General features: G+C 62.8%; 400 protein-coding genes, 4 tRNA genes, 1 other RNA gene, 2 pseudogenes and 2 riboswitches. Of the genes and pseudogenes, 174 read left to right on the plus strand and 233 right to left on the minus strand.

Going from position 1 to position 461373, the window contains the following annotated elements; translation table 11 throughout:
• Positions 1-814: 814 nt before the first annotated feature.
• The 9 genes from msrQ to mrcB all read right to left on the minus strand — a co-directional run bounded on the left by msrQ (position 815) and on the right by mrcB (position 10691).
• Positions 815-1426: a protein-methionine-sulfoxide reductase heme-binding subunit MsrQ gene (msrQ, locus tag CAY82_RS00005; protein ID WP_087499410.1), complete on the minus strand. Its 612-nt coding sequence runs from the start codon at positions 1424-1426 to the stop codon at positions 815-817.
• A complete protein-coding gene (msrP, locus tag CAY82_RS00010) occupies positions 1426-2439 on the minus strand; it encodes a protein-methionine-sulfoxide reductase catalytic subunit MsrP (protein ID WP_087499411.1) in 1014 nt (337 codons plus the stop codon). Before msrP ends, msrQ begins: the two co-directional genes overlap by 1 nt.
• 79 nt (positions 2440-2518) lie before the next feature.
• Positions 2519-3370: a CDP-diacylglycerol--serine O-phosphatidyltransferase gene (pssA, locus tag CAY82_RS00015; RefSeq protein WP_003250045.1), complete on the minus strand. Its 852-nt coding sequence runs from the start codon at positions 3368-3370 to the stop codon at positions 2519-2521.
• Between the two features lie 150 nt (positions 3371-3520).
• Positions 3521-4537, minus strand: a complete 1017-nt coding sequence (gene ilvC / locus CAY82_RS00020; protein ID WP_087499412.1) for a ketol-acid reductoisomerase — start codon at positions 4535-4537, stop codon at positions 3521-3523.
• 55 nt (positions 4538-4592) lie between these two features.
• Positions 4593-5084: an acetolactate synthase small subunit gene (gene ilvN / locus CAY82_RS00025; protein WP_003250040.1), complete on the minus strand. Its 492-nt coding sequence runs from the start codon at positions 5082-5084 to the stop codon at positions 4593-4595.
• Position 5085: 1 nt separating this feature from the next.
• The gene (locus CAY82_RS00030; protein WP_087499838.1) at positions 5086-6810 is read right to left on the minus strand and encodes an acetolactate synthase 3 large subunit; all 1725 of its coding nucleotides are present in this window, start codon (positions 6808-6810) and stop codon (positions 5086-5088) included.
• Between the two features lie 408 nt (positions 6811-7218).
• Positions 7219-7551: a YqcC family protein gene (locus CAY82_RS00035; protein ID WP_087499413.1), complete on the minus strand. Its 333-nt coding sequence runs from the start codon at positions 7549-7551 to the stop codon at positions 7219-7221.
• On the minus strand, positions 7551-8354 hold the full coding sequence (locus CAY82_RS00040) for a M48 family metallopeptidase (protein WP_087499414.1): 804 nt from the start codon (positions 8352-8354) through the stop codon (positions 7551-7553). The genes CAY82_RS00035 and CAY82_RS00040 overlap by 1 nt, the downstream gene beginning before the upstream one ends.
• 15 nt (positions 8355-8369) lie before the next feature.
• Complete coding sequence (gene mrcB / locus CAY82_RS00045; RefSeq protein WP_087499415.1) at positions 8370-10691, minus strand: penicillin-binding protein 1B; 2322 nt, start codon at positions 10689-10691, stop codon at positions 8370-8372.
• 116 nt (positions 10692-10807) lie between these two features.
• Between mrcB and CAY82_RS00050 the strand changes: the two genes are divergently transcribed.
• Both CAY82_RS00050 and CAY82_RS00055 read left to right on the plus strand, forming a co-directional pair.
• On the plus strand, positions 10808-12370 hold the full coding sequence (locus tag CAY82_RS00050; RefSeq protein ID WP_087499416.1) for a bifunctional aminoglycoside phosphotransferase/ATP-binding protein: 1563 nt from the start codon (positions 10808-10810) through the stop codon (positions 12368-12370).
• A gap of 177 nt (positions 12371-12547) precedes the next feature.
• Positions 12548-12826 carry a TfoX/Sxy family protein gene (locus CAY82_RS00055; RefSeq protein WP_087499417.1) on the plus strand — a complete coding sequence of 93 codons (279 nt, stop codon included), beginning with the start codon at positions 12548-12550 and terminating at the stop codon, positions 12824-12826.
• Between the two features lie 180 nt (positions 12827-13006).
• Here the strand turns inward: CAY82_RS00055 and CAY82_RS00060 are convergent, their stop codons facing one another.
• The 3 genes from CAY82_RS00060 to CAY82_RS00070 form a co-directional block, all read right to left on the minus strand.
• Complete coding sequence (locus CAY82_RS00060; RefSeq protein ID WP_087499418.1) at positions 13007-13888, minus strand: ChaN family lipoprotein; 882 nt, start codon at positions 13886-13888, stop codon at positions 13007-13009.
• 137 nt (positions 13889-14025) lie between these two features.
• Complete coding sequence (locus tag CAY82_RS00065) at positions 14026-14793, minus strand: heme ABC transporter ATP-binding protein (protein ID WP_087499419.1); 768 nt, start codon at positions 14791-14793, stop codon at positions 14026-14028.
• Positions 14793-15776 carry an iron ABC transporter permease gene (locus CAY82_RS00070; RefSeq protein ID WP_170931008.1) on the minus strand — a complete coding sequence of 328 codons (984 nt, stop codon included), beginning with the start codon at positions 15774-15776 and terminating at the stop codon, positions 14793-14795. Before CAY82_RS00070 ends, CAY82_RS00065 begins: the two co-directional genes overlap by 1 nt.
• Before the next feature lie 313 nt (positions 15777-16089).
• On the opposite strand from CAY82_RS00070, the gene CAY82_RS00075 reads away from it, so the two are divergent.
• Complete coding sequence (locus tag CAY82_RS00075; RefSeq protein WP_087499421.1) at positions 16090-16407, plus strand: Rieske (2Fe-2S) protein; 318 nt, start codon at positions 16090-16092, stop codon at positions 16405-16407.
• On the opposite strand, the gene sfsA is transcribed toward CAY82_RS00075, so the two are convergent.
• The gene (gene sfsA, locus CAY82_RS00080) at positions 16397-17110 is read right to left on the minus strand and encodes a DNA/RNA nuclease SfsA (protein WP_087499422.1); all 714 of its coding nucleotides are present in this window, start codon (positions 17108-17110) and stop codon (positions 16397-16399) included. The genes CAY82_RS00075 and sfsA overlap by 11 nt on opposite strands.
• A complete protein-coding gene (locus tag CAY82_RS00085; RefSeq protein ID WP_087499423.1) occupies positions 17110-18282 on the minus strand; it encodes a pyridoxal phosphate-dependent aminotransferase in 1173 nt (390 codons plus the stop codon). The genes sfsA and CAY82_RS00085 overlap by 1 nt, the downstream gene beginning before the upstream one ends.
• A gap of 210 nt (positions 18283-18492) precedes the next feature.
• Between CAY82_RS00085 and dksA the strand changes: the two genes are divergently transcribed.
• The 13 genes from dksA (at position 18493) to CAY82_RS00150 (ending at position 37382) form a co-directional block, all read left to right on the plus strand.
• Entirely contained in the window at positions 18493-18936 is a 444-nt protein-coding gene (gene dksA, locus CAY82_RS00090) for an RNA polymerase-binding protein DksA (protein ID WP_025340685.1), read from the plus strand.
• Between the two features lie 64 nt (positions 18937-19000).
• Positions 19001-19888 carry a tRNA glutamyl-Q(34) synthetase GluQRS gene (gluQRS, locus tag CAY82_RS00095; RefSeq protein WP_170931009.1) on the plus strand — a complete coding sequence of 296 codons (888 nt, stop codon included), beginning with the start codon at positions 19001-19003 and terminating at the stop codon, positions 19886-19888.
• A 245-nt stretch (positions 19889-20133) separates the two neighbouring features.
• Positions 20134-20310 carry a hypothetical protein gene (locus tag CAY82_RS00100; protein ID WP_003250005.1) on the plus strand — a complete coding sequence of 59 codons (177 nt, stop codon included), beginning with the start codon at positions 20134-20136 and terminating at the stop codon, positions 20308-20310.
• Positions 20294-23269 carry a sensor histidine kinase gene (locus CAY82_RS00105; RefSeq protein WP_170931001.1) on the plus strand — a complete coding sequence of 992 codons (2976 nt, stop codon included), beginning with the start codon at positions 20294-20296 and terminating at the stop codon, positions 23267-23269. Before CAY82_RS00100 ends, CAY82_RS00105 begins: the two co-directional genes overlap by 17 nt.
• Positions 23270-23273: 4 nt before the next feature.
• The gene (locus CAY82_RS00110) at positions 23274-24716 is read left to right on the plus strand and encodes a sigma-54 dependent transcriptional regulator (RefSeq protein ID WP_087499426.1); all 1443 of its coding nucleotides are present in this window, start codon (positions 23274-23276) and stop codon (positions 24714-24716) included.
• Between the two features lie 998 nt (positions 24717-25714).
• Entirely contained in the window at positions 25715-27103 is a 1389-nt protein-coding gene (locus tag CAY82_RS00115) for a polynucleotide adenylyltransferase PcnB (protein WP_087499427.1), read from the plus strand.
• Complete coding sequence (gene folK / locus CAY82_RS00120; protein WP_087499428.1) at positions 27100-27579, plus strand: 2-amino-4-hydroxy-6-hydroxymethyldihydropteridine diphosphokinase; 480 nt, start codon at positions 27100-27102, stop codon at positions 27577-27579. Before CAY82_RS00115 ends, folK begins: the two co-directional genes overlap by 4 nt.
• A gap of 262 nt (positions 27580-27841) precedes the next feature.
• Positions 27842-28642: a 3-methyl-2-oxobutanoate hydroxymethyltransferase gene (panB, locus tag CAY82_RS00125; RefSeq protein ID WP_087499429.1), complete on the plus strand. Its 801-nt coding sequence runs from the start codon at positions 27842-27844 to the stop codon at positions 28640-28642.
• Positions 28639-29502 carry a pantoate--beta-alanine ligase gene (gene panC, locus CAY82_RS00130; RefSeq protein WP_087499430.1) on the plus strand — a complete coding sequence of 288 codons (864 nt, stop codon included), beginning with the start codon at positions 28639-28641 and terminating at the stop codon, positions 29500-29502. The genes panB and panC overlap by 4 nt, the downstream gene beginning before the upstream one ends.
• Before the next feature lie 217 nt (positions 29503-29719).
• Positions 29720-31384: a glucose-6-phosphate isomerase gene (pgi, locus tag CAY82_RS00135; protein ID WP_087499839.1), complete on the plus strand. Its 1665-nt coding sequence runs from the start codon at positions 29720-29722 to the stop codon at positions 31382-31384.
• A 136-nt stretch (positions 31385-31520) separates the two neighbouring features.
• The gene (gene acs / locus CAY82_RS00140; RefSeq protein WP_087499431.1) at positions 31521-33455 is read left to right on the plus strand and encodes an acetate--CoA ligase; all 1935 of its coding nucleotides are present in this window, start codon (positions 31521-31523) and stop codon (positions 33453-33455) included.
• 42 nt (positions 33456-33497) lie between these two features.
• On the plus strand, positions 33498-34367 hold the full coding sequence (locus CAY82_RS00145; protein ID WP_087499432.1) for an oxygenase MpaB family protein: 870 nt from the start codon (positions 33498-33500) through the stop codon (positions 34365-34367).
• Between the two features lie 78 nt (positions 34368-34445).
• Positions 34446-37382 (plus strand): DUF748 domain-containing protein, encoded by a 2937-nt coding sequence (locus tag CAY82_RS00150; protein ID WP_087499433.1) that lies wholly within the window; start codon positions 34446-34448, stop codon positions 37380-37382.
• Between the two features lie 121 nt (positions 37383-37503).
• Here CAY82_RS00150 and CAY82_RS00155 read toward each other — a convergent pair whose 3' ends face one another.
• Positions 37504-37917, minus strand: a complete 414-nt coding sequence (locus tag CAY82_RS00155) for a VOC family protein (protein WP_010955354.1) — start codon at positions 37915-37917, stop codon at positions 37504-37506.
• Positions 37918-37977: 60 nt separating this feature from the next.
• Here CAY82_RS00155 and CAY82_RS00160 point away from each other — a divergent pair, with 60 nt between their 5' ends.
• Positions 37978-38280: a putative quinol monooxygenase gene (locus CAY82_RS00160; protein WP_087499434.1), complete on the plus strand. Its 303-nt coding sequence runs from the start codon at positions 37978-37980 to the stop codon at positions 38278-38280.
• A 69-nt stretch (positions 38281-38349) separates the two neighbouring features.
• Here CAY82_RS00160 and CAY82_RS00165 read toward each other — a convergent pair whose 3' ends face one another.
• From CAY82_RS00165 to rlmE, 16 genes are all read right to left on the minus strand, one after another.
• Positions 38350-38694 carry a BON domain-containing protein gene (locus CAY82_RS00165; protein WP_087499435.1) on the minus strand — a complete coding sequence of 115 codons (345 nt, stop codon included), beginning with the start codon at positions 38692-38694 and terminating at the stop codon, positions 38350-38352.
• Positions 38695-38959: 265 nt separating this feature from the next.
• Positions 38960-41065 (minus strand): polyribonucleotide nucleotidyltransferase, encoded by a 2106-nt coding sequence (gene pnp, locus CAY82_RS00170; RefSeq protein WP_087499436.1) that lies wholly within the window; start codon positions 41063-41065, stop codon positions 38960-38962.
• A 250-nt stretch (positions 41066-41315) separates the two neighbouring features.
• Entirely contained in the window at positions 41316-41585 is a 270-nt protein-coding gene (rpsO, locus tag CAY82_RS00180; protein WP_003249971.1) for a 30S ribosomal protein S15, read from the minus strand.
• 147 nt (positions 41586-41732) lie between these two features.
• Entirely contained in the window at positions 41733-42650 is a 918-nt protein-coding gene (gene truB / locus CAY82_RS00185; RefSeq protein WP_013974284.1) for a tRNA pseudouridine(55) synthase TruB, read from the minus strand.
• A 3-nt stretch (positions 42651-42653) separates the two neighbouring features.
• Complete coding sequence (rbfA, locus tag CAY82_RS00190; RefSeq protein ID WP_063911788.1) at positions 42654-43052, minus strand: 30S ribosome-binding factor RbfA; 399 nt, start codon at positions 43050-43052, stop codon at positions 42654-42656.
• Positions 43053-43168: 116 nt separating this feature from the next.
• On the minus strand, positions 43169-45709 hold the full coding sequence (gene infB, locus CAY82_RS00195; protein ID WP_087499438.1) for a translation initiation factor IF-2: 2541 nt from the start codon (positions 45707-45709) through the stop codon (positions 43169-43171).
• Positions 45710-45736: 27 nt separating this feature from the next.
• On the minus strand, positions 45737-47218 hold the full coding sequence (gene nusA, locus CAY82_RS00200) for a transcription termination factor NusA (RefSeq protein WP_087499439.1): 1482 nt from the start codon (positions 47216-47218) through the stop codon (positions 45737-45739).
• Positions 47219-47277: 59 nt separating this feature from the next.
• On the minus strand, positions 47278-47736 hold the full coding sequence (gene rimP / locus CAY82_RS00205; protein WP_003249960.1) for a ribosome maturation factor RimP: 459 nt from the start codon (positions 47734-47736) through the stop codon (positions 47278-47280).
• 130 nt (positions 47737-47866) lie between these two features.
• Positions 47867-47943 (minus strand) — tRNA-Met (locus tag CAY82_RS00210).
• A gap of 100 nt (positions 47944-48043) precedes the next feature.
• Positions 48044-48129 (minus strand) — tRNA-Leu (locus tag CAY82_RS00215).
• 21 nt (positions 48130-48150) lie between these two features.
• Positions 48151-48549 carry a preprotein translocase subunit SecG gene (gene secG, locus CAY82_RS00220; RefSeq protein ID WP_087499440.1) on the minus strand — a complete coding sequence of 133 codons (399 nt, stop codon included), beginning with the start codon at positions 48547-48549 and terminating at the stop codon, positions 48151-48153.
• A gap of 4 nt (positions 48550-48553) precedes the next feature.
• A complete protein-coding gene (tpiA, locus tag CAY82_RS00225; RefSeq protein WP_063911791.1) occupies positions 48554-49309 on the minus strand; it encodes a triose-phosphate isomerase in 756 nt (251 codons plus the stop codon).
• 65 nt (positions 49310-49374) lie between these two features.
• Positions 49375-50715, minus strand: coding sequence for a phosphoglucosamine mutase (glmM, locus tag CAY82_RS00230; RefSeq protein ID WP_087499441.1), 1341 nt, complete (start codon positions 50713-50715; stop codon positions 49375-49377).
• Between the two features lie 16 nt (positions 50716-50731).
• Positions 50732-51583: a dihydropteroate synthase gene (gene folP / locus CAY82_RS00235; protein ID WP_087499442.1), complete on the minus strand. Its 852-nt coding sequence runs from the start codon at positions 51581-51583 to the stop codon at positions 50732-50734.
• Between the two features lie 8 nt (positions 51584-51591).
• Entirely contained in the window at positions 51592-53496 is a 1905-nt protein-coding gene (ftsH, locus tag CAY82_RS00240; protein WP_015271861.1) for an ATP-dependent zinc metalloprotease FtsH, read from the minus strand.
• 203 nt (positions 53497-53699) lie between these two features.
• Positions 53700-54326 carry a 23S rRNA (uridine(2552)-2'-O)-methyltransferase RlmE gene (gene rlmE / locus CAY82_RS00245; protein ID WP_087499443.1) on the minus strand — a complete coding sequence of 209 codons (627 nt, stop codon included), beginning with the start codon at positions 54324-54326 and terminating at the stop codon, positions 53700-53702.
• 102 nt (positions 54327-54428) lie between these two features.
• On the opposite strand from rlmE, the gene yhbY reads away from it, so the two are divergent.
• The gene (gene yhbY / locus CAY82_RS00250) at positions 54429-54737 is read left to right on the plus strand and encodes a ribosome assembly RNA-binding protein YhbY (RefSeq protein ID WP_003249945.1); all 309 of its coding nucleotides are present in this window, start codon (positions 54429-54431) and stop codon (positions 54735-54737) included.
• Between the two features lie 164 nt (positions 54738-54901).
• Here yhbY and CAY82_RS00255 read toward each other — a convergent pair whose 3' ends face one another.
• The 8 genes from CAY82_RS00255 to grpE form a co-directional block, all read right to left on the minus strand.
• The gene (locus CAY82_RS00255) at positions 54902-55342 is read right to left on the minus strand and encodes an MFS transporter (RefSeq protein ID WP_087499444.1); all 441 of its coding nucleotides are present in this window, start codon (positions 55340-55342) and stop codon (positions 54902-54904) included.
• The gene (greA, locus tag CAY82_RS00260; protein ID WP_170931002.1) at positions 55320-55802 is read right to left on the minus strand and encodes a transcription elongation factor GreA; all 483 of its coding nucleotides are present in this window, start codon (positions 55800-55802) and stop codon (positions 55320-55322) included. The genes CAY82_RS00255 and greA overlap by 23 nt, the downstream gene beginning before the upstream one ends.
• Positions 55799-59020, minus strand: a complete 3222-nt coding sequence (gene carB, locus CAY82_RS00265; RefSeq protein WP_063911794.1) for a carbamoyl-phosphate synthase large subunit — start codon at positions 59018-59020, stop codon at positions 55799-55801. The genes greA and carB overlap by 4 nt, the downstream gene beginning before the upstream one ends.
• A gap of 105 nt (positions 59021-59125) precedes the next feature.
• The gene (carA, locus tag CAY82_RS00270) at positions 59126-60262 is read right to left on the minus strand and encodes a glutamine-hydrolyzing carbamoyl-phosphate synthase small subunit (protein ID WP_025340706.1); all 1137 of its coding nucleotides are present in this window, start codon (positions 60260-60262) and stop codon (positions 59126-59128) included.
• Positions 60263-60588: 326 nt separating this feature from the next.
• Positions 60589-61395: a 4-hydroxy-tetrahydrodipicolinate reductase gene (gene dapB / locus CAY82_RS00275; RefSeq protein WP_087499445.1), complete on the minus strand. Its 807-nt coding sequence runs from the start codon at positions 61393-61395 to the stop codon at positions 60589-60591.
• Between the two features lie 13 nt (positions 61396-61408).
• On the minus strand, positions 61409-62533 hold the full coding sequence (gene dnaJ / locus CAY82_RS00280; protein ID WP_087499446.1) for a molecular chaperone DnaJ: 1125 nt from the start codon (positions 62531-62533) through the stop codon (positions 61409-61411).
• A gap of 196 nt (positions 62534-62729) precedes the next feature.
• Positions 62730-64655: a molecular chaperone DnaK gene (gene dnaK / locus CAY82_RS00285; RefSeq protein WP_087499447.1), complete on the minus strand. Its 1926-nt coding sequence runs from the start codon at positions 64653-64655 to the stop codon at positions 62730-62732.
• Between the two features lie 101 nt (positions 64656-64756).
• Complete coding sequence (grpE, locus tag CAY82_RS00290) at positions 64757-65314, minus strand: nucleotide exchange factor GrpE (protein WP_087499448.1); 558 nt, start codon at positions 65312-65314, stop codon at positions 64757-64759.
• A 191-nt stretch (positions 65315-65505) separates the two neighbouring features.
• Between grpE and recN the strand changes: the two genes are divergently transcribed.
• Complete coding sequence (gene recN / locus CAY82_RS00295; RefSeq protein WP_087499449.1) at positions 65506-67179, plus strand: DNA repair protein RecN; 1674 nt, start codon at positions 65506-65508, stop codon at positions 67177-67179.
• Between the two features lie 160 nt (positions 67180-67339).
• Here the strand turns inward: recN and fur are convergent, their stop codons facing one another.
• Positions 67340-67744 carry a ferric iron uptake transcriptional regulator gene (fur, locus tag CAY82_RS00300; protein ID WP_015271870.1) on the minus strand — a complete coding sequence of 135 codons (405 nt, stop codon included), beginning with the start codon at positions 67742-67744 and terminating at the stop codon, positions 67340-67342.
• A gap of 97 nt (positions 67745-67841) precedes the next feature.
• On the opposite strand from fur, the gene CAY82_RS00305 reads away from it, so the two are divergent.
• Positions 67842-68375 (plus strand): outer membrane protein assembly factor BamE, encoded by a 534-nt coding sequence (locus CAY82_RS00305; RefSeq protein WP_087499450.1) that lies wholly within the window; start codon positions 67842-67844, stop codon positions 68373-68375.
• Positions 68376-68436: 61 nt separating this feature from the next.
• Here the strand turns inward: CAY82_RS00305 and CAY82_RS00310 are convergent, their stop codons facing one another.
• Positions 68437-68871, minus strand: a complete 435-nt coding sequence (locus tag CAY82_RS00310; protein ID WP_046613141.1) for a type II toxin-antitoxin system RatA family toxin — start codon at positions 68869-68871, stop codon at positions 68437-68439.
• 162 nt (positions 68872-69033) lie between these two features.
• Between CAY82_RS00310 and smpB the strand changes: the two genes are divergently transcribed.
• Positions 69034-69516: an SsrA-binding protein SmpB gene (gene smpB / locus CAY82_RS00315; RefSeq protein WP_013974300.1), complete on the plus strand. Its 483-nt coding sequence runs from the start codon at positions 69034-69036 to the stop codon at positions 69514-69516.
• Positions 69517-69651: 135 nt separating this feature from the next.
• Here the strand turns inward: smpB and CAY82_RS00320 are convergent, their stop codons facing one another.
• Positions 69652-70419, minus strand: a complete 768-nt coding sequence (locus CAY82_RS00320) for an FCD domain-containing protein (RefSeq protein ID WP_087499451.1) — start codon at positions 70417-70419, stop codon at positions 69652-69654.
• 256 nt (positions 70420-70675) lie between these two features.
• On the opposite strand from CAY82_RS00320, the gene CAY82_RS00325 reads away from it, so the two are divergent.
• The 8 genes from CAY82_RS00325 to CAY82_RS00360 all read left to right on the plus strand — a co-directional run bounded on the left by CAY82_RS00325 (position 70676) and on the right by CAY82_RS00360 (position 82862).
• Complete coding sequence (locus CAY82_RS00325) at positions 70676-72346, plus strand: lactate permease LctP family transporter (protein ID WP_087499452.1); 1671 nt, start codon at positions 70676-70678, stop codon at positions 72344-72346.
• A gap of 63 nt (positions 72347-72409) precedes the next feature.
• The gene (gene lldD, locus CAY82_RS00330; protein WP_063911804.1) at positions 72410-73555 is read left to right on the plus strand and encodes an FMN-dependent L-lactate dehydrogenase LldD; all 1146 of its coding nucleotides are present in this window, start codon (positions 72410-72412) and stop codon (positions 73553-73555) included.
• Positions 73556-73630: 75 nt separating this feature from the next.
• A complete protein-coding gene (locus CAY82_RS00335; RefSeq protein ID WP_087499453.1) occupies positions 73631-76441 on the plus strand; it encodes an FAD-binding and (Fe-S)-binding domain-containing protein in 2811 nt (936 codons plus the stop codon).
• Positions 76442-76642: 201 nt separating this feature from the next.
• Positions 76643-76939, plus strand: coding sequence for a hypothetical protein (locus CAY82_RS00340; protein WP_085625709.1), 297 nt, complete (start codon positions 76643-76645; stop codon positions 76937-76939).
• A gap of 99 nt (positions 76940-77038) precedes the next feature.
• Positions 77039-77437: a transfer-messenger RNA gene (gene ssrA, locus CAY82_RS00345) on the plus strand.
• Positions 77438-77549: 112 nt separating this feature from the next.
• The gene (locus CAY82_RS00350; protein ID WP_087499454.1) at positions 77550-79388 is read left to right on the plus strand and encodes a site-specific integrase; all 1839 of its coding nucleotides are present in this window, start codon (positions 77550-77552) and stop codon (positions 79386-79388) included.
• A gap of 89 nt (positions 79389-79477) precedes the next feature.
• The gene (locus CAY82_RS00355) at positions 79478-81319 is read left to right on the plus strand and encodes an RNA-directed DNA polymerase (RefSeq protein WP_087499455.1); all 1842 of its coding nucleotides are present in this window, start codon (positions 79478-79480) and stop codon (positions 81317-81319) included.
• Positions 81312-82862: a DNA polymerase gene (locus CAY82_RS00360; protein WP_087499456.1), complete on the plus strand. Its 1551-nt coding sequence runs from the start codon at positions 81312-81314 to the stop codon at positions 82860-82862. The genes CAY82_RS00355 and CAY82_RS00360 overlap by 8 nt, the downstream gene beginning before the upstream one ends.
• Here CAY82_RS00360 and CAY82_RS26575 read toward each other — a convergent pair.
• Genes CAY82_RS26575 through hsdR form a run of 6 tightly spaced genes read right to left on the minus strand, consistent with a single transcriptional unit; the run spans position 82846 to position 90540 of the window.
• Positions 82846-83010: a hypothetical protein gene (locus CAY82_RS26575; protein ID WP_170931003.1), complete on the minus strand. Its 165-nt coding sequence runs from the start codon at positions 83008-83010 to the stop codon at positions 82846-82848. The genes CAY82_RS00360 and CAY82_RS26575 overlap by 17 nt on opposite strands.
• A 54-nt stretch (positions 83011-83064) precedes the next feature.
• The gene (locus tag CAY82_RS00365) at positions 83065-84141 is read right to left on the minus strand and encodes an endonuclease NucS domain-containing protein (protein WP_087499457.1); all 1077 of its coding nucleotides are present in this window, start codon (positions 84139-84141) and stop codon (positions 83065-83067) included.
• A 17-nt stretch (positions 84142-84158) separates the two neighbouring features.
• Positions 84159-85847: a restriction endonuclease subunit S gene (locus CAY82_RS00370; protein WP_087499458.1), complete on the minus strand. Its 1689-nt coding sequence runs from the start codon at positions 85845-85847 to the stop codon at positions 84159-84161.
• Complete coding sequence (locus tag CAY82_RS00375) at positions 85844-87328, minus strand: class I SAM-dependent DNA methyltransferase (protein ID WP_087499459.1); 1485 nt, start codon at positions 87326-87328, stop codon at positions 85844-85846. Before CAY82_RS00375 ends, CAY82_RS00370 begins: the two co-directional genes overlap by 4 nt.
• A 2-nt stretch (positions 87329-87330) precedes the next feature.
• Complete coding sequence (locus CAY82_RS00380) at positions 87331-88164, minus strand: HNH endonuclease (RefSeq protein WP_087499460.1); 834 nt, start codon at positions 88162-88164, stop codon at positions 87331-87333.
• Between the two features lie 3 nt (positions 88165-88167).
• Entirely contained in the window at positions 88168-90540 is a 2373-nt protein-coding gene (gene hsdR / locus CAY82_RS00385) for an EcoAI/FtnUII family type I restriction enzme subunit R (RefSeq protein ID WP_087499461.1), read from the minus strand.
• A gap of 1254 nt (positions 90541-91794) precedes the next feature.
• Here hsdR and CAY82_RS00395 point away from each other — a divergent pair.
• Together CAY82_RS00395 and CAY82_RS00400 are read left to right on the plus strand one after the other, a co-directional pair.
• Complete coding sequence (locus CAY82_RS00395; protein ID WP_087499462.1) at positions 91795-92073, plus strand: DUF2790 domain-containing protein; 279 nt, start codon at positions 91795-91797, stop codon at positions 92071-92073.
• Positions 92074-92338: 265 nt separating this feature from the next.
• Positions 92339-92545 carry a co-regulatory protein PtrA N-terminal domain-containing protein gene (locus tag CAY82_RS00400; RefSeq protein ID WP_063911809.1) on the plus strand — a complete coding sequence of 69 codons (207 nt, stop codon included), beginning with the start codon at positions 92339-92341 and terminating at the stop codon, positions 92543-92545.
• A 172-nt stretch (positions 92546-92717) separates the two neighbouring features.
• Here the strand turns inward: CAY82_RS00400 and CAY82_RS00405 are convergent, their stop codons facing one another.
• The 6 genes from CAY82_RS00405 to CAY82_RS00435 all read right to left on the minus strand — a co-directional run bounded on the left by CAY82_RS00405 (position 92718) and on the right by CAY82_RS00435 (position 98658).
• Complete coding sequence (locus CAY82_RS00405) at positions 92718-93278, minus strand: hypothetical protein (protein ID WP_087499463.1); 561 nt, start codon at positions 93276-93278, stop codon at positions 92718-92720.
• Between the two features lie 352 nt (positions 93279-93630).
• On the minus strand, positions 93631-95022 hold the full coding sequence (locus CAY82_RS00415; RefSeq protein WP_087499465.1) for an amino acid permease: 1392 nt from the start codon (positions 95020-95022) through the stop codon (positions 93631-93633).
• Positions 95023-95359: 337 nt separating this feature from the next.
• The gene (locus tag CAY82_RS00420; protein ID WP_087499466.1) at positions 95360-96370 is read right to left on the minus strand and encodes an NAD(P)-dependent alcohol dehydrogenase; all 1011 of its coding nucleotides are present in this window, start codon (positions 96368-96370) and stop codon (positions 95360-95362) included.
• Positions 96371-96535: 165 nt separating this feature from the next.
• Positions 96536-97126, minus strand: a complete 591-nt coding sequence (locus tag CAY82_RS00425; protein WP_087499467.1) for an HAD family hydrolase — start codon at positions 97124-97126, stop codon at positions 96536-96538.
• Positions 97123-97992 (minus strand): acyl-CoA thioesterase II, encoded by an 870-nt coding sequence (gene tesB, locus CAY82_RS00430; protein ID WP_087499468.1) that lies wholly within the window; start codon positions 97990-97992, stop codon positions 97123-97125. The genes CAY82_RS00425 and tesB overlap by 4 nt, the downstream gene beginning before the upstream one ends.
• A gap of 96 nt (positions 97993-98088) precedes the next feature.
• The gene (locus CAY82_RS00435) at positions 98089-98658 is read right to left on the minus strand and encodes a GNAT family N-acetyltransferase (protein WP_087499469.1); all 570 of its coding nucleotides are present in this window, start codon (positions 98656-98658) and stop codon (positions 98089-98091) included.
• 180 nt (positions 98659-98838) lie between these two features.
• On the opposite strand from CAY82_RS00435, the gene CAY82_RS00440 reads away from it, so the two are divergent.
• Positions 98839-99525 (plus strand): histidine phosphatase family protein, encoded by a 687-nt coding sequence (locus CAY82_RS00440; RefSeq protein WP_087499470.1) that lies wholly within the window; start codon positions 98839-98841, stop codon positions 99523-99525.
• A gap of 79 nt (positions 99526-99604) precedes the next feature.
• On the opposite strand, the gene CAY82_RS00445 is transcribed toward CAY82_RS00440, so the two are convergent.
• The 9 genes from CAY82_RS00445 to CAY82_RS00485 form a co-directional block, all read right to left on the minus strand.
• A complete protein-coding gene (locus CAY82_RS00445) occupies positions 99605-100786 on the minus strand; it encodes an MFS transporter (RefSeq protein ID WP_087499471.1) in 1182 nt (393 codons plus the stop codon).
• A gap of 112 nt (positions 100787-100898) precedes the next feature.
• Entirely contained in the window at positions 100899-102185 is a 1287-nt protein-coding gene (locus tag CAY82_RS00450; protein ID WP_087499472.1) for an aminotransferase class V-fold PLP-dependent enzyme, read from the minus strand.
• An 80-nt stretch (positions 102186-102265) separates the two neighbouring features.
• Positions 102266-103162 (minus strand): EamA family transporter, encoded by an 897-nt coding sequence (locus tag CAY82_RS00455; protein ID WP_087499473.1) that lies wholly within the window; start codon positions 103160-103162, stop codon positions 102266-102268.
• Between the two features lie 27 nt (positions 103163-103189).
• Positions 103190-104419 (minus strand): acetyl-CoA carboxylase biotin carboxylase subunit family protein, encoded by a 1230-nt coding sequence (locus tag CAY82_RS00460; protein ID WP_087499474.1) that lies wholly within the window; start codon positions 104417-104419, stop codon positions 103190-103192.
• Between the two features lie 29 nt (positions 104420-104448).
• Complete coding sequence (locus CAY82_RS00465; RefSeq protein WP_087499475.1) at positions 104449-105780, minus strand: acetyl-CoA carboxylase biotin carboxylase subunit family protein; 1332 nt, start codon at positions 105778-105780, stop codon at positions 104449-104451.
• Between the two features lie 29 nt (positions 105781-105809).
• Positions 105810-107150 carry an acetyl-CoA carboxylase biotin carboxylase subunit family protein gene (locus tag CAY82_RS00470; protein WP_087499476.1) on the minus strand — a complete coding sequence of 447 codons (1341 nt, stop codon included), beginning with the start codon at positions 107148-107150 and terminating at the stop codon, positions 105810-105812.
• Between the two features lie 15 nt (positions 107151-107165).
• Positions 107166-107918: a hypothetical protein gene (locus CAY82_RS00475; RefSeq protein ID WP_087499477.1), complete on the minus strand. Its 753-nt coding sequence runs from the start codon at positions 107916-107918 to the stop codon at positions 107166-107168.
• Positions 107919-107988: 70 nt separating this feature from the next.
• On the minus strand, positions 107989-108285 hold the full coding sequence (locus CAY82_RS00480) for a 2Fe-2S iron-sulfur cluster-binding protein (RefSeq protein WP_087499478.1): 297 nt from the start codon (positions 108283-108285) through the stop codon (positions 107989-107991).
• Positions 108286-108380: 95 nt separating this feature from the next.
• Positions 108381-109640 carry an MFS transporter gene (locus tag CAY82_RS00485; protein ID WP_087499479.1) on the minus strand — a complete coding sequence of 420 codons (1260 nt, stop codon included), beginning with the start codon at positions 109638-109640 and terminating at the stop codon, positions 108381-108383.
• A 137-nt stretch (positions 109641-109777) separates the two neighbouring features.
• Between CAY82_RS00485 and CAY82_RS00490 the strand changes: the two genes are divergently transcribed.
• Both CAY82_RS00490 and CAY82_RS00495 read left to right on the plus strand, forming a co-directional pair.
• Positions 109778-110233 (plus strand): helix-turn-helix domain-containing protein, encoded by a 456-nt coding sequence (locus tag CAY82_RS00490; protein WP_087499480.1) that lies wholly within the window; start codon positions 109778-109780, stop codon positions 110231-110233.
• Between the two features lie 221 nt (positions 110234-110454).
• A complete protein-coding gene (locus tag CAY82_RS00495) occupies positions 110455-111696 on the plus strand; it encodes a TIGR03862 family flavoprotein (RefSeq protein ID WP_087499481.1) in 1242 nt (413 codons plus the stop codon).
• Between the two features lie 235 nt (positions 111697-111931).
• On the opposite strand, the gene CAY82_RS00500 is transcribed toward CAY82_RS00495, so the two are convergent.
• The 5 genes from CAY82_RS00500 to CAY82_RS00520 form a co-directional block, all read right to left on the minus strand.
• On the minus strand, positions 111932-113263 hold the full coding sequence (locus CAY82_RS00500; protein WP_087499482.1) for a DEAD/DEAH box helicase: 1332 nt from the start codon (positions 113261-113263) through the stop codon (positions 111932-111934).
• A gap of 56 nt (positions 113264-113319) precedes the next feature.
• Positions 113320-114240 (minus strand): drug/metabolite exporter YedA, encoded by a 921-nt coding sequence (gene yedA, locus CAY82_RS00505; protein WP_087499483.1) that lies wholly within the window; start codon positions 114238-114240, stop codon positions 113320-113322.
• 202 nt (positions 114241-114442) lie between these two features.
• The gene (locus tag CAY82_RS00510; RefSeq protein ID WP_087499484.1) at positions 114443-115048 is read right to left on the minus strand and encodes a PolC-type DNA polymerase III; all 606 of its coding nucleotides are present in this window, start codon (positions 115046-115048) and stop codon (positions 114443-114445) included.
• A gap of 9 nt (positions 115049-115057) precedes the next feature.
• On the minus strand, positions 115058-115537 hold the full coding sequence (locus tag CAY82_RS00515) for an NYN domain-containing protein (RefSeq protein ID WP_087499485.1): 480 nt from the start codon (positions 115535-115537) through the stop codon (positions 115058-115060).
• A gap of 162 nt (positions 115538-115699) precedes the next feature.
• Complete coding sequence (locus tag CAY82_RS00520; RefSeq protein WP_087499486.1) at positions 115700-116458, minus strand: DUF2076 domain-containing protein; 759 nt, start codon at positions 116456-116458, stop codon at positions 115700-115702.
• Positions 116459-116625: 167 nt separating this feature from the next.
• Here CAY82_RS00520 and CAY82_RS00525 point away from each other — a divergent pair, with 167 nt between their 5' ends.
• A complete protein-coding gene (locus CAY82_RS00525) occupies positions 116626-117282 on the plus strand; it encodes a YciC family protein (RefSeq protein ID WP_087499487.1) in 657 nt (218 codons plus the stop codon).
• 35 nt (positions 117283-117317) lie between these two features.
• On the opposite strand, the gene hrpB is transcribed toward CAY82_RS00525, so the two are convergent.
• On the minus strand, positions 117318-119846 hold the full coding sequence (hrpB, locus tag CAY82_RS00530; RefSeq protein ID WP_087499488.1) for an ATP-dependent helicase HrpB: 2529 nt from the start codon (positions 119844-119846) through the stop codon (positions 117318-117320).
• A gap of 115 nt (positions 119847-119961) precedes the next feature.
• Between hrpB and CAY82_RS00535 the strand changes: the two genes are divergently transcribed.
• Both CAY82_RS00535 and CAY82_RS00540 read left to right on the plus strand, forming a co-directional pair.
• Positions 119962-120381, plus strand: coding sequence for a polyribonucleotide nucleotidyltransferase (locus CAY82_RS00535; protein WP_087499489.1), 420 nt, complete (start codon positions 119962-119964; stop codon positions 120379-120381).
• 22 nt (positions 120382-120403) lie between these two features.
• On the plus strand, positions 120404-121276 hold the full coding sequence (locus tag CAY82_RS00540; RefSeq protein ID WP_087499490.1) for a cation diffusion facilitator family transporter: 873 nt from the start codon (positions 120404-120406) through the stop codon (positions 121274-121276).
• A 130-nt stretch (positions 121277-121406) separates the two neighbouring features.
• Here CAY82_RS00540 and CAY82_RS00550 read toward each other — a convergent pair whose 3' ends face one another.
• Entirely contained in the window at positions 121407-122192 is a 786-nt protein-coding gene (locus CAY82_RS00550) for a DUF6515 family protein (RefSeq protein WP_087499492.1), read from the minus strand.
• A 396-nt stretch (positions 122193-122588) separates the two neighbouring features.
• On the opposite strand from CAY82_RS00550, the gene CAY82_RS00555 reads away from it, so the two are divergent.
• Together CAY82_RS00555 and CAY82_RS00560 are read left to right on the plus strand one after the other, a co-directional pair.
• Positions 122589-123065: an Lrp/AsnC family transcriptional regulator gene (locus CAY82_RS00555; protein ID WP_003249795.1), complete on the plus strand. Its 477-nt coding sequence runs from the start codon at positions 122589-122591 to the stop codon at positions 123063-123065.
• A gap of 54 nt (positions 123066-123119) precedes the next feature.
• Complete coding sequence (locus tag CAY82_RS00560; RefSeq protein WP_013974331.1) at positions 123120-123323, plus strand: DUF2788 domain-containing protein; 204 nt, start codon at positions 123120-123122, stop codon at positions 123321-123323.
• A gap of 51 nt (positions 123324-123374) precedes the next feature.
• Here CAY82_RS00560 and CAY82_RS00565 read toward each other — a convergent pair whose 3' ends face one another.
• From CAY82_RS00565 to CAY82_RS27255, 5 genes are all read right to left on the minus strand, one after another.
• On the minus strand, positions 123375-124007 hold the full coding sequence (locus CAY82_RS00565) for a pseudouridine synthase (RefSeq protein ID WP_087499493.1): 633 nt from the start codon (positions 124005-124007) through the stop codon (positions 123375-123377).
• Between the two features lie 6 nt (positions 124008-124013).
• The gene (gene amn, locus CAY82_RS00570) at positions 124014-125477 is read right to left on the minus strand and encodes an AMP nucleosidase (RefSeq protein WP_087499494.1); all 1464 of its coding nucleotides are present in this window, start codon (positions 125475-125477) and stop codon (positions 124014-124016) included.
• A 177-nt stretch (positions 125478-125654) separates the two neighbouring features.
• Positions 125655-127307 (minus strand): acyl-CoA dehydrogenase family protein, encoded by a 1653-nt coding sequence (locus tag CAY82_RS00575; RefSeq protein WP_087499495.1) that lies wholly within the window; start codon positions 127305-127307, stop codon positions 125655-125657.
• Positions 127308-127778: 471 nt separating this feature from the next.
• Positions 127779-129767, minus strand: a complete 1989-nt coding sequence (locus CAY82_RS00580; protein WP_087499496.1) for a hybrid sensor histidine kinase/response regulator — start codon at positions 129765-129767, stop codon at positions 127779-127781.
• A gap of 155 nt (positions 129768-129922) precedes the next feature.
• Positions 129923-130132, minus strand: coding sequence for a CRISPR-associated DxTHG motif protein (locus CAY82_RS27255; RefSeq protein ID WP_140399061.1), 210 nt, complete (start codon positions 130130-130132; stop codon positions 129923-129925).
• Between CAY82_RS27255 and CAY82_RS00585 the strand changes: the two genes are divergently transcribed.
• The 4 genes from CAY82_RS00585 (at position 130033) to CAY82_RS00600 (ending at position 133602) form a co-directional block, all read left to right on the plus strand.
• A complete protein-coding gene (locus CAY82_RS00585) occupies positions 130033-130830 on the plus strand; it encodes a hydroxymethylpyrimidine/phosphomethylpyrimidine kinase (RefSeq protein WP_087499497.1) in 798 nt (265 codons plus the stop codon). The genes CAY82_RS27255 and CAY82_RS00585 overlap by 100 nt on opposite strands.
• 13 nt (positions 130831-130843) lie before the next feature.
• Positions 130844-131467 (plus strand): thiamine phosphate synthase, encoded by a 624-nt coding sequence (gene thiE, locus CAY82_RS00590; protein ID WP_063911839.1) that lies wholly within the window; start codon positions 130844-130846, stop codon positions 131465-131467.
• 16 nt (positions 131468-131483) lie between these two features.
• On the plus strand, positions 131484-132767 hold the full coding sequence (gene hemL / locus CAY82_RS00595) for a glutamate-1-semialdehyde 2,1-aminomutase (RefSeq protein WP_013974339.1): 1284 nt from the start codon (positions 131484-131486) through the stop codon (positions 132765-132767).
• Between the two features lie 289 nt (positions 132768-133056).
• Positions 133057-133602, plus strand: coding sequence for a tetratricopeptide repeat protein (locus CAY82_RS00600; RefSeq protein WP_087499498.1), 546 nt, complete (start codon positions 133057-133059; stop codon positions 133600-133602).
• 3 nt (positions 133603-133605) lie between these two features.
• Here the strand turns inward: CAY82_RS00600 and CAY82_RS00605 are convergent, their stop codons facing one another.
• The gene (locus CAY82_RS00605; protein WP_060498505.1) at positions 133606-133932 is read right to left on the minus strand and encodes a DUF1820 family protein; all 327 of its coding nucleotides are present in this window, start codon (positions 133930-133932) and stop codon (positions 133606-133608) included.
• A 250-nt stretch (positions 133933-134182) separates the two neighbouring features.
• Here CAY82_RS00605 and CAY82_RS00610 point away from each other — a divergent pair, with 250 nt between their 5' ends.
• Genes CAY82_RS00610 through lnt form a run of 4 tightly spaced genes read left to right on the plus strand, consistent with a single transcriptional unit; the run spans position 134183 to position 138038 of the window.
• Positions 134183-135181 carry a PhoH family protein gene (locus tag CAY82_RS00610; protein WP_013974342.1) on the plus strand — a complete coding sequence of 333 codons (999 nt, stop codon included), beginning with the start codon at positions 134183-134185 and terminating at the stop codon, positions 135179-135181.
• Positions 135174-135647: an rRNA maturation RNase YbeY gene (gene ybeY, locus CAY82_RS00615; protein ID WP_087499499.1), complete on the plus strand. Its 474-nt coding sequence runs from the start codon at positions 135174-135176 to the stop codon at positions 135645-135647. The genes CAY82_RS00610 and ybeY overlap by 8 nt, the downstream gene beginning before the upstream one ends.
• Before the next feature lie 25 nt (positions 135648-135672).
• Positions 135673-136512, plus strand: a complete 840-nt coding sequence (locus tag CAY82_RS00620) for an HlyC/CorC family transporter (protein ID WP_003257584.1) — start codon at positions 135673-135675, stop codon at positions 136510-136512.
• An 8-nt stretch (positions 136513-136520) separates the two neighbouring features.
• Positions 136521-138038 carry an apolipoprotein N-acyltransferase gene (gene lnt, locus CAY82_RS00625; protein ID WP_087499500.1) on the plus strand — a complete coding sequence of 506 codons (1518 nt, stop codon included), beginning with the start codon at positions 136521-136523 and terminating at the stop codon, positions 138036-138038.
• 127 nt (positions 138039-138165) lie between these two features.
• Here lnt and CAY82_RS00630 read toward each other — a convergent pair whose 3' ends face one another.
• Positions 138166-138927: a YdcF family protein gene (locus CAY82_RS00630; RefSeq protein WP_087499501.1), complete on the minus strand. Its 762-nt coding sequence runs from the start codon at positions 138925-138927 to the stop codon at positions 138166-138168.
• A gap of 135 nt (positions 138928-139062) precedes the next feature.
• Positions 139063-139377, minus strand: coding sequence for a hypothetical protein (locus CAY82_RS00635; protein WP_063911846.1), 315 nt, complete (start codon positions 139375-139377; stop codon positions 139063-139065).
• A gap of 227 nt (positions 139378-139604) precedes the next feature.
• Between CAY82_RS00635 and leuS the strand changes: the two genes are divergently transcribed.
• The 5 genes from leuS to CAY82_RS00660 all read left to right on the plus strand — a co-directional run bounded on the left by leuS (position 139605) and on the right by CAY82_RS00660 (position 145631).
• Positions 139605-142211 carry a leucine--tRNA ligase gene (gene leuS / locus CAY82_RS00640; RefSeq protein ID WP_087499502.1) on the plus strand — a complete coding sequence of 869 codons (2607 nt, stop codon included), beginning with the start codon at positions 139605-139607 and terminating at the stop codon, positions 142209-142211.
• A 61-nt stretch (positions 142212-142272) separates the two neighbouring features.
• A complete protein-coding gene (lptE, locus tag CAY82_RS00645; protein WP_087499503.1) occupies positions 142273-142878 on the plus strand; it encodes an LPS assembly lipoprotein LptE in 606 nt (201 codons plus the stop codon).
• 39 nt (positions 142879-142917) lie between these two features.
• Positions 142918-143955, plus strand: a complete 1038-nt coding sequence (gene holA, locus CAY82_RS00650; protein ID WP_087499504.1) for a DNA polymerase III subunit delta — start codon at positions 142918-142920, stop codon at positions 143953-143955.
• A 137-nt stretch (positions 143956-144092) separates the two neighbouring features.
• Positions 144093-144257, plus strand: coding sequence for an alternative ribosome rescue factor ArfA (gene arfA, locus CAY82_RS00655; RefSeq protein WP_003257578.1), 165 nt, complete (start codon positions 144093-144095; stop codon positions 144255-144257).
• Between the two features lie 60 nt (positions 144258-144317).
• Positions 144318-145631, plus strand: a complete 1314-nt coding sequence (locus CAY82_RS00660) for a lytic murein transglycosylase (protein WP_087499505.1) — start codon at positions 144318-144320, stop codon at positions 145629-145631.
• 121 nt (positions 145632-145752) lie between these two features.
• On the opposite strand, the gene CAY82_RS00665 is transcribed toward CAY82_RS00660, so the two are convergent.
• The 13 genes from CAY82_RS00665 to CAY82_RS00725 all read right to left on the minus strand — a co-directional run bounded on the left by CAY82_RS00665 (position 145753) and on the right by CAY82_RS00725 (position 158174).
• Complete coding sequence (locus tag CAY82_RS00665; RefSeq protein ID WP_087499506.1) at positions 145753-146691, minus strand: LD-carboxypeptidase; 939 nt, start codon at positions 146689-146691, stop codon at positions 145753-145755.
• An 87-nt stretch (positions 146692-146778) separates the two neighbouring features.
• On the minus strand, positions 146779-147795 hold the full coding sequence (gene lipA / locus CAY82_RS00670; protein ID WP_087499507.1) for a lipoyl synthase: 1017 nt from the start codon (positions 147793-147795) through the stop codon (positions 146779-146781).
• A 2-nt stretch (positions 147796-147797) separates the two neighbouring features.
• The gene (gene lipB / locus CAY82_RS00675; RefSeq protein WP_087499508.1) at positions 147798-148445 is read right to left on the minus strand and encodes a lipoyl(octanoyl) transferase LipB; all 648 of its coding nucleotides are present in this window, start codon (positions 148443-148445) and stop codon (positions 147798-147800) included.
• Positions 148445-148720 (minus strand): DUF493 domain-containing protein, encoded by a 276-nt coding sequence (locus CAY82_RS00680; RefSeq protein WP_087499509.1) that lies wholly within the window; start codon positions 148718-148720, stop codon positions 148445-148447. Before CAY82_RS00680 ends, lipB begins: the two co-directional genes overlap by 1 nt.
• A 73-nt stretch (positions 148721-148793) precedes the next feature.
• A complete protein-coding gene (locus CAY82_RS00685) occupies positions 148794-149954 on the minus strand; it encodes a D-alanyl-D-alanine carboxypeptidase family protein (RefSeq protein WP_087499510.1) in 1161 nt (386 codons plus the stop codon).
• 269 nt (positions 149955-150223) lie between these two features.
• Complete coding sequence (locus tag CAY82_RS00690) at positions 150224-151225, minus strand: septal ring lytic transglycosylase RlpA family protein (RefSeq protein ID WP_087499511.1); 1002 nt, start codon at positions 151223-151225, stop codon at positions 150224-150226.
• Entirely contained in the window at positions 151225-152235 is a 1011-nt protein-coding gene (gene mltB / locus CAY82_RS00695; RefSeq protein WP_087499842.1) for a lytic murein transglycosylase B, read from the minus strand. The genes CAY82_RS00690 and mltB overlap by 1 nt, the downstream gene beginning before the upstream one ends.
• 17 nt (positions 152236-152252) lie before the next feature.
• A complete protein-coding gene (gene rodA / locus CAY82_RS00700) occupies positions 152253-153356 on the minus strand; it encodes a rod shape-determining protein RodA (protein WP_170931011.1) in 1104 nt (367 codons plus the stop codon).
• Between the two features lie 38 nt (positions 153357-153394).
• Positions 153395-155284, minus strand: coding sequence for a penicillin-binding protein 2 (mrdA, locus tag CAY82_RS00705; RefSeq protein ID WP_087499513.1), 1890 nt, complete (start codon positions 155282-155284; stop codon positions 153395-153397).
• A gap of 16 nt (positions 155285-155300) precedes the next feature.
• The gene (gene rlmH / locus CAY82_RS00710; RefSeq protein ID WP_003249722.1) at positions 155301-155768 is read right to left on the minus strand and encodes a 23S rRNA (pseudouridine(1915)-N(3))-methyltransferase RlmH; all 468 of its coding nucleotides are present in this window, start codon (positions 155766-155768) and stop codon (positions 155301-155303) included.
• 10 nt (positions 155769-155778) lie between these two features.
• The gene (rsfS, locus tag CAY82_RS00715; RefSeq protein WP_087499514.1) at positions 155779-156198 is read right to left on the minus strand and encodes a ribosome silencing factor; all 420 of its coding nucleotides are present in this window, start codon (positions 156196-156198) and stop codon (positions 155779-155781) included.
• Positions 156199-156241: 43 nt separating this feature from the next.
• Positions 156242-156901, minus strand: coding sequence for a nicotinate-nucleotide adenylyltransferase (gene nadD, locus CAY82_RS00720; RefSeq protein WP_087499515.1), 660 nt, complete (start codon positions 156899-156901; stop codon positions 156242-156244).
• A gap of 1 nt (position 156902) precedes the next feature.
• The gene (locus CAY82_RS00725) at positions 156903-158174 is read right to left on the minus strand and encodes a glutamate-5-semialdehyde dehydrogenase (protein ID WP_087499516.1); all 1272 of its coding nucleotides are present in this window, start codon (positions 158172-158174) and stop codon (positions 156903-156905) included.
• A gap of 518 nt (positions 158175-158692) precedes the next feature.
• On the opposite strand from CAY82_RS00725, the gene CAY82_RS00730 reads away from it, so the two are divergent.
• Both CAY82_RS00730 and CAY82_RS00735 read left to right on the plus strand, forming a co-directional pair.
• A complete protein-coding gene (locus CAY82_RS00730) occupies positions 158693-159361 on the plus strand; it encodes a DNA-3-methyladenine glycosylase (protein WP_087499517.1) in 669 nt (222 codons plus the stop codon).
• A gap of 3 nt (positions 159362-159364) precedes the next feature.
• On the plus strand, positions 159365-160681 hold the full coding sequence (locus CAY82_RS00735; protein WP_087499518.1) for a bifunctional DedA family/phosphatase PAP2 family protein: 1317 nt from the start codon (positions 159365-159367) through the stop codon (positions 160679-160681).
• Between the two features lie 112 nt (positions 160682-160793).
• Here the strand turns inward: CAY82_RS00735 and CAY82_RS00740 are convergent, their stop codons facing one another.
• Genes CAY82_RS00740 through CAY82_RS00750 form a run of 3 tightly spaced genes read right to left on the minus strand, consistent with a single transcriptional unit; the run spans position 160794 to position 162469 of the window.
• Positions 160794-161384 carry an LON peptidase substrate-binding domain-containing protein gene (locus tag CAY82_RS00740; RefSeq protein WP_087499519.1) on the minus strand — a complete coding sequence of 197 codons (591 nt, stop codon included), beginning with the start codon at positions 161382-161384 and terminating at the stop codon, positions 160794-160796.
• A 9-nt stretch (positions 161385-161393) separates the two neighbouring features.
• On the minus strand, positions 161394-162110 hold the full coding sequence (locus CAY82_RS00745; RefSeq protein WP_087499520.1) for an LrgB family protein: 717 nt from the start codon (positions 162108-162110) through the stop codon (positions 161394-161396).
• Entirely contained in the window at positions 162107-162469 is a 363-nt protein-coding gene (locus CAY82_RS00750) for a CidA/LrgA family protein (protein ID WP_087499521.1), read from the minus strand. The genes CAY82_RS00745 and CAY82_RS00750 overlap by 4 nt, the downstream gene beginning before the upstream one ends.
• A gap of 144 nt (positions 162470-162613) precedes the next feature.
• Between CAY82_RS00750 and CAY82_RS00755 the strand changes: the two genes are divergently transcribed.
• From CAY82_RS00755 to CAY82_RS00800, 9 genes are all read left to right on the plus strand, one after another.
• Positions 162614-163069: a MaoC family dehydratase gene (locus tag CAY82_RS00755; protein WP_087499522.1), complete on the plus strand. Its 456-nt coding sequence runs from the start codon at positions 162614-162616 to the stop codon at positions 163067-163069.
• A 182-nt stretch (positions 163070-163251) separates the two neighbouring features.
• Positions 163252-164130: a 50S ribosomal protein L11 methyltransferase gene (gene prmA / locus CAY82_RS00760; protein WP_087499523.1), complete on the plus strand. Its 879-nt coding sequence runs from the start codon at positions 163252-163254 to the stop codon at positions 164128-164130.
• Between the two features lie 42 nt (positions 164131-164172).
• Positions 164173-165534, plus strand: coding sequence for a DUF3426 domain-containing protein (locus CAY82_RS00765; RefSeq protein WP_087499524.1), 1362 nt, complete (start codon positions 164173-164175; stop codon positions 165532-165534).
• 254 nt (positions 165535-165788) lie between these two features.
• Positions 165789-166802, plus strand: a complete 1014-nt coding sequence (gene dusB / locus CAY82_RS00770; protein ID WP_087499525.1) for a tRNA dihydrouridine synthase DusB — start codon at positions 165789-165791, stop codon at positions 166800-166802.
• Positions 166799-167119 carry a DNA-binding transcriptional regulator Fis gene (gene fis, locus CAY82_RS00775; protein WP_012274390.1) on the plus strand — a complete coding sequence of 107 codons (321 nt, stop codon included), beginning with the start codon at positions 166799-166801 and terminating at the stop codon, positions 167117-167119. Before dusB ends, fis begins: the two co-directional genes overlap by 4 nt.
• Positions 167120-167197: 78 nt before the next feature.
• Complete coding sequence (gene purH / locus CAY82_RS00780; protein WP_087499526.1) at positions 167198-168805, plus strand: bifunctional phosphoribosylaminoimidazolecarboxamide formyltransferase/IMP cyclohydrolase; 1608 nt, start codon at positions 167198-167200, stop codon at positions 168803-168805.
• 188 nt (positions 168806-168993) lie between these two features.
• A complete protein-coding gene (gene purD, locus CAY82_RS00790; protein ID WP_087499528.1) occupies positions 168994-170289 on the plus strand; it encodes a phosphoribosylamine--glycine ligase in 1296 nt (431 codons plus the stop codon).
• A gap of 144 nt (positions 170290-170433) precedes the next feature.
• Positions 170434-173205, plus strand: a complete 2772-nt coding sequence (locus tag CAY82_RS00795; RefSeq protein WP_087499529.1) for a hybrid sensor histidine kinase/response regulator — start codon at positions 170434-170436, stop codon at positions 173203-173205.
• Between the two features lie 177 nt (positions 173206-173382).
• Entirely contained in the window at positions 173383-173979 is a 597-nt protein-coding gene (locus CAY82_RS00800) for a MarC family protein (protein ID WP_087499530.1), read from the plus strand.
• Here CAY82_RS00800 and CAY82_RS00805 read toward each other — a convergent pair.
• From CAY82_RS00805 to cobG, 7 genes are all read right to left on the minus strand, one after another.
• Positions 173976-174599 (minus strand): hypothetical protein, encoded by a 624-nt coding sequence (locus tag CAY82_RS00805; RefSeq protein ID WP_087499531.1) that lies wholly within the window; start codon positions 174597-174599, stop codon positions 173976-173978. The genes CAY82_RS00800 and CAY82_RS00805 overlap by 4 nt on opposite strands.
• On the minus strand, positions 174592-175272 hold the full coding sequence (locus tag CAY82_RS00810; protein WP_256576198.1) for a hypothetical protein: 681 nt from the start codon (positions 175270-175272) through the stop codon (positions 174592-174594). Before CAY82_RS00810 ends, CAY82_RS00805 begins: the two co-directional genes overlap by 8 nt.
• A gap of 56 nt (positions 175273-175328) precedes the next feature.
• Positions 175329-176009, minus strand: a complete 681-nt coding sequence (locus CAY82_RS00815; protein WP_025340786.1) for a hypothetical protein — start codon at positions 176007-176009, stop codon at positions 175329-175331.
• Positions 176010-176102: 93 nt separating this feature from the next.
• Entirely contained in the window at positions 176103-177800 is a 1698-nt protein-coding gene (cobJ, locus tag CAY82_RS00820; RefSeq protein WP_087499533.1) for a precorrin-3B C(17)-methyltransferase, read from the minus strand.
• Positions 177788-178522 carry a precorrin-2 C(20)-methyltransferase gene (locus CAY82_RS00825; RefSeq protein WP_170931004.1) on the minus strand — a complete coding sequence of 245 codons (735 nt, stop codon included), beginning with the start codon at positions 178520-178522 and terminating at the stop codon, positions 177788-177790. Before CAY82_RS00825 ends, cobJ begins: the two co-directional genes overlap by 13 nt.
• A complete protein-coding gene (locus tag CAY82_RS00830; protein WP_003257545.1) occupies positions 178519-179145 on the minus strand; it encodes a precorrin-8X methylmutase in 627 nt (208 codons plus the stop codon). The genes CAY82_RS00825 and CAY82_RS00830 overlap by 4 nt, the downstream gene beginning before the upstream one ends.
• Complete coding sequence (gene cobG, locus CAY82_RS00835) at positions 179138-180469, minus strand: precorrin-3B synthase (protein WP_170931005.1); 1332 nt, start codon at positions 180467-180469, stop codon at positions 179138-179140. The genes CAY82_RS00830 and cobG overlap by 8 nt, the downstream gene beginning before the upstream one ends.
• A 226-nt stretch (positions 180470-180695) precedes the next feature.
• Between cobG and cbiE the strand changes: the two genes are divergently transcribed.
• The 17 genes from cbiE (at position 180696) to CAY82_RS00930 (ending at position 198370) form a co-directional block, all read left to right on the plus strand.
• Complete coding sequence (gene cbiE, locus CAY82_RS00840) at positions 180696-181907, plus strand: precorrin-6y C5,15-methyltransferase (decarboxylating) subunit CbiE (RefSeq protein WP_087499536.1); 1212 nt, start codon at positions 180696-180698, stop codon at positions 181905-181907.
• Positions 181900-182994 (plus strand): cobalt-precorrin-5B (C(1))-methyltransferase, encoded by a 1095-nt coding sequence (locus CAY82_RS00845; RefSeq protein WP_087499537.1) that lies wholly within the window; start codon positions 181900-181902, stop codon positions 182992-182994. Before cbiE ends, CAY82_RS00845 begins: the two co-directional genes overlap by 8 nt.
• Complete coding sequence (locus CAY82_RS00850) at positions 182991-183728, plus strand: cobalt-precorrin-6A reductase (RefSeq protein WP_087499538.1); 738 nt, start codon at positions 182991-182993, stop codon at positions 183726-183728. Before CAY82_RS00845 ends, CAY82_RS00850 begins: the two co-directional genes overlap by 4 nt.
• Positions 183729-183968: 240 nt before the next feature.
• Positions 183969-184406 (plus strand): NfeD family protein, encoded by a 438-nt coding sequence (locus tag CAY82_RS00860; protein WP_087499539.1) that lies wholly within the window; start codon positions 183969-183971, stop codon positions 184404-184406.
• A gap of 26 nt (positions 184407-184432) precedes the next feature.
• Positions 184433-185287, plus strand: coding sequence for an SPFH domain-containing protein (locus CAY82_RS00865; RefSeq protein WP_085720933.1), 855 nt, complete (start codon positions 184433-184435; stop codon positions 185285-185287).
• 111 nt (positions 185288-185398) lie between these two features.
• Complete coding sequence (locus tag CAY82_RS00870) at positions 185399-185788, plus strand: DUF2946 domain-containing protein (protein ID WP_087499540.1); 390 nt, start codon at positions 185399-185401, stop codon at positions 185786-185788.
• 47 nt (positions 185789-185835) lie between these two features.
• Entirely contained in the window at positions 185836-186321 is a 486-nt protein-coding gene (locus tag CAY82_RS00875; protein ID WP_087499541.1) for a copper chaperone PCu(A)C, read from the plus strand.
• Between the two features lie 22 nt (positions 186322-186343).
• Positions 186344-186787, plus strand: a complete 444-nt coding sequence (locus CAY82_RS00880) for a DUF2946 domain-containing protein (RefSeq protein ID WP_087499542.1) — start codon at positions 186344-186346, stop codon at positions 186785-186787.
• Positions 186788-186853: 66 nt separating this feature from the next.
• On the plus strand, positions 186854-188902 hold the full coding sequence (locus CAY82_RS00885) for a TonB-dependent copper receptor (protein WP_087499543.1): 2049 nt from the start codon (positions 186854-186856) through the stop codon (positions 188900-188902).
• Positions 188903-188960: 58 nt separating this feature from the next.
• On the plus strand, positions 188961-190328 hold the full coding sequence (locus tag CAY82_RS00890) for a PepSY domain-containing protein (protein WP_087499544.1): 1368 nt from the start codon (positions 188961-188963) through the stop codon (positions 190326-190328).
• A gap of 231 nt (positions 190329-190559) precedes the next feature.
• The gene (gene cycA, locus CAY82_RS00900) at positions 190560-191966 is read left to right on the plus strand and encodes a D-serine/D-alanine/glycine transporter (RefSeq protein WP_087499546.1); all 1407 of its coding nucleotides are present in this window, start codon (positions 190560-190562) and stop codon (positions 191964-191966) included.
• Positions 191967-192152: 186 nt separating this feature from the next.
• The gene (gene urtA / locus CAY82_RS00905) at positions 192153-193418 is read left to right on the plus strand and encodes an urea ABC transporter substrate-binding protein (protein WP_087499547.1); all 1266 of its coding nucleotides are present in this window, start codon (positions 192153-192155) and stop codon (positions 193416-193418) included.
• Positions 193419-193591: 173 nt separating this feature from the next.
• A complete protein-coding gene (urtB, locus tag CAY82_RS00910; protein WP_256576210.1) occupies positions 193592-195046 on the plus strand; it encodes an urea ABC transporter permease subunit UrtB in 1455 nt (484 codons plus the stop codon).
• The gene (gene urtC / locus CAY82_RS00915; protein WP_087499549.1) at positions 195046-196125 is read left to right on the plus strand and encodes an urea ABC transporter permease subunit UrtC; all 1080 of its coding nucleotides are present in this window, start codon (positions 195046-195048) and stop codon (positions 196123-196125) included. The genes urtB and urtC overlap by 1 nt, the downstream gene beginning before the upstream one ends.
• Positions 196122-196979: an urea ABC transporter ATP-binding protein UrtD gene (gene urtD, locus CAY82_RS00920; protein WP_087499550.1), complete on the plus strand. Its 858-nt coding sequence runs from the start codon at positions 196122-196124 to the stop codon at positions 196977-196979. The genes urtC and urtD overlap by 4 nt, the downstream gene beginning before the upstream one ends.
• A gap of 145 nt (positions 196980-197124) precedes the next feature.
• Positions 197125-197823 (plus strand): urea ABC transporter ATP-binding subunit UrtE, encoded by a 699-nt coding sequence (urtE, locus tag CAY82_RS00925; protein ID WP_087499551.1) that lies wholly within the window; start codon positions 197125-197127, stop codon positions 197821-197823.
• Between the two features lie 31 nt (positions 197824-197854).
• Positions 197855-198370, plus strand: coding sequence for a GNAT family N-acetyltransferase (locus CAY82_RS00930; protein WP_087499552.1), 516 nt, complete (start codon positions 197855-197857; stop codon positions 198368-198370).
• A 126-nt stretch (positions 198371-198496) separates the two neighbouring features.
• Here the strand turns inward: CAY82_RS00930 and CAY82_RS00935 are convergent, their stop codons facing one another.
• Together CAY82_RS00935 and cbpA are read right to left on the minus strand one after the other, a co-directional pair.
• The gene (locus CAY82_RS00935; protein ID WP_087499553.1) at positions 198497-198802 is read right to left on the minus strand and encodes a chaperone modulator CbpM; all 306 of its coding nucleotides are present in this window, start codon (positions 198800-198802) and stop codon (positions 198497-198499) included.
• A gap of 2 nt (positions 198803-198804) precedes the next feature.
• Positions 198805-199758, minus strand: coding sequence for a curved DNA-binding protein (cbpA, locus tag CAY82_RS00940; RefSeq protein WP_087499554.1), 954 nt, complete (start codon positions 199756-199758; stop codon positions 198805-198807).
• A gap of 164 nt (positions 199759-199922) precedes the next feature.
• Here cbpA and CAY82_RS00945 point away from each other — a divergent pair, with 164 nt between their 5' ends.
• Positions 199923-201194: an Hsp70 family protein gene (locus CAY82_RS00945; protein ID WP_087499555.1), complete on the plus strand. Its 1272-nt coding sequence runs from the start codon at positions 199923-199925 to the stop codon at positions 201192-201194.
• 72 nt (positions 201195-201266) lie between these two features.
• Here the strand turns inward: CAY82_RS00945 and CAY82_RS00950 are convergent, their stop codons facing one another.
• The 3 genes and pseudogenes from CAY82_RS00950 to CAY82_RS25605 form a co-directional block, all read right to left on the minus strand.
• Positions 201267-202274, minus strand: coding sequence for an AI-2E family transporter (locus tag CAY82_RS00950; RefSeq protein WP_087499556.1), 1008 nt, complete (start codon positions 202272-202274; stop codon positions 201267-201269).
• A gap of 71 nt (positions 202275-202345) precedes the next feature.
• On the minus strand, positions 202346-202633 hold the full coding sequence (locus CAY82_RS00955) for a PsiF family protein (protein WP_087499557.1): 288 nt from the start codon (positions 202631-202633) through the stop codon (positions 202346-202348).
• Between the two features lie 63 nt (positions 202634-202696).
• Positions 202697-202792, minus strand: a pseudogene (locus CAY82_RS25605) (AraC family transcriptional regulator); the annotation flags it as partial.
• A gap of 206 nt (positions 202793-202998) precedes the next feature.
• Here CAY82_RS25605 and CAY82_RS25610 point away from each other — a divergent pair.
• Positions 202999-203113: pseudogene (locus CAY82_RS25610) on the plus strand (EamA family transporter); the annotation flags it as partial.
• Positions 203114-203164: 51 nt separating this feature from the next.
• Here the strand turns inward: CAY82_RS25610 and CAY82_RS00960 are convergent.
• On the minus strand, positions 203165-204055 hold the full coding sequence (locus CAY82_RS00960) for a triacylglycerol lipase (protein ID WP_087499843.1): 891 nt from the start codon (positions 204053-204055) through the stop codon (positions 203165-203167).
• 123 nt (positions 204056-204178) lie between these two features.
• Here CAY82_RS00960 and osmE point away from each other — a divergent pair, with 123 nt between their 5' ends.
• The gene (gene osmE / locus CAY82_RS00965) at positions 204179-204520 is read left to right on the plus strand and encodes an osmotically-inducible lipoprotein OsmE (RefSeq protein WP_087499558.1); all 342 of its coding nucleotides are present in this window, start codon (positions 204179-204181) and stop codon (positions 204518-204520) included.
• 55 nt (positions 204521-204575) lie between these two features.
• Here the strand turns inward: osmE and CAY82_RS00970 are convergent, their stop codons facing one another.
• Positions 204576-206642: an AsmA family protein gene (locus tag CAY82_RS00970; RefSeq protein WP_087499559.1), complete on the minus strand. Its 2067-nt coding sequence runs from the start codon at positions 206640-206642 to the stop codon at positions 204576-204578.
• A 341-nt stretch (positions 206643-206983) separates the two neighbouring features.
• Here CAY82_RS00970 and CAY82_RS00975 point away from each other — a divergent pair, with 341 nt between their 5' ends.
• The 3 genes from CAY82_RS00975 to CAY82_RS00985 all read left to right on the plus strand — a co-directional run bounded on the left by CAY82_RS00975 (position 206984) and on the right by CAY82_RS00985 (position 209403).
• Complete coding sequence (locus tag CAY82_RS00975) at positions 206984-207436, plus strand: phage infection protein (RefSeq protein WP_087499560.1); 453 nt, start codon at positions 206984-206986, stop codon at positions 207434-207436.
• A gap of 122 nt (positions 207437-207558) precedes the next feature.
• On the plus strand, positions 207559-208191 hold the full coding sequence (locus CAY82_RS00980) for a TetR family transcriptional regulator (protein WP_087499561.1): 633 nt from the start codon (positions 207559-207561) through the stop codon (positions 208189-208191).
• Positions 208192-208305: 114 nt separating this feature from the next.
• Positions 208306-209403: an AGE family epimerase/isomerase gene (locus CAY82_RS00985; RefSeq protein WP_087499562.1), complete on the plus strand. Its 1098-nt coding sequence runs from the start codon at positions 208306-208308 to the stop codon at positions 209401-209403.
• A 117-nt stretch (positions 209404-209520) separates the two neighbouring features.
• Here the strand turns inward: CAY82_RS00985 and CAY82_RS00990 are convergent, their stop codons facing one another.
• The 6 genes from CAY82_RS00990 to CAY82_RS01020 all read right to left on the minus strand — a co-directional run bounded on the left by CAY82_RS00990 (position 209521) and on the right by CAY82_RS01020 (position 215981).
• Positions 209521-210288: an SDR family oxidoreductase gene (locus CAY82_RS00990; RefSeq protein ID WP_013974408.1), complete on the minus strand. Its 768-nt coding sequence runs from the start codon at positions 210286-210288 to the stop codon at positions 209521-209523.
• A 595-nt stretch (positions 210289-210883) separates the two neighbouring features.
• Positions 210884-211600 (minus strand): ABC transporter ATP-binding protein, encoded by a 717-nt coding sequence (locus tag CAY82_RS01000; RefSeq protein ID WP_015271986.1) that lies wholly within the window; start codon positions 211598-211600, stop codon positions 210884-210886.
• Positions 211597-212472 (minus strand): ATP-binding cassette domain-containing protein, encoded by an 876-nt coding sequence (locus CAY82_RS01005; RefSeq protein WP_087499564.1) that lies wholly within the window; start codon positions 212470-212472, stop codon positions 211597-211599. Before CAY82_RS01005 ends, CAY82_RS01000 begins: the two co-directional genes overlap by 4 nt.
• Positions 212469-213770: a high-affinity branched-chain amino acid ABC transporter permease LivM gene (gene livM, locus CAY82_RS01010; protein ID WP_087499565.1), complete on the minus strand. Its 1302-nt coding sequence runs from the start codon at positions 213768-213770 to the stop codon at positions 212469-212471. Before livM ends, CAY82_RS01005 begins: the two co-directional genes overlap by 4 nt.
• A 2-nt stretch (positions 213771-213772) precedes the next feature.
• On the minus strand, positions 213773-214687 hold the full coding sequence (locus tag CAY82_RS01015; RefSeq protein WP_013974411.1) for a branched-chain amino acid ABC transporter permease: 915 nt from the start codon (positions 214685-214687) through the stop codon (positions 213773-213775).
• A 157-nt stretch (positions 214688-214844) separates the two neighbouring features.
• Positions 214845-215981 (minus strand): branched-chain amino acid ABC transporter substrate-binding protein, encoded by a 1137-nt coding sequence (locus tag CAY82_RS01020; protein ID WP_087499566.1) that lies wholly within the window; start codon positions 215979-215981, stop codon positions 214845-214847.
• Positions 215982-216448: 467 nt separating this feature from the next.
• Between CAY82_RS01020 and pncB the strand changes: the two genes are divergently transcribed.
• On the plus strand, positions 216449-217654 hold the full coding sequence (gene pncB, locus CAY82_RS01025; protein ID WP_087499567.1) for a nicotinate phosphoribosyltransferase: 1206 nt from the start codon (positions 216449-216451) through the stop codon (positions 217652-217654).
• A gap of 3 nt (positions 217655-217657) precedes the next feature.
• On the plus strand, positions 217658-218485 hold the full coding sequence (gene nadE, locus CAY82_RS01030; protein ID WP_087499568.1) for an ammonia-dependent NAD(+) synthetase: 828 nt from the start codon (positions 217658-217660) through the stop codon (positions 218483-218485).
• A gap of 111 nt (positions 218486-218596) precedes the next feature.
• Here nadE and azu read toward each other — a convergent pair whose 3' ends face one another.
• Complete coding sequence (gene azu, locus CAY82_RS01035) at positions 218597-219046, minus strand: azurin (RefSeq protein WP_087499569.1); 450 nt, start codon at positions 219044-219046, stop codon at positions 218597-218599.
• Positions 219047-219396: 350 nt separating this feature from the next.
• Between azu and CAY82_RS01040 the strand changes: the two genes are divergently transcribed.
• Positions 219397-219984 carry a TIGR00730 family Rossman fold protein gene (locus CAY82_RS01040; RefSeq protein ID WP_043198102.1) on the plus strand — a complete coding sequence of 196 codons (588 nt, stop codon included), beginning with the start codon at positions 219397-219399 and terminating at the stop codon, positions 219982-219984.
• Positions 219985-220119: 135 nt separating this feature from the next.
• On the opposite strand, the gene CAY82_RS01045 is transcribed toward CAY82_RS01040, so the two are convergent.
• The 9 genes from CAY82_RS01045 to rnr form a co-directional block, all read right to left on the minus strand.
• On the minus strand, positions 220120-222420 hold the full coding sequence (locus CAY82_RS01045; RefSeq protein ID WP_087499570.1) for a YgiQ family radical SAM protein: 2301 nt from the start codon (positions 222418-222420) through the stop codon (positions 220120-220122).
• Between the two features lie 471 nt (positions 222421-222891).
• Complete coding sequence (locus tag CAY82_RS01050) at positions 222892-223155, minus strand: DUF3077 domain-containing protein (RefSeq protein ID WP_019473937.1); 264 nt, start codon at positions 223153-223155, stop codon at positions 222892-222894.
• A 730-nt stretch (positions 223156-223885) separates the two neighbouring features.
• Positions 223886-225283, minus strand: a complete 1398-nt coding sequence (gene dnaB / locus CAY82_RS01055) for a replicative DNA helicase (RefSeq protein ID WP_087499844.1) — start codon at positions 225281-225283, stop codon at positions 223886-223888.
• Between the two features lie 113 nt (positions 225284-225396).
• Entirely contained in the window at positions 225397-225843 is a 447-nt protein-coding gene (gene rplI / locus CAY82_RS01060; protein WP_003249568.1) for a 50S ribosomal protein L9, read from the minus strand.
• Between the two features lie 20 nt (positions 225844-225863).
• Positions 225864-226727 carry a hypothetical protein gene (locus tag CAY82_RS01065; protein ID WP_087499571.1) on the minus strand — a complete coding sequence of 288 codons (864 nt, stop codon included), beginning with the start codon at positions 226725-226727 and terminating at the stop codon, positions 225864-225866.
• A 33-nt stretch (positions 226728-226760) separates the two neighbouring features.
• The gene (gene rpsR / locus CAY82_RS01070; RefSeq protein WP_003249563.1) at positions 226761-226991 is read right to left on the minus strand and encodes a 30S ribosomal protein S18; all 231 of its coding nucleotides are present in this window, start codon (positions 226989-226991) and stop codon (positions 226761-226763) included.
• A gap of 28 nt (positions 226992-227019) precedes the next feature.
• Positions 227020-227445 carry a 30S ribosomal protein S6 gene (rpsF, locus tag CAY82_RS01075; RefSeq protein WP_013974420.1) on the minus strand — a complete coding sequence of 142 codons (426 nt, stop codon included), beginning with the start codon at positions 227443-227445 and terminating at the stop codon, positions 227020-227022.
• A 299-nt stretch (positions 227446-227744) separates the two neighbouring features.
• The gene (gene rlmB, locus CAY82_RS01080; protein ID WP_003259007.1) at positions 227745-228491 is read right to left on the minus strand and encodes a 23S rRNA (guanosine(2251)-2'-O)-methyltransferase RlmB; all 747 of its coding nucleotides are present in this window, start codon (positions 228489-228491) and stop codon (positions 227745-227747) included.
• Positions 228488-231064, minus strand: a complete 2577-nt coding sequence (gene rnr, locus CAY82_RS01085) for a ribonuclease R (protein WP_087499572.1) — start codon at positions 231062-231064, stop codon at positions 228488-228490. Before rnr ends, rlmB begins: the two co-directional genes overlap by 4 nt.
• Before the next feature lie 271 nt (positions 231065-231335).
• Here rnr and CAY82_RS01090 point away from each other — a divergent pair.
• The 4 genes from CAY82_RS01090 (at position 231336) to CAY82_RS01105 (ending at position 234488) form a co-directional block, all read left to right on the plus strand.
• Positions 231336-231422: transfer RNA gene (locus CAY82_RS01090), tRNA-Leu, on the plus strand.
• A gap of 88 nt (positions 231423-231510) precedes the next feature.
• Positions 231511-231597 (plus strand) — tRNA-Leu (locus CAY82_RS01095).
• 312 nt (positions 231598-231909) lie between these two features.
• The gene (locus tag CAY82_RS01100) at positions 231910-232923 is read left to right on the plus strand and encodes an extracellular solute-binding protein (protein WP_087499573.1); all 1014 of its coding nucleotides are present in this window, start codon (positions 231910-231912) and stop codon (positions 232921-232923) included.
• The gene (locus CAY82_RS01105) at positions 232923-234488 is read left to right on the plus strand and encodes an iron ABC transporter permease (protein ID WP_087499574.1); all 1566 of its coding nucleotides are present in this window, start codon (positions 232923-232925) and stop codon (positions 234486-234488) included. The genes CAY82_RS01100 and CAY82_RS01105 overlap by 1 nt, the downstream gene beginning before the upstream one ends.
• A gap of 75 nt (positions 234489-234563) precedes the next feature.
• Here CAY82_RS01105 and CAY82_RS01110 read toward each other — a convergent pair whose 3' ends face one another.
• The 16 genes from CAY82_RS01110 to CAY82_RS01190 all read right to left on the minus strand — a co-directional run bounded on the left by CAY82_RS01110 (position 234564) and on the right by CAY82_RS01190 (position 252325).
• Positions 234564-235034, minus strand: coding sequence for a DUF2867 domain-containing protein (locus CAY82_RS01110; RefSeq protein WP_087499575.1), 471 nt, complete (start codon positions 235032-235034; stop codon positions 234564-234566).
• Positions 235035-235498: 464 nt separating this feature from the next.
• Complete coding sequence (locus tag CAY82_RS01120) at positions 235499-235876, minus strand: hypothetical protein (protein WP_256576199.1); 378 nt, start codon at positions 235874-235876, stop codon at positions 235499-235501.
• Positions 235873-236847, minus strand: a complete 975-nt coding sequence (locus tag CAY82_RS01125) for a hypothetical protein (RefSeq protein WP_087499846.1) — start codon at positions 236845-236847, stop codon at positions 235873-235875. Before CAY82_RS01125 ends, CAY82_RS01120 begins: the two co-directional genes overlap by 4 nt.
• A gap of 8 nt (positions 236848-236855) precedes the next feature.
• A complete protein-coding gene (locus CAY82_RS01130) occupies positions 236856-237395 on the minus strand; it encodes a type VI secretion system tube protein Hcp (protein WP_087499577.1) in 540 nt (179 codons plus the stop codon).
• A 407-nt stretch (positions 237396-237802) separates the two neighbouring features.
• Positions 237803-239737 (minus strand): methyl-accepting chemotaxis protein, encoded by a 1935-nt coding sequence (locus CAY82_RS01135; protein WP_087499578.1) that lies wholly within the window; start codon positions 239735-239737, stop codon positions 237803-237805.
• Between the two features lie 296 nt (positions 239738-240033).
• The gene (locus tag CAY82_RS01140; RefSeq protein WP_063911922.1) at positions 240034-241326 is read right to left on the minus strand and encodes an adenylosuccinate synthase; all 1293 of its coding nucleotides are present in this window, start codon (positions 241324-241326) and stop codon (positions 240034-240036) included.
• A gap of 56 nt (positions 241327-241382) precedes the next feature.
• Positions 241383-242570: an ATP phosphoribosyltransferase regulatory subunit gene (locus CAY82_RS01145; RefSeq protein ID WP_013974431.1), complete on the minus strand. Its 1188-nt coding sequence runs from the start codon at positions 242568-242570 to the stop codon at positions 241383-241385.
• Positions 242571-242871: 301 nt separating this feature from the next.
• On the minus strand, positions 242872-243741 hold the full coding sequence (gene hflC, locus CAY82_RS01150) for a protease modulator HflC (protein ID WP_087499579.1): 870 nt from the start codon (positions 243739-243741) through the stop codon (positions 242872-242874).
• Positions 243741-244922 carry an FtsH protease activity modulator HflK gene (hflK, locus tag CAY82_RS01155; RefSeq protein ID WP_087499580.1) on the minus strand — a complete coding sequence of 394 codons (1182 nt, stop codon included), beginning with the start codon at positions 244920-244922 and terminating at the stop codon, positions 243741-243743. The genes hflC and hflK overlap by 1 nt, the downstream gene beginning before the upstream one ends.
• A gap of 96 nt (positions 244923-245018) precedes the next feature.
• Positions 245019-246320: a ribosome rescue GTPase HflX gene (hflX, locus tag CAY82_RS01160; protein ID WP_087499581.1), complete on the minus strand. Its 1302-nt coding sequence runs from the start codon at positions 246318-246320 to the stop codon at positions 245019-245021.
• 12 nt (positions 246321-246332) lie between these two features.
• A complete protein-coding gene (hfq, locus tag CAY82_RS01165; protein ID WP_003258160.1) occupies positions 246333-246593 on the minus strand; it encodes an RNA chaperone Hfq in 261 nt (86 codons plus the stop codon).
• Between the two features lie 94 nt (positions 246594-246687).
• The gene (miaA, locus tag CAY82_RS01170; protein ID WP_013974436.1) at positions 246688-247659 is read right to left on the minus strand and encodes a tRNA (adenosine(37)-N6)-dimethylallyltransferase MiaA; all 972 of its coding nucleotides are present in this window, start codon (positions 247657-247659) and stop codon (positions 246688-246690) included.
• 1 nt (position 247660) lies between these two features.
• The gene (gene mutL, locus CAY82_RS01175; RefSeq protein WP_087499582.1) at positions 247661-249559 is read right to left on the minus strand and encodes a DNA mismatch repair endonuclease MutL; all 1899 of its coding nucleotides are present in this window, start codon (positions 249557-249559) and stop codon (positions 247661-247663) included.
• Entirely contained in the window at positions 249556-250992 is a 1437-nt protein-coding gene (locus tag CAY82_RS01180) for an N-acetylmuramoyl-L-alanine amidase (RefSeq protein WP_087499583.1), read from the minus strand. The genes mutL and CAY82_RS01180 overlap by 4 nt, the downstream gene beginning before the upstream one ends.
• Before the next feature lie 11 nt (positions 250993-251003).
• Positions 251004-251477 (minus strand): tRNA (adenosine(37)-N6)-threonylcarbamoyltransferase complex ATPase subunit type 1 TsaE, encoded by a 474-nt coding sequence (gene tsaE / locus CAY82_RS01185; RefSeq protein WP_087499584.1) that lies wholly within the window; start codon positions 251475-251477, stop codon positions 251004-251006.
• On the minus strand, positions 251465-252325 hold the full coding sequence (locus CAY82_RS01190; protein ID WP_087499585.1) for an NAD(P)H-hydrate dehydratase: 861 nt from the start codon (positions 252323-252325) through the stop codon (positions 251465-251467). Before CAY82_RS01190 ends, tsaE begins: the two co-directional genes overlap by 13 nt.
• A 65-nt stretch (positions 252326-252390) precedes the next feature.
• Between CAY82_RS01190 and queG the strand changes: the two genes are divergently transcribed.
• A complete protein-coding gene (gene queG / locus CAY82_RS01195) occupies positions 252391-253455 on the plus strand; it encodes a tRNA epoxyqueuosine(34) reductase QueG (RefSeq protein ID WP_087499586.1) in 1065 nt (354 codons plus the stop codon).
• Positions 253456-253485: 30 nt separating this feature from the next.
• Here the strand turns inward: queG and CAY82_RS01200 are convergent, their stop codons facing one another.
• Positions 253486-254097, minus strand: a complete 612-nt coding sequence (locus CAY82_RS01200) for a trimeric intracellular cation channel family protein (RefSeq protein WP_087499587.1) — start codon at positions 254095-254097, stop codon at positions 253486-253488.
• Between the two features lie 100 nt (positions 254098-254197).
• Positions 254198-254740 (minus strand): oligoribonuclease, encoded by a 543-nt coding sequence (gene orn / locus CAY82_RS01205; RefSeq protein WP_087499588.1) that lies wholly within the window; start codon positions 254738-254740, stop codon positions 254198-254200.
• Positions 254741-254885: 145 nt separating this feature from the next.
• On the opposite strand from orn, the gene rsgA reads away from it, so the two are divergent.
• Positions 254886-255917 (plus strand): small ribosomal subunit biogenesis GTPase RsgA, encoded by a 1032-nt coding sequence (gene rsgA / locus CAY82_RS01210; protein WP_046613339.1) that lies wholly within the window; start codon positions 254886-254888, stop codon positions 255915-255917.
• Positions 255918-256097: 180 nt separating this feature from the next.
• Here rsgA and motB read toward each other — a convergent pair whose 3' ends face one another.
• Together motB and motA are read right to left on the minus strand one after the other, a co-directional pair.
• The gene (motB, locus tag CAY82_RS01215; protein WP_087499589.1) at positions 256098-257111 is read right to left on the minus strand and encodes a flagellar motor protein MotB; all 1014 of its coding nucleotides are present in this window, start codon (positions 257109-257111) and stop codon (positions 256098-256100) included.
• Positions 257112-257114: 3 nt separating this feature from the next.
• The gene (gene motA / locus CAY82_RS01220; protein WP_015272014.1) at positions 257115-257966 is read right to left on the minus strand and encodes a flagellar motor stator protein MotA; all 852 of its coding nucleotides are present in this window, start codon (positions 257964-257966) and stop codon (positions 257115-257117) included.
• Between the two features lie 130 nt (positions 257967-258096).
• On the opposite strand from motA, the gene CAY82_RS01225 reads away from it, so the two are divergent.
• From CAY82_RS01225 to asd, 3 genes are read left to right on the plus strand one after another with little or no spacing between them, the layout of a single operon-like run.
• A complete protein-coding gene (locus CAY82_RS01225) occupies positions 258097-259632 on the plus strand; it encodes an HDOD domain-containing protein (RefSeq protein WP_087499590.1) in 1536 nt (511 codons plus the stop codon).
• Positions 259633-259676: 44 nt separating this feature from the next.
• A complete protein-coding gene (locus tag CAY82_RS01230) occupies positions 259677-260486 on the plus strand; it encodes a rhodanese-like domain-containing protein (RefSeq protein ID WP_087499591.1) in 810 nt (269 codons plus the stop codon).
• 9 nt (positions 260487-260495) lie between these two features.
• A complete protein-coding gene (gene asd, locus CAY82_RS01235; protein ID WP_087499592.1) occupies positions 260496-261359 on the plus strand; it encodes an archaetidylserine decarboxylase in 864 nt (287 codons plus the stop codon).
• A gap of 330 nt (positions 261360-261689) precedes the next feature.
• On the opposite strand, the gene serB is transcribed toward asd, so the two are convergent.
• Positions 261690-262904, minus strand: a complete 1215-nt coding sequence (gene serB, locus CAY82_RS01240) for a phosphoserine phosphatase SerB (protein ID WP_170931006.1) — start codon at positions 262902-262904, stop codon at positions 261690-261692.
• Between the two features lie 135 nt (positions 262905-263039).
• Here serB and CAY82_RS01245 point away from each other — a divergent pair, with 135 nt between their 5' ends.
• Positions 263040-264500 (plus strand): AhpA/YtjB family protein, encoded by a 1461-nt coding sequence (locus CAY82_RS01245; protein WP_087499594.1) that lies wholly within the window; start codon positions 263040-263042, stop codon positions 264498-264500.
• Between the two features lie 159 nt (positions 264501-264659).
• On the opposite strand, the gene CAY82_RS01250 is transcribed toward CAY82_RS01245, so the two are convergent.
• The 9 genes from CAY82_RS01250 to CAY82_RS01290 form a co-directional block, all read right to left on the minus strand.
• Complete coding sequence (locus CAY82_RS01250; RefSeq protein WP_087499847.1) at positions 264660-265370, minus strand: membrane integrity-associated transporter subunit PqiC; 711 nt, start codon at positions 265368-265370, stop codon at positions 264660-264662.
• Positions 265371-265542: 172 nt separating this feature from the next.
• Positions 265543-267801 carry a DNA topoisomerase IV subunit A gene (gene parC / locus CAY82_RS01255; RefSeq protein WP_087499595.1) on the minus strand — a complete coding sequence of 753 codons (2259 nt, stop codon included), beginning with the start codon at positions 267799-267801 and terminating at the stop codon, positions 265543-265545.
• A 10-nt stretch (positions 267802-267811) separates the two neighbouring features.
• Positions 267812-268330: a TIGR02281 family clan AA aspartic protease gene (locus tag CAY82_RS01260; protein ID WP_087499596.1), complete on the minus strand. Its 519-nt coding sequence runs from the start codon at positions 268328-268330 to the stop codon at positions 267812-267814.
• Positions 268327-269313, minus strand: coding sequence for an esterase-like activity of phytase family protein (locus CAY82_RS01265; RefSeq protein ID WP_087499597.1), 987 nt, complete (start codon positions 269311-269313; stop codon positions 268327-268329). The genes CAY82_RS01260 and CAY82_RS01265 overlap by 4 nt, the downstream gene beginning before the upstream one ends.
• Positions 269310-271214 (minus strand): DNA topoisomerase IV subunit B, encoded by a 1905-nt coding sequence (gene parE / locus CAY82_RS01270; RefSeq protein WP_015272020.1) that lies wholly within the window; start codon positions 271212-271214, stop codon positions 269310-269312. The genes CAY82_RS01265 and parE overlap by 4 nt, the downstream gene beginning before the upstream one ends.
• Positions 271215-271248: 34 nt before the next feature.
• A complete protein-coding gene (locus CAY82_RS01275) occupies positions 271249-271857 on the minus strand; it encodes a YqiA/YcfP family alpha/beta fold hydrolase (protein ID WP_087499598.1) in 609 nt (202 codons plus the stop codon).
• Positions 271858-272040: 183 nt separating this feature from the next.
• Positions 272041-272841 carry a 3',5'-cyclic-AMP phosphodiesterase gene (gene cpdA / locus CAY82_RS01280; RefSeq protein WP_087499599.1) on the minus strand — a complete coding sequence of 267 codons (801 nt, stop codon included), beginning with the start codon at positions 272839-272841 and terminating at the stop codon, positions 272041-272043.
• Between the two features lie 85 nt (positions 272842-272926).
• A complete protein-coding gene (locus tag CAY82_RS01285) occupies positions 272927-273379 on the minus strand; it encodes a DUF1249 domain-containing protein (RefSeq protein ID WP_087499600.1) in 453 nt (150 codons plus the stop codon).
• Positions 273370-273987, minus strand: a complete 618-nt coding sequence (locus tag CAY82_RS01290) for an NUDIX domain-containing protein (protein ID WP_087499601.1) — start codon at positions 273985-273987, stop codon at positions 273370-273372. The genes CAY82_RS01285 and CAY82_RS01290 overlap by 10 nt, the downstream gene beginning before the upstream one ends.
• A 196-nt stretch (positions 273988-274183) precedes the next feature.
• Here CAY82_RS01290 and CAY82_RS01295 point away from each other — a divergent pair, with 196 nt between their 5' ends.
• On the plus strand, positions 274184-274930 hold the full coding sequence (locus CAY82_RS01295; RefSeq protein WP_087499602.1) for an RsiV family protein: 747 nt from the start codon (positions 274184-274186) through the stop codon (positions 274928-274930).
• On the opposite strand, the gene cytX is transcribed toward CAY82_RS01295, so the two are convergent.
• Both cytX and thiC read right to left on the minus strand, forming a co-directional pair.
• The gene (gene cytX / locus CAY82_RS01300) at positions 274899-276182 is read right to left on the minus strand and encodes a putative hydroxymethylpyrimidine transporter CytX (RefSeq protein WP_087499603.1); all 1284 of its coding nucleotides are present in this window, start codon (positions 276180-276182) and stop codon (positions 274899-274901) included. The genes CAY82_RS01295 and cytX overlap by 32 nt on opposite strands.
• 165 nt (positions 276183-276347) lie before the next feature.
• Entirely contained in the window at positions 276348-278228 is a 1881-nt protein-coding gene (thiC, locus tag CAY82_RS01305; RefSeq protein ID WP_087499604.1) for a phosphomethylpyrimidine synthase ThiC, read from the minus strand.
• 153 nt (positions 278229-278381) lie between these two features.
• A riboswitch (TPP riboswitch) is annotated at positions 278382-278488 on the minus strand.
• Between the two features lie 160 nt (positions 278489-278648).
• Here thiC and CAY82_RS01310 point away from each other — a divergent pair.
• Positions 278649-280085, plus strand: coding sequence for a TolC family outer membrane protein (locus CAY82_RS01310; protein ID WP_087499605.1), 1437 nt, complete (start codon positions 278649-278651; stop codon positions 280083-280085).
• A 151-nt stretch (positions 280086-280236) separates the two neighbouring features.
• On the opposite strand, the gene waaA is transcribed toward CAY82_RS01310, so the two are convergent.
• The gene (gene waaA / locus CAY82_RS01315) at positions 280237-281508 is read right to left on the minus strand and encodes a lipid IV(A) 3-deoxy-D-manno-octulosonic acid transferase (RefSeq protein ID WP_087499606.1); all 1272 of its coding nucleotides are present in this window, start codon (positions 281506-281508) and stop codon (positions 280237-280239) included.
• Positions 281509-281519: 11 nt separating this feature from the next.
• Complete coding sequence (locus CAY82_RS01320; protein WP_087499607.1) at positions 281520-282410, minus strand: LysR family transcriptional regulator; 891 nt, start codon at positions 282408-282410, stop codon at positions 281520-281522.
• Between the two features lie 87 nt (positions 282411-282497).
• On the opposite strand from CAY82_RS01320, the gene CAY82_RS01325 reads away from it, so the two are divergent.
• The 4 genes from CAY82_RS01325 to CAY82_RS01340 all read left to right on the plus strand — a co-directional run bounded on the left by CAY82_RS01325 (position 282498) and on the right by CAY82_RS01340 (position 286029).
• Complete coding sequence (locus CAY82_RS01325) at positions 282498-282830, plus strand: multidrug efflux SMR transporter (protein ID WP_063911950.1); 333 nt, start codon at positions 282498-282500, stop codon at positions 282828-282830.
• 193 nt (positions 282831-283023) lie between these two features.
• Complete coding sequence (locus tag CAY82_RS01330) at positions 283024-284199, plus strand: FAD-binding oxidoreductase (protein WP_087499608.1); 1176 nt, start codon at positions 283024-283026, stop codon at positions 284197-284199.
• The gene (locus tag CAY82_RS01335) at positions 284196-285008 is read left to right on the plus strand and encodes an aldo/keto reductase (protein WP_087499609.1); all 813 of its coding nucleotides are present in this window, start codon (positions 284196-284198) and stop codon (positions 285006-285008) included. Before CAY82_RS01330 ends, CAY82_RS01335 begins: the two co-directional genes overlap by 4 nt.
• Before the next feature lie 52 nt (positions 285009-285060).
• On the plus strand, positions 285061-286029 hold the full coding sequence (locus CAY82_RS01340; RefSeq protein ID WP_087499610.1) for a metal ABC transporter ATPase: 969 nt from the start codon (positions 285061-285063) through the stop codon (positions 286027-286029).
• Positions 286030-286172: 143 nt separating this feature from the next.
• Here CAY82_RS01340 and hldE read toward each other — a convergent pair whose 3' ends face one another.
• The 3 genes from hldE to CAY82_RS01355 all read right to left on the minus strand — a co-directional run bounded on the left by hldE (position 286173) and on the right by CAY82_RS01355 (position 290724).
• A complete protein-coding gene (gene hldE, locus CAY82_RS01345) occupies positions 286173-287594 on the minus strand; it encodes a bifunctional D-glycero-beta-D-manno-heptose-7-phosphate kinase/D-glycero-beta-D-manno-heptose 1-phosphate adenylyltransferase HldE (RefSeq protein ID WP_087499611.1) in 1422 nt (473 codons plus the stop codon).
• Between the two features lie 130 nt (positions 287595-287724).
• Positions 287725-289533: a lipid A export permease/ATP-binding protein MsbA gene (gene msbA, locus CAY82_RS01350; protein ID WP_087499612.1), complete on the minus strand. Its 1809-nt coding sequence runs from the start codon at positions 289531-289533 to the stop codon at positions 287725-287727.
• 15 nt (positions 289534-289548) lie between these two features.
• Complete coding sequence (locus tag CAY82_RS01355; RefSeq protein ID WP_087499613.1) at positions 289549-290724, minus strand: O-antigen ligase; 1176 nt, start codon at positions 290722-290724, stop codon at positions 289549-289551.
• Positions 290725-290824: 100 nt separating this feature from the next.
• Here CAY82_RS01355 and CAY82_RS01360 point away from each other — a divergent pair, with 100 nt between their 5' ends.
• On the plus strand, positions 290825-291430 hold the full coding sequence (locus CAY82_RS01360) for a toluene tolerance protein (protein WP_087499614.1): 606 nt from the start codon (positions 290825-290827) through the stop codon (positions 291428-291430).
• Between the two features lie 3 nt (positions 291431-291433).
• Here the strand turns inward: CAY82_RS01360 and CAY82_RS01365 are convergent, their stop codons facing one another.
• From CAY82_RS01365 to putP, 9 genes are all read right to left on the minus strand, one after another.
• Positions 291434-292525, minus strand: a complete 1092-nt coding sequence (locus CAY82_RS01365) for a glycosyltransferase (protein WP_087499615.1) — start codon at positions 292523-292525, stop codon at positions 291434-291436.
• Positions 292526-292562: 37 nt separating this feature from the next.
• Positions 292563-293336, minus strand: coding sequence for a glycosyltransferase family 2 protein (locus CAY82_RS01370; RefSeq protein WP_087499616.1), 774 nt, complete (start codon positions 293334-293336; stop codon positions 292563-292565).
• A gap of 66 nt (positions 293337-293402) precedes the next feature.
• Entirely contained in the window at positions 293403-294359 is a 957-nt protein-coding gene (locus tag CAY82_RS01375; protein WP_087499617.1) for a glycosyltransferase, read from the minus strand.
• Between the two features lie 48 nt (positions 294360-294407).
• Positions 294408-295811: a PIG-L deacetylase family protein gene (locus CAY82_RS01380; protein ID WP_087499618.1), complete on the minus strand. Its 1404-nt coding sequence runs from the start codon at positions 295809-295811 to the stop codon at positions 294408-294410.
• A complete protein-coding gene (locus CAY82_RS01385; protein ID WP_087499619.1) occupies positions 295808-296704 on the minus strand; it encodes an antimicrobial resistance protein Mig-14 in 897 nt (298 codons plus the stop codon). Before CAY82_RS01385 ends, CAY82_RS01380 begins: the two co-directional genes overlap by 4 nt.
• Positions 296704-297834: a glycosyltransferase gene (locus CAY82_RS01390; RefSeq protein ID WP_087499620.1), complete on the minus strand. Its 1131-nt coding sequence runs from the start codon at positions 297832-297834 to the stop codon at positions 296704-296706. Before CAY82_RS01390 ends, CAY82_RS01385 begins: the two co-directional genes overlap by 1 nt.
• Positions 297818-299575, minus strand: a complete 1758-nt coding sequence (locus tag CAY82_RS01395) for a carbamoyltransferase (protein ID WP_087499621.1) — start codon at positions 299573-299575, stop codon at positions 297818-297820. The genes CAY82_RS01390 and CAY82_RS01395 overlap by 17 nt, the downstream gene beginning before the upstream one ends.
• Before the next feature lie 241 nt (positions 299576-299816).
• Entirely contained in the window at positions 299817-300653 is an 837-nt protein-coding gene (locus CAY82_RS01400) for a 23S rRNA (adenine(2030)-N(6))-methyltransferase RlmJ (protein ID WP_087499622.1), read from the minus strand.
• Positions 300654-300837: 184 nt separating this feature from the next.
• A complete protein-coding gene (putP, locus tag CAY82_RS01405; RefSeq protein ID WP_087499623.1) occupies positions 300838-302316 on the minus strand; it encodes a sodium/proline symporter PutP in 1479 nt (492 codons plus the stop codon).
• 74 nt (positions 302317-302390) lie between these two features.
• On the opposite strand from putP, the gene CAY82_RS25620 reads away from it, so the two are divergent.
• Positions 302391-302579 carry a hypothetical protein gene (locus CAY82_RS25620; RefSeq protein ID WP_140399062.1) on the plus strand — a complete coding sequence of 63 codons (189 nt, stop codon included), beginning with the start codon at positions 302391-302393 and terminating at the stop codon, positions 302577-302579.
• A gap of 94 nt (positions 302580-302673) precedes the next feature.
• Positions 302674-306627, plus strand: a complete 3954-nt coding sequence (gene putA / locus CAY82_RS01410) for a trifunctional transcriptional regulator/proline dehydrogenase/L-glutamate gamma-semialdehyde dehydrogenase (protein WP_087499624.1) — start codon at positions 302674-302676, stop codon at positions 306625-306627.
• Between the two features lie 432 nt (positions 306628-307059).
• Here the strand turns inward: putA and CAY82_RS01415 are convergent, their stop codons facing one another.
• The gene (locus CAY82_RS01415) at positions 307060-307323 is read right to left on the minus strand and encodes a DUF3077 domain-containing protein (RefSeq protein WP_019473937.1); all 264 of its coding nucleotides are present in this window, start codon (positions 307321-307323) and stop codon (positions 307060-307062) included.
• A gap of 629 nt (positions 307324-307952) precedes the next feature.
• On the opposite strand from CAY82_RS01415, the gene CAY82_RS01420 reads away from it, so the two are divergent.
• The gene (locus tag CAY82_RS01420; protein ID WP_087499625.1) at positions 307953-309755 is read left to right on the plus strand and encodes an acyl-CoA dehydrogenase; all 1803 of its coding nucleotides are present in this window, start codon (positions 307953-307955) and stop codon (positions 309753-309755) included.
• Between the two features lie 19 nt (positions 309756-309774).
• On the opposite strand, the gene CAY82_RS01425 is transcribed toward CAY82_RS01420, so the two are convergent.
• The 3 genes from CAY82_RS01425 to CAY82_RS01435 are packed head-to-tail and all read right to left on the minus strand — an operon-like array spanning position 309775 to position 312665.
• Positions 309775-310695 (minus strand): DMT family transporter, encoded by a 921-nt coding sequence (locus tag CAY82_RS01425; RefSeq protein ID WP_087499626.1) that lies wholly within the window; start codon positions 310693-310695, stop codon positions 309775-309777.
• Between the two features lie 2 nt (positions 310696-310697).
• On the minus strand, positions 310698-311657 hold the full coding sequence (locus CAY82_RS01430) for a 2OG-Fe(II) oxygenase (protein ID WP_087499627.1): 960 nt from the start codon (positions 311655-311657) through the stop codon (positions 310698-310700).
• 27 nt (positions 311658-311684) lie between these two features.
• Positions 311685-312665, minus strand: a complete 981-nt coding sequence (locus tag CAY82_RS01435) for a hypothetical protein (RefSeq protein WP_087499628.1) — start codon at positions 312663-312665, stop codon at positions 311685-311687.
• A gap of 124 nt (positions 312666-312789) precedes the next feature.
• On the opposite strand from CAY82_RS01435, the gene CAY82_RS01440 reads away from it, so the two are divergent.
• The 7 genes from CAY82_RS01440 to yccS all read left to right on the plus strand — a co-directional run bounded on the left by CAY82_RS01440 (position 312790) and on the right by yccS (position 323176).
• Complete coding sequence (locus tag CAY82_RS01440) at positions 312790-313665, plus strand: LysR family transcriptional regulator (RefSeq protein ID WP_087499629.1); 876 nt, start codon at positions 312790-312792, stop codon at positions 313663-313665.
• Between the two features lie 137 nt (positions 313666-313802).
• Positions 313803-315245 carry a TldD/PmbA family protein gene (locus CAY82_RS01445; RefSeq protein WP_087499630.1) on the plus strand — a complete coding sequence of 481 codons (1443 nt, stop codon included), beginning with the start codon at positions 313803-313805 and terminating at the stop codon, positions 315243-315245.
• Positions 315245-316564 (plus strand): TldD/PmbA family protein, encoded by a 1320-nt coding sequence (locus CAY82_RS01450; RefSeq protein WP_087499631.1) that lies wholly within the window; start codon positions 315245-315247, stop codon positions 316562-316564. The genes CAY82_RS01445 and CAY82_RS01450 overlap by 1 nt, the downstream gene beginning before the upstream one ends.
• Before the next feature lie 127 nt (positions 316565-316691).
• Positions 316692-318119: a multidrug transporter subunit MdtD gene (gene mdtD, locus CAY82_RS01455; protein WP_087499632.1), complete on the plus strand. Its 1428-nt coding sequence runs from the start codon at positions 316692-316694 to the stop codon at positions 318117-318119.
• A 112-nt stretch (positions 318120-318231) separates the two neighbouring features.
• A complete protein-coding gene (dbpA, locus tag CAY82_RS01460) occupies positions 318232-319569 on the plus strand; it encodes an ATP-dependent RNA helicase DbpA (RefSeq protein ID WP_256576211.1) in 1338 nt (445 codons plus the stop codon).
• Positions 319570-319726: 157 nt separating this feature from the next.
• A complete protein-coding gene (locus tag CAY82_RS01465) occupies positions 319727-320908 on the plus strand; it encodes an NAD(P)/FAD-dependent oxidoreductase (protein WP_087499634.1) in 1182 nt (393 codons plus the stop codon).
• Positions 320909-320992: 84 nt separating this feature from the next.
• Positions 320993-323176, plus strand: coding sequence for a YccS family putative transporter (yccS, locus tag CAY82_RS01470; protein ID WP_087499635.1), 2184 nt, complete (start codon positions 320993-320995; stop codon positions 323174-323176).
• A gap of 131 nt (positions 323177-323307) precedes the next feature.
• Here the strand turns inward: yccS and CAY82_RS01475 are convergent, their stop codons facing one another.
• The 10 genes from CAY82_RS01475 to tkt form a co-directional block, all read right to left on the minus strand.
• Entirely contained in the window at positions 323308-324045 is a 738-nt protein-coding gene (locus tag CAY82_RS01475; protein ID WP_087499636.1) for an ABC transporter substrate-binding protein, read from the minus strand.
• A 174-nt stretch (positions 324046-324219) separates the two neighbouring features.
• On the minus strand, positions 324220-324516 hold the full coding sequence (locus CAY82_RS01480; RefSeq protein ID WP_016395304.1) for a helix-turn-helix domain-containing protein: 297 nt from the start codon (positions 324514-324516) through the stop codon (positions 324220-324222).
• 12 nt (positions 324517-324528) lie between these two features.
• On the minus strand, positions 324529-325029 hold the full coding sequence (locus CAY82_RS01485) for a M48 family metallopeptidase (protein WP_087499637.1): 501 nt from the start codon (positions 325027-325029) through the stop codon (positions 324529-324531).
• 39 nt (positions 325030-325068) lie between these two features.
• Positions 325069-327195, minus strand: coding sequence for a bifunctional diguanylate cyclase/phosphodiesterase (locus tag CAY82_RS01490; RefSeq protein ID WP_087499638.1), 2127 nt, complete (start codon positions 327193-327195; stop codon positions 325069-325071).
• 214 nt (positions 327196-327409) lie between these two features.
• Entirely contained in the window at positions 327410-328474 is a 1065-nt protein-coding gene (gene fba / locus CAY82_RS01495; RefSeq protein WP_016712383.1) for a class II fructose-bisphosphate aldolase, read from the minus strand.
• Positions 328475-328574: 100 nt separating this feature from the next.
• Complete coding sequence (locus CAY82_RS01500) at positions 328575-328904, minus strand: MliC family protein (protein ID WP_063911976.1); 330 nt, start codon at positions 328902-328904, stop codon at positions 328575-328577.
• A gap of 122 nt (positions 328905-329026) precedes the next feature.
• Positions 329027-329278, minus strand: a complete 252-nt coding sequence (locus tag CAY82_RS01505) for a hypothetical protein (protein ID WP_087499639.1) — start codon at positions 329276-329278, stop codon at positions 329027-329029.
• Entirely contained in the window at positions 329278-330441 is a 1164-nt protein-coding gene (locus CAY82_RS01510) for a phosphoglycerate kinase (protein WP_087499640.1), read from the minus strand. Before CAY82_RS01510 ends, CAY82_RS01505 begins: the two co-directional genes overlap by 1 nt.
• A gap of 12 nt (positions 330442-330453) precedes the next feature.
• Positions 330454-331515 carry an erythrose-4-phosphate dehydrogenase gene (gene epd, locus CAY82_RS01515; protein ID WP_087499641.1) on the minus strand — a complete coding sequence of 354 codons (1062 nt, stop codon included), beginning with the start codon at positions 331513-331515 and terminating at the stop codon, positions 330454-330456.
• A 150-nt stretch (positions 331516-331665) separates the two neighbouring features.
• Entirely contained in the window at positions 331666-333663 is a 1998-nt protein-coding gene (gene tkt, locus CAY82_RS01520) for a transketolase (protein ID WP_087499642.1), read from the minus strand.
• Between the two features lie 343 nt (positions 333664-334006).
• Here tkt and CAY82_RS01525 point away from each other — a divergent pair, with 343 nt between their 5' ends.
• The 4 genes from CAY82_RS01525 (at position 334007) to CAY82_RS01540 (ending at position 338918) form a co-directional block, all read left to right on the plus strand.
• Positions 334007-334999 carry a metalloregulator ArsR/SmtB family transcription factor gene (locus tag CAY82_RS01525; protein WP_087499643.1) on the plus strand — a complete coding sequence of 331 codons (993 nt, stop codon included), beginning with the start codon at positions 334007-334009 and terminating at the stop codon, positions 334997-334999.
• An 18-nt stretch (positions 335000-335017) separates the two neighbouring features.
• Positions 335018-336208, plus strand: a complete 1191-nt coding sequence (metK, locus tag CAY82_RS01530) for a methionine adenosyltransferase (RefSeq protein WP_063911980.1) — start codon at positions 335018-335020, stop codon at positions 336206-336208.
• 484 nt (positions 336209-336692) lie between these two features.
• The gene (ligB, locus tag CAY82_RS01535) at positions 336693-338393 is read left to right on the plus strand and encodes an NAD-dependent DNA ligase LigB (RefSeq protein ID WP_087499644.1); all 1701 of its coding nucleotides are present in this window, start codon (positions 336693-336695) and stop codon (positions 338391-338393) included.
• A 132-nt stretch (positions 338394-338525) separates the two neighbouring features.
• Positions 338526-338918, plus strand: a complete 393-nt coding sequence (locus tag CAY82_RS01540; protein WP_087499645.1) for a DUF1090 domain-containing protein — start codon at positions 338526-338528, stop codon at positions 338916-338918.
• A gap of 157 nt (positions 338919-339075) precedes the next feature.
• Here CAY82_RS01540 and CAY82_RS01545 read toward each other — a convergent pair whose 3' ends face one another.
• Positions 339076-339522 carry a cytochrome c gene (locus tag CAY82_RS01545; protein ID WP_087499646.1) on the minus strand — a complete coding sequence of 149 codons (447 nt, stop codon included), beginning with the start codon at positions 339520-339522 and terminating at the stop codon, positions 339076-339078.
• Between the two features lie 119 nt (positions 339523-339641).
• Between CAY82_RS01545 and CAY82_RS01550 the strand changes: the two genes are divergently transcribed.
• Entirely contained in the window at positions 339642-340793 is a 1152-nt protein-coding gene (locus CAY82_RS01550; RefSeq protein ID WP_087499647.1) for a murein transglycosylase A, read from the plus strand.
• 111 nt (positions 340794-340904) lie between these two features.
• Here the strand turns inward: CAY82_RS01550 and CAY82_RS01555 are convergent, their stop codons facing one another.
• Both CAY82_RS01555 and CAY82_RS01560 read right to left on the minus strand, forming a co-directional pair.
• Positions 340905-341291: an MAPEG family protein gene (locus CAY82_RS01555; RefSeq protein ID WP_087499648.1), complete on the minus strand. Its 387-nt coding sequence runs from the start codon at positions 341289-341291 to the stop codon at positions 340905-340907.
• A gap of 27 nt (positions 341292-341318) precedes the next feature.
• On the minus strand, positions 341319-342152 hold the full coding sequence (locus CAY82_RS01560) for an EamA family transporter (protein WP_087499649.1): 834 nt from the start codon (positions 342150-342152) through the stop codon (positions 341319-341321).
• A 354-nt stretch (positions 342153-342506) separates the two neighbouring features.
• Here CAY82_RS01560 and CAY82_RS01565 point away from each other — a divergent pair, with 354 nt between their 5' ends.
• The gene (locus tag CAY82_RS01565; RefSeq protein ID WP_087499650.1) at positions 342507-343322 is read left to right on the plus strand and encodes a DUF3800 domain-containing protein; all 816 of its coding nucleotides are present in this window, start codon (positions 342507-342509) and stop codon (positions 343320-343322) included.
• Between the two features lie 142 nt (positions 343323-343464).
• Positions 343465-344700 carry a sodium:proton antiporter gene (locus tag CAY82_RS01570; protein WP_087499651.1) on the plus strand — a complete coding sequence of 412 codons (1236 nt, stop codon included), beginning with the start codon at positions 343465-343467 and terminating at the stop codon, positions 344698-344700.
• Between the two features lie 122 nt (positions 344701-344822).
• Here CAY82_RS01570 and CAY82_RS01575 read toward each other — a convergent pair whose 3' ends face one another.
• Positions 344823-345224 carry an acyl-CoA thioesterase gene (locus CAY82_RS01575; protein WP_009399312.1) on the minus strand — a complete coding sequence of 134 codons (402 nt, stop codon included), beginning with the start codon at positions 345222-345224 and terminating at the stop codon, positions 344823-344825.
• 178 nt (positions 345225-345402) lie between these two features.
• Positions 345403-345499, plus strand: a riboswitch (S-adenosyl-L-homocysteine riboswitch).
• Between the two features lie 20 nt (positions 345500-345519).
• Here CAY82_RS01575 and ahcY point away from each other — a divergent pair.
• From ahcY to CAY82_RS01600, 5 genes are all read left to right on the plus strand, one after another.
• Positions 345520-346929, plus strand: a complete 1410-nt coding sequence (gene ahcY, locus CAY82_RS01580; protein ID WP_087499652.1) for an adenosylhomocysteinase — start codon at positions 345520-345522, stop codon at positions 346927-346929.
• A 166-nt stretch (positions 346930-347095) separates the two neighbouring features.
• Complete coding sequence (gene metF, locus CAY82_RS01585) at positions 347096-347941, plus strand: methylenetetrahydrofolate reductase [NAD(P)H] (RefSeq protein WP_087499653.1); 846 nt, start codon at positions 347096-347098, stop codon at positions 347939-347941.
• A gap of 92 nt (positions 347942-348033) precedes the next feature.
• On the plus strand, positions 348034-349110 hold the full coding sequence (locus CAY82_RS01590; RefSeq protein ID WP_087499654.1) for a hypothetical protein: 1077 nt from the start codon (positions 348034-348036) through the stop codon (positions 349108-349110).
• 165 nt (positions 349111-349275) lie between these two features.
• Entirely contained in the window at positions 349276-350064 is a 789-nt protein-coding gene (locus tag CAY82_RS01595) for an ABC transporter substrate-binding protein (RefSeq protein WP_087499655.1), read from the plus strand.
• Positions 350065-350283: 219 nt separating this feature from the next.
• Positions 350284-352167, plus strand: a complete 1884-nt coding sequence (locus tag CAY82_RS01600) for a DEAD/DEAH box helicase (protein ID WP_087499656.1) — start codon at positions 350284-350286, stop codon at positions 352165-352167.
• Positions 352168-352235: 68 nt separating this feature from the next.
• On the opposite strand, the gene CAY82_RS01605 is transcribed toward CAY82_RS01600, so the two are convergent.
• The 3 genes from CAY82_RS01605 to CAY82_RS01615 all read right to left on the minus strand — a co-directional run bounded on the left by CAY82_RS01605 (position 352236) and on the right by CAY82_RS01615 (position 355507).
• Complete coding sequence (locus CAY82_RS01605) at positions 352236-352814, minus strand: YceI family protein (RefSeq protein ID WP_087499657.1); 579 nt, start codon at positions 352812-352814, stop codon at positions 352236-352238.
• Between the two features lie 34 nt (positions 352815-352848).
• The gene (locus CAY82_RS01610) at positions 352849-353400 is read right to left on the minus strand and encodes a cytochrome b (RefSeq protein ID WP_087499658.1); all 552 of its coding nucleotides are present in this window, start codon (positions 353398-353400) and stop codon (positions 352849-352851) included.
• A 256-nt stretch (positions 353401-353656) separates the two neighbouring features.
• A complete protein-coding gene (locus tag CAY82_RS01615; RefSeq protein WP_087499659.1) occupies positions 353657-355507 on the minus strand; it encodes a flavin monoamine oxidase family protein in 1851 nt (616 codons plus the stop codon).
• A gap of 265 nt (positions 355508-355772) precedes the next feature.
• On the opposite strand from CAY82_RS01615, the gene CAY82_RS01620 reads away from it, so the two are divergent.
• Positions 355773-357179, plus strand: coding sequence for an adenosylmethionine--8-amino-7-oxononanoate transaminase (locus CAY82_RS01620; RefSeq protein ID WP_087499660.1), 1407 nt, complete (start codon positions 355773-355775; stop codon positions 357177-357179).
• 129 nt (positions 357180-357308) lie between these two features.
• On the plus strand, positions 357309-358028 hold the full coding sequence (locus CAY82_RS01625; RefSeq protein ID WP_087499661.1) for a 16S rRNA (uracil(1498)-N(3))-methyltransferase: 720 nt from the start codon (positions 357309-357311) through the stop codon (positions 358026-358028).
• On the opposite strand, the gene CAY82_RS01630 is transcribed toward CAY82_RS01625, so the two are convergent.
• The 7 genes from CAY82_RS01630 to CAY82_RS01660 form a co-directional block, all read right to left on the minus strand.
• The gene (locus CAY82_RS01630; RefSeq protein WP_063911994.1) at positions 358029-358646 is read right to left on the minus strand and encodes a hemolysin III family protein; all 618 of its coding nucleotides are present in this window, start codon (positions 358644-358646) and stop codon (positions 358029-358031) included.
• A gap of 157 nt (positions 358647-358803) precedes the next feature.
• The gene (locus CAY82_RS01635; RefSeq protein WP_087499662.1) at positions 358804-359277 is read right to left on the minus strand and encodes a chemotaxis protein CheW; all 474 of its coding nucleotides are present in this window, start codon (positions 359275-359277) and stop codon (positions 358804-358806) included.
• A complete protein-coding gene (locus CAY82_RS01640) occupies positions 359270-364222 on the minus strand; it encodes an Hpt domain-containing protein (RefSeq protein WP_087499663.1) in 4953 nt (1650 codons plus the stop codon). Before CAY82_RS01640 ends, CAY82_RS01635 begins: the two co-directional genes overlap by 8 nt.
• A 9-nt stretch (positions 364223-364231) precedes the next feature.
• Complete coding sequence (locus CAY82_RS01645; RefSeq protein ID WP_256576212.1) at positions 364232-366268, minus strand: methyl-accepting chemotaxis protein; 2037 nt, start codon at positions 366266-366268, stop codon at positions 364232-364234.
• 41 nt (positions 366269-366309) lie between these two features.
• Positions 366310-366864 carry a chemotaxis protein CheW gene (locus CAY82_RS01650; protein ID WP_087499665.1) on the minus strand — a complete coding sequence of 185 codons (555 nt, stop codon included), beginning with the start codon at positions 366862-366864 and terminating at the stop codon, positions 366310-366312.
• The gene (pilH, locus tag CAY82_RS01655) at positions 366861-367226 is read right to left on the minus strand and encodes a twitching motility response regulator PilH (RefSeq protein ID WP_012274551.1); all 366 of its coding nucleotides are present in this window, start codon (positions 367224-367226) and stop codon (positions 366861-366863) included. The genes CAY82_RS01650 and pilH overlap by 4 nt, the downstream gene beginning before the upstream one ends.
• A 47-nt stretch (positions 367227-367273) precedes the next feature.
• Positions 367274-367675 (minus strand): PleD family two-component system response regulator, encoded by a 402-nt coding sequence (locus tag CAY82_RS01660; protein ID WP_003257770.1) that lies wholly within the window; start codon positions 367673-367675, stop codon positions 367274-367276.
• A 237-nt stretch (positions 367676-367912) separates the two neighbouring features.
• Between CAY82_RS01660 and gshB the strand changes: the two genes are divergently transcribed.
• The 14 genes from gshB to CAY82_RS01730 all read left to right on the plus strand — a co-directional run bounded on the left by gshB (position 367913) and on the right by CAY82_RS01730 (position 382113).
• Entirely contained in the window at positions 367913-368866 is a 954-nt protein-coding gene (gene gshB, locus CAY82_RS01665; protein WP_087499666.1) for a glutathione synthase, read from the plus strand.
• 91 nt (positions 368867-368957) lie between these two features.
• Entirely contained in the window at positions 368958-369863 is a 906-nt protein-coding gene (locus CAY82_RS01670; protein ID WP_087499667.1) for an energy transducer TonB, read from the plus strand.
• 389 nt (positions 369864-370252) lie between these two features.
• Positions 370253-370822: a YqgE/AlgH family protein gene (locus CAY82_RS01675; protein ID WP_087499668.1), complete on the plus strand. Its 570-nt coding sequence runs from the start codon at positions 370253-370255 to the stop codon at positions 370820-370822.
• Entirely contained in the window at positions 370822-371259 is a 438-nt protein-coding gene (gene ruvX / locus CAY82_RS01680; protein ID WP_087499669.1) for a Holliday junction resolvase RuvX, read from the plus strand. The genes CAY82_RS01675 and ruvX overlap by 1 nt, the downstream gene beginning before the upstream one ends.
• Positions 371260-371308: 49 nt before the next feature.
• Positions 371309-371827, plus strand: coding sequence for a bifunctional pyr operon transcriptional regulator/uracil phosphoribosyltransferase PyrR (gene pyrR, locus CAY82_RS01685; RefSeq protein ID WP_087499670.1), 519 nt, complete (start codon positions 371309-371311; stop codon positions 371825-371827).
• Positions 371828-371839: 12 nt separating this feature from the next.
• Positions 371840-372844 carry an aspartate carbamoyltransferase catalytic subunit gene (locus CAY82_RS01690; protein ID WP_046613439.1) on the plus strand — a complete coding sequence of 335 codons (1005 nt, stop codon included), beginning with the start codon at positions 371840-371842 and terminating at the stop codon, positions 372842-372844.
• Complete coding sequence (locus tag CAY82_RS01695) at positions 372841-374112, plus strand: dihydroorotase (protein ID WP_087499671.1); 1272 nt, start codon at positions 372841-372843, stop codon at positions 374110-374112. Before CAY82_RS01690 ends, CAY82_RS01695 begins: the two co-directional genes overlap by 4 nt.
• Positions 374113-374357: 245 nt before the next feature.
• Positions 374358-374888, plus strand: coding sequence for an ATP-dependent protease subunit HslV (hslV, locus tag CAY82_RS01700; protein WP_063912003.1), 531 nt, complete (start codon positions 374358-374360; stop codon positions 374886-374888).
• 74 nt (positions 374889-374962) lie between these two features.
• Positions 374963-376306, plus strand: a complete 1344-nt coding sequence (gene hslU / locus CAY82_RS01705) for an ATP-dependent protease ATPase subunit HslU (RefSeq protein ID WP_015272084.1) — start codon at positions 374963-374965, stop codon at positions 376304-376306.
• A gap of 88 nt (positions 376307-376394) precedes the next feature.
• Entirely contained in the window at positions 376395-376772 is a 378-nt protein-coding gene (locus CAY82_RS01710) for a gamma-butyrobetaine hydroxylase-like domain-containing protein (RefSeq protein ID WP_087499672.1), read from the plus strand.
• A gap of 269 nt (positions 376773-377041) precedes the next feature.
• Positions 377042-378721, plus strand: a complete 1680-nt coding sequence (gene phaC, locus CAY82_RS01715; protein ID WP_087499673.1) for a class II poly(R)-hydroxyalkanoic acid synthase — start codon at positions 377042-377044, stop codon at positions 378719-378721.
• Between the two features lie 61 nt (positions 378722-378782).
• The gene (gene phaZ, locus CAY82_RS01720) at positions 378783-379634 is read left to right on the plus strand and encodes a poly(3-hydroxyalkanoate) depolymerase (RefSeq protein WP_087499674.1); all 852 of its coding nucleotides are present in this window, start codon (positions 378783-378785) and stop codon (positions 379632-379634) included.
• A 168-nt stretch (positions 379635-379802) separates the two neighbouring features.
• Complete coding sequence (gene phaC, locus CAY82_RS01725; protein WP_087499675.1) at positions 379803-381485, plus strand: class II poly(R)-hydroxyalkanoic acid synthase; 1683 nt, start codon at positions 379803-379805, stop codon at positions 381483-381485.
• A gap of 13 nt (positions 381486-381498) precedes the next feature.
• Positions 381499-382113 carry a TetR/AcrR family transcriptional regulator gene (locus tag CAY82_RS01730; RefSeq protein WP_087499676.1) on the plus strand — a complete coding sequence of 205 codons (615 nt, stop codon included), beginning with the start codon at positions 381499-381501 and terminating at the stop codon, positions 382111-382113.
• Between the two features lie 113 nt (positions 382114-382226).
• Here the strand turns inward: CAY82_RS01730 and CAY82_RS01735 are convergent, their stop codons facing one another.
• From CAY82_RS01735 to CAY82_RS01745, 3 genes are all read right to left on the minus strand, one after another.
• A complete protein-coding gene (locus CAY82_RS01735) occupies positions 382227-383003 on the minus strand; it encodes a phasin family protein (RefSeq protein ID WP_087499677.1) in 777 nt (258 codons plus the stop codon).
• A gap of 10 nt (positions 383004-383013) precedes the next feature.
• Positions 383014-383433, minus strand: coding sequence for a phasin family protein (locus CAY82_RS01740; protein ID WP_087499678.1), 420 nt, complete (start codon positions 383431-383433; stop codon positions 383014-383016).
• Between the two features lie 120 nt (positions 383434-383553).
• Positions 383554-383829 carry a polyhydroxyalkanoic acid system family protein gene (locus CAY82_RS01745; RefSeq protein ID WP_087499679.1) on the minus strand — a complete coding sequence of 92 codons (276 nt, stop codon included), beginning with the start codon at positions 383827-383829 and terminating at the stop codon, positions 383554-383556.
• 124 nt (positions 383830-383953) lie between these two features.
• Here CAY82_RS01745 and ubiE point away from each other — a divergent pair, with 124 nt between their 5' ends.
• The 11 genes from ubiE to CAY82_RS01805 all read left to right on the plus strand — a co-directional run bounded on the left by ubiE (position 383954) and on the right by CAY82_RS01805 (position 394234).
• Positions 383954-384724, plus strand: coding sequence for a bifunctional demethylmenaquinone methyltransferase/2-methoxy-6-polyprenyl-1,4-benzoquinol methylase UbiE (ubiE, locus tag CAY82_RS01750; RefSeq protein WP_087499680.1), 771 nt, complete (start codon positions 383954-383956; stop codon positions 384722-384724).
• Positions 384724-385347, plus strand: coding sequence for an SCP2 domain-containing protein (locus tag CAY82_RS01755; protein ID WP_087499681.1), 624 nt, complete (start codon positions 384724-384726; stop codon positions 385345-385347). Before ubiE ends, CAY82_RS01755 begins: the two co-directional genes overlap by 1 nt.
• On the plus strand, positions 385344-386963 hold the full coding sequence (gene ubiB, locus CAY82_RS01760) for a ubiquinone biosynthesis regulatory protein kinase UbiB (RefSeq protein ID WP_087499682.1): 1620 nt from the start codon (positions 385344-385346) through the stop codon (positions 386961-386963). The genes CAY82_RS01755 and ubiB overlap by 4 nt, the downstream gene beginning before the upstream one ends.
• 72 nt (positions 386964-387035) lie before the next feature.
• The gene (hisI, locus tag CAY82_RS01765) at positions 387036-387428 is read left to right on the plus strand and encodes a phosphoribosyl-AMP cyclohydrolase (RefSeq protein ID WP_087499683.1); all 393 of its coding nucleotides are present in this window, start codon (positions 387036-387038) and stop codon (positions 387426-387428) included.
• A 1-nt stretch (position 387429) separates the two neighbouring features.
• On the plus strand, positions 387430-387765 hold the full coding sequence (locus tag CAY82_RS01770) for a phosphoribosyl-ATP diphosphatase (RefSeq protein WP_013974545.1): 336 nt from the start codon (positions 387430-387432) through the stop codon (positions 387763-387765).
• A gap of 171 nt (positions 387766-387936) precedes the next feature.
• The gene (locus CAY82_RS01780) at positions 387937-388209 is read left to right on the plus strand and encodes a twin-arginine translocase TatA/TatE family subunit (RefSeq protein ID WP_087499685.1); all 273 of its coding nucleotides are present in this window, start codon (positions 387937-387939) and stop codon (positions 388207-388209) included.
• A gap of 3 nt (positions 388210-388212) precedes the next feature.
• Complete coding sequence (tatB, locus tag CAY82_RS01785; protein ID WP_087499686.1) at positions 388213-388590, plus strand: Sec-independent protein translocase protein TatB; 378 nt, start codon at positions 388213-388215, stop codon at positions 388588-388590.
• Positions 388587-389375 (plus strand): twin-arginine translocase subunit TatC, encoded by a 789-nt coding sequence (tatC, locus tag CAY82_RS01790; protein ID WP_013974546.1) that lies wholly within the window; start codon positions 388587-388589, stop codon positions 389373-389375. Before tatB ends, tatC begins: the two co-directional genes overlap by 4 nt.
• Positions 389372-390079, plus strand: coding sequence for a 16S rRNA (uracil(1498)-N(3))-methyltransferase (locus CAY82_RS01795; protein WP_087499687.1), 708 nt, complete (start codon positions 389372-389374; stop codon positions 390077-390079). Before tatC ends, CAY82_RS01795 begins: the two co-directional genes overlap by 4 nt.
• 101 nt (positions 390080-390180) lie before the next feature.
• The gene (locus tag CAY82_RS01800) at positions 390181-392097 is read left to right on the plus strand and encodes a methyl-accepting chemotaxis protein (protein WP_087499688.1); all 1917 of its coding nucleotides are present in this window, start codon (positions 390181-390183) and stop codon (positions 392095-392097) included.
• 193 nt (positions 392098-392290) lie between these two features.
• On the plus strand, positions 392291-394234 hold the full coding sequence (locus tag CAY82_RS01805) for a methyl-accepting chemotaxis protein (protein WP_087499689.1): 1944 nt from the start codon (positions 392291-392293) through the stop codon (positions 394232-394234).
• Between the two features lie 110 nt (positions 394235-394344).
• On the opposite strand, the gene CAY82_RS01810 is transcribed toward CAY82_RS01805, so the two are convergent.
• From CAY82_RS01810 to pip, 7 genes are all read right to left on the minus strand, one after another.
• Positions 394345-395079, minus strand: a complete 735-nt coding sequence (locus CAY82_RS01810) for an amino acid ABC transporter ATP-binding protein (RefSeq protein WP_063912406.1) — start codon at positions 395077-395079, stop codon at positions 394345-394347.
• Positions 395072-396034, minus strand: a complete 963-nt coding sequence (locus CAY82_RS01815) for an amino acid ABC transporter permease (RefSeq protein ID WP_087499690.1) — start codon at positions 396032-396034, stop codon at positions 395072-395074. Before CAY82_RS01815 ends, CAY82_RS01810 begins: the two co-directional genes overlap by 8 nt.
• A gap of 79 nt (positions 396035-396113) precedes the next feature.
• Positions 396114-396911, minus strand: coding sequence for a transporter substrate-binding domain-containing protein (locus CAY82_RS01820; protein WP_024087841.1), 798 nt, complete (start codon positions 396909-396911; stop codon positions 396114-396116).
• A 252-nt stretch (positions 396912-397163) separates the two neighbouring features.
• Complete coding sequence (mdoH, locus tag CAY82_RS01825; protein WP_087499691.1) at positions 397164-399737, minus strand: glucans biosynthesis glucosyltransferase MdoH; 2574 nt, start codon at positions 399735-399737, stop codon at positions 397164-397166.
• Complete coding sequence (locus CAY82_RS01830; RefSeq protein ID WP_218190823.1) at positions 399730-401451, minus strand: glucan biosynthesis protein G; 1722 nt, start codon at positions 401449-401451, stop codon at positions 399730-399732. The genes mdoH and CAY82_RS01830 overlap by 8 nt, the downstream gene beginning before the upstream one ends.
• A 263-nt stretch (positions 401452-401714) precedes the next feature.
• A complete protein-coding gene (dtd, locus tag CAY82_RS01835; RefSeq protein ID WP_087499693.1) occupies positions 401715-402152 on the minus strand; it encodes a D-aminoacyl-tRNA deacylase in 438 nt (145 codons plus the stop codon).
• On the minus strand, positions 402149-403120 hold the full coding sequence (pip, locus tag CAY82_RS01840; protein ID WP_013974556.1) for a prolyl aminopeptidase: 972 nt from the start codon (positions 403118-403120) through the stop codon (positions 402149-402151). The genes dtd and pip overlap by 4 nt, the downstream gene beginning before the upstream one ends.
• 194 nt (positions 403121-403314) lie before the next feature.
• Here pip and CAY82_RS01845 point away from each other — a divergent pair, with 194 nt between their 5' ends.
• Complete coding sequence (locus CAY82_RS01845; protein WP_087499694.1) at positions 403315-408825, plus strand: DUF6543 domain-containing protein; 5511 nt, start codon at positions 403315-403317, stop codon at positions 408823-408825.
• A 67-nt stretch (positions 408826-408892) separates the two neighbouring features.
• Here the strand turns inward: CAY82_RS01845 and hutG are convergent, their stop codons facing one another.
• The 7 genes from hutG to hutC form a co-directional block, all read right to left on the minus strand.
• Entirely contained in the window at positions 408893-409726 is an 834-nt protein-coding gene (gene hutG, locus CAY82_RS01850) for an N-formylglutamate deformylase (RefSeq protein WP_087499695.1), read from the minus strand.
• Positions 409727-409736: 10 nt separating this feature from the next.
• Entirely contained in the window at positions 409737-410942 is a 1206-nt protein-coding gene (hutI, locus tag CAY82_RS01855; protein ID WP_087499696.1) for an imidazolonepropionase, read from the minus strand.
• Positions 410943-410957: 15 nt separating this feature from the next.
• Positions 410958-412361: an amino acid permease gene (locus CAY82_RS01860; RefSeq protein ID WP_087499697.1), complete on the minus strand. Its 1404-nt coding sequence runs from the start codon at positions 412359-412361 to the stop codon at positions 410958-410960.
• A 151-nt stretch (positions 412362-412512) separates the two neighbouring features.
• Entirely contained in the window at positions 412513-414045 is a 1533-nt protein-coding gene (hutH, locus tag CAY82_RS01865) for a histidine ammonia-lyase (protein ID WP_063912025.1), read from the minus strand.
• 107 nt (positions 414046-414152) lie between these two features.
• Complete coding sequence (gene hutU, locus CAY82_RS01870; protein WP_087499698.1) at positions 414153-415826, minus strand: urocanate hydratase; 1674 nt, start codon at positions 415824-415826, stop codon at positions 414153-414155.
• Positions 415827-416292: 466 nt separating this feature from the next.
• The gene (locus tag CAY82_RS01875; protein WP_087499699.1) at positions 416293-416865 is read right to left on the minus strand and encodes a HutD family protein; all 573 of its coding nucleotides are present in this window, start codon (positions 416863-416865) and stop codon (positions 416293-416295) included.
• Positions 416862-417572 (minus strand): histidine utilization repressor, encoded by a 711-nt coding sequence (hutC, locus tag CAY82_RS01880; RefSeq protein WP_170931012.1) that lies wholly within the window; start codon positions 417570-417572, stop codon positions 416862-416864. Before hutC ends, CAY82_RS01875 begins: the two co-directional genes overlap by 4 nt.
• Positions 417573-417717: 145 nt before the next feature.
• On the opposite strand from hutC, the gene CAY82_RS01885 reads away from it, so the two are divergent.
• Positions 417718-419082, plus strand: coding sequence for a formimidoylglutamate deiminase (locus CAY82_RS01885; RefSeq protein WP_087499701.1), 1365 nt, complete (start codon positions 417718-417720; stop codon positions 419080-419082).
• A gap of 169 nt (positions 419083-419251) precedes the next feature.
• Here CAY82_RS01885 and CAY82_RS01890 read toward each other — a convergent pair whose 3' ends face one another.
• The 5 genes from CAY82_RS01890 to CAY82_RS01910 all read right to left on the minus strand — a co-directional run bounded on the left by CAY82_RS01890 (position 419252) and on the right by CAY82_RS01910 (position 424686).
• Positions 419252-419824 (minus strand): lipocalin family protein, encoded by a 573-nt coding sequence (locus CAY82_RS01890; protein WP_087499702.1) that lies wholly within the window; start codon positions 419822-419824, stop codon positions 419252-419254.
• Entirely contained in the window at positions 419821-420075 is a 255-nt protein-coding gene (gene bamE, locus CAY82_RS01895) for an outer membrane protein assembly factor BamE (protein ID WP_087499703.1), read from the minus strand. The genes CAY82_RS01890 and bamE overlap by 4 nt, the downstream gene beginning before the upstream one ends.
• A 295-nt stretch (positions 420076-420370) precedes the next feature.
• Complete coding sequence (locus CAY82_RS01900; RefSeq protein ID WP_063912031.1) at positions 420371-420967, minus strand: DUF924 family protein; 597 nt, start codon at positions 420965-420967, stop codon at positions 420371-420373.
• Positions 420968-420970: 3 nt separating this feature from the next.
• Entirely contained in the window at positions 420971-421981 is a 1011-nt protein-coding gene (locus tag CAY82_RS01905) for a class 1 fructose-bisphosphatase (RefSeq protein WP_016712457.1), read from the minus strand.
• A 254-nt stretch (positions 421982-422235) separates the two neighbouring features.
• Positions 422236-424686, minus strand: coding sequence for a glycogen/starch/alpha-glucan phosphorylase (locus CAY82_RS01910; protein WP_087499704.1), 2451 nt, complete (start codon positions 424684-424686; stop codon positions 422236-422238).
• Between the two features lie 185 nt (positions 424687-424871).
• Between CAY82_RS01910 and CAY82_RS01915 the strand changes: the two genes are divergently transcribed.
• A complete protein-coding gene (locus CAY82_RS01915; protein ID WP_003259873.1) occupies positions 424872-425276 on the plus strand; it encodes a YkgJ family cysteine cluster protein in 405 nt (134 codons plus the stop codon).
• A 116-nt stretch (positions 425277-425392) separates the two neighbouring features.
• On the opposite strand, the gene typA is transcribed toward CAY82_RS01915, so the two are convergent.
• Both typA and thiI read right to left on the minus strand, forming a co-directional pair.
• Positions 425393-427213: a translational GTPase TypA gene (gene typA, locus CAY82_RS01920; RefSeq protein ID WP_087499705.1), complete on the minus strand. Its 1821-nt coding sequence runs from the start codon at positions 427211-427213 to the stop codon at positions 425393-425395.
• Positions 427214-427340: 127 nt separating this feature from the next.
• Positions 427341-428795, minus strand: coding sequence for a tRNA uracil 4-sulfurtransferase ThiI (thiI, locus tag CAY82_RS01925; protein ID WP_087499706.1), 1455 nt, complete (start codon positions 428793-428795; stop codon positions 427341-427343).
• A 492-nt stretch (positions 428796-429287) separates the two neighbouring features.
• Between thiI and glnA the strand changes: the two genes are divergently transcribed.
• The 3 genes from glnA to ntrC all read left to right on the plus strand — a co-directional run bounded on the left by glnA (position 429288) and on the right by ntrC (position 433579).
• A complete protein-coding gene (gene glnA / locus CAY82_RS01930) occupies positions 429288-430694 on the plus strand; it encodes a type I glutamate--ammonia ligase (RefSeq protein WP_015272115.1) in 1407 nt (468 codons plus the stop codon).
• A 366-nt stretch (positions 430695-431060) separates the two neighbouring features.
• Positions 431061-432146, plus strand: a complete 1086-nt coding sequence (gene glnL / locus CAY82_RS01935) for a nitrogen regulation protein NR(II) (protein WP_087499707.1) — start codon at positions 431061-431063, stop codon at positions 432144-432146.
• Positions 432143-433579 carry a nitrogen regulation protein NR(I) gene (ntrC, locus tag CAY82_RS01940; protein ID WP_046613491.1) on the plus strand — a complete coding sequence of 479 codons (1437 nt, stop codon included), beginning with the start codon at positions 432143-432145 and terminating at the stop codon, positions 433577-433579. Before glnL ends, ntrC begins: the two co-directional genes overlap by 4 nt.
• A 378-nt stretch (positions 433580-433957) precedes the next feature.
• On the opposite strand, the gene CAY82_RS01945 is transcribed toward ntrC, so the two are convergent.
• Complete coding sequence (locus CAY82_RS01945) at positions 433958-434395, minus strand: hypothetical protein (protein WP_087499708.1); 438 nt, start codon at positions 434393-434395, stop codon at positions 433958-433960.
• On the opposite strand from CAY82_RS01945, the gene trmL reads away from it, so the two are divergent.
• The gene (trmL, locus tag CAY82_RS01950; RefSeq protein ID WP_087499709.1) at positions 434394-434855 is read left to right on the plus strand and encodes a tRNA (uridine(34)/cytosine(34)/5-carboxymethylaminomethyluridine(34)-2'-O)-methyltransferase TrmL; all 462 of its coding nucleotides are present in this window, start codon (positions 434394-434396) and stop codon (positions 434853-434855) included. The two genes, CAY82_RS01945 and trmL, sit on opposite strands and share 2 nt — an antisense overlap.
• Before the next feature lie 163 nt (positions 434856-435018).
• Here trmL and secB read toward each other — a convergent pair whose 3' ends face one another.
• From secB to CAY82_RS01965, 3 genes are read right to left on the minus strand one after another with little or no spacing between them, the layout of a single operon-like run.
• The gene (gene secB / locus CAY82_RS01955; RefSeq protein ID WP_013974581.1) at positions 435019-435504 is read right to left on the minus strand and encodes a protein-export chaperone SecB; all 486 of its coding nucleotides are present in this window, start codon (positions 435502-435504) and stop codon (positions 435019-435021) included.
• A 39-nt stretch (positions 435505-435543) separates the two neighbouring features.
• On the minus strand, positions 435544-435798 hold the full coding sequence (gene grxC / locus CAY82_RS01960; protein ID WP_003249204.1) for a glutaredoxin 3: 255 nt from the start codon (positions 435796-435798) through the stop codon (positions 435544-435546).
• 1 nt (position 435799) lies between these two features.
• Positions 435800-436213, minus strand: coding sequence for a rhodanese-like domain-containing protein (locus CAY82_RS01965; RefSeq protein WP_003259887.1), 414 nt, complete (start codon positions 436211-436213; stop codon positions 435800-435802).
• Between the two features lie 206 nt (positions 436214-436419).
• Here CAY82_RS01965 and gpmI point away from each other — a divergent pair, with 206 nt between their 5' ends.
• The 4 genes from gpmI to CAY82_RS01985 all read left to right on the plus strand — a co-directional run bounded on the left by gpmI (position 436420) and on the right by CAY82_RS01985 (position 441572).
• Positions 436420-437955 (plus strand): 2,3-bisphosphoglycerate-independent phosphoglycerate mutase, encoded by a 1536-nt coding sequence (gpmI, locus tag CAY82_RS01970; protein WP_087499710.1) that lies wholly within the window; start codon positions 436420-436422, stop codon positions 437953-437955.
• Between the two features lie 142 nt (positions 437956-438097).
• Positions 438098-439402 (plus strand): murein hydrolase activator EnvC, encoded by a 1305-nt coding sequence (locus tag CAY82_RS01975; protein ID WP_087499711.1) that lies wholly within the window; start codon positions 438098-438100, stop codon positions 439400-439402.
• A 77-nt stretch (positions 439403-439479) separates the two neighbouring features.
• Positions 439480-440796 (plus strand): S41 family peptidase, encoded by a 1317-nt coding sequence (locus CAY82_RS01980; RefSeq protein WP_023660970.1) that lies wholly within the window; start codon positions 439480-439482, stop codon positions 440794-440796.
• Positions 440797-440804: 8 nt separating this feature from the next.
• Entirely contained in the window at positions 440805-441572 is a 768-nt protein-coding gene (locus tag CAY82_RS01985; RefSeq protein WP_087499712.1) for a divergent polysaccharide deacetylase family protein, read from the plus strand.
• A gap of 296 nt (positions 441573-441868) precedes the next feature.
• Here the strand turns inward: CAY82_RS01985 and CAY82_RS01990 are convergent, their stop codons facing one another.
• On the minus strand, positions 441869-443815 hold the full coding sequence (locus tag CAY82_RS01990) for a BCCT family transporter (RefSeq protein ID WP_256576213.1): 1947 nt from the start codon (positions 443813-443815) through the stop codon (positions 441869-441871).
• 533 nt (positions 443816-444348) lie between these two features.
• On the opposite strand from CAY82_RS01990, the gene betI reads away from it, so the two are divergent.
• The 7 genes from betI to trxC all read left to right on the plus strand — a co-directional run bounded on the left by betI (position 444349) and on the right by trxC (position 455737).
• Positions 444349-445005: a transcriptional regulator BetI gene (gene betI, locus CAY82_RS01995; RefSeq protein ID WP_087499714.1), complete on the plus strand. Its 657-nt coding sequence runs from the start codon at positions 444349-444351 to the stop codon at positions 445003-445005.
• A gap of 39 nt (positions 445006-445044) precedes the next feature.
• Entirely contained in the window at positions 445045-446517 is a 1473-nt protein-coding gene (betB, locus tag CAY82_RS02000; protein WP_087499715.1) for a betaine-aldehyde dehydrogenase, read from the plus strand.
• Positions 446518-446595: 78 nt separating this feature from the next.
• Positions 446596-448293, plus strand: coding sequence for a choline dehydrogenase (gene betA, locus CAY82_RS02005; protein WP_087499716.1), 1698 nt, complete (start codon positions 446596-446598; stop codon positions 448291-448293).
• Positions 448294-448560: 267 nt separating this feature from the next.
• The gene (locus tag CAY82_RS02010; RefSeq protein WP_087499717.1) at positions 448561-450303 is read left to right on the plus strand and encodes a potassium/proton antiporter; all 1743 of its coding nucleotides are present in this window, start codon (positions 448561-448563) and stop codon (positions 450301-450303) included.
• 35 nt (positions 450304-450338) lie between these two features.
• Complete coding sequence (gene mscK, locus CAY82_RS02015) at positions 450339-453647, plus strand: mechanosensitive channel MscK (RefSeq protein WP_087499718.1); 3309 nt, start codon at positions 450339-450341, stop codon at positions 453645-453647.
• A gap of 118 nt (positions 453648-453765) precedes the next feature.
• Positions 453766-455226: a protein adenylyltransferase SelO gene (gene selO, locus CAY82_RS02020; protein ID WP_087499719.1), complete on the plus strand. Its 1461-nt coding sequence runs from the start codon at positions 453766-453768 to the stop codon at positions 455224-455226.
• A 76-nt stretch (positions 455227-455302) separates the two neighbouring features.
• Positions 455303-455737 carry a thioredoxin TrxC gene (trxC, locus tag CAY82_RS02025; RefSeq protein WP_013974593.1) on the plus strand — a complete coding sequence of 145 codons (435 nt, stop codon included), beginning with the start codon at positions 455303-455305 and terminating at the stop codon, positions 455735-455737.
• A gap of 3 nt (positions 455738-455740) precedes the next feature.
• On the opposite strand, the gene CAY82_RS02030 is transcribed toward trxC, so the two are convergent.
• From CAY82_RS02030 to CAY82_RS02045, 4 genes are all read right to left on the minus strand, one after another.
• Complete coding sequence (locus tag CAY82_RS02030; protein ID WP_087499720.1) at positions 455741-456097, minus strand: type II toxin-antitoxin system HigA family antitoxin; 357 nt, start codon at positions 456095-456097, stop codon at positions 455741-455743.
• Positions 456087-456395 carry a type II toxin-antitoxin system HigB family toxin gene (locus CAY82_RS02035; RefSeq protein ID WP_087499721.1) on the minus strand — a complete coding sequence of 103 codons (309 nt, stop codon included), beginning with the start codon at positions 456393-456395 and terminating at the stop codon, positions 456087-456089. The genes CAY82_RS02030 and CAY82_RS02035 overlap by 11 nt, the downstream gene beginning before the upstream one ends.
• A gap of 71 nt (positions 456396-456466) precedes the next feature.
• A complete protein-coding gene (locus tag CAY82_RS02040; protein WP_087499722.1) occupies positions 456467-457240 on the minus strand; it encodes a ParA family protein in 774 nt (257 codons plus the stop codon).
• 76 nt (positions 457241-457316) lie between these two features.
• Positions 457317-458216, minus strand: coding sequence for a LysR family transcriptional regulator (locus CAY82_RS02045; RefSeq protein WP_087499723.1), 900 nt, complete (start codon positions 458214-458216; stop codon positions 457317-457319).
• Positions 458217-458381: 165 nt separating this feature from the next.
• Between CAY82_RS02045 and CAY82_RS02050 the strand changes: the two genes are divergently transcribed.
• Positions 458382-459569 carry an MFS transporter gene (locus CAY82_RS02050; protein ID WP_256576215.1) on the plus strand — a complete coding sequence of 396 codons (1188 nt, stop codon included), beginning with the start codon at positions 458382-458384 and terminating at the stop codon, positions 459567-459569.
• 100 nt (positions 459570-459669) lie between these two features.
• Here CAY82_RS02050 and CAY82_RS02055 read toward each other — a convergent pair whose 3' ends face one another.
• Complete coding sequence (locus tag CAY82_RS02055) at positions 459670-460017, minus strand: YgiW/YdeI family stress tolerance OB fold protein (protein WP_087499725.1); 348 nt, start codon at positions 460015-460017, stop codon at positions 459670-459672.
• A 116-nt stretch (positions 460018-460133) separates the two neighbouring features.
• Positions 460134-461198: a uroporphyrinogen decarboxylase gene (gene hemE, locus CAY82_RS02060; protein WP_025340953.1), complete on the minus strand. Its 1065-nt coding sequence runs from the start codon at positions 461196-461198 to the stop codon at positions 460134-460136.
• Positions 461199-461373 lie beyond the last annotated feature (175 nt).

Genomic DNA, 461373 nt, shown 5'->3' on the forward strand with positions numbered 1-461373 from the left:
GATAATCTTTGTGACTATCAGTCCGTACTCACAAGCACCCACACGAATTGCTTGATTCGATTTGTTAAAGAGCGTTTGGTTAAGAGCTTTTCGTCTCAACCGAGGCGCGCATTCTACGCTTTCCTCATTTGCTGTCAAGCGTTTATTTTGAAGTTCTTGCGAGAAACTCGTTTAGCTTCAAACACTTGACTCGCTGCGATCTCTCGTAGCGGGAGGCGAATCATACAGCGTTTAGAAGCGCTGTCAACCACCATCTCAACCGCCGGCGATCATTTGATCGTAGCCCTTTCAGCTCTTCCCGAACAACCTAACTCATTGAATTTCAAGAAGTTTGTCGTTCCGATGTCGCTGGAAGTGGGGCGCATTATAAGGGGATTCAGAAGGCGGTCAAGGATTAATTTCATTTATTTGAAATATCCCAGGCGAAGACCTTATCAAGGCCAACAGGTGTTTGCCACAACACCTTCTGCGCCTATTAGATCGAGCGCCGCCCGCGCGGCGCTTCGCGGGGCAAGCCCGCTCCCACATTTGTTGCAACGTGGCCATGCCTGTGAGGCCATGGTTGTCAGCCTTGTTGGCATGGCTGGATCTCGAGGTGGGCATTGATGCCGCCCCACCTGCCTCAAGACGAGCACCAAGGCGGGCAACCATGGCCCGACAGGTTCGGTACGTTGCAACAAATGTGGGAGCGGGCTTGCCCCGCGAAGCGCCGCGCGGGCGACGCTCGATCTCATAGGCGCCAGAGAACCTAAGGCGGGCACATTTCAAAGCCAATACCATCCCAAGACAGGCCCCTAGCAGCCCCACCCCACTCTCAAACCACCCTCCCCTGCCTCCGACCAACCCTGGGCAGCACCCGCGCAACAGCAGGAACCCGCAACACCATCAACACAGCCCCAATAACCGCATAAATCACCCACTCCCGCAAATCCGAGCGCACGATCCACAGAAAATGCAGCAAACCCAACCCAAGTATCACGTACACCAACCGGTGCAGCTTCTTCCACCTCGCTCCCAACCGCCGCTGGCTATACCGATTCGAGGTAACCGCCAGGGCCAGCAACCCAAGAAACCCAAGCGCCCCCACAATAATGTAAGGCCGCTTGCGCAACTCCACCGCCAACTGCCCCCAATCCAGCCCAAGGATAAAGAACAGATAAGCCAGGATATGCAGCACGATGTAGGCAAATACCCACAGCCCCAGCTGCCGACGCACCACGATCCAGCCCGACCACCCCGTCAGCTTCTGCAGCGGCGTCATGCCCAAGGTAACCAGCAAGAAGGTCAGCGCCCCGAGCCCAAGCCGGTCCATCATGATCTTTCCGGGATCAGGCCCCAGCAGATTCATCGCGGCCTCATACAACCACCACACCGGGAACAGGCACCCCACGACGAAGATGCCCAGACGAAACCAGGGGTAACGCATCAATAGTTCTTCCGCAGATCGAGCCCGGCGTACAGCGACGCCACTTCATCGACGTAGCCATTGAACATCTGGGTTTCCCGCACATTGGGGCTGAACAGCCCGCTGGGCAGCCGCCGCTCACGCGCCTGGCTCCAACGCGGGTGATCAACCGTCGGGTTCACATTGGCATAGAAACCATATTCATCCGGCGCCAGCCCTTCCCAGGTGGTGCCGGGTTGCTCGGCCACCAGGCTGATACGCACGATCGACTTGATGCTCTTGAAGCCATACTTCCACGGCACCACCAGCCGCAACGGCGCGCCATTCTGGTTGGGCAGCTCCCGACCATACATTCCAACCGCCAGGATCGCCAACGGATGCATTGCCTCATCCAGGCGCAAGCCTTCTCTATACGGCCAGTCGATCAAGGCGAAACCCGAACGCTGCCCCGGCATGTGCTCCGGATCTTTCAGGGTTTCGAAGCGCACATAGCGCGCCCTGGAAGTCGGTTCGACCTGCTTGAGCACCTGCGCCAACGGGAAGCCCAGCCAAGGAATGACCATCGACCAAGCCTCCACGCAACGCAGCCGGTAGATGCGTTCCTCAAGCTGGTACGGTTTGACGAAGTCTTCCAGCGCATAGCGCCCGGGCCTACCCACTTCGCCATCGACCACAACGCTCCACGGCTCGGTTTTCAGGCTGTCGCCATTGGCCGCCGGGTCGCCCTTGTCGGGCCCGAACTCATAGAAGTTGTTGTAGTGGGTGGCATCCTTGAACGGTGTGATTGCCTCACCCTTGACCGTTACTGCCTGCCACCGGGTGGCCGCAAGCTTTTCACTGAACCAGCCAGGCGCCCTGCCCGCTTCGACATCGGCGTAACGGCTGGCTTCAGCCGCGCGCGCCATGCCCGGCAAAGCGCTCAGGGCCAGGCCAGCCAACGAGCCACCCAGCAGGGAACGACGGGAGAGGTAGATGCCTTCGGGAGTGATCTCCGACGCCTTGCAATCGGAAGACCTGGGTAGCTTGATGAGCATGAGCGGCTCCACAGCACTGGATAACGGATGTACCAGTAAGACTATGGAGCCGGCGGGTTATTCCAGCATTAAATGATTGTCACGCTTTGCGACGGCGCGCCTTCAGCAGGAACTGTATCGGCCCCGAAGCCGCATAGGCGAGGAAGATCAGCAGCAGGATACGCGGTGGGTCGCTGAACACCACGGCAAACACCAGCACCACGGCCAGGATCGCCACGAACGGCACACGGCCCTTGAGGTCCAGCTCCTTGAAGCTGTTGTACTTGATGTTGCTGACCATCAGCATGCCGGCGGCCGCCACCAGCAGTGCCACCAGGAACGACAGCTTGGAGCCCTGGATACCGTAGTCGCTGAACGCCCACACGGTACCCGCGACCACGCCTGCGGCAGCCGGACTGGCCAGGCCGATGAAGTAGCGCTTGTCGGCAGTGCCGACCTGGGTATTGAAGCGTGCCAGGCGCAGTGCTGCACCGGCCACATAGATGAAGGCGACCATCCAGCCGACCTTGCCCATGTCGCCCAGCGCCCAGCCAAAGGCCAGCAAGGCTGGAGCCACACCAAAGGCGACCATGTCCGATAGCGAGTCGTACTCGGCACCAAAAGCGCTCTGGGTGTTGGTCATGCGCGCGACACGACCGTCGAGGCCGTCGAGCACCATGGCCACGAAGATGGCGATAGCAGCGAAGGCAAAGTACTTGCTCGCCTCGCGCGGGTCACCGGCGCTCAGGGCGCTCTGCGCGCTCATCGAGCTGATGATGGAATAGAAACCGGCAAACAGGTTGGCGGTGGTAAACAGGTTGGGCAGCAGGTAGATGCCGCGATGGCGCACCTTGCGCCCTTCGGCGTCATGCCCTTCTTCAACGTGCTCATCGACAGGTAGCAGGCTTTCGGCGTCTGAGGGCTTGTTCGGCTCTTCGGGACGTTCGCTCATGGAGGGTACCTTGCAACAGGATGGAAAATGTTCGACACGGGCCTGCAAAACAGGTTCTGACGGCAGGCCACTGGTCTGCTTTATACCAGAAGCTGACTGTCAGAACGAAAAAACGCGGCCGAAGCCGCGTTTTTCATCTTTCGACAAGACTCAGTTCTTGGTCTTGTCGACGATTTTGTTAGCCGAGATCCACGGCATCATCGAGCGCAGTTGCTCGCCGATGATTTCGATGCCGTGAGCGGCGTTGTTACGGCGCTTGGCGGTCATCGATGGGTAGTTGGTAGCACCTTCGGAGATGAACATCTTCGCGTACTCGCCGTCCTGGATGCGCTTCAGGGCGTTGCGCATGGCCTTGCGGGATTCTTCGTTGATGACTTCCGGACCGGTTACATACTCACCGTACTCGGCGTTGTTGGAGATCGAGTAGTTCATGTTGGCGATGCCGCCTTCGTACATGAGGTCAACGATCAGCTTCAGCTCGTGCAGGCACTCGAAGTAGGCCATTTCCGGCGCGTAGCCAGCTTCGACCAGGGTTTCGAAACCGGCCTTGACCAGCTCGACGGTACCGCCGCACAGAACAGCCTGCTCACCGAACAGGTCGGTTTCGGTCTCGTCCTTGAAGGTGGTTTCGATGATGCCGGTACGGCCGCCACCGACGCCAGCGGCGTAGGACAGGGCGACGTTCTTGGCGTTGCCCGAAGCGTCCTGGTAGATAGCGATCAGGTCAGGGATGCCGCCACCCTTGACGAACTCGGAGCGAACGGTGTGGCCCGGGGCCTTCGGCGCGATCATGATCACGTCGAGGTCGGCACGCGGAACAACCTGGTTGTAGTGGATCGAGAAGCCGTGGGAGAAGGCCAGGGTAGCGCCCTTCTTGATGTTCGGCTCGATTTCGCTCTTGTACAGCTGGCCCTGGAATTCGTCCGGGGTCAGGATCATGACCAGGTCGGCGGCAGCGACGGCAGAGGCAACGTCGGTCACTTTCAGGCCGTGGGCTTCTGCCTTGGCAACGGTGGCCGAACCTTTACGCAGACCGATGGTGACATCCACACCGGAGTCCTTCAGGTTGCACGCCTGAGCGTGGCCCTGGGAACCGTAACCGATGATGGCGACTTTCTTACCCTGGATGATGGAAAGGTCGCAGTCTTTATCGTAGAAAACTTTCATGAAAATACCCCTGGTTATATCTCGGCCCCTGCGGAGCCATCGCTAATTTTTGAATTTAGATGCTGAGCACTTTGTCGCCACGGGCAATGCCGGTAACGCCGCTGCGCACGGTTTCGAGAATCGATGCAGTGCCGATCGCCTGGATGAAGCTGTCCAGTTTGTCGCTGGTGCCGCTCAGCTGTACGGTGTACACGCTGGCGGTCACATCGACGATCTGGCCACGGAAGATATCCGTGGTGCGCTTGATCTCGGCGCGCTGGGCACCGGTGGCCTTGACCTTGACCAGCATCAGTTCACGCTCGATGTGAGCGCTTTCCGACAGGTCGACGAGCTTGACCACTTCGACCAGCTTGTTCAGGTTCTTGGTGATCTGTTCGATCACTTCGTCATGGCCAACGGTGGTCAGCGTCAGACGCGACAGGGTCGGGTCTTCGGTCGGCGCCACGGTCAGGCTTTCAATGTTGTAGTTACGCTGGGAGAACAGGCCGACCACACGGGACAACGCACCTGGTTCGTTTTCCAGCAGCAGGGAAATGATGTGCCGCATATCAGGTACGCTCCGTCTTGCTCAGCCACATGTCACGCATCGAGCCATCCTTGATCTGCATCGGATAGACGTGCTCACTGCGGTCAACCGCGATGTCGATGAACACCAGGCGGTCCTTCATCGCAAACGCTTCTTCCAGCTTCGGCTTGAGGTCCTTCAGGCTGGTGATGCGGATACCCACGTGGCCATAGGCCTCGGCCAGCTTGATGAAGTCAGGCAGCGACTCGACGTACGAGTGCGAGTGACGACCGTTGTAGGCCATGTCCTGCCACTGGCGGACCATGCCCAACACACCGTTGTTCAGGTTGACGATCTTCACCGGCAGGCCGTACTGCATGCAGGTGGACAGCTCCTGGATGTTCATCTGGATGCTGCCTTCGCCGGTCACGCAGGCCACGTCCTGGTCCGGGAAGTTGAGCTTGACGCCCATCGCCGCCGGGAAGCCGAAGCCCATGGTGCCCAAGCCACCGGAGTTGATCCAGCGGTTCGGCTTGTTGAAGCGGTAGTACTGCGCCGCGAACATCTGGTGCTGCCCCACGTCGGAGGTGACGAAGGCATCGCCATTGGTCACTTCGCACAGGGTCTCGATGACTTTCTGCGGCTTGATGACATTGCCGTCGCCCTTGTCGTAGGGGAACAACTCGCCATTGCCACGCCATTCGTCGATCTGCTTCCACCAGGCATCCAGCGCCGCCTTGTCAGACTGCTCGCCAATTTCCTTGAGGATGCCGAGCATTTCGCTGAGCACGCTGTCGACCGGGCCGACGATTGGCACATCGGCCTTGATCATCTTGGAGATCGACGCCGGGTCGATGTCGATGTGGATGATCTTGGCGTTCGGGCAGAACTTGGCCGGGCCGTTGACCACGCGGTCGTCAAAGCGGGCACCGACGGCGAAGATGACGTCGGCATGGTGCATGGCCATGTTGGCAGTGAAGCTGCCATGCATGCCGAGCATGCCGAGGAACTGGCGGTCGGTACCCGGGAAGCCACCCAGCCCCATCAGGGTATTGGTGACCGGCAGGTTCAGCGACTTGGCGATTTCGGTCAGGGCTTCGGAGCCACCACCGAGAATCACGCCGCCACCGGAATAGACGATCGGGCGCTTGGCTGCCAGCAGCATCTCGGCAGCCTTGCGGATCTGGCCGGAATGGCCACGTACCGCCGGGCTGTAGGAGCGCAGCTTGACCTTTTTCGGGTAGACGTATTCGAACTTCTCGGCCGGGTTGGTCATATCTTTTGGAATGTCGACCACGACCGGACCTGGGCGACCGGATTGCGCCAGGTAGAATGCTTTTTTCAGGACTTCGGGAATTTCGCTGGCATGTTTGATCATGAAGCTATGCTTCACGATAGGCCGCGAAATGCCGATCATGTCGGTTTCCTGGAAGGCATCGGTACCCACCATGGTGCTAGGCACCTGGCCGGACAGGATGACCATCGGAATCGAATCCATGTAGGCGGTGGCAATACCGGTAATGGCATTGGTCGCGCCCGGGCCGGAGGTTACCAGCACCACGCCGGCCTTGCCGGTGGCGCGGGCGTAGCCGTCCGCCATATGGGTAGCTGCCTGCTCATGACGAACCAGGATGTGCTCGACTTCCGGTTCCTTGAACAGCGCGTCGTAAACATGCAGGAGAGCACCACCAGGGTACCCGTAGATGTGCTTAACGCCTTCGTCACGCAAGAAGCGGACGACCATCTCAGCGCCAGATAAAAGCTCCACGTTGTTCACCTCTAAAACGCCAGAATACCGCCCTCACTGGACGGGTCTTAATAGGTTTACTGCCAAGCAGAGCATGAGCGAACGTCAGCACTGACTGAGCAAGTATTGGGAGCGCCCCAGAGTGTTGCGGGGTTTTCCCACCCAGCGCGAGGTAACGCGTTGCGGGGTGTAACAGGTCGGCGCGGGTGTGCGCCTCATGATCTGCCTAGCGGGTCTGCTTCTGGCAGTCCCTCTACAGCGGAGATTGGATTCTTCTGATTCGGCGCCAACAAGTCAAGAAAAATTATTGCCAATTTTTCCCCAAGATGAATTCCTGCCACCACTAAAAATCGCTTCAGCAGCAGAAATAATAAGATTTCCAAAAAAAAGGGCCACAATCTGCGGCCCTTGAAGGAAAAACTGAAGAAATCAGGCGGAAGGAGCAATCAATTGGTCAAATGCTGCCAACAGACGGCGTAGCTCACGACTTTGCTCTGGCCGGTCGGTAAACACGGTTTCGGCCATGACCAGGATGCCGGAGGCGTTAGGCAGCGGGTGCCCCAGCTCGACGATGATCTTCATCCGCGGCAGGAAGACCCATTGCAGCCACTGTTCGAAACTGAGGGTATCGACGGCGAAAGGCACCGTACTGGCCAGTGCCTCGTCGCTTGGCGGCTCGTCATCCCACCAGCCTTGCACCTGCAGTTCACGCTCGATCAGCATCAGGTGGTCGGCGATATCCAGAATGCGCTGCTCGATCATCACGAATTGACCCGCGCCTTTTGCCGGGCCAGCGCGGCGCCAGCACTGTCACCCTGCTTTTCGCGGGCTTGGGCAATAGTATTCCACAGCTCGGCCTGCAGGCTCGGACGGCCGTTGGCGTATGTCAGGGCGCGCCGCGCCAACTGCTCGGCCTGCGATGCATCACCTTGCGACAGGCGCACCTGAGCCAGGCGGTACAGCACCTGCGGCTCGCGCGGGGCAATGCGCTGGGCACGCTCCAGGCTCGAGGCGGCACCGTTGAAGTCACCACTGCCCTGCTGGGTCTTCGCGGTGGTCAGCAGCGCCAGCACCGGGCCATCCAGCTGCTCGTCGGCCGACAAGCCACCTGCAGCGGCGCTGCTACGTGGGATACCGGTTGGCGCGCTGGTGCTCTGCGGGGCGCTGTTCATCGCTGCAATGTCGAACGGTTCGTCAGCGATCGGATTGGGATTGGTGGTCATCGGTGCCGAACTGACCGGGCCTGTGGTGATCGGACCCGGGGTTATCGGCGAGGTGCTGATCGGCGCCGCGCCATTGGCCGCCGGGAACGTCTGGATGCCCGAAGCACCAGCGCCCTGTGGGATCATCACGGTGACGCCGGAGTCCTCGGGCAGCGTTTGCGCCTGCGCGGTACCGGCGTTATAGCCACCCGCAGAGCGGTTGGCTGTGACGCGCTCGCTGTTGGACACGCGGGTGCTCGAATCGACCACCGGAATATTGCCACGCGGGACGCTGGCGCACCCCTGGAGCACTGCCAGCGCCGTCACGGCAGGAAACAGCCACTTGTTCACGTCACACCTCATCAATGCAGCCTGTGCTTAATTCATCCAGCCCTTGACCCAGTCCATGACTGATTCAACTGGATCCTGCTCGCCGCCACAGGTCGCGCCGGCGGGCGGTTCACTGCCGCGAATATACGGCATCTGCACCGCTCCCGGACAGCTGCCATCAGACCCATGGCCACTGTACGGGTCGATCCAGGCCTGCACCACGTTGTCCGGTTGCGGCATGTCCAACGGCAGCGGGTCGGCCTTCTTCATGAAGCTGGTCCACACCTGCAGGGCACCGGTGGCGCCGGTAAATGGCGTTTTGCCGTTATCGTCACGGCCCATCCACACCACGGCCAGCAGGTCCTGGCTGAAGCCGGAGAACCAGCTGTCGCGCGAATCGTTACTGGTACCGGTCTTGCCCGCCAGGGTAAGGTTACGCGGCAAAGTGTTGTACACCGAGCGGCCGGTGCCTTCGCGCATTACCCGCTGCATGGCGTTCTGCACCAGATAGATGGCCCCCGGGTCGAAGGTTTGCTGAATCTGGAACGGGTAGCGCTTGAGCGGCTCGCCCTCGGCGGTGAGTACGCTGCGGATACCGCGCATCGGGGTGTTGAAGCCGCCGTTGGCGATGGTCTGGTACATGGTCGCGACCTGCATCGGCGACATGCCGCCGGCACCCAGCAGCATGGCCGGGAACGCCGGCCAGTCGACATTCACGCCCAGCCGGCCAATGGTCTTGATCACGTTGGGCACGCCCACTTCCAGGCCGATCTTGGCAGTCGACAGGTTGTAGGAGTTGGCCAGCCCCTGGTACAGGTAGATGGTGCCATGCGGGCGACGGTCGTAGTTCTGCGGGCGCCAGACCTGGCCGTCGGCACCTTTGACCGAGAACGGCTCGTCCTGCACCCAACTGGTCAAAGTGTACTTGGTCGGTTGCTCCAGCGCGGTCAGGTACACCGCCGGCTTGACCAGCGAGCCGATCGGCCGCACGGCATCGATGGCACGGTTGAAGCCGGCGAAGCCTGCCTGGCGGCTGCCGATCAGTGCCTGCACCTCACCGGTTTCCGGGTTGGTCACGACCATTGCCGACTCCACCTCGTCAGCCCCCTTGCGACCCGCCAGGCGCTTGAAGGTCTCGCTCATCGAGGCTTCAGCCTTCATCTGCAGGATCGGGTCGAAGCTGGTGAAGATTCGCAGACCTTCTTCGGTCAAGTCTTCATCGCGGTAGTCCTGGCGCAGCTGACGCTTGACCAGATCGAGGAAGGCCGGGAACGAGCTGTCGGCCAGGCTGCCGCGCTTGGTCACGCCCAGCGGCATCTTCTTCGCTGCATCGACTTCTGCCTGGCTGGCCACACCCTGCTCGGCCACCAGATCGAGCACCAGGTTGCGGCGGGCCAGGGCGCGGTCGGGGTAGCGACGCGGGTTATAGTAGGACGGCCCCTTGACCATCCCCACCAGCAAGGCGATCTGGTGCAGTTTCAGCTCCGACAGCGGTTGGCTGAAGAAGAACTGACTGGCAAGGCCGAAGCCGTGCACCGCACGCTGGCCATCCTGACCGACGAACACCTCGTTGAGGTAGGCCTCCAGGATCTCGCGCTTGTCGTAGTGCAGTTCCAGCAGCACGGCCATCATCGCTTCGGTCAGCTTGCGGCTTAGACTGCGCTCGCTGGTGAGGTAGAAGTTCTTCACCAACTGCTGGGTCAGGGTGCTGCCACCCTGGCGCATGGAACCGGCCGAGGTGTTGACCCACATGGCTCGCGCGATGGACTTGGGCGACACCCCGAAGTGGCTGTAGAAATCGCGGTCTTCCGTCGCCACCAGGGTTTCGAGCAGGTACGGCGGCACCTGGTCGATCTTGATCAGGATGCGGTCTTCGAGGTTTTTCGGGTAGATGCCGCCGATCATCAGTGGCTCCAGGCGCACTACGTCGAGCGTCTTGCCATTGGCACCGGAAAGGCCCGCCACATAATCGCCAGAGAAACGCACACGCACGAACTGGGCCGGTTCCATGCCCTCGTAGAACTGGAAGCCACGGGTATTGAGCTCGACGGTGTTGCCGTTGACTGCCGCCGCACCCGGGCCGTTGGCCGCGCTTTCACGCCGGTAGCCGAGCGCATCCAGCTCGGTGAGGAAGTCATCCTTGCTCAGCTTCTGGCCGGTAAACAGCTCCAGTGGCCGGGCATACACCTTGGCCGGGATGGTCCAGCGCTTGCCGGAGAACTTCTCCTGGACAACGGCATCGAGGTAAACCGCGAAGCCGGCAACGATCACCAGGCCTACCAGGCTGAGCTTCAAAGCCCAGCCCAGCCAGGCGCGGGAGCGGCCGGTCGGGCGTTTCTGAGGGGTACGGGGATTTCGGGTTCGGGTCATGGTGGCGGATTATACGCACTTTATAAAGGCTGGGCAGACGCCCCTGGCGGTAGGCAGGGACGGCACCATTGACCATAATGGCGCATTCGAATTCCCTGCCCCCGGAAGGATTTCCCGTGAGCCAAGCTCTTATCACTGCGTTGCAGAACCCAGCCCTCTACCCTCACCCCGTGGATGGGTTCCAGCTCATCGAGACGCATATCTCCTGGGTCCTGCTCACTGGCGAGTATGCCTACAAGATCAAGAAGCCGATGAACTTCGGCTTCCTCGATTTCACCGGCCTGGACCAGCGCCAGCATTTCTGTAACGAAGAATTGCGCCTGAACCAGCGCCTGACCGACGGTCTGTACCTGGAAGTGTTGCCGATCACGGGTAGCGTTGACGCCCCGCAGATCGGTGGTGAAGGCGAAGCCATCGAGTACGTGCTGAAGATGCGCCAGTTCCCCCAGGGGCAGATGCTCAACACCCTGCAAGCCAATGGCGAACTGAACGCCGCACACATCGACCAGATGGCCCGGCAGATCGCCGAGTTCCACCTGCAGGCCCCGCGTGTGCCGGTGGAGCACCCGCTGGGCACGCCGGACAGCGTGATGGCGCCGGTCGAACAGAACTTCGAGCAGATTCGCCCGTTCCTCAGCGACAAAGCCGACCTGCAGCAACTCGACGCCCTGCAGGCCTGGGCACGCAGCAGCTTCGAGCGCCTGCATGGCCTGCTTGAAAAGCGCAAGGCCAATGGTTTCATCCGTGAATGCCATGGTGACATCCACCTGGGCAACGCCACCCTGATCGATGGCAAGGTGGTGATCTTCGACTGCATCGAGTTCAACGAACCGTTCCGCCTGACCGATGTGTATGCCGACACCGGCTTCCTGGCCATGGACCTGGAAGACCGCGGCCTGAAATGCCTGGCCCGGCGCTTCATCAGCCAGTACCTGGAACTGACAGGCGACTACGAAGGCCTGGAACTGCTCAACTTCTACAAAGCCTACCGCGCGCTGGTGCGGGCCAAGGTGGCGCTGTTCAGCATGCCGGCCGATGCCGATGGCGTGCAACGCGCCACCACCCTGCGCACCTACCGCAACTACGCCAACCTGGCAGAAAGCTACAGCGCCATCCCGTCGCGCCTACTGGCCATTACCCACGGTGTTTCGGCGGTGGGCAAAAGCCACGTGGCCATGCGCATGGTCGAGGCCCTGGGCGCCGTCCGCGTGCGTTCTGACGTGGAGCGCAAGCGCCTGTTCGGCGAACAGCAGCAGGCTGACGCTGGCCAGCTGAGTACTGGCATCTATGACCAGGACGCCAGTGCCGCGACCTACCAGCGCCTGCACGAGGTAGCGGCAACCGTGCTGCGAGCCGGGTTCCCGGTAGTGCTGGACGCCACCTACCTCAAGCGTGAGCAGCGCCAGGCCGCGGCGGACATCGCCAGCCAGACCGGGGTGCCGTTCCTGATCCTCGACTGCCATGCACCGGATGCGGTCATCGCCAGCTGGCTGGAGCAGCGCCAGGCAGAAAACACCGACCCGTCGGATGCCACCCTGGACGTAGTCAATGCGCAGCAGGCCAGCCGCGAGCCACTGGATGCACAGGAACTGGTGCAGAGCACCCGCGTCGATACCCAGGATGCCGGTAGCATGGACCAGGTGATCGAGCAGATTCGCCAGCGCTTGCCTGGGCTGTAAGTTCAGCGCTTTCCTGGACCGGCCTGTTCGCGGGTTTACCCGCGAACAGGCCGGTCCAGGACATCTCGTCGCCCCCTATGGCAAAAGGCCGCGCATTTCCCAACCCCCGCTACACTCCTCTCTGACCTGCTCGCGATTTATCCCCCAATCCCCGTTCAGCCATCGCAAGGAGGCTCGATGAACGATGAATTGCAGCATCTGAAGAACCTTGGCAAGACCTCTGCGCAGTGGCTGCATGCAGCCGGTATCCACAGTGCATCGGATCTGCGCCGTCTGGGCGCGGTGGGTGCGTACCAGGCCGTGAAGACACGAGGGTTCCGCGCATCGAAGGTGCTGTTGTATGCCATTGAAGGCGCCCTGCTGGACGTGCACTGGAACGATTTGCCGCTCGAACGCAAAGAAGCGCTCAATCAACAACTTGATGCGAAAAGCCCTGCGCAAAAAAATCAAAAATAGTTACGGGGAGGGGATTGACGTCGAAATGAGAATGGTTATGATTATCACAACTGGTCGCGAGACTGGTTAGATAAGCTAAGAGCCCCTGGTTCGGACTCTCAGATTATCTCCTCATCAGGCTAATCACGGTTATTGACCCGGCAATTTGCCGGGTCTTTTTTTTTGCCTTTTTCAGCCCTGTCACCGCAGTTGCGCACAATAGTCCTGCGCCGGCATTGCCGCTGTGTACCACACATAATCAGCCTCGCCTGACTCGACCTGCTCACCCACCTCGGCCAGCAGCAATACCTTGCTCTGCCCCGGCGCCTGCAGGTCAGCCAGGTGCAATGGCACACCCAAGTCCTTGCGCACGTGATAAGCCCCGGCCAACAGCAATGCCGGCTGCGGCGCTGCCAACAAGCGCTCGGCCAGGCGCCGGTCGCGCTGCTGCTGCACGGCCAGCATTGCCGGCAACTGGCTTTCTGGGAGCATCCCGCAATGCCCGGCACGCACATGCTCCAGCAGGGCGGCCTTTACCTTCGGCGCATTGGACCGTTCGCCCTTTAACGAAACCGGCTGCCGATAGGCCTGGCGCATCTCGTCGGACGAGAGATTGGCGGCCAGCAAAGGCACCCGCTGCTGCAGAGCTTCAGTCACGATTGGCCCGTAAAGCTGCCAATCCCAGCCGTCCTGCCAGGACAAGGCCTTGGGCAGGTCTGCCGGCAAAGGCTGCCCCGCGAGCTTGTCCAGCAGCGGTTGCTGCTCGGGCTGCAGCATCTCCAGCAGCAGGCTGCCCTGCGCACGCTGGCCTTGCAGGGCACGCAGCAGCCACAACTGCAGTGCATGATGGTCGGGGTTGTCGTGTTTCTCGCCGACCAGCACCCGGGGGGAGCCAGCCAGGCGCTGCATCAGTTGCTCAGGGCTGAGGTGCTGGCCATTGGCAAGATCGACGATATGCCCCAGCTCGGCATGGTTGCGCCCCTCACTGCTCTGCCAGTCGGGCAGCGCTGGCAGGCTGGCCTGGCAGCCACCCAGCACCAGCCCCAGGCACAGCGAGAAAACGGACAGCAGCGGATGTCGCATGTGTATCTCCCCTCACGGCCTGACCGGAGTATGTAGGAGCAGCCTTGTGCTGCGAAGAGGCCGGGGGCAGCAGATATGCATTGTCAGTACCGGCCTCTTCGCAGCACAAGGCTGCTCCTACAAAGATCGCGCCAGCGTTAGCGGGTGATGATCAGCGGATGCCCACGTTCCGGGTGCACCTGTACCAGTACATCGATCCCGTATACCGCCTTCAACGCCGCCGGCGTCAGCACTGCTTCGGGTGCGGCAAAGGCATGGCAGCGCCCGTGCTCCAGCAGCAGGATACGGTCACAGTAGCGCGCCGCCAGGTTCAGGTCATGCAGGATCACCAGCACTGCGGCGCCACGGTCGGCAAAGCGGCGCACGGCTTCCAGGGTGGTGTGCTGGTGCAGCGGGTCGAGCATCGAGGTCGGCTCGTCAAGCAGCAGCGTAGTACCTGCTTCGCCCGGCCACAGCTGCGCCAGCACCCTGGCCAGGTGCACCCTTTGCCGCTCGCCGCCAGACAGCGCCAGGTAGCTGCGCTCTACCAAGTGCCAGGCATCCGTCGCCCGCAGGGCTGCCTCGACGATTTCCGCATCGCGCCGCTGCCCGGTGCCATGGGGCATGCGCCCCATGCCCACCACTTCCTCGACGCGGAACGAAAACTCCAGGCTGGACACCTGCGGCAACACCGCCAGGCGCCTGGCCCGTTCCTGCCCGGCCCAGGCGGCCAGTGGCCTGCCCTGTAGCGTCACCCGCCCGCTATCGGGCACCAGCTCGCCGCACAGCACACCCAGCAGGCTGCTCTTGCCGGCACCGTTGGGGCCGAGCACACCCAACACCTGCCCCGGGGTCAGTTGCAGGTGAATGTCATGCAGCACTTCATTGCTGCCTCGCCGCAAGTACAGGCCCTCGGCTTGCAACATCAACTGCGTCCTCGTATCAGCAGGAACAGGAAGAACGGCGCACCGATAAAGGCGGTGACGATACCGATCGGCAGTTCGGCAGGCGCCAGCAGCAGCCGCGCCGCCAAATCAGCGAACAGCATCAGCACGCCGCCGGCCAACAAGGAAGCTGGCAGCACTACACGGTGATCAGGCCCGGCCAGCAGACGCACCAGGTGCGGCACCACCAGGCCGATGAAGCCGATCAGCCCGGCAGCAGCCACCGCCGCCCCTACGCCCAACGCTGTGCAGAACACCAGCTCGCGCTTGAGCCGTTCCACATCGATGCCCAAGTGGCATGCCTCCGACTCACCCAGCAGCATGGCATTCAGCGCCTTGGCCCGGCGTGGCAGCCATACCGCAACGCCCGCAGCCACCAGCAGCAACGGCCACAGCCGCTGGTAACTGGCACCATTGAGGCTACCCAGGTTCCAGAACGTCAGCGTGCGCAGGGTAGCGTCGTCGGCCAGGTAGGAGAATAATCCCACGGCAGCACCGCCCAGCGCGGTCATGGCCACACCGGCCAACAGCATCGTGGCGACGTTGGTCTGGCCGTCGCGCCGCCCCAGGCGATAGACCAGCGCAGTCACACCCAGCCCGCCAATGAAAGCACACAGCGACAACAGGTAAGGGGCAAACACATCCGGCATACCGCCCAGCCAGCTGCCAGCAACGATGGCCACCGCCGCGCCCACCGATGCCCCGGCAGCAACCCCTATCAGCCCGGGGTCGGCCAGCGGGTTACGGAACAGCCCCTGCATGGCCACCCCGGACAACGCCAGCACCGCGCCCACAGCCAACCCCAGCAAGGTGCGCGGCAGACGGATCTGGCCGAGGATCATCTCGGCCTGCTGCAAGCCATCAGCGGCGATGGGCAACCCCAGCAGACGCAGGCCGGCACGCAGGGTATCGAACAGCGGCAGGCTGACCGGCCCCAGGGCCAATGACAACCACACCGCCAACAAACACAACAGGCTCAGGCAAATGAACAGCGTGCGTGGCTGGACCCGCTGCTTCATTGGGCGAGGCTGGCCTTGGCAGCCGGGTAGAAGGTGACCACCAGGGCCTGGGTAGAGAGCACAAGGTTTGCGCACAGGGAGAGCGAAGCGACAGGACGGCGCCTCATCGGGTTCCTTCTGCAGGCCAGGCGGACCGCGTACCTTGTAGCGGGCAGCGGAACTGCGCACCATAGGCGGCCGAGCGCAGCGAACGCGGAAGATTTGATCATTTTTCGCACTGATGCGTCAGCCATCACTTGTTTCACGAGTCGTCCTTGCCATGCATTTCCTTTGTACCTCCTGCGGGCTGGCCGAAGGCCAAAGCCGCGCTTTCAGCGTAGACGGCATCGAGCTGTTCGCCGTGCGCCGCCAGGGCCTGGTGTACCTCTACCGAAACCGTTGCCCGCACCGTGGCATCCCGCTGAACTGGGCGGAAGATGCGTTTCTCGATGACAGCGCCAGCCTGATCCACTGCGCCCATCATGGCGCATTGTTCCTGATCGAAAATGGCGAATGCGTGGCCGGGCCGTGCGAGGGCGAGCAACTGCAGGCCCTGGGCTGCCACGAGGACAGCCAGGGCATCTGGTTCAAGGGGTAAGCAGCACCGGCAGACAGCGGTCGATGACGATGCCTTCGGGGTCCAGGCGCGTGCCATAGGCCAACACCTCCACACCCTCCGCCACTGCAGCGCGCAGGGCCTGGGCATAAGCCGTATCGATTTCCTCGGCCGGGCGCACGGCGTCGATACCGGTCAGGTTCACGCAATACAGCTGCACCGCCCGCACGCCTTGCCTGGCCAGCTTCGCCAGCTCGCGCAGGTGCTTGGCACCACGCTGGGTCACCGCGTCAGGGAAGGCCGCGACCGTGCTGTCGGGGTAGCCCAGCGTCACGCTCTTGACCTCGACATAGGCCGGGACACCGTCGAACTCCAGGCGAAAGTCGATGCGGCTGCCTTCCTCACCGTAGGCCACTTCACGCCTTAGAGCACTGAAGCCGGCCAGTTCGGCGATGATGCCTGCACGCAGGGCCTCTTCGACCAGCGTATTGGCCCGCCCGGTATTCACGCAGGCCAGCCGCCCCTGCGGGGTTTCGCTGATTTCCCACGTGCCCGGCAGCTTGCGCTTGGGATCGTTGGAGCGGCTGAACCACACCTGCCCGCCTTCACGCATGCAGTTGAGCATGGAGCCGGTGTTCGGGCAGTGGATGGTCAGCTGCTCGCCGCTGGACAGTTCGATATCCGCCAGAAAGCGCTTGTAGCGGCGCAGCAGGCGGCCCTGTTCGAGTGGGGGGTAGAACTGCATCAGCCTTGCCAACTCCGCAGGCCGCGGGCAATCCGCTGCACCGCCTCTTCCAGACGCGGCAGGCTCTGGGTGTAGGCAAAGCGCACATGGTGCCCGGCCAGGTGGCGGCCGAAGTCCAGGCCCGGAGTGAAGGCCAGGTGCTCGGTTTCCAGGAAGTGCCGGCAGAAGGCGAACGCATCACCGCCAAAGGCACTGATGTCGGCATACAGGTAGAAAGCCCCCTGTGGCTCGACGGCAATGCGGAAACCCAGTTCGCGCAAGGCGGGCAACAGGTAGTCGCGACGGCGGGCGAACTCGGCGCGGCGCTCCTCGAAAATGGCCAGGGTTTCGGGCTGGAAGCACGCCAGCGCGGCATGCTGGGCCATGCTTGGCGCACTGATGTACAGGTTTTGTGCCAGCTTCTCCAGATCGGCCACCGCGCCAGGGGGCGCCACCAGCCAGCCAAGGCGCCAGCCGGTCATGCCGAAATACTTGGAAAAACTATTCAGCACGAATGCCGAGTCGTCCACTTCCAGCACGCTGGGGGCGTCCATGCCATAGGTCAGCCCGTGATAGATCTCGTCCACCACCAGGTGCCCATGCCGTTCGCGGGTGGCGCAGGACAGGCCGGCCAGCTCTTCACGCCCCAGCACGGTGCCGGTCGGGTTGGCCGGGGAGGCAACCAGGGCACCGACCGTGTCCTTGTCCCAGTAGCGGTCGACAAGGTCGGCGGTCAGTTGGTAATTCACGTCCGGGCCCACCGGCACCAACTGCGCCCCGCCCTCGACCAGGCGCAGGAAGTGGCGGTTGCACGGATAGCCCGGGTCGGCCAGCAGCCAGTGTTTACCTGGGTCGACCAGCAGGCTGCTGGCCAGCAGCAGCGCACCGGAGCCACCCGGGGTGATGAGGATGCGCTCAGGGTCGACACTCAGGCCATAACGCTGGCCATAGAAGCCGGCAATGGCTTCGCGCAGCGCTGGCAGGCCGCGTGCAGCGGTGTAGCGGGTGTGCCCGGCGGCCAGTGCCGCCTGACCGGCGGCAACGATGGGCGCGGCCGTGGTGAAGTCCGGCTCGCCGATTTCCAGGTGGATCACGTCGTGTCCGGCCGCCTGCAACTCGTTGGCCCGGGCCAGCAGCGCCATGACGTGGAAGGGTTCGATGGCGCGGCTGCGCGCACTGTAGGTGTGGGCCATGACCTTCTCTCAAATGGGTCTAAACTGGAGATTCTACCTCTGCACGCCACCGAACGTGCGGCTCACGCCGCTGTCAATTACCAGAATCGGGCGGGGTAGCGCACCCCCGATCTATCTGGTAAGTTCGGCGGCTCGCAGTCGCAGGGCCGGCGGGTGCCGGAGATGGAGCAGCCTGCGCATTGGATCAGATGAGTGAGAGGCGGTCTATTCATGTCCACCGTAGAAAAGCAAAAAGCCCAGACCATGTACGGTGTCGAGCCCTACGTAGAAACCAAGGGTGAAGAGTACATGGGCGAGCCCATGAAAAAGCACTTCACCAAGCTTCTCGGCGCCTGGAAGCAAGAGCTGATGAACAGTGTCGACCGCACTGTGGACCACATGAAGGACGAGGCAGCCAACTTCCCCGACCCGGCCGACCGCGCCAGCCAGGAAGAAGAGTTCGCGCTGGAGCTGCGCAACCGCGATCGCGAGCGCAAGCTGATCAAGAAAATCGACAAGACCCTCGACAAGATCAAGGCCGACGAATACGGCTGGTGCGAATCGTGCGGCATCGAGATCGGCCTGCGTCGCCTGGAGGCCCGCCCTACCGCCGACCTGTGCTTCGACTGCAAGGAAATCGCCGAGAAAAAGGAAAAGACGGTCGGCAAAGGCTGATCTTTCTTTCCACCTGAACGGGGCGCATCATGCGCCCCGTTTCATTTATATGCCCAGCCTGACCATGACCGACTCCAGCTACATCGGGCGTTTCGCCCCCACCCCAAGCGGCTTCCTGCACTTCGGCTCGCTGGTCGCCGCCCTCGCCTCCTGGCTCGATGCCCGCGCCGTCAACGGCCGCTGGCTGCTGCGCATGGAAGACACCGACCCGCCACGAGAAATGCCCGGCGCCCGCGATGCGATTCTGCAGACCCTGGAGCGCTACGGCCTGGAATGGGATGGCGAGGTGGTGTTCCAGAGCCAGCGGCACGATGCCTATGCCTCGGTGGTCGACCGCCTGTTCAACATGGGACTGGCCTACGCCTGCACCTGCTCGCGCAAGCAACTGGAGAGTTACCACGGCATCTACCCGGGCCTGTGCCGCAATGCCGGGCATCCCCGTGAAGGCGCGGCGATCCGCTTGCGCGTGCCGGAGCTGATCTACCGCTTTACCGACCGAGTGCAGGGCGAGTTCCAGCAACACTTGGGGCGTGAAGTAGGCGATTTCGTGATCCAGCGCCGCGACGGGCTGTATGCCTACCAGTTGGCAGTGGTGCTGGACGATGCCTGGCAAGGCGTTACCGATATCGTGCGCGGCGCCGACCTGCTCGACAACACCCCGCGCCAGCTGTACCTGCAAGAACTGCTGGGTTTCTCGCAGCCGCGTTACCTGCATATTCCACTGATCGTGCAGCCGGACGGGCACAAGCTGGGCAAGTCGTACCGCTCACCGCCGCTGCAGGCGGACAAGGCGACACCGCTGTTGCTGCGAGCATTGCGGGCGCTGGGGCAGGAAGCAGACCCCGAGTTACTGCTGGCAACGCCGGCTGAGGTATTGGCAGTCGCCCGCAAGCAGTGGCGGCCCGAGGCGATTGCGCAGCGGACCACGGTGCCAGAGGCTGATTTGCGCTGAGGCAGGCCCGGCCCTTTCGCGGGTAAACCCGCTCCCACAGGGTCCTCAGCAAACCTGAGGAAAGCGCATTACCTGTGGGAGCGGGTTCACCCGCGAAGAGGCCGGCACAGGTAGCCCACCCCTCAAAAACAAAAGTCCAATACATTCAACATCTTGGCGAACCCCATGGATTCCCGCTAGCATCCCCCCAGCCATTTGCGCCAATAATAAGTCCAAGCCCGCAGCGCCCAACTATCGAGGCCAGCATGTACATCTATCGTTTGGTCCTGCTTCTGGTCGTGGGGATCTACCTGTTCTCCCCGGCCATCATGGACTGGTGGATCGAACCGACCGGAGCCTGGTATCGCCCTTACCTGCTCTGGCTGATCCTGATCGTCGTCACCTTCATCCTGCAGAGCCAACGAGATGCCGATGAGCTTTAGCCTGACCCAGATGATCCTGATCAGTGCCGCGTACCTCATGGTACTGTTCGGCGTGGCCTGGATCAGCGAGCGGGGGCTGATCCCGCGTTCGATCATTCGCCACCCGCTGACCTATACCCTGTCGCTGGGCGTGTACGCCAGTGCCTGGGCCTTCTATGGCTCGGTAGGCCTGGCCTACCAGTACGGCTACGGTTTCCTCGCCTGTTACCTGGGGGTGTCCGGCGCGTTCCTGCTGGCACCGGTGCTGCTCTACCCGATCCTCAAGATCACCCGCACCTATCAGTTGTCCTCGCTGGCCGACCTGCTGGCGTTCCGCTTCCGCAGCACCTGGGCCGGGGCGCTGACCACCATCATCATGCTGATCGGCGTGCTGCCCTTGCTGGCCCTGCAGATCCAGGCGGTGGCCGACTCGATCAGCATCCTCACCGGTGAGCCGGTCAAGGCCCGGGTGGCCTTCGCCTTCTGTACGCTGATCATCCTGTTCACCATCTTCTTCGGTTCTCGGCACATCGCCACACGCGAAAAGCACGAAGGGCTGGTGTTCGCCATCGCCTTCGAGTCGGTGATCAAGCTGCTGGCCCTGGGCGGTATCGGCCTGTACGCCCTGTATGGCGTGTTCGGCGGCCCGCACGAGCTGGAGGTATGGCTGCTGCAGAACCAGACGGCCCTGGCCGCCCTGCACACCCCGTTGCAGGAAGGCCCGTGGCGCACCCTGCTGCTGGTGTTTTTCGCCTCGGCCATCGTCATGCCGCACATGTATCACATGGCCTTCACAGAAAACCTCAACCCGCGCTCGCTGGTCAGCGCCAGCTGGGGCCTACCGCTGTTCCTGCTGCTGATGAGCCTGGCCGTGCCACTGGTGCTGTGGGCCGGCCTGCGCCTGGGCGCCAGCACCAACCCCGAGTACTTCACCCTGGGCCTGGGGCTTGCCGCCAACAATCAGGCACTGGCGCTGTTGGCCTACATCGGCGGCTTGTCGGCCGCCAGCGGGTTGATAATAGTCACCACCCTGGCGCTGTCGGGCATGGCCCTCAACCACCTGGTGCTGCCGCTGTACCAGCCGCCGGCCGAAGGCAACATCTATCGCTGGCTGAAGTGGACCCGCCGCGCGCTGATCGTCGCCATCATCACCGCCGGGTTCATGTTCTACCTGACCCAGAACAACCACCAGAGCCTGGCCAACCTGGGCATCGTCGCCTTCGTTGCCACCTTGCAGTTCCTGCCGGGCGTGCTCTCGGTGCTGTACTGGCCGACCGCCAACCGCCGCGGCTTCATCGCCGGCCTGCTGGCCGGCACCCTGGTGTGGATGGTGACCATGCTGCTGCCACTGCTGGGCAACCTGCAGGGCTTCTACATCCCGCCGCTAGACATGATCTACGTACTGGACGACACCAGCTGGCACATGGCAGCCATCGCCTCGCTGGCGGCCAACGTGCTGCTGTTCACCCTGATCTCGCTGTTCACCAACGCCAGCAACGAAGAGGTCAGCGCAGCCGAAGCCTGCGCGGTGGACAACGTGCGCCGCCCGCAACGCCGCGAGCTGCACGCTGCCTCACCACAGGAGTTCGCCACCCAGCTGGCCAAGCCACTGGGCGCCAAGGCCGCGCAGAAAGAAGTGGAGCAGGCCCTGCGCGACCTTTACCTGCCGTTCGACGAGCGCCGCCCCTATGCCTTGCGCCGCCTGCGCGACCGCATCGAGGCCAACCTGTCCGGCCTGATGGGGCCGAGCGTGGCCCAGGACATGGTCGAGACCTTCCTGCCGTACAAGTCCGGTAACGAAAACTACGTGACCGAGGACATCCACTTCATCGAAAGCCGCCTGGAAGACTACCACTCGCGCCTGACCGGCCTGGCCGCCGAGCTCGACGCCCTGCGCCGCTACCACCGCCAGACCCTGCAGGAACTACCCATGGGCGTCTGCTCGCTGGCCAAGGACCAGGAAATCCTGATGTGGAACAAGGCCATGGAGGAACTCACCGGCATCGCCGCCAAGCACGTGGTCGGCTCACGCCTGGTCACAATAAGCGAACCCTGGCGCGGCCTGCTGCAAGGCTTCATCAACGTGCCCGACGAGCACCTGCACAAACAGCGCCTGGTGCTGGACGGCCAGCCGCGCTGGCTGAACCTGCACAAGGCCGCCATCGACGAGCCACTGGCCCCGGGTAACAGCGGCCTGGTGCTGCTGGTGGAGGACCTTACCGAAACCCAGGCGCTGGAAGACAAGCTGGTGCACTCCGAACGCCTGGCCAGCATCGGCCGCCTGGCCGCCGGCGTGGCCCACGAGATCGGCAACCCGATCACCGGCATCGCCTGCCTGGCGCAGAACCTGCGCGAGGAGCGTGAGGGTGATGGTGAAATCATCGAGCTGTCCAGCCAGATTCTCGAACAGACCAAGCGGGTATCACGCATCGTCCAGTCGCTGATGAGCTTCGCCCATGCCGGTGGCAGCCACCAGAACAGCGAAGAGCCGGTATGCCTGGCCGAAGTGGCGCAGGACGCCATTGGTCTGCTGGCGTTGAACCGGCGCAATTTCGAAGTACAGTTCTTCAACCTCTGCGACCCGGAGCACTGGGCCGAAGGGGACCCGCAGCGCCTGGCCCAGGTGCTGATCAACCTGCTCTCCAACGCCCGCGACGCATCAAAGCCCGGCAGTGCCGTGCGCGTGCGCACCGAAGTCAGCGAGCACACCGTCGACCTGATCGTCGAGGATGAGGGCAGCGGGATCCCGAAGAACATCATGGACCGCCTGTTCGAACCCTTCTTCACCACCAAGGACCCGGGCGAAGGAACCGGACTGGGGCTCGCTCTGGTCTATTCCATCGTGGAAGAGCATTATGGGCAAATCACCATCGACAGCCCGGCCGATATCGAACGGCAACGTGGCACCCGGATCCGCGTGACCCTGCCCCGGCATGTCGTAGCGACGTCCCCTGAAATTCGAGACCGTCGAGAGAATTGAATCAATGCCGCACATTCTGATCGTCGAAGACGAAACCATCATCCGCTCGGCCTTGCGTCGCCTGCTCGAGCGGAACCAGTACCAGGTCAGCGAAGCCGGCTCGGTCCAGGAAGCCCAGGAACGCTTCAGCATTGCCACCTTCGACCTGATCGTCAGCGACCTGCGCCTGCCAGGCGCGCCCGGCACCGAACTGATCAAGCTCGGCCAGGGCACGCCAGTGCTGATCATGACCAGCTACGCCAGCCTGCGCTCGGCGGTAGACTCGATGAAAATGGGCGCGGTGGACTACATCGCCAAGCCCTTCGACCACGACGAGATGCTGCAAGCCGTGGCGCGCATCCTGCGCGACCGGCAGAACGCCCCGGCCGCCACACCGGCGGCCGAGCCACGCGCAACCAATGGCAAGGCCGCCTCGGCCGACAAAGGCAATGCGGCAGCCGCCAATGGCGAAATCGGCATCATCGGCTCATGCCCCCCGATGCAGGACATGTACAGCAAGATCCGCAAGGTCGCGCCCACCGATTCCAACGTGCTGATCCAGGGCGAGTCGGGCACCGGTAAAGAACTGGTCGCACGCGCCCTGCACAACCTGTCGCGCCGGGCCAAGGCACCGATGATTTCGGTGAACTGCGCGGCCATCCCCGAGACGCTGATCGAGTCCGAGCTGTTCGGCCACGAGAAAGGCGCGTTCACCGGCGCCAGCGCCGGGCGCGCCGGCCTGGTGGAGGCTGCCGATGGCGGCACCCTGTTCCTCGACGAAATCGGCGAACTGCCGCTGGAGGCCCAGGCCCGCCTGCTGCGCGTGCTGCAGGAAGGCGAGATTCGCCGGGTGGGTTCGGTACAGTCGCAAAAGGTCGATGTACGCCTGATCGCCGCCACCCACCGCGACCTGAAGAACCTGGCCAAGGCCGGCCAGTTCCGTGAAGACCTGTATTACCGCCTGCACGTGATCGCCCTGAAACTGCCTGCCCTGCGCGAGCGCGGCAGCGACGTCAACGAGATCGCCAGCGCCTTCCTCGCCCGCCAGAGCGCACGCATCGGCCGCGACGACCTGCACTTCTCGGCCGAAGCCGAGCAGGCCATTCGTCACTACAGCTGGCCGGGTAACGTGCGAGAGCTGGAAAACGCCGTGGAGCGTGCAGTGATCCTCAGCGAGAGCGCAGAAATTTCCGCCGACCTGCTGGGCATCGACATCGAACTGGGCGACCTGGAGGAGGACGAAATCCTCGACAACGCCCTGGTCGTGACCAGCACGGCCAATGCCAGCCATGAGCCGACCGAGGACCTGTCGCTGGAGGACTACTTCCAGCACTTCGTGCTCGAGCACCAGGACCACATGACCGAGACCGAACTGGCCCGCAAGCTCGGTGTCAGCCGCAAGTGCCTGTGGGAACGCCGCCAGCGCCTTGGCATCCCGCGGCGCAAGAGCAACGCTACCAGCGAGTAACCCCCCGCCACCGTACGCCGCAGCCTATGTGGCGCCTGTGAGATCGAGCGCCGCCCGCGCGGCGCTTCGCGGCACAAGGCCGCTCCCACATCTGTTTCGGGCCAGTCACTCCTGTGAGGTCTCCTCTGCCCGCCTTGTCTGTTCCATTCGATATCAAGGGGGGCGCGACAGCTCTTCATCAATCTTCAGCCATGCACCAAGGCTGCAACCCATCTGGCACAGGAATGATTGGCCCGAAACAGATGTGGGAGCGGCCTTGTGCCGCGAAGCGCCGCGCGGGCGGCGCTCGATCTCACAGGCGCTGAACGTGTCACGGCGAACACCCAGGTAACACCTCAGCCCCCGCAAAAATCTGTTACCCAAGCTTTCCGCCGTAACAGTTCCCGAGGCGTTCGGTAACGAAATTTCGACATTTTCAGCCCCGAAAAATTTGCCGGACCTCTTCAACCCATTGATTTTACTGGGTTTGCAAAAGTTGGCACGGCACCTGCTATATGTCTGGTACAAGAACAATAACAAGCACTGCTACTCAGAATAAGAACAAGACGAAACGGCTCACGCACAATAAAAACAAGACGGCGGAGGCGCAGCTAACTGATTCTTTTGGAGAGGATGCGTGTTTGGGGCTTGCCCCACAGCCAGGCAGAGAACAATAAAAACTGCACTAAAAAGCAGCGCCTGAACTGGTTGGATCGACAGATCAACGTGACATCAGCGACCAAAGCAATCCGTTTGCTCTTAACCCCTGGATTGGGGGTCGTCCACAAGCTTCGAGATTTGTGGACAGGGCACTCAACAAAAACAAGAAGCCCAGCAGAAAAACAATAAGAGCACGCAACGACTTCTTGGGGAGCTTAGGCTCCCCTTGTCGTTTCCACCCTTCTGGCAGGCATCCTGCTACCCGCCTACACCATTCCTTGAGTAAATGCTAGAATCCCCGCCCATCATGCGGCCATTCTCCTATTCTTGGCCGAACATTCCTTCAAACAGTGCATCCCATGCTGAAGAAGCTGTTCCAGTCGTTCCGCCCGCCCGTACCGGGCCCCCACCACAGGCGCACCACGCCTGAGGTGATCAACAAAAGCCAGCACTCGCTGCAGCGCCACCAGTTCAGCCGCCATGCGGTGAACATCGTGGAGCGTCTGCAGAGTGCCGGCTACCAGGCTTACCTGGTCGGTGGCTGTGTCCGCGACCTGATGTTGGGCATCACGCCGAAAGACTTCGACGTCGCCACCAGTGCCACCCCCGAACAGGTCCGTGCCGAGTTCCGCAACGCGCGCATCATTGGTCGCCGCTTCAAGCTGGTCCACGTGCATTTCGGCCGTGAGATCATCGAAGTCGCCACCTTCCGCGCTCACCACTCGGAAGACGACCAGAGCGACAGCCACCGTTCGTCGCACAACGCCAGTGGCCGCATCCTGCGTGACAACGTATACGGCACCCTGGAAGAGGACGCACAACGTCGCGACTTCACCATCAACGCCCTGTACTACGACCCGGTCAGCGAACGCATCCTCGACTACGCCAATGGCGTGCACGATATCCGCAACCGCCTGCTGCGCCTGATCGGTGACCCTACCCACCGCTACCAGGAAGACCCGGTGCGCATGCTGCGCGCGGTACGCTTCGCCGCCAAGCTCGACTTCGGTATCGAAAAGCACACGGTCCAGCCGATCCGCGAACTGGCCCCACTACTGCGCGAGATTCCGCCAGCGCGCCTGTTCGAAGAAAGCCTCAAACTGTTCCTCTCCGGTCAGGGCGCCATCGTCTTTGAAATGCTGGTCGACCTGCAATTGTTCGAGCCGCTGTTCCCGGCCAGTTCGCATGCCCTGGACGAGCGCCCGACATACACCCACACGCTGATCAGCCAGGCGCTGAACAATACCGACCTGCGCGTGAAGCAAGGCAAACCGGTAACCCCGGCCTTCCTCTTCGCCGCGCTGCTGTGGCCTGCTCTGCCGGCCCGCGTGCTGCACCTGCAGAACCAGGGCGTGCCGCCGATCCCGGCCATGAACGGTGCGGCCCACGACCTGATCGCCGAGCAATGCGCACGCATCGCCATCCCCAAGCGCTTCACCCTGCCGATCCGCGAGATCTGGGACATGCAGGAGCGTCTGCCACGCCGTAGCGGCAAGCGCGCCGACGTGCTGCTGGACAACCCGCGCTTCCGCGCCGGCTACGACTTCCTGCTGCTGCGGGAAAGCGCCGGTGAAGAAACCGACGACCTCGGCCAATGGTGGACCGACTACCAGGATGCCAATGACAGCGAGCGCCGCGAGATGATCCGCGAGCTGGGCAGCCGTGACGAAGGCACCGGCGCCGGCCCGCGCAAACGCAAGCGCAGCGGTAGCAAACGCAAGCGTAGTGGCGACGAGGCATTCGAGTGAGTACCCGCGCCTATATCGGCCTGGGCAGCAACCTGGAAGCACCTGCCGAGCAGCTGCGTAGCGCCTTGCAGGCCCTCGACCAGGTCGAAGCCACGCGCTTGGTGGCGGCCTCGGCCCTGTACACCAGCGATTCGCTGCTGCCCGGCCAGCCACGCTACACCAACGCCGTCGCCGCCCTGGACACCGCGCTGCCGCCGCTGGCCCTGCTCGATGCACTGCAGGCCATCGAGAACGAGCAGGGGCGCGTGCGCAAGGAGCGCTGGGGCCCGCGCACACTGGACCTGGACATCCTGCTGTTCGGCGATCAGGTACTCGACGAACCGCGCCTGAAAGTGCCGCATTACCACATGCATGCCCGGCCTTTCGTGCTGTACCCGCTGGCTGAACTGGTACCAGGCGATTTCCGCCTGGCCGATGGTCGCGCCCTCGCGCAGCTACTCGACGATTGCCCGTTCGTCGGCCTGGAACGCCTGTAATCCGGGCGTTTCAGCCTTGCATACTGGCGCGGTAACGCCAGTAACACCCTGATCGTAACAATGCGGTAACAGGGTGATTGACTTCCCCCACCTCGCTCACGACTATAGGCGTCCCGTGTGGCACCAAAGTGCCGCATACCCGTATTTAGGCCCGGACGGACCTGTGCCCGAACATCACGCGCGATGATGTGCCGCTCCGGAAGATGACTACACGCGTTAAATGCAGTCGTTTTTTACAGCGCCTGAACGAGGAATTTCCTACATGCCTGAAGTAACCCTGACCACCCTCAATGGCCTCAAGGCCAAGGGTGAAAAAATCACCATGCTGACCTGCTACGATGCGACCTTCGCCAAGGCCGCCAGTCAGGCCGGTGTCGAAGTGTTGCTGGTGGGCGACTCGCTGGGGATGGTCCTGCAAGGCCACGACAGCACACTGCCGGTAACCACCGCAGACATGGCCTACCACACTGCCAGTGTCAAACGTGGCAACGACGGCGCACTGATCCTCGCCGACCTGCCGTTCATGGCGCATGCCACCCCGGAGCAGGCCTTTGCCAACAGCGCCACGCTGATGCAGGCCGGCGCCCACATGATCAAGATCGAAGGCGCTGCCTGGCTGGCCGAGACCATCCGCCTGCTGGCCGAGCGTGGCGTGCCGGTATGCGCGCACATGGGCCTGACCCCGCAAACTGTCAACGTGCTGGGCGGCTACAAGGTCCAGGGCCGCCAGGAAGCCCAGGCCCGGCAGATGCGCGCCGACGCCATCGCCCTGGAGCAAGCCGGGGCGGCCATGCTGCTGCTCGAATGCGTGCCCAGCGAACTGGCTGCGGAAATCACCAATGCCGTGGGCATTCCGGTGATCGGCATTGGCGCCGGCAGCGGCACGGATGGCCAGGTACTGGTTTTGCACGACATGCTCGGCCTGTCGCTGAGCGGCCGGGTACCTAAGTTCGTGAAGAACTTCATGCAGGGCCAGCCGGATATCCACAGCGCCCTCGTCGCTTACGTCGAGGCGGTCAAACAAGTCAGCTTCCCAGGCAGCGAACACGGGTTCAGTGCATGAATACAGTCAAGACCGTCCGCGAACTGCGCGCCGCAGTCGCCCGCGCCCGCGGAGAAGGCAAGCGCATCGCCTTCGTGCCGACCATGGGTAACCTGCATAGCGGTCATGCCGCCCTGGTGACCAAGGCCGCGCAGCGCGCCGATTTCGTGGTCGCCAGCATCTTCGTCAACCCGCTGCAGTTCGGCGCCAACGAAGACCTCGACAAGTACCCGCGCACCCTGGCTGCCGACCAGGAACGCCTGCTCCAGGCAGGCTGCAATTTGCTGTTCGCGCCTACCGTCGAAGAGATGTACCCCGACGGCATGAGCGTGCAAACCCGCGTCTGCGTGCCCCACCTTTCCGAAGGCCTGTGCGGCGCCAGCCGGCCCGGGCATTTCGAAGGCGTGGCGACAGTGGTCAGCAAGCTGTTCAACATGGTCCAGCCAGACCTTGCCGTGTTCGGTGAAAAGGACTTCCAGCAGCTGGCGGTCATCCGTGCCATGGTGCGCGACCTGAATATGCCGATCCAGATCATCGGCGAACCCACCGTGCGTGCCGAGGATGGCCTGGCGCTGTCATCGCGCAATGGTTATCTCACGCCTGAGCAGCGTGCTACGGCACCTGCGCTGTACCGTACGCTGCAACATATCGCAACTGCCATTGGCCGGGGCCAGCGGGACTTTGCCGCGCTGGTTGGCGAAGGCCAGGCGCAGTTGACCGCCGCTGGTTTCCGCCCGGATTACCTGGAAGTGCGTCACGCGGTAAGCCTGCGACCGGCGATGATCGATGATCGTGATCTGGTAGTGGTTGCGGCAGCGTATCTGGGTAACACGCGGTTGATCGACAATATTTACCTGCACGTGGAAGAGAAGACCGCGTAACGGCCTGGGGCTGCTTTGCAGCCCATTCGCAGCACAAGGCTGCTCCTACAAAAGATCACCCCACTCTGTAGGAGCAGCCTTGTGCTGCGAAAAGCGCCCCAAATTCCCCTGCCATACCCATTCCCAGCAAGTGACCTTTGCCTATAATGGGGCCAGCCTGAACCCGGCAATGACTGCCGTGTCCAAGGCCTCACCACGCACCAAGGGAACCCGCGCAATGGCGTATTACCGTACACCCCACGATGTGACGGCCCTGCCCGCCTGGCAGGCGCTCCAGCAACACCGCGACGCCATGCAAGGCTTCAGCATGCGCGAAGCATTCGCCGCCGATGCCAAGCGCTTCGACCAGTTCTCCCTGAGCTGCTGCGGCCTGTTCCTCGACTACTCGAAAAACCTGATCACAGAACAAAGCCGCGACCTGCTGGTCAACCTGGCCAACGAAGTGGGCCTGCAGGACGCCATCAAGTCGATGTTCAGCGGTGAAATCATCAACGCCTCCGAAGGTCGCCCGGTGCTGCACACTGCCCTGCGCCGGCCGGTGGGCGACAAGCTCAGCGTCAATGGCGTGAACGTCATGCCGGAAGTACACAAGGTGCTCAACCAGATCACCGAACTGGTCGGCCGTATCCACGACGGCCTGTGGCGCGGCTACAGCGAAAAACCGATCACCGACGTGGTCAACATCGGCATCGGTGGCTCGTTCCTGGGCCCCGAGCTGGTCTCCGAGGCGCTGCTGCCCTACGCCCAGCGCGGCGTGCGCTGCCACTACCTGGCGAACATCGACGGCAGTGAGTTCCACGAACTGTCGGCCAACCTGCGCGCCGAAACCACCCTGTTCATCGTCTCGTCGAAGTCGTTCAACACCCTCGAGACCCTGAAGAACGCCATGGCCGCGCGTACCTGGTACCTGGCCCAGGGCGGCTCGGAAGCCGAGCTTTACCGCCACTTCATCGCTGTTTCCAGCAACAAAGCCGCCGCCGTGGCCTTTGGCATCCGCGAAGAGAACATCTTCCCGATGTGGGACTGGGTGGGCGGGCGCTACTCGCTGTGGTCGGCCATCGGCCTGCCGATTGCCCTGGCCATCGGTACCGCCAACTTCAAGGAACTGCTGTCCGGTGCCTACACCATGGACCAGCACTTCCAGACCGCGCCGTTCGACAAGAACATGCCGGTGCTGCTGGCCCTGCTAGGCGTGTGGTACGGCAACTTCTGGGGCGCACAGAGCCACGCGATCCTGCCGTACGACCACTATCTGCGCAACATCACCAAGCACCTGCAGCAACTGGACATGGAGTCCAATGGCAAGAGCGTGCTTCAGGATGGCACCCCGGTAAAGACCGATACCGGCCCGGTGATCTGGGGTGGCGTCGGCTGCAACGGCCAGCATGCCTACCACCAGTTGCTGCACCAGGGCACCCAGCTGATTCCGGCCGACTTCATCGTGCCGGTGGTGAGCTTCAACCCGGTGGCTGACCATCATCAGTGGCTGTACGCCAACTGCCTGTCGCAGAGCCAGGCACTGATGCTGGGCAAAACCCGCGAAGAAGCCGAAGCGGAGCTGCGCGCCAAGGGCCTGAACGAAGCGGACATCGAAAAACTGGCCCCGCACAAGGTGATCCCGGGCAACCGCCCGAGCAACACCCTGGTGGTGGAACGCATCAGCCCGCGCCGCCTGGGCGCGCTGGTGGCGATGTACGAGCACAAGGTCTTCGTACAGAGCGTGATCTGGGGCATCAACGCCTTCGACCAGTGGGGCGTGGAACTGGGCAAGGAGCTGGGCAAAGGCGTGTACCAGCGCCTTGTAGGAAGCCTGGAAGACAGCGCCGAAGACGGCTCCACCCAAGGCCTGATCAACTACTTCCGCGGCCGTCACCGCGGTTGATCTGAAACCTTCGCCAGCTTCTTCGCGGGCTCGCCCGCGAAGAGGCCAGCACAGGTTGAACACCTCTCCCAGCTACACTGTCCTATCGAATAGCCGTTGCAGTCCATCGCCCCTTACAAGAGCAGGACCACCCGCCATGTTCGATATCCGCAACTACCCCCAGGCCCTGGCCGTCAGCCAGTCCGCCGCCCTCACCCCCGACGAGTACCGCCGCCTCTACCGCCAGTCGGTGGATGACCCCGACACCTTCTGGGCCGAACAGGCCAAGCGCCTGGACTGGATCAAGCCCTGGTCGAGCGTGCAGCAATGCGACCTGAAGACCGGCAACGCCCGCTGGTTCGATGGCGGCCAGCTCAACGTCAGCTACAACTGCATCGATCGCCACCTGGCCCAGCGCAGCGAACAGACCGCCCTGCTGTGGGAAGGCGACGACCCCAAGGATTGCAAGGCCATCACCTACCGCGAACTGCACCGCCAGGTCTGCCGCCTGGCCAATGCGCTGAAAGCACGCGGGGTGAAGAAAGGCGACCGGGTGTGTATCTACATGCCGATGATCCCCGAGGCCGCCTTCGCGATGCTCGCCTGTACCCGTATCGGTGCCATCCACTCGGTGGTGTTCGGCGGCTTCTCGCCCGACGCCCTGCGCGACCGTATCCTCGATGCCGACTGCCGCACCGTGATCACCGCCGATGAAGGCGTACGCGGAGGCAAGCGCATCCCGCTGAAACAGAACGTCGACAAAGCCCTGGCCAGCTGCCCTGCGGTCAACAGCGTATTCGTGGTGCGCCGCACCGGTAGCGAGGTTGCCTGGGCCGAAGATCGCGACCTCTGGTACCACGAGACAACGGAAAAGGCCGGCGACGACTGCGCCCCCGAGCCAATGAACGCCGAAGACCCGCTGTTCATCCTCTACACCTCCGGCAGCACCGGCAAACCCAAGGGCGTGCTGCACACCACCGGCGGCTACCTGCTGCAGGCCACCCTCACCTTCAAGGTGGTATTCGACTACCGTGAAGGCGAGGTGTTCTGGTGCACCGCCGATGTCGGCTGGGTCACCGGCCACAGCTACATCGTCTATGGCCCGCTGGCCAATGGCGCGATCTCGCTGATGTTCGAAGGCGTGCCCAACTACCCGGACACCTCGCGCTTCTGGCAGGTGGTGGACAAGCATCAGGTAAACATCTTCTACACCGCCCCAACTGCCCTGCGTGCCTTGATGCGCGAAGGCGACGGGCCGCTGCAAGGCACCTCACGGCAGAGCCTGCGTCTGCTGGGCAGCGTTGGCGAGCCGATCAACCCCGAAGCCTGGGAGTGGTACTTCGAGGCAGTCGGGCAGAAGCGCTGCCCCATCGTCGATACCTGGTGGCAAACCGAGACCGGCGGCATCATGATCACCCCGTTGCCCGGTTCACAGGCGCTCAAGCCCGGCTGTGCCACGCAGCCCATGTTCGGCGTACAACCGGTGCTGCTGGACGAAAAGGGCAAGCTCATCGAAGGCCCCGGTGCCGGCCTGCTGGTCATCAAGGCCAGCTGGCCCGGGCAGATCCGTAGCGTCTATGGCGACCATCAGCGCATGGTCGACACCTACTTCAAGCCGATGCCCGGCTATTACTTCACCGGCGACGGTGCCCGCCGCGATGCTGATGGTGACTACTGGATCACCGGGCGTATCGATGATGTGATCAACGTTTCCGGCCATCGCATCGGTACCGCCGAAGTGGAAAGCGCGCTGGTGCTACATGACAGTGTCGCCGAAGCGGCCGTGGTCGGTTACCCCCACGACCTCAAGGGCCAGGGCGTGTATGCATTTGTCACGCCCATGAATGGCGTAACGCCGGACGATGCGCTCAAGACCGAACTGCTGGCCCTGGTCAGCAAGGAAATCGGCAGTTTCGCCAAGCCCGAGCTGATCCAGTGGGCGCCGGCGCTACCCAAGACACGCTCAGGCAAGATCATGCGGCGTATACTGCGCAAAATCGCCTGCAACGAGCTGGACAACCTGGGCGATACCTCGACCCTGGCGGACCCCAGCGTGGTGCAGGGTCTGATCGACAAACGCCTCAACCAGTAACCGGCGGCCGCTGTTCATGGCCGCCCTGAACCACAGGTCGCCATGGAAGCCCTTCGCCGTCGCATCGAAACCCAGGTCATGAGCCTCACCGGGCTGGCCCTCGGCCAGCTCGACCTGGAATCGCCCAAGGGCGACCCCGGCCTGTTCGGCCCGCACAGCATCAGCTGGCAGGTACATGGCGACTTCCCGAGCATGCTGGTCGGTGGCATCAGTGCCCTCATGCTGCAGTTGCTGCACCCGCTGGCCCTGGCCGGGGTATGGGACCATTCCAACTTCCGTGAAGACCTGCTCGGTCGCCTGCGCCGCACCAGCCAGTTCATCTCCGGCACCACCTTCGGCGCCACCCGCGATGCCGAGTGGCTGATCGACAAGGTGCGTACCATCCACCTGCAGGTGACCGGCACCGCGCCGGATGGCCGCCCGTATGCAGCCAGCGACCCGGACTTGCTGACCTGGGTGCATGTGGCGGAAGTCAGCAGCTTCCTTGCCGCCCACCTGCGTTACCGCAACCCACACCTTGCGCGCGCCGAGCAGGATGCCTACTACGCTGAGATCGCGCTGATCGCCGAGCGCCTTGGTGCCCGCGACGTGCCGCGCTCCTGCCAGCAGGTCGAAGACTACCTGCAGCACATGCGCTCGCAGCTGCACTGCGACGCCCGCAGCCATGAGGTGGTCGGCATTCTGCTCGATGCCCCCGCCCCCAGCCGACTCGCACAGCCGGTGGGCAAGCTGATGCTGCACGCCGGCATCGACCTGCTGCCGGCCTGGGCCCAGGCCATGCTCGGCCTGCAGCATGGCCCGTTACAGAGACGCATGATCCGTCTGGGCCTGCAACGCACCGCGCCAGTACTGCGCTGGGCGATGCGCAACGGCTCGGCGCACCGGGCCAAACGGCGCATGGGCATCGAATGAGGTCAAATCGTCACCTCAGCGGAACTGATTTAACGTGCCATACTCCAAGCTCTCCTGCTTAGACAGACGAAGCGACACATGTACAAAGGATTGACTCGCGCCGCCGGCGCACTGCTGGCCCTCGTAGCCTTCTACAGCCTTCTCGGCTTTCTCATACTCCCAGGTGTCGCGCTGCGCATCGCCAACCAGCAGTTGGCCCAGTACGCAACGGTGCCTGCTCACCTCGAACGGATCGAACTCAACCCCTTCAGCCTCGAGCTGACACTGTGGGGCCTGCAGATCGGCGAGCCAGGCAAGGAGCAGGTCGGCTTCGACCGGCTGTACGCCGACCTCTCGCTCGACAGCCTGTGGAGCGGTGCCCTGCACCTGGATGCGGTGGAGTTGGTCAAGCCGCGCAACGAAGTGCTGTTCGCCAAGGACGGTACCCTCAACCTGACCCGCCTGTTCAAGCTGCCCGCCAGCGAAGCCAAGCCCGATGAGCCGCCCAGCGACCCGTTCCCGCTGCGCATCGGCAGCATCAAGCTCAGCAATGGCTACCTGCACTTCGAGGACCTGCGCCCGAGCGAGCCGATCGAGTTCCTCTACGACAATATGAACCTGGAGCTGAAAAACCTCAGCACCTTGCCCAACGATAATGCCGACATGAACCTGGTGGCCATCGGCCCCAACGGCGGACGCATCGACTGGAAAGGCACCCTGAGCCTATCGCCGATCGCCTCTGAAGGCACACTGAAGATCACCGACGGCAACATGAAGGCGTTCTGGCCCTACGTACGTGATGCCGTACCGCTGGTGCTGGAAAACGGCGTGGTCAGCCTCGATACCCACTACAAGCTCAACCTCGCCAAACAGACGGAACTGTTGCTGGACAATGCATCGGTGCGCATTGCGCCGTTCGCCATCAAGGCACCGGATGGCCGCCCGCTGGCGCGCCTGGCCAGCCTGGAAGTGAGCGAAACCTCCGTCGACCTGGTCAAGCAACTGGTCACCGTGGGCAAGATCCGCAGCGATAAACTGGAAACCTGGGCCGCGCTGGAAAAAGACGGCCAACTCGACTGGCAGAAGCTGTTCGCCAGCCAGCCGGCCAAGGCCACACCGAAGGAAAAGGCCGAGCCGGCCGCTGCCGAGCCCACGTCCGAGCAGCAAGCCGCCAAAGAGCCGAGCAAGCCCTGGCAGGTGCTGCTCAAGGACGTGCAACTGCGTAACTACCTGGTGCACCTGGCAGACCGCACCCAGAAAGAGCCGGTGGCCCTCGACGTCGGCCCGCTCAACGCCGACCTGCAAGGTTTCGACAGCCTCAACCAGTCGCCCTTCACCCTCAAGCTCGATACCGGCGTGGGCAAGCAGGGCAAGCTGCAGGTGGCCGGTCAGGTCAACCTCGCGCCCATATGGGCCAAGCTGGACGTGAGCACGCGCGACATCGACCTGCGGGTAGCCCAGGCCTACATCAGCCCGTTCATCCTGCTGGAGCTGCGCAGCGGCATGCTCGCCAGCGACCTAAAGGTCGACCTGAAGAACACCGCACCGCTAGCCTTCAGCATCACCGGCAAGGCGCAGGTCAGCCAGTTGCACACCCTCGACACCATCAAGAGCCGCGACTTCGTCAAATGGCAGCAGGTGAACGTCGATGGCCTGTCCTACGTGCACGGCGATGCGCTGTCAATCGACAAGGTAACCCTGCTGCAGCCCTACGCGCGGTTCATCATCAATGAAGACCGCACCACCAACATCAACGACCTGCTGATCCCGCAGCCGGCCGGCGCCCCGGCATCCAGCCAGGCCAAACCGGCTGCAGCCAGCAACGACAAGCCGCTGGGCATCCACATCGGCCAGATCGACATCAACGACGGCTCGGCCAACTTCGCCGACCTGTCCCTTACCCCCAACTTCGCCACGGCCATCCAGCAGCTCAACGGCCAGATCGGCACCATCGACAACCGCAAGCCGGTGCCGGCCAAGGTCAACGTCAAGGGCAAGGTCGACCGCTACGCGCCGGTCACCATCAAAGGCGCCCTCAACCCGTTCAACCCGCTGGCCAGCCTGGACATCGCCACCAGCTTCAAGCGGGTCGAACTGACCACACTGACACCCTACTCCGGCAAGTTCGCCGGCTTCCGTATCCGCAAGGGCCGGCTCAACCTCGACCTGCACTACCTGATCACCAACGGCCAGCTGAAGGCCGAGAACAAGGTGGTGGTGGAGCAGTTGCAGTTGGGTGAGAAGGTCGACAGCCCGGACGCAGTGGACTTGCCAATCCGCCTGGCGGTGGCGCTGCTGAAGGATACCGAGGGCAAGATCTCGATCGAGCTGCCGGTGTCTGGCGACCTCAACAACCCGCAGTTCAGCGTGATGCCGATCGTCTGGCAAACCCTGCGCAACCTGGTGTTGCGCGCGGCACAGGCGCCGTTCAAGTTCATTGGCGGGCTGGTTGCCGGCGGTGGCTCGGAAGATCTGGGCAATGTTGCCTTCGCCCCTGGCTCCAGCGAGCTCAGTGGCGACGCCCAGGCATCGCTGGACAAGCTGGCGTCGGCCCTGAAAGAGCGCCCGGAACTGCGCCTGGAAATCGAAGGCACCAGCGCCCAGGCCAGCGACGGCCCGCTGATTGCCCAGCAGCGACTGGAACGTGAATACCAGGCTACCTGGTACAAGATCCTGCAACGTCGCGGTGACAAAGTGCCGGCCAATGCCTCGATGCTGGTGGTCGACGACAGCGACAAACCGGCGATGCTCGAAGGCATCTACCGTAACCGCCTGAAGCAGCAGCCGCCTGCCGAATGGGAGCAACTGGGCCGCGACGAGCGCACCGCCAAGCTGCGCGAGGCGGTGATCAAGTCCTGGGCCGAGAGTACCGCGCTGCTGCGCACACTGGGCCAGGAGCGAGCCAGCAGCATCAAGGATTACCTGGTGGACAAAGGCCAGCTGGAAGATGACCGGGTGTACTTCATCGATACCAACCTGGGCCAGGCCGAGAGCGATGGGCGGGTAGTAACCCCGATGCATCTGGATGCCGAGTAATTTCTACCAGCAGGTCTGGCCTCTTCGCGGGTAAACCCGCTCCCACAGGTGTTGCGCCCAGTTCAAGGCTGGTGCAATACCTGTGGGAGCGGGTTTACCCGCGAAGGGGCCGGCACAGGCTTCACACCAACCGCTGCCCCGACACCGCCGGGTGATACAGCGGCTGCACCTTGTTCCCCGCCGGGTCCAGCAGGTGGAAGCTGCGCGCCCCGTCTCCATGGTTGAACGGTCGGTCCAGCAGGGTCACGCCATGGGCCTTGAAGTACTGGTACCAGGCCTCCAGCTCCTCCACGCTATCGACGATGAACCCATAGTGGTCCAGGGTCTGCAACCCGTTGGCCGCCCCTGCCCCGCGTCCCAGCGACAGGTTGTCGTTACCACAAGTGAGATACACCAGGTCTTCGTTGGCGCGGTTCAGCACCTCCATGCCCAGCACATCGACGTAGAAGCGTTCGCACTCCTCAAGGTTGGGCACCAACAAGGCAATATGGCGCAGACCGTTCAGGCGGCCAGGGCGTGCAGGCAATTCGGACATTGGCTAGGCTCCATTTTTGTATACAATTCTGATTTGAATTTAAAACAAAAGGAGAGCCTTGTGTATAGCCTGTTCATCAAGACCCGCGTGAAGCCCGGTTGCGCCGAAGATTTTCTGACCGCGATCAAGGTCAATGCCGCGGCCTCCGTCGCCACCGAACCCGGCTGCCTGGTGTTCGATGTGTCACAGGACCGGGTCGACCCGGAGGTGATCTACCTGTACGAGATCTACCGTGATGATGCGGCGTACGAAGCGCATACCCAGACCGCGCATTTCCGCGACAGCCGGCCGTTGGTCGAGCCCTTGATCCTTGAGCAGGAATGCTTCGAGAGTGATGTGATTGCGCGTAATCCGGTGCTTTAATTGAAGAAGGGCCGCAAAGCGGCCCTTCTTGAATGGGTGGCCAAATCCGTTTGGCCGACGGGACATTCCTTATTCGGCCTTCAGGCCATCAGCCGACACGGCCTGCACGCCCTTGATCTTCTTGGCGATAGCAATGGCCGCTTCTTTCTGTGCTGCGGTCACCGCCGTATCAGAGGACAGCGACACGACGCCCTTGTTGGTTTCGACCTTGATATCGCCACCAGGCACACCCTTCTCGGTCATCAGGTCAGCCTTTACCTTGGTAGTGATCCAGGTATCGGAGGCTGCTTCCTTGGTCTTGGTCACCTCACCGGCCGCCAGCGTCATCGGGGCCTGGGTGGACTGCTGGGCGAATGCCGCGTTAGCCATGGTCAGGGTCAGAGCGGTAGCGGCAGCAATGGCGAACTTATTCATAAGGGTCACTCCTGTTTTTTCGAAAGGTCTGCGCCCGTGTATCCCGGCGACAGGTATGAGGATAGTTGCATGCGCTATGCCAGCTGTTTCGTTTCGGCTGTTTCCTTTTAAATCAATTACTTAGCGAACAGCCAGTACGCCAGTAGTCGTGCATTTTGCAATCCGCACGGTAAACCTGCATGCAAGATGCAAGTCCGCAAAAGGTTCCCTTTCGCCCATGAAAAAAGGGCCCCGAAGGGCCCTTTTCCTGTTGCGTGGCAGTCGTTTAGACGCCCGAAGCCTTGGCAGCGGCAACGTCCTTGATCGACAGCTTGATACGGCCGCGGTTGTCCACGTCCAGTACCAGTACTTCCACTTCCTGGCCTTCTTTCAGGATGTCGGTGACTTTCTCGACGCGAGCATCGCTCAGCATGGAGATGTGCACCAGGCCGTCCTTGCCAGGCAGAATGTTGACGAAGGCACCGAAGTCGACGATGCGCTCGACCTTGCCGACGTAGATCTTGCCGATCTCGGCCTCGGCAGTAATGCCCAGGATGCGCTGCTTGGCAGCATCTGCCGCTTCCTTGGTTTCGCCGAAGATCTTGATCGAGCCGTCGTCTTCGATGTCGATCGAAGCCTTGGTCTCTTCGCAGATGGCGCGAATGGTGGCGCCGCCTTTACCGATGACGTCGCGGATCTTGTCGGTGTCGATCTTCATCGCGATCATGGTCGGAGCGTTGGCCGACAGCTCGCTACGCGACTGGGCGATGATCTGGTTCATCTGGCCAAGGATGTTCAGGCGCGCTTCCAGGGCCTGGCCCAGGGCGATTTCCATGATCTCTTCGGTGATGCCGTTGATCTTGATGTCCATCTGCAGCGCGGTAACACCCTTGGCGGTACCGGCTACCTTGAAGTCCATGTCACCCAGGTGGTCTTCGTCACCCAGGATGTCGGTCAGGACGGCGAACTTGTCACCTTCCTTGACCAGGCCCATGGCGATACCGGCAACCGGTGCCTTCATTGGTACACCGGCGTCCATCAGGGCCAGGGAAGCACCGCAGACCGAAGCCATGGAGCTGGAACCGTTGGATTCGGTGATTTCCGAAACTACGCGGATGGTGTACGGGAAGTCGCTGTCGCTCGGCAGCATGGCCTGCACGCCACGACGGGCCAGGCGGCCGTGGCCGATTTCACGACGGCCGGCGCCGCCCATGCGGCCGCACTCACCCACCGAGAATGGCGGGAAGTTGTAGTGCAGCATGAACGGGTCTTTCTTCTCGCCTTCCAGGGTGTCCAGCAACTGGGCGTCACGGGCAGTACCCAGAGTGGCCACGACCAGGGCCTGGGTTTCACCGCGGGTGAACAGTGCCGAGCCGTGGGTCTTCGGCAGTACACCGACTTCGATGTTCAGCGGGCGCACGGTGCGGGTGTCACGGCCGTCGATACGCGGCTTGCCGTTGACAATGTTCTCGCGGACGGTGCGGTATTCCAGCTCGCCGAAGATGTCCTTGATGGCGCTGGCGGACGGGCCGGTCTCTTCGTTGCTCAGACGGGCAACAGCCTCGTCGCGCAGCTGGCCCAGGCGGTTGTAGCGGTCAGCCTTCTGGGTGATGGTGTAGGCCTGCGAAACGGCTTCGCCGAATTCGCTGCGCACCAGGTTCATCAGCTCGACGTTGGCCGGGGCTGGCTGCCAGTCCCAGGTCGGCTTGCCGGCTTCGGCGGCCAGTTCCTTGACGGCCTGGATCACGGCCTGGAATTCGTCGTGGGCGAACAGTACGGCGCCCAGCATCTGGTCTTCGGTCAGCTCTTTGGCTTCCGATTCAACCATCAATACAGCCGATTCGGTACCGGCAACGACCATGTCCAGGCTCGAGGCAGCCAGCTGCTCGTAGGTCGGGTTGAGCAGGTAGCCGGTGCTTTCGTGGAAGGCAACGCGAGCGGCACCGATCGGGCCTTCGAACGGAATGCCGGAAATGGCCAGGGCAGCCGAGGTACCGATCATCGCAGCGATGTCCGGGTCGGTCTTCTTGCTGGTGGAAACCACGGTGCAGACGACCTGCACTTCGTTCATGAAGCCTTCCGGGAACAGCGGACGGATCGGACGGTCGATCAGGCGCGAGGTCAGGGTCTCTTTTTCGGAAGGACGGCCTTCACGCTTGAAGAAGCCACCCGGGATCTTGCCGGCGGCGTAGGTCTTTTCCTGGTAGTGAACCGACAGCGGGAAGAAGCCCTTGCCTGGATCAGCCTGTTTGGCGCCTACCACAGTCACCAGCACGGTGACGTCGTTGTCGACGGTAACCAGCACGGCGCCGGTTGCCTGACGGGCAATGCGGCCCGTTTCGAGAGTGACGGTCGATTGACCGAACTGGAAAGTCTTGATTACCGGGTTCACGGTTTCCTACCTTTTTCAGTGGCTCTTGGGGGAACTGGTTTCTTGCGAATTCTTGGGCAGAACGGGGAATCGGCCCCATTGACCGTCCAGATACAACACGAGGCTGGAAGCCTGGCACCAAGCGGAAAAACCGCTCAGCATTGCCAGGCTGCCAACCTCGGAGATACGCGTGGCGTGTCCAACGGCAGCGCTGCAAAACAGCCCTGTCGAAGCCTGCGACACGCCATGCACACCACTGACCAGGCCGCTATTAGCGACGCAGGCCCAGGCGACCGATCAGGGCGCTGTAACGAGTGGTGTCTTTGCCCTTCAGGTAGTCCAGCAGCTTGCGACGCTGGTTAACCATACGGATCAGACCACGACGGGAGTGGTGGTCTTTATCGTTGGCCTTGAAGTGGCCTTGCAGCTTGTTGATGTTGGCGGTCAGCAGAGCAACCTGCACTTCCGGGCTACCGGTATCGCCGGCGGCTTGCTGGTATTCGGCAACGATCTGAGCTTTTTCTTCAACGCTGAGGGCCATGTGGCTTCTCCTGATAACGGATCCCGCATGCGGGGTCCAATAGGCCAGGGACAAATCCCTGTATTAATAAAAAAGGTGTGACCGTGCCTACTGACAGCCACCCTTGGTGCCGCAGGGTTTGGCAATTGCCTGGCCCTGCGGTTTCGGTCATTCCGACCGAATCAGCCGACGCGGCGCAATGCGCCCGTCTTCGCTCACTTCACCGATACCGATGAAGCGTGCATTGTGATCCTGTACCCGGACCATGCCAAATTGTGGCGCGTCCGGCGCGCGTACCGCCTGCCCATGCAGCCAGTAGAACGCACTGTGTTCGGACAGGCACACCAACGGCCAGTCCTGCAGGCCGCTGTCCGAGGGCATCAGGAAGCGGTCGAGCGCTTCGTTGCCGCCTTCGGCGTGGGCCTGTTCGAGCTCCTCGAGGGTGACCGTCTGTGCCAGCGCGAAAGGCCCGGCCTGGGTCCTGCGCAGCTCGGCGACATAGGCGCCGCAGCCAAGGGCCTCGCCAATATCCTCCACCAGGGTCCGGATATAGGTGCCTTTGCTGCATCCTACGCTCAACCGTGCACGGGTGCCTTCGCACTCGAGCAACTCCAAGCGGCCAATAGTAACAGAACGCGCCTCGCGCTCCACTACCTCTCCTGCACGTGCCAGCTTGTACAGCGGCTGGCCGTCACGCTTGAGCGCCGAGTACATCGGCGGTATCTGGCTGATCTGGCCACGAAAACGTGGCAACAGGGCCTCGATGTCGGCGCGACCAACGGTCACCTCGCGGGTCTGCAACACCTCACCTTCGGCATCGCCGGTGTTGGTAGTCTGCCCCATCTGCATGACCGTTTCGTAGCCCTTGTCGGAATCGAGCAGGTACTGCGAAAACTTGGTCGCTTCGCCAAAGCACAGCGGCAGCACGCCGGTTGCCAGCGGGTCGAGGCTGCCTGTGTGGCCAGCCTTTTCCGCATTGAGCAGCCAGCGCACCTTTTGCAGGGCAGCGTTGGAGGTGAAGCCCAGCGGCTTGTCGAGCAGGATGATGCCGCTGACGTTGCGGCGGATACGTTTGACCTGGGCCACCGCTTACTCCTCGGCGTCCGGCTGGTCGGCATCCTTGTGCTGACGGTCTTCGGCGACCGCGCGCTCGATCAGTGCCGACAGGTGGGCACCACGGCTGACGCTCTCGTCGAAGTGGAAATGCAGTTGCGGCACGCTGCGCAGTTGCATCACTCGGCCCAGGTGCAGGCGCAGGAAGCTCGCGGCGCTAGTCAGGGCCTTGAGGGTCTGCGGTACGGCGTCGGCGCCGTCCTGGCCCATCACGGTGATGAACACTTTGGCGTGGCCAAGGTCGCGGCTGACGTCGACGGCAGTGATGGTCACCAGGCCGACACGCGGGTCTTTGACTTCACGGCGGATCAGCTCCGACAGCTCACGCTGCATCTGGTCGCCGATGCGTTGGGTACGGCTATATTCTTTTGCCATTCTTGCTACCTGTAACTTAAAGCGGCAAACGCCCGGTCAAGCTGAAGCCTGACCGGGCGCTACCTTCAGAGGCGCTGCCAGCCGCCCTGGGGCGGGGCCTGCACCACGCTCGCCCCTTACAGGGTACGAGCCACCTGGACTTTCTCGAAGACTTCGATCTTGTCGCCGACCTTGACGTCGTTGTAGCTCTTCACGCCAATACCGCACTCCATGCCGTTACGCACTTCGGAAGCGTCGTCCTTGAAGCGACGCAGCGACTCCAGCTCGCCTTCGAAGATCACAACGTCTTCGCGCAGTACGCGGATCGGACGGTTGCGGTACACGGTACCCTCGATGACCATACAGCCAGCGATGGCGCCGAACTTCGGCGAACGGAACACGTCACGCACTTCGGCGACACCCAGGATGTTCTCGCGAACATCGCTGCCGAGCATGCCGGTCAGGGCCTTCTTGACGTCTTCGATGATGTCGTAGATCACGTTGTAGTAACGCATATCCAGACCTTCCTGCTCGACGATCTTGCGCGCGCCGGCATCGGCACGCACGTTGAAGCCGAACAGTACTGCATTCGAAGCCAGCGCCAGGTTGGCGTCGCTTTCGGTGATACCACCGACGCCGCCACCGATCACGCGTACCTGAACTTCGTCGTTGCCCAGGCCCGACAGCGAACCCTGCAGTGCTTCCAGGGAACCACGCACGTCAGTCTTGAGGACGATGTTGAGGGTCTTCTTCTCTTCCTGACCCATGGTCTCGAAGATGTTTTCCAGCTTGCCTGCATGAGCACGGGCCAGCTTGACCTCGCGGTACTTGCCTTGACGGAACAGGGCAACTTCACGAGCCTTCTTCTCGTCGGCAACCACGGACAGCTCGTCACCGGCTTCCGGGGTACCGTCCAGGCCGAGGATTTCGACCGGGATCGACGGGCCGGCTTCCTTCACAGGCTTGCCGTTCTCGTCGAGCATGGCACGCACACGGCCATAGTTGGAACCGCACAGGACCATGTCGCCCTGACGCAGGGTACCGTCCTGAACCAGGATGGTCGCCACCGGGCCACGGCCCTTGTCCAGGCGCGATTCGACAACCACACCACGACCTGGAGCGGTCGGGGTTGCGGTCAGCTCAAGGATCTCGGCCTGCAGCAGGACAGCTTCGAGCAGCTCGTCAACGCCGGTACCCATCTTCGCCGAAACCTTGACGAACGGAGTATCACCACCCCAGTCCTCGGAAGTGACGCCTTCGACGGCCAGCTCGTTGCGGATGCGGTCGATGTCAGCACCCGGCTTGTCGATCTTGTTCACCGCGACCACCAGCGGAACGCCAGCTGCCTTGGCATGCTGAACGGCTTCGCGGGTTTGCGGCATCACACCATCGTCCGCCGCTACCACCAGGATGACGATGTCGGTGGCCTTGGCACCACGGGCACGCATTGCGGTGAACGCAGCGTGGCCTGGGGTATCGAGGAAGGTAACCATGCCGCGGTCGGTTTCCACGTGGTAGGCGCCGATGTGCTGAGTAATACCACCAGCTTCGCCAGCGGCAACCTTGGCACGACGGATGTAGTCGAGCAGCGAGGTCTTACCATGGTCAACGTGACCCATGACGGTAACGACCGGCGCACGCGATTCCACTTCACCTTCGAACTTCAGCGATTCGGCCAGGGAATCTTCCAGGGCAGTATCGCTGACCAGGGTCACTTTGTGGCCCAGTTCTTCGGCGACCAGCTGAGCGGTTTCCTGGTCGAGCACCTGGTTGATGGTGACCGGGGTACCCAGCTTGAACATGAACTTGACCACTTCAGCGGCCTTGACCGACATCTGCTGGGCCAGTTCCGAGACGGTGATGGTCTCACCGATGGTCACGTCACGAATGACTGGGCCGGTCGGGTTCTGGAAGCCGTGCTGGTTGCGCTTCTTCAGCTTGCTCTTGCCACCGCGGCCACGGCGTACGCCATCGCTCTCTTCATCGGTGGTGCGCGGCGCGGCACGTGGAGTCGGAGCCTTTTCCTTCTCCTTGACCTTGACCTTGATCGACACGCGCGGGGCCTCACCACGACGCTCGCCACCACGACGGTCTTCGTCACGGGTGCGGCCTTCGTTGCGACGGGCTTCGTCCTTCTTGCGCTCGGCAGCACGCGCTGCGGCGTCTTCGGACGCAGGGGCGTCTGCAACTACCGGGGCCGGGGCAGCGGCAGGCGCCGACTCCGGCTTGGCAGCGGGCGCAGGGGCTACAGCAGCGGTTTCGGCGGCCTGACGGCGAGCCTGCTCTTCGTTACGCTGGCGAACTTCGGCCTCGACCTTCTCGCGAGCGGCGTTTTCAGCCGCGCGGCGCTCTTCCAGCTCACGCTTCTGCTCAGCCTGGATTTCTTCCGGGCTGCGCTGCACGAATACTTTCTTCTTGCGTACTTCTACGCTGATGCTCTTGCTACCGGCGACACGCAGGGTGCTGGTGGTTTTGCGCTGCAAGGTAATCTTGCGCGGCTCTTCCGCCTTGCTCTTGTGGCTGCTCTTCAAATGAGTCAGCAGGGTCTGCTTCTCATTGTCGGTCACTACCTGACCGGCGTCGGTGTGCGGCAGACCTGCCTCACGCATCTGCTGCAGCAGGCGCTCTACCGGTGCCTCGACCTCTTGGGCCAGTTCTTTCACCGTGACTTGCGTCATGCACTTCTCTCCTCAGGCCGCGCCTAATTACTCGAACCAGTGGGCTCGGGCGGCCATGATCAACTTGCCGGCACGCTCTTCGTCGATGCCGTCGATGTCGAGCAGATCGTCTATCGACTGCTCGGCCAGGTCTTCGCGGTTAACCACGCCGCGCACCGCCAGTTCCGCCGCCAGGTCCTTGTCCATGCCCTCAAGGGAGAGCAGGTCGTCAGCCGGATGGGCGTCTGCCAGTTTTTCTTCGGTAGCGATGGCCTTGGTCAACAAACGGTCCTTGGCTCGAGCGCGGAGCTCGTTGACGATGTCCTCGTCAAAGCCATCGATGTTGAGCATTTCTTCCAACGGTACGTAGGCAATCTCTTCAAGGCTGGTGAAGCCTTCGTCGACCAGCACTTGGGCCAGCTCCTCGTCGACTTCCAGTTCATCGATGAAATTGCGCAGGATGTCACCGGTTTCGGCCTGCTGCTTGGCCTGGATGTCCTTCTCGGTCATCACGTTCAGGGTCCAGCCGGTCAGCTGACTGGCCAGGCGAACGTTCTGACCGCCACGACCAATGGCCTGGGCCAGGTTATCCTCGGCAACGGCGATGTCCATGGCATGGGCATCTTCATCAACGATGATCGCCGCGACTTCAGCCGGCGACATGGCGTTGATGACGAACTGCGCCGGGTTATCGTCCCACAGGACGATATCCACACGCTCACCACCCAACTCCCCGGATACGGCCTGGACGCGCGAACCACGCATGCCGATGCAGGCGCCTTGCGGGTCGATGCGTTTGTCCTTGGAGCGGACGGCGATCTTGGCTCGCGACCCCGGATCACGGGAGGCAGCCATGACTTCGATAAGGCCCTCGGCAATTTCCGGCACTTCGATGCGGAAAAGCTCGATCAGCATCTGTGGCGCGGTGCGCGACAGGATCAGCTGTGGGCCACGGTTCTCGGTGCGAATTTCCTTGAGCAGCGCACGCAGGCGCACGCCAACACGGAAGGTCTCGCGCGGAATGATGTCTTCGCGGGCCAGCAGGGCCTCGGCATTGTTGCCCAGGTCAACGATGACGTTGTCGCGGGTAACCTTTTTAACGGTACCGGAGATGATCTCGCCAACGCGCTCGCGGTAGGCATCGACCACCTGGGCACGCTCGGCCTCACGGACCTTCTGCACGATGACCTGCTTGGCGGTCTGGGCGGCGATACGACCGAACTCGATGGACTCGATCTTCTCTTCGATCACGTCACCGACCTTGGCATCAGGGTGGGTTTCGTGGATCTTGCTCAACCAGGTCTCGATCGCCGGATCATCAAGATCGGCTTCGTCGACCACAGTCCAACGACGGAAGGTCTCGTAGCTACCGGTGTGGCGGTTGATTTCCACACGCAGGTCGACTTCGTCTTCAAAACGTTTTTTGGTTGCAGTGGCCAGTGCCACTTCCAGCGCTTCGAAAATGACGCCGGGCGGTACACCTTTTTCGTTGGATACCGATTCAACAACCAGCAGTACTTCTTTGCTCATCGTACGCCTCGCCTTGCGCAAGCCATTGGGCCCGGATCGTCCGCCGGGCCCGGCACGTCTCAGTCAAAACTGGGAATAATATTGGCCTTGTCGATCGAGTCGATCGGCAACAGGAACTCTTGATTGTCCACCTGGACCACCACATCCTGCTCCTCCACACCGCGGAGAAGGCCCTGGAAGTTACGACGACCCTCGAAGGGTGAGCGCAGCTTGATCTTCACTTGTTCGCCGGCATGCGAGGCAAACTGTTCCAGAGTGAACAGTGGGCGATCCATGCCTGGAGAAGACACCTCGAGGGTGTATTCACTGCTGATCGGATCTTCCACATCGAGGATCGCGCTGGCCTGACGGCTGACCGCTTCGCAGTCGTCCACCAGAATACCGCCTTCCTTGTCGATGTAGATGCGCAGTACCGAATGCTTACCCTGGGAAACGTATTCGATCCCCCAGCACTGATAGCCCAGACCCTCGACAACCGGGGCCAACAAGGCCTGCAACTGTTCTAGCTTGCTCGACACCTGAACCCCCTCGTGCATGCTGTGCAAATAAAAAATGGGCGAAGCGCCCATCCCTGAAAGCGCCGTTGGACAACGACGCCGAAAACTGTTCGGTTAGCAAAAAGCCCCTGAAAAGGGGCTCCGCTGAAGCTGGTTGCGGGGGCTGGATTTGAACCAACGACCTTCGGGTTATGAGCCCGACGAGCTACCAAGCTGCTCCACCCCGCGACAAAGCTGGGGCGAAAGTATAAGACCGAACCCTCTTGAGGGTCAAATCCGAACCTTCACCTGCAAGAAAGCCCGCTAAAGCGGGCTCTCAAGCTTTAATTGGTACCGAGAAGGGGACTCGAACCCCTACACCCTATGGGCACAACCACCTCAAGGTTGCGTGTCTACCAATTCCACCACCTCGGCAATACTACTACTTGAAACCCGTTACTTCTGCTCTTGTGCCGGAGGAGGTACATCACCCGTATTAGGAGTGGTTTCGCTCTTCTGCTGCTGGAGCACCGGTACATCATCATTAACTGCCGGTTTCTGCGGCTCTTTCACTTCTAGCGCTGCTGGATCTGGAAGACCTGCTTGGCTAAGCTGGTGAGCTTGTTGCTTCGCGAAGTATCCTAACCCAAGTGCTGTCAAAAAGAAAGTGGCAGCGAGTATAGCAGTTAATTTACTTAGGAACGTTGCAGAGCCCTGGCTCCCGAACACGGTATTTGAAGCACCCGCGCCGAAAGATGCACCTGCTTCCGCACCCTTACCCTGTTGCAACAGAACCAGCACTACAAGCGACAGCGCTGCCAACAGATGAAAAACAACGACGACTGTTTCCAGCATTTGTTCAGTTTCCTGCGGCGCGACAAATTGCACCGAATTCGTCTGCGTTCAGGGAAGCCCCACCAATGAGCCCCCCATCGATATCCGGCATGCCGAACAGTTCGGCCGCATTGGCCGCCTTCACGCTGCCGCCGTAGAGCAACTGCACCTTCGCAGCCACTTCAGCATCTTCTGCCGCCAGCTGGCCGCGGATGGCTGCGTGCACATCCTGGGCCTGCTGTGGCGTGGCCGTAAGGCCGGTGCCGATGGCCCATACAGGCTCATAGGCAATTACTGCATTGGCAAAAGCCTTAACACCGAATGCTTCGATGATACTGCTTAGTTGACGCCCGACAACTTCGAGCGTTTTGCCAGCCTCGCGCTCTTCAAGGGTTTCCCCGATGCAAAGCACTGGCTTCAAACCTTTGGCCTGGGCCGCTGCAAACTTGCGATTGAGCACTTCGTCGGTTTCACCAATGATCTGGCGACGCTCCGAATGACCAATCAACACCAACTTGCAACCTGCTTCAACCAGCTGTTCCGGAGCAACTTCTCCGGTCAGCGCACCCTGTTCGGGTTGTACTGCAGAATTCTGTGCGCCGACAGTAATTCCCTTACCTGCCAGGCCATCGATCACTTGATTGATGAACAAGGCCGGTGGAAACACAGCGACTTCCACTCCGCTCGGCAAGGCCAGATTTCTCAAGCCTTCGGTCAGCTCAGCGACGCTAGCGCGGGTACCGTGCATCTTCCAGTTACCAGCTACCATAGGGCGACGCATGCTTTACCTCGTCGGTCAAAGTGGGCGCAGATAGTACCCAACCCTATCTGCGCTGGCAAGCGCCTTCAGGCACAAACTTCGCCGACCAGTTTGGCCAGCGCTTCTGCGTGCGCACGCACCTGGCTTTCGTCCTCGCCCTCGACCATTACCCGCACCAACGGTTCGGTACCGGACTTGCGCAGCAGCACGCGGCCGCGACCAGCCAACGCCTCGGTCACCTTGGCACTGGCTTCCTTGACCGACGGGTGCTCCAGCGGGTCGACCTTGCTGGCACCGTAGCGCACGTTGATCAGCACCTGCGGGCACTTGCGCAGGGCCTGACGGGCCTGGGCCAGGGTTTCGCCACGGCGCTTGAGCGCCATCAGCACCTGCAGCGCAGCGATGATCGCGTCACCCGTGGTGGTGTGGTTGCAGCACACGACATGACCGGAGTTTTCACCACCGACCAGCCACTCACGCTCCAGCAGCTCGGCCATGACATAACGGTCGCCGACCTTGGCCCGCACGAACGGGATATCCAGGTCCTTCAGCGCAAGCTCCAGGCCCAGGTTGCTCATCAGCGTGCCCACTACACCACCCTGCAGCTTGCCACGGTCCTGCAGGTCGCGTGCGATGATGAACAGCAGCTCGTCACCATCGACGATGGCACCGGTATGGTCGACCATCAGCACACGGTCGCCGTCACCGTCGAAAGCGATGCCCAGGTCGGCATGGCCCACCAGTACGGCGGCCTGCAGCGATTCGATATGGGTCGAGCCGCAGCCTTCATTGATGTTCAGGCCGTCGGGCTGAGCGTGCAGCACGGTCACTTCGGCACCCAACTCGCGGAACACACTTGGCGCAACCTTGTAGGTGGCACCATGGGCGCAATCGACAACCAGCTTGAGGCCGTCGAAGCTGGTGCTGGTCGGCACGCTGCTCTTACAGAACTCGATGTAGCGGCCAGCGGCATCGTTAATGCGAGAAACCTTGCCCAGCTTGCTCGACTCGACAACGGTCATCGGCTGGTCGAGCAACTCCTCGATCATCAGCTCGACTTCGTCCGGCAGCTTGGTCCCCTGACCCGAGAAGAACTTGATGCCGTTGTCATCGTGCGGGTTGTGCGAGGCACTGATGACGATGCCAGCTTCGGCGTGGAAGGTACGGGTCAGATAGGCGATAGCCGGCGTCGGCATCGGCCCTAGCAGCATCACATCGGCACCCGCCGCGGACAGGCCGGCTTCGAGTGCGGACTCGAACATGTACCCGGAAATGCGCGTGTCCTTGCCCACCAGCACCCGGCAGTGGCCTTGCTTGCGGAAGGCCATGCCGGCCGCCCAGCCAAGCTTCAGCATGAAGTCAGGCGTGATCGGGTATTCGCCGACGCGGCCACGAATGCCGTCGGTACCAAAGTATTTTCTGCTCATAGGGACTCCAATGTTCTTATTCGGCGTTTTGCACCGCAGCGATCATGCGCACCACATCAACGGTTTCGGCCACGTCATGGACACGAAGGATGCTCGCCCCCTTGGTCATGGCCAACGCCGCCAGCGCAAGGCTGCCGTACAAACGCTCGCCGACCGGACGTTCCAGCGTCAGGCCGATCATGCTCTTTCGTGAAACACCCACCAACAGCGGGCGCCCCAGGCGATAGAGCGCTTCCATGTGCTTGAACAGGCTCAGGTTGTGCGCCAGCGTCTTGGCGAAACCGAAGCCCGGATCAAGGATGATTCTGTTCGCGTCGATGCCCGCCGCAGCGCAGGCGGTCATACGCTGTTCAAGATAACGCGTAACGTCGGCGGTCACATCTTCGTAATGTGGATCGTCCTGCATGTTACCCGGCTCGCCACGCATGTGCATGAGGCACACCGGCAAGCCGGTATCCGCGACGGCGTCCAGAGCACCATCGCGCTCCAGGGCACGCACGTCGTTGATCAGCCCGGCACCTAGGCGGGCCGATTCACGCATGACCGCCGGCGTGGAGGTATCGACCGAGATAACCACGTCGAGGCGGCTGTTGATCGCCTCGACCATGGGTGCTACCCGCTCCAGCTCCTCGGTCACCGATACCGCGCGCGCACCCGGCCGCGTGGACTCGCCGCCGATGTCGATCAGCGTGGCACCTGCGGCAACCATCGCCTCGGCATGACGCAACGCCTCGTCGCGCTGGTTGAAACGCCCACCATCGGAGAAGGAATCAGGGGTGATATTGAGAATACCCATGACATGGGTACGCGACAAATCAAGAACCCGGTTGCCGCAAGGCAACCGGGTCGGGTACTGCACTGAGCTCATAGATGGCCTTAGTGTTGAGCCGCTGGACCGCCGATCGGCGATTCTGGGCGATCACCTTGGGCGGCAGGCTTGCCCGAAGCGGAGTCATCATCCCAGTCGCGCGGTTCGCGAGGAGTACGGCCGGCCATGATATCGTCAATCTGCTCGGCGTCGATGGTCTCGTACTTCATCAGCGCTTCGGCCATGGCATCGAGCTTGTCGCGGTTGTCGGTGAGCAGCTGCTTGGCCGTGGCGTAGCACTGGTCGATGATGCTGCGCACTTCCGAGTCGATCAGCTTGGCGGTTTCGCCGGAAACGCTGGCGTGCTGGCTGGCAGCACTGCGGCCCAGGAACACCTCGCCTTCTTCCTCGGCATACATCAGCGGGCCGAGTTTTTCGGAAAGACCCCACTTGGTCACCATGTTACGGGCAATCTGGCTGGCACGCATGATGTCGTTGGACGCGCCGGTAGTGACGCCGTCGAAGCCCAAGGTCATTTCCTCGGCAATACGGCCACCGTACAGCGAGCAAATCTGGCTGATCAGTGCGCGCTTGGACAGGCTGTAGCGATCTTCTTCCGGCAGGAACATGGTCACGCCCAGGGCACGACCGCGCGGAATGATCGAAACCTTGTAGACCGGATCGTGTTCAGGCACCAGGCGACCGACAATAGCGTGGCCAGCCTCGTGGTAGGCGGTGTTCTGCTTTTCTTTCTCGGACATGACCATGGTCTTGCGCTCTGCGCCCATCATGATCTTGTCCTTGGCCAGTTCGAACTCTTTCATTTCGACCAGGCGTTTGTTGGCGCGCGCGGCAAACAGCGAAGCCTCGTTGACCAGGTTGGCCAGGTCTGCACCGGAGAAGCCGGGGGTACCACGGGCGATGACCGCCGGATTGACGTTCTCGCCGACCGGCACCTTGCGCATGTGCACCTTGAGGATCTGCTCGCGACCACGAATGTCCGGCAGGCCGACCACCACCTGGCGGTCGAAGCGGCCGGGGCGCAGCAGCGCCGGGTCGAGCACGTCCGGGCGGTTGGTAGCGGCGATGACGATGATGCCATCGTTCATCTCGAAACCGTCCATCTCCACCAGCAACTGGTTGAGGGTTTGCTCACGCTCATCGTGACCGCCGCCCATGCCGGCGCCACGATGGCGACCAACGGCGTCGATCTCGTCGATGAAGATGATGCACGGGGCGTGCTTCTTGGCCTGTTCGAACATGTCGCGCACACGGCTGGCACCGACACCGACAAACATTTCCACGAAGTCCGAACCGGAAATGGTGAAGAACGGCACCTTCGCCTCGCCGGCGATGGCCTTGGCCAGCAGGGTCTTACCGGTACCGGGCGGGCCGACCATCAGCACGCCACGCGGAATACGACCACCCAGGCGCTGGAACTTGCCCGGGTCGCGCAGGAACTCGACCAGCTCGCCGACCTCTTCCTTGGCTTCGTCGCAGCCTGCAACGTCGGCCAGGGTGGTCTTGACCTGGTCTTCGGACAGCAGGCGCGCCTTGCTCTTGCCGAAGCTCATCGGCCCGCCCTTGCCGCCCGCACCGCCCTGCATCTGGCGCATGAAGAACATGAACACGGCAATGATCACCAGGATCGGGAAACTGGCCACCAGCAGCTGGGTCCAGATGCTCTGCTGCTCAGGCTGCTTGCCTTCGATGATGACGTGGTTGTCGACCAGGTCGCCGATCAGGCCGTTGTCGGTAATGGCCGGGCGCACGGTCTTGAAGTTGTCGCCGTCGGCGCGCTTGCCGGTAATGATGTAGCCGTCGACGGTCACACGCTCGACCTTGCCATCCTTGACCTGCTGGATGAAGTCGGAATAGTTGAGGGTCTGCGGCTCGTTAGGGCTGGAGAAGTTGTTCATCACCGTCACCAGGACAGCTGCGATGATCAACCACAGGATCAGATTCTTTGCCATGTCGTTCAATTCGCTACCCTCTGAGGTCGGCGCACGACGCAGCCGTTCCTCGCATGATATTCATCGCCCTAACTTACTACATTACCTACGCAGCCGCAGGCACCGTCTGTAACCCTTTGTGAAAGCTAGACTACACGAAGTTCGGACGATCCTGACGCAGCGGCCGATTGGAAATAACTATCGGCCACCCCGCTTCACGCCTTTCATGCCCCTTTGAACCCCCTGCCCAGCAGGTACTGCTCGCGGGAACGGTCACGTGACGACGACGGTTTGCGCATCTGTACCTTGTCGAACTTGCTGCGCACGTCCTTGAGGTACACGTCAAAACCTTCGCCCTGGAAAATCTTGATCAGGAAGTCGCCGCCGGGCTTTAGCACGCGGGTTGCCAGATCGAGGGCCAGCTCGCAAAGGAACATGGCCCGCGGCATGTCCACCGCAGGCGTACCACTCATATTGGGGGCCATGTCGGAAATCACAAGGTCTACGTGCGAATCGCCGACGGCATCGAGAATGCGCTGCAGCACTTCATCATCGGTGAAATCGCCCTGGATGAAGGTCACATCGGGAATCGAGTCCATCTCCAGGATGTCGGACGCGATCAAGCGGCCCTGGCCACCAATCAGACGACTGGTCACCTGCGACCAGCCACCAGGAGCGGCGCCGAGGTCGATCACGCTCATGCCTGGGCGGATCAGCCGGTCCTTTTCCTGGATCTCCAGCAGTTTGTAGCTCGCACGCGAGCGGTAGCCATCCTTTTGCGCTTGTTTCACAAAAGGATCGTTGAAATGCTCTCGCAGCCAGTTGGCGCTGCTTTTGGAACGTTGTACCACGGGGCACCTCGATGATATGCGTCGTGATTGACTGGGCGGAGCCGGTGGCCCTCGGGTAAAATGCCGGTCAATTTTACAGAATCAGACGGAAAGGGTCAGATTATGCCGCTCAATAACGAGCAGAAGAAGCAATACAAGTCCATTGGTCATGACCTGAAGCCGGTCCTGATCGTTGCTGGCAACGGTTTGAATGAGGGCGTCATCGCCGAACTGGAGCGCGCCCTGGTCGACCATGAACTGATCAAGGTCGAGATTCGCTCGGAAGACCGCGAAGAGCGTGCCGAGACCATTGCCGAACTGTGCAAGGCCGGCCGTGCCGAACTGGTGCAGACCATCGGCAAGAAAGCCCTGATCTACCGCAAGAACCCACAGCCGAACAAGCAGCTGTCCAACATCCACCGTTACAAGTAACGGCTGGGTGCCCGGACCGACGGGCTACCTGTAGGAGCGGCCTTGTGTCGCGATGGGCTGCGAAGCAGCCCCCGGATATCAGCTTTTGCGCAGATACTGCAGGGGGCTGCTTCGCAGCCCATCGCGACACAAGGCCGCTCCTACAAGGACCGTGACAGCCTAGGCTAGCGGCGCGCCTTGACCGGGACCGGCTGGGCCACCAGCACGATGCCGGAAAAGCCCAACACCAGGAAACAGAGCAACTGCCAGCGCTCGCCCACGGAAATACCGTAGCGCAAGGTGTAATACCCCACGCAGGCACCGAACCCGAGCAACAGCATCTGGCCACGGAACTGCCGCCACCAGGCCGCCAGGCCATCCACCCTCGCCAGCACTGCCAGCTGAGTCAACAAGCCAAGCAACGCCACGCCGATCAGCCAACGGTCGATCTGCCCGGCGATATCCTGCACAAGCAGCGGCGCCAGGCCACTGACCTTGAGCGCAGGCACCAGCCCAACGTGAAACACCCACAAGCCTCCGACCCAGAAAACCTGGGCCAGCTGCCAGAGGATCCCTTCGAGGGATGGCGCCCGCAGGTGCCGGTCAGATGTGCTTGACTTCGACAATCTCGTACTCGACCGTGCCGTTTGGCGTCTTGACGACGACGGTATCACCTTCTTCCTTGCCGATGATGGCACGAGCGATCGGCGCGCTGTTGGACAGCTTGCCCTTTTTCACGTCGGCCTCGTCCTCGCCAACGATCTGGTAGGTCACCTGTTCACCGGTCTCGGTGTTTTCCAGGTCCACAGTGGTGCCGAAGATGACCTTGCCGGTATGGGCAATGGTGGTCACGTCGATCACCACCGAGTTCTGCAGGCGGCCTTCGATATCACGGATACGCGCCTCGACCATGCCCTGCTCCTCACGGGCAGCATGGTATTCGGCGTTTTCCTTGAGGTCGCCCAGTTCGCGCGCTTCGCCGATGGCCTGGCTCAGGCGCGGGCGCTCGGTCTTGCTCAGGAACAGGTGCTCCTCTTCCAGGGCGCGAGCGCCCTGGACGGTCATCGGGTACTTGGTAATGCTCATGCTTTCAGTCCTGCATGCAAATCCTGCAGGCGACGAACGGTCTTTTCCGGACCAAATTTCAGCGCCTCGCAGATGGCTTCACCGGCCGCAATGGTGGTGGTGCAGTAAATCTTGTGCTGCAGCGCATTGCGACGAATCGAGTAGGAATCGGCGATCGACTGGCGGCCTTCGGTGGTATTGATGATCAGCGACACTTCGTCGTTCTTGATCATGTCGACCACGTGCGGGCGACCTTCGGTCACCTTGTTCACACGGCGCACTTTCAGGCCAGCCGCTTCGATAACCTTGGCGGTGCCGGCAGTTGCAACCACTTCGAAGCCCAGGGCGATCAGGTCGCGGGCCACGCCAGCCACTTGCGGCTTGTCGTCGTCACGCACGCTGATGAACGCGGTACCGCCGGTCGGCAGCACTTCGCTGGCCCCCATCTGGGCCTTGGCGAAGGCTTCACCGAAGCTGTCACCGACACCCATGACTTCACCGGTCGATTTCATCTCAGGGCCGAGGATCGGGTCAACCCCCGGGAACTTGGCGAACGGGAAGACGGCTTCCTTGACGCTGTAGAAGTTCGGGATGATTTCCTGGGTGAAGCCCAGCTCTTTCAGGGTTTTGCCAGCCATGACGCGGGCCGCGATCATCGCCAGGGAGGTGCCGATGCACTTGGACACGAACGGCACGGTACGCGAGGCACGCGGGTTGACTTCGATCACGTAGATCTTGTCGCCCTGCAGGGCCAGCTGCACGTTCATCAGGCCGACCACGCCCAGCTCCAGGGCCATTTTCTTGACCTGTACGCGGACTTCGTCCTGCACTTCCTTGCTCAGCGAGTAAGGAGGCAGCGAGCACGCCGAGTCACCGGAGTGAACGCCGGCCTGTTCGATGTGCTGCATGATCGCGCCAATCACTACATCAGTGCCGTCGCACACCGCATCCACATCCATCTCGATGGCGCAGTTGAGGAAGTGGTCGAGCAGTACCGGGCTGTCGTTGGACACCTGCACGGCTTCACGCAAGTAACGCTTGAGCTCGTCCAGTTCGTAGACGATTTCCATGGCGCGGCCGCCCAGTACGTAGGACGGGCGCACTACCAGCGGGTAGCCGATGCCGCCAGCAGCGCTGATGGCTTCTTCTTCGCTGCGCACGGTAGCGTTTGGCGGCTGCAGCAGGTTCAGGCGCTGAACCATCTGCTGGAAGCGCTCACGGTCTTCGGCGCGGTCGATGGCGTCCGGGCTGGTACCGATGATCGGTACGCCGGCTTCTTCCAGGGCGCGGGCCAGTTTCAGCGGAGTCTGGCCGCCGTAGTGGACGATCACGCCTTTTGGCTTCTCGACGCGGCACACTTCCAGCACGTCTTCCAGGGTCAGCGGCTCGAAGTACAGGCGGTCGGAGGTGTCGTAGTCGGTGGAGACGGTTTCCGGGTTGCAGTTGACCATGATGGTCTCGTAACCGTCTTCACGCAGCGCCAGTGCGGCGTGTACGCAGCAATAGTCGAACTCGATACCCTGGCCGATACGGTTAGGGCCGCCACCCAGGATCATGATCTTGTCGCGGGTCGACGGGTTGGCCTCGCACTCTTCCTCGTAGGTGGAGTACAGGTAGGCGGTGTCGGTGGCGAACTCGGCTGCGCAGGTGTCGACGCGCTTGTACACCGGGAACACTTCCAGCTTGTGGCGGTGGCGGCGCAGGTTCTTGTCGGTGATACCCAGCAGCTTGGCTAGGCGCTGGTCAGAGAAGCCCTTGCGCTTGAGGCGCAGCATGTAGTCCTTGTCGATCGACGACAGGGCCAGGGTCTTGACCTTCTCTTCCTCTTTGATCAGGTCTTCCATCTGCACCAGGAACCACATGTCGATGCCGGTCAGGTCGAAGATCTGCTCGCAGGTCATGCCGGCGCGCATGGCGTCAGCCACGTACCAGATACGCTCGGCGCCCGGTACGGTCAGCTCGCGCTTGAGGATGCTGTTAGCTTCAGGGCTGGCCAGGTCGACTTTCGGGTCGAGGCCACAGGCGCCGACTTCCAGGCCGCGCAGGGCTTTCTGCAGCGACTCCTGGAAGGTACGGCCGATGGCCATGACTTCACCCACGGATTTCATCTGGGTGGTCAGGCGGGCGTCGGCTTTCGGGAATTTCTCGAAGGCGAAGCGTGGCAGCTTGGTGACGACGTAGTCGATCGAGGGCTCGAAGGACGCCGGGGTGCGGCCGCCAGTGATGTCGTTCTGCAGCTCGTCGAGGGTGTAGCCGACAGCCAGCTTGGCAGCGATCTTGGCGATCGGGAAGCCGGTGGCCTTGGAGGCCAGCGCCGAGGAACGCGAAACACGCGGGTTCATCTCGATCACGACCATGCGGCCAGTGTTCGGGCAGATACCGAACTGCACGTTGGAACCGCCGGTTTCCACACCAATTTCACGCAGCACCGCCAGCGAGGCGTTGCGCATGATCTGGTATTCCTTGTCGGTCAGGGTCTGTGCCGGGGCAACGGTGATCGAGTCACCGGTGTGAACACCCATCGGGTCGAAGTTCTCGATCGAGCAGACGATGATGCAGTTGTCCTTCTTGTCGCGGACCACCTCCATCTCGTATTCCTTCCAGCCGATCAGCGATTCGTCGATCAGCAGCTCCTTGGTCGGCGACAAGTCCAGACCACGGGCGCAGATTTCTTCGAACTCTTCACGGTTGTAGGCGATGCCACCACCGGTGCCGCCCATGGTGAACGACGGACGGATGATGCACGGGAAGCCCAGGCGCTCGAGGACGGCGTTGGCTTCTTCCATGCTATGGGCGATACCGGAACGCGGGCACTCCAGGCCGATGTCCTTCATCGCCTTGTCGAAGCGCGAGCGGTCTTCGGCCTTGTCGATGGTGTCGGCGTTTGCACCGATCATTTCCACGCCGAACTTTTCCAGAACGCCATGGCGCTCCAGGTCCAGGGCGCAGTTCAGTGCGGTCTGGCCACCCATGGTCGGCAGCAGCGCGTCCGGGCGCTCCTTCTCGATGATCTTGGCCACCGACTGCCACTTGATCGGCTCGATGTAGGTGGCGTCGGCCATGGCCGGGTCGGTCATGATGGTGGCTGGGTTGGAGTTCACCAGGATGACGCGGAAACCTTCCTCGCGCAGGGCTTTGCAGGCCTGGGCGCCGGAGTAGTCGAATTCGCAGGCCTGGCCGATCACGATCGGGCCAGCGCCGAGAATCAGGATGCTTTTGATGTCTGTACGTTTTGGCATGGTTGTCACTCAAATCCGGGGTCAGTCGGCAAGCCGCTTTGAACAATCTGGGTCAGGCGCTTCCGGGCGCGGCGCAAGCCGGCCCGGGGCCTTGAAGCAGGATGCTCAGCGGCGCTTGGCCATGGCATCGATGAAACGATCGAACAGTGGCGCGACGTCGGTCGGGCCTGGGCTCGCTTCAGGGTGGCCCTGGAAGCTGAACGCGCTCTTGTCGGTACGCTCGATACCCTGCAGGGTGCCGTCAAACAGCGACTTGTGGATCGCGCGAACGTTGCCCGGCAGGGTGGCCTCGTCAACGGCAAAGCCGTGGTTCTGGCTGGTGATCATGACCACACCGGTGTCCAGATCCTGGACCGGGTGGTTGGCACCGTGGTGGCCGTGACCCATTTTCACGGTCTTGGCGCCAGAAGCCAGGGCCAGCAGCTGGTGGCCGAGGCAGATGCCGAATACCGGGATCTCGGTCTCGAGGATGTCCTTGATCGCCTGGATGGCGTAGTCGCACGGCTCGGGGTCACCAGGGCCGTTGGACAGGAACACGCCGTCAGGATTGAGCGCCAGCACTTCGCTGGCCGGGGTCTGGGCCGGCACCACGGTCACGCGGCAGCCACGGGCAACCAACATGCGCAGGATGTTCAGCTTGACGCCGTAGTCGAAGGCGACCACGTGGTATGGCAGGTCAGCGGCTTCGATGGTCGGGTGGCTGTCGGTCTTCAGTTCCCACACGCTGGAGCGCCACTCGTAGCGTTCCTTGGTGGAAACGACCTTGGCCAGGTCCATGCCCTTCAGACCCGGGAAGGCGCGGGCAGCGGCGATGGCGGCCTCTTCGCTGATGTTGTCACCGGCGAGGATGCAACCGTTCTGAGCGCCTTTTTCACGCAGGATCCGGGTCAGGCGACGGGTGTCGATGCCGGCGATGGCGACGACGTTGTTGGCCTTGAGGTACTCAGGCAGCGACTGGGTGTTACGCCAGTTGCTGGCCAGCAGCGGCAGGTCGCGGATGACCAGGCCCGCGGACCAGACACGGTTCGACTCGGCGTCTTCCGGCGTGGTGCCGGTGTTGCCGATGTGCGGGTAGGTCAGGGTAACGATTTGCTGCGCGTAGGAAGGGTCTGTAAGGATTTCCTGGTAGCCGGTCATAGCGGTGTTGAATACCACCTCACCAACGGTTTGACCGTCGGCACCGATAGCTTCACCGCGGAAAATACTGCCGTCGGCAAGGGCGAGTATGGCTGGCTTTGTCAAGAAGACCTCCCGTAAATCAAGCATGAAAGGGCGATCGCAGGTTGCAAAAAAGCGGAGTGACGTATGGACACGTCACCCCGCTTTCATGTGCTGAATTCAATTCGCTGCGCGCTTTTAGTGGACACACTAAAGCTGTAGCTTACAGAAAAGTGCGTTTTCGGTCTACCGCAGATGTGCCTCTAAAACACATCAATGCGACAGGCTGACATCTGTGGCTGCTTCTTCGCGGGTAAACCCGCTTCCACAGGGATCGCGCCAGGCCTGAGGGCAACGCTGCACCTGTGGGAGCGGGCTTACCCGCGAGAAGCCAGCACCGCCCTATCTGCTTAACGCAGCTCGAGCACATCCTGCATGTCATACAGGCCAGGCTCGCGCCCGTCCAGCCACAGCGCCGCTCGCACGGCACCCTTGGCAAAGGTCATGCGGCTGGAGGCCTTATGGGTGATCTCCACGCGCTCGCCTTCGGCGGCGAACAGCACGGTGTGATCACCCACCACATCACCGGCGCGCACGGTGGCGAAGCCGATGGTCTGACGCTCACGTGCACCGGTCTGCCCTTCACGGCCATACACGGCCACTTCCTGCAGATTACGACCCAGCGCCTGGGCAACCACTTCACCCATACGCAGCGCAGTGCCCGACGGCGCATCGACCTTGTGCCGGTGGTGCGCCTCGATAATTTCAATATCCACATCGTCACCCAGCACACGCGCCGCGGTATCCAGCAGCTTCAGGCACAGGTTGACGCCAACACTGAAGTTGGCGGCGAAGACAATCGGGATCTCCTTGCCGGCTTCGACCAGTTGCTGCTTCTCTTCCGGAGTGAAGCCAGTGGTGCCGATGACCATGGCCTTGCCCGCCTTGCGGCAGAACGCCAGGTTCTTCAGGGTCACCGAAGGGTGGGTGAAGTCGATCAGCACGTCGAACTCGTCAACTACCTTGGCCAGGTCGTCGGAAATCGGCACACCGATACGCCCCAAGGCCGCCAGCTCACCGGCATCAGCCCCCACCAGCGTGCTGTCCGGGCGATGGATCGCCGCCGTCAGGCCCGCCTGGGGGGCCTGTTGCTGCACGGCCTCGACGAGGGTCTTGCCCATCCGCCCTGCCGCGCCCATCACTGCAATACGTCGCATAGCCAATTCCTTGTCAGAGATCGCCGAAGAAGCGCTTCACACCATCGAACCAGCCACTGGCCTTGGGCGAGTGGGAGCTATCGCCTTCAAGCGAATCTCGCAGCTCTTCGAGCAGTTCACGCTGGCGGCGGCTGAGGTTGACAGGGGTTTCTACCGCCACGCGGCACAGCAGGTCACCAGCACCACCACCGCGCACCGGGGCAACCCCCTTGCCGCGCAGGCGGAACTGCTTGCCAGTCTGGGTACCTTCCGGGATCTTCAGCTTCACCCGACCGTCGAGGGTCGGCACTTCCAGCTCGCCACCCAGGGCGGCATCGGTATAGCTGATCGGCACTTCGCAGTACAGGTGCTTGCCATCACGCTGGAAGATCTCGTGCTCACGCACGCTGATCACCACAAACAGGTCGCCAGTCGGGCCACCATGGGTACCGGCCTCGCCCTCGCCCGACAGGCGGATGCGGTCGCCGGTATCGACACCCGCCGGCACCTTGACCGACAGCGTCTTGTATTCCTCGACACGGCCTTCGCCGTGGCAGGAGGTGCAGGGATCGGTAATGATCTTGCCCTGGCCATGGCAGCGCGGGCAGGTTTGCTGCACCGAGAAGAAGCCCTGCTGCATGCGCACCTGGCCGATACCACCACAAGTCGGGCAGGTGGACGGGGTCGACCCCTTCTTGGCACCAGAGCCATCGCAAGGCTGGCAGTTGACCAGGGTGGGCACACGGATGCTGACCGTAGTGCCACGCACCGCCTCTTCCAGGTTCAGCTCTAGGGTGTAGCGCAGGTCGCTACCACGCTGGGCGCCGCCACGCGAGCCGCCGCGAGCGCCACCGAAGAAGTCGCTGAACACATCGCCGAAGATGTCGGAGAAGTTGGCACCGCCGAAACCGGCACCACCGCCACCCATGCTCGGGTCCACACCCGCATGACCGTACTGATCGAACGCAGCACGCTTGCTGGCGTCAGACAGCACTTCGTAGGCCTCGTTGGCCTCCTTGAACTTGTCTTCCGACTCTTTGTCGCCTGGGTTGCGGTCCGGGTGGTACTTCATCGCCAGGCGACGGTAAGCCTTCTTGAGGTCTGATTCGCTGGCGCCGCGCTCGACACCCAGTACCTCATAATAATCACGCTTGGACATAGGTCATTTGCACCTTGTTGGGCGTCTGGCATCTGCGCCGCGCCATCAGCATCTGCCTTTCGCCCACAAGGCCCCTGACAGATGCTGTAAAAATTCTCGAATTCCAGATACGCCAACGCGGGAGCAAGCCCCCGCGCGGTGACATCCTACCAGCTCACCGCCAAACGGCGGTGAACCGGCCGACAACATGCAGGGATTACTGCTTGTTGTTGTCTTTCACTTCTTCAAACTCGGCGTCAACCACGTCATCGTGCTTGGCTTCCGGCTCGGCCTGCTGCGCGCCGCCCTGAGGCTGTTCGGCCGACTGCTCGGCGTACATCTTCTGGGCAACCGGTGCCGAGACCTTGGACAGTTCTTCGACCTTGGCATCGATGGCGGCCTTGTCGTCGCCTTTGACAGCAGCTTCCAGGGCAACAACAGCAGCCTCGATGGCGGTTTTCTCTTCAGCGGTAACCTTGTCACCAGCGTCAGCGACCATCTTGCGGGTCGAGTGCACCAGCGCGTCACCCTGGTTACGGGCAGCGGCCAGCTCTTCGAACTTGCGGTCTTCCTCGGCGTTGGCCTCGGCGTCACGCACCATGCGCTCGATTTCTTCGTCCGACAGGCCGGAGTTGGCCTTGATCACGATCGACTGCGACTTGCCGGTGGCCTTATCTTTGGCGCTGACGTGCAGGATGCCGTTGGCATCGATGTCGAAGGTTACTTCGATCTGAGGCACGCCACGCGGAGCCGGCGGAATGTCAGCCAGGTCGAACTTGCCCAGCGACTTGTTCTGTGCAGCCTGCTTGCGCTCACCCTGCAGCACGTGAATGGTCACGGCGCCCTGGTTGTCGTCGGCAGTCGAGAACACCTGCGACTTCTTGGTCGGAATGGTGGTGTTCTTCTCGATCAGCGAAGTCATCACGCCACCCATGGTTTCGATACCCAGGGTCAGCGGGCTGACGTCCAGCAGCAGTACGTCTTTCACGTCACCGGCCAGCACGGCACCCTGGATGGCAGCACCCATGGCCACGGCTTCGTCTGGGTTGACGTCCTTGCGCGCTTCCTTGCCGAAGAAGTCGGCAACGGCTTTCTGTACCAGTGGCATACGGGTCTGGCCACCGACCAGGATCACATCGTCGATCTTGCTGGCATCGATGCCGGCGTCTTTCAGAGCGATGCGGCAAGGCTCGATGGTACGGGTGACCAGGTCTTCGACCAGCGACTCCAGCTTGGCGCGGGAGATTTTCACGTTCAGGTGCTTCGGACCGGTAGCGTCTGCAGTGATGTACGGCAGGTTGACGTCGGTCGACTGAGCGGAGGACAGCTCGATCTTGGCCTTTTCAGCGGCTTCTTTCAGACGCTGCAGCGCCAGCGGATCGTTCTTCAGGTCCATGCCGGACTCTTTCTTGAACTCGTCGACGAGGTAGTCGATCAGGCGCATGTCGAAGTCTTCGCCACCCAGGAAGGTGTCGCCGTTGGTGGCCAGTACTTCGAACTGGTGCTCACCGTCGACTTCGGCGATTTCGATGACCGAAACGTCGAAGGTACCACCACCCAGGTCATAAACGATGACGGTGTGGTCGCCCTTGGCCTTGTCCATGCCGTAAGCCAGTGCAGCGGCAGTCGGCTCGTTGATGATACGTTTTACGTCCAGGCCAGCGATACGACCGGCATCTTTGGTGGCCTGACGCTGGCTGTCGTTGAAGTAGGCCGGAACGGTGATGACAGCTTCGGTAACTGGCTCGCCGAGGTAATCTTCGGCGGTTTTCTTCATTTTCTTCAGGACTTCAGCACTGATTTGCGGCGGAGCCATGTCCTTGCCGCTGGCCTGCACCCAGGCGTCGCCGTTGCTGGCCTTGACGATCTTGTAAGGCACCAGCTTGATGTCTTTTTGCACCACGTCTTCTTCGAAGCGGCGGCCGATCAGGCGCTTCACTGCGAACAGAGTGTTGTGCGGATTGGTGACCGCCTGACGCTTGGCCGACTGCCCTACCAGGATTTCGCCGTCGTTGGCGTAGGCCACGATCGACGGGGTGGTACGCGCACCTTCGGCGTTCTCGATGACTTTGACGTTACCGTTTTCCAGCACAGAGACGCACGAGTTGGTGGTCCCCAGGTCGATACCGATGATTTTACCCATGTTAACTCTCCCGAAACTTGAATTTGGTAGCAGCGACTACTTTGGCCAACTGCGGTAATACTTGAAGGCTTGACACCTAGATGGGGATGCCCCGAAGGATTTCAAGCCTTTTCATTGATCGAAGGTTGCGCGGCGCTCGGCGCCTTGCTGACCACCACCATGGCGGGGCGCAGCAGGCGGCCGTTGAGCAGGTAACCCTTCTGGAACACGTTCAGCACGCTGTTCGGCTCTACCTCGCTGTTTTCCTGCATGGCCATTGCCTGGTGGTGCTCAGGGTTGAAAGGCTGGCCGTGCGGATCGACAGCTTCAAGGTTGTAGCGCTTGAGGGTGTCCTGGAACATCTTCAGGGTCAGTTCGACGCCCTCGCGGATCTGCTTGACGTGCTCATCGTCGGCACTGGAGTGCGCCAGGGCCAGCTCCAGGCTGTCGATCACCGGCAGCAGGTCGCTGGAGAACTTCTCCAGGGCGAACTTGTGGGCCTTCTCGACATCCTGTTCTGCGCGGCGACGAATATTCTGCACATCGGCAACGGCGCGCAGCGCCTGATCCTTGGCCGCGGCCAGCTGCTCCTCGAGTTCAAGGACGCGGGCGTCGGCAGCGTTACCTGCACCGGTCTCTTCGACGTTAAGGTCTTTCTCGTTCAGCTGTTCGTCAGCCATGGGGTCTCTCCTGCGCAATTTTGTGGACTGCGAGCCTGGCTCGCCTTGGATGTCGGCTATATGGGGCCGGAAAAACCAGCTTCAAGGGGCAAGGTGGTTTTCCCGGCCGCAACAGAATCTGCCAAGGGGCATTGGCAGCCCTGAAAAAAGTACTGTATAAATAACCAGACCTGACTTTCGGGAGCCGCCCCATGCTGGTGCACTTGTCCATTCACAACTACGCCATCGTCGAGCATCTCGACCTCGAGATCGCCCGCGGCATGTCTGTCATCACCGGTGAAACTGGCGCCGGCAAGTCGATCATGCTCGACGCCCTCGGTCTGGCCCTGGGCGACCGGGCCGACAGTGGCGTTGTACGCCCCGGCACGGACAAGGCAGACATCCTCGCTACCTTCGACCTGGTGGACATCCCCGAGGCGCATGCCTGGCTGGCCGAACGCGACCTGGACAATGACGGCCTGTGCATCCTGCGCCGGGTGATCACCGCCGAAGGCCGCAGCCGCGGCTACATCAATGGCACGCCCTGCCCGCTCGGAGACCTCAAAGCGCTGGGCGAACTGCTGATCGATATCCACAGCCAGCACGAGCACCAGTCGCTGCTCAAGACCGACACCCATCGCCGCCTGCTCGACGAGTACGCAGGCGCCATCGACCTGGCCCGCCAGGTGCAACTGGCGGCCAAGCGCTGGAACCAGACCCGCCTGGAGCTGGAGCGCCTGTCCAACTCCGGCGATGAACAGCGCGCCCGCCATCAACTGCTGAGCTACCAGCTGGAAGAACTGGACAACCTCGGCCTGGGCGAACACGAGCTGGAGCAACTGGAGCAGGAACACAAGAACCTGACCAGCGCCGAAGCCCTGTTCGGCATTTGCCGCCAGGTCATCGACCAGTGCAGCGAAAGCGATTCGGGCAATGTGCTCAGCGCCCTCACCTCCTGCCTCAACCGCCTGGGTGCCGCCACCAACTCGCCCAAGGCACTGGGCGAAGCGGCCAACCTGATCGCCAGCGCGCAGATTCAGGTCGAGGAGGCCGTGGGCGAGCTCAACCGCTTCCTCGACAACTTCGACGCCGACCCCATGCGCCTGCAGGCACTGGAAGAGCGCCTCGACACCATCTATACGCTGGCGCGCAAACACCGCGTGCACCCCACCGAACTGCCCCACCTGCAGCAGCAACTGATGGAAGAGCTGGAAGGCCTGAACGCCAGTGACGAGTCGATCGAGCAACTGGGTGAAGAGCTGGCCGCCTTCGCCCAGCATTATAAAGAGAAGGCTCGCGAGCTCAGTGCACTGCGCCAACAGGCTGCCCAGCAGTTGGCGGTGGCCGTCGAGCAGGAAATCCAGCGCCTGGGCATGCCCGGCGGCCGCTTCTGCATCGCACTCACGCCCAATGAGGGCGCAGACCTGTCGCCCCATGGCCTGGAGCAGATCGAGCTACTGGTCAGCGCCAACCCCGGCCAGCCGCTCAAGGGCTTGGCCAAGGTGGCCTCAGGCGGCGAACTGTCCCGCATCAGCCTGGCGATTCAGGTGATTACCGCGCAGACCTCGCGCATTCCCACATTGGTGTTCGACGAAGTCGACGTGGGTATCGGCGGGCCTACTGCCGAAATTGTCGGTCAACTGCTGCGCCGCCTGGGCGAGCGCGGCCAGGTGCTGACCGTGACCCACCTACCGCAGGTGGCGGCACAAGGGCATCACCACCTGTTCGTGCACAAGGTGCGCAACAGCGACACTACCCACACCGCCGTGGCCAACCTGGGCAAACGCGAGCGGGTGGAGGAAGTGGCGCGGATGCTGGGCGGCATCGACCTGACCAAGGAATCCCTGGCGCATGCGCGCAAGATGGTGGTAAGCGGCAAGGCCTGAACCCCTCCCACAGGATATTCACCGGACCTGAAACCTGCGCAATACCTGTGGGAGCGGGCTTACCCGCGAAGAGGCCGGCACAAACGACTCAGCTCTCAGCCTCAAAAAGCACAAAGGCGACCCGAAGGTCGCCTTTGCCATTCATAACGATAAAAAATCGTTACTTCTTTTTACGCACGTACAGGACCAGATTGTGGTCCACCAGCTCGTAGCCATGCTCGGCCACGATTTCGCGCTGGCGCTTCTCGATCTCAGCATCCATGAATTCGATAACTTCACTGGTCTCCACGTTAACCATATGGTCGTGGTGACCACCATCTGCCAGCTCGAACACCGCATGACCGCCGTCGAAGTTGTGGCGAACCACCAGACCCGCCGCTTCGAACTGGGTCAGCACGCGATAGACGGTGGCCAGCCCCACGTCCTCGCCAGCCTCCATCAGCGCCTTGTAGACATCCTCGGCGCTCATGTGACGCTGCTCCGTGGAGTCGAGCATCTGAAGGATCTTGACTCGAGGCAGGGTCACCTTGAGACCGGCTTTGCGCAATTCGCTATTTTCAACCATGGTCAGCTTTCTCGCCGATGCTGCTTCGCAGCTTCTCTTAATACGGGTATGATCGGGGTTTACGTTGTCCAGCCAAGATAGTGGAAGTCGCCCACCGATGCAAAACACCAAGCTCTTGCTAACCAGCCTCACCCTAGTGGGACTGCTCGCACTCGCCGGTTGCTCGTTTCCCGGGGTTTACAAAATCGACATCCAGCAGGGCAATGTCGTTACGCAAGACATGATAGACCAATTGCGTCCCGGAATGACCCGCCGACAAGTAAGGTTTATCATGGGCAACCCGCTGATCCAGGACACCTTCAACACCAACCGCTGGGATTACCTGTACAGCCTGCAACCAGGCGGCGGCAAACGTCAGCAAGAACGCATGAGCGTGTTCTTCAACGAGAGCGATCAACTGGTCAGCCTGTCTGGCGACTTCATGCCAGGCGTCAGCCGCGACCAGGAAATCCTCGGCGGCAGCGGCGACACCACGGTCAGCCCGGCCAACCAGCCAGAGCAGCCAACCGTGCAGCCTGAAGAAAAACCAGCCAAGCCAGGCTCGGTTGAAGAAGCCATCCAGCGCGAGATCGACACCATCGAGACCACCCCGGTCCCGACTCCGGCTCCGCTGGAAACATCGCCTCAGTAAGCGGCGAGCAGTTACAAAAAAGCCCGGACCTGGTCCGGGCTTTTTGTTGCCGCTTTTTCAGTCAGGCATTCAGCTGCTTGGCACGCTGGCAGAACGCATCCACCAACGTATTGGCCGCCTGGTTGAACAGTGGCCCAAGGGTCGCGCGCACCAGCGGACCGGCGTAATCGAACGACAGGTCCAGGCTGATCTTGCAGGCCTTGTCACCCAGCGGTTTGAACACCCACAGGCCATGCAACTGGGTAAACGGCCCCTCCTCCAGGTTCATCTCGATGGACTGCCCCGGCACCAGTACATTGCGCGTGACGAAGTGCTGGCTCATGCCGCCCTTGGCCACTTCAAGCTTGGCGCGCATGTGCGTGTCGCTGGCCTCGATCACTGTCGAAGCCGAGCACCAAGGCAGGAACTGCGGGTAGCTGGCCACATCGTTGACCAGATCGTAGAGCGCCTGGGCAGGGTATGGCAGCAGGGCGGAGCGTTGAATATGGGTAGTCATCCAGGCATCACTTCCAAGGCTGGGTGGCGGCGCTTCACAGCGTGCCGAATACAGGTTCTGTCCCCAAGACAGGGGCAGTATTGTCCGGTATTCATTGCGGTGGCTCAAGCACACCGAAATCCCGTAGCCGACGACGCGGCGACTGCCTATAATGCCGCCCCTATGGCTAAGCAAAAGAAACATCCGACCGGGACCATCGCGCAGAACAAAAAGGCGCGACACGATTACTTCATCGAACACAAGTTCGAGGCCGGGCTGGTCCTGTCCGGCTGGGAAGTAAAAAGCCTGCGAGCCGGCAAGGCGCACCTGACTGACAGCTACGTGCTGCTGAAGGACGGTGAAGCCTGGCTGTTCGGCAGCCACATTACCCCGCTGACCACGGCCAGCACCCACGTCATCGCCGACCCCATCCGCACCCGCAAGCTGCTGCTGAACAAGCGCGAGCTTGAGCGCCTGGAAGCGGCCGTGGCGCAGAAGGGCTACACCTGCGTGGCCTTGGCGCTGTACTGGAGCAAGCACCTGATCAAGTGCGAAATCGCGCTGGGCAAGGGCAAGAAGGAATTCGACAAGCGCGACACCATGCGCGAGCGCGATTCCAACCGCGAGCTGCAGCGGGCGGTGCGGAACAAGGGCAAGGAAGAGTAATACCTCTTCTTCAGCCTGCTCCGGCCTCTTCGCGGGTAAACCCGCTCCCACAGGGTTAACACTGAGTTCAGATTCGGTGCCATCCCTGTGGGAGCGGGTTTACCCGCGAAGAGGCCAGCATTGCCAATACAAATCTCAACGCCCGCTACGCCGCTCCGCCCGCGCCACTCGCTGCGCTTCTTCGTGCGCCTCTTCCAGCACCTCCTGCACATACAGAATGTGCCGGCTGGACACCTCCCGCGCATCCTCCGCCCTGCCCTCGACAATCGCCAGGTACAGTTCCCGGTGCTGACTGATCAGCATGTCCCGGGTCTCGGTCCGTTGCTGGTACATACCACCAATGTTGGTCACCACGTTGCGCTTGAGCAGGTCGAACAAGCCCCGGATGGTGTGCAGCAGTACGGCGTTATGGCTGGCTTCGGCAATCGCCAGATGGAAGCGCGCATCGGCCGCGCCCTCCTCCGCCCGGGTCACTTCGTCAGCCCTGGCATAGCAGTCCTGCAGCGCATCGAAGGCCGCCTTGAGCCGCGCCCGGTCCGGCTCGGTGGCGCGCCGAGCCGCGTAGTAGGCGCAGGACGCCTCCAGGGTATGGCGGAATTCGAGCAGGTCACGCTGCGCCTCGGCACTGTGCTCGAGCAACTGCAGCAACGGGTCACTGAAAGTAGAGCCCAGAGACTCGGCGACAAAATTGCCCCCGCCCTGGCGGCTGACCAGCAACCCCTTGGCCACCAGCTTCTGGATCGCTTCACGCAGTGACGGGCGGGACACGCCGAACTGCTCGGCGAGGACGCGCTCGGCCGGCAGCCGCTGCCCCGAGGTCAGCGTGCCTTCCAGAATCATCCCCTCCAACCGATCGACAATGTCGTCGGACAGGCGCCGTTGGCGGACCTGATCAAAAACCATCACATGCTCTCCACAAACCCCCGGCAAATTTCAGGGGGCCTCTATTCTCGCCGATCCAGGCCGCGCAAACACCCATCAGGCAACGATTTTCGCAACCCATCAGGCACCCACTCATCGGCACGCGACCAAAGTTTTGCACGGGACAAATTGACACACCCACGAAGACGCTTTTAACCTAGCGCCTAGCCATTGTAAATTGGTCTTACCAATTATCCAATGCCAGTGCCTGACCAACAACAATTAGGGGCCACCCCATATGCAAACCTGGCAACAAATCTATAGTCCGCTTGGTAGTCTTGGCCTGTCCGCACTGGCGGCGGTCATTCCCATCGTCTTCTTCTTCCTTGCCCTGGCCGTGTTCCGCCTCAAAGGCCACGTGGCCGGCAGCATCACCCTCGCGCTGTCGATCCTGGTGGCAATCTTCGCCTTCCAGATGCCTGTCGACATGGCGTTCGCCGCTGCGGGTTATGGCTTCCTCTACGGCCTCTGGCCAATTGCCTGGATCATCGTTGCCGCGGTGTTCCTGTACAAACTCACGGTCAAGAGCGGCCAGTTCGAAGTGATCCGCAGCTCGGTGCTGTCGATCACCGACGACCAGCGCCTGCAAGTACTGCTGATCGGCTTCTGCTTCGGTGCCTTCCTGGAAGGTGCGGCAGGCTTTGGTGCACCGGTGGCAATCACTGCCGCGCTGCTGGTGGGCCTGGGCTTCAACCCGCTGTACGCCGCCGGCCTGTGCCTGATCGCAAACACCGCGCCAGTGGCCTTCGGCGCCCTGGGCATCCCGATCATCGTGGCCGGCCAGGTCACCGGCATCGACGCCTTCCACATCGGCGCCATGACCGGTCGCCAGCTGCCGCTGCTGTCGCTGTTCGTGCCGTTCTGGCTGGTGTTCATGATGGACGGCCTGCGTGGCGTGAAGGAAACCTGGCCTGCAGCCCTGGTCGCCGGCCTGAGCTTCGCCGTCACCCAGTACTTCACCTCGAACTTCATCGGCCCAGAGCTGCCGGACATCACCTCGGCCCTGGCCAGCCTGATCGCCCTGACGCTGTTCCTGAAAGTCTGGCAGCCAAAGCGTTCGTTCGCCGAAGCCAAAGGCAGCGTCGGCGCTGCTGTGGTTCAGCCAAGCGGCAGCCAGCCAAGCCCCTACAGCTTTGCCGAGATCTTCAAGGCCTGGTCGCCGTTCCTGATCCTCACCGTGCTGGTCACCATCTGGACTCTGAAACCGTTCAAGGCGGCCTTCGCCCCGGGCGGTGCCATGTACAACTTCGTGTTCAACTTCGCCATCCCGCACCTCGACCAACTGGTGATCAAGAGCGCACCGATCGTTGCCGCGCCAACCGCCATGCCAGCAGTGTTCAAGCTGGACCCGATCTCTGCCACCGGCACCGCGATCTTCCTCTCGGCGCTGATCTCCATGGCAGTGTTGAAGATCAATTTCAAAACTGGTCTGACCACTTTCAAAGAGACCTTCTGGGAGCTGCGTTGGCCCATCCTGTCGATCGGCATGGTGCTGGCCTTCGCCTTCGTCACCAACTACTCGGGCATGTCCTCGACCATGGCCCTGGTGCTGGCCGGTACCGGTGCCGCGTTCCCGTTCTTCTCGCCGTTCCTCGGCTGGCTGGGCGTGTTCCTGACAGGTTCAGACACCTCGTCCAACGCCCTGTTCAGCTCGCTGCAGGCCACCACCGCGCACCAGATCGGGGTCAACGACACCCTGCTGGTAGCGGCCAACACCAGCGGCGGCGTGACCGGCAAGATGATCTCGCCGCAGTCGATCGCCGTGGCCTGCGCCGCTACCGGCCTGGTCGGCAAGGAATCCGACCTGTTCCGCTTCACCGTCAAGCACAGCCTGTTCTTCGCCACCATTGTCGGCCTGATCACCCTGATCCAGGCCTACTGGCTGACCGGCATGCTGGTTCATCACTAAAGTGAAAGGGGCCGGGCGCCATCGCGCGCCCGGCAATCCCCACCTGCAACGCTGCGAGAATCCATGATCATTTCTGCCTCTACCGACTATCGCGCCGCGGCCCAACGCAAGCTGCCTCCCTTCCTGTTCCACTATGCCGACGGCGGCGCCTACGCCGAGCACACCCTACGCCACAACGTCTCGGACCTGGCCAGCATTGCCCTGCGTCAGCGCGTGCTGAAGAACATGTCCGAGCTCAGCCTTCAAACCAAGCTGTTCGACGAAACCCTGAGCATGCCGGTGGCCCTGGCCCCGGTCGGCCTCACCGGCATGTACGCCCGCCGTGGCGAAGTGCAGGCAGCGCGCGCGGCAGCGGCCCACGGCATTCCGTTCACCATGTCCACAGTGTCGGTGTGCCCGATCGAAGAAGTGGCACCGGCCATCGACCGGCCGATGTGGTTCCAGCTGTACGTGCTCAAGGACCGCGGTTTCATGCGCAACGCCCTGGAGCGGGCCAAGGCAGCCGGGGTCAAGACCCTGGTGTTCACCGTCGACATGCCAACCCCAGGCGCCCGCTACCGCGACGCCCACTCTGGCATGAGCGGCAAGAACGGCCCGCTGCGCCGCGTGCTGCAAGCCATGACCCACCCCGAGTGGGCGTGGGATGTCGGCGTGATGGGCCGCCCACACGACCTGGGCAACATTTCCACCTACCGTGGCAACCCCACGGGCCTTGCCGACTACATCGGCTGGCTGGCTAACAACTTCGACCCGTCGATCTCCTGGAAAGACCTGGAGTGGATTCGCGACTTCTGGGACGGCCCGATGATCATCAAGGGCATCCTCGATGCCGATGACGCCCGCGATGCGGTCAGGTTCGGTGCCGACGGCATCGTCGTGTCCAACCACGGTGGCCGCCAGCTCGACGGCGTGCTGTCCAGCGCCCGCGCCCTGCCGGCGATTGCCGATGCGGTCAAAGGTGACCTGAAGATCCTCGCCGACTCCGGCATCCGCAGCGGCCTCGACGTGGTGCGCATGATCGCCCTGGGCGCTGATACCGTACTGATCGGCCGCGCCTTCCTTTACGCGCTTGCCGTGCACGGCCAGGCCGGGGTGAAGAACCTGCTGGAGCTGTTCGAGAAGGAAATGCGTGTGGCCATGGTGCTGACCGGGGCCAAGTCGATCAGCGAAATCACCCGCGACTCGCTGGTACGCGAACTGGGCGCCTGAACGCCCGCAAGAACGACCGCCTGATTGACCCGGGGTATGCGGCGCACAGACGCCACGACCCCGCGAGGAGACTGCATGAGCCTGCCCGCCGCGTTCCTGCGTGATGCCGAGCGCCTGATCCCCGCCGAACGCCGTTTCGACGACCCCACCTCCACCCTGGCCTTCGGCACCGACGCCAGCTTCTACCGGCTGATCCCCAAGCTGGTGGTGCGCGTCGAGTCCGAGGACGAAGTGGTCGGCCTGATCAAACTGGCCCAGCGCGAGCGGGTGCCGGTCACCTTCCGCGCCGCCGGCACCAGCCTGTCTGGCCAGGCCATCAGCGACTCGGTGCTGATCGTACTCGGTGATAACTGGAACGGCCGCGAAATCCGCGGCCAAGGCGAGCAGATCCGCCTGCAGCCCGGGGTCATCGGCGCCCAGGCCAACGCCTGGCTGGCCCCCTTCGGGCGTAAGATCGGGCCCGACCCGGCCTCGATCAACGCCTGCAAGATCGGCGGCATCGTCGCCAACAACGCCAGTGGCATGTGTTGCGGCACCGCGCAGAACACCTACCACACCCTCGCCGGCCTACGCCTGGTGCTGGCTGACGGCACGCGCCTGGACAGCGAAGACCCGGCCAGTGTCGCCGCGTTCGAGGCCAGCCACGCCGACCTGCTGGAATCACTGGCCCGCCTGGGCCGCGAGACCCGAGCCAACACCGCACTTGCAGAGCGCATCAGGCACAAATACCGGCTGAAGAACACCACCGGCCTGTCGCTGAACGCGCTGGTGGACTACGACCAGCCGCTGGATATCCTGCAGCACCTGCTGGTCGGTTCCGAAGGTACCCTGGGCTTCATCAGTGCCGTCACCTATGACACCGTGCCCGATCACCCGCACAAGGCCAGCGCCCTGCTGGTGTTCCCCAGTGTGGAAAGCTGCTGCCGCGCGGTGACCGTGCTCAAGCGCCAGCCGGTCTCGGCCGTGGAGCTGCTCGACCGCCGCAGCCTGCGTTCGGTGCAGAACATGCCCGGCATGCCGCTGTGGGTAAAAGGCCTGTCGGACAATGCCTGCGCCCTGCTGATCGAGTCCCGCGCCGCTAGCCAGAGCCTGCTGCATGAACAACTGCAACAGGTGATGGCCTCGATCGCCGACTTCCCACTGGAACAGCAGGTGGACTTCAGCGAAGACCCGACCGTGTACAACCAGTTGTGGAAAATCCGCAAGGACACCTTCCCCGCCGTCGGCGCCGTACGTCAGACCGGCACCACGGTGATCATCGAAGACGTCACGTTCCCCGTCGAGCAACTGGCCGAAGGCGTCAACCGCCTGATACAGCTGTTCGACAAGCACCGCTACGACGAAGCGATCATTTTCGGCCATGCCCTGGAAGGCAACCTGCACTTCGTCTTCACCCAGGGTTTCAACAGCGCCGAGGAAGTCGCCCGCTACCAGGCCTTCATGGACGACGTGGCGCAACTGGTGGCAGTAGAGTTTGGCGGCTCGCTGAAGGCCGAGCACGGCACCGGGCGCAACATGGCGCCATTCGTGGAGCTGGAATGGGGGCACGATGCCTACCAGCTGATGTGGAAACTCAAGCGCCTGCTCGACCCCAATGGCATCCTCAATCCCGACGTGGTGCTGAGCGAAGACCCGGACATCCACCTGAAAAACCTCAAGCCGCTGCCCGCCGCCGACGAAATCGTCGACAAGTGCATCGAATGCGGCTTCTGCGAACCGGTGTGCCCGTCCAAGGGCCTGACCCTCAGCCCGCGCCAACGCATCGTCATGTGGCGTGACATCCAGGCCAAGCAGCGCGCCGGCATCGACACTCGGGAACTGCGCCAGACCTATCAGTACCAGGGTATCGACACCTGCGCTGCCACCGGCCTTTGCGCCCAGCGTTGCCCGGTCGGCATCAACACCGGCGAACTGGTGAAGAAACTGCGCAGCCAGGCTGCCGGGCACGAAAAAACCGCTGACTGGCTGGCCGAACACTTCCACACCGCCCTGGGCGGCGCCCGCCTGACCCTGACTGCCGCCAACACCGCACGCAAGCTGCTCGGCGCACCACGCCTGGGCCGCCTGAGTGCCTCGCTGAACAAAGCCAGCAAAGGCCGCCTGCCACAGTGGACCCCGGCCATGCCACAACCCCTGCGCCCGCTGGGCTTCGGCCCGGCCAGCAACGACGCCCGCCCCCGCGTGGTGTACCTGGCTGCCTGCGTGTCGCGGGTGATGGGCCCGGCCTACGCCGACCGCGAGCAGAGCTCGCTACTGGACAAGACCCGTGCACTGCTTGAGAAGGCCGGTTATCAGGTGGTGTTCCCCGACAACGCCGACAGCCTCTGCTGCGGCCAGCCGTTCGCCTCCAAGGGCTACCCCGAGCAGGCCGAACACAAACGCCAGGAACTGATCGCCGCCCTGCTGCATGCCAGCCGCGGCGGCCTCGACCCGATCTACTGCGACACAAGCCCCTGCACCCTGCGCCTGGTGCAGGACCTGAGCGACACCCGGCTGGACCTGTACGACCCGGTGCGCTTCATCCGCACCCACCTGCTCGAGCGCCTGGAGTTCACTCCACAGGACGAGCCAGTGGCCGTGCATGTGACCTGCAGCACCCAGCACCTGGGCGAAAGCCAGGCATTGATCGACCTTGCGCGGCGCTGCAGCAAGCAAGTGGTGATCCCGGAGGGCATACATTGCTGCGGCTTTGCCGGCGACAAAGGCTTCACCACGCCAGAGCTCAACGCCCACTCGCTGCGTAGCCTGAAGGATGCGGTGCAGTATTGCAGCGAAGGCATCTCCACCAGCCGCACCTGCGAGATCGGCCTGTCCAGCCATAGCGGTATCGACTACCACGGGCTGGTCTACCTTGTAGACCGCGTCACCCGACCACGCAGCATATGACCGTTCAAGGCAAGATCTGACGGCTACCGCTCCCACAGTTACAGCGCCGGCTTTGGGCCACGCCGTACCTGTAGGAGCGGCTTCAGCCGCGAACACCGGCAAAGCCGGTGCCATCCCCCCGGCATCCCGATTGAACCCCCGCCAATCCTCCACAGTCCATCCTTACAGGCCCACCTTCCAGAGGCCCAGAAGGAGACTCCCATGAAAGGTACCGCGCTTTCGGCCCTGTTCGCGGCCGCCACCCTGCTGGCTTCCCCGGTGTTTGCCGCCGAAGACCTGTGCACCGCCAACCTGCAGAAGATCGACGACAGCATGGCCACCGCTGGCGCCACCTCCGAGGGCCTGGACAAGGCCATCACCGAGCACGTCGACAAAGCCAAGGCTGCCCAGGCCGCAGGCGACACCAAGGAATGCATCGCGATCACCAGCAAAGTGCTGGAACGCCTGGAGAAAACCGAGAAAGGCAGCGGCACCAGCGGCGGCGGCAGCGGCGCGTGAGGCCAGAGGCGGGCGATCGGGCCAGCTGTCGACGTCGCCCGCACAATGGCGTATACTCGGCCTCACGTACCGTAAGGTGCGGTAGCCAAGAGCTAGTGTGGGGCCGATTAGGATTCGACGCCGGTAGCGAAACTCTAGGTGCATGCCGAGTTGGTAACAGAACTCGTAAATCCACTGTTGCAACTTTTATAGTTGCCAATGACGATAACTACGGCGCGGAGTTCAAGCTGGCCGCTTAATGCGGTCTCTTGACCCGTTGCTTCTGGTAGCTTCGGCTCCAGCAATCACTAGGGGATGCCTGTAAACCCGAACTGATTGTCATACAGAACAGGATCGTCGCGTAGCACGTTGTGGGCGAAGTGACTAAAACTTACACAACTCATCCAAAGCACCCTGCCCGTCGGGCGGCTGCGGATTAAATCAGTAGACACGGCTAAGCATGTAGTACCGACAGCGGAGTACTGGCGGACGGGGGTTCAAATCCCCCCGGCTCCACCACCTTCCTTACACAAGCCCCATTTTATGGGGCTTTGTGCTATCTGGCCCTTGCATTTTTGCCGGTGTGCCACTGAGGTGTCACAATCCTGTGGGGCATCACTCGGTGCCTAGCATGAAACCATCCCCTTCCTACCTGACGCTTAACCGTCACGGAACGTTCTACTTCCGTATTGTCATCCCCTGTTCTCTGCGTATGCTGTTTAACGGACAGCGCGAGATCAGACGAACCCTGAAAACCGACAGGCGTCGCTTGGCCCAAAAACGAGCACGGCAGTTTGTAGCGAGGTTTGAGTCAGCTTTTGACAAGGTGGTTAGCGTGATGGAACGAGATGAGCTTGGCCTTTCTGAGGCCGATTACAAAGAGATTTTGGAACTGCTTCCTACGATGGAGCGACTTCCAGATTTCTCTAGCCCTAAGGATGACAGCCACCCCGCTGAGCCCATCCTTTCGAACGAAGAATTAGAGGCTCGACAACGCCGGAGAGAAGTGGCACGACTCTTGACCGGGGCCTATGGCCGTCCTATTCCGCACGAACATGAGGCATTGGCGAAGCAATTATTGGAGCTTTCCAAACCCTATCTAGCAACCGAACTACGCGCGGTACTACCAAAGCTTCGGGATGAACTGGTGCTCCGCAAGCTCTCTCCAGTTGGTGGCCGAGTCGATGCAGAAGAAAAGCGCCAGCCGTTACCAAGCCATGATCCGGCAATGGCTGACTGGACCCTTTATCAGGTATGGGAGCACCAGTTGGCACGAGACAGGGCTGACACCTCGTCTAGAGGCGGGCAGGCGAACCATGGCGGCACCCTGGAGGAAAGAGAGCGCCGGGCCAGGGTTATGACCGTCCTCACCCAGCACAAGCCCGTATGCAAGCTGAGCAAACAGGACTGGCAAGCTGCTTACGATGCTGCTCGTAAGGTGAAAGCTGGCGCGACGGCCTCCATAGCCCCATCTCCGACCGCGCTCAATGAGATTCTGACAGACGACCCAGGACAGATGACAGGACACGAGCGCGTGAGCGCCCTCATCGCATCAATGAAGCAGATACAGAACCATGCCAGATTCATTGATCTGACATCGGTCAGAGTAGATGACTTGATCATCAAGCCAGTACAGAGGAGAGAGAACGAACGCAGTCGTGACGGTGTGCCTTTCTCCCCTGATGAGGTCGAAGCGATTTTCTCTGGATTTATCTACCAAGGCCCTCTGCCTAAGGACCGAACCAAGGCATATCCGTTTTGGTTTTGGATTCCATTGGTGGCTTATTTCACTGGTGCCCGTACCAATGAGATCGCTCAGCTCGATACCGCCGACATCAGGGAAGTTGGCGGGCATCCATGCTTCGACTTCTGCGCCGACGACCCAAAGGTTCCCGAAGCAAAGCGGATTAAAACAGGCGAAGCCCGACAGGTACCTATTCACCCACGCCTGATTGAGCTGGGTTTCCTTGCATATGTAGATAGCCAGCGGCGCGCCAAGCAGAAGAAACTGTTCGGCGACGGCCTCACTTATCTTCGTCCACGAAACAACGATACTGAACACAATAAGGAAGGCTGGGCAAAGAGCGCCGGAAAATTCTTCAATGAGAAACCAAAAGGCTATTTGGTCTCTATTGGTGTTCACGTGCCCCACGATGGTAAAAGCCTGTACTCGTTCCGGCATACGCTGGAAACCAACCTATGTAATGTCAAGCGGGATGGTAAAGAACTGGACCAATCGATTATTGACGCAATAGTTGGACACGCTCCTGAAACCATTGCTGGCAAGCACTATGACGAAGGCCCCACGATTGAGCAAATGCTGTCCGCCTTGCGACTCCTGCCGATACCTGAAGCTATACAGAAACTCATTAGCTATCAGGTCAACTTTATTGAGCGGACTGGTGAAACCTTGACAAAGAGCATTGAAAGCCATCGACGAAAGCATATACGGCTCGCCCAACACCATTAATAGCCTACGAAACTCCCCAAAGTGAAGGTAAGGCAGCGTTAAAAATAGCAGATTAACAACAATGAAATTAAGCGCTTAGGGATAAAAATATGCAGCAGGAAATTTTTCCTGAAACGGACGATCACGCCGCCCCTACATCTGACGAGAGCACCATAGCCAACAACATAGACTTGTTAATATCTGCGATACAGGACAGTAAAACACTTTCCAACAACAGAAATGTCCGAGCAAAACTTCGACAACTTTTCGAGGAATGTAAAGAGAAAAACATAATCAAAGACCATGAAAACGACTCGTTAGAGCTGCTAGCATTCGCAATTAAAGCTGATGCCGTCTTACAGCATTTGAACCAAGACATGCGCGATGACTGGTTCGTAGATGTCATCCAGCACAGAGATCTATTCGCGAGCAAAACTGAACTATATGAGACCTTAAAAAACCTACTTTCCGAAGACAACGGCAGATATCTAGGCAGCGAAAGAAAGGCATACGACATTCCCAAAAAGGGATTAGGGATCAGATATTCTCTAGAAACCGATTTTTACGATCGCTTTATATATCAGGCAATTTGCTCATACCTAATGCCATTCTTTGACCCCTTGCTCTCGCACAGAGTTCTAGGTCATCGATACAACAAAAATCGCAACTCAGAAAGGTATATATTTAAAAATCGAATCGAGCTCTGGAAAACCTTTGAGGGAGTAACCAAGACAGCGCTTCACAACAACCAGGCCCTCTTAGTTACGGACCTCCTTAATTATTTTGAAAACATCTCAATCGACTCTGTAAGAACGGCTTTCGATGGACTAATTGAACGAGCGCATGCAACGGGACCTGAAAAATCACTCATACGAAATGCAGTACAAACGCTCTGCGAGTTATTAGCCCGCTGGGGTTACAACAACCGGCATGGTCTTCCTCAAAACAGAGATGCCTCTTCTTTTATTGCCAACATTGTTCTCAACTCTGTTGATCAGGCCATGGTTAAACTGGGGCACGACTATTACAGATACGTCGATGACATTAGAATAATTTGCGCCACACCGCGCTCAGCCAAAAAAGCACTAACCGAGCTAATCAATCAGCTCCGAACGATCGGAATGAACATAAATTCCAGCAAAACAATAATTTTAACAGGCAGCAGTTCAGAAGCAGAGATTTTCGAAAGTTTCCCAACAGCAGACGACCGCACACTCACGATTGATAGCATGTGGAGTTCGAGAAGCAGAAGAGTGATTGCTCGCTCTGCAAAGTATATATATGAGTTATTGAAGGACTGCATTAACCAGAAGCAAACCCAATCAAGACAATTTAGATTTGCCGTCAACAGGCTCATACAGTTGGCCGAAGCAAACCTATTCGACATACATACAGCCATAGCAACTGACCTGAAACAATTGCTCATTGAAACACTTGAAGACCACGCAGCCTCCACAGATCAGTACTGTCGCATCCTCGGTGCGTTAGGCCTCAATGATCAAGAATTAGAACAAATATCAGGACATCTCAGCGACTTTGAAAAGTCTATTCACTCTTGGCAAAACTTCCACCTATGGCTACTCCTAGCAAAACAACGATTCAAGAATGACCGATTGTTAGACCTTGCCTTGGATAGAATTCAAGCTGACATTCTTCAACCCGAAGTACCCGCAATCTTTATCTACCTCCGCTGCGTAGACGAAAGCTCTAAACTTGTGCCAATAATCCCTAATTTCAAATCAACATGGCCTTACTATCATCAGCGAAACTTCCTCCTTGCGACCAGCGATTTTGACAAGGACCTGCTTAAACCACTGATACCTGAGATTTCGACGAAGCTCAAAAGAACCGCTACTCGTGCCAAGCCTTATTTCAACAACGGCATACCTCTCACGGAGAGAGAGCCCAGAAGCCCCCTGGAACTTTACGAAGAAATCAGCCCATATGACTAGAATAAAAAAAGCCCTCATATTTATCCGTGATTATACCGACCAGGGAAATGATCAATTTTTCCTTTGGTGTGAAAATACCCTCATCAATGTTTCTGCAAACCAGCTAGTTCAAGAAGATGCGGAAATCATTTGCCATGACTATTGGCTCATTGCACCCGGAATCTTTAAAGCAACACAAAAACTACCTACAACAGTCACAGACCTTGAGGAGTTAAGAATTTCTTCATCGGGCAGAAGACGAGATCGCGAGACTAGAGAAAAAATAGACATTTCTAAATCATTAGGCGACTTTGTTGATAGCGAGGCAATCCTACGCTACCTAGCCATATTCAATAGAAAAGCACCTCTCGACGAGGCGTTGCTATCAATTATTGGAGAGGGATTACTTAGCTGCTCTGAAAAAATAGAAGCCGATGCAAAGAAGGAAAACGAGTGGGACCGTTTTGTACAAATAGAACGTCCGGTAGCGAACTATCTCATTTGCGCTGCTGCCACCGGCATTGCAATCAACACCGACAAACTAAGAGAACACAAAGAAAAAATAGAATTTGATTACTACATGGCTTTAAAAAAATTCTCATCTGACTACGATGTTCCTCTTGAGCTCCCATCAGACGGGGACATAATTTCCCGACTAGAACCATTAGGCTATGACTTCTCCGGCGTGAATGTCGATTACGTACTTAATTTTGTACCAATGCGCGACAACTATGCAGAGGACCTACTCTACTTACGAAAAATATCAAAATCCAGGAAAGTCCTAGCCGCCATCCCTCTAAGTCAAAAAAGAATTTTTCCTATAGTTGATTGCTTCGGCTCTATAACATCCCGAATATACTTCAAAGACCCATCACTTCAGAATTTAGCAAAGAAACACAGGGACATCCTTACGCCAGATGCAGGCAGAAAATTCTCTTATGTAGATTACGATCAATATGAAGCAGGCATAATGGCAGCACTATCAGGAGACCCTTTACTTACACAACTATATGCTGATGGCGACCTTTATGAAAAAGTGGCTGACTGTATATTCCAAGACAAAAACAAACGAAAGGAAGCCAAGCGCCTTTTCCTATCCTATGCCTACGGGATGAAAAATAAACATTTGATCGATGCTGCCTTTGGGTACGGTGCTGATCGACGCGCCACAAAAGATTTTTTCACCCAATTCAAAACTTTCGAAGAATGGAAAGCGTCAATACACTTACACTTCGAAAGTAATCAACGAGTCGGCACTGCTCTAGGAAACCACCTTCAGCGCATTCGCACGGGCCCCTTGAGCGAAAAGGAAAAGAGGTCGGCTATAAGCCAAATGGTCCAAGGTACGGCTTCACTCATATTCAAAAAAGCGTTACTTCAACTTCGCACAGAGACAAACCTCAGCTTAAAGGTCCCTATGCATGATGCAGCCCTCTTTGAGCACTCCGAAACATATAACACTCAAATTGTGACTGAAATATTCAGCAATACCATGACCGAACATTTTGGAGGAAAGGTCGTGGGCAAGGCTTCCCTTAGCCAGTTCTCTACAAATGATAACTGAATGCATCAGCCACCTTACGAACCTGCTGGACGCCCATCATCAGGGGCAGAATGCGAGGAACATTCAAGATTCCGAAAAGCGGCACGCTGACATGCGGGCTCATAAAACGACCGTTTTCGAGGATCAGGTGTTGCAGCAGATCCAGCATGGTGGTGTATCCAGTGAGACAAAGGTTAAGAAAAATGCCTGGCAGGGCCCCGCGCTACTGGGCGAAGCGCTCCTTGAGCCGCTCCACCGTCCAGCGCCATTTCGGCGTGGTCGGCCGGCAGATGGTGTTCTGGTTGCCGAACAGGCCGACCTCCCGCACGGCCTCATTGAGCCGCAGGCTGTACAGCCACTCGACGGGCACGAAGTATTCGCAGCGCTGCGGGTCATCGACATAGGCGCGGTGGTAGTCGGCTTGCAGCAGCTCCAGCGCCGGGCGCTCGACGCCGCCCTCGCTGAGGCAGAAGTCCTTGGCCGCCGTGGCGTGGCCGGTTACGCGGGCGACGCCGACATAGCCCGCGCCGGGCACGTTGACCCAGAGGCGGTCGCCGGGGCCGACCAGTTTCAGGCTGTTGCTGTACCAACTGCCGCCGCCGCCGCAGACAAAACCGTAACGCCGAGCCTCGGCCCAGTCGCGCGTGCTGCTATGGCCGAACGAGGCGTAGAACTCGCCATTCCAGGGTTCGGCCGGCATGCCGGGCTTGCTGACGCTGCTGGCCTGCGGCGCTTCGCTGGGGTCGAGCAGCCAGGCACGGCTGATCAGTTGCTGCTCACCCAGTCGGAACACCTGAAAACACAGCACGTTGATAGCGATATCGCGCTCGCTCAGGTAGCCGACGATGCGCTCGCTGCTGGCATCCAGCTCCGCGGCAACGATGACAATCTGATGGCTCTGGTTCAGCGCCTCAGCCTCCAACGGCGCGCCGAAGCGCGCCTGAAAGTCCGCCGCCAGGTCGGCGCCGGGTTTGAAACGCTGGTAAATGGCTTCGATCTCGTTGGCCTGCAAACGCTCCACCCACACCGCATAGTCCAGCACCTGCGCCACCACCTCACGCGGGGTGCGCTCGCGCTTGAGCTCGATCAGCACCAGCGAAGCATCTGGCGCCAGCGCCAGCAGGTCGATACGCCCGCCCTGGCCGGTGCTTTCCTGGCGGCCAATCAGCAGCCAGTCCTCGGAGAGCAGCGCCGGGGCGCTGACGATCATGTCTTCGAGGAACTGCTCGCTGGCCAGCACGGCATTTTTCAGCGGCGCGGGCTGTGCGCCGACGGTCCAGATCTGAGTGCGAATGGGCATCCGTGCGCTCCTGTTGCTTATGCCACGGCCTGCTCAACCAGCGCACTGGCCAGATGCTCGTGCACCTGGCGGGCCTGATTAAGGCGAGCTTTGAGTTGGTCGCAGAGGGCCATCAGTTGATCGAGTTTGGAGACTATGCGGTGTTGTTCGGCGAGTGGCGGTAGAGGAAAACTTATCGCTTCAATCTTGGCCGGAGACGTATGCTTTACCTTCATGCCAGTCGAGCTTTCAGCAACGCCTGACCTGAGGAAGGTGCTGTTGAAGTAAAGAGAAACAAAACTAGGGCAAAGAATTTCAAAGTCAAAAATAAGCTTACCTAACCGCTGATTGTGCAAATAAATATTGCCATCACTAGGAATGGCAGCAACACTCCCCAGAAGCCCCGATGCCTGTTCTGTCATAGCTACAATAAGGTCGCCCGGTTCAAGGATGAAATCCTGAGCAACCGGTCCGTCAAAATACTTTGTGCGATCGCCTCGATTCTTGAATCCGCCGAACTCGAAAAAATTACCGGGTGTAGTCAAAATATAGGGAGCTTTTGACTCAGCGAAATATTCACTAGAAAAAGCATAGCCGTGCTTTACAGAAATCAGATCGCCTACGCGACACCATGCCCAAGACTTTGGCGTCGCAAATAGGCTTTCCCCTTCTGCACTTGCTGGAAATGACTTCTTATTTTTAGTTACTCCTCCAGCATTAGTCTCGTTTGAACGCTTCACCAGCAGCTCACTAGCCGGTTCATCGCTAGGATCTTGCGGCACCAATTTTCCCATCACCGCCAGTTGCAGCAAGGTTTGCTTGAGGGCGTCGATGCTGGATTCGGTGGTGAGCAGGGCGTGGAAGTGCTCGGCCAGGCGCTGCCAGCTTTGCGCAAAGTCCTCGGCATCGCAGGCCTGAGTCAGGCTGCCCAGCAGCGCGTGCACAAGTTGGGCATGGGCGCTGTCGGAATCGGTCTGCCGGGCTTCCAGCCGGTCGCACAGGGCCATCAGCTCATCGACTTTGGCGACGATGCGGTGTTGTTCGGCGAGTGGCGGAAGAGGTACTGGAATAGATGCAAGCGACTTGCTTGACATATTTGAGATGCCAACACCTTTTCGATACTCCGCAATTTCACCAGAGTAATTCAGTCGCTCAAAACACCTTTGGGCATAGTGCGGATTGATCCCACAAAAAAACCGAGCGCGATGCACATGGTTTTGGAAACATATTTCTCGCTCTTGATCCCAAACAGCCGCTCTACCTGCCTCACCGCCTTCACAAATCAGCAGGTCACTCATAATGGCCGTACATCGAGCGAGATCTTTCTCTTCGATGAGCATCTGCCGAACGCCAGACAGCTCAAATCTTCCCCAATAAAGATTTGAAGTTGTGATGTAGTCTCTCGGAACGCCTGAGTTTCTACCCTTGTCGAGAGTCTTTCCTGAGTTGTGTTGTGCGATGTCGCCAAAGCTGGCCCAGCGCCAAGACTCAGGCAACTCAAAAGCTCCCGCGCAAACCGAGATTGCACTCGGTTTTTTAACCTTCGTTGAAAGCTTCTCTTTCTCTACGGCAATCCGTTTAAGCAACTCACTGGCCGGCTCATCATTCGCATCTTGCGGCACCAGCTTGCCGCGCACCGCCAGCTCCAGAATCAGCTCACGCAGCTTTTTGATGCCATTGGGCGCCCCTGCCAGCAGCGGCAGGTTGTAGGTCAGCACTGCACTCATGCGTCACGCTCCGCCACTTGCGCGGCAAAGGCCTCGGCCAGCACGGCCTTGAGCTGGTCGCGCAGTTCGCCAATCTCGCCTTGCAACGCGGCGTAGTCACGCAGCAGTTCGTCCGGGTCGTGGCTGATCTGCTCGCCCACATGCGGGTTCTTACAATCGAGGTTCCAATTGCGGTTTTGCAGCTCGTCGAAGCTGACCTTCCAGGCGAACTCGTTCTCCTGCCGCGCGGCAAAGCCATCGGCCTCGCTGCCCCACCAGGCCTCCTCGACGGCGAATTCCTCGACGCGCATGGGCTTGGTCTTAGAGTAGCTTTTGTAACCGGCCGGGTACTGGTGCTCGTAGAACCATACATCCTTGGTGGGCGTGCCCTTGGTGAAGAACAGCAGGTTAGTCTTGATGCCGGTGTAGGGGTTGAACACACCGTTGGGTAGGCGAACGATGGTGTGCAGGTTGCACTCGGTTAGCAGCTTTTCCTTGATGCGACTCTTGATGCCTTCACCAAAGAGGAAGCCGTCGGGCAGCACCACGGCGGCGCGGCCGCCGTCCTTGAGCAGGTGCATGATCAGCACCAGGAACAGGTCGGCGGTTTCGCGGGTGCGGAAGGCGCTGGGGAAGTTGGTTTCGATGCCATCTTCTTCCATGCCACCGAACGGCGGGTTGGCGACTATGCAATCGACCCGCTCAGCTGGCCCCCAGCTGATAAGCGGGCGCCCCAGGGTGTTGTCGTGCTTGATCTGGTTGGGCACTTCGATGCCGTGCAGGATCATGTTGGTGGTGGCCAGCAGGTGCGGCAGCGGCTTTTTCTCCACGCCGAAGATGCTCGCCTGCAGGGCGCGCTCGTCCTCGGCGGTTTGCACATAGCGCTTGCGCTTGTGCTCGATGCTGCAGGTGAGGAAGCCGCCAGTGCCGCAGGCCGGGTCCATGACCTTTTCGTCCAGCTTGGGGTCGACCATGCGCACCATGAATTCGGTGACCGGGCGCGGGGTGTAGAACTCACCGGCATTGCCGGCGTTCTGCAGGTCGCGCAGCAGTTGCTCGTACATGTCGCCAAAGGCGTGGCGCTCCTGCGCCTTGTTAAAGTCCACCCCTTCCTGAATCTTGTTGATCACCTGGCGGATCAACTGGCCGGACTTCATGTAGTTGTAGGCATCCTCGAACACGCCACGCACCACATAGGTGGCCGGCGTGGTGCTGTATTCGTGGAGGTTCTGCAACTGCGGGAACAGGTTGTTGTCGATGAAGTCCTTCAGAGCATCACCGGTGATGCCCTCCGGGTTGGCCGCCCAAGTGCGCCAGCGGCAGCTCTCCGGAATCGGCGAACGGTAGTTGTCATCGAGCAGCTCCCACTCCTGCTCGCGGTCGTCGAAGATTTTCAGGAACAAGATCCACACAAGCTGGCCAATACGCTGCGCATCGCCGTCGACGCCGACGTCCTTGCGCATGATGTCCTGGATGGATTTGATGGTGCTGCTGATGGACATGCTTACTTCCTGAAAAGGTGCTCACGGTGCCAGGCCAAATAGCCGCGATGCTGCGGCTCGATCTGGCGCAGGCGCAGAGAGGGGGTAATGTTGAGCGCACGAGTGCTGTCGGGGTCGAGATCCTCACCGAGGAGAATCTGCCCGTGATCGTCAAAACTGATCAGGCCAAGGTCGAAGGCCAGATCGAGATTGGGGGTGAGCAACAAGCCGTTGAACGGATCAAGCCGCTCGGCCGGGCTGGCAGCACGCCAGGGTTTGATATACGAAGCCCGCAACAGTTCCGGTACGCAGCAGTTGGTAACCGCACAACCGCCCCAGTAGGCCAGCAGGTCGTCGCGGTAACCGCTCTGGCCGATGCGCGCCTTGATCAGGGCGTCGCGTTCGGTGTCGGTGAGGTTGGGTTCGTTTAGAAGTTCCTCTGTTGAGACCGAAGATTTAGCAGCCCCGGACTGGAGGGCAGAAACAGAGGAATTATAACCGAGTAGATCAAGCAGTTGATGAAGATCGGCCTCTGTAGCGATATCCAATGCACTTGCCAATTTACTGTCAGAGCCAGCTATAGCGGGATAACCCGTCATGTTGGTGTTTCGATACTGGGTATTTGGCAACGAAGGGGAAAGAACCTTGATGGCGTCCCACTCACCTGCGGTGGCATGTTCTGGATGAATGAGGAACGGCTGCTTGGCAACAGGAGCACCCGTTTTGCTCATCTTGACGAATACACGACCGTTAAAATCAGCATGCTCATACCCGTTAGCATGTTGATTTTTGACGGTCAGAACAAAGCCCTTGCGGATGAGCGCAGCTGCGATTTCAAATGAATTAAGTTTGGGCATCGGTTATCCGTAGAGCTGTCGCTCAAGCTCCTGAATGGCCTGCTGATAGCCCGGTTTGCCGCCAAAGGCCTTGACCAGCTCAATCGGCGCACCGATCTGGCTGAATGGCGCCAGCTGAAGAATCTTGATGTCTTCGATGTGCTCGACGCCGGTGTCGGCGTACTTGTCGAGCAGGGCTTCCAGTACCTGGCGGGCAGCGCCGGAGTATTTGGCGAAGTAGTTGCGCTTTTTCACCTGCTCTGCGCGCTCCTTGCGGGTGAGCGGCAGCTGGTCGAAGGCGATATGGCAGATCAGGTCGAACGGATCGAGCGGCTGGCCGCGCTTGGCTGAGACTTCGTCGTCCAGAGCTTCCCACATCACACCTTGAGCGGCTAGCTCATCGATGATGACCTTTTTCTGTTCGGCATCGCTCCAGCGGCGCAGGAAGTCATCCAGCGAGGAAAACTGTTTCTTAACGCAGGTGCGGGTGTAGTCGCGTAGCGACTCGGTGATCAGCTTGCCGTCCGGGCCGTAGTACTGCACGCGCTCGGCAATGACGTGCACGGCGACGTTGTTGATCACGTATTTGACGCGTTTCTTGTCGCCATCGTCGTCAGCGCCGACGGTGGTTTCGTCACCTTCGGTTGCCCCAGCGCCACCGTCGATCACCTCACCCTCTTCGCCCTCGGTTTCCTCCGGCGGCACCGGTGAGCAATCGCCCTCGGGGTTGTAGATCACCACCGGCTCACCGTCGAAGGCAGGGTCGGCAAACAGTTCGGTGGCTTTCTTGAAGTCCATGATGGTGAACCAGTACTTGCCGTAATCCTCGTTGATACGGGTGCCACGACCAATGATCTGCTTGAACTCGGTCATGGATTTGATGTGCTGGTCGAGCACCACCAGTTTGCAGGTCTGGGCATCAACGCCGGTGGTCATGAGTTTGCTGGTGGTGGCGATTACCGGGTAGCGCGACTCGGGGTTGATGAAGTTGTCCAGCTCGGCCTTGCCTTCCTTGTCGTCGCCGGTAATGCGCATCACGTATTTGCGGTTTTCCTCAACGCGCTTGGGGTTGAGGTTTACCAGGGCCTGACGCATGCGCTCGGCGTGGTCAATGTCGTCGCAAAAGATGATGGTTTTCTGGAAGGGGTCGGTGGCGGTCAGGTATTCGGTGACCTTGCGGGCGACCAACTGGGTGCGAGCTTCGATCACCAGGTCGCGGTCCATGTCCTTGAGGTCATAGACGCGGTCTTCGATCAGCTCACCGTTCTTGTCGCGCGTGCCCTTGGGCGGGCGCCAGCCTTGCAGGTCTCTGTCGAAGTCGATGCGCACCACTTTGTAAGGGGCGAGGAAGCCATCCTCAATGCCTTGCTTGAGGGTGTAGCTGTACACCGGCTCACCGAAGTAGGTGATGCTGGAAACCTCTTTGGTCTCCTTCGGCGTAGCGGTCAGGCCGATGTGGGTGGCACCGGAGAAGTAGTCGAGAATCTCGCGCCAGGCCGAGTCTTCGGAGGCGCTGCCTCGGTGGCATTCGTCGATCACCACGAGGTCGAAGAAGTCGGGGGAAAACTGCTTGTAGACATTCTTCTCTTCTTCGTTGCCGGTCACGGCCTGATACAGCGACAGGTAGATTTCGTAGGACTTTTCGATCTGCCGTTTGGCAATCTTGGTCATCGCCTGGCCGAAGGGCTTGAAGTCGTTGTTCTTGGTCTGGTCGACGAGGATGTTGCGGTCGGCGAGGAAGAGGATGCGTTTCTTCTGCCCGGACTTCCACAAGCGCCAGATGATCTGGAACGCCGTGTAGGTCTTGCCGGTGCCGGTGGCCATGACCAGCAGGATGCGATCCTGCCCGCGCGCCACGGCCTCGACGGTGCGGTTGATGGCGTTCATCTGGTAGTAGCGTGGCATGCGCCCGGAGCCGTCGTCGTAATACGGGGCTTCGGCTTTCTGCTGGCTTTCGCCACTCAGGCCCTTCCACTGGCAGTAGCGCTGCCAGAGCTCATCGGGGGTGGGGAACTGCTCCAGGCTAAGCTCGGTTTCCTTTTGCGCTCCGGTGCCACTGCGATCATGGAAGAGGAAGCCGTCGCCGTTGCTGGAGAATACGAACGGCACATCCAGCGCCTCGGCATAACCGAGCGCCTGCTGCATACCGGCGCCGAGAGCGTGCTTGTTGTCCTTGGCCTCGATAACCGCCAGCGGCAGGTTGGCCTGGTGATACAGGATGTAGTCTGCGCGGCGCGATTCGCCCCGGCTGTGCAGCTTGCCACGGACGATGATGCGGCCCTTGGTAAAGCTGACTTCCTCACGGACCTGCTTGTGCAAATCCCAGCCCGCTGCGGTGATGGCCGGCGTGATGTATTTGCTGCAGATGTCGCGCTCAGTCAGTGAATTCTTGTCCATGTATCCGTCCCGTTGAACTGCCTTGAGCTCGCATATCTGGTTAGCGAGGAGATTATTGGGACGGCGTAAAAGTCCACGCTAGAACCCTAGATTACGTCCCTGATGGCTCTTTGACCTAACTGTGTGCGAACGACGTCACAATATCTATCCAGCCAGCATGGGTAAAGCTCGCGTCCCATCAAAACGCGTTTTTTGCACAGAGGTAACACCAGTATTCCACTCCAGCTACTCGCGCGGCGTTGTGACGCCAGCGCATGGCGAAATGCACATCCCCATGCGATTGGATCACGCGGCTGGATCATCCCAATCCCCCGTCTGTCCTGAAGCTGCCGGAGGCTGCCCACGGTGAGAAAGTAAAGGCAGTTGCGCTCACAGAACAGTGGATGCGAGTAATCCAATAGCCCATCGATGCCGCCGTCCCGAATCATGCGATGCTGAGTCCGAGGTCGATCTGAGCAAATTGCGATCCTGAAGTCTAAACGCGAGCTCTCGTGCGCCCCTCAATGCTCCGGAATCCCGAATTCAAATTCCGTGACGCGGTATTCCAAAAGGTATTCCATAGAAAAAACAAACCGAATTTTTATTTTGTTTTTAAATAAGATAAAAATTCATTTCAGATTCCCCCGGCCCACCAAATTCCAAAGAAGAAGACGCCCTCGGGCGTCTTTTTTGTGCCTGGGTTTTGAGATTTGCGAGCCCCAAGAATCAGATTTCACCCCTTCCGTGCACGCCGTCGAATCAGCGCTGGCGCAATCACATGAGCCAGCGGCCCCGCAACCACTGTACTGATTCACTTCATGCCAAGTGCTGTATCTGTGGGAGCGGGTCTACCCGCGAAGAATCCAACGCGGCGCATGGCACCGGCTGCGCCGGTGTTCGCGGGTAAACCCGCTCCCACAGGCTGACCAATCAACGAGCTATTTGCTGTGTCATAAAAGCCCGGCTTGCCGGAGACAAGGCCAGCACAAGCACCTGCAACACGCGCAAACCTCTGCACCCTGGGCAAACGGCATGATGCGCTGAATACACCATTACCTTTCCGTGCTGGGCCCACCCCAGAAACGGACTTCGCCCAACAGATACGGGGGTCAAAGGACGAATGGTCGAAATGTGTCAGGCACGGGGAATTGCAGGGAGTTTTTTGCCACTACAGGAGTTTCAGCCAGGCGCGTTCGTCGTGGTGAAGTGAACTTCACTTTTTCGGCGTGTCAGATTAGGTCCTTGTCAAGCGAACTTCAGTAGAGGTACAGCCTTATGAGCATGGCCACAATTGTAAGTGCCGTGATTTCCAGTCTCGCACCAAGTGTCTTTGACCATAACAGCCTGCAAGAACCCGGCGCGCATGTCTCTGCCGTCGAATACCACTACGGTATGAACATCGATGTGAAACGGGTATTGCAGCGCACCGATACATCCGACAAGACCGGCGTGGTACCGGTGACCGTAGTGTATGAAGACAACAACGGCGAAATTCATAAAATCCGTTTCCTCGAATGGGGTGGAAGCCCCGCCGCCCCTACTGGTGTTGCCTGATCCACACAACGCTAAAGCCCCGCAGAAGCGTAATTCAAACCTCACCGCACTCAGTGCAGCTGATGTTCTTATTACCTGAAAATGGACATGACCGAATGATTAAAAGTTTATTCGCAACAACCACTATTATCTTGAAATTGTAATTCTGCAAATTAATAGATAGTAATCACTGAAATCCAGTTACAACCAACAACAGCACGCTCTAGTCAAAGCGTGCCGGGTGTAATGCTGAGCAGGTCACAAAGTTTTACTTGAGGATACCCAAATGAAAACCATGAAAGTTCTCTTCGTTGCCGCCGCCCTGACCGCTTCTTCTTTGGCGATGGCTTCCGGCGGTGGCGATCGGACCTTCGCGCGCATGGAGTCAGCCCGGAAAGCCTCGATGCAGGCGTTCCAGCTTGCACAGAAACAAAAGGCAGAAGCCGCTGTAGCTGAAAGCAAAGCCAAACCAGCCAATGACGCCAAAGGCTGATCGGTGTAGCGCGTCCTCCAGCCTGGCCAGATAGCAGGCGTTTTCATTGTTCAGCGCTTGAAGTGTTCAGTTAATGAAGGCGCGCATACTGCTGGGGTATCGCGCCCATTAGAGGGGAAACTCCCCCCGAACTCGGGGACATGCCATCTACGCTCGAGTTGTTCCAGCCCCACTATGAAGCCGTAGTCTCTATCGTGCCTGCCGTGCTGGCGACCACAAGCGCGACGATACAAGCCAGCAAAGCGAATGCCGTGAACACCGCCATCACATGCATGCATGGCATGACATGATTCCAGGCTCTAGCTACCCCCAGGAAAGCGGCGAACAGCCAACCACTCATAGAGAACGCGCCCAAGAGTGCAAGGCGTCCGCGGTCGGAACCCGGTAACAAGACGAAAGGGGCTTTTTGCAACAACGGGAAGCCGACGCGATGTAACAGACCACCGTTCAGCGTCAGCAGCGCGACAACCGCAACCTTGGCCCAGAGCTTCTGGTTGAGCAAGTACGCTGTGCCCTCCAGGAGATAACCCTGAAGTATCAACAGCAGACCACTGACCCAAAGGGCCAGTAACGCGAGGGTGGCGATTTTACGGGTTTCTTCCAGGTACTCATGCTTTGCCTGATCCAGCGCTTCCTTGCGCCAACTCCAGAGCTTGTGATCGGCAAGCAATACCCTGCCCAAGGCAATGCAGGTGGCGAGCAGGTGAACATACACGAGGAGCATTTTCAGCATTATTTTTTGACCTTGTTTTTATATAGACGATGCGCTCCCTGCGTCATGAAATTTAATCTTAATGATACCTATTACCTCTTGCAACGTAATGTTTCAATTCATCGCATCAGTATCGGGACAGGTGGTTTTCCTTGGTCGCTACACAAACGCGTGGCCTTCATCGTGCTCAGCTCCCCGGATAAACCAGCTCGATCTGCTCGTCGACTGCCAGGCCAGCTCGTGGCTTATCCTGATTCACCGGTGCTTCGAGAAAGCGCCAGCGACAATCAGATACATCAAGATGATGAAAGGCTGAAAAAACAAAGGGCACCCATCCACTGGTGCCCTTTGCCTTACCGCCAGGTGAACTCAATCACCCCATCGAACGCACCGCCACAGGTTGCGCATGGCCACGCGTGGTCACGATCCCCAGGAAAGAAATCACGATCGCCAGGCCCAATGTCGAGCTCACTTCCGCCCGGTGTTCAGGCGTGTACATCATTACCGCCAGTGCCCCGGCAATGAACAGGATCACCGCCCAGGTCAGGTACGGGAACAGCCACATGCGGAACTTCAGCTCGGTGTTCTCCCGCTCCAGGCGACGGCGCATGCGCAGTTGCGAAATGGCGATGACCATGTATACCAGCAAGGCAATGGCACCGGAGCTGGCCAGCAGGAACTCGAACACGCCCTTCGGCGCGAAGTAATTGAGGATGGCAATGGCCGCGCCGATCAGCGTGCTGCCGAACACCGCGGCACGCGGTACACCGACCTTGGAGGTCTTGTTGAGCATGGCCGGCGCGTCACCGCGCTTGGCCAGCGAGTACATCATCCGCGAGGCGATGTAGATCGACGAGTTCATGCAGCTGGTCACTGCCACCAGTACCACCAGGTCGACCATGAAGGCCGCGTTGGGGATGTTCATGATCTCCAGCGCACGCTGGTAGGACCCCACCACCGCCAACTGCGGGTCGTTCCACGGCACCACCGAAATGATCACGAAGATCGACAGGATGTAGAAGGTACTGATACGCCAGATCACCGAGCGAGTGGCCTTGGCGATGTTGCGCGACGGGTCGCTGGATTCGGAAGCGGCGATAGTCACCGCTTCGGTGCCGATGAAACTGAACATCACGGTGATGAACGCACCGACAACAGCCGACCAGCCCTTCGGTGCAAAGCCGCCGTGCTCGGCCATCAAGCTGCCCAGGCCGCTGACCTCGCGGTTGGGCAACCAGCCCATCAGCGCGGCGAAACCCAGGCCAATGAAACCGAGAATGGCCGTGACCTTGAGGATGGCGAACCAGAACTCGAACTCACCGTACTTGGCCACGCTGAACAGGTTGGTACCGGCCAGCAGCAGCACCGAAGCCAGGGCGAATATCCAGCTGTCTACCTGCGGGAACCATGCGTTCAGCACATGCCCGGCGGCCAACGCCTCGATCGGGATCACCAGTACCCAGAACCACCAGTACAGCCAGCCGATGGTGTAGCCAGCCCAGCGGCCGATGGCCTGCTCGGCGTAGGTGGAAAACGATCCGGTGTCCGGGTGTGCCACGGCCATTTCGCCGAGCATGCGCATGACCAGTACCACCAGGGCCCCGGCCACGAAATAGGAAATTATTGTAGCTGGCCCGGCTGCCGCGATGGCGTGGCCAGAGCCGACGAAAAGTCCGGCGCCGATGATGCCGGCGATGGACAGCATCGTTACATGACGTGGCTTGAAACCTTGGGCAAGGTTGCCATCAGATCCCACGGTGTTCATTGATGTTGTTCTCTTTTTGCTGACACAAGGATGGGCGGGCAGGCGTAGGCGAAAATATCTCCTTTGAAATCAAAAAGTCGACACGTTACTCGTGCTCTGTTGTTGATATTTGGCACGCGTCACAGAGCAACGTGTCAGTGCAAGTCGGGCTTCATTTAAGCCTTGCAGGGCTGTGGGTAATTACACGAGAACGCCCCGAAACTGTTTGATCACGACAGGGCATTTCCATTGCCGCCAGCTGTCACCGACGGCATGCCCGATCGCGTCACCGGGCCGTCTGGAGCTTTTGTTTTTCATTCGGGTGTATTGTGCCTGGGCTGCAAAGCAGCCCAGGCCGTTACCAGGTCAGGCAGATCTTGCCGAAGTGCCGGTTGCTCTCCTGATAACGGAACGCCTCGACGATCTGCTCCAGCTCGAAATGCTTGTCCACCACCGGCCGCAGGCCGTTGGCATCGATAGCCCGCACCATCGCCTGCTGCTGGGCGCGGCTGCCCACCAGCACACCTTGCAGGCGAATCTGCCGCACCAGCGCCTGCACCAGCGGCAACTGCCCGGCCACGCCGGTGAGGATGCCGATCAACGACACATGTCCACCAATGCGCGTGGCAATCATCGATTGCTCCAACGTCGCCGGGCCGCCCACTTCGATCACATGGTCGACGCCGCGGTTGCCGGTCAGCTCGCGCACTTTCTCACCCCAGGCCGGGGTGCTCCTGTAGTTGATCAGGTGGTCGGCCCCCAGGGCCTTCAGGCGCTCCAGCTTGGCGTCGCTGGACGAGGTGGCGATCACTGTCGCGCCGGCCAGCTTGGCAAACTGCAGGGCGAAGATCGACACACCGCCGGTGCCCTGCACCAGCACCGTATCGCCGGGCTTGAGATGATCGTCGCTCATCAGTGCGCGCCAGGCAGTGAGGCCGGCTGTGGTCAGAGTGGCAGCTTCAGCGTGGCTGAAGCCTTTGGGCGCCAGGGTGAATGCGGTGGAGTGAGCGGTGACCTGTTCACGGGCGTAACCATCGATACCGTCGCCGGGCACCCTGGCAAAACCTTCGACATTGGCCTGACCGTCGAGCCAGTCGGGGAAGAAGGTACTGACCACGTTGTCGCCAACCTGGAATTCGGTGACGCCACTCCCCACCGCGACCACTTCGCCAGCGCCATCGGCCATGGGGATGCGCCGCTCGCTCGGGCCCCACATGCCGCTGACCACGGCGAAATCGTGATAATTGAGGGAGCTGGCGTGCAGGCGCACGGTGATCTCGCCGGCCTGGGGTGCAGGAGCCTCGCTGCTACCGACCTCGACCTTGTCGTAGCCGCCGCCGGGTTTTACGTAAATGGCCTTGCTGGTCATGGGTAGGGTCTCCGTTCAGGGAATAGATTGGGGTTCAGCATAGACAGGTCCGGCCTCTTCGCGGGTGAACCCGCTCCCACAGGTTGAGTGCTGCACTTGAGCTCGGCGCGGTCCCTGTGGGAGCGGGTTTACCCGCGAAGAGGCCCGCACAGGCGACACAAAACCTCAGCCCAGCATCACCTTCAGTGCCCGGCAATCGGCCGCATGCCAGTCCACCAGTTCCGGCCACGGATTGTCCGGCAGGTTCACCAGCACCGTGCGCGCCCCCGCGGCCCGCCCGCAGTCCAGGTCAAACCGGTAATCCCCCACCATCACCAGTTCACCCGGCGCCACACCCCAGGCATTGGCAATCTTCAGCAGCCCATCCGGGCTAGGCTTGGGCGCCGCTTCGTCACGCCCGAGAATATGCTCCACCGGGAAACAGTCCGCCAGGCCGATGGCCTCCAGCGTCACATGCGCCAACTCGCGGGCATTACGGGTCAGAATGCCCAGCCGACAACCACGCTCGGCCAGTTCGCGCACCAGTTCCACCGCCCCGGTGGCCGCCGTGGAGGCAATTGCCAGGTCGCGCTCGTGCTCCAGCAGCCAGGCATGCTTGGCCGCCGCTTCGTCCGCCGGCAGGGCCGCCAGGTGGGTGAGGATGTCGTGCTCGGCCGGGATATCCAGCGCCACGCGGATGGCGGCAAAATCGTGCACAGCTATGGTCAGGGTGCCGTCCATGTCGAACACCCAGTTGCGTACCTCGCCCAGGCTCATGCCCAGTCCTTGCGGTGGCGAATCAGGCCTTCCTGGCACGACGACGCCACCAGTTGCCCGGCCTGGTTGAAAATGTTGCCGCGGCAGAAGCCACGGGCATTACCCGCCCAGGGGCTGTCGGTGGCGTACAGCAGCCACTCGTCGGCGCGCAGGTTACCGTGGAACCACAGCGAATGGTCGAGGCTGGCGATCTGCATGTCACGCTGCCACACCGATTTGCCATGGGGCAGCAACGAAGTGGTCAGCAAGCCGAAGTCCGAGGCGTAGGCCAGCACGTATTTGTGCAGGGCGGGGATATCGGGCAGGTTGCCGTCGGCGCGGAACCAGGCGTACTTCACCGGGTCGCCAGGCTTGGGGTTGAACGGGTCGCGCTCGGTGACCGGGCGGATCTCGATCGGCTTGGCGCACAGCACCTTGTCGCGAATACGCTCGGGCAACTGGTCGGCCATGGCACGGGCCAGCTCGACTTCACTGGGCAGGTTCTCCGGGCCGACCACCTCAGGCATCTGTGCCTGGTGCTCGAAGCCTTCCTCGTCGTACTGGAACGAGGCGCTGCAGGTGAAGATGGGCTGGCCCTTCTGAATCGCCGTCACCCGCCGGGTGCTGAAGCTGCCGCCATCGCGCACGCGGTCCACCGAATACACCACCGGCAGGCTGGCATCGCCAGGGCGCAGGAAGTAACCGTGCAACGAGTGCACATGACGTGCGTCCTCGACCGTCTGGCTGGCCGCCGACAACGATTGGCCCAGGACTTGCCCGCCATACAGTTGGCGGAAGCCCAGGTCCTGGCTGCGTCCACGGAACAGGTTCTCCTCGATGGACTCGAGGCTCAACAGGTCGACCAGGTCGTCCAACACATGACTCATCGGGGGTTCTCCTAGCAAGGCAACACGTCTCTTACAGCACACCTATGAAGGCAAATAATACAGGGTTTGTCATTCGCGCCGGGCATGGCCATGCATTCAGGCGCGCAGGGTACGCTCCCAGTGTGCACGGTCGATGCGGTACAGCACATGCGGGCGCAGCGGGTGGCCCACGGGCAGGCGGGGGTGTTCGAAACTGCCATTCAGGTCCTGCTGCATACCGATGGCCTGCATGACCTTCTGCGAGGGCAAGTTGCTCTCGCTAGTGAACGACACCACCTCTTCCAGGCGCAATTGGGCGAAAGCACAACGCAGGCAAGTCCATGCTGCCTCACTGGCAAAACCCAGGCCCCAGTGGCGGCGCGCCAGGCGCCAGCCGATCTCCACCGCTGGCGCGAAGTCGGCATCGAACCCCACGTGCATCAACCCGGTCATGCCGATGAAGGCACCGCTGTCCTTGCGCTCCAGGGCCCACAGGCCAAAGCCGTATTCATTGAAATGCCCGCGCACGCGGCCGATCAGGGCAGCCGCCTCCAGGCGTGTCAGCGGCGCCGGGAAGTAGCGCATCACCTGCGGGTCGGCGCACATCGCAGCAAACTCGCGCAGGTCTTCGTCGTGCCATTGGCGCAACACCAGGCGTGCGCTTTCCAGTTGCAAGATTGGGGTCATGGGACATGCTCCGGTTTTACTGTCTTGCAGTTTACAGCGTAGGCGCGGGCGCTGGTTTCACCCAGCCGGTGCGCCCGAATGCAATTTTCACACGCCCTTCACCGCCCCCCGACAGGCCGCTTGGCAGGATGCCTGCCATCCACCGCCGCGCCAGCCGCGACCATGCCAACGGAGCAACGCATGCTATCGAGCAACACCCTTGGGCACCCTGCCATCCATGCCAGGCGCAAGCGACGCCTGTCCCGCAAAGCCCTCGGTGCCGCCCTTGGCCTGTGCATGGTCGTGGCGGCGTTGAGCACCTGGCTGGCGACGAGGACGCACATCGTGGACCTTGGCAACGAACAACGGTTGAGTGACAGCGGTCTGCTGCAGGACTGGGCCGACGGTGCGGTGATCGTGATGATCCGCCATGCCGAGCGCTGCGACAGCGCCCCCGGCCCGTGCCTGGACGACCCCACCGGCATCACCGTGGGCGGCAGCCAGGCCGCCGGGCGCGTTGGCCAGGGATTGCACCGGTTGGGCCTGAACAACGCCGATATGCTCAGCAGCCCGAAACTGCGCACACGGCAAACCGCGCATTTCATCCTTGGCCAGGCGGTGGCCAGTGAGGACTGGCTGGAAAGCTGTGACAGCCAGTTCGCCAGCGAAGCGCTGGCACACAAACGGCCGGGGCATAACCTGGTGCTGGTGACCCACAACGGTTGCATCGACCATTTCGCCCGCCAGCAGCACGTTGTGGGTGGCGAGCGTGAAAGTGGCTATGCCAGTGCGCTGTTCGTTTCGGTGGATGGCAATGGCAAGGCGCGCATCCTCGGGCGCCTGAACGAACCCGACTGGCAACGGGTTCTGGCAAGCGCCGCGAAGTGACATGGACAACCGTCCAGGCTGCCGCGATGCCCTGTAGCAACCGGCCATGTGCGGGGCTTGCCCGCCAATGGCTGACCGGCTAGGCGCCGGATGCCTCGACTCGATCGTTGCTCTGGGCGAGGCGGGTCGCCGGGGCTTGCAGCAATAGCGTCACGGTCAGTACCACCAGCAGGAACGGCAACACCCAGGCATTTTCTATGAGTGCCAATTGCAGGCTGAGGATCATCATCAGAACCGGCGTGGCCAGTGCGTTCGCCTTGCTCACATACAGGCCCACGGCAGCCTCGCTGTAGCGGCAGGCAATGGCCACACGGATGTGTAAGCGTGCACCGCCGAACGCCATGCCGAGTATCAACAGGCTTATCGCCTTGATGGTCAGCGTGTCGGGCAACAGGAACCACATCGAGGTGGAGAACACCGCGAGCGCGATCAGCGCCGACAGGTAGACCGACAGGTTACGCCCGGTATTGGCAATGATGACCAACACGCCTATCAACGCCATGCCCAAGCCGAATACCGCATCGAGTACGCCGAGCTCGAACAGCGACCACCCATGGTTGGACACATACACCGGCAGCATGAAGTTGAACGCCCCGAGGATGGGCCAGACCAGCACCATTGGTATGAACAAGATCAGCGGCAACCGGGCCGGGTTCGCCACGATACGTGCTTGCTCCGTACCCACCGGCCCACGGTCACGGGTGTAGCAAGTGCCTGCGACCACCAGGAGACCGCCGCCGATCACTAGCGCGTAACCCACGGGGCTGAGGATCGGCATCAGACCCGCCGCGAGCAGCGGGCCAATCATCAGCGCCGCTTGGCTAGTCGCGGTGGTGGCACCGCTGATACGGCGAACCTTGCTCTCGTCCATGCCCCGCTGGATCTGGGTAAACCACATATCCAGGCTGGCTTCGAGCGACAGGATCATCAGCCAGACGAGCAAGTTGATGACTAACAAGCCGACGGTGAACTCCCGCGAGAACCCGGAGGCCAGGGCCAGGCAGGCCATGCACAGAAGGAACCCGCCACTCATCTGGCGACCGCTCAGGCTGCTCGACAAGCGCTTGATCATCATGGGTGTGATGAATGCGGGGAGGAATGAACAGAAGATGGCCAGTGCCAGCGGCAGATAGTCACCGTCGTTCTGCTTGAGAATAGTCCACGTCAAAGAAACCATCAGTGCACCGGAAAACAGTCGATAGACTGTCGAGCAAATCAGAAAGATTGCCAACGCTTGCGAGGAACCGTTTTTTTCACTCATCGTTTCGATCCTTGCTCTGTAGTACGCAGAAGTTCTTTTTCGAATGGCCGACGTCGGCCGCTGCACTGGCGGGGGTGCAAGTGCAAGCAGCCGTCATCTCGGGAAGTGGCAGTCAGGCGAAGGTACGCATCGCCTGGAGCGTTTTGTCGATGTCCTGGGAGGTATTGACGATCCCTGCGGAGAAACGCACCGTCGAGTGACGATAGGGCGTGGCGCTGGCGATAATGTTCTGCGCCTTCAACTTCGCCACCACGTCCTTGGGCGCCCAGCCCTTGACGTCGCAGCAGACGATACCGGCAGAGAACTGCGCAGCCTGCGGTGTGTGCAGGTATACGTTGGGCAGCTTGGCCAGCCCTTCCTTGAGTTGCCCGTTAAGCTCAGCAACCCGATCAGCAATGCGCTTGCGACCAATTTTTTCGACGAACTGGAACGCCTCGATCAGCGCCCACTGGTTTTCGAATGCCAGGAATCCGCCCGGGCTGACCCACGCGGCCTGGGTGTCACCTTGCGGAGCGCGCTCCTGGCGCCAGGCATTGGCAGGCTCTGCCGCCATGATGGTGGGAATCGTCGGGATGATGTGAGCCCACTGACCTTCACGGGCCCAAACCACCCCCGTACCGTGCGGCCCGAGGATCCACTTGTGCGTGCCTGCACTAAAGAAATCACAACCCAGGCTGGCGACCTGAGCCTCCGAACACCCGAAGCCATGCACGCCGTCGATCACGTAGATGATCCTTTGCGCTTCGGTACGATCGCGGTTGAGCCGTGCGACGAGATCGCCGATTTCCTTGACCGGCAAACGTACGCCCGTACCCGAGTGTACCCAAGTCATCGCCAGGATACGGGTCGACGGCCTGATGGCGGCTTCGATACGCGCGACGATGGCCTCGACACTAACGTCCTGCGGGCCTTGGTAAAGGTCGATGCGCCTGATGCTTCCGCCCCATTTGGCCACCGCTAGACGCATGGCCTCGTCATGGGTATACCATTCGTGGCTGGTCGTCAGGATTTCCTGCTCAGGAGCCAATTTGAGGCCGTTGTAGACCATCGCCAAGCCCTGGGTGGTGCTGGTGGTCAAGGCGATATCCTCGGCCCGCCCTCCGGTATACGCCGCCGCCGCTTCGCAGACCTTGCGCCAGACCATATCCTCTGGCTTGGCGAACATGTTGTCTTCCAGATACGTATAGGGATTTTCATCGAAGGCTTGCCGATGGCGAGCCATGGCGTCGCGCACCGGCTTGGGATTAGAGGCCAGAAAGAAGTTGGAGATGTGCACGAGTTCCGGCGACAGCTTGAACTGCGCCTGCACCGACGCCCAGTCGCCTGGGTCGAATGCCGCCACAGTTTCATCCTGTGCAGGCACAGCCGCGCCCCCTGCATTCGCCAAACTTGCGATCATGCTGCCTCCAATCAAGGGGGCGTCCATGGCGCCGCCCACGAAACCACATCTTCCCAAACCCATTTCGATTCCCTGTCGATTCACAGTGAGGTTCGTGCAGGACGCGCGAACAGAGCGTTGAATATACGCTGCCCATAGAGGCCGACAGCCAGGCCGAGGACAATCAGGATTACCGCCAGCACCTTGCTCATCGGCACGCTCTCGTTGAACACCAACACCGAGCCGAGCATGCCGAAAATAGGCACCAGCAGCGAAAGCGGCGCGACTGTCGACACGGGGTAGGTCTTGAGCAGCGAGTTCCAGATCCAGTAGGCGAATAGCGTGTTGGGGTAGACCTGGAACAGGATCGACAGCACGGCGGTAATATCTACCTGCCGGGCCAAGGTGGTATAGCCTGTGCTGCCATTCACCACGTAATCCAGGATGAACAACGGGATCGGCGCGAAGGCGCTGGACCAGACCAGAAACGCGAATACGTCTTTAGTCCTGGCCTTTTTGTTGATGACATTGGCGACGCTCCACGAGGCTGCGCCGAACAGCACCAGCAGTACACCGGGCAGCGTTACCGAGCCGTCGCTAATCTTGATAATGCACAGCAGCCCTGCGAAGGCGATCACCATGCCTAGTACCTGAAAGCGGGTCAGTGCTTCCTTGAATACGAGACCGCCCAGCAAGATGGTGAAGAAGGCGCTGAATTGCAGCACCAGCGAGGCGATGCCTGCCGACAGACCCGCCTTGATTCCCAGGTTGACCACACCCCATAAGCCGATACCGAACACCAGCCCATAGCCGATGATGAAGCGCCAGGGCACATCAGGCTTGCGGATGAAGAAAATCGCTGGCAACGCGCACAGGCTGAAGCGGATGCCTGCGAGGATGAACGGGTCGACGGTGGCCAGGCCCAGCTTGATCACCGAAAAATTGACACCCCAGATCGCGGTGATGAGTATGGCCAGGACTACATGCAGTGGTTTCATGAATGAGCTGCCTTGATGGGATAGGGCTTAAGCGACGGATGTCAGGCTTTGGGTGAGCCTCACCCGTGAGAACAGGGTGTGCATCCAGTCTCGGGTCTGCTGCGGTTTGGTCGTCTTGATGATGCCCGCCAAAGGCGCCTCGAACGCCGAATAGGTCACGTGCCCGGGCAGCAGTTCGCCTGATTGCAGTTCGTTCCACTGCACCACAAAGGGGCTGGTACGCAGCTCCTCGGCGCCATCCAGACCTTGATAGATGCGCTCTGGGTGAGTGTGGCCAGGGAACACGAACCAACCGTAGCCCAGGTCCGGTTGCCGCTCGCTAAGAGCCGACTCGTCCAGCTTGCCATCGACGTGGATACGCAGCTCCAACGAAGGCAAGTGTATGCCGGTTGCCAGCTCGTAGGTCGCCACCACGTCCGCACCGCCGACCCGGTTACCCACTTCGAGGAACACCGGCTCGTCCCCGTCCATGATCGCTTCCAGATGGAAGGCACCATTGTCGATCTGCACCGCCTGCAATGCCTTGCCGACCCAATCGCGCATCTGCAGGGTGCTTTCAAGATGCCAAGAGCCCAACGGTGTCCCACGCTCCATGTAGCCCAGGCAGGTGCCGACGTATTCGCTGGCTTGCAGCGTGACGATCCGACCGTTCAACACCAGGCCATCGAAGTGGCGGATAGGGCCTGCGATGAATTCCTCGACCTGAAAATCTTCTATGGACAGCGATTGGTCACTGATCTTACGGCCGATCTCCTCGAAGGCATGTGACGGCTGCGGGTGAATGCTCACATCCGCGCTCGATGCCCCGCTGTGAGGCTTGAGCACGGTCGCACCGGTCCATGGCACCTGCCCCTGAAGGTCCAGGTAACAGGCCAGTGACATGAACCGCGGTACCCGCAAGCCGCTGGCTTGCACTGCCGCTTTCATCTGCAACTTGTTACGCGACAGGGTCAATGTCTTGAAGGAAGCCCCTTCGACACCGAGTGTTTCGCGCAGACGCGCAGCATCAAGGAGTTCGTACTCTGACATCGAGATGATCCGGTCGAAGCACTGAGGGGCGTCAGCCAGCCACGTCAGAGCCTCGTCGCTGGCGCTGGCCGCACCGGGCCGAACGACCCGTTCGCAGCGCAACTGGGCTGGGAGCGTGTCGATCGCCGCCTGCTTGCCGAAGTAGGTGACATCGTGCAATTCATGATCGATGCCGCGGTGATACTCGATACGTGGGTAAGGCACACGGTGCAAGATTAGAATTTTCATACCAGTAGTCTCGATGCACGAAAGCGATTTCAGGACGCGACCTTGAGTGAGTGCCGGGATGCCAACTTGCTATCGAGCACCTCCAGCCATTGCTCACGCAGTACCGCCACCAGATCGCGGATATCGACCTGCGCATCGTGCAGCGCGACACAGGCCTGGGCCACGAAATCGCTGTTGTCCCTGGGGATTGCATGGATAAGACGTGACGGTGCGGTGACCCAGGCGCATTCGAGCAAGGTGATATCTACCTTCGCCATGCCCAGCTTCTGAGCGGCAGAAGCCAGTGCTTTGTCGACCAGGGTCTGGATATCACCAAGCCCGGCTACATCCACTATCATGTCGCGAGGCACGCCCAACATTACCGTCGCCGCGCTGCAGGTGGCCGATGGCAGCTCCTTGGGGGCGGCCGCCGAGAACACCGAGTCGACCCATGCGGCATACAAGTCGAGCCCATGGACGGCATGTGCAAGCGTCCAGATCTTCATACCGGCGGGGCGACGATTAGGCTCGACCACCGCCGTGTTGTAATCGCGATCGCTGAGCTTGATCTCGTTGTGGAACGGGCCGATGCGCTGGCCCACCAAGCGGTTGACTTGCTCGCCGGTGACCCGAATGGCCCTGCGCTCCTGGTCGCTGAGGCGGGCGGGGAGGATTTGCGCTATCTCCACCGGATAGCGCCCGGTGGCGCTGACTTTCTCGGTGATGAACCACAACTCACCGAGCCCGTCATAGGAGTATTCACGAGTGAAGGGTATGAACGCTTCCGCCAATACCCCCTTGTCCAGGTAGGGCGCCACTTCCGCAAACGCCTGCTCGCAGTCTGCCCCCGGCGCAACCACCACCACGCCTCGATTATTGCCTTCGGAGGTGGGCTTGATCACAAAGCCACCTGCCTGGCGCAGGGCGAAGTTACGCACATCATTGATGCAACCGATGCGTTCGAAGTCAGGCACCATCACCCCCAGCCGGTCGAGCAGCAGGCTGATGCGTTTCTCACTGATGCGGTACACCAGCTTGTCGAACGCACCCAGCGCCAGCCCTGCGTCGTCCACCGGCAGGCCGAGCCGTTCGAGCAGCTCGGAGCCACTGGCCACGGCATTGTCGGAAAAGACGATACCGGCGCTGATACGCGCAGCGTCATCGCCCAGTTGGCCGAGTACTTGCTGGACGAAGTCCGCGGCCAGCGGGTCAGCATCGATGACCCGATCACTGATGTGCAAGTCATGCGGCTGGGGGGCGCTGCGCACTAGCCAGGTCTCGGCATTCCAGCGCTCGCGTGCATGGTCGCGCATGTGCCGGACATCGCTGATCCGGCTCAGGTTGTAATCCACAATCAGCAATACCGGTGCTTGCAAAGGCATATTCATCGTCTCCAGTGCTTGGCAGGGGGTCAGAAGCTTTCGATCTGGTACTGGATGTCCAGCGCAGTGGCAGAAATCCGGGCCAGGCGCTTCAGCTCGGTTGGCTGGCTGGCGCGATCGAACGTCCAAAGCAACTGGCCAAGGAACACTTCACGCGCATGCGCCGGTATTACATCGCCTGCCTTGAGCAGGATGTGCGTGACTACGGGAGCGAGTGGCAACTCGGTCAGGGTCACCGAACTGAGCGTGCCTGGCGTGGCGAAATAGACGCGGAAGAAAGTGGCCGTGGTCTGCGCAGTGGTGCCGTCCGCTCGCCAGCCGAGCCGGACCAGCCGCTGCGATAGGGCCGCGCGGGCCGTGGCGTCGTCCTGGCTGGCGAATAGCAGATCCAGCCACAACGAAAGCATGCCCTGACCACCAGTGACCGCTTCGACACTGTGGGAAATCAGGCTGCCGCCAACGCGCGGATTAATTTCGATCAAGTCCCAGTGTTCGCCGGTAAAGCGTGCTTCGACGTGATAACAGCCCCACTTGAGGCCCAGGCAGTCCAGCACCTGGCCCAGCCACTCCAGACCTGCCGCTATCTGCGCCTGATTGAGGCTGACCGGGGGCGTAGTGCAGCTGTCTTCCAGCACGGTCTCGGCGGTTTCGGTCACTTCGTATTTTTCATGGATGCCCACAACGTGAACCTGGCCATCGACCAACAGTGTCTCGAAACTGAATTCCTTGCCGGGAATGTAATCCTCGGCCATGAACTGCAAACCATCGTTGAATGCCGAGGCGTACACGGTGTCTTGCACCGAGGCCTCGCGTAACGCTTCAAGCGCGGTCCAACTCGTGTCTGCGCGCATGGGAAATGCAGCATAGGACGCGATGCCGTGGATCGGCTTGATGAAATAGGGCTTGCCCTCTGCCTGTAACGCTTGCAGCACCGATGCAGACAATGCATGCGCCTGGACGTGCGATAGGCCAGCCTGGGCAAGCTGGTTGCGCACATCCAGCTTGTTACGCAACGCAAGCGCTTGCTGGGGGCCAATATCGTAAGTGCCGAGCGAAGCGTTGGCCGCTGCCATCAGATGGCGATAGCCCTCCCACACGCTGATACAGCAAGTGATCTGTTCGCCCGCCTCGCGCAAATTCCGGAGGGCAGTATTCACATCCTCCATTTGCAACTCATGCGCGTCGCCAACGTAAAGCTTGTCCGCCCAGGCTTGAATCTGCTCCAGACGGGCTGGTACATGTTCGGGAAGCGGCAATGAAGACAGCACGAAGCACCGAAGCTGACGGCGATGCAACTCTTGCTTCAAGTCCTCCAGGAAAGAAAAGCCGCAATGGCTCAGGATCAGAACACCGGGTCGAGTCGTCTTCATTGCCTGCTCCATTCCTTAAGCTGCCTGGCCTTGCGGCTTGGCCAGGGTGTCCAGGTACAGTTCGTTGAAGTACATGGCGAGGACTTTCTGATGCTCGGCCAGGTAGCGCTTCAGCGCGGCGATATCCTGCTCACCCTTGATCAGGAAGCGCAGCGCTGCCCAGACTTCACCTGGATGGTCATCGTTGATATCAGTGTGGGAATGGGAGATCTGGCCGACAATCTTGGACTCGCCAACAGAGCCCTTGAGTGCTTCGAGTTTGCGCGGCTCGAGTTTCACGTTCACGTACTCGACCAAGTAGGAATAGGCGATGACGCCCAGTGGCCCTTCATGATCCAGCAGGTAAGAGAAGAAACCGGCCAGCAGTTTGGTGGACAGGTAGGGCTCAGTGGCGAGGAACTCCTCGCGACTTACACCGACGCGTTGCAGGTCCTGGATGAACAGGTCGTCGTGGAGCATTTCCTCCTGTTCGTAGTGCGCCCAGATCTGCGCTGCTTCAGGGCTGACCTTGGCCACCTCGACCAGCGCCTTGGCCTCGGCCACGCGCAGCAGGCGGATACGCCATGCCGTTTCGATCAGGTGGCGTTTGTAGTAGGCGCTATTGACGTCCTTGCCTTCCAGATGAGCGGCTTGAGGAACGGTTTTGTACCATTGCTCGACCTGGTCGTCGATGATCTTGTCAATTTCCCCCCGCAGGTTTACCGAAGCGGCGGCGCTGAGGAAAGGAGTGCGATCGCCATATCCAACATTCTTTACACGGTTAAGCATAAACAAGCCTCTTTTTGGGTTTGGTTAGAACGACACCACTCATCATGAGCGGACTTGAACAGCACACTTGTCAGCCAATTACTTCGATGGCCAATTCACCTCTTATCAAACATTGACAGGCCAGGCGGTACTCCTCCCCGCTGTAGCCCAATAACTCGATAAATGCTTCTTCGTCATCATTTCGCGGATTCAAGGCATCAAACCCGACTTTGACTTTGATCAGGCATGCACCGCAGGCGCCAACTCGGCAACCCAAGGGGATCACATTCTTTCCCCCGGCTTCCCATTCGATATCCGTGATGGGTGAATTAGAGGGCAACTGAAATTCAATTTCATGTGAAACGACAGTGAGTTTGTGCAGTGCCATACTTGCCTCGGTTTATATTAAAATTCTTGTTGCGCGCACACGGCATTACTTCAACGTATACAAACGATGATGAGGAAGTTCTAAACTTCAGGGGTTTATTTGGATGTCAGTTCAAGCCAGAGCCAGTAAAGCAACGCCGCAGCGCTGATGGCCGCGCCCAAGATACAAACGGCTACCCAGCCTGCCTGGGCATACGTATAAGTCGCCGCGATCGCGCCCAGCCCGCTGCCCACCGAGTAGAAGCACATGTAGGCGCCCACGAGACGACTTTGCGCATCAGGCCGTGCGGCAAAGATCAGGCTCTGGTTGGTGACATGTACGGCCTGCACGGCAAAATCCAGGAGCACCACGCCCACGACCATGGCCAGCAGCGAACTGTGGACGAATGCGGTGGGCAACCACGACAAGGTCAGCAGCGCCAGAGCGACACCCGTGGTGCGATTGCCCAGCCCCCGGTCGGCAAGCCGCCCGGCCCGCGCTGCCGCCAGGGCCCCTGCCACGCCAGCCAGGCCGAACAGCCCGATCTGGGTGTGCGAGAGGGCCAGGTCAGGCTCGCTGAGTGGCAGCACCATGGAGGTCCACAGCACGCTGAATGCAGCGAAGATGAGTAGAGCGAACGTGCCCCGGATGCGCAGCGTGCGCTCGCTCAGGAATAGCTGCAACACCGAACGCAGCAGTACCAGGTAGCCGCCTTTCAGCGTGGGCGTGACCGCCGCCGGCAGCATGCGCCACAGCACCAGCGCCATGCCCGTCATCAAGGCTGCCGAAACGAAGTAGACACTGCGCCACCCTGCCAGGTCGGCCATCGCGCCAGACACGAAGCGCGCCAGCAGAATGCCCAGTACGACGCCACTGGTCACGGTGCCGACCGCCTGCCCGCGCTGCTCTGGGCTCGCCAGCGTGGCCGCGTAGGCCACCACCACCTGCACCAGCACCGCCATCAGCCCCACCAGCACCATCGCACCAAGCAACACGGCCCATTCCTGCGCCATCCCTACGGCGCAAAGGGCCAAGGCGGACAGGAGCATTTGCGTGAGGATGAGTTTCTTACGATTCAGCAGGTCACCCAGCGGAACTATAAAGAGCAGGCCAACCGCATAGCCGGCCTGGGTGGCAGTGACTACGACACCGATGGTGCTGGCAGGCACCGACAGGCTGCTGGCCATCGACTCCAGCAGCGGCTGGGCGAAATAGACGTTGGCCACGGCCATGGCGCACGTAATGGCGAAGAGGAAAGTCTGGCAATTGCCGAGCGCGGAGGTGCGCCCCCCCTCACGGAACGTCCCGTTGTATCCGCCGGCAGCCTCCTCGGCTCCCGCCGCCCGCTTCACAGGCGAATCAGGTCTGTACGGCATCGCCCTTCCTTGGAATTGGTTTTGAAAAGAAACCAGTTAATTGCGTTCTAACAAATCAAGTTGTTAAATGCAACTACCGCAATCAAAACTTTTTCTTCTGTCATCAGATCTGATCACCAACCTGCTCATGGAGAATCATGGCCAAACAGCAACAACTAGCGCGCAGTGAATGCCCCGTAGCGCGGACACTCGAGGCTATTGGAGATCGTTGGGTGTTGATGATCATCCGGGAAGCGTTCGATGACGTTCGCCGGTTCAACGAATTCCAGAAGCGGCTCGGCGTGGCCAAGAACATTCTTACGGTGAAGCTCAAGGCGTTGGTCGAGCTGGGGGTTTTTGAAATTCAGCCGGCTTCGGATGGGAGCGCTTATAAGGAATATGTGCTCACCGAGATGGGACGGGCGGCATTCCCTATCGTGATCAGCATGCGGCAGTGGGGGGAGCGATTTTTGTATTGTTCAGGGGAGAACCATTCGGTGCTTCTGGATAATTTGATGGCGGAGCCGGTTGAGATGATTACCGTTCGATCTCGAGGAGGAAGGGAATTGGGTCCAGAGGATTGTCATCGGCGGGTGGTCAGACGGGATAGTTGATAGATCGCGGAGCGTTGGAGGAAGAGCAATACGATCGTGGTCCGATGCACGCGTCATCGGTTGTTCACAATGACTGTGGAACCGCTTGTGGATAACCTGCGGGAAAGGCGCTGCAGCCCTTTACAGGCAAGGCCTGCAGAGCACTGATTGTTTTTTGATCAGTGCTTCCACAGGCCGCGCTGCGCTAGAATGCGCCTCTTTTCCACAGCCTGCTGCCCACCATGTCTGATCTGAGCCCCGCCTCCCCTCCCCTCGCTGCCGTCATCGGCGGCGGCCCAGCCGGCCTGATGGCCGCCGAAGCACTGGCCCAGGCGGGTCTGGCGGTCGAGGTGTTCGATGCCATGCCTTCAGTGGGCCGCAAGTTCCTGCTGGCGGGTGTCGGTGGCATGAACATCACCCATTCCGAGCCCTACCCGGCGTTCGTCAGCCGCTATGCCGAGCGCCGGGGTGAAATTGCTGCGCTGCTGCGCGACTTCGATGCCGACGCCTTGCGCCAGTGGATTCACGGCCTGGGCATCGAAACCTTCGTCGGCACCTCGGGCCGGGTATTCCCCACCGACATGAAAGCCGCGCCACTGCTGCGCGCCTGGCTCAAGCGCCTGCGCGACAGCGGGGTAGTTATCCACACCCGTCACCGCTGGCTTGGCTGGAATGCCGAGGGTGCATTGCGGATTGCTTATCCACAGGGCGAACGGTTGGTGAAGGCCGCCGTCGTGGTGCTGGCACTGGGTGGCGGCAGCTGGGCGCGACTGGGTTCGGACGGTAGCTGGCAGCCGCTGCTGGCCGAACGGGCTGTGGATATTTCGCCCTTGCAGCCCAGCAACTGCGGTTTTGAAGTGGCAGGCTGGAGCGCGCTGCTCAAGGACAAGTTCGCCGGTGCGCCGTTAAAGAACATTGCCCTCAGCGTTCCCGGCAGCGCGCCACGCAAGGGCGAGTTCATCCTCACCGCGCAGGGCGTGGAAGGCAGCCTGGTGTATGCCTGGTCAGCGCCGGTGCGCGAGGCCATCAACCGTGAGGGCCACGGGGTGTTGCTGCTCGACCTGTTGCCGGACAAGCCTGTGGACAAGATTGCCCAGGCGCTGGCCAAGCCACGGGGTTCGCGCTCCATGGCCAAGCACCTGCACAGCCAGCTGGGTATCGATGGGGTCAAGGCGGCGCTGTTGCGTGAGCTGACCGATCAGGCGACCTTTGCCGACCCTGATGCCTTGGCGAGGGCGATCAAGGCATTGCCGATCACGCTGGTGCGCACACGGCCGCTGGATGAAGCGATCAGCAGCGCGGGTGGGGTGCGTTTCGAGGCGTTGGATGAGGGCTTGATGGTCAAGGGCATGCCGGGGGTGTTCTGTGCCGGCGAGATGCTGGACTGGGAGGCGCCGACCGGGGGGTATCTGCTGACGGCGTGCTTTGCCAGCGGCTTGCGGGCCGGGCGGGCAGCGGCGGATTGGCTCAAATCCCAAGGCTGACACCGTCCACCCGCTCTCATAGAACTGCACATAACTCATTGAATTAGCAGGGGCCCTGTGGGAGCGGCTTTAGCCGCGAACACCGGCGCAGCCGGTGCCATGCACCGCGTTGGATTCTTCGCGGTTAAAGCCGCTCCCACAGGGTACGAGGATCGCTTGCGAATTCAGTTATCTGTGCGACAGCGCAGCCCAAAGGGCTGGACAATCTCCCACAGAGACCGCGTAGACCGCAAATCTACGGCTTACGCTTGCGCGGCCCACCATTGAAGCTCGGCACCTTGCGCACCGCCTTCACCGCCGGCTCGGCACTGCCTGCCTCGGCACTGTCCATCCAGCGCCCCAACCCGCGCTTGGCGCTGTTTTCTTTCGGCTTCTTGGGCTTCTTCGGTTTCTTGATCACCTGGCCACTGGCGTCGGTCATCGGCACGCGGTGGTCAGGGATGAAATCCGGCTCTTCATGACGCGGCAAGGTCTGCCGGGTCAGCACTTCGATCGCTGCCAGCAACTGCACTTCATCTGCACACACCAACGAGATCGCCTCACCCTTGTTGCCCGCCCGTCCGGTACGCCCGATGCGGTGCACGTAATCCTCGGCAACGATCGGCAGGTCAAGGTTGACCACCAGCGGCAAGTCATCGATATCCAGGCCGCGAGCCGCCACATCGGTCGCCACCAGCACCTGGATTTCACGAGCCTTGAAGCTGTCCAGCGCACGCTGGCGGGTGGCTTGCGGGCGGTCACCGTGAATGCCGTCGGCATTCACACCCTCGGCCAGCAAGCGCTCCACCAGCTGGTCCACACCATTGCGGGTCTTGGCGAACACCAGCACCTGCTTCCAGCGCTGCTTGCGCAGCAGGTGGCAGAACAGGTCGACCTTGCGCTTTTTATCCACAGGCACCAACCACTGCTTCACGCTGGTGGCCGTGGCATTGCGCGGGCTGACTTCGATGCTCAGCGGGTCATTCAGGGCAAGCCCCGCCAGCATGCGGATCTGGTCGGAGAAAGTGGCAGAGAACAGCAAAGTCTGGCGCTTGCGTGGCAGCGCTGCGTACACCGACTGTAGCTCTTCGGCAAAGCCCAGGTCGAGCATGCGGTCGGCTTCGTCCAGCACCAGGGTCTGCACCTGGTTGAACTTCACGGCGTTCTGCCGGAACAGGTCGAGCAAGCGCCCCGGGGTGGCCACCAGCAGGTCGACACCACGGCGCAGGCGCATCATCTGCGGGTTGATGCTGACCCCGCCATACACCGCGTAGGTACTCAGCGGCAGGTTTTCGGCATACTCGCGCACGTTGTTGTGCACCTGCTCGGCCAGCTCACGGGTAGGTACCAGCACCAACGCGCGGATCGAGTTGCTGGCCACCTTCTCGCCTTCCAGCGCCAGACGCTGCAACACAGGCAGGGCAAAGCCCGCGGTCTTGCCGGTACCGGTCTGGGCCGCAGCCATCAGGTCGCGGCCGGCCAGCACGGCGGGGATGGCCTTGGCCTGCACCGGGGTCGGGGTGGTGTAGTCCAGTTTCTGCAGGGTGCGCAGCAGCGGTTCGATCAGGCCGAGTTTGGCGAAATTCATGGCAATACCGTCAGGGGGGTTCAGCGAAGGCGGCAAGTTTACCGCATCACCCCTGCCTACTTGCAGATTTCGCCTTTCAATGGCTGCGCCGGCTCAGGTGCCTTGCGCCACTGCGGCAGGCCGATCAGCACCACCGCGCCGATGATCACCGCCATGGCCACACACTCTTCGGCACCAATCTGCTCACCGGCAAAGACGATACCCAGCAGCACGGCCACTGCCGGGTTGACGTAGGCATAGCTGGTGGCAGCTGCCGGGCGCACGTGCTTGAGCAGGTACATGTAGGCACTGAACGCCAGGATCGAACCGAACAACACCAGGTAGGCCAGTGCCCCCCAGCCGGCAGCGGTCGGCATCTGCGTCATGCGCTCGCCAGACAGCACGCTGCCGAGCAACAGCACGGCGCCACCGACCAGCATTTCCGCGGCACTGGCCATGGGCCCCTGGGGCAGCGGCAAGGTCTTGCTCCACACCGAGCCGAATGCCCACGACGCTGCCGCAAAGATGATCAGCGCCGCGCCAATCGGGCTTGCCTGCAGGTTGGAGCCCAGGTTCAGCAGGCCGATACCCACCAGCCCGAGGGCGATCCCCGCCCACTCCAGCTTCGAATTGCGGTGCCCGAACAGCAGGCCGAACAGCAAGGTGAACAGCGGCACCGTCGCCACCGCCAGCGCCGCCACGCCCGAGGCCACGCCGGCATGCTCGGCCACGGTCACGCCACCGTTGCCACAGCTGAGCAGCAGGAAACCGATCGCCCCGGCAGCTCGCCACTGCGGCCAGGTCGGTGCCGGCACACCGCGCCAGCGCAAGAAGCCGTACAGCAGGCCACCTGCAATCACAAAGCGCACCCCGGCCATCAGCATCGGTGGCCAGCTCTCGACACCTATGCGAATGAACAGGTAGGTGGAGCCCCAGACCAGGTACAAGGCCAGGAAAGCGCCAATGAGCAACAACGGGAAGCGACGGGAGGCAGGCATGGGAAACACTCGAAATCCGTTTACGGGTGATTCAGTTTAAGGGCCTGCCTGGGTAAAGATAAGTTACAAAACGGGTTCAAATGAGCGGCACAATTTTGGGGCGTTCGGTTTGAGAGTTGTGTTGTCTGGGAGATCGAGCGCCGCGCGGGCGGCGCTCGATCTCCCAGACAACACAACTCTCAAACCGACCACCTCGCAGCCGTCAACAGTACTTCGCCAGGGTTTCACGAACCTTCGCGGCAGGGGTTTTCTGCAGACGGCAGAGCAGGTCGTGCGAGAGTTGCTGGACACCGTGGCTCTGGCGCAGCACGCCAGCCAGATGTTGCAGCAGATTGGCGGCCATTTCGGCATCGGCCATGGCCCGGTGCGCGGTACCGGTATCCGGCAGGCCGGCCCAGCGGGTCAGGGTGCCCAGCTTGTGGTTCGGTGCCGCCGGCAGCAGGCGCCGTGACAGCAGCAGGGAACAGGCGAAGGCCTGGCTGCGGCTACGGCCGATGCGGCTCAGTTCGTAGTCCCAGAACCTCTGGTCAAAGGCGGCATTATGTGCCAGCAGCGGGGTACCACCGACGAACTCGGCCACTTCGTTCATCACCTTGTCCACCGGCGGCGCACTGCGCAACATTGCATTGGTGATACCGGTCAGCCCGGCGATGAAGGCCGGCACCGGCACACCCGCGTTCATCAGACTCTGGTAGCGCTCGACGATGCGCCCGCCCTCCAGCATCACCACCGCCACCTCGGTGGCGCGGCAGCCGGCGCCGGGGGTAACGCCAGTGGTTTCAAAGTCGATGACAGCGATGCGTTCCATGCAAGGACCTCAGTGTTTGAGCAACAGCGCACCCTCAATGGGCACATAGCGGGAGGCGGCACGGATCAACGACAGTGCGGTAAGCCCGGGCACACCATACACCACTGCCTCGGTGCCATGGCGCTGGATCACCCGCTCCAGCAACAGGTCGAAATCGCCATCGCCGGAGGCCAGTACTACCTGGTCGACGCGGCTGGCGGCGTCGATCACATCCAGGGTAATGCCCACATCCCAGTCACCTTTGGCCGAGCCATCGCTGCGCTGGATGAAGGGCTTGAGGCGCACGTCGAAACCGAGGTTGCGCAAGATCTGCTGGAACTGCTGCTGCTTGCTGTCGCCACGGTCGATGGCGTAGGCCACAGCCTCGACGATCTGGCCTTCGCGGCTGACATCGGCCCACAGGGCGGTGTAGTTGAAATGGCAACCGTGGGCCTGGCGCACGGTGTAGTAGAGGTTCTGCACATCGGCGAACAGCGCGATCTTTTTCACCTGGGCATCTCTTGTCAGGCCGGGATTGCTGGGGGCTGCGTTGCAGCCCTTTCGCGACACAAGGCCGCTCCTACAGGGGTTCGCGTACCCTTGTAGGAGCGGCCTTGCGTCGCGAAAGGGGCGCGCAGCGCCCCCAAAACTGCCAGCAGTATGCCAGACCTGTCAGACGTAAGAATCGTCGTCCGAGAAGAACCCGCCATCATCGCTGCCATAATCGCTGTCGGCATAACCACCCTGGTCACTGCCCCAACCACCATTGTCAGCCACCTGCTGCTGCGCCCCCGAGTCGTTCCAGCCACCGCTGTCGCTGGCCGGCGCCGGCTCTTCCTTGATCACCTCGACCACCTCCTCCGGCTGCGAGTTGTGATTGAACAGGCTGCTGATACCCTGCGCCAGCAACACCCCACCCGCCACACCGGCCGCGGTCTGCATTGCGCCACCGAGGAAGCTGCTGGCACCACTGCGTGCCGGCGCGGCACCAAAGCCTGGCTGCTGCGCTTGCGGCTGGGAAAAGCCCGGCGCCGACGGCTCGCGCCAGCCACCGCCAGATGCCACGGGGGTTGCAGCGGGACGCTGCGGCTGCACGGCCGGGGCCGCATTGCGCCCAGACGAACCAAAGATGCTGGACAGGAAACCACCACCGCCACTACTCGGCGCGCTGCTGCCGGCACGGGCGGCCTCAGCCTGGGCACGGGCCTGCTTCAGTTCGGCTTCCAGTTGCTTGTTCTGCTCGTCGAGGCGCTTGATAGCCGCCTCCTGCACCAGGATCGCCTGGGCCATGTAATAAGGCGCCGCCGGCTGCTGACGCACATGCTCCTCGATGCATGCCTGGGCCTGCGCATCGCGCGGCTGGCTCGGGTCCTCGGCTTGCTTGAGACGGCCGAACAGGCCGTCGATCAGGGTTTGTTCTTCAGTATTCATGGGGCGACCTCACGGGGTAGCGGGACAACGGACAGCGTCAAAGATGGGGCGTACAGGCGTGGGAATCAATCACCGGCGGCGTGAAACTTTTTTCAGCAAATGACAGCCCCAAGCCTGCTTTGGGCTAAAGTTATGCCCCTGTTTTTGCTGCCATGCGATGTTGACTGATGAATCCGCTGAGCGTCCTGCGCGACTCCCTGTACTTCTTCCGCCGTCACCTGCCGAATATCCTCCAGCTGTGCCTGCCGCTGGTGGTGCTGGAAGCCCTGATCACCCAACTGCTGTACCGCCAGCTGGGCGACCAGGCATCACCAGCCTACGGCATGCTGGTCAGCCTGCTGTTCTACCCGCTGTACAGCGCCGCGCTGATCCTGTACCTGGACACCCGCAGCAACGGCCAGGAAATCGCCAAGCGCGACCTGTTCGCCCGTGCCCTGCAATTGTGGCCGCAGCTGGCCCTGCTGATCCTGATCAGCTCGCTGCTGATCATGGCCGGCCTGGCGCTGTTCATCTTCCCGGGCGTGTGGATCATGATCAACCTGGTGTTCGCCGAGTACCTCCTGGTACTGCGCGGCCGGCCGGTGGTGCAGTCGATGCGTGACAGCGCAAGCATGACCACCGGGCACTTCATGCGCATCATGATCTGCGTTGTAGGCGTGCTGGCGCCGATCTGGCTGATCGACGGGCTGCTGCTGATGACCTTCCCCGAGCCATCGCCCGGCATGGAGCTGGCCATGGACAGCCTCAGCGGCTTCCTGCAACTGTTCAGCACCGTGGTGCTGTACCGTCTATTCATGCTGCTGGAAGGCGAAGCCGGGGCGTGATGCCCAGGCCTACCGTTTAACCGGAAATGCTGCTGTCAGGTTCCCCGAGGCTTGGCCCGTGCCGTGGCCTCGGCCACCAGCGGATCATCCGGCCAGTAATGCTTGGGATAGCGCCCTTTCAGATCTTTCTTCACCTCGGCATAGGTCGTACGCCAGAAGTTGGCCAGGTCCTGGGTCACCTGCACCGGCCGGCGAGCCGGTGACAGCAGGTGCAGCTTGACCTGCTGGCGACCATTTGCAATGCGGGGGGTGTCCGCCAGGCCGAACAGCTCTTGCAAGCGCACAGCAAGGATCGGCGGCGTTTCGCTGTAGTCCAGGCGGATGTTCGAGCCGGACGGCACTGGCAGGTGCGCAGGGGCCTGTTCTTCCAGGCGCTGCGGCAGCGGCCAGGGCAACAAGTTGCGCAGCATCGAAGGCAGGTCCAGCGCGGCGAAATGGCTGAGACGCGACACCTTGCCCAGGTAAGGCTGCAACCAGTCTTCCAGGCTGGCGAGCAAGGCCTCGTCAGCCAGGTCGGGCCATTCGCTGTGGCCGTCCTTGGCCAGGTCCAGCTGACGCAGCAAGGCCACGCGCGCCTGCCATTGCCGCAGCTCGGGGGTCCAGGTCAGCAGGTTCAAGCCCTTGCGCCGGACCAGGCCAAGCAGCGCGCGAGCCCGCGCTTCGTCATCCAGGCCGGGCAGCGGCTCACGGCTGAGCACCAGCTCGCCAACCTTGACCTGGCGCTCGGCGCGCAGCACCTGTTCGCGCTCGTCCCAATCGAGGATATCCACCCGCTCGACCTGCTCGGCCAGCACGCCCTCGAGCAGCGCCGGATCGAACTCGGCGGCCAGATAGATGCGTTCTTCGCGCTGGCCCTGGCGGCTGCCCAAGTCGGCAATCACCAGCCACGGGCACTTCATCAGCGCATCGACTTCGGCAAACAGCGCCGCACGGCCGTTGGCCAGCCGGTATTCCGCACTGCCCTCGCGGCGCTGCTGGGCGACGCGGTCGGGGTAGGCCAGCGCCAGCAGCGCGCCCAGCCAGCGTGGGTGATCGGGGTCCACAACCGGCGCGCTTGGCTTGCCACGCAGCAGGCCACGGTATTGGCGGGCCAACTGCCGGGCGCGCTGCACGCCGCCCTGACCGCCACGGGCGGCCTTGCTCTCGCCGCTGACCAGCGCCAGTCGGCTGTGCAAGTCGGCGCCACCGCCACGCTGGATATCCCGCTCACCCAGCAGCGCAGCCACATCACAGGCCATTGGTGCCAGGCCCAGATCCTGTCCGCGCAACAGCAAATGCGCGATACGTGGATGCGCCGGTAGCTCGGCCATGGCCTGGCCGTGTTCGCTGAGGTTGTCACGGCAGCCAGGCTTGAAGGCATTGAGCCGCGCCAGCAGGTCCTGGGCCTGGGCGAAAGCGGCAGTGGGGGGCTGGTCGAGCCAGCGCAGCTGCTCGGGCGTCACGCCCCAGCGCGCCAGCTGCAGGGCCAGGCCGGCCAGGTCGGCCTGCAGGATCTCGGCGCTGCCGTGGGCGGCCAGCTGGTCATGCTGGGCTTCGGACCACAGGCGGTAGCACACGCCGGGCTCAAGCCGCCCGGCACGGCCGGCGCGCTGGGTGGCGCTGGCGCGGGAGATGCGCTGGGTGTCCAGGCGGGTCATGCCGCTGCCAGGGTCGAAGCGCGGTACCCGGGCCAGGCCTGCATCGATCACCACGCGCACGCCGTCGATAGTCAGGCTGGTCTCGGCAATGTTGGTGGCCAGCACCACCTTGCGCAGGCCCTTGGGCGCCGGGTCGATGGCCGCACGCTGGGCGTTGAGATCGAGCTCGCCATGCAGCGGGCACAGCAGGACCTCCGGGCGCTCGCCCAACGCCTCCAGCAGGCTCTGGTGCACCCGGCGGATCTCGGCCTGACCTGGCAGGAATACCAGCACACTGCCTGTCTGGTCAGCCAGTGCCTGCAACACGCTGTCCACAACCCGTGGCTCGATGAACTCACCTGGCTGGAAAGGCCGCCCCCAACGGATGTCGACCGGGTGCATGCGGCCTTCGCTGCTGACCACCGGGGCATCATCCAGCAGCCGCGAAAGACGCTCGCCCTCCAGGGTCGCGGACATCAGCAGAATCTTCAGTGGCGGGTCGTCACGCAGCAACTCCCGGCCATTCAGGCTCAACGCCAGGGCCAGGTCAGCATCGAGGCTGCGCTCGTGAAATTCGTCGAAGATCAACAGCCCCACCCCCTCCAGCGCCGGGTCGGCCTGCAGGCGACGGGTGAGGATCCCTTCGGTCACCACTTCAATGCGGGTTTTCGGCCCGACCTTGCTGTCCAGGCGGATGCGGTAGCCCACGGTTTCGCCGACCTTTTCGTCCAGCTCGCTGGCCAGCCGTTCAGCAGCCGCGCGTGCCGCAAGGCGTCGGGGCTCAAGCATGAGTATGCTCTGCCCTGCCAGCCACGGCTCGTTGAGCAGCGCCAGCGGCACGCGGGTAGTCTTGCCGGCGCCAGGTGGCGCCTCGAGCACCGCTTCGTCACGGTTTTCCAGGGCCTGGCGCAGAGCGGGCAAGACAGCATCGATCGGTAATGAAATCATGGTGGTCCTCGAACAGTCTCGCGAGTATAACGGCGAACCCAGCCTGCTCTATCATGGTCTTAGCTTCAGGTGCAGGCGCTTCGCTTGCCCTGCTGAATACCTTTCGGAGATTTACATGCGCATCCCAACCCGCGTCATCGGTGGCGCCCTCATCGTCACCTTGCTGACCCAACTGACCGCCTGCGGCACCATTCTCTATCCGGAACGTCGCGGCCAGATCGGCGGCAAGATCGACCCTGTGGTTGCCGCGATGGATGCCATCGGCATCCTGTTCTACGTGATCCCGGGGCTGATCGCCTTCGGTATCGACTTCGCCACGGGCGCCATTTATTACTCAGGCGGGCGATCCGCCCAGGTCGACCCGGTCAAACTGCGCGAGGCTGTCAGCCCCGATGGCAAGGTCGACAACCTGAAGCTGCAGGCCATTCTCGAAAGCGAACTGGGCCAGCGCCTGCCGCTGAACGACCCACGGCTGATCCAGCATCGCGGCAGCATCGAGCAACTGGCCAGCCTGGGCCTGGTGCCTGCAGTCTGAACCACAAGGACACTGACCACGGATGACAACCACCCCGGCTGAACACCAGCGCCTGCTACGCTTGGCCACCCGCGCCTCGCTGGCGGTGGCCAGCATCCTGGTCCTGAGCAAGGCGCTGGCCTGGTGGCTGAGCGGCTCGGTCAGCCTGCTGGCCGGGCTGACCGACTCGGCCCTGGATGCCGTTGCCTCGTTCCTCAATCTGCTCGCCGTGCACTACGCCCTGCGCCCGGCCGACGACGACCACCGTTTTGGCCACGGCAAGGCCGAAGCCTTGGCCGGTATGGCGCAGGCGCTGTTCATCGGGGTCAGTGCGGTGCTGATCGGGGTGCAGGCGGTGGATCGCCTGCACACCCCGCAACCCTTGGGTGATACCACCATCGGTATCGCGGTAATGCTGCTGTCGCTGGTGCTGACACTTGCCCTGCTGGCACTGCAACACAAGGTCATCCGCCTGACCGGTTCCACGGCGGTGCGGGCCGACTCCCTGCACTACCGCTCGGACCTGCTGCTCAACGGCAGCATCCTGCTTGCCCTGCTGCTGGCACGCTTTGGCTGGCCGCAACTGGATGCGCTGTTCGGCCTGGGAATCGCCGTCTACATCCTCTGGAGCGCGCTGCAGATCGCCCGGGAGAGTACGGCCATCCTGATGGACCAGGAACTGCCCGGCGACGTTGGCGAGGCCATGGCGGCGCTGGTGCTGTCCATTCCCGGGGTCGAAGGCGTGCATGACCTGCGTACGCGAGTGTCGGGCAACCAGTGGTTCGTGCAGCTGCATCTGGAGATGCCGGGGCAGTTACCGCTGCATGAAGCGCACGGGTTGTGCGTGGAGGCCTCGAGGGTGATCCGCCAGCGTTACCCACAGGCAGATGTGATGGTACATGCGGATCCGGTGTGAATCAGTGTGCGTAACTGTGGGAGCGGGTTTACCCGCGAACACCGGCACAGCCGGTGCCATGCACCGCGTCGCATTCTTCGCGGGTAAACCCGCTCCCACAGGGCTCTCCGTTGCAGGGACGTGTCCCGCTTCAGTTGATACTGTAGCCCCGGCCACTGAAGCAAGCGCCCATCGCCCGCCGGTAGTTGTCCACCACATTGGCCGGCGGCGCGTACGTCGCCGTCGCCGGGTCGAAGCCTGACTGGCTCACCGCCCAGCGGTGGCACTGGTAACGGTCCTGGTCCTGCTGCTCCTGGCCCTGCCCATACATCGGGTAGGCCACCACGTCATAGCCACCGCCTACAGGTGCCGGCCCGGCAACCGGAGGGTTGACCACCACATATTCGCGGCTGTCGGCCAGGTACTGGTAATAGGTATCGGCCACCAGGAAGAACAGCGCCCCGCCCAGCCAGACTTCCCGCGCATAGGGCGGCAGGTAGTTGACCCGTACGCCGTAGGGCGGGGTCACCACGACATAACGGCCACCGTGGGGGCGGTACCAGTAACCACCGGAGTAGAAGTAGTCATCGCCACGGTAGGGAACTTTCCAGTAGCGGTCCGGGAAATGATCGATGGTATGCCCCGGGCGATACTGCGGTCCTGGCCCCCAGCCATTGCCATGCCCACCCGGGCGCCCCTGCCAGTCACCGCCAGGCCGTTGCCCCGGGCCACCGGCTTCCCAGTAGCGGTTATCGCCATGGCGGCGGGGAATGTCCTGGTAGTAGCCCTGGCGTGGCGGCTGGGTCTGCTGCACTTCGTCACGCGAATTGAGCGAGCGGCCCGACGCCCCCTCGCCCGGCCCTTCGGCCATGGCCCCGAGGCTGATGCTCACCCCCAACATACCAACACCTGCCAACTGCCAGATGCGCGACTTCATGCTGTTCCTCTCGGTAGAAAATACGGCAACCACAGCCAGTCTACCGCGCCCGTAACGCAGGCCAATTAAATTTCCGGACATGAAAAAAGGGAGGCCGCTGGGCCTCCCTTCAGGAATTGTCGTCCGTGCTCGGCACTTGTGGCGCCGGCTCACCTCACACCGTCTTCTGGAAGGTGTGTAGCCCGGGGGCCTGGCGGATCCTGTTGGATGGCTGGCCGCGACCGCCCGCCTAGGGCGCGTCGCCGTGGACTGATGTCCGGGCAGTGATTCTGTGGATAAAGATAGCGGAGTAGTTGCGGCAGATGATTGCGAAGATTGCTCAGACAAATAGCACTTGCGCAATTTTTCACCCTGGATTGATAATTCACCGCAATCCGAACAGAAAAGGCATAACCCATGAGCAAACTTGATCGCTACGACCTGAGCATCCTCGCCGAATTGCAGCGCGATGCGCGCATTTCCAACCAGGAACTGGCCGAACGCATCGGTCTGTCGCCTTCGCCATGCTCGCGTCGGGTCAAGCAACTGGAGGACGATGGCTACATCTCGCGCCAGGTGGCCCTGCTCGACCGCAAGAAGCTGGGGCTGAGCCTGACTGCCTACGTGCTGATCGGCATGGACCGCCACACCCCAGAGCGTTTCGAAACCTTCGAGGCGGCCATCCGCAACCTGCCACAGGTGCTCGAATGCAGCCTGGTCACTGGCATGGATGCCGACTACCAACTGAAAGTGGTGGTGCCCGACATGGACCACTACCAGAAACTGCTGCTAGGCAGCCTGACCCGTATTGAAGGCGTCACCAGCGTACGTTCGAGCTTCGTACTGAACCAGGTGCTGGCCAGCACCGAGCTGCCATTGACCCACCTGCGTTAATTGCCTACGCAAGCAGGCGTATAATCGGACGCTCAACCCGCCTGGAGAACACCGATGGATCCCGCCGTATTCGAAGAGTGGATGATGATCATCCTGGTCACCGTGTTGATCGGTTTCATGGGTTTCATCGTCTGGGACCTGGCGAAAAAGTCCAAGGCCGGGCGCTTCGGGACGCTGATCCTGTTCTTCGTGCTGGGGCTGGGGGTGTTGGCCTTTATCATCAAGAGCGTGGTGGTGGGGTTTCTCGAAGGGGTGTAGAAAATTCAGGGCCATTCGCGGGCACGCCCGCGAATAGGCCCTTGAACCGGACTAAAGCTTGGCGGCCACTTCGCGCCAGCACCCCTGCTCCAACCCATCCAGCGCCCAGTCGCCAATCCGCACCCGCACCAACCGCAAGGTCGGTAACCCCACCGCCGCCGTCATCCGCCGCACCTGGCGGTTACGCCCTTCGCGAATCACCAGCTCCAGCCAGCTGGTCGGCACGCTCTTGCGAAAACGCACCGGCGGATTGCGCGGCCACAGTTCGGGCTCGTCCAGGCGCCGCGCCTCGGCCGGCAAGGTCGGCCCGTCGTTCAGCTCCACGCCATCGCGCAAGCGCTGCAACTGCTCCTCGCTCGGCTCCCCCTCCACCTGAACCCAGTAAGTCTTGGCCAGCTTGTGCTTCGGATCGGCAATGCGTGCCTGCAGGCCACCATCGTTGGTCAGCAGCAACAGGCCTTCACTGTCGCGGTCCAGCCGCCCGGCCGGGTACACGCCCGGGATGTCGATGTAGTCCTTGAGTGTTGCGCGCCCATCGCCGTCGCTGAACTGGGTCAGCACGTCGAACGGTTTGTTGAACAGGATCAGGCGCGGCTCGGCCGGTGGCGCCTTGGGCTGGCGACGCGGGCCGGCGGCAGGCCGCGCCTGGGGGCGGCGCGGCTTGGAACGGGGTGGCAGTGACATGGATCCTCAGCGGAACGGCGGCTCATCGAAACTGCGCAGTTTACGCGAGTGCAGCGAGTTGAGCTCGGTGCGCAGCAGGTCGAGGGCGGCAATGCCGATCTTCAAATGCTGGCTGACCGCCCGGTTGTAGAAGGCGTTGGCCGAGCCCGGCAGCTTGATTTCGCTGTGCAGCGGCTTGTCGGACACACACAGCAAGGTGCCGTAAGGCACGCGCAAGCGGTAACCCTGGGCAGCGATGGTACCGCTTTCCATGTCAACCGCCACGGCACGCGACAAGTTGATCAGCGGCCGTTCCTGGGCCCAGCGCAGCTCCCAGTTGCGGTCGTCGTAGGTCAACACGGTGCCGGTGCGCAAGCGCTTCTTCAGCTGTTCGCCACGCTCGCCGGTGACCTGCGCCGCAGCTTCCTGCAAGGCCAGCTGTACTTCGGCCAAGGCCGGAATCGGGATGTTCGGCGGCACCACCCGGTCAAGAATGCCGTCACGGCGCATGTAGGCGTGGGCCAGCACATAGTCGCCGATGGTCTGCGACTGCCGCAGGCCGCCGCAGTGACCGATCATCAGCCAGCAATGCGGGCGCAGCACGGCCAGGTGGTCGGTGATGTTCTTGGCATTGGACGGGCCGACGCCGATGTTGACCAGCGTGACGCCGTCGCCATCGGCGGCAATCAGGTGATACGCCGGCATCTGGTAGCGGTGCCAGACCACACTGGCCACCAGGGCCTGGGTTTCACCGTGGTCCATGCCCTTGTCGATCACCACGTTGCCCGGCAGCACCATGCGCACGAAGCGCGGGTCGTCACGCAACTGGTCGAGGCCGTGGCTGATGAACTGGTCGACATAGCGGTGATAGTTGGTCAGCAGGATCCACGGCTGCACATGGCGCCAGTCGCTGCCCGTGTAGTGCACCAGGCGGCGCAGCGAGAAGTCGACCCGCGCGGCATCGAACAGCGCCAGCGGCAGGGTTTCGGCGCCGCCCCAGTCATACAGCCCGTCGGCGATGTTGTCGGTGGCGGCCGACAGGTCGGTGCTGGGGAACACTCGCGCCAGCTGCGCAGCGGTGATACCGCTGCCGGCCAGCTCGTCGCCCTGGTCGACCACGTAGGGGTAAGGAATGTTCTGTTCGCTGACACCAACCTCTACCGTGACGGTGTAGTCGTGCATCAACGGGCGCAGTTGCTCCAGCAGGTAGCCACGGAAAGCAGCCGGCTGGGTAATGGTGACGCTGTAGGTGCCGGCCACCTGGACCTTGGCGTAAGCCCGCGTGGTGGCGGCAACTTCACCGTGGCTGTAGTAGGTCAGGCGCAGCGCCGGGTAACGGAACAGGTCTCGCTCTTCGGCGCCCGGTTCGGTACGGTCCTTCAGGTAACGCTTGAGGGCCTGGCTAAGGGCCCCGGTGGCCTGGTCATGCAGGGCCGCCAGACGGTCGACGGCCTGTTCGGGGGTATCAACGACTACAAAAGCTTGGCTCACACTGTGCTTCCTGTCTGGACGTGCATGTGAACCATCTTGCCTGCCTTCTTGGGTAAATACACCCCCATTGATCGGTGTTGGCTTCATTCGCGGGCATGCCCGCTCCCACAGGTACAGCACAGCACTCGAACACCGTGAAGCCCCTGTGGGAGCGGGCGTGCCCGCGAAGAAGCCAGCTCAGCTCGTCCAGGCTGGCGTAGCCCTGGCCACCAATGCCTCCACATCCACGCCTCTCGGCAACGCCCCGTAAACACGCCCGCCCCCCGTCAAGCGGCTGTCGATGAACGCATCACTGACCACCGCATTCCCTGCCTCCAGCAACAGCTTGGCCTGCAGCGCCAAGGCAATGTCCTCGGTCAGCTGCCGCGCGCGGTACTGCATGTCGCCAGTGTCGGCAAACGCTCCCTTGAGATTGCCGATGTGCGCCGCCAAACGCGGGTCCCCATGCCCATCACCCAGCTCGGCGAACAACGCATCGAGCACGCCCGGTTCCTTGGACAAGGCCCGCAACACATCCAGGCACTGCACATTGCCCGAGCCTTCCCAGGTCGAGTTGACCGGCGCTTCGCGGTACAACCGTGGCAGGATGCTGTCTTCCACATAACCCGCCCCGCCCAGGCACTCGGCGGCCTCGTTGATCATGGCCGGCGCGCGCTTGCAGATCCAGTACTTGCCCACCGCCGTGACCAGCCGGGCGAAATGCGCCTGCTGCGGGTCGTCCAGCTGTTCCAGCGCCTGCCCCATGCGCAGGCTCAGGGCCAGCGCGGCCTCGCTTTCCAGCGCCAGGTCGGCCAGCACGTTCTGCATCAACGGCTGCTCGCTCAGCAGCCGCCCGCCGACCTTGCGGTGCGCGCAGTGGTGGGCCGCCTGGGTCAGCGCCTGGCGCATCAGGGCGCTGGAACCGACCATGCAGTCGAAGCGGGTCATGGCCACCATTTCGATGATGGTCGGCACGCCCCGCCCTTCTTCCCCGACCATCCACGCCAGGGCGCCGCGGAACTCCACCTCGCTGGAGGCATTGGAGCTATTGCCCAGCTTGTTCTTCAGGCGCTGGATATAGAACTGGTTACGGCTGTCGTCCGGGCGGTGACGCGGTAGCAGGAAGCAGGTCAGACCTTTCTCGGTCTGGGCCAGGGTAAGGAAGGCATCACACATCGGTGCCGAGCAGAACCATTTGTGGCCAACCAGCTCGTAGGGCTGGCCCGGGCCTGCGGCGCCGACCGGATAAGCCCGGGTGGTGTTAGCGCGTACATCGGTACCACCCTGCTTCTCGGTCATGGCCATGCCCAGGGTGACCCCGGCCTTGTGGCGGTCGCCGACATTACGCGGGTCGTACTCGCAGGCGAGAATCTTCGGCAGCCAGTATTCGGCCAGTTCGGGTTGCAGCCGCAGCGCTGGCACGGCAGCGAAGGTCATGGTCAGCGGGCAGCCGGTACCGGCCTCGGCCTGGCTGTGCAGGTAGGTCATTGAAGCCCGCGCCACATGGGCACCGGGGCGGGGCTCGGCCCACGGCAGCGAAGGCAGGCCGTGCTCGACGGCGGTGCGCATCAGTTCGTGGTAGGCCGGGTGGAACTCGACCAGGTCGATACGATGGCCGTAGCGGTCATGGCTGCTGAACTCCGGCTTGTGCGCATTGGCCAGGAAACCCGCCTGCATCAACGGGCCACCGGCCAGGGCCCCGTAGGCGTCGATCCGCGACTCGGCCCAACCCGCGCCGAAGCGCCGCGACCATTCCTGTAGCGGTAGGTCGAGGCGGTACAGGTTGGCACCGTCGAGGGGCGGAGGCTGGTTGGTGACTTCGTGGGTTTCAGCGTACTGGTGCAGGTTCATCAGGGGCTCCTGGATCCGGGTAGGCTTGAGAGACCCAGTGAAGCACTCTGTACGAGTCAGTCAAAGTGACATTAATGACTAAACATGTGGTGGGGGGCGCATGTGTTGGGTGTGTATCAGGGCTGACAGGTGTTCGCCACAACAGGTTCAGCGCCTGTGAGATCGAGCGCCGCCCGCGCGGCGCTTCGCGGGGCAAGCCCGCTCCCACATTTGTTGCAACGTGGCCATGCCTGTAAGGCCATGGTTGGCAGCCTTGTTGGCATGACTGGATTTCGAGGTGGGCATTGATGCCGCCCCGCCTGCCTCAAGCCATGCACCAAGGCAGGCAACCATGGCCTGGCAGGTTCGGCACGTTGCAACAAATGTGGGAGCGGGCTTGCCCCGCGAAGCGCCGCGCGGGCGGCGCTCGATCTCCCAGGCGCTGCACCTGCCACGGCGAACACCTCTCAGCCCCAACCAAATGCCATGCCTTCACAGCGACTGCCGCGCCTGCAGTATGTGCGGGCTCATCTGCACCTGCGCAATAGCCATGTTCAAACTCAACTCGAAGCGGCTGCCCAACCCCCGCGTCGATTCATGCGACAACTTCGCCCCCAGCAACTCCCCCATCTGCCGACAAATCGACAAACCAATACCCAGCCCGCCATAACGCCGGGTCATCGAGCCATCGACCTGGAAGAAACGCTGATACAGGGTCGACTGGTCCAGGTCATCAAAGCCAATACCGCTGTCACTGACAACAAAAGTCAGCGCCAGGTCGTCCGGCTCCACCCGGCGCCAACGCACCTGGATCATCACCCCGCCCTGGTGGGTGAACTTCAGCCCGTTGTCCACCAGGCACCCCAGGCAGCGGGCCAGTTTCTGGCCGTCGCCCAGCAGCTCGTCCGGCAAGTCGGCGGGGATGTCCAGGCTAAGGTGCAAGCCTTTGCCCAAAGCGTGCCCGGCATAACCGGCACGCACCCCCTGCAGCAGGGTGCGCAGGCTGAACGGTGCCGGCTGCGCGCGCAGGCGGCCGGCCTGCAGTTCGGACAGGGTAAGAATGGCATCGACCATGTCCATCATGCCCTGGGCCGACCCCACCGCCGTGCGGTGGTACTGGGCCATCTCGGCCTCCATCGGCAGGGTGTGCATCAGCTCCAGCGAGCCGATCACGCCATTCATCGGCGTGCGCAGCTCATGGGTCACGCAGGCCAGGAATTCGTCTTTCAGCCGGTTGCTCCTGGCCAGTTGCAGGTTCAATTGCTCCAGCGTGCGCCCGGTGTCACGCAAGGTCTGCGCCTGCTGCTCGCGCAAGCTGTTGATACGGTCGGCCAGCGCCAGCGACAGCAAGGCCACCTCCAGCGCCGACCCCAACTGGCTGGCATACATGGTGATGAACACGTTTGGCAGGTAGCCCAGCACCATCAAGGTGTTGACCAGGCCACCGAGCAGGAACGCCGTCCAGGCGATGATGAACCAGCGTGCCACGCGCAAGCCACGCCACCAGGCGTACAGCCCGGCAGCGAAGATGCTCACGGTAAACAGCAATGCCAGCACCGTGGCCATGCGCAGGGCGACGCCGTAGGGCATGCTCACCGCCAGCACCATGACCAGCGCGCCACCCAGCATCAGCAGCTGCAGCAGCCGGTCCAAGCCACGGCTGATGCTGCCCAGTTGCAGGAAATGCCGGGCGAACTGGCAACCGAACAGGCCGGCGGCACCAATGAACAGCGGCGTCGAGGCATTCGCCCACCAGGGGCTGTCCGGCCAGAAGTAGGCCACACCGGCGCCATTCACCGAAACCTGGTAAAAGCCGAACGAAGCGATATAGAGGATGTAGTAGAGGTAGCTGACATCGCGCACGCTGAGGTAGATGAACAGGTTGTACACCAGCATCACCAGCAGCACGCCGTAGATCATCCCCAATACATATAGACGCGTGGGCTGTTCCTCCATGTAGGCCTCGGCGGACCACAGCGTCAGTGGCGCCTGTACCGAGCCCTGGCTGTGCAGGCGCAGGTAGGCGGTGGTGACCTGGCCAGGCGGCAGCTGCAGTTGGAACAGGTAGTTGTTCTGCCGGATCTGCCGGCTGTGGTAGGGCAAGGCGTCGCCGGTGCGCCGGGCCAGGCGGTAACTGCCACTGCTGTCGGGCAGGTACAGCTCGATGTGGTCCAGCGGCGGATAGGCCAGCTCCAGCAGCCACTGCCGTGGGGCGGCGCCGAGCGCGGCGACAGGGCGCAGTTCGACCTTGAGCCAGAACACCGAGGTGGAATAACCGGCATTCAGAACGTCTTCGTGGTGGGGGCGAAAGTGTTTGGCGAAGCCAGGGGCACTGACCTGGGCGATGGTGGCACTGCCATCGTGGTCTTCATAAACCTGCATTGCCTTGCCCAGCGGAAGATGCCGGGTAGCGTCGTCGAAATCGACTGCCCCGGCCAGCACGGGCAGCAAGCCCAGAAGCACAATCAGCAAATAGCGCATACAGCCCCAGCATGGCCTGTCCAGTCGAGTCGCGGTTGCCTCCCATCCGTTTGAGACGACACGATCCGGCAGAACCCGTTTGTAGAGTTATCCGAGCACTCTAGCATAGCTTCGCAACCTGGTAATCGACCATATCCAATCACAAAGAAAAGGCTCTAAATCAACGCTTTCAGAAATAAAACCGGAAAAAATCTGACCCCATGATCAGTAAAACCCGTTTGGAGGACGATCCGCCCAAACAGGATTGGTGGTAAGCTCGCCGACCATGAATACCTACAGCTCCCGCCCCGTTGTCCTCTGTCTTTCCGGCCACGACCCCAGTGGCGGCGCCGGCCTGCAGGCAGATATCGAAGCCCTGATCGCACAAGGCTGTCACGCCGCACCCGCAGTGACCGCCCTGACCGTGCAGGATACAGTCAACGTTTCCGACTTCCGCGTGCTCGACCGCGAGTGGGTGCTGGCCCAGGCCAACGCCGTACTGGCCGACGCTACGGTAGCCGCCGTCAAGCTGGGCATGCTCGGTTCGATCGAGATGGTCGACACCGTCGCCGAACTGCTGGCCGCCCACCCGCACCTGCCGCTGGTCTGCGACCCGGTGCTGCGTGCCGGCGGTGGTGGCCGCCTGGGCAAGGACGAAGTGGGTTACGCCCTGCGCGAACGCCTGCTGCCACTGGCGACCATCGCCACGCCGAACCTGCCCGAAGCCCGCATCCTTGCCGAGCTGCCCGAAGGCACCGCCGACGAGTGTGCCGAGAAACTGTTGCCGTTCTGTAGACACCTGCTGATTACCGGCGGTCACGGCGACGAAGACGAAATTCACAACCGCCTGTACAGCCGCGATGGCCAGCGCCACACCTGGACCTGCCAGCGCCTGCCGGGCAGCTACCACGGCTCGGGCTGCACCCTGGCCAGCGCCCTGGCCGGCCGCCTGGCCCTCGGCGAGCAGCTGGAAAGCGCCGTGCGCAGCGCACTGGACTACACCTGGCGCACCCTGCGTGACGCCGAGCAACTGGGCAAGGGCCAGTACGTGCCGCGCCGCCTGCCACTGGATTTCTGCTCCTGACACGAGGCCTCCAATGAAGCTACGCGGTCTGTACGCCATCACCGACAGCCAGCTGCTCGCTGGCCGTTTCCTGTCCCATGTCGAGGCGGCACTGGAAGGCGGCGTGTGCCTGCTGCAGTACCGCGATAAAAGTGACGACGCGGCACGGCGCCTGCGTGAGGCCGAAGGGCTGATGAAGCTCTGCGAGCGCTACGGCACCCAGCTGATCATCAACGACGATGCCGAACTGGCCGCGCGCCTGGGCGTCGGCGTGCACCTGGGCCAGACCGACGGCCCACTGACCCCGGCCCGCGCCCTGCTCGGTCGCCAGGCGATCATCGGCTCAACCTGCCACGCCAGCCTCGAACTGGCCGCCCAGGCCGCCAGCGAAGGTGCCAGCTACGTGGCCTTCGGCCGCTTCTTCAACTCCGTCACCAAGCCGGGCGCCCCCGCTGCCAACATCGAACTGCTGGAGCAGGCCCGCGCCCAGGTGAAACTGCCGATCGCGGTGATCGGCGGCATTACCCTCGACAACGCCGCCCCGCTGGTCGCCCATGGTGCCGATCTGCTGGCGGTGATCCACGGCCTGTTCGGTGCCGACAGCGCGCAGGAAGTCACCCGCCGCGCCCGCGCCTTCAACGCCTTGTTCGCATCCTGATTCGAGAGAACCTTCCATGTCCCGTTCCGAAGCCCTGTTCGCCCAAGCCCAGAAGCACATCCCCGGTGGCGTCAACTCGCCGGTCCGCGCTTTCAAGAGCGTTGGCGGCACGCCGCTGTTCTTCAAGCATGCCGAAGGCGCCTACGTCGTTGACGAGGATGACAAGCGTTACGTCGACTACGTCGGCTCCTGGGGCCCGATGATCCTTGGCCACGGCCACCCGGAGGTACTGGACTCGGTACGCCGCCAGCTGGAGCACGGCCTGTCCTATGGCGCACCGACCGCCATGGAAACCGAAATGGCCGACCTGGTCTGCTCGCTGGTGCCGTCCATGGAGATGGTGCGCATGGTCAGCTCAGGCACCGAGGCCACCATGAGCGCCATCCGCCTGGCCCGTGGCTACACCGGCCGTGACGCCATCATCAAGTTCGAAGGCTGCTACCACGGTCACTCCGACAGCCTGCTGGTAAAAGCCGGCTCTGGCCTGCTGACCCAGGGCGTGCCGAGCTCGGCAGGCGTGCCGGCAGACTTCGCCAAGCACACCCTGACCCTACCGTTCAACGACATCGCTGCCGTCGAGAAAACCCTGGCCGAAGTCGGCCAGACCGTAGCCTGCATCATCGTCGAGCCGGTAGCCGGCAACATGAACTGCGTACCACCTGCGCCAGGCTTCCTCGAAGGCCTGCGCGAGCAGTGCGACAAGCACGGCGTGGTGTTGATCTTCGACGAAGTGATGACCGGTTTCCGCGTCTCGCTCGGCGGCGCCCAGGGCCATTACGGCATCAAGCCGGACCTGTCGACCTTCGGCAAGATCGTCGGTGGCGGCATGCCGGTCGGCTGCTTCGGCGGCAAGCGTGAAATCATGGGCTGCATCGCCCCGCTCGGCCCGGTCTACCAGGCCGGCACCCTGTCGGGTAACCCGCTGGCCATGGCCGCAGGCCTGACCACCCTGAAGCTGATCAGCCGCCCGGGCTTCCACGCCGAGCTGACCGACTACACCAGCCGCATGCTCGACGGCCTGCAACAGCGCGCCGATGCCGCTGGCGTGCCGTTCGTCACCACCCAGGCCGGTGCCATGTTCGGCCTGTACTTCAGCGGTGCCGACGACATCGTCACCTTCGAAGACGTGATGGCCAGCGATGCCGAGCGTTTCAAGCGCTTCTTCCACCTGATGCTCGATGGTGGCGTGTACCTGGCACCAAGCGCGTTCGAAGCAGGCTTCACCTCCATCGCCCATGGCGACAAGGAGCTGCAGATCACCCTGGATGCGGCTGAAAAGGCCTTTGCAGCCCTGAAATAGCGCGCAGCACCGCGCTTTTGTGGGAGCGGCCTTGTGTCGCGAAAGGGCCGCAAAGCGGCCCCAGCACTTCAGCAGTAATGCACAGATTGCTGGGGCTGCTTCGCAGCCCTTTCGCGACACAAGGCCGCTCCCACAGAGGCCGGCACAGGCAACAAATACCCATGCACAATCAGCTGACTTCCCCAACCAAGCAGAAAATCGAGTAAAACTTTGTAAGGTTGGCGCTGCTTATCCCATAATGTGCCACCAGAGACATTGGCCGCAGCTTTGCAGAGGTAAGTCGATCCCCATGAACCGCACCGGCCGCGCCCTGACCCTGGGCTGCCTGTTGCTTCTTCAGCCCCTGCTGGCCCTGGCGGAGGGCGGTAACTCGTTGCTGATTCCGGCGACGGGCCGCTGCACCCTGAATGTCCAGCCTGAAGACCTGGCAAACGCCCTCAAGGCTTGTGAGCAGGCGGCAACGACGGGGGACGCGCAGGCGCAATTCGAACTGGGCGAGTACTACTACACGCAAACGCCGAAAAACCTGAACAAAGCCCTGAACTGGTTCGAAAAGGCCTCGCTGCAAGGCCATGCCGAAGCCCAGTACCGCCTGGGCGCCATGTTCTTCCGTGGCGAAGGGGTCAAGGCCAACAACGTGCAGGCCTACATCCTGCTGAAGATGGCTGCGGTCAACGGCGCCGAGGATGCGCTGGACATGGCCGACGAAGTGACCGAGCAGATGCCCCGCGACGAACTGGAGCATGCCACCCAGGTGCTCGGCCAGATCTTCCGCAAGTACCTGCTGGAGCTGCAGAACGCCGAAGGGCGCACGCCGTTCTCGCCACTCCCCTGAGGGTTACTTTTCCGGCATCGGCATGGGGAACGGCATCACGTTGCCGCCGCCTTTGGCTTCACTGATCTTCGCCGTACCCAGGCGCTCCACCTCGTCGATGCGCACGATCGAATGCATCGGCACGAAGCTGCGGACTACCCCCTCGAACTGGCTCTTGAGCTTCTCCTCGCTCGGGTCCACCACCAGTTGTGAGCGCTCGCCGAACACGAACTCCTCGATTTCCAGGAAACCCCACAGGTCGCTCTGGTAGATCTGCTTGGCATACATCTCGAAGACCTGCCCCTGGTTGAGGAAGATCACTTTATAGATGGCAGGTTCGCGCTTGCTCATGTTCGTCGGGATAACACATGCGTAAGAAAAGGCGGGCATCATAGCAGTGCCGGCCTCTTCGCGGGTAAACCCGCTCCCACAGGTTCTGCGCAGCCCTCAGGAACAGTGCAATCCCTGTGGGAGCGGGTTTACCCGCGAAGAGGCCGAAACAGGCAGTACATACCGTTGAACGTTTCAGTGCTTTCGCCACTGCCATTCAAGGGTTATTCTTGAGTTCACATCCATTGCCGTCGAGCGGCTAAAAACGACCTTGAACGCACCCATACAACCCCATCGCTTCATCCTCGAACCTTTCGAGGCCCACCGTTTCGCCAACTTGTGCGGCCAGTTCGACGAGCACCTGCGCCTGATCGAACAGCGCCTGGCCATCGAGATCCGCAACCGCGGCAATCAGTTCGAACTGATCGGCGAACCCAAGACCACCTCCGCTGCCGAACAGCTGCTGCGCCGTCTCTACCGCGAGACCAAGGCCAGCGACCTGTCGCCGGAAACCGTCCACCTGTACCTGCAGGAATCGACCGTCGAGAACATCGACAACCCGGCCGTCAACGAGGTCAGCGTGTCGCTGCGCACGCGCAAGGGCAACATCCGCCCGCGCGGGGTCAACCAGCAACGCTACGTCAAGGAAATCCTGGCCAACGACATCAACTTCGGCATCGGTCCGGCCGGTACCGGCAAGACCTACCTGGCCGTGGCCTGCGCCGTGGATGCGCTGGAGCGCGAACAGGTGCGCCGTATCCTGCTGGTGCGCCCGGCGGTCGAGGCGGGCGAAAAGCTCGGCTTCCTGCCCGGCGACCTGGCCCAGAAGATCGACCCGTACCTGCGCCCGCTGTACGACGCCCTGTACGAAATGCTCGGCTTCGAACACGTGGCCAAGCTGATCGAGCGCCAGGTGATCGAGATCGCCCCGCTGGCCTACATGCGTGGCCGTACCCTGAACAACAGCTTCATCATCCTCGACGAGAGCCAGAACACCACGCTGGAACAGATGAAGATGTTCCTCACCCGTATCGGCTTCGGCTCTACCGCGGTCATCACCGGCGACATCACCCAGGTCGACCTGCCCCGTGGCACCAAGTCGGGCCTGGCGCACGTCATCGAGGTGCTGAAGGACGTTCCGGGGATCAGTTTCACCCACTTCCAACCCAAAGATGTGGTTCGTCACCCACTGGTGCAGCGCATTGTCGAAGCCTACGACCGCTTCGATGCCCGCCAGGCCAAGCCCGAGGCGCCCGGCAAAGATGCTTGAACTCGATATTCAACGGGCCACGGATGCTGCCGCCCCGGATGACACCGCATTCCGCCGCTGGTGCGAACTGGCCCTGCGCCAACGCAGCGCCGATTCGGAAATGACCATTCGCCTGGTCGACGAAGCCGAAGGCCGCGAGCTGAACCACACCTACCGGCACAAGGACTACGCGACCAATGTGCTGTCGTTCCCGGCCGACGTGCCGGATGAGCTGCTCGATATCCCGCTGCTGGGCGACCTGGTGATCTGCATACCGGTGGTCGAGCGCGAAGCAGCCGAACAAGGCAAGTCGCTGGAAGCACACTGGGCGCACCTGGTCATCCACGGTTGCCTGCACCTGCTCGGCTACGACCACATCGAGGATGAGGAAGCCGAGGAAATGGAAGGCCTGGAGCGGGAATTGCTGGCAGAACTGGGTCATCCCGACCCGTACGCCGACGATGAAACCGACAACATTACACACTGATACACGAAGGATCACGAGAACCGCCATGAGCGAAGATCGATCGAGCAACGGGCAGAAGTCCTGGTTGGGTAAACTGACCCAGGCTTTTGCCCATGAGCCGAAAAACCGCCAGCAACTCCTTGAGCTGCTGCGCGAAGCCCATCAGAACAAACTGCTGGACAGCGAAGCGCTGACCATCGTCGAAGGCGCCATCCAGGTGGCCGACCTGCAGGTTCGCGACATCATGGTGCCGCGTTCGCAGATGATCAGCATCAAAGCCAGCCAGTCGCCGCGCGAGTTCCTGCCGGCGGTGATCGACGCCGCCCACTCGCGCTACCCGGTGATCGGCGAAAGCCACGACGATGTGCTCGGGATCCTGCTCGCCAAAGACCTGCTGCCGCTGATCCTCAAGGAGAACGGCGACAGCTTCAACATCAAGGACCTGCTGCGCCCGGCCACTTTCGTGCCCGAGTCCAAGCGCCTGAACGTGCTGCTGCGCGAGTTCCGCGCCAACCATAACCACATGGCCATCGTCATCGACGAGTACGGCGGCGTGGCCGGCCTGGTCACCATCGAGGACGTGCTGGAGCAGATCGTCGGCGACATCGAGGACGAGCACGACGTCGAGGAAGACAGCTACATCAAACCGCTGCCAAGCGGTGACTTCCTGGTCAAGGCGCTTACCCCCATCGAGAACTTCAACGAGTTCTTCGACAGCGAGTTCTCCGATGACGAGTTCGACACGGTCGGCGGCCTGGTGATGAGCGCCTTCGGTCACCTGCCCAAGCGCAACGAAACCACCGAGATCGGTCCCTACAAGTTCCGTATTCTCAATGCCGACAGCCGGCGGATACACTTGCTACGCCTGACACCGATCACCCGTTAAGGACAAACATGCGTTGGATCACCCGCCCCGGCTGGCCCGGTAACCTGCTGGCCCTGGCGGCCGGCGCCTCCACCCTTCTGGCCCTGGCGCCGTTCGATATCTGGCCGCTGGCCGTGTTGTCCATCGCCCTGCTCTACCTTGGCCTGCGCGAGCTCAGCCCGCGCCAGGCCATGTGGCGTGGCTGGTGGTTCGGCTTCGGCCTGTACGGCGCCGGCACCTGGTGGATCTACGTCAGCATGAACACCTACGGCGGCGCCTCGCCGCTGCTGGCGATCCTGCTGCTGCTGGCGTTCTTTGCCGCCCTGGCCTGGTTCTTCGCCCTGCCCACCTGGCTGTGGGCACGCTGGTTGCGCCGCACCGAAGCACCACTGGCCGACGCCCTGTGCTTCGCCGCCCTGTGGCTGCTGCAAGAGGCCTTCCGCGGCTGGTTCCTGACCGGTTTCCCGTGGCTCTACGCCGGCTACAGCCAGCTGGACGGCCCGCTGGCCGGCCTGGCACCGCTGGGCGGCGTGTGGCTGATTTCCTTCGCCCTGGCCCTGACCGCTGCCCTGCTGTGCAACCTGCAACGCTTGCGCGCCCGCCCCTCGTTCCTGGCGGTGGGCTGCCTGCTGTTGCTGGCCCCGTGGGTGGTGGGCCTGGTACTGAAGGGCCACGCCTGGACCAAGCCCGCGGGCGATCCGCTGAAAGTGGCGGCCATCCAGGGCAACGTCGCGCAGGACCTGAAATGGGACCCGGCGCACATCGACGCCCAACTGGCGCTGTACCGTGACCTGAGCTTCAGCTCCAGGCCGGTGGACCTGCTGGTGTGGCCGGAAACCGCGGTACCGGTGCTCAAGGACCAGGCCCAGGGCTATATCGACGTGATGGGCCGGTTCGCCGCCGAGCGGCATTCGGCGCTGATCACCGGCGTGCCGGTGCGTGAAGTGGTGCACCACCAGCGCCGCTACTACAACGGCATCACCGTCACCGGTGAAGGCGATGGCACCTACCTCAAGCAGAAGCTGGTGCCGTTTGGCGAATATGTGCCGCTGCAGGACATGCTGCGTGGCCTGATCGAGTTCTTCAACCTGCCCATGTCGGACTTTGCCCGCGGCCCGGAAGACCAGCCACTGCTACAGGCCAAGGGCTACCAGATTGCGCCATACATCTGCTACGAAGTGGTCTACCCCGAATTCGCCGCTGGCCTGGCGGCCCGCAGCGACCTGCTGCTGACCATCAGCAACGACACCTGGTTCGGCACCTCGATCGGCCCGTTGCAGCACCTGCAGATGGCGCAGATGCGCGCGCTGGAAGCCGGGCGCTGGATGATCCGCGCCACCAACAATGGCGTGACCGCGCTGATCGACCCGTTTGGCCGCATTACTACCCAAGTGCCGCAGTTCCAGCAGGCAGTGCTGTATGGCGAGGTGGTGCCGATGCAGAACCTGACGCCGTACCTGCAATGGCGGTCGTGGCCGCTGGCGATTGTCTGTGCGCTGTTGCTGGGTTGGGCGGTGCTGGCTGGACGCATTGCCAAGACCGTCTGATGATGCCGCCTGTACCGGCCTCTTCGCGGGTAAACCCGCTCCCACAGGTCCTCCACCATTCTCGACGCTGCGGGAATCCTGTGGGAGCGGTTTACCCGCGAAGAGGCCGGCACAGGCAACACAAGGCTCAATAGAACAGCCGATACCCCACCAACCCCGCCACTTCATTGAGCAACTGCCCGCTCTGCCACATCGCCCGGCTCTCCGGCAGCAACCCGCCAAACGGCCGCGCATGATCGCGCCCGAGGAACCCGACTGGCGCCGGCACCACCTCGAACCCCGCTTGTTCGAAGCTCCAGCGCGAGCGCTGCATGTGCCAGGCCTGGGTCACCAGTACCACCCGGCGAATCCCCAGCGGCTGCAGCACCTTGGCCGTCAGCCGGGCATTCTCCCAGGTCGTGCGGCTGCCCTCTTCCCGCCATTTCACCTCGACGCCGAAATCTTCATGCAGGCGATCAGCCATCAACCGCGCCTCGCTCGGCGGCGTACCATAGTGCAACCCGCCACTGGTCAGCACCGGCAAGCCCGACGCCTTGGCCAGCCGCGCGGCAAAGCGCATGCGCTCCAGCGCCGTGGCTGTCGGCTGGTCGCTGCCACCCCAGGCCGGGTCACCCCGCTCACGCCCCGCGCCCAGCACCACGATGGCATCCGCACGGGTTGCAAGGCCGCCCCAGTCGCCTACTGCCAGCGGCGCTTCCGTCTCCAGCACACGGGCGGTTTCCTGCACCACCAGCGGCAGGCTCATCAACCACAGGCCACCAAGGCCCATGGCAAAGCACAGCGCTGCCAGCCTGGGTCGACGGCGGCGCAGCCACCACGCCACAAGCAGCAGCAGGAGAAGGACACCTGGCGGCATCAGCCATTGTTTGACGAAAAATCGGATCGGCATTGGCCACACCTCCTTGGCAGGCGTGCAGCCTAGAAGGATCGACGCCGGTCAACAAGGGTGCGGCCGGCGCCGATCGTGAGTTGTGCAAATTTGAAGAACCGGCGCGCTATAGCCTGCGCCTGGCGTCCTGAACGGCTAGCGATGTGGCAGCGTCCTGGATCTCGCCGTGCTGGCGGGGCGTTTCTTGTCCTTGAGCCAGATAATCTTGGCCGATGTCGGCTCCGCTTGTGGGTAACTGCCGACACAGGCATTGTGGCGCTCCGGAAGGGAATCCAGGTAGGCCTTGATCAGTTCGAACTCTGCGTGGCTCAGGCCACGCAACTCCAGCTCGGCTGGCATCTCGTCGCGCAATCGCACCGAGGTCCTGGCCACTTCCAGCGCCAGGCCAAGCCGGTCGATCAGGCGTTCGTATAGCTCCGGTTTGATTGCGGGTAGCTGCGTCTCTCCCATCCGTTCACCTCATTGAAGATAAGAATATCTCCCCACACAACTGAGCTTAGCGTCGTTGCAAAAAGCAGCCGTGTGCCGCGACCAGCGGGCATTCGCAACGAAGGTTTCCCACGATGCGCGGCGCTGCTGTATGCTACGGCGTTCACTCTGAACGACACCGGAGTGCCGGACGCAGCGAGGTTACGCTGCCTGGAACAAGGTCTCCTCTCTCTCAGCAAAAAGTAGCCATGCACGAACAATACACGCCCCGTGATATCGAAGCCGCCGCCCAGAAGTTCTGGGACGAGCAACAATCGTTCGCTGTTGCCGAACAGCCAGGCAAGGACACCTACTACTGCCTGTCGATGTTCCCGTACCCGAGCGGCAAGCTACACATGGGCCACGTGCGCAACTACACCATCGGTGACGTGATTGCCCGCTACCAGCGCATGCTGGGCAAGAACGTCCTGCAGCCGATGGGCTGGGACGCTTTCGGCATGCCCGCGGAAAACGCGGCGATGAAGAACAACGTCGCCCCGGCCAAGTGGACATACGAAAACATCGACTACATGAAGACCCAGCTCAAGAGCCTGGGCCTGGCCATCGACTGGGCACGTGAAGTCACCACCTGCAAGCCCGACTACTACCGTTGGGAGCAGTGGCTGTTCACCCGTCTGTTCGAGAAAGGCATCATCTACCGCAAGAACGGTACCGTGAACTGGGATCCGGCGGACCAGACCGTACTGGCCAACGAGCAGGTCATCGACGGCCGTGGCTGGCGTTCGGGCGCGCTGATCGAGAAGCGCGAAATCCCGATGTACTACTTCCGCATCACCGACTACGCCGACGAGCTGCTGGAAAGCCTCGACGAGCTGCCGGGCTGGCCTGAGCAGGTCAAGACCATGCAGCGCAACTGGATCGGCAAGTCGCGCGGCATGGAAGTGCAGTTCCCGTATGATCAGGCCAGCATCGGCCACGAAGGCACCCTCAAGGTCTTCACCACCCGTCCCGACACGCTGATGGGCGCCACCTACGTCGCCGTCGCCGCCGAGCACCCGCTGGCTACCCAGGCCGCCCAAGGCAACCCGGCACTGCAGGCGTTCATCGACGAGTGCAAGAGCGGCAGCGTTGCCGAAGCTGACATGGCCACCCAGGAGAAGAAGGGCATGGCCACTTCCCTGCTGGTCGAACACCCGCTGACCGGCGAGAAACTGCCGGTATGGGTCGCCAACTATGTGCTGATGCACTACGGCGACGGCGCTGTGATGGCCGTGCCAGCCCACGACGAGCGCGACTTCGAGTTCGCCCACAAATACAACCTGCCGGTCAAGGCCGTGGTGCGCACCAGCGCTGGCGATGAAGTCGGCAGCGAGTGGCTGGCCGCCTATGGCGAGCACGGCCAGCTGATCAACTCCGGCGAATTCGACGGCCTGGACTTCGCCGGCGCCTTCGACGCCATCGAAGCCGCCCTGATCCGCAAGGACCTGGGCAAATCGCGTACCCAGTTCCGCCTGCGCGACTGGGGTATCAGCCGCCAGCGCTACTGGGGCTGCCCGATCCCGATCATCCATTGCCCGTCCTGCGGCGACGTACCGGTGCCGGAAGACCAGTTGCCAGTCACCCTGCCGGAGAACGTGGTGCCGGACGGTGCCGGTTCGCCACTGGCGCGCATGCCTGAATTCTACGAGTGCAGCTGCCCGAAATGCGGTACCGCGGCCAAGCGCGAAACCGACACCATGGACACCTTCGTCGAGTCGTCCTGGTACTTCGCCCGCTACGCCTCGCCGAACTACGAAGGTGGCATGGTCGACCCGAAAGCGGCCAACCACTGGCTGCCGGTCGACCAATACATCGGCGGCATCGAGCACGCCATCCTGCACCTGCTGTACGCGCGCTTCTTCCACAAGCTGATGCGCGACGAAGGCCTGGTCACCTCGAACGAGCCGTTCAAGAACCTGCTGACCCAGGGCATGGTGGTCGCCGAAACCTACTACCGTGTGGCCAGCAACGGCGGCAAGGACTGGTTCAACCCGGCCGATGTCGAAGTCGAGCGCGATGCCAAGGCCAAGATCATTGGCGCCCGCCTGAAGACCGACGGCCTGCCGGTGGAAATCGGTGGTACCGAGAAGATGTCGAAGTCGAAGAACAACGGCGTCGATCCGCAATCGATGATCGACCAGTACGGTGCCGACACCTGCCGTCTGTTCATGATGTTCGCCTCGCCGCCCGACATGAGCCTGGAATGGTCCGACTCCGGCGTCGAAGGTGCCAGCCGCTTCCTGCGTCGTGTCTGGCGCCTGGCCCAGGCCCATGTGGCCCAGGGCTTGCCGGGCAAGCTGGATGTCGCCGCCCTGGACGACGCGCAGAAGGTCATCCGCCGCGCCATCCACGCCGCCATCAAGCAGGCCAGCACTGATATCGGCCAGTTCCACAAGTTCAACACCGCCATCGCCCAGGTGATGACCGTGATGAACGTGCTGGAAAAGGCCCCGCAGTCCACTGAACAGGACCGCGCCCTGCTGCAGGAGGGCCTCGAGGCCGTCACCCTGCTGCTGGCACCGATCACCCCGCACATCTCCCATGAGCTGTGGCAACAGCTGGGCCACCAGCAGGCAGTCATCGACGCCAGCTGGCCAGACGTCGACGAGGCAGCGCTGGTACAGGACACGGTCACCCTGGTGGTGCAGGTCAACGGCAAGCTGCGTGGCCAGGTCGAGATGCCGGCCGCCGCCAGCCGTGAAGAAGTCGAAGCCGCCGCGCGCAGCAACGAGAACGTCCTGCGCTTCATCGATGGCCTGACCATCCGCAAGGTCATCGTGGTACCGGGCAAGCTGGTCAACATCGTCGCCAACTGATGGCAACGCCCGCCCGCAGCCACCGCGGGCGGGCGGAACAGGCCCACAAGGGAGCAACAACATGATCAAACGCAATTTGCTGGTAATCGGCCTGGCGGTCATGCTCAGCGCCTGCGGTTTCCAGCTGCGCGGCACCGGTTCCACCGAGCTGAGCGTGAAGGAAATGGACGTCAGCGCACGCAACGCCTACGGCCCGACCGTGGTCCAGCTGCGTGAAGTACTGGAACGTAGCGGCGTCAACGTGCATGCCGGCGCACCGTACCGCCTGGTGCTGACCAACGAGCAGGAGCGCGAGCGCTCGGCGACCTACAACAGCGGCAACCGCACCGCCGAGTACGAGCTGACCACCGTGCTGAACTACAGCATCCAGGGGCTGAACAACCTGGAGCTGATGAGCGACAAGCTGGAAGTGCGCAAGATCTACCTGCGTGACGGCTCGAACATCACCGGCTCCGAGCAGGAAGCCAACCGTGCCCGTGAAGAAATGCGTCGCGACCTGGTCAACGCCATGGTCGTTCGCCTGCAGATGCTGACCCCGTCCCAGCTGGACGAGCTGCAGCGTCAAGCCGACGAGCGTGCCAAAGCCGAAGCCGCTGCGCTGGAGGCCGCTCGCCGCCAGCAGGCCGAAACGCCTCAGCAGTCGCCACTGGAAGTACCGGGCAACTAAGCCCGAGCGGGGTACCCTCGGGTGCCCCGCCTGTTCCCCATGAAGCTCGCCCCCGCCCAACTCAACAAGCACCTGCAAGGTGCCTTGGCACCGGTCTACGTGGTCAGCGGCGACGACCCGCTGCTTTGCCAGGAAGCCGCCGACGCCATCCGCAACGCCGCACGCCAGCAGGGCTACGACGAACGCCAGGTATTCAGTGCCGACGCCAATTTCGACTGGGGCACCCTGCTCCAGGCTGGCGCCAGCCTGTCCCTGTTCGCCCAGCGCCGCCTTCTGGAATTGCGCCTGCCCTCAGGCAAGCCCGGTGACAAAGGCGCTGCTGCGCTGATGGAATACTGCGCCAACCCGGCCGAAGACACCCTGCTGCTGGTCAGCCTGCCCAAGCTGGACGGCAGCGCGCAGAAGACCAAGTGGGGCAAGGCCCTGATCGAAGGTCCCCATTGCCAGTTCATCCAGATCTGGCCGGTGGATGTGCACCAGTTGCCGCAGTGGATCAACCAGCGCTTGCAGCAGGCCGGCCTTTCTGCACAGCGTGACGCCGTCGACCTGATCGCCGCACGCGTGGAAGGCAACCTGCTGGCTGCCGCGCAGGAAGTCGAAAAGCTCAAGCTGCTCGCCGAAGGTAACCAGATCACAGTGGAGACCGTGCAGGCCGCCGTCGCCGACAGCGCCCGCTTCGACGTCTTCGGCCTGGTCGATGCCATTCTCAACGGCGAAGCCGCGCATGCCCTGCGCATGCTCGAAGGCTTGCGTGGTGAAGGCGTGGAGCCGCCGGTAATCCTCTGGGCCCTGGCCCGCGAGCTGCGTCAGCTGGCCGGGCTGGCCCAGCAGTTCAGCCAGGGCGTACCACTGGACAAAGCCTTCAGCCAGGCCCGTCCGCCGATCTGGGACAAACGCCGACCGTTGGTCAGCAAGGCCCTGCAGCGCCTGTCGGCGCAGCGCTGGGTGCAGTTGTTGCAAGATGCCCAGCGTATCGATGCACAGATCAAGGGCCAGGCCGAGGGCTCGCCCTGGACCGGCCTGGCGCGCTTGTCGTTGCTGATGGCTGGCCAGCGCCTGGCACTGCCTCCCGAGTAAATCGTCCACCAGACAGCCTCAATGCCCTGCCAAATCCATAAGACCCAGGTATTCGGCCATATATACAATCAATTGGCCCCACTCTTCCCCAAGCCCTACAGTGCGCCGCGAAACCCACCCAACCCGGGAACCCCGCCATGAGCAAAAAGCCGAAAAAGCACGGCCCCAACAAGGCCAAGTCGATCATCGCCCAACCGCTGTTCCGCTGCCGCCAGGAACAGCCGAACAAGGGCAAAGGCAGCTACCGCCGCGAAGCCTTCCAGTCGAGAGATTGGGAGGCTTCCTACTTTTTGGCAGCATGAAAGCATCGAAAGCGCAGGCATGATATGGTCGTCACCTGACCTGCAATTCTGGATCTGTGCATGCTCCTCAGTCTTCTCCCCCGCTGGAAAACCCGTCAGCTGATCGCTGCCTCCAGTTTCATCCTGCTCGTGGCCTGCGCAGAAAAGCCCACCGCCGCCGATGCCCTGCCACTGGCCCCCGCGCAGCCCGCCCCGGTGGTGACCCTGCCCGGTACAACAGCCGACACCAGCACTGAAATCCAGCCCCTGCAAACCTTCGCGCAATGGCAGGCCGCCTTCCGCCAGCAAGCCCTGCAAGCCGGCATTTCGCAGAGCACCTTCGACCGCGCCTTCCTCGGCGTCACCCCTGACATGGACGTGATCAAGGCCGATCGCAGCCAGCCGGAGTTCACCCGCCCGGTGTGGGAATATCTCGAAGGCGCCCTGTCGCCCCTGCGTGTGCGCAACGGCAAGAAACTGCTGGAGCAGAACGCCGAACTGCTGACTCGCATCGAGCAACGTTACGGCGTAGACCGCCAGGTGCTGGTCGCGGTATGGGGCATGGAAAGCAATTTTGGCCAGTTCCAGGGCAACAAATCGATAATCCGTTCTCTGGCTACCCTGGCCTATGAGGGCCGCCGTCCGCAGTTCGCCCAGGACCAGCTGATCGCCGCGCTGCAGATCATCCAGCATGGTGACATCCAGCCGGAGGCCATGCGCGGCTCGTGGGCCGGCGCCATGGGCCAGACCCAGTTCATCCCGACTACCTACAACACCCATGCCGTGGACTTCGACGGCGATGGCCGCCGCGACATCTGGAACAGCACGGCAGACGCCCTGGCCTCGACCGCACACTACCTGCAGAGCTCGGGTTGGAAACGTGGCCAGCCGTGGGGCTTCGAGGTCCAGGTGCCGCCTGGCTTCGATTACTGGCAGGCCGATGGCGCGCTGCGCAAGTCGGTGAGCGAGTGGCTGGCGATGGGCGTGAAACTGCCTGCCGGTACCCAACTGCCAGTGGGCAGCAACCAGCTGTCTGCCGCCCTGCTGCTGCCTGCGGGCGCGCGTGGCCCGGCGTTCCTGGTACTGGACAACTTCCGCGCCATCCTCAAGTACAACAACTCGTCGTCCTACGCGCTGGCGGTGAGCCTGCTGGGTGATCGCTTCACCGGCTGGGGCTTCATTGCCGGCAGCTGGCCGAAAGAAGACCTGCCACTCAGCCGCAGCGAGCGCATGGAGCTGCAGAACCTGCTGAACAGCAACGGGCACGAAGCCGGTAATGCCGATGGCATCATTGGCGCCAATACCCGCAAGGCGATCCGCAATGCCCAGCAGGGGCTGGGGTGGCCGGCAGATGGGTATCCGACCCACAAGCTGCTCGAGAGCCTGCGCAAATAGTGAGATTGCTGGGGGCGCGTTGCGCCCCTTTCGCGACACAAGGCCGCTCCCACAAGCGATAGCACTTCTCCTGTGGGAGCGGCCTTGTGTCGCGATGGGCTGCAAAGCAGCCCCGGCAATCTCAAGCCTTGAACAAATTTTGCTCCAACACCAATGTCTGCCTCCCGCTATCCAGCATTACCTGAGCCCCCAACGGCAAGCACACATTCGGGTCACAATGCCCACTGCGCCACCCGGCCAGCACCGGCACACCCAGCGGCGCGAAGATATCCTCCAGCAGGGGCGTCAACGCCGCAGTGGTAATCCCGGCAAAGTCCCCCACCAGCACACCCTTCACCCCTTCCAGCTTGCCCGCCAGGCGCAGTTGGGTCAGCAAGCGGTCCACCCGGTACAGCGGCTCGTTTACATCCTCGATGAACAGGATGCAGCCCTGGGTATCCAGCTCGGCAATCGTCCCCAGGGTCGCACCCAGCATCGACAGGTTACCGCCCAGCAGCGGCCCGCTGGCCACCCCATGCAACACGCTGCTCAAGGCGAACTCAGCAGGGTGCACGATCTGCTCACCTGCACGCACACGCCCACCCAGCTGCGCCAGCAACGAAGCCTCGGTCGGCGGCAACTTGGCCCCCAACAGGTCGGCATTGAGCATTCCACCATGGAAGGTGACCAGCCCGGTATGCCGGTAGATCGCCGTGTGCAATGCGGTGATGTCGCTGTAACCGATCAGCGGCTTGGGGTTGCGCCGGATCAGTTCGAAGTCGAGCTGATCGAGCAGGCGCATGCTGCCGTACCCCCCACGCATGCATAAAATTGCGTCAATGGCCGGGTCGGCAAAGGCATCATGCAGGTCCTGCAACCGCTGCTGGTCCGGCCCCGCCAGGTAGCCCTGAGCCTGAAGGGTCCCTGGGTAAATGCGGCAACTGTAGCCTCGATCAACGAACCACTGGTTGACCTTGTGCGTGTCCAGCCGCGCCGCGCCCGCCGGGGCGACAATGGCAAAACAGGCATCACGCGGCAGCGCGGCGGGCAGGCTGGGTTGGAAGGTTTCGGCGCAATTCATCGCGGCTCCTTGCAGCGCGTGTGGCACAAACAAAAATGCCGATGCCGCCCTTCGGCGCGCATCGGCATGCGTGGCTCTGTGCTTGGCTCAGAGCTTGATCTTGGCTTCGTGAGCTTGCTGGTCGGCGTGGTACGAAGAACGCACCAGCGGGCCGGAAGCGACGTTCTTGAAGCCCATCTTGTAACCTTCCTCGGCGAACCAGGCGAAGGTGTCCGGGTGGACGAAACGCTGCACCGGCAAGTGGCTACGCGACGGCTGCAGGTACTGGCCGAGGGTGAGCATGTCGATGTCATGCTCGCGCATGCGGTGCATCACTTCGATCACTTCATCGTCGGTCTCGCCCAGGCCGAGCATCAGGCCCGACTTGGTCGGTACGTGCGGCACCAACTGCTTGAACTTCTGCAGCAGGTCCAGCGACCAGTCGTAGTCCGAACCCGGGCGCGCAGCCTTGTACAGACGCGGTACGGTCTCGAGGTTGTGGTTGAACACATCCGGCGGCTCTTGCGCGGTGATCTCCAGGGCAATGTCCATGCGGCCACGATAGTCCGGCACCAGCGTTTCCAGCTGCACGCCCGGCGACAGCGCACGGATTTCGCGGATGCAGTCGGCAAAGTGCTGGGCACCACCGTCACGCAGGTCGTCGCGGTCCACCGAGGTGATCACCACGTACTTCAGGCGCAGGTCGGCGATGGCAATGGCCAGGTTCTTCGGTTCGTCCAGGTCCAGCGGTTTCGGCCGGCCGTGGCCAACGTCGCAGAACGGGCAACGACGGGTGCAGATGTCGCCCATGATCATGAAGGTGGCGGTACCACCGGAGAAGCACTCGCCCAGGTTCGGGCAGGACGCCTCTTCGCACACGCTGTGCAGCTTATGCTTGCGCAGCAGTTGCTTGATGCGGTCTACCTCGGGCGACACCGGGATACGCACGCGGATCCAGTCGGGCTTCTTCGGCAGCTCGTCGGTGGGGATGATCTTCACCGGGATGCGCGCCACCTTTTCGGCACCACGCAGCTTGACCCCGGTTTCCACTTTTTTCGGCGCTGGGCGCGGGGTGGCATCCTGGGTAGGTGTCAGGTTCGGCACGGCTTCTTGCACAGTTGTCATATTCAGTCGATTCCGCCCGTGAGGGTCGTCTGCTCAGCGTAGTCGAGGTGCTTGACCAGCTGTCCGCGCAGCCTTGTCCTGACCTCGTCGAGTTCGATCGGACCTGCCAGGTCGCGCAGCTGGGTCATCGCCAGCCCCGCATAGCCGCAGGGGTTGATTCGGCGGAATGGCGCAAGGTCCATGTCCACGTTCAGGGCAAGGCCGTGGAACGAACGGCCGTTGCGAATTCGCAGGCCGAGGGAGGCGATTTTCGCTCCGTCGACATAGACGCCCGGGGCATCGGGCTTGGCCACCGCCTGGACATCGTAACTGGCGAGCAGGTCGATGAGGGTCTGCTCGATGCGGCTGACCAGCTCACGCACACCAAAGCCCAACCGGCGCACATCCAGCAGCAGGTAGGCCACCAGCTGCCCGGGGCCATGGTAAGTCACCTGGCCACCGCGGTCGGTCTGCACCACCGGGATGTCGCCCGGCACCAGCAGGTGCTCGGCCTTGCCGGCCTGGCCCTGGGTGAAGACCGCAGGATGCTCGACCAGCCAGATTTCATCCTGACTGTCCGGGCTGCGCTGCTCGGTGAAGCGACGCATGGCCTCCAGCACCGGTTCGTAGGGCTGCAGGCCAAGATCGCGAAAACCGAGGCAGGCGGACATCAGAGCACCATTTTCACGATGCCGGTAGCGCGCAGGGCGCTGTTGATATCGTGCAGCTGGTTCTCGCTTTCGGCAATGATGTGCAATTGTACGGTGGTGTACTTGCCTTCCTTGCTCTGGCGCTCGGCCAGGGTGGAAAGGTCGACCTTGGCGTGCTTGCTCAGGATCTCGATCACCGTGTCGCGGAAGCCGACAACGGTGTCGCCGATGACCTTGATCGGGTAATCGTCGCAGGGGAATTCGATCTTGTGCGACTTGACGTCTGGTTCGCTCATGGCGGAAACGGCCTCGTAAGCCGTGGCAACAACAACGCCCCCGCAGGATACGCGGGGGCATGCAGGTCACGTATCAGTTGAACAACCCGTAGAAGAATAGACGGATGCTATCCCACATACGGCGGAAGAAACCACCTTCCTCGACGCCATCGAGGGCGATCAGGTCGGCGCTGTGAACCACTTTCTCGTCCAGTTTGACTTCCACTTTGCCGATCACGTCACCTTTGGCGATCGGTGCGGTGAGCTGCGGGTTCATGGTCATCGAGGCCTGAAGGCGCTTCAATTGGCCTTTAGGCATGGTCAGGGTCAGGTCTTCGGCCAGGCCAGCTTTCACTTCACCGGTTGCGCCTTTCCAGACCGGCGACTTGGTCAGCTCGGTGCCCTTCTGATAGAAGGTCTGGGTTTCGAAGAAGCGGAAGCCATAAGTCAGCAGCTTCTGGGTCTCGGCAGCACGCGACTGCTCGCTGTTGGTGCCGAACACCACGGCGATCAGGCGCTGGCCATCGCGAACGGCCGAAGCCACCATGCAGTAGCCGGCTTCGTCGGTGTGGCCGGTTTTCAGGCCGTCGACAGTCTTGTCACGCCACAGCAGCAGGTTGCGGTTGGGCTGCTTGATGTTGTTCCAGAAGAACTCTTTCTGCGAGTAGATGGCGTAGTGGGCCGGGTCGACGTTGATGATCGCACGGGCCAGGGTAGCCATGTCGTGGGCCGACGAGTAATGGTCCGGGTGCGGCAGGCCGGTCGGGTTCATGAAGTGGCTGTTGGACATGCCCAGATCGGCAGCGGTCTTGTTCATCATGTCGGCGAAGGCATCTTCGCTGCCAGCGATGTGCTCGGCCAAGGCGACCGAGGCATCGTTACCGGACTGGATGATGATGCCGTGCAGCAGGTCGCTGACGGTCACCTGGCTGCCCACCTTGATGAACATGCGCGAACCGCCGGTACGCCAGGCGTTTTCGCTGACGGTAACGGGGTCGTTTTCACCGATCTGACCACGACGGATGTCCAGGGTGGCGATGTAGGCCGTCATCAGCTTGGTCAGACTGGCTGGCGGCAGGCGCTCGTCACCGTTGTTCTCGACAAGCACGTTGCCGCTGGACGCGTCCATGAGTACGTAGGACTTGGCTGCCAGTTGCGGTGGCGCCGGCGTCATCTGCTCAGCCGCGAAGGCGGCAGGCGTGATCATCAGCAGTACGGGCAGGCAAAGTCGTTTGGCAAGGTTGGTGATGTTCATCCGTCTCTCGAAAATCGCTAATGGTCTGATGTTCCCTGGGCAAGATCATGTACCCAGCGCCAGTCAGTCTAGTTTTGTGGCCGTAGGCCAAGCTCGCAATGTGCGGCTTTATGTCGCTGCGGGCAAAAGCCGACATTGTACATGGCCGCGCCCGGCAATTCATGACAAAACCGACAGTTTGGTGTTGCCTTCTTCGCGGGCGCGCCCGCTCCCACAGGGTTTCGCATGCCCCTGTGGGAGCGGGCGTGCCCGCGAAGAAGGCAACGCGGTCAGTCAGCTGTGACCAGCTTGGCCTGCCCCAGGTTCGCCAGGCGGATGCTGTCTTGTGCTTGCTGGATCTCGCCCTGGCTGCTGATCGGCCCCAGGCGCACGCGATGCAGGGTCTGCTGGTTACGCACGATCGAGCTGATGAACACTGGCGCGCTGACCATGCTGCTGAGCTTGGAGCGCAGCAGTTCGGCGGCGTCCGGGTTGGCGAAGGCGCCCACTTGCAGGAAGCTGCCGCCACTGCCGGCCGGCACGTTGTTGCCAGCCACCTGCACCGGCACCACCGGTGCGGCATGCTGCTGAGGCGGCGGGGTCCATTGCTCGACGCGACCGGTACTGGCCGGGATCGCCTGTGTCTGGGCCATCTGCGGCTCTTTCAGCACCATTGGTGGCGTCTGGCCGCGCTGAGCCCACCACTGCTGCGGGTCGATACCTTCGACGCGCACGTGCGCGGTGCCGATTTCGGCATAACCGAGTTTCTTCGCCGCGGCATAGGACAGGTCGATGATGCGGTCGGAATAGAACGGGCCACGGTCGTTCACCCGCAGGATCACGCTGCGGCCGTTTGCAAGGTTGGTCACCCGCACGTAGGCAGGAAGCGGCAGGGTCTTGTGCGCCGCGCTCATGCCGTACAGGTCGTACAGCTCGCCATTGGCGGTGTTCTGGCCGTGGAACTTGGTGCCGTACCACGACGCAGTACCCTCGGCGCGGTAGTTGCGCGAGTCCTGCATCGGGTAGTAGGTCTTGCCCAGCACCGTGTACGGGTTCGCCTTGTAGTTGCCAGTGTGCACGGTTGGTGTGGCATCGGGGATCTTGCTCACATCCACGTCCCACCATGGCGCACCGTCCTTGTGGGCCCGGTTGATGTCCAGGCCCGGCTGGGTGCGCACCACGTTGCCACTGCTTTGCTGGGTCGGGCGGCTGGAGGAGCAGCTGGCCAGCACCACGCCAACAGCGAGGCAGGTGAGCAGCTTGAAAGTGTTGCCAGAGATGATTACGCGCATTACTTGACGCCCCGTGCTTGAACCAGCTGTTCCGAAAGCTGATGCACCGCCATGGCATACATCACGCTGCGGTTGTAGCGAGTGATCGCGTAGAAGTTCTTAAGGCCCATCCAGTACTCGGGACCATTGTCGCCCTCGAGACGGAAGGCGGTAACCGGCAGATCATCGCGCAGCGAATCATGGACCGACCAGCCAAGCGCGCGCAACTCCCCTACCGTTTTCACCGGTTCGATGCCGGTAGTCAGGCCTTCGTCAGCACGCCCACCGGCCACTCTGGCGCGGCTGACCACACCTTCGCCGGCCACCCAGCCGTGGCGCTTGAAGTAGCTGGCCACGCTGCCGATGGCATCGTCCGGGTTGTTCCAGATATTGATGTGGCCGTCGCCGTCGAAGTCCACCGCAAAGTTGCGGAAGCTGCTGGGCATAAACTGCGGCAGGCCCATGGCTCCGGCGTAAGAGCCTTTGAGCGTCAGCGGGTCAAGCTGCTCCTCGCGCGCCAGGAGCAGGAATTCGCGCAGCTCCTTGCGGAAGAATTCGGCCCGTGGCGGGTAGTCGAAGCCCAGGGTCGACAAAGCATCGATCACCCGGTAGTTGCCGGTGTTGCGGCCAAAGAAGGTTTCCACGCCGATGATGGCGACGATGTACTGCGCCGGTACGCCGTATTCCTGCTCGGCACGGGCCAGCACTGCCTCGTGCTGGCGCCAGAAGTCCACACCGCGGGCGATGCGCGCGTCGGTAATGAACATTGGCCGGTAGTCCTTCCACGGCTTTACCCGTTCGGCCGGGCGCGAAATGGCGTCGAGGATCGACTGCTTGCGCTGCACCTCAGCGAACACCCCCAACAGTTGCTCAGGGGCAAAGCCATAGTCACGGCTCATTTCGTCAACGAACTGGGCCACCTGGGGCGAGCCTTGGTAATCGCCGGCATGGGCCAGCTGTACAGCGCCGAACAGGCCCACCGCGCCGATCCACGGCGCACAACGGGCAGCCCAGTTACGCACTGCTTGCATGAAGTTCTTCACCTTATTCAAACCTGCGCGATCCATTTGCGGTGCGTGTGGATCGACATCAGAACGCCAAACGCTGACAGCAGCGTCACCAACGAAGTTCCGCCATAGCTGATGAAAGGCAGCGGCACGCCCACCACGGGCAGAAGGCCGCTGACCATACCGATATTGACGAACACGTATACAAAGAAGGTCATGGTAAGGCTGCCTGCCAGCAGCTTGCCGAACAGGGTCTGCGCCTGGGCGGTGATCATCAGGCCGCGGCCGATCAGCAGCAGGTAGACGATCAACAGCAGGCAGATGCCGACCAGGCCGAATTCCTCGCCGAGCACGGCGATGATGAAGTCGGTGTGGCTTTCCGGCAGGAAGTCCAGGTGCGACTGGGTGCCGAGCAGCCAGCCCTTGCCGAACACCCCGCCCGAGCCGATCGCCGCCTTCGACTGGATGATGTTCCAGCCAGTGCCCAACGGGTCGCTTTCCGGGTCGAGGAAGGTCAGTACCCGCTGTTTCTGGTAGTCGTGCATGACGAAGAACCACATCGCCACCGCCACGGGCACCGCAGCCGCCAGCACACTGAGGATCCAGCGCCAGCGCAGGCCGCCCATGAACAGCACGAAAGCCCCGGAAGCGAGAATCAGCAGCGCCGTGCCCAGGTCGGGCTGGCGCACGATCAGGATGAACGGCAGGCCGATCAGCACCAGGCTTATCGCCACGTGCTTCAGATGCGGCGGCAAGGTGCGCTTGGACAGGTACCAGGCGATGGTCGCCGGCATGATGATCTTCATGAATTCAGAGGGCTGGAAGCGGATCACCCCGGGGATGTTGATCCAGCGCGTGGCGCCCATGGCGTTGTGGCCCATCACGTCCACCACCACCAGCAACAGCACCCCAGCCAGGTAGGCCAGTGGCACCCAACGGGCCATGAAGCGTGGTTCCAGCTGGGCGATGATGAACATCGACACCAGGCCGATACCGAACGAGGTGGCCTGCTTGAGCAGCAGGTCCCAGTTCTTGCCACTGGCCGAATAAAGAACAAACAGGCTGCCGGCCGCGAGGGTCAGCAAAATGATCAGCAAAGGGCCATCGACGTGGATGCGCTGCAGAAAGCTGGCGCGCCGACGCATCACATCCTCGCTGGAGAGCATGCGATCGAAATTGTTCATCACAGGGCTGATTCCTGGGTAACAGTGGCAGGCGCAAACTCGGGCTTGAGCCGGCCGTTTTCGTCGAGCAGCCAGGCGTCCATCACCTGACGTACCACCGGGGCGGCGACGCCCGAGCCAGACTCACCGTTCTCGACCATCACCGAAACCACGATCTTCGGGTCTTCTGCCGGGGCGAAGGCGACAAACAGGGCGTGGTCGCGGTGGCGCTCCTGGAGCTTGTTGCGGTCGTACTTCTCGCCCTGCTTGATCGCTACCACCTGGGCGGTACCGCTCTTGCCGGCAATACGGTACTGCGAGCCGATGGCCGCCTTGCGCGCAGTGCCGCGGGCGTTGTGCATCACCTGCTCCATACCATGGGTAACCTTGGCCCAGTCGGACTTGTCACGCAGCACGATGTTTTCCATGGGGTTGTCGTCAACCGGCGGCTGGCCTTCGATGGTCTTGGCCAGGTGCGGGCGATTCCAAACGCCCTTGTTGGCGATCAGCGCGGTGGCCTGGGCCAGTTGCAGTGGCGTGGCCTGCATGTAGCCCTGCCCGATGCCGAGGATCAGGGTTTCGCCAGGGAACCAGGCCTGGCGGCGAGTGGCGCGCTTCCATTCGCGCGACGGCATCAGCCCTGCGGACTCCTCGAACATGTCGAGGGAGACTCGCTGGCCGATACCGAACTTGTTCATGTAGCTGGACAGCCGATCAATGCCCATCTTGTGCGCAAGGTCGTAGAAATAGGTGTCGTTGGAGCGCATGATCGCGGTGTCCAGGTCTACCCAGCCATCGCCCGAGCGGTTCCAGTTACGGTACTTGTGGTCGTAGTTGGGCAACTGGTAGTAACCCGGGTCGAACACCCGGCTGCCAGCATTGACCACGCCGCTGTCCAGGCCGGCGATGGCCACCGCCGGCTTGATGGTCGAGCCTGGCGGGTACAGGCCACGCAGCACGCGGTTGAACAGCGGTCGGTCGATCGAGTCGCGCAGTTCGGCATAGGCCTTGAAGCCGATGCCGGTAACGAACAGGTTGGGGTCGAAGCTGGGCTGGCTGACCATCGCCAGCACCTCGCCGGTACGCGGATCGAGCGCCACTACCGCACCACGCCGACCACCCAGAGCGGCCTCGGCGGCCTCCTGCAGCTTGATGTCCAGGCTCAGCACGATGTCCTTGCCCGGTTTCGGATCGGTGCGTTTGAGCACTCGCAGCACACGGCCGCGGGCGTTGGTCTCGACTTCCTCGTAGCCCACCTGGCCGTGCAGGGCGTCCTCGTAGAAGCGTTCGATGCCGGTCTTGCCGATGTGATGGGTACCGCTGTAGTTCACCGGGTCGAGGGTTTTCAGCTCTTTCTCGTTGATCCGCCCCACATACCCCACCGAATGGGCGAAGTGCGTGCCCTGCGGGTAATGGCGCACCAGCTGGGCCACCACTTCCACGCCCGGCAGGCGGAACTGGTTCACCGCCACGCGAGCAATCTGTTCTTCGTTGAGTTCGAACAGGATAGGCACCGGCTCGAACGGCCGACGGCCTTGGCGCATACGCTTCTCGAACAGAGCGCGGTCGTCGGGCGTCAGCTCCAGCACTTCGACAATGGTGTCCAGCACTTCCTGCCAGTTACCCGCACGTTCGCGGGTCATCGACAAGCTGAAGCTGGGCCGGTTGTCAGCGATGATCACCCCGTTGCGGTCGAAGATCAGCCCGCGGGTCGGCGGGATCGGCTGCACATGCACCCGGTTGTTCTCCGACAGCGTCGAGTGATATTCGTGCTGGATGACCTGCAGGTAGTACAGCCGCGCGATCAGCACGCAAATAAGCAGCATGATCGCCACTGCGCCGACCACGACGCGGTTGCGCACCAGGCGGGCGTCTTTCTCGTGGTCCTTGAGACGGATCGGCTGCGACATCGGACTGCTTACAGGCTCATTTATGGTAAGGATGCCCGGACAACACGGTCCAGGCGCGGTAGATCTGCTCGCCGATGAGTATCCTTACCAATGGGTGCGGCAAGGTCAGCGGCGACAGCGACCAGCGTTGCTCGGCGCGCGCACAGACCTCAGGCGCCAGGCCTTCCGGGCCGCCCACCATCAAATTCACCGTGCGCGCATCCAGGCGCCAGCGGTCCAGCTCGGTCGCCAACTGCTCGGTACTCCAGGGCTTGCCATGGACCTCGAGGGTAACAATGCGTTCCCCTGGCTGAACCTTGCTCAGCATGGCCTCGCCCTCCTGACGGATCAGGCGGGCGACGTCGGCATTCTTGCCCCGGGTGTTCAGCGGGATTTCCACCAGCTCCAGCGACAGCTCGGCGGGCAGGCGCTTGGCATATTCATGCCAGCCTTCCTCGACCCACTTCGGCATGCGCGAGCCGACCGCGATCAGGCGCAGACGCACAGCGCTTTCCTTATTCCCGGTCCTTGAGCTTCTCGGAGTACTCGTGGGCCTGGTCCGGGCTGTGGTGCTTGCCATCGGCGGCACGACTTTGCTCGGCCCCCTGCCACAGGCGCTCCAGGTCGTAGAACTGGCGAGCAGCGGCAGTCATCATGTGCACGATGACGTCGTTCAGGTCCAGCAGCACCCAGTCGCTGTCGCCCTTGCCTTCTTCACCCAGTGGCTGGGCGCCCTTGGCCTTGACCGCTTCGCGGACCTTTTCCAGCATCGCGTTGATCTGGCGGTTGGAGGTACCGGTGGCAATGATCATGTAGTCGGTCAGGCTGTGCTTTTCGCGCACGTCGATGACCTGGATGTCCTGGGCCTTGACGTCTTCCAGCGCTGCCTTGGTCAGGGCAACCAATTCTTCGCCGTGGATTTTCTGCTTGGTCATATAAAACTCGTTCAACTCGTTGGATGAGGCGCCAGAGGCACCGTCAGTTAGGCGCACGATACAGTTCGTGCGCCTCGATGTAGGCCAGTACGGCGTCCGGCACCAGGAACCTCACCGATTTGCCGCTGGCCAGCAGCTGTCGGATCTGTGTAGCCGACACCGCAAGCGGCGTCTGCCAGACGAACGAAATGTTTCCCGCCGGGCCGGACATGGCGGCAGGATCGCTCTCCGAGCGCGCAGCCAGCAGGTTGCGCAGCTCGTCAGGGGGTTCTACGTCGGCATCCGGGCGTTGCAGCACCAGGATGTGACAGTGTTGCAGCAATTCTTCCCAGCGGTGCCAGCCGGGCAGGCCGCAAAAGGCATCCCAGCCCAGCACCAGGAACAGCTGGTCGTTGGCGGCCAGTTCGGCGCGGATCGATTCCAGCGTGTCGATGGTGTACGACGGTTTGTCGCGCTCCAGTTCGCGGGCGTCGACGCTCAGGCAGGCAACGCCCTGCACCGCTTCGCGAACCATGGCCAGGCGATCCTCGGCGGCCACCTGTGGGGTGTCGCGGTGCGGCGGTCGGGCGTTGGGCAGCAGGCGCAGCTCGTCCAGCCCCATGAACTCGGCCACTTCCAGCGCGCTGCGCAGGTGGCCGATGTGCACGGGGTCGAAGGTACCGCCTAGAATGCCGATGCGCCGGACTGCCTGGGCCTTGCTCAACTCAGCAGGACTCCTGGCCGCGCAGCTGGCCGTCGCCGATCACCACGTACTTCTCGCAGGTCAGGCCTTCCAGGCCGACCGGGCCGCGGGCATGCAGCTTGTCGGTGGAAATGCCGATTTCCGCGCCCAGGCCATACTCGAAGCCGTCGGCGAAGCAGGTCGGGGTATTGAGCATGACCGACGCCGAATCGACCTCGGCCATGAACTGGCGAGCCTCACCCTGGTGTTCGCTGATGATCGAGTCGGTATGGTGCGAGCCATAGTGGTTGATGTGCTCGATGGCCTGGTCCAGGCCGTCGACCACGCGGATCGACAGGATCGCGTCCAGGTACTCGGTGTGCCAGTCGGCCTCGGTGGCCGGCTTGGCGTCGATGATAGCCCGGGTACGCTCGCAACCACGCAGCTCGACGCCCTTCTCCTGGAAACGGCGGGCCATTTCCGGCAGGAAGCGCTCGGCCACCTGCTGGTCGACCAGCAGCGTTTCCATGGCGCCACAGATGCCGTAGCGGTAGGTCTTGGCGTTGAACGCCACGCGCCAGGCCTTGTCCAGGTCGGCGTGCTGGCTGACGTAGATGTGGCAGATACCGTCCAGATGCTTGATCACTGGCACTCGGGCATCGCGACTGATGCGTTCGATCAGGCCACGGCCACCGCGAGGCACGATGACGTCGACGAATTCCGGCATGCTGATCAGCGCGCCCACGGCTTCGCGGTCGGTAGTCTCGACCACCTGCACCACCGCTGCCGGCAGGCCGGCGGCGGCCAGCCCACGCTGGATGCAGGTGGCGATGGCGCGGTTGGAGTGGATGGCTTCGGAGCCGCCACGCAGGATGGTCGCATTACCCGACTTCAGGCACAGGCTGGCGGCATCGATAGTCACGTTCGGGCGCGATTCGTAGATGATCCCGATCACCCCCAACGGCGTGCGCATCTTGCCGACCTGGATACCCGACGGGCGGTAGCTCATGTCGCGGATGGCACCGACCGGGTCCGGCAGGCTGGCCACCTGGCGCAGGCCGGTGATCATGCCGTCGATACGCGCCGGGGTCAGCGCCAGGCGGTCGAGCAGCGCCGGCTCCAGGCCGTTGGCACGGCCAGCGGCCAGGTCCAGCTCGTTGGCGGCGGTCAGCTCGGCACGAGCGGCGTCCAGTGCGTCGGCAGCGGCTTGCAGGGCGCGGTTCTTCTGCGCGGTGCTGGCACGGCCGATCACCCGGGAAGCTTCACGGGCAGCGCGACCCAGGCGGGTCATATAGTCAAGAACGGACTCAGTCATGGGTTCGGTGTCTTGGCGAAGGGGAAATCGGCTGATTATAACTGCCGCGCAGGTATACGCCCAGCGGCGGGTGGCGGATGGTAGAAAATGGGTGTTCGCCTTCAGCCTTTCTGCGCCTGTGAGATCGAGCACCGCCCGCGCGGCGCTTCGCGGGGCAAGCCCGCTCCCACACTTGTTGCAACGTGGCCATGCCTGTGAGGCCATGGTTGTCAGCCTTGTTGGCATGACTGGATTTCGAGGTGGACATTGCTGCCGCCCCACCTGTCTCAAGACGTGCACCAAGGCAGGCAACCATGGCCTGACAGGTTCGGCACGTTGCAACAAATGTGGGAGCGGGCTTGCCCCGCGAAGCGCCGCGCGGGCGGCGCTCGATCTCACCGGCGCCGAATACCTCAAGGCGAACACCTCGCAGCCGCGCCAATGAAACATACAGATACTATTCAATCGCAACCTCGATTCAGCCTCGATTAAGCCATCCATTGCTATTATCCCCGTCTTTCCAGCCACGAACCGCCCGCATGCCTGCCCTGCCCGACAGCTTTTTCGACCGCGATGCCCAGACCCTGGCCAAGGCCCTGCTGGGCAAGGTCATCCGTCATCGCCACGGCGACCTGTGGCTGGCCGCGCGCATCATCGAGACCGAGGCCTACTACCTCACCGACAAAGGCAGCCACGCCTCGCTCGGCTACACCGAAAAACGCAAGGCGCTGTTCCTCGATGGCGGGCACATCTATATGTACTACGCGCGCGGCGGCGATTCGCTGAACTTCAGCGCCCACGGCCCGGGCAACGCGGTGCTTATCAAGTCCGCCTATCCTTGGCAGGATGCCCGCTCGGGGCCTGACAGCCTGGCGCAGATGCAACTGAACAACCCCGATGCCAGCGGCAACCTCCGCCCGGCCGAGCGCCTGTGCGCCGGCCAGACCCTGCTGTGCCGGGCCCTGGGCCTGAAGGTGCCGCACTGGGACGCCCAGCGTTTCGACGCCGAGCGCCTGTACGTGGAGGATTGCGGCAACGCCGTGCCACGGGTGATCCAGGCCGCCCGCCTGGGCATCCCGCATGGCCGGGACGAGCATCTGCCCTACCGCTTCGTCGATGCCGAATACGCCCGTTTCTGCACGCGGAACCCGTTACGTCGCGGCCAGGTCGAAGGCCGCGACTTCTTCATTCTCGAACAAGGAAGCTGAACCATGGGCCAATGGCTCGACAGCCTGACCGGCTGGCTCAGCGCCAACCCGCAGTGGCTTGGCCTGGCGATATTCCTGGTGGCCTGCATCGAGTGCCTGGCCATTGCCGGCATCATCGTGCCAGGCACCGTGCTACTGTTCGCCGTCGCAGTACTGGCCGGCAGCGGCGCCTTCAGCCTGGGCGAAACGCTGCTGCTGGGCTTTCTCGGTGGCCTGGTGGGCGATGCCTTGTCATATGCGGTGGGCAAGCACTTCCACCAGAACATTCGCCGCCTGCCGCTGCTGCGCCACCATCCGGAATGGATCGGCAGCGCCGAGGCCTACTTCCAGCGCTACGGCATCGCCAGCCTGCTGGCAGGGCGCTTCATCGGGCCGCTGCGGCCGATGCTGCCGATGGTCGCCGGCATGTTCGACATGCCGTTGCCGCGCTTCATCGCCGTCAGCCTGGTGGCCGGCGCCGGCTGGGCGGTGGCCTACCTGCTGCCGGGCTGGGCCACCGGCGCGGCCATGCGCCTGCCCTTGCCGGAAGGCTTCTGGCTGGATGCCGGAATCATCGCCGGCGCCCTGGCAGTCATCATCGGGCTTAGCCTGAACACCAGCATTCGAGATCAACGCCATGGCACCCGGCTGATCGCCGGCATGAGCTTCGTCGCCCTGGCCGGGGTCTTCCTCGGCTGGCCCTACCTGCACGAATTCGACCAAGGCGTGATGACACTGGTGCAGGAGCACCGCAGCCAGGCCATCGATGGCACCGTGGTGCTGGTGACCCGGCTGGGCGATTTCCGCACCCAGTTGTTCCTCGGCGGCCTGCTGACAGGCCTGCTGCTGCTTGCCCGGCAGTGGCGGCACGCCATGTTCGCTGCAGGTGCGTTGATGGGTACGGCGCTTGCCAACGGCACGCTGAAATGGCTGTTCGCCCGGGCCCGGCCGGAAGTGCTGAGTGACCCGTTGACCAGCTACAGCATGCCCAGCGGACACAGCTCGGCGTCGTTTGCATTCTTCCTGGTGATGGCGGTGCTGGCCGGGCGCGGGCAGCCGCCGCGGATGCGCCTGACCTGGGTGATGCTGGGCTGCATTCCGGCACTGGCGATTGCCCTGTCACGGGTGTACCTGGGGGCGCACTGGCCTACGGACATCCTCGCTGGCGCTTTGCTGGCGTGCTGTGTGTGCGCGCTCAGCCTGGCACTGGTGCAGCGTCACCAGACCCTGCCGGCCCTGCCGTTGCGGGTGTGGTGGCTGGTGCTGCCGGCGTGTGTCGCGTTGCTGGCGTTCTTTGCCATGCATGCGTTGCCGCAGGCTTTGCTGCGGTATCAATATTGATGTCGCGTTTACCGGCCTCTTCGCAGCACAAGGCTGCTCCTACAGGGCTCTCGTCAGCCTGTTAGGAGCAGCCTTGTGCTGCGAAGAGGCCGGCACTGGCAACACAGCAGTATCAGGCAAACAATTCACCCTGAATCCGCTCCAGCAGCTTCTGGATCTCCCCCAACCGCTCCTGCGGCGAGTCGAGGCTCAGCAAATCCAGCTTGTCCTCTTCCATGAACGGCAGCAGGTACGCCAACTGATTGGACAACGCCTGGCGCCCATCCACCGGGCGCGGCATGTCCAGCGCTTCGACCATGGGGTGCTCGCCCAGGGCCACCAGCAACGCCAGCAGGTCTTCATCGGCCTCCAGCAACGGGCTGTCCGCCTGCTCCGCCAGCCATTGCACCTGCCCCACCAGCAACTGGTCCTTCTGCACCTCGGTACTTTCCAGATTGAAGCGCCGCACACCTTCGACACGGATGCCCAGCAAGCCGTTATCCTGCTGCACGAAGTCGCGGATCACCGCCTCGCAGCCGATCGAGGCGACCACCGGCGGCGCCTTGCCAACCTGCTCGCCTTCCAGGATGCACACCACACCAAAACCTTCGCCCCGCTTCATGCAGCGCCCGATCATATCCAGGTAGCGCGCCTCGAAAATCTGCAAATCGAGAAAACAACCAGGAAACAGCACGGTATTGAGGGGAAACAGCGGTAGCGTCATCACAAGTCCTCAAGCCACCAGGCTGACCGCCAGCGGTAGGAAAACCGCCGTGGCCACTCCCATCAGGCTCATCGCCAGCGCGGCAAAGGCGCCGCATTCGTCACTTTCCTGCAGGGCCACCGAAGTGCCCACCGCATGTGCGGTCACGCCCAGCGACATGCCGCGCGCTTCGGGGCTGTACACGCCAACGCGGCTCAGCAACGCCGGGCCGAAGATTGCCCCGATCACCCCGGTAATAAGCACGAAGACCGCCGCCAAAGCCGCCACGCCACCAATCTGCTCGGCCACCAGCATGGCGATCGGCGAGGTCACCGACTTCGGCGCCATGGTCATCAGGATCATGTGCTCGGCCCCGAACCACCAGCCCAGCAACAGGCAGCACAGGGTGGCGAACAGGCCTCCGACTACCAGCGTAGTAAATGTGGGCCAGAACAGCTGGCGGATGCGCCGCAGGTTGAGGTAGAGCGGCACGGCCAGGGCCACGGTGGCGGGCCCCAGCAGGATGTTCATGATTTCGGTGCTCTTGCGGTATTCGCTATAGTCGATGCCACACACCAGCAACACACCGATCACCAGCAACATCGACACCAGTACCGGCTGCAGGAAGATCCAGCGGGTCTTCTCGTAGGCCGCCAGCACCAACTGGTAGGCTCCAAGCGTGATGCCGATCCCGAACAATGGATGATGAACGACCGCATCCAGCGCACCTTGCCAGTCGAGCATCATGGCTGCTCCTCACGCCGACCCTGGCGGTGGATGAGCTTTTGCATCAGCACACCGACGAACACCAGGGTCAACAGGCAGGAGATCAGCAAGGCACCGGCTATGGCCCAGAAGTCGGCGGCGATATCCCTGGCGTACACCATCACCCCCACCGCCGGCGGCACCAGCAACAGCGGCAGGTAACGCAGCAGGCTGCTGGCGGCCTCGTTCAGCGGCTTGCCAACCTCACCACGGGCCATGAGGAAGGCCAACAGCAGCAACAGGCCGATGATCGGCCCCGGCAGAAACGGCACCAATAGGTGATTGATCGCCGTCCCCAGCAGCTGGAACAGCACCAGCCAGGTCAAACCACGCAACAGCATAAGGCATCTCCCTCGGGCATGGCCGCCATTATAAGCATGTGCCGCCATATACCGATATTCGTCGAAATGCAGACAACTTGACTGAAACGGTTCGCCGTGCTGATCTTGCACTTTCGTGCCAACTGACAAACTGGAGAGTCCGCGATGCCCTATGTACCGGTTACAGAGCTTTCGCAGTACGTTGGTAAGGAACTGGGCCGCTCGGCCTGGCTGAAGATCGACCAGCAGCGTATCAACCTGTTCGCCGAAGCCACAGGCGATTTCCAGTTCATCCACGTCGACCCGGAAAAGGCGGCGAAAACCCCGTTTGGCAGCACGATCGCCCACGGTTTCCTGACATTGTCGCTGATTCCCAAGCTGATCGAGGACATCCTGGTCCTGCCGGAAGGACTGAAGATGGTGGTGAACTACGGGCTGGACAGCGTGCGGTTCATCCAGCCGGTCAAGGTCGACAGCCTGGTGCGGCTGAAGGTGGACCTGGCCGAGGTGGTGGAGAAGAAGCCGGGGCAATGGCTGCTCAAGGCGATTGCCACGCTGGAGATCGACGGTGAAGAGAAGCCTGCCTACATAGCCGAGTCGCTTTCCCTCTGCTTTGTCTGATTGAGCCATTCGCGGGCACGCCCGCTCCCACAGAGTTCACGGAATACCTGTGGGAGCGGGCGCGCCCGCGAAGAAGCCGGCACGGTGTTCCGGCGTCCTCTACAAACCCACCGCACTCGCGTAAACTGCCAGCCTTCGCGCAGCCTAGGGCTGCCCCTGTCGATTTACCAAAGGTGCCCGCCATGCCCTGGCTGCAAGTACGCCTGGCCATCAGCCCGGAACAAGCCGAAACCTACGAAGATGCCCTGCTCGAAGTAGGTGCCGTCTCGGTCACGTTCATGGACGCCGAGGATCAACCGATCTTCGAGCCAGACCTCAACACCACTCCGCTGTGGTCGCATACCCACCTGCTGGCCCTGTTCGAGGCCGACGCCGAGCCCGAGCAGGTGTTCTCCCACCTGCGCCTGCTGACTGGTGCCGAGCTGCCCGAACACCAGGCCGAGGTGATCGAGGACCAGGACTGGGAACGCAGCTGGATGGACAACTTCCAGCCGATGCGCTTCGGTCGCCGCCTGTGGATCGTGCCCAGCTGGCACGAGGCCCCGGAACAGGACGCGGTGAACCTGCTGCTGGACCCGGGCCTGGCGTTCGGCACCGGCACCCACCCCACTACCGCCCTGTGCCTGGAATGGCTCGACGGCCAACAGCTTGAAGGCACCCAGGTGCTGGACTTTGGCTGCGGCTCGGGCATTCTGGCCATCGCCGCGCTGCTGCTGGGCGCCCGTGAAGCGGTCGGCACCGACATCGACGTGCAGGCCATCGAGGCTTCGCGCGACAACGCCCAGCGCAACGGCATCGCCGACGAAAAGCTGGCGCTGTACCTGCCCGAGCACATGCCGGCCATGCAGGCCGACGTGCTGGTCGCCAACATCCTCGCCGGCCCGCTGGTGTCGCTGGCACCGCAACTGTCCGGCCTGGTCCGCCCAGGGGGCCTGCTGGCGCTGTCGGGCATCCTCGCCGAGCAGGGTGAGGAAGTGGCCGCGGCCTATGCCGCCGACTTCGAGCTGGACCCGATCGTCGTGCGCGACGGCTGGGTACGCATCAGTGGTCGCCGCCGTTAAGCGGGCCTAGAATACTTCTCTGCACAGCTCCCGGATCGCCGCATGACCGACAGTTTCGTCACCCAGTGCCCGCATTGCCAGACCAGCTTTCGCGTCACCCACCACCAGTTGAGCGTGGCCCGCGGCGTGGTGCGCTGCGGCCACTGCCTGCAGGTGTTCAACGCCGCCAGGCAGTTGCTGGAGCAAAACCGCGCCAGCGGAGCCAGCGCACCTGCGGTGCCGGCGCCGATGCCAGTTGCACCTGCCGAGCCGCAGGTCGACCCGGCAATCGCACCCGAACCTGCCGCCAGCGAGCGCAGCATCACCCCGGACGAGGACTGGGCGCTCACCACCCAGGCGCTGGACGCGCTCGACCTCGACATGGAACTGGAGCGCCTGGAGCGCCGCGGCCAACCGGCCACGGCTCGCTCGGCCAGCCAGGGTGACAGCCTGCAGGCGCGGCGTGACGAACTGCACCCGGACGAACATGCCAACGACCTGTTCGGTACGGCTACCGATGAGCCGTTCGAACCGCAACTGGCGGCAGAGCCCGCGCCCGTGCTGCGGGAGCCGGAGCCCCTGGAGCTTGACCTGGAACCCACTCCTGGCGACCGTACCGAGCCGACGCTAGGCGGCAATCTGGACCTGGATATCGACGACGAGCCGCCGGTACGCCATGCCGCCGAAATCGATGAGCACTCCGAATTCAACGAACCGCTGCGCGCCAGCGATGACGAAATCCCGGAGAAGGGCCTGAGCGCCCGCGACGAGGAGCCGCTGGAGCTGCACCTGTCAGCACGCGATGACGCCCCCCTCGAGCCCTTGCCCGGCGAACGCCTGGAACCAGGCCTTGCCGGCAAAGCCGAGCGCCCGGCGCGCAAGGAACCGCTGGTCGACGTGGTCGACGACCCGCTACAACTGGGCTGGGAAAAGCCCGCGCCCAACTGGGGCAAGCGCCTGCTGTGGGGCCTCCTGACCCTGCTGGCTGCTGGTTTGCTGGCGTTCCAGTACGTGTGGTACCACTTCGACGAAATGGCCCGTCAGGACCAGTACCGGCCGCTCTTCCAGCAAATCTGCCCGCTGGTCGGCTGCGAGGTGCCGACCCGCGTCGATATTGCCCGAATCAAGAGCAGCAACCTGGTGGTACGCAGCCATCCGGACTTCAAGGGTGCGCTGATCGTCGATGCGATCATCTACAACCGCGCGCCGTTCGCCCAGCCGTTCCCGCTGCTGGAACTGCGCTTCGCCGACCTCAATGGCCAGCTGATCGCCAGCCGGCGCTTCAAGCCTAGCGAGTACCTGTCGGGTGAATTGGCCGGGCGCGGCGAAATGCCCAGCCAGACTCCGATCCATATCGCCCTGGACATCCTCGACCCGGGGCCTAAGGCCGTCAATTACAGCCTGAGCTTCCGTTCGCCGGAATAACCACCAACCCTGTGGGAGCGGGCGCACCCGAGAATGCGGGCGAAGCCCGTGCCATCGATCGCGCCGCTTGCTTCGCGGGCACGCCCGCTCCCACAGGGGCCGCGCAAGGTCCTGGATCCTCACCCATACCAAATGTCATAAGCCGACAACTGTTCAGATTTTATCCAAATCCATCTTTATCCGGTCACCGAGAGCGGGTATTATGCCAACCCTTTTTCGAACTCCAAGATTCGGCCCCACAACAGGGATCACCTATGTCGGCGGTACGCATCGGCCCATACACACTACGTAACAACCTGATTCTCGCGCCCATGGCCGGGGTCACGGACCAGCCTTTCCGTACACTTTGCCAGCGCTTGGGCGCCGGCATGGTGGTGTCGGAGATGGTCTCCAGCGACATGAGCCTGTGGAACAGCCGCAAGTCGAGCCTGCGCCGCATCCATGAAGGTGATCCCGAGCCACGCTCGGTGCAGATCGCCGGTGGTGACGCGCAGATGATGGCGGCGGCAGCAAAGGCCAATGTCGAAGCAGGCGCCCAGATCATTGATATCAACATGGGCTGCCCGGCAAAAAAAGTCTGCAACAAAGCCGCAGGCTCTGCTTTATTGAGAGATGAAGCCTTGGTCAGCGAGATCCTTCACGCCGTGGTCGGCGCCGTGGACGTCCCGGTGACCCTGAAGATCCGCACCGGTTGGGACCGGGCGAACAAGAACGGCCTGAACGTGGCGAAGATCGCCGAGCAGGCCGGCATCCAGGCGCTGGCGGTGCATGGCCGCACACGCGCCGACCTGTACACCGGCGAAGCCGAATACGACACCATCGCTGCCATCAAGCAGGCGGTGTCGATCCCGGTTTTTGCCAACGGCGATATCACTTCGCCAGAAAAGGCCCGGGCGGTGCTGGACGCCACCGGGGTCGATGGCCTGTTGATCGGCCGGGCCGCCCAAGGGCGGCCATGGATCTTTCGCGAGATCGAGCATTACCTGCGCACTGGCGAACACCTGCCAGCGCCGCAACTGGATGAAGTGGAACGCATCCTGCTGGAGCACCTGGCCGCGCTGCATGCCTTCTATGGCGATGTAATGGGCGTACGTATCGCCCGCAAGCACGTTGGCTGGTACCTGGCAACACGACCCGGCGGCAAGGAGTTTCGCTCCCGGTTCAACGCTTTGGAAGACACACAAGCGCAGTGCGCCAACGTTCGTGCGTTTTTCAGCGAACGTCGACAGAGCCTTGAGACAGAGGACGGACAAGGGGTGGCCGCATGACGATGATGACCGAGACATTTGTGAGTGGAACAACGCCCGTGAGCGACAACGCCAACCTGAAACAGCACCTCAACACGCCGAGCGAAGAGGGCCAGACCCTTCGCGACAGCGTCGAGAAGGCGCTGCACAACTACTTCGCCCACCTGGAAGGCGCGACCGTGACGGACGTGTACAACCTGGTGCTCTCCGAAGTCGAGGCGCCCCTGCTCGAAAGCGTGATGAACTACGTGAAGGGCAACCAGACCAAGGCCAGCGAGATGCTCGGGCTGAACCGAGGCACCCTGCGCAAGAAGCTCAAGCAGTACGACTTGTTGTAAGCCAGAATCCCAACCAGAAAAGGCGGCTCCAACAGAGGCGCCTTTTTTGCTGACTCCACCGCGTTATTGGAACCCGAAATGACCGACCAGACTACCCGCCTGCCAGTCCGCCGCGCCCTGATCAGCGTCTCCGACAAGACCGGTATCCTCGAATTCGCCCGTGAGCTGCAGCAGCTCGGTGTCGAGATCCTGTCCACCGGCGGCACCTACAAGCTGCTCAAGGACAACGGCGTCAACGCGGTGGAAGTGGCCGACTACACCGGCTTCGCCGAAATGATGGATGGCCGGGTCAAGACCCTGCACCCGAAAATCCACGGTGGCATCCTCGGCCGTCGCGGCACCGACGACGCCATCATGAACGAGCACGGCATCAAGCCGATCGACCTGGTGGCGGTCAACCTGTACCCGTTCGAAGCGACCATTTCCAAGCCTGGCTGTGACCTGCCGACCGCTATCGAGAACATCGACATCGGCGGCCCGACCATGGTCCGTTCGGCTGCCAAGAACCACAAGGACGTGGCCATCGTGGTCAACGCCAGCGACTACGCCGGCATCGTCGAAGGCCTCAAGGCCGGCGGCCTGACCTACGCCCAGCGCTTCGACCTGATGCTCAAGGCGTTCGAACACACCGCAGCCTACGACGGCATGATCGCCAACTACATGGGCACCATCGACCAGGCCAAAGAGACCCTGAGCACCGAAGGCCGCAGCGAATTCCCGCGCACCTTCAACAGCCAGTTCGTCAAGGCCCAGGAAATGCGCTACGGCGAGAACCCGCACCAGAGCGCGGCGTTCTACGTAGAAGCGAAGAAAGGCGAAGCCAGCGTTTCCACTGCCATCCAGCTGCAGGGCAAGGAGCTGTCGTTCAACAACGTGGCCGACACCGACGCCGCACTGGAATGCGTGAAGAGCTTCGTCAAACCGGCCTGCGTCATCGTCAAGCACGCCAACCCGTGCGGCGTGGCCGTAGTACCTGAAGACGAAGGCGGCATCCGCAAGGCCTACGACCTGGCCTACGCCACCGACACCGAGTCGGCGTTCGGCGGCATCATTGCCTTCAACCGCGAGCTGGACGGCGAAACCGCCAAGGCCATCGTCGACCGCCAGTTCGTCGAAGTGATCATCGCGCCGAAGATCTCCCAGGCGGCCCGCGAGGTGGTTGCCGCCAAGCAGAACGTACGCCTGCTGGAATGCGGCGAGTGGCCAGCCGAGCGCGCTGCCGGTTGGGACTTCAAGCGCGTCAACGGTGGCCTGCTGGTGCAGAGCCGCGATATCGGCATGATCACTGCCGATGACCTGAAGATCGTTACCAAACGTGCACCAACCGAGCAAGAGATCCACGACCTGGTGTTCGCCTGGAAAGTGGCCAAGTTCGTCAAATCCAACGCCATTGTCTACGCCAAGCAGCGCCAGACCATCGGCGTCGGCGCCGGCCAGATGAGCCGCGTCAACTCCGCGCGCATTGCTGCAATCAAGGCCGAGCATGCCGGCCTGCAGGTGCAGGGCGCAGTCATGGCGTCGGATGCGTTCTTCCCGTTCCGTGATGGCATCGACAATGCGGCTAAAGTGGGTATCAGCGCCGTGATCCAGCCAGGTGGTTCGATGCGTGATGCCGAGGTGATTGCTGCCGCTGACGAAGCCGGTATCGCCATGGTCTTCACCGGTATGCGCCACTTCCGCCACTAATCAAGATGGGCGGCCGATCCTCGGCCTTGCTTGTGGGAGCGGCCTTGCGTCGCGACAGGGGCGCGTAGCGGCCCCAGATTTTCAGCTTCGCAGCAGAAATTGCCGGGGCCGCTTTGCGGCCCTTTCGCGACACAAGGCCGCTCCCACACAAAAAACGGGATCGGCCAGACAGAATTCGAGGTTTTGACATGAAAGTATTGATCATCGGCAGCGGCGGCCGTGAGCACGCCCTGGCCTGGAAAGTCGCCCAGGACCCACGCGTCGAGAAAGTCTTCGTTGCCCCAGGCAACGCCGGCACCGCCATTGAAGCCAAATGCGAGAACGTCGCCATCGACGTGTGCGCCCTGGAACAATTGGCTGACTTCGCCGAGAAGAACGTCGACCTGACCATCGTCGGCCCGGAAGCGCCGCTGGTCATCGGCGTGGTCGACCTGTTCCGCAGCCGCGGCCTGGACTGCTTCGGTCCGACCAAGGGCGCGGCGCAACTGGAAGGTTCCAAGGCCTTCACCAAGGACTTCCTGGCGCGTCACAAGATCCCGACCGCCGACTACCAGAACTTCACCGAAATCGAGCCAGCGCTGGCCTACCTGCAGGAAAAAGGCGCGCCGATCGTGATCAAGGCCGACGGCCTGGCCGCGGGCAAGGGCGTGATCGTAGCCATGACCCTGGAAGAAGCCGAAGCCGCCGTGCGTGACATGCTGGCCGGCAACGCCTTCGGTGATGCCGGCTCCCGCGTGGTCATCGAAGAGTTCCTCGACGGCGAGGAAGCCAGCTTCATCGTCATGGTCGACGGCCAGAACGTGCTGCCCATGGCCACCAGCCAGGACCACAAGCGCGTCGGCGACCAGGACACCGGCCCGAACACCGGCGGCATGGGTGCCTACTCCCCAGCCCCGGTGGTCACCGCCGAAGTGCACCAGCGCGTGATGGACCAGGTGATCTGGCCGACCGTGCGCGGCATGGCCGAGGAAGGCAACGTCTACACCGGCTTCCTCTACGCCGGCCTGATGATCGACAAGGCGGGCAACCCCAAGGTCATCGAGTTCAACTGCCGCTTCGGCGACCCTGAGACCCAGCCGGTCATGCTGCGCCTGGAGTCGAGCCTGGTACTGCTGGTCGAGGCCGCATTCGCCAAGGCGCTGGACAAGGTCGAAGCGCAGTGGGACCCGCGTCCGAGCCTGGGCGTGGTGCTGGCTGCCGGCGGTTACCCGGGCGACTACGCCAAGGGCGACGTGATCAACGGCCTGGAGGCGGCAGCCAAGATCGAAGGCAAGGTGTTCCATGCCGGTACTTCGCTCAAAAATGGCCAAGTGGTCACCAACGGCGGTCGCGTCCTGTGTGCCACTGCCATGGGCAGCACCGTTGCCGACGCGCAGCAGCAGGCTTACCGCCTGGCCAAGGAAGTAAGCTGGAACGGCAGCTTCTACCGCACCGACATCGGCTACCGGGCTATCGCCCGCGAGCGCGGTGAGCACCAACAGTAAGTTGTACCGGATTGCCACAGCGCGCCGCAGCACCTTGTGCCTGCGGCATCCGGCTCGTCGACAGGGCCCCCAGGGGCCTTGCCTTCGACTTGGCGCGCCGCGCATAGTTAGTACCCGGCACCTTGGCTAAGAAGGGATTTCGTAGTGCGTCGGCTTCGGATTGCCTCAGCTCTGATCGTCAGCTTGCTGACCTTGCTCTGCATGTTCCCGGCTGCGGCCGAACATGAAGGAGGCTGGGCAGTTCTGCTCGACGAACAGGCCAACCTGCAACTGAGCGACGTGCGCTCCGAGCGTTACCGCAACCAGTTCAGTCCGCTGGTCCTCGCCAACCTTGATGCCGCTCCTGCGGAACAGGCCCTTTGGCTGCACTACCGCCTGGCGCCCGGCGACCAGGAACAAATGCTGCGGGTTTTCGCGCCAGACCTTTCTGGCCTGGACCTCTACGCCCTTGAGGGCGACAAACTTCTGCGTCAGCTGCACCACGGGCGCCAGGCCGGCAGTGCCAGCCCGACCTTGCGTGGCAGCGACCATGTACTGCCCCTGCCCAACAGCAAGCAACCCCTGGATATCTACCTGCGACTGGTGTCCGAGCACCAGCTGCGCCCGGCCATCAGCCTGGAGCCTGCGGCCGTGGCCGCCTCCGACCAGCGCCAGCCGCTGCTGTTCGGCATGCTGTTCGGCGGCCTGGTGATGCTGATCATGCACAACCTGATCCGCTTCCTCTACAGCCGTTCCAGTACCGCCCTGATCCTGGCGCTGTACCATGGCCTGATGCTGCTCAGCGGCCTGATCCTGCTGAACCTCAGCGGCCCTTGGTGGCACGTGTGGCATAGCGCGCAAACGCCCGCCGCGTACCTGACGCTGGTCCTGGCCGGCCTGGCCGGGCTGTATTTCACCCAGCATTTCTTCTCGCCATGCAACTCGCCACGGCTTAACCGCCTGCTACAGGGCGAAATGCTACTGGTCGGGGTGAGCGGGCTGGTGTTGCTGTTCGTCGACACCCTGCCGCTCAACCTGATGACCTATGCCCTGATGGCCCTGGGCAGCGTGAGCATGTTGCTGGTCAGCAGCTACCACTGGTACAAGGGCTATGCACCGTCACGCCTGTTCAGCCTGGCCATGGTGGTGTTCAACCTTGGTGGCCTGGTGCTGCTGCCGGCGCTGCTGGGCCTGACCCGCACCTCGACACCTTGGCTGCTGTGCATCCTGCTGGGCCTGACCGTGGTTAGCGGCCTGCTTCTCAACCTGGCGGTCAGCGAACGCCTGCGGCGCATGAGCGAGGAGCGCTTCAGCGCCAGTCGCGCCCTGGCCGCCAGCGACGCCGAAATCAACGCCAAGGCCGAGTTCCTGGCCAAGATCAGCCACGAAATCCGCACCCCCATGAACGGTGTGCTGGGCATGACCGAGCTGCTGCTGGGCACGCCGCTGTCGGTCAAGCAGCGCGACTACGTCCAGACCATTCACAGCGCCGGCAACGAACTGCTCACGCTGATCAACGAAATTCTCGACATTTCCAAGCTGGAATCCCGGCAGATCGAACTGGATGACGTGCAGTTCGACCTCAATGCGCTGATCGAGGATTGCCTGAACATCTTCCGCGCCAAGGCCGAGCAGCAGAACATCGAGCTGATCAGTTTCACCCAGCCGCAAGTACCACGGGTAATTAGCGGCGACCCGACGCGCCTGCGCCAAGCCTTGTCGAGCCTGCTCGAAAACGCCCTGAAAAATACCGATCAGGGCGAGATCCTGCTGGTAGTGGCGCTGGACCAGCGTGGCGAGGTACCGCGTCTGCGCATCGCCGTGCAGGACAGCGGTGAACCGTTGCCCGCCGCCGAGCGCGAAGCCTTGCTGCAGGCCGAGCTGCACAGCCACCACTTCCTGTCCAGCAACAAGCTGGGCGGCCACCTGGGGCTGGTCATCGCCAAGCAACTGATCGGCCTGATGCAAGGCGAGTTCGGCATCAAGAGCAGCACCGGCATGGGCAACACCCTGTGGCTGACCCTGCCGCTTGATCCTTCGCGACTGGAACAGCCACCGGCCGACCTCGACAGCCCGCTGCGTGATGCGCGCGTACTGGTAGTGGACGACAACGATACCTGCCGCAAGGTGCTGGTACAGCAGTGCAGCGCCTGGGGCATGAATGTCAGCGCGGTTCCATCGGGCAAGGAAGCCCTGGCCCTGCTACGCACCAAGGCCCACCTGCGCGACTACTTCGATGCCGTGCTGCTGGACCAGAACATGCCCGGCATGACCGGCATGCAACTGGCCGCCAAGATCAAGGAAGACCCGAGCCTTAACCACGACATCCTGGTAGTGATGCTCACCGGCATCAGCAACGCGCCGAGCAAGGTCATTGCGCGCAACGCCGGGGTCAAGCGGATCCTCGCAAAACCGGTGGCCGGCTACACGCTGAAAACCACCTTGGCCGAAGAGCTGGCCCAGCGCGGCCGCGAGCAAGCCGTACCGGCCAGTTTGCCCGGCATCCCCCAGGCCCTGGACCTGCCCGGCGATTTCCGCGTACTGGTCGCCGAGGACAACAGCATCTCGACCAAGGTGATCCGCGGCATGCTCGGCAAGCTCAACCTCGAGCCCGACACCGCCAGCAATGGCGAAGAGGCCTTGCAGGCGATGAAGGCGCAGCGATATGACCTGGTGCTGATGGACTGCGAGATGCCGATACTGGACGGTTTCTCGGCCACCCAGCAGCTACGCGCCTGGGAAACGGCCAACCAGCGCCAGCGCACTCCGGTGGTGGCGCTGACCGCGCACATTCTGGCCGAACACAAGGAACGCGCCCGTCTGGCGGGCATGGACGGGCACATGGCCAAGCCGGTGGAGTTGTCGCAGTTGCGCGAGCTGATCCAGTACTGGGCCAATCACCGGGAAGCCAAGGTGGATCCGGTGCATAGTTCCTGACCTGAGGCGCCTGTACCGGCCTCTTCGCGGGTGAACCCGCTCCCACAGGGATAGCATTGCCTTCAGGCCTTGTGCAGTACCTGTGGGAGCGGGTTTACCCGCGAAGAGGCCGGCACAGGCTATCAATAGAATCTGCTGATAAACTCTGCCCAGCCATAACTGCCTGGACTAGCCCCCATGCTCCATGAGTTGTTCAGCGTCTACCTGAAAATGCTTGTGCTCTACAGCCCGTTCTTCGTGCTGTCGTGCTTCATCAGCCTGACCCGCGGCCACTCCAGCAAAGAGCGCAAGCAGCTGGCCTGGAAGGTGGCCATCGCCGCGCTCATCGCCAGTGTCCTGCTGTACCTGTTCGGCCGGGCGATCTTCGGCATTTTCGGCATCACCGCCGACGCCTTCCGCATCGGCGCCGGCAGCGTGCTGTTCATCTCGGCCCTGGGCATGGCCCAAGGCAAGTCCGCGGTACAAGCCGACAACGTGCAGCAGGATGTCACCATCGTGCCGCTGACCATCCCGCTGACCGTCGGCCCGGGCACCATCGGTGCACTGCTGGTAATGGGTGTCGGCCACCCGCACTGGGACGACAAGCTGCTGGCCATCATCAGCATCGCCCTGGCCTGCTTCACCGTGGGCCTGGTGCTGTACCTGTCGCACCGTATCGAGCGCATCCTCGGCGACCAGGGCCTGCAGATCGTCAGCCGCCTGATGGGGCTGTTCGTCTGCGCCCTGGCTGCACAGATCATCTTCACAGGCATCAAAGGCTACCTCGCGCCCTAGATGTCGAAATCCAGTATGCGCTGCAAGGAAACCTGCACGACGCGATCCTGAACCTTGGGCAAGAAACTCTGCTCGAAAGCCAGGATGTTGAAGCGTATCAACTCCGCTCGCACATTCTTGAGGCTGCGCTTGTGGCTGATGAAGCCCGTCCGGAACGCCGAACGATTATCCGTTTCGTGATACAGCACCATGTCGACACGATTCGCCCCTGCAGGCGCGCAGGGCAGCAATTGAAAATGCTGCCGCTCATAGGCACAGCGCTCAAGCGATTGCAGAACCGGCGGCTTGGTCAACAGCTTGCGCATGGACTGGCCACTTGCCGAGGCAAAATGATCGCCGGCGGTTGCGGCAATGGTTTCAAGCACCTTGTCGGTTTGCCTGGCCCGGCCCTCCTCAGGCCAGTGCACCTGCTCGGCAGAAACTGCGTCCCAGCCCATGAATTTCAGCTGGTTGCGGTAGTAGGCCAACCAGTCCTGGATCAGCCCTTCCTTGTACGCCGTCTCGGTGGCCCGCTCAGCCATCGCCAGGGCAAGCCGCACTTTGTTTTTCTGCGCAGTGGGAATACCCGGCAGAAACGAAACAATCCCTGCGCCGATCACAGCAGATATGGCTTCACTCATGTTGTGCTCCTGTTACTGGTGCATGAGGGTCGAACCGATACTCCCCCTGTGCATCCTTGGTTTTCATCAATGCCTGCAGTTCATCTCGCTGACGTTGGAAACGCCCGTTATCCAGCAGCAAGGAAACGCCATTGAACCTGGCTTCGCCCTCCAACGCCTTTTCGACCAGCAGCATGTCCCGCGGGGTGCCGGCGATCGGCTCGTCGAATTGCAGGGTGATACTGCAAAGGTCGAGCGCCGGCCCCGGCTTGAGCAAGCCAAGCTCGATCACCAGCTGCGAACCCTGCGTGCTGAACTTCAGTTGGTGGCGAAAACCTTCGATTGATCGGCTCAGGCCACTCTTTACTGCAGCCAGCACGGCCTCATGTCGGATCGAGCGCATCTTCAGCCACGCTTCGAGTGGCTGTATCTGCGAGCCACGCACGGGTTGCCCCAACTGTTTCAGGTCATGCGTACCGGCTAGCTTGATCCAGCCCAGTTGTCGGTATGCCTCGCGATAGGTGTCATACCAGGCTTCATAGTTCTCAAAGCGTGACCCCGCACGCCTATTGGCCACCAACTGGGCGTAAAGGATCGAGTCGAAGGCGGCCTGACGCTGAATCTGGCCAGTGTCTGCGCGATACAGTAATGCCGTTCCGCCAATCAACATGAGTTGTTCAGCTGCTCTGTCCATTGTATTGCCTCGTCACAAAGACCCGAACAAGGCGGCGTTGCAACGCCGCCCTGCGATCAGATGTCGTACTGGAGAATGTTCTCGACACTGCGCACGCCGAGTTTGTTTTCCACGGTTTCGCGGATTTTGTCGTAGACGAAGGTGTTGAGGGTAAGCACAGCCGTGCCGGCGTAGTAGTGGGTCTTGTCCAGCTTCCACTGGATACCCAGGATGTCATCATCCAGCTGCGGGGCAGACGCCTGGATGCAACTCACCACCATGACCACATCGTTGTTATCGGTTTCGATGCAGGCCGCCATCCCGACCATGCCCCTGGCCTTGTTCTTGCGTTTGTGGTCGAGCACCTTGGCGTCATTTTCGACGGTAGTCAGTTTGTCGAAGGCCATCTTGGCCAGCTCACCCAACTTGGTACCCCCCAGCATTGCATTCCCCACCACACCGATCGCCCGTACAGCGACAGCGCCTACGGTGACAGACAGTTCCGCCGAGGTTTCCAGTTCGAAACTACGCTTGGGGATGGTAAAGCCAAGATCACGCATGACATCGATGAACCGCTCGTACCACTCCCTGCTCTGCTTTTCGGCATCGAAGGATTTGTCAGCCACCAAGGTGGCAAAGTGGAAGGCATTCTTTACGTCATGACGGCTTTGCGAAGACATGCCTGCGCCGCAGGCCAGCAGGTTGCCTTCGACCAGAATGGCCGCGTCAGTGGTAGTGACTTGTGTTTCTTCGGACATGTGGAAACTCCTAGATGGTTGCCCCTTGAGTCAGGGGCAACCACCTTAGCCAGCGCGCCCACGATGCAGCGCGCTGAAGGGTTTCCGGTGCAACTAGTTGGCCGACGGGTACCAACGCGGCGTGTAGGCCCACATTCCACCCGACAGGCGAGGAAATACGCAGGTTGTCGAGGAGCCCACCAACACCATGGTGCGCATATCGACCATTTCCGGCAGCAGTTCGGCCAATGTGACGACCTTCAGCGTCTGCCCCGGCCTACCAATGTCACGGCCAAGGACTACAGGCGTGTTCCCCTCGCGGTGCCGGCGCACGACCTCCAGCGCCACCCCAAGCTGGTGCGGCCTGGCCTTGGAAATCGGGTTGTAGAACGCCAGCACCAGGTCAGCCTGGGCCGCCAGGTCCAGACGCCTTTCAATGATCGACCACGGTTTGAGGTTGTCCGACAGCGACATCACGCAGAAGTCATGCCCCAGCGGCGCGCCTGCCTGGGCGGCCGTCGCCAGCGAGGCCGACACCCCCGGCAAAATCTCGAGATCCACCCGGTGCCAGGCCGGGTCAGTGGACTCGTGCAGCGCTTCAAGTACCGCAGCCGCCATGGCGAACACGCCCGGGTCGCCCGACGACACCACCACCACCGAACGGCCCTGGGCCGCCAGTTGAAAGGCATGCCGGGCACGCTGCATCTCTTCACGGTTGTCGGTGCAGTGCAGCACCTGGTCGTCACGGAACGGACCGGCCATGCGCACGTAGGTTTCGTAACCGAGCACATCCTCGGCCCGCGCCAGTTCAGCCTTGACCGCCGGCACCATCAGTTCGGCAGCACCCGGCCCCAGGCCGATGACCGCCAGGCGACCGCGACGACGGCCAACCTGTGCCACCTCGACCGGGGCAGGCGCTACCGCGATGACCACGTCTTCCACCTCGATCAGTTGTGCAGCGGGCAATGCCGCAGCAACCATGCCGGCCAAATCATGCGCCTTGGCGGCAAAGCGCAAGGCAACACCCAGGGCCTGTGCCGCTTCGTGCAGGGTGCTATCGGCCATGGTTTGCTCGTCGGCCAGCAGGCAGGCCACTGCAGGCTCGGCGATGCCGGCCTGCTGCAATGCCGAACGAATACTGGCCAGACTACCGCCAGCAACACCCACTACCACCGAACGCGGGTGGATCAGCAGCTCGTCGCGGCTGGCCGGACGCGCCTGGTGCCCCACATGGATGGTACGCCGGGCCGCCTCACTGGCAGGCAACTGCGCCTGCTGCAGCCACGGCGCGTCACCTTCGATGCGCACCGTCTCGCCAGCCAGCAGGTCGGAGACGAAGCGCTTGCCTTGCTCGATATCCGCCAGGGCATAGCCCTGCGGCGGGTTCAGCAGGCAGGTGCCGAAACGCAATTCGCCACTGGTGGTGATGGCCGCAGCAACGCCCAATGCCTCGGCGATTTCGCGCGCCATCACGTTCACACCGCCAAGGCCCCCGAGCAGTGGCACTACGGCACTGCCGTCTTCGGCCACGGCCAGTACCGGTGGCTCGACACCTTTCTCGCTGAGCAGGCTGGCCAGGCTGCGGATGACGATACCCGCGGCGCACAGGGCGATGATCGGCGTGTCCTGCTGGTACAGCCCACGCAGGGTATCGCCGAACGCGGTGTAACAAAGGTCGGCACCCTCGACCCGGCCTTCCAGGCCATGGATCGATGCCTGTGGATAACACTGCTGGATACGCTGCGCCGTGGCCAGGCTGCCCTGGCCAAGGATGACGATCGCCGGTGCCCGGTGCATGTTCATCCCTGCCATTTTTCACCCGGCACGATGATCAGCGAGAAGTACGGCGACGACTGCGGGTCGACCTGGTCCAGCGGCACGATCTTCTGGTTGGCCATGGTTGCCCGCTCCACATACAGTGCGCGCCCGTCCAGGCCCAGTTCGGCCAGCACTTCGCGCACCTTGGGGAAGTTGCGGCCAAGCTTCATGATCACCGCCGCGTCGGCGTCGGCCAGGCGACGTTTGAGCTCTTCGGCCGGCAACACACCAGACAGCACCGACAGGCTCTGGTTGCGGTACACCAGCGGTGCGCCCAGTACCGAGGCGCCACCGAGCATCGAGCAGACGCCTGGGATCACTTCGGCCTCGTAGCGCTGCGCCAGGCGGTCGTGCAGGTACATGTAGGAACCGTAGAAGAACGGGTCGCCTTCACAGATCACCGCCACGTCGCGACCGGCATCCAGGTGCTCGGCTACCTGCACGCTGGCCTCGTCGTAGAAGTCGCTGATCACCTGTTCATAGGACAGCGGCGCCGGCAAGGCTTCGGTGGTTACCGGGTAGACCAGCGGCAGCAAGGTCTGCTCGGGCTGCAGGTGCGCCTCGATAATGCCGAAGGCATTGCCACGCTTGCCCTTGGCCACGAAGTAGCCGACCACCGGTGCTTCACGCAGCAGGCGCAGGGCCTTGAGGGTAATCAGTTCAGGGTCGCCAGGGCCTACGCCCAGGCCCAACAGACGTCCACGCGGTGTCATCATTCCACCTCCGTGGCCAGGGCATTGACCGCTGCGGCGGCCATCGCGCTGCCGCCCAGGCGGCCCTGCATGATCACGAACGGCACGCCACGGCTGTCAGCAGCGAGCATCGCCTTGGACTCGGCGGCGCCGACGAAACCGACCGGAAAGCCGAGGATCAGCGCCGGTTTGGGTGCGCCGGCGTCGAGCATTTCCAGCAGGTAGAACAGCGCAGTAGGCGCGTTGCCGATCACCACCACACTGCCTTCCAGGTGTGGTCGCCACAGCTCCAGTGCCACGGCGGAACGGGTGTTGCCGGCGTCTTTCGCCAGGCCCGGTACGCTCGGGTCGCGCAGGGTACAGATGACCTTGTTGTCGGCCGGCAGGCGGGCGCGGGTGATGCCTTCGGCGACCATGTGCGCATCGCACAGGATCGGCGCGCCGTTCAGCAGCGCCTCGCGCCCGGCCCGACCGGCGCCTTCGGAGAACTGCAGGCCATCGATGGCGTCGACCATGCCACAGGCGTGGATTACGCGCACGGCGAGCTTTTCGAGGTCTGCGGGGATCCGCTCGAGTCGGGCTTCCTCGCGGATGATCCGGAAGGAGTTGCGATAGATCTCCTGACCATCGCGGATGTAGTCAATCATCAAGGTGCTCCGTCGGCAGGTCGAGCATGGCGCCTGCTTCATTCAAGGTAAGGTCGGTGGCGCGCAGGGCGCCAAAGCCCGGCAGGCGCGCATCACGCAGGTACAGGTCGTAACGGCCCGGCGCGCGGGCCAGCAGGGTGGCCGGGGCAACATGGGCCACGGCGCAGGATCGAGGGCAACCGGACAGGTGCACGCTGCCGGGCACGCCAGGGCCGAGCAGTGCGGCCAGGATGACGGCGTCCGCCTTGGTCTCGCCCAGGGCCTTGGCACAGCCGCTGGCGCCGGTGCAGGCGCTTATGCGTGCCAATGGCTCATGGTCGTGGCATAGCAAGCCCAGCGCGGACAGCTCGGCCTGGGTATGGTCGATGTGTTGCGCTTGCAGGCTGGTCAGCACCAGGCTTTGCCAGGGACTCAGGTGCAGGCTGCCATCGCCCCGTTCACGGGCAACGCGCGCGGCGCCCCGCAGCATGGCCGGAGTCAGGCGCCCCTGCGGCGGGGCAACGCCCAAGGCCAGACCCTGCGCCTGGGGCAGAACGCCCAGCCACGAGATGTTGTGCGATTCACGTCGCCAGGCGAGCACGGCGGAGTCGCGGCGGATGGCCAGGCCGAGCCCGTTGATGAAATCGGTTGTCGAACACACCTCGAGCAACTGGCGCATGCGCGACTGTGCCGGGGTGGCCAGGTCGAGGAAGCGCTCCAGTACCGCACGCACCAGTGCCAGGCCTTGTTCCGCCGGCACTGCGCCGAGCACCAGGCCGTCTGCCGGGCAACCCGCCAGGCCAAACGCCAGCCAGGTCTGCTGCTCCAGACGCAGGGCCGACAGCCACAGGTCATGGGGGTGTTCGAGCATGGCCAGGTTTTCGCCGGCATCCAGCTGCACGGCGAACTTGGCCGACAACTGGTGAAAACGCGGGGTTCCTTCCAGCAGCTCGAGGATCTGCCCGGCCAGCGGCCGAGCGTCCAGCAGCATCGCCGGGTCATGCCCGGCCAGCGGGCTGAGCATCAGGTTGCGCACATCGTCACCGGCGGCATCACGTGGGCCCAGGCCGGCAGCGAGCAGTGTCTCGACCAGGCCACGATGCTCGCTGCCGATGCCACGAATCTGCAGGTTGCCGCGGTTGGTGGCCTCGATCACGCCACCGGCGAAACGCTCGGCTGCCGCCGCCACAGCATCGGCCTGGTCGGCCAGCAGCAGGCCACCCGGCAGCTTGATGCGGCAGATACCGCCATCACGGGCACTGACGATGCGCCACAACCCCGGGCAGGCCGAGGGACGGGGCGATACATGGGTGGCATGGGCCTGGGTCAAAGGAGCATCCGGCAATCTGTGAAAATGCGCTTGAGTGTAGAAGGCGCGGTATTATGCCTGCTTTGTCCGGCGGCATGAAAAGCCGGTGGTCTAGCATCATTCGAGTTTGAGCAGAAATTTGGGGGCGCTGCGCACCCCATCGCGACACAAGGCCGCTCCTACAGGGATCACCACTCCCTGTGGGAGCGGCCTTGTGTCGCGATGGGCTGCACAGCAGCCCCAGGATCTTGAAGAGGTATCCATGGCACCCTGGCTGACAGTTGTAGGTATCGGCGAAGACGGCTTCAGCGGCCTGGGCAAGCAGGCCCGGCGCGCGCTGCTGGGCGCTTCGCGGATCTTCGGCAGCCCGCGCCAGCTGGCCTTGCTACCACGCTGCGTGGCCGGCGAACGGCTGGGCTGGCCAAGCCCGTTCTCGCTGGCACCGGTGCTTGCCCTGCGCGGCGAGCCGGTGTGCGTGCTGGCCAGCGGCGACCCGATGCTCTACGGTGTCGGCGCCAGCCTGGCGCGCCAGTTGCCCGCCGCTGAAATGCGTGTGCTGTCGATGCCCTCGTCCTGCGCCCTGGCCGCCGCCCGCCTGGGCTGGCCACTGCAGGACGTACAGGTGGTATCGCTGGTTGCTCGGCCCCTGGCAGCGCTCAATGCCCACCTGCACAGCGGCGTGCGCCTGCTGGTGCTGAGCAACGACGGCGACAGCCCGGCCGTAATTGCCACGCAGCTGCGCGAGCGGGGCTTCGGGCCAAGCCGCCTGCGAGTCTTCGAACACTTGGGTGGCGTGGACGAACGGGAGTTGGCCGGCACCGCGCAGGACTGGCCGCACAACGACGTCGCCGCGCTCAACCTGGTAGCCATCGAGTGCCTGGCGTCGCCCGAGGCGCCGCGCCTGCACCGGCTGGCCGGGCTGCCGGACAGCGCCTTCCGCCATGACGGCCAACTGACCAAGCGCGATGTCCGCGCCATCACCCTCGCCCGCCTGGCACCACAGCCCGGCGAGCTGCTGTGGGACGTAGGCGCCGGCTGCGGTTCGATCGGCATCGAATGGATGCGCGCCCACCCGGCCTGCCGCGCCCTGGCCATCGAGGCCGACGCAGGCCGCCAGGGCTTCATCGAGCACAACCGCGATGCGCTGGGTGTACCCGGCCTGCAATTGGTCTGCGGCCAGGCACCGGCGGCGCTGGAGGGCCTGGAGCGGCCGGATGCTGTCTTCATCGGTGGCGGCGTCACCCGCGAAGGTGTTCTCGACCTGTGCTGGGCAAACCTGCGCCCCGGTGGCCGGCTGGTAGCCAATGCGGTGACCCTGCAAAGCGAACTGGCCCTGGCGCATTTCCGAGAACGCCATGGCGGCGAGCTGACCCGCATCCATGTCGCCCATGCCCAGCCATTGGGCGCGTTCGACACTTGGCGCCAGGCGCTGCCGATCACATTGCTGGACGTGGTGAAACCCGCCGATGCGTGAAGAAACCCGCGAACAGCCCGCTCCCCTGCGCAGCGGCCTGACCACCGGTAGCTGCGCCACTGCCACCAGCCTGGCGGCAGCACGCTTGCTGCTGGGCGGCGAGAGCAGCGATGCCGTCAGCATCACCCTGCCCAAGGGCAAGGTGGTGCAGATGCGCCTGGAGTTCTGCCGCCTAACCAGCGAAGGCGCCGAAGCGGGCACGCTCAAGGACGCCGGTGACGACCCGGACGTGACCCATGGCGCCCTGCTCTATAGCCAGGTGCGCCTGCTGCCCGAACCGGGCGTCCGTTTTGTCGCCGGCACCGGCGTCGGCACCGTGACCCGCCCGGGGCTGGTGCTGGCGGTGGGTGAGCCGGCCATCAACCCGGTGCCACGGCGCATGATCAGCGAACACCTGCAACGCCTGGCGGACGAATGCAGCTACACCGGCGGTTTCGAGGTCACGGTCAACGTGCAAGGCGGCGAGCAACTGGCACTGAAGACCATGAACCCGCGCCTTGGCATCCTCGGCGGGCTGTCGATCCTCGGCACCAGCGGCATCGTGCGGCCGTTTTCCTGCGCGGCCTACATCGCCTCGATCCACCAGGGCATCGACGTCGCCCACACCAACGGCTACACGCACATTGCCGCGTGCACCGGTAACGCCAGCGAGGACACCATGCGCCGCGTCTATGGCCTGCCGGAAATTGCCCTGATCGAAATGGGCGACTTCGTCGGTGCGGTGCTCAAGCACCTGCGCAAGGTACCGGTGCCACGCCTGACCCTGTGCGGCGGCTTCGGCAAGATCAGCAAGCTGGCCGCCGGGCACATGGACCTGCACAGCCGTCACTCCAGCATCGATTTGCCGCAACTGGCCGGCTGGGCTGCGGACGTCGGCGCCGATGAGGCGCTGCAGGCCGCGATCATTGCTGCCAACACCAGCCAGCAGGCCCTGGCACTGGCCCATGCAGCCGGGATTCCCTTGGGTGACGCGGTGTGCGCCCATGCCCTGGCCTTCGCTCGCAGCGTGGTGCCGGCGCAGGTGCAGGTGGAGGTGTTCGCCATTGACCGCCAGGGTGGCATCGTCGGCCGGGCGGGTGTGCAATGAACGGGCGCATCCTGTTGCTGGGCGGCGTCACCGAAGCCCTGGCCATCGCTCGCCGTCTCGGCCCACAGCATGTCTACAGCCTGGCGGGCATCGGCCGGGTGCCGCAGGACCTGCAATGCCAGGTTCGGGTCGGCGGCTTTGGCGGCGCCGAGGGCCTGGCCAACTACCTGCACGAGGCGGGAATCACGTTGCTGATCGACGCCACCCATCCCTATGCCGCACAGATCAGCCGCAATGCCGCCAACGCAGCACGCATTGCCGGCGTTCCGTGCTGGGCCTTGCGCCGCCCGGCCTGGCAGGCACAAGCGGGGGACGACTGGCGCGAGGTCGAGGACTGGGTAGGGTTGATCGAGGCGCTCAAGCCGTTTCGCAGCCCCTTGTTCACGCTGGGGCGTGAGCCGCTGCAACATCTGGATGAGATACCGCCGGACCAGTTCTGGACCTTGCGGGCGCTGGAGGCGTGCCCTGGCAATGATCGCTGCGAAGTGATTGGCGCGCGCGGGCCGTTCCATATCGAGGATGAGCGGGCGTTGTTCCAGCGCCGCAAGATCGATGTGCTGATCAGCAAGAACAGCGGCAGCGTGGCGACCGAACCGAAGCTGGAGGTGGCCCGTGAGCTGGGGATACCTGTGCTGATCCTGAAGCGACCGGCTTTGCCGGATGTGGACCGGACATTCGACTCGCTAACCGACCTGGCTGCGACACTCGACTTGCGCGGACAACACATTCCGTAAGCGCGCCGCGGATCCCTGTGGGAGCGGGTTTACCCGGGAAGAAATCAACGCGGTGCATGGCACCGGCTTCGCCGGTGTTCGCGGGTGAACCCGCTCCCACTGTGGGCACGGCAACGTTCATACATTTGCGTACGACAATTGCTCCCACGGCCACTTCAGACTTTTCTTTCAAGCCATGAAGTGGCCCTGTGCCGCCCTGCTGCCTTAAACTCGGCACTCCCCCCGGAAGGCGCTACCCATATGGAAATGCAATGGTGGATCTGGCTGGTCTTCGGCATCGCGCTAATCCTGCTCGAACTGGTCCTGCCGACGTTCTTCATCCTCTGGTTCGGCATCGGTGCCGTGCTGGTTTCGCTCATTTCGCTGGCCGCTCCCAGCCTGCAACTGGACATGCAGGTGTTGCTGTGGGTGCTGCTGTCATCAGTCACCACTGCACTGTGGTTCAAGCTGTTCCGGCGCAAACAGCCAGACGTGCGCTGGACCGCCGACAGCGTGATCGGCGAAGTGGGGCTGCTGACCGCTGGCGTCTCGGAGTTCCAGAAAGGCCGCGTACGCTTCCAGAAGCCGATCCTCGGCAACGAAGAATGGACCTGTATCGCCGACAGCGAGATCGCGGCTGGCGAGCGGGTGCGCCTGACGGCCATCGAAGGGAATACTGTCCGGGTCATCCGGGCCTGAATCCGCACTAAAAGGAATTTCGCATCATGACCAGTTTAATAGTCGTCGCCGCCATTGCCCTGTTCGTCCTGATCACCGTATTCAAAGGGGTACGCATCGTGCCCCAGGGCGAGGAATGGATCGTCGAGCGCCTGGGCCGCTACCACAGCACGCTCAAGCCCGGCCTGAACATCGTCATCCCGTACATGGACGTGGTCGCCTACCGCCTGCCGACCAAGGACATCATCCTCGATGTGCAGCAGCAGGAAATCATCACCAGGGACAACGCAGTGATCGTCGCCAACGCCCTGTGCTTCGCCAAGGTGGTCGACCCGCAGAAGGCCTCCTATGGCGTACAGGACTTCTCCTTCGCCGTCACCAGCCTGACCATGACCTCGCTGCGCGCCATCGTCGGCGCCATGGACCTGGACGAAGCGCTGTCCAGCCGCGAGCAGATCAAGGCGCGCCTGCGCGAGGCGATGTCCGAGCAGACCGAAGACTGGGGCGTGACCGTGCGCTCGGTGGAAATCCAGGACATCAAGCCCTCGGAAAACATGCAACTGGCCATGGAGCGCCAGGCGGCTGCCGAGCGTGAGCGCAAGGCCGACGTGACCCGTGCCGAAGGGGCCAAGCAGGCGGCGATCCTCGAGGCAGAAGCGCGCTTGCAGGCGGCCAGGCTGGATGCCGAGGCGCAGATCAGCCTGGCCGAAGCCTCGGCGCGGGCGATTTCGCTGGTCAAGGACGCGGTTGGCAACGAGACCGTGCCGGCGATGTACCTGCTGGGCGAGCGTTATGTGGGGGCGATGGAGAACCTGGCGGGCAGCAGCAACGCCAAGGTGGTGGTGCTGCCGGCGGACCTGCAGGAGACCGTGCGTGGGCTGATGGGCCGCAACAAGGCGTGAGATTGATTTAGCCTGCTTCAACCACCTAACTGCGTCACTTCACCGCACCCTGCCATTTTTACCTATACTCGGCCTTACAATAGCCACCACGATTCCTGACCGGATCTCTCCATGCCCCCACGTCGGCACATCGCCTGGATAGCCTGCCTTGCAGTGCTGTTCAACCTGCTGGCCATGCCGCTGTCCTCTGCCGCGCCCAAGGGCCCGGCCGAGCAGCTGCTGTGGGGGGCCTTCTGTTCCAGCATGGCCAACAAGGCCAAGGTCGACGTCCAGGCCCTGGCCAAGATCGACCTCGGCCCGCAAAGCGACGACAGCGCCAGCATGATGAATTGCTGGTGCTGCTCCGGTGCCGCGCCGCTGCTGGCCTTGCCCGGCTACCCGCCGCAGCTGCACAACCCGCCGATACTGCTAACCGGCCTGCTGCCGCCACCCGCCGACTACCACGCCACGCCGCGCCAACTCTGGCCGGCGCTCAACCCCCGTGCCTCTCCGCTGGCCTGAGTTCATCACGCTGTCTGCCTGAACCTGAACAGAAACGGAGATTCACCATGCTCAAGCACGCCCTCGTCATGGCCGCCCTGTTGCTGCCCGGCGCCTTTGCCAATGCTCACGAATACAGTGTGGGTGACCTGCACATCGCCCACCCCTGGTCACTGCAGCTGCCCCCCAACGCCCCCAACGTCGCCGCGTATTTCGTGGTGCACAACAATGGCCAGGCCGACGACCGCCTGCTCAGCGTTGACAGCCCCATCAGCGATGACGCGCAACTGCACGAGCATGCCATGAGCGCCAGCGGTGCCATGAAGATGCAGCAGGTGCCCAGCGTGGTGGTGCCCGCCGGCAAGGACCTGACCTTCGCCCCCAGCGCCTACCATGTGATGCTGATGCAGCCCAAGGACCGCAGCCTGCTCAGCGATGGCAAGCGCTTCCCGTTGACCCTGCACTTCGAAAAGGCCGGCGATATCACCGTCGATGTGGCCGTGCAGAAGCAGGCGCCGACGGACCAGCCGCAAACCCACGAACACGCGCACTGATCACCCGCTCAAGGCACTCGTCATGAGCACGCCGCGCAACAGCATCAGCCGTACCACCCGCCCTGACCGCAGGCGCGCCGGTGGCGGATGGCTGAGCCTGTTCGCCATGTGGATGATCTTCATCGGCCCGCTGATTTCCCAGTCGATGCCGATGGACCACCACGCCGGCATGAACATGCCGATGAACATGCCGATGAACATGCCGATGGCGACCGCCCATCAGCATGGCGGCGACACCCATCACGGCCAGGCTGGCGATGGCCAGCTGCATGTGATGTGGGAGAAATGCGGTTACTGCAGCCTGTTGTTCAACTGCCCGGCCCTGCCCCAGGCCCTCAGCCCACTCAGCGCCGACAGCGTCGTCCCCACCACCCACCTGTTCGCCCCAACGCGCCAGGGCCATGCCCGGCAGGCTGTATTCCCCGGCGCGCGCAGCCGCGCTCCACCCTCCTCGATCAACGTCTGAACCCACATTTTGCGCACGGAGCCAGGAGGCTTCGCGCTGACTCATGACTGATCGACTGGAATCATTATGTCCGGCTGCACCCCTGTTTTTGCCTTGTCCCTGCGTGGGACCATCGCCGCCGTGTGCGGCTCGCTGCTCGCGCCCGTGGCCCTGGCCGCCGACCCTGGCCATGAAGGCCATGCACACGACGCCCCCGAGCTGAGCCCGACGGTGATCACCGCCGTGGCCCCTAGCTCGCCGCTGACCGTGGTCACCAACCCCAAGGACCCGCGTCAGCCGGTGCCGGCCAGCGACGGCGCCGACTACCTGAAGACCATCCCCGGCTTCTCGGCCATCCGCGCCGGCGGCACCAACGGTGACCCGGTACTACGCGGCATGTTCGGCTCACGCCTGAACATCCTCACCAATGGCGGCCTCATGCTGGGCGCCTGCCCCAACCGCATGGACGCCCCCACATCGTACATTTCGCCGGAAACCTACGACCGACTGACCGTGATCAAAGGCCCGCAAAGCGTGATCTGGGGCCCGGGTGGCTCGGCAGGCACCATCCTCTTCGAGCGCGAGCCAGAGAAGTTCGGCACCCTCGGCAGCCGGGTCAACGCCAGCCTCCTGGCCGGCTCCAACGGCCGCTTCGACAAGGTGCTGGACACGGCCGCTGGCAACGACCGGGCCTACGCCCGCTTCGTCGGCAACCAGTCGCGCTCGGACGACTACCACGACGGCAGTGACAACACCGTGCCGTCACGCTGGGACAAATGGAACGGCGATGTCGCCCTCGGCTGGACGCCCGACCAGGACACCTTGCTGGAGCTCACCGCCGGCAAGGGCGATGGCGAAGCCCGCTATGCCGGGCGCGGCATGGACGGCTCGCAGTTCAAGCGCGAAAGCCTGGGCCTGCGTTTTGAAAAGTCCAACCTCGGCGAGGTGCTCGACAAGGTCGAGGCGCAGGTCTACTACAACTACGCCGACCACGTGATGGACAACTACAGCCTGCGCACGCCTTCGGGCAGCGGCATGATGGGCATGCCGATGGTCAGCAACGTCGACCGCCGCACCATGGGCGCACGCATAAAGGCCACCTGGCGCTGGGCCGACGTGCAGCTGATCGGCGGCATCGACGCGCAGACCAACGAACATCGCAAGCGCAGTGGCATGGGTGTGGACGCGCACAAGGGCAAGGCGTGGACCAAGGACGCCGACTTCCACAACTATGGTGCCTTCGGCGAGCTGACCTGGTACGTCAGCGGTGAGGACCGGTTGATCAGCGGTGCCCGCCTGGACCGTGCCTCGGCCCGCGACTTCCGCGCGACCAGCGCCACCAACGGCAACACCCGCGCCGATACGCTGCCCAGCGGCTTCGTGCGCTACGAGCACGACCTGGCAGCCCTGCCTGCCACCACCTACATCGGCCTCGGCCATGCGCAACGCTTCCCCGACTACTGGGAGCTGTTTTCGGCGGGCGGCCCCGCAGGGTCGGTCAATGCCTTCGACAGCATCAAGCCGGAGAAGACCACCCAGCTCGACTTCGGTATCCAGTACCGCGACGAGCGCATGGAAGCCTGGGCGTCCGGCTACATGGGGCAGATCCGCGACTACATCCTGTTCGATTACCAGGGGATGAGCTCCCGGGCTCGCAACATCGACGCCCGCATCATGGGCGGCGAACTGGGCGCGGCCTACCATCTGACAGAAAACTGGAAAGCCGACGCCACGCTGGCCTATGCCTGGGGCAAGAACAGCAGTGATGGCACAGCACTACCGCAAATGCCGCCCCTGGAAAGCCGCCTGGGCCTGACCTACAGCCGCGATGTGTGGAGCGTCGGCGCACTGTGGCGGCTGGTGGCGGAACAGAACCGCATCGCCGAGAAACAGGGCAACGTGGTCGGCAAGGATTACGACAAGAGCGCCGGCTTCGGCGTGTTCTCGCTCAATGGCGCCTACAAGGTAAGCAACCACCTCAAGCTCAGCGCAGGGGTCGACAACCTGTTCGACAAGACCTACGCCGAGCACTTGAACCTGGCCGGGAACGCCGGGTTCGGCTACCCGGCAACCGATCCACAACCGGTCAACGAGCCAGGCAGGACCTTCTGGACCAAGGTCGACTTCAGCTTCTGAAAACAACAACGGGCGCGACGCAGGTCGCGCCCATCTGCTGGTCAAACAGGAGGTTCCCATGAGAGGAACACGCATGAATTTCTACAACCTGGCCTGGCGTTGGCACTTCTATGCAGGGCTGTTCGTGGCCCCGTTCATGATCCTGCTGGCGATCACCGGGATCATCTACCTGTTCAAGCCGCAACTTGACCCACTGCTGTACCGCGAACTGATGGTGGTCGAAGCCGGCCACCACCGACAGGGGGCGGACACGATGCTGGCCGAGGTGCGCCAGGCCTACCCCAATGGCCATGTTGGTCAGTACCTGCCGCCGCATGACGCCGAACGCAGCGCGCAATTCGTGGTGCATGACGCGGGGCGCGAACTGAACGTATTCGTCGATCCCTACAGCGGCAAGATCCTCGGCGAACAGGATGGCAAGCAGAACCTGCAGGCCATCGCCCGCGCCCTGCATGGCGAACTGATGGTCGGCACGGTCGGCGACCGCCTGGTAGAACTGGCCGCGGGCTGGGGCATCGTGCTGGTGGTGTCGGGGCTTTACTTGTGGTGGCCGCGCGGGCGCAATGGCGCTGGTGTGCTGTGGCCACGGCTGTCGGCACGCGGCCGACTGCTCTGGCGCGACCTGCATGCGGTGACCGGTTTCTGGGGCTCGGCCTTGTTGCTGCTGATGCTGGTCAGCGGCATGACCTGGACCGGCCTGTGGGGCAAGCAGTACGCCGACCTGTGGAACCGCTTTCCGGCGGCCATGTGGAACGACGTGCCCAAGTCGGACCAACAGGCGGGTGAACTCAACAGCGCGCATCGCCAGACCGTACCCTGGGCGATGGAAAACACGCCGATGCCACAGTCCGGTGCACACGCCGAGCATGCCGGGCATCACATGATGTCGAGCGCGCCGGCAGCACCGCAGGTAAGCCTGCAGCAGGTCGAAGACATCGCTACCGCGCGCCAGGTCGAACCTGGCTATAGCATTACCGCGCCGACCACGGCCGAAGGCGTGTTCACCATTGCGGTTTTCGCCGACGACCCGCGCAACGACGCCACCCTGCATGTCGACCAGTACACTGGCAAGGTCCTGGCCGATGTGCGCTGGCAGGACTACAGCCCGGTCGCCCGCGCCACCGAACTGGGCGTGATGCTGCATGAAGGCAAGATGTTCGGGGCGTTCAACCAGATCATCATCCTGCTGGTGTGCCTGATGATCTTGCTGGGCTCGGTGAGCGGGCTGGTGATGTGGTGGAAGCGCAGGCCCGTCGGCGGGCTGGGCGTGCCGCCGCTGCGCCATGACCTGCCACGCTGGAAGGCGGCGGTGGGGGTGATGCTGGTGCTGGGGCTGATGTTCCCGCTGGTGGGGGTCTCGATGGTGGTGATGTGGCTGGTGGATAGCCTGGTGGTCAGGCGCAGGCGGGTACTGGCCAGCGCTTGAGCCTTGCTTCGCCGGCCTCTTCGCGGGTGAACCCGCTCCCACAGGGACCGCGCTGCCCTCAGGCCTGGCGCAGAACCTGTGGGAGCGGGTTTACCCGCGAAAGGGCCGGCACAGGCACAACACTGCTACCCAAAAGTCGTGTCGATCTGTCGCGCCCCGAACTGGAACGTGCGTGTTAGCCTAGCCGGCTACCTCTGACAAGACGACCGACCGTCCAACGGAATGCAGCCTATGACGCAAACCTCATCCACAGCGCCAGATGAACAGCATCTGCAACGTAACCTGACCAACCGCCACATCCAGCTGATCGCCATAGGCGGCGCGATCGGTACCGGCCTGTTCATGGGTTCAGGCAAGACCATCAGCCTGGCCGGGCCGTCGATCATCTTCGTCTACATGATCATCGGCTTCATGCTGTTCTTCGTCATGCGCGCCATGGGCGAACTGCTGCTGTCGAACCTCAACTACAAGTCGTTCATCGATTTCTCCGCCGACCTGCTCGGCCCCTGGGCGGGCTACTTCACCGGCTGGACCTACTGGGTCTGCTGGGTGGTCACCGGTATCGCCGACGTGGTCGCTATCGCGGCCTACACCCAATTCTGGTTCCCCGACCTGCCGCAGTGGATACCGGCGCTGACCTTCGTGGCGCTGCTGCTGTCACTGAACCTGGTAACCGTGAAGATGTTCGGTGAACTGGAGTTCTGGTTCGCCCTGGTCAAGATCGTCGCCATTCTCGGCCTGGTCGCTACCGGCATATACATGGTCATCAGCGGCTTCACCTCGCCCAGTGGGCGCACCGCGCAGCTGGCCAACCTGTGGAACGACAGTGGCATGTTCCCCAATGGCCTGATGGGCTTCTTCGCCGGTTTCCAGATCGCCGTGTTCGCCTTCGTCGGTATCGAGCTGGTGGGTACCACCGCCGCCGAAGCGAAGAACCCGGAGCGCACCCTGCCGCGGGCGATCAATTCGATTCCGTTGCGGATCATCATGTTCTACGTACTGGCACTGATCGCAATCATGGCCGTCACACCTTGGCGCGACGTGGTACCAGGCAAGAGCCCGTTCATCGAGCTGTTCGTGCTGGCCGGCCTGCCGGCGGCAGCGAGTATCATCAACTTCGTGGTGCTGACCTCGGCGGCCTCGTCGGCCAACGGCGGCGTGTTTTCCACCAGCCGCATGCTGTACGGCCTGGCGCGGGAAGGTGACGCACCCAAGGCGTTCGAGAAGCTGTCAGGCCGCTCGGTGCCTGCCAATGGCCTGTACTTCTCCTGCACCTGCCTGCTGCTGGGTGCAGTGATGATCTACCTGGTGCCGAACGTGGTCGAGGCATTCACCCTGATCACCACCGTTTCGGCAGTGTTGTTCATGTTTGTCTGGACGCTGATCCTCCTGTCGTACCTGCAGTACCGCAAGCAGCGCGCGGCGCTGCACCAGGCGTCGAAATTCAAGATGCCGGGCGGGCGCTTCATGTGCTACGTGTGCCTGGCGTTCTTTGCCTTCATCCTGGTGTTGCTGAGCCTGGAAGACGATACCCGCGCGGCGTTGCTGGTGACGCCGATCTGGTTCGTGCTGCTGACGGTGACCTATCAGCTCGTGCGCAGCAAGCGCCATCCGCGCGCGGCTGTGCATAACGGCTGATGAGCCTGGGGGCTGCTTTGCAGCCCCAATCCTGTGCATACAAATCCCCCAGGCACCAACCTGGATCCAACCAACGCCCCAACACCTCGCACAACCGCTCTATTGCGCCTCTTGCGCCGCTAGGCACACCCCTTGCAGTACCCCTCTCCGCTTGCCCAACACATAAAAACTCAGCGGAGAGAGCACATGAAGCGACGCAGTCTGATCAAGGCCTTCACCCTCAGCGCATCGATTGCCGCAATGGGCCTGAGCTGGAGCATCCAGGCCGCCGAAACCATCAAGGTCGGTATCCTGCATTCGCTGTCGGGGACCATGGCCATTTCCGAGACCTCGCTCAAGGACATGGCGCTGATGACCATCGAGCAGATCAACGCCAAGGGCGGCGTGAACGGCAAGCTGCTCGAACCGGTGGTAGTCGACCCGGCCTCCAACTGGCCGCTGTTCGCCGAAAAGAGCCGCCAGTTGCTTACCCAGGACAAGGTGGCAGTGGTGTTCGGCTGCTGGACCTCCGTGTCGCGCAAGTCGGTGCTGCCGGTGTTCGAAGAGCTCAACGGCCTGCTGTTCTACCCGGTTCAGTACGAGGGTGAAGAGATGTCGCCGAACGTGTTCTACACCGGCGCTGCGCCCAACCAGCAGGCCATCCCGGCCGTGGAATACCTGATGAGCGAAGACGGCGGCAGCGCCAGGCGCTTCTTCCTGCTGGGCACCGACTATGTCTACCCGCGCACCACCAACAAGATCCTGCGCGCCTTCCTGCACAGCAAAGGCGTGGCCGACAAAGACATCGAAGAGGTGTACACGCCGTTCGGCCACAGCGATTACCAGACCATCGTCGCCAACATCAAGAAGTTCTCGGCCGGCGGCAAGACCGCGGTCATCTCCACGGTCAACGGCGACTCCAACGTACCGTTCTACAAGGAGCTGGCCAACCAGGGCCTGAAGGCCACCGATGTGCCGGTGGTGGCCTTCTCGGTGGGCGAAGAAGAACTGCGCGGCATCGACACCAAGCCGCTGGTGGGCCACCTGGCGGCGTGGAACTACTTCGAGTCGGTGGATAACCCGGTCAACCAGAAATTCGTCGCCGACTGGAAGGCCTACGCCAAGGCCAAAGGCCTGCCGGGAGCCGACAAGGCGGTGACCAACGACCCGATGGAAGCCACCTACGTCGGTATCCACATGTGGGCCCAGGCCGCCGAGAAGGCCAAGTCTACCGATGTCGACAAGGTACGCGAAGCGCTGGCCGGGCAGACCTTCAAGGCACCTTCCGGCTTCACCCTGACCATGGACAAGACCAACCACCACCTGCACAAGCCGGTGATGATCGGCGAGATCCAGGAAGACGGGCAGTTCAGCGTGGTGTGGGAAACCGAGCAACCGCTGCGGGCGCAGCCTTGGAGCCCGTTCATTCCGGGCAACGACAAGCGCCCTGATTACGCCGTGAAAGGTAATTGAGAGCCGTTGGGGCCGCCTTGCGGCCCATTCGCGGGTAAACCCGCTCCCACAGGTTCGGTGCAAGGTTAGAAACCTGCGCGATCCCTGTGGGAGCGGGTTTACCCGCGAAGAATCCACCGCTGTATTCCAGGATTGCTCGCATGCTTAGACTCCTGCTAACCCTTCTTCTGCTGATGCCCCTGGCCACCCAGGCCAGCGAGGGCGAATTCTTCCTCGCTGCCAAGCCCGCCGAGCAGGCCCAACTGCTCGAAAACTGGGCGGCGCAACCCGATGCCGCGCGCCTGCCGCTGCTGGACAACCTGCGCCAGGGCCGCATCGCCGCCGATGACACGCGCAAGGTACGCCTGAACAACCGCCTGCGCGGCCTGATCGACAATGCCCTGGCCAGCCACCAGTTGCTCAGCGACAACAGCGACATCCGCCTGGCCGCAGCCCAACAACTGCAGAAAAGCGCGCAACCAGCACAAATGGCCTTCCTCGACCGGCGCTTCGCCAGCGAACCGGACGCCGCCGTGCACGCTGCCCTCGGCCTGGCCCTGGCCAACCTGCAGTTGGGCGCCAGCGAACCGGCAGTACGCCTGGCCGCGGTACGCCTGCTCGGCGAAACTGGTGACCCGCTGGCCCGCACCCGCCTCGAAGCCCTGCTGCAACCCGACGCAGAAGCCGACCCAGGCGTACGCATCGCCGCCGAAACCAGCCTGGCCCAGGTGCAGCGCAAGCTGCTGGTCGGCGAACTGCTCGGCCAGGCCTTCAGCGGCCTGTCGCTGGGATCGATCCTGCTGCTGGCAGCCCTTGGCCTGGCCATCACCTTCGGCCTGCTCGGGGTGATCAACATGGCCCACGGCGAAATGCTGATGCTCGGTGCGTACAGCACCTACATGGTCCAGGTGCTGTTGCAGCGCTATGCCCCCGGCGCCATCGAGTTCTACCCGCTGATCGCCCTGCCGGTGGCCTTCACCGTCAGTGCCGGGGTCGGCATGGCGCTGGAGCGCACGGTAATCCGCCACCTGTATGGCCGCCCACTGGAAACCTTGCTGGCGACCTGGGGCATCAGCCTGATCCTGATCCAGGCCATCCGCCTGCTGTTCGGCGCGCAGAACGTCGAAGTCAGCAACCCGGCCTGGCTGTCGGGGGGCATCCAGTTGCTGCCCAACCTGGTGCTGCCATACAACCGCCTGGTGATCATCGGCTTCGCCCTGGCCGTGGTACTGCTCACCTGGCTGCTACTCAACCGCACACGGCTGGGCCTGAACGTGCGCGCGGTCACCCAGAACCGCAACATGGCCGCCTGCTGCGGCGTGTCCACCGGGCGCGTCGACATGCTCGCCTTCGGCCTCGGCTCGGGCATCGCCGGGCTTGGTGGCGTGGCCCTGAGCCAGGTCGGCAACGTCGGCCCGGACCTGGGCCAGAGCTACATCATCGACTCGTTCCTGGTGGTGGTGCTCGGCGGCGTAGGCCAGCTGGCCGGCAGCCTCTGGGCCGCCTTCGGCCTGGGCATCGCCAACAAGCTGCTGGAGCCGCAGATCGGCGCGGTGCTCGGCAAGATCCTCATCCTTGCGTTGATCATTCTGTTCATCCAGAAGCGCCCGCAAGGCCTGTTCGCCCTCAAGGGACGGGTAATCGACTGATGAACCAGCCACTGCTTGTCACCGCTACGCAAAAGGCCGGGCCACGCCTAACCCTGGCCATCGGCGCCGTCGTCGTCCTGCTGCTGGTAGCCCTGCCGCTGCTGTCGCTGCTGCCGGCGGACCATGCCCTGCAAGTGTCGGCCTATACCCTGACCCTGGTCGGCAAGATCCTCTGCTACGCCATCGTCGCCCTGGCCCTGGACCTGGTCTGGGGCTACGCCGGGCTGCTATCGCTGGGCCACGGGCTGTTCTTCGCCCTCGGTGGCTACGCCATGGGCATGTACCTGATGCGCCAGGCCGCTGGTGACGGCCTGCCAGGGTTCATGACCTTCCTGTCGTGGAGCGAGCTGCCGTGGTACTGGGCTGGCACCCAGCATTTCGCCTGGGCCCTGTGCCTGGTGGTGCTGGCGCCCGGGCTGCTGGCGCTGGTGTTCGGCTGGTTTGCCTTCCGCTCGCGGATCAAGGGCGTGTACTTCTCGATCATGACCCAGGCCCTGACCTTCGCCGGCATGTTGCTGTTCTTCCGCAACGAAACCGGCTTTGGCGGCAACAACGGCTTTACCAGCTTCCGCACCATCCTAGGCTTCGACATTGCCGCCCAAGGCACCCGCGCGGTGCTGTTCCTGCTCACCGTCGGCCTGCTGCTGGCCAGCCTGTACCTGTGCTGGCGCCTGACTAACAGCAAGTTCGGCCGCCTGCTCACTGCCGTGCGTGATGCCGAGAACCGCCTGATGTTCTGCGGCTACGACCCGCGTGGTTTCAAGTTGCTGGTATGGGTGCTCAGTGCCGTGCTATGCGGCCTGGCCGGCGCGCTGTACGTGCCGCAGGTGGGCATCATCAATCCCGGCGAGATGTCGCCGACCAACTCCATCGAAGCCGCCGTGTGGGTGGCCCTGGGCGGGCGCGGCACCTTGATCGGCCCGCTGCTCGGCGCCGGTCTGGTCAATGGCATGAAGAGCTGGTTCACCGTGGCCTTCCCGGAGTTCTGGCTGTTCTTCCTCGGCGCGCTGTTCATCCTCGTTACCCTGTACCTGCCCAAGGGTGTGGTCGGCCTGTTGAAGAAAAGGAGCCAGCCATGAGAGGCGTGCCCCCGGTACACCCCGAATTCATGCTCGAACCGGTGTTCGACAACCTCGGCGCCGGCCGCGATGCCATCGGCCTGGGCCACATTCGCAAGGCCGGCCTCGACACCCGCCACGGCACGGTGCTAAGCCTGGAAGACATCAGCGTCAGCTTCGATGGGTTCAAGGCGCTGAACACGCTGAACCTGTACATCGGAGTGGGCGAGCTGCGTTGCATCATCGGCCCAAACGGTGCCGGCAAGACCACGATGATGGATGTGATCACTGGCAAGACCCGGCCCGACAGCGGCACGGCGTATTTCGGTGACACCCTCGACCTGACCCGCATGAGCGAATACCAGATCGCCCAGGCAGGCATTGGCCGCAAGTTCCAGAAGCCCACGGTGTTCGAGGCGCTGACGGTGTTCGAGAACCTGGAGCTGGCGCTGAAGACCGACAAGTCGGTATGGGCCAGCCTGGCAGCGCGCCTGGGCGGTGAGCAGCGTCAGCGCATCGAGGAGGTGCTGACTACCTTGCGCCTGTTGCCACTGGCCCAGCGCCAGGCGGGCTTGTTGTCGCACGGGCAGAAGCAGTTCCTGGAGATCGGCATGCTGCTGGTGCAGGAGCCGCAACTTCTGTTGCTGGACGAGCCGGTGGCGGGCATGACCGATGCCGAGACCGAGTTCACCGCCGAGCTGTTCAAAGGACTGGCTGGCAAGCATTCGCTGATGGTGGTGGAGCATGACATGGGGTTCGTCGGCAGCATTGCCGACCATGTGACCGTGCTGCACCAGGGCAGCGTGCTGGCGGAAGGGTCGCTGGAGCAGGTGCAGGCGGATGAGCGGGTGGTCGAGGTGTATCTGGGCCGCTAGACATGGATACCTGTGCCGGCCTCTTCGCGGGTAAACCCGCTCCCACAGGTACGGTACAGGCCTGAAGAGCTGCGCGGTCCTTGTGGGAGCGGGTTTACCCGCGAAAGGGCCGGCACAGGCAAAGCAGATTTCCCAGGAACCACACATGCTGAAAATCGACACCCTGCACCAGTACTACGGCGGCAGCCACATCCTCCGGGGCCTGTCCTTCGAAGCCAAGGTCGGCGAGGTCACCTGCCTACTGGGCCGCAACGGCGTGGGCAAGACCACCCTGCTGCGCTGCCTGATGGGCCTGGTCCCGGCCCGCGACGGCAGCATCGAATGGGAAGGCAAGCCGATCACCAGCCTCAAGCCCCAGCAACGGGTCCACGCCGGCATCGCCTACGTGCCCCAAGGCCGCGAGATTTTCCCGCGCCTCACCGTCGAGGAAAACCTGCTGATGGGTCTGTCGCGCTTCCCCGCTCGTGAAGCACGGGAGGTACCGCCCTTCATCTACGAACTGTTCCCGGTGCTGGAACAGATGAAACAACGCCGTGGCGGTGACCTGTCCGGGGGCCAGCAGCAACAGCTGGCCATCGGCCGCGCCCTGGCCAGCCGCCCGCGCTTGCTGATCCTGGACGAGCCCACCGAGGGCATCCAGCCTTCGGTCATCAAGGAAATTGGCGCAGTCATCCGCCGCCTGGCCGAGCGCGGCGACATGGCCATCCTGCTGGTGGAGCAGTTCTACGATTTCGCCGAGGAGTTGGCCGACCAGTATCTGGTGATGGCTCGTGGCGAGATCATCCAGCGGGGCCGTGGCGAAAACATGCAAGCCGAGAGTGTGCGCGGGCTGGTAACCATTTAATCTGCAAACAACGACCCTGCGAGACGCTGTCATGAGTCATGAAATCCGCGACGCCCTGCCTGCCGATGTGCCGGGCATCCTCGACATCTACAACGACGCTGTGCGCAACACCACGGCGATCTGGAACGAAACTCCGGTGGACCTGGCCAACCGCCAGGCCTGGTTCGACGCACGGGCGCAGCAGGGCTACCCGATCCTGGTGGCGGTGGATGGGAGTGGTGTGCTGGGCTATGCGTCGTTTGGCGACTGGCGGCCATTCGAGGGCTTTCGCAACACCGTTGAAAACTCGGTGTACATCCGTGGCGATCAGCGCGGCAAGGGATTGGGGCCGGTGCTGATGGCGGCGCTGGTCGAACGTGCACGCGAGTGTGGCAAGCATGTGATGGTGGCGGCCATCGAGAGCGGCAATGCAGCGTCGGTGCGCCTGCATGAGCGGCTGGGCTTCGTGGTGACCGGGCAGATGCCGCAGGTGGGGGTGAAGTTCGGCCGGTGGCTGGATTTGACCTTCATGCAGCTGGTGCTTAACCCCGGTGCCGAGCCAAGCTGAATCTGATTTTGCCGGTACTGGCCTCTTCGCGGGTAAACCCGCTCCCACAGGTACTGCACACATATCAGGGATCGTGCGATTCCTGTGGGAGCGGGTTTACCCGCGAAGAGGCCGGGCCTGCAAACCTCATATCTGGGTAAACCTGCCCAACCTCTGCCTCAGCATGCTGTTCTCGCTGCGCAACTGCTGCACTTCCTCCAACAGCTCCAGCGCCAGCGCCACGCCTTCCCACTCCAGCTCAAGCTCCTGATGCAGCTTCGCTGCACGCCTGGCCAATAACGGCGCCTGATCGTCGAACAACCAATCCTCCGGCGTTCGCCCGGAAGGTTCGACAATGCCGTGCTCGACGATCTCGATCACGCAGTCAGCCGTGATATCAGCCTCCTGACACAAAGTACGCATGTCCAGTTGAACGATCAGGGTGCTGCTCATGATCACTTACTCCATTGTGTCCTCGGGTTGAACGCCGCCTTCTCGGAAAGCTTGGTCCACAGTTCGCGGGCAGACTCGTCGGATGCTGGCGGCATGACCACTTTCAGTTGCGCATAAAGGTTGCCGCGCTCGCCGCTCTTGTTGGCCAGGCCCTTGCCCGGTACCCGTAGACGCTGGCCGCTCTGGCTGTCGGGGCGGATGGTGAGGTTGATCTTGCCGTCCAGGGTCGGCACCGCCACCTTGGCGCCCAGGGCAGCCTCCCACGGTGCCAGCGGCACGGTGATGATAAGGTCATGACCTTCGACATCGAAGAGCGGGTGCGGTGCCATGCGAATGGTCAGGAACAGGTCGCCATTGGCCCCGCCGCCACTGCCTGGCGCGCCCTGCCCCTTGAGACGGATGCGCTCGCCGTCGGTCACCCCGGCCGGAATCTTCACGTTCAGGGTCTTGGTAGTGAAACCGGTGCGCTGGCCCATGGCATTGGTTTGCGGCACCTGGAAGCTGATCTGTTTGGACTCCTTTTTCAGGGTCTCTTCAAGGAACACCGCCAGTTCAAGCTCCACGTCCTGCCCCCGCCTGCCAGCACTGCGTTGCTGTTGCCGGCCACCACCGAAAGGGTTGCCGCCCCGACCACCGAAGATCGAGCTGAAAAAGTCGGAGAAATCACCGCCTTCGAAGCCGCCGCCACCGCCACGGCTTTCCCAGCCCGGTGGTGCCTGGAACGGCCGGCCATGCTGGCCGCCGTACTTGCGGATTTCGTCGAACTCGGCACGTTTCTGCGCGTCACCCAGCACTTCGTAGGCCTCGTTGGCCTCCTTGAATTTTTCCTCGGCGTCGCGCTCCTTGCTGACATCGGGGTGATACTTGCGTGCCAGCTTGCGGTACGCGGCCTTGATCGCCTTGTCGTCCGCCGTGGGCTCTACGCCGAGTATCTTGTAATAGTCTTTGAAGTCCATCTATGGATCACCAATGTGAATGTGCGTGTTGCAAGAGAAGATAGGGGTCAAGCATAGCCTTTCAAGAGCGCCTTGGGTTTGCTCCATGGCAGACGACCGGTCTTGATTCTGTAGCCAACTGGCATACACTGCGCGGCCGTTTTGCCTCCGGAAGCTCATTCCCCATGTCTGACCTATCCCCGGCCCGTGCCTTGGGCATCGACTTTGGCACCTCCAACTCCACGGTCGGCTGGCACCGCCCCGGCGTCGAGTCGCTGATTGCCCTGGAAGACGGCAAGATCACCTTGCCCTCGGTGGTGTTCTTCAACATCGAGGAGCGTCGCCCGGTATATGGCCGCCTGGCGCTGCACGAGTACCTGGAAGGCTACGAAGGCCGCCTGATGCGCTCGCTGAAAAGCCTGTTGGGTTCCAAGCTGATCAAGCACGACACCAGCGTGCTGGGCAGCGCCCTGCCGTTCAAAGACCTGCTGAGCATGTTCATCGGCGAGCTGAAAAAGCGCGCCGAGGCAGCTGCCGGCCGCGAGTTCGACCAGGTGGTACTGGGCCGCCCGGTGTTCTTCGTCGACGAAGACCCGGCCGCCGACCAGGAAGCCGAAGACACCCTGGCCGAAGTGGCGCGCAAGATCGGCTTCAAGGACGTGTCGTTCCAGTACGAACCGATTGCCGCGGCGTTCGACTACGAGTCGGGCATCAGCCGTGAAGAGCTGGTGCTGATCGTCGACATCGGTGGTGGTACCTCGGACTTCACCCTGATCCGCCTGTCGCCCGAGCGCCATCTGGTCGCTGAGCGCCAGAGCGACATCCTCGCCACCGGCGGTGTACACATCGGCGGTACCGACTTCGACAAGCAGCTGAGCCTGCAAGGCGTGATGCCGCTGTTCGGCTACGGCAGCCGTATGAAGAGCGGCGCGCTGATGCCGACCAGTTACCACCTCAACCTCGCCACCTGGCACACCATCAATGCCCTGTACTCGCAGAAGTCGCAACTGGCGCTGGGCAGCATGCGTTATGACATTGAGGACACGCTGGGCATCGACCGCCTGTTCAAGCTGATCGAAGAGCGTGCTGGGCACTGGTTGGCGATGGAAGTGGAGGCCAGCAAGATCGAGCTGACCGAGCAGCAGAGCCGCCACGTCGACCTCGGCCGCATCGAACGCGGGCTAGGCGTGGACCTGTCACGGGCGCTATTCGAGGGGGCTATCGAAGGGTTGCTGGAGCGGGTGCGTGGTAGCGTGAGCGAACTGCTGGCCAAGGCTGGAGTGAGCGAAACACAGGTCGATACGGTGTTCTTCACCGGCGGTTCCAGCGGGATTCCGGCGCTGCGCAACAGCGTGTCGGCGATGCTACCGAATGCGCGTCATGTGGAAGGCAACATCTTTGGCAGCATTGGCAGCGGGCTGGCCATCGAGGCGCGCAAGCGCTACGGCGTAGCCTGAGCCATCCCGTTTACCAGTACCGGCCTCTTCGCGGGTAAACCCGCGGAGAGGCCGGTACTGGTCAATAAAGAATCAGACCAGTTCGGCCCGCTTCAGCTCACTCTTCAGGTAGGCATAATAGATCGGCCCCGCCACCACCCCCGGCAGCCCGAACGCCGCCTCGAACACCAGCATCGCCAGCAGCAATTCCCACGACTTGGCACTGATCTGCCCGCCCACGATCCGCGCGTTGAGGAAGTACTCGACCTTGTGGATGACGATCAGGTAACCCAGCGCCGCTGCCGCCACCCAGATCGACAGCGACAGGCCGACGATAGTGATGAGGGTATTCGACATCAGGTTGCCGATCACCGGCAGCAGGCCCAGCAGGAAGGTCAGCACGATCAGCGTCTTGGTCAGCGGCAGGTGCACGTCGAACATCGGCAGCACCACGGCCAGGAAGATGCCGGTGAAGGTGGTGTTGAGCAGCGAAATCTTGATCTGCGCGAAGACGATGTTGCGAAACGCCTGCACCAGCAGGCTCAGGCGCTCGAACAGCGCCGCCGCCAGCGGCTTGCGCCGGGATATGTCGGGGATGCGCTGCAAGGCGACGATGGCGCCCAGGATCATGCCGATCAACAGGGTGACGAACATGTGCGCCATGCCCTTGCCCACCAGTTGCAGGTCACTCAGGTGGCTCTTGATCCAGTCACCGATGGCCACCTTGAACTCCGCTGCACTGGCCGGCAGGTAGCCTTCGATGAACGGCGGCAACTGCCCACGGGCGCGCTCCACCAGGGCCATGAACTTGTCTAGCGATGCACCGGGGTTTTCCGCCTCGTGCAGCAGGAAGCTGAAGGCACCGGCAAACAGCAGGGTCAGGGTACTCACCACCAACGTGCCGAGCAGCGCCACAGCCAGCCAACGGGCGCGCTGCCCGGCGAGCAGCGGCTGCAGCCGCGGCGTGAGCATGTTGACCAGCTCGAACACCAGCAAGCCGGCCAGCAGGCTCGGCAGCAATTTCATGGGCAACGCCAGCAACAAGCCGGCAAACACGATGATCCAGCTGGCCAGGGTGACCTGGCGGGGGGTGAAGGTCATACAGCCTCAACGGCAGACAACGGGAAAGACCCGCAGTCTGCCAGCCTTACGCCTGCAGGCATAGGCGCAGGTCATTTCTTCTTCAGGCAGTCGCTCATGAACGCTTTGCGCTCGTCGCCCTTCAGGGCCTTGGTGGTGGCGTCGGCGTTGCAGGTTTTCATCTTCTCTTGCTGGGTTTGTGGCACGTCCTTCTTCAGGCAGATACTCATGAAGGCTTTGCGCTCATCGCCCTTGAGGGCCTTGGCGGTGGCATCGGCGTTGCAGGTTTTCATCTTTTCCTGCTGCGCGGTATTGGCGGCGAAGCCTTGGGCGCTGAACAACACCGCCAACACCAGTAAGGGGATTTGCAGCACTTTCATGGAGTAGTCTCCTTGGCTCCGCGCCCGATGCGCGGGGGTCGAGCTGAGTGTAGCCAAGAATTCTCAACGCCCTGCCCGTGCCTGGCGGCGATATTGCGCGGGCGTGCACTGGGCCTGGCGCTGGAACATGGCGATGAACGCCGAGGCGTTGCTATAGCCAGCGGGCGGTTTTCCCCGGGCCTGAGGACATGCCCCAGCCCCTGTAGGAGCAGCCTTGCGCTGCAAAGAGGGCATCACTGCCAGAGCAATTCATTTGGCCACACTGGCCTTTTCGCTGCACAAGGCTGCTCCTACAAGGACCGAGCTCGCTGCCCGATCGCCGCAAACAGACAGGCAGCCAATCCGCCTTGCCGAGAACCGGCTACATGAACTACCTGTTCCCCTTGACCGCCATCCTCATCTGGGCCGGCAACACCGTGGTCACCAAGATGTCCGCCGGTGCCCCCCGCCGAGATCGGCTTCTACCGCTGGCTGCTGGCCGTGCACCGCCTGGGCCCAAGCCGTACCACGCTGTTCTTCAACCTGCTGCCGCTAGAGCCCTGCCGCCTTGAGCCGGGCAGCATGTTCGGTGAACAGCCGCACCGGTTCGGCGCCCTTACCCACAGCGCCAAGCGACTGGTTGACGATATCCAGGTGGTCGAGCGGGTAATCGTCGCCGATCACCTGCCCCAGGTGCGAACTGAAGCGGCCGACCATCCCGTCGCAATGGCCCTTTTCCTTGACGAAACTGCGCGCGAACAGGCGGCAGAAGCGGCTGCTGCCGTCGAAACGGTTGCGACCCTGGTCGGTCAGGCCGGGTTGCAAGGTGCCTGACCAGGAGTAATAGCGCACACCATCGACCTCATAGGCCCCTTCCCCGCCCCAGGTGTCCGGCAGCCCCTGTGGATAAGCCTGGTTGAACAGCGCCACCCCGGCGCTGGTCAACGACTGGTGCGAGGCATGTACATCCACCGGCAGCGGGTCGCGGCGCCAGCCGGTTTCCAGCCACACCAGCAGCACGGCCAAGCCATGCAGCACTGCCTTCAGGATGCGCCCCTGCGGGGAATCGCCCGGTGCCGTTCGCTCCAGGTAATCGGCCAGTTCCGAGCCATGGTTGGGCCCCGCCACCGAAGTGACCGACGCCACCCGCCCGGGTCGCCTGGCGGCCGCGTAGCGCGCGCTCAGGGCACCCTGACTGTGGCCGATGAGGTTGACTTTTTCCGCTCCGGTGCGCTGGCAGATGTCTTCGATGATCGCCAGCAACTGCTCGCCGCGCACCTCGCTGGAGTGCAGCGGTGAAACCTGCACCGGGAACACCTGCGCCCCGCCTTTGCGCAGGGCCGGCACGATGCCGAACCAGTAGGGATAGAGCACTACCCGGACAAAACCGAGCATGCCCGGCACCAGCACCAACGGGTATCGCGTGGCCAATTCCTGCTGCATTGCCCCAGCCCCTTTCCGTGGACGACCGGCCAACACTACAGCGGCCTTGATGACCATCGCAATCGAACTCCTGACACGCGCCGCGGTTCCAAACCACACAGACCCTTTGCAAGGAGCAGGACCATGTACAAGCAGACCCTGGTGATCCTTCTGGCAAGCGCCACCCTCGCCGCCTGCGGCAGCCGCCCGGAGAACCCGGTCGACTACGTCACCTACCGCGACGAGCCGCTGGTCAAGCGAGTGGAAAAAGGCATGACCATGCAGAAGGTCATCGCCATCGGCGGCAGCCCGTCCAGCGTGATCGACCTGCCCCACGGGGGCACCTGCAACGACTACATCCTCAACCGCGACGGCCACCAGCAACCCTACTACGTGCGCTTCGACGCCACCGGCCATGTCGATGCCAAAGGCTTCAAGACGTGCAAACAACGCGAAGAGGACAGCGACGCCGTCCACGGCGCCTAAACCTGACATCCTGGTGCAAGAATTGTGATTGCTGGGGCCGCGAAGTGGCTCCCTGCTATTTCCGCCCCTTGACCGCCATCGGCGCCTTGCCGGCCTTCATCTGCTGCAACAGCGGCGTGCACTGGTTGGGATCATCCCCGCTGCTAGGCGCAATCAGCGCCAGCAAGCCCGCCGCCGGCCCGGCCACCACACCCAGCGCCACCATCCCCGCCCCACGCAACGCCAGCGGCACTGCCTGCACCCCGGCACTGGGCTTGGCGAACGGCCCGCGCACATACAACGGGGAACGCAGCGAGAACAGCCGCAGCCCTTTCGATTCCGGTGTGATCTTCAGGTCCAGCTGCTCGGTGGCGAAATTGGCTGTGCCGTTGATGTAGATGATCGCGTTCTCTGTATCAAAGATGAACAAGCGCGTGGTCGCCAGGCCATCCTTGATACCCACGTCAGCCGCCGCGCAGTTGATCTTCACATCCTCATCGCCAAACAGCTTGCCGACCACATAGTTGCCCACGTTCAACCCGGCAATCTCCATCAGGCTGCGGCTGATGGCACCATCGTTGATCAGCATGCGCAGATCGCCATTGGCCGTGCCCAGCAAGGCAGCAACCGAGTTGCCCCGGCCGGTGATATCGGCATCACCATTCAACTCACCGAAGCTGGTCTGCATCGGCGCAAAGGTGGGGAACAACTGCTTGAGCTTGAAGCCCCGCGCCGTCAGCCGGGCATGCCCCTGCAACGGTACGTTGCGGCCATCCAGGCGGATCCTGGAAGCCAGGTTGCCGCCAGCCACCCCAAAACGCAGGGGCTCCAGGCGCAGCAGGCCATCCTCCAGGATCACGTGGGCCGACAGGTCGTTGAACGGCAGTTGCGCGCTGTGCACGATGCGCTTGCCGGCAAAAGTGACGTCGGCGTCCATGGCACGCCAACGCTCAGTGCGAAACTCTTCCACCGGCAACACCTTGCCTGCCGGCTGCTTGCTGGCACCACCGCGGGCCTTCTGCTCGGCATTGGAGTCGGCGCCGATCAGCGGCGCCAGGTCCTTGAACAGCAACTGGTTGGATACCAGGTTGCCGGACAGCCTCGGCCGTGGCTGGCTGGCGACGAAGGCCAGATCACCATGGATATCACTGTCACCGATCTTGCCGTTGAAGCCTTGGTAGTTGAAGGTCGCCCCTTGTGCCGCGTGCAGGTTGGCGCTGAGATGGCCGTCGGTGGAATAGGCCGGAGTGTCGGGCAAGGTTACGCCAGTCAGCGGGTAGAGATTGCCCAGGCTGGCTCCGGACAGACGCAGGCGCAGGTCAAGGGCGCCGAGGTTGCGCGGGTCGGTCAGGGTACCGGCGAGCACCACGTGGGTGTCGGCGATACGCACATCAGCCTGCAGCGGGAACGGCTGGCTGGCGTCTTGCAGGGCCAGCAGGCCGCCGATCTTGCCGGTGCCGGACACCGGCTGGCCCTTGTAGCGGCCCTGTGCCTTGAGCCCAAAGGCGTAGTCCTGCGCGGCACCGGCTTTCTCAGCGCGGGCCTTGCCGACGATGTCGCTGAACGGGACAGGCTTGCCCAGCGGGTCGATCTGCACCTTCATGCTGGTTTTCAGGGTTTGGTCATCGAAGCTGACATTGCCCTGGTCAAAGCCGATGGCGCCAATGTCCAGCTGCCATCTGGAAGGCTCTGCGTTTTCATCCTTGGGGCCGAAGTCGAAGGCCCAGTTGGCGCGGCCATCGGCCAGGCGGACAAGGCTGGCAGTGGGCTTGGTGAGGTCGATGCGCGGGATGCTGATCTGCTGGAAAAGCAGCGGCAGCGGCGCCAGGCGGAACGCTACGCGCTCCAGGCCGACCATCTTCGGTTCCTTGAGCCACTCGGGGTTGCCCAGGGTCAGGTCCTCGGCAATGAAATGCGGCCAGGGCACCCAGGCACGCCAGCCCCCCTCCTCAGGTTCGGTACGCCAGTTCACGGCAAGGTTGCCATTGATCGCGAAGGGCCGCTGCAGGGCCTCAGAGACCTTCTCGTTGAGCAGCGGCTTGACGCGGTTCCAGTCGAAGGTGGCGACCACCACCACCAGGATCACCAGCAAGGTCAGCAGGCTGGTGAAGGTCCAGACGAGGATTCTGGCGGGACGCGTCATTGCGTGGTTCTCCTTGCGGTATGACACAAAACAGGCCCAGCGGTGGTACTCAATATCTCGGACTGACGAAAACCCGTGGGGTTTTATCAATGGCGCCATGATAGCGAAGTTTTTCCTGGCCTTTCGCTCAGCATTTTGTCGCGACAGGACGCATGCGTTACCCGCCAGCAACACTATCAAATTGCCATTAAACGATCTGAAAAGTGCTTTCCAGAGCGCTTTACACGCTCTATCAATGCGGTCGATTGTTACCATTACCCATATGAACTTCTCTCTGGCGTTACCCGGCGTAGCATTGGCTCCGTAACCACTTTCCAGCCCCTCAGAGGAGCACCGAAATCATGAAACGCCATCTGCTGACCTTCACCCTGTCCATCCTGGCTGCCAACGCTTTTGCCCTGCCGGCCGACGAGCAACACCTGACCGCCGAATCGCGCTCCAGCGCTGCCGAAATCGCCCAGCCGCTGAAAACCGTTGCCGAAGGTGGTTCTGATCGCCTGATCGAACGTACTGGCCGCGTTGCCGAAGGTGGCTCCGATCGCCTGATCGAGCGTACCGGCCGCGTTGCCGAAGGTGGTTCCGATCGCCTGATCGAACGTACCGGCCGCGTTGCCGAAGGTGGCTCCGATCGCCTGATCGAACGTACCGGCCGCGTTGCCGAAGGTGGCTCCGATCGCCTGATCGAGCGTAGTGGCCGCGTTGCCGAAGGTGGTTCCGATCGCCTGATCGAGCGTAGTGGCCGCGTTGCCGAAGGTGGCTCCGATCGCCTGGTTGAAATCAGCCGTGTGAGCTGATCACCATGGCCGAAAAGAACAACCTCTGTCACAACGCCTGCTACCCTCCAAGCCCGGTCCATTGACCGGGCTTTGTTTTTTTAACTAGAGTGCCCAGCCTTACAGTCATAGAAGCTCGCACCATGCTGCCGCGCGCCGAACAGAAGCTACAGACCCGCCAGGCCCTGCTCGATGCTGCCTGCCAGCTCATGGAGAGTGGCCGTGGTTTCGGCAGTATCAGCCTGCGCGAAGTGGCCAAGACGGCCGGCATCGTACCGACCGGCTTTTACCGGCATTTTTCCGACATGGACGCCTTGGGCCTGGCCCTGGTGGCCGAGGTCGACACTACCTTCCGCCAGACCATCCGCCTGGTGCGCCACAACGAATTCGAACTGGGCGGCATCACTGACGCCTCGGTGCGCATATTCCTCGACGTGGTCGCCGCCCACCGTGCGCAGTTCCTGTTCCTCGCCCGTGAGCAGTACGGCGGTTCGCAGCCTGTACGCCAGGCCATTGCCCGCCTGCGCCAGAACATCAGCGACGACCTGGCCACCGACCTGGCACGCATGAAGCGCTGGCAGCACCTGGACAGCGCCGCGCTGGCGGTGATGGCCGACCTGGTGGTGAAGACCGTGTTCGCCACCCTGCCCGAACTTATCGACAGCCCCGAAGCGGGTTACCCACAGGCGCTGACGCCGCAGGAAAAGATCACCCAGCAGCTGCGCTTCATCTTCGTGGGGGCGCGACATTGGCAGGGGTTGGGCAACCCGGGCTGATCGGTAGCCTGTACTGGCCTCTTCGCGGGTGAACCCGCGAAGAGGCCGGCACAGGCTACCCACAACCCCAGTTCTGCTACCATGGCGCCCTGCCCGACAGCGACGAGCGCCGAAATGTCCGACCCCCGCCCCACCCTGCCTGACCTGGCCCGCTTCAACCAGCACTTCGCCGAACGCATCGTGCCGTTGTGGCAAGGGCCGGGCTGGAATGCCGACATGGCCCTGCCCTACGAGGCCCTGGACGCCCAGCACCAGCCATTGCCGGTGCAGCGCTACCGAGCCATGGCCTGCGCTCGGCAGCTGTACCTGTTCAGCAGCCGCATCGGGCAACCGGGCGCAGCCGAGCGCGCGGCCGCCTTGTTCCGCTCGCTGCAAAAGCACTTCCATGATGCCGAACACGGCGGCTGGTTCTACAGCATCGACGCCCAGGGCAAACCGCTGGACCGACGCAAAGACCTGTACACCCACGCCTTCATCGTCTTCGCCTGTGCGCACTACTGGGGCAAAGTACGTGAAAACCTGGTGGAGTCCACGCTGGACGCCGCGCTGGACATCATCGACCAGCAGTTCGCCCGCGACGATGGCCTGTACGAAGCCAGCCTCGCTGAAGACTGGGCCGACCTTGGCAGCGGTCCGCTGCAAAATCCGCAGATGCACCTGGCCGAAGCCTTCCTGCAGGTGCTGGCGGTGCGTGACGACGAGCATACCCGGCAATCGCTGCTGCATCTGTGCGAAGCGCTGCAGGCACACTTCATCGAGCCGGCCCACGGCCTGATGCTGGAAAAGCCTCGCGGCGCTGTGGATAACTGGTTCGAACCGGGGCACCAGTTCGAATGGTTCTACCTGCTACATACCTCGCCACTGCTGCGTGACACGCAACTACATGCGTCCATCGATCGGGCTTTCGGCTATGCCGAGCAGTACGGGGTGAAGGATGCCGCGGTGCTGGCGATGCTGGATGTGGATGGCCAGGTGCTCGACGCCACCCAGCGGATCTGGGCGCAGGCGGAATACCTGCGGGCGCTGGTGTTGCGGGTGGGGGGCGAGGCAAAGCTGGCTGGGCAGTTGCAGGCGCTGGAAGCGCGGTTCCTGCGTGAGGCGGGCTGGTATGAGTGCCGGGATGGGGAAGGCAGTGTCAGCCGGCATGATATGCCTTCGACTACGCCCTACCATTTGGCAACTTGCCTGGAAGGGTTGCAGCGCCTGGGCTGACGCTTTCGCAGCACAAGGCTGCTCCTACAGGGGGAGCGGCGCATCTGAAACCTGTGCAGTACCTGTAGGAGCAGCCTTGCGCTGCGAATGGGCCGCATAGCGGCCCCGCTTTTCTGATCAGCCCTTGACCGAGCGGTCGATCGAGAACCCTGCCCAGTCCTGGCTCACCGGCATCAGCTCGAGGCTGTTGATGTTGATATGCGCCGGCTGGTTGAGGATCCAGAAGATGGTCTCGGCAATGTCCTGTGGCTGGATCGGCTCGGCACCGGCGTAGGTGGCATCGTACTTGGCCTGGTCACCGCCGAAACGCACCAGCGAGAACTCGCTTTCGCACAGGCCGGGCTCGATGTTGCTCACCCGCACGCCCGTACCCCGCAGATCGCAGCGCAGGCTCAACGAGAACTGGCCGACGAAGGCCTTGGTGCCACCGTACACGTTGCTGCCAGGGTATGGGTAGTTGCCCGCTACCGAACCGACATTGAGGATCGACGCCCCACGCCCATGGGCGATCAGCCGTGGCAGCAGCAGGCGGGTGGTGTACATCAAGCCCTTGATGTTGGTGTCGACCATGGTTTCCCAGTCGTCCAGGCTGCAGTTCTGCGCCGCGTCCACCCCTAGCGCCAGGCCAGCATTGTTGACCAGGCCACGCAGCTTGTCGAAACCGGCCGGCAGGTTGGCGATGGCCTGCTCCATGGCCTTGCGGTCACGCACGTCGAGCACCAGGCCGTGCACTTCGGTCTTGGCCGACAGCTCGGCACACAGGGCGTCCAGGCGCTCCTTGCGGCGACCAGTGAGCACCAGTTTCCAGCCAGCTTCGGCGAAGCGGCGAGCAGTGGCCTCGCCGAAACCGGAAGTCGCGCCAGTGATGAATACGGTGGACGTCATGCTCTGTTCCTCACGGTGAATTGTCATCGGCAGTGTTGCAGCATGCCCGCGCCAGGCGCTGGCAGCAACCCGCCGAGGGCGCTGTTCATTTTTTGTTCATATGCGGCAAACCCTTGCAGCAGAAGGCCCGGCGACAGCTATGCGCATGTTATCCACAAGGCTTTCCCCACGGATTGGGGGCAACTTGTCCACATGGCGGAACCCTTTCAGCGACTTGTGGTCGGTGGATATCTTTTCGATGATGGCGCAAGGCTTTCAAGCATGCCGCCTGCAGCGGTCTGTCCAAGGTTTTTTCACAGAGTTATCCACAGGTTTTTCATTGCTCTGCGCATGCATGCAGGGCCTTGAAAAGCTTGGGAAAATCATCCACAAGGGCGATGTGATCAAAAAATGATCATGGCTCTGCAGGGCTTGCTATCAAAGGGCTTGAGGGATATGCCACCATGTTTTCCACAGGCGGTTCCACATTATCCGTGGAAAAGATCTGGCCTGTGGAAACAAGGGCTTGGGATGGGATGGTGATGTGTACAGGGACAGGTGTGCCAGAAGTTGTCCACATCGAGAATGGGGCCGCAAAGCGGCCCCCGAATGCAACTCAATGCCCGCCCAGATAAGCGTTGCGCACTTCCTCGTTGACCAACAGCTCCTGCCCGGTCCCGCTCATGCGAATCTGCCCGTTGACCATCACATAAGCCCGATCCGACAATTTCAGCGCATGGTTGGCGTTCTGCTCCACCAGGAAGATGGTCATCCCGGTCTTGGCCAGCTCACGCAATGTCGAGAAGATCTGCTTGACCACGATCGGCGCCAGCCCCAGCGATGGCTCGTCCAGCAGCAACAACTTTGGCCGGCTCATCAGCGCGCGGGCAATGGCCAGCATCTGCTGCTCGCCACCGGACATGGTCATGGCCCTCTGATTACGCCGCTCTTTCAAGCGCGGAAACAGCTCGTACATACGCTGCATGTCTTCGTCGGCATGCTTGTCACCGATGGGGATGGTACCCATCATCAGGTTCTCCTCGACGGTCATGTCGGGGAACACCCGACGCCCTTCCGGCGACTGGGCAATGCCGTTGGAGGCAATGTAGTGCGACGACTTGCGAGTGATGTCGGTGCCCCGGTACACGATATGCCCCGAAGCCGCCCGCGGCTGGCCGAAGATAGACATCAGCAGGGTCGACTTGCCGGCACCGTTGGCGCCGATCAGGCTGACCGTCTCCCCCTCGTTGATGTGCATCGAGACCTTTTTCAGCGCCTGGATCGGGCCGTAGAACACGTCCAGGTCCTTCAGTTCGAGAATGGGTGCACTCATACCAGTTCCTCTTCATCGGCACCCAGGTAGGCGGCGATCACCGTCGGGTTGTGGCGGATATCCTGCGGCGCGCCTTCGGCAATCACGTTGCCGTGGTCGAGCACCACGATATGGTCGGAAATGCTCATGACCATGCCCATGTCGTGTTCGATCAGCACCACGGTGATGTCGTGCTCGTCACGCAGCACGCGGATCATGCGGCTGAGGGCCTCGGTTTCCTGCGGGTTCAGGCCAGCCGCCGGTTCGTCCAGGCAGATGATTTTCGGCCGCGTGCACATGGCCCGGGCAATTTCCAGGCGGCGCTGCTGACCGTACGACAACTCGCCAGCCAGGCGGTTGGCGCAATCGACCAGGTCGACCACTTCCAGCCAGTAGAACGCGTGGTCCAGCGCATCGCTCTCGGCCTTGCGGTAGGCCTTGGTGTTGAGCACCCCGGCCAGCAGGTTGCGGTTGACCCACATGTGCTGGGCCACCAGCAGGTTCTCCACTACCGACATTTCCTTGAACAGGCGAATGTTCTGGAAGGTGCGTGCCAGGCCGGCGCGGTTGACCAGGTGGGTACCGCCGAACATCTTGTAGTACATGCGGTTGGCAAAGCGCGCCGGCGAAACGAAGTCCGCCATCTGGAAGCGCTCGCCGAGCAACTGGATGACATTGGTGTGGCTGCCGCGCACGTTCAGCTCGATGCGCCCGCCGCTGGCCTTGTAGAAGCCGGTCAGGCAGTTGAACACAGTGGTCTTGCCGGCACCGTTGGGGCCGATCAAGGCGAAGATCTGGTTGCGCCGGACCTTCAGGCTGACATCGCTGAGCGCCTTGATGCCACCGAACTGCATCATCAGGTTGTCGACCGAGAGAATGATATCGTCGCTCATGGCGCCACTCCTTTACGCGGGGTCACACCGGTACGGCTGATGCGGATCAGCCCACGCGGTCGCCAGATCATCATCAGCACCATCAGCACACCGAACAACAGCACGCGGTATTCGGAGAAGCTGCGCAGCAGTTCCGGTGCCACGGTGAGCACGAACGCGGCGATCACCACGCCCACGGTCGAGCCCATGCCGCCGAGCACGACGATGGCCAGGATCAGCGCCGACTCGAAGAAGGTGAACGACGACGGGTTGACGAAGCCCTGATACGTGGCGAAGAACACCCCGGCCAGGCCGGCGGTGGAGGCACCCAGGGTAAACGCCGAGAGCTTGACCAGTACGTGGTTCAGGCCCATCGAGCGGCAGGCGATCTCGTCCTCGCGCAGCGCTTCCCAGGCGCGGCCGACCGGCATGCGGGTCAGGCGGTGCTTGATATACAGCACGGCCAGCACTACGGCGAACAGCACCGCGTAGATGAACACGAACTTGAGGTTGGCGTTGTAATCGAAGCCAAAGAACTCGTGGATCGGTACCCCACCATCCTTGGCCCGGCGACCGAACTCCAGGCCGAAGAAGGTGGGGGCCGGTGCCGGCATGCCGTTGGGGCCGCCGGTGAACGACAGCCAGTTGTTCAACACCAGGCGGATGATCTCGCCGAAGCCCAGGGTCACGATCGCCAGGTAGTCACCGTGCATCCGCAGCACCGGGAAGCCGAGGATGCACCCTGCCAGCGCCGCGGCGATAGCCGCCAGTGGCAGCACACTCCAGAAGCCCAGGCCCAGGTACTGGTAACCCAATGCCAGGCCGTAGGCGCCGATGGCATAGAACGCCACGTAACCCAGGTCGAGCAGGCCGGCCAGGCCGACCACGATGTTCAGGCCCAGGCCCAGCAGCACGTAGATCAGCCCGAGGATGACCACGGTCAGCAGGTACTTGTTGGCGAAGATCGGGAAGACGATGGCGATCACCACCAGCGCCGGGATGATGTAGCGCAGGCGCGATACGTAGTCCGGCGCGCGCACATGCACGCCCGAGCCACCGCTTTCGAAGCCCTGGAGCATGCGCGAGCCGGCGGCAGTCTGCAAATACAGGCTGAGCAGGAAGCGCCCCAGCATCACCCCGCCAACCAACCAGGCGACGCGCCGCGGCTCGGCATTGAAGCTATAGCCGTCGAGCACCACGCCGACCACCGGGCCAAACACGATGAGTGCCAGCAGGCCGGCGACGATGGTCTCCAGCAGGCTGCGTTTAAGGTCGAAACCCTTGGTTTCGGTAACAGAGGCAGTTTTGGCAATGGACATGTTCACACCTTAGCCACGAGCGGGCGCCCCAGCAGGCCTTGTGGGCGGAAGATAAGGATCATCACCAGCAGCGAGAAGCTGAACACGTCCTTGTAGTCGGAGTTGATCAGGCCAGAGAACAGCGACTCGGAAATGCCCAGAATGATCCCTCCGAGCATGGCGCCAGGCAGCGAGCCAATACCGCCGAGCACCGCGGCAGTGAACGCCTTGATGCCGATGATGAAGCCGGCGTAGAAGTCGAAGGTGCCGTAGTTCATGGTGATCAGCACGCCGGCCAGGGCGGCCATCACCGCACCGATGACGAACACGTAGGAGATCACCCGGTCGGTGTTGATACCCAGGATCGAGGCCATCTTGCGGTCTTGCTGGGTGGCACGGCACATGCGGCCGAGCTTGGTGTACTTGATCACGTAGGTAAGCAGGCCCATGCCGACAAAGGCCGCCACCAGGATGAAGATCTTGGTGTAGGTCAGTTGCACGAAACCAGTGCCCACTTCTACACGCCAGGCACCTTCCAGCAGGGTTGGCACGCCTTGCTGGCGGGCGCCCTGGCTGATCTGCGCGTAGTTCTGCAGGATCAGCGAGATGCCGATGGCACTGATCAGCGGTGCCAGGCGGGTGGAGTTACGCAGGGGTTTGTAGGCGATGCGCTCGATGGTAAAGCCGTACACGCCGGTGACGACGATGGTGAACAACAGGGTGCCCAGCATCAAAAGGGGGAACGACTCGATACCGAAGTAAGCCAGCAATGCCAGGCTGATCGCCGCGAGGTACGCGGAGATCATATACACCTCGCCGTGCGCGAAGTTGATCATGCCGATGATGCCATAGACCATTGTGTAGCCGATGGCGATCAGGCCATAGACCGACCCGAGGGTCAGGCCGTTGACCAGTTGCTGCAGGAAAATACCATCCATAACGCAATCTCACCTGATTGAGATTGCACGAGCGCCGACCACGGCGGGCCTGGGACAAGGCGGCCCTCGCAGCGCAGAACTGTGCAGATCTACGGATAAAGACAGGTACCGCGGGGCTTTGGCCCGGGGGCAAGCGCACCCGGGCCGTGGGCCGTTGTTATTTTTGTTTTTCCAGCTGGTGGTACTTGCCTTGGGCATCCCACTGGTAGACCACATAGTCCGAGACGGTCAGGTCACCCTTCTTGTCCCACTTTTTCTCGCCCATGACGGTCTGCACCGGATTGGCCTTGAGCCACTCGGCAGCGTCTTCGCCCTTGTTCGACTTGGCGCCGTTGAACGCGGCAGCCAGCGCCTGCAGCGAGGCGTAGGCATACAGGGTATAGCCTTCAGGTTCGGTACCGGCCTTGCGGAACTCCTCCACCACCGCCTTGCTATCCGGCAGCAGGCGAGGGTCGGCACCGAAGGTCATGTACACGCCATCGACGTACTGAGCACCACCGGCGGTGGCCACCAGTTCGTCGGTGACGATGCCGTCATCGGACATGAACTTGACGTCCTTCAGACCCTGCTCGCGCAGCTGGCGTACCAGCGGGCCGGCTTCCGGGTGCAGGCCGCCGAAGTACACCACATCAGCACCGGTGGAACGGATCTTGGTGACCACGGCGCTGAAGTCCTTCTCGCCACGGGTCAGGCCTTCGTACAACACCGGCTTGACGCCGCGCTTTTCCAGCTGTGCCTTGGTCGCGTCGGCCAGGCCTTGGCCGTAGGTGTCCTTGTCGTGCAGCACCGCGACTTTCTTGCCCTTGAGCACATCGACGATGTAGTCGCCAGCGACGATGCCCTGCTGGTCATCACGGCCGCACATGCGGAACATGGCGCCCAGGCCGCGCTCGGTGACCTGCGGGTTGGTGGAGCCCGGGGTGATGGCGATGACGCCAGCCTCGTCATACACCTCGGAGGCCGGGATGGTGTTGGAGGAACAGAAGTGGCCGACCACGCCGATCACCTTGTCCTGGTCGACCAGGCGGTTGGCCACGGCCACGGCCTGCTTCGGCTCGCAGGCGTCATCGCCCTTGACCAGGACGATTTTCTCCCCATTCACGCCACCGGCGGCGTTGATCTTGTCGGCCGCTGCCTGTGCACCTTTCATGTACTGCTCGCCAAACGCTGCGTTAGCCCCGGTCATCGGGCCCGCTACACCGATCTTGACGTCGGCCTGAACATACGAAGAAACACCCAGTGCCGTAGCTACGGCCAGAGCCAGGAAACCTTTCTTGTAAAACGTCTGCGACATGAGGTGGTGCTCCTAGAGTTTTTTTGGTTGGCACTACAACTTCTCAGCCCTGTGCTCTGAGCAAGGGCCGTGCCATAGGTTTTGTCTTCCGGGAAAACACACTGTGCAGGTTGCCACCAGGCGACCGACGGCCTTTTCTTTATTGAGCGTGCAACCGTCTGCCACGCGGCGGGCGCCACCACACGTACAGACAAGGGGCAACCGCCGAGTGCCATCATTGCAACCGTGACAAGTGTTTACGTGCAACCGCCCTGTAACAGCGGACGTCACCGAACTGCACACCGCTGGTGCGCGACTGCTACAGGCGGCACCGTTTCAAGGCCAGCTGGTGCACGAAAAAACACCCGGTTTTGGCCGATACGCGGCCCTGTGGGAGCGGGTTCACCCGCGAAGAAGCCAGCCCAGACACAACAAGGCCGAAAAGGCTGGCACAATGTCCGCCATTCGCCGCTTCCGGAGCCCCCTTGATGAGCGAAAGCGCATTCGCCGAGCGCATCGTGCACAACCTGCTCGACACCGACTTCTACAAACTCACCATGATGCAGGGCGTGCTGCACAACTACCCGGACGCCGACGTCGAATGGGAATTCCGCTGCCGCAACGGCGAGGACCTGCGCCCCTACCTCGGCGAGATCCGCGACCAGCTCGAGCTGCTCAGCGACCTTACCCTGGATGACAGCCAGCTGCCCTTCCTCGAACGCATCAGCTTCCTCAAGCCTGACTTCCTGCGCTTTCTGCGCCTGTTCCGCTTCAACCTGCGCTACGTGCGCCTGGGGATAGAAAACGACCAGCTGTTCCTGCGCCTGAAAGGTCCGTGGCTGCATGTGATCCTGTTCGAAGTGCCGCTGCTGGCGATCATCAGCGAAGTGCGCAACCGCCAGCTACACCCGCGCATGCGCCTGGCCGAGGCCCGCGACCAGCTGTACCGTAAGTTCGACTGGCTGCGCGCGCATGCCAGCGACGATGAACTGGCCGAACTGCAGGTGGCCGACTTCGGCACCCGTCGGCGCTTTTCCAGCCGCGTGCAGGAAGAAGTGGTGCGCGTGCTACGCGACGACTTCCCGGGCCGCTTCGTCGGCACCAGCAACGTCGATCTGGCATGGAAACTGGATGTAAAGCCGCTGGGCACCATGGCCCATGAATGGATCATGGCCCACCAGCAACTCGGCCCGCGACTGATCGACAGCCAGATCGCCGCGCTGGACTGCTGGGTGCGCGAGTACCGCGGCCTGCTCGGCATCGCCCTGACCGACTGCATCACCATGGATGCCTTCCTCGGCGATTTCGACCTGTACTTCGCCAAGCTGTTCGACGGCCTGCGCCACGACTCGGGCGAGCCGGTGGCCTGGGCGGAAAAGGCCATTGCCCATTACCAGAAACTGGGTATCGACCCGATGACCAAGACCCTGGTGTTTTCCGACGGCCTCAACCTGACCCGCTCGCTGGAAATCTTCCGTGCCCTGCGCGGTCGCATCAACGTCAGCTTTGGCATCGGCACCAACCTGACCTGTGACATCCCGGGTGTGGCCCCGATGAGCATCGTGCTTAAAATGACCGATTGCAATGGCGCGCCGGTGGCGAAGATCTCGGACGAGGCCGCCAAGACCCAGTGCCGCGACGAGAACTTCGTCGCCTACATGCGCCATGTATTCAAAATCCCCAGCAAGGAGTAACCCATGCAAGCGGTTCAGCAAGAGATTGCCCAGGCGTTGAAGGTACAGCCGCCGTTCGCCGACGCCACCGCGCTCGAGGCCGAAGTCGTCCGGCGTGTGGCGTTCATCAAGGATTGCCTGGCCAACGCCCGGCTCAAGACCCTGGTGCTGGGCATCAGCGGCGGCGTCGACTCGCTGACCGCCGCCCTGCTCGCCCAGCGCGCCATCAACGAGCTGCGCGCAGAGACCGGCGACAAGGCCTACACCTTCATCGCGGTGCGCCTGCCCTATCACGTGCAGCACGATGAACATGATGCCCAGGCATGCCTGGACGTGATCAAGGCCGATGAAGTGCACACCGTCGATATCGCACCGGCGGTGAAGGCGCTGGCATCTGAGGTCGTGGAGCTGAAGAACGGCTCGCCGACGCTGGTGGACTTTGTCGTGGGCAACGTCAAGGCACGCACGCGCATGGTCGCCCAGTACACCATCGCCGGTGCCCGCGCGGGCCTGGTGATCGGTACCGACCACGCCGCCGAGGCGGTGATGGGCTTCTTTACCAAGTTTGGCGATGGCGCCTGCGACCTGGCGCCGCTGAGCGGGCTAGTGAAGAACCAGGTACGGGCGATTGCACGCAGCTTCGGAGCGCCGGAGTCACTGGTGGAGAAGGTGCCGACTGCGGACCTGGAAGACCTGGCGCCGGGCAAGCCGGACGAAGCGTCCCATGGCGTGACCTACCAGCAGATCGATGCCTTCCTGCATGGGCAGCCGGTTGACCAGGCAGCGTTCGACATCATCGTCGCCACCTACCGCAAGACCCAGCACAAGCGCGAACTGCCGTTCGCCCCTTGATAAGGCTATAGAAGGACCTGTGGGAGCGGGTTCACCCGCGAATACGATGGTGAAGCCACCGACGCATTCGCGGGTGAACCCGCTCCCACAGGGTTCACCGTCAGCCTTTGATTACTTGACGACGACCTTGCCCTTCATCATCGAGATGTGGCCCGGGAAGGTGCAGAAGAAGCTGTAGTCGCCACCAGCTTCCAGCTTGGAAGTGTCGAACTTCACTTCAGTTTCTTTCTCCGGCGCGCCGATCATCTTGGTGTGAGCGATGATCGCGGCGTTGTCAGCCTTGATGTAGTCCTTGTCCAGACCCTGGCTCATGCCTTCGGTGGCAATACCCTGCATGTCGGCGGTCTTGCTGATCACCAGGTTATGGCCCATGACGTTCTTCGGCAGGTTGCCGGAGTGGGTCAGTTTGACGGTGAATTCCTTGCAGCTCTTGTCGACGCTGATTTCCTTGGTGTTGAAGGACATCTGGTCGGTGGAGTCGACAGTCACCGAGCACTCGGCTGCGAAGACAGAGGCGCTGGCGAGGGTCAGCAGGGATACCGCTACAGCTTTCGCAAACATCATGAATCTCCTTGGCAGGGTTTTATCAATTGCGAGACTGCCTGAAACCGTTCAGCCCCTTGCTGATATGGGTCAAGGGGGGTGTCAAGCGGCCAGCCAGTAGAATTGTTCAATCGATTGTATACAACCAATTCAAGGGCACATCATGCCCTTTTATTGGAGGATGGGACAACCTCTCATTTAGGAGCAATACGAAATGACCCTGGGTAGCCTGATGAACAGCCTGCTGGCGGCCTACGCTCATGGAGCGACTGGCGCCATCTGCGAATTCTCCCGTCCGGAGTGAAACCTGCCTTGGAACTGCAGGGCCTGGGCCGTACCCTGTCAGCCTGAGTGACAGGAGATGAGCAATGCCCGTACGTTCCGTTTGTGTATTCTGCGGCGCCAGCATTGGCGCCAACCCTGCCTACCGTGAAGCGGCCATCGCGCTGGGCCAGGCGATTGCCCGTCGCGGCCTGACCCTGGTCTATGGCGGTGGCGCGGTCGGCCTGATGGGTACCGTCGCCGACGCGGCCATGGCGGCCGGTGGTGAAGTGATCGGGATCATCCCCGAAAGCCTGATGAATGCCGAAATCGGCCACAAAGGCCTGAGCCGCCTGGAAGTGGTCGATGGCATGCACGCGCGCAAGGCTCGCATGGCCGAGCTGAGCGATGCCTTCATCGCCCTGCCGGGTGGGCTGGGTACGCTGGAGGAATTGTTCGAGGTGTGGACCTGGGGGCAATTGGGCTATCACGCCAAGCCACTGGGGCTGCTCGATGTGAATGGCTTCTACGAGAAGCTGGGCGGGTTCCTCGACCATATCGTCGAAGAAGGCTTCGTGCGGCCACAGCATCGGGCGATGTTGCTACTGGGGCAGCAGCCGGATGAGTTGCTGGATGGCATGGACAACTTCGTCGCCCCGGTGGCGCCGAAGTGGGTCGACAAGAAGCCCGATTGATTTCCAGATTTTGGGGCTGCTCTGCAACCCTTTCGCGACACAAGGCCGCTCCCACAAAAGCACTGCGTACGCCGATCAATGTGGGAGCGGCCTTGTGTCGCGAAAGGACCGCAAAGCGGTCCCAATATGGATCAGTTAGCGCGGAATGACTGGCTGGCGCGGCTTCTTGTTGCCCTTGCCACCCTTGGCTGCTTCCTTGCGCTCCTTGGCCGCCTGCTGGTTACGCGCAAACGCTTCGGCCTTGGCCTTTTCACGCTTGTCCCACGGCTTGCTGCCATCGCTGCCACGCGGCGGCAGGCCGGTGTGCTGGGTAAGGATCTTCTGGTCCTTGCCCACCTTGTGGCTACCCGCCGGGGTCGAGTTCTTGCGGCGCGCACTCTGGTAGCTATCGGTTTGCGGCTGGTGCAGCGGGATCAGCTGGTGCTTGCCCGGCCCGATCAGGTCGGCGCGGCCCATGCGCTGCAGCGCTTCACGCAACATCGGCCAGCCCTTCGGGTCGTGGTAACGCAGGAACGCCTTGTGCAGGCGGCGCTGCTCCTCGCTCTTGACGATCTCCACCCCTTCGCTCTTGTAGGTCACCTTGCGCAGCGGGTTCTTGCCCGAGTGGTACATGGCCGTTGCCGAGGCCATCGGCGACGGGTAGAACGCCTGCACCTGGTCGGCACGGAAGCCATTACCCTTCAGCCACAGGGCCAGGTTCATCATGTCTTCGTCGGTGGTGCCCGGGTGCGCGGCGATGAAGTACGGGATCAGGTACTGCTCCTTGCCCGCCTCTTTCGAGAACTTCTCGAACATGCGCTTGAAGCGGTCGTAGGTGCCGATGCCCGGCTTCATCATCTTGTCCAGCGGGCCACGCTCGGTGTGCTCCGGGGCAATCTTCAGGTAACCGCCGACGTGGTGGGTGACCAGTTCCTTGACGTACTCCGGCGATTCCACCGCGAGGTCGTAGCGCAGACCCGAGGCGATCAGGATCTTCTTCACACCCGGCAAGGCACGCGCCTTGCGGTACAGTTCGATCAGCGAGCTGTGGTCGGTATTGAGGTTTTCGCAGATGCCCGGGAACACACACGACGGCTTGCGGCAGTGCTTCTCGATGTCATGGCTCTTGCAGGCAATGCGGTACATGTTGGCAGTGGGGCCGCCAAGGTCGGAGACCACGCCGGTGAAGCCCGGCACCTTGTCACGCATCTCTTCGATTTCGTGCAGGATCGACTCATGCGAACGGTTCTGGATGATGCGGCCTTCGTGCTCGGTGATCGAGCAGAAGGTGCAGCCACCGAAGCAGCCACGCATGATGTTCACCGAGAATCGGATCATCTCGTAGGCCGGGATACGCTCCTTGCCATAGGCGGGGTGCGGCACACGGGCGTAAGGCATGCCGAAGACGTAGTCCATTTCCTCGGTGGTCATGGGGATGGGTGGCGGGTTGAACCACACATCCACCTCGCCGTGCTTCTGCACCAGGGCACGAGCGTTGCCCGGGTTGGTCTCCAGGTGCAACACACGGTTGGCGTGGGCGTATAGCACCGGGTCGTTACGCACCTTTTCGAACGATGGCAGGCGGATTACCGACTTGTCGCGGGTCATGCGCGGGCTGTCGAGAATCTGTACGACCTTGGCCTCGTTCGGGTCTTCCACCTCGCCCTTGGCCTGCTCGATGGCACAGGCCTGGGTGTCCTGGGTGTTCACGTAAGGGTTGATGATCTTGTCCACGCGGCCTGGGCGGTCAATGCGGGTGGAGTCGATCTCGTACCAACCCTCGGGAGTATCGCGACGTACGAAGGCGGTACCGCGCACGTCAGTGATAGTCTCGATCTTCTCGCCATTGGACAGACGCTGGGCCACCTCGACCACTGCGCGCTCGGCGTTGCCGAACAGCAGGATGTCGGCGCTGGCGTCGATCAGGATCGAGTGGCGGACCTTGTCCTGCCAGTAGTCGTAGTGGGCGATGCGGCGCAGCGAGGCCTCGATGCCGCCCAGTACGATCGGCACATGCTTGTAGGCTTCCTTGCAGCGCTGGCTGTACACCAGGCTGGCACGGTCCGGACGCTTGCCGGCCAGGCCACCTGGGGTGTAGGCATCGTCGGACCGGATCTTCTTGTCCGCGGTGTAGCGGTTGATCATCGAGTCCATGTTGCCTGCGGCCACGCCGAAGAACAGGTTCGGTTCGCCGAGCTTCATGAAGTCGTCTTTCGACTGCCAGTTCGGCTGGGCGATGATGCCCACGCGGAAGCCCTGGGCCTCCAGCAGACGGCCGATGATGGCCATGCCGAACGACGGATGGTCGACGTAGGCATCACCGGTCACGATGATGATGTCGCAGGAATCCCAGCCGAGCAGATCCATTTCCTCCCTGCTCATCGGCAGGAAAGGTGCTGGCCCGAAGCATTCGGCCCAGTACTTGGGATAGTCGTAGAGTGGTTTGGCTGCTTGCATGTCAGTGACCGGTTCTGGTGTGCAGGGAAATCGCGGGCGCGGAATATAGCACAAATTTTGACCAAATCCGACTGGATTCGTGGGGATTGGTGGGGTGAGCGACGGTTGGGGGTGGGTCGCCAAGTGCCTGGCTTTGGGTTTGCGGTGGTGCGCAAATCGAGCGCCGCCCGCGCGGCGCTTCGCGGGGCAAGCCCGCTCCCACATTTGTTGCAACGTGGCCATGCCTGTGAGGCCATGGTTGTCAGTCTTGGCGCATGAGTGACGAAATGCGGGGGCGGCAGCCGCGCCAACATGGAGATATCGTCAAACCAACAAAGCGGGCAACCATGGCCTGACAGGTTTGGCACGTTGCAACAAATGTGGGAGCGGGCTTGCCCCGCGAAGCGCCGCGCGGGCGGCGCTCGATCTCACAGGCGCTGAAACTGCTGCGGCGAACACCTCGCGGCCTTCATGCAACCTGAAGCCAAGCCCTCACTGCTTCATGCCCAACTCAGCATCATCCATCAGCGCCTTGGCCATCGCACTCAGGTAGTGAGCAGCCCAGATCATCATCGGTTTCTCATCCATCAGGCCGGTGATGGTCAATTCGCGGACATAGCCCATCAACTCCGACGACTGCTCACGGGCGTCCCTGCACGGGATGCCCGGCTCGATGCGGAACAGCGGGTGGGTGCCATTCTCGCCCTGATAGAAGGTGGTCTTGCCGACAGTGAACTGGGTGTCTTCTGTTGTCATTGTTCAATCCCCTGGAAGTTCTCGACTGCCTGGCCGGGCCTCTTCGCGGGCACGCCCGCTCCCACAAGGTCACCACAAATTTCGCTACTTGCACCTCAACCTGTGGGAGCGGGCATACCCGCGAAAGGACCCATCCAGGCGAAATATCACTGATGCCTTACAGCAGGCATCTGCCCCTGCATCGGGTTGTCTTCAAGAAAAGGGGGATCGCGGGGTGGATCGGGGACAATCTTGAGCATGGCGTAATCTCGTCTGATTCCGAAAGGACCGCCACGACATCACTTGCATTTGATGGGTGGCGGCTACGTACGGGTCTGCAAGACCGGACAGACGATAAAACCGGCAGATCCGAGGATCTCCCGTACGCAGCCACCATTGACCGAAATTGCCGACTGGCAGCAATCCGGATAGCGATAGTAATCGTCTGCGGGCTTGCAGGCCCGGTCGCTGCTTTGGCAACGACAGAGCCAGACTAGGCCGCCCAGAAAACCACCGCAATGGCGCAAAGGCGGTTGGAAGCTATTTCAGAAATGGCCTACGCGCAACGGGAAAAAACTGATTATTGCTTGGAGAAATAGGCAAGCACAGGCCTTGTAGGAGCGGCCTTGCGTCGCGATGGGCTGCGCAGCAGCCCCAACACTTTTTGCATCTGCGCTGAAATCCTGGGGCTGCTGCGCAGCCCATCGCGACGCAAGGCCGCTCCTACAGGGGTCCCTGCTAGCTCAATGAGTTATTCATCATCATCGAAGTTGTACATCCCCGGAGCAAGGTTCTCGAAGCGGGTGTACTTGCCGATGAAGGCCAGGCGCACGAAGCCGATGGGGCCGTTACGCTGTTTACCGATGATGATTTCCGCCACGCCCTTGTGCTCGGTCTCGGGGTGGTACACCTCGTCGCGGTACACGAACATGATCACGTCGGCGTCCTGCTCGATCGCACCGGATTCACGCAAGTCGGAGTTCACAGGGCGTTTGTTCGGGCGCTGTTCCAGGGAGCGGTTCAGCTGCGACAGGGCGATGACCGGGCAGTTGAATTCCTTGGCCAGGGCCTTGAGCGAGCGGGAGATCTCGGAAATTTCGTTGGTCCGGTTGTCACCGGCCGAACCCGGTATCTGCATCAGCTGCAGGTAGTCGACCATGATCAGGGCGATTTCGCCGTGCTCACGGGCCAGGCGGCGGGTACGCGCGCGCATTTCCGAGGGGCTGATGCCGGCGGTATCGTCGATGAACAGCTTGCGGTCGTTGAGCAGGTTCACCGCCGAGGTCAGGCGCGGCCAGTCGTCGTCGTCCAGCTGGCCGGAACGCACCTTGGTCTGGTCGATACGGCCCAGGGACGAGAGCATACGCATGATCAGCGATTCACCTGGCATCTCGAGGGAGAACACCAGCACCGCCTTGTCGGTACGCAGTACGGCGTTTTCCACCAGGTTCATGGCGAAGGTGGTCTTGCCCATCGACGGTCGGCCGGCGACGATGATCAGGTCGGCCGGCTGCAGGCCGCTGGTCTTCTCGTCCAGGTCGGTAAAGCCGGTGGATACACCGGTGATGTCGCTGTCGGAGTTGAACAGCGTGTCGATGCGGTCGATGGCCATGGTCAACAGTTCGTTGACGCCTACCGGGCCGCCGGTCTTCGGCCGCGCCTCGGCGATCTGGAAGATCTGCCGCTCGGCGTCGTCGAGAATCTCTTCGGCGTTGCGCCCTTGCGGGTTGAACGCGTTGTCGGCGATATCGGTACTGATGCTGATCAGCTGGCGCAGGGTGGCGCGCTCGCGAATGATCGCGGCGTAGGCCTTGATGTTGGCTACCGACGGGGTGTTCTTGGCCAGCTCGGCCAGGTACGCCAACCCACCGACTTGCGAAGAAAGGCCTTCCTTGTCCAGCTGCTCGTGCAGGGTCACCACGTCGAATGGCTGGTTGGCGTCGGCCAACTTGTGCACGGCACGGAAGATCAGGCGGTGGTCATGCCGGTAGAAGTCGCCATCCGATACCTGGTCCAGCACCCGCTCCCAGGCGTTGTTGTCCAGCATCAGGCCACCGAGCACGGCCTGTTCGGCCTCGATGGAATGCGGCGGCACCTTCAGGGCTGCGGTTTGCAGGTCAAGCTGTTCGGAAGTGGTGATCTCGTTCATGGCCACGAAAGAATTCTGGAGGATGAAAAAGACAAAGGGCACGGCCTGTCGAAAACAGGACCGTGCCCGATGTTAACCGCCTGACCCACAAGGAGCCAGCCAGTCAGCGCAGCTTAGGCAGCTACGACGACCACGCGTACGGTGGCTTCAACGTCGCTGTGCAGGTGCACGGCTACGTCGTATTCGCCAACCTGACGGATGGTGCCGTTCGGCAGACGAACTTCAGCCTTGGCCACTTCAACGCCGGAGGCGGTCAGGGCGTCAGCGATGTCGTGGGTGCCGATCGAGCCGAACAGCTTGCCTTCGTCGCCAGCGGTGGCAGTGATGGTCACTTCCAGCTCGGCCAGTTGGGCAGCGCGGCTTTCAGCCGAAGCTTTCTTGTCAGCAGCTGCTTTTTCCAGCTCGGCGCGACGCTCTTCGAACGCAGCCAGGTTGGCGGCGTTGGCAACGGTGGCCTTGCCGAATGGCAGCAGGAAGTTACGGCCGTAACCAGCCTTAACCTTTACTTTGTCGCCCAGGTTGCCCAGGTTAGCGACTTTTTCCAGCAGGATCAGTTCCATTTGGTAAAACCTCTTAACTTTTAACCTTCACCGTTCGCGGAGTCATTCCCCTTGGGGGACTTGCGACCGCGAAAATCAATCAGGCTGTCGACAATGGCCAAAACCACCAGCAACGGATAAATCAGCTGCATGATCAGCGGCAGCGTCACGTACATCCCCACCAGCCAGAAACCGGCCAGTCGGCCCTGTGCCACCAGCCCGTGCATCAAGGCGATGCCGGCCAGCACCAGTACCAGGCTCGAAGCCGATGCCAGGACGATGAACTGCGGCCCGATGAACGGGGCCACCACCATCACTGCCACCAGGACCGCCATGGCCTGTTTCGGCAACTTCAGGGCGCGAAACTCGCGACCGAAGCCTCCAGGGTTGTACAACGCTGCCTGCCAGTAGCGCGCCAGCACCAGGGCCAACACACTGAACAATTGCACCGTCACTGCTGTGGAAGCGACCAGCACAGGGCGGATCAGCTCACCGGAGAGCACAGGTTGCCCCTCGATTTTCGGCATGGCTTCGGCAAACGCCTTGGCCAGCACATCGAAGGTTTGCGCCAGCGCCAGATCGAGCACGAGGCTGAAAGCCACGGCGAACACGGCACTGACCAGCAACACCCGGCTCCAGGGATGCTCGGCGCGCAACAACGCAGCCAGGCCCAGGGAACCCGCGATCACCAGAAAGGTGATGGGATCGCCCATGACCCACACGGCCAGCCCGGCCAGCAGGCCGCCAGCGATGACCGTTGTAGCATCCTTGAACCCACGCCGCAGCAGCACAAGGCTGCCGGCAGCGGCACTCAACCAGAACAGCAGCGGCAGTACCGCGCTGATGACCACCACCAGGGTGGCCTGCACACGACCGCGCATGATGAAACTTGCTAACGCTCGCATGCTAATCCCTTACTGCTTGTCGACGACCCGGTCTCAGCGGCCGTGGCTGTCGGTGTAGGGCAGCAGGGCCAGGAAGCGGGCGCGCTTGATAGCGGTAGCCAGCTGACGCTGATAACGAGCTTTGGTACCGGTGATACGGCTTGGAACGATCTTGCCGGTTTCGGATACGTAAGCTTTCAGGGTGTTGAGATCTTTGAAGTCGATCTCTTTCACGTCTTCAGCAGTGAAGCGGCAGAATTTACGACGACGGAAGAAACGTGCCATTTAATAGGCTCCTCTAAAGGTCCGTGGATTACTCGTCAGCGTTATCGCTGGAGTCGCTGTCATTGCTGTCGTCGCCGTCGGCGGATTCAGCATGCTCAGGACGCTCACGACGCTCACGGCGCTCGCTGCGGTTTTCTTCAGCCTTCAGCATCTCGGACTGGCCGGTAACGGCTTCGTCGCGACGGATGACCAGGTTACGGATAACGGCATCGTTGTAGCGGAAGTTGTCTTCCAGCTCGGCCAGGGCCTTGCCGGTGCACTCAACGTTCAGCATCACGTAGTGAGCTTTGTGAACATTGTTGATTGCGTAGGCCAGTTGACGACGGCCCCAGTCTTCCAGGCGGTGGATCTTGCCACCATCTTCTTCGATCAGCTTGGTGTAACGCTCAACCATGCCGCCGACTTGTTCGCTCTGGTCCGGGTGAACCAGGAAGATGATTTCGTAATGACGCATGAATGCTCCTTACGGGTTAGTAGTCTGCCAGTAAATCTGGTCAGACAAGGAGTGAATGACACTGTATGTCTTGCACGGAGGGGAGGCACATGAGCGCCTGCCAGCTCGGCAAGGGGCGCAATTGTAGAGAAGGCGGGGCGCACAAGCAAGGTGATTGGTGAATATTTGAACAACCTGAAACACATTACAGACTGCCTGCCCTTTCGCGGGTAAACCCACAGGTACCCCACAGGGCTTAGGCCTTGTGCGATCCCTGTGGGAGCGGGTTTACCCGCGAAGAGGCCGGTACAGGCCGAAGATCAGCGCTTGGCCTGACGCTGACGCACAGCCTCGAACAGGCACACGCCAGTCGCCACCGACACGTTCAGGCTGCTGACACTACCGCCCATCGGCAACTTCACCAGGAAATCGCAATGCTCGCGGGTCAGCCGGCGCATGCCCTTGCCTTCCGCACCCATGATCATCACCAGCGGCCCGGTCAGGTCCTGCTGGTAGATCTCCTGCTCGGCCTCGCCGGCGGTACCCACCACCCACAGGCCACGTTGCTGCAGTTTTTCCAGGGTGCGTGCCAGGTTGGTCACGGCCACCAGCGGGATCACCTCAGCCGCGCCACAGGCCACCTTACGCACAACCGGCGTCAGGGTCGCGGACTTGTCCTTGGGCACCACCACTGCCGTGGCACCGGCGGCATCGGCGGTACGCAGGCAGGCGCCAAGGTTATGCGGGTCGGTCACACCGTCCAGCACCAGAATCAGTGGTGGTGTTTCGGTGCGTTCGAGCAACTCTTCGAGCATCAATTCGCCCCAGACCTGGCTCGGGCTCACCTCGGCTACTACCCCCTGGTGCACGCCCTCTACCCAGGCATCCATCTCGCGGCGCTCGGCCTGGCCGACTGCCACGCGATTTTCCGCAGCCAGTGCCAGCAGCGCCTGCAGGCGAGGCTCGCTACGTCCTTCCGACAGCCAGATCTGCTTGACCCGCTTCGGATGGTGCTGCAGCAATGCCTGCACGGCGTGCACACCGTAGATCTTTTCCAGCTGACTCATGACTTGCTCTTGCTCTTGCGTGGCGCACCGGACTTCGGCGGGCCTTTACGGTGCTTGGTCGGCTTGCCGGACGACTTGCCGCCCTTGTCCGACTTGCTGCTGGCATGGCCGCCACTGCGTGCCTCGCTCATCAGCGCCTTCTTCATTTCGCGGCTCTTGCGCACCTCGGCGTTACGCTGCACGGCATCTTTCGGGAAGTATGCCTCGGCGGTTTCGCTCTTGCGGCTGCGTGGTTTCGGCGTAGCCTTGGCCTCGACCGGTGCCTGCGCGGACTGCTCGGCGGCTGGCGCAGCGCCACGCTGTTTGCGGCCAATCGGCGCAGCGAGGGTTTTCTCCGACACTTCGAAGTCGATCTTGCGCTCGTCGAGGTCAACACGCATGACCTTGACTTCGATGGTGTCGCCCAGGCGGAAGCTGCGCCCGGTACGCTCGCCGGACAGGCGGTGATGCACCGGGTCGAAGTGGTAGTAGTCACCCGGCAGCGCACTGACGTGCACCAGGCCTTCTACGTAGATGTCGGTCAGCTCGACGAACAGGCCGAAACCGGTCACCGCAGTGATCACACCCGGGAAGGTCTCGCCCACGCGGTCCTTCATGAACTCGCACTTGAGCCAGTTGACCACGTCACGGGTGGCTTCATCGGCCCGGCGCTCGGTCATCGAGCACTGCTCGCCGAGTTGCTCGAGGGTGTTCTCGTCGTACGGGTAGATGCGTGCCTTGGGGATGCTCATGGCGCCGGCACGCTTGACGTGCGGGGTATCCACCTTGGAACGGATGATGCTGCGGATGGCGCGGTGCACCAGCAGGTCCGGGTAACGGCGGATCGGCGAGGTGAAGTGGGTGTACGCCTCGTAGTTCAGACCGAAGTGGCCGTTGTTGTCGGTGCTGTACACCGCCTGGCTCAGCGAACGCAGCATCACGGTCTGGATCAGGTGGAAGTCCGGGCGCCCGGCAATGCTCGCCAGCAGTGCCTGGTAGTCCTTGGGCGACGGGTCCTTGCCCTTGTGCAGGGTCAGGCCCAGTTCGCCCAGGAAGGCGCGCAGCTTTTCCAGGCGCTCCGGCGGCGGGCCGTCGTGCACGCGGTACAGTGAAGGCACGCCATGCTTCTGCAGGAATTCGGCAGTGGCCACGTTGGCCGCCAGCATGCATTCCTCGATCAGCTTGTGGGCGTCGTTGCGCACGGTCGGGCGGATTTCCGCGATCTTGCGCTCGTCACCGAATATGATGCGGGTTTCCTGGGTCTCGAAGTCGATCGCGCCGCGGGTATGACGGGCAGCCACCAGCACCTTGTACAGGTTGTACAGGTTCTTCAGGTCCGGCACGACTGCCTTGTACTCCTCGCGCAGCGCCTTGCCCTCACGGGTGCGGGAGTGTTCGAGCATGCTGCTGACCTTGTTGTAGGTCAGGCGGGCGTGAGAGTGGATGACGCCTTCGTAGAACTGGTAGTCGACCATCTGGCCGGCTTTGTTCATGGTCATTTCGCAGACCATGGCCAGGCGATCGACATGCGGGTTCAGCGAGCACAGGCCGTTGGACAGCTCTTCGGGGAGCATCGGCACCACGCGCTCGGGGAAGTATACCGAGTTGCCGCGCTGCTGGGCCTCGACGTCCAGGGCCGAGCCCAGGCGCACGTAGCTGGACACGTCGGCGATGGCCACATAAAGGCGCCAGCCACCGGAGAACAGGCGCAGCTTGCCCAGCGGTTCGCAATAGACAGCGTCGTCGAAGTCGCGGGCGTCCTCGCCGTCGATGGTGACGAACGGCAGGTGGCGCAGGTCGACGCGCTTCTCCTTGTCCTTCTCTTCGACTTCGGAACGGAACTTGCGCGCCTCCTTGATCACGTCCTTGGGCCAGACGTGCGGGATATCGTAGCTGCGCAGGGCAACGTCGATTTCCATGCCCGGCGCCATGTAGTTGCCGATAACCTCGACCACATCGCCTTGCGGCTGGAAGCGCGGGGTTGGCCAGTGGGTGATCTTGATCTCGACGAACTGGCCGATCTTGGCGCCGCCATTGCGCCCGGCGGTCACCAGCACTTCCTGCTGGATCTTCGGGTTGTCCGGAGTCACGTAGCCGATACCGCCTTCTTCGAAGTAACGGCCGACCACGCTTTCGTGGGCACGGGAGATGATTTCGACCAGTACGCCTTCGCGGCGGCCACGTCGATCGACGCCAGAGACGCGGGCCAGGCCGCGGTCACCGTCGAACACCAGGCGCATCTGCGACGGGCTGAGGAACAGGTCTTCGCTGCCATCGTCCGGAATAAGGAAGCCGAAGCCGTCACGGTGACCGGAAACGCGGCCGCAGATCAGGTCCAGCTTGTCTACCGGGGCATAAGTGCCGCGCCGGGTATAGATAAGCTGGCCATCGCGCTCCATGGCACGCAGGCGGCGGCGCAAGGCTTCGATCTGGTCTTCGTCGTACAGACCGAACTCGGCCGCCAGTTCCTCGCGTGCGGCCGGCTCACCACGGTCGGCAAGGCGCTGCAGGATCAGCTCACGGCTGGGAATGGGGTTGTCGTATTTTTCCGCTTCGCGAGCGGCCTCGGGATCGAGGGATTGCCAATCGGCCATCAGAAGGGGTTCACCTTGGGGTATATAGATAAGAATTCTGGCATAGGCGTATTGAAACCGGAAATGTCAGCCTTGGACAGCCCCACCGGCGTCTCCGGCGAGCAGGAACAGGCCTGCGGAATCAACAAGTTGAATTTTTTGAAATTTTTTTCGATCAGGGGGTTTACAGCCTCCCGATGCGTCCGTATAGTGCGCACCACAACGACGGACAACCCCGAAGTTGTAGTAGAGATGAGCGGCGCTGTAAAGCATCAAGTAATCTCGAATGTGTGCCCAGGTGGCGGAATTGGTAGACGCGCTGGTTTCAGGTATCAGTGGCTTAACGGCCGTGGAAGTTCGAGTCTTCTCCTGGGCACCAAATATTTTCAAGTAATAGATGACCAAGGATCTATTACTACTGTGTGAAAGCGAACGATAGTCGCCTTCATCAGATGATGTAAAGCTTTGCCCAGGTGGCGGAATTGGTAGACGCGCTGGTTTCAGGTATCAGTGACTTAACGGTCGTGGAAGTTCGAGTCTTCTCCTGGGCACCATACAAAAACCCACTAGCTTGCTAGTGGGTTTTTTCTTGCCTGCGTTTTTTGTATCCCTCCTCTTTCGATCATAGGTGCAAACCTGCACCGCCCTCTTCGCGGCTAAAGCCGCTCCCACAGGTACTTCACTCCCCTCACCTGTGGCGATCCTGTGGAAGCGGCTTTAGCCGCGAAGAGGCCAGCAAAGCCAACACACCTTCAGACTGTTACACCTTGGTCTGCCCCATGAATTTCTCCTCACCCGGCCACTTGAGAAACGATTTCGTTTACCATTGTTTCCAAATATGTAGCCGTAAGCGAGGAAGTACCCGCATGACGATCCGCCCGCAACCGCTGATGCGTACCTTGGCCGCCGCCGTGCTGAGCCTGGCCATCGGCGCTCCGGCCGCCATGGCAGACGCACCGGTCACCCTGACCATGTACAACGGTCAGCACAAGGAAATCGGCGAGGCCATCGCCCAGGCCTACGAGGCCAAGACCGGTATTCACATCAATATCCGCAAGGGCAGCAGCAACCAGCTGGCCAGCCAGATCATCGAGGAAGGCGACCGCTCGCCTGCCGATATCATCTATACCGAAGAGTCCCCTCCCCTGAACAACCTGGGCGAGCTGGGCCTACTGGCGAAAATCGATGACGCCACCGCGAACATGATGCCCAAGGAATATGTTGGCGCCAACGGCACCTGGATGGGCATCACCGCCCGTACGCGCATCGTCGTGTTCAACCCGAAGAAGGTCGACGAGAAAGACTTGCCGACCACAGTGATGGACTTCGCCAACCCCGAGTGGGAAGGCCGCGTCGGCTATGTGCCCACCAGCGGCGCCTTCCAGGAACAGGCCGTGGCTATCCTGAAGATGCATGGACGAGAAGCCACCGAAGAATGGCTGACCGGCCTGAAGGCATTCGGCAAGACCTACACCAACAACATGGTCGCCCTCAAAGCAGTGGAAAAGGGCGAAGTGGCTGCGGTACTGGTGAACAACTATTACTGGTATGCGCTGGAGCGCGAGCGCGGCAAGCTGGACACCAAGCTCTACTACCTGGCCGATGGCGATGCCGGCAACCTGGTCACTATTTCCGGCGCAGCCGTGGTCAAGGCCAGCAAGCACCCGAAAGAAGCCCAGGCCCTGCTCAACTGGATGGCCAGCGAAGAAGGCCAGCGCGTGATCACCCAGACCACCGCCGAGTACCCGCTGCACAAAGGCATGGTCTCCGACCGCGGCCTGAAGCCGTTCGAAGACCTGCGCCCACCGAAGATCTCCCCTGCCGACTTGGGCAATGCCGAGGAAGCGATCGAGCTTGAGCGCGAGGTCGGCCTGCTCTGATGACTGCCGCCCTGTCCGAGCCGGTGCCAGTACGCTTCGTACCGCGCCGCAAGCGCCCCTCCGTCTGGGTGGTGCTGCCTGTACTGTTCCTGGTAGCGATGAGCTTGCTGCCTTTGCTGTACGTTGCCATGAAAGCCTGGGAAGCTGGCTGGCGTGAAGCCCTGCACCTGCTGTGGCGGCCGTTTGTCTGGGGGCTGATGCGCAACACCCTGATGCTTATGGTCGGGGTGACGCTGATCTGCATGGTGGTCGGCCTGGCCCTGGCCTGGCTGCTGGAGCGCAGCAACCTGGCCGGCCGCCGGTTGTGGGGCGTGGTGCTGTGCCTGCCATTCGCCGTACCGTCGTTCGTCAGCAGCTTCACCTGGGTGTCGCTGAGCTCGGACTTCGAAGGGCTGGGCGGGGCGATCATGGTCATGGCCCTGTCCAAGTACCCGCTGGTGTTCCTGCCAGTGGCCGCGACCCTGCGCAATCTCGACACCTCGCTGGAGGAGTCGGCGCGCACCCTGGGTTGCAGCCGCTGGGGCGTGCTCATCAAGGTCACCCTGCCGCTGCTGTGGCCTTCGATGCTCGGCGGGGCACTACTGATTGCCCTGCACATGCTGGTGGAGTTCGGTGCGCTGTCGATCCTCGGCCTGCAAACCTTCACCACGGCGATCTACCAGCAGTTCGAACTGGAGTTCAGCAATGCCAACGCGGCCATGCTGTCCGCCGTTCTCTTGGCGATGTGCCTGGTGATGCTGTGGCTTGAACTTCGGGTACGTGGCAAGGCCCGCCATGTGCGCATCGGCCAGGGTGTGGCGCGGCGAGCACAACCGGTGCGGCTGCGTGGCTGGGCAGTGCTGGCGCAACTGTTCTGCGTGGGCCTGGCGGTATTGGGCAGCGGTATTCCGCTGGCCATGCTCGGCTACTGGTTGAGCGTGGGTTCATCGGCGGCATTCCCTGTGGCAGCCATTTCCAAGGCGCTGTTCACCTCATTGTCGGTGTCGCTGGGGGGGGCCGGTTTCTGCGTGTTGCTAGCCCTGCCTATCAGCTTCCTGGTGGTGCGCTACAAGGGCCGCCTGGCAATTTGGGCCGAGCGCCTGCCATACCTGTTGCACGCCCTGCCCGGCCTGGTGATTGCCCTGACCCTGGTGTTCTTCGCCCTGCATTACGTGCCGGCGCTGTACCAGACCACGGCACTGTTGCTGCTGGCCTATGCGCTGCTGTTCCTGCCGCTGGCGCAGTCGCCGGTGCGCACCGCACTGAACAAGGCTTCACCTACCCTGGAGGAAGCGGCACGGACCTTGGGCGCGAGCAGCTTTGCCGCGTTCTGCCGGGTGACCCTGCCGATCATCTTCCCGGCCATGGCGGCAGCCTTTGCCCTGGTGTTCCTGGACGCCATGAAGGAGTTGACTGCCACCTTGCTGCTCAGCCCGACCGGCATGACCACCCTGGCCACAGAGGTGTGGGCGCATACGGCCAACGTCGAGTTCGCGGCGGCAGCGCCTTATGCGGCGTTGTTGATTGTGGTTTCGGGGTTGCCGGTTTATCTGCTGACTACGCGGATGTATCTGAACAAGGCGTAACCTTCTTCGCGGGCTTGCCCGCTCCCACAGTTACGGCACTGCCTCACGGCCTGTGCCGTAACCTTTGGGGGATGATCAGGCAATGTTACGCAGCATGCGGCGCACGATCAGCCCATGGACCCTGCCGACTGGCAGCATGTAGAGGCGGCCGAAGCGGTTGAAACACTGTACCGAGGTGGTCACGCTCAAACGCTGCCGGCCATCTCTTTGCTCATTCAGATCCATGCTCACCATTACCGCCAGGTGCGTGTCACGCGAGGTCAGAACCAGTTGTCGGTCGCTGATTGCCTCGACGGTGAAGAAATCCAACAGGTCACCCACTGCCGGGACCCGCTCAGGGTTGCGCGATGAGAAACCGTGGATAGCAGCAACGTTGAATCGGCGCGAGATGAAATCGCGCAGGCGGAAGGCCTGGGCCAGCCAGCCTGGGACGTCCGAGGTCATGGCGCAGTAGGCCTGGATAGCAGTCATTGGCGAGGCGACATGCGCGCTGTCGCAATGCAGGAAATCCAAGTCGCTGGCGGCAGCGACCAGTTGGACGGACACGAACAACTCCTTTTGCCATGTATGCCCGCCATCATAACAACACCGTCCTCCCTGTAGGAGCGGCCTTGTGTCACGATGGGCTGCACAGCAGCCCCAGGGTATCGGTGCCAACGCAGGAATTGCCGGGGCTGCCTTGCAGCCCGTCGCGACACAAGACCGCTCCTACAGGGACCGCATCAGGCTCTGAATTGTCCCAGGCTGGCACGCAACTGTGCGGCCAGGTCATCCATGCCTTGCTGCTGGCGGTGGCCTGTATCGCCACCTCGGCCGAGCGCTTAGCCTGGGCATGCATGGTTTCCACCGCCCACGCGCCGCTAGCCCCTACACGCCTGCCCAACACAGCACAAACCAACACCCAGTTCCACTCACTAGGGATTCCTAACTCTACTGTACATACGCGCGAGGCGTGTCGCGCAAATTGTACTAATTCTATGGTTCAGCGCAGACTCGCCTATCACGACAAATTAATAGCCGACCAATTTCAACCAACCCCAAAGACCAATGAGCGCAAAAAAAATAACGACATGAACAAACCACAAGCTAACAAGCATACGGCGCAAACCACCAGGAAACCTCTTTACATCCTGAAGATCCAAAAGGCCCCTCCGAATGCAAATATTCCTCATCGATAACATCACAGACACCGAACCAGTACGCATCACCTTACCTAGCAAACCAGCGTGACCAAAAGTCTTTCTATTACCAGAAACCATTGGACTATTAGAAAGCAACGACTCTATGCGGTTCACATATAGAATTGAAACATAAACCCATATAAATATAACGATGAACATGGCCACCATCAAAGGAAGGCCGAACCACCGGGCATCGAAGCCAATCATTGCGTCACCTCATACAACAACTCACCAAACATCTCACCGATATCCCCCACGGCCGAACCGCCTGCGACGCCACCAATAGCGCCTCCAATGACAGTACACGCGAGAGCCCCCGGACCGCCCGTAGTCACACCGAGAAAAAGTACGCATCCAACCCCACCAAAAAATCCACCAATCGACCCGCCAGCGATCGATCCCCCAGTACTACCAACCAGAGCTCCAGCCTCCACATATCTGGCCTTTCTGCAGTCTTCAGGGCGGCCAAAGGTACATGCATGATGGATACTCAGCCCAGTTGAAGCCACGTCGAGACCCAAGCCAATATAGGTACCCTTCTTTATCAGATTTGCTGCTTTCGTGACTCCAGCAATCCTCTCGGCATATCCAGCAATCTCACCTGTATGTAGGTAGCTCTTGGTAGATATCCCGAGCGCTCTCTTCATCGAGCCTTCATTTTGCAGGCCTGAACCATACGCAGCCATGTTGTTCAGCTGCTCTTCCAGCTTCATAAACAACGCCATTCTCTTGGCATAAAATTCGTCACGCGCTCTCAGTGTGCCGTTTTTTAAATATTCCCGATGTAACACCTCAATTTCTTCCAACGTCTTCTTGATCGCTTCGAGGTGCCTGCTCCAGCCATCACTCACAATGCCTGCTCCCATAGAAGTGTGAGCGAGCAAGCTTTTCAACATCTCGTAGTTATCCAGAAAGAAGTCATCTACCCCAGCACCATTAATCTCAAGCTGATGGTGAATTCCCGCTGCTTTCGCCATCAAATATGCTTCATGGCTCGTACAAGATGGTGTACTGGGATCTCCAACAATCACCAGCTCCCCACCTACAACTACACCATTGGCTATATGCGCATTCAACACATCAAACTTGGCCAGTTGATTGGCCGACATGGGCGTGCCGGCCTTCAGCGACTCATACGATTGCGCCTGGGGATTGAGAAAGCTGCGCGCCTCGGACATGTCGCACCTCACGCATATTTCTTGTTGTTGATGCGATCCCAGCCGCCAGTAACGTTACCGCCTGCACTACCGTCGAGACGCTTCTGACGGGTGTAAGTGGCTTTGATACGGCCATAGTTGAGCTGCACGACCTCCACCGGAACCCCTGCGCTGGCGCTTTGGGCGTAGTCAGCGATGATCACTTCTTCAAGGACGACTTCGTAGTACTTGAGCTTTTCAGTACCGGCGCGACACACCACTAGCTTCACTTCCTTCAAGTGTTGGCCGGCACAGCTGGCTTCGAGCAGCTTGCAGCTGGCGCTGTCCAAATACTTGGTAAACGTGAAGTTGGTGAGCGTGGTACGCCCGGAAGATGCGCCACCTGCGGAGCTTGCAGTAGCTGAGGTGCTCTGGTTGGCGCCGAACTTGTAGCCGATGATCTCGATCCAGTTGGCGTACTGCGCGTCCAGTGCTTCGCCAGTGATTTCCGCGATTTGAATATAAGCATCGAAAGCCGTGCTTACCTCTCCTTGGTAATGATTGGGCTGATAACGACGGTGTTCGGACATCGCCGCCTTGAGGTTGTTCCCGAAGGTGAATGGCGGATTGCGCTACGTGCCTTCAGGTGCGATTGACACTAGCTCCCCACGCCTGGCGCGGCAATAGAACGCGGGAAAACAAGGTTACTTTGGGAAACTGCCTACAAATTTGCCGATGAAGTCAGCTTGATCGGTGTAGAAGCGGGCTTGCCCGCGAATCAGAAACTGCGGTGGCACGGGCTTCGCCCGTGTTCGCGTAAACTTTTAGATTTCGGGGTGAGGGCTACCAGGTGCTTGTCGTGGGTTCTGAGGCGGTGCGCAAATCGAGCGCCGCGCGGGCGGCGCTCGATCTCATAGGCGCTGAAAATACTATGGCGAAAACCTCCCAGCCCAGACGCTTTCTCAAAAGGCACCTACACAAAAGCGCGCCTACATGATCAAGCTCTGAATTGGCCCAGGCTGGCACGCAGCTGTGCCGCCAGGTCATCCAGCACCTTGCTACTGGCCGTTGTCTGCATCACCACCTCGGCCGAGCGCTCAGCCTGGGCGTGTATGGTTTCCACCCGTCCACGCACTGCCTGCGCCCCGCTCGCCTGCTGTTCGGCCGCGCGAGTGGCCAGGCCGATGGCTGCGTGCACCTGCTCCACCGCTGCCTGCACCGACTGCTGGCGGCGTTCGTTGTCACGCAGCACCAGCAGCCCTTCGCTGGCCTTGAGACCGGCCTGGCTGATGGTGGCCACAGCTTCTTTGGCCCCCTTCTGCAACGCAGCGATATGCGCCTGGATGTCCCCCGTGGAGCTTTGCGTCTTGCTCGCCAGCGCCCGCACCTCATCGGCCACCACAGCAAACCCGCGCCCGGTTTCGCCAGCACGGGCGGCTTCGATCGCGGCGTTCAAGGCCAGTAGATTGGTCTGCTCGGCGATGCCGTGAATAACCGTCAGCACCACTTCAATCTGCTCGCTCTGCTTGGCCAGACGCTCGATCACCTGGGAGCCGGTCTCCACCTGCCCGGCGAGGTTCTCGATTAAACCGGCAAGCTGGGTGGAGGTGCGGCTGTTCTCGTCAGTGGCCTGGCGGATATCCACCACCTGCTGCAGGGCTGCCTGCATCGCGTGGCTTTCAGCCTGGGCCTCGTCGGCCATGCTCGACAGGTCACGCAGGCTGGCTGCCACTTCATCGCGTTGCAGCGCAGCAGCAGCATCGGCGCCGGCATTGCGCTGTGCCATTGCGCCAATCTCCACGCCGGTGCGCTGCGCCACCTCGCCCGCCTCGCGCACGATGGGTTGCAGCTTGTCTACAAAGCGGTTCACCGCCGAAGCCATGTCGCCAATTTCGTCGCGGCTGTCGAGAGGTACGCGCTTGGTCAGGTCGCCTTCGCCAGCCGCCAGGTCGTCGAGGGCGGCAATCAGCAGGCGCAGCTTGCTCAACACCCGACGGCCAAGCACCACGGCTACCACCAGCAGCACACCCAGGCCGACCAGCACCAGGCCCAGGCCGATACGCCAACGCAGTTCGGCAGCGGCATCACGCACGGTTTGTGCAGTATTGGCCTGCATCGAGACGGCACTACCCTGCGCCTTCTCCAGGCGCTCGCGCAGGGTCTTGCCACTCTCGGCCGCAGCACCGACCAGGCTGTCGCCGACCAGTTGCTCGCCGCTGGCGATCAGGGCGGCGAAGCGCTGGTCGAGGGCCTTGAGTTCCTGGTCGATGCCAGCAGTGGAAACACCCATCACCACCTTGCCGATTTCCGCACCATTGGGGTTGATCGAGGCCTCGACGAAGTACACCGCCGGGTCACGCCGGGCAGCGTCGATCACCTTGTCCAGCGCACGCTCGCCCTGGCCCTTGTCCATCAGTGCCTTGTTGATCGGGTTTTGCCGGTTCAGGTAGCGGGTCAGGTGCTGGCCCTGGGCATCGTCGTAAACCACGAACAACACGTTGGGGTTGCGCTGGGCGCGCCGTGCGAAGTCGGAGAGCACCGGCACGTCGTTGTCCCAGATCGCCCGCGGGGCGACCGAAGCCAGCAACTCGGCCATGTCGTTGGCGGAGTCCTTGAGGTTCTTCTCCAGCGTGCTGCGCAGTTGCTGCTGCTCACTTTGCAGGCGCGCCGACAAACCTGCGCTCAGACGCTGGCGGGTGCTGCTGGAAAGGCTGTCGAGGCCCGAGCGGACATCTTGCCCGGCTTGCTCCAGGTCACTGGCGAGTTCGCGGCTATCGCTACCCAGGCGTTCGCCCAGTTCGGCCTCAAGGGCCGTGACCGTGCTGCGGGTGAGCGCAACGGCCACCACCACCTGCACCAAAAGAGCGATACCAAGGGCAACAAACACAGGCCGCAAAAGGCGGCTTCGTAACAATGAGAGGATGGCAGACACGGTGTAACCCTCGTGTTTTCTGGCGCCACTATTTTGATGGCATCTTCAGAAACTTCTTACAGCAAGGGTTGTGCCGATGGCAGCAGGGAAATGCGCCAAGGTCTAGCAATGAGGTTGCCCGCACGGGCCTCTTCGCGGGTGAACCCGCTCCCACATGGACCGCGCAGGTCCTGAGGATTGTGCAGTTCCTGTGGGAGCGGGTTTACCCGCGAAAGGGCCGGGACAGGCATACCCCACAAATGAAAACGCCGCAGCCCCTTTCAGGGCCGCGGCGTCAGATCAGCCAGGAAGGCGGATCAGGCGAACGGATGACGCAGCACGATGGTCTCGTTGCGGTCCGGGCCGGTGGAGATGATGTCGATCGGTGCGCCAATCAGCGCTTCGATGCGCTTGATGTAGGCGCGAGCGTTGGCTGGCAGTTCTTCCAGGGTTTTCACGCCCAGGGTCGACTCGCTCCAGCCTGGCATCTCTTCGTACACCGGCTCCAGGCCGATGTAGCTGTCGGCATCGGAAGGCGCGTCGATGACGGCACCGTTCTCGTTCTTGTAGCCGACGCAGATGTTGATGGTTTCCAGGCCATCCAGTACGTCCAGCTTGGTCAGGCAGATGCCCGAAATGCTGTTGACGTCGATGGCGCGACGCAGGATCACGGCATCGAACCAGCCGCAACGGCGGGCGCGGCCGGTGGTGGAGCCGAACTCATGGCCACGCTTGGCCAGGGTAGCGCCAGTCTCGTCGAACAGTTCGGTCGGGAACGGACCGGAACCTACGCGAGTGGTATAGGCCTTGGTGATACCCAGGATGTAGTCCAGGTACATCGGGCCAACGCCAGAACCGGTGGAGATACCGCCAGCGGTGGTGTTGGAGCTGGTGACGTACGGGTAGGTGCCGTGGTCGATGTCCAGCAGCGAGCCCTGGGCACCTTCGAACATGATGTCCTTGCCGGCACGACGCAGGTTGTGCAGTTCAGCGGTGACGTCGAGCATCATCGGCTTGAGCTGTTCGGCGTAGGCCATGCATTCGTCCAGGGTCTGCTGGAAGTCGATGGCCGGCTCTTTGTAGTAGTTCACCAGCTGGAAGTTGTGGTAGTCCAGCAGCTCACCCAGCTTGGCGGCGAAACGCTCACGGTGGAACAGGTCGCCCACGCGCAGGCCGCGGCGTGCGACCTTGTCTTCGTAGGCCGGGCCGATACCACGGCCGGTGGTGCCGATCTTGGCTTCGCCACGGGCTTTTTCGCGGGCCTGGTCCAGGGCAACGTGGTACGACAGGATCAGCGGCGCAGCAGGGCTGATGCGCAGGCGCTCGCGCACCGGTACGCCCTTCTCTTCCAGCTTGGTGATTTCACGCATCAGGGCATCCGGGGCAACGACCACGCCGTTGCCGATCAGGCACTGTACGCCTTCACGCAGGATACCGGACGGAATCAGGTGCAGAACGGTCTTTTCACCGTTGATCACCAGGGTGTGACCCGCGTTGTGGCCACCCTGGTAGCGCACTACGGCGGCAGCATGTTCAGTCAGCAGATCGACGATCTTGCCTTTGCCCTCATCACCCCACTGGGTGCCCAGGACGACGACATTCTTACCCATTACATTGGTCCTCATTCACGCAAACTTGGTTGCCGGCCTACTGCCGGCGCAGAAACTCACTGGGCCAGCGGCAGAACCTGCCAGCGCCCGTCTTGCTGAATCAATTGCCGATCACAATCCGCCTCGAGAGCAGCACTCAACGGCTGGCCAGGCAGGGCCTGGACCACACGCTGGCCCTCGTTGCGCAACTGGCAGACTTGCTGCCAGAGGGCCGCATCGCCACTGTCCGGCATCCAGATGCCGCCAGTTGGCAATACGACCTCCGCTCGCCCCAGTGTGACCAGGGTCTTCAAATCCGTGGAAAAACCGGTGGCCGGGCGGGCCCGGCCAAAGTCGGCGCCGATGTCGTCATAGCGCCCGCCCTGGGCGATCGATTGACCTTCACCCGGCACGAACACGGCGAACACCACGCCAGTGTGATAGTGGTAACCGCGCAGCTCGCCGAGGTCGAAGTACAGCGGCAGGTCGGGGAAGCGCGATGCCAGGCGATCGGCGATCGCCAGCAGGTCGTCCAGCGCCGCCAGCACGCTGGCCGGGGCACGGCCCAGACGCACGCGAGCTTCGGCCAGCACTTCGCGGCCACCGCACAGTTCGACCAGCGCACGCAGCATGTTGCCCAGGTCCTTCGGCAGATCGGCGGTCAGCACCTGCACTTCATCCACGGCCTTGCGCTGAAGCGCATCGAACAGCTGCTGCTCGACCGCACCGGACAGGCCGGCAGCACGGGCCAGGCCGCGGTAGATACCGACATGACCGAGGTCCATGTGCACATCCGGCACATCGGTCAGCTGCAGCGTGGCGAGCATCAGGCTGATGACTTCGACATCGCTGGTGGGGCTGGCATCGCCGTACAGCTCGGCACCCAGCTGGATCGGGCTGCGCGAGGTGGACAGGGCACGCGGCTGAGCGTGCAGCACGCTGCCGGCATAGCACAGGCGGCTCGGGCCTTCACGGCGCAGGGTATGGGCGTCGATGCGCGCCACCTGCGGGGTGAAGTCGGCGCGGAAGCCCATCAGGCGGCCGGACTGCGGGTCCACCACTTTGAAGGTGCGCTGATCCAGGTCCTGGCCGGCGCCGGTGAGCAGCGATTCCAGGTACTCGATATGCGGGGTGACGACCAGTTCGTAGCCCCAACTCTGGAACAGGTCCAACACCTGGCGGCGCGCGATTTCGATGCGCGCAGCCTCAGGTGGCAGTACTTCCTCGATGCCATCTGGCAGCAGCCAGCGGTCTACCGTTGCCATTACGCCATTTCCCCTCTGGTCCGGGCGGCTTGCCAGCAGGCGAGCCGTCAGTAAAGCCGGTATCGCGCACAGCAGCAGGCAGCACTGATCCCAGCGCAGCCACCGTACCCGACACCCTCGAATTGCCTTGCGACCTGACCACACCGTCAACTGGCGGTTTGCCAATCAACCTTGCAGACGCAAAAAAGCCGGGAAATTTCCCGGCTGCCTCATCATACACCCCTTTTCATTCAGGATGCACCCCGCCTGGTGTTTTAGCTGCCAGGCGGGGCGCCGCTGCATGAAAGTCAGGGCCTGAGCATCACGGCCTGCTCTTGTCCAGGAAGCGGAAGAACTCGTTCTTCGGGTCCAGGACCAGCACGTCGCTCTTGCTCGAGAAGCTCTCGCGGTAGGCCAGCAGGCTACGGTAGAACGCATAGAAATCAGCGTCCTGGGTGTAGGCCTTGGCGTAGATGGCGGCCGCCTGGGCGTCGCCGTCACCGCGTGTTTCCTCTGCTTCGCGATAGGCCTCAGCCAGCAATACGCGGCGCTGACGGTCGGCATCGGCACGGATACCTTCAGCCAGCTCGTTACCCTTGGCGCGGTGCTCGCGGGCTTCACGCTCACGCTCGGTGCTCATGCGGTCGAACACGCTGCGGTTGACTTCCTTCGGCAGGTCGATGGCCTTGACGCGCACGTCGACCACCTCGATACCCAGTTCCTTGGCAGCCATGCGGTTCAGCGATGCAGTGATGTCAGCCATCAGCGCGTCACGTTCACCGGAAACCACCTCGTGAAGGGTACGTTTACCGAACTGGTCACGCAGGCCGCTTTCCAGACGACGCGACAGACGCTCGTCGGCGATCTGCTTCATGCCGGACGTGGCGGTGTAGAAGCGTTCGGCGTCCTTGACGCGCCACTTGGCGTAGGCATCGACCATCACCGCTTTCTTCTCCAGGGTCAGGAACCGCTGGGTCGGAGCGTCGAGGGTCATCAGGCGGGCGTCGAACTTGCGCACCTGGTTCACGTACGGAATCTTCACGTGCATGCCCGGCTGGACATCCGCCTGGACCACCTTACCGAAGCGCAGCAGTACCGCACGCTCGGTCTGGGACACAATGTAGAAGCTGTTCCAGGCCACGATGGCCAGGACCACGGCGGCGATCAGGGCGATCAGCGATCTATTGCTCATCAGCGGCTCTCCCTAGTACGCAGTGGCTGCTGTTGCTGTTGCAGGTCCTGCGCCGCACGGGCGGCCGCATCGTTGACCGATGGCGACACGCTAGTGGCCGGCGCGGACGGGTTGCGGCTGCCTTCGACCATCTTGTCCAGCGGCAGGTAGAGCAGGTTGTTCTGCCCGTCCTTGGTTGCCACCATGACCTTGCTCGAATTGCTGTAGACCTCTTGCATGGTCTCCAGATAGAGACGCTGGCGGGTCACGTCAGGTGCCTTGCGGTACTCGCCGAGCAGCTTGGTGAAGCGGTCGGCCTCACCCTTGGCGCGGGCGATGACTTCGTCGCGGTAACCGTTGGCGTCCTCGATGATGCGCTGCGCCTGACCACGGGCCTCCGGCACCACGCCATTGGCGTAGGACTCGGCCTGGTTGCGGGCACGCTGCTCATCTTCGCGGGCACGGATCACGTCGTCGAAGGCTTCCTGCACTTCACGCGGGGCTGCCGCGCTCTGTACGTTGACCTGGGTAACACTGATACCGGTACGGTAGGTGTCAAGGAAACGCTGCAGGCGTTCACGGATATCCACGGCCATCTGCTCACGGCCTTCGGTCAACACCTGGTCCATCGAGGTGGAACCCACCACGTGGCGCAGGGCACTTTCGGTCGCGTGCTGCAAGCTGATCTCAGGCTGGTCGACGTTGAGCACGAAGTCCTGCAGGTTGCTGATCTTGTACTGGACGGTCAGCGGTACCTCGACGATGTTCTCGTCTTCGGTCAGCATCTGGCCCTGCTTGGTGTAGGCACGCTCGCGCGTGACGTTCTCCATGTACTTGCGATCGATCGGCGGGAAGTAGATGTTCAGGCCGGGACCGACCGTCTCATAGTACTTGCCAAAGCGCAGCACAACGGCCTGCTCCTGCTCGTCGACCACGTACACGGCGCTGTACAGCCAGATCGCAGCCAGTACCGCCAGGCCGATGCCCAGCAGACCAAGGCCACCGCCCTTGCCGATATTGCGGTCACCGCCGCCACGTTTCTTGCCGCTGCCGAACATGCCGTTCAGGCTGTCCTGCAATTTGCGGAAGGCCTCGTCCAGATCCGGCGGACCTTTCTTGTCACCACCGCCGCCACCACCATTACGGCGGCCGCCCCAGGGATCCTGATTGTTCGAGTTGCCACCCGGCTCGTTCCAAGCCATAGCGCTCTCCATCTGATAAAGCAAAGACGCGCCCACGGCGCGCCGTCCAATGCTACAGAATGCCTGTCACTGCTGCCCGGCGACGTCGACGAGCATTTATTGCAAAGTGTGTTGCTCGACAAACACTTGCGGCTCCATGCCTTCACGGCTGACCAGGCGATTAAGTTCTACCATGGGCAGTCGCACGCTCAGCAGGCTGCGCCCTTCTTCATCATGCTCTTCACTCTGCACGGCACCCAGGGCAAAGAATTGCGCGCGCAAGCGGGCAAAACGCTGCTCCAGACACAGGGTACCGACAAACAGATCATCCCCCAGCAACTCGGCAATCGCCTGGCCGACCAGCTCCAGGCCACGCCCATCGCGTGCCGATACCCAGACCCGTTCCGGCTTGCCATCGGCATTGCGCTGGATCTGCGGCTCGACATCTTCGAGCAAGTCGAGTTTGTTATACACCTCGAGGATCGGCAACCCTTCGGCACCAATCTCGCCCAACACCGCCAGCACCTGCTCGATCTGCTCCATGCGCTCTGGCTCATGGGCGTCAATCACATGCAGCAACAAGTCGGAGTTGCTCGACTCTTCGAGCGTAGCCCGAAATGCCTCGACCAGCTTGTGCGGCAAGTGGCGAATGAAGCCCACGGTATCGGCCAGCACGATCGGTCCCAGGTCGTTCAGCTCGAGCCGGCGCAGGGTCGGGTCAAGGGTGGCGAACAACTGGTCCGCGGCATACACCTCGGATTCGGTCAGGGCGTTGAACAGTGTGGACTTGCCTGCGTTGGTATAACCCACCAGCGACACCGCCGGGATATCCGCGCGCTTGCGCCCGCGGCGCGCCTGCTCGCGCTGGCTGCGCACCTTCTCCAGCCGTGACTTGATCTGGCGAATGCGCACCCGCAACAGGCGGCGGTCGGTTTCCAGCTGGGTTTCACCCGGGCCGCGCAGGCCGATACCACCCTTCTGTCGTTCAAGGTGGGTCCAGCCGCGCACCAGCCGCGTGCTCATGTGCTCGAGCTGGGCCAGTTCGACCTGCAGCTTGCCTTCATGGGTACGCGCCCGTTGAGCGAAGATATCGAGGATCAGCCCGGTACGGTCGAGCACACGGCACTCGAAAACGCGTTCGAGGTTGCGCTCCTGACTGGGCGTGAGGGTGTGATTGAAAATCACCAGGTCTACCTGTTCGGCATGGACCAGGTCGTGCAACTCTTCGACCTTGCCACTGCCAATCAGGTATTTGGCGGAAGGCTGATGCCTTGCCACCGTGACCAGCGAGACGATGTCGGCACCAGCCGACAATGCCAGCTCCTGGAACTCCTGCGGGTCTTCGCGCGCCTCAGGGTTCTGACCTTCCAAGTGAACGAGCAACGCTCGCTCACCACCACCGTGGCGCTCAAAGAACAATGCAGGCTCCTATCAGGCGTTGCCTGGCTCGCTGTCGCCGTGTTCGGAATCGGACGGGCTTGGCAGGCGAACCGGACGGGCAGGAACCACGGTCGAAATGGCGTGCTTGTAGACCATTTGGCTGACGGTGTTCTTCAGCAATACAACGAACTGGTCGAACGACTCGATCGAACCCTGCAGTTTGATGCCGTTGACCAGGTAGATGGATACCGGGACCTTTTCTTTTCTCAAGGTGTTCAAGTAAGGGTCTTGTAGCGAATGCCCTTTTGACATATGCCGCACTCCTGTAAGGATAAATAATAGAAAATCAAGAAAATCGATAAATTAGGCCGCCCCTTCGCAAGAATAGACGGCAATCAGCAGGGACTCAGCTCAATATGGAGATGGCCCCAAGGTATTTCAAGGTGCGGGACAGATTGTCGCAGGCCAGGCTGTCAAGCCAGTGGACTTCAGGCCAGCCACGCAACCATGTGAACTGCCGCTTGGCCAGCTGTCTGGTGGCAATGATACCGCGTTCACGCATCTCATTCTCAGTCAGCTTGCCGTCGAGGTAGTCCCAGACCTGCCGATACCCCACTGCCCGTATAGACGGCAGCCCGGCGTGCAAGTCACTTCTGGCTCGCAGCGATCGGACCTCGTCGACGAAGCCCTGTTCCAGCATCTGTGAAAATCGTAACGCAATTCGCTGATGCAAAATGTGACGATCTGTAGGAGCAATCGCCAAACTCGCGACAGTATAGGGCAAATGTCCGCCTGCGCCTGCGTCTGCGCCGCGACTTTCCGCGAATTGACGCTGGCGATGTGCAGTCATGCTCTCGCCACTCACCCGGTACACCTCCAGCGCACGAATCAGCCGCTGCGGGTCGTTTGGGTGAATACGCGCCGCCGACTCCGGGTCAACCTCGGCCAACTGACGGTGCAACTCGGCCAGGCCCAGCGCCTCAGCCTGGGCTTCGAGCTCGGCACGCACCGCGGCATCGGCGGCCGGCATGTCGGCCAGGCCATCGATCAACGCCTTGTAATAGAGCATGGTGCCGCCCACCAGCAGCGGGATCTTGCCGCGCGCGGTGATCTCGGCCATGGCCTCCAGGGCATCGGCACGGAACTGCGCAGCCGAATAGCTCTCGGCCGGGTCACGAATGTCGATCAGCCGGTGCGGGTGAGCGGCGAGGATTTCCTTCGACGGCTTGGCCGAACCAATGTCCATGCCTCGGTAGACCAGCGCCGAGTCGACGCTGATCAACTCGCACGGCAGGACCTTGGTCAGTTCGATGGCCAGGTCGGTCTTGCCGGCCGCCGTCGGGCCCATCAGGAATATTGCAGGGGGCTTGCCGCTCATTTCATCGACCGCGCAGGAAGAGTTTGTCCAGGTCGTCCAGGCCCATCTGGGTCCAGGTGGGGCGACCATGGTTGCACTGGCCGCTGCGCTCGGTGTTTTCCATATCACGCAGCAGGGCGTTCATCTCGGGGATGGCCAGGCGCCGGTTGGCGCGCACGGCGCCGTGGCAGGCCATGGTGCCGAGCAGCTCGTTGAGGTGCGCCTGGATACGGTCGCTAGTGCCGTATTCCATCAGGTCGGCGAGCACATCCTGCACCAGTCGGTTGGCCTCGGCCTGCTTGAGCAAAGCCGGAATCTGGCGGATCGCCAGGGTCTCGGGGCCCAGGCGCTGCAGCTCGAAACCCAGCCGCTGGAACCACTGCGCGTGCTCTTCGGCGCAGTCTGCTTCGCGCTGGCTCAAGGCCAGGGTTTCGGGCACCAGCAGCGGCTGACCGCTGAGGCCTTCGCTGGCCATGGCCACCTTCAGGCGCTCGTACATGATCCGTTCATGGGCGGCATGCATGTCTACCAGCACCAGGCCGATGGCGTTCTCGGCCAGGATGTAGATGCCCTTGAGCTGCGCCAGCGCGTAGCCCAGCGGGGGAATGTCACCCTGGCTTTCGGGCAGCGCCGTCGCTGGCGCCGTACCTGCCTCCAAAGGCTTGTAGAACTCGCGATACACCGCCTGTGCTTCGGCCGCCGGCAACGGCTGCGTGGGGCGTGGGGTGTACTGGTACTGGTAACCCGCGCCACTGCCGCCATTGGAAAACGACTGCTGCGGGGCACGCGGCTGTTCAAGCACCGGCGAGGCCAGGCGCATTTCGCCCTGAGGGCCGAACTCACCGGCCTGCTGGCCCGTGGGGCGGACCATCTCGGGGACGGCGGCAGGCGCCGCCAACTGGTCTTCCGGGCGTACATCGGCCAGGGCGCGATGCAGGGTGCCATACAGGAAGTCGTGAACCGAGCGCCCCTCGCGGAAACGCACTTCGTGCTTGGTCGGGTGCACGTTGACGTCGACGCCGTTGGGCTCCAGCTCCAGGAACAGCACGAAGGTCGGGTGCCGGCCATTGAACAGCACATCGCGGTAGGCCTGGCGCACGGCATGGGCGACCAGCTTGTCGCGCACCGCACGGCCGTTGACGAAGAAGTACTGCAGGTCTGCCTGACTGCGCGAGAAGGTTGGCAGGCCGACCCAGCCCCACAGGCGCAGGCCGTTGCGTTCCACGTCGATCGGCAGCGCCTGTTCCATGAAGCCGGGGCCACAGATGGCGCCTACCCGCCGCGCACGGGCAGTTTCATCGTGGGCCTCGTGCAGGCTGAGGATGCTCTTGCCGTTGTGGCGCAGATGGAAGCCGACATCGAAGCGCGCCAGCGCCAGGCGCCGGATCACTTCCTGCAGGTGATCGAATTCGGTTTTCTCGGCCTTGAGGAACTTGCGCCGGGCCGGAGTATTGAAGAACAGGTCGCGCACTTCCACCGAAGTCCCCACCGGGTGCGCCGCTGGCTGCACCCGCGGGGTCATGTCGCGGCCTTCGGTTTCCACCTGCCAGGCCTCGGTTGCGCTGGCGGTACGCGAGGTCAGGGTCAGGCGCGCCACCGAGCTGATCGAGGCAAGAGCCTCACCACGGAAGCCCAGGCTCAGTACCCCTTCAAGGTCCTCCAGCTCGCGGATCTTGCTGGTGGCGTGGCGGGCCAGGGCCAGCGGCAGGTCGTCGGCGGAAATGCCGCTGCCATCATCACGCACTCGCAGCAGCTTGACGCCGCCCTGCTCCACTTCCACGTCGATACGTCGGGCGCCGGAGTCCAGGCTGTTCTCCAGCAACTCCTTGGCGACAGAAGCCGGCCGCTCGACAACCTCGCCGGCGGCAATCTGGTTGGCCAGCCGCGGGCTGAGCAGCTGGATGCGCGAACCGCCACTCATTGCGAGGCCAATGTGGTAGCAGGAATGTCGAGGCGCTGGCCGACCTTCAGCTCATCGGTCTTGAGGCTGTTGGTGCTGCGCAGGCTGGCCGCGCTGACCTGGTAGCGCACGGCGAGCATCGCCAGGGTCTCGCCAGGGCGCACCGTGTGCTCACGCGGGCCAGCGGCGATCTTGCCGGTGTCGCGCAGCCAGGCGATGTAGGTGCCAGGCGGCGGGTTCTGCTGGAAGTACTGGCGCACACCGGTGTGGATCGAACGGGCCAGGGCCTGCTGATGGCTGGCGGTGGCCAGCTTGGCGGCTTCGTTGTTGTTCGAGATGAACCCGGTTTCAACGAGGATCGACGGAATATCAGGCGACTTCAGCACCATGAAGCCGGCCTGCTCCACCCGCTGCTTGTGCAGCGAGGTAATGCGGCCCATGTTGCCCAGCACCTTTTGCCCGACATTGAGGCTGGAGCTGAGCGTAGCGGTCATCGACAGGTCAAGCAGCACCCCCGCCAGCATGCGGTCCTTGTCGTCGAGGCTGACGTTACCGGCACCACCGATCAGGTCGGAACGGTTTTCCGTGTCGGCCAGCCAGCGCGCGGTCTCGGAGGTGGCGCCGCGATCGGACAGGGCGAATACCGAGGCGCCAAAGGCGGCACGGGACGGCGCGGCGTCGGCGTGGATCGAGATGAACAGGTCGGCCCCCTTCTTACGGGCGATTTCCGTGCGCTTGCGCAGCGGGATGAAGTAATCGCCGGTACGGGTCAGTTCGGCCCGGAAGCCTTTTTCGCTGTTGATCTGACGCTGCAGTTCCTTGGCGATCTGCAGCACGATGTCTTTTTCATGCTGGCCACGCGAGCCGGACGCCCCCGGGTCTTCGCCGCCGTGGCCGGCGTCGATGGCAACCACGATGTCACGCTTGCCGCTGGGTACCGGCGGCAGCTTGATGGCGGGCTGGGCCGGGGTCACCGGCACCGCCGGTGTGGTTGCAGGCGTGGTTGCAGGCGTTGGTACCGGTGCCGCAGGCGGCGCGCTGGCCGCGACGGCGTCGGCTTCCTGGTCGTACAGGTCGACCACCAGGCGGTTGCCGTACTGGGCATTGGGTGCCAGGGTGAAGCTTTTTGGGGTAACCGACTTTTTCAGGTCGACCACCACGCGCAGGTCGGTCGGGGTGCGCTGGGCCGAACGCACGCTGCTGATCGGCGTATTGGAGGTGGCCACGTTCAGTGGCGCGGCCAAGGTCGCGCCATTGATGTCGATAACCAGGCGATCTGGTGCGCTCAGGGTGAAGACGCTGTGCTGCACGGGGCCAGACAGGTCGAAGACCAGCCGCGTGTTGTCGGGCGCGCGCCACAGGCGCATGCTCTTGACTTGAGTGACGGCCAGAGCGTCAACGGTCACCGTTGTCAGCAGCAGCCCAACGATGGCGACCAGTGCGCGTATGCGCATACCTACCCCACTTACTGTTTATAGTGTTCGGCCAGTGCCACGCACCAGGCCTCGCCGCGAGCCCCCTGCGGCGACAGGTTCAGCGAGCGTCCGCCCGCTTGGGGGCTTATGGTAATGGTCAGGTCAGGCTTTGGCAAAACGCCCGCACCCTTTTGTGGCCATTCGAACAGGCACAGCGGGTCACCCTCGAAATAGTCACGAATGCCCATGAACTCAAGCTCCTCCGGATCGACCAGGCGATACAGGTCGAAGTGAAAAGCTCGGACCTCACCAATTTCATAGGGTTCGACCACGGTGAAGGTAGGACTTTTCACTGCACCAGTATGGCCCAGGCCACGAATCAGGCCACGCGAAAGCGTGGTTTTGCCCGCCCCCAGGTCACCTTCCAGGAAAATCACGCCGTGACCACCGGTCACCTCTGCCATTTTTGCGCCGAAGGCGACCGTGGCCGCTTCATCGGCCAGAAACAGGTTTAAGCCAGACACGCAGAATGCTCCTCCAACAACTCTCGAATGACCGGCGCCAGATCGCTGGCAGCCAGGCCTCTACCTTTAACGCCCAGACGCTCGCCAGCACAGGCGTGCAGCCATACCCCCAGCCCCGCGGCATGCCATGCATCCAGCCCCTGTGCCAGCAACGCCGCCAGCACACCGGTCAGCACATCGCCCAGGCCGGCACCAGCCATGGCCGGGTGGCCACGTTCGCACAGCAGCAGCTGCCCGGCCGGGTCGGCTACCAGAGTGCCGGCCCCCTTGAGTACGCAGACGCTGTTGTAACGGCGCGCCAACTTGCGTGCGGCGCCCGGGCGGTCCGCCTGCACCGCCTCGGTGGAAATGCCCAGCAGCCGCGCCGCCTCCCCCGGGTGCGGGGTAAGGATGCTGCCACTGGGCAGGGCCAGCGGCATGCGCGCCAGCAAGTTCAGGGCATCGGCGTCCCACACCTGCGGGCGCTTGGCATTGGCCACTGCCGACAGCAGGCTGCGGCCCCAGGCCGCCTGGCCCAGGCCGGGGCCGACCACCAGCACCGAGGCACGCTCCAGCACGCCCATCAGCTGGTTGGCCGAACTGGTGCCCAGGCACATGACCTCGGGCAGGCGCGCCAGGCTGGCGGCCACGTGCTCAGGCCGGGTCGCCACGCTGACCAGCCCGGCGCCACAGCGCAGGGCGGCTTCGGCACTGAGCAGCACGGCGCCACCGGTACCGAGATCGCCTCCGACCACCAGCACATGGCCGAAGTCACCTTTATGGGCATGCGCATGCCGTGCAGGCAGGCGCGCGACAGTCACGCTGCTGAGCAGTTGTGGGGTATGGCTGAGGTGTTTGGTCTGCGGCATGGGGTCAAAGGCTCCAATGTCTGGCAGAATTATACGCACCTGAGCCCGTATTGCCTTGCCCATCCATGTCCGTCTGTACGCCTGACCTCGCCCAACTGGCCCAATCGATCAAGATTTGGGGCCAAGAACTCGGTTTTGCCCATGTCGGCATCGCCGGGGTCGACCTTGGCGAACACGAAAACCATCTGCAGCGCTGGCTCGACGCCGGCTACCAAGGGGAGATGGATTACCTGGGCGCCCACGGCAGCAAGCGCGCGCACCCGGAACAACTGATCCCCGGCACGGTGCGCGTGGTATCGCTGCGCATGGACTATCTGCCCGGCGACACCCAGATGGCGCAGCGCTTGGCACAGCCGGAAAAGGCCTACGTGTCGCGCTACGCCCTGGGCCGGGATTACCACAAGCTGGTACGCAAACGCGTGCAGTTCCTGGCCGATCGCATTCAGGAAGCCATCGGCCCGTTCGGTTACCGCGCCTTCGTCGACAGCGCTCCGGTGCTGGAAAAGGCCTTGGCCGAGCAGGCCGGTCTGGGCTGGATCGGCAAGAACACCCTGCTGCTCAACCGCAAGGCGGGCAGCTACTTCTTCCTCGCTGAACTGTTCGTCGACCTGCCGCTACCGGTGGACGAAGCCACCACCAGCGAACATTGCGGGCGTTGCCAGGCCTGCCTGGACATCTGCCCGACCCAGGCGTTCGTCGGGCCCTATGTGCTGGATGCGCGGCGTTGCATCTCGTACCTGACCATCGAACTGCGGGGGCCGATCCCCGTCGAGTTGCGTTCGAAGATGGGCAACCGGGTGTTCGGTTGCGATGACTGCCAGATCGTCTGCCCGTGGAACCGCTTTGCCAGGCACAGCCAGGAACAGGACTTCCAGCCACGCCACGGGCTGGAGAATGCCGAGTTGGCAGAGATGTTCTTGTGGGATGAAAGGACCTTCCTGCGCAAGACCGAAGGCGGGCCATTGCGTCGGGCCGGGTATGAGCGCTGGTTGCGCAACCTGGCGGTGGGGCTTGGCAATGCGCCTTCGACGATCCCGGTGATCGAAGCGCTGAAGGCGCGGCGCGAGGATGCCTCGGAGCTGGTGCGCGAGCATGTGGAGTGGGCGCTGGCGCAGCACGGCATTTCGTAGCCACACCCCCTGTGGGAGCGCATGTCAAGGCTACTGCTGGTCGTTGTAGTGGAACTTGGGCATTTCCCAATGGAACCGGATCGCCAGCAACCGCAACAGGAACCCGCCAAACAAGGTCAGCAGCATCGCCTGCTCTGCCGGTAGCTTGAAGTACACGCACCCCAGATAGAACCACGCCGCGGCGAACGACACGCTGGCATACAGCTCGCGGCGGAACACCAAGGGAATGTCGTTGCAGAAGATATCCCGCAAGATCCCGCCAAATACCCCTGTGATCACTCCGCTGATCGACGCCACCAGCATGCCCTGCCCCATCTCCAGTGCGGTCATGCAGCCAATCAGGGTAAAGGCCACCAGCCCCAAGGCATCGAGCACCAGGAACAGAGAGCGCAGGCGGCGCATCATCGGTGCGATGAAAATGGTCAGCAGCGCCGCACAGCTGGTCAGCACCAGGTACTCCGGGTGCTTCACCCAGGTCAGCGGGTAATGCCCGAGCAGCACGTCGCGTACCGAACCACCACCCAGGGCAGTGACGCAGGCAATCAGCACCACGCCGAACCAGTCCATGCCGCGGCGGCCGGCAGACAACGCGCCGGTCATGGCTTCGGCGGTGATGGCGATGAGATAGAGCATCAACAACATGGTGCAGGGTCCGTGCGGGCGGGCGAGAAAGGCGCGCAGTCTAACCAGTTGCCCATGGCACCAAAAGGGGGCGCAGATAGAATATCTGCGCCCTTTCGGCTCACACCTTGATGAAGTGCTCGCGATAGTGACGCAGTTCGGCAATCGATTCGCGTATGTCGTCCAGCGCCAGGTGGGTATTGCCCTTCTTGAAGCTGTCACGCACGGTTGGTGCCCAGCGTGCAGCCAGCTCCTTCAGGGTCGATACATCCAGATTGCGATAGTGGAAGTAGTTTTCCAGGTTGCGCATGTGCCGGTAGAGGAAGCGGCGGTCCTGGCAAATGCTGTTGCCGCAGATCGGCGACTTGCCTTTCGGCACCCACTGCTCGAGGAAGGCAATGGTCTGCGCCTCGGCTTCGGCCATGCCGACCTTGCTCTCGCGTACGCGCTGGGTCAGGCCCGAAGCGCCATGGGTGCGGGTGTTCCACTCATCCATGCGCGCCAACACTTCGTCACTGTGGTGGATGGCGATCACGGGCCCTTCGGCCAGGGTGTTCAGCTCGCTGTCAGTGACGATGGTGGCCATCTCGATGATGACGTCGCTGTCCGGATCCAGGCCGGTCATTTCCAGGTCGATCCAGATCAGGTTCTGTGGGTTTTGCATGCAGGGGCTCCTCGTATAGGCCGTCATAGTAGCGTAGTGGCCAAGGCACGCCCATTCACGGCTCGAAGGTAAGCGAAATGGTTCGCCGCCTGGCGTGCTAAACTGCCTGCCGTTTTCAACCTGCCCCTCCACGCACGGAACCTTCATGGCCAAACGCCAGCTCAATCGCCGCCAGAACTGGCGCATCGAAAAAATCCAGAACGAGCGCGCCGCGCGTGCGGCCAAACGCGAACAGCACGTGCTGCAGGAACTGGAGGGTGGCGACCTGGGGCCGGAGCAGTTAGGCCTGGTGATTGCGCACTTCGGTGTGCAGGTAGAAGTGGAAGCCCAGGACGGCGAAGCCGCGGGCCAGGTGTTCCGCTGCCACTTGCGCGCCAACCTGCCGGCGCTGGTTACCGGCGACCGCGTGGTATGGCGGGCGGGCAACCAGGGCATTGGCGTGATCGTCGCGCAGATGCCGCGCAGCACCGAGCTGTGTCGGCCGAACAACCATGGCCAACTGAAGCCGGTCGCGGCCAACGTCGACCTGATCGTGATCGTCTTCGCCCCTGCTCCCGAACCGCACCCGAACCTGATCGACCGTTACCTGGTAGCGGCGGAACACGCCGGCATTCGCCCGCTGCTGCTGCTGAACAAGGCCGACCTGATCAACGACGAGAACGGCCCGGGCCTGCATGCGCTGCTGGAGGTTTACCGCGAGCTGGGCTACCCGCTACTGGAGGTCTCGGCACACCACGGTGACGGCATGCAACGCCTGCAGCAGATGCTCGACGGCCACATCAGCGTGTTCGTCGGGCAATCGGGGGTGGGCAAGTCGTCGCTGGTCAACAGCCTGCTGCCAGATGCCGGCACCCGTGTCGGCGACCTGTCGGAATGGTCTGGCCAGGGTACCCATACCACCACCACCGCACGGCTGTATCACTTCCCTAACGGCGGGGACCTGATCGACTCACCGGGTATCCGCGAGTTCGGCCTGGGTCACGTCAGCCGCAGTGATGTGGAGGATGGTTTCATCGAGTTCCGCGACCTGTTCGGCACCTGCCGCTTCCGCGACTGCAAGCATGATCGCGAACCGGGCTGTGCACTGCTCAAGGCGCTGGACGAGGGGCGTATCAAGCAGCAACGGATGAACAGCTACCGCTCGATCATTGCCAGTTTGCCGGAAGACGCTTACTGACCCCCTAGGGGCGCGAGGCTCAGCTGCAGCACGCGCCTGTAGGAGCGGCCTTGTGTCGCGATCGGGCCGCAAGGCGGCCCCCGGATTTCTGCTTTTTTGCAAAGATTGCCGGGGCCGCTCTGCGGCCCTATCGCGACACAAGGCCGCTCCTACAAGGACCGTGCAGGACGCGCCAAGAACCTACTGGTCCTTGGCCTCATCCATCTTCAGCGTCCCCTCTTCGAAGATGTTCAGCTTCTGGCGCAGTTCACGCGGCTGCATGGGGGCCTGCCCGGCTTCCCCTGGCGCCGCCGGTGCCGCAGCGGCCGGCGGCGCAGGCTCGGCAGCCGGTGCTTCTGGTGCGCCCTGCTCGCCTTCGATATTGCGCTGGGCCTTCTTGGTCAGCACGATGATGTCGATGCGGCGGTTGACCGGGTTGAACGGGTCCTTGCGGTCGAACAGCGACGACGAGGCGTAACCCACCACCCGTGCCACCTGGCCATCCGGATAACCACCGGCCACCAGCGCACGGCGCGCGGCGTTGGCACGGTTGGCCGACAGCTCCCAGTTGCCGAACTCGCCAGTGCCGGCATACGGCTTGGCGTCGGTGTGGCCGCTGATGCTGATCTTGTTCGGCACCGCCTTGATGGTGTCGGCCATGGCCAGCAGGATGTCCTCGAAGTACGGCTGAAGGCGCGCGCTGCCAATGTCGAACATCGGCCGGTTCTCGGCGTCCATGATCTGGATGCGCAGGCCGTCCTGAGTGATCTCGAACAGGATCTGGTCCTTGAACTTCTGCAGTTGCGGGTTCTCTTCCACCTTGTTCTGCAGTTCCTGCAGCAGCAACTCCAGGCGCTCACGCTCGACCTGCTCGGCCATGGTCTCCACCTGGTCCTTGTCCAGCTGGATGCTGGTATCAGGCGTCGGCTCCGACTTGGCTTCAGGGTTGATGGTCTTTTCCGGCGCCAACTGAGGCGAGCCGCCCAGGTCGATGACATAGGGCGTGCCGCTTTCCGAGAAGCCGATCGGGTCCTTGAAATAGCCGGCAATGGCGATCTTCTGTTCCGGCGTGGCCGTGGACAACAGCCACAGCACCAGGAAGAACGCCATCATCGCCGTGGCGAAGTCGGCGAAGGCGATTTTCCAGGCGCCGCCGTGGTGGCCGCCGCCAAAGCGCTTGACGCGCTTGACGATGATGGGCTGATTGTTCTCCATGACTCAGCGACCGCGAACCGCTTGTTCCAGTTCGGCGAAGCTTGGGCGGTGCTTGGGGTACAGCACCTTGCGCCCGAACTCGACCGCCAGTGAGGGCGGCATGCCCGAGGCCGAGGCCACCAGCGAAGCCTTGATCGATTCGTAGAGGTTCAGCTCTTCCTTGGCATCGTGCTCCAGGCACTTGGCCAACGGGCCAAAAAAGCCGTAGGCCGCCAGAATACCGAAGAAGGTACCCACCAGTGCCGCACCCACATGGAGGCCGATGGAAGCCTGGTCACCATCACCGAGCGAGGCCATGGTCACCACGATACCCAGTACCGCCGCGACGATACCGAAGCCGGGCATGCCGTCGGCGATGCCGGTTACCGCATGGGAAGGGTGTTCCAGCTCTTCCTTCATGCTTAGCAGTTCCATGTCGAACAGGCCCTCGAGTTCGTGCGGGGCCATGTTGCCGGTGGACATGATGCGCAGGTAGTCGCAAACGAACGCGGTCATGCGCTCATCGGCCAGCACCGTCGGGTACTTGGCGAAGATCGGGCTGGCGGCGGCGTCCTCGATGTCGGCCTCGATGGCCATCATGCCTTCACGACGGCTCTTGTTGAGGATCTCGTACACCAGGCCCAGCACTTCAAGGTAGAAGGCGTGAGTGAAGCGCGAGCCGAACATCTTCATCGACTTCTTGATGACATGCATGGTCATGTGGCCAGGGTTGGCCTGCAGGAATGCACCAAAGGCCGCACCGCCGATGATCAGTACCTCGAACGGCTGGATCAGCGCCGCGATCTTGCCATGGGAGAGTACGTATCCGCCGAGCACGCTCGCGAATACGACAATGATGCCGATAATTTTAGCCATAGGTTCAAAGCACTTGCTGTCGTGGTCAGGGGAAGAGGCGGAAGCTTTAAAACTCTTCTTCTACTTATCGGCAGAACTGCGCCAGACTATAGCCACTCATTGCGAAAAGCCAGTTCGGACTGATGTCAAAATGCCAATTGAAACCAAGGTGCCCGCTCAGGCTCCACGTACGCTAGAGGCCTGGGTAAAGCTGCTCGAGAGCGTTCGCATCCCCGTGCCGAAGCACAGCTACGACCGGGTCATGGCCGCCATCCACGATAACCGCCGCTCGCTGCGCGATATCGCCGAACTGATGCAGGATAGCCCGGCACTGGTGCTGTCGGTGATGCGGGAAGCCAATCACCCCACCAATGCCAGCCTGGCCGAGCCTGCCGAAAGCCTGGAAATCGCCCTCAACCGCCTGGGCCTGGAGCGCAGCGAACAACTGCTCAAGCGCCTGCCTGCGGTGCCCGTCGAAGAGATCCCGCCGGTACTATGCCAGTTCCAGTTGATCAGCCAGCATGCCTCGCAGCAGGCCAGCGGCCTGTTCGCCAGCCGCCTGGCACGGCTGTGGCAGGAAATCCACTGGGGCAGCCTGCTGTTCCTGTCGCCACTTTGGCCGCTGGCGCTGGCCTACCCCAAGCTGCTCGATACCTGGGAACTGCGGGTTATCCACAAGGGCGAAGACGCCGCCCATGTCGAGGAAGAGCTGTTTGGCGTGCGCATCATGGCGCTGTGCCAGACCATGGCGGAGTACTGGCGCCTGCCACAATGGGTGACCCAGGGTTACCGCCTGCTGCTGGAAGAACGCGAACAACTGGCCCAAGTGCTCAATATCGCCCGCGACCAGGACCTGCTCAGCCAGCAACATCGCCTGGATGCCGAACCCGGCCTGCGCCGCTGGTTCAACCAGCCGGCCAACACCGTGCTGCTGGCCAACAACCTGGCCCTGGCGGCACAGGTGGGCTGGGACAACCCACACCTGCTGCGCTGGCAACTGCTGACCGCGCTGTACCTGCAGACCTCTCTGGAAGACGTGCAGCAGCAGGTGCACCAGCAAGCCGCGGCCAGCGCCCGCCGCCATGCCCAGCATGCCCTGTTCCACCCGGCCGAAGCGCTGATCTGGCCCTGGCACCAGCGTCGCCCGCACCCGGACATGCTGGCACCGCCACCGCCCAGCAGTGACGACCTGGCGCGCTGGCGCAAGCTGTGCCAGCACCTGCTGGCCCAGCCCAGCCCGTTCACCAACACCGTGCACCTGGCCACCCAGGCCCTCGAGGCCCTGCTGGCCTGCGGCATGCAGCGCATCCTGCTGCTGAGCCTGGACAAGGCCAGCGACTACCTGCGTGTGCAGCAACTCGCCGGCCTGCCCAAGGAGGCCGGAGCCCTGGCCCTGCAGGTATCGCAGAATAGACTGCTGCAAAAGCTGCTGGCCCAGGCCGGGCAATTGCGCATCACCCCGGAAAACCACAGCCAGTTCTCGGCCCTGTTGCCGGCGCCGCTACGTGCCTTGTTCCGCAGCGAGCACGTGCTGCTGCGCTCGCTGGCGGTGAACGACCAGGTGCTGATGCTGATGGTGGCTGACCAAGGCTGCCGACCAATGGCCGATATCAGCGTGCAAGCCTTCGGCAAGACCGCACAATGTACCGAGCGGGCACTGTCGGTGTTCGCCAACCGCAAGGCCTGAGCCTTGCGCTACAATCGCCCCTCTTTCCACTCTGGAGACCGTGGATGACTGACTTTTCCGGCCTGCCCCTGGTGATCGAAGCCGCGGACCTGCTGCCACGCCTGGATTCGCCACAGCTGATCCTGGTCGACCTGAGTAGCGCCAACCGCTATGTCAGCGGGCATATCCCCGGCGCACACTTCGTCGAAGGCAAGCGTACCCAGCTCGGCCAGCCCCCCGCGCCCGGCCTGCTGCCGGCCCTGGGCGAGCTGGAAAAACTGTTCAGCGAACTCGGCCACCGCGACGATGCCGTGTATGTGGTGTATGACGATGAAGGCGGCGGCTGGGCCGGGCGCTTCATCTGGCTGCTCGACGTGATCGGCCACAAGCGTTACCACTACCTCAATGGCGGCATCCAGGCCTGGCCCGCCGACAAGCTCTCCACAGAAGTGCCCGCCAGCGGCAACACGCCGGTGCACCTGCGCATCGACACTTCGCCAACCGCCACCCGCGAGTACCTGCAAAGCCGCCTGGGCGCCGACGACCTGGTCATCTGGGACGCCCGTGGGCCGCAGGAATTCAGCGGCGAGAAAGTGCTGGCTGCCAAGGGCGGCCACATCCCCGGCGCGATCAACTTCGAGTGGACCGCCGGCATGGACCTCAACGACCACCTGCGCATCCGCCAGGACATCGCCGAAGTCCTGCAGAACCTGGGCATCACCCCCGACAAGGAAGTGATCACCCACTGCCAGACCCACCGCCGCTCCGGTTTCACCTACCTGGTGGCCAAGGCCCTCGGCTACCCACGCGTCAAGGCCTACGCCGGCTCGTGGAGCGAATGGGGCAACCACCCGGACACGCCTGTAGAAGTCTAAGGAACCTGCATGAAATCCCGTTTGTTCATCATCAGCCAGTACCTGCTGCCGCACCACCTGCTGTCGCGGCTGGCCGGCTGCATCGCCGAGTGCCGCGTGCGCTGGTTCAAGAACGCCTTCACCGCCTGGTTCGCCAAGCGCTACCAGGTCAACATGAACGAAGCGCTGGTCGAGGACCTGAGCGCCTACGAGCACTTCAATGCATTCTTCACCCGCGCCCTGAAGCCGGGGGCCCGCCCGCTGGACGAGACCCCGGGCGCCATCCTGTGCCCGGCCGACGGTGCCGTCAGCCAGCTTGGCCCGATCGAGCACGGCCGCATCTTCCAGGCCAAGGGCCACGGTTTCAGCGCGCAGGAACTGCTGGGCGGTGACCCGGCCATGGCCGCGCCGTTCATGGGCGGCGAGTTCGCCACCATCTACCTGTCGCCCAAGGATTACCACCGCGTGCACATGCCGCTGGCCGGTACCCTGCGTGAAATGGTCTACGTGCCGGGCCGCCTGTTCTCGGTCAACCAGACCACCGCAGAGAACGTCCCCGAGCTGTTCGCCCGCAACGAGCGCGTGGTCTGCCTGTTCGATACCGAGCGCGGGCCAATGGCCGTGGTGCTGGTTGGCGCGATGATCGTCGCTTCGATCGAGACCGTATGGGCCGGCCTGGTGACGCCGCCCAAGCGTGAGCTGAAGACCTTCCGTTACGACGAAGCCAGCCGCACGCCGATCCACCTGGAGAAAGGTGCCGAACTGGGCCGCTTCAAGCTGGGGTCGACTGCTATCGTGCTGTTCGGGCCGGAACAGGTGAAGTGGGCGGAGAACCTGGGTGCTGGTTCCGCGGTGCGCATGGGGCAGCAGTTGGCTGCGCCTGTGCAGGCTTGATTGCGGCTTTTGCTTTGAAGTGGTTGACGCGATTTTTGCTTCGCCAGTGAGATCGAGCGCCGCCCGCGCGGCGCTTCGCGGGACAAGCCCGCTCCCACATTTGTTGCAACGTGGCCATGCCTGTGGGAGAGGCGTTGTCAGCCTTTGTACAGGACTTGAGACAGGTGGGGCGGCAGCAATGCCAACCCAGAAATCCAGTCAGCCCCCCAAGGCTGACAACCATGGCCTGTCAGGTTCGGCACGTTGCAACAAATGTGGGAGCGGGCTTGTCCCGCGAAGCGCCGCGCGGGCGGCGCTCGATTTCACAGGCCCTGAAGATACAACGGCAAACTAGCCGCGCGCGTCGCGGTCGCGCAAGCCCAGCAGGTACAGCACCCCATCCAGCCCCAGGGTGGAAATCGCCTGCTTGGCAGACTGGCGCACCAGCGGCTTGGCACGGAACGCAACACCCAGGCCGGCCAGCGACAGCATCGGCAGGTCGTTGGCACCGTCACCCACGGCAATGGTCTGCTCCAGTTGCAAGCCTTCTTCGCTGGCCAGCTTCTGCAACAGCTCGGCCTTGCGCTGGGCATCGACGATCGGCTCCACGGCCACGCCGGTCACCTTGCCGTCGACCACTTCCAGTTCATTGGCGAACACATAGTCGATACCCAGGCGCGCCTGCACCTGGCGAGCAAAGTAGGTAAAGCCACCGGACAGGATCGCAGTCTTGTAACCCAGGCGCTTGAGCTCGGCGAACAGGTTCTCGGCACCTTCGGTCAGGCGCAGCGACGCACCGATCTCGTCCAGTACACCCACATCCAGGCCCTTGAGCAACGCCATGCGCTCCTTGAAGCTGGCGCGGAAGTCCAGCTCGCCGCGCATGGCGCGCTCGGTGATCGCGGCCACCTGCTCACCCACACCGGCGGCCTTGGCCAGTTCGTCGATGACTTCGGCCTCGATCAGCGTCGAGTCCATATCGAACACCGCCAAGCGGCGGTTGCGGCGGAACAGGTCGTCCTTCTGGAAGGCGATGTCGACGCTCAGTTCTTCAGCCAGGGCGAAGAAGTCGGCACGCAGAGCCTGGGAATCGCTCGGCACGCCGCGCACGGAGATCTCGATGGACGCCTTGCCCTTGCCGGTATCGGCATCCAGCGCCACACGGGCCGACAGGCGCTCGATGCGCTCGATGGTCAGGCCATACTGGCTGATCACTGCACTCACCCGCTGCAGCTGCTCAGGGGTGATCTTGCGGCTGAGCAGGGTGACGATGTGGCGCGCCTCGCCCTGGCCATCGGCCCAGTGCTGGTAGTCCGCCTCGGAAATCGGCGTGTAACGGGCCTGCAGGTTCAGTTCATGGGCCTTGGCCTGTACACTTTGCAGCAGGGCGGTAGCCACTTCGTTGTCCGGGATGTCGACCAGAATGCCGAACGACAGGGTGCCATGCATGACTGCCAGGCCAATGTCGAGGATGCTCACACCGCCCTGCAGCAGGACGCCGGTGATAGCCGCAGTGAGACCGGGACGGTCCTCACCGGTGATGTTGATCAGGACGATTTCGCGCACAACCTGGCTCCGACTTCGATGAAAAATGCGCATTCTACCGATTTTCCGTGATCATCGGGCGCCAACGATACTTTGCCGACAAAACCCGGCTCGCTATACTGCCCCACACTTTCATGCCATTAAGAGCCGAGCTCAGTGAACCGGCCCACGCCCGTCAAACCAGACAACTTCTTCCTGATGATCTATCGCGCCCTGAGTCAACGTCGCGTGCCACTGGCACTGCGCATCGCCTGCACCAACATATTCCTGGTGGCGCTGGCGTTGGTGATCTACGCCTGCGTAATGGGCCTGCAGTTCAAGCAGGCCATGCACGAGCAGGCCGATGCCCTGGGCCAGAGCCTGACCACCCAGACCGCCACCTCGGCGACCGAGCTGCTGGTGGCCAACGACATCCTCAGCCTCAACGTGCTGCTCGGCAACCTGGTGAAAAACCCGCTGGTGGCCCATGCGGCGATCTACAGCGTGGACAACCGCATCCTCGCCGAAGCCGGCCAGCGCCCGCGCAACAGCCTGCTGGGCGAGGCCGAAGGCCTGTACCAGACCAAGATCACCTTCCAGGACGTGACCGCCGGGCAACTGCGCATCAGCCTCGACATGAGCCAGTTCCAGCAGCCGATGTTGATCAGCCTGCAGAGCATGGGCATCCTTGCCGCCATCCTGCTGGTGCTGGCGCTGACCCTGAGCCTGCGCCAGGGCCGCTTCATCACCCTGCCGCTGCTGCAATTGCGGGTGTGGCTGCGCGACCCGCAACCCTATACCCCGGCCACCGACCGCCAGGACGAGATCGGCGACATCGCCCGCCAGCTGCATGCGCGTCTGGCCCCACCGCCGCCACCTGAGCCAGAGCCTGAGGAAGAGGACGACGAGCAGTTCGACGACCTGCACGACGCCGCCCCGGCAGCCAAGGCCGCACCACCGCGCGCCAAGCTTGCCGCCCAGGCGGACGAGGATGACGACGAAGCCTTCGCCGGCCTGCTGGACAACGACAGCGCACCCAAGGCCATCGTGGCCGAATCCGACGAGCCGCAGTACAGCGCCGTGCTGGCTGTGCAACTGGGGTCGCAGGAGCAGCTGCGCCGCCTGCCACGCACGCGCCTGACCGAACTGACCGAGCGCTACCGCGATTGCCTGGAGCACGCTGCCTCGCTCTACGACGGGGAAACCCACACGCTCAACGACGGCAGCACCCTGGTGCTGTTCCACAGCCGCGACTGTGGCGAAGACTACCTGACCAACGCCATCTGCTGCGGCGAGCTGTTACGCGCCCTGGGCCATGCCCTGCAGATTGAAGTGGCGGACAGTGGCATTACCCTGCAGTTGCAACTTGGCCTTGCCCTGGGCAACGACCTGCAAGGGCTGGAGCTGGTGGACCTGTTGATGGCCGAGAAGGCCCAGGACGCTCTGGCGCTGTCACAGCACAGCCGCAACCTGTTGCTGGTGGAGCGGCAGATCAGCGATGACACGCTGATTCGCCAGCGCGCCCGCATTCGCCCGATTGCCAGCCCGGAAGGCGCCTGCTGCGTGGAGCGCCTGATGGAGCCCTACCCGTCGATGCTGGAGCGGCAGTTGGCGCGGATGCACGAACGCCGGGCCTGATACCGGGCTGGCCTCTTCGCGGGTAAACCCGCTCCCACAGGGCCTGCGCCAACCTGTGGGAGCGGGTTTACCCGCGAAGAGGCCAGCACATACAGTACAAAAACAGCAGATACGAAAAAGCCCGCAACGATGCGGGCTTTTTCGTATCTGGCAGTCCAATCAGAACCGATAGACTTCCATATCGGTACGAATTGGTGCAGCCATCGGGATCTTGGATTTCTCTGGCGTTTTCTTCACCTGTACCGGCGCAGCTGGCTTCTTAGGCGACTCTTCGGCAATCGCCGGCTGGTTGGCCAGCGGCTTGACCGCCGTACTCAGCTGTTCGGCCAGCTTCTGCAACAATTGGCCCTGGGCCTGCACCTGCGACGCCTCGCTGCCCGCATGCGGCTGCTCAAGGTGAACGATGCGGTTGTCACGCACATGACCACGACGGTCCAGCAGGCGCCACTGGGCATCGAGGATGGCCGGCTGGTCCTTGCCCGAGTCCAGGCGAGTGATCGACAGCAGCACTTGTACATCCGGGCTGAAACCCGCCGCCGCCGGGGCCAGCACTACGCGCTGGCTGTCCAGGCGCCAGGCGAGCTGGCGCACCAGCAACTGGTCGATATCCGACGAAAGGCTGCCAGCCCAGCGACCGTCGGTCGCCGGACTCAGGCTGCCGTCGGCCTGACGCTGCAGGAATGTCTCACGTTGCAGGTAGTCGGCCACCGATACCGGGCCGAGCACCACGGCCATGCCTGCACTCTGCGAAGGCTGGCCAGGATCACCACTGTCGAGCTGGTACAGGGCAACCGGCTTGTGCATGGTGCACCCGCCAAGGCCCAGCAGGCCAGTCATCAACAGCGCAAATGGAAGGCGCAGAAATTTCATCATCCCATCCAGGCGGTCGCCAAACGGCCAACCGCAGTGATACATGTAGATTCAAACGGGCACACGGCCACGCCGGCACCGCAAGGGCCATATCATCCGCGAAATAACCGTCCGACTCCAGCATTTCTGCCCGGAACGACGCTGAAATTGCCGTTCCAGACATTTCAACCGGTTACGCCGGCACTTCCACCTGCAACCCATCGACCCGCTGGAACCCGCGTGGCAGCTTGCTGCCACGCCGGCCGCGCTCGCCCTTGTAATGCTCCAGGTCGTCCGCTTTCAGAGATAGGGTACGCTTGCCGGCTTGCAATACAAGTGTCGCGCCTTCGGCAATCACGGCCAGATCGGTAACAAATTCTTCACGGCTGGCCACACGATCGCCTGGCACACCGATGATCTTGTTGCCCTTGCCTTTGCCCAACTGGGGCAAGTCGCTGACCTTGAAGACCAGCAGACGGCCCTCGGTGGTCACCGCCGCCAACCAGTCCTGCTCGCGGTTGGCCACCGGGCGCGGGGTCATGACCTTGGCACCGTTGGGCAGGCTGAGCAAACCCTTGCCGGCCTTGTTCTTGGCCTGCAGGTCTTCACCCTTGACCACGAAGCCGTAGCCGGCGTCCGAGGCCACCACATACAGCGCGTCGTCGTCCGGCAACAGCACGCATTCGAAGGTGGCACCCGGTGGTGGCGTCAGGCGGCCGGTCAGCGGTTCGCCCTGGCCACGCGCCGACGGCAGGCTGTGAGCTGCCAGCGAGTAGCTGCGGCCGGTAGAGTCGATAAGCACGGCAAACTGGTTGGAGCGCCCCGCGGCGGCGGCCTTGAAGCCATCACCTGCCTTGTACGACAGGCCGGTGGCATCAATGTCGTGGCCCTTGGCGCAGCGCACCCAACCCTTTTCCGACAGCACCACGGTAACCGGCTCGGTCGGCATCAGCTCATTTTCCGACAGGGCCTTGGCTTCGGCGCGCTCGACGATCGGCGAACGACGATCATCGCCATAGGTTTCGGCATCCTTGATCAGCTCGGTGCGTACCAGCTTGCGCAGCTTGGCATCGCTGCCCAGCAGGGCCAGCAGCTTGGCCTGCTCTTTCAGCAGTTCGTCCTGCTCGCCGCGGATCTTCATCTCTTCCAGGCGCGCCAGCTGCCTCAGGCGAGTCTCGAGGATATAGTCAGCCTGGATCTCAGTCAGATCGAAGCGGGCGATCAAAGCCTGCTTGGGCTGGTCCTCGGTACGGATGATGTGTATCACTTCGTCCAGGTTGAGGAACGCGGTCAGCAAACCTTCCAACAGGTGCAGGCGCTTCTCCACCTTGTCCAGGCGGTGCTGCAGACGGCGGCGAACGGTAGCGGTGCGGAACTCCAGCCACTCCAGCAGCAGCGCACGCAGGTTCTTCAGCTGTGGTCGACCGTCCAGGCCGATGATGTTGACATTGACCCGGTAGCTACTCTCCAGGTCGGTGGTCGCGAACAGGTGCTGCATCAGCTCGTCGGCGTCCACGCGGTTGGAGCGCGGGATGATGACGATACGGCACGGGTTCTCGTGGTCGGACTCGTCACGCAGGTCGGCGACCATCGGCAGCTTCTTGGCCTGCATCTGCGCGGCGATCTGCTCCAGCACCTTGGCCCCGGAGACCTGGTGCGGCAGAGCGGTGACGACGATGTCGCCATCCTCGACGCGGTATACGGCGCGCATGCGGATAGAGCCACGGCCGCTTTCGTACATCTTGAGGATCTCTGCCCGCGGCGTGACGATCTCGGCCTCGGTCGGGTAATCCGGCCCCTGGATGTGCTCGCACAGCTGCTCGATGGTGGCCTTGGGCTCGTCGAGCAAGCGCACACAGGCTGCCGCCACTTCACGCAAGTTGTGTGGCGGCACGTCGGTGGCCATACCCACGGCAATGCCGGTGGTGCCGTTGAGCAGAATGTTGGGCAGGCGCGCCGGCAGCACGGCCGGCTCCTGCAAGGTACCGTCGAAGTTCGGCACCCAGTCCACGGTTCCCTGGCCGACTTCACTGAGCAGCACTTCGGCATAGCGCGACAGACGCGCTTCGGTATAACGCATGGCAGCGAACGACTTCGGATCGTCCGGCGCACCCCAGTTGCCCTGGCCGTCGACCAGGGTGTAGCGGTAGCTGAACGGTTGCGCCATCAGCACCATGGCCTCGTAGCAGGCCGAGTCGCCGTGGGGGTGGAACTTGCCGAGCACGTCACCGACGGTACGCGCCGACTTCTTGTGCTTGGCATCGGCATCGAGCCCCAACTCGCTCATGGCGTAGACGATGCGTCGCTGCACCGGCTTCAGGCCATCGCCGATGTGCGGCAGGGCGCGGTCCATGATCACGTACATGGAGTAGTTGAGGTAGGCCTGTTCGGTGAAGTCAGCCAGCGAGCGGCGTTCTACGCCGTCCAGGCTGAGTTCCAGTGAGTCGCTCATGCGGGCCTCGTCATTTCAGGTTCTGGCGCAGCAGCATGGTGCCGCCGCGCTGGGTAAATTCAAGTTGTTTCAGGGCACTCATGCCCAGTAATACGGTCTGCCCGTCCAGGCCCGGCACCACGATGGCGCGCACGTCCTGCAGGCGGATATCACCCAGTTGCAGGCTGGCCAGGCGTGTACGGTAGCCTTCGGTACGGCCGTTGGCGGTACTGAGCTGCACCGGGCTGCCGCGCTCCAGGCCCAGCTCGCGGCCCAACGCCTCGGGGATTGCCACGTCGGTGGCGCCGGTGTCGAGCATGAAATGCACCACCTGGCCGTTGATCGCACCATCCACCACGAAGTGACCCTGGCCATTGCCCAGCAGGCGCACCTCGATAAAGCCTTCGCCATGCGACGACTGCACTTGGGCATTGGGGTTGCGCTGGTTATCTTCCCATTGGCCGAAGAAACGCGTGGCAAGGAACAGCGCCGCCACCCAGGCAACGATCATCAACACCTTACCAGCCCGCTTGCCCGGAGCCTGGCTCATGGCTTGGCGCTCCAGCCGCCTTCCGGTGCGTCGAAACGCCAGACGATCGGGCGTGCTTCACCATCGGCGCGGGCACCGTTGTTGTTGTCCACACCGATCCAGGCGCCCTTGGCATCGATCACCAGGGCCTCGGCAAGACCGAACGGCTGTTGATAGCGGCGCGACTCGACCAGGGCATCGGCAGCGAACGACCAGCAGCGCTCGACCTTGCCGCTGTCGGTATCACGCCGACAGACCCGATAGGCGTTGCGCTCGAGGGTGAACAGCTTGCCCTCGAACCAGGCCAGGTCGGCGAAGTCGCGCGACAGTGCCTGGGCATGGGGCATCTGCGCCGGCTGCATCTCGACCCCGGCCTCGCTCAGCAGCACGCAGCTGCGGCCGCAGGTCCACACCGATTGCTGGCGCTCGATGGCCACCAGGCCACGGCGCTCACGCTCGGCGGCCAACCACAGGCGGTCGCCCGCCGGGTTGATCGCCAGGCCTTCGAACAAGGCATTGAAGTTCAGCAGCATGCCGCTGGCCCGGGCCTGACGGACCATCGCCGGGTCGATCTTCAACCAGCCCGCCTCGCCTTCCAGCGGCAGTTGCAGGACGGCGGCATGGGCCTCGCTAACCAGGTACAGGTTGCCCGCCTGGTCACAGCTGATACCTTCGAAATCCAGCTCGCCACCACGGATATACGACGCCGCCCAGTTGCGCGACTTCAGGCCCCACGGCAAGCCACTTTCCGGCACCGCTGGCGGGGTGAAGGTGAGCGGCTGCGCGCGCCAGGTCGGGTTTTGCTGGTCGAAACGGTAGATACGGTCGTCGTCGCGGTCGGACACGCCCCATAGTGCACCCCGGCACTCCACCAGGCCAGACAGGTTGCCACCGCGCATGCCGTCAATCGGATGTTCGGCGTTCAGCTTCAGCTCTGGCCAGTTACCTGCCAGGCTCGGCAGGGCAACCAGCGCCAGGCAGGCAGCCAGAAGCCGCCGAATCAAACCATGACCTCGGCCAGGTTGCCTTTGGTTTCCAGCCAGCTCTTGCGGTCGCCCGCGCGCTTCTTGGCCAGCAGCTTGTCCATCAGCTCGCAGGTGGCCTGCACGTCGTCCAGGGTCAGCTGCACCAGGCGCCGGGTGTTCGGGTCCATGGTGGTTTCGCGCAGCTGTGGCGGGTTCATCTCGCCCAGACCCTTGAAGCGGGTGACCTGTGGTTTGCCACGCTTCTTCTCGGCCACCAGGCGATCGAGGATACCGTCACGCTCGGCCTCGTCGAGGGCGTAGTAGATTTCCTTGCCCAGGTCGATGCGGTACAGCGGCGGCATGGCCACGTATACATGCCCGGCCTCGACCAGCGCGCGGAAGTGCTGGACGAACAGCGCGCACAGCAGCGTGGCGATGTGCAGGCCGTCGGAGTCGGCGTCGGCGAGGATGCAGATCTTGCCGTAGCGCAGCTGCGCAAGGTCGGTGGCCCCCGGGTCGACGCCAATGGCCACGGCGATGTTGTGCACTTCCTGGCTGGCCAGGACTTCGCCACCGTCCACTTCCCAGGTGTTGAGGATCTTGCCACGCAGCGGCAGGATCGCCTGGAATTCCTTGTCGCGTGCCTGCTTGGCCGAGCCACCGGCCGAGTCACCCTCGACCAGGAACAGCTCGGCGCGCATCGGGTCCTGGCCGGCGCAATCTGCCAGCTTGCCGGGCAGCGCCGGGCCCTGGGTGATGCGCTTGCGCTCGACCTTCTTGCTGGCCTTGAGGCGGCGCCCGGCGTTGCTGATGGCCAGCTCCGCCAGCTGCATGCCCAGCTCGGGGTGGGCGTTGAGCCACAGGCTGAAAGCGTCCTTGACCACGCCGGAAACGAAGGCAGCCGCCTCGCGCGACGACAGGCGCTCCTTGGTCTGCCCGGAGAACTGCGGGTCCTGCATCTTCATCGACAGCACGAAGGTGATGCGCTCCCAGACGTCTTCCGGCGCCAGCTTCACGCCGCGCGGCAGCAGGTTGCGGAACTCGCAGAATTCGCGCATGGCATCCAGCAGCCCCTGGCGCAGGCCGTTGACGTGGGTGCCGCCCTGGGCGGTAGGAATCAGGTTGACGTAGCTTTCCTGGATGCTGTCGCCGCCTTCGGGCAGCCACAGCAAGGCCCAGTCCACCGCCTCCTTGTTACCGGCCAGGCTGCCGCAGAACGGCTCGTCGGGCAGGCGCTGGAACTCGTTGACCGAGTCGACCAGGTAGGAGCGCAGGCCGTCCTCGTAGTGCCATTCGACCTTCTCGCCACTGGCCTTGTCCTCGAAGCTGACCAGCAGGCCCGGGCACAGTACGGCCTTGGCCTTGAGCACGTGCTTGAGGCGGCTGATGGAGAACTTGGGCGAGTCGAAGTACTTGGGGTCGGGGCTGAAGTAGACGCTGGTGCCGGTGTTGCGCTTGCCAACCGAGCCGACCACTTCCAGTTCGCTGGCCTTGAAGCCATCGGCGAAGGTCATCTGGTATTCGTTGCCGTCACGTTTGACGCGCACGCGCACCTGGGTCGACAGAGCATTGACCACCGAGATGCCAACGCCGTGCAGGCCGCCGGAGAACTGGTAGTTCTTGTTGGAGAACTTGCCGCCGGCGTGCAGTTTGGTGAGGATCAGCTCGACCCCGGACACGCCCTCTTCCGGGTGGATGTCCACCGGCATGCCGCGGCCATCGTCGCTGACTTCCAGCGAGTGGTCGGCATGAAGGATGACCTGCACCGAACGGGCGTGACCGGCCAGGGCTTCGTCGACACTGTTGTCGATGACTTCCTGGGCCAGGTGGTTGGGGCGGCTGGTATCGGTGTACATGCCCGGCCGCTTGCGGACCGGATCAAGGCCCGAGAGGACTTCGATGGCGTCTGCGTTATAGGCGCTAGCGCTGGGAGTGGCCATAGGGTCTCGTCGTCAGTCTGGTGAATGCAAAAAGTCAAAATACAGAAAAATCGAGCGCTGCATACTGCCCACGGGCAATGCCGGCGAAGGCCAGCAGTGCCGGCAGGCGCTCGGCGAAGCCCTGGAAGCTATGGTCGCCGCCGGCCTGGATGCGCAGGGCACAAGCACGGTAATAGCGCTCGGCGTGGCGATAGTCCAGGGTTTCATCGGCGGTCTGCAGCCACACTTGATAGCGGCTGGCATCCCCCGGGGCTGGTACTTCCAGCTCGGCCAGGGCCTGCACGTGATCGTGAGTCAGCTCCCAGGCTTCACCGGTGTAGTGATTGTGCTGGGTGCCCAGGTAGCCGTCGAAATGCTTGTGCGGCGTTACCGCCGGGTTTACCAGCAGGGCCTTGAGGCCATAGCGCTCGGCCAGATGGGTGGCATAGTAGCCGCCAAGCGAACTGCCTACCAGTAATGGCGCACCCAGCTGGGCGATGGCCGCTTCGAGCTGGGCGATGGCCTGCCGTGGGTGGTGGTGCAAGGCGGGCACCCGCAATTGGGCCGACAGGCCCAGTTGCTGCATCACGGCCTCGAGTTGGCGCGCCTTGGTGGAAAGCGGCGAGCTGTTGAAGCCATGGATATAGAGGATGGAACCCGACATGCTGCCCCCGGAATCTGTGGCTTCGCGCCTGATAATGCGGGCGCAGGGACGCGCAGTGTAGCGCGTTCGCCGGCTTTTGGCGCCGCACAGGGGTTTTAGCAACAAATTCTTCAACAGGGGTACGCGGTCTCCTGTGGGAGCGGCCTTGTGTCACGATAGGGCTGCGCAGCAGCCCCAAAATCTTCAATACCCCGGGCTATCGAAGTCGAGCTTCACTTCGAAGTCCAGCGCCCGCTTCACCCCGGTCTCCAACCGCCCGTCGGCATGCAGGCGCAACCAGCGGTAGCCCGGCTGCTCCTCGCTCACCTGGAAATCCTCGCTACGCGCCGCGAACTGGATACAGGTCGACGGCGTAGCCAGCAGGCGCAGGCCGCCACGCACTTCATCCCATTCCTGGTGCACATGCCCCCAGAGCAAGGCTCGCACCTGTGGATAACCCTCGACGATATCGAACAGCGCCTGGGCATTGCGCAAGCCGATCGGCGCAATCCAGGCACAGCCGATATCCACCGGCTGATGGTGGACGCACACCAGGCAATGCCGTTCACCCGCCTCCTGCAAGGCCGCGTCCAGCACTGCCAACTGGTCATCCTCCAGCAACCCGTGCGTAGCCCCGGGCACGGCCGTGTTGAGCATGACGATGCGCCACGCACCGATATCGGTCACCGCCTGAACCAGCTCCGGCGCCACTTGCGCCATGACCCGCGCCTCGTCATGGTTACCGGGCAACCAGCGGGTGGGTACGGCGAACGGAGCGGTCAGCTCGCGGAACGCTTCATAGGACGCCGCGCTGGCATCCTGGGACAGGTCGCCAGTGCACAGCAACAAGTCAACAAGCGGTTGCTCACGCCGCACCTGGGCCACGACATGGCGCAGGCTGTCACGGGTATTGAGCCCCAGCATGCTGCCGGCCGGGTCGGCGAACAGGTGGGCATCGGTCAGTTGCACCACATGCACGGGGCGCGATTGGTCTGGCTGCGGCAACGGCCGTCTCCTCGAACGGATTCAGCGCGAATTATGGCTGTACAACGGTTGCGAGCAAACACCCGTACCCAAACCACGTCACAATTCAGCGAACGCTTGCCAGCTCGTGGCCGCAGGCCAGGCAGTGGCTCAACCATTCGCCCAGGAACAGGTTGAGTTGGGCCTTTTCGTCCGGCTGGTGCATGGCCTCGTTGGGATAGGGGTAGATGCTGCGCAGGCGCCGGGTATGTTCGGCACTGACCACTTCGGCCATGCGCGCATCGTGGTACACCTGCACTTCCAGGTGCGGCACCGGCAACCACGGCAGGCTGTGCTCCTGGCGCACGTGCAGGGTGGTGGTGTACGGGCAGGCCAGCACCACGTCGAGCACCAGCACGCCGAGCATCTGGTCGCCCTGGGTCATGCCGATGCGGCGCGAGCTTTGTGCGGTGCGCATGTCGGGCAACAGGCGCATCAGCCGGGCGTAGTTGGCCTCGCAGGCTGCCTGCAGCCCGACCAGGTCGACCCGATAACGCTCGCGCAACAGGTTCACTTCCACATACCTCGTACTTCGTCACGGTTCAACGCCAGCCATTGCAGGCCAATGATGGTCGCCGCGTTGCAGATGCGCCCGTCGCGCACCGCCTGCAAGGCATCCTCGAACGACCACACACGCACGCGAATGTCCTCGCCCTCTTCTTCCAGGCCATGCAGGCCGCCTGCCCCTTCGCTGCTGCATCGGCCGAGGAACAGGTGAACGTATTCGTCACTGCCGCCGGGCGACGGGAAGTAACGGGTCATGGGCCACAGGGCGCTGAAAACCAGGCCAGCTTCTTCTTCGGCTTCGCGGTGGGCGACTTCCTCGGGTTGCTCGTCCTTGTCGATCAGCCCGGCCACCATCTCGATCAGCCAGGGGTTTTCGACCTTGTCCAGCGCCCCCACACGGAACTGCTCGATCAGCACCACTTCATCACGTTGCGGGTCGTAGGGCAGCACGCACACCGCATCGTGGCGCACGAACAACTCGCGGCTGATCTCACGGCCCATGCCACCGGCGAACAGCTCGTGGCGCAGGTGCACCTTGTCGAGCTTGTAGAAGCCCTGGAAGCAGTTGGCCCGCTTGACGATCTCGACCGCCTTGGGCACCGAATTCAACGTGTCTGACATGGGAATCCTCGTTGCTACATCAACCACATGCTTACCGCATCGCGCCATCCTACTCTGCACGCCTGCCGGTTTCATCCCTTTCCGGTAACCGTTCGCGCACTCGGGACAGCGCGCCTTCTCTCTGTTAGCTTAGTGGCGAACTGAAGGCCGCGCAGACGGTCAAAGGCCGACTTTTCCCTGTTCTGCAAGGATCCCCATGACACTTGTCAAACTGACTTCCATGGCTGTGCTGGCCCTGGCCCTGGGTGCCTGCCAAAGCCTGTTCACGCCCAACTACCGGGCGCCGCTAGAGGTCAAACGCGATGCCTGGGAGCATGTCAAACCCGGCTGCAGCGAAAGCGACTGCCCGCTGGTGAACATCGACATGATCCACTTCCCGGCCTTGCCCAAGCTCGATGGCATCGTCGAAAAACGCCTGCTGCAACTGACCGAAGACAACCAGCGCGGCAACGCACCGACCACCCTGCAAGCCTACGAGCAGCAGTACCTGGCCAGCGCCGACAAGCGCAACAGCAGCTACCTGCAGGCCAAGGTACGCGAGCAGCATGACGGACTGGTGATCATCGAACTGTCCAGCTACCTGGACAGCGGCGGTGCCCACGGCATGCCTGGGCGTGGTTTCATCAACTATTCGCGCAAGCTGGACAAGGTGCTGACCCTGCAGGACATGCTGGTGCCCGGCCAGGAAGACACCTTCTGGAAAACCGTCGAGGAATCGCACCGCGCCTGGCTTATCAGCGTGGGCATGGACAAAGACGCCGAGTTCGTCAAGACCTGGCCGTTCAAGCAGTCGCCGCACGTTGCCCTGACGTACGGCGCAGTGGTGGTCAAGTACGAGGTCTACACCATCGCGCCCTACTCCATGGGCCATGTGGAATTGAAGATCCCCTACCCGCGCCTGAATGGCGTGCTCAAGCCTGAGCTGTTTCCCGGCCGCGGCTGAAGCTCAGCAGCCCGTGCAGCAGCCCTGCCAGCAGCAATGCCGGCAGGGTCGCCCCCAGGTCCGGCGCCTGCGCAGCGATCACATGGTACGCTGCCACGCCCACCACCCAGGCCAGCAGTGCCTGCCAGTGCAAGCCATTCACCTGTGCCGGCAGGCGGCGGCGACGGATCACGTAGTGGTCCATCAGTACCACACCGAACAGCGGTGCGAACACCGAACCGATCAGCAGCAGGAAGTTTTCGTACTGTGCCAGTGGCGCCAGCAGGGCGATCAGCGTGCACAACACACCAATGGCCAGCGCCAGGTGCTCGACCTTCAGGCGTACCAGCACACCGGTGGAAACGGCCGCCGAGTGCATGTCGGCAAACGCCTTTTCCGACTCGTCCAGCAGAATCAGCAGCAATGGAATGCCCATGCCGGCGCCCGCCAGGGCCAGCAGCAGGGCGTTGGCTTCGCCACTGCCGGCGAAGGCCAAGGTGTAGGCCACGCCCAGGCTCATCAGCCAGGCATTGCCAATGAAGTAGCCCAGCACCGTACCGCCGAACACCTGTTTGCCGTTACGGGCAAAACGCGAATAGTCGGCGATCAGCGGCAACCAGGACAGCGGCATGGCGATGGCGATGTCGAAGCCCACGGCCAGCGCCATCGAACCGTCGCCGGCGCGGTTCCACAGTGCCGTCAGGTCGGCCTTGGCGAACAGGTTCCAGGTCAGCCACAGGCAAGCGCCCAGCAGCAGCCAGATGCCCCAGGTGCGCAGCACCCTGCGCACGAACGCCAGCGGCCCACCGACCGCGAGCAAGGTGGCCAGGGCGCCGAAGCACAGGGTCCAGAGCATCGGGCTGTTCCAGGCACTGGCTTCGCCGAACGCACGCGCGCCCAGCAGGCTGGCGGCATCGCGCATGACAATGATCTCGAACGCGCCCCAGCCCACCAGTTGCAGCAGGTTGAGCAGCGCCGGCAAGCGCGCGCCATGGCCGCCCAGGCTGAGCTTCAGGGTACCCATGGCCGACAGGCCGGTGTCGCTGCCGATGACACCGGCAGCCCCCAACAACAGCACACCCACGCCGGTGCCCAGGGCGATGGCCAGCACCGCACCGGCCAGGCCCAGGCCTGGGGCCAGCATGGCGCCGACCTGCAGCACCATCAGGCCGATGCCCAGGGAGAACCATAGCGAGCACAGGTCGCGGGCGCCGAAGATGCGCTGGGCGATGGGGACCGGGTGGTCGGGGGAGAATTGGCTGGGTGATGTCATGGTTGGCGCTCGCCGGCAATGTTGTTGGTGTTCCTGGCGAGGACTGCGTCCTCGTATCGCGACACAAGGCCGCTCCCACAAAAACCGCGCTGGCCTCAAGCCTTGCGCAGTCCCTGTGGGAGCGGCCTTGCGTCGCGAAAGGGCCGCAAAGCGGCCCCAGCGGTCTTAGACTTTGTGATACAGCTGGCTACCTTCCTGGCGGAACCGCTCGGCCTGCTCGCGCATGCCTTGCTCGACCGTCACATCCACGGTTTCGATCTTGGCGGCGTACTCACGCACTTCCTGGGTGATCTTCATCGAGCAGAACTTCGGCCCGCACATGGAGCAGAAGTGCGCGACCTTGGCCGATTCCTTAGGCAGGGTCTCGTCGTGATAGGCGCGGGCAGTGTCCGGGTCCAGGCCGAGGTTGAACTGGTCTTCCCAGCGGAACTCGAAGCGTGCCTTGGACAAGGCATTGTCACGAATCTGCGCGCCTGGGTGGCCCTTGGCAAGGTCGGCGGCATGAGCGGCGATCTTGTAGGTGATGATGCCGGTCTTCACGTCATCCTTGTTCGGCAGGCCCAAGTGCTCCTTGGGCGTGACGTAGCAGAGCATGGCGCAACCGAACCAGCCGATCATCGCCGCACCAATGCCAGAGGTGATGTGGTCGTAGCCAGGAGCGATATCGGTGGTCAGCGGGCCAAGAGTGTAGAACGGTGCCTCGTCGCAGCACTCCAGCTGCTTGTCCATGTTCTCCTTGATCAGCTGCATCGGCACGTGGCCGGGACCTTCGATCATGCACTGCACGTCGTGCTTCCAGGCGATCTTGGTCAGCTCGCCGAGGGTTTCCAGTTCACCGAACTGCGCAGCATCGTTGGCGTCGGCAATCGAGCCGGGACGCAGGCCGTCACCCAGCGAGAAGCTGACGTCGTAGGCCTTCATGATTTCGCAGATTTCTTCGAAGTGGGTGTACAGGAAGTTTTCCTTGTGGTGCGCCAGGCACCACTTGGCCATGATCGAGCCACCACGGCTGACGATACCGGTGACACGCTTGGCGGTCAGCGGCACATAGCGCAGCAGCACACCGGCGTGGATGGTGAAGTAGTCAACGCCCTGCTCGGCCTGCTCGATCAGGGTGTCGCGGAACAGCTCCCAGGTCAGGTCTTCGGCTACGCCGTTGACCTTTTCCAGGGCCTGGTAGATCGGCACGGTACCAATCGGCACCGGCGAGTTGCGGATGATCCACTCACGTGTTTCGTGAATGTGCTTGCCGGTGGACAGGTCCATGACCGTGTCCGAACCCCAGCGGATGCCCCAGGTCAGTTTGGCCACTTCTTCCTCGATCGAGGAACCCAAGGCACTGTTGCCGATGTTGCCGTTGATCTTCACCAGGAAGTTGCGGCCGATGATCATCGGCTCCAGTTCCGGGTGGTTGATGTTGGCCGGGATGATCGCGCGGCCACGGGCGATTTCCTGGCGAACGAACTCAGGGGTGATTTCTTTCGGAATGTTGGCCCCGAAGCTGTGGCCGGCATGCTGCTCGTCGAGCAGGCCGGCGGCGCGTGCCTCTTGCAGCTTCATGTTTTCGCGGATGGCCACGTATTCCATCTCGGCAGTGATGATGCCCTGGCGGGCATAGTGCATCTGCGAGACGTTGGCGCCCGCCTTGGCGCGACGCGGGTTGCGCACGTGGGCGAAACGCAGCTTGGCCAGTTCGGCATCGTTCAGGCGCTGTTGACCGAAGTCGGAGCTCAGGCCGGCAAGGCGCTCGGTGTCACCACGTGCGTCGATCCATGCCGAACGCACGTCGGCCAGGCCCTTGCGCACGTCGATGACCACGTTGGGGTCGGTGTATGGACCGGAAGTATCGTAGACCAGCACCGGGGCATTGGACTCGCCACCGAAATCGGTCGGGGTGTCGTCCAGGCTGATTTCACGCATGGGCACGCGGATGTCCGGGCGCGAGCCTTCGACATAAACCTTGCGCGAACGCGGGAACGGTTGCACGGACTGCTGATCGACTTGTGCCGATTCGCTGAGGTTGATCGCTTTTTCTTGTTTGGTCATCACAGGCTCTCCAGACGGCTTCCTAGCAGGGGAATGTCGGGGTGAACCTGAAAGGCGCGGACGCACCCTTCATGGGTGCAGTGCCGGATATGGGGTGCCTGAAGCCGCATGCAGCTGTGACATTCCCGGACCTGGCACAAGAGGCTCCCCGGGAAGGCGAGCAATCTTGTTCCCTACGCAGGCGCTAACCTGATCAGGTTCAACGGGATCCGCAACTTTGCGATCTCAGCCTTTGCTTCAAGGCACCCCGACAAGAACATGCGCAGTCTAGACTGGAGTGGTCGGCAAAGCCAAGCGAGTAAATGCGCGGATGATGAAAGGCACCCCGAGCGATTGTTGCCGGGTGCGCATGGCACTACACTGGCCCGTCGCTCGATACTCAACAGTTCAGTAATTCAATTTCGTACAAGGATTGCCTCTATGCTGCGCAAACTCTCACTGGCGATAGCCGTGTCTTGTGCGTCCAACGGAGTGGTCTGGGCAGCGGACGTGCCCCCAACAGTGAAGACCGACCTGGTCAGCGTCTATCAGGAAGCGGTCGACAACAACGCTGACCTGGCTGCAGCCCGCGCCGACTATGGCGCCCGCCGCGAAGTGGTACCGCAGGCCCGCGCCGGGTTGCTGCCTAACTTGTCGGCAGGTGCCGAGATGCTGAACACTCGCACCAAGCTGGACGAACCATCGGCCACCAGCAACCGCAGCGGCAATACCTGGAACGCAACCCTGGCACAGCCAATCTTCCGTGCTGACCGCTGGTTCCAGCTGCAGGCGGCTGAAGCGGTCAACGAGCAGGCGGCACTGGAGCTGTCGGCGACCGAGCAGAATCTGATCCTGCAAACCGCGCAGAACTATTTCGCCGTGCTCCGCGCCCAGGACAACCTGGCCGCGACCAAGGCCGAGGAAGCTGCCTTCAAGCGCCAGCTGGACCAGTCCAACGAACGGTTCGACGTCGGCCTCTCCGACAAGACCGACGTACTGCAGTCCCAAGCCAGCTACGACACGGCACGGGCCAACCGGATCATTGCCGAGCGCCAGGTACAGGATGCCTTCGAGGCTCTTGTGACCCTGACCAACCGGGAATACACGTCGATTCAAGGCGTAGTCCATACCCTGCCGGTGCAGGTCCCTACGCCCAACGACGCCAAAGCCTGGGTCGAAACCGCCGGGCGTCAGAACCTCAACCTGCTAGCCACCAACCACGCAGTCACCGCTGCCGAGGAAACCCTGCGCCAGCGCAAGGCCGGCCATGCGCCGACCCTCGACGCAGTGGCCAAGTATCAGAAGGGTGACAACGACAACTTCGGTTTCACCAACCCCGCACCGGCCCCCGTTACGCGCTACGGTGGCGACGTGGAGCAGACCAGCATCGGCCTGCAACTGAACATCCCGATCTACAGCGGCGGCCTGACCAGCTCGCAGGTGCGCGAGGCCTATCAGCGCCTGAGCCAAAGCGAGCAGCAACGCGAAAGCCTGCGCCGCCAAGTGGTGGAAAACACGCGCAACCTGCATCGCGCAGTGAACACCGATGTGGAACAGGTGCAGGCGCGCAAGCAGTCGATCATCTCCAACCAGAGCGCCCTGGAAGCCACCGAGATCGGCTATCAGGTGGGTACCCGCAATATCGTCGACGTGCTCGATGCCCAGCGTCAGCTGTACACCTCGGTGCGCGACTACAACAACAGCCGCTATGACTACATCCTCGACAACCTGAGCCTGAAGCAGGCGGCCGGCACGTTGAGCCCGCAGGATCTGCAGGACCTCAAGCAGTACCTGAAGCCGAATTACAACCCGGACAAGGACTTCCTGCCGCCGGACCTGGCTGCTGCTGCGGCCAAGAACTTCGAGCGCAGGCCTTGAGATAGAAACCGCCCGTGTGGGAGCGGCCTTGCGCCGCGAAAGGGCTGCAAAGCAGCCCCGCAATTTGTGCATTTACGCCGATACCCCGGGGCCGCGTTGCGGCCCTTTCGCGACGCAAGGCCGCTCCCACATGAATCGCGCAGAATGGCATTTAGCGGATAAGTGCACCCAACCCATCGAGCAACCGCTGCAAGGCCCCTTGGTTGGCCCGCATCACCGCCCTGCCCGCCTCGCCCATGCGCTGTGCATCCTGCGGCAACTCGACCAGCCTCCGTACCGCTTCGGCCAGCCCCTCGGCATCGTCCACCTGCTGCAACGCCCCCGCCTCGCGCAGCATCGCGCTGATTTCGAGAAAGTTGAACACATGCGGCCCCATCAGTACCGGCAAGGCCAGCGCCGCGGGCTCCAGCGGGTTGTGCCCGCCGGTCGCCACCAGGCTGCCACCGACGAAGGCGATATCGGCCAAGGCATAGAGGAACAGCAGTTCGCCCATGGTGTCGCCGAGCAATACCCGCGTCTGCGCATCGACCGGCGTGCCGGCAGAGCGTCGCACGGTGGTGAACTGTTCGCTGCAAAGCGCATGCACCGCAGCGAATCGCTCGGGGTGGCGCGGCACCAGGATCAGCAGGGCATCGCCATGCACCTGCAACAACTGCCGATGTGCCTGCAGGATCAATGCGTCTTCACCTTCGTGGGTGCTGGCGGCGATCCACACCGGGCGCTGTGCAGCCCCCCACTGTTCACGCAATGCCCTGGCACGCGGCAACAGTTGCTCATCGATCTTCAGGTCGAACTTGATCGAACCGGTGACCTGCACGCACTCCGGACGCGCGCCCAGGTCACGGAAGCGCTGGGCCTCGGTTTCGGTCTGCACGGCAATCAGGCTCATCTCGGCCAGCATGGGCCGGGTCAGCCTGGCAAAACGCCCATAGCCATGGGCCGAGCGCTCAGACAAGCGTGCGTTGGCCAGCGCTACCGGAATGCCGCGCTTCGCACACTGGTGAATGTGGTTGGGCCACAGCTCGGTTTCCATGATGATGCCCAGCTTCGGCTGCACATGATCAAGAAAACGCCCTGCCGCCCAAGGCAGGTCGTAGGGCAGGTAGCAATGCTGCACGCGCGGTTCGTCGGCGAACATGGCGCGAATACGCTCGGAACCGGTCGGGGTCATGCAGGTAAGCGTGATCGGCAATTCCGGGTAGGCCTTGAGCAAGGCACGCACCATCGGTGCCGCTGCAATGCTCTCGCCCACCGATACCGCGTGCACCCAGATGCCGCCCTGGCGCATGACCGGCAGCTTGAAGGCAAAGCGCTCGCCGATGCGTTGGCCATAGGCCGGCGCCTTGCGCGCGCGCAGGTACAGGCGCAGCGCAACCAGCGGCAGGCCCAGGTGAAACAACAAGGTATAGAGAGTTCTGTTCATGGCCGCGGAGTTTACCCGATCGCGCGCAGGTGCACCGCAAAGCGCTCGGCCAGCCACTGCGCGGCCGGCCCCAGTGGCTCGTCACGGCGCCAGGCCAGTTCCACCACCAAGGCCGGTGGCCGCCACTCGCTGTCCAGTTCGACCATGTGCGCCTGGTAGGTCGGATACTGCACCACGTGCCGCGGCAGCCAGGCCCAACCAAGGCCGCGCATCAGCAGTTCGGCCATGGCGTAGAAGCTGTCGGCGCGCCACACCTGCGGGCTGACCGCCTCGCCGCCGGGGTAACCGCTTTGCTGCGGGGCGATCAGCAATTGTCGATGGCGCGCCAGTTGCTGGCGAGTGACCCGGCCTTCGCCAGCAAGCGGATGGCCAACCGCGCACACCGTAACCATTTCCACACTGCCCAGGGCGCGCCGCTCCAGCGAAGCCGGGATGCTCTCGTGATGGAAAAACAGGCCAAGGTCGGCGCGCCGCTCCACCAGCTTGCGCGCCACGTCGCCCTGGGCGCCGCTGGCCAGTTGCACCTCCAGAAACGGGTAGCGACTGGCCAGCTCGTCGAGGCTGTCGATGACCGGCTGATAGGGCATGGCTTCATCCTGGGCGACCCGCAACAAGGCCTCCTGCCCGCGCATCAGCGCCAACGCACGGCCATCCAGGCGCTCGCACTGGCGCAACAGTTCGCGGGCATCTTCCAGCAAGGCGCTGCCGTTCTCGGTCAGCTTGGGTTGCCGGCCACTGCTGCGCTCGAACAAGGTGACCCCCAGGTCGGTTTCGAGCAGGGCGATCGCGCTGCTGATCGCCGACTGGGCCTTGCGCTGCTCGCGGGCCACGGCAGAGAACGAGCGCAGTTCTGCCACGCGCAGGAAGGTACGCAGTTGTTCAAGGTTCCACTGCTCGGCCATCAGCCTATCTCCCATATTGATAGGTAATGACTTTACCCCATTCGGGGTAGGTCTAGAATCTGCGGCCAGTTACCGGAGGATCCTGCCATGAATGCCTACACCTACCTCGCCATCGCCATCTGCGCCGAAGTCATCGCCACCGCGTCCATGAAAGCGGTGAAAGGCTTGAGCACGCCCTTGCCGTTGCTGCTGATGGTGGTTGGCTATGGCATCGCGTTCTGGATGCTCACCCTGGTGGTGCGCAGCATTCCGGTGGGGATCGCCTATGCCGTCTGGTCTGGGCTGGGGATTGTGCTGATCAGTGTGGCGGCACTGGTGATCTATGGGCAGAAGCTGGATGTACCGGCGATGCTGGGGATGGCGATGATTGTGGGTGGGGTGGTGGTGATTCAGCTGTTTTCGAAAACGGCTGGGCATTGATGTTCGCCTGAATATTGCCGGGGCCGCTTTGCGGCCCTTTCGCGACACAAGGCCACTCCCACAAAAGCATGTGCTCTACCTGTGGGAGCGGCCTTGTGTCGCGATGGGCTGCACAGCAGCCCCAAGGATCGCAAAGCCCATGCAGGCGCGACCCTGTATACTTGCCAGCTGTCCCAGTCTTCGAGGTATCGCCATGCCATCCGCCATTTCCACTGACGTGCTGATCGTCGGCGCCGGGGTCGCAGGCCTCTGGCTCAATGCCCGCCTGCGCCGCCTGGGCTACTCAACAGTACTGGTGGAACGCGCCAGCCTTGGCGGCGAGCAGACTATCAAGTCCCAGGGCATCATCCATGGCGGCACCAAGTACGCCCTGCACGGCGCCCTTACCGGCGCTTCGGAAGCCATCGCCGACATGCCGCGCCGCTGGCGCGAAGCGCTGAGCGGCAGCGGCGAGCTGGACCTTACCAGCACCCGCCTGCTGTCCGACGCCCACTACCTGTGGTCGCCAGGCACCCTGGCCGGCAACCTCACCAGTTTCTTCGCCAGCAAGGCCGTGCGCGGCCGGGTCGACCAGGTGAAAGGCGAGCAACTGCCACCCGCGCTGCAAGACCGCGCCTTCAAGGGCAAGGTCTATCGCCTGGCCGAGCTGGTCATCGACGTGCCCAGCCTGCTGGCCAACCTGGCCGAACTGGCAGGCGACAGCCTGCTGGCCGGTGAGCGCATCGAGCCGCTGCGCGAGGGCGACGAGCTGGTCGGCCTACGCGTGGACGAGCGCGATATCCGCGCCCAGCGCATCGTGCTCAGTGCCGGCGCCGGTACCGAAGACCTGCTGCATGCCCTGGGCCTGAACCAGCCGGCCATGCAAACACGCCCACTGCACATGGTCATGGCCAAGGGGGCCAACCTGAAACCGCTTTACGCCCATTGCCTGGGCGGCGGCCCGAAGCCACGGGTGACAGTTACCACCCACCCGGCCGCCGATGGCCAGTGGGTCTGGTACCTGGGCGGCGACCTGGCCGAAGCCGATGGCGTTGCCCGCGAGCCGGCAGCGCAAATCGCCGCGGCGCAGAAAGAAATCGCCAGCCTGCTGCCATGGGTCGACCAGAGCCAGGTGCGCTGGGCCACCCTGCGGGTCAACCGTGCGGAACCCGCGCAATCGGGACTGGTGCGCCCGGACAACGCCTTCCTCGCCGACCAGCAACGCCTGCTGGTGGGCTGGCCTACCAAGCTGGCCCTGGCACCGGATTTCAGCGACCGGGTCATCAGCCACCTGGAGCGAGACGGCATCCGCCCACAGGCGCAGGCCGACCTGGCCGACCTGCCACGCCCACCGCTGGGCGTACCGGCCTGGGAGCAACTGCTGCCATGAGCCTGCCCACCCTACACGACTTCCATCGCCCCTTGGGCAGCACCGGTTTCAAGGTTTCGCCGCTAGGCCTGGGCACGGTCAAGCTGGGCCGCGACCAGGGCGTTAAGTACCCCACCGGCTTCACCATCCCCGGCGATGACGACGCCCGCCTGCTGCTGGCCCAGGCCCGCGAGCTGGGCATCAACCTGATCGACACCGCCCCGGCCTACGGCCGCAGTGAAGAACGCCTGGGCCCGCTACTGCGCGGCCAGCGCGATGAATGGGTGATCGTCAGCAAGGTTGGCGAAGAATTCGATAATGGCCAATCGCACTTCGATTTCAGCGCCGCCCACACCCGCCGCTCGGTGGAGCGCAGCCTGCGGCGCCTGGAAACCGACCGCATCGAGATGGTGCTGGTGCATTCCGACGGCAACGACCTGGCGATCCTCGAACAGCAGGAGGTCTACCAGACCCTGGCCGAGCTCAAGCAGGAGGGCAAGATCCTTGGCTTCGGCCTGTCCGGCAAGACCGTCGCCGGCGGCCTGAAGGCACTGGAGCAAGGCGACTGCGCCATGGTCACCTACAACCTTAACGAACAGGCAGAACGCCCGGTACTGGACTACGCTGCCGAACACGGCAAGGCCATCCTGGTGAAGAAGGCCCTGGCCAGCGGGCATATCTGCCTGGCCCCGGGCGTTGACCCGGTGCAAGCCAGCTTCGAACTGCTGTTCGCCCACCCGGGCGTCAGCAGTGCTATCGTCGGCACCATCAATCCGTTGCACCTGGCCCACAACGTGGCCACCGTCGCCCGTATCCTGGGCCAGCATTGAGTTGCTCCAGGCCCAAGGGCCTGGAGACTGACCCGACGCAAGGAGGAGCCTCGTGGCGCGAACGCTGATCCGCAAGAACCCGAGCAACTTCAAGACACTGCCGCTGCATGTCGAAGCCACGCCCGAAGGGCTGATCTACCAGAGCATCGGCATGCCCCTGAACTTTGCTCAGACCCAACAGCGGCGCAAGTCCATCCAGTTGCCCGACGTGCAGCGGTTCGTAGTCGAACTGGCCAACCTGGGCGTGTCGGTGCGACTGACCCTGCATTGGCAGAACCGCGATTACTGGGTGCTGGTACGTCAGCGCCGGCAAGACCGTGGCGATGTAGTGCTGAAACTGATTTCCGGCTATGTGCCGGCGCAGGAGCTGAACCTGCCGCTGCATACGGCCGTGCAGGAAGTGGCCGAGGAATGCTTGCTGGAAACCCCGGAAGGCTGGCTGGGCGGGCGCTTCAATGACACCTGGCTGCCCGTCCCCTACGCCGCCGCCCTGCACTACCGCGAAACACCGCACTTCGTGCTGGCCCCGGAGTCCGGCGCCGCGCGCCCGGTACACTGCGGCAAGCTGATGCTGCTGGAACGGCCACGGGCCTATGTGCACTTGCCCACCGCCTCGCTGCAACTGATCTATGACATGCGCCTGCAGGTACCCCGGGACGCCAAGAAGCTCAGCCTGTTCCATGTTGATGAGCGGCTGGAAGGTGACCAGTTGATAGCAAGGCTCAACCGCAAACGGCCGGATCTTTACCTGATGCCGTTGAAGGACGGCCAGCCACTGGCTGAGCTCTATACGTTGACGAGGGATGAGCTGGTACCGGCGAGCACGCGCGGGCTGTACCTGGCCGAAAGCTTTGCCCGGCAGGAAGGTTGGGTGGTGAAGGATGAGCGGGTGCGCTGGAAGGACTGGCTGAAGCAGCAGGGGTTGGAGGAGAGCAGGCCGGTGCGGGCATCGCACCTGCAGCGGTTTGGCGACAAGGCGCGGGCACTGCTGGAGCGGGCGCGTACTTCACTGCACAAGTAAGATTCCGAGGCCTGCGCCGCCCCTGTAGGAGCAGCCTTGTGCTGCGAAGAGGCCGGTAGGGGCAGAGAAATGCTTTTGCCCTACCGGCCTCTTCGCAGCACAAGGCTGCTCCTACAGGTAATGAGGCAGCCTCAGAGGTTCGCTCAGTTCTTGCGAATCTTCTCGACGATCGCCGTGGTCGAGCTGTTCTCGACCAGCCCCAGTACCTTCACGGTACCGCCATAGGCCTTGACGATATCGGCGCCCACCACCTGGTCGATGCCATAGTCCCCCCCCTTGACCAGCACATCCGGCTTGACCTGGCTCAGCAGGTTTTCCGGTGTGCCCTCGGGGAAGCTGATCACCCAGTCTACCGCCCCCAACCCGGCCAGTACGGCCATGCGCCGGTCAACGCTGTTGATCGGCCGGCCCGGCCCTTTCAAGCGGCTGACCGACGCATCGTCGTTGACCGCGACGATCAGGCGATCGCCCTGGGCCCGCGCCTGCTCCAGGTAGGTGACATGCCCGGCATGCAGGATGTCGAAGCAGCCGTTGGTGAAGACAATCTTCTCTTTGTGCGCCCGTGCGTCATCGATGGCCAGCAGCAGTTGCTCCAGGCCCAGCACGCCGCGCTCGGAGCCTTCCTCACGCTGGATCGCCCGGCGCAGCTCGGGGGCGCTGATCGCAGCCGTACCCAGCTTGCCGACCACGATGCCCGCCGCCAGGTTGGCCAAGGCCACCGCGTGGGGCAGGTCCTCGCCGGCAGCGATGGCCGCGGCGAGGGTGGAGATGACGGTATCACCGGCACCGGTCACGTCGAACACTTCACGCGCCCGCGCCGGCAGGTGCAGCGCCGGCTGGCCGCTGCGCAGCAGGGTCATGCCGTGCTCGCCACGGGTCACCAGCAAGGCACCCAGGTCCAGGTCCTGCAGCAGCTGCAGGCCCTTGGCGACCAGCTCGGCCTCATCGGCGCAACGGCCGACAATGGTCTCGAACTCGCTGAGGTTGGGGGTGATCAGGCTGGCGCCACGGTAGATGGAAAAATCCTTGCCCTTGGGGTCGGCCAGCACCGGAATGCCCTTGGCCCGGGCCGCCTGGATCAGGCTCTGGTGGTTTTTCAGTGCGCCCTTGCCGTAGTCGGACAGGACCAGCACCTTGACGCCCTCAAGCAGGCTGTCGATCTCGGCACCCAGCGACAGCGGGTCGGTGGCGAACGGCTCTTCGAAATCGATGCGCAGCAACTGCTGATGACGGCTCATGACCCGCAGCTTGACGATAGTCGGCTGGTGCGCGATGCGCTGGAACACCGAGCGCACGCCGGCAGCCTGCAGGCTGTTGGCCAGGCTGTCGGCGGCCTCGTCCTGGCCGGTGACGCCAATCAGCGAAGCCGGTGCGCCCAGGGCGGCAATGTTCAGGGCAACGTTGGCCGCGCCGCCGGGGCGATCCTCGATCTGATCGACCTTGACCACCGGGACTGGCGCTTCAGGCGAGATACGCGAAGTACCACCATGCCAGTAGCGGTCGAGCATGACATCGCCGACCACCAGTACCGGGGCTTGATCGAAACGCGGCATGGACAACTTCATGGGCAACCCATATGGAAATAATGAACAGGGGCAGGATATTAGCACAGGGTAGACGACGGCTTTATGGCCAGATCACCCCAGGAAAATTCCCGTGACAATCGGGGCCGCGATGGCCCCGATCAATGAGGGTTCAGGTGATATCGGCCTTGGCCGGCTCATCCAGGCCCATGGCATGCAGGCGGGCATAATGGCCATTGGCCGCGAGCAGCTCGGCATGAGTGCCGCGCTCGACCAGACGGCCCTGGTCCATGACCAGGATCTGGTCGGCCTTCTCGATGGTCGACAGGCGGTGGGCGATCACCAGCGTGGTACGGCCTTGCATCACATGGTCCAAGGCAGCCTGGATATGCCGCTCGGACTCGGTATCCAGCGCCGAGGTGGCTTCGTCGAGGATCAGCAGCGGCGCGTTCTTCAGCAGTGCCCGGGCGATGGCCAGGCGCTGACGCTGGCCACCGGAAAGCAGCACGCCGTTTTCACCCACTTCGGTATCGAAGCCTTTCGGCAGCCGGTCGACGAACTCCTTGGCGTAGGCATCTGCCGCAGCGGCTTCGATGTCGGCGCGCGGGGCGCCGGCCAGGTCGCCATAGGCGATGTTGTTGGCCACGGTGTCGTTGAACAGGGTGACGTGTTGGGTCACCTGCGAAACGTGGCGACGCAGGTTGCGCAGGCGATAGTTCTCGATCTCCACGCCATCGAGCAGGATCTGCCCCTGATCGTGGTGATAGAAACGCGGAATCAGCGCCGCCAGGGTCGACTTGCCGCTGCCGGAGCGGCCGACCAGGGCAATCATCTGCCCCGGCTCGGCCACGAAGCTGATATCGCTCAGCACCTCACGCTCGGTACCCGGGTAGGTGAAGCTCAGGTTGCGCACTTCCAGGCGCCCTTCCACCCGCTCCTTCTCGACGGTGCCGCTGTCCACTTCAGGTGCTTCGTCCAGTTGCTCGAAGATGCTCTCGGCACCGGCCAGGCCTTTCTGGATGGTCGAACTGACTTCCGAAAGCTGACGAATCGGCTTGGGCAACAAGCCGGCGGCGGTGATGTAAGCCACCAGATCACCGGCAGTGGAATCACCGCGCAGGAACAGTACCAGGAACATCAACGCGGCCATGGCGGTGTAGATCACCAGTTGCAGCATCGGCGTGTACAGCGAGCCGGTTTTGGTCATGTGCAGCTGCTTGTCGGTGTTGCTCTGGCTGGCCTTGCCGAAACGCTGCTGCTCGTAGGCCTCGCCGCCGAAGCTGCGCACCACGCGGTAACCCTGGATGGTTTCCGAGGCGACGTGGGTGACGTCGCCCATGGCCACCTGGATCTTCTTGCTCTGCTTGCGGAATTTCTTGCTGGCGACGCTGACCATCACCGCGATCACCGGCAGGATGGCGACCATCACCAGGGTCAGGTGCCAGTTCATCCACAGCAGGTAGCCAAACAGGAACACCACGGTCAGGCCTTCGCGGATCACCACCTTGATCGCATCGGTGGCGGCACCGGTGACCATGGTCACGTTAAAGGTGATGCGCGAGATCAGGTGCCCGGAGTTGTGGTTGTCGAAGTAGCGGTTAGGCAGCACCAGCAGCTTGTTGAACAGTTCCACACGCAGGTCGTGCACCAGGCACAGGGAAACCTTGGCCAGGAAGTAGTTACCAAGGAACGAACCCAGGCCCTGCCACGCGGCGATCAGGATGATCAGCAGCGGCACCGCCTGCAGCAGTTGCAGGTCGCGCAGATAGGGGACGTTGGGGAACAACACCGCTTCGGGGTTGCTCAGCCCATCGACGAAATACTTGAGGATGCCAGCCAGCATCGGCTGGGTCGAGGCAAAGATCACGAAACCGATGATGCTCAGCAGGAAAATGCCGACATAGGGTTTCACATAGCTCAGCAGCCGGAAGTAGATCTTCAGGCTGGAGGTGTGTTCCGCCGGTCGCGGTGTTTCGGCCATTATCAAGCTCGCTGTTCAGGTTGAACCGGAAATTTTACCACAGGCGTCATTTTCGGCACGCCCCCATGGAAGCAGCATGGCCAGGCCCACGGGTAGCCAGCTGATGAACCATTCGGCACGCGGCGTACCGGTGAGGCTGGCGGCATCGAACTGCATGGCCAGGGTCGAGTACACCCAGAAACCGAGCAGGATCTTGCCGAACAGCGTACTGCGTGCGCGGATGATTTCGCCCAAGGTGTACAGCCACACCATGACCCAAAGCAGCATGCCGGGCAGGCCCATCTCCACTGCGACGTGGGTGAACATGTTGTGGGTATGGTCGAAGTGCTTGCCCACTGCACTCACGTCGTAGGCAGCCCCCAGGCCCAGGCCGGTCCAGGGATGCGCGGCGATCATGTCGACCACGGCATGGAAAATTTCCGGCCGGTAGGACGAGCCGCGCTTGGAGATCAGGTCGTACACGAAATAGAAGGCCAGGCCGGTGGCGATGGCCGCCAGGAGGGAAAACACCCGGCTGTGACGGTCGCGGAACCACAGCGGCGCCAGGATCACGGTGAGCACCAGGGCCAGGATTGCCCCACGGCTCTGGCTGAGCATGGCAAACAACCCCAGGCACGCCAATGCTGCCAGCCACAACAACTGCAAGCCTCGTTGCCGCGGCGGCTCGTAAAGCAGGAAAAGCACGGCCGAACCGATGACATAGGCGCCCAGGATGGGGTGCGATATCTCACCAATACCCTCCAGGCGAGCCAGCACAGGCATGCCCAGCACGCCGTAGAAATGGATGACCGAGACCAGCGCGGCAACGGCAAGCAAGGCGCTACCGGCCAGCAGCAGCTGACGAATGCGGGCCAGGCCAAGCTGGGCCAGCAGCGGAAACGCCAGCAGGAACATCAGGATGTAGAGCAGGCGCTTCGCTTCGCGCCCTGGGTCTTGCGCGGCGGACCAGACCAGGCTGAGCCCGCTCCATGCCAGCAGCAACAGCACACTCCCCCACAAGGCCGGCTGACGCCTCCAGGCCTGCATCAGTACGTGCCTGGCAGACCATGCCAGGACCAGTGTCGGCAACCACAGGAACAACACCAGGCCTTGCTGATAAATCTTGTTGCTCGGTGCCAGGGCAATCGCTGCCAGGAACCAGACCAGGCCAAACCCCAACCAGGCTCGCGCCCAGTTTTTTTGATACAACATCCTTTCCCCCGATGAATCAAAGACACCATCCATGGTGCAACAGCATTATTTTCGGCATTATTGCCGGTCATTTTGCTCGCCAGACGACAAGGCTCTTTTCATGCAATGCTCCCGGCTCCCCCAGGTCGACTTCGATCAGCTGACACAAGGCGCACAGGTGCTTGAGGCAGATAGCCATGGCGCCAAAGTCTACCTGCTCGCGGATGGTAATTTCCTCAAGGTTTTTCGCAGGAAGCGGCTGATTTCATCTGCACTGCTGCGCCCGTACTCGCAGCGCTTCGTCGACAACGCCGCGCGCCTGGCAAAACTGGGCATCCCCACTCTGGAAGTGATCAGCCAGCACAAGCTCGATCTGCCAGGCCGCACCGCCGTGCTGTACCGCCCGTTGCCAGGGCGCACTTTGCTGCAGATGTCGCGCGATGAAGGTTTCAGCTGGGATATCTACCTGCCGCGCCTGATCGAGCTGATCCGCCAGCTGCACCGCAGCGGCGTGTACTTCCGCTCGTTGCACCTGGGTAATGTAGTGGTCACCCCCGAGCAGCGCCTGGGCCTGATCGACGTGGCCGACATGCGTTTCCTGCGCCCGCCGCTATCGGCGCGCATGATTCGGCGCAATGTGCAGCACATGGTGCGGTATATCGAGCGGGAGAACCTGGGCGACCGGTTCCCCCTTGCCAACTTCGAGGCAGCCCTGCTGGCGCGCTGAGCATCAGCTTCGCAGCAGGCTCTGCGAGCCGTTGCAGAACGCCTGCCAGGCCTGCTCCGGGGCCAGCGCCAGGCGCTGCCGGGCGGCTACCGCCGGGGCACTGAGCGCCGTGCAACGCTCGATCGCCTCGGCCCAGGCATTTTCATTGGCAACGGGCAGGTAGCCACCGGTGTCCTGCAACTGCTCGCGAAACACCTGCAGGTCGCTGCACACCACCGGCACGTCGGCCATGACCGCCTCCTGCACCACCAGCCCCAGGCCTTCGGAGCGCGAAGGCACCAATAGCCAGTCGAATGCCCGGTACAACTGCTGCAGGTCGTCGCGGTGACCGCTCAGGTGAACACGCCCGGCCAGGCCCAGCGCGTCGATACGGGCCTGCAGCACCGCACGCAGGGGGCCTTCGCCGATGATTGCCAATTGCAGGTCCGGCTGGCGCGCACTGGCTTTGGCAAACGCTTCGATCAACATCCCGAAGCCCTTGCTCTCCACCAACCGCCCGACCGCGCCCAGCATCACCCCGTTTACCTGTGGCAACTGCAGGGCCTGCCTGGCCGCTTCCCGGCTCAACAACGGCTCGGCGAAAGCCAGCGGATCAAGGGCCATGCGCAAGGTCTGCACCGGCCTGCCCAGGTCGTGTTCGAGCGACGCGGCAAGCGTCTGCGAAACGGCGGCAATGCTCAGCCGCTCGGCCGGGAACATGCGCAGCAGGCGAACATCGCTGGTACTCAGGCGCGTCTTGCCGTGGAACAGCACCTTGGCACGCACCTGCGGAACCTGCTGCAACAACGGCAACACCAGCCGCGCCACACCAACACCGTCGAGCAATACGACTTCAGCCTGGGCCTCGTTCAGCGCCTTGCGCAAGCGCATGCGCAACCATGGGCGCAACAGGCGCCAGAAGTGCCGTCCTTTCAGCGCCCGTGACGGCATGTGCCACTCCCGGGTCGAACCAAGCCCACAGCAGAGCCCGCTTCCCAGCAGCAGCCAGTTACTGATCCGGGCATCGGCGCCCGCGTGCGACAGCACCTGCCGATGCACCTTGTGGATGGACATGTACGGCGTTCCACCCGCCCACATCATATTGACGATGTTCATGGGCCCTCTCCCGCTCATGCCAGGTGGGGCAGCGACTTCATTGAACAAAAATGGTGATTCCCATGCCAATCACGGCACCCGCCACCAGCGTCAATGCCAACTTGATCCGATCACGTTTGCGACGTTTGGCCTTGCGCTCCACTTCGATGGGCAAGGTCACGTGATTACCAAACCCGGTGTGCAATACTGCATCACCCTCCAAGGTGACCGCTGTCAGATTCAACTCAGCGTAGCGCCGGGAAAGTGCCTTCTCTCCAGCATAGGCGGCAAATGGTGCACAACGCTGGTAATCGCTCAAACGACGCAGCCCGGGGTTGAGCGAAAACGCCTGCCACTCGGCCTTGTCGGACAGCAGCGGGTAGCAAGGCACCCCCGCGATCACCTGGCGATCGCCCAGGTGGATGTAAGGGCTGTGGATGGCCAGGTCGTGGGCATGGCTGCGTAGCCAGACCTGTAACAGGTCGGGGCTGACCTCCAGTATGGCCCGGGAGTCTTCGACGAAGCCCTGGCGATAGAAGTGCCAGTCGTCCTCGCAGTGAAAGATGTAGGGCGTCTTGACGTGGCTGTAAGCCAGGTCGATAGACGGCAACTGGCCCAGTTTGGGCCGATTGACGAACACCTTGCAGTGCGGTTTCCAGTGCTCAGGCACAGCGGCATGCACGGCATCGTCACCGGAATCTTCGGTGATGAACACTTCGCGAATGGGCGCAGTATTGTAGCGATCGAAACTCTCAAGCGTATCTTTTAGCAGATCGAACCGCCCACAACTGGTCACGACAAGCGTGACGTCACTCTCATTTGAAAAGCGCACCGGACTCCCTCCGCATTGCGACTATCGACTTTCAGCGCCCGTTCCGTAGGCGCGAAAGTTCTTATGTTAGATGCCCAGCTTCAGGCGCAGCCGCTGCCATGCAGACAATGGCGGGTGGGGCCTGAGCGCCGGGCGCATGTGGTCGACGATGCTACGTCCAACTGCCCCGAAACTGAAACGGGAAACCGCCAGGTGGCGGCCATTTTCTGCGATCTTCCGGGACAGTTCCGGGTCCGCACGCAAACGGCGGAGCTTTTCCTGAAGGGTCGGGATGCTGTCATAGAACACCACGTTATGCATGTCCTGCAGGCCCAGCGCGCGGTTCTCTTCCTCGCCTTGGTCATACGCCAGCAACACACAGCCACAGGCCATGGCTTCGAAGTTCTTGATCATGTATTCGCCCATGCCGACATCGGCACTGACGAAGAAGCGGATCCGGTTGAGCGTGTTGCAGTAGTCTTCCCCCGACTTGGTACGGGTCACCACCAGGTTCTCGACCCGACCCAGCTCGTCCAGCAATGCCTTGCGGCCGCTGTAGGCCACGCTGTTGGTGCTGCCGACGAAGGCCAGTTCGATGTCGCGTTCACGCCCTTGGTCGGCAAGCAACTGTTCGTCGTAGCCCTTGGGCACGAAAACGGCGTCGAAACCTTCCTGGCGCAGGCGCTCGCTGACCATGTAGCCCGAGCTGATCACCCGCGCCCAGGGCAGCTTGCGGTAATGGGCGCTGAACTTGCCGGTGTACTTGCAGGGGATATAGTTCTGGTAGGCATCGTGCTCGAGGATGACCAGGTTAGGCACGGTGCGGATGAACGCCGCCTGGCGGATTTCCTGCTTGAAACGCAGGAAGAAGACAATGCGGTCATAGCGCTCGACCTGCACTTCACGCTTGAAATAACGGCGCAGGTTGCGCTGGTCTTCGCTGGTCAGCCAGCGCAGGTCGCACTCGCAGTTGGCCGCGACGCCATCGTACAGGCGATCGAGAATCGCCCGCTGTTCCTTCTGCACCAGAAATAGGACTTTCATTGCTTTCCTTGGGCGCTCTGCGCCATCGCGGTCAACCATGGGGCGTGCTTACAGCTCACGCCGCCAGAACAGTTCATGTCGGCGCACGGCCTTGCGGAAGAATTCATTCTCGCCGTAAGGCGACGGCCGCCGCCCGGCCAGCCAGCGCTGCAACAAGCGGCGCAGGCGGCGCTTGAACGGCGCCGGCGGCTGCAAGTCGTGCATCATGCCCAGGGCCATCGCCTTGTCGCGCTGGGTCGCCAGGTCCAGCACCAGGCTGCAAGGAGCCCAGGCCTGGGCAGCGCTCAGCTGTGGCGGCAAGGCCACGCCATCACCACTGTCGCCCATCGGCCAGCGGTCGTTGTCATGCAGGTGGTTGGCGTAGCACAGCAGGGTTTGCGGCTGCCAGGCCAGGCCTTGCAAGGCTTCCAGCACCGCTGCCTGGGCACAGATGTGGTCAGGGTGCGGGTCGAGCTGCGGGTGCGGCATCACCAGCACCTCTGGCCTGGCCATTTCCAGCAAGGCCCGCAGGTCGGCCAGCAGGTTGCGCCAGGTTGGCGCACCATCGCCGTCGGCCGGCAGCGGGAACGGGTTGAACTGGCGGAATACGCGAATATCGGCGAGGTCGGCCTCACGGGAAGCGGCCGACTGATCTGGCGCGGCCTGCATGACAGGCAGTTGCAGGCAGAAGTAGCCCAACTGCACGCAGCGTGCTTCCGGCACACCGGCCCAGCGTGGCACGGCGATACTGTCCCAGGCCCGCAGGCGGCCCTTCAGGCGCGCGGCCTCGGCCTTTGCCAGGCCCATCTGCTGATAGTGCTCGGCCTCGATTTCACCGGCGGTCAGGGTCACTATCCAGGTTTCGTCGGCCTGGCTGTAGAGGCCGTAAGCGGCCAGCTCGGCATCGTCGGCATGCGGCGCAATCACCATCACCCGGCGCCGTTGCAGCTCCACTGCCGGGGTTATCCACAAGCGCGGCTGGCCCGACAGCCGGCAATGCCGGCCACGCAGGCGCAACGCGCCAGCCTGCAGAGGTGCGGCGAGACCGGTCAAGTTGAGGAAGCGCACGCCATCGACACCGCGCTCGAAGGTTTGCCAGTCGGCCTGCTCGCCAGCCACCAGCTCGACCTGCGGGTCGAGGAAGCGCCCCAGCCAGCTGCTTTTTACCCGCAGCTCGAGGATCAGCGTTTCGTTGCCCTGCAATGTGCAGTCAGCCTTGAGCAGGCCGCCGTTCAGGCTGGCAGGTGCTTCCCGGGTCTGCTCGCCGAAGTCGTAGGCGTAGTCCTCCCCTGGCGCGTAGAACAGGTGGTCGGCAAACCAGGCTTCATGGGCAGCCCACAGCAGCGGCAACAGCAGCAGTGGCAACCACCACCAGCTGAACACACCTATGGCCACCAGCGCGACCAGGCCCGCCAGCAGGCCCAGGCGCTTGTTGCGCCGGTGGCGCTTGAGCAACTGCTGTTTGCGACTCACGCCTGATACACCGGTACGGGGTTGCACCAGCGGTCCTTGTACTCGCGGTCGGCACGGCCGAACGAGAACCGTAGCGGCTTGTTGCGCGCACGGGCATCCTCCCAGGCGGCCTGGGTATTGAGGAAACTCAGCACGCTGCCGGGGCTGAAGGCCTTGGTTTCCGGGTCGACACCGCCATTGATGTACTCGACGCTGATCCACTCCGGCGCTTCTACACGGTATACCAGCTGAATGGCAATCGGCTTGTCGTCCAGCAGCAGCACCGAGCCGATCAGCAACTCGCGCAGGCGTTCCAGCACCTCAGCCATGCGATCGGCACCAGTGGCCGGGAAGCCCCAGCGGCGCTGGAACAGGTCGCAGTACATGCTGGCGATTTCCTGGGCGCTGAAGTCGCTGATCGGGCGCACCATGCCGCCCGCCTCCTCCAGCAGGCGCAGCTCGCGGCGCTGGTTGTAGCGGAACTTCTTCGACAGGTCTTCATGGGCGCGAGCCATGGCCAACTGTTCCTTCTGCGCCCTGAGGCCGCTGAAGCGGCCCTGATTCAGCTCGGACAGGTAGCGCGCGGCATGACGCAATGGCGCGGCGGCATCGGCTGCAGCCGGCAGGATGATCTCGGCGTTGCCCAGGTCGAACAGGGCTTTTTTGCCGGCACGCTTGAGCACGTCCTTGGACAGCGCAAGGTGACGCCCCCAGGTGGGGATTGCGGCCTTCAGCTCGCCGGCCTGGTGCCAGCCCAGGTAACGCACCGGGATCTGCGCCAGGTCCGCCAGTTGCTCGACCACCAGCGGATGGGTGGCGACACTGCCGCCAAAGCGGCCCCATGCTTCGGCGTAGGCCTTGGCGTCAATAATTTGCCAACCGCGCTCGCGGAAGGCCTGGATACGGTTGAGCATCAGGCCTGCCCCACCAGCGCACGGACCTGCGGCAGTTGCCAGAAGGCCTCGCGCACCGCCTGGTCGGAGAAGCGTTCATGCAGGCGCTGCAGCATGTGCTCGGCACAGGCCTGGCGCTGCTGCCCATCCAGCACAGCCATGTGCTTCAGGCCTTGGGCCAGCTGCCCGACGTCGCCCAGCGGGAACAGCACGCCAACACCCTCGACCACTTCGCGGGCACCGCCACAGGCCGTGGCCAGTACCGGTACACCAGCGACCATGGCTTCGAGCAGGACCATGCCGAACGGCTCATGGTCGGAGCTCAGGGCGAACACGTCGAACGCCTGGAAGTAACGGCGTGCATCCGGCACCTGGCCAAGGAAGTCCACCTGCCCGGCAATGCCCAGCTCGGCGGCCAGCGCCTTGAGCCTGGCTTCCAGACGGCCCTTGCCGAGGATCGCCAGGCGTGCGCCAGCCGGCAGCCCCGGCAGCGCTTCGGCAAAGCCACGCAACAGGGTGGCCTGGTCCTTGTCCGGGTGCAGGCGCCCGACATTGCCGACAATCCACGCCTGCGCATCCAGGCCCAGGGCCTGGCGGGCATCGGCGCGAGGCACCAGGGCTGCTTGCAGGGCGTTGATGTCGATGCGGTTGTACAGGGTCTGGATATGCTCTACCGGCCACTGCGGCAGACAGCGGCGCATGTCGTCACGCACGGCGTCCGACACCCCCAGCAGGCTCAGGCGTTTGCTGAACAGATTGGCGAAAATGCGTCGCCCCTTGCGCTCGTAGTCACCGAAAGCATGGTGCACGCCGATCACCGGCAAGCCGGTGCCCAGCAACGCCACGTAGATCGGCTTGAAGCGATGGGCAATGCAGAAAGCGAAATTGCGCTCGGCCGCGATCCGCCGCAATGCGCGGATGGCGCCGAGTTTCAGGCCGCGCACGGCCCTGGAGCTGAACTCCAGGAACAGCACCTCGTCCGACGCACAGCCAGCCGCTACCTGCGGATCGGCAGCGCCGGTGAGGAACACCGTGGTGACCTGGTAGCCACGCCCCTGGAACAGGCTGGCGTACTGACGGGCGCAGTCGAGGAACGGCCCGTCATAGCCATGGCAGAACTGCAGGATGCGCGGTTCAGAGCGGCTGGTCATACGGGGCCGCGCCGTCCTTCACAACCAGGATGTCTTCCATGATCAGGTACTGCAGGTCCGAGCCGAAGAACATGTTCAGGGCGTCGGTCGGCGAGCAGATCATCGGTTCACCACGGCGGTTCAGCGAGGTGTTCAGCGACACGCCGTTGCCGGTCAGCTCTTCCAGTGCCTTCATCATGTCGTAATAGCGCGGGTTGTACTCGCGCTTGAGCACCTGGGCACGCGAAGTGCCATCCTCGTGGACCACTTCCGGCACGCGGGTCTTCCACTCTTCAGCCACTTCGAAGGTGAAGGTCATGAACGGCGCCGGGTGGTCCACCTTGATCATTTGCGGGGCGACGGTGTCGAGCATCGACGGGCAGAAAGGTCTCCAGCGTTCGCGGAACTTGATCTGCTCGTTGATGCGGTCGGCTACGCCCGGCACGCTCGGGCAACCGATGATAGAACGGCCGCCCAGGGCACGGGGGCCGAATTCCATGCGGCCCTGGAACCAGGCCACCGGGTTGCCGTCGACCATGATTTTGGCGATGCGCTGCGGCATATCGTCGAGCTTGCGCCACTTTGGCGCGTTCGGGTGACGGGCGCAGGCAGCGATCACGTCTTCGTTGGAGTACGACGGGCCGAGGTAGACGTGTTCCATCTTCTCGACCGGCACGCCACGGGCGTGGGAAACGTAGGCGGCAGCACCCACGGCGGTACCCGCGTCACCAGAAGCCGGCTGCACGAACAGCTCTTTCAGGTCTGGGCGGGCGATGATCTTCTGGTTGAGCTTGACGTTCAGCGCGCAACCGCCGGCAAAGGCCAGCTTGCCGGTTTCACGCAGGGTGTCGCCCAGATAGTAGTCGATCATCTGCAGGGCGATTTTCTCGAACAGCGCCTGCATGCTGGCCGCGTAATGGATGTACGGCTCGTCGGCGATGTCGCCTTCGCGCTTGGGGCCCAGCCATTCGATCAGCTTAGGCGAGAAGTAGAAGCCCTTACCCTTCTCTTTATAGCGGCGCAGGCCGATGACGTTGGCGTATTCGGTGTTGATCACCAGTTCGCCGTTTTCGAAGCTGGCCAGGCGCGAGAAGTCGTACTTGCTGGCGTCGCCATACGGCGCCATGCCCATGACCTTGAACTCGCCGTCGAGCATCTCGAAGCCGAGGAACTCGGTGATTGCACCGTACAGGCCGCCCAGCGAGTCCGGGTCGAAGAATTCCTTGATCTTGTGGATCTTGCCGTTTTCGCCGTAGCCAAAGAAGGTGGTGGCGTATTCGCCTTTACCGTCGATGCCGAGGATTGCGGTTTTTTCCTTGAAGCCCGAGCAGTGGTAGGCACTGGAGGCGTGGGCCAGGTGGTGCTCGACCGGCTCGATCTTGACCTTTTTCGGGTCGAAGCCCAGTTGTTCCAGGCACCAGACGATCTTCTTGCGGTAGCGCTTGTAGCGACGGTTGCCCATCAGGATGGCGTCGAGGGCGCGGTCCGGGGCGTACCAGTAGCGCTTGGCATAGTGCCAGCGCGCCTTGCCGAACAGGCTGATCGGGGCGAACGGGATGGCTACCACGTCAACGTCGGATGGCTTGATGCCTGCCTGTTCCAGGCAGAACTTCGCCGACTCGTAGGGCATGCGGTTCTTCGCATGCTTGTCACGCACGAAGCGCTCTTCTTCGGCGGCGGCAATCAGCTTGCCGTCAATGTACAAGGCCGCGGAAGGGTCATGGCTAAGGGCGCCGGACAGGCCAAGAATCGTCAATGCCAAGGGATTAGCCTCTTCATTCGGTAAAAATGCGCCAGCGGCCTCTTGGGCGGGTGGCGGCTAAAGGGCGGGATTATAACGCAAACATCAGGAACTGCGCGGTCGTTGTGGGAGCAGCCTTGTGCTGCGAAGAGGACCTCATGGACCATGCAAATGCATAGCCTGTTCCGGCCTCTTCGCAGCACAGGGCTGCTCCTACAGGGATGCACAAGGTTTAAAGTTTTGCGCAAGACAGTAGTGCGGCTTACTCGGCGATCAGCCAATCCATGCGGTAGCTACCTGCCGTCTGCGCCAGTTCCTTGGCCAGCCATGGCAGCAGCTCCTTGAGCTCTTCCTCCAGCCCCCACGGCGGATTGGCGATGGCCAGGCCGGAGCCATTGAGCCCCTGCGGGCTGTCCTGGTGGTGCACATACAGCTCGACCCGCAGCAGCTTCGGCGCGCCGGTGCTGGTCAGGTCCTGGTAGAAGCGGGTCAGCGAGCGCTGGTCCTTGATCGGGTACCAGATGGCCACGACGGTCTGGCGCATGCGGCCGATCGCCTCTTTCATGGCGGTGGTGCAGCGCTTGAGTTCGTCAGCCTGCTCGAACGGCGGATCGATCAGCATGATCGCGCGCTTTTCCTGCACGGGCAGCAAGGCCCGCGGCACATGCCAGCCTTCACCAAGGTGCACGACCACGCGCGGGTCTTTCTTCATGTTCTCCTTGAGCAGCGGCCCGTCTTCGGGATGCTTCTCGTTGAGCAGGGCGCGGTCCTGCTGGCGCATCAGGCGGCGAGCCAGCTCGGGCGAACCGGGGTAATAGCGCAGCTCGCCGTCGGCGTTCAAGCGCTTGATGATACGTAGATAGTCGTCGGCCATGGCCGGCAGGTCATCGCGATTCCACAGGCGGGCGACACCTTCCAGGTACTCGCCGGTGCGGGTTGCCTGGTCGCCCTGCAGGTCGTACAGACCGAGCCCTGCGTGGGTATCGATGTAGGCGAACGGCTGCTCCTTGCGCGACATCAGGGCGATGAGGCGGGTCAGCACGATGTGTTTGAGGACGTCGGCGTGGTTGCCGGCATGGAAGGCGTGACGATAGTTCATGGCAACTCCTGCGGGGGTGGCAAGTTTACCTTGCCTTGCAGGCGGAGTCAGGCCTGGCTGCTGATCGGCGGCGGCTTCTTCGCGGCAAACCCGCTCCCACAGGCACCTCACAGAATTTGAGATCTGTGCAATTCCTGTGGGAGCGGGTTCACCCGCGAAGCAGGCGCCGCCGACTCAACGGGTATTACTTGTCAGCGTGATACGCAGCATCAGCAGTCTCGAAGCGCTTGACCATTGCCTGCGACGGGCTGCCCAGCTTGCTCACCACGATGATGGCGATGCTGGCGAACAGGAAGCCCGGAATGATTTCGTACAGCCCGAGGGTGTCGAAATTTTTCCACAGGATCACGGTCAGCGCACCCACCACGATACCGGCCAGCGCACCGTTACGGGTCATGCCCTTCCACAGCACCGAAATCAGTACCACCGGACCGAAAGCAGCACCGAAGCCGGCCCAGGCGTAAGCCACCAGGCCCAGCACGCGGTTTTCCGGGTTGGCAGCCATGGCGATGGCGATCAGGGCCACGGCCAGCACCATCAGGCGGCCGACCCACACCAGCTCGACCTGCGAAGCGTTCTTGCGCAGGAAGGACTTGTAGAAGTCTTCGGTCAGGGCGCTGGAGCACACCAGCAGCTGGCAGCTCAAGGTACTCATCACCGCCGCCAGGATGGCCGACAGCAGCACGCCGGCGATCCACGGGTTGAACAGGATCTTGGCCAGCTCGATGAACACACGCTCGTGGTTCTCGGTGACCGGGCCCGCCAGCTCAGGGTGTGCCGAGAAGTAGGCGATACCGAAGAAGCCCACGGCGCAGGTACCGACCAGGCACAGGATCATCCAGGTCATGGAAATACGACGAGCGTTGGCGATCGACTTCACCGAGTCGGCAGCCATGAAACGCGCCAGGATGTGCGGCTGGCCAAAGTAGCCCAGCCCCCAACCCATCAGCGAGATGATGCCGATGAAGGAGGCGCCCTTGAGCATGTCGAAGCTGGCTGGATTCACCGCCTCGATGGCAGCGAAGGTGGTATCGAAACCGCCAGTGGAGATCAGCACGATCACCGGGGTGAGGATCAGCGCGAAGATCATCAGCGAAGCCTGTACGGTATCGGTCCAGCTCACCGCCAGGAAGCCACCGACGAAGGTGTAGGCGATGGTCGCTGCGGCGCCGGCCCACAGGGCGGTTTCGTACGACATGCCGAAGGTGCTCTCGAACAGGCGAGCACCGGCAACGATGCCGGAAGCGCAGTAGATGGTGAAGAACACCAGGATCACGATGGCCGAGATGATCCGCAGCACGCCGCTGTTGTCTTCGAAGCGGCTGGAGAAGTAGTCCGGCAGGGTCAGCGCATCGCCGTTGTGCTCGGTCTGCACGCGCAGACGGCCAGCGACGAACAACCAGTTCAGGTAGGCGCCGACGGTCAGGCCGATGGCAATCCAGGCTTCGGACAAGCCGGCGAAGTAGATGGCGCCCGGCAGGCCCATCAGCAGCCAGCCGCTCATGTCGGAAGCGCCGGCGGAAAGCGCGGTAACCACGCTACCCAGGCTGCGACCGCCGAGGATGTAGTCGGAAAGGTTTTTGGTGGAGCGATAGGCGGCGAAGCCGATCAGCACCATTGCCGCGATATAGACCACGAAAGTGATCGTTAGTGGATTGCCCATGCTTGTGCCCTGGCGTTTGTTTTTATGTCATGCACAACCCTCTTCACGACGGTTGCACCCAGGCGGCGCATCCTATGCAACAACGCAAAGCGGGTGCAACCATTTTTCATTTGCAAGTTGCACCTGCTCGCGCCTTTTCCGATAAAGCGGTTTTTTTGCTCCTTTTTGGAGCAATGCGTCCGCTTTTCAGAATAAAACGCACCGAAAACACCCCTTTTCAGGATGTGAAAATGGCTGTCGGACGAGTTGCACCTTTTCCATGAAAAATTCGGGTTGCACCTGGTTGCACCCGAATTGTCCTACAGCTACTCTTGGCGCCAGCTTAGGCCACAACCGTGGCAATAACGAGGATAAGAAATGGCGACGACCACCCTTGGGGTCAAACTCGATGACCCGACCCGTGAGCGACTCAAGGCAGCTGCGCAGTCGATTGACCGCACGCCGCACTGGTTGATCAAGCAAGCGATCTTCAACTACCTGGAGAAGCTCGAGGGTGGTGCCACCCTGACCGAACTCAACGGCCATGCCAGCAGCCTGGCCGACGACGCCGGTGACGTCCAGCCCGACCACAGCCATCAGTGCTTCCTCGAGTTTGCCGAGAGCATCCTGCCACAGTCGGTACTGCGCTCGGCGATCACCGCCGCCTACCGCCGCCCCGAGCAGGAAGTGGTACCGATGCTGCTGGAGCAGGCGCGCCTGAGCGCCCCACTGGCCGAAGCGACCAACAAGATGGCCGCCGGCATCGCCGAAAAACTGCGTAACCAGAAGAGCGCTGGCGGTCGTGCCGGTATCGTCCAGGGCCTGCTGCAGGAATTCTCGCTGTCATCCCAGGAAGGCGTGGCGCTCATGTGCCTGGCCGAAGCCCTGCTTCGCATCCCCGACAAGGGCACCCGTGACGCGCTGATTCGCGACAAGATCAGCACCGGCAACTGGCAGCCGCACCTGGGCAACAGCCCGTCGCTGTTCGTCAACGCCGCAACCTGGGGCCTGCTGCTGACCGGCAAGCTGGTGTCCACCCACAACGAGTCCGGCCTCACCGCCTCGCTCACCCGCATCATCGGCAAGAGCGGCGAGCCGATGATCCGCAAGGGCGTCGACATGGCCATGCGCCTGATGGGCGAGCAGTTCGTCACCGGCGAAACCATCGCCGAAGCCCTGGCCAACGCCAGCCGCTTCGAGTCCAAAGGCTTCCGCTACTCCTACGACATGCTCGGCGAAGCCGCACTGACCGAGCACGACGCGCAGAAGTACCTGGCGTCCTACGAGCAGGCCATCCATTCGATCGGCAAGGCCTCCCATGGCCGCGGCATCTATGAAGGCCCGGGCATCTCGATCAAGCTGTCGGCGCTGCACCCGCGCTACAGCCGCGCCCAGTACGAGCGCGTGATGGAAGAGCTGTACCCGCGCCTGCTGTCGCTGACCCTGCTAGCCAAGCAGTACGACATCGGCCTGAACATCGACGCCGAAGAGGCCGACCGTCTGGAGCTGTCGCTCGACCTGCTCGAGCGCCTGTGCTTCGAGCCTTCGCTGGCTGGCTGGAACGGTATCGGCTTCGTCATCCAGGCCTACCAGAAGCGCTGCCCGTACGTGATCGACTATGTCATCGACCTGGCCAAGCGCAGCCGCCACCGCCTGATGATCCGCCTGGTGAAAGGCGCCTACTGGGACAGCGAGATCAAGCGCGCCCAGGTCGAAGGCCTGGAAGGCTACCCGGTGTACACCCGCAAGGTGTACACCGACGTCTCCTACGTCGCCTGCGCCCGCAAGCTGCTGGCCGTGCCGGAAGCCATCTACCCGCAGTTCGCCACCCACAACGCCCACACCCTGTCGGCCATCTACCACATTGCCGGGCAGAACTATTACCCGGGCCAGTACGAGTTCCAGTGCCTGCACGGCATGGGCGAGCCGCTGTACGAACAGGTGGTCGGCAAGATTTCCGAAGGCAAGCTGAACCGCCCGTGCCGCGTCTATGCACCGGTCGGCACTCACGAAACGCTGCTGGCCTACCTGGTGCGTCGCCTGCTGGAAAACGGCGCCAACACCTCGTTCGTCAATCGCATCGCCGACCACTCGATCTCCATCCAGGAACTGGTCGCCGACCCGGTCGCCAGCATCGAGCGCATGGGTACCCAGGAAGGTAGCATCGGCCTGCCGCACCCACGCATCCCGCTGCCGCGTGAACTGTATGGCAGCGAGCGGGCCAACTCGGCCGGCATCGACATGGCCAACGAACACCGCCTGGCGTCGCTGTCCTGCGCCATGCTGGCCACCGCCCACAACGACTGGAAAGCCGCCCCGCTGCTGGCTTGCGCCGCCAGCGAAGGCGCTGCTGCGCCGGTGCTGAACCCGGCGGACCACCGCGACGTGGTCGGCCATGTTCAGGAAGCCACTGTCGCCGACGTCGACAACGCCATCCAGTGTGCCCTGAATGCCGCACCGATCTGGCAGGCCACGCCGCCAGCCGAGCGTGCTGCCATTCTGGAACGCACCGCCGACCTGATGGAGGCCGAAATCCAGCCGCTGATGGGCCTGCTGATTCGCGAAGCCGGCAAGACCTTCGCCAACGCCATCGCCGAAGTGCGTGAAGCCGTGGACTTCCTGCGCTACTACGCAGTGCAGGCACGCAACGATTTCAGCAACGACGCCCACCGCCCACTGGGCCCGGTGGTGTGTATCAGCCCATGGAACTTCCCGCTGGCGATCTTCACCGGCCAGGTGGCCGCAGCGCTTGCCGCCGGTAACCCGGTACTGGCCAAACCGGCCGAGCAAACCCCGCTGATCGCCGCCCAGGCCGTGCGCCTGCTGCTGGAAGCCGGTATTCCGGAAGGCGTGCTGCAGCTGCTGCCAGGCCGCGGTGAAACCGTCGGTGCCGGCCTGGTCGGTGACGAGCGCGTCAAAGGCGTGATGTTCACCGGTTCCACCGAAGTGGCCCGCCTGCTGCAGCGCAACGTCGCCGGCCGCCTGGACAACCAGGGCCGCCCGATCCCGCTGATCGCCGAAACCGGCGGCCAGAACGCGATGATCGTCGACTCCTCGGCATTGACCGAGCAGGTAGTGATCGACGTGGTGTCCTCGGCCTTCGACAGTGCCGGCCAGCGTTGCTCGGCCCTGCGCGTGCTGTGCCTGCAGGAAGACTCCGCCGACCGCGTGATCGAAATGCTCAAGGGCGCCATGGCCGAAAGCCGCCTGGGCAGCCCGGACCGCCTGGCCGTGGACATTGGCCCAGTGATCGACGCCGAAGCCAAGGCCGGCATCGAGAAGCACATCCAGGGCATGCGCGAGAAAGGCCGTTCGGTCTACCAGGTGGCCATTGCCGATGCTGCCGAGATCAAGCGCGGCACCTTCGTCATGCCGACCCTGATCGAGCTGGAAAGCTTCGACGAACTGAAACGCGAAATCTTCGGCCCGGTACTGCACGTGGTGCGCTACAACCGTCGCAACCTGGACCAGCTGATCGAGCAGATCAACAATTCCGGCTACGGCCTGACCCTCGGCGTGCACACCCGCATCGACGAGACCATCGCCAAGGTGGTGGAAACCGCCAACGCCGGCAACATGTACGTCAACCGCAACATCGTTGGTGCGGTGGTAGGCGTGCAGCCGTTCGGTGGTGAAGGCCTGTCCGGCACCGGCCCGAAAGCCGGCGGCCCGCTGTACCTGTACCGCCTGCTGTCGACCCGCCCGGCCGACGCGATTGGCCGCCACTTCCAGCAGCAGGACGGCGAAGGCAAGCCTGACCGTGCCCTGCACGAGCAGCTGATCAAGCCGCTGCACGGCCTGAAGGCCTGGGCCGAAAGCAACCAGCTGGCCGACCTGGCCGCGCTGTGCAACCAGTTTGCCAGCCAGTCGCAGAGCGGCATCGCCCGCCTGCTGCCCGGCCCGACCGGCGAGCGCAACAGCTACACCATCCTGCCGCGTGAGCACGTGCTGTGCCTGGCCGACAACGAGGCCGACCTGCTGGCGCAGTTCGCCGCAGTGCTGGCGGTTGGCAGCTCGGCGGTATGGGCTGACGGCGAGCCGGGCAAGGCCCTGCGTGCCCGCCTGCCGCGTGAGCTGCAGGCCAAGGTCAAGCTGGTGGCGGACTGGAACAAGGATGAAGTGGCGTTCGACGCCGTGATCCATCATGGCGACTCGGACCAGCTGCGCGGCGTGTGCCAGCAGGTGGCCAAGCGTGCCGGTGCGATCGTGGGCGTGCACGGGCTGTCCAGCGGGGATCATCAGATTGCGCTGGAGCGTCTGGTGATCGAGCGGGCGGTGAGTGTGAACACTGCTGCGGCGGGTGGTAATGCCAGCCTGATGACCATTGGCTGAGGCTGAAGGTTGTTGAAGAAAAGGGAGAGCTTCGGCTCTCCTTTTTTATGGGTGCCTGGCTTGAGATTGGGGGGTGGGTTGCCAGGTTTTTGCCACAACATTTTCTGCGCCTATGAGATCGAGCGCCGCCCGCGCGGCGCTTCGCGGGACAAGCCCGCTCCCACATTTGTTGCAACGTGGCCATGCCTGTGAGGCCATGGTCGTCAGCCTTGGCGCATGACTAAAGACATGTGGGGCGGCAGCCGCGCTAACGGGGAGACATCGTCAGGCCAACAAAGCAGGCAACCATGGCCTGACAGGTTTGGCACGTTGCAACAAATGTGGGAGCGGGCTTGTCCCGCGAAGCGCCGCGCGGGCGGCGCTCGATCTCCCAAGCGCAGAAAATGTTGTGGCGAACACCTCGCGGCCTTCACTCGACCTGAAGCCAATCCCTCACTGCTTCATCCCCAACTCAGCATCATCCATCAGTGCCTTGGCCATCGCACTCAGATAATGGGCAGCCCAGATCATCATCGGCTTCTCATCCATCAGCCCGGTAATGGTCAATTCACGGACATACCCCATCAACTCCGAAGACTGCTCGCGGGCGTCCCTGCACGGGATGCCGGGCTCGATGCGGAAAAGCGGGTGTGTGCCATTCTCGCCCTGGTAGAAGGTAGTCTTGCCGACGGTGAATTGGGTGTCTTCTGTTGTCATTGTTCAATCCCCTGATAATTCTCGACTGCCTGGACCGGCTCTTTCGCGGGCACACCCGCGAAAGAGCCGGCTCAGGCGACACATCAATAAGCCTCAGTGCGTAGTCCGTGGCCTGGATGAGGGCATCTCGAGTGAATGGGTGTTCAGGGGTGGATCGGGGACAATATTCAGCATTGGTATTTTTCTCGGTAAGGGCCACCACCATCTGCTGTCAAACAGGAGGGTGGCAGCTGTGCATGGGTTGACAGACCGGTAGAAAAATCCAAAAAACCCGGCGCACACGAGGTGCCCCATACACAGCCGCCATAAAAGCGAAAGCCATGAGAATTTTCTGGTCGGCCTGTCAAAGCCGGTCACTGATTTAGCAGTGACCACCCGAGACTATGGCCCGATCCAGAGCACCGCAATGGCCAGGAGGGGGTTGGGAGTATGTTTGGGAAACGGACTACATGGAATAGGCAAAAACCTAAAAACCTGCCGGGATGCTGACCGGAATGCGGTGGGGCTGACAGGTGTTCGCGAAGACAGTTGCAGCGCCTTTTCTAAACCCATATCACCCAAACCTATTAACCTCCCCCACCGAACCCTGCCCACCTACACTCGCAGCATCCCGCCTCAGGACCGCGACCATGCCCGAGACCCTGCTCAGCCCCCGCAACCTCGCCTTCGAACTCTACGAAGTCCTCGACGCCGAGGCCCTGACCCAGCGCCCGCGCTTCGCCGAGCACAACCGCGAAACCTTCGATGCGGCGCTATCAACTGCCCGTACCATTGCCGAGAAGTTCTTCGCCCCGCACAACCGCAAGGCCGACGAAAACGAGCCACGCTACGTTGATGGCCGTGCCGAATTGATCCCCGAAGTGAAACCCGCCGTCGACGCCTTTCTCGAAGCCGGCTTCCTTAACGCCAACCGCGACTTCGATGCCGGCGGCATGCAGCTGCCGAGCCTGGTCTCGCAAGCCTGCTTCGCCCACTTCCAGGCCGCCAACGCCGGCACCACGGCCTACCCGTTCCTGACCATGGGCGCGGCCAATCTGATCGAGAGCTTCGGCAGCGACGAACACAAGCGCCTGTTCCTCCAGCCGATGATCGAAGGCCGCTACTTCGGCACCATGGCCCTGACCGAACCCCACGCCGGCTCGTCGCTGGCCGATATCCGCACCCGCGCGGAACCTGCCGGTGACGGCAGCTACCGGCTCAAGGGCAACAAGATATTCATCTCCGGCGGCGACCACGAGCTGTCGGAAAACATCGTGCACATGGTCCTGGCCAAACTGCCGGACGCACCACCCGGGGTGAAGGGCATTTCGCTGTTCATCGTGCCGAAGTACCTGGTCAACCCGGATGGCAGCCGTGGCCCGCGCAACGATGTGCTGCTGGCCGGGCTGTTCCACAAGATGGGCTGGCGCGGCACCACCTCCACCGCGCTGAACTTCGGCGACAACGGCCAGTGCGTCGGCTACCTGATCGGTCAGCCGCACCAGGGCCTGGCCTGCATGTTCCAGATGATGAACGAAGCACGCATCGGTGTCGGCATGGGCGCGGTGATGCTCGGCTACGCCGGCTACCTGTATTCGCTGGAATACGCCCGCCAGCGCCCGCAGGGCCGGTTGCCAGACAACAAGGACCCGCACAGCCCGGCAGTGCCGATCATCGAACACACCGATGTGAAACGCATGCTGCTGGCACAGAAAGCCTACGTGGAAGGCGCCTTCGACCTGGGCCTGTATGCCGCGCGCCTGTTCGACGACACCCAGACTGCCAGCGACGACAGCGCCCGCAAGCAGGCGCAGGAGCTGCTCGACCTGCTGACCCCGATCGTCAAGTCCTGGCCCTCGGCCTTCTGCCTCAAGGCCAACGAACTGGCGATCCAGATCCTCGGCGGCCACGGCTACACCCGCGAATACCCGGTGGAGCAGTACTACCGCGACAACCGCCTGAACCCGATCCACGAGGGTACCGAGGGCATCCAGTCGCTCGACCTGCTCGGCCGCAAACTGGCGCAGAACAATGGTGCCGGCCTCAAACAGCTGATCCGCCTGATCGCCGCCACCGGCGAGCGCGCCAGCCACCACCCGAACCTCGACCCACTGCGCCAGCCGCTGGAGCAACTGGTCAACCGCCTGCAAGGTGTGACCCTGGCCCTGCTTGGCGACCTGGCCCAAGGCAAGGTCGCCGGTACCCTGGCCAACTCCGCCCTGTACCTCAAGACCTTCGGCCACTGCGTGATCGGCTGGCGCTGGCTGGAGCAGGCGATTCATGCCGAGCTGGGCCTGCTCAAGGGCCCCCAGGCCGACCGCGACTTCTACCTTGGCAAGCTGCAGGCCGCACGTTATTTCCTGACCTGGGAAGTACCTGGCTGCCACCATGAACTGGCATTGCTCGAGGCGCGCGACGATACCTGCCTCGCCATGCAGGACGGGTGGTTCTAGGCAGCACCTGTAAATTGAATCACTGAGCACACTTGGCAGGCGATGCCGAGCTGCGGGGGTTGCGAGCAATAGCAATTCCTGCAGCGACTACCACAATGCCCAGGTAGGTTGTCCAATGGATCGCGTCGCCGAACATCAATGCTGCCCATAACAACGTCACTGGCGGTTCCAGATAAACCAGCGCCGACACGCGGGTCGCCGTCAGCTTGGTCAGCAACATCCACAGGCTCAAATAGGCGATGAATGTCGAGAACAGCGTCAGCCAGGCGACAGCCACCCAGGCCTGGGTGCTGGCAGGCACCTCTATCAAACCCAACGGCAGGCCTGTCGCGGTGAGCAGCACCAGTGTTGCGATCGACTGCAGGAACAGCGGCACCAACAAGCCATCTTTGCTGTGGTCTGTCTCCAGAACCGATTGCCGTCGCTGGTAAAGCGTGGCAATGGACAGTGTGATTGCAGCGATCAGCGGCAGGGCGTACAGCCATAGGTCAAGCCGGGCCGTCGACAGGCTGTACTCCCCCAGAATGACCATGCTGACACCCACAAAACCGAGCACAAGCCCCAGCCACTCCTGACGGCCACTGCGTTCACCGTGGTCCCTGCTGCTCATCGATGCCGTGATCAATGGCTGCAAGGCGCAAATGATGGCAGCAATCCCTGCCGGCAGGCCGCCCCGGATGGCGATGTAAACGCTGACCAGGTAGGCAAACTGGGCCAGAAAACCGATCACGGCGTTGTAACGTATCTGCGCCCACGACAGTACACGCAGCCGGTGCAAGACAAAAGGCAACAGACAGATGCAGACCAGCAGGAAACGCCAGAACAGCAGGTTTATGGCACCAGCGTCCTCCGTGCCCAGCCGGGCGCCAATGAAGCCGGAACTCCAGGAAAGAACGAAGATGACTTGTAGAAAGATCAGGTACGGCGTGCTACTTGGCATGTTCACACCCCTGTCTGATGCAATTCCTCGAAGGTGATCGGCTCAATGCCCATGCATGCAAAGTGCCGGGTAGCCGATCGGCACAAGGCCCAACGCAGCCCCAGCCAATTGGGGATGGTCGCAGGTATGCCATCATCAGAGGCCAGGTGCCAGAAGCGGTTGGAGTCATCGCTGAAGTAGGGGCAATGAAAGGACAACACCAAAGACATGCGGCGCCCGCTGATCACTGGCCGCACACCGTGATACAAGCGACTGCCGTAAATGAACAGGGCGTCGCCAGGCTCATCCAGCCTTGCGGTTTCAAAGGTACGGTAATCCAGGGCATCGAAGTTATCGACAGTGCCATTGTGGAAAAGGAATTCGCCCCCGCTGTAGTCGCAAGGCGCTGACAGCACGATGTTCAGTACGTAATTGGTGCCGTCCGTGTGCCACGTGCCCCGGTGTTGCTGTTGCTCGCCAGGCTTGGGGTAGTAATAGTTGATCTGCGAGCGTGCGTTGAGCATGGGATATGGCACCAGCGGCACGCCAGCTATGCGCGAAACAGCCAGGAGGAATGCGCGACTGAACATCATGTCGTGGATGAACGACGACAGTGCTGTTACACCTCGCGTACGCCTGGAGATGATCCAGTCGCTATCACCCGCCACCTTCTCCAGGCGAGCGCAGATCTCTTGCAATATCCCGACCCCCTCTGGCGTGAACAGCTGATGCACGGTAGCGACACCGGTAATGGCATCGACCGTGATGTTCGCGTGTGGGCTCTGGGTATAGCCGAGTTGCCCCAGTGTTCGGGAGCCCGTGACAGTAGGCCCTGGTTGCCGAAGCAAATCGTCCCGCCAGGCCACCTGCTCGCCCAGACAGAGCGACGAAGCTCGCGGTGTGCGCTTCAACGTTGACTTGAGCGCCAGCTTCACACGGCCGAGGCCGCGCTCGAACAAAGGTAATGTGTCTGAGTGGTTCATGATGTGTGAGCCCCTGTTGGTCGTCCGCTACTGGAGGTACTTCGCGATCTGATAGCGCACCGTGCCATCCCCACTGGCGAACTCGTCCACCACGCTGCAGTTGCAGTGCCGGGCTCTGATGCGACGAAATTGTTCAGGCGTGTACTTGAGGCAGATGTTGGTCAGTAGATAGCCATGTTGCTGCAGGTGCTGGACTGGCTGCAGCGTAACGGCCACATGGATCGTTTCATCGAGGATTCGTAACGGTACGAGGATGGCTTCGTGCTCGCCCGACGGGTTGAAGCCTTGTTGAAGCGCAACCATTCGGGAAAACTGCTGCATGTGAGGGTTGGCATAGAAGGCGAGGATGGGCCGCTCCAGGCCCTCTTCATATATCTGCATTTCCGAAAGAATGTAGGTCTTCTCACCCGCAAGGTTACGTATCAGTCTCCCCGTACTCACTGGAAGCTCATTACCCTCCTGGAAACCAAGCAAGGTGATCAGGGTGAGCTCTTCATCGTGATGCAAGACGTCATGGGTTACGGTGTGATAGTCGGCGGCGATGTAATTGAAGCTGCCATCGGCTTGTACGATGGGGCGCACGGCATCACTCATCGCGGGTTCCGAAGTCTGGTTGATATCGATGGCGGTGTAGCGAATGGAGCTCGAAGTCTGAGCTATCCGCTTCAGCAGGCAGCTACTCTTGATCGGCTCGGGGCCTAGCTCGACATAGTGCAGCCGACGCCCATCACTCAGCGCTGCCAACCGTTCGGCAACCTTACCGATGACACTTTTGAGCGCCCCCTGCCCCCGGGCGTCAGCACAAAGCCCGTCCTCACCCACACCTTGCTCATTCAAGGCGCGCATGAGCAGAAATATTTCGTGGTTGAAACGATGCCCAGCGTCACAGCGGGGCTCGGGCTGGGCCAGCGTCGAGTACTTCTCACGGTTCTCGACAGTCCATAGCCGCGCGTTCTGGTACGAGGGGGTGCGCACGAGCGCGTCTACAACGAAGTCGTTCAGGCTCATCCGTATCATTCCTTTGCAATTTCGGGGGGAACTATGCCTTGCCCACACAGTAAGAGGGGGTATAAAGCCTGTACAGTTGATTAAATCGAAGCGCTGGTTCGATCTGACTAAATCAGGTGGTTCAATGGGCAAAGGCCTCGACATCAAGGTACTGAGAACCTTCCAGGCAGTAGCCCGGCTGGGCCGCTTCAAGGATGCAGCCGACTATGTCCATCGCAGCCCGTCGGCGGTGACCACGCAAATACAGAAGCTGGAGGAACAGATCGGGCAACAGTTGTTTACTCGTAGCAACCAGTCCGTCGAGCTGACCCCGGCAGGTCGGCACCTGCTGGTTGAAGCGACACGTTTCCTGATGGCCCATGACAGGTTGCTGGCCACGCTGTCGCCCCAGCAAATGACCGGCAAGGTCCGCCTTGGTGTGCCGGACGGATATGCAGCCAGCCTCATGAGCGATTTCCTGCCGGTTTTCGTAGCCAGCAATCCAAAGCTGGAACTGGAGGCCGTAGCGCGCTCCAGCGCAGAGCTCATCGACCTGTTCGCGCGACAGCGCCTGGACCTGGCAGTGGCGGTCAGCAGCGAAGCATGGGAGCAAGGGGAATGGCTTCGCTCGACCAAGCCTCGCTGGGCCGCAGCCCCAGGGTTCCACTACGATCCTGGCCGCCCTTTGCCACTGGCCCTGCAGTTGAAGGGCTGCCCGTACCGAGAGGCAGCATTGCAGGCATTGAAAGCGCACGGCATTGCATACCGCATCCTGCTGGAAAGCGCCAACTGGCAAGCGGTGCTGGCCTGCATGAGAAGTGGCCTGGCAGTCGGCATCGTCGAAGGGCTGGAGAGTAGCGACGCATCGCTGGCGCACGTGGAGGGGATGGGCTTGCCCGAGCTCGCCGAGCATCACGTCTACCTGCTGACGGACACCTCGCACCATGTTGCATCGCATCTGAACGAAATGTTGAAGGCCGCCATCCAGAAGGATGGCCCTGCAACACCAGGCCCTTGCTGACCGCACTTATTTCCTGACCCGGGAAGTGCCTGGCTGCCATAATGAGCAGGCATTGCTCGAGGCGCGCGACGATACCTGCCTCGCCATGCAAGACGAGTGGTTCTAGGGGGAGCCACCGTGTACACGGAGGCTTCCGAATGTTCGATTCCAGCGCCCTGCTGCGCCAGCGCTTCGCTGCGCTGCGCAGTACGGCCGAGTTGTTTTCCCTGCGCCATGTGCAGCAGTCGCACCAGGCGCTGTCGGTGCGCCGCAATGTCGCCGAACCGCCGCTGTTCAGCCAGGACGAAGGCGCCATGCTCACCGTGCGGGTCAATGGCGTGGAGGCCTACGCGGCCACCGCCGACCTGTCCCAGGCCGGCCTGCAGCGCGCCCTGGAGCAAGCCGAGGCGCTGGCCCGGCAGGTCGCCCGGTACAGCCTGCTGGACCTGCGCGAACAGCCCGTCACCAGCGCCCGCCATGACCACATCTCGCCCAACTTCGACCAGCCCGTACCTACCCTCGCCGATTGCCTCGGCCTGCTCGCGGCCGAATCGGCCAGCGTGCCCAAGGACAGCCGCCTGGTGGACTGGCAGGCCAGCCTGGGCCTGAGCCTGGTCGAGCAGACCTACCTGAATTCGGCCGGCGCCGAGCTGCGCCACGCCCAGCGTTTCCTGTTCCCGGGCCTGACCGTGACTGCCAGCGACGGCCAGGACAGCCAGAACCGCAGCCTGGGACGCGATAACTTCGGCCAGCAGGGCGGCTTCGAGATCGTCGAGCGCTGCGGGCTGGTCGGCGCAGCCAGTCGTGTGGCCGACGAGGCGCTGCAACTGCTGCTGGCACCGAACACCCCCAGCGGCCCGCGCGACCTGCTGTTGATGCCGGACCAGATGATGCTGCAGATCCACGAATCCATTGGCCACCCGCTGGAGATGGATCGTATTCTCGGCGACGAGCGCAACTACGCCGGCACCAGCTTCGTCAAAGCCAGTGACTTCGGCCACCTGCAGTACGGCTCCGCGCTGCTCAACGTGACCTTCGACCCGACCATCGGTGAAGAGCTGGCCAGCTACAGCTTTGATGATGACGGTAGCCCGGCCAGCAAGCAGTTCCTGATCCGCGACGGTTTGTTGCTGCGGCCGCTGGGTGGTGCGCTGTCGCAGTTCCGCTCCGGCCTCGACGGTGTGGCAAACAGCCGCGCCTGCGGCTGGAACCGTGCACCGATCGACCGCATGGCCAACCTCAACATCGAGCCGGGCGACCAATCCCTCCACCAGCTGATCGAGGGCATCGAACACGGCATCCTGATGCGCACCAACCGTTCCTGGTCCATCGACGATGCACGTAACAAATTCCAGTTCGGCTGCGAATGGGGCCAACTGATCGAAAACGGCGAACTCAAGGGTATCGTCAAGAATCCCAACTACCGCGGCATTTCCGCGCAGTTCTGGCGCAACCTCGCAGCGGTCGGTGACCGCAGCACCTTCCAGGTGTTAGGCACGCCCAACTGCGGCAAGGGCGAACCCAACCAGGTGGTACGGGTGGGCCACGCCTCGCCGGCCTGCGTATTCCGCCAGATCGATGTATTCGGAGGAGATGCGTGATGAAGCAGGCTTTCGAGACCTTGGTCGGTGACGTACGCGCCGCCCTGCAACCAGGCGAGCAGTTCACCCTCGGCTACAGCGCCGAACAGTCGCAATTCGTGCGTTTCAACCACGCCAAGGTGCGCCAGGCCGGCGAAGTGAGCCAGGCCAGCGCACAGCTGCGGCTGATCCGCGATGGCCGGCAGGCAGAGCAACAGGTGACCTTGAGCGGTGACAAGCAACTGGACAGCCAGCGCCTGATCGCTGCCCAGGCGCAACTGCGCCAGACCTTGCCACTGTTGGCCGTCGACCCGTACCTGCGCCTGGACGAAAGTGCCTGGCACAGCCACAGCCAGCAGGAGCAGCCGCTGCCCGAACTGAGCGATGTGCTGACGCTGCTCGCCCGCGAGGCCGGCGACCTGGACCTGGTCGGCATCTACGCCGCCGGCCCGATCTGCCGGGGCTTCGCCAGCTCGTTCGGCGCCTTCGGCTGGCACCAGGCCAACAGTTTCAACTTCGACTGGAGCCTGTTCCACGAAAACGGCGAGGCGGTGAAGGCCAACTATGCCGGGCAGGTGTGGAGCGCCGACGACTTCACCGCACGCCTGCGTCAGGCACGGGAGCAGTTGGGCTTCCTGGGCCGCCCGGCAATCACGCTAAAACCTGGCAGCTACCGCGCCTATCTGGCACCGGCGGCCATGGATGAAATAGCCGGCATGCTGTGCTGGGGCGGTTTTTCCGCACAGGCCCTGGCCACCGGCAACAGTGCCCTGCAGCGCCTGTACAACGGTGACGCGCGGCTCAGCCCGCTGGTCAGTTTCACCGAGCAGGTCAGCGGCTCGCTTAGCCCGGCGTTCTCCGATGAAGGCTCGCCGCGCCTGGATGTGCCGTTGATCCAGCAAGGCGAGGCCCTGCAGCGGCTGATCAGTGCGCGCAGTGCGGCTGAGTTCGAGCTGCTGGCCAATGGCGCCGATAGCTACGAGTCACCGTGCTCGCTCAGCCTGGCAGCGGGTAACCTGCCCTGCGAGCAGATCCTGGAGCGGCTAGGTACCGGGCTGTACATCAGCAACCTGTGGTACCTGAACTACTCCGACCTGCCGGCGGCACGCATGACCGGGCTGACCCGCTTCGCCACCTTCTGGGTGGAGAACGGGCGGATCCAGGGGCCGGTGAGCACCATGCGCTTCGATGACAGCCTGTACAGCTTGCTCGGCAGCCAGCTGGAGGACCTGACCCGCGAGCGCGAGATGATCCTGTCGACCAGTACCTATGGACAACGCAGTACCGGGTCGAGTCATTTGCCGGGGGCTCTGGTCAAAGGCCTGACCCTGACATTGTGACTGGACTTACCGGCCCTTTCGCGGCTAAAGCCGCTCCCACAGGATCTCCACTGCCCTTAAATGTGGTGATATCCCTGTGGGAGCGGGTTCACCCGCGAAGAGGTCGGCACTGACAAACGAGGAAGTCATGCCCGAACGCACCCCGCTGGACCCTGTCACCGCCCGCTGGATCCCTTGGGTGGTGGCCATCGCCTTCTTCATGCAGTCCCTGGACGGCACCATCCTCAACACCGCGCTGCCAGCCATGGCCCGCTCACTGGCCGAAGACCCGCTGCGCATGCAGGGCGTGATCATCGCCTACATGCTCACCGTGGCCCTGCTGATCCCCGCTTCGGGCTGGATCGCCGACCGCTTCGGCACCAAGCGCATCTTCTTCAGCGCCATCCTGCTGTTCAGCTTCGGCTCGCTGCTGTGCGCCGCCGCCAACAGCCTCGGCTTCCTGATCTTCGCCCGCGTCGTGCAGGGGCTGGGCGGTGCGCTGATGCTGCCGGTCGGGCGGCTGGTGGTACTGCGTGCCTACCCGCGCACCGAGCTGGTGCGCATCATGAGCTTCATCACCATCCCCGGCCTGCTTGGGCCACTACTGGGCCCAACGGTTGGCGGCTGGCTGGTGGAAATTCTGAGTTGGCACTGGATCTTCCTGCTCAACCTGCCGGTCGGCCTGATCGGCTGCTATGCCGTGTGGAGGTTCATCCCCGACCTGCGCGGCGCCGAGCGCACCACGTTCGATGGCCCCGGGTTCCTGCTGTTTGGTGCAGCGATGGTATTGATCACCATCGCCATGGAAGGCCTGGGCGAACTGCACCTGCCGCACCTGCGAGTGATGTTGCTGCTGTTCGCCGGCATGGCCTGCCTGGCGGCCTACTGGCTGCGCGCCGGGCGCGACCCGGAACCACTGTTCTCGCCCAACCTGTTCCGCGTGCGCACCTTTGCCATCGGCATCCTCGGCAACCTGTTCGCCCGCCTGGGCAGCGGCGCCCTGCCGTTCCTGGTGCCGTTGCTGCTGCAGGTGGCGTTGGGCTACTCGCCGGCCCAGGCCGGCATGAGCATGATCCCGCTGGCGGCGGCGGCAATGCTGGCCAAGTCCATTGCCCGGCCACTGATCGAACGCTTTGGCTATCGCATCATCCTCACCGGCAACACCCTGCTGCTGGGCCTGCTGCTGGCCAGCCTCGGGCTGGTCGACGAGCAGACGCCCTATGCGGTGCTACTGATTCAGCTGGGCCTGCTCGGGGCGGTCAACTCGATGCAGTTCACCGCAATGAACACGGTGACACTGATCGACCTCGACGACGCCAGCGCCAGCAGCGGCAACAGCCTGCTGTCGGTGGTCGCGCAATTGGCCCTGAGCCTTGGCGTGGCGTGTGCGGGTGCATTGCTCGGCGGCTTTACCGCGGCAGGCAGCGCCGAAGGCGTGGAAACCACCTTGGGGGCGTTCCAGCTGACCTTCGTCACCATCGGCGTGATGGCCATGCTGGCGGCGGCGATCTTCCTGCAACTGGCGCCGACGGACGGAAGGCGTGCCCGTCGTCCGGAACAACACATGGAGTCGTAGGGCGAACGGCCATGAGGCTGGTAGACTGTGCGGCATTTTTCGCTTTGCACTGCAGGCCCGCCTCGTGACCACCGAATCCACCGCCTTTGCCACCTTGCCGCTGTCCACTGCCATGCTGGCCAACCTGGACGCCCTCGGCTATGCCTCGATGACGCCGATCCAGGCCCAGAGCCTGCCGGTCATCCTCAAGGGCCAGGACCTGATCGCCCAAGCCAAGACCGGCAGCGGCAAGACCGCCGCCTTCGGCATCGGCCTGCTCAACCCGATCAACCCGCGCTACTTCGGCTGCCAGGCGCTGGTGCTGTGCCCCACCCGCGAGCTTGCCGACCAGGTGGCCAAGGAGCTGCGCCGCCTGGCCCGCGCAGAAGACAACATCAAGATCCTGACACTTTGTGGCGGTGTTTCGCTGGGCCCGCAGATCGCTTCGCTGGAGCACGGCGCACACATCATCGTCGGTACCCCGGGGCGCATCCAGCAGCACCTGGACAAGGGCACCCTGGTGCTCGACGGGCTCAACACCCTGGTGCTGGACGAAGCCGACCGCATGCTCGACATGGGCTTCTTCGACGCCATTGCCAGCATCATCGGCAAAACCCCGTCGCGCCGCCAGACCTTGCTGTTCTCGGCCACCTACCCGGCCGGCATCAAGCAACTGGCTGCTGACTTCATGCGCAACCCGCAGCAGGTCAAGGTCGAGAGCCTGCACACCGACAACCAGATCGAGCAGCGCTTCATCGAGATCGACCCGCAACAACGCCTCGAGGCCGTCACCCGCGTGCTCGGCCACTACCGCCCGCAGTCCTGCGTGGCGTTCTGCTTCACCAAGCAGCAGTGCGAAGATGTGGTCGCCCACCTGACCGCCAAAGGCATCGTTGCCCAGGCCCTGCACGGCGACCTGGAACAGCGCGACCGCGACCAGGTGCTGACCATGTTCGCCAACCGCAGCAGCTCGGTGCTGGTAGCTACCGACGTGGCTGCGCGCGGTCTGGACATCGATGGCCTGGACATGGTCATCAACGTCGAACTGGCGCGTGATGCGGAGATCCATGTGCACCGTGTGGGCCGTACTGGCCGTGCCGGCGAGAAAGGTATTGCGGTCAGCCTGGTGGCTCCAGCCGAGGGCCACCGCGCCCAGGCCATCGAAGACCTGCAGAAGAGTCCGCTGCGTTGGGACCAGCTGGACAGCCTGAAGCACAAGGGCGGCGAGCCGCTGCTGCCGCTGATGAGCACCCTGTGCATCGCTGCCGGGCGCAAGGACAAGCTGCGCCCGGGCGATATCCTCGGGGCGCTGACCGGTGATGCCGGGATCCCGGGCAAGCAGGTGGGCAAGATCGCGATCTTCGATTTCCAGGCGTTCGTGGCCGTGGAGCGGGCGCTGGCCAAGCAGGCCATGCAGCGCCTGAACAGCGGCAAGATCAAGGGGCGCTCCCTGAAAGTCCGTATCGTCTGACCTAATTTTGGGGCCGCGTTGCGGCCCTTTCGCGACACAAGGCCGCTCCCACACGGTATTGCGCAAATTTCAAATCTTGTGCAATCCCTTGTGGGAGCGGCCTTGTGTCGCGAAAGGGCTGCAAAGCAGCCCCCAGCAATCCTGAAGAGGTAACACCGTGCACTCCACCGACGTGATCATCCTCGGCGCTGGCGCCGCCGGCCTGATGTGTGCCCAGCTCAGCGCCCGCCGTGGCCGCCGGGTACTGGTGCTCGACCATGCCAACAAACCGGGCAAGAAGATCCTCATGTCCGGCGGCGGCCGCTGCAACTTCACCAACATGTATACCGAGCCGGGCAACTTCCTCTCGCAGAACGCACACTTCTGCAAATCGGCCCTGGCCCGCTACACCCAGTGGGACTTCATCGAACTGGTGTGCAAGCACGGCGTGGCCTACCACGAGAAGAAGCTCGGCCAGCTGTTCTGCGACAACAAGGCCAGCGACATCCTCGACATGCTGCTGGCCGAATGCGACGAGGCCGGTGCCGAGATTCGCATGCACACCAGCATCGAGCAGATCGAAAAGACCGAGAGCGGCTACCTGCTGCAGACCAGCGGCGGCCAGTTCGCCTGCCAGTCGCTGGTGATCGCCACCGGCGGCCTGTCGATCCCGACCCTGGGCGCCACCGGCTTCGGCTACCAGGTGGCCCGCCAGTTCGGCCACACCTTGCTGCCGACCCGCGCCGGGCTGGTACCGTTCACCATCACCGAGCCCCAACTCAAGGCACTGTGCACCGAGTTGTCCGGCACCTCGCTGGATTGCACCGCCAGCTGCAACGGCACCAGCTTCCGCGAAAACCTGCTGTTCACCCACCGAGGCCTGAGCGGCCCGGCGATCTTGCAGATTTCGTCGTTCTGGGAAGCCGGTGACACGGTCGAGATCAACCTGCTGCCCGACCGTGATGCACTGACCTGGCTGCAACAGATGCAGGCCGAACGCGCCAACGCCGAGCTGAAGACCGTACTGGGCGAAGTGTTTACCCGCAAGCTGGCCAACCTGCTGGCCGAGCAGTGGTTCGAGTCCAGGCCCATGAAGCAGTACACCCCGGCGGAACTGACACAGATTGCCGAGAAACTGGCGAACTGGCAGGTGGTGCCGGCCGGCACCGAGGGCTACCGCACCGCCGAAGTGACCCTGGGCGGCGTGGACACCCGCGAGGTGTCGTCCAAAACCATGGAATCGCTGAAAAGTCCCGGCTTGTACTTCATCGGCGAAGTGCTGGATGTGACCGGCCACCTGGGTGGTTTCAATTTCCAGTGGGCCTGGGCATCGGCCAACGCCGCAGCGCAGTTCGTGTAGAGTAGAATCCATTCAGCAGCACGGAACGCTTCTTGCTGGCCGTGCTGCAATGCATTTCATTCGCTCACTGCCTAGCAGGCCATCATGTCATCGAGCTCGTTCCGTCAGTCACTGCGTCGCCTGTGGGGCCAAGACAAGTTCAGCTACAGCATCCGGGTTACCATCGCCCTCACCGGCAGCCTGGCCCTGTGCTGGTACCAGAACGAGATGGCCCTGCTGATTCCGCTGTTCCTCGGCATCATCGCCAGTGCCCTGGCCGAAACCGATGACAGCTGGCAGGGCCGCCTCAGCGCCCTGGCCGTTACCCTGGTGTGTTTTGCCATCGCCGCGCTGGCGGTCGAGTTGCTGTTCCCCTACCCCTGGATCTTCGTCATCGCCCTGGCCTTGGCTGCCTTCGGCCTGACCATGCTCGGCGCCCTGGGCGAGCGCTATGGCGCCATCGCTTCGGCGACCTTGATCACTGCGGTGTACACCATGATCGGCGTGGACCAGCGCGGCGGCCAGGTCACCGACTTCTGGCACGAACCGCTGCTACTGGTGGCGGGAGCGGCCTGGTACGGGCTGCTGTCGGTGCTGTGGCAGGCGCTGTTTTCCAACCAGCCGGTGCAGCAGAGCCTGGCCAAGTTGTTCTTCGAGCTGGGCAGCTACCTCAAGCTCAAGGCCAGCCTGTTCGAACCCATCCGCACCCTTGACGTCGAAGCCCGGCGCCTGGAGCTGGCCCAGCAGAACGGCAAGGTGGTGGCAGCGCTGAACGCGGCCAAGGAAATCATCCTGCACCGGGTGGGCAACAGCCAGCCGAACTCCAAGGTCAGCCGCTACCTCAAGCTGTACTTCCTGGCCCAGGACATCCATGAACGGGTCAGTGCTTCGCACTATCCCTACAACGCCCTGACTGAGGCCTTTTTCCACAGCGACGTGATGTTCCGCTGCCAGCGTCTGCTGCGTAAGCAAGGCTCATCCTGCCAGGAGCTGGCCCGCTCGATCCGCCTGCGCCAGCCGTTCGTGCTGGCCAGCGGTTATCCCGAAGCCCTCGAAGACCTCAACGCCTCGCTGGAGCACCTGCGCATGCAGAACAACCCGGCCTGGCGCGGCCTGCTGCGCTCGCTGCGGGCGCTGGCGGCCAACCTGGCGACGCTGGACCGGCTGCTCAGCGCCGCCAGCAACCCGGACAGCCTGGCCGACGCCAGCGATAGCAGCCTGCTCGACCGCTCGCCACGCTCGCTGAAGGACGTGTGGACCCGCCTGCGCACCCAACTGACGCCGACCTCGCTACTGTTCCGTCATGCCCTGCGCCTGCCGCTGGCGCTGTCGGTCGGCTATGGCATGGTGCACCTGATCCACCCGACTCAGGGCTACTGGATCATCCTCACCACGCTGTTCGTGTGCCAGCCCAACTACGGTGCGACCCGACGCAAGCTGGTGCAACGGATAGCCGGCACCGCCGTCGGCCTGACGGTGGGCTGGGCCTTGTTCGACCTGTTCCCCAACCCGCTCATCCAGTCGTTGTTCGCCGTGGTCGCCGGGGTGGTGTTCTTCGTCAACCGTACCACCCGCTACACCTTGGCCACGGCCGCGATCACCCTGATGGTACTGTTCTGCTTCAACCAGATCGGCGATGGCTATGGCCTGTTCCTGCCGCGCCTGTTCGATACCCTGGTCGGCAGCCTGATCGCCATCCTCGCGGTGTTCCTGTTCCTCCCCGACTGGCAGGGGCGACGGCTGAACAAGGCGCTGGCCAATACCCTTGCCTGCGCCAGCGTGTACTTGCGGCAGATCATGCAACAGTATGCCCACGGCAAGCGCGATGACCTGGCCTACCGCCTGGCCCGGCGCAACGCCCACAACGCCGACGCGGCGCTGTCCACCACCCTGGCCAACATGCTGATGGAGCCGGGGCATTTCCGGAAGGAGGCCGACGTCGGCTTCCGCTTCCTGGTGCTGTCGCACACCTTGCTCAGCTACCTCTCGGGGCTGGGCGCGCACCGCGACACGGCTTTGCCTGCGGAGGTGCAGGAGCAGTTGATAGAAGGTGCCGGGCAAAGCCTGGCCAGCAGCCTGGACGAGATTGCCAATGGCCTGGCCGCGCGGCTGCCGGTGGCGATTCACAGTGATGCCGAAGAGGCGCTGGCCAATGCCCTGGAGCAGATGCCGGAGGAGCTGGACGAGCATCAGCGGTTGGTGCAGACGCAGTTGGCGTTGATCTGCCGGCAGTTGGGGCCGTTGCGGACCTTGGCTGCACACCTGATCAAGGAAGGTGCGCCGGCCTGAGTTGTACTATCGCCTGTGCCGGCCTCTTCGCGGGTAAACCCGCTCCCACAGGTATCTCACAGGACTTGAGGCTTGTGGTGTTCCTGTGGGAGCGGGTTCACCCGCGAAGAGGCCGGCACAGGCAGTAGAAATCAGAAGCCATACTGGCGCAGCAACCGCGCAAAACTGCCATCCGCCTTCATCGCCGCAATCGCCTGCTCGAACCGCTCGACGATCCGCTCATGCTCCGGGTGCTTCAGGCTGACCAGGATATGCAAGGTGTTCTCTCCCAGCGGCGGCTCAACCAGCATCACCCCGTCGCGTACCTCCGGCAGCTCGCGTTGCAAGTTGTAACGGGCCACATACTCGTCTTCCACTGCCAGGTTCACCCGCCCTGCCGCCAGCATGCGTACCGCAGAGGAAAAGTTGCGCACCGGCACCTTGTGCAGGCGGGTGTCGCGGTCGAACTCGGGGGAATAGGCGTAATCCCGCACCACGGCGATGCTGTAGGGATACAAGTCCGACAGGCTCTTGTAGCGGAACGCCTCGCCCTTGCGCTGCAGCAAGCGAATGCGGTTAGTCAGGTAGGCGGTGGAAAACTGCCCGATGCGGGCGCGTGAATCGTTGTACCAAGCGTTGATCAGCACGTCATAGCGCCCTTCACTCACCCCCAGCAACGCCCGCGCCCAAGGCACTTCTTCGAACCCGCTGGTGTAGCCGGCCCTGGCCAGCGCCGTGGTGACGATGCTGGTCGCCAGGCCGCCGCCCGGCATGTTGGCATCAGTGAACGGTGGCCAGCTGTCCGCCACCAGGCGCAGCTGGTCGCCAGCCAGGGCGGGGGTTGCCAGCATCGATGCCAGTAATCCCAGAACACAAAGCAGTGGCCGCATGCTCAAGTCCTTTCGCAATGGAGGGCACACACTGTGAAGGCGGTCTTCTTTGCAACTGCTGATGAGATTACACAAAGCCGCTGTCCAGGGCAGCGGCCAATAGTGTCATTTAGCCTCTATTTTGGCCGAAGCGCATGCGACATGCGATCAGGCCGGAGCAACTGCCAGAAAACCTCAGGGGTACCCCAGCACTTCGCGAATCTGCCGCAGGTGCTGGATGATCCACTGCTTGTCGATCGCCCCCCAGTCATGAATGCGGTAATGCCCGGCGTGGTTACGCGCGCCTTCCTGCTGTTCGAACTCGCAGACGATATCCAGGTCTGCTAGTGCCGCAATGGTGTCCTGGGCAGTGCGCCGGGGCATGCCGGTGGCCTCCATGAGGGCGGGCACGCTAGTCGCGGTCTGGCTGTCGATCAGCCAGGCTACGTACAGGCGGCGGTAGAAGCTGCTCTTGGTCTTGCTCACTTCCATGCTGCGTGGTCCTTAACAGTTGCCCTGCAGCTCCCGATAGGTCAGGTAGACGCGCAGGTCGAATTCCAGTTGGTGATAGTCCGGTTCCATGTGCTGGCAGAGCTGGTAAAACGCCTTGTTGTGGTCGCGCTCGCGCAGGTGTGCCAGTTCGTGCACCACGATCATGCGCAAGAATTGCGGCGCGGCCTCCTTGAACAGCGAGGCAATGCGGATTTCCTTCTTCGCCTTGAGCTTGCCGCCCTGCACCCTGGATACCGCCGTGTTCAGGCCCAGGGCCCGATGGGTCAGGTCGAGACGATTGTCGAACAGCACCTTGTCCAGGTTCGGCGCGCTGCGCAGGTATTGCTGGCGCAAATCCTGGGCATAGCCGTACAACGCCTTGTCGCTTTGCACGTCATGGCGGTCAGGGTAGCGACGCTGCAGGTACTCGCCCAAGCGGTCGCTGTCGATCATCTGCCGCACTTGCTGCTGCAAGTGCGGGGGGTAGGCTTGCAAGTAACGTAATACGCTCATGGCACTGCATTCGGTGTAACGAATGCCGATTCTAGCCAATCATGGCTCAGGCCAGGAGAAAATCGCCGGGAAGCAGCTGGCATCCGTCGCGGTCATCGGGTGAGCCACCAGAAAACCCTGCACGTACTCACAACCGTTGTCCTTCAGCCAGGCCGCCTGGGCCGGGGTTTCCACGCCCTCGGCGATCACCGTGATGCGGTAGTCGGCGCATAGGCCGATAACGCTGCGCACCAGTGCGGCATCCACCGCCGAGTCGGGCAGGCGCGCCACCAGATGGCGGTCGAGCTTGAGTGTATCGATCGGCAGGTCGCGCAACATGCGCAACGAACAGTCGCCGGCACCAAAGTCATCCAGCGCCACCCGCACGCCCAGCTCGCGCAAGCGGTGTATCTGTTTCACAGCCGCATCGATGTTGTACATCAGCGAGGTTTCCGCCACTTCCACTTCCAGCTGCGCCGGGTCCAGCTGGTAAAGCTGGATGACCCGATGCAATTCGTCGACCAGGCTTGGCATGGCGAACTGCGCGCGGCTCAGACTGATACCCAGCACCAGGTCCGCCGGAAAACGCTGGCACCAGGCCTGGCGCTGGGCCGCGCCCTGGCGGTAGATCCAGCTGGCCAGGCGGTTGATCAAACGCGCCTCTTCCAGCAGTGGGATGAACAGCCCCGGCGGTACGTCACCTACACTGGGATGCTGCCAGCGCAGCAAGGCCTCGAAACCACGCAGGCGGCCATCGTTGAAGCCAACCTGCGGCTGGTAAACCAGGGTGAAGTCTTGCTGCTCGACGGCCATGCGTACGCTGTCTTCGAGCATCAACCGCGAGCGCGCCCGGCCATTGAGCTCCTGATCGTAGAAGCGATACTGCTGACGCCCGGCCTGCTTGGCCGCATACATCGCCGCATCGGCCGCGCGTACCAGGCCTTCGACATTGGCTCCGCAATCCGGATAGGTCGCAATGCCGATGCTCACCCCAAGGCTCACATCCAGTCCTTCCACCTGGTGGCTGATGGAAATGCGTTCCAGCAACCGCTCGGCATAACGCCCGGCCTGTTCCGGGTAAGGCAGGCTGTCGAACAGGGCGGTGAACTCATCCCCGCCCATGCGCGCCAGCAGCGCTTCACTGCCCAGGCAGTCCTTGAGCTGTTCGGCCACCCAGTGCAGCACCCGGTCACCCGCGTCGTGGCCGAGCGAGTCGTTGATGCGCTTGAATCCATCCAGGTCCATGTACATCAGCGCCTGCGCCTTGTCCGAGCGCTCGTTGCGCAGCAGCGCGCCTTCAGCAGCCTGATAGAAACCACGGCGGTTGAGCAGGCCGGTGAGCGGGTCGGTGACAGCCTGGTATTCCAGCTGCTGGTGCAGGTTGCGCACTACCGACATGTCCAACACGGTGACCACCATGGCCTGCTGTTCGGCCGGCAGCGGCGCACAGGACAACGCCACCGGTACCAGCTCGCCGCCGAGGGTGCGCAGTTGGGCATCGTGCACGCGGAAGATGCGCCGAGCCAGGTAGGCCTGGTAGAAGTCCGATTCGTTCCACAGGCTGGCACTGGCAAGTTGCACCAGGTCGAGCAGATGGGTGCCCTGCAGCTGCTGCACCGGCGCTGACAACAAACGGGAAATGGCCGGGTTGGCGAAGCTGATGATGCCTTGGGCATCCACCACCAGAATGCCCTCGGCGGCGTTCTCCAGGATCGACGCATTGAATGCCCTGGCCGCCTCCAGCTCGCGAGTCAGGCGCTGCAGCATGCGCCGGTTGCGCTGCTGGTCGAGCAGGGCCTGGACCTTTGGCTTGAGAATCTGCGGGTCGAACGGTTTGAACATGTAGTCCACGGCGCCGCTGGCATAGCCCTTGAGCACGGCCGCTTCGGACTGTTCGTTGGCGGTGAGGAAAATGATCGGGGTCAGCCGGGTGCGATGGCTGCCGCGCATCAGCCGGGCGACTTCGAAGCCGTCCATCTCCGGCATCTGTACATCCAGCAGAACCAGGTCGACCTCGTGTTCGAGCAACGCGCTCAAGGCTTCCATCCCCGAGCTTGCCGTCAATACTTGCCAATCCTGGCGGGCCAGCAATGCCCGCATGCTGATGAGGTTTTCGGGGTAATCATCTACCACCAGAAGAACCGAGTTGCCATCCAGTGGCAGAGGTTGAGGGTGAGCGCCATCCATGCTGCTTCTCTATTATGTGACCGACTTCAAGATACGCTTGGATCCACTAGTACTCTAGACCTGAGCGGGCAACACGCAATGCAATCAGAACGCTATCAGTGCCTCAACTGTACGGTAGCCGACTAACGGTCGGTTTGCCTGCACAGGCGTAAGGTTCTAACAGCCAAAAATGAAAAAACCCGCATTTCTGCGGGTTTCTTGTGTAGCCAGTCGATCAGTTGACCTTGGCCGCCAACTCACCTTTCAGGTAGCGCTGGTACATGCCTTCCAGGGAGATCGGCTTGATCTTCGAGGCATTACCAGCAGTGCCGAAGGCTTCGTAACGGGCGATGCACACGTCACGCATGGCCTTGACGGTTTCACCGAAGAACTTGCGCGGGTCGAACTCGCTCGGGTTCTGCGCCATCAGACGGCGCATGGCACCGGTGGAAGCCAGACGCAGGTCGGTGTCGATGTTCACCTTGCGCACGCCGTACTTGATGCCTTCGACGATTTCCTCGACCGGAACACCGTAGGTTTCCTTGATGTCGCCACCGTACTGGTTGATGATCGCCAGCCATTCTTGCGGTACCGAGGACGAACCGTGCATCACCAGGTGAGTGTTGGGGATGCGCTTGTGGATTTCCTTGATGCGGTCGATGGCCAGCACGTCACCGGTTGGTGGCTTGGTGAACTTGTAGGCACCGTGGCTGGTACCGATGGCAATCGCCAGGGCATCGACCTGGGTCTTCTTGACGAAGTCGGCGGCCTCTTCCGGGTCGGTCAGCATCTGGCTGTGGTCCAGCACGCCTTCGGCGCCGATGCCATCTTCTTCACCAGCCATGCCGGTTTCCAGCGAACCCAGGCAGCCCAGCTCGCCTTCTACCGAAACGCCGCAGGCGTGCGCCATGGCAACGGTCTGCTGGGTAACACGGACGTTGTACTCGTAGTCGGTCGGGGTCTTGCCGTCTTCACCCAGCGAACCGTCCATCATCACCGAGCTGAAGCCCAGCTGGATCGAGCGCTGGCAGACGTCAGGGCTGGTGCCGTGGTCCTGGTGCATGCACACCGGGATATGCGGGAATTCTTCGATGGCAGCCAGGATCAGGTGGCGCAGGAACGGGGCGCCAGCGTATTTGCGGGCACCGGCCGAAGCCTGGACGATCACCGGGGAGTCGGTCTTGTCGGCCGCTTCCATGATGGCGCGCATCTGCTCGAGGTTGTTGACGTTGAAAGCTGGTACGCCGTAACCGAACTCGGCGGCGTGGTCCAGCATCTGGCGCATGCTAATGAGTGCCATTGTGTATCTCTCTCCCGACAAGCGTCGTTTGTTTCGTGCAAGCCTGCCGCAGGGGCGGTTGCTGTTCAAGTAGTGTGGGCCACCCTCGTGGCCCGGCCAGTCACGGTGCCTTGCAGCCCCGCCCAATCAGATCGTTGGTTGCCACCCAGTACACCAGGCCTTCTTCGCCCTTGGTATGGAAGGCCAGCATGCCATCGCTGTACAGCGCACCCGAGGCACCCGGCTCAGCCTTTAGCCGGTAGACCTGGTCGCCGCCACCAAGGCGCACATCGACCTGGTCGCGCTGCGCATCGGCGAAGCGCCATAGCACTTCAGCCTGGGTGTCACAGACCCAACGGGTCCAGTCGTCTGCCGGGGCGGGTTGCGCCGGCTGCAGCAGTGAGCATCCTGCCAGTGTCGCCAGGGCCGTCACGGCCAAAAGCGCTTTCATTCAGTTTCCTCGATTTGGGGCTGCCTTGCAGCCCATCGTCGCGGTTCGTCGCCACGACAATGGGCCGCACGGCGGCCCCTTCTCAAGACCACAAATCAGCCTTCAGGTTGCCTGTTACCCGATCAAGGGCAACCCGGCGCCTTGCGCTGGTGGTCTTCGTCGTACTTTTCCAGGCCTTCCGGGCCCACGCGCTTACTGATGACCGGCACCGTCTCGGCCTGCCACTCGGACTGGTAGCAACCGCCCTTGGGCGCCCGCGCCGGGTCGGCATCCGAGGCCGGGCTGCCGGCGCACGCGCTCAGCAGGCCAGCCAGCATCATCACAGGCAATTGCTTGACCATCAGGCCACTCCCTTTGCCAAGCGCCGACGTCATCAGGCCTTGGCCCGCTCTTCCAGGATTGCCACGGCTGGCAGGACCTTGCCCTCGACGAACTCGAGGAAGGCGCCACCACCGGTAGAAATGTAGGAGATATCGGCGCCAACGCCATATTTGTCGATGGCTGCCAGGGTGTCACCACCACCAGCGATGGAGAACGCGGCACTGTCGGCGATGGCCTTGGCCAGCACCTTGGTGCCGTTGCCGAACTGGTCGAACTCGAACACGCCAACCGGACCGTTCCACAGGATGGTCTTCGACGACTTCAGCAGCTCGGCGAAGTTGGCTGCGGTTTGCGGGCCGATGTCCAGGATCATGTCGTCAGCGGCAACGTCGGCAATGGCCTTGACGGTGGCTTCGGCGCTCTCGGCGAACTCCTTGGCCACCACCACATCGACCGGCAGAGGCACACTGACCTTGGCGGCGATGGCCTTGGCGGTGTCGACCAGGTCAGGCTCGTACAGCGACTTGCCCACCGGGTGGCCGGCTGCGGCCAGGAAGGTGTTGGCGATGCCGCCACCGACGATCAGTTGGTCGCAGACCGAGCTCAGGCTGTTCAGCACGTCCAGCTTGGTGGAGACCTTGGAACCGGCAACGATGGCCGCCATCGGCTTGGCCGGTGCCTTCAGGGCCTTGCCCAGGGCATCCAGCTCGGCTGCCAGCAGCGGGCCGGCAGCAGCAACCTTGGCGAACTTGGCAACACCATGGGTCGAACCTTCGGCACGGTGGGCAGTACCGAAAGCGTCCATGACGAACACGTCGCACAGGGCGGCGTATTTCTGCGCCAGCTCGTCGGTGTTCTTCTTTTCGCCCTTGTTGAAACGCACGTTCTCGAACAGCACCAGGTCACCAGCCTTGACCTCGACACCGTCCAGGTAGTCGGCAACCAGCGGCACGTCACGGCCCAGGGCCTTGCTCAGGTAATCGGCGACCGGCTTGAGGCTGTTCTCGGCAGAGAACTCGCCTTCGGTCGGGCGGCCCAGGTGCGAGCAAACCATTACCGCCGCGCCCTTCTCCAGGGCCAGCTTGATGGTCGGCAGCGCTGCCAGGATACGCGCGTCGCTGGCTACCACACCGTCCTTCACAGGCACGTTGAGGTCTTCGCGGATCAGTACGCGCTTACCTTGCAGGTCGAGGTCGGTCATCTTCAACACGGTCATGAATGCAGTCCTTCAGGGCTGTTTGTTGCGGGTTGGGTGAACGACGTGCAGATAGTGTTCGGCAACGTCGAGCATACGGTTGGCGAACCCCCATTCGTTATCGAACCAGGCCAGCAGGTTCACCAGGCGGGGGCCGGAAACACGGGTCTGGCTGGCATCGACGATCGCCGAATGCGGGTCATGGTTGAAATCACAGCTGGCATGGGGCAACTCGGTGTAGGCCAGCAAGCCTTTCAGCGGGCCTTCCAGGGCCGCCTCGCGCAGCACCCGGTTGACTTCGGTCGCACTGGTATCACGGGCGGTCTGCAGGGTGATGTCCAGGCACGAGACGTTGACGGTCGGTACGCGTACCGCTTTGGCCTGGATTCGCCCGGCAAGTTCCGGAAGCAGGCGCTCGATGCCACGCGCCAGACCAGTGGACACCGGGATCACCGACTGGAAGGCCGAACGCGTGCGGCGCAAGTCTTCGTGGTGGTAGGCGTCGATCACCGGCTGGTCGTTCATCGCCGAGTGGATGGTGGTGATCTGCACGTATTCGATGCCGAACGCCTGGTCCAGCACGCGCAGCAGCGGCACGCCGCAGTTGGTGGTGCACGATGCGTTCGACACCAGGCGCTCGCTGCCAGTCAGGCAGGCCTGATTGACACCGTAAACCACCGTGGCATCGACATCGGCCTCGCTGGCCATCGGCTGCGAGAACAACACCCGCGGCGCGCCGGCGTCGAGGAAGCGCTGGCCGTCGGCGCGGGTGTGGTAGGCGCCGGAGCACTCCAGCACCAGGTCGATGTCCAGGGCGGCCCAGTCGATGCCTTCAGGGGTGGCACTGCGCATCACCTTCACGCAGTCGCCATTGATATGCAGACAGTCGCCGTCGACCTTCACCTCACCGGGGAAACGCCCGTGGGTGGAGTCGAAGCGTGTCAGGTATTCCAGGCTGGCCTGGTCGGCCAGGTCGTTCAGCGCGACGATCTCGAAACCGGCCTTCGCCCCCCGCTCGAACAGCGCGCGCAGGACACAGCGGCCGATACGGCCATAACCGTTGAGTGCAACTTTGTAGGGACGCAGGTGGGACATAGGTAGCTCTTGAACTCCGGCAGTTGAACGGGGCCGCTGCGCAGCCCATTCGCGGCACAAGGCCGCTCCTACAGGGGACGGCGTACGCAATACCCTGTAGGAGCGGCCTTGTGCCGCGAACGAGGGCCAAAGGCCCTCGCCTTCCTTGTATCAGTCTTCCAGCAGCTCTTCGGCAGTACCCAGGATGTTCTCCAGGGTGAAGCCGAACTCTTCGAACAGTGCCGAAGCCGGCGCCGACTCACCGTAGGTGGTCATGCCGATGATACGACCTTCCAGGCCGACGTACTTGTACCAGAAGTCGGCGTGAGCGGCTTCGATGGCAATGCGCGCCCCCACTTCCAGCGGCAGCACGGACTGCTTGTAGGCAGCGTCCTGGGCATCGAACACGCTGGTGCACGGCATGGAAACCACGCGCACCTTGCGGCCTTGCTCGGTCAGTTTGGCGTGCGCCTGAACAGCCAGGCCCACTTCCGAACCGGTGGCAATCAGGATCAGCTCAGGCTCGCCGGCGCAATCCTTGAGCACGTAGCCGCCGCGGCTGATGTCGGCGATCTGCTGGGCGTTGCGGTTCTGGTGCTGCAGGTTCTGGCGCGAGAAGATCAGCGCCGAAGGGCCGTCCTTGCGCTCCAGGGCGTGTTTCCAGGACACGGCGGATTCGACCGCGTCGGCCGGGCGCCAGGTGTCCAGGTTCGGCGTGCTGCGCAGGCTGGTCAGCTGCTCGATCGGCTGGTGAGTCGGGCCGTCTTCGCCCAGGCCGATGGAATCGTGGGTGTAGACGTGGATCACGCGCTGCTTCATCAGCGCCGACATGCGCACGGCGTTGCGGGCGTATTCCATGAACATCAGGAAGGTCGCGCCGTAAGGCACCAGGCCACCGTGCAGGGCAACGCCGTTCATGATGGCGGTCATGCCGAACTCGCGCACACCGTAGAATACGTAGTTGCCGCTGGCGTCGTTGGCTTCGACACCCTTGCAGCCCTTCCACAGGGTCAGGTTGGAACCGGCCAGGTCGGCCGAACCGCCGAGGAACTCCGGCAGCAGCGGGCCGAAGGCATTCAGGGCGTTCTGGCTGGCCTTGCGGCTGGCGATGGTCTCGCCCTTGGCGGCCACTTCGTTGATGTAGGCCTGGGCTTTCTCGCTGAAATCGGCAGGCAGGTCACCGGCGGCGCGGCGCTTGAACTCGGCAGCCAGCTCCGGGTAGGCCTTGGCGTAGGCGTCGAAGCGCTGGTTCCATTCGGCTTCGGCCTTGGCACCGGCAGCCTTGGCGTCCCACTCGGCGTAGATCTCGGCCGGGATTTCGAACGGGCCGTGGTTCCAGTTCAGTTCCTTGCGGGCCAGGGCGATTTCGTCGTTGCCCAGCGGTGCGCCGTGGCAGTCTTCCTTGCCCTGCTTGTTCGGCGAACCGAAACCGATGATGGTCTTGCAGCAGATCAGGGTCGGGCGATCGCTCTTGCGGGCGGTCTCGATGGCGGTCTTGATCTCGTCGGCGTCATGGCCGTCGACGTTGCGGATCACCTGCCAGTTGTACGCTTCGAAACGCGCCGGGGTGTTGTCGGTGAACCAGCCGTGCACTTCGCCGTCGATGGAAATGCCGTTGTCGTCGTAGAAGGCGATCAGCTTGTTCAGGCCCAGGGTGCCGGCCAGCGAGGCGACTTCGTGGGAAATACCTTCCATCATGCAGCCGTCGCCGAGGAACACATAGGTGTTGTGGTCGACGATGGTGTGGCCGTCACGGTTGAACTGGGCGGCGAGCACTTTTTCCGCCAGGGCGAAGCCCACGGCGTTGGCGATACCCTGGCCGAGCGGGCCGGTGGTGGTTTCCACACCTGGGGTGTAGCCGTATTCCGGGTGACCCGGGGTGCGGCTGTGCAGCTGGCGGAAGGCCTTGAGGTCGTCGATCGACAGGTCGTAGCCGGTCAGGTGCAGCAGCGAGTAGATCAGCATAGAGCCGTGGCCGTTGGACAGCACGAAGCGGTCACGGTCGGCGAAATCCGGGTTGCTCGGGTTGTGCTTCAGATAGTCGCGCCAAAGCACTTCGGCGATATCCGCCATGCCCATGGGGGCACCTGGGTGGCCGCTGTTGGCCTTTTGCACGGCATCCATGCTGAGGGCACGAATGGCGTTGGCACGTTCACGACGGCTGGGCATCGCTGATCTCCTGGGGGCTTGAATAGGTGGTGTCACGAAAAAAGGCGGCCATTTTCGCCCACTGGGGGGGCTTGGGGCAATGACGTATGGTCGCAGTCGGGGGATTTTCCTCTGATTGGCACTCATTTCGGGGCAAAATCTGGAAATCGGTGCTGGCTTCTTCGCGGGTGAACCCGCTCCCACAGGGTCGCACCAAGCCTGAGGGCAGTGCTGAACCTGTGGGAGCGGGTTCACCCACGAAGAGGCCCGAAAGGGCAACCCCGCACTCCGCCTATCAGCCAATATCAAAACTTTTTGATATTGCCCTTGCGAGGGCAACGATACCTGCCTAGACTGCCGCCCCATGAACCTCCGTGCGCAATCGACCCCCGAGCAACGCGAAACATTGGCTGCCCTGTGCAAAGCCAGTGGCGACGAGTTGCGCCTGAACGTGTTGCGCGCCCTGGCCAACGACTCGTTCGGTGTGCTGGAACTGGCGCAGATCTTCGACGTGGGTCAGTCGGGCATGAGCCACCACCTGAAGGTGCTGGCCCAGGCCGAGCTGGTGGCAACCCGTCGCGAGGGCAATGCCATCTTCTACCGCCGCGCCCTGCCCGACAGCCTGCGCCTGGGCGGCCGGCTGCATGCAGCGCTGCTCGAAGAGGTGGATGAGCTGGCCCTGCCGCCTGACGTGCAGGCGCGCATTGCCCAGGTGCAGCAACGCCGCGCAGCCACCAGCCAGGACTTCTTCCTGCGCGTGGAAGAGAAGTTCCGAGCCCAGCAAGACCTGATCGCCGGCCTGCCTCAGTACCGCGAAAGCCTGCTTGCGCTGCTCGACAAACTGAATTTCGACCCGGCCGCCAGCGCCTTGGAGGTCGGCCCCGGCGACGGTGGCTTCCTGCCCGACCTGGCCCGGCGCTTCGCCCGGGTCACCGCCCTGGACAACAGCCCGACCATGCTCGAACTGGCGCGCCAGGTATGCCAGCGCGAAGGGCTCGACAACGTGAACCTGCAGTTGGCCGATGCACTGGGTGCAACGGATGTAGCCGCCGACTGCGTCGTGCTGAACATGGTGCTGCACCATTTCAGCGACCCGGCCCTGGCCTTGCGCCAGCTGGCCAAACGGGTGAAGGCAGGCGGCAGCCTGTTGGTCACCGAACTGTGCAGCCATGACCAGGGGTGGGCGCGCGAAGCCTGCGGCGACCTGTGGCTTGGCTTCGAACAGGACGACCTGGCCCGTTGGGCCAGCGCTGCCGGGCTGGCCCCCGGGGACAGCCTGTACGTGGGCTTGCGTAACGGTTTCCAGATCCAGGTCCGCCATTTCCAGCGGACGGCTGGCGACATACACCATCGGTAAATTTCAGGAACCTTCGAGATGAGCGAATACTCCCTTTTCACCTCCGAGTCCGTGTCCGAAGGGCATCCGGACAAGATCGCCGACCAGATTTCGGACGCCGTCCTTGATGCCATCATCGCCCAGGACAAATACGCCCGCGTAGCCTGCGAAACCCTGGTCAAGACCGGGGTCGCCATCATCGCTGGCGAAGTCACCACCTCCGCCTGGGTCGACCTGGAAGAGTTGGTGCGCAAGGTCATCATCGACATTGGCTATAACAGCTCCGATGTCGGCTTCGACGGCGCCACCTGCGCCGTGATGAACATCATCGGCAAGCAGTCGGTGGACATCGCCCAGGGCGTCGACCGCTCCCGTCCGGAAGACCAGGGCGCCGGTGACCAGGGCCTGATGTTCGGCTACGCCAGCAACGAAACCGACGTGCTGATGCCGGCACCGATCTGCTTCTCGCACCGTCTGGTCGAGCGCCAGGCCGAAGCGCGCAAATCGAAGCTGCTGCCATGGCTGCGCCCGGACGCCAAGTCGCAGGTCACCTGCCGTTACGAAAATGGCAAGGTGGTCGGCATCGACGCCGTGGTGCTGTCGACCCAGCACAACCCTGAGGTTTCGCAGAAAGACCTGCAGGAAGCCGTGATGGAGCTGATCGTCAAGCACACCCTGCCTGCCGAACTGCTGCACAAGGGCACCCAGTACCACATCAACCCGACCGGCAACTTCATCATCGGTGGCCCGGTGGGTGACTGCGGCCTGACCGGGCGCAAGATCATCGTCGACTCCTACGGTGGCATGGCCCGCCACGGTGGTGGTGCGTTCTCCGGCAAGGACCCGTCCAAGGTCGACCGTTCCGCCGCCTACGCCGGCCGCTACGTGGCCAAGAACATCGTCGCCGCCGGCCTGGCCGAGCGTTGCGAGATCCAGGTGTCGTACGCCATCGGCGTGGCCCAGCCGACCTCCATCTCGATCAACACCTTCGGTACCGGCAAGGTCTCCGACGACAAGATCGTCCAGCTGGTACGCGAGTGCTTCGACCTGCGCCCGTACGCCATCACCACCATGCTCGACCTGCTGCACCCGATGTATCAGGAAACCGCTGCCTACGGCCACTTCGGCCGTACCCCGCAGCAGAAGACGGTCGGCGACGACACCTTCACCACCTTCACCTGGGAGCGCACCGACCGCGCCCAGTCGCTGCGTGACGCTGCCGGTCTGTAAGTTTCCTACAGCGCTGGACGAAAGCCCCTGCCGAGCAATCGGCAGGGGCTTTTTTGTGTCTGGCTTGGGTTGTGTACCGCCTTCGAGGTCGAGCGCCGCCCGCGCGGCGCTTCGCGGGGCAAGCCCGCTCCCACATTTGTTGCAACGTGCCGAACCTGGGAGGCCATGGTTGTCAGCCTTGTTGGCTTGATGCGGTTTCTCGACTGGCGCTACTGCCGTCTCGCCTGTCTCAAACACTTCGCCAAGGCGGGCAACGCCTCTCCCACAGGCATGGCCACGTTGCAACAAATGTGGGAGCGGGCTTGCCCCGCGAAGCGCCGCGCGGGCGGCGCTCGATTTCTGCTCCACCTCGAAGCCCTAAGGCAGGCACCTGTCAGCCCTCACACAGCCCCATGTGTGACACATCACCTGACATCTCCACTCATTCCCCACCAAGCCACCCTCCTATGCTTAGAGCTCCCCCCGCCACGCAAGGATGCTGGCCATGCCGCTCATACTGCTATTCGCCCTGCTGTTGACGTTAAGTGCCCCCCTGACCTGGGCCACCACATGCCCCGCCTGGAGCCCGGAGCAAGTCGAGACTGAAGTAACCCAGCTGCGCGCCACGCTTGCCCGCTGGGACGACCATTACCATCGTCAGGGCATCGCACTGGTGGCCGATGAACTGTACGACCAGAGCCGCCAGCGCCTGGTGTACCTGCAGCAATGCTTTGGCATCGCGACCACCCCGTCCCCGCTGGCCAGCGCTGGCGGGCCAATCCCTCACCCGGTGCCACATACCGGCGTCGACAAGCTGGCCGACCGCCTGGCTGTAGAACGCTGGCTGGCCGGCAAGGCCGATGTCTGGGTGCAGCCAAAGGTCGATGGCGTAGCGGTATCCCTCATCTACCGACAGGGCCGGCTGGTGCAGTTGATCAGCCGGGGGGACGGCGTGCAGGGGCACGACTGGAGCCGCCACATCCCCCTGCTCGACGCAATCAACCGGCAGCTGCCCCAGGCCATCGACCTGCAACTGCAGGGCGAACTGTACCTGCGCCTGGATGCGCATGTGCAAGCCCGGGCAGGCAGCGCCAACGCCCGAGGGACGGTAGCCGGGCTGCTGGCTCGCAAGCAGCTGGGTCGTGAGCATGGCGAACGCATCGGCCTGTTCGTGTGGGACTGGCCGCAAGGCCCCGAGCAGCAGGCCGAACGCCTCGCGAAGCTGGCGGAACTGGGCTTTGCGCACAGCCAGGATTACAGCGTCGCCATAGAAACAGCGGACGATGCCGCGCACTGGCGTGAGTACTGGTACCGCTCACCCCTGCCCTTCGCCACCGATGGCGTGGTGTTGCGCCAAGGCGTACGGCCGTCGGCCGAGCGCTGGCAGGCCAAGGCACCCTACTGGATCGCGGCGTGGAAGCACCCGTACACGCAGGCCCTGGCCGAAGTGCGCGAAGTACGCTTCCGCGTTGGCCGCACAGGCAGGGTCACACCAGTCTTGCATGTACTGCCGGTTACCCTGGATGACCGGCGAATCACCCAGGTGAGCCTGGGCTCGCTGGCACGCTGGCTCAAGCTCGACATCCGCCCCGGAGACCAGGTGGCCATCAGCCTTGCCGGGCTGACCATTCCGCGCCTGGAGCAAGTGGTGCACCGCGCCGCCGAGCGCCAACCGGTGACCGCACCAGCGCCCGGCCAATATCATGCCCACAGTTGCTGGCAGGCCAGCGAAGGCTGCGAGGAGCAGTTCATTGCCCGCCTCACCTGGCTCAGCGGCAAGCAGGGGCTGGCCCTGCCGCGCACCGGCCCCGGCACCTGGCGCCGACTGGTGACTGCAGGGCTGGTGACCTCGATGACCGACTGGCTGCACCTGGATGCCGAGCGCCTGGGCCAGGTAACGGGCATCAGCGACACGACAGCTATGCAGCTGCTGGGCAGTTTCGACCAAGCCCGCTCACGGCCCTTTGCCCAATGGCTGCGCGGGCTGGGCGCGCCCACACCCGAAGGCGTGCAGGTGACAGCCGACTGGCCGGCGCTGGCTGCGCGCACAAACCGCGAATGGCAAGCCATGCCCGGTATCGGTGAAAAGCGCGGGCAACAGCTTGCAGGATTTTTTGCGAGCACCGAGGTTCAAGCCATTGCAACGCAGCTGGCCAAGGCAGGGATCGACGGATTCCGGATCGACAGGCAAAGCGTCGAGCAATGATTATTTACCAATTTACCCGTAGGAAAATCCCGAGATTAAGCCGGAAGACCCCAACAAGGGTTTCTAAATGGGCAAAACCAAGGCAGGATTTCCCCCAACTTTTGCTGCCCCGCCCCGTCAAGGAGGCTTTTCATGAAACGTATTTCGACCCTTTTCCTGCTCGCGACACTAGGCCTGGCCGCTGGCGCCGTACAAGCGGCAAGGCCGGATGCCGGCCTGACCGGTTGCGCCGCCAAGCGCAGCGCCATCGAGAACCAGTTGAAGATTGCCCGTGACCACGGCAACAACGACCAGGTCGCGGGGCTGGAGGAGGCGCTGCGTGGGGTCGACAACTGCACCGATGCCAGCCTGCGCAAGGAACGTGAGCAGAAGGTGCTCGAAGCCCGTCACGAAGTGGCGCAGCGGGAAAAGGACTTGAAGAGAGCCGAGAAGAAAGGCGATTCGGAGAAGATCAACAAGCGCAAGGACAAGCTGGCCGAGTCGCGCAAGGAACTGCAGGAAGCGGTGGACGATCTGGATCGCTAAGGCTCCGACCGGGCAGACGCGATCATTGTAGGAGCGGCCTTGTGTCGCGATAGGGCTGCGCAGCGGCCCCAGGGCTTCAGCTGATGCACAAATCGCCGGGGCCGCTTTGCGGCCCATCGCGACACAAGGCCGCTCCTACACAGAGCAATGCAGTCCATCAATGATTACGAAACTCGGTATGACAGGCCTTGCACGCTGCTTCGACCTTGTCCATCGGCGCCTTCAACTGCGCAGCGTCCAGCGGCTGGCCGCGGGTGACATCGACCAGTTCGCCAGTGACGCCTTCCAGCTGCCGGGCCAAGTCATGAAAGCGTGTCTGGCGCTCCCATACCTCGGCACGCGCACTGCTGTCGCCACCATCACGGGCCTGTGGAAAGTGCTGCCAGGGTTGGTGCGAAAGGTTGTCCAGCTTCAGTGCACCGTCGGCGAACTTCACCCCGTCGAACTGCAACCGGCCACGCAGCATGCCGCCCAGGTCTTCGCTGGTCTTGAGCATGTCCTTGAAGATCACCTTGCGCTTGCCCAGCGGGGAGTTCGGGTCAACCCGATCGCAACCACCCAGGGCCAGTGCTGCCAGCAGAACAACGGTCAATCGCTTCAACATCACGGTCACTTCGGCCTACGCAAATGGGCGGCCAGTATCGCTGCCCAAGGGCCAAAGACCAATAGCCACATAAAAAACAGGGGCGAATATTCATGTTCACCCATGACAGGAACGTACTCATGAAATCTGCCCTGCGCCATCTGGCCTGGACACTCCCGGCGCTGGCCCTGCTGGCCGGCTGCAACGGCGGCGAAAGCGCCAAACCCGAGCCCCATGCCATCGCCACCTACGCCAATGCCTCCTGGCAGGACCTGCCCACCGTCAGCGACAGCGACCTGCTAGCCGGCTTCCAGGCCTGGCGCAACGGCTGTGAAAAGCTCAAGCGCGACACCGTCTGGGCCAGCACCTGCGAAACAGCCGCCAGCGTGCCCGACAATGCCATGCAGGTACGCGCCTTCCTGCAACAGAACCTACAGGTATACGGCCTGCGTTCGGCCGAAAACAATGCCAACGGCCTGATCACCGGTTACTACGAACCGGTCTACCCTGGCAGCCTGAGCCAGTCGGCGACCAACCACGTGGCGGTCTACGGTATCCCCGAGGACATGATCGTGGTCGACCTGGCCAGCGTGTACCCCGAACTCAAGGGCAAGCGCCTGCGCGGTCGCCTCGATGGCCGCGTGCTCAAGCCTTACGATACCGCCGAGGTGATCAACCGTGACGGCGTCAAGGCGCCGGTGCTGGCCTGGCTGACCGACCCTATGGACCTGCAGTTCCTGCAGATCCAGGGTTCCGGCCGGATCCAACTGGAAGACGGCCGCCAGCTGCGCCTGGGTTACGCCGACCAGAACGGTCACCCCTACCGACCGATCGGGCGCTGGCTGGTGGAACAGGGCCAGTTGAAGAAGGAAGAAGTGAGCATGGGCGCCATTCATGCCTGGGCCCAGGCCAACCCGCAGCGGGTGCCGGAACTGCTTGCCAGCAACCCCAGCTACGTGTTTTTCAGCACCCGCCCGGATAGCAACGAAGGGCCGCGCGGTTCGCTGAACGTACCGCTGACTGCTGGCTACAGCGTGGCCATCGACCGCAAGGTGATTCCGCTGGGCAGCCTGCTGTGGCTGTCCACCACTCGCCCGGACGGTACGCCAGTGGTGCGCCCGGTGGGGGCTCAGGATACCGGCGGGGCAATTACGGGCGAGGTGCGCGCGGACTTGTTCTGGGGCACCGGGCCGGAGGCCGGGGAACTGGCCGGGAACATGAAGCAGCAGGGGCAGATCTGGATGCTGTGGCCCAAGGGCAAGCCGCTGCCCGAGGTGCCGAAAGTGCCTTGATCGGCGATGGATTCTTCGCGGGTAAACCCGCTCCCACAGGTACTGCACAGGTCTTGAAATCTGTGCAGCACCTGTGGGAGCGGGCTTACCCGCGAAGCAAGCAGTGCGTTTTCAGGCTGAAACCACGAAGAACGAAACGATGATCGCCAACCCGGCAAACCACACCAGCGAGCGCAGTGCTGCCCAGTCCGCCAGGTAGCAGATGATATAAAGCAATCGGCTGGTGATATACATCACCCCCAGTACATCCTGGGTCACCTGCTCGGCATTGCCGACGATATCCGCCACCAGTACTGCCGCGGCAAAAGCCGGAAAGGCCTCGTAGCCGTTCTGCTGCGCAGCATGGGCACGCCTTGGCAGGCCCGATAACGTATCAAGGAAGGCGCGCGGATCATGATTGTCCTTCAGGCCGAAGCGACCACTGCCGGCCTTGGCGACCAAGGCACAAAGCGGGTTCAACAGCAGCGCGATCAGGATGCACCACAGGGCAACGGTCATGCTCATGACTCCTTGTTCGAAAATGGGTTAGAGCTTCATCACCAGCATACCCGCCAGGACCAGCCCGCAAGCTAGGAGTCTCGGCCCGCCAAAAGGTTCTTTCAGGTAGCGCATGCCCAGCAGCACCACCAGGATCACGCTCAACTCCCGCAACGCCGCCGCTTCGGCCACCGACCCCAGGTGCATGGCCCACAGCACCAGCGCGTAACTGAGCAATACACACAGCCCCACCGCCAGCCCCAGGCGCCACTGCAGGCGCCAGAACAACACGAACGGCGCACGCCGCGCCACGCTGGCCAGCAGCGGGAAGGGCCACGCACTGAGCAAAGTCAGCCACACCAGGTAATCCCAAGGCTTGCCCCACAGGCGCACGGCCTGGCCGTCGAACCAGGTGTAGCAACCAATACACAGGCCGATCAGGGCAACTACCGGCAGCATCGACCAGGGCAGCCGGTCACCGCCACCGCCCTGCCACAACAGGCAGGCCATGCCACAGGGGATCAGCAGGATGCCGATTATCTGCTGCTGGCTCAGCGACTCGCCGGCAAAGGCCAGGGTCAGCCCCAGCACCACCAGTGGCGACAGCCCGCGCATCAGAGGATAGACCAGCCCCAGGTCGCCCACGCGGTAGGCCTGGATCAGCAGGAAGCGGTACAGCTGTTCGGCCAGCGCCGAAGCCAGCAGCCAAGGCCAGATGTTGGCCGGCGGTACCTCGACGAAGGGCGCCGCAAGTACCGCGAAGGCCAACGCCACCGTATCCATGCTGGCGATCACCAGCAGGCGCTCGCCGCTGAATTTGATCAGGGTATTCCAGGTCGCATGCAGCAGGGCAGCGACCAACACCAGGGAAGTTGCCAGCACGCGAAATCGTCCTTGCCTTCGAGTCAGATTCGTTTGCAGCACTATACCTTGGGTAATAGGTACGACTAAGGAAAAAGGCTACAAACGCTGTAGAAGTTTCAATACGCCTTGCAAGCCGGGGCTTGCCCCAAAACGCAATACAATCATCGCTCGCTGTGCCGCATGGAAACGCGTGATACCTCAAGGCGGCTACCCAAACGGAAACACACTCGCTTACGAAACGCGATTGACGCTTCAGGCTTTGCAGGATTAGGATTGCCGTAACGCATGGGGTCACCCGTGCCTACCTTCCGAAGCCCGCGATGCGAAAGCATGCGGGCTTTCGTATTTCTGGGCCAAGGACACCCAGAAATCATGACGCATTATGTGGCCTACCTCGACGAATTCGGCCATGTCGGGCAATACATCTCGCGCACTCATACCCAATTCAAGACCAGTCCAGTGTTCGGGCTGGGTGGGGTGCTACTACCTGCAGAAGAAGTACGGGAGTTCGCCATCTTCTTCTATCAGCTGAAATGCCAGTTACTTGCCTGGGACATAAACCATGAAAACCCCAGAAGCCTCCCTCCCTATCAATGGGAAAAGAAGGGCTCAAAGTTATTCACGACACGTAACGTCACACAATATCGATCATTGAGACAGGCAACGTTTCGCCTGCTCAACCACATCAGAAAGATTGGCGGGTATGTCATTTATGCGGGTGAACATAAGACCGGCCCGGCCAGGCAGCACGACGCGACCAAGACATTCAGACGCCAACTGCTGCATGCGGTGAGAACGATCGATCGTTATTGCACGCAGTCCCGCTCAACCTTCATGCTCCTGCTGGATGAGCAGCGTGCTGGCAACGAGTGGCGTGAACAAAATGTAGAAGCCTGCACCCTGGCGATGTTCGAGGACCCCGCAGATAAATGTCGGAGCCTGATAGAGCCGCCGCTGCAGGGCGAAAGCCACCTCTTCCAGACCCTGCAATGCGCGGACTGGATCTGCGGCCTTGTAGGTCGCTTGATGGCAATGGCTGTCTCGCCCGAGGAATATCCCGACTGGGAGCCTTTCGACAGGTATTTCTCGACACGAATCGCCGAGGTCGCCCTACCGGGCTCCGGCTTGCAGCACCAGCCCGTCGAGCCAGAAAGCCACGAGTGCTCGACAGCAAGAACCGAAGTATGAAGAAACCCGGTGGAAACCTCACAACAGAAACGCGGTCTACCTGCACAGTCAAATAGTGTGCCCCGAACCCCGCGCCAGGTCATCAAAGAACTGCCCGAGTAATTCGGGTTACGACTTGGAAGCCACTGTTACAGGATTCGGGATGCTTGAACTAGTTGCCGCGTTTATCTGCCTCACCACCCTCCTCACCTATGTAAATTACCGTTTCATCGGCCTACCCCCTGCCATCGGCGTGATGGTCACGGCGCTGCTGTTCTCCCTGATGCTGCAGGGCCTGAGCCTGATCGGCTTCCCTGGCCTGGAAGCGCGCGTCGAAGGGCTGATGAACCAGATCGACTTCAACGACCTGCTGATGCACTGGATGCTGGCGTTCCTGCTGTTCGCCGGTGCCTTGCACGTCAACCTCTCCGACCTGCGCAGCTACCGCTGGCCCATCGGCCTGCTGGCCACCGTCGGCGTGCTGATTGCCACCGTGGTCATCGGCTACCTGTCGCACTGGGTGTTCGCCCTGTTCGGTTGGCAGGTGCCGCTGATCTATTGCCTGCTGTTCGGTGCGCTGATCTCGCCCACCGACCCGATTGCCGTGCTGGGCGCGCTGCGTACCGCCAATGCCTCCAAACCGCTGAAAACCACCATCGTCGGCGAGTCGCTGTTCAACGATGGCACCGCGGTGGTGGTGTTCACCGTGCTGCTGGGCATCATCCAGCTGGGTGAGACGCCGAGCATGACCGACACGGCGATCCTGTTCGCCCGCGAGGCCATCGGCGGCGTGTTGTTCGGCGGCCTGATCGGCTACGCCACGTACCGCATGATCAAGAGCGTCGAGCAGTACCAGGTGGAAGTGATGCTGACCCTGGCGCTGGTCATCGGTGGCTCGGCGATGTGCTACGAGCTGCACGTTTCGGCGCCGATCGCCATGGTGGTGGCCGGGCTAATCATCGGCAACCTGGGACGCAACCTGGCGATGAACGACATGACCCGTCGCTACATGGACGGTTTCTGGGAGCTGATCGACGACATGCTCAACGCCCTGCTGTTCGCATTGATCGGCCTGGAACTGTTGCTACTGCCATTCAACTGGATGCACCTGGCGGCCGGCGGCGTGCTGGCGCTGGCGGTGCTGCTGTCGCGGCTACTGACCGTGGCCCCTGCGATTGTGCTGCTGCGGCGCTGGCGCCCGGTGCCCAAGGGTACGGTGCGGGTGCTGACCTGGGGTGGCCTGCGCGGTGGCGTGTCGGTAGCCCTGGCACTGTCACTGCCACAGGGCGAGGAACGTGACCTGCTGCTGTCGATCACCTACATCGTGGTGCTGTCGTCGATCCTGGTGCAGGGGTTGAGCATCGGGCGAGTAGTGCGCAAAGTCAGCGCTCAGCCGTGAGCAATTGTGCCGGCCTCTTCGCGGGTAAACCCGCTCCCACAGAATCTCCGCTACCTTTCGGGCAGTGAAAACCTTGTGGGAGCGGGTTTACCCGCGAAGAGGCCAGCACCGACAACCGAGATCTACTCGACTGCACTGTCCGGGAACTGGTCCTGGATGTACTTGATCTCGGTCCGCCCGTGTGGTGCCGGCAGCCCATCCTCGCCAAGATTGACGAAGACCATCTTGTCGACCGTGAGAATGGCCTTGCGGGTGATCTTGTTGCGCACTTCGCACTTGAGGGTGATCGAGGTGCGACCGAACTCGGTGGCGGTGATGCCCAACTCGATGATGTCGCCCTGGCGCGAGGCACTGACGAAGTTGATTTCCGATATGTACTTGGTCACCACGCGCTGGTTGCCCAGCTGAACGATGGCGTAGATCGCCGCTTCTTCGTCGATCCAGCGCAACAGGCTGCCACCGAACAGCGTGCCGTTGGGGTTGAGGTCTTCGGGTTTAACCCACTTGCGGGTATGAAAGTTCATCTGTACTCCTGACCTGCCTGGCTAACGTGTAGCAATGATGGCAGAGCGGCCGCTGTCGCTCCATTGAACATCGACTATCGTCGCGATTAATCGACAGAAAACCTTGGGCAAGCCGACGGGCGCGGCTATAATCTCCGCCGCTTCACATGGACGCCCACAGCGGCGCCATGCCCGCCACCCGTCCGAGGGGCGCTGCAGCAGGCTAGGCCTGTCAGGCTCGGATGGGGCGTTGCTCGCTCTCGCGGGCGCTTAACGCACAACGGCGCCCATTCGCACACTACGAATGGAGGCTCTCATGAGCGCTGCAAACATGCCTGCTGGTTTTACCGATTACAAAGTCGCCGACATCTCCCTGGCCGCCTGGGGCCGTCGCGAAACCATCATCGCCGAATCGGAAATGCCTGCACTGATGGGCCTGCGTCGCAAGTACCTGGCCGAGCAACCGCTCAAGGGTGCGAAGATCCTGGGTTGCATCCACATGACCATCCAGACCGCCGTGCTGATCGAAACCCTGGTTGCCCTGGGTGCCGAAGTGCGCTGGTCGTCCTGCAACATCTTCTCCACCCAGGACCAGGCCGCCGCGTCCATCGCCGCCGCCGGTATCCCGGTATTCGCCTGGAAAGGTGAAACCGAGCAAGAGTACGAGTGGTGCCTGGAGCAGACCATCCTCAAGGATGGCAAGCCATGGGACGCCAACATGGTCCTCGACGACGGTGGCGACCTGACCGAGCTGCTGCACAAGAAGTACCCGCAAGTGCTGGAGCGCGTGCACGGTGTGACCGAAGAGACCACCACCGGCGTTCACCGCCTGCTGGACATGCTGGCCAAGGGCGAGCTGAAAGTCCCGGCGATCAACGTCAACGACTCGGTCACCAAGAGCAAGAACGACAACAAGTACGGTTGCCGTCACAGCCTGAACGACGCCATCAAGCGTGGTACCGACCACCTGCTGTCGGGCAAGCAGGCCCTGGTGATCGGCTACGGTGACGTGGGCAAGGGCTCTGCCCAGTCCCTGCGCCAGGAAGGCATGATCGTCAAGGTCAGCGAAGTCGACCCGATCTGCGCCATGCAGGCCTGCATGGACGGTTTCGAAGTGGTTTCGCCGTTCATCGACGGTATCAACAACGGCAGCGAAGCCAGCATCGACAAGGCCCTGCTGGGCAAGATCGACCTGATCGTGACCACCACCGGCAACGTCAACGTCTGCGACGCCAACATGCTCAAGGCCCTGAAGAAGCGTGCCGTGGTCTGCAACATCGGCCACTTCGACAACGAGATCGACACCGCCTTCATGCGCAAGAACTGGGCCTGGGAAGAGGTCAAGCCGCAGGTGCACAAGATCCACCGCACCGGCGCTGGCAGCTTCGACCCGCAGAACGACGACTACCTGATCCTGCTGGCCGAAGGCCGCCTGGTCAACCTGGGTAATGCCACTGGTCACCCAAGCCGTATCATGGACGGTTCGTTCGCCAACCAGGTACTGGCGCAGATCTTCCTGTTCGAACAGAAATTCGCCGACCTGCCGGCCGAGAAGAAAGCCGAGCGCCTGACCGTTGAAGTACTGCCGAAGAAGCTCGACGAAGAAGTGGCCCTGGAAATGGTCCGCGGCTTCGGCGGCGTGGTTACCCAGCTGACCAAGCAGCAGGCCGACTACATCGGTGTCACCGTCGAAGGCCCGTTCAAGCCGCACGCCTACCGCTACTAAGCAGCAAGCTTGAAGCTTCAGGCGGCAAGCAAAGGCAGACCGTGCCGTTGCCGCTTGCAGCTCGAGCAGCAAAGATCTTGAACGATGTCCAAGCCAGACCGGCCATAACCGATCTGGCTTTTACTTGCAGCTTGCCGCTTGAAGCTTGCTGCTAGAGGAACGCCTGATGTCCCAGGAACGCCGTTACAGTTTCGAGTTCTTCCCGACCAAGACCGATGCCGGTCACGAAAAGCTGATGGGCGTTGCCAGCCTGCTGGCCGCCTGCAACCCGGACTTCTTCTCTTGCACCTACGGTGCAGGTGGCTCGACACGCGACCGCACGCTGAACACCGTGCTACAGCTGGAAAGCGAAGTGAAGGTACCTGCCGCACCGCACCTGTCGTGCGTAGGCGACACCAAGGCTGAACTGCGCGCCCTGCTGGCCGAATACAAGGCAGCAGGCATCAAGCGCATCGTCGCCCTGCGTGGCGACCTGCCTTCAGGCATGGGCATGGCCAGTGGCGAACTGCGCTACGCCAGCGATCTGGTCGAATTTATCCGCCAGGAAACCGCTGATCACTTCCACCTGGAAGTGGCCGCCTACCCGGAGATGCATCCACAGGCTCGCAACTTCGAGGCTGACCTGGCCAACTTCGTGCACAAGGTCAAGGCCGGTGCCGACAGCGCCATCACCCAGTACTTCTTCAATGCCGACAGCTACTTCTACTTCGTCGAGCGCGCGCAGAAGCTGGGCGTAGACATCCCGGTGGTGCCCGGCATCATGCCGATCACCAACTACAGCAAGCTGGCGCGCTTCTCCGACGCCTGCGGCGCCGAGATCCCACGCTGGATCCGCAAGCAGCTGGAAGCCTATGCCGACGATACCGCCAGCATCCAGGCATTCGGCGAAGAAGTGATCACCCGCATGTGCGAACAGCTGCTGCAAGGTGGCGCACCGGGCCTGCACTTCTACACCTTGAACCAGGCCGAACCGAGCCTGGCGATCTGGAACAATCTGAAGCTGCCGCGCTGAAATTTTTTGCAAAATCTGTTTAAGATTTGATTAAGGCTTTGGTCATAGACTAAAGCCTTATTCATTTTCCGGTTACACAGGTCTTGCCCGCCATGCAGCCACACCAGCCATCGCGTCCACAGCTCGTCTACCTGGCTTTTGGCCCGGCAACCTACCATCAGGAAGCTTGCTTCAGCATCGTCAGCGCCCTCGCCCACCTGGGCACAGCGGCAGGCGAAGCCATGGACATCCAGGTCTACACCGACAATCCGCAGCCCTATGCCGGCCTGCCGGTCACCGTACACCTGCTAGACGAAGCCACGCGCCAGGCATGGAACGCCCCTCACGGTTATCACTTTCGCAGCAAGCATGTGCTGTTGCGCCAGGTGCTGCAACAACACCCACTGGCAGTGCTGATCGACACCGACACCTTCTTCCGCAAGTCGCCGCTGGAGCTGTTCGCCCGGGTAGCCCCGGGCCGCCTGCTGTGCAATGCCATCGGCGCGCGCTACGGCAGCAACCAGAAGTGCCTGCTGTACAAGAACCTGCTGGCCATCCTCGAATCCCGAGGCTTGGCCGATTGCCAGATGCCACTGGTCAACTCCGGGGTGATCGGCCTAACTGCCGAAGACGCCGGCACCCTGGACCGCTCCATCGCCATGATGGACGAGTTCCACCCCCTGGCTCGCGAGGCCTATACCCTCGAGGAGTTCTGCCTGGCGGTGGCAGCCTACCGCACGCTGGAGCTGGCCGAATGCACCGATGTCATCCACCACTACTGGAGCCGCAAGGCGCAGTTCCGCGCCAAGATCCAGGCCTGGCTGCGCAAGCACGGCCACGACCTGCTGAGCCACGCAGCGCTGGCCGACGTGCCCCTGGTCAATGACCAGTTGCCACGGCCACCGGCCCTGCAACGCCTGGGCTACAAGGCGCTGAGCATGACCCTGCCCAGCCACGAACGCCAGTTCGCCCGCGAGCTTCTGTATGGCTGCTACCCCTACCCCAATGAGTTCGACCGCGCCTGCGCGCCGGCCTGGTGGGACAAGGCCCTGGAAAACCTCAATGCCCGCCATGGCCACATGGAGCCCGAGCAACTGCGCCAGTGCCTGCGCCACCCGGGGTTGCGCCTGTCACTGGGCGAGCGGCGCAAAGATATCGAGGCGCATCTGCTGAGGTCTTCCCACACTTGAGTGACCTGTGCCGGCCTCTTCGCGGGTAAACCCGCTCCCACAGGATCTCTGCTGGCTTGCAGACTTGCGCAGTACTTGTGGGAGCGGGTTTACCCGCGAGGAGGCCGGCACAGGAGAACACCATCCCCACTGGCCTTGAACAGGCCGAGCGCGTAATCTCCGGCCATGCCACCCGTCGCCCGTTTGTTCTGGATCCTGTTGCTCGCCTGCCTGAGCCCGCTGGCCTTGGGCGAGCGCCTGCGCCTGGTGACCGACGACTGGGCACCCTATGCGTACCAGCACAACGGCCAGCCGCACGGTATCGACTACGAAGTCACCACCCTGGTGTTCGAACGCCTTGGCGTCGAGGTGGAATGGCAGTTCCTGCCTTGGAAGCGCTGTCTGGCAATGATTGAGCAAGGCCTGGCCGACGGCATCATGGACGTCTTTCAGACCGAGTCGCGCCAGCCATACCTGGTATACGCCCCCGAGCCCATGTCGCAGGTCGAGTTCGTCCTCTTCCAGGCTCGCGCACGTCGCCATGCCGTCAATAGTCTGGATGACCTTGTCGGCCTCACCGTTGGCACCTCACCCGGCTACGCCTATGGTGCAGCGTTCACCGAGGCCGTACATTTCAAGCGCGAAGCCGCGCCTACTCATGAAGCCAACTTCGGCAAGCTGATGCTAGGCCGCATCGACCTGGCAATCACCGACCGCAGGGTTGGGCATTACCTGCTGCGGCATCTGGGCCTGCAGCAACAAATCGAGGAACTGCCACTGGTGATCAGCCGTCAGCCACAGTATTTGGGGTTGGCGCGCAAGCCGGGGCGGGAGGCACTGGCCCAGGCCTTCGCCGCGGAACTGCGGCGCTTCAAGCAGGAACCGGCCTACGAGGCAATCAGCAACCGCTACACAAGCCACAGCGGAAACATTCTCAACGCCGTTGAGCAGCAGGAAAGCAGCACAGCGCGATAGCTCTGTTATACTCGGGCCTTCCCGCCCGGCTCACGCCCGGACGCTCGGCCTCGCAACAGGCATCCCGATCGGCATCGACGCGCCTTCGCGTCCACCCTCCGTTACCCGGATGTGCAGTGAAAGCCCAGCTGGACCGGACGCGATCGCATCCCACCGATGCCCGTCGCGCCAGGCAGAACATCCCAAACGGGCCCAGCCCACACGAGAACAGGATTGCCCATGTCCTTTGCTTCCCTCGGTCTCTCCGAGGCTCTTGTCCGCGCTATCGAGGCTGCGGGCTATACCCAGCCGACCCCCGTGCAACAGCGGGCGATTCCCGCCGTGTTGCAAGGCCGCGACCTGATGGTCGCCGCACAGACAGGTACTGGTAAAACCGGCGGTTTCGCCCTGCCGATCCTTGAGCGCCTGTTCCCGGCTGGCCACCCCGACAAGTCGCAGCGCCATGGCCCACGCCAACCTCGCGTACTGGTCCTGACCCCGACCCGCGAGCTGGCAGCCCAGGTGCATGACAGCTTCAAGGTCTATGCCCGTGACCTGCCACTGGTCAGCGCCTGCATTTTTGGCGGCGTCGGCATGAACCCGCAGATCCAGGCGATTGCCAAGGGTGTAGACGTGTTGGTCGCCTGCCCGGGCCGCCTGCTCGACCTGGCAGGCCAAGGTAAAGTTGACCTGGCCCACGTGGAAATCCTGGTGCTGGACGAAGCCGACCGCATGCTCGACATGGGCTTCATCCACGATGTCAAGAAGGTCCTCGCCCGCCTGCCGGCCAAGCGCCAGAACCTGTTGTTCTCGGCTACCTTCTCCAAGGACATCACCGACCTCGCCGACAAGCTCCTGCACAACCCGGAGCGTATCGAGGTCACCCCGCCGAACACTACCGTCGAGCGTATCGAGCAGCGCGTCTACCGCCTGCCCGCCAGCCACAAGCGCGCGCTGCTGGCGCACCTGATCACCCAGGGTGCCTGGGAGCAGGTGCTGGTGTTCACCCGCACCAAGCACGGCGCCAATCGCCTGGCCGAGTACCTGGAAAAGCACGGCCTGACCGCCGCCGCGATCCACGGCAACAAGAGCCAGAACGCCCGCACCAAGGCACTGGCCGATTTCAAGGCCAACAGCGTTCGCGTACTGGTCGCCACCGACATCGCCGCCCGTGGCCTGGACATCGACCAGCTGCCACACGTGGTCAACTTCGAGCTGCCGAACGTCGAGGAGGACTATGTCCACCGTATCGGCCGTACCGGCCGTGCCGGGCGCTCGGGCGAGGCCATTTCCATGGTCGCGCCGGATGAAGAAAAACTGCTCAAGAGCATCGAGCGGGTGACCAGGCAAAAGATCCCGGACGGCGACCTGATGGGCTTCGACGCCAGCCAGGTAGAGGCCGAAAAGCCTGAAGTGCGCGAACGCCAGCAGAACAACGGCCGTGGTGGCCGTAACCAGCAGGCCCGCGGCGAAGGCGGCAAAGACGCCAACGGCGGCCGAAAGGACAAGGGCAAGGATAAAGGCAAGGCCAAGCAACAGGCTGCGGACAAGCCGGCCGACAAGGAAAAGAGCGGCGACAAGCAACAGCAACAACGCAAGCCGCGTGACAAGAAGCCGCGCCAGCAGCAACAGCAGGCCAGCAACAGCAGCGTTCCGAGAGTACCTGCCGACCGTGACCCGGAAGAGTTCCTGGACGACGAGATCGACAACTTCGGCAACCGCGCCGATTATGTCAGCCCGTACCAGAACAAGAACCAGGGCCGCAATCGCCGCCCAGGTGGCAATGCCGGCCAAGGTCAGGCTCAAGGTAACGGCCAGCGTAGCAATGCGGGTGGCCAGGGCCGCAATGGTGGCCAGCAGCGCAGTGGCGGTGGCGAGAAACGCCCGGCCCGTGCCAACAACGGTGGCGGTGCCCGTCGTGATGGCGGCGGCCGTGGTCGCCCGGCCCGGGAAGATGCTGCTCGGCAAGAGCCTGCGGTGCGCAACCCGCGCCAGCCGGAAAAACAGCCGGTGATCATCCGCAAGGAGTCCAAGCTCGACCGTTATCCGACGCCAGAGCAGCTGGATGACCTGCCAAGCCGCCCGCGCGGTGAGCGCCCGGCGCTGCTGACCCGCAAGGGCTAAGCCTGGAGCCTACAACGGGAAACAAAAACGCCGCCCAATGGGCGGCGTTTTTATTGCCAAGGCAATACTTACTTCTGCTTCACACCTTCGACACTGATATCCAGATCCAGGGTCTGCGAGGTAGCGCCCGGGCCCTTGATGCCGAAGTCGTTCAGGTTCAGCGTGGTGGTGGCGTTGAAACCAGCGCGCTCGCCGCCCCATGGGTCCTTGCCTTCACCGTTGAAGGTGGCCTTGAAGGTAACCGGCTTGGTCACACCGTGCATGGTCAGGTCGCCGGTCACGTCAGCGGTCTTGTCACCAGTCGGCTTGACGCTGGTGGAGACGAACTTGGCTTGCGGGTACTTCTTCACGTCGAGGAAGTCGGCACTGGAAATATGCTTGTCACGCTCGGCGTGGTTCGACCACAGGCTGGCGGTTTTCAGGTCGACGTTGATCTTGCTGGCTTCAGGCTTGGCGCTGTCCCAGGTGAAGTTGCCGTCGAAGTCCTTGAAGGTACCGTGGATGAAGCTGTAGCCCAGGTGGCTGATCTTCCAGTCAACGAACGCGTGCTGGCCTTCCTTGTCGATCTTGTACTCGGCAGCCATGGCCTGGCCAGCGGAGAACAGAGCGGTACCGAGCGCCAGTGCGGCAAAAGTCTTTTTCAACATCCTTACTTCCTTCCTATGCAATTGAGGTTGAGAGTCAAGCTTTGCGGCCCAGCATGCGGGTCAGGGTCGCGTCACGGTCGATGAAATGGTGCTTGAGCGCTGCCAAGGCATGCAGCACGGCAAAAATCACCAAGCCCCAGGCCAGCCAGAGATGAATCACGCCAGCCAGGTCTGCCTGGTCGGGCAGGTCGCTGACCAGTGCCGGTACTTCGAACAGGCCGAACACCGGAATGCCGACACCGTCGGCGGTGGAAATCAGGTAACCGGCGATCATTACCGCGAACAGCCCCACGTACAGGGCCAGGTGGCCGAGCTTGGCCGCCAGGCGGGTGAGTGCGCCATGGTTGGCCGGTGCCGGTGGTGGCGGGCTGATGAAGCGCCAGACCACCCGCAGCAGCATCACCGCCAGCAGCACCAGGCCGATGCTCTTGTGCAGGTCCGGGCCGGCCTTGCGCCAAGGGCTGTAGTAGTCGAGGCCGACCATCCACAGGCCCAGGCCGAACAGGCCGAAGACTGCCAGAGCTACGCCCCAGTGCAGGACGATGCTGACCACGCCGTAGCGAGAAGGTGAATTGCGCAGTTGCATGTTGACGTGTTTCCCCGTGAAAGCTGTGCACAGACTAACGCGTAACGTATCGAAGAAAAGCGGAAAAAATTGCTCTGGATTATCGAAAAATCCGATATTTATTTTGTAAGCTTCCCATTAAGGAAACATTAAAGATAGTTGGGTAATCAGCGGTTACCAGTGCCGGCCCGTTCGCAGCACAAGGCTGCTCCTACAGGACGGCGTAGTACCTGTAGGAGCAGCCTTGTGCTGCGAAGAGGCCAACTCTGTCAATAAATCAACCAGCCTTGGCCTGGGTATTGGCCACAGCTTTCTTGGCCGGCTCGGACTTGGCAGTCGCCTTTTTGGTCTGGGCTGGCTTGTGCGCCGATGCATGCTTGGCAGGTGCAGCCTTGGTCGCAGCAGGCTTGGCCGCCGCTTCCTTGACCACAGCCGCTGGCGCAACCGGGGCCGGCGCGGCTTGCGGCGCTGGCGCAGGTGCCGGCGCCACGTCCTCGGCCTTGGCAATCGGCTCGGCCTTCACCTCAGGCTTGTCCGCCCCGCCAAACAGGCGCTTGAAGAAGCCCGGCTTTTCCTGCCTGGCCTCATCGACCGGCTTCGGCTCAGCTTTGGCCGGGGCCTTGTCCGCCTTGTCGCTCTTGTCGGACGAACCACCGAACAGGTTGGAGAAGAACCCGCCCTTGCTCTCCTTGGCCGCTACGGCACCTGCCGCTGCCGCCGCCACCGGTGCCGCCTTGGCCGGGTCGAACGACTTGCCGGCCAGCAGGTCCTGCACCTGGCTCGCCGCGCGCTGGCCACTGCGCAGGGCGCCTTCCAGGGTGCCTGGGTAGAGGGCGTCGGTATGCTCACCGGCAAAGGTGATGCGCTGCACCGGGCGCTCCCACAGGCGCCAGTACTTGCTGATCTGCCCCGGGCCATAGGCCAGGTAGGCGCCACCGGTACTGGCGTCGGTGCTGTAGCGCTTGACCTCGTAACCGGTGAATGAGCCACGGGCCTGCGGGTAGAACGCATGCAGGCGGATCAGCACCTGGTCGACCATCTGCTTGTCGCCGAACGCCTGCAGCAGGCGGGCGTTGTCGCCCGACAGGTTGATCACCACGTTGGCGCCACCTTTGAGCGCGGGCTCGATCCACAGCATGCCCAGACCAGCGTTACTGAAGATTTCGCCCGACATGCGCGCGCGGCTTTCCCACACCGGTTTCTTGAACTTGAGCATCAACTGGTCGCGCCAGCCATAGTTGGTGCCTTTCAACGCCGCCAGGTGCTGGCTGTCCAGGCCCGGGGTCATCTGAATCTTGGCCAGGGCGCGCAGGGGCACGGCCATGACCAGGTAGTCCGCCTGGTAACCGACGCTGCCGACCTTGACCGTGACGCCGTCCTTGTCCTGGACGATGGAGGTCACCGGCGAACTGGTCTTGATGGTCTTCAGTTGCTTGACGAAGGCCTGGGCCAGCACCGGGCTGCCGCCGGGCAGGCGCGCGGCACGCAGGTCACGGTCGCTGACGCCGCGATACACACGGTTCTGCTGGGCAAAGTACAGCAGCGACAGGCGCGATGGCTCATCGTAGCGGGTACGGATCTGCTGGTTGATCAGCTGACGGGCAGTGGTCGGCAGTTGCAGCTTGTCCAGCCAGGTGGAGACGTTGATCTGGTCGAGGGCGAACAGCGTGCTGGTGGCCTGCGGGTTCAACGGGTCGTCGATCGATCGGGCCAGGTCGTCGAGGGTTTTCTCGTAACGTTTGAGCGCCTCGGCGGTGGCCGGCTGCCTGGTGGCCAGATCGGTGGCGCTGAAATACTCGCCGTCGATCAGGTAACCGGGGGTGCGCACGAACTCCGGTGCAGGCAGTGTTTCAAGTTTGAAACGGTCGAGGTACTGGTTGAGCACCGGCTGCGCCTTGGCGTTGCCGATCCACTCGCTGGTGGCCAGGCCCGAGCGCCCGCCCATGCCCGACTTGGCTTCCAGCAGCGTCACCTGCCAGCCTTTGTTCTGCAGCTCATAGGCGGCCGTCAGGCCCGCCAGGCCGCCACCCACGACGATCGCCGAGGGTGTCTTGTCCTTTGCCAGCGCGGCGCCGCTGGACACACCAATCAATACCAACGCGCACAGGCGCACCCAAGCAGCAGCCATGTCGGCGAACTCCGAGTCAGGGGGTTACAGAAACGGGGAGAGGCAGAAATGCCCCGGGAGAGATGCGTTAAGAATACGTCAGGTCTGCCGACCCTGCCAGCACAGCGACATCAAGTGCTTTTGGCACCTCACATTTTTGCCTTTGTCCATGCAGCATGGCGGCAAGCAAAGTTAGCCCTTCCGGGAACAGAGGCGGTTGTCCTGCCCTGCCGCATTGCTTAGGCTTACGCCGTCGAACCAAGCCGCAAAGCCAGGAGAAGTGCCGATGGGCCTCAATGATCAGTGGATGCAACGCGACCTCAAGGTCCTGTGGCACCCCTGCACCCAGATGAAAGACCACGAGCAGCTGCCGCTGATCCCGATCAGGCGCGGCGAAGGCGTGTGGCTGGAAGACTTCGAAGGCAAACGCTACCTGGATGCGGTGAGCAGCTGGTGGGTCAACGTGTTTGGCCACGCCAATCCGCGTATCAACCAGCGCATCAAGGACCAGGTCGACCAACTGGAGCACGTGATCCTGGCCGGTTTCAGCCACCAGCCGGTGATCGAGCTGTCCGAGCGCCTGGTGGCCATGACCCCGGCCGGCCTCGACCGGGTGTTCTATGCCGACAACGGTTCGTCATGCATCGAAGTGGCGCTTAAGATGAGCTTCCACTACTGGCAGAACGTCGGCAAACCGGGCAAGAAGCGCTTCGTCACCCTGACCAACAGCTATCACGGCGAAACCATCGCCGCCATGTCGGTCGGCGATGTGCCGCTGTTCACCGAAACCTACAAGGCGCTGCTGCTCGACACCCTCAAGGTGCCCAGCCCCGATTGCTACCTGCGCCCCGAAGGCATGAGCTGGGAAGAGCACTCGCGCACCATGTTCCAGGCCATGGAGCAGACCCTGGCCGAGCACCACGCCTCGATCAGCGCGGTGATCGTCGAGCCGCTGATCCAGGGTGCCGGCGGCATGCGCATGTACCACCCGGTGTATCTCAAGCTGCTGCGCGAGGCCTGCGACCGCTACGACGTGCACCTGATCCACGACGAGATCGCCGTGGGCTTCGGCCGCACCGGCACCATGTTCGCCTGCGAACAGGCCGGCATCCGCCCGGACTTCCTGTGCCTGTCCAAGGCCCTGACCGGCGGTTACCTGCCGCTGGCAGCCTGCCTGACCACCGACAAGGTGTACCAGGCGTTCTACGACGACTACCCGACCCTGCGCGCGTTCCTCCACTCGCACAGCTACACCGGCAACCCGCTGGCCTGCGCCGCGGCGCTGGCGACCCTGGACATATTCGAGCAGGACAACGTGATCGAGGCCAACAAGGCGCTGGCCACACGCATGGCCAGCGCCACCGCGCACCTGGCCGACCACGCGCATGTGGCCGAGATTCGCCAGACCGGCATGGCCCTGGCCATCGAGATGGTCCAGGACAAGGCCGGCAAGGTCGCCTACCCGTGGCAGGAGCGGCGTGGCCTGAAGGTGTTCGAGCATGCCCTGACGCGTGGCGCCCTGCTGCGCCCGCTGGGAAGCGTGGTGTACTTCCTGCCGCCCTATGTGATTACGCCGGAGCAAATCGACTTCCTGGCAGAAGTGGCCAGCGAAGGCATCGACATTGCCACCCGCGATAGCATCAGCGTGACCGTACCGGCCAACTTCCACCCCGACTTCCGCGACCCGGGCTAAGCCCGAAAGCCGCCGCCGAACCCTGTGGGAGCGGGTTTACCCGCGAATGCGATTGTGAGTCCACCGCCGCTTTCGCGGATAAACCCGCTCCCACAGGGTCACATGACCCCTTTTCGTCCGAGCTGAACCATGAGACTGTCCCGCTTCTTCATCGACGCCCCCCTGAGCCTTGGCGAGCACGACCTGCCCGAAGCCCATGCCCACTACATCGGCCGCGTACTGCGCATGGCCCCCGGCGACGCCGTGCAGTTGTTCGACGGTAGCGGCCAGGAATACCGCGGCCAATTGCTCGAAGTGGGCAAGAAAACCGTCCGCGTCAGCCTTGACCAGGCCCTCGCCGGCCAGGCCGACTCACCGCTACATGTCCACCTCGGCCAGGGTCTGTCCCGTGGCGAGCGCATGGACTGGGCGATCCAGAAGGCCACCGAGCTGGGCGCCAACGAAATCACCCCGGTCGTCAGCGAACGCTGCGAAGTGCGGCTAAAGGACGAACGCGCCGACAAGCGCCTGGCCCATTGGCGCCAGGTGGCGATCAGCGCCTGCGAACAATGCGGCCGCTCGACCTTGCCGGTCATCCACCCGCCAGTGACCCTGGCCGAATGGCTGAACAGCGCCAAGGCCGACCTGAAACTGGTCCTGCACCCGGTCGCCGAACCGCTCACCAGCCACGCCAGGCCTGCCACCCTGGCCTTCCTGATAGGCCCCGAAGGCGGCCTGAGCGAAGCGGAGGTCGAGCAGGCCAAGGCTGCCGGCTTCCACGCCGCACGCCTCGGCCCTCGCGTGCTGCGCACCGAAACCGCACCGGTGGTGGCACTATCGGTGGCGCAGCAACTGTGGGGCGACTTTTAACTAACGCACGTAGAGCGACACCGCCACGAAGTGCATGAGGCTGCCGGCGATCACGAACAGGTGCCAGATGCCATGCCAGTGGCGGAAGCGGCTGTCGAAGGCGAAGAAGATGATGCCGACGGTGTAGAACACCCCGCCGGCGGCAAGCCAGGCAAAGCCGGCGCTGCCGAGCGAGTGCAGCAACGGCTTGACCGCCACCAGCACGATCCAGCCCATCACCGCATAGATGATGATCGAAAGGATCCGTGCCTCGGAGCGCGGCTTGATCTCCTGCAGCATGCCGATTACCGCCAGCCCCCAGACCACCCCGAACAGGCTCCAGCCCCAGGGGCCGCGCAGGCTGACCAGGCAGAACGGCGTGTAGCTGCCGGCGATCAGCAGGTAGATCGACAGGTGATCGAGCTTGCGCATGATCACTTTCGCCCGCCCGCGAGTGCTGTGGTACAGGGTAGAAATGCTGTACAGCAACAGCAAGGTGCCGCCGTATATGGAGAAACTGACGATTTTCCACGGGTCGCCCTGCAGACCCGCTACCACGATCAGCCAGATGGCACCGATACAGGCCAGGACGGCACCGACCAGGTGGGTCCAGGCGTTGAAGCGTTCACCGTGATACATGCAAACACAGACCTCCTGAGGTGGGCTGGGTTCCTGCGTCCTTCTGTTCCGGCCTCTTCGCGGGTAAACCCGCTCCCACAGGTACGGCACCGCCCTCAGGCTTGTGGGATCCTTGTGGGAGCGGGTTTACCCGCGAAGAGGCCCTGCGCCTTCCATCCTACCCAAACTCAGGTTGCAGTTCCGCGTCACGCACCAGCCGTTCCAGCCCGACCAGGTCCGGCACCCGCGCCACCTGTTCGCCCACCTGCACCGCCGCCAGCTCCAGGCGCCCCAGCGCCACGTCCACGTAGTTAAGCTGGCTGTCGAGCTTGCACGAGCGCGGAATGTCCTGCAGCAACACTGCCAGGTAACGCAGCCCGGTATCACCCAAAGCATTGAGCACCACCACGCGCGCCCGCTCGCCGCAAGGTGTCTCGCCACCGCATGCGGCCTCGAAGCCGATCAGCGGCAGGCGCTGCTGGCGCCAGTCGATCCAGCCAAGGTGCCAGGCCGGTTCACCGCGCTGGCACACCAGGTTGCGCTGGCCACTCAGTTCGGCCACCGCCACGTTGGGCAACACCAGGGTACGGTCGCCCAATGGCAGCAACAGCCCGGTCAGGCTGCTGCGCTGGCCGGCGATCAGTTCAAGCATGGGTCTGGCTCCAGTGGGCAATGCTCTGCAACAGGACCGACTCCTGGTACGGCTTGCCCAGGTATTCGTTGACGCCGATGGCCATGGCACGGTCGCGGTGCTTCTGCCCGGTACGCGAGGTGATCATGATGATCGGCAAGTCTTTCAACCGCTCGTCACGACGGATACGTGTGGCCACCTCGAAGCCGTCCATACGCGGCATCTCGATGTCCAGCAGCAACACATCGGGGCGGTGCTCTTCCAGCAAGGCCATGGCATCGACCCCGTCCTTGGCCGTCAGCACGCTCATGCCGTGGCGCTCCAGCAGGCGGCTGGTGACCTTGCGCACGGTCACCGAGTCGTCCACCACCATTACCAGCAACGCCCGCCGTGGCGCCGGGCCGAGCACCTGGCGCTGGGCTGCACCGCCGCCCGGCAGGCGCGCCCGGCGCCGCTGCTGGCCACGCAACTGGCCCAGCAGGTCGAGAATCAGCACCACCCGGCCGTCGCCCAGCAGCGTCGCCCCCGACAACCCGGCCACCGCAGCAAACTGCGGCCCCAGGCTCTTCACCACAATCTCGCGGCTGGGCGACAGGCTGTCGGCCTGGATGGCGAACGATTGCTCCTGGGAATGCACCAGCAGCACCGGCAGCGGCACGCTCTGCCCGAGCAGTGCCGGACGCGGCAGGCCCTGCAGCAGCTCTCCCAGGTAGTGCAGCTCGTATTCGTGACCAGCGTACACATAACGCGGGGCGTCCAGCTGGTAGCACGCCGCAAGCTCGGCCGGCGGCACGCGGACGATACCCTCGATGGTGTTCAGCGGAATCGCGTACTGCTCTTCGCCCAGGTGCACCATCAGCGCACGGTTGACCGACACGGTGAACGGCAGGCGGATCAGGAAGCGCGCGCCCTTGCCCTGGGCCGATTCGATACTCATCGAGCCGCCCAGCTGCTTGACCTCTTCGTGCACCACATCCATGCCCAGACCACGCCCGGAAATCTGGGTGATCTTCTCGGCGGTGGAAAAACCCGGGCGCAGGATGAACTGGAGAATCTCGTGATCGCTCAGTTGCGCCTGCGGGTCCAGCAGGCCTCGTTTGATGGCCTTGCGGCGCACCGCTTCCAGTGGCACGCCGGCACCGTCGTCGGTCATTTCGATAACGATGTCCGCGCCTTCGTGCAGCAGGTTCAGGTGAATGGTGCCCTGCTCCGGCTTGCCGGCGGCCAGGCGCATTTCGCGGCTTTCCAGGCCATGGTCGACGGCGTTGCGCAGCATGTGCTCCAGCGGCGCCACCATGCGTTCAAGCACGCTGCGATCCAGCTCGCCCTCGGCGTTGCCGACCACCAGTTCCACCTGCTTGCCCAGTTCGCTGGCCACCTGCCGCACCACACGCTGCAGGCGTGGCACCAGGCGCTCGAAGGGCACCATCAGGGTGGCGGTCAGGCCTTCCTGCAACTGGCTGTTCACCCGCGCCTGCTGCTGCAGCAGGCTGTAGGCCTCCTGGGCGCGCTGTGCCAAGGTTTCCTTGAGGTCGAGCAAGTCCGAGGCGGACTCGAACAGGGCCCGCGACAGCTGCTGCAACTGCGAATGGCGGTCCATTTCCAACGGGTCGAAGTCGTCATAGGCATCGCCTTCGAACTGCTGCCGGCTGGAGATCCGCCCTTGGGTCTCGATGTCCAGGCGCAGCAACTGGTCGCGCATGCGCTCGAGGGTGGTTTCCATCTCGTTGAGGGTGAACTGCGCATCGTTGACCTGCTGCTCGATGCGCCCACGAATGATCGAGTGCTCACCAGCCAGGTTGCCCAGATCGTCCAGCAAGTCGGCATCGACCTTGACCATGTCGCCTGGCGCCCGCTCCGGGGCTGCCGCCGGCGCCTCGCTGGTGGCAGCCCCCACCGGCCCCTGGCCCGCCGCACTGTCAGTCAGCGCCGCGCTGCTGAAGTTGCGGATGTAGTCGATCAGCGCCGTGGCGGCATGCAGCGGCTGGCCCAGACGCACGGCATCGAGCATGTGCGCCAGGCGGTCGTGGCAGTTCTGCAGCAGGGCGAACAGTGGTGCGCTCGGCGGCAGGCGGCCAGCAGCCAGCAGCTCGTAGAGAAATTCCAGTTCGTGGGCCAGGTCGCCGATCGGCGCAATTTCGACCATGCGCGCCACCCCCTTGAGGGTGTGCAGGTCGCGCATCAGGTTATCCACCTCGACGCTGCTGCGTGGGTCGGCTTGCCAACGCGCCAGGGCTGCAGCGGCACTCTCGACGATGTCCGAGCTTTCTTCGAGGAAGACTTCCAGCAGCTCTTCACCAGGGCTTTCCGGCTCTTCGATCAGCGGCTCAGCCGCAGCCGGCAGCAAAGGGTTGTGCGCCAACCCCAGGCCAAGGGTATCGGCAAGGTCCATGTCCGGGTGCAGCGGCGTGACCGTGTCGATGCCCACCAGGCCAGTGGCCTCCGGTGCCAAGGCCTGGCCCAGCAGGTTGCGCAGGCTGTCGACCAGCTCCGGCCTTGCCGGGATGTCCTGCCCGGCCGCCACTTCGTCGAGCATGTCCAGCAGGGCCTCATGGGCCCGCTGCGCGTGAGCGAAGAAGCGCGCATCGGCGGGCAGGCTGCCCTCCTCCACGGCGCCGTACAGGTCGAGCAAGGCCTCGCACACGTCATCCATCTGCCACAGCTCGGCCAGGTGCGCGGCGTGGCCCAGGGTGGTCAGTTCGTCGAGCAGAGTGTCCAGCGCATCGCGCTGGCCGGGTTGTTCCTGCCAGCGCGACAGCAACGACTCGGCATCCAGCAGGATATCCATAGCCTGTGCCAGGAAGCTGGCGATCAACTGCGGGTCACGCTTGCTGCGCCGCATACGCTGCGGGTCGTCATGCAAGCTGGCCAGGTGCCCATCCACTGCCTGGCCGACCTGCTCGATCAGCTCCGCGGCGCCGGGGATGGCCGCCAGCGGCGTGCTGTCGAGTTGTGCCAGGCCTAGGTGGAACAGCGAGCGCGCAGCTTCCAGCCATTCGATCTCGGCCATTTGCAGGGGCAGTTGGTGGCCCTTGTATTCCCGAGCCAGGCGGTCGAAGGCGGTGGCCAGTTCGGCGACCGGCATCACCCCGGCCATGGCCGCACTGCCCTTGAGCGTATGCAGGGCACGCTGCAGGCCATCGCTGACCAACGTGTCATGGCCGTCGGCGCCCTGCAGAAAAGCATCCAGGCTGGCCAGGTGGCCCTGCGCCTCGCTGCGGAAAATATCGAGCAATTGCGGGTCGAGGCCGTCGATCTCGGCCGCTGCCGGGGTATCGTTTTCTGCCAGGGCATGCAGGTGCCCGGCCAGTTGCTCGATTTCCGTCAGTTGTGGTAACTGGCCGGCGGCAAAGTCGGCCAGCAGGTCGGGCAGGTGGACGAACACCTGCTGCAGGGCCACTACACCTTCCGGGGTGAGCACACTGCGGCCCTCAAGCACCCGGTTCAGCAGGTGCTCAGCGCCCCAGGCCAGCTCGGCCACCGCCTCGGCATGCACCATGCGGCCGCTGCCCTTGAGCGTATGCAAGGCGCGACGCACTTCTCCCAGTGCCTCGCGCTGCTGGTTGTCGGCACGCCAGCGCAGCCAGTGGCGCTCGATTTCCGGCAGCAGTTCACCGGCCTCGTCGAGAAACACTTCGCGCAACTCGTCATCAATGCCATCAGCGCTGCCATCGTGGCCTGCAGTGGCCTCGACCAGCGCGCAGTGCACGCCCAGCGTCGCCAGGCTGGCGTGCGCCATGTCGATGAAGGGCTGGCCATCCGCCAATGGGTCCGCCACCCGCCATTGCAGGTAGCATTCGGCGGCACTCAAGGCCTCGGCCAGGTGCCGCAGCTCGTCGGCTGGCGGCTCCACCTCCAGGTGCTGCAGCCAGCGCTGCACATAGCTGGCGCAACCGGCAAACAGCTCGGCCACGGCCGGCAACATCAACATCGCCAGAGCCCCGCGAATCTGCTGCAACAACCCTGGCAAGGCTTGCAGGCGTTGCCGCGGCCAGTCGGATTCCAGGCAATCGCCGATAAGGTCCTTGGCCTGCTGCAGCACATTCAGCGACTCGTTCAACACCAGTTGGCGGATTTCGGCCAGGTCCGAGCCCGGCAGGCCGCCCTGGCCGTTTTCCTCCAGCGGGCCGACCATGCCATTGAGCGTGGCCTCCACATACAGCAGGGCCCCCGCTACATCCATCAACACCGCGTCGTCCACCGCCCGCTCGCCCTGGGCCAGGGCCTGTAGCGCCAGCACCTGGTCGATGATCACCCGACGTGGCTGCTGAAAGCCCAGCACCGCCAAGGTGTCGGCCACGTGGCGCAGCGGTGCCAGCAGGGCATCGAGCTGCTCGCTGTGCTGGCGATCACCGCGCACGAACTGGTCCAGGCGCTCCTTTATGCGCATCAGGTCGTCGCACAGCGCGGTCACCACCGAGCGCAGGGCATCGCGGCCCGGCCCGGCCTGCAACTGCTCGCGCCAGTTGCCCAGCGACAGGTCGAGGTTGGCCAGGTCGTCGGCGCCAGCAAACCGTTGGGTGGCTCCGCTGATCAGGCTGGCCTGGGCCAATGGCTCCTCGCCACGGCAGGCACGCAGCTGGTTGAGCAGCGGCAGCATCACCAGGGGCAGGTCGTGGCGGGCGCCGCGCAAGCGTTCCAGATACGACGGCAATTGCTCCAGGCCGCGGAACAATGCACCCAGGCAATCACCGCGAGGGCTGACCTGGCCATCGGCCAAGGCCTTGGCGAACAGCTCCAGTTCTTCGGCCAGGCGCGTGGCCCCGCGCAGTTCGAGCATGCGCAGGCAACCATGCACCTGGTGCAGGTTGTCGACCACGAACGCCAGCATCGACAGGTCGCCCGGCTCGCCGGCAAAGCGCTCCAGTGCCTGGCGCGCTTGGCCCAGGCAGTCCAGGATGGCGGCCTTGGTCCAGGCCAGCGCCACCGTGTCGTGACGCTCCGGGCTTACAGCAACTACAGCCATGGGCACTCCTCAGCGCTGCTCGTCAGTTGGGCTCTGCTGGGGCGGCAGGGTGAACCCGGACACCGAACGGCGCATTTCGCTGGCCATGCGCGCCAGGTGCCGGATGCTGTCGGCGGTGGCGCTGGAGCCGGCGGAGGTCTGCGCGGTAATCTGCTGGATGACCGCCATTGTATGGGAGATCTGCCCGGCCGACGAAGTCTGCAACTGTGCAGCGTCCGAGATGCTGTGGATAAGGTCGGCGAGGTTCTGCGATACGCCTTCGATCTCGGCCAGCGCCACCCCGGCATCCTGGGCCAGGCGGGCACCGCGCACCACTTCGGCGGTAGTCTGCTCCATGGAGATCACCGCCTCGTTGGTATCGGCCTGGATGGTGCGCACCAGCGCCTCGATCTGCCGGGTGGCCGACGATGAGCGTTCGGCCAGGCGCTGTACTTCGTCGGCGACCACGGCAAAACCACGGCCGGCCTCGCCGGCCAGCGAGGCCTGAATCGCCGCGTTGAGGGCAAGGATGTTGGTCTGGTCGGCAATGTCGTCGATCAGGCTGACAATGTCACCAATTTCCTGGGAAGACTCACCGAGGCGCTTGATCCGTTTGGCAGTGTCCTGGATCTGCTCGCGAATGTTGTCCATGCCGTTGATGGTGTTGTGTACCACCTCGTTGCCCTTGTTGGCGATCGCCACCGAGCGCTCGGCCACCTTGGCCGACTCGTAGGCATGTGCCGAAACCCGGTCGATCGACTCGACCATGTCGCCAACCGCCTCGGACGCCTCGCTGATCTGCTCGGCCTGGTGCTCGGAGGCCTTGGCCAGTTGGCGTGCGGTGTTCTGCGTGTCCTGCACAGCGGCAGCGACCTGCATGGCGCTGTGGTTGATGGTAGCGACCAGATCGCGCAATTGGTCCACGGAATAGTTGATCGAGTCGGCAATGGCGCCGGTGAAGTCTTCGGTCACCGACACGGTCACGGTCAGGTCGCCGTCAGCCAGCTCCTCGATTTCGTCGAGCAGGCGCATGATTGCCTGCTGGTTGCGTTCGTTTTTTTCCGCCGTCTCGCGCAGTTGGCGATTGGTGGTGCGTACCATGACCAGACCGATGAGGATGATCGAAGCCAGCGCCAGCAGGCCCAAGGCATAGCCGCCGACGGTGTCGAGGGTGCGCCCACCGGCCAGGTTCTCGAAACCGTTGGCCAGGTGCGAGGCCTCGTCGAGCAGGGTTTGCGACAGGCTGAAGATGTTGCCCGCGGCCTCGCGCACGCGGAACAGTTCCGGTGAGGTTTCGAGGATTTCATCCACCGAACCGGCAACGAACTGGAACAACTCGGCGATTTCGGCCAGGCGCGCACGGGCGTCGGCGTCCTCGACACGGGTCACCTGGATCGCCGCGTTGCCACTGAGCATACCCTCGAGCACCTGGCCGAAGCGCCCGGCATCGCGGCCAAAGGCGTCGGCTGCCTGGGCCGCAGTGTCGTCACCGGCCAACACGGTGTTGACCGAGCCGAGGATGCGTTCGGCCAGCAGCAGCTGGCGCTGGGCCACTGCCACCTGGGTGGCCGGGGCACCGCTTTGCAGCAGGATCTCGACCACTTTCTCGTATTCCACCTGCAACTGCGGCACGGTCTCGGCCAGGGTCGCCGCCACCTGGTGCAGCGACAGCACGGTCTGCTCGCTGGCCAGGATGGTATCGGTGTTCCTGCGCAGGTTTTCCCAGTCGCGGCGTACCGTTTCCATCTCGTCACGCACCGTGGGCGGTGCAGGTGGCAGGCCGGTGGACTTGTCCCCCTGGCGCAGGTAGCCCCAGCGCCGTTCGAAATCGTTGCGCGCATCCGACAGCAGCTTGAAGGCCAGGGCCTTGCCGGCGGCGGCTTCAGTGGCGTTCTTGGCGATGCGCTGCGACAGTACACGCAGTTCGCCGGCATGGCCGATGTACTGCTTGTCGTAGTTGGACTGGGTGTTCAGATAAGCAAAGTTGGCGAACAGCAGGATGATCGACAGGATCAGGATCAGGAACAGCACGGTGATCTGCGCGATGCTGCGGGTACGTGGGGTCACGGTGGTGACGGGGGTGACGGGCTTGTTCACGTTCGCAGGTCCTATAACGCCACATCGAGAAAGCCCGGCGCCTGGGCCAGGGCGAAGGGGCTGAAGATCGCCCAGTTGCGTTCACGCGGGAAATGCCCCCGCACGAAGGGTGCAGCGGCGCGAATCAGAGGCTGTGGTGGCGACAGCTGCAGGCTGTCCAGGGCAAAGTGCTGCAGGCCCAGCACCTCGTCCACCAGCAGGCCGACGAACAGGTCCTCGTGGTCCAGCACCAGTACCCGCCGCTGCTTGCCCGGGGCGGCGTGGCCCAGACCGAAAAAGCTGCTCAGGTCCATTACCGGCAACAGCCGGCCGCGCAGGTTGGCCACCCCGCACACCCACGGCTGCACGCCGGGGACGCGGCTGCTGCGCGGTTCACGCAGCACCTCGGCCACCTCCCCCATGGGCGCGACGAACCACTGCCCGGCAATGCGAAAGCCGATACCGCTCCACTGCTGCAGGCGGTTGTCCTGCGGCGGCTGGTCGGCGACCAGCAGGCGGCAACGCCGGTCGATGTCCAGCAACAACTCGAAGGCCGTCAGCGACGCGCCCTGCGGGCGGGTGGTCAAGCTCCCAGCACTTCTTTGAGCTTGGCGATCAGCGCATCCTCTTCCACCGGTTTGGTCAGGAAGTCACGGGCGCCCTGGCGCGTGGCCCAGATACGGTCGGTTTCCTGGTCCTTGGTGGTCACCACGATCACCGGGATGGCGCTGGTTTCCGGGTCCTTGCTGAGCTGGCGGGTGGCCTGGAAGCCGTTCATGCCGGGCATGACGATGTCCATCAGCACCGCGTCGGGCTTGTCCTGCCGGGCCAGGGCCACGCCATCGGCACCGTTGCTGGCCTTGAGCACCTGGTAACCGTGCTTTTCCAGCCATTCGGTCAATCTGTACATCTCTGTCGGCGAGTCGTCGACAATCAGAACTCGGGCCATGCTGTTTCCCCATCAGGAAAGTAGAACCGTGCCATGGCGGGGCGCGGTCAGGGTGCGTGTTGTTGGGCTGCGGCAAAGCCGGGCACGTGGGCGCGGATCGCGTCGAGCAGTTCTTCCTTGCTGAACGGTTTGGTCAGGAACTGGTCGGAGCCGACCACCCGGCCACGGGCCTTGTCGAACAGGCCGTCGCGTGACGACAGCAGAATGACCGGGGTGTCCTTGAAGGCACTGTTGTGCTTGATCACCGCGCAGGTCTGGTAGCCGTCCAGGCGCGGCATCAACACATCGACGAAGATGATGCTGGGCTGGTGGTCGACGATCTTGGCCAGGGCATCGAAGCCATCGCTGGCAGTGATCACCTCGCAGCCCGCTTCACCGAGCAACATCTGCGCGGTGCGGCGGATCGTGCGCGAATCGTCGATCACCATCACCTTCAGGGGTTGTTCCATCTGTTGGGCTACCATTTGCCGAAATCCTGGGGCCATCGTGGGAGCGGCGTTGCGTCGCGAAAGGGCTGCGCAGCAGCCCCATGGGCCTGTCATTCAGCACTATGACTGGCATTTTTAGCACACTCCGGGTGGCCATTCCATCTGCCGCGCCCCTTGACCGGCAGCGCTCACAGCGCCACCCTGAGCCACTTTTCTTTCGATCCATCGCGGCCATTCGCCGCCAAGAGGAACCACCCCATGAGCGTTCGCCTCGGCATTGTCATGGACCCCATCGCGTCCATCTCCTACAAGAAGGACAGCTCGCTGGCCATGCTGCTGGCCGCCCAGGCACGCGGCTGGAGCCTGTTCTACATGGAGCAGCGCGACTTGTACCTGGGCGCCGGCCAGGCCCGTGCGCAGATGCGCCCGCTGAAAGTGTTCGCCGACCCGGCCCGCTGGTTCGAATTGGGCGAGGAGCAGGACAGCGCACTGGCCGACCTGGACGTGATCCTGATGCGCAAGGACCCGCCCTTCGACATGGAGTTCGTCTACAGCACCTACCTGCTGGAGCAGGCCGAGCGCGAGGGCGTGCTGGTGGTCAACCGCCCGCAGAGCCTGCGCGACTGCAACGAGAAACTGTTCGCCACCCAGTTCCACCAGTGCATGGCGCCGACGCTGGTCAGCCGCCGCGTGGACATTCTGCGCGAGTTCGCCGACAGCCGGGGTGACGTCATCCTCAAGCCACTGGACGGCATGGGGGGGGCGTCGGTGTTCCGCCACCGCAAGGACGATCCCAACCTGTCGGTGATTCTGGAAACCCTGACCCGGCACGGCAACCAGCAGATCATGGCGCAGGAATACCTGCCGCAGATCAAGGACGGCGACAAGCGTATCCTGATGATCGACGGCGAGCCGGTCGACTACTGCCTGGCGCGCATCCCGGCCAGCGGCGAGACCCGTGGCAACCTGGCCGCCGGCGGCCGTGGCGAGGCACGCCCACTGACCGACCGCGACCGCTGGATCGCCGCCCAGGTCGGCCCGACCCTGCGCGAGAAGGGCCTGCTGTTCGTGGGCCTGGACGTGATCGGCGACTACCTCACCGAGATCAACGTCACCAGCCCCACCTGCATCCGCGAGATCGATGCCGCCTACAACACCGATATCGGCGGGCAATTGATGGATGCCATTGATCGCCAGCTGAAGGCGCGCTGACCGCCGACGCACGGCAACAACCCAGAGTGGGGTATGATGCGGGTCCTTTTTGCCTGGCCTGCTACCCCGCCCTGCGGTTGCTGGATACCCGATGACGCTGCCTGCTGACATCCCCGCCGACCTGCTGCCCCCCCGTGTTCGCCCGGCGGACCGGCTCGGCTTCACCCTGTTCCTGGCTGTCCTGGTGCACCTGGCGCTGCTACTTGGCGTCGGTTTCAGCGTGGTCAAGCCTGCCGAAATCCGCCACACCATGGACATCACCCTGGCCACCTTCAAGAGCGAGAAACCGCCCGAGAAGGCCGATTTCCAGGCCCAGGACAACCAGCAGGGCAGCGGCACCCTGGACAAAAAAGCGGTGCCCAAGACCACCGAACTGGCGCCGTTCCAGGACAGCAAGATCAACAAGATCACCCCGCCGCCCGCCGCGAAGCCCGAGGTGGTACCGCCCCCTGTCCCGCAGAAGTCGGCGGTAGTGACTACCGCGCCCAAGCCACAGAAGGTCGAGCCCAAGCCCAAGGAAAGCAAGGCGCAGCCCAAGCCGGCCACGCCAGCGCCAGACTTCGACAGCTCGCAGCTGTCCAGCCAGATCGCCAGCCTGGAGGCGGAGCTGTCCAACGAGCAGCAGATGTATGCCAAACGCCCGCGAATCCACCGCCTGAACGCCGCCTCGACCATGCGCGACAAGGGCGCCTGGTACAAGGAAGAGTGGCGCAAGAAGGTCGAGCGGGTAGGTAACCTGAACTACCCCGATGAAGCACGCCGGCAGCAGATATACGGCAACTTGCGCATGATGGTGTCGATCAACCGCGATGGCTCGCTGTACGAGGTGCTGGTGCTGGAGTCGTCCGGGCAGCCGGTGCTGGACCAGGCGGCGCAGCGCATCGTGCGGCTGGCAGCGCCGTTTGCACCGTTTACCGGGGACCTGGCCGAATTTGACCGGCTGGAGATCATCCGCACATGGCGCTTTGCCCGTGGGGACCGTTTGTCCAGTAACTGAGTTTTTGCCTTGGGTGTAGGGCTTTGGGTACGCGGTGGCGCGGATATAGAGCGCCGCCCGCGCGGCGCTTCGCGGGACAAGCCCGCTCCCACATTTGTTGCAACGTGGCCATGTCTGTTAGGCCATGGTTGTCAGCCTTGTTGGTCTGACTCAATTTCTCGGCTGGCGCTGCCGCCGCCTCACCAGTCTCAAGACATGCACCAAGGCAGGCAACCATGGCCTGACAGGTTCGGCACGTTGCAACAAATGTGGGAGCGGGCTTGTCCCGCGAAGCGCCGCGCGGGCGGCGCTCGATCCCACAGGCGCTGAAACCCTCAAGACAGGCGCCAGCGCAGGCGACACAAAACCGCACCTTGTCAGCCTCGCCACCTGGCGCCACACTATCCCCCATGAAAACCCTCACGCCGAGCTACCTCAAGCATCAGTTCCTGATCGCCATGCCGCACATGGCCGACCCGAACTTCGCCCAGACCCTCACGTACATCGTCGAGCACAACGCCCATGGCGCCATGGGCCTGGTGGTCAACCGGCCACAGGAGCTGAACCTGGCCGACATCCTCGAGCAACTGCGCCCGGACGAAATGCCACCGGCCAGTACCTTGCAGGTGCCGATCTACCTGGGTGGCCCGGTACAGACCGACCGTGGCTTCGTGCTGCACAGCAGCGAGTGCAGCTTCCAGGCCACCGTGGCACTGGAAGGGCTGTCGCTGACCACCTCGCAGGATGTATTGCTTGCCATCGCCGCCGGAGCAGGCCCGAAACAGAGCCTGATTACCCTGGGCTATGCCGGCTGGGAAGCGGGCCAACTGGAAGCGGAGCTTGCCGACAACGCCTGGCTCAACTGCCCGTTCGACCCGGAAATCATCTTCGGCCTGACCAGCGACCTGCGCCTGGAAGCCGCCGCCGCCAGCCTGGGGATCAACCTGAATCTGCTGACCAGCCAGGCGGGCCACGCCTGATGGCTGAACTGCAACCTGAACTGCGTCTGCTGCTGGGCTTCGACTACGGCAGCAAACAGATCGGCGTGGCCGTCGGCCAGGTGATCACCGGCCAGGCCCGCGAGCTGTGCACCCTGAAAGCACAGAACGGCGTGCCGGACTGGGCCCAGGTGGAAAAGCTGATTGCCGAATGGAAGCCCGACGCCATCGTCGTCGGCCTACCGTTGAACATGGACGGCACGCCCAGCGAAATGAGCGCCCGCGCGGAAAAGTTCGCCCGCCGCCTGAACGGCCGCTTCAACTTGCCCGTGCACACCCACGACGAACGCCTGACCACCTTCGAGGCCAAGGGCGAGCGCATGGCCCGTGGCGGCCAGCGCGGCAGCTACCGCGACAACCCGGTCGATGCCATCGCCGCCGCCCTGTTGTTGCAAGGCTGGCTGGAGGCCAATACCTGATCATCTTTGCCGCCGGGCCCGCCCGGCGCCCCCTTCCGAGGAGCCCGCAATGAGCCTACCCAATCCCGCCGAGCTGATCCGGCAGATGGCTGACGACCTTCGCGCCCACCTGGCCCGCCGGGCAATTATCGAGCCGCGTTACATCGGTATCCGCACCGGTGGTGTCTGGGTTGCCCAGGCCCTGCAGGAGGCCATGGGCGACACTAGCCCCATGGGCACTCTGGACGTCTCGTTCTATCGCGACGACTTCAGCCAGAACGGCCTGCACCCACAAGTGCGCCCGTCCGAGCTGCCGTTCGAGGTCGAGGGCCAGCACCTGGTGCTGGTGGATGACGTGCTGATGAGCGGCCGCACGGTGCGCGCCGCGCTCAACGAACTGTTCGACTATGGCCGCCCGGCCAGCGTCACCCTGGTCTGCCTGCTGGACCTGGATGCCGGCGAACTGCCGATTCGCCCTAATGTGCTCGGCGCCACCCTGTCGCTGGCCGCCCATGAACGGGTAAAATTGACCGGACCCGCACCGCTCGCCCTCGAGCGCCAGGACCTCGCCTCCGCTTCCGCCCTTTAAGAGTCCCCCGCGATGACGCCAATCGACGCCAAGCGCCCGCTGCAGCTCAATGATCAGGGCCAGCTGCGCCACTTCCTCTCGCTCGACGGTTTGCCCCGCGAACTGCTCACCGAGATCCTTGACACCGCCGACTCCTTCCTGGAAGTCGGTGCCCGGGCCGTGAAGAAAGTCCCGTTGCTGCGCGGCAAGACCGTGTGCAACGTGTTCTTCGAGAACTCCACCCGTACCCGTACCACCTTCGAACTGGCGGCCCAGCGCCTGTCGGCCGATGTGATCAGCCTGAACGTGTCGACCTCCTCGACCAGCAAGGGCGAGACCCTGTTCGACACCCTGCGCAACCTCGAAGCCATGGCCGCCGACATGTTCGTGGTGCGCCACTCCGACTCCGGGGCCGCGCACTTCATCGCCGAGCACGTGTGCCCGGAAGTTGCCGTGATCAACGGCGGTGACGGCCGCCACGCGCACCCGACCCAGGGCATGCTCGACATGCTCACCATCCGCCGCCACAAGGGCAGCTTCGAGAACCTGTCGGTCGCCATCGTCGGCGACATCCTGCACTCACGCGTAGCCCGCTCCGACATGCTGGCGCTCAAAGCGCTGGGCTGCCCGGACATCCGCGTGGTCGGCCCGAAAACCCTGATCCCGATCGGTATCGAGCAGTACGGTGTGAAGGTGTACACCGACCTCGCCGAAGGCCTGAAGGACGTCGACGTGGTGATCATGCTGCGCCTGCAGCGTGAGCGCATGGCCGGCGGCCTGCTGCCCAGCGAAGGCGAGTTCTACCGCCTGTTCGGCCTGACCACCGCGCGCCTGGCCGGGGCCAAGCCCGATGCCATCGTCATGCACCCGGGCCCGATCAACCGTGGCGTGGAAATCGAGTCGGCGGTGGCCGACGGCAAGCACTCGGTGATCCTCAACCAGGTCACCTACGGCATCGCCGTGCGCATGGCCGTGCTGTCCATGGCCATGAGCGGGCAGAACGCGCAACGTCAATTCGACCAGGAGAACGCCCAGTGACCATCAGTATTCTCGGCGCCCGGGTCATCGACCCCAACAGCGGCCTGGACCAGGTCACCGACCTGCACCTGGACGGTGGCCGCATTGCCGCTATCGGCACCGCCCCGGCCGGGTTCAGCGCCACCCGCACGATCCAGGCCGATGGCCTGGTCGCCGCACCCGGTCTGGTCGACCTCGGCGTGTCCCTGCGCGAGCCGGGCTACAGCCGCAAAGGCAACATCGCCAGTGAAACCCGCGCCGCCGTTGCCGGCGGTGTCACCAGCCTTTGCTGCCCGCCGCAGACCAAGCCAGTGCTGGACACCTCGGCCGTGGCCGAACTGATCCTCGACCGCGCCCGCGAGGCCGCCAACAGCAAGGTCTACCCGATCGGCGCCCTGACCAAGGGCCTGGAAGGCGAGCAGCTGGCCGAGCTGGTGGCCCTGCGCGACACAGGCTGTGTGGCCTTCGGCAATGGCCTGAAGGAAATCCCCAACAACCGTACCCTGGCCCGCGCCCTGGAATACGCCGCCACCTTCGACCTGACCGTGGTGTTCCACTCCCAGGACCGCGACCTGGCCCACGGCGGCCTGGCCCACGAAGGTGCCATGGCCAGCTTCCTCGGCCTGCCGGGCATCCCGGAAACCGCCGAGACCGTGGCCCTGGCGCGCAACCTGCTGCTGGTGGAACAGACCGGCGTGCGCGCGCACTTCACCCAGATCACCAGCGCCCGCGGCGCACGACTGATCGAACAGGCCCAGCAGCTTGGCCTGCCGGTTACCGCCGACGTGGCGCTGTACCAGCTGATCCTCACCGACGAATCGCTGCGTGAGTTCTCCAGCCTGTACCACGTGCAACCACCGCTGCGTACCACCGCCGACCGTGACGGCCTGCGTGCGGCAGTGAAGTCGGGGGTGATCCAGGCGATCTCCAGTCACCACCAGCCGCACGAGCGCGACGCCAAGCTGGCCCCGTTCGGCGCCACCGAGCCTGGCATCAGCAGCGTCGAACTGCTGCTGCCGCTGGCCATGACCCTGGTTCAGGACGGCCTGCTCGACCTGCCAACCCTGCTGGCCCGCCTGAGCAGCGGCCCGGCGGCGGCCCTGCGCCTGCCGGCCGGCGAGCTGAAAGCGGGTGGCGCGGCCGACCTGGTGCTGTTCGACCCGCAAGCCTCGACCGTGGCCGGCGAGCAATGGTTCTCGCGCGGCGAGAACTGCCCGTTCATCGGCCACTGCCTGCCGGGTGCGGTACGTTATACCTTGGTCGATGGGCACGTCTGCCACGAGGCCTGAGTAACCCCTGTGGGAGCGGCCTTGTATCGCGATAGGGCCGCAAAGCGGCCCCAGCAATCTATGCATGATGCCGAGAACCTGGGGCCGCTGCGCGGCCCTTTCGCGACGCAAGGCCGCTCCCACATTGACCGCGTACAACCTTGAGCCTGCACCGACCATTCATCCCCCACGGTTGAAATCCTTCCCCCCACCCCCATATGAGTCTGCATCAGGCACTTTCGCCCCGCTGCGTGGAGACTCTCCCCTTGACCACCATCGTTTCTGTCCGCCGTAACGGCAAAGTCGTCATGGGCGGCGACGGCCAGGTATCCCTCGGCAACACCGTGATGAAAGGCAACGCCAAGAAGGTGCGCCGCCTGTACCACGGCCAGGTCATCGCGGGCTTCGCCGGCGCCACCGCCGATGCGTTCACCCTGTTCGAGCGCTTTGAAGGCCAGCTTGAGAAACATCAGGGCCACCTGGTCCGCGCCGCCGTGGAGCTGGCCAAGGAATGGCGTACCGACCGTTCCCTGAGCCGCCTGGAAGCCATGCTGGCCGTGGCCAACAAGGACGCCTCCCTGATCATCACCGGCAACGGCGACGTGGTAGAACCCGAAGACGGCCTGATCGCCATGGGTTCCGGCGGCGCCTACGCCCAGGCCGCTGCCCGCGCCCTGCTGGACAAGACCGACCTCTCGGCCCGTGAAATCGCCGAGACCGCCCTGAACATCGCCGGCGACATCTGCGTGTTCACCAACCACAACCTGACCATCGAGGAGCAGGACCTGGCCGAATAATCAGTTGTTCTGGCGCCCCGCTGCGAGCGGGACTTTTCCACGCTGATTCATTCCGCCCGAGGACCATTTTCATCATGTCCATGACCCCCCGCGAGATCGTCCACGAACTCAACCGCCACATCATCGGCCAGGACGACGCCAAGCGCGCCGTGGCCATTGCCCTGCGCAACCGCTGGCGGCGCATGCAGCTCCCCGCCGAGCTGCGTGCCGAAGTGACCCCGAAGAACATCCTGATGATCGGCCCTACCGGCGTCGGCAAGACCGAAATCGCCCGCCGCCTGGCCAAGCTGGCCAACGCGCCGTTCCTCAAGGTCGAGGCCACCAAGTTCACCGAAGTGGGCTACGTGGGCCGCGACGTCGAGTCGATCATCCGCGACCTGGCCGATGCCGCGCTGAAGATGCTGCGTGAGCAAGAGATCATCCGCGTGCGCCACCGCGCCGAAGACGCCGCCGAAGACCGCATCCTCGACGCCCTGCTGCCGCAGGCGCGGGTCAGCAGCTTCGCCGAGGAGGCCGCACAGACCAGCACCGACTCCAACACCCGTCAGCTGTTCCGCAAGCGCCTGCGCGAAGGCCAGCTGGACGACAAGGAAATCGAGATCGAAGTGGCCGATGCCGTGGGCGTGGAAATTGCCGCCCCGCCCGGCATGGAAGAAATGACCAACCAGCTGCAGAGCCTGTTCGCCAACATGGGCAAAGGCAAGCGCAAGGCGCGCAAGCTGAAGGTGAAAGAAGCGCTGAAGATGGTTCGCGATGAAGAAGCGAGCCGCCTGGTCAACGAGGAAGAGCTCAAGGCCAAGGCCCTGGAAGCGGTCGAGCAGCACGGCATCGTGTTCATCGACGAAATCGACAAGGTTGCCAAGCGTGGCAACGTTGGCGGCGCCGACGTGTCCCGTGAAGGCGTGCAGCGCGACCTGCTGCCGCTGATCGAAGGCTGCACCGTCAACACCAAGCTGGGCATGGTCAAGACCGATCACATCCTGTTCATTGCCTCGGGTGCGTTCCACCTGAGCAAGCCGAGCGACCTGGTGCCGGAGCTGCAAGGCCGCTTGCCGATCCGCGTAGAGCTCAAGGCCCTGACGCCGGAGGACTTCGAGCGCATCCTGCAGGAGCCGCACGCGTCGCTGACCGAACAGTACCAGGCCCTGCTCAAGACCGAAGGCCTGAACATCGAGTTCCTGGCCGACGGCATCAAGCGCCTGGCCGAGATTGCCTACCAGGTCAACGAGAAAACCGAGAACATCGGTGCCCGCCGCCTGCACACCCTGCTCGAGCGTTTGCTCGAAGAGGTGTCGTTCAGTGCTGGCGACCTGGCCAGCACCCATGACGAAGCGCCGATCCAGATCGACGCGGCGTATGTGAACAGCCACCTGGGTGAGCTGGCGCAGAACGAAGACCTGTCGCGCTACATCCTGTAAGACCGCACGGGGCCGCTTTGCGGCCCCCTTGCACAATGGCCCGAATCTCCCGAAGCTGTGCACTATCAGCTCCCGAGAGATTCCAGCCATGGCCCGCCTGCCCACCGCCATCAACCTGCACAAAGCCTCGAAAACCCTCAGCCTTACCTACGCCCCCGGCGAGGTCTACCACCTGCCCGCCGAATTCCTGCGCGTGCATTCCCCCTCCGCCGAGGTCCAGGGCCACGGCAACCCCATCCTGCAGTTCGGCAAGATCAACGTCGGCCTCATCGGCCTGGAACCTGCCGGCCAATATGCACTGAAACTGACCTTCGACGACGGCCATGACAGCGGCTTGTTCACCTGGGAATACCTCGAACAGCTGTGCCTGCGTCAGGATCAACTGTGGGCAGAGTACCTCGACGAACTGCACAAGGCCGGAAAGTCCCGCGACCCCGCCGAGTCGGTGGTTAAACTCATGCTCTAGCGCAAGGCCTGCGGGGTTTAGAGCGCATTTTCTAAAATCATCTGTTTGAATGCCTTACAGACAGCCCAGTGACGGGCTGTCTTGCGCATTACATGAAAGTCGGGTAACCAATGGGGGGTGGCAAGTTCCCTGCATCAAATTGCAGGTAGTCAGAACCCTCGCAGCACCGCTGTTCCTTATCACTGGTAACCCGAGTAGCAGTACCGGGCTCAGCACTGTGCACCCGCCACAGCAACCGGTACTCGTCTCAGGACAACGGAGCGTCGTAGATGAGTAACAAGAACAACGATGAGCTGCAGCGGCAGGCCTCGGAAAACACCCTGGGGCTGAACCCGGTCATCGGTATCCGTCGCAAGGACCTGTTGAGCTCGGCACGCACCGTGCTGCGCCAGGCCGTGCGCCAACCGCTGCACAGCGCCAAGCATGTGGCCCACTTTGGCCTGGAACTGAAGAACGTACTGCTGGGTAAGTCCAGCCTTGCCCCGGAAAGCGACGACCGTCGCTTCAATGATCCGGCCTGGAGCAACAACCCGCTTTACCGCCGCTACCTGCAAACCTACCTGGCCTGGCGCAAAGAGCTGCAGGACTGGATCGGCAGCAGCGACCTGTCACCTCAGGACATCAGTCGCGGCCAGTTCGTCATCAACCTGATGACCGAAGCCATGGCACCGACCAACACCCTGTCCAACCCGGCAGCGGTCAAACGCTTCTTCGAAACCGGCGGCAAGAGCCTGCTCGATGGCCTGTCCAACCTGGCCAAGGACCTGGTCAACAATGGCGGCATGCCCAGCCAGGTGAACATGGACGCCTTCGAGGTGGGCAAGAACCTGGGCACCAGCGAAGGTGCCGTGGTGTACCGCAACGATGTGCTGGAGCTGATCCAGTACAGCCCCATCACCGAGCAGGTGCATGCCCGCCCGCTGCTGGTGGTGCCGCCGCAGATCAACAAGTTCTACGTGTTCGACCTGAGCCCGGAAAAGAGCCTGGCGCGCTACTGCCTGCGCTCGCAGCAGCAAACCTTCATCATCAGCTGGCGTAACCCGACCAAAGCCCAGCGCGAATGGGGCCTGTCCACCTACATCGATGCGCTCAAGGAAGCGGTCGACGCGGTGCTGGCGATTACCGGCAGCAAGGACCTGAACATGCTCGGTGCCTGCTCCGGCGGCATCACCTGCACCGCGTTGGTGGGCCACTATGCCGCCCTCGGGGAGAACAAGGTCCATGCCCTGACCCTGCTGGTCAGCGTGCTGGACACCACCATGGACAACCAGGTCGCGCTGTTCGTCGACGAGCAGACCCTGGAGGCCGCCAAGCGCCACTCCTACCAGGCCGGCGTGCTCGAAGGCAGCGAGATGGCCAAGGTGTTCGCCTGGATGCGCCCCAACGACCTGATCTGGAACTACTGGGTCAACAACTACCTGCTCGGCAACGAGCCGCCGGTGTTCGACATCCTGTTCTGGAACAACGACACCACGCGCCTGCCGGCCGCCTTCCACGGCGACCTGATCGAAATGTTCAAGAGCAACCCGCTGACCCGCCCGGACGCCCTGGAAGTGTGCGGTACGCCGATCGACCTGAAGAAAGTGCAGTGCGACATCTTCAGCGTTGCTGGCACCGCCGACCACATCACCCCATGGCAGTCGTGCTATCGCTCGGCGCACCTGTTCGGCGGCAAGATCGAGTTCGTGCTGTCCAACAGCGGCCATATCCAGAGCATCCTCAACCCGCCAGGCAACCCCAAGGCACGCTTCATGACCGGTGCCGATCGCCCGGGTGACCCGGTGGCCTGGCAGGAAAACGCAACCAAGCATGCCGACTCCTGGTGGCTGCACTGGCAAAGCTGGCTGGGCGAACGTGCCGGCGAGCTGAAAAAGGCACCGACCCGTCTGGGCAACCGAGCCTATGCCGCCGGCGAAGCCGCCCCGGGCACCTACGTTCACGAGCGTTGAGCTGCAGCGCCGTGGCCCCTGCGGGGTGCCACGGTGTTCATTTCACCCAAGAGTCACGTGCATGCCGCAACCCTATATCTTCAGGACCGTCGAGCTGGATAACCAGTCCATCCGCACCGCCGTCCGCCCGGGCAAGCCGCACCTGACGCCGCTGCTGATCTTCAACGGCATCGGCGCCAACCTGGAGCTGGTATTTCCATTCATCGAAGCACTGGACCCGGACCTGGAAGTCATCGCCTTCGACGTACCCGGGGTTGGCGGCTCGTCCACGCCACGCCACCCCTACCGCTTCCCCGGGCTGGCCAGACTGACGGCACGGATGCTCGACTACCTCGACTACGGCCAGGTGAATGCCATCGGCGTGTCCTGGGGCGGCGCCCTGGCCCAGCAGTTCGCCCACGATTACCCCGAGCGCTGCAAGAAGCTGGTACTGGCCGCCACTGCCGCCGGTGCGGTGATGGTGCCGGGCAAGCCCAAGGTGCTGTGGATGATGGCCAGCCCACGGCGCTACGTGCAGCCGTCGCATGTAATCCGCATTGCGCCGACGATCTATGGCGGCGGCTTCCGGCGGGACCCGGACCTGGCCATGCAGCATGCCGCCAAGGTGCGCTCCGGCGGCAAGATGGGCTACTACTGGCAGCTGTTCGCCGGGCTTGGCTGGACCAGCATCCACTGGCTGCACAAGATCCAGCAGCCAACCCTGGTGCTGGCCGGCGACGACGATCCGCTGATTCCGCTGATCAACATGCGCCTGCTGGCCTGGCGGATTCCCAATGCCCAGCTACACATTATCGACGACGGCCATCTTTTCCTGATCACCCGGGCCGAGGCTGTCGCCCCGATCATCATGAAGTTCCTCCAACAAGAACGACAGCGCGCCGTCATGCACCCTCGCCCGGCTTCAGGTGTGTGAGGGCGATTTGGGGCCCTGTGGGAGCGGGTTCACCCGCGAAGAATCCAGCCCGGTGTATGGCACCGGCTTCGCCGGTGTTCGCGGGTGAACCCGCTCCCACAGAGACCCTGCTGGATCAGTGAGTATGTTCAGTCATGAGGCACCAGGTCAGGACGAGGGAGTGTTGCCATGAAAGACAAACCGGCCAAAGGAACGCCAACGCTTCCCGCCACCAGCATGAATGTGCAGAACGCCATCCTCGGCCTGCGCGGCCGTGACCTGATTTCCACGCTGCGCAACGTCAGCCGCCAAAGCCTGCGCCACCCGCTGCACACCGCCCATCACCTGTTGGCGCTGGGTGGCCAGCTGGGCCGGGTTATGCTGGGTGATACACCGTATCAGCCAAACCCGCGCGATCCGCGCTTCAACGACCCGACATGGAGCCAGAACCCGTTCTACCGGCGTGGCTTGCAGGCCTACCTGGCCTGGCAGAAGCAGACCCGCCTGTGGATCGAGGAAAGCCACCTGGACGATGATGACCGGGCCCGTGCGCACTTCCTGTTCAACCTGATCAACGATGCCCTGGCGCCGAGCAACTCGCTGCTCAACCCACTGGCGGTCAAGGAACTGTTCAACAGCGGCGGCCAGAGCCTGGTACGCGGCGTGGCCCACCTGCTCGATGACCTGCGCCACAACAACGGCCTGCCACGCCAGGTGGACGAGCGCGCTTTCGAAGTGGGTGGCAACCTGGCCGCGACTGCAGGCGCCGTGGTGTTCCGCAACGAGCTGCTGGAGCTGATCCAGTACAAGCCGATGAGCGAAAAACAGCACGCCCGGCCACTGCTGGTGGTGCCGCCACAGATCAACAAGTTCTACATCTTCGACCTCAGCCCGACCAACAGCTTCGTCCAGTACATGCTCAAGAGCGGCCTGCAGGTATTCATGGTCAGCTGGCGCAACCCCGACCCGCGCCACCGCGAGTGGGGCCTGTCCAGCTATGTGCAGGCCCTGGAAGAAGCGCTTAACGCCTGCCGTAGCATCAGCGGCAACCGCGACCCCAACCTGATGGGCGCCTGCGCCGGCGGCCTGACCATGGCCGCGTTGCAGGGCCACCTGCAGGCCAAGCACCAACTGCGCCGGGTGCGCAGTGCCACCTACCTGGTCAGCCTGCTGGACAGCAAGTTCGAAAGCCCAGCCAGCCTGTTCGCCGACGAGCAAACCATCGAGGCCGCCAAGCGCCGCTCCTACCAGCGTGGTGTGCTGGATGGCGCCGAGGTGGCGCGGATCTTTGCCTGGATGCGGCCCAACGACCTGATCTGGAACTACTGGGTCAACAACTACCTGCTCGGCAAGACACCACCGGCCTTCGACATCCTTTACTGGAACGCCGACAGCACGCGCCTGCCCGCCGCGCTGCATGGCGACCTGCTGGACTTCTTCAAGCACAACCCGCTGACCCACCCCGCCGGCCTGGAGGTATGCGGCACCCCCATCGACCTGCAGAAGGTCGAGCTGGACAGCTTCACCGTGGCCGGCAGCAACGACCACATCACCCCGTGGGACGCGGTGTACCGCTCGGCCTTGCTGCTGGGGGGCGACCGGCGCTTCGTGCTGGCCAATAGCGGGCACATCCAGAGCATCATCAACCCGCCCGGCAACCCCAAGGCCTACTACCTGGCCAACCCCAAACTGTCCAGCGACCCGCGCGCCTGGTTCCACGACGCCAAGCGCAGCGAAGGCAGCTGGTGGCCGTTGTGGCTGGAGTGGATCACCCCGCGCTCCGGCCCGCTCAAGGCACCGCGCAGCGAGCTGGGCAATACCACCTACCCACCGCTGGGCCCAGCGCCGGGTACTTACGTGCTGACCCGATGAGCATGCCGACTGGATGAAGACTCGCGACCGTATCCTCGAATGCGCCCTGCAACTGTTCAACCAGCAGGGCGAACCGAACGTATCCACCCTGGAAATTGCCAACGAACTGGGTATCAGCCCCGGCAACCTTTACTACCACTTCCACGGCAAGGAGCCGTTGGTGCTGGGGCTGTTCGAGCGCTTTGAAGAAGCGCTGATGCCGTTACTCGACCCGCCGCTGGAGGTACGCCTGGACGCCGAGGATTACTGGCTGTTCCTGCACCTGATCGTCGAACGCATGGCGCAATACCGCTTCCTGTTCCAGGACCTGTCGAACCTGACCGGGCGCCTGCCCAAACTGGCCCGCGGCATGCGCGGCCTGATCAACGCGCTCAAACGCACGCTGGCGGCATTGCTGGCCAGTCTCAAGGGCCAGGGGCTGGTGGAGAGCGATACCCAGGCGCTGGGGCAACTGGTGGAGCAGATCACCCTGACGCTGATGTTCTCGCTGGATTACCAGCGGGTGCTGGGGCGTGAGGGGGATGTAGGGATTGTGGTGTACCAGGTGATGATGCTGGTGGCGCCGCATCTGCAGGCCCAGGCACGGGGGGCGGCGGAGCAGTTGGCGGTGCGGTATCTGGAGGGGTAGGCCTGACAGGAATGTACTGCAGCAGCCGACGCATTCGCGGGTGAACCCGCTCCCACAGGGTACGGTGCAGTACCTGTGGGAGCGGGTTTACCCGCGAAGAAGGCGACGCGGTATCAGATCAGGGTACCGGTGCCTGTCTGTGCCGAAGGCGGGTTGCTGGCCGGAGCCGCGGTTGGTGCCGGAGCTGCGCTAGCGGCCGGAGCGGCGCTGGCCGCTGGAGCTGCCGGCTTGGCGGCTGCCGGCTTGGCCGGTGCTTTCTTCACTGCAGGCTTCTTAGCCGCGGCCGGCTTGGCCGCTGCCGGTTTCGCTGCAGGCTTGGCTGCTACAGGTTTGGCAGCAGGTTTCGCCGCTGCCGTTTTAGCTGCCGGCTTGGCCGCCGCGGTTTTCGCCGCAGGCTTGGCCGCTGCGGTCTTGGCCAGTGGCTTGGCCGCCGCCTTGCTTGCAGCCGGTTTGGCCGCAGCAGTGCGCGACGAAATCGGCGTAACCGAAGCACCGGTCAATTTCTCGATCTGCTTGGTCAGGCTGTCCACCTGCTGGTGCAACGCCTTGATCTCGTTGCGGCTCGGCACGCCAAGGCGCGAGATGGCACTGTTCAGGCGCTTGTCGAAGGCTTCTTCGAGTTCGCTCCACTTGCCCAGCGCACGGTCCTTCACGCCCGACACACGGGAAGTGGTCGAAGACTTGGCGCTTTCCGCCACATCTTCAGCGGTCTTCTTCGCCTGCTTCTCGGCTTTCTCGCCATCCTTCACCAATGAGTCGAACAACTTCGGGCCATCCTGGTCGATCTTCGAATAGATACCCAGCCCTGCCAGCCAGATCTTGCGGGAGTACTTCTCGATCCCGCCGACCCAGGAGCTGCCTTCTTTCTCGGAATTCTTCTTGCCAGCCATCCTGCTCTCCTTATGGTTTGTGCGCGACGCGCTCGAGCAGCTCGTGCAGCTGTTCAAGCTTGATGGACAACGCCTCAACGTCATGTTTAGACGGAATGCCAAGGCGATTCAAGGCGCGACCGACCCGCGCGTCGAAAGCTTTTTCGATTTTGTCCAGTTGAACTTCGACCTTGCCACGTACGCGGCTGACCTGCTGGGTCGCTTCGTCGATCTGGTTGTTGGCGGCATCGAGCTCTTTGTCGATACGCTTCTTGCCGCGCTTCTCGACGCCTTCACCGGCCTTGACCAGCTCATTGAAGTAGTCGGAGCCTTCCTGGCCCACGCGCGCATAGGCGCCGATGCCCGCCAGCCAGATCTTGCGCGCGTAGCCACGCACCTCGCCCAGCGTGCCCGGGGCGTCGTCCTTTTTCTTCACAGTCACTTTGGCCATGCTCTGTACCTCATGCTCATGAGTGGAGGAGAAACCGCCCATGGAGGTTGGGCTTGAGCACAAGGTAGAGAGGGAAATTAGAATCTTCACCCTAAGGTGAACGAGCATGGCCCGAAGGGATCAGGCCAGCGCTTTGTCCAGCGCACGCTCGATCTCGCCCTTGATGGTGCCGCTCATCATCGACAGCATCATACCCAGCTTCAATTCCACGCAGATGCGGTCATCGAAGATGTGCACGCTGCCATTGGCACCGCTACGTGCCACGTCGACCCGGTCACCGTTCCAGGTGGCCTTGAGGTCGTACTCGCGGGTCAGTTTTTCGACCAGCGCTTCGGCCTTGGCACGGGCGGCATCGCGGCCGAGGGAATGTTTGCGTTCGACGCTGATCTGGGTCATGCGGGCGTTCCTGAAGATGTAGACATAATTGGCATTATGCCCGCCCCTGCCCGCTGGCACACCCCGCCAAGACAAATCCGCCCGTTCGCCCTAGAATGGCGGTAATTTTTTCCGGTGAAGCGATATGAACGACCAGCGCAAAGGCGACCACGCCGAACCCACCACGCATTTCGGTTATCAAAACGTCCCTGAAAGCCAGAAGGCGAAGAAAGTCGCCGAAGTGTTCCACTCGGTAGCGGCCAAGTACGACCTCATGAACGACGTGCTTTCCGGCGGCATGCACCGCCTGTGGAAGCGCTTCACCATCGAGCTTTCGGGCGTACGGGCCGGCAATCGCGTATTGGACATCGCCGGCGGTACCGGCGACCTGGCCGCCAAGTTCTCGCGGCTGGTCGGCCCGACCGGGCAGGTAGTACTGGCCGACATCAACGAATCGATGCTCAAGGTCGGCCGTGACCGCCTGCTCGACCGTGGCGTGGCCGGCAACATCGAGTTCGTCCAGGCCGACGCCGAGAAACTACCGTTCCCGGACAACCACTTCGACTGTGTGACCATTGCCTTCGGCCTGCGCAACGTCACCCACAAGGACGAAGCCATCCGCTCGATGCTGCGCGTGCTCAAGCCGGGCGGTCGCCTGCTGGTGCTGGAGTTCTCCAAGCCGACCAACAAGCTGATGTCCAAGGCCTACGACGCCTACTCGTTCGCCTTCATGCCGCTGGCCGGCAAGCTGATCACCAATGACTCGGAGAGCTACCGTTACCTCGCCGAGTCGATCCGCATGCACCCCGATCAGGAAACGCTGAAGGCCATGATGGTCGAGGCCGGTTTCGACCGTGTCACCTACCACAACATGACCAGCGGCATCGTTGCCGTGCACCGGGGGATCAAGCCCTGATGCTGTTGGCCGGGCTACTCGCCAGCGTCGAACATGGCCTGAACCGCGTCCTGCGCATGGACAGCACGGCCCTGCCGCGGCTGGCCGCACTGGACGGCAAGGTCATCGAGATCGACTGCCGCCAGCCGGCCCTGCAGGTGTTCATTCTGCCCGATGAAGAGGGCTTGATGCTCGCTGCCCACTGGCAAGGAGAGGTCGACTGCAGCCTGCGCGCGCCCGCCGGCAGCCTGGTGCAACTGGCACTGGCCCAGGACAAGACCTCCGTGCTGCACAGCCCGCAGGTCGAACTGCATGGCGACAGCGCCGTGTTGCTTGACCTGTTCGGTGTGCTGCAGGACCTGGAGCTGGACTGGGAGCACGAGCTGCAACGCTGGCTCGGCCCGGTCGCCACGGCGCTGCTGGCCGGCCACATCCGCCTGCGGGCACGCTGGACCCGCCAGGGCCTGGCGCGCTTCAGCCAGAACCTTTCCGAGTACCTGGCCGAAGAGTCCCGTACCCTGGTCGGCAAGCGCGAAGCCGAAGCCGCCTTCAGCGAGCTCGATGCCCTGAAGCTCGATACAGAACGTCTCGAGGCACGCCTCAAGCGCCTCTCCCGATCCCTTGATACCAGCGATAACGCATGAAGCTGCTCGCCGTCCGCCGTCTTTTTCGCATCCAGCGTGTGGTGATCCGCTACCGTCTCGATGACCTGCTGTTCGACCTGCCGCTGCCCTGGTGGCTGATGAGCCTGCGCCTGCTGATGCCGTGGCGCTGGCTGCCGCGCAAGCCGAGCGAGCTCAGCCGTGGTGCGCGCCTGCGCCTGGCCCTGCAGGACCTGGGGCCGATCTTCATCAAGTTCGGCCAGTTGTTGTCCACCCGTCGCGACCTGCTGCCCAACGACATTGCCGATGAGCTGATGCTGCTGCAGGACCGCGTGCCGCCGTTCGACCCCAAGCAGGCCGTGGCGCTGATCGAGGCACAGCTGGGCGCCCCGGTAACGCAACTGTTCAGCCGCTTCGACGTCGAGCCACTGGCCTCGGCCTCTGTGGCCCAGGTGCACGCTGCGCGCCTGAAAAGTGGCGAGGAAGTGGTGGTCAAGGTGGTGCGCCCAGGCCTGAAGCCGGTGATCGCCCAGGACCTGGCCTGGCTGTTCCTGATCGCCAAGGCCGCCGAACGCGCCTCGGCCGACGCCCGCCGTCTGCACCCGGTGGAAATCGTCGGCGACTACGAAAAAACCATTTACGACGAGCTTGATCTGCTGCGCGAAGCGGCCAACGCCAGCCAGCTGCGGCGCAACTTCGAAGGCTCCGAGCTGATGTACGTGCCCCAGGTGTACTGGGACTTGTGCCGCCCCAAGGTGCTGGTGATGGAGCGCATCTACGGCGTGCCGGTGACCGACATGACCACCCTGGCCGACCAGCGTACCGACATGAAGCTGCTGGCCGAACGGGGCGTGGAAGTGTTCTTCACCCAGGTGTTCCGCGACAGCTTCTTCCATGCCGACATGCACCCCGGCAACATCTTCGTCAGCACGGTCAAACCTTGGAGCCCGCAGTACATCGCCATCGACTGCGGCATCGTCGGCAGCCTGACCGCTGAGGACCAGGACTACCTGGCACGCAACCTGATCGCTTTCTTCAAGCGTGACTACCGTCGCGTCGCCCAGTTGCACATCGACTCGGGCTGGGTGCCGGCGCATACCAAGGTCAACGAGTTCGAAGCGGCGATCCGCACCGTGTGCGAGCCGATCTTCGAAAAACCGTTAAAAGATATTTCCTTCGGCCAGGTGCTGATGCGCCTGTTCCAGACCGCCCGGCGTTTCAACATGGAAGTGCAACCGCAGCTGGTATTGCTGCAGAAGACCCTGCTCAACATCGAAGGCCTGGGGCGCCAGTTGTACCCCGACTTGGACCTGTGGAGTACAGCCAAGCCATTCCTCGAACGCTGGATGCGCGACCGCATGAGCCCCAAGGCCATGCTCGGCAACATCCACAGTCAGGTCGAGCAACTGCCGCACCTGGCCGACATGGCCCGCGACCTGCTCGAACGCCTGTCGCAACCGCACCTGCACGATCCACAACTGCCGGAGCGCCGCCGCCAGGGCGACCGCTGGGCGCTGCGCCTGCTCGGCGCCGGCCTGCTTGGCGGTGGCGCGGTACTGGCCGCTGGCGCCGCCGCAGCCGCCAGCCTGGCCGCCCCTGCTGCTTGGCCGGCCTGGCTGATGCTGGCCGCTGGCCTTTACCTGATCGTACGCCAATAGCCAGCCGTGGCCATGGCTGGCACACTAGCGCAAAGGGCCCGGCACAGGAGCGGGCCCGCTTTGGAGTCGAAGATGAAAGACTGGCTGGACGAGATCAAGTGGAATAGCGAAGGCCTGGTACCGGCAATCGCCCAGGACCACAAGAGCGGACGCGTGCTGATGATGGCCTGGATGAACCGCGAATCGCTGGCCCTGACCGCCGCCGAGCAACGCGCCATCTACTGGTCGCGTTCGCGTGGCAAGCTGTGGCGCAAGGGCGAGGAATCCGGGCATGTGCAGAAGCTGCATGAAATGCGCCTGGACTGCGATGCCGACGTGATCATCCTTATGGTCGAGCAACTGGGCCATATCGCCTGCCATACCGGCCGCGAAAGCTGCTTCTACCGCGTCTTCGAAGACGGCCAGTGGAAAACCGTCGACCCGGTCCTGAAAGACCCGGATGCCATCTACAGCGCAGGACACTGACATGAGCGACACCCTCAACCGCCTGGCCGAAGTGCTTGAAGAACGCAAGCAAGCGGCGCCCGACAGCTCCTACGTGGCCAGCCTGTACCACAAGGGCCTGAACAAGATCCTCGAAAAGCTCGGCGAAGAGTCGGTCGAGACGATCATTGCCGCCAAGGACGCGGCGGTCAGCAAGGATTACAGCGATGTCATCTACGAAACCGCCGACCTGTGGTTTCATAGCCTGGTAATGCTCAGCGCGCTGGGCCAGCATCCGCAGGCCGTGCTGGATGAACTGGAACGCCGCTTCGGGCTTTCCGGGCATGATGAGAAGGCGGCTCGACAGCCGTCTGCCTGATGTAATTTAGGTGCGCAGGGCCCCTCTCTTTTTTGTGGGAGCGGGTTCACCCGCGAAGAATGCGACGCGGTGTATGGCACCGGCTAAGCCGGTGTTCGCGGGTGAACCCGCTCCCACAGGGACCGCGTTGCCAGAACAATTCGCTTTACCTGTAAAATTCAGGAGTACGAAATGGGTATCTTTGACTGGAAACACTGGATCGTCCTGCTGGTGGTCGTGGTCCTGGTGTTCGGCACCAAGAAGCTGAAGAACTTCGGCAGCGACCTGGGCGAGTCGATCAAGGGCTTCCGCAAGGCCATGAGCGACGAAGAGAACAAGCCGGCCGAGCAGACTCCGCCGCCTGCCCAAGCCGTTCCACCGGTGCAGAACACTGCCCAGCAGAACCAGGGCCACACCATCGATGGCCAGGCCCAGCCGGCCCAAGAGCCGCAGCGGAAAGACTGACCCATGTTCGGCATCAGTTTCAGCGAGCTGTTGCTCGTCGGCCTGGTCGCCCTGCTGGTGCTCGGCCCCGAGCGCCTGCCTGGTGCCGCACGCACGGCAGGCCTGTGGATCGGCCGGCTCAAGCGCAGCTTCAATAGCATCAAGATGGAAGTGGAGCGCGAAATCGGCGCCGACGAAATCCGCCGCCAACTGCACAACGAGCACATCCTGCAGATGGAAGAGGAAGCCAAGCGCATCCTCAACCCGATGACGCCACCGGCGCAGCCGCCCGTCACCACCGCTGCCGTGCAGCCGCCAGCCGGGCTCGAAGCCAGGCCGGTCGAGGCCGCCGCCGCCCCGGCCACGCCTTCTGAAACGTCTCAACCACCGCGAGCCCCATGAGCGAGAATCCGGAACACGACCAGCCGATGCCGCTGGTTTCGCACCTGACCGAACTGCGCACCCGCCTGTTGCGCTGCGTTGCCGTCATTTTCCTGATCTTTGCCGGGCTGTTCTCCTTCGCCCAGCAGATCTACACCCTGGTCTCCGCGCCGCTGCGCGAGCACTTGCCGGCCAATGCGACGATGATCGCCACCGACGTGGCCTCGCCGTTCCTCACACCGTTCAAGCTGACCATGATCGTCTCGCTGTTCCTGGCGATCCCCTTCATCCTCCAGCAGATCTGGGGCTTCATTGCGCCCGGGCTGTACCGCCACGAAAAGCGCATTGCCATTCCACTGCTGGTGTCGAGCATATTCCTGTTCTACGCCGGCATGGCCTTCGCCTATTTCCTGGTGTTCCCTCTGATCTTCGGCTTCTTCGCCAGCGCCACGCCGGAAGGCGTGTCGATGATGACCGACATCGCCAGCTACCTCGACTTCGTGATGACACTGTTCTTCGCCTTTGGCGTAGCCTTCGAAATTCCGGTGGCGGTGGTGCTGCTGGTATGGATCGGCGTGGTCGACGTGAAGTACCTGAAGAAGATTCGCCCCTACGTGATCATCGGCTGCTTCGTGGTCGGCATGGTGCTTACCCCCCCGGACATCTTCTCCCAGACCCTGCTGGCAGTGCCCATGTGGTTACTGTTCGAGATCGGCGTACTGTGTGGCAGCCTGATCCGCAAGCGCAGCGCCCACGACGAAACCGCCAACGACCACAACGACCAACCGCCAGCGACCCAACCGTGAACCTGTTGCTCCTTGAAGAGGCCGACTTCGTCTCGGCAGACCGCGTCGTTCTCGCTGACCGACGCTTCACCCACATGCAGGACATCCACCGCGTGGCGGTGGGCGACAACCTGCGCGTGGGCCGCATCAACGGCCTGATGGGCAAGGCCACGGTGCTGCGCCTGGAAAAGCACGAGGCCGAACTGGAAGTCGCCTTTGATCAGCAGCCACCGGCCAAGCTGCCGCTGACCCTGGTGCTAGCCGTCCCCCGGCCGAAAATGCTGCGCCGGCTGTTCCAGACCGTGGCCACCCTTGGCGTGCCGCGGCTGATCCTGGTGAACAGCTACAAGGTCGAGAAAAGCTTCTGGCAAACGCCCTTCCTGCATCCGGACAGCATTCGTGAGAACCTCATCCTCGGCCTGGAACAGGCCCGCGACACCGTGCTGCCCGAGGTGATCATCGAGAAACGCTTCAAGCCCTTCGTCGAAGACCGCCTGCCCGCCATCGCCGCAGGTACCCTGGGCCTGGTTGGCCACCCCGGGCCCTACCCCGCCTGCCCACGCGCCGTGCAGCAAGCCGTGACCCTGGCCATCGGCCCGGAGGGTGGCTGGATCCCCTACGAAGTCGATCTGCTGGGCAAGGCTGGCCTGGCACCCGTGCAGCTGGGTGACCGCATCTTGCGGGTAGAGACCGCAGTAACGGCGCTGCTTTCGCGTATTTTCTGACACAAACGCCGTTTTTTCGCCCATCAAGTTTCCCTCTCCCTGGCCGATGGTCTTGGCAACACAACAATTTTTCGTGCTGCCATACCGCCGGGGAGTCGTATATGTATCAATGGTTCGTCCGTTCGATGGGCAATGTAAGCGTCAATCGCAAACTGGGGTTGGGCTTCGGCCTCGTGTTGCTGTTGACCCTGGCCATTACCTTGACCGGTTGGCACGGTATGGACAGCATCATCGACCGTGGCGACAAGCTGGGTAACATCTCGGTCATCCAGCAGTACACCCAGGAATTGCGCATCGCCCGCCAGCATTACCAGCGCCAGCCTGACGAAACCTCGGTGGCAGAGCTGGAAAAAGCCCTGGGCAACCTCGATCGCCAGGTGCAGCTGATGGTTGGGCAGATCGAACAGCCCACCGACCGCCAACGCCTTGAGCAACAGCGCGAGGCCGTGCGTAGCTACCAGCAGGCGTTCAGCGAGTTGAAGCAAGCCGGCCAGCGCCGCGAAGCCAGCCGTGGTGTGCTGGGCGACAGCGCCGACAAGGCTGCGGAACTGATCGGCCGGGTTCAGCGGGGCCTGCTGCAAGGTGGCGATATCAGCCAGTACCAGCACGCGGTGGAGGTCAGCGCCCTGTTGCAGCAGGCGCGCTTCCAGGTACGTGGCTATACCTACAGCGGCAACGCCGACTTCCAGCAAACGGCGCTCAAGGCCATCGACCAGGCCTTGGCCGAGCTGCGTGCGCTGCCGGCCAAAGTGCCGCCGGAGCACGCTGCCAGCCTGGACGATGCCACCACCGCCCTGGGTGGCTACCGCGACGCGGTTACCCAGTTCGGCAATGCCCAGGCCACCAGTGAGCAAGCCCTGCAGCGCATGGCCGAGCAAGGCACGGTACTGCTGCAGACCAGCCAGGCGATGACCCTCTCGCAGACCGAAGTGCGTGACGCCGGTGCGGCCCAGGCCAAGACCCTGCTCGCCGTGGCCACCGCGGTGGCCCTGGCCCTCGGCCTGCTGGCGGCCTGGGCCATCACCCGGCAGATCATCATCCCGCTGCGCCAGACCCTGCGCGCCGCCGAACGCGTGGCCAGTGGCGACCTGACCCAGGAGCTGCCGGTACAACGCCGTGACGAACTGGGGCAGTTGCAAGCCAGCATGCAGCGCATGACCCAGGGCCTGCGCGAACTGATCGGTGGCATCGGTGATGGCGTCACGCAGATCGCCAGCGCTGCCGAGGAGCTGTCGGCGGTGACCGAGCAGACCAGCGCCGGGGTCAACAACCAGAAGGTCGAGACTGATCAGGTGGCGACCGCCATGAACCAGATGACCGCCACCGTGCATGAGGTGGCGCGCAATGCCGAGCAAGCCTCGGAAGCCGCCTTGATGGCGGACCAACAAGCCCGCGAAGGCGACCGAGTGGTGGGCGAGGCGGTGGCGCAGATCGAGCGCCTGGCCGACGAAGTGGTCAACTCCAGCGAAGCGATGAACCAGCTCAAGGCCGAAAGCGACAAGATCGGCAGCGTGCTCGACGTGATCAAGTCGGTGGCCCAGCAGACCAACCTGCTGGCCCTCAACGCGGCGATCGAAGCGGCCCGTGCCGGCGAAGCCGGGCGTGGCTTTGCCGTGGTGGCCGATGAGGTGCGCAGCCTGGCGCAGCGCACCCAGCAATCGACCGAAGAGATCGAAGAGCTGATTGCCGGCCTGCAGAGCGGTACCCAGCGGGTGGCCAGCGTGATGGACAGCAGCCGCCAGTTGACCGACAGCAGCGTCGAACTGACCCGTCGCGCCGGCAGCTCGCTGGAAACCATCACCCGCACCGTGTCGTCGATCCAGGCCATGAACCAGCAGATCGCCACTGCGGCGGAGGAACAGACGGCCGTGGCCGAAGAGATCAACCGCAGCGTCATGAACGTGCGGGATATTTCTGACCAGACCTCGGCGGCCAGTGAAGAGACAGCCAGCTCCAGCGTGGAGCTGGCGCGGTTGGGTACCCACCTGCAAGGGTTGGTGGGGCGGTTCAGGCTCTAGGTAGGTCGCCTGTAATGGCCTCTTCGCGGGTAGACCCGCGAAGAGGCCGGCACAGGTGGAGTATCCCTACATGTTGAAGTGAAATTTCCTACCTGATTATCAGGTCAAGTCCTACAGCTCCGCTGCCGATTGGCAAAGGTGTGATGCCAGCAATGCGCCTGCATCCTCGCCCCCAATCGCACGGAGACTCCTCATGCTCGGCTACCTCAACCGCAAGCTCGGTAATATCAGTGTCGCAGCCAAGCTCGCCCTCGGCTTCGCCGTAGTCCTGCTGCTTACCCTGGCAACGACCATCAGTGGATGGCGCGCGCTGGATGACGCTATTGCCCGCTCCAAGCAGCTCAGCGAAATCGGCCTGATCAACGACCTGACCAAAGACCTGCGCGCAGAGCGCATCACTTACCGCGTACTCAACGACAACGCCAGCAGAACGCGGATAGCCAACATCCTCGACCAGCTCAATAGCATGCTGACCACGTTGCAACAACGCAGCAGTGTGGATGAATCCCGGCAGATGCTGACCGAAAAGCTGACGTTGCTGCAGCGTTTGCGCGACGATTTCAGCGAGCTGGAGAATACTGTCGCCAAACGTGTCGCCCTGCGCCAGGCCATGCAGGCCCAGGAGCAGAAGCTCAATGACGTGATCGATGATCTCCAAACCCAGGCCTTGCTGAGAATGCCTGCCGACAGCCAGCAAGGCGGTATGCTGGGGCTCATGGATACGCTCAGCCGACATGTCGACGGTGCCAACCAGCAGAGCCTGGTTCCGGCTTATACCTTTTCCCCCGTAGAAAGCTTCGCCAAGGTCGGCGACAGTTCACTGGATGCCGCCGATAGCAGCCTTGCGCAATTGCTCAAAGGCCTTGCGCCACTCGGCTTGCCCCGTGCACTCACCCAGCAGCCCGGGGAGGAGCTGGCCAAGTACCGCACCAGCCTGGATGAATATCGTCGGGCTGCAGTGCGTGTCGAACAGCTGCAAAACAACATGGAAAACATGGGCAACGAACTGCGCGCGGTAAGTCTGGAGCTTGGCAAACGCAAGATAGAGCAGCGTGATAGGGAAGCCCTGGAGGCCCGCTCGCTACTGACCATTGTTGCCCTCTTGGCATTGGTCGTTGGTGTGGTGGCGGGTTGGCTGATCACCTTGCAGATCACCCAGCCGCTGCGCCAGACCTTGGACGTGGCCGGGCGCATCGCCAAAGGCGACCTGAGCCAGGTCGAGCCGGTGCAACGCCGCGACGAGATGGGCCAGCTGCAAACCAGCATGCGCGAAATGACCATGAGCCTGCGTCAACTGATCGGTGGCATCGACCAAGGCGTCGGGCAACTGTCGCAGGCTGCCTCGCAGCTTGCCGCCAGCAGCGAGGATACCAAGCAGCGGATCAGCCAGCAGCGTGAGGAAACCGACCAGGTGGCCACGGCCATGAACCAGATGAGCGCGACCGTACAGGAAGTGGCGCAGAACGCCGAGCAGGCATCATTTGCTGCCACTAACGCCGACCAGCAGGCACAAATGGGCGACCAGGTAGTGGGCGAAGCGATTGGCCGTATCGAGCAGTTGGCTGGGCAGATGGACCATTGCCTGGCGGCCATGCAGCACCTGGCCGGCGAAAGCCAGCGCATTGGCAGCATCCTGGATGTGATCAAGTCAGTTTCCGAACAGACCAACCTGCTGGCCCTGAACGCGGCCATCGAAGCAGCACGCGCAGGTGAGGCCGGGCGCGGTTTCGCCGTGGTGGCGGATGAAGTACGCGGGCTGGCGCAGCGCACCTCGACGGCAACTGAAGAGATCGGCCAACTGATCGACAGCCTGCACCATGGCACCGACGAGGTCACCCGCTTGCTGGACAATAGCAAGAACCTCACCGAGCAGAGCGTGGAGCTGAGCCGCAAGGCTGGCCAGGCCCTGAGCCAGATCACTGATACAGTGTCTAACATTCAGGGCATGAACCAGCAGATCGCCACGGCCAGCGAAGAACAGAGCGTGGTGGCCGAGCAGATCAACCGCAGTGTGCTGAATGTGCGCGATGTGTCGGATCAGACCAGTGCGGCCAGTGAGCAGACGGCGGCGTCGAGTGGGGAACTGGAACAGCTGGGGCAGCAGTTGCGGGGGTTGGTGGGGCGGTTCAACATCTGAAACCGCGTCGCCTGCTTCGCGGGTAAACCCGCTCCCACAGGTCCTGCGCCCCCCTCGAAAATGGTGCAGTTACTGTGGGAGCGGGTTTACCCGCGAAGAAGCCGGTGCGGTTAAAGCACCTGGCGCAGGAACGCCTGAGCGCGTGGGTCCTTCGGCGCAGCGAAGAACGCGGCCGGGGCCGAATCCTCCAGCAGCTTGCCATGGTCGAAGAACAGCACGCGGTCCGCCACTTCACGGGCAAAGCCCATTTCGTGGGTAACGCAGACCATGGTCATGCCTTCCTGGGCCAGTGTCTTCATCACGTCCAGCACCTCGCCAACCATTTCCGGGTCAAGCGCCGAGGTCGGCTCGTCGAACAGCATCACTTTCGGATCCATGGCCAGGGCGCGGGCGATCGCCACCCGCTGTTGCTGGCCACCGGACAGGCGCGACGGGTATTCGTTGGCCTTCTGCGCGATGCCCACTTTCTCCAGCAACGCCCTGGCCTTGGCTTCGCGGTCGGCCTTGTTACGCTTGCGCACCACCTTCTGCGCCAGGCACAGGTTTTCCAGCACGGTCATGTGCGGGAACAGGTTGAAGTGCTGGAACACCATGCCGACTTCGCGGCGGTAGGCGTTAATGTCGGTCTTGGGGTCGGCCAGTTGCAGGCCGTCGATGGCCACATGGCCTTCGTCGAAATGCTCCAGGCCGTTGAGGCAGCGCAGGAAGGTCGACTTGCCCGAACCCGACGGGCCGAGCACCACCACCACTTCGCCCTTGGCGACCTGGGTGGTGACGTTATCCACAGCCCGGACCACGTGGCCACGGGTGTCGAAGACTTTCAGCAGGTCACGGACTTCAATCACTTTGCGCAAGCCTCCGCTCGAGCCGGCTTGCCAGGTGCGACAGCGGCAGGTTGATCAGCAGGTACAGGCCTGCCACGCAGAACCAGATCTCGAAGGTCGAGAACGAGGTGGTGATGGCCTCGCGGCCGCTCTTGGTCAGTTCGGTGATGGCGATCACCGAGACCAGCGAGGTGTCCTTGACCAGGCTGATGAACTGGCCGGCCAAAGGCGGCAGCACACGCTTGAACGCCTGCGGCAGGATCACATGGCGCATCGACTGGCCCGCGTTCAGGCCCAGCGACCGGGCCGCTTCGTTCTGGCCCTTGGCGATGGACTGCACGCCGGCACGAACGATTTCTGCCACGTAGGCGCCGGTGAACAGCGCCAGTGCGGCCACCCCGGCAAACTCGCGTGACAGGTTGAGCACCGTACCGATGAAAAAGTAGAAGATGAAGATCTGCACCAGCAGCGGGGTACCGCGCACCAGTTCGACATACACCGTCGTCAGGTCACGCAGGGTGGGGTTGCTGGACAGCCGGCAGAGGCCGGCGAACAGGCCGATCAGCAGGCCCAGGGCGCCGGAAACCACCGAAATCCACAGGGTGGTCCACAGCCCCCAGACCAGCGGGCCGGCCGCCCAGTGGCGGGTGACGCCAATCTGGTCGCCTTCGGCCACATCGTCGCCGCGGGCCAGCTGCAGGCTGTCCTTGGCCACGTCGAGTACCTGCTCGGCACCGTTCTCATCTTTCAGCGTGACACGGGCATTGTCGCCCGAGATGACAATCTCCTGCACGGTGCCGTAACCGGCGGCGCGCTGTGCTTCCTCGGCCTTGTAGGCGAAGTACTGCGGTACGCGGTTCCAGCGCCACTCGTAGGAAATCATCGAGGTGGCCATGTAGAGGCTGAACGCCAGGCCCACCAGGACCAGGGCAGTCAAACCGTGCCAGGGCCACTGGGCTTTCTTGTGTTTGATCACGTGGGGTACTTCCGTAAATGCGAACGCGCAGGGTTTGCCTGCGCGTCGGGGTCATAAAGCCGGGCTTGTGGCCTGGGCCTTATTCCATTTCCTTCAGCCAGTCCTTGTTCTTGAACCACTTGTCGTGAATACGATCGTAGGTCCCGTCATGCTTGATCTGGTGCAGGAAGTTGTTGATGAAGTTGATGCTGTCGTAGTCGCCTTTCTTCAGGCCGAAGGCCAGCGGCTCGTAGGTGAAGGGTTCTTCGAGGAACAGCAGCTTGCCGGCACCGGCCTTGTCCACTGCCACCACGTTGTACGGCGCGTCGTAGACGAAGGCGTCAGCCTTGCCGTTGACCACGTCCATCACCGCTTCCTGCTCGTTGTCGTAGCCGTGGTACTTGGCCTTGGCAATCAGCTTCTTGGAAACCATTTCGCCGGTGGTACCGAGCTTGGAGGTAATGCGGTACTTCTCGTTGTTCAGGTCCTTGTACGACTTGATCTCGCCCGCCAGCTCCTTGCGGATCAGCAGGGTCTGGCCAACCACGATGAAGGGTTCGCTGAAATTCAGGCGCAGGTTGCGTTCCTGGGTCAGGGTCATGCCGCTGCCGATCATGTCGAACTTGTCGGTCAGCAGGGCCGGGATGATGCCGTCATACGCGGTGGAGACCGGCTCGAACTTGACGCCCATCGACTTGGCCATGGCTTTGAGGATATCGACTTCGAAACCGATGATCTCGCCACGCTTGTTGGTCATCTGGAACGGCATGTAGGTCGGATCCATGCCCACCCGCAGGGTGCCGCGCTTGACCGCGTCATCGATAGCGCCCGCCTGGGCCGCCGTCACGGCGACCAGGGCGGTGACACCGACCAGCAGTCGCGAAAGGTATTTCTTGATCATCACCAAGTCCCCTAGCAAGAAAAGTAGCGAATCTTATTGTTGGCATGGCCGTAGCGGCCGATGCGTCATATCGGAGAGGGATGCTAACGCATGGCGGCTCGGGGACCTAGAGCCGGGGGGGACTTTGTTGGCCAAAATCGAGGGAGGGCCCTAAAAGCTTCGCGGGCACGCCCGCTCCCACAGGTACAGCGCATGCCTCAAAGGCTGTGAAGTACCTGTGGGAGCGGGCGTGCCCGCGAAGAGGCCCGATCAGGCGCCGACGAGTGCCGGTTGGCCTTCATTCTCCGGGTGCAGCGGCAACAGCGGCGAATGCGGGTCGTTCTTGATCGATGCACGCCACACGTTGATCCACGCCGCATTGTGCTCGGCCCAGACCTGCTCGTGCAGGCGGGTCAGCGCCACCGGGTCGCTGAGCAGGGCCAGGCGAGTATTGAGGTCCAGCCCTTGCGGCCCGACTTCCATCGCCTTGGCCACGCGCTCGACGCGCAGTGCCTCGATCGGCGCCGCCTGGCCATGACGGGCAGTGGCCATGGCACAGGCCAGGGCGTTCTGCCGCGGGTCGACCACAGCCCGCACGAAGCCGTCATGCAGGGCATGCCAGCGGTTTTCGTGGGTGTACTGGTCGGTGGCCAGCAGCTCTTGCGGGGTGGCGTACTCCTCGGGGATGAGGAACAGCTTCTCGTCCTTGGCTGCCAGGCCCAGGCGGGTGCGGCTGGAAATCACCGAAACCGGGATCGACAGCACCAGCGAACCGACGATTGGCGCCAGCCACCACAGGAAGCTCGGGTTCAACCAGGCCACCAACGCTGCCCAGGCAATGCCCAGCAGGGTCTGCGGGCCATGGCGGCGCACCGCTTCGCTCCACGGCGTGGAGTCGTCGTCACGCTGCGGCGAGTTCCAGGTCGCGGCCCAGCCGAGGAACGCGGCCAGCACGAAGCGGGTGTGGAAGATCATGCGCACCGGTGCCAGCAGCATGGAGAACAGCATCTCCATCAGCATCGACAAGGTGACCTTGATGCGCCCGCCAAACTCGGTCGCGCCCTTGGCCCAGATCAGGATGACGCTGAGCAGCTTGGGCAGGAACAGCAGCACGATGGTGGTGGAGAACAGCGCTACAGCCTTCTCCGGGTGCCACTGCGGCCACAGCGGGTACAGCTGGTACGGCTCGATGAAGTACTGCGGCTCCATCAGCGTATTGGTCGCCAGCAGCGCGGTCGACAGCACCAGGAACAGGAACCACAGCGGCGCCGACAGGTACGACATGACCCCGGTGAGGAACACCGCACGGTGCACCGGGTGCATGCCCTTGACCAGGAACAGGCGGAAGTTCATCAGGTTGCCGTGGCACCAGCGGCGGTCGCGCTTGAGCTCGTCGAGCAGGTTCGGCGGCAGCTCTTCGTAGCTGCCCGGCAGGTCGTAGGCAATCCACACGCCCCAGCCGGCGCGGCGCATCAGCGCGGCTTCGACGAAGTCGTGGGAGAGGATCGCACCGGCGAACGCACCCTTGCCCGGCAACGGCGCTAGGGCGCAGTGCTCGATGAACGGCTTCATGCGGATGATCGCGTTGTGGCCCCAGTAGTGCGACTCGCCCAACTGCCAGAAGTGCAGGCCAGCGGTGAACAGCGGGCCATACACGCGGGTGGCGAACTGCTGCAGACGCGCATACAGGGTGTCCATGCCCGAGGCTTTCGGCCCGGTCTGGATGATGCCCGCGTCCGGGTTGGCCTCCATCAGGCGTACCAGGCTGCTCAGGCACTCGCCGCTCATGACGCTGTCGGCGTCGAGTACGACCATGTACTTGTACTCGCCGCCCCAACGACGGCAGAAGTCGTCGAGGTTGCCGCTCTTGCGCTTCACCCGGCGCCGGCGCCGGCGGTAGAAGATGCGGCCGAAGCCTTTGGTTTCGCGGCATACGTCCAGCCAGGCCTGTTGCTCGGCCACGGCGATGTCGGTGTCATTGGTGTCGCTGAGCACGAAGAAGTCGAAACGGTCGAGGTTGCCGCTGGCGGCCACCGATTCGAACGTTGCGCGCAGGCCGGCGAACACACGTGGCACGTCTTCGTTGCAGATCGGCATCACCAGCGCGGTACGCGCCTCGGGCGCGATCGGCTCGTTGCCTGCGCTGCTACCGGAAATCTTGTATTTGTCGCGCCCGGTGAGCAGCTCGAGGAAGCCCATCAGCGCGGTCCAGAAGCCCGCCGACACCCAGCAGAACAGTATGCCGAAGAGGATCAGGATGGACGTCTGCAAGGCATACGGCCATACCTGCACCACTGTGTCCCATAGCGGCTGGTTGACGATTTCGTCAAAGTCCACGAACGACCAGCCCTGGTACGGCAGGATGCCCTTCATGTACCAGCCGGCAACGATGGTCTGGCCGATCATCAGCGCCAGCAGGATGTAACGACGGATCGAGCCGACCGTGCGCCAACGGGCTGGTGGCAGCTCGCGTTTGGGCGGCTGCGGCGCGTTGGTGCGGCCAGTCATGCGTCTCCATATGCGGATCAGCACGTTGGTACGCCATGGCTCGGGCACGACCTTGGTGCGCTTGATCGGCGGGGCGATCTTCAGGCACAGGCGGCCGCTGCCGTCGACGCCAAGCATTTCGGCGTCTTCCAGCTCGGCGGCGCTGCCTATGGTCAGGCGCGGGCCCACCGAGGCCTGCACGGCCTCGGCAGAGCTGGCGGCCGGATTGGCCGCCAGGCGTTGGTGCAGCTCACTGAACGACGTGCAGCTGGCGAGTTCCGCCCGTTGCTCGTCGCTCAGTGGTAGGTGGGCCAGGTACTCGCGAAGCGATTCCGGCCTTGCGCTTGAGTTACTCATCGGCAGGCAACTGATAGCTCCAGGTCTCGGTCAGCACCTTCTCGGTGGTGGCCGGGGTCCCGTTGGTGGGCGCCGCATCGGCGGCAGGTTGTTCGGCCTTGGCGGCTTTCTCGGCCTTGGCTTGCTTGGCTGCTGCCTTGTCCTGCTTGGCATCCTTGGCAGGCTTGGCGGCTTCGACCGGCACGTCACGCACCAGCGCGGCACGCATTTCGGTCGATTTGTTGGCTTCCTTGACCTTCAAACGCAGGGTCAGGCGCCAGCCCTTGGTCTCAGGGTTATAGCGCAGGTTGTTCTCGACCACCTCGGCGTTGTCGCCCACGCTGATCTGGCTGCGCACGGCGGTGTCTTCCGGCAGGGCGGCCAGTGCCGGGCCAGCGAAGTCGACCAGGAAGGCCACGCTGCCGTCTGGCTGGCGGATCAGGTTGGACTGCTTGACGTCGCCGGTGGAACGCAGGGTTTGCTTGACCCAGCCCAGCTGCGGGGCCTGGAACTTGGGCTCGTCGATGGTCCAGTGCAAGCGGTAGGCGTACTCGAACGGCTTACCTGGCTCAGGCAGCTTCTCCGGGCTCCAGAAGGCCACGATGTTGTCGTTGGTCTCGTCGGCAGTCGGGATTTCGACCAGGTCGACGGTGCCCTTGCCCCAGTCACCCTTCGGCTCGATCCAGGCACTCGGGCGCTTCTGGTAGTTGTCGTCGAGGTCTTCGTAGTCGCTGAAGGCGCGCTGGCGCTGCATCAGGCCAAAACCACGCGGGTTCTCGACGCTGAAGTTGCTCACAGCCAGGTGTTTCGGGTTGTTCAGCGGGCGCCACAGCCACTCGCCGTTACCGGCATGGATCGACAGGCCTTCGGAGTCGTGCAGGGCCGGGCGGTAGTTGAGGACCTTGGACGGCTGGTTAGGGCCGAACAGGTACATGCTGGTCAGCGGGGCAATGCCCAGGCGGCTGACATGGTCACGCAGGAACACGCGGGACTGTACGTCGACTACGGTGTCGTTGCCCGGGCGCAGGGTCAGCTTGTAGGCGCCGGTGGAGCGCGGCGAGTCCAGCAGGGCGTAGATCACCAGGTGCTTGTCGGCCGGCTTGGGCTTCTCGACCCAGAACTCGGTGAAGCGCGGGAACTCCTCGCCCGACGGCAGCGCGGTGTCGATGGCCAGGCCACGGGCCGACAGGCCGTACACGTGGCCCTTGCCCACCACGCGGAAATAGCTGGCGCCAAGCAGGGTCATGATCTCGTCCTGCTTGTCGGCCTTGTTGATCGGGTACAGCACGCGGAAACCGGCGTATCCCAGGTTCTTGGTGGTGTCCGGGTCGTGCGGCACATCACCGAACTCGAAGCGGCTCGGGTCGTACTTGATTTCCTCGACCTTGGTGGCGGTGACCTCGTTGATCTTTACCGGGGTGTCGAAGTGCATGCCCTGGTGATAGAACGACAGTTTGAACGGGGTCTTGTCCTTGGCCCACTCGGCCTTTTCCTGCAGGAAGCGAATCTTCTGGTAGTCCGCGAACTTCATGTCACGGAATACCGCCGGCAGGTTGCTTTTCGGTGCTTCGTACTTCTGGCCGGCCAGATCCTTTGCCTTGGCTGCAACATCGTCAAGATTGAATGCCCACAGCTGGCCCGCGCTCATCAGGCCGACCAGTGCCACACTGGCCATCAGCGCCTTGCGTAGCCGGACGCCAGGGATTCTTGATGCTTTTTGGGGACTAACAATCACGAGCAACCCTCGCCGAAAACAGATCATGAAACCAACGGCCAGCGACAAATGCCGGGTTGGCGAGCACTGTTCGGACCCCGTGAGGGCGTAATGATTCCCCAAACGGATCCAGACAATACTCGAGTCAGAGTGAAACGAACCTGCGAACGCAGGTCCATGCAGCGCGCGATTATCCAGCAGGTCGCGTGACAACGCATCAGGCTGGAACAACTATTTATCGTACAAAACCCCTTGTTTTCCTGTGAACAAGGGGTTTTTTGTCCTCACATTTGTAACATAAATGTTACAGGGCCATCATTGACCAGGTGTACCTGCATGTCTGCGCCGAATTGCCCGCTTGCCACATCGGCGTGCCGAGCCTTTGCTTGCTGCAAAAGATAGTCGAACAACTCGGCACCGAGAGCCGGTGGCGCTGCCGTCGAGAAGCTCGGGCGCATGCCGTTGCGGGTATCTGCTGCCAGGGTGAACTGCGACACCAGCAACAGGCCCCCCTCGACATCCTTGAGCGACAGGTTCATCTTGCCCTGCTCATCGCTGAACACCCTGTAGTTCAACAGCTTGTGCAACAGCTTATCGGCCTGCTCACGGGTATCTTCAGGCTCTACTGCCACCAGCACCAGCAAACCCTGGTCGATGGCCCCCACAACCTCCCCCGCTACCTCCACCCGCGCGCCACGCACGCGCTGCAGCAAGCCCCTCATGCTTCTTCCAGGGGCAGGTCGAGCAGACGCCGGGCCATCTGGTCGGCGGCACGCACCAAGGCATCAGTGATGCCCGGCTCGGAAGCCGCGTGGCCAGCGTCACGGATTACCTTCAATTCGCTGTTCGGCCAGGCCTGGTGCAGGGCCCAGGCGTTGTCCAGCGGACAGATCACATCATAGCGGCCATGCACGATCACCGCCGGCAGGTGGGCGATTTTTGGCAGGTCGCGGATCAGCTGGTCCGGCTCGAGGAAGGCATTGTTCATGAAGTAGTGACATTCGATACGGGCGATCGACAGCGCGCGCTGCGGCTCGGAGAAGCGATCGACCACCAGCGGGTTGGGGCGCAGGGTGGCAGTACGGCCCTCCCAGGTGGACCAGGCCTTGGCCGCGTGCATCTGGGCGATCTGGTCGTTGCCGGTCAGGCGCTTGTGGAAGGCTGTGACCAAGTCACCACGCTCTTCCGGCGGGATCGGCGCGATGTAGTCCTGCCAGTAATCCGGGAACAGGCGGCTGGCGCCTTCCTGGTAGAACCACTGGATTTCCTGGGGTCGGCACAGGAAGATGCCGCGCAGGATCAGGCCATGCACCCGCTCGGGGTGGGTCTGGGCGTAGGCCAGGGCCAGGGTGGAACCCCACGAGCCGCCGAACAGCACCCATTTATCGATGCCCAAGTGCTCGCGGATGCGCTCCAGGTCCTCGACCAGGTGCCAGGTGGTGTTGTTCTCCAGGCTCGCGTGCGGCGTGGAGCGACCACAGCCACGCTGGTCGAAGGTGATGATGCGGTACAGGGTGGGGTCGAAGTAGCAGCGGCTCTGGGCGTCGCAACCGGCGCCCGGGCCGCCGTGGATGAATACCACCGGCAGACCTTCTGGCGAGCCACTTTCGTCGACATACAGCACATGCGGCGCTTCCACGGCCAGATCGTGCCGGGCGTAGGGTTTGATCTGCGGGTACAGGGTCTGCATTGCGCACTCCGTGTGAGGATTTAATCTGCCGTTGGGCATCATAAACCTGAATTGCGCTTTGAGCATGTGTCTGCAGCGAGTTCTTGGTACAACTATTTAGCACCTCCGAACCGGCCACGACGTCAGGATTTCCGCTAGCCACGGCTTGAATCAAGCCTCTGGCGTCCTCGATCGACAGGTATTCGGAGATTCTGATGCAAAAGCTTTCCCGCTCGCCAACGGTATCCGCTCGCCACGCCGAGATCATTCAGGCCAGGTTTCCAGAATGGCTGCGCGACCTCACTGCGGATGAGATCAGCACTCTGCAAACATTCAGCCCTTCTTTGTGGGACAGGTTCGACCAAGCCAACCGCTCTCATCCACACATCGTTAAGGACTTGCTGCACGATTACGCTAGTTATCGCAAAAGCACCGGCCAGCTGGCACTCACCGTCGGTACCCTTCCAACCGTTGAAGAGTATGCGGCACCGCTGCTGGCCGCTGCCATCAAGGCCCGGTTCCGTATCGATCTCGATGTTCGTACAACCTACCTGAATGACGCCCGCCAGTGGTTCTCGCATGCAAGCCATACCGAAGTTGCGAGCTATCCGAACGATATTCGAAAGCCAGTGCTACGTACCGACTACAGGACACTGTTGACCGCAGCGCTGCAAAATTTCAGCCCTTCCGAAACCGCCTTGGGTGCGCTGGATTTCGATCAACGCATCCGCGCGAAGATCGCAACTGGCCCGTCGCTGGATAAAGGCACGCTTTACGACATAGAGCCTGCACATTTTGCTGCGCTTTGCCGCGACCTCGATTTGGGGCAAGGCTATCAAACACTCATAGACTCGACGCTGACGGCCACGACGGAACAGCGGATGGCCGAGAGCTCTGCGCTGCTGGTCGACGCTCATATGGCCTACCTGAAAGGTGATATAGGCGAGGCACTGTACAAGCGGATAAAAGCGGCAGCTGCCGGACAGTCTCCTGTTGACGGCTCTGCAGACCTGATCGCTTACGAGCTTCGGCTTTGGGATACGCCGCTTACCTCCGTGCTGGCTTTCAGCGACGATCTGAACACCTCCGCGCGCGCCCTGCCCGTGGTCGTACATATCCCTGGCGACCCCGTGGCGCCGCTGAAAGAGTATCCGTCATCAAGCGCCTTTGCCCAGGCGCTGGTTAAACGGCTAGAGCAGATGAATTACCTCGATTTCTTCCAGCGCTTCTTCCCTGCACGGCACCGGGCCGAGTTGCGGAAAAAGGTCGTCGACTGCATCTACCCCTATACCTGGAGCCCGGAGGCCAATCTTTCGATACGTCAACGCAGCGCCAATCCCTCGTTGCATTTACGCGCTGGCAAGCTCGCCGGGCCACCACTGGACGAGATGTTGAAAAGGAAAGTGGCCTCGGTAAAAAACGATGCGCTGTTCCATGCCGTACCCACTCACCTGAAGGACCAACAAGCATTTGATGAGCGCATTCACCACTACCTGGCATTGGGCCTCGGCGCCCTCAATGCAGCGGCGTTCATCGTGCCCGTCCTTGGCCAGGCGATGGCTGTGATCAACGTCATGCAGCTGGCAGCCGAAACCTTCGATGGCATCCAGGCTTGGTCGCGCGGCGAACAGGAGCAGGCCTGGGGCTACCTGACAGATGTGATCGAAAACCTGGCATTGATCGGCGCACTGGGTGCGGCAGGCCAAAGTAGCGTACCAGCCAGGGAAATCATCCCTGTGGAAACCCCTTCCTTCATCACCGAACTGGAGCCGGTGACAATGCCCGATGGGCAAGAGCGTTTATGGAAACCAGACATGACGCCGTATGCCCACGACATCATTCTCCCTCCCGGCCTACAACCAGACCAATACGGCATATACCACTATCAGGACAAGGCCTGGGTCGCCATCGAGGACAAGTTCTTTGCGGTTACCCGCAACCTGAAAGAAGCCGACTACCGCGCCCGGCACGCCACGCTACCCGGGACCTATGAGCCAAAGCTCCGCCATAACGGGGTTGGCACATGGCAACATGAACTGGACCGCCCGCTGCAATGGCAAGGCCCCAAACTGGTACGACGCCTGGGCGCTGAATTCTGGCGGCTGGATCACCAGACAGCACAGCGAATCCTGCGCGTCAGTGGCACCCACGAAGCCGTACTACGCCGCGCCTTGAGCGAAAACGACAGGCCTCCGGCACTACTGGAAGACACAAGGCGACGCTTCGCAGCGGACGAGCAAGCCCGGTACGCCTATTCAGCACGCGAAGCGACTGCCAGGGCCGAGGCGTTCGACAACTTCTACCTGACGCTGTCCAGAACTGACGACCCAGCGGCACTGGCCATACAGCAGCACTATCCACAACTACCATTGGCCATCGCCGAGGAGCTTGGATTCCACGCTACTGCCGAGGAGCTGAGCCAGCTATCGCAGGGCCGGGTACCTCTTCGTCTCGCCCAGGAAATCAGGGTTTATCAGCAGGAAGTGCGCCTGGCTCGCGCCTACGAAGGGCTATATCTGCAGGCACCGACCTATAATCCAGACACAGACCGACTGATCTTCCACAGCCTCGATCGGATTGGCGGATGGTCAGATCAGCTGCGCCTGGAAATACGCGATCACTGGCACGGCGGCGCGTTGATCGACAGCATCGGGGAACCCGACGCACCAACCCGCAGGATCCTTCTGCGTGATGGCACACTGTACCAGGCCCAAGATCATCAAGGCCTTCACTTGAATGGCGCTGACAATCTCTACGCATCGGTGCTGCACGCATTGCCTGACGATATGCGTACGGCGTTGGGCTTACCCGGCACATGGCAAAGCCAGGACCTGCAAGCGGCCGTACAGCATAACCCACTGTCACGCCATGCCTTGCGCAAGGTACTGGGAATGCAACCCTCCTATCCCGCCAGCGTACCGCCCATGCGCCTGGCAGGGGGCCGTATCGGTTACGCCTTGAGCGGCAGGGGGGCGCTAGGCAATTTCATTGCAAGGGACACCCTGCTCGACTTGATACTGACTTTGCAACTAGGTTCAAGCCTGGACCTGGAGCCGGAGAACATACTCAGGGCACTGGAGGCAAACTACGACCGCCAGAGCATTCTGGACAGGCTGCGGCAGCTTCTGGACGAGCGCAGCCAGCTTGCACAAGCCTTGGATACATGGGGGGCAGGCTCGGCCCATTCATTGGACCCGCAAGCCGAAGCACCAGGTCGGGCGAGGTTGGTAGAAGCAATCTGGCAAGCATGGTTCGATACAGCCTTGGCCGATGTAATGGAGACCCCGACCACACTGTGGCTGCAAGAGATATCGCCGACACTGCTACCTACCCGCTTGCCTGCTTTCCTCACGCACCGGATCAGGCAACTTCGCATCCAGACAACGACCCCGACGGCCCATGACTTCGTCCGCGCTCATGAAACGATCGTCGCTTTCCTCGAGCAATTCAGCGACCTGAGATCGCTGGAGCTGACCACCGCGATCTACAACCCCAGTAATGTGAGCCTGCCCCTGCTGCCTACACTTTTCAGCCGTTTCCCCAACCTGCAGGAGTTGCGTCTGATCAACCAGAGCCTGGTGATCGGTACATGGGAAATACAAGGACTACGGGCTATGCCACACCTTGAAGTCCTGGACCTGTCCGGCAACCTTGTACCAGATCCCGCCAACCTTGCGCATTTACTGCAAATGCGTCTGCGCTACCTCGGCCTTGATCGCATAGCGCTACGTCAATGGCCCACCTGGATCGCGCCTGCCAACCTGGAAGGCGTGGGGATACTCTCATTGAGAGAAAACACCATCACCAGTATCCCGGATGACCTTTTCAACCAGCCCAGTTCCCATACTGCGCCGACGCGGATCAACCTGCATGGCAATGTTCTGACGGATCGAACCATTCGCAGGATCCTGCTTGACTGGAACCGCCCGGAATACCCTTTGCGGTTTGAATTGGATGTGCCGCAATGGCTGCAAACTCGAATAGAGCATCTGCAAACCGAACGCTCCGAACTGAATGCTGCCATCGAGCAATGGACTAACGATCAGGCTTCGTCGTCCACCCAAGCAGCGGACCGGCAACATATAGGCGAATGCATCCTGAATGCCTGGCGTCGCCACGCCGAAGGGGACAACTTTTCAGCACTGGAGCTCAGAAATGTCAGCCTCGAACATTTTCCTGAACGATTGCCAGCATTTTTCTGCAATCGCCTGCGCAGCCTGCAGCTTGACCGGATAACTTTCTGGCAGCCCCAGCTGGACAATTTCCTGATGCGCTTTCCTAACCTGGAGGCGCTGAGAATGCATGGTCATGTCTACCCGCTACAGTCAGTCCCGAATGCCTTGCTGCGGTTGGACCAGCTTCGAACAGTGGTACTGGTAGACCAAGGCCTGCTGGTGGATCAGCAGGCCATGACGCTACTTGGCCAAATCCGCCAACTGGACACACTTGAACTTAGCGGCAACACCATCGGCCAGATCACTGACCATTCAACTTTGCCGCGGCGCTTGAGCCTGCTGCACCTGGATAACACAGGTTTGGTCGCCTGGCCCGAATGGGTCGAACCTATGCTGCCACTCAGCGTTCTGGACCTGGACCACAACCAGATCAGCACGTTGCCTGCGCATATTCTCGAAAATCCGCGCAACGACGGCCTTCATACAGAAATTTCACTGATGGGCAACCCGTTGAGCCGGGAAACCATGATAAGTGCACATACCTCCGAGGGGTATCACCGACGCTATTCTTTCAATATCGACTTGCCGCCTGATATCGAGGCGATGTCCCCCATCTTCCACTCCGACTCCGATAGCAGCTCCCTGGCATCCAGTGGGCATGTGCACTCACCGGCACCCTTGGAGCAAGAGGTACCTACCGTTGATCACTGGCTATCGACACAGGATGGACAAGCGAGCACACGCAGAACCGTCTGGGCCAGACTGGAGCAGCACGACGCCAATAACAACCTGCTGCGCCTGGTACAGCGCCTGACACACACTGCACCTTATCGCAACACTGCCCTGCGTCCCGAGCTGGTTCAGCGCGTGTGGGCGGTGATAGAGGCTGCGGACCGTGATGATGGCCTGCGCGCCTTGTTCAACGGGATAGCACAAGAGGCGTTACCCCAAGCTGACGGCAACCAGACTTGTGCAGACGGCGCGCTGCTGGTGTTCGGCCAGATTGAACAGCAGATACTCCTGGAAAGCATCCTTGGCGGACCGCGTGAGCACTATGGCGAAAACCTGTTCCGGTGGATGCGCAGCCAGTATCGCCTGCAGGCGCTTGACGAATACGCCGGCGCTCACCTGGCCGGGCGGGACGAAGCAGAGGTACGGCTGGCGTACCGCTTGCGCCTGAGTACCGAGCTTGACCTGCCGCTGCCGCCACAAGGCATGCTCTATGAAGCATCGGCGCACGTGGGTCAGCGCGAGCGGGAAGCCGTTGTCGAGTATGTACGCCAACTTGAAGACGGTGACGGCTGGCTCAATTACGCCGCCGCGCAAGACCGCTGGGTCGAATACCTGAAAAGTACTGATGAAGCGTATTTCAGCCAACAGAAAGAGGCCTATGAGCTCAGCGTGCTCAACCTGCCTGACAGATACCCAGGCATGACCATAGAAGCACTACAGCCCATGTACGATCAACTCAGGCTCGACTACGACTCTCTGGTGCTCAGCCGCATTTATCAGCTGACCATTCAAAAGGGACGCGAGTACTTGCACGACTGATAGACGCAAAGCCCGGCAGCCGTTAAACGCTGTCGGGCCTTGGCTACGGCTCACCTTCTGGACATGACTACTTGTCAGCTGTTTCCGTCTTGTCCGAGCTATCGGCATAGCGTTCTTCCGCCCACTCCAGGCACGCCTGCAACAAGCGCTGCAGCACCTGTTGCGTCGGCTGCGCCAGGTCTTCGCGGTAGGCGAACGGCTCGGCTTCTTCCATGTAGGTGCTTTGCGCCAGCTCAAGCTGCACCGCATGGATATGGTTGGCCGGATCGCCATAATGCCGGGTGATATGCCCGCCTTTGAAACGACCGTTGAGCACATGGCTGTAGCCCTGGGCTTGGGCGCAGACGCCTTGCAAGCGCTCGGCCAGTGCCGGGTCGCAACTGGCACCATTGAAGGTGCCCAGGTTGAAGTCCGGCAGCTTGCCGTCGAACAGGTGCGGGATCAGCGAACGAATCGAATGAGCATCCCACAGCAGGGCGTAGCCGAACTGCTCGCGCAGCCGCACCAACTCGCGACGAATCGTGTCGTGGTAGGGGCGCCAGATCTGCTCCAGATACTGCTTGCGCTCCTCGCCTGTCGGCGCCAGCCCGTCCTTGAACAATGGCTCGCCATCGAACAGCGTGGCCGGGTACAGGCCAGTGGTGGCACCGGCGTACAGCGGCTTGTCGTCATCCGGGCGGTTCAGGTCGATGACGAAACGCGAATACTCCGCTGCCACCACACTGGCGCCCATCTCACGGGCAAAGTCATACAGCCGTGGAATATGCCAGTCGGTGTCCGGCAGACTGCGCGCCTGGTCGACCAGACCATCTTGTACAGCCGGCGACAATTTCAGGCCAGCATGGGGCATGCTGATCAGTAGCGGCAGGCGGCCCTGGTGAAAACTCAGTACCTTGTCCATCGTGCCTCACTCAGTTGGAAATCTCGTGGCCCTTGCGCACCACACGCTTGGGCAGGTCGCCGCCCAGCCAGTAGGCCAGGTCGGCGGGGCGTTCGATTTGCCAGGCAACGAAGTCGGCCACCTTGCCCACTTCCAGCGAGCCGTGGCTGTCGCCCAGGCCCAGCGCCGTCGCGGCATGCACGGTGACACCGGCCAAGGCTTCTTCCGGGGTCATGCGGAAGCAGGTGCAGCCCATGTTCAGCATCAGCCGCAGCGACAGCCCTGGCGAGGTGCCAGGGTTGAGGTCGCTGGCCAGAGCAATCTTCACGCCGTGGCGGCGCAACGCGTCCATCGGCGGCAGTTGGGTTTCACGCAGGAAATAGAACGCACCCGGCAGCAGCACGGCGACCGTGCCGGCTTTCGCCATGGCAATGGCGTCGTCCTCGGTCATGAACTCCAGGTGGTCGGCCGACAGCGCCTGGTAGCGCGCCGCCAGGCTGGAACCGTGCAGCGACGACAACTGTTCGGCGTGCAGCTTGACCGGCAGGCCCAGCTCGCGTGCCTTGATGAACAGCCGCTCGACCTGGGCCGGGGAGAACGCCAGGTGTTCGCAGAAGGCATCCACTGCGTCCACCAGGCCTTCGGCGGCAAGGGCCGGCAGCATTTCGTCGCAGATGTGCGCGATGTAGTCGTCAGCCCGGCCGGCGTACTCCGGCGGCAAGGCGTGGGCGGCAAGGCAGGTGGCGCGCACCGCCAGCGGCAACTCGTCGGCCAGGCGCCGGGCCACGCGCAGCATCTTGCGCTCGTTGGCCAGGTCCAGGCCGTAGCCGGACTTGATCTCGATGGTGGTCACGCCGTCGCGCATCAGCGCCTGGACCCGCTGGCGAGCACTGGCGAACAGCTCGTCCTCGCTGGCCGCACGGGTGGCCCGCACGGTGCTGGCGATGCCACCGCCCTGTGCGGCGATTTCGGCATAGCTCACGCCCTGCAGGCGCTGCTCGAACTCACCGCTGCGGTTGCCACCGAACACCGCGTGGGTGTGACAGTCGATCAACCCCGGGGTGACCCAGGCGCCGCCCAGGTCCACCGTACGCTCGGCCTCGACCGACGCCAGCTCGGCGCGTGGGCCGATCCACTCGATCAGCCCGGCGTTGGTGATGATGGCCGCGTCCTCGATGGCCGAGTAACGGCCCTCGGCCATGGTTGCCACATGGCAGTGCTGCCAGACGGTTCTCATACATTAACTCCTGTACTAGCGGTGCAGCTCGGCCGGTTCCGCTGCCGGATTGCCCTGCCCTGCGCGCGGTTTGCACCACAGCAGGTAGGACGCCACCAGGAACACCACCCAGACCACGCCGACGAGCAATGCCGCCTGGGTATCCGGGAAGTAACCGAGCACGCCAAAGATGAACACCATGAACGCAATGGCCATGGCTGGGCCGTATGGCCAGAACGGTACCGGGAACTGCAGCTGGGCCACCTGCTCACGGCTCATGCTGCGGCGCATGGCCACCTGGGTGAGCAGGATCATCAGCCACACCCACACAGTGGCGAAGGTGGCGATCGAGGCGATCAGCAGGAACACGTTCTCCGGGATCAGGTAGTTGAGCAGTACGCCGATCAGCAGCGCAGCCCCCATCACCACCACGGTCATCCAAGGCACGCCGTGCTTCGACAGCTTGCTGAAGCCGCGTGGAGCGTGGCCCTGCTGAGCGAGGCCGTACATCATGCGGCCGGCGCCGAAGATGTCGCTGTTGATGGCCGAGATCGCGGCGGAAATCACCACGATGTTCAGCACAGCGGCGGCGGAACCGATGCCCAGGTTGCTGAAGATCTGCACGAAGGGGCTGCCCTGGCTACCGATTTGCGGCCATGGGTACAGGCACATCAGCACGAACAGGGTGAGCACGTAGAACAGCAGGATGCGCAGCGGCACGGCGTTGATCGCCTTGGGGATAACCCGCTGCGGGTCCTTGGCCTCACCGGCGGTGACGCCAATGATCTCGATGCCGCCGAAGGCGAACATCACCACGGCAAAGGAGGCGATCAGGCCACCCACGCCATTGGGCATGAAGCCGCCGTGGTCGAACAGGTTGCTGACACCCACGGCATGCCCGGTACCTACCTGGCTGAAGCCGAAGGCCATGATGCCCAGGCCGGCCAGGATCATCGCCACGATGGCGCCGACCTTGAGCAGTGATAGCCAGAATTCCATTTCGCCAAAGACCTTGACGTTGCACAGGTTGAGGCCGCCGATCAGGAAGACGATGCCCAGCACCCAGACCCAACGGGCCACTTCCGGGAACCAGAAGCCCATGTAGATACCGAAGGCGGTGACGTCGGCGATGGCGACAATGACCATCTCGAAGGCGTAGGTCCAACCGAGGATGAAGCCGGCCATGGGGCCAAGATAGGTGCTGGCGTAGTGCCCGAAAGAGCCCGCAACCGGGTTATGCACGGCCATTTCGCCGAGCGCGCGCATGACCATGAACACGGCGGCGCCGCCGATCAGGTAGGCCAGCAGCACGGCCGGGCCGGCCATCTGGATAGCCGAGGCGGAACCGTAGAACAGGCCGGTGCCGATGGCGGAACCGAGGGCCATGAAACGGATGTGGCGGGCGGATAGGCCGCGCTTGAGACCTTGAGCTTGTTGCATGTCACGTCCTTAAATTGTTTTTGTGGTCGTGAGATCGAGGGGGCTGCCTTGCAGCCCTTTCGCAGCACAAGGCTGCTCCTGCAAGGGAGCGCGTCGCCTTTGCAGAAGCAGCCTTGTGCTGCGAATGGGCCGCACAGCGGCCCCGAGGGCATTACAGGCTTGGCAGCACACCGGCCGGCAGCAGACCGGTCAGGCTACCTTTGGCCAACAGTTCCACGGCCTTTTCGATGTCAGGCGCGAAGAAACGGTCACGGTCGTAGTGCGGCACTTCGCTGCGCAGCGCCTGGCGCGCCTGCTCCAGCTTGGCCGAAGTCTTGAGGCCCTTGCGCAGGTCCAGGCCCTGGCAGGCGCCCAGCCATTCGATGGCCAGAACGCCACGGGTGTTTTCGGCCATTTCCCACAGGCGCTTGCCGGCAGCCGGGGCCATCGACACGTGGTCTTCCTGGTTGGCCGAGGTAGGCAGGCTGTCGACGCTGTGCGGGTGCGACAGGGCCTTGTTCTCGCTGGCCAGGGCAGCAGCAGTGACCTGGGCGATCATGAAGCCGGAGTTGACCCCGCCGTTTTCCACCAGGAACGGCGGCAGTTGGGACATGTGCTTGTCCATCATCAGCGAGATACGGCGCTCGCTGAGTGAACCGATTTCGGCAATGGCCAGGGCGATGTTGTCGGCGGCCATGGCCACCGGCTCGGCGTGGAAGTTGCCGCCGGAAATCACGTCACCTTCGGCAGCGAACACCAGCGGGTTGTCCGACACGGCGTTGGCTTCGATGCCCAACACCTCGGCGGCCTGGCGCAGCTGGGTCAGGCAGGCGCCCATGACCTGAGGCTGGCAGCGCAGCGAGTACGGGTCCTGGACCTTGTCGCAGTTCTTGTGCGACAGCGACACTTCGCTGGAGTCGCCCAGCAGGTCACGGAAGCAGGCAGCAGTGTCGATCTGGCCGCGCTGGCCACGCACTTCGTGGATGCGCGCATCGAACGGCGAGCGCGAGCCCAGTGCGGCTTCGACGCTCAGGCCGCCACAGGCAATGGCGGCGGCGTACAAGTCTTCGCCCTGGAACAGGCCACGCAAGGCATAGGCGGTGGACGCCTGGGTGCCGTTGAGCAGGGCCAGGCCCTCCTTGGCGGCCAGGGTCAGCGGCTCGAGGCCGGCTACAGCCAGGGCTTCGGTGGCCGGCAGCCACTGGCCCTTGTAGCGGGCCTTGCCTTCACCCAGCAGCACCAGCGACATGTGCGCCAGCGGGGCGAGGTCACCGGAAGCGCCCACCGAGCCCTTGAGTGGAATGTGCGGGTAGACTTCGGCGTTGACCAGGGCAATCAGCGCGTCGATGACTTTGCGTCGGATACCGGAGAAGCCACGGCTGAGGCTGTTGATCTTCAGCACCATGATCAGCCGCACCAGGTCGTCATCCAGCGGCGCGCCGACACCGGCGGCGTGGGACAGCACCAGCGAGCGCTGCAGGTTTTCCAGATCGTGGCTGGCGATGCGGGTCGAGGCCAGCAGGCCGAAACCGGTGTTGATGCCGTAGGCAGTACGGTCTTCGGCAATGATCTGCTCGACGCAGGCAACGCTGGCGTCGATGGCCGGCGCGGCGCTGGCGTCCAGTTGCAGACGCACGGGCGCGGCATGAATGGCGCGCAGCTGGGCCAAGGTCAGGGTGCCGGGCTTGAGGGTCAATTCGGTCACTTCACTACTCCAATCGCGTGGAGCCGCAGGCCCGTTCGTGAGTGCCTGCGTGCTCCTTCTTGTTGTTCAGTATCACCCCTTGTGGGGTGCGATCCAAAGCGTGGCGATCAGCCAGTGATCATCGGCAGGTCCAGGCCCTGCTCCTTGGCGCAGTCGATGGCGATGTCGTAACCGGCATCGGCATGACGCATTACACCGGTCCCTGGGTCGTTGGTCAGCACGCGGGCGATACGCTCGGCGGCTTCATCGGTACCATCGCAGACGATGACCATGCCCGAGTGCTGGGAGAAGCCCATGCCCACGCCACCGCCGTGGTGCAACGATACCCAGGTGGCGCCGCTGGCGGTGTTCAGCAGTGCGTTGAGCAGCGGCCAGTCGGAAACAGCGTCCGAGCCGTCACGCATGGCTTCGGTTTCACGGTTGGGGCTGGACACCGAACCGGAGTCCAGGTGGTCGCGGCCGATCACGATCGGGGCCGACAACTCGCCGCTGCGTACCATTTCGTTGAACGCCAGGCCCAGCTTGGCGCGCAGGCCCAGGCCAACCCAGCAGATACGTGCCGGCAGGCCCTGGAAGCTGATGCGCTCGCGGGCCATGTCCAGCCAGCGGTGCAGGTGGGCGTCGTCCGGGATCAGTTCCTTGACCTTGGCGTCGGTCTTGTAGATGTCCTCGGCATTGCCGGACAGCGCCGCCCAGCGGAACGGGCCGACACCACGGCAGAACAGCGGGCGGATGTAGGCTGGCACAAAGCCCGGGAAGTCGAAGGCGTTGGCCACGCCCTCTTCCTTGGCCATCTGGCGGATGTTGTTGCCATAGTCGAAGGTCGGGATGCCCTGCTTCTGGAAGTCGAGCATGGCTTTCACGTGTACGGCCATCGACTGCTTGGCGGCCTTGACCACTGCGGCCGGCTCGGTCTGCGCGCGGTCGCGGTACTGTTCCCAGGTCCAACCGGCCGGCAGGTAGCCGTTCAACGGGTCGTGGGCGCTGGTCTGGTCGGTGACCATGTCCGGGCGCACGCCACGCTTGACCAGCTCTGGCAGGATTTCGGCAGCGTTGCCGTGCAGGGCGATGGAGATGGCCTTGCCTTCGGAAGTGTACTTGGCGATGCGTGCCAGGGCATCGTCGAGGTCAGTGGCCTGCTCGTCGACGTAGCGGGTTTCCAGGCGGAAGTCGATGCGGCTCTGCTGGCATTCGATGTTCAGCGAGCAGGCACCGGCCAGGGTGGCGGCCAGTGGCTGGGCACCGCCCATGCCGCCCAGGCCGGCGGTCAGTACCCACTTGCCTTTCAGGCTGCCGCCGTAATGCTGGCGACCGGCTTCGACGAAGGTTTCGTAGGTGCCCTGGACGATGCCCTGGCTGCCGATATAGATCCAGCTGCCGGCGGTCATCTGGCCGTACATGGCCAGGCCCTTGGCATCCAGTTCGTTGAAGTGTTCCCAGTTGGCCCAGTGCGGCACCAGGTTGGAGTTGGCGATCAGCACGCGCGGGGCGTTGCTGTGGGTCTTGAACACGCCGACCGGCTTGCCCGACTGCACCAGCAGGGTTTCGTCGTCTTCCAGGCGGGTCAGGGTCTCGACGATCTTGTCGTAGCAGGCCCAGTTACGGGCAGCGCGGCCGATACCGCCGTACACCACCAGTTCTTTCGGGTTTTCCGCGACCTGTGGATCGAGGTTGTTCATCAGCATGCGCAGCGGCGCTTCGGTCAGCCAGCTTTTGGCAGTCAGCTTGTTGCCACGTGGGGCACGGATTTCAACGTCACGGTATTTGTTGTTGTCGGTCACGGGAAAGGTCCTCTGCGGTCGTCCGCGGGCGGGTATGTCGTGGTAGATATACAAACACACCTTTACTTGTATGTACAAGCATGGACAACCAAAATAATTGGACCTTTCCGCTGAATGGTTTGGTGCATGCGTTGATTCTTTCTGCGCCAGTGAGATCGAGCGCCGCCCGCGCGGCGCTTCGCGGGACAAGCCCGCTCCCACATTTGTTGCAACGTGCCGAACCTGTCAGGCCATGGTTGCCTGCCTTGGTGCATGTCTTGAGACTGGTGAGGCGGCCGCAGCGCCAGCCGAGAAATTGAGTCAGACCAACAAGGCTGACAACCATGGCCTGACAGACATGGCCACGCTGCAACAAATGTGGGAGCGGGCTTGCCCCGCGAAGCGCCGCGCGGGCGGCGCTCGATCTTACAGGCGACAAAAAACTACAGGCGAACTTACAGGAGACAAAAACCTACAGGCGAACCCCTCAGCGCCCCACCAACTCGATCAGGCAGAACCGCCCTTGAACCTCGAGCCCCAGCAACTGGTCATTGCCCTCCAGCCGCAAGCAGTCATACAACCCCAACCGCTGTGTCTCGCGCCCGGCAATGCCAACCTCGACCTGGCTGCTGGCAGCGAACAGCAACACCGTCGACGCCGAACTGTACAAGCGGCTGGTGCCATCGAACCACTGCAACCGCGCCCGGTAGCGCTGCGGTGCATAGATCAGGTTGAAATCGCGGATCGCCCCGCCCAGCAGCTTGCAGCTGACCTGGCTCTCGCCGCCGAAGGCAAAGGCATCGAACGGCAACAACGGCCGGCTGGCCTGGCCGTCGACCAGCAGGCGCATACCGTCGCCCTGCAGCACGGTGATGACCCGCTGGTAGCCGGCGAAGGTGGAAAAACCGCCGGACTCCTCAATGTCGGCAATCGACAGGCGCCAGCCAAAGCTGTCCAGGCCTTCGCCACTGTCGCGGGCAATTTCTTCGGTGAAACCGCCACCGTTCTTCCACGGCATGCGCGGGTAATCCTGCGCACGCAACAACTGCAACTGGCTCATTTACTGAAACGTCCTTCCAGGCGATGACGGGAACCGGGGTGGATCAGCCGCGCGGCGGTCACCGGCTGGCGGCCAGACCAGGTGCGACGGCGGATCAGCAGGCAGGGCTCGCCCCGCTCGATCTGTAACAGGCGGCATTCCTCCGGCTCGGCCAGGATCGCCTCGACCACGTGTTCACCCTCGGTCAGCGGCGCCACCTGCGACAGGTAGGCGTAAGGCGTCTGCCTGGTGAAGTCCTGCTTGAGGTACTCGGGGGCGATCGCCGCATTGACGTAGCGGTCCTCGATCTGCACTGGCACACCGTTCTCGAAATGCACGATCAGCGAGTGGAACACCCGCTGGCCTTCGCGCATGTCCAGGGCCAGGGCCCGCTCGGAACCGGCCGCTTCCTCGGTGAGGGTGATCACCTGGCAGCTATGCTGGTGGCCACGCGCGGCAATTTCGTCGGCGATGTTGTTGACCTCGAACAGAGCCGAACGCCCCTTGGGCTCGGCCACGAAGGTACCGACCCCTTGCATGCGAACCAGCAGGCCTTCGGCGGTAAGTTCGCGCAAGGCGCGGTTGATGGTCATGCGGCTGAAGCCCAGCTGGCTGACCAATTCGCTCTCCGAGGGTACCCGGTGATGCGGTGGCCAGCTGCCGTTGTCGATCTGCTGGATGATCATCTGTTTGACCCGGGCGTACAGCGGCGCCGGGCCCTCGCCCATCTGGGCAACCAGCGCGGAGACAGGAGGTGTCGGCACGGCGTTGGATCCTTGTGCAAATGGAATGAGCGGTAGCTTGCCGCAGTTTACCCGGCAGGCAAACGCCTGTATATGTATATACAAGTTAACAATAACAGGATTTTCACCGATGTCCGCCTACTTCGCCGAACGCGCCCTGCTGCCCACGGGCTGGGCCAGCCATGTCCGTATCGAGGTCACCCGCGATGGCCACGTGGCCCGCATCGAGCCGGGCGCCTCGGCCGAGGGCGCCGAGCGGCTGGCCGGCCCGCTGCTGCCCGGCATGCCCAACCTGCACTCGCATGCCTTCCAGCGCGCCATGGCAGGGCTGGCGGAAGTCGCCGGCAACCCCAACGACAGTTTCTGGACCTGGCGCGACCTGATGTACCGCCTGGTCGGCCAGATCAGCCCGGAGCAGCTGCAGGTCATCGCTCGCCAGCTGTATATAGAGATGCTCAAGGCCGGCTACACCTCGGTCGCCGAATTCCACTACGTGCACCATGATCAGGCCGGCAAGGCCTACGCCGACCCGGCCGAGCTGTCCCGCCGCATCAGCGCGGCTGCAGCCGACAGCGGCATTGGCCTGACCTTGCTGCCGGTACTGTACAGCCACGCAGGCTTCGGCGGCCAAGCCCCGAATGACGGGCAACGACGCTTTATCAACTCCACCGAACAATACCTGCAACTGCAAGCGCAGTTGGCCCCACTGCTGGCCGCACAACCCGCACAGCAACTGGGATTGTGCTTCCATTCGCTGCGGGCGGTGACGCCCGGGCAGATCGCAGAGGTGCTGGCAGCCAGCGACAAGCAATGCCCGGTGCATATCCATATCGCCGAGCAGCAGAAGGAAGTCGACGACTGCCTGGCCTGGAGCGGCCTGCGCCCGCTGCAGTGGCTTTACGAGCACGTGGACGTGGACCCACGTTGGTGCCTGGTGCATGCCACCCATGCCGAGCCGGATGAAGTTACTGCCATGGCTCGCAGCGGCGCGGTAGCCGGGCTGTGCCTGACCACCGAGGCCAACCTGGGCGACGGGATTTTCCCGGCAGTGGACTACCTGGCGCAGGGTGGGCGCATGGGCATTGGTTCGGACAGCCATGTGTCGCTGAGCGTGGTGGAGGAACTGCGCTGGCTGGAATACGGCCAGCGGCTGCGCGACCAGCGGCGTAACCGCCTGTATCGCGGCGACCAGCCGATGGTCGGGCGCACGCTGTATGACGCTGCGCTGGCGGGCGGCGCGCAGGCGCTGGGGCAGGCGGTCGGGGAACTGGCCGTGGGCAAGCGCGCCGACTGGCTGGTGCTCGATGGGCAGGACCCTTACATCGCCATGGCCGATGGGGATGCGATTCTCAACCGCTGGCTGTTTGCCGGGGGCGATCGCCAGGTAAGGGATGTGATGGTGAATGGACAGTGGGTGGTGCGCCAGGGGCGTCATGCGCAGGAAGAGCAAAGCCGGTTGGCGTTTGCCGAGGTACTGCGGCAGCTTTTGGGCTGATCGACCGGCAGTTCTCTCGCATTCGCGGGTGAACCCGCTCCCACAGGTGAGGCGCTGAACTCAGATGCGGTGCAGTACCTGTGGGAGCGGGTTTACCCGCGAACACCGGCGAAGCCGGTGCCATACATCGCGGTTGCGGGTAGGCCCACACCCACAACCACTCTGAACCTCAGTGCCTCTTGACGATCTGCTGGTCCGACGCGCGCCAGATCAGCCGACTGGTGTCATACCCCTGCTGCCGGGCCCTGGACATCAGGTTCTCGCGCTCCCAGGCCGGTAGCGTCGGCGTACGCGACAGGATCCACAAGTGCTTGCGGTCCGGGCTGCCGACCACCGCCGTGCGGTAGCGCTCATCCACATACAGAATCCAGTACTCGCCCCTCGCCACCCCTGGCACCAGCTTGGTGAACCAATTGTCGAACTCGACCCACAACTTGTCGGTGTGCCCCGGCTCCTGGATGTTCGCATGCCCTTCGGCGCGCAGCCATTCGTCACCCATGGTGCGGCAGCGATTGAGCACGCCGAGGCTACCATCCACCTTGAGGTTGTAGTGCGCTTCGGACTGTTCGCAGCCAGTCTGGTAGCGCATCGGCAGGCGCGCCAGCTCGTACCACTTGCCCTGGTATCGCTTGAGGTCGATGTTGCCGGCGGTTTTCGGTGCCAGGGGGTCGTGGACGGAGCCTGCACAACCGCCCAGCAGCAACGCCAGGCATACCCCCATCAGCAGGTACAGGCGCCTCATTTGAGACCCTGCCCTGAATACATCAGTACCTTGTCAGCCGCGTACTGCACACTGATGAAGCTCTTCTCGTCCCCCCAGGTGCAGCTGCTCATGCCCAGCGCGCCAGAACACTCGGTCGGCGTGCCGAGCAACTGCTCGATCTCGGCCTTGTTCATACCGGCCTTGATCTTGGAATAGTTTTCCTGATTGATCTTGCTGCAGGCAGTCAGGACGACGCACAGCGACAACAGGGCGAGGGAACGCAACGACATGAAGGACACTCCTGAGATGGGATACAGGCGAGTGGCCTGCAGTGACCTTCGACGGAAAAAAACCTCCCAGGTTCCCTGCCCCACCCCCTTCGCCCCTACACCATTGGTCGGATGGCCACTACTGTGCGACTAATCACAAAGAATTATCCTGCTCAAACAAAAAAGGCCGCCCCTACACACTGTAGGAGCAGCCTTGTGCTGCGAAAGGGCCGGCAAGGCCAGCAGGGATGCAAGGGCAGCAAGGGCCTCTTCGCAGCACAAGGCTGCTCCTACAAAGATCCCGCCAGCCCTGGAATCAGAACCTGGACCCAGGCTCCAGCAAAAAGTCCATCTCTTCGCTGGTACTCGGCCGCTCCAGCACCAGGTTGCGGTGCGGGAAGCGCCCGAACCGCGCAATCACCCGCTGGTGCTGCTCGGCATAGTCGAGGAAGCCTTCGAACAGCCGGCGGTTGGCTTCAGGCTGCTCGTCCAGCAGCAACTGGTAGCGCTCGACGCACAGGTTCTGCCAGTCAAGCACTTCGGCATGCTCCAGCACCAGCAGCACGAACACCCGCTGGATCGGCAGCAACTGGTAATCCCAGTTCTTCTGCAAACCCTGCATCGCCACCACCTGGGCACGCCGGTCGCCCTCGAAGGCGCGCGGCGTGTCGCGGTAGATCATGCGTGGCAGCTGGTCCAGCAGGATCAGCAGGCCCAGCCAGCCCTGCGGGCTTTGCTGCCACTCGTCGAGCCCACCCGCCAGGGCGTGCTCGACCAGCTCGCCAAACAGCGCATGGGCCTCGGCATCGTGATGCTTGCCGAACCACAGCGTGCTCTTCTCGTCAGCCACGGCCTGGGGACTGGTGCCCCAACCGAACCACCACTCCAGCAACGGCTGCCAAGGTGCGAGCATGACTTACTCCTTGTGGTAGGCGGTGACGCGCTCGACCTCTTCCTTCGAGCCGAGGATTACCGACACACGCTGGTGCAGGCTTTCCGGCTTGATGTCGAGGATGCGATCGTAACCGTTGGTGGAGGCGCCGCCGGCCTGTTCGATGATGAACGACATCGGGTTGGCTTCGTACATCAGGCGCAGCTTGCCCGGCTTGCTCGGCTCGCGGGCGTCACGTGGGTACATGAACAGGCCGCCACGGGTCAGGATGCGGTGCACGTCGGCCACCATCGAGGCGATCCAGCGCATGTTGTAGTTCTTCTTCAGCGGGCCGGTCTCGCCTGCCAGCAGCTCGCCCACGTAACGCTGAACCGGGGCTTCCCAGTGGCGCTGGTTGGACATGTTGATGGCGAACTCGGCGGTGCTTTCCGGCACGCGGATGTTTTCGTGGGTGAGGACGAAGCTGCCCAGTTCGCGGTCCAGGGTGAAGCCCTTGACGCCGTTGCCCAGGGTCAGGATCAGCATGGTCTGCGGGCCATAGATGGCGTAACCGGCGGCGACCTGCTGGGTGCCTGGCTGCAGGAAAGCATTTTCGTTCAGGGTTTCGTTTTGGCTCAGGTACTCGTTAGGGCAACGCAGTACCGAGAAGATGGTGCCGACCGAAACGTTGACGTCGATGTTGGACGAGCCGTCCAGCGGGTCGAAGACCAGCAGGTAGGCGCCTTTCGGGTACTTGCCCGGAATCTGGTAGGCGTTGTCCATTTCTTCGGAGGCCATGCCAGCCAGGTGGCCGCCCCATTCGTTGGCTTCCAGCAGGATATCGTTGGAAATCACGTCCAGTTTCTTCTGGACTTCGCCCTGCACGTTTTCAGTGCCCATGCTGCCCAGCACACCGCCGAGGGCGCCTTTGGACACGTGATGGCTGATTTCCTTGCACGCACGCGCCACCACTTCGATCAGGAAGCGCAGATCGGCAGGGGTATTGTTGCTGCGGGTCTGCTCAATCAGATAGCGACTCAGGGTAACGCGGGACATGTATGGCTCCGAAAGGATTGGGGGATAAAAAACCCACGCAGTTTACAGGGAGAGTTGCAGGCTAGCGAGTGATGAGTCTCGCCACGGCTCTCAGACGGCACAATAGGTCGGTAGTTCAGCGCGCGCCAGGCCGGTGGTCGGAGTGAGGCCCATTCGCGGGTGAACCCGCTCCCACAGGACTTTCACAAAATTCAGGGCCTGTGCAGTCCCTGTGGGAGCGGGTTTACCCGCGAAGAGGCCGGCACAGGCTTACCTCAATCCAAAGCCTTCCAGATCTCGCTGGCATACTCCCGAATGGTCCGGTCCGACGAGAACCAGCCCATCCGCGCAGTGTTCAGCACCGCCATGCGCCACCACTCCTGCGGCTTGTGCCACAACTCCTCGACCCGCCGCTGGGCGTCCCAGTAGGCATCGAAGTCGGCACATACCAGAAAGCGGTCATGGGCCACCAACCCATCGATCAACGCGCTGTAGCGCGACGGATCATCCGGCGAGAACACCCCGCTGCGGATGGCCTGCAGCACGTCGTTCAGGCGGCTGGACGCGGCAATCGCCGCACTGGCGCCGAAGTCCCCGGCACGCCGCCGGGCTTCCACCTGCTGCGCGGTAAGGCCGAAGATGAACATGTTGTCGGCACCTACCTGCTCGCTCATCTCCACGTTGGCGCCATCCAGGGTGCCGATGGTAAGCGCGCCGTTCAGGCCGAACTTCATGTTGCTGGTACCGGAGGCTTCGTAACCGGCGGTGGAAATCTGCTCGGAAAGGTCCGCCGCCGGAATGATGCTTTCGGCCAGGCTGACGTTGTAGTTGGGCAGGAACACCACCTTCAACAGGCCGCGCACGGTCGGGTCGTTGTTCACCACCCGGGCGATGTCGTTGGCCAGCTTGATGATCAGCTTGGCCTGGTGGTAACTGGCCGCGGCCTTGCCGGCGAAAATCTTCACTCGCGGCACCCAGTCGGTCCCGGGATCGTTGCGCATGGCCTGGTACAGCGCCACGGTATGCAGCAGGTTGAGCAACTGGCGCTTGTACTCATGGATGCGCTTGACCTGCACATCGAACAACGCCTCGGGGTTCACGGTGACGCCCAGGCGGTCCTGGATGATGCTGGCCAGGGCACGCTTGCTGTGCAGGCGCTGCGCAGCGAACTGCTTGCGGAAGCCGCCCTTGTCGGCAAACGGCACCAGGCCGGCCAGGCGCCCTTCCGGGTCGTCCAGCAGTTCCGGACCCAGCGCCTCGACCAGCATCGCGGTCAACTGCGGGTTGGACTGGTACAGCCAGCGGCGGAATGTAATGCCGTTGGTCTTGTTGTTGATCCGTTGCGGGTAGAGCTTGTGCAGTTCGGCGAACACCGTGCTTTTCATCAGTTTGCTGTGCAGCGCCGACACACCGTTGACGCTGTGCGAGCCGAGGAACGCCAGGTTGCCCATACGCACCCGGCGACCGTTGTCTTCCTCGATCAGCGACACGGCCCGCAGCACGTCGAAGTCGTGCAGGCCTTTCGCCCGCAGCGCGTCGATGTGATAAGCGTTGATCAGATAGATGATCTGCATGTGCCGCGGCAGCATGCGTTCCATCAGCGCCACCGGCCAGGTTTCCAGGGCTTCGGGCAACAAGGTATGGTTGGTGTAGGCTAGGGTGCCGACGGTCAGCTCCCAGGCGGTATCCCAAGGGATTTCATGCTGGTCGACCAGCAGGCGCATCAGCTCGGCCACGGCGATCGACGGGTGGGTGTCGTTGAGCTGGATGGCTGCCGCGTCCGGCAGGTTGAGCAGGTTGTCGTGCATGTTCAGGTGGCGGCGCAGCAGGTCCTGCAGTGAGGCCGAGACGAAGAAGTATTCCTGACGCAAGCGCAGTTCCTGGCCAGCCTCGGTGCTGTCGGCCGGGTACAGCACCCGCGAAATGCTTTCGGCCCGTGCCACCTCGGCCACTGCGCCCAGGTGGTCGCCGGCGTTGAAGCGTTCCAGGTGCAGCTCTTCCAGCGCCCGCGCACGCCATAGACGCAGGGTATTGACGCTGGCCCCGCGCCAACCGACCACCGGGGTGTCATAGGCCACCGCCCGCACGGTCTCGCCCGGCCACCACACCTGGCGCTGCTGGCCGTGGGTGTCGTGCACCGTTTCGACGCTGCCACCAAAGCTGATCGGGTAGATCACCTCGGCGCGCTCGAACTCCCAGGGGTTGCCGAAGTCCAGCCAGTTCTCGGTCTGCTCCTGCTGCCAGCCATCGACCATGGCCTGGCGGAACAGCCCGTGCTCATAGCGGATGCCATAGCCGTGGGCGGCGATGCCCAAGGTCGACATGCTTTCCATGAAGCACGCCGCCAGGCGCCCCAGCCCACCGTTGCCCAGCGCGGCATCGGGCTCGAGCAGGCGGATGCGCTCCAGGTCCACGTTCAGCCCTTCCAGCGCGTCACGGGCAATACCCAGCAGGCCCAGGTTGCTCAGGCTGTCGTACAGCAAGCGCCCGATGAGAAATTCAAGGGAAAGGTAATAGACCCGCTTCTGGCTACGGCGATAAGCCTGACGGGTGTGGTCCATCCAGTGATCGACCATGTGATCGCGCGCAGCCAGGGCAATGGCTTCGAACCAGTCATGGTCGAAGGCATGCTCCGGGTCCTTGCCGACCGCGTAGGTCAGCTTGTCCAGTACAGCGGCGCGGAATTCGGCCACCTCGGCGTCACGAGCTTTGGGTTCCTGGGACATGCGGCATCCTCTGGCAAGTTGACGAAAACGGAGGGAGACTGTTGAGCCTAGCCCCTTCGACAGGGAGTGACAGTTACCGTTCGCAGTTTTCATGCCCACTCTGCGATTCCGGCAAAAGGTTGTTCATAAATTGAACAATTCCGGTATGATCGCGCGCCCCAAGACCGTGATACACCCCCATAACGATGAAAACGACCCTGATCGCCGCGGCCGAAGTCGACCGCCTGGAGACCTGGCAGCGCTACACCAGCAACATGTGCCATGGCTGCCATTCGACCTGCTGTACCCTGCCGGTGGAGGTGAAGATCAAGGATCTGATCCGCATCGGCGTGGTGGACGAGTTCGAGAAAGACGAACCACCGAAGAACATCGCCAAGCGTCTGCAGAAGGACGGCATCATCGAACGCTTCAACCAGAAGTCGGGGATCTTCACCCTGACCCGGATGAGCAATGATGACTGCCTGTACCTGGATCGTAAAAGCCGGCTGTGCACCATTTATGACAAGCGGCCGGACACCTGCCGCAACCACCCCAAGGTCGGGCCGCGGCCGGGGTATTGTGCGTACAAGCCCAAGGTGGTCGGGCGCTGATCCTGCTTTGCATTTGAGATCCTGGGGCTGCCCTGCAGCCCCAAAATCTGCAGGCAAACAAAAACGCCCCCGGCCTTTCGACCGGGGGCGTTTTTGTTTCAGCTCAAGCTAGACGATCAAGCCTTGGCTTTCTTGGCAGCGCGGGTACGCTCGCCTTCGTCCAGGATCTTCTTGCGCAGGCGGATCGACTTCGGAGTCACTTCGCACAGCTCGTCGTCCTGGATGAATTCCAGGGCCTGTTCCAGGGTGTGGCGAACCGGCGGTACCAGGGCGATGACTTCGTCTTTGCCCGAAGCACGCATGTTGTCGAGCTTCTTGCCTTTGGTCGGGTTCACGCCCAGGTCGTTGTCACGGCTGTTAAGGCCGATGATCTGACCGTTGTAGATGTCCTGGCCGTGCTCGATGAACAGCTTGCCGCGAGCCTGCAGGGTTTCCAGCGAGTAGGTCAGCGCCTTGCCGGTCTCGATCGAAACCAGTACACCGTTCAGGCGGCCGGACATCTGGCCTGGCTTCATGGTGTCGTAGCGATCGAAGATCGAGGTCAGGATGCCGGCACCGTTGGTCAGGGTCAGGAACTGGTTACGGAAACCGATCAGACCGCGAGCAGGTACGTTGTACTCCAGACGTACACGGCCCTTGCCATCCGGCGCCATGTTGGTCAGGTCGCCTTTACGCAGGCCCATTTCTTCCATGACCTTGCCCTGGGATTCTTCAGGGATGTCGATGGTGACGTTCTCGAACGGCTCCTGCTTGACGCCATTCTCTTCGCGGATGATCACTTCAGGGCGGCCTACGGCCATCTCGAAGCCTTCACGGCGCATGGTTTCGATCAGTACCGACAGGTGCAGCTCACCACGGCCGGAAACCTTGAACTTGTCAGCCGAGTCGCCTTCTTCAACGCGCAGTGCAACGTTGTACAGCAGCTCTTTGTCCAGACGTTCCTTGATGTTGCGGCTGGTGACGAACTTGCCTTCCTTGCCACAGAACGGCGAGTCGTTGACCTGGAAGGTCATCGAAACGGTCGGCTCGTCAACGGTCAGCGGCTTCATCGCTTCGACGTGGTTCATGTCGCACAGGGTGTCGGAGATGAACAGCTCTTCGAAGCCGCTGATGCAGACGATGTCGCCAGCAGTGGCTTCTTCGACGTCAACGCGGTGCAGGCCGTGGTGACCCATCAGCTTGAGGATACGGCCGTTGCGCTTCTTGCCTTCGGTGTCGATGGCGACGACCGGGGTGTTCGGCTTGACGCGGCCACGAGCGATACGGCCAACACCGATAACACCGAGGAAGCTGTTGTAGTCCAGTGCCGAGATCTGCATCTGGAACGGGCCGTCGACGTCAACGGTCGGAGCCGGTACGTGGTCGACGATGGCCTGGTACAGCGGGGTCATGTCTTCGGCCATGTTGGTGTGGTCCAGGCCGGCGATGCCGTTCAGGGCCGAGGCGTAGACGACCTGGAAGTCCAGCTGGTCGTCGGTGGCGCCGAGGTTGTCGAACAGGTCGAAGATCTGGTCCAGAACCCAGTCAGGACGCGCGCCCGGGCGGTCGACCTTGTTGATGACCACGATCGGCTTCAGGCCGGCTTCGAAGGCCTTCTTGGTCACGAAGCGGGTTTGCGGCATCGGGCCGTCCTGGGCGTCGACCAGCAGCAGTACCGAGTCGACCATCGACATTACACGTTCAACTTCGCCACCGAAGTCGGCGTGGCCGGGGGTGTCGACGATGTTGATGCGGTAGTCGTTCCAGCGGATGGCGGTGTTTTTCGCCAGGATAGTAATGCCGCGCTCTTTTTCCTGGTCGTTGGAGTCCATCACGCGCTCGTCGTTGAGCTCGTTACGCTCCAGGGTGCCGGACTGGCGCAGGAGTTTGTCGACCAGGGTGGTTTTACCATGGTCAACGTGGGCGATGATGGCGATGTTACGCAGATTTTCGATCACAACTGTATCTCGATCAGAGGATTCGGTTGCCGCCAGTGTAGGCGGCGAATATGTACGCTTTGAGGCTCAGCGGGCCCGATGGTCGGGAGGGCGATGGCGGATGCTGCCGCCATACAGCCCTGGCGTCTTATGTCGGACGATAAACACGCACATTGGCATGTCCCTCACTGAGCAGGTGGTGTGCGTGCAGACGGCTCATCACACCTTTGTCGCAATACAGCAAGTACTGGCGGTTGGCATCCAGGTGCTTGAACTTGCTATTGATGGCATAGAACGGCATGGCCTGGACTTCGATACCGTCCAGCACCAGAGGTTCGTCTTCCTGGGCATCGGGGTGGCGAATGTCGATGACGATCTGACCCGGCAGCGCCTCGGCCACTTCCTCGACTTCGATGTCCTTGCCCAGCTCGTCGATCACATGGTCGATGGAGATGAATTTGGCACGCTCCAGGGCGCGCTCCAGCACGGCCATGTCGAACTGCTTTTCTTCGTGCTCCATGCGGTGACGCTTGGCATGGGTAGTCGGATTCACCGAGATCACGCCGCAGTACTCCGGCATGTGCTTGGCAAAATCGGCAGTGCCGATTGCGGTGGCCTGGTCGATGATGTCCTGCTTGTGGCTGGCCAGCAATGGGCGCAGCACCAGCTTGTCGGTGGCCGAGTCGATGATCGACAGGTTCGGCAGGGTCTGGCTGGACACCTGGGAAATCGCCTCGCCGGTGACCAGCGCATCGATCTCCAGGCGGTCGGCCATGTGCGCGGCGCCACGCAACATCATGCGCTTGAGGGTCACGCCCATGTAGCTGTTGTCGACCTTGTTGAGGATCTCGCCAACCACTTCTTCGAACGGCACGCTGATGAACAGCACGCGCTGGCTGCTGCCGAACTTCTTCCACAGGTAGTGGGCCACTTCCATCACGCCCAGCTCGTGGGCACGGCCGCCGAGGTTGAAGAAGCAGAAGTGGGTCATCAGGCCGCGGCGCATCATCTGATAGGCCGCCACGGTGGAGTCGAAGCCACCGGACATCAGCACCAGGGTCTGCTCCAGGGCACCCAGCGGGTAGCCACCGATGCCCTGGTGCTGGTTGTGGATCACGTACAGGCGCTGGTCACGGATTTCGATGCGCACCAGCACTTCCGGGTTCTTCAGCTCGATGCCGGCGGCACCGCACTGCTGGCGCAGCTGGCTGCCAACGTAACGGTCGACGTCCATCGAGGTGAAGTCGTGGTGGCCGCCGCGCTTGCAGCGCACGGCGAAGTGCTTGCCGGCCAGCAGGTGACCGAAGTGCTGCTTGCACTTGGCAACGATGTCGTCGAAGTCACCCAGCGGGTATTCCTCTACCTGCAGGAAGTGGGTGATACCCGGGGTGCAGGTGAGGCGCTCGATCATCTCGCGCTGGACTTTTTCGTCTTCGACGCGGGTGACCACTTCGAGATTGTCCCAGACACCATCGACCACGAGCTCAGGGTCGAGGTCCTTGAGCACGTTGCGGATGTTCTTGCCGAGCTGGCGGATGAAGCGCTTGCGCACCGGCCGGCTCTTGATGGTGATTTCTGGGAAGACTTTGACGATAAGTTTCATTGGTTAACAGCGCGCGCAGGGCCTGCCGAAAATGAGGGGCGCGAATTATAGCGGAAACTGCTCAGGATTTGACCAACTTTTGATCAGAAGCTTTCAGATAAATGCAGGAGGCGGGTTTTGTGCTGCCAGCTCCGGCCCTTTCGCGGGTAAACCCGCTCCCACAGGGACCGCACACAATTCCAAGGTTGTGCTATCCCCTGTGGGAGCGGGTTCACCCGCGAAGAGGCCCTCAAGAAAAGCATACAACTCAAGCAATGCACACTATTGGTGCACTGCTACCAAAATTCGCATCTTATGGGTGCACTCTCCCCCGCCACCCCACCGCCAGATGCCCGCAAACGCCCCCTTTTATCCCGCGCTCGCCATTTTCGGGCACTGGCATGCAATTTGCTCCCTTGTGAGGCAGGTAAAGCTTGGCCGACTATCCGCGCCCGGCAACACCCTTTTTCCAGGGCAGCGGCCCACCGCGCTCTAGACCATCCGGAGGACAACATGTCGAAGTCGGTTCAACTCATCAAAGATCATGACGTCAAGTGGATTGATCTGCGTTTCACGGACACCAAAGGCACTCAGCACCACGTGACCATGCCGGCGCGTGATGCGCTGGAAGACGACTTCTTCGAGGTCGGCAAGATGTTCGACGGTTCCTCCATCGCTGGCTGGAAAGGCATCGAAGCTTCCGACATGATCCTGATGCCGGTCGACGAAACTGCCGTACTGGACCCGTTCACCGAAGAACCGACCCTCATCATCACCTGCGACATCGTCGACCCGTCGAGCATGCAGGGCTACGATCGTGACCCTCGCGCCATCGCCAAGCGCGCCGAAGAGTACCTGAAGAGCACCGGCATCGGTGACACCGTATTCGCAGGCCCCGAGCCTGAGTTCTTCATCTTCGACGAAGTGAAGTTCCAGTCGGACATCTCCGGCTCGATGTTCAAGATCTTCTCCGAACAAGGCTCGTGGATGACCGGCGCTGACGTGGAAGGCGGCAACAAAGGCCACCGCCCAGGCGTGAAAGGCGGCTACTTCCCGGTTCCGCCGTTCGACCACGACCACGAAATCCGTACTGCCATGTGCAACGCACTGGAAGAAATGGGCCAGACCGTTGAAGTTCACCACCACGAAGTGGCGACTGCCGGCCAGAACGAAATCGGCGTCAAGTTCAACACCCTGGTGAAGAAGGCTGACGAAGTACAGGCGCTGAAATACGTCGTGCACAACGTTGCCGATGCCTACGGCCGTACCGCTACCTTCATGCCGAAGCCACTGTACGGCGACAACGGCTCGGGCATGCACGTGCACATGTCGATCTGGAAAGACGGCAAGAACACCTTCTCGGGTGAAGGCTATGCCGGTCTGTCCGACACCGCTCTGTACTTCATTGGCGGTATCATCAAGCACGGTAAGGCCCTGAACGGCTTCACCAACCCGTCGACCAACTCCTACAAGCGTCTGGTCCCAGGCTTTGAAGCCCCGGTAATGCTGGCCTACTCGGCTCGCAACCGTTCCGCCTCGATCCGTATTCCTTATGTCGGCAGCCCGAAAGCCCGCCGTATCGAAGCACGCTTCCCGGACCCATCGGCCAACCCGTACCTGGCCTTCGCGGCCCTGCTGATGGCCGGCCTGGACGGTATCCAGAACAAGATCCACCCAGGCGATGCTGCCGACAAGAACCTGTACGACCTGCCGCCTGAAGAGGCCAAGGACATCCCGCAGGTTTGCGGCAGCCTGAAAGAAGCTCTGGAAGAGCTGGACAAAGGCCGTGCGTTCCTGACCAAGGGCGGCGTATTCTCCGACGACTTCATCGATGCCTTCATCGAGCTGAAGAGCGAAGAAGAAATCAAGGTCCGTACCTTCGTTCACCCGCTGGAGTACGAGCTGTACTACAGCTGCTGATCTAATCGGCGCCTCGCGCCGATGACATGATCAGGACGGCCTCCCTCGGGAGGCCGTTTTCGTTTCTGCGCCATACGAAAGCCACAGAACTCCAGCCCGCCACGCTATGCTCTATATTGGTGCACGCTTGAGCGCCGCGCCCCTGTTTGCTCCCCAATCTGGTTCACATGAAACGCTTCACCAAGACTTTCTGATCCGAATTTGCGCAGATTCAGGCCTTTATCGGCAAATTCCGCTTCTTTTCGGAGCTTTGGTTTGTTTCTTGCATTTCCTGCAGGTAGAGAGTCTCGCATCAGCGGATCCACCGAGCGCCCGGCCATGGCCGCGCCATGCCAGCCAAGCGCCAAAAGAGGTCAACGACGCCTTATGACCATCAGCGATGCACAGCACCGTCTGCTTCTGGACAACCTGACCACCGCCACGCTACTGCTCAACGCCGAGTTGCGCCTGGAATACATGAACCCGGCCGCGGAAATGCTGCTGGCGGTCAGTGGCCAGCGCAGCCATGGGCAGTTCATCAGCGAACTGTTCACCGAATCGACCGAGGCACTCAGCTCGCTGCGCCAGGCGGTCGAGCAGGCGCACCCGTTCACCAAGCGCGAAGCGCAGCTCACCTCGCTGACCGGGCAGACCATCACCGTCGACTATGCGGTAACGCCGATCCTGCACCAGGGCCAGACCCTGTTGCTGCTGGAGGTACACCCGCGTGACCGGCTGCTTCGCATCACCAAGGAAGAAGCCCAGCTGAGCAAGCAGGAAACCACCAAGATGCTGGTGCGCGGCCTGGCCCACGAAATCAAGAACCCCCTCGGCGGCATTCGCGGCGCAGCCCAGCTGCTGGCTCGCGAGCTGCCTGACGAAGGCCTGCGCGACTATACCAACGTGATCATCGAAGAGGCCGACCGCCTGCGCAACCTGGTCGACCGCATGCTCGGCTCGAACAAGCTGCCGTCGCTGGCCATGACCAATATCCACGAAGTGCTGGAGCGGGTCTGCAGCCTGGTGGAAGCCGAAAGCCAGGGTTGCATCACTTTGGTGCGCGATTACGACCCTAGCCTGCCGGATGTGTTGATCGACCGCGAACAGATGATCCAGGCCGTGCTCAACATCGTGCGCAACGCCATGCAGGCGATCAGTTCGCAGAACGAACTGCGCCTGGGTCGCATCACCCTGCGCAGCCGTGCCTTGCGCCAGTTCACCATCGGCCACGTGCGCCATCGCCTGGTGGCGCGGGTGGAAATCATCGACAACGGCCCGGGCATCCCGCCGGAACTGCAGGACACCCTCTTCTATCCCATGGTCAGCGGCCGCCCGGACGGTACCGGGCTAGGCCTGGCCATTACCCAGAACATCATCAGCCAGCACCAGGGCCTGATCGAGTGTGAAAGCCATGCAGGCCATACCGCCTTCTCGATCTACCTGCCCCTGGAACAAGGAGCCACCGCCTCATGAGCCGAAGTGAAACCGTATGGATCGTCGACGATGATCGCTCCATCCGTTGGGTCCTGGAAAAAGCCCTGCAACAGGAAGGCATGACCACCCAGAGCTTCGACAGCGCCGATGGCGTGATGGGCCGCCTGGCGCGCCAGCAACCGGACGTGATCATTTCCGACATCCGCATGCCCGGCACCAGTGGCCTCGACCTGCTGGCACAGATCCGTGAGCAGCACCCGCGCCTGCCGGTCATCATCATGACTGCCCACTCCGACCTGGACAGCGCCGTCGCCTCGTACCAGGGCGGCGCCTTCGAGTACCTGCCCAAGCCGTTCGATGTGGACGAGGCAGTCTCGCTGGTCAAACGCGCCAACCAGCACGCCCAGGAGCAACAGGGGCTGGATGTACCGCAGAGCCTGGCACGCACTCCGGAAATCATCGGTGAAGCTCCGGCGATGCAGGAGGTGTTCCGCGCCATTGGCCGCCTCAGCCACTCCAACATCACCGTACTGATCAACGGTGAGTCCGGTACCGGCAAGGAGCTGGTGGCCCACGCCCTGCACCGCCATAGCCCGCGCGCGGCGTCGCCGTTCATTGCCCTGAACATGGCCGCCATCCCCAAGGACCTGATGGAGTCCGAGCTGTTCGGCCATGAGAAAGGCGCATTCACCGGCGCCGCCAACCTGCGCCGGGGGCGCTTCGAGCAGGCAGATGGCGGAACCCTGTTCCTCGACGAAATCGGCGACATGCCCGCCGACACCCAGACCCGCCTGCTGCGGGTGCTGGCCGATGGCGAGTTCTATCGCGTGGGCGGCCATGTGCCGGTCAAGGTCGATGTGCGCATCATCGCCGCCACCCACCAGAACCTGGAGTCGCTGGTACAGGCCGGCAAGTTCCGCGAGGACTTGTTCCACCGCCTGAACGTGATCCGCATCCACATTCCACGGCTGGCCGACCGCCGCGAGGATATCCCCGCCCTCGCCCGCCACTTCCTCGCCCGCGCCGCCCAGGAACTGGCGGTCGAGCCGAAGATCCTCAAACCGGAAACCGAGGAGTTCATCCGCAACCTGCCATGGCCGGGCAACGTGCGACAAATGGAGAACACCTGCCGCTGGATCACCGTGATGGCCTCCAGCCGCGAAGTGCTGATCGGCGACCTGCCACCCGAGTTGCTGAACCTGCCACAGGACGCCGCGCCGGTAACCAACTGGGAGCAGGCCCTGCGCCAGTGGGCCGACCAGGCCTTGGCGCGTGGGCAGACCAGCCTGCTGGACAGTGCAGTGCCGAGCTTTGAGCGGATCATGATCGAGACAGCGCTCAAGCACACTGCTGGGCGTCGGCGCGATGCAGCGCTGTTGCTGGGTTGGGGGCGCAATACCCTGACGCGCAAGATCAAGGAGCTGGGGATGAATGTGGCGGGTGGGGATGATGAGGAAGGTGATGACCATTAATCCTTGACTGGCTGCACCGACGCATTCGCGGGTAAACCCGCTACCACAGGTACAGCGCCAGCCTCAAGGTCGGCGCCGTACCTGTGGGAGCGGGTTTACCCGCGAATGCGTTTGTAGAACCAGAACAGATATCGGCTCCATGCACCGTTCCTGTGCCCGATGCACCTCACGAAGGCACAAATCCCCTCAAAAAACGGCTAATTCACCCTTAAAGCCCAATATTCTCGGGCTTTGCAAAACTGGCACGCCCCCTGCAATACCTAATACATCTCCAGTTTCGGGGGCCCTGGTACAGGCAGGCCGGGTGAACCCCTCTTTTATTCGCAACATCGCCAGTTTTGGGGACCTCGGTACAGGCAGGCCGGGATATCCCCTCTTTTATTCGTGCAGTTTCACCTGCACCCGCCAGCGCCCAGCGTCCTCTGCACCGGCCCACTCACCGTGCAAGGGGCGCGCGGCCACCACCGTCAGCAACAAGCCTTCCTTGCTCTTCTGCACCCGCCAGCTCACAGGTTTGCCCTGCAGGCTCAGCTGTCCTTGCCGGGCCTTGCCCTGGGCCTGGAACAACAGCGCAACCGTACCTTCCACATTTTCGCCATGCAGCTGAGGCTCTTCGTTGAACCACAGGTCCAGGCCATCCTGCACCACCTCCACCTGCTGCAGTTCGCGCTCGTCGGTCGTGGTCAGGCGGCCGATCATCAGCCCCACCATCAAGCCGACAATTGCCAGCGACAGCATCATCCGCGGGAACGCCTTCGAACGCACGTCCGGTTCGGGGGTAGAATGCCCGTCATCTTCACGCTTGGAGCCGTGCATGTTTCACGTCATCCTTTTTCAACCAGAAATTCCGCCAAATACCGGCAACATCATTCGCCTGTGCGCCAACAGCGGCTGCGACCTGCACCTGATCGAGCCCATCAGCTTCGAACTGGATGACAAGCGCCTGCGGCGCGCGGGGCTGGATTACCACGAGTATGCCACGCTCAAGCGCCACGAGAGCCTGGCCGGATGCCTGGAAAGCCTGGGCAACCCACGGCTGTTCGCCTTCACTACCAAGGGTTCTCATCCGTTCCACGAAGTGGCCTACCAGCCGGGTGATGCCTTCCTGTTCGGGCCCGAGAGCCGTGGCTTGCCGACCGAAGTGCTGGACAGCCTGCCGGGCGAGCAACGCCTGCGCCTGCCGATGCGACCGGGGTGCCGCAGCCTGAACCTGTCCAATACCGTGGCAGTGACGGTGTATGAGGCGTGGCGGCAGAATGGGTTTGCCGGGAGCTGAGCTATAGCCTGTGCCGGCCTCTTCGCGGGTAAACCCGCTCCCACAGTAACCAAGCCAACCTCAAGGGCAGCGCTGTACCTGTGGGAGCGGGTTTACCCGCGAAGGGGCCGGCACAGGCAACAAAAAAGCGCCCAGAGAGGCGCTTTCTTGATACCGGCAGCTATTACTGCACAGTCGGCGCTTCGCCAGCTTCCTGCATGCGCTGCATTTCCTGCGCGTACAGGGCGTCGAAGTTGACCGGCGACAGCATCAGGGCCGGGAACGAACCGCGGGTCACCAGGCTGTCCAGGGTCTCACGGGCGTACGGGAACAGGATGTTCGGGCAGAACGCACCCAGGGTGTGGCTCATCGATGCCGCGTCCAGGTTCTTGATCAGGAAGATACCGGCCTGCTGCACTTCAGCGATGAAAGCCACTTCGTCACCATTCTTGACGGTGACCGACAGGGTCAGCACCACCTCATGGAAGTCACCTTCCAGGGCTTTCTGCTTGGTGTTCAGGTCCAGGGCAACGCTCGGCTCCCAGGTCTGGCGGAAGATCTGCGGGCTTTTCGGTGCCTCGAACGAGAGGTCGCGCACATAGATGCGCTGCATGGAGAACTGAGGGCTGTTGTCTTCTGCAGCAGCGCCGTTGGTCTGTTGGTCAGTCATGGCAGATCCTTATCCTAATGTTTTTGAATGCAGTGCAAATCAGGCCGCCAGCAGCGCATCGAGCTTGCCGGCGCGCTCCAGGGCATAAAGGTCATCGCATCCACCGACGTGGGTACTACCGATCCAGATCTGCGGCACCGATGTACGACCGGCCTTCTGGCTCATTTCGGCGCGAACCTGCGGCTTGCCGTCGACCTTGATTTCCTCGAAAGCCACGCCCTTGCTCTCGAGCAGGTACTTGGCGCGCATGCAGTAGGGGCAGTAGTCGCTGGAATAGACGATGACGGGCTTCATATCACTTCACCAAGGGCAGGTTATCGGCTTTCCAGCTGGAAACGCCACCGCTCAGTTTGGCGGCGTTATAACCAGCCTTGAGCAACTCGCGGCAGATGGTGCCGGACTGCTGGCCCATCGAGTCGACGACAATCAGGGTCTTCTCTTTGTGCTTGTCCAGCTCGCTCATGCGGTTGACCAGCTTGTCCTGCGGGATGTTCACCGCACCGACAATGTGACCGGCGGAGTACTCCTTGGTCGGGCGGATGTCGATGACCAGGGCCTTCTCGGCATTGACCAGGGCCGTCAGCTGGCCGTTGCTCAGGCTCTGGCCGCCGCGGCGGATTTCGTTGACCAGCAGCGCGACCAGCAAAACAACGAAGATCGCCACCAGGATGTAGTGGTTTGTCGCAAATTGAATCAGGTTAGCAACCATCTGGGGTGTTCCACGCGATTGAAAATGCCGGCCAGTATACACAGCCCCTTATTGCCACCAAAGCCCGACGGGCGGGCGGCAAAGCCACCTGCGCATTGCTGGCACGCGCGCGCCGGTCGGGGGATGGGACGAATATTCGCCGCCGGTGACGCATTTGCCCTAAAATGCGTGTCTTTATCATCTTTGAACAACCGTGAGTTTGATTGATGACGAGTACGCCCAAACCCCTGGTCCTGATCATCCTGGATGGCTTCGGCCACAGCGAAAGCCCCGAATACAACGCCATCTACGCCGCCAATACACCGGTCTATGACCGCCTGCGCGCCAGCCAGCCGCATGGCCTCATTTCCGGCTCGGGCATGGATGTCGGCCTGCCGGACGGGCAGATGGGCAACTCCGAAGTCGGTCACATGAACCTCGGCGCCGGCCGCGTGGTGTACCAGGACTTCACCCGCGTGACCAAGGCCATCCGCGACGGCGAGTTCTTCGAGAACCCGGTGCTGACCGCTGCGGTGGACAAGGCAGCCGCTGCCGGCAAGGCCGTGCATATCCTCGGCCTGCTGTCCGATGGCGGCGTACACAGCCACCAGGACCATCTGGTGGCCATGGCCGAACTGGCCGCGCAGCGCGGTGCGCAGAAGATCTACCTGCACGCCTTCCTCGATGGCCGCGACACGCCGCCACGCAGCGCACAGTCGTCCATCGAACTGCTCGACGCCACCTTCGCCAAGCTGGGCAAGGGCCGCATCGCCAGCCTGATCGGCCGCTACTACGCCATGGACCGCGACAACCGCTGGGACCGCGTCAGCGCCGCCTACAACCTGATCGTCGACAGTGCTGCCGAATACACCGCCGACACCGCCCTGGCCGGCCTGGAAGCAGCCTACGCCCGCGACGAGAGCGACGAGTTCGTCAAAGCCACGCGCATTGGTGAAGCAGTCAAGGTCGAAGACGGCGACGCAGTGATCTTCATGAACTTCCGCGCCGACCGCGCCCGCGAGCTGTCGCGCGTGTTCGTCGAAGCCGACTTCAACGAATTCCCGCGTGCCCGCCTGCCAGAACTGGCCGCCTACATCGGCCTGACCCAGTACTCGGCGAAAATCCCGGCCCCCGCCGCCTTCGCCCCGGCCAGCCTGAACAACGTGCTGGGCGAGTACCTGGCGAAGAACGGCAAGACCCAGCTGCGCATCGCCGAAACCGAGAAGTACGCCCACGTCACCTTCTTCTTCTCCGGTGGCCGCGAAGAGCCGTTCGAAGGCGAAGAGCGCATCCTGATCCCGTCGCCGAAGGTCGCTACCTACGACCTGCAGCCGGAAATGAGCGCACCGGAGGTAACCGACCGTATCGTCGAGGCCATCGAGCAGCAGCGCTACGACGTGATCGTGGTCAACTACGCCAACGGCGACATGGTCGGCCACACCGGCGTGTTCGAAGCTGCGGTGAAGGCCGTCGAGGCTCTGGATGGCTGCGTCGGGCGCATCGTCGAAGCACTGGACAAGGTCGGCGGCGAAGCGCTGATCACCGCCGACCACGGCAACGTCGAGCAGATGGAAGACGAGTGCACCGGCCAGGCACACACCGCGCACACCACCGAGCCGGTGCCGTTCATCTATGTCGGCAAGCGCAACGTCAAGGTGCGTGAGGGCGGTGTACTGGCCGATGTGGCGCCGACCATGCTGAAGCTGCTGGGGTTGGAAAAGCCGGTGGAAATGACCGGCACCTCGATCCTGGTCGACGCCTGATTCTGTGAATTGGGGCCGCTCTGCGGCCCCAATAACACATGAATTCCAGACAAACGCCCCTCTGCACCCGCAGCGAGGCGTTTTTTTTGCCCGCCCGCGCGGGCATACTAGGCCAGTCTCCATCCTTGGTACGCCAACCCCCATGCTTCGCGCCCTGATCCTCCTAGCCCTGTCTTGCCTGCTCAGCCCGGCCTTTGCCGATGAGCGTGCGCAGACCCAGCAGCAACTGGACGCCACCCGCCAGGACATTGCCGAGCTCAAAAAGACGCTGGGCAAGCTCCAGGAAGAAAAGGCCGGTGTGCAAAAGGACCTCAAAGCTACCGAGACCGATATCGGCAACCTCGAAAAGCAGGTGGAGGCCCTGCAGCAAGAACTAAAAAAGACCGAGGGCGAGCTGGAGCGCCTTGATACCGAGAAAAAAAAACTCCAGAGCGCCCGCGTTGAACAACAGCGACTGATCGCCATCCAGGCCCGTTCGGCCTACCAGAACGGCCGCGAGGAATACCTCAAACTGCTGCTTAACCAGCAGAACCCCGAGAAGTTCGCCCGCACCCTCACCTACTACGACTACCTGAGCAAGGCGCGCCTGGAGCAACTGCGCACCTTCAACGAGACCCTGCGCCAGCTGGCCAACGTCGAACAGGAAATCGCTACCCAGCAGCAACAGTTGCTGGCCCAGCGCGCCGACCTCGACAGCCGCCGCCAGGCCCTGGAAACCGAGCGCGGCAAGCGCCAGCAGGTGCTGGCCAAGCTCAACAATGACATGAAGGACCGCGACCAGAAGCTGCAAGCGCGCGAGCAGGACCAGGCCGACTTGTCCAAAGTCCTCAAGACCATCGAGGAAACCCTCGCCCGCCAGGCCCGCGAGGCGGAAGAAGCGCGCAAGAAGGCCTTGCTGGCCCAGCAGGAAGCGGAAAAACGCCGCCAGCAGGAAGCCCTGGCCGCCGCTGCCGCCCGCGAACAAGCCCGCGAACCGGTGGAGCCGCCGAAAAAGGCCCGCACCACCCTGGGCCCGATGGTTTCCAGCGACGGCGCGAGCTACGGCGGCGCATTTTCTGCCGCACGGGGAAAACTTCCCTGGCCAGTCAATGGTCGATTGCTGGCACGCTTCGGTGATGCCCGCGGCAACGATGCCCGCGCCAAGTGGGACGGGGTGATGATCAGTGCCAACCCGGGCACCCAGGTGCGTGCCGTGCATGGCGGACGCGTGGTGTTCGCCGACTGGTTGCGCGGTGCCGGGCTTCTGGTCATTCTCGACCATGGCAACGGTTACCTGAGCCTGTACGGCCATAACCAGAGCCTGCTCAAGAGCGCCGGTGATATCGTCAAGGCCGGCGAAGCCATTTCCACCGTTGGCGACAGCGGCGGCCAGGACGCTGCCGGCTTGTACTTCGCTATCCGCCAGCAGGGTCGGCCTACCGACCCTTCGCAGTGGTGCCGGGGCTAGTCAAATTTTACGGCGTAGCCCATGGGCTGAGCCGATGCTCCCCAGGGAGCGCTTACAGGATCAGGAGTTCGTTCGACATGCTGCACTCGCCTCGTCTCACCCAGCTGGCCCTGTCCATCGCCTTGGCGGTCGGCGCGCCCCTGGCCACTGCCGCGGAGCCGGCCAAGCCGGCCGCAGTACCGGCCACCGAGGTGACCGCCAAGGCGCCACTGCCGCTCGAAGAGCTGCGCACCTTTGCCGAGGTCATGGACCGCATCAAGGCGGCCTATGTGGAGCCGGTGGACGACAAGACCCTGCTGGAAAATGCCATCAAGGGCATGCTCAGCAACCTCGACCCGCACTCGGCCTATCTCGGCCCCGAGGACTTCCAGGAACTGCAGGAAAGCACCAGCGGCGAATTCGGTGGGCTGGGCATCGAAGTGGGCCAGGAAGACGGCTTCATCAAGGTGGTCTCGCCGATCGACGACACCCCGGCCTCGCGTGCTGGCGTGCAGGCCGGCGACCTGATCGTCAAGATCAACGGCGCCCCGACCCGTGGCCAGACCATGACCGAAGCGGTCGACAAGATGCGCGGCAAGGTAGGCGAGAAAATCACCCTGACCCTGGTGCGCGACGGCGGCAACCCCTTCGACGTGACCCTGGCCCGCGCGGTCATCCAGGTCAAGAGCGTGAAAAGCCAGCTGCTGGAGAACGACTACGGCTACATCCGCATCACCCAGTTCCAGGTCAAGACCGGCGACGAAGTCGGCAAGGCCCTGGCCAAGCTGCGCAAGGACAACGGCAAGAAACTGCGCGGCGTGGTGCTGGACCTGCGCAACAACCCGGGCGGCGTGCTGCAGTCGGCGGTGGAAGTGGCCGACCACTTCCTGACCAAGGGCCTGATCGTCTACACCAAGGGCCGTATCGCCAACTCCGAGCTGCGTTTCTCGGCCGATCCGGCCGACGCCAGCGACGGCGTGCCACTGGTGGTGCTGATCAACGGCGGCAGTGCCTCGGCCTCGGAAATTGTCGCCGGCGCCCTGCAAGACCAGAAACGCGCCGTGCTGATGGGCACCGACAGCTTCGGCAAGGGCTCGGTGCAGACCGTGCTGCCACTGGCCAACGACCGTGCGCTGAAGCTCACCACCGCGCTGTACTTCACTCCCAATGGCCGCTCGATCCAGGCCCAGGGCATCGTCCCCGACATCGAAGTGCGCCCGGCCAAGCTCACCGCCGAAGCCGACACCGACAACTTCAAGGAAGCCGACCTGCAGGGCCACCTGGGCAACGGCAACGGTGGCGCCGACCGACCGACCGGCAGTGGCAAGCGCAAGGAGCGCCCGCAAGATGACGACTTCCAGCTGAGCCAGGCCCTGAGCCTGCTCAAAGGCCTGAACATCACCAAGGGCGACTGACCCACCCCATGCGTTATCTGCTGTGTCTGCTGTTCTGCCTGATGGCCGGGGTCGCGCAAGCGGCGCCGGCCGGCAAGGCCTACATGAGCATCATCATCGACGACCTGGGCCAGAGCAGCGAACGCGACAGCCGCACCCTGGCCCTGCCAGGTCCGGTGACCATGGCGATCATGCCCGATACCCCGCATGCCACCGACTTTGCCCGCCAGGCGCACAAGGCTGGCAAGACGGTGATCCTGCACATGCCCATGGACCCGGCCACCGGGCCCTATGCCTGGCACCCTGGCACGCCGATCGAAGAACTGGCCAAACGCCTGGACGCGGCCCTGGCCAAGGTTCCGTACGCCGCCGGCATCAACAACCACATGGGCAGCCGCATGACGGCACAGCGTGAGCCCATGGCCTGGTTGATGGGTGAGCTGCAGCAACGTCACCTGTTCTTCGTCGACAGCCGTACCAGCGCCGCCACCGTGGCCGCAGCCGAAGCCCAGCGCATCGGCCTGGCCCACGTTTCGCGTGATGTGTTCCTTGATGATGTGCGCACCACTGAAGCGATTACCGGTCAGTTGCAGCAGGGCATCGCCCTGGCGCGCAAGCAGGGGTCGGCAGTGCTGATCGGGCATCCTTATCCACAGACCCTGGAAGTGCTGGAACGGGAGTTGCCAAGGCTAAGGAGCCAGGGCATCGAGTTGATCAGGCTCAAGCAGATGATCGCCGTGCGCAGCAATCAGGCGATGCCGGGGCATGGCAAGAATGGCCGCTACACCAATCGCTGATATTGCTGTCGTCCCCGCCGCTTTCATAGAACAACACATGACTCATTGAATTAGCAGGGACCCTGTGGGAGCGGCTTTAGCCGCGAACACCGGCGCAGCCGGTGCCATGCACCGCGTTGGATTCTTCGCGGCTAAAGCCGCTCCCACAGAGTACGAGGATCGCTGGCGAATTCAGTTCCCTATGCGACAGCGCAGCCCAAAGGGCTGGGCAATCTCCCACAGAGCCCCCATTGGCCTCAGGTCAAAAAAAAAAACCCCGCTCAGATGAGCGGGGTTTTCTTTTGCCTCAACAGCGATCAGCTATACACACGCCCCAGCAACTGGCGGTGGCTTTCGAACTGGTCCAGCACATCACGCACGATCTGCTCTGGCGCAAAGCCCATCAGGTCGTATTCCTGGCTGCCATCGTGCAGGTACACCTCGGCACGATAGAAGCGCTGACGCACTTCCGGTTCGCCTTCCACCGGCGCTTCACTCGGCGCGGCCAGGTAACCATCCAGGCTCACTTCATAGACGAACGGGTTGCCCTCTTCCATCATCACCCGCAGGCCCATCATGTTGCGCGACTGGCCAACCCGGGTTTCCACCTCGAAGCCCAAGGTCTGCAGCTGCGCGGCGGCTTCTTTCAGCGCCGGGCTGACCTGCTTGTCCATGAAACGCTGGACCACGGCCTGGGTCGGCTGCAGTTCCAGCTGGGTCAGGCGCTCGGTGAAGCCACGACGGCCACGGGCGGCCAGCTCGGCGCGCTCCTGTTCGACCACCACGTCCTGCTTCATGGCCTTGTACAGGCCAAACATGAACAGTACCAGCACCACCGAGAACGGCAGGCCTGCCAGCACCACCATGGTCTGCATGGCCTCGAAATTACCCGCTAACAGCAGGCCGATGGTGACCAGGGTGATGACCACCGACCAGAACACCACCATCCAGTGCGGGGCGTCTTCGTCGACCTTGCCGCCTTTGCACGACAGGTTGGCCATCATCACCGCGCCAGAGTCGGCCGGGGTGAGGAACAGCACGAAGCCGACGAACACCGCTACACCGATCACGATCTTGGCCGCCGGGAAATATTCCAGCAGCTGGTAGATCGACATCGACGGCTGCTCCAGGGCGGTCTTGCCCAGCTCCACGGCGCCCCGGTTGATCACCAGGTCCAGCGCGGTGTTGCCGAAGATCGACAACCAGGCCAGGGTGAAGCCCAGCGGGATCAACAGTACGCCGCTGACCAGTTCGCGCACGGTGCGCCCCTTGGAGATGCGGGCAATGAACATACCGACGAACGGGCCCCAGGAGATCCACCACGCCCAGTAGAACACGGTCCACAGGCCCAGCCAGCGCTCGGACTTGCCGGCTTCGCCTTCATACACATAGAGGTCGAAGGTTTTCAGCACGATGCCGTTGAGGTAGTCACCGATGTTCTGCACGAAGCCGTTGAGCAGGTGCAGGGTTTCGCCGCCCAGCAGAACGAAGATCAACAGGCCGCTGAACAATACGATATTCAGGTTGGACAGGCGGCGAATGCCGTTTTCCACACCCGACACCGCCGCCACGGTGGCAACGCCGGCCATGACCAGGATCACCACCAGCAGGTTGGTCTTGCTGTGGTCCATGCCGAACAGGTATTCCAGGCCGGAGGCCACCTGCATCGAACCGATGCCCAGGTTGGTCACCAGGCCCAACAGGGTGACGAACATGCCGAAGATGTCCACGGCATTGCCGGCAGCGCCCTTGACCCAACGCTCACCGACCAGCGGGTACAGCGCCGAGCGCAGGGCCAGCGGCTGGTTGTGGCGGTAGGCGAAGTAACCCACGGCCAGGCCGACCAGGGCGTAGATCGCCCAGCCGTGCAGGCCCCAGTGCAGGAAGGTCAGTTGCAGGCCCTGGCGCGCGGCGTCGAGGCTGGCAGAGGTGCCTTCCGGTGGATTGAAGTAGTGGTCCAGGGGTTCGGAGGCGCCAAAGTACAGCAGCGAAATGCCGATACCGGAGGAGAACAGCATGCCGGCCCAGGCGCCGTAGCTGAAGTCGGGCTTGTCATCCTTGCCGCCAAGCTTGAGCTTGCCGTAGTCGGAGAAGGCCAGGTAGATGACGAACAGCAGGTAACCGCCGATCACCAGCATGTAATACCAGCCAAAGGTGCGCGTCAGCCATTTCTGGGCCACGCCCAGCACCTGGCCGGCGGTTTCGGGTACAGCGATAAGCAAGGCAGTCAGAACGAGGATCATCAGCGCGGAGGTGAAGAACACCACGCGGTTGACCCGTACCCTCTCGGCCGGAGGGTTGGTAAGTGAGGCAGAACTCATTGCACGAATGCTCCGGGCAGTGCGGCTGTGGAGGCTAATCAGTCTTTCCCGAGCAATTGGTGGAATATCCCCACTGCATCAGGTGTTATAAAAGCACCCTTGGAAACCGTGATCCCGAATCGATACGTTGCAAAAAAACAGACAGGTGGCCTGCTGCAAATGCCGCATCTCAGCCGAGGTGCGCGCATTCGTCACAGATCACCCCGCCCGCTCCAAGGGCCCGCCGCAGGGTCCATGACCGCACGGCAGAATCTGCATTTGCATCGCTCATGCCCGTCAACGCCTTGTATTCCGGGGGTTACGCGATTTCCTGGGGTGTCAATCCGTGCCTTCTCGACCGCCTGAAAGACTGTCAATGGCACAAATTGTCGCAGAGCTTATTCTTTATTGATTGAACGTTCAATCAAAACAAAATAGACTGGCCTTCGCCGAGTCAGCCGCCCGTCGTCTGCTCGCAGGCCTGAGGAGATAGCAAGATGCCCAAGGTCGGTATGCAACCCATCCGCCGCCAGCAGTTGATCGAAGCCACGTTGCAGGCGGTCGATCAGGTCGGACTGGGTGACGCCAGCATTGCGCTGATTGCCCGTTTGGCCGGTGTGTCGAACGGCATCATCAGTCACTACTTTCGGGACAAGAACGGCCTGATCGCAGCGACGATGGGTTACATCATGAACATGCTCAACGAAGGCGTTAGAGCACGTCGCCAGGCCCTGACGGACGACAGCCCGCGCGCCCACCTGAAAGTGATCATCGAGGGCAACTTCGATGCCAGCCAGGTGAACGGCCCGGCAATGAAAACCTGGTTGGCCTTCTGGGCTTCCAGCATGCACCAGCCCGATTTGCACAGGTTGCAGCGGATCAACGACCACCGCTTGTATTCCAACCTGTGCTGCCAGTTCCGCCGCGCCCTGCCGCTCTACCATGCGCGCAAGGCAGCCCGCGGCCTGGCTGCCTTGATCGATGGCTTGTGGCTGCGTGGTGCCCTGTCGGGTGATGAATTCGACACCGACCAGGCGATACGGATTGCTTACGAATACATGGATCTACAACTGGCTAAACAGCACACCCTGAGTACAAACGACCAGGCAGCTGAACAACCGCGCACGGCCCTTGCCAACCCGGCTGGAGCGTGACGCGCAAGCCAAACCACACACTGCACTTGCGAGGACACTATGGCCCGTTTCGGAACGCAAAAACTCTACATTGATGGCGCTTACGTCGACGCTGGCAGCGATGCCACTTTCGAAGCCATCAACCCGGCCACCGGCGAAGTCCTCGCCCACGTGCAACGTGCCACCGAGGCTGACGTCGAGAAGGCCGTCGAAAGCGCCGAGCGTGGCCAGAAAGTCTGGGCCGCCATGACCGCCATGCAGCGTTCGCGCATCCTGCGCCGCGCCGTCGAGATCCTGCGCGAGCGCAACGACGAACTGGCCATGCTGGAAACCCTGGACACCGGCAAGTCGTACTCGGAAACCCGCTACGTCGACATCGTCACCGGCGCCGACGTGCTGGAGTACTACGCTGGCCTGGTTCCGGCCATCGAAGGCGAGCAGATCCCGCTGCGCGAATCGTCCTTCGTCTACACCCGCCGCGAGCCGCTGGGCGTGACCGCCGGTATCGGCGCCTGGAACTACCCGATCCAGATCGCCCTGTGGAAATCCGCCCCGGCCCTGGCCGCCGGCAACGCGATGATCTTCAAACCGTCGGAAGTCACCTCGCTGACCACCCTGAAACTGGCCGAGATCTACACCGAAGCCGGCCTGCCGAACGGCGTGTTCAACGTCCTGACCGGCAGCGGCCGCGAAGTCGGCACCTGGCTGACCGAGCACCCGCGCATCGAAAAAGTCTCCTTCACCGGCGGCACCACCACCGGCAAGAAGGTCATGGCCAGTGCCTCGAGCTCGTCGCTCAAGGAAGTCACCATGGAACTGGGCGGCAAGTCGCCTCTGATCATCTGCGCCGACGCCGACCTGGACAAGGCCGCCGACATCGCGATGATGGCCAACTTCTACAGCTCGGGCCAGGTGTGCACCAACGGCACCCGCGTGTTCATCCCGGCTGAAATGAAGGCTGCCTTCGAAGCCAAGATCGTCGAACGCGTTGCCCGCATCCGCGCTGGCAACCCGGAAGACGAAAACACCAACTTCGGCCCGCTGGTCAGCTTCCAGCACATGGAAAGCGTGCTCGGCTACATCGCCAAGGGCAAAGAAGAAGGTGCCCGCGTGCTTTGCGGTGGCGAGCGCCTGACCGCCGGTGATTTCGCCAAGGGCGCCTTCGTGGCCCCGACCGTGTTCACCGATTGCACCGACGACATGACCATCGTCAAGGAAGAGATCTTCGGCCCGGTGATGAGCATCCTCACCTACGAAACCGAAGAAGAAGTCATCCGTCGCGCCAACGACACCGAATACGGCCTGGCCGCCGGTGTCTGCACCAACGACATCGCCCGCGCCCACCGCATCATCCACAAGCTGGAAGCCGGTATCTGCTGGATCAACGCCTGGGGTGAATCGCCGGCCGAAATGCCGGTCGGTGGCTACAAGCAGTCGGGCGTCGGCCGTGAGAACGGCGTCAGCTCGCTGGCTCAATACACTCGCATCAAGTCGGTCCAGGTCGAGCTGGGCGGCTACAACTCGGTTTTCTAAACCCTGTATAAGCCCCGCCCGTGCCGCTGTGCACGGGCGTTCCCGCTCCCTGATCACCGCCAACACGAGGGTACTTCCATGTCCCAAGAATTCGATTACATCATCGTCGGCGCCGGTTCGGCCGGTAACACCCTGGCTACCCGCCTGACCGAAGACGCCGGCGTCACCGTACTGCTCCTGGAAGCCGGTGGCCCGGACTACCGCTTCGACTTCCGCACCCAGATGCCGGCCGCCCTGGCCTTCCCGCTGCAGGGCCGCCGCTACAACTGGGCCTACGAGACCGACCCGGAGCCGCACATGGACGGCCGCCGCATGGAATGTGGCCGCGGCAAGGGCCTGGGCGGTTCGTCGCTGATCAACGGCATGTGCTACATCCGCGGTAACGCCATGGACTTCGACGGCTGGGCAGAACTGCCAGGCCTGGAAGACTGGACCTACCTCGATTGCCTGCCGTACTTCCGTAAAGCCGAAACCCGCGACATCGGCCCGAACGACTACCACGGCGGCGAAGGCCCGGTCAGCGTGACCACGCCAAAAGCGGGCAACAACCCGCTGTTCCACGCCATGGTCGAAGCCGGCGTGCAGGCCGGTTACCCGCGCACCGAAGACCTCAACGGCTACCAGCAGGAAGGCTTCGGTCCGATGGACCGTACCGTGACCAAGAACGGTCGCCGCTCCAGCACCGCCCGCGGCTACCTGGACCAGGCCAAGAAGCGCCCGAACCTGACCATCGTCACCCACGCCCTGACTGACCGCGTGCTGTTCGACGGCAAGCGCGCCATCGGCGTGACCTACCTGGTCGGCGACAGCGAAGAGCGCGTCGAAGCCCGCGCCCGCAAGGAAGTGATCGTCAGCTCCGGCGCCATCGCTTCGCCGCAACTGCTGCAGCGTTCCGGCGTTGGCCCGCGCGCCCTGCTGGAAAGCCTCGACATCCCGGTGGTGCACGACCTGCCGGGCGTTGGCGAAAACCTGCAGGACCACCTGGAACTCTACCTGCAGTACGCGTGCACCCAACCAGTGTCGCTGTACCCGTCGCTGCTGTGGTGGAACCAGCCGGCCATCGGTGCCGAGTGGATGTTCAACGGCACCGGCATCGGCGCCAGCAACCAGTTCGAGGCCGGTGGTTTCATCCGTACCCGCCCTGAATTCAAGTGGCCGAACATCCAGTATCACTTCCTGCCGGTCGCCATCAACTACAACGGCTCCAACGGCGTGAAGGAACACGGCTTCCAGGCACACATGGGTTCGATGCGCTCGCCAAGCCGCGGCCGTATCAAGCTCAAGTCCAAGGACCCGCGCCAGCACCCGAGCATCCTGTTCAACTACATGGCCACCGAGCAGGACTGGCAGGAGTTCCGTGACGGCATCCGACTGACCCGCGAAATCATGGCCCAGCCGGCGCTGGACCCGTACCGTGGCCGCGAGATCAGCCCGGGCGCGCACGTGCAGACCGACGAAGAACTGGACAAGTTCATCCGCGAGCACGCCGAAACCGCCTTCCACCCATCCTGCTCGTGCAAGATGGGCACCGACGACATGGCGGTGGTCGATGGCGAAGGCCGAGTGCACGGCATGCAAGGCCTGCGTGTGGTCGATGCGTCGATCATGCCGATCATCATCACCGGCAACCTCAACGCCACCACGATCATGATCGCCGAGAAAATCTCGGACAAGATTCGTGGCCGCAAGCCGCTGCCGCGCAGCACCGCCAAGTACTACGTGGCCAACGGTGCACCGGTGAAGGGCAAGCCGATGCGTGAAGTGAAGCAGGCGTAATCCTGCACCGGCCTCTTCGCGGCTAAAGCCGTTCCCACAGGGCTCACACAGGTTTTGAAAACTGTGCAGTACCTGTGGGAGCGGGTTCACCCGCGAAAGGGCCCGCCCAGGCAACCCCAGAAAAGGCACCCACCGCGGTGCCTTTTCTTCATCTGCAGAAACGCTTTACAGCCTGCCAATTCATCAGGTTAGAATCATTTGGCACGCGACCTGCTAGCGACATGCTATCAAGTCCTCTCCCCCCGCTGTCCCCCGGAGTACCTGCCTTTGGATGCAAGCACCATCAACAGCCTGTTCCTGATCGGCGCATTGCTGGTGGGCGCAAGTATCCTGGTCAGTTCGCTGTCGTCGCGCCTGGGCATCCCTATCCTGGTCATCATCCTCGCCGTCGGCATGGTCGCCGGGGTCGATGGTGGCGGCATCATCTTCAACAACTACCCGACCGCCTACCTGGTGGGCAACCTGGCTCTGGCCGTGATCCTGCTCGACGGCGGCCTGCGCACACGGGTGGCAAGCTTCCGCGTGGCGCTGTGGCCGGCGCTGTCACTGGCCACCATCGGCGTGATGATCACCACCGCCCTCACCGGCGTGGCCGCCGCCTGGCTGTTCAACCTGAGTCTGATCCAGGGCCTGCTGATCGGCGCCATCGTCGGCTCCACAGACGCTGCTGCAGTATTCTCGCTGCTAGGTGGCAAAGGCCTGAATGAACGGGTCAGTGCCACTCTGGAAATCGAATCGGGCAGCAACGACCCAATGGCGGTGTTCCTCACCGTCACGCTGATCGATATGATCGCCAGTGGCCAGACAGGCCTGCACTGGAGCCTGCTAGGGCACGTGCTACGCGAGTTCGGTATCGGCGGGCTGGTGGGCCTGGGCGGCGGCTGGCTGATGTTGCAACTGGTCAACCGCATCAAGCTGGCTGGCGGCCTGTACCCCATTCTGGTGATAGCCGGCGGCCTGGTGGTGTTCTCGCTGACCAACGCCTTGCACGGCAGCGGCTTCCTTGCCGTGTACCTGTGCGGCCTGGTGCTCGGCAACAAGCCGATCCGCAGCCGCCACGGCATCCTGCACATGCTCGACGGCATGGCCTGGCTGGCGCAGATTGGCATGTTCCTGGTATTGGGGTTGCTGGTCACGCCACACGATCTGCTGCCCATCGCCCTGCCGGCGCTGGGCTTGGCGCTATGGATGATCCTGGTGGCGCGCCCGCTGTCGGTGGTCGCCGCCCTGCTGCCGTTCAAAGCCTTCCACGGCCGTGAGAAAGGCTTCATTTCCTGGGTCGGCCTGCGCGGTGCGGTGCCGATCATCCTCGCGGTGTTCCCACTGATGGCCGGCCTGCCGGGCGCCCAGTTGTTCTTCAACCTGGCCTTCTTCATCGTGCTGGTGTCGCTGCTGGTGCAAGGCACCAGCCTGCCGTGGGTGGCCAAGTTGCTGAAAGTGACGGTACCGCCAGACCCGGCGCCAATCTCCCGCTCCGCCCTGGAAGTGCACATCACCAGCGAGTGGGAAATGTTCGTCTACCGCCTGGGCGCCGAAAAGTGGTGCATCGGCGCCGCCCTGCGCGAGCTGAAAATGCCCGAAGGCACGCGGATTGCCGCACTGTTCCGCGGCGAAAAGCTGCTGCACCCCTCAGGCAGCACCGTGCTGGAAGTCGGTGACATGCTCTGCGTGATCGGCCACGAGCACAACCTCCCGGCCTTGGGCAAACTGTTCAGCCAGGCACCACAACGTGGCCTTGACCTGCGTTTCTTTGGCGACTTCGTGCTCGAAGGCGATGCCGAACTGGGTGCGGTGGCAGCGCTTTACGGCCTGAAACTCGACGGCCTGGACGCGAAAATGCCGCTGGCCCAGTTCATCCGACAGAAGGTCGGAGGCGCTCCAGTAGTAGGTGACCAGGTCGAATGGCATGGCACGATCTGGACCGTGGCCACCATGGACGGGAACAAGATCCAGAAAGTAGGCGTCAGATTCCCCGAAGGAACGCGACCCGGACCTGGATTGTTCCTCTAAACTTCGTTTCTGCCGGATCCACAAGTAGTCTGCCTATGTCCCTGCGCGTGTACCTCCGCACAGCCCTGCTCGGGCTGTGCCTGTCTCTCTCTTTTGCAGCTACCGCGGCAGAAGCCCCGACCACCGCCAGCATCCAGAACAGCCTCGACAAGATCGCCGAGCGCAAGCTGCCCGAGGCTGAGCAGAAAGCCCTGCAACAGGTGCTGGAGCAAACCCTCAGCCTGCTCACCAGCAAGGAAGACAACGAGAAGAAACTCGCCGCGCTGAAGCAGCAGTTGACCAGCGCACCGAAGGAAACCAGCGACAGCCAGCGCGAACTGGCCAGGCTCAAGGAAAGCAAGCCACAGCCGGTAGCCCAGCGTTACGCCACACTCACCGTGCCGCAACTGGAACAGATGCTCAGCGAACGCAGCACCCAGCAGGGCGAGCTGCAGAAGGCGCTGTCCGAAGCCAACAGCCTGATCATCAACTCGCAGACCCGCCCGGAACGCGCCCAAGCCGAAATCAGCAACAGCCAGGCGCGCACCCAGCAGATCAACAACATCCTCAAGACCGGCAAAGATGCCAGCAAACCGATCAACACCGACCAGCGTAACCAGCTCAATGCCGAACTGGCCTCACTCAACGCGCTGACCCTGCTGCGCCGCCAGGAGCTGGCCGGCAACAGCCTGCTGCAAGACTTGGGCAACGCCCGCCACGACCTGCTGATCGAGCGCGCCGCGCGCCTGGAGCAGGAAATCCAGGACCTGCAGACCCTGATCAACGACAAGCGCCTGGCCCAGTCCCAGGAAGCGGTCACCCAGCAGTCGATCGAGGCCCAGAAAGCCGGCGGCAGCAGCCTGCTGGCCACCGAAAGCGCGGTCAACCTCAAGCTCTCCGACTATCTGCTGAAAAGCACCGACCGCCTCAACGAACTGACCCAGCAGAACCTGCGCACCAAGCAGCAGCTGGACAGCCTGACCCAGGCCGATCAGGCGCTGGACGAGCAGATCAACGTACTCAAGGGCAGCCTGCTGCTGTCAAAGATCCTCTACAAGCAGAAGCAGACCCTGCCACACCTCAAGGTCGACCGCGACCTGGCCGACCAGATCGCCGACACCCGCCTTTACCAGTTCGAGGTCAACCAGCAACGCGAGCAGATGAGCAGCCCGGTCACCTATGTCGACAAACTGCTGGCAGCCCAGCCGCAGGAAGAGGTGACGCCCCAGTTGCGCAAGGCTCTGCTGGAAGTGGCGATTACCCGCAGCGACCTGCTGGAGCGGCTGAACCGCGAGCTGTCGGCGCTGCTGAACGAATCGATCACCCTGCAGCTCAACCAGAAACAGCTGCTGGGCACTGCCCAGAGCCTGCGCACCACCCTCGACGAACAGATGTTCTGGATCCCTAGCAACAAGCCGCTGGACTGGGACTGGCTGCGCTATGTGCCAGAGCGCCTGGCCGACCAGGTGGCCAACCTGCCGTGGGGCTCGGGCCTGAAGGAACTGGCCGACGGCCTGAGCCAACGCCCGTTGCTGTTCCTGCCACTGCTGTTGGTGATCGGCGCCCTGCTGTGGCGGCGCAAGTACCTGTACCAGCGGCTGGGCAAGGTACACCAGGACATCGGCCACTTCCGCCGTGACAGCCAGTGGCACACCCCCCAGGCGATCCTCATCAACATCCTGCTGGCGATGCCGGTCAGCCTGGGCCTGGCCCTGTGCAGCTACGCCCTGCAGATCGACGCCCGCGGGCAGAATGCCAACCTCGGCGCCGCCCTCTGGCAACTGGCCCAGGCCTGGCTGGTGTTCTATACCGCCTACCGTATCCTTGCCCCGGGTGGCGTGGCGGAAATCCACTTCCGTTGGCACAAGCCGCAGGTCGAGTTCCTGCGCGGCTGGGTGCGCCGTCTGGGCACCGTGGTACTGGCACTGGTCGGCGTGGTAGCGGTGGCCGAACATCAGCCTTCGGCGCTGGCCGATGATGTGCTGGGTATCGGCGTGGTACTGACCTGCTACGCACTGATGGCCTGGCTGCTCAGCCGCCTGCTGCTCAGCAGCCCGGCGCACCGCGACACCTCGCTGTTCCGCAAGGCCGTGGGCGTGGCCTTCACCGCCCTGCCCATTGCCCTGTTCGTGGCCGTGTGCTTCGGCTACTACTACACCGCGCTGAAACTTACCGACCGGCTGATCTACACCTTGTATCTGCTGCTGTTCTGGCTGGTAATCGAAGCCGCGTTCGTGCGTGGCCTGTCGGTAGCGGCACGGCGCCTGGCCTACCAGCGCGCGCTGAGCAAGCGGGCGGCGGCCAAGGAAGGGCTGGATGGCGAAGTCATCACCGAAGAGCCAACGCTGGACATCGAACAGGTCAACCAGCAGTCGCTGCGCCTGATCCGCCTGGCCCTGCTTGGCGGTTTCATCGCCGGCCTGTACTGGGTGTGGTCTGACCTGATCTCGGTGTTCGCCTACCTCAACAACTTCGTCCTCTATGAGTACACCAGCGGCACCGGCGCCGCCGCCAGCATGGTGCCGATCAGTCTCGGTGACCTGCTGGGCGCACTGGTGATCGTCGGCATCACTTTTGCCCTGGCCGGCAACTTGCCGGGCCTGCTGGAAGTGCTGGTGCTGTCACGCCTGAACCTGGCCCAGGGCAGCGCCTACGCCACCACCACGCTGTTGTCATACACCATCGTCGGTATTGGCATCGTCAGCACCCTGTCGACCCTGGGGGTCAGCTGGGACAAGCTGCAATGGCTGGTGGCCGCGCTGTCGGTGGGCCTGGGCTTCGGCATGCAGGAAATCTTCGCCAACTTCATCTCCGGCATCATGATCCTGTTCGAACGCCCGGTGCGCATCGGCGACACCATCACCATCGGCAACCTGTCGGGCACGGTGAGCAAGATCCGCATCCGCGCCACCACCATTACCGACTTCGACCGCAAGGACATCATCGTCCCCAACAAGACCTTCATCACCGGCCAGTTGATCAACTGGTCACTGACCGACACGGTCACCCGGGTAACGCTGAAGCTGGGCATCGACTATGGCTCCGACCTGGACCTGGTGCGCGACCTGCTGCTCAAGGGTGCCCACGAAAACCCGCGCGTGCTCAAGGACCCGGAGCCGATCGTGTACTTCCTCAACTTCGGCGAGAGCTCGCTGGACCACGAGCTGCGTATGCACGTGCGGGACCTGGGCGACCGCAACCCGACGCTGGACGAGATCAACCGCTACATCAACCGCGAGTTCAAGGCGCACAACATCAAGATCTCGGTGCGCCAGGTCGAGGTGTTCCTGATGGATCCGAAGGGCGGCAAACAGCAGCTGATTCCGGTGGAACAGCCGAAACCGGATGGCACTGCTTCGGCCTGAGAGGGCTCTAATACTTTATTCTGTGCAGAATCCCTGCTAGGGCTTCGCCCTCGTTCGCAGGCTTGCCCGCGAAGGGCCGCAAAGCGGCCCCAGTCCATCAATTTCTGGAGCCGGCCCCGTGAAAGCCCTCGACCAACTCACCTTCGACAACCGCTTCGCCCGCCTGGGCGATGCGTTCTCCACCCAGGTCCTGCCCGAACCCATCGCAGAACCACGCCTGGTGGTAGCGAGCGAGTCGGCCATGGCCCTGCTCGATCTCGACCCTGCCCAGGCCGAGCTACCGGTTTTCGCCGAACTGTTCAGCGGCCACAAGCTGTGGGAAGAGGCCGACCCACGGGCGATGGTCTATTCCGGCCACCAGTTCGGCTCCTACAACCCACGCCTGGGCGATGGCCGTGGCCTGCTGCTGGCCGAAGTACTCAACGATGCCGGCGAACACTGGGACCTGCACCTCAAGGGTGCCGGCCAGACCCCATACTCACGCATGGGCGACGGCCGCGCCGTGCTGCGCTCGTCGATCCGCGAATTCCTCGCCTCCGAAGCCCTGCATGCCCTCGGCATCCCCACCAGCCGGGCACTGTGCGTGATCGGCTCCAGCACCCCGGTGTGGCGCGAAACCCGCGAAAGTGCCGCCATGCTGACCCGTCTGGCGCAGAGCCACGTGCGCTTCGGCCATTTCGAGTATTTCTACTACACCAGACAGCCCGAGCAGCAGCGGGTACTGATCGACCACGTGCTGGAGCAGCACTACCCCGAATGCCGTGATGCCGAGCAGCCGTACCTGGCCATGTTCCGCACCATCGTCGAACGCAATGCCGAACTGACCGCCCTGTGGCAGGCCTATGGTTTCTGCCACGGGGTGATGAACACCGACAACATGTCGATCCTCGGCATCACCTTCGACTTCGGCCCATACGCCTTCCTCGATGACTTCGACGCCAACTTCATCTGCAACCACTCCGACGACCGTGGCCGCTACAGCTACGCCAACCAGGTACCGATCGCCCACTGGAACCTCAGTGCACTGGCCCAGGCGCTGACCACAGTGATCGAAGTCGAACCACTCAAGGAAGCGCTGGCCCTGTTCCTGCCGCTGTACCAGGCACACTACCTGGACCTGATGCGCCGGCGCCTGGGTCTGACCACCGCGGAAGAGGACGACATGGCGTTGGTCGAGCGCCTGCTGCAGCGCATGCAGAGCGGTGGTGTGGACTACAACCTGTTCTTCCGCAAGCTGGGCGATCAGCCCGTGGCCGAGGCGCTGAAGGTGGTGCGTGACGACTTCATCGACCTGGCCGGTTTCGATGCCTGGGGGGCGGACTACCTGGCCCGCTGCGAGCGCGAAGCGGATAATGCCGAAGGGCGGCGTGAGCGCATGCATGCGGTGAACCCGCTGTACGTGCTGCGCAACTACCTGGCACAGAAAGCCATCGAAGCGGCCGAAGCGGGGGATTACAGTGAAGTGCGTCGGCTGCATCAGGTGCTGAGCCGCCCGTTTGAAGAACAGACCGCGATGCAAGCCTACGCCGAGCGCCCGCCGGAATGGGGCAAGCATCTGGAAATCAGCTGCTCTTCCTGATTGACGCCGAACCCTGTGGGAGCGGCCTTGTGTCGCGATGGGCTGCAAAGCAGCCCCAAAATCTCAAGGAAACAACATGTCCGAACCACTGGTAATTCCCTGCCCTCACTGCAACGGCCTCAACCGCCTGCCCGCCGAGCGCCTGGGCGACGCGCCGAAATGCGGCCGCTGCAAACAGGACGTGCTGCTCAGCACCCCCTTCGAACTCACCGAAGCCAGTTACGCCAGCCAGATCAAAGGCGACCTGCCACTGCTGGTCGACATCTGGGCCGACTGGTGCGGCCCGTGCAAGTCCTTCGCCCCCACCTTCGAACAGGCCGCCCGCCAGCTGGCCGGTCGCTGCCGCCTGGCCAAGCTCGACAGCGAAGCCAACCGCAACCTGGCCGGGCAACTGGGCATCCGCTCGATTCCCAGTCTGCTGCTGTTCAAGAACGGCCGTGAAGTCAGCCGTCAGGCTGGGGCGTTTCCACTCCAGTCGTTGCTGGAGTGGTTGCGTAGCCAGGGGGTTTAGTTCTCAAGCACTCGCCAGCAGCGACTCATAGGGGATGCGAAGGCCATCATGCAGGCGCTTGATCATGGAAAGGCTCAATCCACGCTTTCCATTCAAGACTTCCGAGACTCTCCCGCTTGGACCAATGAAGGGTTCTAGATCACGCGGTGTGAGCCCCTGCTGATCCATGCAGAACTTGATGGCCTCGATGGGGTTAGCCGGGTGGATGGGGTAGTGCTTGTTCTCGTACACCTCGATCAGTGTCACAAGCACTTCCATTTCATCGGCTTCTGGCGTTCCCGCTTCAGCCTGAAAAATGCTTTCAAGCCGCTGGAATGCTGCTCGCAAATCATCATCGTTGCGGATTGGCTTAATATTCACAGATTGTCTCCACGTCAATCTCGTCATATCGCTTATGCGTACCGACGAACTTCACCCAGGCAATACCGGCTCGATACTGCATCTCGACTACAAGCCGGTACTTGTTACCCCCGATGTTGAAGACCACGCGGTTGTTGCCACATATGCTGGCGCTGCCAATCTGATCCTTTACATCCTGCGGCGTTCGCCAGATGGCTTTGATGGCCATGTCGTGCCAGCTTTCCAAGGGGGCTTTGGCATCCTCATGTCCGGGCAAACCCCAGAACTTCACCAAGGTGCTTTTGGCAATGACGCGCATCCAAGCATATCTCCCGTTTTGGGAGATTATGAGCGGTAGTCACCCTTCCTGCAAGCGACAAGAAATAACGCTCACTCGCAGCGTTCGAGCAAATCGTGCAACTCGACAAACTGCTGGGTCAGCTTGTGCCTGGGCTCCAGGTGAATCAGCGGCAGGCTGGCATGGTGCGACTCACGCATCTTCACCGAACTGCCCAGGTACACCGGTAGCACCGGCAGCCCTTCGGCCAGCAGCTCGTCGAGCATCTGCTGTGGCAGGCTGGCGCGGGACTGGAACTGGTTGACCACGATGCCTTCGACCACCAGGTCTTCGTTGTGGTCGTCCTTGAGTTCTTCGATCTCGGCTAGCAGGCCATACAGGGCCTGGCGCGAGAAGCTGTCGCAGTCGAAAGGAATCAGCACGCGATCGGCGGCGATCAGTGCGGAAACCGCATAGAAGTTAAGCGCTGGCGGGGTATCGATGTAAATGCGCTCGTAGTCCTCGTCCAGTTCGTCGAGCAACTTACGCAGCTTGTTGATCTTGTGCTTCGCCTCAAGCTTCGGCTGCAGATCGGCCAGCTCGGCCGTGGCGGTGACTACGTGCAGGTTGTCGAACGGGGTTTCGTAGATATCGACCTGGTTCTTCTTGCTGAACGGCCCGCTGGACAGGCTTTGCTTGAAGAAATCGGCGATGCCCATAGGGATATCCTCGCCGGTCAGGCCAGTCAGATACTGGGTCGAGTTGGCCTGGGCATCCAGGTCGATCAGCAAGGTCCGATAACCTTCGCTGGCGCTCACCGCCGCCAGGTTGCAAGCGATGCTCGACTTGCCCACACCACCTTTCTGATTGAACACCACGCGCCGCATGATAGACCTCCGTGTATCAACGAATGCCCGAGTATGTGGTGCGGCTGCGGCAATGACCAGTGCCATTTGACCCGCATTACCCTTGGCCGACCACCTGCCCCGTCAATAGCTCGGCGAATGCCTTGGCCATCGCCGAAGCCCCACGCTCACGCTGTACCAGCCACACCGCCGACATCGCCCCTTCATCCATCAGGGTGCGATAAACCACCCCCTCGATGCGCATACGCTGGAACGACGCCGGCAACACCGACACCCCAAGCCCTGCCGATACCAGGCCGATGATGGTCATCGCCTCCCCCGCCTCCTGGGCAAAATGCGGGCTGAAACCCGCCTGGCGCGCCAGGCTCAGCAACTGCGCGTGCAACCCGCTGCCATAGCTGCGCGGGAAGAACACGAACGGCTCATTGGCCAGGGCGGCCATGTACACGCCGTGCTCCGTGCCTTCGGCCAATGGATGCGAGGCATTGATCACCGCCACCAGCGGCTCGCGAAACAGTTCGGTGGTCACCAACCCTTCTGGCAGCGGCATCGGCCGCATCAGCCCGACCTCGATGGACTCGTCGAACACCCCTTCTGCAACGTCGCGACTGCTCATTTCCTTGAGGTTCAGGTGCACCGCCGGGAAGCGCTGGCGAAACGCGTGGATGGCCTTGGGAATCTTCGAGGTGAACGGTGCCGAGGAGGTAAAGCCGATCTTCATCTCCCCCAGCTCCCCCAACTGCGCACGCCGGGCGACATCGGCGGCCTTTTCCACCTGCGCCAGTACCTGGCGGGCTTCCTCGAGGAACAACCGCCCCGCCTCGCTCAGCTCGACCCGACGGTTGGTACGCTCGAACAGCCGGGCCCCCAGTTCCTGCTCCAGCGCCTGGATCTGCTGACTCAAGGGTGGCTGCGAAATGCCCAGCTGCTGGGCGGCGCGGCCAAAGTGCAGCTCTTCGGCCACGGCGATGAAGTAACGCAAATGGCGCAGTTCCATGATCGGCTCCGAACAGGTCGTAAAACATCTTAAATAGGTCGAACAATATATTGGATCTAATCATTAGCCAGCTATATGCTTTTTTCATTGCGCCAGAGGTACCCGCCCGTGAAAACTGCTGTAGCTCCCCTTCCTGCCGAGCCAGAGCCTGCCCCGCTGAGCGAAATGTGGATCGAAAAAGGCACACCCGCCTTCATGAAGACTGTGCTGGCGTTATTCAGCGGCGGCTTCGCCACCTTCGCCCTGCTGTACTGCGTACAGCCGATGATGCCGTTGCTGTCGAAGGAATTTGCCATCAATGCGGCGCAGAGCAGCCTGGTGCTGTCGGTCTCCACAGCCATGCTGGCGTTCGGCCTGCTGATCACCGGGCCAATCTCCGACCGCATCGGGCGCAAGCCGGTGATGGTGTTTGCCCTGGTCTGCGCCGCCCTTTCCACCCTGGCCAGCGCTGTGATGCCGAGCTGGGAGCTGGTACTGGCCTCCCGCGCCCTGGTCGGCCTGTCGCTGAGCGGCCTGGCGGCGGTGGCGATGACCTACCTGAGCGAAGAGATCCACCCGCAGCACATCGGCCTGGCCATGGGCCTGTACATCGGCGGCAATGCCATTGGCGGCATGAGCGGGCGCCTGATCACCGGCGTACTGATCGACTTCGTCAGCTGGCACACGGCGATGCTGACCATTGGCGGCCTGGCCCTGGTGGCGGCGCTGGTGTTCTGGAAGGTGCTGCCCGAATCGCGCAATTTCCGCCCACAGACGATGAACCCACGCAGCCTGCTGGATGGCTTCGTCATGCACTTCAGGGATGCCGGCCTGCCCTGGCTGTTCCTCGAAGCCTTCCTGCTGATGGGCGCCTTCGTCACCCTGTTCAACTACATCGGCTACCGCCTGCTGGCCGAGCCCTACCACATGAACCAGGCGCTGGTCGGCTTGCTGTCGGTGGTGTACCTGTCGGGCATCTACAGTTCGGCGCAGGTCGGCGCGCTGGCCGACAAGCTGGGTCGGCGCAAGGTGTTCTGGGCCAGTATCGTGGTGATGGCGGGCGGCTTGCTGATGACCCTGGCCAGCCCGTTGGTGATGGTGATCGTTGGGATGCTGGTGTTCACCTTTGGCTTCTTCGGTGCGCACTCGGTGGCCAGCAGCTGGATCGGCCGCAGGGCTTTGAAGGCCAAGGGACAGGCGTCGTCGCTGTACCTGTTCAGCTATTACGCCGGGTCGAGTGTGGCCGGTACGGCGGGCGGGGTGTTCTGGCACCAGTGGGGCTGGAATGGCATCGGGCTGTTCATTGGCAGCCTGCTGGTGGTGGCGTTGCTGGTGGCGTTGCACCTGAGCAGGCTGCCACCGAAAACTGCTTGAGGCCCATTCGCGGGTAAACCCGCTCCCACAGGGACCTCGCTACATCTGAGGGTAGCGCTGTACCGGTGGGAGCGGGTTCACCCGTGAAGAGGCCAGTGGCTCAGTTGATGAGCTCGACCCTATCCACATCCACTTCCCGGCTCATCAGGTGCTTCTCCACCTCACCGGTCAGCTTGACCTTGGTCTTGTCGTTGAACGGCGTCGGCGGCAGGTCTTCATCATCGATTTCCACGGTGATGGTGCCGGTGTTGTCCTTGAATTCGTACTTGTCGTCGTTGTTGATCTTCTTGGTCACAAAGCCCTGCAGCACCACTGGGGTGTCGTCGGCAGCATCGTTGGCCGCAACTACGGTGGTAACCGACTGGGCGCCGGGGCCGGTATAACCGGCAGCCAGGGCCGCAGTGCTGAACAAGGGAGCGAGGATGAACGCAAGATAACGTGTTTTCATGAGAATCAGGTCCTGTTTCGGTTTCGATGGGACCAGATTAACGACGATCGCTGAATTAAAACTTAATGCAACAAAAAGCCCGGCACATGGCCGGGCTTGCGTACTCAGCGGTCAATTCACTGATGGTACTGCGCCGACAGCTCATGCACGGCGTTGATGAACACGCCAGCGTGCTCCGGGTCGACTTCCGGGGTGATGCCGTGGCCCAGGTTGAATACATGGCCTGTGCCGTGGCCATAGCTGGCCAGAATGCGCGCCACTTCCTTGCGGATGGCCTCGGGCTTGGCATACAGCACGGTCGGGTCCATGTTGCCCTGCAGCGCCACCTTGTCACCCACGCGGCGGCGGGCATCGCCGATCTCGCAGGTCCAGTCCAGGCCCAGCGCGTCGGCACCGGCTTCGGCGATGCTTTCCAGCCACAGGCCGCCGTTCTTGGTGAACAGGATCACCGGCACCTTGCGCCCCTCGTGCTCGCGGATCAGGCCGCTGACGATCTTGCGCATATAGGCCAGGGAGAACTCCTGGTAAGCCGCCGCCGACAGGTTACCACCCCAGGTGTCGAAAATCTGCACGGCCTGGGCGCCGGCAAGGATCTGGCCGTTGAGGTAGCTGGTGACCGACTGGGCCAGCTTGTCCAGCAGCAGGTGCAGGGCCTGCGGGTTGTCGTAGGCCATGGCCTTGGTCTTGCGGAAGTCCTTCGACGAGCCGCCTTCGACCATGTAGGTGGCCAGGGTCCACGGGCTGCCGGAGAAGCCGATCAGCGGCACGCGGCCGTTCAGTTCACGGCGGATGGTGCTGACCGCGTCCATCACGTAGCCAAGGTCTTTCTGCGGGTCGGGGATTGGCAGCGCTTCGATGTCGGCCGGGGTGCTGATGACCTTCTTGAAACGCGGGCCTTCGCCGCTTTCGAAGTACAGGCCCAGGCCCATCGCGTCGGGGATGGTGAGGATGTCCGAGAACAGGATCGCCGCGTCCAGAGGGTAGCGGTCCAGCGGCTGCAGGGTCACCTCGCAGGCGAACTGCGGGTTCATGCACAGGCTCATGAAGTCACCGGCCTTGGCGCGGCTGGCGCGGTACTCCGGCAGGTAGCGGCCGGCCTGGCGCATCATCCACACCGGGGTGACGTCTACGGGTTGCTTGAGCAGTGCACGCAGGAAACGATCGTTCTTCAGGGCAGTCATGTCGGCATCCGGAAAAATAGTGCGGGCATTTTCTCAGACGCCAGCGCAAAAGGCACGGTCAAGGCCATGCGTTTTGTCTATTGGATGCCATGGATCAAGGATTTTTGTATACAAAAATGCCGTTGGGGCTGCTTTGCAGCCTATCGCGACGCAAGGCCGCTCCCACATGAGGAAT

This window comes from Pseudomonas sp. SID14000 (assembly GCF_002165135.1).
Lineage (GTDB): Bacteria > Pseudomonadota > Gammaproteobacteria > Pseudomonadales > Pseudomonadaceae > Aquipseudomonas.

Excerpts from the sequence above, each read along its gene's own strand:
- mrdA (WP_087499513.1), bottom strand. The coding sequence starts at position 155,284 with ATGTCGCAGCCGATCCGTCTCAAGGACCACGAGAAAGACGCCCGCCTG.
- CAY82_RS01120 (WP_256576199.1), bottom strand. The coding sequence starts at position 235,876 with ATGATTGGCTTCGATGCCCGGTGGTTCGGCCTTCCTTTGATGGTGGCC.
- CAY82_RS01875 (WP_087499699.1), bottom strand. The coding sequence starts at position 416,865 with ATGAGCCAGTTGCAGTTGTTGCGTGCGCAGGATTACCCGCGCATGCCG.
- CAY82_RS00335 (WP_087499453.1), top strand. The coding sequence starts at position 73,631 with ATGAGCCTGCCCGCCGCGTTCCTGCGTGATGCCGAGCGCCTGATCCCC.
- infB (WP_087499438.1), bottom strand. The coding sequence starts at position 45,709 with ATGACGCAAGTCACGGTGAAAGAACTGGCCCAAGAGGTCGAGGCACCG.
- CAY82_RS01625 (WP_087499661.1), top strand. The coding sequence starts at position 357,309 with ATGAGACTGTCCCGCTTCTTCATCGACGCCCCCCTGAGCCTTGGCGAG.
- acs (WP_087499431.1), top strand. The coding sequence starts at position 31,521 with ATGTTCGATATCCGCAACTACCCCCAGGCCCTGGCCGTCAGCCAGTCC.
- CAY82_RS00845 (WP_087499537.1), top strand. The coding sequence starts at position 181,900 with ATGCGTGAAGAAACCCGCGAACAGCCCGCTCCCCTGCGCAGCGGCCTG.
- CAY82_RS00110 (WP_087499426.1), top strand. The coding sequence starts at position 23,274 with ATGCCGCACATTCTGATCGTCGAAGACGAAACCATCATCCGCTCGGCC.
- cytX (WP_087499603.1), bottom strand. The coding sequence starts at position 276,182 with ATGACATCACCCAGCCAATTCTCCCCCGACCACCCGGTCCCCATCGCC.
- CAY82_RS00460 (WP_087499474.1), bottom strand. The coding sequence starts at position 104,419 with ATGAAAATTCTAATCTTGCACCGTGTGCCTTACCCACGTATCGAGTAT.
- CAY82_RS01450 (WP_087499631.1), top strand. The coding sequence starts at position 315,245 with ATGAAGCAGGCTTTCGAGACCTTGGTCGGTGACGTACGCGCCGCCCTG.
- miaA (WP_013974436.1), bottom strand. The coding sequence starts at position 247,659 with ATGAGCGGCAAGCCCCCTGCAATATTCCTGATGGGCCCGACGGCGGCC.
- msbA (WP_087499612.1), bottom strand. The coding sequence starts at position 289,533 with ATGGCCGAAACACCGCGACCGGCGGAACACACCTCCAGCCTGAAGATC.
- CAY82_RS01675 (WP_087499668.1), top strand. The coding sequence starts at position 370,253 with ATGAAAACCCTCACGCCGAGCTACCTCAAGCATCAGTTCCTGATCGCC.
- cobJ (WP_087499533.1), bottom strand. The coding sequence starts at position 177,800 with ATGGCAGGGATGAACATGCACCGGGCACCGGCGATCGTCATCCTTGGC.
- CAY82_RS00975 (WP_087499560.1), top strand. The coding sequence starts at position 206,984 with ATGAAACGCCATCTGCTGACCTTCACCCTGTCCATCCTGGCTGCCAAC.
- glnL (WP_087499707.1), top strand. The coding sequence starts at position 431,061 with ATGACCATCAGCGATGCACAGCACCGTCTGCTTCTGGACAACCTGACC.
- CAY82_RS01610 (WP_087499658.1), bottom strand. The coding sequence starts at position 353,400 with ATGCAACTGCGCAATTCACCTTCTCGCTACGGCGTGGTCAGCATCGTC.
- CAY82_RS01745 (WP_087499679.1), bottom strand. The coding sequence starts at position 383,829 with ATGACCCAGATCAGCGTCGAACGCAAACATTCCCTCGGCCGCGATGCC.
- CAY82_RS02045 (WP_087499723.1), bottom strand. The coding sequence starts at position 458,216 with ATGGAACTGCGCCATTTGCGTTACTTCATCGCCGTGGCCGAAGAGCTG.
- ftsH (WP_015271861.1), bottom strand. The coding sequence starts at position 53,496 with ATGGCAAAGAATCTGATCCTGTGGTTGATCATCGCAGCTGTCCTGGTG.
- lldD (WP_063911804.1), top strand. The coding sequence starts at position 72,410 with ATGATCATTTCTGCCTCTACCGACTATCGCGCCGCGGCCCAACGCAAG.
- CAY82_RS00725 (WP_087499516.1), bottom strand. The coding sequence starts at position 158,174 with ATGACTGAGTCCGTTCTTGACTATATGACCCGCCTGGGTCGCGCTGCC.
- CAY82_RS01400 (WP_087499622.1), bottom strand. The coding sequence starts at position 300,653 with ATGAACTATCGTCACGCCTTCCATGCCGGCAACCACGCCGACGTCCTC.
- CAY82_RS01360 (WP_087499614.1), top strand. The coding sequence starts at position 290,825 with ATGCAATGCTCCCGGCTCCCCCAGGTCGACTTCGATCAGCTGACACAA.
- thiE (WP_063911839.1), top strand. The coding sequence starts at position 130,844 with ATGAAGCTACGCGGTCTGTACGCCATCACCGACAGCCAGCTGCTCGCT.
- CAY82_RS00350 (WP_087499454.1), top strand. The coding sequence starts at position 77,550 with ATGAAACCATCCCCTTCCTACCTGACGCTTAACCGTCACGGAACGTTC.
- CAY82_RS00065 (WP_087499419.1), bottom strand. The coding sequence starts at position 14,793 with ATGTTGCAAGCCGAGGGCCTGTACTTGCGGCGAGGCAGCAATGAAGTG.
- CAY82_RS01620 (WP_087499660.1), top strand. The coding sequence starts at position 355,773 with ATGGGCCTCAATGATCAGTGGATGCAACGCGACCTCAAGGTCCTGTGG.
- metK (WP_063911980.1), top strand. The coding sequence starts at position 335,018 with ATGAGCGAATACTCCCTTTTCACCTCCGAGTCCGTGTCCGAAGGGCAT.
- dnaJ (WP_087499446.1), bottom strand. The coding sequence starts at position 62,533 with ATGTCCAAGCGTGATTATTATGAGGTACTGGGTGTCGAGCGCGGCGCC.
- CAY82_RS00665 (WP_087499506.1), bottom strand. The coding sequence starts at position 146,691 with ATGAATTGCGCCGAAACCTTCCAACCCAGCCTGCCCGCCGCGCTGCCG.
- CAY82_RS01200 (WP_087499587.1), bottom strand. The coding sequence starts at position 254,097 with ATGTTGTTGATGCTCTATCTCATCGCCATCACCGCCGAAGCCATGACC.
- CAY82_RS00690 (WP_087499511.1), bottom strand. The coding sequence starts at position 151,225 with ATGCGCGTAATCATCTCTGGCAACACTTTCAAGCTGCTCACCTGCCTC.
- CAY82_RS01015 (WP_013974411.1), bottom strand. The coding sequence starts at position 214,687 with ATGGATGGTATTTTCCTGCAGCAACTGGTCAACGGCCTGACCCTCGGG.
- CAY82_RS00740 (WP_087499519.1), bottom strand. The coding sequence starts at position 161,384 with ATGACGCTACCGCTGTTTCCCCTCAATACCGTGCTGTTTCCTGGTTGT.
- CAY82_RS25620 (WP_140399062.1), top strand. The coding sequence starts at position 302,391 with ATGCAACAACGCAAAGCGGGTGCAACCATTTTTCATTTGCAAGTTGCA.
- CAY82_RS00475 (WP_087499477.1), bottom strand. The coding sequence starts at position 107,918 with ATGCTTAACCGTGTAAAGAATGTTGGATATGGCGATCGCACTCCTTTC.
- CAY82_RS00805 (WP_087499531.1), bottom strand. The coding sequence starts at position 174,599 with ATGAGTGAAGCCATATCTGCTGTGATCGGCGCAGGGATTGTTTCGTTT.
- CAY82_RS00455 (WP_087499473.1), bottom strand. The coding sequence starts at position 103,162 with ATGAAACCACTGCATGTAGTCCTGGCCATACTCATCACCGCGATCTGG.
- CAY82_RS00340 (WP_085625709.1), top strand. The coding sequence starts at position 76,643 with ATGAAAGGTACCGCGCTTTCGGCCCTGTTCGCGGCCGCCACCCTGCTG.
- CAY82_RS00470 (WP_087499476.1), bottom strand. The coding sequence starts at position 107,150 with ATGAAGACGACTCGACCCGGTGTTCTGATCCTGAGCCATTGCGGCTTT.
- CAY82_RS01045 (WP_087499570.1), bottom strand. The coding sequence starts at position 222,420 with ATGCAAGCAGCCAAACCACTCTACGACTATCCCAAGTACTGGGCCGAA.
- motB (WP_087499589.1), bottom strand. The coding sequence starts at position 257,111 with ATGGAGAACAATCAGCCCATCATCGTCAAGCGCGTCAAGCGCTTTGGC.
- CAY82_RS01330 (WP_087499608.1), top strand. The coding sequence starts at position 283,024 with ATGCCATCCGCCATTTCCACTGACGTGCTGATCGTCGGCGCCGGGGTC.
- mdtD (WP_087499632.1), top strand. The coding sequence starts at position 316,692 with ATGCCCGAACGCACCCCGCTGGACCCTGTCACCGCCCGCTGGATCCCT.
- CAY82_RS00510 (WP_087499484.1), bottom strand. The coding sequence starts at position 115,048 with ATGGAACGCATCGCTGTCATCGACTTTGAAACCACTGGCGTTACCCCC.
- CAY82_RS00405 (WP_087499463.1), bottom strand. The coding sequence starts at position 93,278 with ATGCTGAAAATGCTCCTCGTGTATGTTCACCTGCTCGCCACCTGCATT.
- CAY82_RS00950 (WP_087499556.1), bottom strand. The coding sequence starts at position 202,274 with ATGACCTTCACCCCCCGCCAGGTCACCCTGGCCAGCTGGATCATCGTG.
- parE (WP_015272020.1), bottom strand. The coding sequence starts at position 271,214 with ATGGCCACTCCCAGCGCTAGCGCCTATAACGCAGACGCCATCGAAGTC.
- CAY82_RS01385 (WP_087499619.1), bottom strand. The coding sequence starts at position 296,704 with ATGCTCAACCGTATCCAGGCCTTCCGCGAGCGCGGTTGGCAAATTATT.
- CAY82_RS01525 (WP_087499643.1), top strand. The coding sequence starts at position 334,007 with ATGAACCTCCGTGCGCAATCGACCCCCGAGCAACGCGAAACATTGGCT.
- CAY82_RS01570 (WP_087499651.1), top strand. The coding sequence starts at position 343,465 with ATGCTTGAACTAGTTGCCGCGTTTATCTGCCTCACCACCCTCCTCACC.
- CAY82_RS00730 (WP_087499517.1), top strand. The coding sequence starts at position 158,693 with ATGCCTGCCCTGCCCGACAGCTTTTTCGACCGCGATGCCCAGACCCTG.
- rpsF (WP_013974420.1), bottom strand. The coding sequence starts at position 227,445 with ATGCGTCATTACGAAATCATCTTCCTGGTTCACCCGGACCAGAGCGAA.
- yedA (WP_087499483.1), bottom strand. The coding sequence starts at position 114,240 with ATGCCTGCCTCCCGTCGCTTCCCGTTGTTGCTCATTGGCGCTTTCCTG.
- mdoH (WP_087499691.1), bottom strand. The coding sequence starts at position 399,737 with ATGAGTAACTCAAGCGCAAGGCCGGAATCGCTTCGCGAGTACCTGGCC.
- CAY82_RS01145 (WP_013974431.1), bottom strand. The coding sequence starts at position 242,570 with ATGGCAACGGTAGACCGCTGGCTGCTGCCAGATGGCATCGAGGAAGTA.
- nusA (WP_087499439.1), bottom strand. The coding sequence starts at position 47,218 with ATGAGCAAAGAAGTACTGCTGGTTGTTGAATCGGTATCCAACGAAAAA.
- CAY82_RS01550 (WP_087499647.1), top strand. The coding sequence starts at position 339,642 with ATGAAATCTGCCCTGCGCCATCTGGCCTGGACACTCCCGGCGCTGGCC.
- CAY82_RS01290 (WP_087499601.1), bottom strand. The coding sequence starts at position 273,987 with ATGTCAGACACGTTGAATTCGGTGCCCAAGGCGGTCGAGATCGTCAAG.
- CAY82_RS00360 (WP_087499456.1), top strand. The coding sequence starts at position 81,312 with ATGACTAGAATAAAAAAAGCCCTCATATTTATCCGTGATTATACCGAC.
- CAY82_RS00445 (WP_087499471.1), bottom strand. The coding sequence starts at position 100,786 with ATGAGTGAAAAAAACGGTTCCTCGCAAGCGTTGGCAATCTTTCTGATT.
- CAY82_RS01555 (WP_087499648.1), bottom strand. The coding sequence starts at position 341,291 with ATGACCGTTGCCCTGTGGTGCATCCTGATCGCGCTGCTGTTGAACCCG.
- smpB (WP_013974300.1), top strand. The coding sequence starts at position 69,034 with ATGGCTAAGCAAAAGAAACATCCGACCGGGACCATCGCGCAGAACAAA.
- dnaB (WP_087499844.1), bottom strand. The coding sequence starts at position 225,283 with ATGAACGAGATCACCACTTCCGAACAGCTTGACCTGCAAACCGCAGCC.
- CAY82_RS00425 (WP_087499467.1), bottom strand. The coding sequence starts at position 97,126 with ATGAGCCTGGGCGAGGTACGCAACTGGGTGTTCGACATGGACGGCACC.
- CAY82_RS00605 (WP_060498505.1), bottom strand. The coding sequence starts at position 133,932 with ATGAGCAAGCGCGAACCTGCCATCTATAAAGTGATCTTCCTCAACCAG.
- rpsO (WP_003249971.1), bottom strand. The coding sequence starts at position 41,585 with ATGGCCCTCAGCGTTGAAGAAAAAGCTCAGATCGTTGCCGAATACCAG.
- lnt (WP_087499500.1), top strand. The coding sequence starts at position 136,521 with ATGCGTTGGATCACCCGCCCCGGCTGGCCCGGTAACCTGCTGGCCCTG.
- CAY82_RS01910 (WP_087499704.1), bottom strand. The coding sequence starts at position 424,686 with ATGTCCCAGGAACCCAAAGCTCGTGACGCCGAGGTGGCCGAATTCCGC.
- tatB (WP_087499686.1), top strand. The coding sequence starts at position 388,213 with ATGTTCGGCATCAGTTTCAGCGAGCTGTTGCTCGTCGGCCTGGTCGCC.
- CAY82_RS01805 (WP_087499689.1), top strand. The coding sequence starts at position 392,291 with ATGCTCGGCTACCTCAACCGCAAGCTCGGTAATATCAGTGTCGCAGCC.
- dapB (WP_087499445.1), bottom strand. The coding sequence starts at position 61,395 with ATGCGACGTATTGCAGTGATGGGCGCGGCAGGGCGGATGGGCAAGACC.
- hflK (WP_087499580.1), bottom strand. The coding sequence starts at position 244,922 with ATGGCTTGGAACGAGCCGGGTGGCAACTCGAACAATCAGGATCCCTGG.
- CAY82_RS00685 (WP_087499510.1), bottom strand. The coding sequence starts at position 149,954 with ATGAACATCACCAACCTTGCCAAACGACTTTGCCTGCCCGTACTGCTG.
- CAY82_RS00375 (WP_087499459.1), bottom strand. The coding sequence starts at position 87,328 with ATGTCCATCAGCAGCACCATCAAATCCATCCAGGACATCATGCGCAAG.
- cycA (WP_087499546.1), top strand. The coding sequence starts at position 190,560 with ATGACGCAAACCTCATCCACAGCGCCAGATGAACAGCATCTGCAACGT.
- sfsA (WP_087499422.1), bottom strand. The coding sequence starts at position 17,110 with ATGCAGTTCTACCCCCCACTCGAACAGGGCCGCCTGCTGCGCCGCTAC.
- CAY82_RS01630 (WP_063911994.1), bottom strand. The coding sequence starts at position 358,646 with ATGTATCACGGTGAACGCTTCAACGCCTGGACCCACCTGGTCGGTGCC.
- CAY82_RS01710 (WP_087499672.1), top strand. The coding sequence starts at position 376,395 with ATGGCCCGCCTGCCCACCGCCATCAACCTGCACAAAGCCTCGAAAACC.
- CAY82_RS01730 (WP_087499676.1), top strand. The coding sequence starts at position 381,499 with ATGAAGACTCGCGACCGTATCCTCGAATGCGCCCTGCAACTGTTCAAC.
- ligB (WP_087499644.1), top strand. The coding sequence starts at position 336,693 with ATGCCGCTCATACTGCTATTCGCCCTGCTGTTGACGTTAAGTGCCCCC.
- trxC (WP_013974593.1), top strand. The coding sequence starts at position 455,303 with ATGTCCGAACCACTGGTAATTCCCTGCCCTCACTGCAACGGCCTCAAC.
- phaC (WP_087499673.1), top strand. The coding sequence starts at position 377,042 with ATGAGTAACAAGAACAACGATGAGCTGCAGCGGCAGGCCTCGGAAAAC.
- CAY82_RS00945 (WP_087499555.1), top strand. The coding sequence starts at position 199,923 with ATGTCTGACCTATCCCCGGCCCGTGCCTTGGGCATCGACTTTGGCACC.
- asd (WP_087499592.1), top strand. The coding sequence starts at position 260,496 with ATGAAATCCCGTTTGTTCATCATCAGCCAGTACCTGCTGCCGCACCAC.
- azu (WP_087499569.1), bottom strand. The coding sequence starts at position 219,046 with ATGTTTGCGAAAGCTGTAGCGGTATCCCTGCTGACCCTCGCCAGCGCC.
- CAY82_RS00535 (WP_087499489.1), top strand. The coding sequence starts at position 119,962 with ATGCGCATCCCAACCCGCGTCATCGGTGGCGCCCTCATCGTCACCTTG.
- rnr (WP_087499572.1), bottom strand. The coding sequence starts at position 231,064 with ATGGCCGATTGGCAATCCCTCGATCCCGAGGCCGCTCGCGAAGCGGAA.
- CAY82_RS00585 (WP_087499497.1), top strand. The coding sequence starts at position 130,033 with ATGAATACCTACAGCTCCCGCCCCGTTGTCCTCTGTCTTTCCGGCCAC.
- secB (WP_013974581.1), bottom strand. The coding sequence starts at position 435,504 with ATGACTGACCAACAGACCAACGGCGCTGCTGCAGAAGACAACAGCCCT.
- CAY82_RS01770 (WP_013974545.1), top strand. The coding sequence starts at position 387,430 with ATGAGCGACACCCTCAACCGCCTGGCCGAAGTGCTTGAAGAACGCAAG.
- CAY82_RS01430 (WP_087499627.1), bottom strand. The coding sequence starts at position 311,657 with ATGAACCACTCAGACACATTACCTTTGTTCGAGCGCGGCCTCGGCCGT.
- lipA (WP_087499507.1), bottom strand. The coding sequence starts at position 147,795 with ATGACAACTGTGCAAGAAGCCGTGCCGAACCTGACACCTACCCAGGAT.
- CAY82_RS01890 (WP_087499702.1), bottom strand. The coding sequence starts at position 419,824 with ATGAGGCGCCTGTACCTGCTGATGGGGGTATGCCTGGCGTTGCTGCTG.
- CAY82_RS01545 (WP_087499646.1), bottom strand. The coding sequence starts at position 339,522 with ATGTTGAAGCGATTGACCGTTGTTCTGCTGGCAGCACTGGCCCTGGGT.
- hldE (WP_087499611.1), bottom strand. The coding sequence starts at position 287,594 with ATGAAGTTGTCCATGCCGCGTTTCGATCAAGCCCCGGTACTGGTGGTC.
- CAY82_RS01740 (WP_087499678.1), bottom strand. The coding sequence starts at position 383,433 with ATGGCCAAAGTGACTGTGAAGAAAAAGGACGACGCCCCGGGCACGCTG.
- CAY82_RS00635 (WP_063911846.1), bottom strand. The coding sequence starts at position 139,377 with ATGGGAGAGACGCAGCTACCCGCAATCAAACCGGAGCTATACGAACGC.
- CAY82_RS00985 (WP_087499562.1), top strand. The coding sequence starts at position 208,306 with ATGTCCGACCCCCGCCCCACCCTGCCTGACCTGGCCCGCTTCAACCAG.
- CAY82_RS00415 (WP_087499465.1), bottom strand. The coding sequence starts at position 95,022 with ATGAACACCGTGGGATCTGATGGCAACCTTGCCCAAGGTTTCAAGCCA.
- tpiA (WP_063911791.1), bottom strand. The coding sequence starts at position 49,309 with ATGCGTCGCCCTATGGTAGCTGGTAACTGGAAGATGCACGGTACCCGC.
- CAY82_RS01230 (WP_087499591.1), top strand. The coding sequence starts at position 259,677 with ATGACTGACTTTTCCGGCCTGCCCCTGGTGATCGAAGCCGCGGACCTG.
- CAY82_RS01065 (WP_087499571.1), bottom strand. The coding sequence starts at position 226,727 with ATGCGAGCGTTAGCAAGTTTCATCATGCGCGGTCGTGTGCAGGCCACC.
- dksA (WP_025340685.1), top strand. The coding sequence starts at position 18,493 with ATGTCCACCGTAGAAAAGCAAAAAGCCCAGACCATGTACGGTGTCGAG.
- CAY82_RS00155 (WP_010955354.1), bottom strand. The coding sequence starts at position 37,917 with ATGTCCGAATTGCCTGCACGCCCTGGCCGCCTGAACGGTCTGCGCCAT.
- CAY82_RS01365 (WP_087499615.1), bottom strand. The coding sequence starts at position 292,525 with ATGAACATCGTCAATATGATGTGGGCGGGTGGAACGCCGTACATGTCC.
- CAY82_RS01615 (WP_087499659.1), bottom strand. The coding sequence starts at position 355,507 with ATGGCTGCTGCTTGGGTGCGCCTGTGCGCGTTGGTATTGATTGGTGTG.
- waaA (WP_087499606.1), bottom strand. The coding sequence starts at position 281,508 with ATGAACAGAACTCTCTATACCTTGTTGTTTCACCTGGGCCTGCCGCTG.
- rbfA (WP_063911788.1), bottom strand. The coding sequence starts at position 43,052 with ATGGCAAAAGAATATAGCCGTACCCAACGCATCGGCGACCAGATGCAG.
- CAY82_RS01490 (WP_087499638.1), bottom strand. The coding sequence starts at position 327,195 with ATGGATGGCGCTCACCCTCAACCTCTGCCACTGGATGGCAACTCGGTT.
- msrQ (WP_087499410.1), bottom strand. The coding sequence starts at position 1,426 with ATGCGTTACCCCTGGTTTCGTCTGGGCATCTTCGTCGTGGGGTGCCTG.
- CAY82_RS01565 (WP_087499650.1), top strand. The coding sequence starts at position 342,507 with ATGACGCATTATGTGGCCTACCTCGACGAATTCGGCCATGTCGGGCAA.
- CAY82_RS00850 (WP_087499538.1), top strand. The coding sequence starts at position 182,991 with ATGAACGGGCGCATCCTGTTGCTGGGCGGCGTCACCGAAGCCCTGGCC.
- panB (WP_087499429.1), top strand. The coding sequence starts at position 27,842 with ATGCCTGAAGTAACCCTGACCACCCTCAATGGCCTCAAGGCCAAGGGT.
- glmM (WP_087499441.1), bottom strand. The coding sequence starts at position 50,715 with ATGAGCAGAAAATACTTTGGTACCGACGGCATTCGTGGCCGCGTCGGC.
- tatC (WP_013974546.1), top strand. The coding sequence starts at position 388,587 with ATGAGCGAGAATCCGGAACACGACCAGCCGATGCCGCTGGTTTCGCAC.
- CAY82_RS00395 (WP_087499462.1), top strand. The coding sequence starts at position 91,795 with ATGAGCATGGCCACAATTGTAAGTGCCGTGATTTCCAGTCTCGCACCA.
- CAY82_RS00085 (WP_087499423.1), bottom strand. The coding sequence starts at position 18,282 with ATGGCCCACACCTACAGTGCGCGCAGCCGCGCCATCGAACCCTTCCAC.
- CAY82_RS00930 (WP_087499552.1), top strand. The coding sequence starts at position 197,855 with ATGAGTCATGAAATCCGCGACGCCCTGCCTGCCGATGTGCCGGGCATC.
- lptE (WP_087499503.1), top strand. The coding sequence starts at position 142,273 with ATGATCAAACGCAATTTGCTGGTAATCGGCCTGGCGGTCATGCTCAGC.
- thiI (WP_087499706.1), bottom strand. The coding sequence starts at position 428,795 with ATGAAACTTATCGTCAAAGTCTTCCCAGAAATCACCATCAAGAGCCGG.
- CAY82_RS00495 (WP_087499481.1), top strand. The coding sequence starts at position 110,455 with ATGTCTGATCTGAGCCCCGCCTCCCCTCCCCTCGCTGCCGTCATCGGC.
- CAY82_RS01320 (WP_087499607.1), bottom strand. The coding sequence starts at position 282,410 with ATGGCCGAGCAGTGGAACCTTGAACAACTGCGTACCTTCCTGCGCGTG.
- ahcY (WP_087499652.1), top strand. The coding sequence starts at position 345,520 with ATGAGCGCTGCAAACATGCCTGCTGGTTTTACCGATTACAAAGTCGCC.
- yhbY (WP_003249945.1), top strand. The coding sequence starts at position 54,429 with ATGCCGCTCAATAACGAGCAGAAGAAGCAATACAAGTCCATTGGTCAT.
- mscK (WP_087499718.1), top strand. The coding sequence starts at position 450,339 with ATGTCCCTGCGCGTGTACCTCCGCACAGCCCTGCTCGGGCTGTGCCTG.
- hutC (WP_170931012.1), bottom strand. The coding sequence starts at position 417,572 with ATGGGCGAGGGCCCGGCGCCGCTGTACGCCCGGGTCAAACAGATGATC.
- rsgA (WP_046613339.1), top strand. The coding sequence starts at position 254,886 with ATGGCCAAACGCCAGCTCAATCGCCGCCAGAACTGGCGCATCGAAAAA.
- orn (WP_087499588.1), bottom strand. The coding sequence starts at position 254,740 with ATGCAAAACCCACAGAACCTGATCTGGATCGACCTGGAAATGACCGGC.
- CAY82_RS01140 (WP_063911922.1), bottom strand. The coding sequence starts at position 241,326 with ATGGGTAAGAATGTCGTCGTCCTGGGCACCCAGTGGGGTGATGAGGGC.
- CAY82_RS00575 (WP_087499495.1), bottom strand. The coding sequence starts at position 127,307 with ATGAACCTGCACCAGTACGCTGAAACCCACGAAGTCACCAACCAGCCT.
- CAY82_RS00630 (WP_087499501.1), bottom strand. The coding sequence starts at position 138,927 with ATGCCGATCCGATTTTTCGTCAAACAATGGCTGATGCCGCCAGGTGTC.
- CAY82_RS00060 (WP_087499418.1), bottom strand. The coding sequence starts at position 13,888 with ATGCGACATCCGCTGCTGTCCGTTTTCTCGCTGTGCCTGGGGCTGGTG.
- CAY82_RS01295 (WP_087499602.1), top strand. The coding sequence starts at position 274,184 with ATGACACTTGTCAAACTGACTTCCATGGCTGTGCTGGCCCTGGCCCTG.
- urtD (WP_087499550.1), top strand. The coding sequence starts at position 196,122 with ATGAGAGGCGTGCCCCCGGTACACCCCGAATTCATGCTCGAACCGGTG.
- rplI (WP_003249568.1), bottom strand. The coding sequence starts at position 225,843 with ATGGAACTGATCCTGCTGGAAAAAGTCGCTAACCTGGGCAACCTGGGC.
- glnA (WP_015272115.1), top strand. The coding sequence starts at position 429,288 with ATGTCGAAGTCGGTTCAACTCATCAAAGATCATGACGTCAAGTGGATT.
- CAY82_RS00580 (WP_087499496.1), bottom strand. The coding sequence starts at position 129,767 with ATGCGCTATTTGCTGATTGTGCTTCTGGGCTTGCTGCCCGTGCTGGCC.
- CAY82_RS01800 (WP_087499688.1), top strand. The coding sequence starts at position 390,181 with ATGTATCAATGGTTCGTCCGTTCGATGGGCAATGTAAGCGTCAATCGC.
- CAY82_RS01505 (WP_087499639.1), bottom strand. The coding sequence starts at position 329,278 with ATGACGTCGGCGCTTGGCAAAGGGAGTGGCCTGATGGTCAAGCAATTG.
- CAY82_RS01250 (WP_087499847.1), bottom strand. The coding sequence starts at position 265,370 with ATGAAATTTCTGCGCCTTCCATTTGCGCTGTTGATGACTGGCCTGCTG.
- CAY82_RS00970 (WP_087499559.1), bottom strand. The coding sequence starts at position 206,642 with ATGACGCGTCCCGCCAGAATCCTCGTCTGGACCTTCACCAGCCTGCTG.
- CAY82_RS01375 (WP_087499617.1), bottom strand. The coding sequence starts at position 294,359 with ATGAAAGTCCTATTTCTGGTGCAGAAGGAACAGCGGGCGATTCTCGAT.
- cbiE (WP_087499536.1), top strand. The coding sequence starts at position 180,696 with ATGGCACCCTGGCTGACAGTTGTAGGTATCGGCGAAGACGGCTTCAGC.
- urtA (WP_087499547.1), top strand. The coding sequence starts at position 192,153 with ATGAAGCGACGCAGTCTGATCAAGGCCTTCACCCTCAGCGCATCGATT.
- CAY82_RS00370 (WP_087499458.1), bottom strand. The coding sequence starts at position 85,847 with ATGAGTGCAGTGCTGACCTACAACCTGCCGCTGCTGGCAGGGGCGCCC.
- CAY82_RS00400 (WP_063911809.1), top strand. The coding sequence starts at position 92,339 with ATGAAAACCATGAAAGTTCTCTTCGTTGCCGCCGCCCTGACCGCTTCT.
- motA (WP_015272014.1), bottom strand. The coding sequence starts at position 257,966 with ATGGCTAAAATTATCGGCATCATTGTCGTATTCGCGAGCGTGCTCGGC.
- pssA (WP_003250045.1), bottom strand. The coding sequence starts at position 3,370 with ATGAGCGAACGTCCCGAAGAGCCGAACAAGCCCTCAGACGCCGAAAGC.
- CAY82_RS01415 (WP_019473937.1), bottom strand. The coding sequence starts at position 307,323 with ATGACAACAGAAGACACCCAATTCACCGTCGGCAAGACTACCTTCTAC.
- CAY82_RS01440 (WP_087499629.1), top strand. The coding sequence starts at position 312,790 with ATGGGCAAAGGCCTCGACATCAAGGTACTGAGAACCTTCCAGGCAGTA.
- CAY82_RS00750 (WP_087499521.1), bottom strand. The coding sequence starts at position 162,469 with ATGCTGTTGCGTGGTTTGACCTGGCTGGTGCTGTTCCAGCTGCTGGGG.
- dtd (WP_087499693.1), bottom strand. The coding sequence starts at position 402,152 with ATGAGGGGCTTGCTGCAGCGCGTGCGTGGCGCGCGGGTGGAGGTAGCG.
- CAY82_RS00115 (WP_087499427.1), top strand. The coding sequence starts at position 25,715 with ATGCTGAAGAAGCTGTTCCAGTCGTTCCGCCCGCCCGTACCGGGCCCC.
- CAY82_RS00420 (WP_087499466.1), bottom strand. The coding sequence starts at position 96,370 with ATGACCAGCAAGGCCATTTACGTAAAACCCGGCGGCGGCTACGACAAG.
- dusB (WP_087499525.1), top strand. The coding sequence starts at position 165,789 with ATGTCGGCGGTACGCATCGGCCCATACACACTACGTAACAACCTGATT.
- CAY82_RS00815 (WP_025340786.1), bottom strand. The coding sequence starts at position 176,009 with ATGTCCGAAGAAACACAAGTCACTACCACTGACGCGGCCATTCTGGTC.
- parC (WP_087499595.1), bottom strand. The coding sequence starts at position 267,801 with ATGAGCGACTCACTGGAACTCAGCCTGGACGGCGTAGAACGCCGCTCG.
- hslU (WP_015272084.1), top strand. The coding sequence starts at position 374,963 with ATGTCCATGACCCCCCGCGAGATCGTCCACGAACTCAACCGCCACATC.
- CAY82_RS00500 (WP_087499482.1), bottom strand. The coding sequence starts at position 113,263 with ATGAATTTCGCCAAACTCGGCCTGATCGAACCGCTGCTGCGCACCCTG.
- dnaK (WP_087499447.1), bottom strand. The coding sequence starts at position 64,655 with ATGGGTAAAATCATCGGTATCGACCTGGGGACCACCAACTCGTGCGTC.
- CAY82_RS01885 (WP_087499701.1), top strand. The coding sequence starts at position 417,718 with ATGTCCGCCTACTTCGCCGAACGCGCCCTGCTGCCCACGGGCTGGGCC.
- CAY82_RS00745 (WP_087499520.1), bottom strand. The coding sequence starts at position 162,110 with ATGATGCTCGACTGGCAAGGTGCGCTGGATGCGGTCGTTCATCATCCA.
- CAY82_RS26575 (WP_170931003.1), bottom strand. The coding sequence starts at position 83,010 with ATGCTGGATCTGCTGCAACACCTGATCCTCGAAAACGGTCGTTTTATG.
- CAY82_RS01510 (WP_087499640.1), bottom strand. The coding sequence starts at position 330,441 with ATGACCGTGTTGAAGATGACCGACCTCGACCTGCAAGGTAAGCGCGTA.
- CAY82_RS01420 (WP_087499625.1), top strand. The coding sequence starts at position 307,953 with ATGCCCGAGACCCTGCTCAGCCCCCGCAACCTCGCCTTCGAACTCTAC.
- thiC (WP_087499604.1), bottom strand. The coding sequence starts at position 278,228 with ATGACCAAACAAGAAAAAGCGATCAACCTCAGCGAATCGGCACAAGTC.
- CAY82_RS00980 (WP_087499561.1), top strand. The coding sequence starts at position 207,559 with ATGCTGCCGCGCGCCGAACAGAAGCTACAGACCCGCCAGGCCCTGCTC.
- rpsR (WP_003249563.1), bottom strand. The coding sequence starts at position 226,991 with ATGGCACGTTTCTTCCGTCGTCGTAAATTCTGCCGCTTCACTGCTGAA.
- recN (WP_087499449.1), top strand. The coding sequence starts at position 65,506 with ATGCTGGTGCACTTGTCCATTCACAACTACGCCATCGTCGAGCATCTC.
- CAY82_RS00870 (WP_087499540.1), top strand. The coding sequence starts at position 185,399 with ATGCCCCCACGTCGGCACATCGCCTGGATAGCCTGCCTTGCAGTGCTG.
- CAY82_RS01100 (WP_087499573.1), top strand. The coding sequence starts at position 231,910 with ATGACGATCCGCCCGCAACCGCTGATGCGTACCTTGGCCGCCGCCGTG.
- CAY82_RS01480 (WP_016395304.1), bottom strand. The coding sequence starts at position 324,516 with ATGGAAGTGAGCAAGACCAAGAGCAGCTTCTACCGCCGCCTGTACGTA.
- CAY82_RS01390 (WP_087499620.1), bottom strand. The coding sequence starts at position 297,834 with ATGACCAGCCGCTCTGAACCGCGCATCCTGCAGTTCTGCCATGGCTAT.
- phaC (WP_087499675.1), top strand. The coding sequence starts at position 379,803 with ATGAAAGACAAACCGGCCAAAGGAACGCCAACGCTTCCCGCCACCAGC.
- CAY82_RS01690 (WP_046613439.1), top strand. The coding sequence starts at position 371,840 with ATGACGCCAATCGACGCCAAGCGCCCGCTGCAGCTCAATGATCAGGGC.
- CAY82_RS01905 (WP_016712457.1), bottom strand. The coding sequence starts at position 421,981 with ATGTCCCGCGTTACCCTGAGTCGCTATCTGATTGAGCAGACCCGCAGC.
- CAY82_RS00550 (WP_087499492.1), bottom strand. The coding sequence starts at position 122,192 with ATGAAGTCGCGCATCTGGCAGTTGGCAGGTGTTGGTATGTTGGGGGTG.
- CAY82_RS00520 (WP_087499486.1), bottom strand. The coding sequence starts at position 116,458 with ATGAATACTGAAGAACAAACCCTGATCGACGGCCTGTTCGGCCGTCTC.
- hsdR (WP_087499461.1), bottom strand. The coding sequence starts at position 90,540 with ATGGACAAGAATTCACTGACTGAGCGCGACATCTGCAGCAAATACATC.
- CAY82_RS01670 (WP_087499667.1), top strand. The coding sequence starts at position 368,958 with ATGACGCTGCCTGCTGACATCCCCGCCGACCTGCTGCCCCCCCGTGTT.
- CAY82_RS02035 (WP_087499721.1), bottom strand. The coding sequence starts at position 456,395 with ATGCGCGTCATTGCCAAAAGCACCTTGGTGAAGTTCTGGGGTTTGCCC.
- CAY82_RS01975 (WP_087499711.1), top strand. The coding sequence starts at position 438,098 with ATGCTTCGCGCCCTGATCCTCCTAGCCCTGTCTTGCCTGCTCAGCCCG.
- CAY82_RS01435 (WP_087499628.1), bottom strand. The coding sequence starts at position 312,665 with ATGAGCCTGAACGACTTCGTTGTAGACGCGCTCGTGCGCACCCCCTCG.
- mutL (WP_087499582.1), bottom strand. The coding sequence starts at position 249,559 with ATGAGTGGCGGTTCGCGCATCCAGCTGCTCAGCCCGCGGCTGGCCAAC.
- CAY82_RS00485 (WP_087499479.1), bottom strand. The coding sequence starts at position 109,640 with ATGCCGTACAGACCTGATTCGCCTGTGAAGCGGGCGGCGGGAGCCGAG.
- CAY82_RS00600 (WP_087499498.1), top strand. The coding sequence starts at position 133,057 with ATGAACCGCACCGGCCGCGCCCTGACCCTGGGCTGCCTGTTGCTTCTT.
- CAY82_RS01190 (WP_087499585.1), bottom strand. The coding sequence starts at position 252,325 with ATGCCGCAGACCAAACACCTCAGCCATACCCCACAACTGCTCAGCAGC.
- CAY82_RS01640 (WP_087499663.1), bottom strand. The coding sequence starts at position 364,222 with ATGGCTGTAGTTGCTGTAAGCCCGGAGCGTCACGACACGGTGGCGCTG.
- CAY82_RS01605 (WP_087499657.1), bottom strand. The coding sequence starts at position 352,814 with ATGTTGAAAAAGACTTTTGCCGCACTGGCGCTCGGTACCGCTCTGTTC.
- CAY82_RS00320 (WP_087499451.1), bottom strand. The coding sequence starts at position 70,419 with ATGGTTTTTGATCAGGTCCGCCAACGGCGCCTGTCCGACGACATTGTC.
- CAY82_RS00040 (WP_087499414.1), bottom strand. The coding sequence starts at position 8,354 with ATGAGGTGTGACGTGAACAAGTGGCTGTTTCCTGCCGTGACGGCGCTG.
- grpE (WP_087499448.1), bottom strand. The coding sequence starts at position 65,314 with ATGGCTGACGAACAGCTGAACGAGAAAGACCTTAACGTCGAAGAGACC.
- CAY82_RS01355 (WP_087499613.1), bottom strand. The coding sequence starts at position 290,724 with ATGTTGTATCAAAAAAACTGGGCGCGAGCCTGGTTGGGGTTTGGCCTG.
- CAY82_RS00990 (WP_013974408.1), bottom strand. The coding sequence starts at position 210,288 with ATGACGTCCACCGTATTCATCACTGGCGCGACTTCCGGTTTCGGCGAG.
- CAY82_RS01040 (WP_043198102.1), top strand. The coding sequence starts at position 219,397 with ATGCCCGTACGTTCCGTTTGTGTATTCTGCGGCGCCAGCATTGGCGCC.
- CAY82_RS01335 (WP_087499609.1), top strand. The coding sequence starts at position 284,196 with ATGAGCCTGCCCACCCTACACGACTTCCATCGCCCCTTGGGCAGCACC.
- CAY82_RS01845 (WP_087499694.1), top strand. The coding sequence starts at position 403,315 with ATGCAAAAGCTTTCCCGCTCGCCAACGGTATCCGCTCGCCACGCCGAG.
- CAY82_RS00960 (WP_087499843.1), bottom strand. The coding sequence starts at position 204,055 with ATGCAGCAGGAATTGGCCACGCGATACCCGTTGGTGCTGGTGCCGGGC.
- CAY82_RS00145 (WP_087499432.1), top strand. The coding sequence starts at position 33,498 with ATGGAAGCCCTTCGCCGTCGCATCGAAACCCAGGTCATGAGCCTCACC.
- urtB (WP_256576210.1), top strand. The coding sequence starts at position 193,592 with ATGCCCCTGGCCACCCAGGCCAGCGAGGGCGAATTCTTCCTCGCTGCC.
- panC (WP_087499430.1), top strand. The coding sequence starts at position 28,639 with ATGAATACAGTCAAGACCGTCCGCGAACTGCGCGCCGCAGTCGCCCGC.
- CAY82_RS00765 (WP_087499524.1), top strand. The coding sequence starts at position 164,173 with ATGACCGACAGTTTCGTCACCCAGTGCCCGCATTGCCAGACCAGCTTT.
- gluQRS (WP_170931009.1), top strand. The coding sequence starts at position 19,001 with ATGACCGACTCCAGCTACATCGGGCGTTTCGCCCCCACCCCAAGCGGC.
- CAY82_RS00035 (WP_087499413.1), bottom strand. The coding sequence starts at position 7,551 with ATGATCGAGCAGCGCATTCTGGATATCGCCGACCACCTGATGCTGATC.
- CAY82_RS00860 (WP_087499539.1), top strand. The coding sequence starts at position 183,969 with ATGGAAATGCAATGGTGGATCTGGCTGGTCTTCGGCATCGCGCTAATC.
- CAY82_RS01275 (WP_087499598.1), bottom strand. The coding sequence starts at position 271,857 with ATGTCGGGTTCCATCCTCTATATCCATGGCTTCAACAGCTCGCCGCTT.
- CAY82_RS00435 (WP_087499469.1), bottom strand. The coding sequence starts at position 98,658 with ATGACCCCAATCTTGCAACTGGAAAGCGCACGCCTGGTGTTGCGCCAA.
- hrpB (WP_087499488.1), bottom strand. The coding sequence starts at position 119,846 with ATGATTTCATTACCGATCGATGCTGTCTTGCCCGCTCTGCGCCAGGCC.
- urtC (WP_087499549.1), top strand. The coding sequence starts at position 195,046 with ATGAACCAGCCACTGCTTGTCACCGCTACGCAAAAGGCCGGGCCACGC.
- CAY82_RS00865 (WP_085720933.1), top strand. The coding sequence starts at position 184,433 with ATGACCAGTTTAATAGTCGTCGCCGCCATTGCCCTGTTCGTCCTGATC.
- ntrC (WP_046613491.1), top strand. The coding sequence starts at position 432,143 with ATGAGCCGAAGTGAAACCGTATGGATCGTCGACGATGATCGCTCCATC.
- CAY82_RS00955 (WP_087499557.1), bottom strand. The coding sequence starts at position 202,633 with ATGAAAGTGCTGCAAATCCCCTTACTGGTGTTGGCGGTGTTGTTCAGC.
- pgi (WP_087499839.1), top strand. The coding sequence starts at position 29,720 with ATGGCGTATTACCGTACACCCCACGATGTGACGGCCCTGCCCGCCTGG.
- folP (WP_087499442.1), bottom strand. The coding sequence starts at position 51,583 with ATGAGCTCAGTGCAGTACCCGACCCGGTTGCCTTGCGGCAACCGGGTT.
- CAY82_RS01590 (WP_087499654.1), top strand. The coding sequence starts at position 348,034 with ATGCAGCCACACCAGCCATCGCGTCCACAGCTCGTCTACCTGGCTTTT.
- CAY82_RS01945 (WP_087499708.1), bottom strand. The coding sequence starts at position 434,395 with ATGCACGGCTCCAAGCGTGAAGATGACGGGCATTCTACCCCCGAACCG.
- rlmB (WP_003259007.1), bottom strand. The coding sequence starts at position 228,491 with ATGAGTCAGCTGGAAAAGATCTACGGTGTGCACGCCGTGCAGGCATTG.
- CAY82_RS00490 (WP_087499480.1), top strand. The coding sequence starts at position 109,778 with ATGGCCAAACAGCAACAACTAGCGCGCAGTGAATGCCCCGTAGCGCGG.
- CAY82_RS01900 (WP_063912031.1), bottom strand. The coding sequence starts at position 420,967 with ATGCTCGCACCTTGGCAGCCGTTGCTGGAGTGGTGGTTCGGTTGGGGC.
- CAY82_RS01000 (WP_015271986.1), bottom strand. The coding sequence starts at position 211,600 with ATGAGTGCACCCATTCTCGAACTGAAGGACCTGGACGTGTTCTACGGC.
- CAY82_RS01635 (WP_087499662.1), bottom strand. The coding sequence starts at position 359,277 with ATGCTTGAACTGATCGCCGGCCAGCGCAGCAGCCTGACCGGGCTGTTG.
- gshB (WP_087499666.1), top strand. The coding sequence starts at position 367,913 with ATGAGCGTTCGCCTCGGCATTGTCATGGACCCCATCGCGTCCATCTCC.
- arfA (WP_003257578.1), top strand. The coding sequence starts at position 144,093 with ATGAGCAAAAAGCCGAAAAAGCACGGCCCCAACAAGGCCAAGTCGATC.
- CAY82_RS01475 (WP_087499636.1), bottom strand. The coding sequence starts at position 324,045 with ATGCGGCCACTGCTTTGTGTTCTGGGATTACTGGCATCGATGCTGGCA.
- CAY82_RS01485 (WP_087499637.1), bottom strand. The coding sequence starts at position 325,029 with ATGAGCGTATTACGTTACTTGCAAGCCTACCCCCCGCACTTGCAGCAG.
- grxC (WP_003249204.1), bottom strand. The coding sequence starts at position 435,798 with ATGAAGCCCGTCATCGTCTATTCCAGCGACTACTGCCCCTACTGCATG.
- CAY82_RS01225 (WP_087499590.1), top strand. The coding sequence starts at position 258,097 with ATGCCAATTGAAACCAAGGTGCCCGCTCAGGCTCCACGTACGCTAGAG.
- CAY82_RS00620 (WP_003257584.1), top strand. The coding sequence starts at position 135,673 with ATGAGCGAAGATCGATCGAGCAACGGGCAGAAGTCCTGGTTGGGTAAA.
- CAY82_RS01860 (WP_087499697.1), bottom strand. The coding sequence starts at position 412,361 with ATGCAACAAGCTCAAGGTCTCAAGCGCGGCCTATCCGCCCGCCACATC.
- CAY82_RS00150 (WP_087499433.1), top strand. The coding sequence starts at position 34,446 with ATGTACAAAGGATTGACTCGCGCCGCCGGCGCACTGCTGGCCCTCGTA.
- CAY82_RS01325 (WP_063911950.1), top strand. The coding sequence starts at position 282,498 with ATGAATGCCTACACCTACCTCGCCATCGCCATCTGCGCCGAAGTCATC.
- betA (WP_087499716.1), top strand. The coding sequence starts at position 446,596 with ATGTCCCAAGAATTCGATTACATCATCGTCGGCGCCGGTTCGGCCGGT.
- leuS (WP_087499502.1), top strand. The coding sequence starts at position 139,605 with ATGCACGAACAATACACGCCCCGTGATATCGAAGCCGCCGCCCAGAAG.
- prmA (WP_087499523.1), top strand. The coding sequence starts at position 163,252 with ATGCCCTGGCTGCAAGTACGCCTGGCCATCAGCCCGGAACAAGCCGAA.
- CAY82_RS01595 (WP_087499655.1), top strand. The coding sequence starts at position 349,276 with ATGCCACCCGTCGCCCGTTTGTTCTGGATCCTGTTGCTCGCCTGCCTG.
- lipB (WP_087499508.1), bottom strand. The coding sequence starts at position 148,445 with ATGTCCGCCTGCCTCGGTTTTCGCGATCTTGGCCTGCAGCCCTACGAA.
- betB (WP_087499715.1), top strand. The coding sequence starts at position 445,045 with ATGGCCCGTTTCGGAACGCAAAAACTCTACATTGATGGCGCTTACGTC.
- fba (WP_016712383.1), bottom strand. The coding sequence starts at position 328,474 with ATGGCACTCATTAGCATGCGCCAGATGCTGGACCACGCCGCCGAGTTC.
- CAY82_RS01445 (WP_087499630.1), top strand. The coding sequence starts at position 313,803 with ATGTTCGATTCCAGCGCCCTGCTGCGCCAGCGCTTCGCTGCGCTGCGC.
- CAY82_RS01965 (WP_003259887.1), bottom strand. The coding sequence starts at position 436,213 with ATGGTTGCTAACCTGATTCAATTTGCGACAAACCACTACATCCTGGTG.
- CAY82_RS00800 (WP_087499530.1), top strand. The coding sequence starts at position 173,383 with ATGCTCCATGAGTTGTTCAGCGTCTACCTGAAAATGCTTGTGCTCTAC.
- CAY82_RS00165 (WP_087499435.1), bottom strand. The coding sequence starts at position 38,694 with ATGAATAAGTTCGCCATTGCTGCCGCTACCGCTCTGACCCTGACCATG.
- secG (WP_087499440.1), bottom strand. The coding sequence starts at position 48,549 with ATGCTGGAAACAGTCGTCGTTGTTTTTCATCTGTTGGCAGCGCTGTCG.
- CAY82_RS00680 (WP_087499509.1), bottom strand. The coding sequence starts at position 148,720 with ATGAGCGAACCAGACGTCAAGTCGCACAAGATCGAATTCCCCTGCGAC.
- hemE (WP_025340953.1), bottom strand. The coding sequence starts at position 461,198 with ATGACTGCCCTGAAGAACGATCGTTTCCTGCGTGCACTGCTCAAGCAA.
- ilvN (WP_003250040.1), bottom strand. The coding sequence starts at position 5,084 with ATGCGGCACATCATTTCCCTGCTGCTGGAAAACGAACCAGGTGCGTTG.
- hutI (WP_087499696.1), bottom strand. The coding sequence starts at position 410,942 with ATGAGAACCGTCTGGCAGCACTGCCATGTGGCAACCATGGCCGAGGGC.
- mrcB (WP_087499415.1), bottom strand. The coding sequence starts at position 10,691 with ATGACCCGAACCCGAAATCCCCGTACCCCTCAGAAACGCCCGACCGGC.
- phaZ (WP_087499674.1), top strand. The coding sequence starts at position 378,783 with ATGCCGCAACCCTATATCTTCAGGACCGTCGAGCTGGATAACCAGTCC.
- CAY82_RS00380 (WP_087499460.1), bottom strand. The coding sequence starts at position 88,164 with ATGCCCAAACTTAATTCATTTGAAATCGCAGCTGCGCTCATCCGCAAG.
- trmL (WP_087499709.1), top strand. The coding sequence starts at position 434,394 with ATGTTTCACGTCATCCTTTTTCAACCAGAAATTCCGCCAAATACCGGC.
- yccS (WP_087499635.1), top strand. The coding sequence starts at position 320,993 with ATGTCATCGAGCTCGTTCCGTCAGTCACTGCGTCGCCTGTGGGGCCAA.
- CAY82_RS00555 (WP_003249795.1), top strand. The coding sequence starts at position 122,589 with ATGAGCAAACTTGATCGCTACGACCTGAGCATCCTCGCCGAATTGCAG.
- carB (WP_063911794.1), bottom strand. The coding sequence starts at position 59,020 with ATGCCAAAACGTACAGACATCAAAAGCATCCTGATTCTCGGCGCTGGC.
- CAY82_RS00565 (WP_087499493.1), bottom strand. The coding sequence starts at position 124,007 with ATGTCACTGCCACCCCGTTCCAAGCCGCGCCGCCCCCAGGCGCGGCCT.
- CAY82_RS00100 (WP_003250005.1), top strand. The coding sequence starts at position 20,134 with ATGTACATCTATCGTTTGGTCCTGCTTCTGGTCGTGGGGATCTACCTG.
- CAY82_RS00440 (WP_087499470.1), top strand. The coding sequence starts at position 98,839 with ATGCTATCGAGCAACACCCTTGGGCACCCTGCCATCCATGCCAGGCGC.
- CAY82_RS01180 (WP_087499583.1), bottom strand. The coding sequence starts at position 250,992 with ATGCGCATACGCGCACTGGTCGCCATCGTTGGGCTGCTGCTGACAACG.
- pilH (WP_012274551.1), bottom strand. The coding sequence starts at position 367,226 with ATGGCCCGAGTTCTGATTGTCGACGACTCGCCGACAGAGATGTACAGA.
- metF (WP_087499653.1), top strand. The coding sequence starts at position 347,096 with ATGTCCCAGGAACGCCGTTACAGTTTCGAGTTCTTCCCGACCAAGACC.
- CAY82_RS00310 (WP_046613141.1), bottom strand. The coding sequence starts at position 68,871 with ATGACTACCCATATTCAACGCTCCGCCCTGCTGCCATACCCTGCCCAG.
- CAY82_RS00305 (WP_087499450.1), top strand. The coding sequence starts at position 67,842 with ATGCAAAACACCAAGCTCTTGCTAACCAGCCTCACCCTAGTGGGACTG.
- fur (WP_015271870.1), bottom strand. The coding sequence starts at position 67,744 with ATGGTTGAAAATAGCGAATTGCGCAAAGCCGGTCTCAAGGTGACCCTG.
- dbpA (WP_256576211.1), top strand. The coding sequence starts at position 318,232 with ATGCTGGCCAACCTGGACGCCCTCGGCTATGCCTCGATGACGCCGATC.
- CAY82_RS00825 (WP_170931004.1), bottom strand. The coding sequence starts at position 178,522 with ATGATGACACCGCGTGGACGTCTGTTGGGCCTGGGCGTAGGCCCTGGC.
- CAY82_RS00325 (WP_087499452.1), top strand. The coding sequence starts at position 70,676 with ATGCAAACCTGGCAACAAATCTATAGTCCGCTTGGTAGTCTTGGCCTG.
- greA (WP_170931002.1), bottom strand. The coding sequence starts at position 55,802 with ATGAGCATTACCAAGTACCCGATGACCGTCCAGGGCGCTCGCGCCCTG.
- CAY82_RS00735 (WP_087499518.1), top strand. The coding sequence starts at position 159,365 with ATGGGCCAATGGCTCGACAGCCTGACCGGCTGGCTCAGCGCCAACCCG.
- ybeY (WP_087499499.1), top strand. The coding sequence starts at position 135,174 with ATGCTTGAACTCGATATTCAACGGGCCACGGATGCTGCCGCCCCGGAT.
- purD (WP_087499528.1), top strand. The coding sequence starts at position 168,994 with ATGAAAGTATTGATCATCGGCAGCGGCGGCCGTGAGCACGCCCTGGCC.
- CAY82_RS00105 (WP_170931001.1), top strand. The coding sequence starts at position 20,294 with ATGCCGATGAGCTTTAGCCTGACCCAGATGATCCTGATCAGTGCCGCG.
- bamE (WP_087499703.1), bottom strand. The coding sequence starts at position 420,075 with ATGTCGTTGCGTTCCCTCGCCCTGTTGTCGCTGTGCGTCGTCCTGACT.
- rsfS (WP_087499514.1), bottom strand. The coding sequence starts at position 156,198 with ATGACCAAGCAGAAAATCCACGGCGAAGAATTGGTTGCCCTGACCAAG.
- CAY82_RS01125 (WP_087499846.1), bottom strand. The coding sequence starts at position 236,847 with ATGTCCGAGGCGCGCAGCTTTCTCAATCCCCAGGCGCAATCGTATGAG.
- CAY82_RS00075 (WP_087499421.1), top strand. The coding sequence starts at position 16,090 with ATGCATTTCCTTTGTACCTCCTGCGGGCTGGCCGAAGGCCAAAGCCGC.
- CAY82_RS02055 (WP_087499725.1), bottom strand. The coding sequence starts at position 460,017 with ATGAAAACACGTTATCTTGCGTTCATCCTCGCTCCCTTGTTCAGCACT.
- CAY82_RS01020 (WP_087499566.1), bottom strand. The coding sequence starts at position 215,981 with ATGTCGCAGACGTTTTACAAGAAAGGTTTCCTGGCTCTGGCCGTAGCT.
- CAY82_RS01660 (WP_003257770.1), bottom strand. The coding sequence starts at position 367,675 with ATGGAACAACCCCTGAAGGTGATGGTGATCGACGATTCGCGCACGATC.
- CAY82_RS01005 (WP_087499564.1), bottom strand. The coding sequence starts at position 212,472 with ATGAGCGACGATATCATTCTCTCGGTCGACAACCTGATGATGCAGTTC.
- putP (WP_087499623.1), bottom strand. The coding sequence starts at position 302,316 with ATGGGCAATCCACTAACGATCACTTTCGTGGTCTATATCGCGGCAATG.
- CAY82_RS00875 (WP_087499541.1), top strand. The coding sequence starts at position 185,836 with ATGCTCAAGCACGCCCTCGTCATGGCCGCCCTGTTGCTGCCCGGCGCC.
- CAY82_RS00525 (WP_087499487.1), top strand. The coding sequence starts at position 116,626 with ATGAATCCGCTGAGCGTCCTGCGCGACTCCCTGTACTTCTTCCGCCGT.
- hfq (WP_003258160.1), bottom strand. The coding sequence starts at position 246,593 with ATGTCAAAAGGGCATTCGCTACAAGACCCTTACTTGAACACCTTGAGA.
- CAY82_RS01310 (WP_087499605.1), top strand. The coding sequence starts at position 278,649 with ATGCTGCGCAAACTCTCACTGGCGATAGCCGTGTCTTGTGCGTCCAAC.
- CAY82_RS00055 (WP_087499417.1), top strand. The coding sequence starts at position 12,548 with ATGAACGATGAATTGCAGCATCTGAAGAACCTTGGCAAGACCTCTGCG.
- CAY82_RS01915 (WP_003259873.1), top strand. The coding sequence starts at position 424,872 with ATGAAAACGACCCTGATCGCCGCGGCCGAAGTCGACCGCCTGGAGACC.
- CAY82_RS01980 (WP_023660970.1), top strand. The coding sequence starts at position 439,480 with ATGCTGCACTCGCCTCGTCTCACCCAGCTGGCCCTGTCCATCGCCTTG.
- ruvX (WP_087499669.1), top strand. The coding sequence starts at position 370,822 with ATGGCTGAACTGCAACCTGAACTGCGTCTGCTGCTGGGCTTCGACTAC.
- pncB (WP_087499567.1), top strand. The coding sequence starts at position 216,449 with ATGAGCGAAAGCGCATTCGCCGAGCGCATCGTGCACAACCTGCTCGAC.
- CAY82_RS00660 (WP_087499505.1), top strand. The coding sequence starts at position 144,318 with ATGCTCCTCAGTCTTCTCCCCCGCTGGAAAACCCGTCAGCTGATCGCT.
- CAY82_RS01755 (WP_087499681.1), top strand. The coding sequence starts at position 384,724 with ATGCTGTTGGCCGGGCTACTCGCCAGCGTCGAACATGGCCTGAACCGC.
- CAY82_RS01985 (WP_087499712.1), top strand. The coding sequence starts at position 440,805 with ATGCGTTATCTGCTGTGTCTGCTGTTCTGCCTGATGGCCGGGGTCGCG.
- CAY82_RS01105 (WP_087499574.1), top strand. The coding sequence starts at position 232,923 with ATGACTGCCGCCCTGTCCGAGCCGGTGCCAGTACGCTTCGTACCGCGC.
- pyrR (WP_087499670.1), top strand. The coding sequence starts at position 371,309 with ATGAGCCTACCCAATCCCGCCGAGCTGATCCGGCAGATGGCTGACGAC.
- CAY82_RS00830 (WP_003257545.1), bottom strand. The coding sequence starts at position 179,145 with ATGATTGACTACATCCGCGATGGTCAGGAGATCTATCGCAACTCCTTC.
- CAY82_RS02040 (WP_087499722.1), bottom strand. The coding sequence starts at position 457,240 with ATGCGGCGCGTGGTGTTCAATCAGAAAGGTGGTGTGGGCAAGTCGAGC.
- CAY82_RS01500 (WP_063911976.1), bottom strand. The coding sequence starts at position 328,904 with ATGAAAGCGCTTTTGGCCGTGACGGCCCTGGCGACACTGGCAGGATGC.
- ubiB (WP_087499682.1), top strand. The coding sequence starts at position 385,344 with ATGAAGCTGCTCGCCGTCCGCCGTCTTTTTCGCATCCAGCGTGTGGTG.
- ilvC (WP_087499412.1), bottom strand. The coding sequence starts at position 4,537 with ATGAAAGTTTTCTACGATAAAGACTGCGACCTTTCCATCATCCAGGGT.
- CAY82_RS00355 (WP_087499455.1), top strand. The coding sequence starts at position 79,478 with ATGCAGCAGGAAATTTTTCCTGAAACGGACGATCACGCCGCCCCTACA.
- CAY82_RS00935 (WP_087499553.1), bottom strand. The coding sequence starts at position 198,802 with ATGAGCAGCACCCTGATCGTTCAACTGGACATGCGTACTTTGTGTCAG.
- CAY82_RS01260 (WP_087499596.1), bottom strand. The coding sequence starts at position 268,330 with ATGAGCCAGGCTCCGGGCAAGCGGGCTGGTAAGGTGTTGATGATCGTT.
- ubiE (WP_087499680.1), top strand. The coding sequence starts at position 383,954 with ATGAACGACCAGCGCAAAGGCGACCACGCCGAACCCACCACGCATTTC.
- CAY82_RS02050 (WP_256576215.1), top strand. The coding sequence starts at position 458,382 with ATGTGGATCGAAAAAGGCACACCCGCCTTCATGAAGACTGTGCTGGCG.
- CAY82_RS00560 (WP_013974331.1), top strand. The coding sequence starts at position 123,120 with ATGGATCCCGCCGTATTCGAAGAGTGGATGATGATCATCCTGGTCACC.
- hflC (WP_087499579.1), bottom strand. The coding sequence starts at position 243,741 with ATGAGCAATAGATCGCTGATCGCCCTGATCGCCGCCGTGGTCCTGGCC.
- queG (WP_087499586.1), top strand. The coding sequence starts at position 252,391 with ATGTCCGTCTGTACGCCTGACCTCGCCCAACTGGCCCAATCGATCAAG.
- CAY82_RS00890 (WP_087499544.1), top strand. The coding sequence starts at position 188,961 with ATGAGAGGAACACGCATGAATTTCTACAACCTGGCCTGGCGTTGGCAC.
- gpmI (WP_087499710.1), top strand. The coding sequence starts at position 436,420 with ATGACGAGTACGCCCAAACCCCTGGTCCTGATCATCCTGGATGGCTTC.
- hutG (WP_087499695.1), bottom strand. The coding sequence starts at position 409,726 with ATGGACAAGGTACTGAGTTTTCACCAGGGCCGCCTGCCGCTACTGATC.
- CAY82_RS01575 (WP_009399312.1), bottom strand. The coding sequence starts at position 345,224 with ATGAACTTTCATACCCGCAAGTGGGTTAAACCCGAAGACCTCAACCCC.
- CAY82_RS00465 (WP_087499475.1), bottom strand. The coding sequence starts at position 105,780 with ATGCCTTTGCAAGCACCGGTATTGCTGATTGTGGATTACAACCTGAGC.
- CAY82_RS01780 (WP_087499685.1), top strand. The coding sequence starts at position 387,937 with ATGGGTATCTTTGACTGGAAACACTGGATCGTCCTGCTGGTGGTCGTG.
- osmE (WP_087499558.1), top strand. The coding sequence starts at position 204,179 with ATGTACAAGCAGACCCTGGTGATCCTTCTGGCAAGCGCCACCCTCGCC.
- mltB (WP_087499842.1), bottom strand. The coding sequence starts at position 152,235 with ATGCAAGCAGTGCGTAACTGGGCTGCCCGTTGTGCGCCGTGGATCGGC.
- tkt (WP_087499642.1), bottom strand. The coding sequence starts at position 333,663 with ATGCCCAGCCGTCGTGAACGTGCCAACGCCATTCGTGCCCTCAGCATG.
- msrP (WP_087499411.1), bottom strand. The coding sequence starts at position 2,439 with ATGCTCATCAAGCTACCCAGGTCTTCCGATTGCAAGGCGTCGGAGATC.
- CAY82_RS01425 (WP_087499626.1), bottom strand. The coding sequence starts at position 310,695 with ATGCCAAGTAGCACGCCGTACCTGATCTTTCTACAAGTCATCTTCGTT.
- nadE (WP_087499568.1), top strand. The coding sequence starts at position 217,658 with ATGCAAGCGGTTCAGCAAGAGATTGCCCAGGCGTTGAAGGTACAGCCG.
- hisI (WP_087499683.1), top strand. The coding sequence starts at position 387,036 with ATGAAAGACTGGCTGGACGAGATCAAGTGGAATAGCGAAGGCCTGGTA.
- purH (WP_087499526.1), top strand. The coding sequence starts at position 167,198 with ATGACCGACCAGACTACCCGCCTGCCAGTCCGCCGCGCCCTGATCAGC.
- fis (WP_012274390.1), top strand. The coding sequence starts at position 166,799 with ATGACGATGATGACCGAGACATTTGTGAGTGGAACAACGCCCGTGAGC.
- rodA (WP_170931011.1), bottom strand. The coding sequence starts at position 153,356 with ATGCGTCGGCGCGCCAGCTTTCTGCAGCGCATCCACGTCGATGGCCCT.
- CAY82_RS01540 (WP_087499645.1), top strand. The coding sequence starts at position 338,526 with ATGAAACGTATTTCGACCCTTTTCCTGCTCGCGACACTAGGCCTGGCC.
- CAY82_RS00540 (WP_087499490.1), top strand. The coding sequence starts at position 120,404 with ATGACAACCACCCCGGCTGAACACCAGCGCCTGCTACGCTTGGCCACC.
- CAY82_RS01130 (WP_087499577.1), bottom strand. The coding sequence starts at position 237,395 with ATGTCCGAACACCGTCGTTATCAGCCCAATCATTACCAAGGAGAGGTA.
- cbpA (WP_087499554.1), bottom strand. The coding sequence starts at position 199,758 with ATGGACTTCAAAGACTATTACAAGATACTCGGCGTAGAGCCCACGGCG.
- CAY82_RS01735 (WP_087499677.1), bottom strand. The coding sequence starts at position 383,003 with ATGGCTGGCAAGAAGAATTCCGAGAAAGAAGGCAGCTCCTGGGTCGGC.
- CAY82_RS00450 (WP_087499472.1), bottom strand. The coding sequence starts at position 102,185 with ATGATCGCAAGTTTGGCGAATGCAGGGGGCGCGGCTGTGCCTGCACAG.
- urtE (WP_087499551.1), top strand. The coding sequence starts at position 197,125 with ATGCTGAAAATCGACACCCTGCACCAGTACTACGGCGGCAGCCACATC.
- hemL (WP_013974339.1), top strand. The coding sequence starts at position 131,484 with ATGTCCCGTTCCGAAGCCCTGTTCGCCCAAGCCCAGAAGCACATCCCC.
- CAY82_RS00480 (WP_087499478.1), bottom strand. The coding sequence starts at position 108,285 with ATGGCACTGCACAAACTCACTGTCGTTTCACATGAAATTGAATTTCAG.
- tesB (WP_087499468.1), bottom strand. The coding sequence starts at position 97,992 with ATGAGTCATGTGTTGGACGACCTGGTCGACCTGTTGAGCCTCGAGTCC.
- CAY82_RS01050 (WP_019473937.1), bottom strand. The coding sequence starts at position 223,155 with ATGACAACAGAAGACACCCAGTTCACTGTCGGCAAGACCACCTTCTAT.
- pip (WP_013974556.1), bottom strand. The coding sequence starts at position 403,120 with ATGCAGACCCTGTACCCGCAGATCAAACCCTACGCCCGGCACGATCTG.
- epd (WP_087499641.1), bottom strand. The coding sequence starts at position 331,515 with ATGTCCCACCTGCGTCCCTACAAAGTTGCACTCAACGGTTATGGCCGT.
- CAY82_RS00880 (WP_087499542.1), top strand. The coding sequence starts at position 186,344 with ATGAGCACGCCGCGCAACAGCATCAGCCGTACCACCCGCCCTGACCGC.
- livM (WP_087499565.1), bottom strand. The coding sequence starts at position 213,770 with ATGTCCATTGCCAAAACTGCCTCTGTTACCGAAACCAAGGGTTTCGAC.
- CAY82_RS01600 (WP_087499656.1), top strand. The coding sequence starts at position 350,284 with ATGTCCTTTGCTTCCCTCGGTCTCTCCGAGGCTCTTGTCCGCGCTATC.
- CAY82_RS00755 (WP_087499522.1), top strand. The coding sequence starts at position 162,614 with ATGCCCTATGTACCGGTTACAGAGCTTTCGCAGTACGTTGGTAAGGAA.
- putA (WP_087499624.1), top strand. The coding sequence starts at position 302,674 with ATGGCGACGACCACCCTTGGGGTCAAACTCGATGACCCGACCCGTGAG.
- betI (WP_087499714.1), top strand. The coding sequence starts at position 444,349 with ATGCCCAAGGTCGGTATGCAACCCATCCGCCGCCAGCAGTTGATCGAA.
- holA (WP_087499504.1), top strand. The coding sequence starts at position 142,918 with ATGAAGCTCGCCCCCGCCCAACTCAACAAGCACCTGCAAGGTGCCTTG.
- CAY82_RS00365 (WP_087499457.1), bottom strand. The coding sequence starts at position 84,141 with ATGCCCATTCGCACTCAGATCTGGACCGTCGGCGCACAGCCCGCGCCG.
- CAY82_RS00885 (WP_087499543.1), top strand. The coding sequence starts at position 186,854 with ATGTCCGGCTGCACCCCTGTTTTTGCCTTGTCCCTGCGTGGGACCATC.
- CAY82_RS00810 (WP_256576198.1), bottom strand. The coding sequence starts at position 175,272 with ATGGACAGAGCAGCTGAACAACTCATGTTGATTGGCGGAACGGCATTA.